This is a genomic window from Rhizobium sp. CCGE531, assembly GCF_003627795.1.
Taxonomy (GTDB): domain Bacteria; phylum Pseudomonadota; class Alphaproteobacteria; order Rhizobiales; family Rhizobiaceae; genus Rhizobium.
On the sequence record NZ_CP032685.1, the window covers coordinates 229,326 to 687,661 of the forward strand.

The following is a 458,336-nucleotide window of genomic DNA, read 5'->3' on the forward strand; positions in this document are numbered from 1 at the left end:
GCATCATCACTGTCGCACGCGATGCGCCCTTGGCCATCGGACAGCGCGTCGTCATTCGCGTCCTAAAATGATGCGGCCGGGCCGGAACATACGACGGTATGCCAAAGGGACCGGCCATGCCGTCTTGTCCGGAGAGCAGCGACGAGGTCGATATCCCACATGCCGAACGTGCGTGAAAATGTCGAATTTGGAGTCAAATGCAGAGCAAAAGCGCATCAGTTACGTCTGATTTGCTTAAACTACTTGTGGATCCGAACGATAATGCCTGTTGTGTAAAGCCATCATCTATCCAGAGCTTCGCCGTTGCACATATATGGTCGGCTGCAATGGTAGAACTCAGATCTTCTTGAACTCGCAACATGTCGGCGACAGTCGTGCAACGGAAGAACTGTCTCTGCTACAGCATCCGCGGGAGTACATCCGTGTCTCCACCCTTGTCCGTCAGCCTGTGCTTCAATGTGCCCGCGACATGCAGAAGGATACAGGTCAAAAGAATGTAGGCGCTGTACCTATGCAGCATTTGAAATATCGCGAATGCTGCATCGTTCTTGGGCAGGAGTTCTGGAATTTGGGAAATGAAAAAGAAAGGTACGCCATCGCTCTGCGTGAAGCTGCTCGACATGGAATAGCCAAGCAACGGAGTGATCAATGTCAGGACAACGATAAGTCGGTGCGTGACATGCGCGAGCCATTTTTCCCAGGGTGCCAAGTTCGAAGGCGTGTTGGGAAGAGAGGTCGTATATTGCCAGCACAAGATGAGATGCACCAATGCCAGAAGCCAAACCAGAACGCCAAACTGCTTGTGGTTGGGATACAAAAAGCCTGATGTCGCGACGGCGTCCTCCGGAAGCCGGGTCATATACCAGCCGGATGCCAGCAAACCCAGGATTAGAGCTGCACGCAGCCAGTGAAGAACCCGCATTGATAACGGATATTTCATAATGCCGCTTTTGCGCGGGTGTTCAATCATGCCAGCTCCTTTCCAGAATGGGGAATCCGTCTTGGTTCGTGAGGATTTGCGATGTAGCGAGAAGAATGGAAAACACAATGCCACACAGCATCGCGACCATTAAATTCCAGGCAGAAAACGAACCATATCGACAACTCAGCTTCCTTCCCATCTAAGGCGATAATTGTGGATGTCGCGCTGTCAGTTCGTGGAGATCTCGTGGAACGGCGCGACCCACTTGGCAAAGAAAGTTGTCAATCGTCGAGGCGAAAGAGCGACTGAAGTGATAAATGAACGGCTTCGCCATCCGGCATCGTGGTATTTTGCCGTCCTTTGATTGTGCTCGGGATTCCCTGCGGCAGTTGGTCAATATCCGACTGTTTCGTCACAGGGTTCCGACAAACTGAGTGATCGTGATGATTAAGAGACTGAACGGCTACATCGTTAAGGCGATGCTCATCGTGGCGCTGATCGCCTTCATCGTCACCTATCTAGGCATCACCATCTACTATGTTTGGGTGGAGCAATGGCTTTATCCCGATATCATTGATGAAACCAAATGGCAGATCAGTGACTTCGTCCTGATCGGCATAATTCTCGCGATTGGCCTCGTGGTGGCCTCCATTGCCGGCTGGCGTCTTACAAAGACGATAGTCGAGCCTCTGGAAGCAGTTGCCTCCGCCGCGCGAGCGATCGCGGAAGGCGATTTCACGGCGAGAGCACCAAAAGTCCGGCCTGCTTTCCACGAGGCTCACGCTTTGGTCGAGGACTTCAATTCAATGGCGGAGCGCCTGAGCAAAGCGGAAGCCGAGCTCAAATATTCCAACTCGTCCATTGCCCACGAGCTGCGCACCCCGCTGACCATTCTTCGCGGACGACTGCAGGGTTTGCTTGATGGGACATTCGAGCCGAGCTCGGATCTTTACGTTCGGCTGATCGCGCACGTAGACGATTTGTCCACGATCGTCGAGGAGCTGCGCACGCTGGCACTGAGTAGTGCCGGAAAACTGGATCTCGAACTCGATACGGTTGATCTGGCAAGGGAGGTGAGGGGCATTCTCGAATCCATCGCGGAAGAACTGAGACGCGCTGGAATAACATTGGACGGCTATTTCGCGCCGGCGGTCTCGATGGCTGATCGGACCAAGATCCGGCAAGCCGTGTTGGCATTGCTGGAGAATTGTCGCCGATATGCGCCAGGCAGCAAGGTTGAATTGCACACTGGGCAGAAGTTGGATTACGTTTTCATACGGATCGCGGATAATGGGCCAGGGCTGAAGGACATGGGCCGCGAACGCGCCTTCGAACGATTTTGGCGCGCTGATGAATCCCGGACACGCGCTCTAGGTGGTTCAGGATTGGGTCTTTCCGTTGTGCGCGGAATAGCTATAGCACATGGCGGCGAGGCGCTTATCGTCGATCAGCAGGGTCCTGGATTGGCGATCGAAATTCGTTTGCCGTTGAAGCACGTCCAAGCATAGAGCGTTCCGGCTGCTCCGTGGGCATTGTCCCCGCCGAGGCCGCGATCCGGTTGGATGCCGCGATGGATGAATGACATCCGGTAAGGTCAAGCCCCTCGAAGTAGGCCGGCATATAGGCCACCGGAGGCGGCGAGCTCGTCATGCATGCCCTGTTCGACAATGCGTCCGGCCTGCATCACCACAATCAGGTCGGCCCGACGGATGGTTGAAAGTCGATGCGCGATGGTGATCGTGGTGCGCCCCTTGGACATTTTGTCCAGCGCTATCGACATGGCGCGCTCAGTACGGGTGTCCAGAGCGCTGGTCGCCTCGTCCAACAGAAGAATAGGCGGGTTGCGCAAGATGGTGCGAGCCAGCACGAGGCGCTGCTTCTCACCGCCCGAAAAGCGATAGCCGCCTTCGCCGACCAATGTGTCGTAGCCTTGTGGCAGCGACGCGATATGATCATGGATTTGGGCGATCTTCGCGGCCTCGACCAGCTCCGCCTCGGTCGCATCCGATTTGGCAAAGCGTAGGTTCTCCGCCACCGACGTGTGCAGCAGATAGGGTTCCTGCGACACCACGCCCAGCATGTCCGACAGCGACTGGAAGCTGAGATCGCGCAGGTCGACGCCATCGAAGCGGATTGCGCCACTGTCCACGTCGTAAAGCCGCGCCAGCAAATATCCGAGCGTCGTCTTTCCCGAGCCGGTGGGGCCGACTATGGCGACATGGGTGCCAGCGGCAATGGTCAGGTTGAGGTCGTGGACCGCGGGGCGATTGCCTTCGCGATAGGCGAAGCTGACGTGGTCAAGTCGCACCTCGCCACGCATTTCCGTGCGCGGCACGCTGACCGGGTCGGCCCGTTCGGTAATCTCGACCGGCTTGTCGAGATATTCGAAGATGCGCGCGAAGAGGGCGCGGGTCTTACGCATGTCGCGGCCAATTTCCAACAATTGCTCGAATGGCCACAAGAGCTGCTCCTGCAGCGCAATCATTGCGACCAGCGTGCCGATCGTGACAGGGTTGTCGGTCTGAATCAGCACCCCACCCGCCAGCAGCGTCATCGCCGGCAGCACCGCCAACGAGAAACTGATCAACGACCATTGCCACTCGCCGGCTGTGTGGGACTTCACCTCGAGCTTGGCTAGGTCGCGCGAAATGCGGGCGAAGCGTTGTGACAGATGCGAGCCGCGGCCCATTGTGCGCGCAAGGATGATGCCCGATATGGAAAGCGTCTCCTGCACGGCCGCCGACATGTCGGCGGCGCGAGCCTGCTGTGCATAGGTCAGCGCTTCCCGCATCCGGGCCACGCGGCTGCTGATCAGCATCGTCCCCGGTACGATCAGAAGCACGAACAGCGCGAGCCGCCAGTCGAGCAGCGCAATGGCGACGGCGGTCATGAGAACCGAGCTGAGCGAGCGGCCAAGTTCGTTCGCGGTGTCGGTCACCAGCGATTGCAGCCCGGCGATGTCGCTGGCGATGCGCGACTGCACCTCGCCCACCCGCGTGCCGGTGAAAAACCGCAGTGACAGACTTTGCAGATGCGAATAGAGCCGCACGCGCAGGTCGTGCAGGATCGCCTGCCCGATACGGGACGAAAGGATAACCTGCAGCGCCGCGATTCCAGACGAAGCCAGCGCGACCGCTACCATGCCCGCGGCCAGCCAAACCAACAGGCTCAGATCGCGCTGTGGCAGGGCGGTGTCGATGATCGCACGCAACAGAAAGGGGCCGACCAGGCCAACCGCCGAGGCGACAGCCATCAGCAGCCCGACACAGGCGATACGTCCGCGATAGGGCCGAAAGAGCGACAGTACTCGTGAGAGCGAGGCATGCTGCATGGCCAGGTCGGAATAGCCGTAGTCTTCATGATCGGGGGTGTCGTGATGCATCGGGAGATTCAGTCCGTGTTTGTTGCGGCCCGCGCGGCAGGCGGATTTCTATGGCAAGGCCAGGCCGATCGGAGGAAAGGATCGTTGCATCGCCGCCATGCGCTTGGGCGATAGCCTTGACGATGGGCAGACCCAGGCCCGATCCGCCCAGGCTGCGGCCGCGCGAGCAGTCGGCGCGCCAGAAGCGTTCAAAGGCACGGACGCGGTTTTCGGCGGAAAGCCCGGGGCCGGTATCGGTGCAGCGGAAAAAGACATGCTGATCCGTTCGACCCGTCTCGATGTGCACCTGAGCCAACGGTGCGTAACGACGACAATTATCCAGGACGGCGACAATGGCCTGCCGCAGCCGCGCTCGGTCGCCGGTGGCGACGGCGCTGTCCAGTTGGCGGGAGATCGTGATCCCGGCCATAGTGAGTTGATCTTCGAGAGAATTGATCGCGCGTTCGGCCTCCACCGCCAGGTCGATCCGCGAACATTGCAGCGCAAGCTGCCCTGCATTGTTCAATGCCAGAGTGCGCAACTCTTCAACGATGGCTGAAAGATCATCCACATGCGCGATCAGTCGGCGGTAGAGTTCGGGACTGGGCACGAAAGCGCCGTCGAGCAGCCCTTGCAGCCGTCCGCGCAGGATTGTCAGCGGAGTACGCAATTCATGCGCGATAGCCGAGTTCGAGTACTTCAGCTCGGCTTCCGCCCGCTGTAACCGCTTGGCCATCTGGTTAAAGTCGGCGACCAGATCACCCGCCTCGCCGAAACTGTTGCCCGGCAACACCGCGCGGGCGGAGAAGTCGCCCTTTGCGATCATACGTGCTGCTCCGGCTACCGACTTCACCGGGATGATGATGCGACAGGCTAGCCGCCAGCCAAAAAGCGAGGCGGCCAGGACGCACGCGCCCAGCAGCAGCCCAAGCGCAAGCGTGTCGCTCAGGTGCCAGCTTTCGTCATAGGTCGCGTCCGGATAAAGCCAATCATAGATGAAGGAGAAATAGGCCAGCAGGCCGAAATAGACGACCGCGAACGCCAGAAGGGTCAATCCGATCATCGCCCGCACGATCGGGGAATTCAGGTCACCGATCATGACGGTCCTCCAACCGGCAGCAGCGCCATCGCATTGCCGCCGCCTGGGACCACGTGGACTGGCGATCGCCAGCTTGCGGCGCGATAGCCGTCCTGGCCCGGCAATTTAAAGTCCGGAATCGTCAGATCGGACCCAAGCCACCGATGCCGGGCGAGCCCGAGGGCGTTATCGTTTGCCGTGATCACCCGAAAGCTCTCGCGCGTGAAATAGATCTCGGTGAGCTCGGCGATATCAGGCTCGTCTTCGGTGGCAAGGATCAGCGCGTTGTTCATGGCTAGCTCTCGGAGTCCGGCTTGCTGTCTTGGCGGTCATTCGGCTGCGGCAGGATGTTCCCGCAGGTCCGGGCGCTGAGCGGATCGAAAGGTCAGCCGACTGACGGCAACATAAAGGACCGGCACGAAGAAAACGGCGAGCACGGTCGCGGCAATCATCCCCCCGAAAACTCCGGTGCCGATGGCATTCTGGATTTCCGACCCGGCGCCTTGCGCGACCATGAGCGGAATGACGCCCAGGATGAAGGCCAGCGAGGTCATCAGGATCGGTCTCAGCCGCAGCCGCGCAGCCTGCAGCACCGCCCGGTATCGCCCCATCCCCTGTTGACGCAGGTGACGGACATACTCGACCAGCAATATCGCGTTCTTGGCCGACAGGCCGATGATGGTGATGAGGCCGACCTTGAAGAAGACGTCATTCTCCATCCCTCTCGCCAGTACGGCCATGACGGCGCCCAGCATGCCCAGCGGCACGATCAGCATGACCGCCAGCGGGATCGACCAGCTTTCGTAAAGCGCCGCCAGCACCAGGAAGACGATCAGCATGGAGGCCGCCAACAGCATCGGAACCTGCGCGGCGGATTGCTTTTCCTGAAAGGATTGGCCTGTCCATTCCAGCGCGAAGCCTTGCGGCAGTTGCCGGGCCAGCCGCTCCATCTCACCCATCGCCGAACCACTGGAGACGCCCGGTGCAGCCGAGCCCGCGATGCGCGCCGCGGGATAGCCGTTGTAACGCGCCATCTGCAAGGGCGAGGTCTGCCAAGCGGGGCTGACAACTTCGGAAAGGGGCACCATGCCGCCATCGATATTGCGCACTTCAAGGCGCAACACGTCCTCGACGCGCATCCGCGCGGACGCGTCGGCCTGGACAATCACCTGCTGCAGGTTGCCGCGGTTCGGGAAGTCGTTGACATAGTTCGATCCGATCGCGGTGGAGATCGTGTCGCTGATGGCAGAAAATGGCACTCCAAGCGCTTGTGCCTTCTGACGATCGATCTGAAGCGCGATGCTTTGGCCGTCGGGCAGTCCCTCGCTTGTCACATCGGTCACCAGCTTGCTCGTGGCCGCCAATGCGATGAGCTGGTTCTCGGCCGCCTTCAGCGCTGACGGCCCACTGTTGGCGCGGTCTTCCAGCCGCAGCGAGAAGCCAGAGGTTGTGCCGAGCGATTCGATCGCCGGCGGCTTCATGATCATCGCCGTGCCTTCCGGAATATCGGTCATCGCTGCTTCGGCTGCGGCGATCTCCTCGTTCACGCTCGTCTTGCGTTCGCTCCAATCTTTCAGGCTGGTGAAGGCTTGCGCGGCATTAGGCCCGGAGCCGGAAAAGCCGAAGCCGAGGATCACGATGTTGCCCGCGATATCGGGACGCGTTGCGGTGTGCGTCTCGTAGGCGGCGACAATCTCCCGCGTGCGCTCGGCGGTGGCGCCGGCCGGAAGTTCGAACATGGCCATGAAGTTGCCCTGATCCTCCTGCGGGACGAAGGCGGTGGGCAGGCGCATATAGCCGATGCCCGCGATGATTAGCAGGGCGGCATAGACCAACAACATGCGGCCGCCGCGCTGCAGGGTCCAACCGACCCACCCCGTATAGCGAGCGGTCAGCCGGCCGAACCAGCGATTAAACCATGCAAAGAAGCCGCTCGTCGCCTGGCCCGTCGCAGGCTTCAGGATCGTCGCGCAGAGTGCGGGCGTCAGGGTCAGGGCCAGGAAGGCTGATAAAAGAATGGAGATCGACATCGACATGGTGAATTGGCGATAAATTGCACCGACCGACCCGCTGGCCATGCCCATCGGCACGAAGACGGCCGCGAGCACCAGTGTGATACCGACGATGGCGCCCGAGATTTCGCGCATGGCTTGACGGGTCGCTTCCTTGGGCGACAGGCCCTGCCGGGTCATGATCCGCTCGACGTTCTCAACAACGACAATGGCATCGTCGACGATGATGCCTATCGCCAGGACCATGCCGAACATCGTCAGTACGTTGATCGAATAGCCCGATACCATCATCACGGCGAAGGTGCCCAGCAGCGCGATCGGAGCCACGATGGCCGGGATGAGCGTGTAGCGGATCTTTTGAAGGAACAAGAGCATGACGAAGAACACCAGCACCATCGCCTCGATCAGCGTTTGGACCACTTTGACGATCGAGACCTTCACGAAGGGCGCTGTGTTGTAGGAGATCGAAACCTCCATGTCCTTGGGCATTGTGGTCTGCAGCTCGGCCAGGCGCTGCTCGATCGCGGCCGCGGTTTGCACCGCATTCGCCCCCGATGAGAGCTGAATGGCGGCCGCCGCCGCCGGTTTGCCGTTGCTGGTGACGCTGAAATTCAGCGACTGTGCGCCCAATTCCACCCGAGCGATGTCCGACAACAGCAAACGCGATCCATCGGCCTGCGCCCGCAGCGGGATGGCTGCGAATTCCTCAGGGGTGGTCAGCTGGCCCCGCACCGTCAGCGGAGTCGATATCTTCGTCCCCGGCATGGTCGGTTCGTCTCCGACCCTGCCGGGCGATACCTGCGCGTTTTCGCGGGCGATGGCCTCGGTCACGTCGGCCATGGCCAACCCATAGGCCGCTAGTTTCGCGGGGTCGACCCAGATCCGCATCGCGCGCTCTGATCCGAATTGCTGTACGCGGCCCACCCCCGGAAGACGCTTCAATTCCTCGCCAAGGTTGCGAGTCATATAGTCGCCGAGAGTGAGTTCGTCCGTTGTGCCGTTGCGCGACTTCAGCGTCAGGATCATCAAGAAGCCCGACTCTGCTGCTTCAACGGTGAGGCCGCCGCGGCGCACGGGCTCGGGAAGGCGTTGCTCGGCATTCTTCAGGCGGTTCTGTACGTCAACCTGCGCCAGTTCCGGGTCGGTGCCGGGCTTGAAGGTCACGGAGATATTTGCCCCACCGGTCGAATCGACGGTGGATTCGTAATAGAGCACGTTCTTGACGCTCGAGAGTTCCTTCTCGATCGGCGTGACGACGCTGTCGCTGACGGTTTGCACGGTCGCGCCGTTGTAGGTCGTAAAGATGCTGACGCTCGGAGGAGCAATTTCCGGGAAGCGCGCCACCGGCAATTGCGGAATGGCGAGAACGCCTGCCAATGTGATGAAGATCGCGATAACCCAGGCAAAGATTGGGCGGTCGATGAAGAACTGCGACATTGCCTCTGATCCCTTACGACTTGCCTGCGATGCTGGCGGAGGGCTGCGAGGCCGGAATCGCGTGCACGGCCATGCCATCCAGAGCCTTGTCCTGCCCGCGCACGGCAATGATTTCGCCCGCGGTCAGGCCAGAGGTAACGACGACGCGCCCTCCGATCGCATCGCCCAGTTGCACAGTGCGTCGTTCGGCCCGGCCGTTCGCATCCACGACCACGACCTGCGCTCCAGCGGCGCTTGTTCTCTGCACCGCATCCGTCGGCACCAAAAGCGCCTTCGGAAGCAGGCCGCGCGGCAGTCTGGCGCGAACATACATGCCCGGTAGCAGTGACAGACCGGGGTTCTCCACTTCGGCTCGGACCGAAGCATTGCCGGTACCCGGATCGACGATGACATCGGAAAATTTCAACAGACCCGGCCGGGGATGGGACGCGCCCTGCGCGCTCAAGATTTCGATTGGGCCAAGCCCGTCATCGGCAGCGCGCTGGAGGGCGTCAAGCCGGGCGGCCGGCAGGCGTAGATCGACATACAGGCGGTCTATATCCTGCACGACAGCCAGCGCCCGTTCCGATGTCGGGGCAGCCAGCCCGCCTTCATCCGCCAGCGTGGCGCCCACATAGCCCGAGATGGGTGAGCGAATGGTGGCGAATTCGAGGTCCAGTCTCCGCCTTTCGACGATGGCTCGCGCTTCGTTAAGGTTGGCCCGCGCGGCTGCAAGTTCACTGCGGGCATTCTCGTTCTTCTCGCGACTGGTCGCGTTCTTGGACAGCAGCTGATCTGCCCGTTCCAGGCCGCGCTGAGCATGCGCTTCCGCCGCCGTAGCGCGTTCCAACCCGGCTTCCGCCGTTTCCAGATCGGCGGTCAAAGGCGCGGTGTCGATTTCGAACAGAATCTGCCCCTTCGAGACGCGCGCCCCCATTTCGACAAGCCGTCTTCTAATAATACCTCCCACCTGCGGCCGGATTTCGACCCTGTGGTATGCCGCGACGCGGCCGGGAAGTTCGTCGAGAAGCATCACATTTTCGGGCACGAGCGTGCTTACCACTACCTGGGGCCGGCTTTCCTCAATGGGATGTTGTTCCTCGTTCCCAGCATTTGCGACCCAACGGGCAAGGAACAATGCCGATGCAAGAAGGGTACAGATAAGGAGCAGTTTCGGAAGTGAATGATGCTGCATGTCGAGCTCGGTGTTCGCTGTATGTTGCGCCCTGTTGACATGTGCTCATGGAAATCTGGCATAGAGTTCGTGGAGTTTTGGTGGAATTGCGGTAGAGCAGACCCGCGGAACCATCGGTTCGGCACCGAGACCGAGGCTGTGCGTGCTTGAATCCGCTCTAAGGCGTCATATTGCCGAAAATAGCCTTCACTCTGCACAGGAATTTCTAGCTGACCTAACTGCCAAGCTTGGATTGCCGAAGCGGATTTCACTGGCTCACCCGGGAACCGCATCACGCCAGGTTTACGCGCATGTCCCACCGGAACCGCTGCAGCTATTATCGCTCATAGCTGGATGGAATTGTAATTCTTCATGTCAGGCACGGCGCCGAAGACGTCAAGCCGCAGGGCTTCGAATCTTAGGTATCCATGGCACCTGACGCAAACTCCACGACGTCCAAATTGACGAAGCGGCGTCAAAGAGCAACGGATCATGAGAAATAGGCTGGCGTGGCCGGTTCGCTCATTCCGGTTGTTCCGTCCGCCGTCTCGAAGTCGAAAAATTTCTGAGTGACGAGGGCGGCGGCGCCGCGTGCCCAGGAGTTGTCTTCCCAATCGAGCAGGAGAGGCGGAGAGGCGAAAAAGGTGCGGGCCGCCATGCTGGCTTCCAGGGGACCGAAAAGGGCATCGCCGAACGAAACCGCCTCGCCTCCGACGACGATGACTTCGGGGTCGGTGATGTTGACGAGATTGGCGAGCGCCTTGCCGATCCCGGCGCCTGCGTCGCTCAGGATCTTGCCGACCTCTGCCTCTCCCGCCTTCGCCGACCGCAGCATGTCGGATAGGCTATGGCGGTCATCGCGCTTCGTCGCCTCGCGCCATGTGCGAAGCATGGCGGGTTCGGAATAATAGGCCATCAGGCAGCCACGCTTGCCGCATTCGCAAAGCCGGCCATTCTCCTCATGCAAGGTATGACCGAATTTGCCGGCTGCTCCATGGGCGCCGCGGTAGAGTTTTCCATCGACGATGACGGCGCAGCTGATGCCGACGCCGATCGCAAGCACGGCCATATTGCGATGCTGCCTTCCCGGGCCAAAGAGCTGTTGGGCGATGGCATAGGCATTCGTGTCGTCCTCGAGCCAGACCGGTACCTTGACCTTTTGCGCGACCATCGATGCGAAGGGTACATTGTTCCACTTGAAGCGAAAGCTGCGCACGCAGATGGCCTGGCCGTTGTCGATGACGCCGGGCATGGAAACACCAATTCCCGCCAATCGCGCGTGGGGACGCCCTGCGGCCTTGACGAGCTCAGGCACGGCTTCGGCCAGCGTCGTCGCAACATTTTCCGGCTCGTTGTCGCCAAGGGACAAGCGGCAGGAGGCAAGCGGGTTGGTCGCAAGATCGGTGACGACGCATTCGACCGAGCCGACCATCAGCTTGAAGCCGATCGCCAACCCGTTGGCGTAATTGATCTCGACGGGTATGGGGCGCCGGCCCGAAAGCCCGGGCACCGCCTTGCCTTCGGCGACATGTCCTTCCTCGATCAGGTCGGCAATGACGAAGGTGACGGCCGCTGGGCTGAGGCCGGTGATCGTCGCGATCTCGGCGCGGCTTTTCGGCCCTTCTTGCCGCAGAAGGTTCAGGATGAGCCGCCGGTTGAGGGCCCGCGAAGTGCTCTGGTCGCCTTTCAGCTTCACGATTTCCATTTCTTAATTTTGTAAATTAATTATTGCGTCCGTTTCAGACTTATGCATAACTTCACTTGTCGATCAACATCCGGCATGTGCGCAAGCACGAAGAAGTCAGCAATAGGACAAGGTTTCTCGAGCCGAGGCTTCCGGGCGGTGCAAATGCATTGCTGCGGCAGGTTCGTTGCGACCATTGCGTAGGCGGCAAGAGGGGCGTCCGCCGCGCATTCCATCCGGTTCGCTGGCTAAGGACGAAGATAGATACCACAACGGGAGGAGTTCAAATGACTTTCAATTTGCTTGGAAGGCCGGCGAGCCGGCGCGTCTTTTTGAAGGGGGCAGGGGCGGTTTCCGTCGCAGCGCTCACTGGTTTTCCCATGCCTGCCATCGCGCAGGCGCAGGATATCAACATCATTTCCGACGAGAACAACGCCGATGCGCTGGCGATCCTGCGCAAGACGGCGGAGGACTTCGGCAAGCAGGCCGGCGTCAAGGTCGTGGTCAACAATATGGACCACGAGGCGCACAAGACAGCGATCCGCAATTATCTGGTCGCCGGCGCGCCGGATATCTGCTTCTGGTTTTCGGGAAACCGCATGCGCGCCTTCGTCAAGCGCGGCCTGTTCGATGACATTTCCGATCTCTTCGAAAAAGAGAAGTATAAGGACGTCCTTGGCGCTGCGGCCGGTTCGGTCACGGTCGACGGCAAGCAGTACGGCCTGCCGACGGGCGGCACGCTCTGGGGCATGTTCTATCGCAAGGACGTCTTCGCCCAGCTCGGCACCACGGTACCGGCAAGTTGGGACGATTTCCTGGCCTACGGTGCCAAATGCAAGAGCGCCAATCTGACGCCGATTGCGATGGGCACCAAGGAATTGTGGCCGGCAGCCGGGTGGTTCGATCAGATGAACCTGCGCATAAACGGCCTCGACAAGCACATGGCGTTGATGAACGGCGAGATGAGCTATCTCGATCCGGCACTGAAGCCGGTGTTCGACATGTGGGAAACCCTGATCAAGCAGGATTTCTTCACGCCGAACAATACATCCTTCGGCTGGCAGGAGGCGGGTGCGCTTCTGTCGCAAAAGAAGGCGGGCATGATGAACCTCGGCGCCTTCGTCCGCTCCACTTTCCCGAAGGAAGAGCTCGATCAGCTCGCTTTCGCACCCTTCCCGACGATCGATCCGAAGATCGGCCGTTTCGAGGAGTTTTCGCTAAACTCGGTGCATATCCCGGCCAATGCGAAGAACAAGCAGGGCGCGCGCGAGTTCCTCGCCTATTTCTATCGGCCGGAAAACCTCGGCCCCTATCTCGAGCCCGGCGGCAACGTGCCGCCCCGCAATGACCTGCCGCCCAGCAAGGACCCGCTCGTCAACGCAGCCGTCGAAACGCTGAAGACGGTACAGGGGACCTCGCAATATTACGACCGCGACAGCGATCCCGACATGGCCCAGGCCGGCCTCGTCGGCTTCCAGGAGTTCATGGCAAAGCCCGAGCGGCGCGATGCGATCCTGAAGCGGCTCGAAGGTACGCGCAAGCGTATCTACAAGATCTGACCTTCCTCCCAGCGACCGGCAGGCGGAGCCGCTGCTCCGCCTGCCCATACCGAAAGAGGATGAGATGATGAGATTTTGGCGCCGCCATCGCTGGTGGCTCACCCCGACTTTGCTGATATTGCCCGCGGCCGTTCTCTTTTCGGTCGTGATCCTGTGGTCGGCGATAGAAAGCCTCTGGATCAGCCTGCACGAATGGGATGGCTTCAGCCCGATGATCTGGATCGGCTTCGGCAATTATGTCGAGCTGTTCAACGACCCGCAATTCTATGTCTCGTTGAAGAACAACGTCATCTGGCTGGTCATGTTCATGGCGGCGCCACCGCTCGGGTTGGCGATCGCCCTGTTGGTCAACCAGAAGATTCGCGGCATGCGGTTCATGAAGTCGCTTTTCTTCATTCCGTTGGTGCTCGCCTCGGTCGCCGTCGGCGTCGTCTTTACCTGGGTTTATACGCCGCAGCTCGGTTTGCTGGCGCTGGTCTTCGGCTTTTTCGGCGCGACCGCACCGGCGGTCCTGTCGGACGAGCATTTCGTCACTTTCGCGATCGTGATTGCAGCGCTCTGGCCGCAGATCGCCTTCTGCATGGTGCTCTATCTCGCGGGATTGAACAATCTCAGCGAGGAATTGATCGGCGCCGGCCGCGTCGATGGGGCGAGGGGCTTGAACATGCTGCGCCATATCGTCCTGCCGCAACTGACGCAGGTCACCTTCATCGCGATCGCCGTCACCGTCGTCGGTGCGCTGCGTTCGTTCGACATGGTTTCGGTCATGACGCAGGGCGGTCCCTTCGGCTCGTCCGAAGTGCTTGCCTACCAGATGTTCGAGCAATCGATCTTCTCTTATCGCTTCGGCTACGGCGCTGCGATCGCTTCGGTTCTGTTCGTGATCATGGCGGTATTCATCGTCTGGTATCTCACGCGCATTATTCGTATCGAAGAAAGAGGGGCCTGATGTATCCGCGCCCAATTGCCGAAGATGCCATCTGGCGGCGTCGCTTCTATTTCATTGCCGTGCTTGCTATCCTGATCCTCTGGCTCTGCCCGCTGTTTGCCATCATCCTGACGTCGTTTCGCTCGACGCAGGATGTCATGGGCGGCAATCTCTGGGGTTGGCCGACGCAGTTCGGGCTGGTGGAGAACTATACCTCCGTCTTCACCCAGACGCCGATGGCGCGCTATTTCCTCAACAGCCTGATGATTACCCTGCCGGCCGTCATCGGCGTGCTGACCTTAAGCACGCTCGCCGGCTTCGTGCTGGCGCGTTATCGCTTCCGTGGCAACATGCTGGTCTTTGCTTTGTTCGTTGGCGGCAATTTCCTGCCCTATCAGATCATGATGATCCCGGTGCGCGATCTGATGGTGCGCATCGGCCTCTACGACACGCCCGCAGCGCTAATCATCTTCCATATTGCCTTCCAGACGGGCTTTGCGACGCTGTTCATGCGCAATTTCATCGCCGCCTTGCCGGATGAGCTGTTTCAGGCGGCGAGAGCGGAGGGCGCGACACCTTTCCAGACACTGGTTCACGTCGTCGTGCCCCTGGTTCGCCCGGCGCTGGCAGCGCTTGCGATCCTGATCTTCACCTTCGTGTGGAACGACTATTTCTGGGCGGTGGTGCTGACCATCAGCGATACGGTAAAGCCGGTCACGGCCGGACTTGCCAACCTGCGCGGCGAATGGGTCTCCGCCTGGAACCTGATCTCCGCCGGCACCATCGTCGTCGCGGTGCCGCCGGTGGTCATGTTCTTCCTGATGCAGCGCCATTTCATTGCCGGGCTCACCATGGGCGCGGTGAAGGGATGAGTATTCCATCCGCCATATCCACCCTCAGTGCCAATCCTTTCCTTGCGAGCCCAGAAGCATGACCAGTCTCGAACTACGCCACATCAACAAGAATTACGGCGCCTATCATGCGCTGCGCGGTATCGATCTTTCCGTCGAACAGGGCGAATTCATCGTCATGGTCGGCCCCTCCGGCTGCGGCAAGTCCACGTTGCTGAAGTCGATCGCCGGGCTGGAGACGATCTCTTCCGGCCAAATCCTGATCAATGGCCGCGATGTCACCACGGCAGAGCCGGGCGAGCGCGGTATCGCCATGGTGTTCCAGTCCTATGCGCTCTATCCGCATATGACGGTTGCCGAGAATATGGGCTTCGGCCTGCGCATGGCCAAACGGCCGAAGGCGGAGATCGATGCGGCCGTGGCGCGCGCCGCCAAGATCCTCAGGATTACCGATCAGCTCGACAAGCGGCCGAAGCAGCTTTCCGGCGGACAACGCCAGCGCGTCGCGATCGGCCGCGCCATCACCCGCTCCCCAGAGGTTTTCCTGTTCGACGAGCCGCTGTCCAATCTCGATGCAGCCCTTCGCACGCAGATGCGCGTCGAATTGAGCAGCCTGCATGCCGAGCTTGGTGCGACCATGGTCTATGTCACGCATGACCAGATCGAGGCCATGACGATGGCGAGCCGGATCGTGGTGCTCAACCGCGGCATCATCGAGCAGGTAGGCTCGCCGTTGGAGCTCTATCGCAATCCGGAAAATCTCTTCGTGGCGGGCTTCCTCGGCGCGCCACGGATGAATTTCTTCACCGTGACCGTCGATCGGACCTCCGGACATAGAGTGACCGTCTCCGCGCCCGGCCTTGCGCCGGTTGCCGTCGATCTCGCGCCCGGTTGCGAGGTTCGGCAGGGAGAAAAGCTCACCCTCGGCATCCGGCCCGAGAACATCGCGATCGCCGAGGGACAATCCGCGGGCGCTCCGATTTCCGGTCAGGTCCGCCTTGTGGAGCACCTCGGGCGCGAGACCATTCTCTATGTCGATGCCGGCGAGCTGCAATGCATCGGCTCCGAAAGCGGCACCGGCAGCATCACCGTGCAGATCGGCCATGTCGCCGGCATCGCCAACGATGCGCCGATCGGCCTCAGCATCGATCCCAGGGAAATCTACCTTTTCTCCAGCCAGGACGAGCGAACCATCACCGTCCGCAAGCCAATTCTCGATAAATAATAGTTCAGGAGCCTGATACCGTGTCAGTGAGCAGCAGTAAGAACGACCTTTCCGTATGGCGGACCATCAAGACCGACAGGTTTCTGGTCGGTGCACCGCATTATCCGGAACATGTCGATGAGGGCTATTGGGAGCGGGACGCCAAGCGCATGGCCGAGGCCGGCTTCAATGTCGTGCGTCTCGGCGAATTTGCCTGGCATCTTTTCGAGCCGAAGCTCGGCACCTTCGATTTCGATCTCTTCGACCGCGCCATCGCGGTGCTGGCGCGCCACGGCATCGATACCATCATGTGCACGCCGACGGCAACGCCGCCGCGCTGGCTGACGGCTGCCCATCCCGAAATCCTTCGCGTCGACGGCAACGGCCGGACAATGAGCCACGGTTCGCGCCAGCATGCCGACACGGCGAGCCCGGTTTTCCGCGAGCATAGCAAGCGGATCACGAAGGCGATGGCCGAGCACTATCGCGCTCATCCCCATGTCATCGGCTGGCAGACCGACAACGAGCTCAACACCAGTATGCCGGAATCCTTCTCTGCGGCGACGCTTTCGGAGTTTCAGGTCTTTCTTGCGGAGAAGTACGGGACGATCGACAAGCTCAATTTCGCCTGGGGCGGCGATTTCTGGGCGACGGCCTATGACGATTTCAGCCAGGTCGTGCTTCCGATCGAATTCGGTCCCACCTTCCCAAGTCCCGGCCATGTACAGGACTATCATCGCTTCCTCGCTTTCGCGACGGCCCGTTTTCAGCACGATCAGGTGGAAATCCTGCGGGCCACCAAGTCAGAGTGGTTCATCTTCCACAATCTCGGCGGCCTTCGCGATATCGACTTTCGCGGGCAGTTTTCCAACGACCTCGATTTCGTCGGCTACGACATCTATCCGATGCTCTATGACGAATTCCAGCGCATCGGCAACCATGCCAAGGTGCAGGCACTCCACCTCGACGTCTGCCGCGGCTTCTCAGGGAACTACATCGTGCCCGAGCAGCAGTCCGGCTTCGGCAGCCAGCCGGGCTTCTGCACGCTGACGCCGGAGCCCGGTGAAATGCGGCGCATGGCCATGTCCTCAGTCGCGCGCGGTGCCGATGGCCTGATGTTCTTCCGCTGGCGTCCGGCGCATTTCGGCGCGGAAATCTACTGGATGGGCATCATCGATCATGATGATGTGCCGCGTCATCGCTACGACGAGGCAAAGCAATTTGCCACCGAGATGATGGCGTTGAAGGACAAGATCCTAGGCACCCATGTGCGCATGGATGTCGGCATCGCCGGCTCGGATTTCGACAATCAGGAGGCGCACAAGACCTATTCGATCGGATTGCCGAGCCCGCAGGACGATGCCGTCCAGCTGCACCAATATTGCTACGATCGCGGCATCGCCTGCGGCTTCATCCACCCCGACGACGATCTGTCGCGGCTGAAGCTGCTCTATGTGCCGCATTGGGTGATGTGGAAGGACGGCTGGACCGAGCGGCTTGAGGCCTTCGCCCGGGACGGCGGCACCGTCGTCATCGGCGCGCGGACCGGCACGCGTGATGAAAACAACCATGTCATCCGCGAGGCCGCGCCGGGCTCGTCGCTGACGCAGTTGACGGGCGTCACGGTCGAGGATTTCGGCCGCCTGGCCGCACCCGGCGCCAAAGGTCTTTTCGACGTCATGTCACGGTCGGGCGGGCTTGTCGTTCCACCTAGCCGCCCGGCGGAATCCCATCGTCGCGTTCGCCGCTTCACCTTCGGCAATCGCGAGATCGAGGCTGCCCATTTCTACGAGAACCTGACGGTGACGGACGACGTCGAGGTGATTGCGGCATGGTCGAACCGCTATGCCGAAGGCACGCCGATGGCAAGCCTGCGTCGGGTCGGCAAGGGCAGGGTCCTTTATCTCGGCACCTATCTGACATCAGAGCTGACGGATGCGCTGGCCGATCGAACCTTTGCGGAGGCGGGAATTGCGCCTCTTGTCGGCGATCTGCCCGAGGGCGTCGAAGTGACGATGCGCCAGAACGACGAGCGGCGCCTGCTTTTCCTGCAGAACTATCTCGATCGGCGCGCCGAACTGCGTGAGGTTCCGGCTGGCATCAATCTTCTTGACGATGGCAAGACGGTATCCGGCGCGCTGTCGCTCGACGCCTATGGCTGCGCCATCATAGAGCTTCGCTAGGTTCAACCTTGCGGCACCCGCTTCTTTGGGGCGGGTGCCGATAGTCGCGATGTTTCGAACCACTCGTGGCCACTCGCGTGCTTATTCTCACAGCCGCCCGTTGTCGCGACACAATCTCAAGAAAATCGTCACTTTCTCTAGACGGAGGGTGACAAAGCCGCGCGCGCTCCTATTCTCACAAACGGAACATGTCTCGCATTTCGGCGGCAGCCGATTTTTGATCTCGACTATTGGGAGGATATCATGACGCGCACGGTGATTATCGGCGCCACGGGCCATGTCGGCACCTATCTCGTGCCGCGGCTGGTCGAGGCCGGGCACGAGGTGGTGGCGATCAGCCGCGGACAGGCCAGGCCCTATTCGCCGAACAAGGCCTGGAACGAGGCCGAGACGCTGGTGATGGATCGCGCCGCCATGGAGAAGGATGGCAGCTTCGGTCCGGCCATCCGCGCATTGAAGCCGGATACCGTCATCGACATGATCTGCTTCACGCTCGATAGCGCAAGGCACCTGACGGAGACGCTTGTCGGTCATGTCGGCCATTTCCTGCATACGGGCACGATCTGGACGCATGGCTTTTCGACCGTCGTTCCGACCCCGGAGGAGGCGCCGAAGCGGCCGTTCGGCGATTATGGTATTCAGAAAGCAGCCATCGAGGCGCATTTGCTGGAGGAGGCGCGGCGCAGGGGATTTCCCGCGACCCTCATTCATCCCGGCCATATTGTCGGCCCGGGCTGGGCGCCCCTCAATCCGGCCGGGCATTTCAATCTGTCGGCATTCTCGACATTGGCGCGGGGTGAAGCGCTCGCGCTTCCGAATTTCGGCCTGGAGACGGTTCATCATGTCCATGCGGATGACGTCGCGCAGATGTTCATGGGCGCGATCGCCAATTGGCGCGTTTCGACCGGGGAGGCCTTTCATGCGGTTTCAGGCGGCGCGCTGACGCTGAGAGGCTACGCCGAGGCCATGTCGCGCTGGTTCGGGCATGAGCCGAAGCTGGAGTTCCTGCCCTATCAGCAATGGGCGGAAGGGCAGGCGCCGGAGGACGCGCAGGCGACCTGGGAGCATATTGCCCGAAGCCCGAATTGCTCGATTGCCAAGGCGGAGCGGCTGCTTGGTTACAGGCCTCGCTATACATCGCTGCAGGCCGTTCAGGAATCGGTCACCTGGCTGATGGAGACAGGCCGGATCGGCTGAAGGCTAGGGCGTTCAGGCTCATAACCTGAAGGCCGCAGCTTCAAATCCTGCCCCCGCAACCACCGACGCCGTTCGCTCTGGAAAGCCTACCTACGCCGCGTTGCGAGCACCGACGTTTCGGTTTCAAACTGCTCTTATTCAACCGCGCTCGAAGGCGCGACCGGTGCGAACGCTTGTGCGTTTTGCTGCACGAACTCTCCAACGCTCATCGGTGGCACGCCGGTCAGCCGTTCGACATCAGCACTGAACCGGTCGTACCGGTTATCCTGATGAAGCTGCGCCATCGTCGCGACGTGCAAGACGACATGGGGCGGCATCCCGAAGGCGGCGAGTTGCCCTTTCATAACCTCCAGCGGGACGTCGACGTAGGAGATCATGCGGCCAAGCGCGGCCGAGAATTCGCGTGCGATCGCGTTCATGTCCTGCGAAACAGGGCCGGTCAGATGGTACGTCTTGCCGATGTGCCCGGTGGGATCACTGAGGATCTCGGCGATCACCCGAGCAACGTCGGCTGCGGCGATCGCCGAGTTCTTGCCCTTTCCGAAGGGCGCCATGATCTTGTCCTGGCTGGCGATGGCTTTGGCGGCCTGAAGGAATAGACCCTCCATAAATGCTGTTGGTCGAACTTCCACCACCGGCAACCCGGACCAAGATAGTATCTGCTCCGCCAGCCAATGCTGCTTCTGTTGCGGGCTCGCAGTCGTGGTGAAGATATCCATCTCTTTGACTGTCATCTGGGAGAGATTGACGAACGCCTTCACGCCATGGTGCTTGGCAACGACTGCGACGTTGGCGGCGGCTTCGAGATAGCTCGGTGAGACCGACATCGCGAAGCAGAGACGTTCGCAACCCTGGATCGCCCGATGTACCGCCGTAAGGTCGAGCAGATCGCCAACGATGACGTCGGCGCCCAGATCCCGCAGCACGGCGGCTCGCTCGTCGTCCACCCGCACCTGCGCCCGTACCCGGAACCCACGAGCAAGAAGTAACTCCGTGACCATACGCCCCACGGAGCCAATCCGGCCAGCCGCGCCGGTCACGAGGATAGGAAGTTCATACTTTACCTCGTTCATCTTCCACCTCGCTCAGAATGAATATGCACGTTCACGCCGCGACACCTGTCGTCGCAGATCGATTAGCAACTCCTTTTACCCCCCGTCATCCTTTGAGGAAGGTCAATAGGTCAGCGTTCACTTGGTCAGCGTGGGTGACGCACATGCCATGCGGAGCGCCGGCATATTCCTTCAGGCTCGCGTTTGGCAGGATCTTCACCGAACGCCGAGAGGCAATGTCAATGGGCACAATCTGATCATCATCGCCCTGCAGGAGCAGGGTTGGGATCGTCATCTTCTTGAGATCATCCGTGAAATCGGTCTCGGAGAAGGCCTTGATGCAGTCATACTCGCCTTGGAGGCTCCCCATCATGCCCTGAAGCCAGAAGGAGTCGATCTGGCCCTGCGAAACCTTTGCGTTGGGACGGTTGTAGCCGAAGAACGGCATCGCCAGTTCCTTGAAGAACCCCGCCCGATCGACAACCAGGCTCGAGCGCAGGCCATCGAAAACATTCATCGGCGCGCTGTTGGGATTGGTGGGCGTCTGCACCATGTGTGGAGGCACAGCGGAAATCAAAACCGCTTTCGATACACGGGACGTGCCATGGCGACCGATGTAGCGCGCGACTTCACCCCCGCCGGTCGAATGGCCGATCATCGTTGCACCCTTGACGTCGAGCATATCGAGGAGCGTTGCAAGATCGTCGGCGTAGGTATCCATGTCGTTGCCGGTCCACGTCTGGTCTGATCGACCATGGCTGCGGCGATCATAGGCGATGACCCGATAGCCGTGGCTCGCCAGGAACAACATCTGGGCGTCCCAGGCATCTGCGGTGAGCGGCCAGCCATGGGAGAAGGTCACGACCGGACCGGTGCCCCAGTCCTTGAAGTAGATTTTCGCGCCGTCTTTCATTGTCGCGGTTGTCACGAGCTTTGATCCTTTGTGAGCAGGTTGATGGGCTGGCGGCTTGGCGACCTTCGTCGCGTCCGCAAGCGCCGCTTTCGGGAGGCTGAGCGCGGCGACGAGACCGCCGCCAGCGAGACGGCGATGCCGGCGTGATGTCATGAGATTGCTGGCAGTACCGGGCGCGACCCGATTTCTTCTAGCCGATCGGCCTGGTGGAGGGCTTCCGGCGCTGGATGCGCGTTGCGCTCATGGACATGGGACTTCGGCGTACGGTCGATCAGGAGGCTGAGCAGTTCGGGGCGGCTGCAGTGACCGCGCGAGTCCATCAGGCGCTTGAGCTTGTCGATGGCCCAGAAATCGAGATCGGCGATGACCTCGCCTTCGCCCGAGCGCAGCGGCGCGCCGATCAATGCGCCCTCTGGAGAGACGATCGCCGTGAAGCCGCCGCTGGAGATCAGCTCGATGCAGCAGCCGGTGTCCTTCATGATCTGGGCTTGCTGCTCTGCGTCCAGCCAGGCGGTCGCACAGACCACGAAACACCCGGCCTCCAGCGCGTGCTGGCGGATATTGACCGAGATTTGTTCGGAGAAGCCGTCGCCGGCGAATGAACCTGGATACATGGCCGAGTGGATCTGTTCGCCATCGGCCATCAAGGCGTAGCGGGCGAGCGGGTTGTAGTGCTCCCAGCAGGCCAGTTGACCGATGCGTCCCACGGCGCTGTCAACACAGCGCAGTCCCGAGCCATCGCCCTGACCCCAGACCATGCGCTCATGATAGGTTGGGGAAATCTTGCGGCGGTGCTGGATGAGCGTGCCGTCGGCATCGAACAGGAGCTGCGCGTTATAGATCGTGCCGCCATCGCGCTCGTTGACGCCGATCGACACGACCACGCCGGCCTGCCTGGCAGCCTCGGCGATGGCGCGGGTAGCATCCGACGGTACGGTCACCGCCTGGTCGAGCAATTTGTAGTGCTCCGCGCCCGTCTGGTAAGGCGCTTCGACGAAGGAAAAATAGGGGTAGTAGGGAACGACGGTTTCCGGGAAGGTCGCGAACTGGACGCCTTGCCGCCCAAGCTCGAGGATCTTCTCGACGACCTTGCCGACAGTACCCTCGCGACTATAGAGAACGGGGCTGAGCTGCGCGGCGGCGGCTTTGATAATTGGCATCGTGGCGCGTCCTTATCAGCGGGTTATTGATGTTGTCGTTGCTCCGCCGCGACATGGCTCCGCCGGGACCCGAAGTGCGCTTCGAGATCGGTTAGCCATGGAGTAATCCGAAGTCGACGAAAGCGGTCGCGATGGAGCCTGGAGCACTGCCAAGCTCCCAACGAGGTCCGCGGATCACATCACGAGCGAGGCGGCTCACCGATGAGCATGGCGAGCGGGGCGAGCGGCCCGAGAGCGATCAGCTCGAATTCCATCATGCCGGCCACGCCCAGAGGAAGTTTTTCCAGGAGTTCGTGCGCCCCTGCGGTGCTGGTGGCGTTCACGATAAAGACGACGCCATAGCCCTCGGTCTGAAAGAACCACTGCTCGATCTTGCCGGCGAGATGATTGCGAACCGTTGCGCGGACCTCGTGCGGCAGGACTGGCGCGATTGCCTCGGGCGTACCCTTGGCTGTGACCGAGCCGATCGCCAGGATCTTGGTCGTCGGACCGACGACGCCGGCAAGCGCGGGCAGTATCTCGGCATGAACGCGCGGGTTCTTATTGTCAGGCATTTTGCTGTTTCCTTTTGCTAAATGGGTGTGGGGAACCGCGAATTACTTCGCGGGCTCGGTCAAAAGCACACGCAGCGGGGCGATCGGGCCGAGAGGAATGATCTGGAATTCCATCAGCCCAGCCTGGCCAAAATGAAACTTGCCCAGTAGCTCCAAAGCCTCTTTCGGGTCGGTGACGTTCATCATGAACACGACGCCGCTCTGATCCTGCTTGAGGTACCACTGGTCGATTTTCCCAGCGAGATAGAGCCGGACCGTATCGCGCACTTCGGCGGGAAGGAGTGGCTTCCACTGTTCCGGCGTGCCTTTGGCTGTGAAGGTGCCGATCGCCAGCAGTTTAGTGGTCGGCACGTCAAGGCCCGATGATGGTGGCGCCGCCTGAGCGAACGAAGCGGTCGGGCTGATCACCGCCAGTACCGTGACGAGGCCAACGGCGCGAGCGAGCTTGGTCAAGCGGCGTACGCGAACGGTGAGCTTGTCGAGCGCGCGCGGGCTCATGACAGCATCGCCTTCGCTACTTGCGCGGGCTCATCGGCCTGCAGCCAATGGCCCGCCGGTATGACGGTGAGGGACGCATTTTTGAGCTGAGATTGACGCCGCTCGGCCATGGCGACGGGGAAGTAGGGGTCGTATTGTCCCCAGATCAGCTTGATCGAAATATCGAGCGTCTTGAGCGCGGTCAGATGCTTGGCGTTTCGGGCGCGTTCATCGAAAAATTCCGCCGCCAACTGCACAAAGGCAGGACCAGCGCCGGGTTGGGCGATGAAGTTGTCGCTGATCAGCGGACCGATGAACGCGCTGAAATGCGGCTTTTGCGCCTCGGGCAGGGGATCCAGGAATTTCTTCTGCTGCCATTTCAGCAGCCAGCCAAACTGTTCGGGGCTCTGGGCGATCGCGATGGCCAGGGACTGCATGCTTCGGGTCGCAAAGAGCGTGATCATTTCGGGCCAAAGAACCGTGGCGTCTTCGCTATAGGCCGAATTGAGCATGATCGCGGAGTCGACGCCTTTCGGATGGACGAGCGCGTAGTTGAGCGTCGCCATCCCGGAGGAATCGTGAGCCACCGGAACGATCTTTCCCAGGCCCAGCGCCCCGACGACTGCTTCAAGGTCGCCCAGTTGCTGCTTAAAGCTATAGACAGCGCCGGCGGGCTTGTCCGAGGCGCCGAAGCCCAGGAAATCGAACGTCACGACGCGCCGGCCGCTGGCGACCAAATGCGGAACCAGATCGTCCCAGATGTGTAGATTGTCGGGGAAGCCGTGCATCAGCACGAAGGCTGGGCCAGTGCCCGCATAATCTCGGGCATAGAGGCTTCCGTCACCTTGCGGAATGCGATGCTCGGAGAACTCACCGGGATCAGAAGACATGCATCATCCTATCTTCCCCATGGAAGCGCTGAGGTCGGCGCGTGTTTGTCGGCCATGCTGCGAGAGGATCCGCCTCTGGCGAATTCTTCGAAAATTCGTATCTGCGAGTATTGGCCAGGGCGGCCACAGGACTCGAGTTGATGACGACCGAGAACGTTCTTCTCAGCCGCAGCCCAGGGAATGCGCGATAACTGAGCCAGGCCGGTCATGGCGGTTTGTTGTTTGTACTCTACCGCCTCTCGGGTTTCCGGCGTAGGTCGTTCTTGCCACCATTCGTGACATCGGTCGGTCCGGGCGTGCGTAGCTTGCCCCGTGCCGACATCGAGCGGCTATTTCGGAACTAAGCTCGTGGATGGCATTAATTTAGGGTAGTGTATGAATTCCAGACGCGAGGAGTAGATATGCATCGGGTTGGGTTCATTGTGCCGCAGAAATTTCAGTTGATGAGCCTTGCGGCGCTGACGGCGTTCGAGATCGTGAACCTGCCCCCGGCCGACCAGCGCTACGATATCCATTTGCTGTCAGAACATGGCGGTCCTGTTCGGTCGTCCTCAGGAATGATGCTGGAAACCGAGGCGTTCGGAGATCCCGCCTTCGACACTGTCATCGTGGGTTCTATCACCGAGATGGACATGCCTCGCTCCAATGCGACCATGATCGCGTTCGTGCAGGAAGCCGCCAAGGCGTCGCGGCGGATCGCCTCGATCTGTAGCGGCGCGTTTGTGCTGGCTGAAGCAGGCCTTCTGGATGGTCGACGTGCGACGATGCACTGGGCCCACGCGGCGAGCTTCAGAGTTCGATTTCCGAACGTCAGGGCCGAGGAGGACCGGATCTTCATCAATGACGGCCCAGTCTGGACGTCGGCGGGAATGACCGCAGGGATCGATCTGGTTCTGGCGTTGATCGATAATGATCTTGGTCCCGAAGCTGCAAAAATGGTCGCCAGGCTTCTGGTCATGAACCAGCGTCGGATGGGCGGACAAAAACAGCACTCCGCGCTCCTTGATATGACGCCGAAGTCCGACCGCATCGAATTGGTCCTAGCGCACATCCGTCAAAATCTGCGGAACCCGCTCACGATCGAAGAGCTCGCAGCCGTCGCCAACCTGAGTCCCCGCCAGTTCAGTCGCGCCTTTCTGGCCGAAATCGGCCAGTCACCGGCAAAGGCCGTGGAGCGACTTCGGCTGGAGGCGGCCAGGTTTATGATTGAAGAGGGGCGGCACACGGTTAACGTCGTGGCGCAGGAGACGGGCTTTGCGGATCGCGAACGCATGCGCCGTGCGTTCCTACGAACCTTTGGCGTGCCTGCGGACGTATTGCGCAGGAGCGCTCGCCGCGAGGTGGTCGCGGCTGCCTGACTTTGGTTCTAGCCACGGTCCTTTGTCAGGATCGGCATCCGTGAAGCGCATTTTCTTCCAGGCTGCGCTGCTGGCAACCCCGTTAAGCCGCGAGCTTGGGAATTGACCGCTCGACCAATCGCAAGAATCGGGTGTTGCGTGCCCCCGCAAACATCTCAAATTTGCGGTGCCAAATCGCGCACATCAGCCGCCCTAACCGGACGGCTTTTTGTGTCCGCAAGTTCTGATGGTTGCGCCCTCCCGCAAACGCCCCTTGATTGGCGGTAGACTGAATGCGATCACCGTACGCTGCCCTTTGAACCGCGTTCATCTTTGCGAGCGCTTCCGGCTTCTTCGCGCGCAAACCTGGGTTGCCTGGCAGACGTCCTTTTGCCTTCGCCGCTTTGATGCCAGCGTTGGTTCGTTCCGAAATGAGCGCGCGCTCAAGCTGCGCGACCGCGCCAAGTACCTGGAGCGAAAACATGCCCTGCGGCGTCGCGGTGTCGATTGGACCTCGCACCGATCGAAAATGTGCTCCTTTGGCGGCCAGATCGTCAATTATTTCGAGAAGATGACTGACCGAACGTGCCAGGCGATCGAGACGAAACACGACGAGAGTATCGCCGGCGCTAATCTCACGAAGCAATTTGGAAAGGGTAGGGTGCGCTCGCGAAGCACCGGAGCCGTGCTCATGGACGACGATATCGCATCCGGCCGAGCGCATTCAATCTCCTGCGCCACCGTCGCCTGCTCGTCCGTTGAGACGCGCGCATAGCCGATCAGGCTGCCTTTAGGTTCTCTCATATCAGCAGTGCTTGGCTCGTGGCACGATGCGATATGTCGCCGCGATCGACACTTTGGAGAAACATGTCGATGAAATCGCAAAATATCGACATATCAACTACGAACTCGTTTCGACCTCTCAAGCCAGTTTGGAAGTTTCAACCTCCAAATGCGCCATAAGACTCAGGCGGGATTTAGGATTAGGCGAGTATCCGTAGACCGTGCTTTTGGACAATGGTTAGGAGCTTGAGCGCCATGCCACTCGGCCGCTTGGCGCCGGTCTCCCATTTTTCCACCGTGCTTTCGCTCGTATTGAGATAGCGGGCGAATACGGGTTGGCTGACATTGTTGGCTTCGCGGAGCTGTTTGATCTGAGCAGGCTCGATCTCTGCTGGAACGGCCAGGTGACGAGCATCGAAATCGCGCATCGTCGCCTTGTCGAGCGCGCCGACCTTGTGGAGCATAGCCGCGGACGAGTGGATCGCCTCAGAAATATCGCTCTTGAACCTATTTTTTGTTGCCATGGTAAATCTCCGTAAGATCTTTTTCCGCAAGGAGCTGCACGATCTGCTCATCATCGAGTGCGGCATAACTTTTTGCGAGCGTTCGGAAGTCCTCCAGTTCATTGTCCTCGATGTTGGCGCGATCTTTCTTTGCGAACAGATATTCGTAAATCCAGTGGCGCCCACCTTTTGCGAGAATAATGCTCCGGTGCCTGTTCTTATTCAGGCGCTTCTTGAAAACTCCGCCGCCCAAGTCGTCGGCTTGACCCTTCATCACTTCTTGAATCGCTTCACAAAGCTCGCTGTCTGATATGCGCGCTTTACGCGCCGCCTTGGAAAACCAGGCGGTTTTGAATGTCCGCATGGTTTCATCCTTATCGGTCATGCGGGAGATGTAGCACTGAGTGCTATCGAAATCAAGACGTGCGGAAATGCGATCTCTGCGGAAAATACGGAAACTGCCCAATGGGACAACCTGAGAGAACCGTTTTCCAAATGCAGAAGATCCGGCATCGTGCGGATGTAATTTGGCCGGCAGAATCGTGCGGAAAACCGCTTGGCCACTCCCACGTTAGGGTGCCTTTTGCTTGCGACCTGAGCGAAGGCCCGGTGATTTCGCGCTCTTGGGATCAATTTCCGCGAACAGTTCGGAAACATTTACGGACAAAACTTTCGCCAAAGCCTCAAGGGTCGCCACGGTAACGTTTTCCGTGCCTCTTTCAACACGCCCAACATAAGATCGGTCGATTTCAGCCTCGAACGCCAGCCGCTCCTGTGACAGGCCTTTAGCAACCCGAAGTCGCTTTAGATTCCAACCTATGGTCTGCCGAACATCCATTACGCAAAAATGCATATTAACGGCTTGACAATCGACGGACTGATAGTCCCTTATTAATCGCATTCGGCTGTGAGTGCAGGAGCTCTTGAATGCGCGAATGCTGTTAATGAATGACAAGGGTATCGAGACATGTTGGTCAAGCTCCCGGTTGACGACAAGAAGGCATAGCAAGAGAGATTGTCCAGTTACACGACGATCAACACTCCATGAGGAAACGGACATGAGCACGACCTACGTCGTTATCGAGGACTGGGATATCCTAACCGAAGCTGAGGCGATCGAGGCGGCAATCGGCCGACATGGCGAAGATGGAACCACGTCCGTTGCCTATTGTGCGCTTGAGAGTTGGGGCGATCGTGGCGATCCAGAATACCAATTTTGGTTTGCGCTGTTTCTCAAACTAACCGAGCGAGAGCATGTTGGCTGGGCTTAGAGATCGGGACGCCAGCTGCCATTCTTGTTCGCCGGACATTTTGTGGACGTCGCACATCAACACAGTTTACCTATGCAGCTGATTTATTCTTTTGTATCTTCGAGCCGATCACGCCGATTTATTAAGATAGTCAGCGACAAACGCATCATCACATGCGCGCGAACCGCATCCGGATCGCTGCCTTCCGGCGCAAAGACCCGTCGCCCATCTGCCAGTTCAACGACAAAATTAGACTCGGCATCAAACGCCCTTAAGCCAGGAATCCATGCCCTTGGCCGCCGCACGCCCGGTCGCAAAGCAGGCTGTCAGGAGGTAGCCTCCCGTCGGCGCTTCCCAATCGATCATCTCGCCGGCAACGAACATGCCGGGGAGCTTTTTCAGCATGTATCCCTTGTCGATCCCATCCCATCGGATGCCGCCGGCCGACGAAATGGCCTCTGCGATCGGCCTTGGTCTCAGCAGTGGAATCGGCAGGGCCTTGATCAGGTGTGCAAGTCTTTCCGGATGAGAGAGTGCCGCCGGATCGGCAAGCTCGCGCAGCAGGCCCGCCTTGACGTCTTCGATGCCGGCGCCCTTGCGCAGCCGGTTGGTGAAACTGGCTTTGGGATCCTGTCGTGCCAGATCACGCGCCAGGCGCTCCTCGTTTCGGCCGGGTGCCAGATCGACAATGAGCGATGCGTCACCCTTTCTTGTCAAACGATCGCGTAGCGAGGCGGCATGCGCATAGACGAGGCTGCCCTCGATCCCGGTTTTCGAAATGACGAATTCGCCGGGGACGGTTCCGGCCTCCGATATCGCCGTGACGGCCTTGAGGGGTTCGCCGGCAAAGCGTTCGCTGAACGGCGCGCTCCAGGTCACGTCGAAACCGCAATTGGCCGGCTGGAAGGCGGCGATATCGATTCCCTTGTCGCGAAGCCAGCTCACCCACGCCGTGTCCGAACCCAGCCGGGCATAGCTTGCACCGCCGAGCGCCAGCAGAACGGCGTCATGCCGGACAGCCTCTCGTCCCCGCGGCGTCTCGAACAGCAGGCAGTCATTCTCGAAACCGCACCAGCGATGCCGCATCAGGATGCTGACGCCTCGCGCCTCCAACCTCGCTAGCCAGGCGCGCAGGAGCGGGGATGCCTTCATGACTTTCGGGAAGACCCGCCCGGAAGAGCCGACGAAGGTTTCCGTTCCCAATCCTTCAGCCCAGGCCCTGACGTCATTGGGGCCGAATTCATCAAGTGCGGCTCGCAATCGGACGGAAGCTGCGCCGAAGCGGTCGGCAAAAAGATGATAATCTTCCGAATGGGTGATGTTGAGACCGGATTTCCCCGCCAGCAGAAACTTGCGCGCGACCGTCGGCATGCTGTCGTAGACGGTGATACGATGACCGAGCAGGGATAAGGTCTCCGCCGCCATCAGCCCCGCCGGTCCGCCGCCTATGATTGCGATTTGCTTTTCAGTCATGGTCGTCCGTTGCCGCTTGCCTATTGCTCTCTAGGGCCGGACCGGGTCCGAAAGCAAGTTCGTTGCGGCCTTCCTGCCTATTTCGGGCGCCGATCCGGCCGGCTCCGGCGAAAGCGCGAACCTAGCGTTTTCGGGCGGCTTTTGCCGCCAAAACCACATTTAAATCGATATAACCATATGGTTACTATGGCCCTCGATTCGCCAGGGACTGTCAACTTATGCAATGATCGGTTACTTATCGGCGTGAGGAAAGGCCGCATAAGCCCTATGAAATGCCGCCGGGAGCCATGATGTCGGAAGCCAAAACCGTGAAGCGCAGCACAAAGAGCGCAGACCTTGCGAATGCAGAAAAAACGATCGCGCGCGCAGCTCCGGAACGGCCTCGCCTCAGGGATGCGGAACGCACCAGTAAGGCGATCCTCGCAGCCGCAACCAAGGAATTTGCCGAGCGCGGCTATGGCGGCGCGCGCGTCGATGCCATTGCCGAGCGCGCCAAGATCAACAAACGGATGCTTTATCATTATTTCGGCGGCAAGGATGCGCTCTACGTCGCCGTTCTGGAGGGCAGCTATATCGCCATCCGCTCGGCGGAGGCGCGGCTCGATCTCACGCATCGTTCGCCCGAGGACGGCATGCGGGACCTCGTCGTCTTCACCTGGCAGTATTTTCTGGATCATCCCGAATTCCTCGGGATTCTCAGCACGGAAAACATGCACAAGGCGCGCTTCCTGAAGCGCTCGGCGCGCATTTTCGAGTTGCATTCCCCGCTCGTCGCCGAAATCTCCGGCTTGCTCGACCGAGGTGCCGCAGTCGGCGTCTTCCGTAGCGATTGCGATCCGGTGAAAATCTATATGAGCATTGCGGCACTCGGCTCGTTCTTCCTGACGAACCGCTGGACGCTCTCGACGATCTTCCGCCGCAACCTCTCCGAAAAGGCCGAAATCGATGCGTGGGGCGAGCATATCGTCGACGTCATTTTCGCCTATCTGCGTCCCTAGCGCCGGATGATTTCAGGCCGAACCGACCTAAAAACTGAATCTGCGCTGGAATCAAACAGGTAGAACACGCTGTCGTCCGAAAACCGCTTATACTTTTCGGCATCGTGCTCTAAGCGCTCCATCTCGACAAGCTCGATCGTCATAGATCCCGGTTGCCGCAGCCATTGAGGATGGCCGTTGACAGCGTTGCTTCCTCATGCCAGTTATGTAACCATATAGTTATTTACGGGAGGAAGAACTCATGGCAACGAAGCCGATTGGCATCATCATGCACGGCATTACCGGCCGCATGGGCTATAACCAGCATCTCGTACGCTCCATCCTGGCGATCCGCGAACAGGGCGGCGTCCTGCTGTCGAACGGCGACCGGCTGATGCCCGAGCCGGTGCTCGTCGGCCGCAATGCCGAAAAGATCGAGGCCGTTGCCCGCAAGCACGGTCTGTCGAAGACCACGACCGATCTCGATGCCGCTCTTGCCGATCCCAATAATACGATCTTCTTCGATGCGGGTTCGACGCAGATGCGCGTCGAGCTTATCGAGAAGGCGATTGCCGCCGGCAAACATGTCTACTGCGAAAAGCCGATCTCCGAGACGCTCGAGGAGGCGTTGTCGGTCGCTGCTTCGGCAGAGCGGCGCGGTGTCAAGAACGGCGTCGTCCAGGACAAGCTGTTCCTGCCGGGCCTGCGCAAGATCGCCATGCTGCGCGACAGCGGCTTCTTCGGCAAGATTTTGTCGGTGCGCGGTGAATTCGGCTATTGGGTCTTCGAGGGCGATTGGGGCGTCAAGGCGCAGCGTCCGTCCTGGAACTACCGTAGACAAGACGGCGGCGGCATGATCCTCGATATGCTGCCGCATTGGCGCTATGTGCTCGACAATCTGTTCGGCGAGGTGAAGTCCGTCAGCTGCCTTGGCGCGACGCATATTCCGAGCCGCGTCGACGAGAACGGCAACACCTATGCCGCCGATGCCGACGATGCTGCCTATGCCACTTTCGAGCTCGAAGGCGGCGTCATCGCCCATATCAACTCCTCCTGGGCGGTCCGCGTCCGGCGTGACGATCTCGTCACCTTCCAGGTCGACGGCACGCATGGCTCCGCCGTCTGCGGCCTGATGCGCTGCTGGACGCAGCATCGCGTCAACACGCCAAAGCCGGTCTGGAATCCCGATCAGCCGCAGACGATCGATTTCTTCGACACCTGGGACGAAGTGCCGGACACGCAGGCCTTCGACAATGGCTTTAAGGTGCAATGGGAGGATTTCCTGCGCCACGTCGCCGAGGACGCGCCGTGGAAATTCACGCTTCGCGAAGGCGCCAAAGGCGTGCAACTGGCGGAGCTTGCGCAAAAGAGCTGGGCGGAGCGTCGTTGGATCGACGTGCCCTCGCTTTCGGCCCGCTAGGAGGCTGGTCTGATGACGAAAAGCCTTCGCTTGCCGATGGCGGACGGCACCATCGCCGCCTTCACTCCCGCCAACGAGCCTCTGATTGCGCCTGTGAAGCCCGCAGGCGGTCATCATTTCAATCGCGTCGCCTATGCGGCCGCGCATGTCGTGGTCGACGCGCTTGCCGACAACGATCCCTGGCTCGACCGAAACATCGATTGGGAACGCACCATCGCCTTCCGCGAATATCTCTGGGGTCTCGGCCTCGGCGTGGCGGAAGCGATGGATACCGCGCAGCGCGGCATGGGCCTGGACTGGGCCGGCGCGAAAGAGCTGATTGCGCACGCGCAGTCGGCCGCTCGCGGGCGGCCGGATGCGGTGATCGCCTATGGCGCCGGCACCGATCACCTGCAGCCCGGCCCCGATATCATGCTCGATGATGTCATTCGCGCCTACGAGGAGCAGATTGCCTATGTCGAAGGGCAGGGGGGCCGCGTCATTCTGATGGCGAGCCGGGCGCTCGCCGCAGCCGCCAAGAGCCCGGACGATTATATAAGGGTCTACGACCGCATCCTCGGGCAGGTCAAGGAGCCCGTCATCATCCATTGGCTCGGCTCGATGTTCGATCCGGCGCTTTCGGGCTATTGGGGATCGGCCGACGATATGCAGGCGATGGAGACGGCGGTCGCGATCATCAACCAGAATGCGGCCAAGGTCGATGGCGTGAAGATTTCGCTGCTTTCGGCCGAAAAGGAAATCGGCATGCGCCGGCGGCTGGATCCATCGGTCAAGATGTATACCGGCGACGACTTCAATTATGCCGAGCTCATCGCCGGTGACGAACAAGGCTATTCGCATGCGTTGCTCGGCATCTTCGATGCCGTTGCGCCGGCCGCGAGCGCGGCCCTTGCAAAGCTTGCCCAGAACGACCTCGACGCCTTTCATGCGATCCTGGCGCCGACCGTTCCGCTATCGCGCCATATCTTCAAGGCGCCGACGCGCTTCTACAAGACCGGCGTCGTCTTCCTCGCTTATCTCAACGGCTTCCAGGATCATTTCCAGATGCTCGGGGGACAGCAGAGCGCCCGTTCGATCCAGCATCTCTCGGAGCTGTTCCGCCTGGCGGATACGGCGCGGGTGCTGCGCGATCCGGATCTGGCCGTCTACCGGATGAAGGCGATCCTTGCCACGGCCGGCATCGACTAGAGGATCGGGGAGGATCATCATGGCCGTAGAGGGTCTGTCCATCAATCTGGCGACGGTGCGCCAGCAATATGACATGCGCCAGGCGGTCGACGCCTGCCTGAAGCAGGATATCGTCGCCATCGCGCCCTGGCGCGATCAGGTGCACAAGATCGGGCTTTCGGAAGCCGCCCGCATCGTTGCCGACAACGGGCTCAAGGTCACCGGCCTTTGCCGCGGCGGCATGTTTCCGGCCGGCGATGCCGAGGGCCGGGCGGCGGCGATCGACGACAACAAGCGCGCGATCGACGAAGCGGCGGCACTGAATGCCGATTGCCTTGTTCTTGTCGTCGGTGGATTGCCGGAGGGATCGAAGGATATCGTCCACGCCCGCGAGATGGTGGCGGACGGCATTGCCGCGATCCTGCCGCATGCCCGCAGTGCCGGGATTCCGCTGGCGATCGAGCCCCTGCACCCGATGTATGCGGCCGATCGCGCCTGCGTGAACACGCTGGAGCAGGCGCTCGATATCTGCGATCTGCTGGGCGATGGCATCGGTGTCGCCATCGATGTCTATCATGTCTGGTGGGACCCGAAACTCTATGAGCAAATCGCGCGCGCTGGCGCCGACGGCCGTATCCTGGCGCATCATATCTGCGATTGGCTGGTGCCGACCACGGACCTGCTGCTCGATCGCGGCATGATGGGTGACGGCGTCATCGACCTGAAACGCATCCGCGCCGAGATCGAAAAGGCGGGCTTTTTCGGCCTGCAGGAAGTCGAGATCTTCTCTGAGAATAATTGGTGGAAGCGGCCCGGCGAAGAGGTTCTTTCCACCTGCATCGAGCGTTTCCGCACCGTTTGTTGGCGGCCATAAAAAAACCGGGCCAGCAAGTGGCCCGGCGATATTTCGAAGCTTTGATATAACGGCTTATTCGGCCGAAACGATCTTGCCGCCTTTCCACTTGTAGAGCGAGAAGCTCTGCGAGGTCAGGTCGCCGGTTTCGCCATAAGTGACCTTGCCGATGGCGGTGTCGATGGCCTCGCCCTTCTTCAGCGCAGCGCCGACGGCTTCGGCATCATCTGCCTTGCCAGCCTTCTCGATGCCGGCCTTCAGCACTTCCACGGCGGCATAGGCGTTGAGCGTGAAGGCTTCGGCCGGAATGTTGCGTGCCTTCAGGGCGGCAACGGCGCTCTGCGAAGCCGGGTTCTTCAGGGCGTCGGACGCATTGGTGAAGAGCGTGCCGGCGGCGGAATCGTTGGCGATCGCCCAATATTCGGTGTTGGACAGGCCGTCGCCGCCGATGATCTGAGCCTTGACGGCGATGTCGTGCAACTGGCGGGCCAGCAGACCGGCTTCAGGATGGTAGCCGCCGAAGTAGATCACCTCGACACCTGCCTGCTTCAGCTTCGTCGTCAGGGCGCTGTAATCCTTTTCGCCAGGGGTCAGCGAATCGTTGACGGTTTCGGTAACGCCACCCTTGTTGAGGGTCGCCTTGAAGGCGTCCGCCAGGCCCTTGCCGTAGGCGCCCTTGTCGTTGAGGATGGCGATCTTCTTGTCCTTGAAGTTCTTCACCACATATTCGGCCGCAACGGTCGCCTGCTGGTCGTCACGACCGCAGGTGCGCAGAATGTTGGTCAGGCCGCGATTGGTCAGGTTCGGAGCCGTCGCGGTCGGCGTGACCATGAGGATACCGTTTTCCGAGAGCGCGTCCGAAACCGGGATGGCAACGCCCGATGTGACCGGGCCGACGACGAAGCGGATGCTTTCGCCGACGAAGCCGTTGGCGACGGAGACGCCCTGCTTCGGATCGCCGGCGTCGTCGCCGAGCTTCAGAACGAGCTTCTGGCCGAGAACGCCGCCGCTCTTGTTGATTTCGTCGACGGCGGTCTGCGCGCCATTCTTGACCTGTTCGCCATAGGCCGCGACCGGGCCGGTCAGCGGCGCGATGAGGCCGATGGTGATGTCCGCATGCGCGAGAGGTGCGAAGGCCAGCGAAGCGACGAAGGTCGCGGCCGTCAATGTCTTCAGACTCATTTTAGCTCTCCTTGGATAGGCGCGGCAGCGCCCTTTGAACCCGCCCGCAATCGACTGTCTCGACGCGCAAACTGCCGTGAGGCGTTCTTTTCAAGAAGACAGCGCTGATATCAAGCCGATGAGTGCTTTCGGACATTTTTTTGATCTCGAAAGCGCTCATATGGGTATTTTCTGTAGGAATATTGCGACGATTCCGCAAGAAAATAACCGTCGCAAAGACAATTTAGACGATTTTTCGTTAGATTTCGACGAGGGATGGTTGTTGCATCTTCGCCGCCAAAGCCTAAGTGATATGGCTCGTATGACGGGTGGATCCAAAATGGAATTGTCGCCTTTAAATCGCATAGGCTGCGGTAGCGATGCCGCTTGTCGTGTGACGTCTGCCGAGGAGCCGGATGCCGCATGAGCGAAGATCACGATTCCAGGGCTTATTTTGACCTCTGGCGGCTGATCGAGGACGGTACGCCGATCATCACGCACTCCAGCCGGCTTTTTCCCGTGCGCCGGGATGGCGAGCCGGCCATGCTGAAGATCGCCGTCGCGCCGGAGGAAAAATCCGGCGCCGCGCTCATGGTCTGGTGGAATGGGGTTGGCGCTGCGCGTGTCCTCGAGCACAAGGACGATGCCATTCTGCTCGAGCGAGCGACAGGCAGCCAATCCCTCGCCGACATGGCGAGGAATGGCCAAGATGATGAGGCAAGCCGCATCATCTGCGCGGCGGTCGCCGGGCTTCATGCACCTCGTGGACTATCCCTGCCGCAATTGATCCCGCTGGCCGATCGGTTTCGTTCGCTCGAAGCCGCGGCTTGCCGCGAAGGTGGTGTCTTTGCGCGGACCGCTGCGACCGCCCGAGCTCTGCTGTCGGAGCCGCGGGATGTCGTGACCCTGCACGGCGACATTCATCACGGCAATATTCTGGACTTCGCGGAGCGGGGCTGGCTCGCCATCGATCCGAAGGGCCTCGTGGGAGAACGCGGCTTTGATTATGCCAATCTCTTCTGCAACCCGAACAACTCAGTCGCAACCACCCCCGGCCGCCTCGCGCGGCAGGTCGATATTGTCGCGGAAGCAGCACGGCTTGAGCGTCAAAGTATCTTGCGGTGGATAATTGCCTGGGCCGGCCTTTCGGCTGCCTGGCTGATCAAGGATGGCGAGGTCGAGCACGTTCGACCCACTCTTCGGATCGCGGACATAGCGGCGGCGGAATTGGGCGGGATGAGCCTTTAATCGGCCAAGGCATCACGCCAGGCTTGCCGGTAGCGGCGCAATCCCCGCAGATCGGCGCGGATCGGCGCATTTTCCGCGACGGCAGTTGGCCGAATGCCTGTCAAAAGGGCGGCACCCTGGCTTGTCCCAGTCGAACCCGGCAAGGCGACGACATTGCTCGATGTCACCGCGGCCAAGGCGGTGAGATAGGCGCGATTGAACGCAAACGGACCCTCGACGAAGATCGGCCCCTTGGCGCCGATCAGATCGAGGCAGGCTTCTGTCATCAGCGCAAGGTAAAGGCTGACGGCCGCGAGCCGTTCGGCGGGATCCGCCGCATCGCCGATCCATTGCATTTTCCTGCCCGGAAAAGGGCCAGACCCCTCAACCACATTGGGCAGCAGCATCAGGCCGTTCTCGATCACCTTTTCAAGAGCGCCCTCGATGGCGTCTGGCGATGCTGTGCCGATTTCGGCGGTGAGAATCTCGAACTCGCGGCCGCCCATGAAACGGGCTGATGGCACGGCGCGGCCGTAGGCGTCGACATTGGCGAGCGCATCGCGCTTGGGGTCGAGATGTTCCAGATCGCCGCCAACGCCGAAGCTGATCACCCATGTCCCCGTCGAGACGACCGCGAAGGGGGCTTCGTTTTCCACCAGATGCGGCAGCAGCGAGGCGTTGGAGTCATGAATGCCGCAATAGACGGGCACCACCTTCGTGAGGCGCATCTCCGAGGCAAGTGCCGGCAGCACCGGCCCGAGCGCATCGAAAGCCGAGCGCACGGGTGCCATCAGCGAGCGGATGCCAAGAGTGTCGACCAGAGACGAGTAGCTTTGCGTGGTGGGGTTCCAGAGATCGGTGTGGCAGCCGAGCGACGTCACCTCGTTGGCGGCGATGCCTGTTAATCGGAATGCCCAATATTGCGGATAGGTGAGGATCGTGGCGACGCGGGCAAAATCGGCGGGAAGGGTGCTTTTCAGATAGTGGATCTGCGCGCCGACATTGAGCCCGACCGACAGCCCGGGCGAAAACGTCTCGGCGAAGTCCGGCCGCAATTGCGCATAGGCGTCCTGAACGACTTGGGGATAGCCGTGCTCATAGTCGAGGACCGGCATGGCAAGGCTGCCATCGTCTGAAAGCAGCACAGCGGAGGCGCCGTGCGTGGTGATCGAAATGGCATCGAATCCCGGTGTACCGGCAAAGCCCTTGAGGGCCGAGACGATGAAATCCCACAGTCCCTCGATATCGTAGTGCGGGTAGGGCCCCGACTTCAGAACGCTATTTGCGGTCTTGACGGCGGCGATCTCCACACCCGTCCCCGCGTCGAGCACGACGACCTTGGTGTTGGTCTTGCCGATGTCGATGACGGCGATATGGCGGTAGGCGGTCGCGTCGCTCATGGCAGATGGAAGACCGCGACGAGATCGCTCTGGACGGGCGAATTATCGGGATTGGTCACCATGATATCGGCCATATGCGCCCACCATTTTTTCATGACATGGTGCTCGGGCAGGCTCGCCATGGAATGATCCTTCGGCCGGGTCAGCACGCCGAAGAGCGTGTTCGTCTCGCGATCGAGATGGATGGAATAATCGCTGACCCCAGCCTGATGCAGCAGTTCCACGAGTTCCGGCCAAATCTCGTCATGGCGCTTCCTGTATTCGGCTTCCATGCCGGGATTGAGCGTCATCTTGAAGGCGTGACGTTCGAGAGCTGATGTCATTTGGAACTCATGGTCTTGATGCGCCTGGCGACGATCGGCAGCGCAATGGTGATGATGAGGAGAAGGCCGATGAAGATCGACATGACGATGCCGGGAACGTTGAGCAGGCCGAGGCCGAAGGTGACGAGGCCCATCACGAAGGCGGCAATGACGACGCCGCCGATCGTGCCCGAGCCGCCGAGGATCGATACCCCGCCGAGCACCACCATGGTCACCACCTCCAGCTCCCAGCCAAGCGCGATCGAGGGACGCGTGGAGCCGAGACGCGAGGTCAGGCAGATGGCTGCGATGCCGCTCATCAGGCCGGTCAGGAGAAACAGAATGAATTTGACCCGCTCGACCGGGATGCCGGAAAAGCGCGCGGCGAAATCATTGTTGCCGATCGTATAGACCTGCCGTCCGAAATTCGTCGCATGCAGCAGGATCGCGAAGGCGATCGCCAGCACGATGAACAGCACGAACTCGAACGAGAAGACCCAGACGACATAGCCCTGGCCGAAATAGGCGAAGCTATCTGGATAGTTGCCATAGGCCTGGTCGCCAAGGACGATATAGGAAATACCGCGAAACAGGCTCATCGTACCGATGGTGACGACGATCGACGGCAGCTTCAGCGCGGAAACAAGGAAGCCGTTGAAAAGCCCGCAGACAAGGCCGACACCGAGGCCGATCGCGACGAGGCCGGGTGTGCCGACGCCAAGCTGGGCGGTAGCGCCCATGGCGGTCGAGGCGAGCGCGATGATGGCTGCGACCGAAAGGTCGATCTCGCCCGCGATGACGAGCAGCGCCATGGCAAACGCGATCATCGCCTTTTCGGTGAAATTGAACGTCGCGTCCGAGAGATTGTAGGGATCGAGGAAATAGGGCGAGGCCAGCGAATTGAAGATGAAGATCGCGACCGCGACGCCAAGCAGCAGCGTCTCCCAACTCGCCATGATCCGTTTGAAGGGCGTGCCGAGGCGATCCGGAATGGCGCGTTTTTCCGCCGTCGCCGCTTGCGAACCGTTGCTCATGCGCTTGCTCCCTGGCTGGCGGTGTCCTTTGCGGCCTGATCCCTAAGGATGATGCGGCCGCGGTTGCGTTCGCGCCTGGCGTTGAAGACGACGGCAAGGATGATGACGGTGCCGGAGATTGCCATCTGCGTGAACGGCGAGATGCCGATGACCGGCAGAGCGTTCTTGATGACGCCGAGGAACAGGGCGCCCAATACGGCGCCAGCGACCGAACCGACGCCGCCGGCAATCGAAATGCCGCCGATGACGCAGGCTGCCACGCTATCGAGCTCGAAGCCGTTGGCGATATCGACATAGGCGACGGCGTAGCGCGACACCCAGAGATAGCCGCTGAGCCCGGCAAGCGCGCCGGACAGAACGAAGGCGAGGAACCGCGTCCAGCCGACGTCGATGCCGGCATAGACGGCCGCCACCGGATTGCCGCCGCTGGCATAGGCGGAGCGGCCGAACTGTGTATAGCGCAGCACGAGAAACATCATCAGCACGATCGCGATGCCGATCCAGGCAAGCACGGGCAGGCCGAGAAGCGTCGTGCGCGGCACGTTCAGGAAGATCGGCGTGAACTGATGCGCATTGACCCAGGCGCCGCCCGACAGCACGAAGGCCATGCCGCGATAGATCGTCAGCGTTCCGAGGGTGACGACGATCGGCGGGATTTCCAGAGCCCAGACGAGATAGCCGTTGATGGCGCCGAGAAAGGCCCCCATCAGGATCGCCGTGACGACCAGCGCGATCAGCGGAATGTCCGGATAGGCGGCGTTCAGCATTGCAACCGCCATGCCCGTCAATGCCAGGTTGGCCGCGACGGACAGATCGATCGACTTCGTCAGGATGACCGTCATCTGGGCAAGCGCCAGGATGATGAGGATCGAGGTGTCGTTGAAGATATTGGCGAGATTGGCGGGCTCGGCAAAGCCGGCCGCACGCGTTGCGAAGCCAGCGATCATCACGATGATGATGATGGCGAGCAGTGTTTCGCGCTTTTTGAGGATGCGTGGCATCCCGTCCTCCCTAAAGCATTTTGCAGCCAGGTGTCCTCACCTGGCGCCGCACAAATGCGGCAAAAACAAACAGAGAGAGCGTTCTGGCTGATCGAAGAAAAGCCATGACGCTCTATGCGTTGCCCGTGGCGGCGCGCACCAACGTTTCCGGCGTCAGCCCCTCGCGCTCGAACAGGCCTGCGGACAGTCCTTCCTTCATGACCAGCACGCGATCCGACATGCCGAGGATCTCGGGCAGTTCGGAGGAGATCATGATGATGCTGAGGCCCTCGGCCGCCAGTTCGCTGATGAAACCGTGGACGGCTGCCTTGGAGCCGATGTCGATCCCCTTGGTGGGCTCGTCCAGAATGATGATCTTCGGCTGTGTCGCCAGCCACTTGCCGATGACCACCTTCTGCTGATTGCCGCCGGAAAGCGTGCCGACCGGTACGGAAAGGGCGGCGGCGCGCAGATCGAGCCGCTCGGCATATTTACGGGCTAGGGCGAATTCATTGGCTGCCTTCAGGAAGCCTTTGCGCGAAGTGCGCCCGAGCGATGGCAGCGACATGTTCTGATAGATCGGCATCGGTAGCGCCAGACCGTGGCGGCCGCGCTCTTCCGGCACATAGACGATGCCAGCAGCAATAGCATCCTGCGGCGAGCGCACATGGATTTCGCGACCATCGAGCGTCAACCGCCCGGAAAGCGGCCTGGTGATGCCGAAGAGCGATTGGCAAAGCTCGGAGCGTCCGGCGCCGATCAGGCCGTAGACGCCGAGGATCTCACCGCGCCGCAGCTTGAAGGAAATGTCGCGGAATTCCGTGCGGTGACAGTATTTGTCCACCTCGAGAACGGTATCGCCGATGGTGACGGGCACTTTCGGGAAAGCGTCCTTGACGTCGCGTCCGACCATCATGCGGACGATCTCGTCCTGCGGCGTCGTCTTCAGCTCGCCATGGCCGACGGCGCGGCCGTCGCGGAAGACGACGAAATTATCAGCGATTTCATAGAGCTCGTCGAATTTGTGGCTGATGAACAGGATCGCCTTGCCCTTTGCCTTCAATCCTTCGACGATGCGGAAGAGATCGTCGATCTCCTTGCGCGACAGAGCGGCGGTGGGCTCGTCCATGATAACGATGCGGGCCTCGATCGACAAAGCGCGCGCGATCGCGACAAGATGGCGCTGCGCAATGGAGAGGTCTTTTAATCTGGTTGCGGGATCGATCGCGCTTTCCAGCGATTCAAGGAGCTGGCTTGACCGGCTGTTCATCGCTTTCCAGTCGATGGTGTGCCAGGACGTGCGCGGCGCATGGCCGAGAAAGATGTTTTCGGCGACGGTCAGCTCGTCGAAGAGAACGGTTTCCTGGTGAATGGCCGTAACGCCGGCATCGATGGCGGCTTGCGCGTGGGCGAAGGCCGCCGGCTTGCCGTCGACGAGGATTTCGCCCTCGTTCGGACGGTAGATGCCTGTGAGAATCTTGACGAGGGTCGATTTTCCCGCGCCGTTTTCACCGATAAGGGCGGTCACCTTGCCGGGATAAAGCGAAATGCTGACGCCATCCAGCGCCTTGACGCCCGGAAAGATCTGGGAAATGCCGCGCATTTCCAGAATGGCCTGATTGTTCGCGGCTGGTGCGTCCGCTAGGGATCGTTGAAGGACTGTGGTCATCAGCAATATACCGGAATAGTGAAACCAGGTCCGGCGGCTGATGCCGCCGGAGAGCTGCGAATGCTGGTATCGATCAGAAAACCTTGGAGAACTGATCGATGTTCGAAGCGTTGTAGACGAACGGATCGGCCATGGCGGCCTCGCCGGTTTCGCCGACCTTGATCTTGCCCATGCGGCCGGCATTGATCTCGCTGCCCGGCTTGCCGTCGGTCTCGCCCTTGACGAGGCGATAGGCGATCTGTGTTGCGGAGTAGCCGAGATCGATCGGGTTCCAGATCGCGAATTCCTTCGTCGCGCCCGACTTGATGGCGCCGGCCATTTCGGACGGCAGGCCGAGACCGGTGACATAGACCTGGCCGATCTTGCCGGCATCCTTGACGGCCTGCGAAGCGGCAAGCACGCCGACGGTCGTCGGGGCGACGATGACCTTGACTTCCGGATGCGAGGTCAGGAGGCCCTGTGCTTCACGATAGCTCTTGTCCGAGAGGTCGTCGCCATAGACGGTCGTGACGAGATTGAGGCCCGGGAAATCCTTGAGCTGCTTCTTCATCTCGCCGATCCAGATGTTCTGGTTCGTAGACGTGGTGGTTGCCGACAGGATGGCGAAGTTGCCCTTGCCGCCGTCGAGATGATCCTTGGCGAGCGTCAGGCACATCTTGCCGATCAGCTCGTTGGAGGAGGGGTTCAGCTGCAGGATGCGGCCGGCCTTTGCGACACCGGAATCCCAGGAGATCACCTTGATGCCGCGCTGCGTCGCCTTCTTGAGAGCCGGGACGACTGCATCGGGATCGTTCGCCGAAATCGCGATGGCATCGACGCCCTGCGCGATCAGCGAGTTGATCACTTCGATCTGGCCTTCGGCCGTGGTCGAGGTCGGGCCGGTGTAGATCACCTGCACGCCGCCGAGATCCTTTGCCGCTTCCTGGGCGCCCTTGTTGGCGGCTTCGAAGAAGCCGTTGCCCAGCGACTTCACCACGAGACCGATCTTGATGTCCTTCGCACTTGCCGTGCCTGCCATCAGTGTCGCGGCGAGCGCGACGCCGATCGCCAGTTTCCTTGCTATATTCATGTCTCTTCCTCCCAAAGTTGATAGGCCATGCTCACCCCGCCTGCGCCGCGCCTCATGCGACCGACGGGGAATCTTCCTCCTCGGCCTGAGCCGAAATATTTGCGATAACAAGCGAGATGCCCGCATCCTCGATCATGCGCACCGTCTCGGCGGTGACGCCGTCATCGGTAACGATGGTCGAAACCTGTTCGAGCGGGCAGAGGATCAGGCTGGAGCGTTGACGGAATTTGCTCGAATCGACCATGACGACGAGTTCGTCGGCCTGGCGCATGAGCTTCTGCTCGCTCTGGATGACCAGCGCGTCGGCTTCCATGATGCCAAGCGGGCCGACGCCCTGCGCGCCGATGAACATGCGCCGCGCGTAGAAATTCCGGATCGTGTCGTTGTCGAAGGGCGAGAGGATCAGGCTCTGCTCGCGATAGATCGCGCCGCCGGGCACCGTCACCGTGTTCTTCGAATGCTTGATCAGATGTTCGGCAATGGCGAAGGAGTTGGTCATCACCTGTAGCCGGAAGGCCGAAATATAGTGCACGAGCTGGAATGTGGTCGTGCCGCCATTGATGATGATGGCATCGCCGGGGTTGCAGAGTTCGGCAGCCTTGCGTGCAATTGCGCGCTTCCTGTCGATGTTGACCGCTTCCGATACGCGAAACGGCCGCGCTGCCAGATTGCCAAGCTGAGGAGGATGGATCGATTCCGCGCCGCCACGCACGCGCCGGATCTTTCCCTGCACATGCAGGGCAGCGATATCACGGCGTATCGTCGCTTCCGAAGCCTCGGTCAGCTCGGAAATATCCTGAATCGTCACGACAGACTTTTCCTGTACGGCGCTCAGAATAATGCGATGGCGTTCACGTTCGTGCATCGGCTCCTCCTTGTCGGCGGTTATTTCGCAAATATGACAATGTGTCAATCACAAACGATCATAAACTTTCATATTGCATCGCAGCATTATCGAATTTGATCGTTTTCGATTGACAAGGTGACTATGTGTGAGCGATACCCTCGTCACAAAGGGCGGTTCCATCATGATCCGGTCCGCCCGAAAGACTTGATTTGAAAGACCTGATTTCAAGGGAGGATGACATGGCGGCTGGCGTTCAGCTTCTGAAGAACCGTTGGGATGATACATATGCGGCCGGCTTGGATGAGCCGGGCAAGCTGCTTTATCGGTCGAATCTGCTCGGTGCCGACAAGCGTATCACCAACTACGGCGGCGGCAACACATCGGCCAAGGTCATGGAAACCGATCCGCTCTCCGGCGCGAAGGTTAAGGTGCTGTGGGTCAAGGGCTCCGGCGGCGATGTCGGCACCATCAAGCTCGACGGCTTCGCGACGCTCTATCAGGATAAGCTCGACAGCCTGAAAAACATCTATCAGGGCGTTGCCGACGAGGATCGCATGGTCGGCTTCCTGCCGCATTGCACCTTCAATCTCAACGCCCGCGCCGCTTCCATCGACACGCCACTGCATGGCTTCGTGCCGTTCACGCATGTCGACCATATGCATCCCGATGCCATCATCGCCATCGCCGCCTCGAAGAACTCGCGTGAACTGACGCGCGAAGTCTTCGGCGACGAGATCGGCTGGCTGCCCTGGCGGCGCCCCGGCTTCCAGCTCGGCCTCGATCTCGAAGCCTTCGTCAAGGCGCATCCGAATGCCAAGGGCGTCGTCTTGGAAAGCCATGGCCTCTTCACCTGGGCCAATGATGCCAAGGCCTGCTACGAGCTGACGCTTGCGATCATCAACAAGGCGATCGAATGGTTTGCCGCCAAGACGGAAGGCAAGACCATTTTTGGCGGCGCAGTCGTTGAAAGCCTGCCGCAGGTGGAGCGCCGTGCCATCGCCGCCCGGTTGATGCCTGAGATCCGCGGCCGCATCGGCAAGGCCGAGCGCAAGCTCGGCGATTTCGACGATCAGGGCGCGGTGCTTGAATTCGTCAACTCGAAGAGCCTCCGTCCGCTCGGTGCGCTCGGCACCAGCTGCCCGGATCACTTCCTGCGCACCAAGATCCGCCCGCTGATCGTCGATCTCGATCCGGCCAAGCCCGACGTCGATGCCGTTATTGCCGGCCTCGACAAGGCGCTGGAAGACTACCGCGCCGACTACGCGCGCTACTACAATGATTGCAAGCACGACAACTCGCCTGCCATGCGCGATCCGAACCCGGTGATCTTCCTCGTTCCCGGCGTCGGCATGCTTTCCTTTGCCCGTGACAAGGCGACTGCCCGTATCGCCGGCGAGTTCTACGTCAACGCCATCAACGTCATGCGCGGCGCATCCACGGTCTCCGAATATCAGGGCCTGCCGGAGCAGGAAGCCTTCGATATCGAATACTGGCTGCTGGAAGAGGCAAAGCTGCAGCGCATGCCGAAGCCGAAGAGCCTTGCCGGCAAGGTCGCTTTCGTCACCGGCGGTGCCGGTGGCATCGGCCGTGCCACGGCGGCGCGCCTAGTGGGCGAAGGTGCCTGCGTGGTTCTGGCGGATATCGACCAGGCCGCGCTTGACAGCACACAGGCGGATTTCGCCAGGAGATATGGCGCGGACGCGGTGCGCAGCGTCAAGCTCGACGTGACAAAGGAAGATGCCGTCATCTCCACCTTTGCCGAGGCCTGCGTCGAATTCGGCGGAGTCGACATTCTGGTCTCGAATGCCGGCATAGCATCATCGGCACCGATCGAGAGCACCGAGCTTTCGATGTGGAACCGCAATATCGACATCCTCGCGACCGGCTATTTCCTCGTTTCGCGCGAAGCTTTCCGGCTGTTCCGCCGCCAGAATCTCGGCGGCAACGTCGTGTTCGTCGCGTCCAAGAACGGTCTTGCGTCCTCGCCGAACGCCGCCGCCTATTGCACGGCAAAGGCTGCCGAAATCCATCTGGCGCGCTGCCTGGCGCTGGAAGGCGCGGAAGCCGGGATCCGCGTCAATACCGTCAATCCCGATGCCGTGTTGCGCGGCTCGAAGATCTGGAACGGTGAATGGCGCGAGCAGCGCGCAGCCTCCTCGAAGATCGAGGTGGACGATCTGGAGGAACATTACCGCAAGCGCTCGATGCTGAAGCTCAATGTCTTCCCCGAGGATATTGCCGAGGCGATCTACTTCCTGGCTTCGGAGCTTTCCGCCAAATCAACAGGCAATATCATCAACGTCGATGCCGGCAACGCGCAGAGCTTTACGCGGTAGTGGGTGGGAAGCGGCAGCCTCAGGGCCACCCTCGTGGTTCGAGGCCCTGCCGCACTCGCTTCGCTCTTGCGACAGTGCACCTCACTATGAGGGTGGAGTAGCGATTGCGCCGGCTGACGAGGAGATCAGTCCTCACCCTGAGGTGGCCCGCAGGGCCCTCGAAGGGCGAGGGCGGGTGATGGCTTGCAGGGTCATCGCACGGTAACGTTTCGAATGACACATCCGGGAGGAAAGAATGGCCGAGTTTAGAATAGCGCCCGATCTGGTCGCTGGGGAAAACGACAAGCGCGCCGCCGCGTTGAAATCCGATTATGAGGCGCTTGGCGCCGCGCTCGCCCGCCGCGGCATCGATATCGAAGCCGTCACCAAAAAGGTTTCCGAATTTTTCGTCGCGGTCCCGTCCTGGGGCGTCGGCACGGGCGGCACGCGCTTCGCCCGCTTCCCCGGCACCGGCGAGCCGCGCGGCATCTTCGACAAGCTCGACGATTGCGCCGTGATCCATCAGCTCACGCGGGCAACACCGAATGTCTCGCTGCATATTCCCTGGGACAAGGCGGCTCCGCGCGAGCTCAGGGCAAAGGGTGAGGCTCTCGGCCTTGGCTTCGACGCCATGAATTCCAACACGTTCTCCGACGCGCCCGGCCAGGCGCATTCCTACAAGTTCGGTTCGCTGAGCCACGTCGACGCGGCAACCCGCGCCCAGGCGGTTGAGCACAACATCGAATGCATCGAGATCGGCAAGGCACTTGGTTCGAAGGCGCTGACCGTGTGGATCGGCGACGGCTCCAACTTCCCCGGCCAGAGCAATTTCACCAAGGCGTTCGAGCGCTATCTCGCCGCCATGGCGGATATCTACAAGGCACTGCCTGACGATTGGCGGCTGTTTTCCGAGCACAAGATGTATGAGCCGGCCTTCTATTCCACGATCGTTCAGGACTGGGGCACCAACTACCTGATCGCCCAGACGCTCGGCCCCAAGGCGCATTGCCTCGTTGACCTCGGCCATCACGCGCCGAATACCAATATCGAGATGATCGTCGCGCGCCTGATCCAGTTCGGCAAGCTCGGCGGCTTCCACTTCAACGATTCCAAATATGGTGACGACGATCTCGATGCCGGCGCCATCGAGCCCTATCGCCTGTTCCTCGTCTTCAACGAACTGGTCGATGCCGAGCGGCGTGGGGTCAACGATTTCAATCCCGCGCATATGATCGACCAGTCGCACAATGTTACGGATCCGATCGAGAGCCTGATTTCCAGCGCCAACGAGATCCGCCGCGCCTATGCACAGGCGCTGATCGTCGACCGAAAGGCATTGGACGACTATCAGGAGGCAAATGACGCGCTGATGGCGTCGGAGACGCTGAAGCGCGCCTATCGCGCCGATGTCGAGCCGATCCTGGCCGAGGCGCGTCGCCGCACCGGTGGCGCCATCGATCCGGTCGCGACCTACCGTGCGAGCGGCTATCGCCGCAAGGTTGCCGGCGAACGCCCGGCGTCTGTTGCGGGCGGCGGCGGGATCATCTGAGGATCTTATAGTTCCGGCGGAGTGGCGAACGGATCGAGCGATCGGACGTCCATCAACCGGAAGTGCCTCAGATTCCGGGTGAGAACGGTATAATCATGCAGCAGCGCCGTTGCGGCAATGGCTGCATCTTCAAAGCCTGGGTCTCCGCCACGTCCGACAGCTTGATCGAACAGGCGACCGGCGATGCGCGCCGTTGCCGTATCGAATGCAAGAATGCGTTTCCCATAGAGATGAAGGGTAAGATCCAGCCATTCGCCAAGCAGATTGGCTTTCTTGCTGGCGCCTGTCCGATTAGCCTTTGCGATCCCGGTTTCTATTTCAGAGACGGTTACGGCGGATAGGAAGAACTGGTCGGCATGGGCCGCGGTCCATGCCCGAACGGCTTGCGACAGCAGATCTTGCGCATGCAGCGGCGATGTCGCTGAAATGATGTTCGTATCCAGAAGATACATCAGATATCGTCATCGCGTAGCAATCGGCCCGGCTTGCGCACCGGTAAGTCGTCGTCTTCCAATGGCGCGTTGGTCAGCAACCAGCCGAAAGATGGAACCTGCTTCAGCTTTTGATATTCCTCATAGGAAATGACGACGGCAGTACGTTCGCCATGACGCGTAATGATGGATCCATTACCGCCGAGAGCGTCGTCGACGACGGCGGAAAGAGTTGCTTTCGCGTCCTTTAGCTGGATTTCCCTCATGGGTCACCTATATGACTACTATGGTCATAGTATAGGGCCGACTTCGTTCCGTCAACATCGAGCTCAATAGCCGAGCGCCATGCCATCCTTACGATGATCGGATGCGCCGAGCAGGATGCCGCGCTTGTGATCGATCATGATTGCTTGCGCGCCGCCGATCGGTTCATCCGCCCATTCGACGAGGTGGCCGCGTCGCTCCAGATCCCCCTTGGTTTCCTCCGATATGGTCGGCTCGAGCGAGAGCTTGCCGCCGAAGCAGAAACTGCGCGGCTGGTCGCTTGCCTGTTGTGGATCGAGATCGCGATCGAGGATCTGGGTGAGCATATGGGCATGACCGGCTGCCTGATATTGCCCGCCCATGACGCCGAAACTCATACGCACCTTGCCATCTTCCATCAGCATTGCCGGAATGATCGTATGGAAGGGTAGCTTGCCGGGGCCGATGGCGTTCGGATGGCCATGTCTGACGACGAAGCCTGCGCCGCGGTTCTGCAGCAATACGCCCGAGCGAGGCGCATAGATGCCGCTGCCGAAAGCCATGAACACGGAATTGATCAGCGAAATGGCGTTGCCGTCCCGGTCGACGACGGAGACATAGACCGTGTCGCGATGCGTCGGCCCGTCCCAGATTTTGGTGTCGGCGGCACGCTCGAGGCTGATCTTCGCCTGCATGGCGGCGACCGAGCGGTCCGATAGCAACTCCTCGATATCGAAGGTCACATGGTCGGGGTCGCAGATCAGCTGGTCGCGCATGGCGTAACCGGCCTTGGTCGCTTCGGCATGCAGGTGAATGCGGTCGGCCTCGGAGAGCTTGGGATCGCGAAGATCGAAACCGTCGAGAATGCGGGTGATCAGCAGCGCCGCCAGGCCTTGGCCGTTCGGCGGGCATTCCAGCAGATCCCGGCCACGGAACTTGCCGGAAATCGGCGTCGTCTCGAAAGCCTTGTAGTCCGCGAAGTCGCTTTCCTCGTGCAGGCCGCCCAGGGATTGGAGAAGCGTGGTGATCTCCTCAGCCACCGGACCGCGGTAGAACGCGTCCCGGCCATCTCGGGCAACGGCCTTCAGGGTGGCGGCAAGCGCGGGGTTTGCAACGCGGTCGCCGGTACGCGGCGCCTTGCCGTTCGGCAGGAAGTAGGCTGCCGATTGCGGATATTTGGCGACGCGGTCGCTGTAGCGGCGCCAATCGAGTTCGACGCGCGGCGTGACGCAATAGCCTTCTTCCGCAGCCGTGGTCGCCGGAGCCAGCACGCGATCCATGCCTAGCCGGCCATAGGCACTGATCAGCCGGCACCACGCATCGATCGCGCCGGGAATGGTGACGGCATGCGGGCTGTCGTCCGGGATGGCGGTGAAGCCTTTATCGAGGAAATAGTCGAGATTTGCCTTCTTCGGTGCGCGGCCGGAGCCGTTCAGCCCGACCGGTGTGGCGCCGGCAGCGCTGTAGAGCGCGAAGCAATCGCCACCGATCCCGGTCATATGCGGGTCAATGACGGACTGCAGCGCAACTGCGGCAACAGCAGCATCAACGGCATTGCCGCCGGCGCGCAGAATGTCGACGGCGGCGAGCGTTGCCAGTGGGTGCGAAGTCGCGGCCATGCCCTTGTCGGAGATTGCAACCGATCGGCCTGGCTTGAAAAAATCTCGCTGCTGCATGGTCTCGATGCTCTCCATATGTTCCGCTCTCACCCGCGTGTGATGCGGCGCCGTTAGCGTTTTACGGTGTTTTAACAGTCATGGAAGGGATGAACTGATCGGATCGTGATTTTCGGGTTCCCGTTATCGCTTACGAGCTGGAACTAATGGCCAATCGACGAAAATATCTGGATATTTGTCATGTTGGTCTGGCACATTGGGGATCGAACTTAGGTTGTGTGATCGGAACCATGAAGGGCTTGTTCTCGCGATTCGCATGCAGCAGGAGATTACTTTCGAGTGGTCCGACAGCTGGAATTGAGTATTGTCGAGGGCAACGATGCCCTTGATTCATGATTTGATGATCAGCTGATGTCTCGAAGGACAAAGCCTGTTCCGGATAGATGAGGAAAGATGATGACGACTGACATTAACGGTTTTGCCGGACGCCTGAAGCGCCGCGAAAATGGCGGCATGATCTCGGGCTGGGTCGGTATTCCCGACGCGATGCTCGTCAACCATCTGGCGCAGGAAGATTTCGATACCGTCGTGCTGGATATGCAGCACGGCATGTGGGACATGGCATCGGCCGCAAGCGGCATTGCGCATGTCAGGCTTGCCGGCAAGCCGGCGATTGCCCGTATCCCGGTCGGCGACTTCGCCTCCGCATCGCGGCTTCTGGACGCCGGTGCCTCCGCTATCATCGCGCCGATGATCAATTCCGGAGATGATGCGCGCGCCTTGGTGAAGGCGACAAAATATCCGCCGCTCGGCGAGCGCAGCTGGGGGCCTTCGCTCGCACTCAATCATTTCGGCCTCTCCGCCGAAGACTATCTGCAGAGTGCCAATAGCCTGACCGTCACCATCGCAATGGTCGAAACCCGGACGGCGCTCGATGCGATCGATGAAATCCTTGCTGTCGATGGTATCGACGGTATCTTCATCGGCCCGTCGGATCTTTCCATCGCGCTTTCGAATGGCGCCCGGCTTGCCCCCGAGAGCGCCGCGATCGATCAGGCGCTTGCCACCGCGCTTGCACGCTGCCGCGCCCATGGCAAGGTCATCTGCGCCTTCGGCGGCGATGGTGATCGCGCCGGGCAATATCTGAAGCTCGGCCTCGATCTGGTCATCGCCGGCACGGAAACGGCGCAGCTGCGGGCCGGTGCCCGCACGGCCATTCAAGCCGCCCGTAAGATCGCTGGTTCATAACCGGTTTGTTCAGCGAAGCAGCCGCCCGGAAGCATTTCCGGGCGTGCCGCTATATCATCTGCGATGTCGATCCGCAGTTTCGGAGCCGTCGATCTCGACCAGAGCGGCAGGTCCGAAGGATCCGATGAGAGAGCGATGGGTTTTGCTAGTTTACGAGCTTTACGTAACAGGGCCTATACGTCTCTAAACCGCAGCCGCCACCAACGGCCTTTGCCGGCGTGATCGTATTTTGGAGGGCGATCGCTGCGAGCGCGAAGGCAATGATTGTCAAAACGGTTTTGGTATATTTGTCCATGAGCTATTCTTTCAAAAGTGGTGGGCAATGGACTGCACTTTAAAATTGCTTTTATAAATGTCAATTCCAAATAGTTGTATTCGGTAATTCGCGGCCGAACATATGCGCCGACAGCGCAAGCCGGCCTTTCCGTCACAATGAGCGCGGCTGCACGCTTGCATCGTCATCCGCCTGCGGGCATTCTCGCGCCAATATGGCGGAGCGGAATGATTTGTCGAAAGTGCAGGGATTGGCGATAGGACGCGGCTTGCGGCGCGAAGCGGGCCAGCGCGTGACCTTGCGGACGGTTGCGACAGCCCTCGGCCTTTCGGTCACGACCGTCAGCCGCGCCTTGAAGGAAGGTCCCGAGGTTAATCGGGAGACGATCGAGCTGGTCAAGCGGGCGGCAAGCGAGCTCGGCTACCGCCCCAATCTCGGCGGCATCAATCTTCGCACCGGCAAGACCCACGCCATCGGCATCGTGCTGCCATTCGGGCGCGAGGGCGAGATGAACATCGTCGTCGCCTCGCTGATCGAGGGCGCCTCGCGCTACATGAAGGCGCGCGGCTACCGGACGACGATCGTACCGCAATTGCAGGCGGATGACCCGCTCGCGACAGTGCGCGACATCGTCGAAGAAGGATCGGTCGACGGCATCATCATCACGCATACGACCCCGCAGGATGACCGCGTCAAATATCTGCTCGAGGTCGGCATGCCCTTCGTCACCTTCGGCCGAACCGAGCTTCTGAGCGCTCATCCGAGCATCGACCTCGACCATGAAGTGATCGGCGCGGAGGCGGCGCGTCTGCTTCTGGATGCCGGACACCATATGCCGCTGCTGATCGCGCCCAGTCATGAATTCACCTACAGTCTGCAATTCGTTCGCGGCTGGCGCAGGACCTTTGCCGAACGCCATCTGAACGTTCCGGACGACTGCATCCATTTTACCACCGCGACCCCCGATAATGGTCGCGAGATGGCAAAGCGCATCGCCGCGCAGAAACCCGAAGCGACCGCCGCCTTCGTGGCGAGCGAGGAGGCGGCGCTCGGCTTCCTTGCCGGCTTGCGCGATGCCGGTCGGCAGGCCGGCAGGGACTTCGCTCTGATCACCTATGGCGGCACGGCGCTGCCGGACTTCTTCAATCCGCCGCTCAGCACGTTCCATTATTCGAACCACGCCATAGGCGAGCGTTTGGCCGGCTTCCTGCATCGGGCGATCGCCGGCGAAGATCCGGCTGACCTCCGCGAGGTCGTCCGCGCCGTCTTCGTCGATCATCAGAGCCAGACCCTTCACGCTTGAAACGATGACGTAGCTCGCAATGTGAGCAGATTTCCGGAAGATATTCGTAACGTTACGAATTTCGTTTTTGCCTCAGATCGGCAAGGATGAGCTAGAAAATATGAAGTTGACAGATGGACCGTTTTTCATAATCGTAACGTTACGGATTGCCAAAATCGAGCTGGGAGGCTCGTCGGCAAATCGCCGCGGAGCTGCCGTGGACAGGTGGCTGCAATCCAAGGGAGGATGACGTGAGCGGAGACTCGTTTTTTTTCGGATCGCCGATTTGGACCTTCAATTGGAACCCGCCCTATCAGGCGTCGCTCAGGCGGCTTTCACGCACCGGCTGCAAGGGTTTCGAACTGACTGCATGGTCGGTGGATATGCTGAGCTACTATACGGCCGAAACCATTCGCGAATTGAAGGCAATCGCTGACGGAGAGGGACTGGTTCTCACCAACTTCTTCTTCAATCTGCCGTTCAACTGCGCCGCGAATGCCGCCGTTTCCACAGTCGATCTCGATGGCTACAGGCGTGGGATAGACGTCGCTGCCGCCATCGGCACGCCGATCGTCACCAGCATGACGCCCTATCCATTTCAGTCCGACGTCAAGCCGATCCTGCAGCGGCCGATTTCGCAGGAATGGGGCGCGACGGTCGAGCCGCAATGGGACTGGACAGGCGAATATGATGCCGTCGTCGACGGTTTCGCCAGGGCTTGCGAAATTGCCGCCTCCGCCAATTTGCGCGTCGCGATCGAGCCGCATCCCTATCGCTGGGTCAGTTCCGGCCAGGGCATGCTGCGCCTGATCGAGCGCACCGGCGCTGCCAACCTCGGCCTGAATTTCGATCCAAGCCATCTCTTTCCGGCCGGCGACATGCCGCATTATGTCGTGCTGGCGCTCGGCAATCGCATCTTCAACACGCATTTTTCCGACAATGAGGGCCATACCAACGCGCATTGGCGTCCGGGACGCGGCAAGATCGATTGGAAGGCGATCTTCTCAGCACTTCGGGCCATCGGTTATTCCGGCCCGATCACGCTGGAGCTCGAAGATGCGCCGGGAGCATCGCACTGGACGCATTTCCGCGAAGCGACGGCAGAATTCGACGACGAGATGCGCCGTGGCATGGACTATCTGCGCGCTGTAGCCGCTGAACTCGATATCACCATTTCGTAAGAGGCAAATCCAAATGAGCAACGAGCCCGTGAAAGTCGGCATCGTCGGCGCCGGCAATATCAGCGCCACCTACGTCGCAACCCTGCACATGTTCGATTTCATCCGCGTGAAGTCGGTCCACGATCTCTATGACGCATCGGCGCGCAAACTCGCTGAGCAGTTCGGCATCGAAGCCGTGGCACTCGACGCGATGCTCTCCGATCCGGAAATCGGCCTGATCATCAACCTGACGACGCCGGTCTCGCACTATGCCATCAGCAAGAAGGCGCTGCTTGCCGGCAAGCATGTCTATTCGGAAAAGCCGCTTGGCATCTCCATGATAGAGGCGGAGGAGCTGATGGCGATCGCGCGGGCAGGGAGCCTGCGGCTTGGCTGCGCTCCCGACACCTTCCTCGGCGGCGGGCACCAGCTGACGCGTCGGCTGCTCGACGAAGGGCGCATCGGCAAGACGATTTCCGCGACCGCCATGCTGTTGCTTCCCGGCCATGAGCACTGGCACCCCAATCCTGCCTTCTTCTACGGCCGCGGCGGCGGGCCGATGCTCGATGTCGGCCCCTATTACGTCACCAACCTGATCGCGCTGCTCGGCCCCGTACGCGAGGTCTTCGGCACGGCGAAGATCACCCGTATCGAACGCACAGTAAAGACGGATCCGCATCGCGGCGAAACGATCAAGGTCTTGGTGCCGACGCATCTGACGGGTGTGATGGAATTCCATAGCGGCGCGACTGTCACCATCGCCACCAGCTTCGACGTCATCAAGCACAGGCACAATCAGATCGAGCTTTACGGTTCCAAAGGCACCATGGTGACGCCAGATCCGAACAATTTCACCGGCAAGGTCGAGATATTCCGCGATGGTGACGATGCATGGCGGGAGATTCCGGTCGACCATCCCTATACGGAGGGCATGCCCGGCCATCTCGGCCTGCGCGGATTGGGCGCGGCTGAAATGGTGGATTCCCTTCGCTCGGGGCGCCCACATCGCGTATCGTCGGAGCTTGCCTTCCACGCATTGGAGGTCATGACCGCCTTCGAACGCTCCGCCCAGTCACGCGGCGTGGTTGCAATCCATAGCAGCTGCGGCCGTCCGGATCCGATAGCGCGCACAATTAATGAGGGACGTTTCGCATAAGCTGCGCTATAGAGTTGGAACGTGCAGCCCTTTCGGGCTGCGGGTTTGACGAAGGGGCAATGTCTGGGGAGGCATTGCGTACTTGCCGCGGGGAACGGAGGCCCGGCGGCATGGCTTTGGAGGATTGCAGAATTCGGCATCCGATATCGGGGGACGGCGGCTGAGCACAGGCGTTTGGAGAACGTTATCAAAGGAGGAGGAACATATGCGCAAGTTGATGATGGCATTGGTCGGCGCCACGGCGCTGGTCGCGGCGAGCGTGACCGGCGCTCTGGCGGAAGGCAAGAAAGCTGAAGTCCTGCATTGGTGGACCTCCGGTGGCGAAGCCGCCGCCGTGAAGGAACTGGCCAAGGCCTTCAACGCCGCCGGCGGCGAATGGGTGGATACCGCAATTGCCGGCTCCGGCTCGACCGCCCGTCCGATCGGCATCAACCGCATCATCGGCGGCAACCCGCCGACGGCCATGCAGTTCAACACCGGTACGCAGATGAACGAACTGGCCCAGCAAGGTCTGCTGCGGCCGCTCGACGATCTTGCCAAGGAACAGGATTGGAAATCCGTTCTGACGCCGGCCTTCTATCAGGCCATTCAATTTCAGGGCCATATCTACGGCGCGCCGATCAATGACCACGGCCAGAACTGGGTCTTCTATTCCAAGGCCGTCTTCACCAAGGCCGGCGTAACGGAAGAGCCGAAGACCTGGGACGAAATGTTTGCCGCACTCGACAAGATCAAGGCTGCCGGCCTGATCCCGGTTGCCGTCGGCGGGCAGCCCTGGCAGCTGCAGTCGATGTTCAACGCCATCCTTCTCGGCGAAGGCGGCAAGGATCTCTACGCCAAGGTCTGGAAGGACCTCGATACGGACGCGGTCAAGTCCGACAAGTTCAAGCACGTGGCGGAAGTCTTCGCCAAGCTGCGCAATTATCAGGACCCGGGCAGCCCGAACCGCGACTGGAACGTTGCAACCGGCATGCTGGTCGACGGCAAGGCCGGCATCCAGTTCATGGGCGACTGGGCCAAGGGTGAATTCATCCACGCCGGTCTCGTCGCCGACAAGGATTTCGGCTGCATCCTCGGGCCGGGCGAATCCAACTTCATGATGGGCGGCGACATCTTCGTCTTCCCGGGTCTGAAGGACAAGACCGCCACCGACGCCCAGACGCTGCTGGCAACGGTCATCATGTCGAAGGAAGGCCAGCTTGCCTTCAATTCCAAGAAGGGTTCCGTGCCGGTACGTCTCGACGTCGATACGTCCAAGCTCGATGCCTGCGCCCAGAAGGGCCTGACCGCGCTCAAGGATCCGAGCCGCCAGATTCTTGCACCGGATGTGCTCACGGCGCAGGACATCGTTCAGACGGAACAGGATTTGGTTGCCCAATATTGGACCACGCCCAGCATGACGACCGACCAGTTCGCCGCGCAGTTTGCACAGGTGATTGAACAGGCGAAGTAAGCCTCGATCGACATCCATGCGGCGGCAGGCAGCCCCTGCCGCCGGCTTCCATGAATGCTGAGGAGGAGCGCGCCATGAACACCCCAGACACGAGTGCCGCCGCTGTGTCAGCGGCTGTCGCGCCCGCGAGCGTCAGCCGCAGGAAGATGCATTTTTCGCCCTATGTGGCGCTGTTCCCGGCTTTTGCCATCGTGCTTCTCGCTTATGTCGTCACCGTCGTCTGGAATATCTGGATATCGTTCACGGACAGCAAGGTGCTGCCGGTCAACATCTTCGTCGGCGCGAAGCAGTATGACCGGCTGTTTTCGACGGCGCGCTGGCTGCTGTCGCTGCAGAATGTCGTCGTCTTCGGCGTGCTTTTCATCGCCGGCTGCCTGATCCTCGGCTTTCTACTGGCCGTCGCGCTCGATCAGAAGGTCCGCTTCGAAAATACCTTCCGGACGATCTTTCTCTATCCCTTCGCCATGTCCTTCATCGTCACCGGGCTGGTCTGGCAATGGATCATGAACCCGACGCTCGGCCTGCAGAAGGTTGCGGACAGCATCGGCTTCACCTGGTTCCGCTTCGACTGGATCGTCCAGAGCGATCTTGCCCTTTACGTCATTGTGCTTGCCGGCATCTGGCAATCGTCCGGCCTTGTCATGGCGATCATGCTGGCGGGCCTGCGCGGCGTCGACCGCGAATTGTGGAAGGCGACGCGCATCGACGGCGTACCGAGCTGGCGCGTCTATCTTCATATCGTCATCCCGATCCTCAGGCCGACGATCATCACCGCCAGCGTGCTTCTGGCGATCGCCGTGGTCAGGGTCTATGAACTCGTGCTGGCGACCACCGGCGGCGGTCCGGGGATATCGACCGAAGTGCCCGGGAAATTCATCATGGATTACCTCTTCGGGCGCGGCAATATCGGCCTTGCGACCGGGGCGTCGACGGTGATGTTCGTTACCGTGGTCATCCTGGTGACGCCCTGGCTCTACTATGAATATTTCCGTGAAAAGCCGAGGGGGAACTGATGACGACGCCATCTTCCGTCGCTGGTGCCATGCAGGGTCCAACCGGGCGCAAGCCGCAGCATCTGACCCCCGGTCGCATCGGCCTTTATCTCTTTCTCGTCATCGCGGCCCTGTTCTTCCTGCTGCCGCTTTATGTGATGCTTGTCACCTCGTTCAAATCCATGCCCGAGATCCGGCAGGGTAATATCTTCGCCTTCCCGCAGATGTGGACGGCGGATGCCTGGGTGCAGGCGTGGAGCACGGCCTGCACCGGGCTTGAATGCGGCGGCATCAGCGTCGGCTTCTGGAACTCTGTGAAGATCCTGATCCCGAGCATGATCCTGTCGATCCTGATCTCGTCGCTCACCGGCTACGCGCTGTCCTTCTGGCGGGTCAAAGGCGCAAACGTGCTCTTTGCCATCCTGCTGCTCGGCGCCTTCATCCCCTATCAGGTGTTCATCTATCCGCTGGTCTTGATCTATCGCGATATCGGCATCTATTCGACGCTGCCCTGCATCATCATCACCCACACGGTCTTCGGCCTGCCGGTTCTGACGCTCTTGTTTCGCAACTATTATTCCAGCTTGCCGATGGAGCTCTTCAAGGCGGCCCGCATCGACGGCGCCGGGCTTTGGCAGATCTTCTTCCGGCTGATGATCCCGATGTCGATCCCGATCCTGGTGGTGGCGGCGATTCTGCAGGTGACCGGCATCTGGAACGACTTCCTCTTCGGCGTCGTTTTCGCCGGCCGGGAAAACTTCCCCATGACGGTTCAGCTCAACAACATCGTCAACTCGACCCAGGGTGAGAAGCTCTACAACGTCAACATGGCGGCGACCATTCTCACCGCCCTGGTTCCGCTGATCGTCTATTTCGGCTCGGGTCGCTGGTTCGTGCGCGGCATCACCGCTGGTGCAGTCAAGGGATAGTTCATGGCCAATGTTTCCATTCGCGAACTCGCAATCGATTTCGGCAGCGTCAACGTCCTGAAATCGCTCAATCTCGAGATACAATCGGGCGAGTTCATCGTACTGCTCGGCCCCTCCGGCTGCGGCAAGTCGACCTTGCTCAATGCGATTGCCGGGTTGACCGATATTACTGACGGCCAGATCTGGATCGGCGACAGGAACGTCACCTGGGAGGAGCCGAAGGATCGCGGCATCGGCATGGTGTTCCAATCCTACGCGCTCTATCCGACGATGACGGTGGAGGGAAATCTCTCCTTCGGGCTGCGCATCGCCGGCATGGCGAAGGACGAGATTGCCCAGCGTGTCGACCGCGCCGTGCAGATCCTGCAGATCGATCCCCTGCGCAAGCGGCGGCCGGGCGAATTATCAGGCGGTCAGCGCCAGCGCGTCGCCATCGGTCGCGCCCTGGTGCGCGATGTCGATGTCTTCCTGTTCGACGAGCCCCTGTCCAACCTCGACGCCAAGCTTAGAACCGAATTGCGCGTCGAGCTGAAGCGCCTGCATAGCGGCCTTGGCTCCACCATGATCTATGTGACGCACGACCAGATCGAGGCGCTGACGCTTGCCGATCGTATCGCCGTCATGAGCGGCGGCGTCATCCAGCAATTCGGCACGCCGAAGGAAATCTACCGGCGTCCGGTCAATCGCTTCGTTGCCGGCTTCGTCGGTTCGCCCTCGATGAATTTCCTGTCTGGGCAGGTGACGAGCAATGGCGGCGTACCGGCCTTCACATTGCCCGATGGCCGCAAGATCGATCTTAGCGGCTATGGGTTTTCCGGCACGCCTGGCGAAGGCCGCAAGGCGACGCTCGGCGTTCGGCCCGAGCAGATGCAGTTCCAGCCGGCAGGCGGACGGGCCGCGAGCGTGCCGGCAACCTTCACCATCGTCGAGCCCATGGGCTCGGACAATCTGATCTGGGGCCAGGTCGGCAGCGAGACGCTGTCGGTGCGCATCGATGCCGACGAGGATGTCGCGCTCGATCGCGAGCAGCCGGTCTATTTCCAGCCGACGCTCGCGTCGCTGTTTGGCGAAGACGGGCAGCGTCTATAAAACCCAGCGTCTATAAAACATCGTGCCGCGCATTCGACGGAGCGCGGCACAATTTTCATGCCTTGACTTCAAAGACCATGTTGAACGGCGTTTCGGTCGCCTTGCGGAAATGCGAATAGCCAGCATCCATGGCAACCTTGCGCAACTTCAATTCTCCGGCTTGCGCGCCCAGACCCAGCCCGACTTCCTGCGACAGCGAGGCCGGCGTGCAGATCATCGTCGATGCGCCGTAGTAGACACGGCCGATGGGGTTGAGATTGTCCTTCAGGCAATCATGGGCAAAGGGCTCGACAATCATCCAGGTACCGTCGTCGGCAAGGCTTTCCTTGACATGTTTGCCGGCACCAACCGGATCGCCCATGTCATGCAGGCAATCGAACATCGCCACGAGATCGTAGCCGGCGGCCGGGAAATCCTTGGCGCTTGCCTGCTCGAACGTGATGCGTCCGTCGACGCCCGCTTCCTTCGCGGCAGCTTGCGCCCGTTCGATGGAGGGCAGATGATAATCGAAGCCGAAGAAGGTCGAGTTCGGATAGGCCTGTGCCATTAGGATGGTCGAGGCGCCGTGGCCACAGCCGACATCGGCAACGGCAGCGCCAGCCTGAAGCTTTTCATGCAGTCCGTCCAGCGCCGGTATCCATTCCGTAACGAGATGGCTGTTGTAGCCTGGCCGGAAGAACCGCTCCGTGCCGCGGAACAGGCAGGCGCTGTGCTCATGCCAGCCGAGGCCGCTGCCGGTCTTGAAGGCATTGGCGATCTTCGGCTCATCCATCCACATGGATTGAACCACGTCGAAGGCGCCGGTGAAGAAGGCGGGGCTATTTTCCTCCGCAAACACCATGGCCTGTTCCGGCGTCAGGTAGAAGCGCTCGGCCTCGTCGTCATAGCTGACGTAATCGGCCGCCGCCTGTGCCGACAGCCATTCGCGCACATAGCGCTCTTTTACGCCGACCTTGTCGGCAAGTTCCGCCGACGTCATCGGTGTTCCGTCCGCCATCGCCTTGAACAGACCCAGATGGTCCCCAAGTGTCACCAGCACACCCGAGACCGCCGCGCCGACATCGCCGACAAGACGCCCAACCAAGGCATCGAGTTTCTGCATATCAGGTTCGCGCATGACATCCTCCTCCCAGAATTGATGTAGCGTTCCGTCCGTTATATTCGGAAGCTTCAAAATACTCCTGGGCGCAGGGGTAAGCAATGGCGCAGCGTGGCAAAGTAATACTTGCCACGCTGATGGAGATATAGATTATTATTTTGATTTAATTGAGGTTTTCTATCGAAGACGCCGCGATTTCTCAGCCGGCGCGAGCCAGTTCTTTTTCCAAAATGGAAATAAAACGCGGATCATCCGCAGTTATATCCGGAGCAAAACGGGCGGCAACCTTGCCATCGCGGCCGATGAGGAATTTTTCGAAATTCCAGACGATGCCGCCGTCTTGTCCGGTTTCAAGGCCGTGTTTCGCCAGCCGTTCACGCATCGGTCCGTCTCCGATCGTCTCGCCGCCGGAAGCGATCAGGTTGTTATAGAGCGGATGGCGTTCCTCGCCGGTAACAGTGATTTTGGAGAACATCGGGAACTGCACATCGTAGGTCAGCGTGCAGAAGCTCAATATTTCGTCGTTGGTGCCTGGCTCCTGGCCTTTGAAGTCGTTTGCGGGGAAGCCGGCAATGACAAAGCCTTCGTCACGCTTGTCCTCGTAAAGCTTTTCCAATCCTTCGTACTGCACCGTCAGGCCGCATTTGGACGCGACGTTGACGACCATGATGACCTTGCCGCGATAGTCGGCAAGCGTCGTATCGCTGCCGTCGATCCTCTTTACCGGAATATCGAGCACGCTGTCTGTCATTTTATTCAACTCCAAAATGATTTGGATTTACCCTATAGTACGCTGCGATCCTAAAGTACACTACAATATCAATATGTTGCGTTGACGGACGGAGTGTCTCGGTCACGCGACGCCAGTCGGACTCCGTATCGGGTGGCACGCCTGGGATGTATCCCATCACCATCAGGCCATCGGCAGTCGAGATCGGCACCGGACAGATGTCAGCACCCGACTACGCGCAGAGATCTTGCCTTGAAAATCCTCTTGCATTTACGGGGGTGTCCACGGATGTTCAGAATCTCGCAAGGCTGCCTCTTCTTCAGATTCGCTCGTTAGCAAGAAACTGCCGAAATCGCTCGGATTTGGGATGCTTGAACAATTCCGCCGGCTCGCCCGTTTCTTCAATGACGCCCTTGTGAAGAAAAACGACTTTATTGGACACATCTCGCGCAAACGCCATTTCATGCGTGACGACCAGCATGGTTCGGCCTTCCTCGGCGAGGGAGCGCATCACTTTCAGGACCTCACCGACGAGCTCAGGGTCAAGCGCGGACGTCGGCTCATCAAAGAGCATCACCCTGGGCCGCTGCGCGAGAGCCCGGGCGATCGCAGCGCGTTGCTGCTGACCTCCAGATAGATGCGCTGGATAGAAGTTTCGCTTGTCGGCGATCCCGACCCGTTCGAGCAGCGCTTCTGCTTCCGCGATGCATTCGGCGCGGTCGCGTTTCTGAACGTGCACCGGCGCCTCGATTACATTCTCCAAAATGGTCATGTGTGACCAAAGATTGAAGCTCTGAAACACCATGCCGATGTGTTCGCGCAGCCGATCGACCTGCCTGCGGTCGGCGGGCTCGGTCTTATGGCGCCCCTTTTTCAGGGAGAACATCTCGCCGCCGATGCGTATCTCGCCACTGTCAGGCACCTCAAGCATATTGATGCATCGGAGCATCGTCGATTTTCCGGAGCCGGAAGAGCCCAGGATCGATATAACGTCGCCTTCGTGGGCTTCCAGCGAAACGCCTTTCAGAACCTCCAGCGGGCCGAAGCATTTTCTGAGGTCTTTGACCGAAACGGCAGCGCTCTTTTGTATGTTATCGCTGACCAAGACTGTTCCCCTGACGGACATGCGCACTCCCGTTAAGTGTTAGGGTGAGGCGGCATGCGCATATGTGGCGAAAGCCAAAATTCGACCACCATGAGCATACGCGCAACGACGAAATTGATCGCAAGGTAAATCGCCCCCGCGACGATGAAGATTTCGAAAGCCCGAAAGCTGTCCGCGATCAATTTTCCCGCGAGACCGGTGACTTCCATGATGGTGATGACAGAGGCAAGCGCCGTTGCCTTGACCATCAAGATGATCTCGTTGCCATAGGCAGGCAGCGCGTGCCTTATGGCAATCGGAAGAATGATCCGCCTGAACAATAGAATGCCCGACATGCCACAAGCGCGTGCGGCCTCAACCTGTTGCATGGAAACAGCCTGCAGGCCGCCTCGAAAGATTTCGCTACAGTAGGCGGCTGTATTCAGTGTCAGCGCCAACACGGCACACCAATAAGGCTCACGGAAGAACCACCATACACCGAGGTCCTGCAGCCCATGCCGGAATTGACCAAGGCCGTAGTAAATCAGGAACATCTGGACAAGGAGAGGTGAACCTCTGAACACGAAGACGTAGGCGCGGGTTATGGCTCGGCCGACGGTGCCGCCGATCACTGCAAAGAGCGCGATGGCTAGCGCCAGGATACTCCCCGCCAGGATGGATGTGACCGCAAGCTCGATGGTTAGCGGCAAGCCGGTCAGAAGAGTGAAGAACGTTTCCCTGATGAAGCTGATATCCATCACAAGGCCCTCCTTATCCCTTGAGCTGTTCGCGCTTCCATTCTCCTGAACAGAATCGAAGAGAACCAGGTGATGACGAGATAAAGGACGACCGCCGTCAGGTAGAATTCAAACGGGCGGCGTGTGGATCCGGCGGCGATTTGCGATTGTCGGAGGAGCTCGACAAGCCCCGTCACGGAGATCAATGCCGATTCCTTCAGTACAAGTTGCCAGGTGTTTCCAAGGCCCGGAATGGCGTATCGAAGCACGAGTGGTGCGATGATGCGCCTGAACTTGGGCCACGGCCGCATGCCAACGGCGCTGGCCGCTTCAATCTCGCCGCGCGCAACCGATCTGAAAGCGCCACGAAAGACCTCGGCCTGATAGGCCGCCGAGACAACGCCAAGTGCCAGGGTTCCGGTCAGGAAAGCCGGCATTCCGATAAATCCATGATAACCGAACAGGCCGCCGACAGATCCGAGCAGCGAGCTTCCGCCAAAATAGAAAAGGTAGATGATCAGAAGGTCCGGCACGCCGCGGAGAACCGTGGTGTAGCAGTCGGCAAGCCAACGAATGGCCATGTGCGGCGACAACTGCATGAAGGTAATAACCGAGCCGAGGACCGTTCCAGCCAGGAAGCCGCACACGGAAACGCCAATTGTCATGGCGGCGGCCGCCAGAAGGAGCGAACCCCAGCCTGTCTGTCCGACGCCGATGAGTGCCAGATAACTATCGATAAGCTCCATGCGTGAACCTCTTTGTGAAAGCTTGGCTTTGGCTCAGTCGGCAGTTCGCCGATGCGCCCAAATGCGCTGGAGCTTCGACATGTTCTTGAGCGAGCTTTGCACATGCGCGCGCGCTGCATTTGCAGCGGCCTCGCGGTCGCGTGCACAGATAGCGTCCGCAATTGCCCGATGCTCATCGAGATCCGTGTGCTCGAGATCGACCCAAAGAACCTCGAGCCACAGAGCCAAACGAAGCTGCTGATAAACTTGGTCGGTCACTCTTACGAGAGCCTCGTTGCGAGTCGATTCCACGATGACTCGATGGATATAAAGTCCAAGGTCGAGGTTACGGGCGGCGTCGGACGGCGCCTCATTGGTCGTCTCCTTAAGCTCCATCATCTGGGCGATTACGCTTCGAAGCCGATCGAGGTCTTCTTCAGTCGCCATCTCGCAGGCAAGCTGCGCCGCGCAAACATCGAGTGCCTCGCGGACAACCAGCAAATTGCAGAATTTGGTGACGTCCAGATCGGTGACCGTGTATCCGAGGTTTCGTTGTCCGACGATCAACCCTTCCTCTTCAAGCTTCATCAACGCTTCGCGCAACGGCGTTCGGCTGACGCCAAAGCGCTTCGCAAGTGTGTTTTCCGACAGGCGCTCGGAAGGGCGTAGTTGGCCGCTGAGGATCAGGTCCTTCAGCTGCGAGTATGTGCTCTCACGTAAAGAGCCTCGCTGTTCCGTTTTGGTCGATGCCAATCAATTCCCTTTCCATGTTTTCGCGCGTTCGGCGGGTCCTGCCGGTGGCACCATAACTTTTTCCCTCTTGCTTGATCAAGGAGAATACGATTATGTATACAATGTTGACCACAACAAGCAATGGCCTTTCGCCTGCATTTTGGAAGCGGCTTGAAATGTGGGTGCAAGACAAATGGAGGCCCGATGTCAGAGATTCTAAATCTGGAAGAACTGCGGGAGCGCTTTTCGAACGCTTCAGGCGGTGAGATGTTCGATCCGGAGTTCCGAAAGGTTGCCGAATTGGTCTTCGGGGATGGCGACAGCCGTCAGGCTCCTTATTGCGGCATACCAACGCTTCTGAAGGCTCCTTATCGTCCTGATGCGTCGCCCGATTTTGCGGGCATCGACATCGCGCTTTTCGGAATACCAATGGATCTTGGCGTGACGAACCGATCAGGCGCGCGGTTTGGGCCGCGAGCCGTTCGCAACGTCGATCGGGTCGGCCCTTATGAACATGTGTTGCGAGCCGTTCCGACCGCCCATGCGCGGGTCGCCGACGTAGGCGATGTTCCGTTCAGGAGCCGCTTTGATCTCGCCGCATCCCATGAGGATATCGAGCGATTTGTCCTCGACGTGGTCAAGGCGGGCGTTGTGCCTCTGGCGGTCGGTGGCGACCACTCGATCGGTCTTCCCATTCTCAGGGCTGTCGGCAAGGATCGACCGGTGGGGATGATCCATATCGATGCGCATTGCGACACCGGGGGTTCCTTTGAGGGGTGCAAATTCCATCATGGCGGCCCCTTCCGCCAGGCTGTTCTTGACGGTGTGCTGGATCCGCGGCGGACGGTTCAGATCGGCATTCGCGGAAATTCGGAATATCTATGGGAGTTCTCGTATGCGTCCGGCATGACCGTCATCCATGCGGAAGAGGTCGGCGACGTCGGCATAGGGGCCGTCATCGCAAGGGCGAGGGAAATCGTCGGCTCGGGTCCGACCTATGTCAGCTTCGACGTCGATTCCCTCGATCCAGCATTTGCGCCCGGTACGGGAACGCCTGAAGTCGGTGGACTGACCTCCGCCCAGGCACTGGGAATTCTGCGTGGTCTTGCAGGATTGAACATAGTTGGCGGCGACGTCGTTGAGATCGCTCCACAGTACGATCCGACAACGAACACAGCGCAAATCGCGGCGCAGGTTTTATTCGAACTCCTCTGCCTGACGGCGGAGGCAATCAAGATTCGCGCGTCCTAGCGGCTGAAGCTGGGCGTTGCGAAGGCTGCAACCGTCCTGTCCGCAAAAGGGCAGGGCGCAACAAAAAGGGGAATGCAACATGCAATTATCAAAACTCTTGCTGACATCAGTCTTACTGGGCGTCATCTCCGCTGGCGCTGCCACCGCAGAGACAAAGCCGACCGAAATCACCATTGCGACGGAAGGCGCATACGAACCGTGGAACTTCACCGGACCCGACGGCAAGCTTGCCGGGTTCGAGATCGATCTTGCCAACGACCTTTGCGCTCGCATGAAGATCAAGTGCACGATCGTCGCCCAAGATTGGGACGGTCTCATTCCGTCGCTCAATGCGAAAAAGTTCGATGCCATCATGGCCTCGATGATCGTTACCGATAAGCGTCTTGCCGTCATTTCGTTCAGCGAGCCCTATGCTCCGACTGCGGCGGCCTTCATGGTCGACAAGACCGGTCCGCTCGCAAATCTGCCCGGTACGGGGACCACGGTGGATCTTGCCGGAGACAAGGCGAAGGTCGAGCAGGAATTGCAGCCTCTTCGGGACGCCCTCAAAGGCAAGGCAGTCGGCGCCCAGGTATCGACGGCGAATGCTGCCTTCCTCGATACTTACTTCAAGGGCGTCGTCGATCCGAGGCAATACAAGACCGTCGAGCAGCATGATCTCGATCTCCAGGCCGGTCGCATCGACGCAGTCGTTGCGCAGAAGACATCACTGACCGCGACGCTCGGAAAGGATGACTTCAAGGACTACAAGATTGCCGGTCCGACCTTCAAGGGCGGGGTCTTCGGGCAGGGTATCGCAGCCGGACTTCGCAAGGAGGATACAGTCTTGAAGTCGATGTTCGATGCGGCGATCGAAGCGGCGAAAGCGGACGGCACGATCAACAAACTTGCCCAGAAATGGATCAAGACCAGTCTTGATTGATTAAGCGCTGACGTTCTCATTTCGACAAAAATGGCGGCCGGTGCACCCAAAGGCCTCACCGGCTGACCGGCAGAGCTCTGCCAACCAATCGCTATCGAAACACATAGGCTATTTGGAGAACCATTGTGACCATCCTTCTCAATTCCCTTGAAGCTCGGGACGCCGCGTTCGTTCTTCATCCCTACACCAACGCGTCGCAACATCTGAAGGACGGTCCGTTGGTGATTGCGAGGGGCGAGGGAATCCATATCGTCGATAGCGAAGGCAATAAATATATTGAAGGTCTTGGCGGGCTGTTTTGCGCGTCGCTCGGTTTTAGCGAGCAGCGTCTGGTGGATGCCGCAATTCGCCAAATGAAGGAACTGCCGTTCTATCATAGTTTCGGCGGCAAATCGCATGAGACGGCCATCGAGCTGGCCGACAGGCTCATCCAGCTTTCTCCGGTCCCGATGTCGAAGGTGTTCTTTGCCAATTCGGGTTCCGAGGCCAATGACACGGCTATGAAACTTGTCTGGTATTATCACAATGCGATCGGCATGCCGGAAAAGAAGAAGATTATCTCGCGTATGCGCGCCTACCACGGCGTGACCATCGCCTCGGCAAGCCTGACGGGCCTCCCCAACAATCACCGTGATTTCGATCTGCCGATCGACCGCGTGCTGCATACGGATTGCCCGGAATTCTATCGCTACGGCCAGCCGGGTGAGACGGAAGAGGAATTTGCCACACGCTGCGCGGAATCGCTTGAGAGGCTGATCCTTGCAGAAGGCCCGGAAACAATCGGTGCATTCTTCGCCGAACCGCTTATGGCATCGGGTGGCTGCATCGTTCCGCCGCCAACTTACTACGAGAAAATCCAGGCAATTCTGAAGAAATACGACGTGCTGCTGATCGCGGACGAGGTGATCTGCGGCTTTGGCAGGCTCGGGACGATGTTTGGTTCCGAAAGCTTCGGGCTGCAACCCGACATGATCGTGATGGCAAAGCAGCTTTCGGCAGCCTACCAGCCAATCTCAGCACTGATGATCAACGAAAAGATCCAGTCTGCGATCGTTTCCGAGAGCGAGAAAATCGGAACCTTCGGGCATGGCTTCACCTATAGCGGCCATCCGGTCGCCACGGCCGTCGCGCTGGAAACCCTCAAGATATACGAGGAACGAGACATAGTCGGCCATGTCCAGAACGTAGCGCCGTTGTTTCAGCGCCGGCTGCATGATCTCAGCGCGCATCCGCTCGTTGGCAATGCCCGTGGTCGGGGTCTGATCGGGACGCTTGAGCTCGTTCGCAACAAGGACACGAAGGAGGCGTTCAATCCAGCCCACGGGATCGCTATCCACGCCGGACGAAGAGCGCAGGTCCACGGCGTCATCACCCGGGCATTAGGCGACAATTACTCGCTGTGCCCGCCGCTGATCATCACCGAGGCGCAGATCAACGAGTTGTTCGACCGCTCCACCCGAGCGCTTGATGACACCTATGCCTGGGCCAGGGCGAATGGATTGTACTGAGGAAAGATTGAAGATGCGCAATTTTGAAACTCCGGGACGATCGATCGCCGTCGGGCGCAATGGGATGGCGGCGACATCCCATCCAATGGCCACGTTGACCGCAATCGAGATACTGAAGAGCGGCGGCAAGGCGATTGATGCTGCTGTCGGCGCTTGTGCAGTTCAATGTGTTGTCGAAGCGGGCTCTACCGGCGTGGGTGGTGACTGCTTTGCACTGCTGACGGCAAATGGCAACGACCAGGTCGTGGCCTATAACGGCTCGGGACGGACGCCTGCTGCGGCAAAATACGAATGGTACAAGGACAACGACATAACCACCATCGACCGGTCATCGCCCCATGCCGTGACAATTCCGGGCGCGGTGGATGCATGGACGCGCCTCGTCGCCGACCACGGCAGGATGCCGATCGCGGAGGTACTTGCTCCCGCAATCGCGCTGGCGCGGGACGGCTATGGGATCACACCGAGAGTGGCAGCCGACATTTCAAACCAGCGAGACTTGCTGCTACGTGATCCGTCGACCCGTCGCATCTTTTTGACCGACGATCAGGTTCCGGCTGTCGGATCGGTCCAACGTCAGCCTGAGCTTGCGCAGACGCTGGAAGCGATCGGGATCTCGGGCCGTGACGGGTTCTATCGCGGTCCAGTCGCCGAGGACATGCTGGCCAAGCTGAGGTCGCTGGGCGGCTTGCATACCGCAGAGGACTTTGCCTCCGCCGCCGGTGAATATGTGAAACCAATCAGTGCTACCTACCGAGGATGGACCGTCCACGAATGCCCGCCCAACGGTCAGGGCATCATCGCGCTCATGATCCTCAGGATTCTGGAGCGATTTGAGCGCAAAGGCGATCCGCTGAGCGTCGATAACCTGCACATTGAGGTGGAGGCAACGAGGCTTGCCTATGCGGCACGCGATCGATGGTTGGCAGAGACGGAGACGTCGGCTGTCCCGGTTGAACACCTTTTGTCCGACCGGTTCATTGACAATCTTGCCGCCAAAATAGATCTGCAAAAAGCGGTTGATGCCGGAGCGAGCATCGGCGGTGTCGAGCATTCGGATACTGTTTACATTTCGGTGGTCGATAAGGACCGAAATGTCGCGAGCTTCATCAATTCGATCTTCCATCCTTACGGAAGCGGCCTGATGGCTCCGAAGTCCGGCGTCTTGTTTCATAATCGCGGTCAGAGCTTCGTGGTGGAGGATGGTCATCCGAACGCGATAGGCCCACGCAAAAGGCCGATGCACACAATCATCCCGGGGCTGGTGACGCGCGCTGGAAAATCCGTGCTTTCATTCGGCGTCATGGGAGGCCATTACCAGGCGATGGGTCACGCCCACTTCCTTTCCAAGCTTTTCGACTACGATCTGGATATTCAAAGTGCAATCGATCTTCCGCGTCTGTTCCCGCTTCCGGGCACGGCCACGGTCGAGATGGAGGCGCTGCTTCGCGCGACGATCGGCGACGATCTGGAAGCTCGCGGTTTTAAGGCTGTCGCTCCGAAATGGGCGATCGGCGGGGCGCAGGCGATCTGGATCGATGATCAAAATAACACCTTGTTGGGCGCTTCCGATCACAGAAAAGACGGTTGTGCCCTCGGTTACTGACAAAAGGATTGAAATTGATATGTCGGAATATGCGAGCACAAAACTTCATATCAACGGTGTTTGGCGTGATGGCTCAAACGAGCCGCTATCGATCATAAATCCTGCCTCTGGCGAGGTCATTGGCAGCGTCTCAAACGCCAGCAGCCATGATCTGGACGAAGCGCTTGCCGCAGCTGCGACAGGGTTCGAACAATGGCGTGGGGTCAGCGCATTGGAGCGCGCGAAACTTCTTCGCAAGGCGGCTGAAATTCTGCGTGGCCGTTCGGGTGCGGTCGCCAGGACGATGACGCTGGAACAGGGCAAGCCGTTGGCCGAGTCGTTAGCGGAAACCTTGAGCGCTGCCGACATTATCGATTGGTTTGCGGAGGAAGCTCGTCGCGCCTATGGCCGTCTAATCCCTCCAAGAGCGATGAATGTCAGGCAGATGGTCGTAAAGGAGCCAGTTGGCCCGGTGGCCGCCTTCAGCCCCTGGAATTTCCCATTGAATCAGGCGGTGCGCAAAATATCGGCAGCTCTTGCGGCGGGCTGTTCGATTATCTTGAAGGGACCCGAGGAAACTCCGGCGAGTTGCGCCGAACTTGTTCGTGCATTCGTTGAGGCAGGTTTGCCAGCTGGCGTTCTCAATCTTGTCTTTGGCGTGCCGGCCGATATCTCGAACTATCTAATTCCGCACGCGGTGATCCGCAAAATCTCCTTCACGGGATCGACGACGGTCGGGAAAGAGCTCGCCGCGCTTGCGGGTGCCCACATGAAGCGCGTGACGATGGAGCTGGGCGGCCACGCGCCAGCCATTGTGTTTGATGATGCGGATGTCGATCTGGCGATTCGACTGTTGAGCGCCGCAAAATTTCGAAACGCCGGACAAGTCTGCGTGGCGCCAACACGGTTTCTTGTTCAGCGGGGCGTTTATGAGAAATTTCTGGAAGGCTTTGTGAAGGCGGCCGAAGCGATAAAGGTGGGCGACGGTTTGATGGATGGCGTGAACATGGGCCCGCTTGCCAACGCCCGTCGCGTCGAGGCTATGGAGGCCTTGACAGCGGACGCCGTGTCTCATGGAGCAAGCATTGCGACCGGCGGCAACAGGCTCGGAAATCGAGGAAATTTCTTTCAGCCCACTATTCTCACGGATGTTCCGAGCGATGCGCGGGTCTTGAATGAGGAGCCTTTTGGGCCAATGGCGCTGGTCAGTGCATTTGCGGACTATGGTTCTGCTGTTGCCGAGGCGAACCGTCTACCATATGGACTGGCTGCCTATGCCTATACAACATCTGCAAAGACAAGCGCCGCGCTCGCCCGCGACATAGAAAGTGGGATGCTTTCTATCAATCACCACGGACTGGCGCTTCCGGAGCTGCCGTTCGGCGGCATCAAGGATTCGGGTTACGGCTCGGAAGGCGGGACGGAGGCAATGGAAAGTTACTTCAATACAAAGCTTGTGACGGAAGCGACATGATTCCGAGCGTTTCATTGAGATAGACGCAATTCGAGTTCGGCGTCTTGATGAAGGTTGGCGCTGACATGGCGAGCTTGGTGTGTCGTCATTGAAGGACGAGGAGCCGAGCCTTGAGCACCGTCAATTTAACGCAGCGTGGATTTCGATGCGAGATGAAAGGCTATGACGAACCGTGATCCGCTTTATCGCCGCCATCGTTTTCCGGCTGAGATCATTGCCCACGCTGCGTGGCTCTATTTCCGTCTTCTCCTCAGCCTGCGAATGGTCGAGGATTTGCTGGCTGCCCTTGGGTGACATGGGGCCGTCGGGCTTGTTGAGATCGCCAGCCATCTCAGCCGCGGACGAGAGTTGGTGAACGATTCCTACGCCTCGACGGCGCTCTCGACGATATCGATCGGATCACCCCTCCCGCTTCGCCTGATGGCTTGCGGTGGCTGTCCGAAGGCGCGTAGGAAGGCTCGCCGCATGCGATCCCGATCGGCGAATCCCGTCTGGCGCGCGATGATGTCGATCGGGTGGCGGCTCTGTTCCATCATCAGCCGTGCCGCTTCGACCCGCAGGCGCTCGACGATTTTGGCGGGCGGCTGTCCGGTCTCGGCTAGAAATGCCCGGCTGAATTGGCGTGGGCTGAGGCTTGCCACCTTGGCCAGTTGCGTGACTGAGAGTTCCGTTTGAAGGTTGCGCCGCGCATAGGTCAGCGCGCGCTGAATACGGTCTGACTTCGGCGTGAGGTCGAGAAGCTCGGAAAACTGCGACTGGCCTCCGGGTCGTCGGTGGTAGACGACCAGCTTGCGTGCGACCGCGCGTGCGATTTCCACGCCATGATCCTGCTCCACCAGAGCGATTGCCAGATCGATCGCGGCGCTTGCGCCCGCAGACGTCCATATCGGGCCGTCCACAATGAAGATGCGGTCTTCCTCAACCTTGATCGCCGGAAAGCGAGCGGCCAGCTCGCGTGCATAGAACCAATGCGTCGTCGCCCGCTTGCCATCGAGGAGCCCGGCCTCGGCAAGGACAAAAGCGCCGGTGCAGGTCGAAACCACGCGGCGGTGGCGACTGGTCGCATCTCGCAAATGTTCGATGAGCTCGGGCGGTGGCGGAACGATCGTCGGGCCTCCAGCAATCATCAGTGTGTCGAAGCTCTGCTCGCGCAGCTCGATCGTATCGATGCCGACCCCGATTGAACTTCGGACCAGTCCACCAGTCATCGAGACGGTCACGACGTCGTAGGCCGGTTCCGGTAAGGTGCGGTTGGCGAATTCAAATGCCGACAGAGCACCCAGAGAGAGCATGTGAAAGCTTGGATAGACCAGGAAGCCGATGGTTTGCATCGTTCTCACCATGAATGTCTTAAATCGCCGTATATATGACATTTGTGTCGTGACCATGCAACCCCACATCCATTTTGCAAACGTGCAGGTCAATCGAAATCAAGCCGGCACGTCCTCATAGAAAAGGATTGAAGCCATGACCATGAAGACCCTTTATACCGCTCAGGTCCACACAGTCGGCGGCCGCGAAGGCGCGGCACGCAGTTCGGACGGCCGGATCGACATCCAGCTCGCTACGCCAGGTTCCAAGCGCCCGGGCACAAATCCGGAGCAGCTATTCGCCGCCGGATGGTCGGCCTGCTTCGAAGGCGCACTCGCCCGCGCTGCGGGAGAGGCTGGCGTGGCCCTGCCGGTCGATACGGCCGTCGATGCCGAGGTCGATCTTAATGTCGACGAGACCGAAGGTTTCTCGATCAGCGCCCGGCTCGCCGTCAGCCTGCCTGGGCTAGGGCGGGAAACTGCCCAATCACTGATCGATCGCGCCCATGCGATCTGCCCCTATTCAAAGATGGTCCGAGGCGGCATCGAGGCCGCCGTCACCCTGGCCTGATCGGAGACAGACAATGTCCATTATCGAAACCAACATCGCTCGCCGCAACTTTCTCGCTTCGTCCCTTGTCGGCGCAGTCGCCTTCAGCGTCCCGTTCACCATGCGCGTGCAGCCGAGCGTCGCGGCAGGCGGCCCGAAAATTCGCCCCTTTATGTTCCGGACGTCGAAGGAGTCGCTTTCCGACCTACGCTCGCGTATTCGCGCGACTAGATGGCCGGAGCGTGAGACCGTTCGAGACGCGACGCAAGGCGTGAATCTCGCCACGATGCAGAAGCTCGCCGACTATTGGGCCAATCATCACGACTGGCGCAGGGCCGAGAAGGCAATCAATGCCCGGCCGAACTTCATTACCGAAATCGACGGGCTCGACATCCACTTCATCCATGTGAAGTCGAAGCATCAGGGCGCTCTTCCGATCATCATCACTCACGGCTGGCCGGGCTCGATCATCGAGCAACTCAAGATCATCGAACCACTCACCAACCCGACCGCCTATGGCGGTAGCGAAGCGGATGCGTTCGATGTCGTCATACCGTCGCTTCCCGGTTATGGTTTTTCCGGAAAGCCAACCGTGACTGGCTGGGATCCGCAACATGTCGCGCGGGCATGGGTCGAACTAATGCGGCGCCTCGGCTATACCCGCTACGTCGCCCAGGGCGGCGATTGGGGAAATGCAGTCACCGAGCAGATGGCGCTCCTCAAGCCGGATGGATTGATCGGCGTTCATACCAACATGCCCGCCACGGTTCCGGACGAGATCGCCAAGACGCTCCCCGACGGCCCGGCGCCGGCCGGCCTCTCGGCTGACGAGCGCTATGCCTGGGATCAGCTCTCCTTCTTCTATAAGCACGGGCTCGGCTACGCCCAGGAAATGACGAACCGGCCGCAGACGCTCTACGCGCTCGCCGATTCCCCGATCGGCCTGGCGGCGTGGATGCTCGACCATGATGATCGCAGCCGTGATTTGATCACGCGCGTCTTCGATGGCGCCCATGAAGGACTGACGCGAGATGACATCCTTGACAACATCACCCTTTACTGGCTGACGAACACCGCAGTCTCGTCGGCACGCCTCTATTGGGAGAGCAAGCTTGCCTTCTTCCAGCCGAAGGGGGTCGAGTTGCCGATGGGGGTAAGTGCCTTCCCCGACGAGATCTATACTGCGCCGGAGAGCTGGGCTCGCAAGGCCTATCCGAATCTGGTTCACTATAATCGTCTGTCCAAAGGGGGCCATTTCGCCGCCTGGGAACAGCCGCAGCTTCTGACCGAGGAACTGCGTGCGACATTCCAATCGCTGCGCTAGCGCGGTGCATGCTCTTGGCGAACAGAGATCCTATGAAGGCCTCACACATGGGGTCTTCATAAATCAAATTGGTATCCCGGCCGAGAGCAGAGGATAAAACAGACTGCAGTGTCTTTCTTATCTACGTGATATTATTCGCTAAATTCCAGTCCCGCAAAGTCACGCCGTTTGCCATTTCATTCAACTCCAGATCAGATGGAAAACAGGATGTCGATATTTGCCCGGATTTCGATGTCGTCAAGGCCGGAAACCGGTTCAGGCGGACTCTTCCACCCGAACCAGGTGGCCGCTGGACAGGCGACCCGCGAAAACGGGCCGCCTGTCTAAAAGGACGGAACGGTCATATTCGACCTTCTTGGGCCTGCCGGGATGCTCAGCGGCCGACGGCGCGCGCCGAAAGCGTTGTTGCAGGCGTGAAATCGAAATCCTTGTCGAAGGGGTAAGTCGGCTTCTGCTTGCGCAGACGCGGCAGGCGTTCGACGAACTGGTCGACGACACCGGGAGACAGCGCCATCAGGTTCGGATTGGCGATCGGCGCCAGTTCCGGCGAGAGGTAGCCTGATTTGACGACGATGATCTTTGCGTTGTTTGGATCGAGGCCCAGGCGGGTGAAATCGGCGATGTTGTGATAGGGGCGGCGCTTGGCCGACAGGACGAGATCAATGCCGCCGATGGAAACCACGGCTTGCGCGTCGCTCGCGTCGGCGGCATCGAGCAGATACTTGACGGTGAAGCTGCCCTTCACCGGCTGGCTTCCCTTCGTGTCGAGCGATGCGCCGACGGAAAGATCGAGTGTGGCACCGAGACCGGCGGAATAGCAGGCTTGTGTGGCAGCCTTGTCGGCTATGCCAGCGAAGATGACGTCTTGCGCGCCCTTGGCAATCAGTTCCGCCAGCACGTCGGCGCGGTCGCCGACCCCGCCGCCCGTCGGATTATCACCGGATTCGGCCAGGATTACGGGCGCGGTTGTGCTCGCAATCGCCCTTGCGACGCATTCCACGATCGACCCGGTCTCCGAGCCGAAAACGAAATCATTGCGCGCATCCCAATAGGCCTGTGCCAGGCGCTTCGCCTCGCGCTCGAGAATGGCGCGATCCGTGCCGGTCATGATGGCGGCAGCCGTGGCGCGGGGTTCGTCGGCCCAGACATAGCCGACCATCAGAGACGCATCCCAGACGCCGTCGATGGCGTCGATTCCGGGCAGCATGTCGTAGAGGCTCTTGGCAGGCTCATCGACGGTGCTGGTGCGTTCGCCCGGCAGCACCACCGGGATCGGCGCCCAGAGCAGGATCGGCTTCACGCCGGTCCTCAGGCTTTCCGTCAGCATCTTGACGGCGCGGCGCATGGTTTCCTCGACATCGATGTGCGGGGCGGTGCGATAGGTGGAGTACATGTCGAGCGCGTCGATGATGCGCTGGGTGACATTGCCATGCAGGTCGTAGCTGGCCGAGACCATGCAGTCGTCACCGACGACGGCGCGGGCGGCACTGATCCAGTCGCCTTCGGCATCTTCCATACCCTCGACATACATGGCGCCGTGCATGGCGAGATAGAGCCCATCAAGCGGCAGCAGCACCCTCAGCCCTTCCAGGAACTCCGCCTTGAAGGCCTCATAGGTGTGGCGGGCGACAGGGCCACCGGCGATCGCTCTTGCGTGGATGGTCGGCAGGAATTCGCCATCGTAATCCCTCAGGAAGGCGAAGTGGGGCGCGGCGGTCATCTCCGCGCCGCGCAGGACGCGAAAGTCCTTCTCTTCGTTCAGGACGGGATTGTAGGTGCTGCATTCGATGTGAATGCCTCCGACGGCGATGCGCATGGAAACCTCAATACGGGTTGGGACCAATCAGGAAACTATGGGCGGCAATGCTGGCGGCGCCCCGCGCCCAGACATCGCCATCGACGCGCTTCGCGCGGATCGGCGTCTGGCCGGCATAGCGCGGCAATACGTTCGCCTCGGCTGTCTGGCGCATGACGGTGCCGAACAGGCCATCGAAGCGCCCCTCGGCATGGGTAATCAGGATCAGGCCGGGGTCGTTGAACTGGATGAGATGCGCAATCGCGAGCCCGAGTGCGCTACCGGCGCGATGCAGGATGCGGATCGCGGCGGCGTTGCCGAGCGAAGCCTCCGTCTCCAGATCGTTGAGGGTTTGGCAGATGAGACCTTCCGCCTTCGCCATTTCCTTGATCGCCTTCAGCGAAGCCACGGTGTCGAGGCAGCCGCGCTTGCCGCAGCGGCAGGGCGGACCATTGGGCTCTATGGTGCAATGGGCAATCTCGCCAGCGCCGCCATGGTTGCCGCGATAGAGCTTTCCGCCGACGAAATGGGCGCAGCCGATACCGTTGTCGAAAGAGACGACGCTGAAATTCTGGATATCGCGGGCGCTGCCGAACAGCTTCTCGCTGACGGCGACCGCCTTGGCGTCGTTCTCGATGAAGGTGTCGATGCCGGTCTTCTGCCTGATGATGCCGGCAAGCGGCACGTCCTGCCATCCGAGCAGTGTGGATTTGACGCAATTGGCCTGCTTTTCGTCGACAAAGCCCGAGAGCGCGATGCCGAGGCCGGAGAGTTTCCTGCCGGCGGCTTTATGCTCGGCAAGCAGTTTCGGCAGGGTATCGGCGATCATCTCGGCGATGACATCGGGATCGCGCGACAGCGGCATGGTCTGGCGCGCGACGATATTGCCGTTGAAATCGCTGAGCACCAGGGGTGCCGGATCTTCCAGCAGCGAAATGCCGACGAAGAAGGCGCCCTCCGGATGCAGATCCAGCAGGATCGACGGGCGGCCCTGGCCGTAGATCGTCTCCGTCTCCCGCAACACGCCGAGAGAAATCAGATCGCGCGCAATCCCGCTCATGGCGGCCTTGCTCAGCCCCATGGATGCCGCGAGAACCGTGCGGCTCGACGGACCCGACTGGCTGATGACCTGCAAGAGCTGCTGCTGGGAAGAGCTGAGCAATTCGACGTTCCGCTGGAATTCCGGTTGGTTGTGTTGCGATTAACTTCAGAAAATGAACTAAGAAACGACAATTAATTTATTAATGCGCAATTGCGCGCTATCGTCAATGGGCTTGAGGCCGCGGTAGTGTCTTTCGTTCCGGATCCGTTATTCCGAATTTCAGGCCGCAACTTCCAGTGAGACGCGAAGCGTGCCCGCGTTTAAACAGTTGACATCGACCTGCACCAATATGCAAAGCTTACTACAACGATTCCGCAGGCGTCCACCCTCCCGATCGTCCTCGTCCCTAAAGCATGTCGCGCAAAAGTGTGCAGCGGTTTTGCGACAACGACATGCGAAAAATCAAGAGTTCAAAGCGCACGGAGCGAATCTGAAAGATCGCGACGCGCTTTGGACTTTGATCCCAGCAGCTAAGCGCTCGACCATGGCCCTTACGTGGCCTGTGCGTCTTCGACATCGGGTGCAGCAGTCAGAAAGGAATGCCATGTCCAGCACGGTCGATCGCTCGAGACGCCCGTTGGTCATCGTCTCGATCATGCTGGCGACCTTCATGGTCGCCGTGGAAGCAACCATCGTCGCGACCGCCATGCCGCGCATCGTCGGCCAGCTCGGCGGTTTCACCTATTACAGCTGGGTCTTTTCCGCTTTTCTCCTGGCGCAGTCCACGACCACCGTCATCTATGGCAAGCTTTCCGATATTTTCGGACGCAAACCCATGCTCATCTGCGGCATCCTCATCTTCCTTGTGGGGTCGACGCTTGCGGGCTTTGCCTGGTCGATGGCTTCGCTCATCGTCTTCAGGCTGCTGCAGGGGCTCGGCGCCGGTGCGATCCAGCCTGTCACGATGACGGTGGTGGGCGATCTCTACAAGCTGGAAGAGCGTGCGAAAGTGCAGGGCGCGCTTGCCAGCGTCTGGGCGATATCCGCCGTCATCGGCCCGCTTGCCGGCGGCATCATCGTCGACCATCTCTCCTGGGCCTGGATTTTCTGGATCAACCTGCCGGTCGGCGTGCTCTCCATCGCCGGTTTCATGCTCTTCCTGCACGAGTCGGTCACACCACGCGAGGCGAAGATCGACTATCTCGGTACGATCCTGTTTTCGATATCGATCGTGTCCCTGCTCGTCATCCTGACGGAGACAGATGCCGGATTTGCAGTTCTCTTTCCCCTCGGTATCGTCTTCGTCGTCTCCGGCAGCCTGTTCCTGTGGCAGGAGCGGCGGGCGCCGGAGCCGATCATCTCGATCGCTCTCTGGAGCCGGCGGCTGATTGCGACCAGCAATGCCGCCACGCTGCTTGCCGGCATGGCGCTCATCGGCCTGACAACGGTCCTGCCGATCTATGTGCAGGGCGTCCTCGGCCGCTCGCCGCTCGAAGCCGGCTTCACGCTGACGATGCTGATCGTCGGCTGGCCGCTTGCGGTGATGCTTGCAAGCCGCTTCTTCCGCACCTTCGGCATCCGCAGGACTCTCCGCGCCGGCAGCCTCATGTTCCCCTTCGGCTCGCTCTTCCTCCTGTTCCTGACGCCGGAGAGCAGTCCGGTGATTGCGGGGATCGGCTCTTTCCTGATGGGCTTCGGCATGGGTCTCATCAGCCTCACCAGCGTCGTGCTGGTGCAGGAAAGCGTCGAATGGTCGATGCGCGGCAGCGCCACCGCGTCGATCATCTTCTCGCGCAGCCTCGGCAACACGCTTGGCGCAACCGCGCTCGGCGCGATCATGAATGTCGGTATCGCGCATTACGGCAGCGGCGAACTGGCAAGTAGGCTTCACGATATCCTGAACCAACCGACCGGCCTTTCCGATCTCGTCGGCGATCCGGCGATCAGAGGCGTTTTCGATGCGGCGCTGCACTGGAGCTTTTGGGGTGTCGTCATCGTCGCCTTGACGACCTGCGCGACCATCTGGTTCATCCCGGTCGCCCATGATGCCGGTCGCGGATCGTCTGTGTCGAAGACGGATGCCCAGGATGCTGTGACCCACTAGCCCGGAGTCAGGCGCGATGCGTCAGAAGCCGTAGTCGCGGGCAAGCCATGCATCCAGCAGGTTTCGCGATGCCTTGATTGCGGCGTCCCTATCCTGCGCGACGATGGCGTCGAGGATGGCCTTGTGAAGGGGCAGCGCGCGCCGTTGGCCCTCGGCTATGTCTTCCTGGCCGGAAAGCGTGCGATTGGCGTAGATACCGACGGCGATCAGGTCGATCAGCTGCGAATAGATCATGTTGTGCGTGGCGGCGAAGATCGCCGTATGGAAGCGCAGATCGGCATCGGCATTGCTGTTGACGTCGCCGATGGTGGAAACCATTTCCTCATAAGCGGAGCTGATGGCCGCAATGTCGCTCTCGCTGCGGCGGAGCGCCGCGCGTGCGGTGGCTTCCGGCTCAAGCGCCAACCGCAAGTCCTTGATAGAACGCATGATTTCGACCGACGGGCCGGTCTCGTAATACCAGACCATGACATCGGTATCGAGGTGATGCCAGTTGGAGCGCTCCTTGACGCGCGTGCCGACGCGGGTCTTGATCTCCACCAGCCCTTTGCCGGCAAGGCATTTCATTGCTTCGCGAATGACGGTGCGGCTGATGCCGAACTGTTCGACGAGGTCCGGTTCGTTAGGCAGTGTCGTGCCGACAGGATAGTCGCTGCGAACGATGCGGCGGCCGAGTTCATGAACGAAATAGCCGAAGACGCCGCGCCGCGGGATGGTACCGTATTTTCGCACAAAGGCGTCGAAAGGCGATTGTGTTACGGTCAGTTTCGACTCCGGCTTGGCCGGAGAGGTCAGTGCGTCGTGGCCAGGTTTCATTATGCGGGACTCTCGTTCCTTATTGATGCGCCGTTTCGAGGACAAACGTCGGCTTATGTTCGCCTGGGGGAAAGGTTCACGTTGGTGTCTCGGCTGGTTTGGGGCTGTTCCATAGTGTTCCGATGTCGATCCTGTCGTCCTTTTTGCGCCATGTCCCGGCCAAACCCTAGCATGTCTTGCGCATCGATGCCTACTGGCATGGATTGAGGCGCAATTCATCAGCGCGAACATGCAGAGGCTCAACTTCGCTTGGCTATGGCCGCGGGGCCGAGCCAGGCGATCAAATTGCGCACCGTCCGCTTAGCGAAACGTGATCGCTCAATCGATTGATGGGACGATTTCGACCTATCGTAAACGTTGCCGAACCGTTTAAATGCATTCGGGGAAGCGAGGCGGAATCGGAGTTGCTGATCGATGAATGACATGTCCAGGCCCGGGCAGAGGGAGGGCGAGCGGAAGGCTGGCTCCCGCTCGCTGTCGTTGGCATTGCTCGTGGCCGGTGCCTTCTTCATGGAAAATCTGGATGGCACTGTCATCGCCACCGCGCTGCCGCAGATGGCCGTTTCCTTCGGCGCTCGCCCGGTCGATCTCAATATCGGCATGAGCGCCTATCTGCTGACGCTCGGCGTTTTCATTCCCATCAGCGGCTGGATCAGCGATCGCTTCGGCGCACGCCTGGTATTCACCACGGCTGTCGTCATTTTCACGCTCGCGTCCGTCCTCTGCGGCTTTGCCGATGGAGTCGGCTCCTTCGTCGCCATGCGTATCCTGCAGGGCATCGGCGGGGCGATGATGGTGCCGGTGGGCAGATTGGTCGTCTTGAACAACACGCCGAAGGACAAGCTGATTTCGGCCATAGCAACGATTACCTGGCCGGCACTGGTGGCGCCTGTCCTTGGACCGCCGCTCGGCGGCTTCATCACCGACCATGCGAGCTGGCGCTGGATCTTTTTCCTCAATCTGCCGCTCGGTATTCTGGCGTTCGTCTTCTCGCTCATCCTCATTCCCGAAACCAAGAGCACGGCGCGTCCGCCTTTCGATTGGATCGGCTTCATCGTCAGCGGCATCGGCCTGGCAAGCCTCATGTACGGGCTGGAGCTGATCGGACGCCCCGATCCGGTATGGTTGGAAGCATGGGCCTATGTGGCCGCCGGCTTCATGCTACTTGCCGTTGCCGTGTTTCATTTTCTCCGGACGGAGCACCCGCTCATCGATCTCTCCGGGCTGAGACTGCCGACCTTCGCCGTCACCATTTCCGGCGGATCGCTGTTCCGCACGGCTATCGGTGCCGTTCCCTTCCTGCTGCCGCTGATGTTCCAGGTCGGCTTCGGGCTCAGCGCCTTTCATGCCGGCATGCTGACCTTAGCCGTTTTTGCCGGCAATCTGGCGATGAAGCCGGCGACGACGCCCATCCTGCGCCGCTTCGGCTTCAAGCCGGTGCTGATCGTCAACGGCATCCTCAATGCCATCTTCATCGCAGCCTGCGCGCTATTTTCGCCCGACACGCCTCTCTGGTTCATCTTGCCGGTGCTGTTCATCGGCGGCATGTGCCGCTCGATGCATTTCACCGCGCTGAATACGATCGCTTTTGCCGATGTTCCGCCCCAGCAGATGACCGGCGCCAATACGCTGTTCAGCACGGTCTTTCAGCTGACCATGGGCATGGGCATCGCCGTCGGCGCCATCGGCATCCGCATCGGCCAGGCGATCAGCGCGCCGCTTGGCGCAAGCGGCATCGTTGCCATCGAATTTCGCCTGGCTTTCGTCATGCTGGGTATCATTGCGCTGCTTGCCGTGCTGGACTGCCTGCCGCTGGACCGCGGGGCGGGCGACAATGTCTCGCGCAAGCCGAAGCTGGCGAGGAAGGCGGCGTGATGATCGTGTCTTTCCGAAGTGTTCAGTGCGGATATTCGATGATGTTGTAGTGCAGCAATATCACGGGTATCGCCATCAGGATGATCAGAAGCATTGCGAAGCTTGCCGCACGCAGCATCTTCATCCGGCGGGCGCGCTGACCGGTCCAATCATATACTGTCATAATGAGCCCCTCCTTCTCTATTATTAGAAAGGCAACAAATGGAACTCCAGTCAATATTGGCAATAGGGAGCTAAATAATAAGAAATGTCTAATATTGATGCCGATCAGCCGTTGCCTGCAGGACGGCCGCGGAAGTTTATCGGCATCGCGTAAAGATCGTTTTGTGACGCCGGCTCACACGATATAACGGACAAAGATTTCGTCCCTGTGTCAGCGGGGCGTTGGTTGCTTGGAAAGAGGAAGAGGCGATGAGCAAGATGCGTGCCCTGGTTTTGGAGCGTCAGCATGAATTGGCGATCCGCGATATCGATCTGCCGCAGGAGGTTGGGCCGGCCGAAGTGAAGATCAAGATCCATACGGTCGGCGTCTGCGGCTCCGACGTGCACTACTATACGCATGGCAAGATCGGCCCCTTCGTCGTCAACGCGCCGATGGTGCTCGGCCATGAGGCGGCAGGCACGGTGGTTGAAGTCGGCGCCGGCGTCACGCATCTGAAAGTCGGCGATCGGGTCTGCATGGAGCCCGGCATTCCCGATGCCAACTCCAAGGCGAGCCGCCTCGGCATGTACAATGTCGATCCCGCCGTCACCTTTTGGGCGACGCCGCCGATCCATGGCGTTCTCACGCCCTTCGTCGTTCATCCGGCCAATTACACTTTCAAGCTGCCCGACAATGTCAGCTTTGCGGAGGGGGCGATGGTCGAGCCGTTCGCCGTCGGCATGCAGGCCGCAACCAAGGCCCGCATCACGCCCGGCGACACCGTCGTCGTGCTCGGTGCCGGTCCCATCGGCATCATGGTGGCGGTTGCTGCCCTTGCCGGCGGTTGCGCGCGGGCGATCGTTGCCGATCTTGCCCAGCCGAAGCTCGATATCGCCGCGCAGTATCAGGGTGTCATTCCGGTCAACATTCGCGAAAAGAACCTGGTGGAAGAGGTCAACCGGCTCACGGACGGCTGGGGCGCGGATGTCGTCTTCGAATGCTCGGGTTCGCCGAAGGCCTGGGAAACCGTCATGACGCTGCCGCGTCCCGGCGGCGTCATCGTTGCCGTCGGCCTTCCCGTCAATCCGGTCGGCTTCGACGTTTCGACGGCATCGACCAAGGAAATTCGCATCGAGACGATCTTCCGCTATGCGCACCAGTACGAGCGTTCCATCGCGCTGATCGCATCCGGCCGCGTCGATCTGAAGCCGCTGATTTCGGAGACCTTTGACTTCGAGGACTCCATCAAGGCCTTCGATCGCGCGGTCGAAGCCCGACCGACGGATGTGAAGCTGCAGATCGTTCTGGATCAATAAGTTTCGGTTGTCACATCGCCTTGCCTCGATCCTGATATCCGGCTCCGTGTATCGGCAAGGCGATGTTTTTCCTCAGTTGTACACGACGCCGTAGACGACCCGGCAAAAGCGATGCTAGGTAGCCTTCAATAGAGGGAATAGGCTTTAACGCCGTGAAACGGGAAGGACCGCCGTGCCGCACGACGTTGCATTGATCGCATTGATTGCCGCGGGCTTCGTGTTTGCGGCCATTTTCGGCTATCTGGCCGACAGGCTGCATCTGCCGCCATTGGTCGGCTATCTGGTGGCCGGCGTCATCATAGGCTCGTCGACCCCGGGCTTTGTCGCCGATGTTTCGCTGGCATCGCAATTGGCCGAGATCGGCGTCATCCTACTGATGTTCGGCGTCGGTCTGCACTTTTCCGCCGCCGACCTTTTGGCGGTGCGCGGCGTCGCCATTCCCGGCGCCATCGGCCAGATCGCAATCGCGACCCTGCTGGGCGTGGGCTTGACGTCGCTATGGGGTTGGAGTGTCGGCGCTGGGGTGGTTTTCGGCTTGAGCCTTGCCGTCGCCAGTACCGTCGTGCTTTTGAAGGCGCTGGAAGAGCGCAATCTGGTCAGTTCGACCAATGGCCGCGTTGCCGTCGGCTGGCTGATCGTCGAAGATCTGGCCATGGTGCTCGCACTCGTCCTCCTACCCGCCTTTGCCGGTGTCCTGGGCGGCCATGCGGATGCCGGTGAGCATGCCGCTTCCAGCTCGATCTGGCTGACGATCGGCATGACGCTCCTCAAGGTGGCCGCCTTCACAGCCGTTGCGATCTTCATCGGGCCGCGTGTCGTGCCCTGGCTTTTGACCTCGGTCGCCCGCACGGGCTCTCGCGAGCTCTTCACGCTGTCGGTTCTGGCAATCGCGCTCGGCATCGCCTTCGGCGCGGCGGAGATCTTCGGCGTGTCCTTTGCGCTGGGTGCCTTCTTTGCCGGCCTCGTGATGAGTGAATCGCATCTCAGCCATAGGGCAGCAGCCGACTCCCTGCCATTGCAGAATGCCTTTTCGGTCCTGTTCTTCGTGTCCGTCGGCATGCTTTTCGATCCCTCGGTCCTGATCCGTGAACCGCTGATGATCATTGGCGTGCTGGCGTTGATCATGCTGGGCAAGTCGCTGATCGCCTTCGGCGTCGTGCTGTTGCTGCGCTATCCCGCCAGCATCGGCTTTGCGGTTGCGGCAGGTCTGGCGCAAATCGGCGAATTCTCCTTCATTCTGGCCGGGCTCGGCGTATCTTTGGGGTTGCTGACGCGGGAAGGGCAGGATCTCATCCTTGCCGGAGCGATCCTTTCGATCACGCTCAATCCGCTGGCCTTCTACGCCACGGAGAAGCTGGAAAAGTGGACCTTTGCCCGCTGGCCGTTCCTGGCGAATAAATACGGCATGCCCAAGCTGGACGGCCTGCGGCGTCAGTTGACCGTGATCAACAAGCAGCGCGAGGAGCGCGATCGCCAGCACCATCTCGAGATCGAGCAGCTCATCGAAACCTTCCCGATGTTTGCCGAACTTGATGATAACGAGCATGAAGAGCTGCTGCTGCTCTTCCGGCCGCGATCGGCCTCGCCGGGTGACCGCGTCATCCGAACCGGGGATCGCGGCGACAGCATGTTCTTCATCGCCTCCGGCGCCGTCGAGGTGCAGGTGGAGGATGACGAGATCCGGCTCGGCGCCGGCGCCTTCTTTGGCGAAATGGCACTGCTGACGGGCGCGCGCCGCACGGCCGATGTCGTCGCTGTCGATTTCTGTCAGCTCTTCGTGCTGGATCGCCGCGACTTCAATCTCTTCATGTCGCGGCATCCGCAATTGCGCGCCGCCGTCAGCCGCATGGCGCGGGAACGGCAGGAGAGCAACGTGTCGCGCCAGCGGCGCGACCAGCCGCTGGATGCAGGCTGATATCGGGTTGACGCTTTATCGGCGCTTCAGCCAGTTTTTCGAAACGCGGCAGGCCATCGTATAGGCGGGGTCGAAGACGTTACCGACATCATAGCGCACCACCTGGCCGAGAAGGTGGCTTGCCGCCGTCTTGTCGAGGCCATAATCGGAGCCGAGCCAGCGCAGCATTTCGCTGGTGGCATGCTGCAGGGCCTGGTCGAGCGGTCGGGCATTGCCGATGGTGAAGATATCCTCCGCCGTCTCGCCGCGCGGCCAGACGATCGTCTTTTTCTTTTCCACGCTCAGGCGTACCGTCACCTCGAAGGTGGTTTCGATCCCGGTGCCGACGATCTCTCCGTCGCCTTGCACCGCATGACAATCGCCCAGAAAGAACAGCGCACCCGGCGCCGAGACCGGAAACCAGATGGTCGTGCCCGGCCCAAGCAGGCGATAGTCCATGTTGCCGCCGAACTCGCCGCTGGTGGCGGTCGATATGGCCTGGCCGAGCGACGGCGCGACCCCGAAGCAGCCGATCATCGGCGACAGCGGCAGAGTAAGGGTTTCGAGGCCGGCAACGGGCTCGGCCAGCCGCGCTGTCAGGGCTTCGCGATCGATCTGCCAGATCACCTTTTCGCCCGCCGGCAGGGCGCGGACGTCGCGCGGGTCGACGACATTGCTCGCGACCACGCTGCGGGTGAAGCCGGTATCGCGCGTCGGCACCATAGTCAGGATCTCGACCTTGAGGGAATCGCCCGGTTCCGCGCCTTCGACGAAGATCGGCCCGTTCATCGGATTGGGACCTGAGATGCGGTTGATGTCGTGCTTGTCATAGCCGGCGGCATCGAGCGTTTCGGTGATGACGGTATCGCCGTCGGCGATGTGCAGGGCCGGCGGCAGCGAGCCGATGACATTGTGATAGTGGGTGGGGGCGAAACGGTGTGTTGCCATTTTGCTTAAGCCTTGTGTCGAATCCGGTTGCGGCAGCCTATGACGCTCCGCTCTTTTCGGAAAGATCGCCGTGGCGGTATTTGTGCAAGTCGACAGTCTTGCCGCGACTATCCCGCATGATGCTGCATTCGTCGGTCAGTTTGGACGAAATGGTCGTCGACACCTTGCGATGCGCCACCGTGTTTCGCCGTCCCTCCCGCTTGACTCGAACCGCGTTTCTGCGACCGTAGCATCACGACTTCGTGTTCGGCGTCAGGGGAAAAGGCTCATTTTTATGAACGAGTTCCGATCATTTCGTTGCATGTCGTGCCTCCTCATAGCGCTGACAATCCTGATCAGCGCGGGCCTGATCGGCGCAGGCCTTTCGCCGATATCGCCGGCCGTGGCTGCTGAGACATCCGGGATGGCGCCGCAGACCAAGGCGTCGAGCGAGCAGGTGGAAAAGCTTATCGGCACATTGCGCGACAGCAACGCCATGTCGGGTCCGGATCTTGTGCAGCGGCGTGCTGGTTTCGAGAAGTTCATGGCATCGACGCCGGGCCCGGCGCGCGTGCAGATACGGCATGTCGATGCCAATGGTGTGGATGCCGATCTGATTTGGCCGGCGCGATTGCATCATCCGATCGGCCGGCGCGCCATTCTCTACCTGCATGGCGGTGGCTTTTACAGCGGCTCGCTCCGAACGCATATCAACATCGCGGGCGCGCTTGCCAAGGCGGCGTCGGCCGATGTCTTGCTGATCGATTATCGCCTCGCACCGGAGAATAGCTTTCCCGCGCAAAGAGACGATGCGGTTGCCGCCTATCGCTGGCTTCTGACCTCGGGATACAAGGCTGGCAACATCGTCGTAGCCGGTGAATCGGTGGGCGCAACCTTGGCCATCGAGATCATCCTCAATCAGCTTCATCTCAGGGGTCCGCTTCCCGCGGCGGTTGTCGCAATGAGCCCGATCACCGACTTTGCGGGAACAGGTGCCTCACTGACGGCCAATGCGTCCGAGGATCCGTTCATGGGCAAGGACGAGATGACCCTCATGCGCAATGCATTCGTTCGGGATCGATCCCTCGACGATCCGGACATATCGCCGCTCTATGGCAATTTCTCCGGCTTTCCGCCGCTGCTGATACAGGTCGGTTCGCGCGAGACGCTGCTCGACGACAGCACGAGGCTGGCGGACAAGGTGCATCAGGCAGGCGGCAGCGTGAATCTGGAAATCTGGCCGGGCATGATCCATCAGTGGCAGATTTTCCCCTTCTGGCTCGACGACGCGAGAAAGTCGAATGCGAGAGTTGCGGAATTCGCGATATCGCATTTTGCCGACAGGCCGATGCAGTAGTTTTCATGCGCAAGGACATGACAAACCTTGATCCATCCGAGATCGAGGGACGGCGAGTGTTTGCTTCTGCCTGTCCTTGCGCTGTCATCACGCTGTCATTTGTTTATCGCGATAAATGATTGTGGGGTAGTTTTTAGGTGGACAGGGCGAAAGAAAGGTTTTATGCATATGTTTATCGCGATAATAAATCGCATAATAACTTTCAATGGAGATTGAAATGAGCCAGTCGATCCATCAAGCTACCCGTCGGGGCGTCATGACAGCCGGGCTCGGCCTTGCCGCCGCTGCAGCCGTCGCCCCCTTCGCTCAACCTGCACAAGCCTCTACAAAGCAACCAACTTCGAAAGGTAAGGACACAATGAGCAGCAGCACGATCACCACCAAGGACGGCACGCAGATCTTCTATAAGGATTGGGGAACAGGCCAGCCGATCGTCTTCCATCATGGATGGCCCCTGAGCTCCGACGATTGGGACGCCCAGATGCTCTTCTTCCTCCATCAGGGCTACCGCGTCATCGCCCATGACCGTCGCGGCCACGGCCGCTCCAGCCAGACGGCAACCGGCAACGAGATGGATACCTACGCCGCCGACGTGGCCGCGCTTGCCGAGCATCTCGACCTCAAGGGCGCCATCCATGTCGGCCATTCCACAGGCGGCGGCGAAGTTGCCCGTTATGTGGGTCAGTATGGCGGCCATGGCCGTGTTTCGAAGGCCGTGCTGATCGGCGCCGTGCCGCCGATCATGGTCAAATCCGAAAAGAACCCCGGCGGCTTGCCGCTGGAAGTCTTCGATGGCTTCCGCGCCGCACTTGCAGCCAACCGCGCCCAGTTCTTCCGCGACGTTCCCGCGGGCCCGTTCTATGGCTTCAACCGCCCCGGCGCCGCCGTTTCGCAGGGCATCATCGACAATTGGTGGCGTCAAGGCATGATGGGCGGCACCAAGGCTCATTATGATTGCATCAAGGCCTTCTCCGAAACCGACTTCACCGAAGATCTGAAGAAGATCGAAGTCCCGACCCTCGTCATGCATGGCGACGACGACCAGATCGTACCGATCGCAGACTCGGCCCTTCTGTCCTCGAAGTTGCTGAAGAACGGCACGCTCAAGGTCTACAAGGGCTTCCCGCACGGCATGGCAACCACCCATGCCGATGTGATCAACGCCGACCTGCTGGCCTTCTTCAAAGCCTAGTTCTCTCTGAAAGCAGTGCGCCCGCCAAAAGGCGGGCGCTTCACAGCCTGCCGGGTGCTGTTACCGCCTCCGCCGCTTCAGCTATCGAGTTTCAACGATAGCTGAACGGCGCGCGACAGGGGCGGTAGCGGCCGACTGATTTCCACACGGCGCGTCCAGTTGGCGCGCCGTTCCTGTTCGCGCTCCCGAAGTGCCTTCGAGACAGCGACAAAGCTCATTGCACGTTCGATGACTTGTTCGGCCTTGGTCATGGATATCTCCATATGTTCACTTTATGTTCTCATATTGAGCGCGCAAAGTCAAGCAAGCCGGGCGTTCGGGCCGATTGGCATCGTCCACGCCGATCAGAAGATTGGACTATGCGAGCTTTTATTGGCGCCGCAGGTTGATTTCGCTGGTAACGACGGTTTTGCCTGAGGTCAGATCCTTGTCGATGGTCCTCAGCGTCAGCTGGTTGCTGCCCTGCCTGCGGATGGTCATATTGGCATCCCGATCGCCATTGACGAGGCGTGCCCAGTGCACTGCCAGATTGATGACATCGCTCTGCCTGCTGCCCGATAGCTGCGACGTCGCGCCGGACGGGCCGGTATAGGTGCCGGAATACCGGGTTCCCCGGGCCGCGAGCTGGGCCGAAATCGCGCGGTTGATGACGAGAAGGCCGCGGCAGTTCCCCTTCATCGAAATCGAAGTGCCCGGTGCGCTGATGTTGAATCTGCAGGCGACATTGATGGGCGGGCTGCCGATCTTTCGAAGCACCTTGCCGCTCCCCGTCCAGCTGCCGTTCAACGGTTTCAGAAATCCGCTTTCGTCCGCGGTCGCGGGAGTTGCGACATAGAGCCCGGTAAGGATTGCGAGAAGGCATGCCTGTCGGCGCGTGATGATACGGCGCATGGTGATAACCTTTTCACGGGAATTGACGGAGACGCCGCAAAGATATCGACGGTTCCGCCGCAATCACAGCCAATTGATACGCTTCAGCACGTAAAGGGTAACGACGGAGGTGACGGCGACCAAAGCGACGATGATGACGAACGCCCAGGTGTCGTTGACGCCCGGAATGCCGCCGACATTCATGCCGAAAAGGCCGGCGACGACACTCGGGGGCAGGAGGAGGGCGGCAAGTGCTGCAAGCCGGTTTGAATTGCGAGCGATGCGCTCGCTGATAACGGTGGAAAGGTCGTCGTGCAGAATACTTGTCCGGTCGCGGATCGCGTCGAGATATTCGATGCAGCGCATCAGCTTGTCGATGACCTCGCGCATTCGGAGTTTGTCGCGATCGGTGAGCCAGGGAGCGTCGTCGTGTTCGATGCGATTGAGGGCGTCGCGTTGCGGCGAGAGATAACGTCGTAGCTGCACGGCGCGCCTGCGAAGCAGTTTCAGGCGCTCGCGGACCTCGGCGGCTTCGCCATGGAAGATCAGCTCATCCAGCTCGTCCACTTCCTCGTCCATCTGATCGAGCACGGGTTCGAGATCCCTCACGAGCTTGTCGCTGACGAGCGCGAGCAGCTCGCCGGTGCGCTTCGGCCCCTTGCCCTTTCCCAGCGCCTGGCGAATATCGCGAAGAGCGGTGATATAATGTCCGCTGTCACGAAGCGTCACGACACGGTTCTCATCCACCCAGGCATGAATGGGCACGAGATCCAGTTCCTCGGCCACTTCCTCGACGTCCTGAGGCGGCGCGGCACATACGCCGCGAAGGATGATCAGTAGGCCGTCGTCAACCGGCTCCACGCGCGGGCGGGATTCGTCTTCCAGCAGGGCATCGGCGACGAGCGGATCGAAGCCGCCACTGCTGATGATCCATGCTGCCGCGGCATCATGATTGCGCTCGAGATGGACCCAAAGGACGCCATCCGTCGGCTTCCAGCTCTGCAGGCCGGCTGCGCCGATCTCGCGACAGCCACCATTGCCGTCGAGAAGAACCGCGAAACGTATGCCGGGCTCGACGCCGTAGCTGAGTTGAACCTTCTGCCCTGCGACCTCCATCCGCTCCCATCCTCCCCCGAGTATAAAAAGAAAGCGAAATCATGCGTCTGATTTTGTAATTCTAGCACCGCGCGGCTTGTGGCGGAACTGGTGACTACGACGATTGATCGCGTTCGCGGGCTCTTAAAGCATGGCAATTACTCGGCTGCCGCGGCAAGACAGCCGTCTATGATGGTGCGGATCTCGGCGCGACAGGAGCCGCAATTGGTTCCGGCATTGAGCTCCTTGCCGACGGCTTCCACGCTATGGCAACCGCCGCGAATGGCCGCGACGATCTGATTGACGCCGACACTGAAGCAGGAACAGACCGTCGCGCCGGCGTCGATGGTATCGGGTCCGGGCCGGCCGGCGATCAGCGCAAATCGCTTGCCGAGATTGCCATGCGATGCCGAAAGCTGGGCGATTGCCCAGTTTCGGGCCACCGCGACGGGCTGCCGCGCGACGAAGAGAGCCGCAAGCAGCCGCTCGCCATCGAAGAAGGCAAGGCGCAGGTCGCCGGAGGCTTGATCGGCATAGCCGAGTGGCTCCAGATCGGCGGGTATGTCGAATGTCGAGCGGCACCAGCCGATCCAGTCGTCAGGCGCCAAATCGAATCCAAGTTCCGTCCGCCAGCCGCCATCGGCCTTGGCAAGCGCCCAATAGGCGCTGTCGAGGTCGCGCGGCTTTGCTGCGGAGACTGCGAAACAATAATGCGACGCCTGGAAGCGGCGGGCGCGGACGGCGACATTCTTCGAGGCCGGCTGGCCGGAAACCGGATCCGTGACGGGGGCGACCACGGCGTCGATGCGGGCTTTGGCGGCAAAGCTGTCATTCCAATGCATCGGCACGAACAGGCTGCCGCGTGCCTGCCGCTCCGTCAACAAGGCGCGGACGATCACCTTGCCATGCGGGCTTTCGATCTCGACCAGGCCGGCTTCCGTAACCCCGATCTCGATCGCGTCACGCGGATGGATCTCGGCAAAGGGCTCGGCAATATGGGCCGAGAGGCGGGCGCTTTTGCCGGTACGCGTCATCGTGTGCCAGTGATCGCGAACGCGTCCGGTATTGAGTGTCAGGGGGAAGCGGCTGTCGGTTCGATCGCTCGCCGGCGGCTCTATGGCGACGAAGCGCGCCTTGCGATCGGAATGATAAAACCCGCCATCCGCAAAGAAGCGCGTCACCCTCGGTGCTGTTCCGGCAGGCTGCGGCCACTGGAAGGGTGGGAGTGCGTCATAATCCTCGGTTGCGATCGCTTCATGAGCGCCGATGTCGAAATCGCGGCTGCCCTGGTTTTCAAAACCGGAGAGGCTCGCATGCTCGGCGAAAATCTCGGCACTCGTCCGAAAGGAGAAGGCCGTGGAAAATTCCATGCGGCGACCAACTTCGGCCATTTGCCACCAGTCTGGTCTGGCCTCGCCCGGCGCTACCAGAAACTGCCGCTGCCTGGAGATTCGGCGTTCGGAATTGGTGACGGTGCCGTCCTTTTCGCCCCAGCCGAGCGAAGGCAAAAGCACATGCGCATGCCGCGTCGTATCCGTTTCGCGCAGGACGTCGGAGACGACGACGAAGGGACAGGCCTTGATGGCAGCCTCGACGGCATCGGCGTCCGGCATGGAGACGACCGGGTTCGTCGCCATGATCCAAAGCGCCTTGATGTGGCCGTCCGCGACGGCGCGAAACATGTCGACCGCCTTCAATCCCGGCTTGGCGGCAATTCGAGGTGCTTGCCAGAAGCGCTGCACCCGGTCGCGATCCCCGGCGCTCTCGATCGCCATGTGGGCGGCGAGCATGTTGGCGAGGCCGCCGACCTCGCGGCCGCCCATGGCGTTCGGCTGACCGGTCAGCGAGAATGGTCCCATGCCCGGCCGGCCGATACGGCCGGTGGCGAGATGGCAATTGATGATGGCGTTGACCTTATCGGTGCCAGATGAGGATTGGTTGACGCCCTGGCTGTAGCAGGTAACGGTCTTCTCGGTCGCTGCAAACAGCCGGTAGAATTCGCGAAGCTGCATGGCGGGCAGGCCGGTCAGGTCAAGCACGCGGCTGAAAGACAGCGAACTGGCGGCGGCGAAAGCCTCGGCAAAGTCGCTTGTATGTTCGGCGATGTAGTTCTGGTCGATGGTATTGCTTGCGATCAGATGTTCGAAAAGGCCTAGAAAAAGGGCAACGTCGCCATCCGGCCGGATCGCCAGATGCAGGTCGGCGATGTCGCAGGTCATGGTCCGGCGCGGGTCGATGACGACGATCTTCATCGTCGGCCGCGCCGCCTTCGCGGCCGCCAGCCGCTGATAGATGACTGGATGGCACCAGGCGAGATTGGAGCCGGTGAGGACGACAAGGTCGGCAAGCTCGATATCTTCGTAGGTGCCAGGCACCGTGTCCGAGCCGAAAGCGCGGCGATGACCGGCAACCGAGGATGACATGCAGAGCCGTGAGTTCGTATCGATATTGCCCGAGCCGATGAAACCCTTCATCAGCTTGTTGGCAACATAATAATCCTCGGTCAGCAACTGCCCGGAGACGTAGAAGGCAACCGCATCAGGCCCATGCTCGGCAATCGTTTCGCTGAAGCGTTTCGCGACCAGATCAAGCGCGTCGTCCCAGCTTGCCCTTTGGCCGGCAATTTCCGGACGGAGCAGGCGGCCGTCGAGGTCAATCGTTTCGGCAAGGGCAGAGCCCTTCGAGCACAGGCGCCCGAAGTTGGAGGGGTGGTCGGGATCGCCTTTGACGGAGACCTTGCCGTCTTCGTCGACCCTGGCGATGACGCCGCATCCGACGCCGCAATAGGGACAGGTGGTTTTGGTTTCAGCGGACATGGAGTGTGTCCACGAAGCTCAAAGGATGTGGCGAAACACCCCCCTCTGTCAGCTTTGCTGACATCTCCCCCACAAGGGGGGAGATTGGTCGGAGCAAGAGGCTGCCTCCATCAAACCAAAGCGAAGAATTTGGCGATACTGGCTCCATATGATCTCCCCCCTTGTGGGGGAGATGTCCCGAAGGGACAGAGGGGGGTATCTTTCTGCGCGTCGTCATCCTCACTCCGCCGCCATCATCAGGCTTTCGAGCGCGATGAAGAGGGCGCCGTCCTCGTTGCGGACCGGAATGGTCCGCACCTCACCCTGGTCGGCCCCAAGTGCCTTGCCGGTTTCGAGCGAGATCACCCAGTTGTGCAGCGGGCAGGTTACGGCCGTACCGTGAACGATGCCCTGGGAGAGCGGGCCGCCTTTGTGCGGGCAGTGATCCTCGATGGCGAAGACCTCGTTTTCGGCAGTGCGGAACACGGCAATCTTGCCCTGCGGGGTTTTCACGCAACGGGCGCCGCGCAGAGGAATGTCCGAAATATCGCCAATTTCAACCCAATTCATGTCGATCTCCTCACTCGGCGGCCTGCGGGAAGCCGACTGTCGCCATCGGCTTGAACTCGTGCTTATCCTTGCCGGAGACGCGTTCCGACCAGGGGTCGACCTGCGCGAATTTCTGGCTGAAGACGAAGCGCTCGTAATAGGCCTTGCGCTTTTCGGCATCCCCCATGATCTGGCGGCGGATCTCGTCGAGGCCGATGCGCTTGGCCCATTTGTAGATGCGTTCGAGATAGCGGCCCTGTTCCCGGTACATCTGCGTCAGCGCCACGATATGCTCCAGCGCCTCGTCCTCGGTCTTGACGAGGCCGAGCACTTCCGTGCCCTTGATGTCGAGACCGGCAGCGCCGGCGAAATGGATTTCGAAGCCGCTGTCGACGCAGATGACGCCGATGTCCTTGCAGGTTGCTTCGGCACAATTTCGCGGACAGCCGGAGACTGCCATCTTGAGTTTTGCCGGCGTCCACGAACCCCACATGAATTTCTCGATGCGGATGCCGAGGCCGGTGGAATCCTGCGTGCCGAAGCGGCACCAGTCGGAGCCGACGCAGGTCTTCACCGTGCGCAGGCCCTTGGCGTAGGCCTGGCCGGAGATGAAACCGGCCTTGCCGAGGTCGGCCCAGACGGCGGGCAGGTCCTCCTTCTGGATGCCGAGCAGATCGATGCGCTGGCCGCCGGTGACCTTCACCATCGGAATTTCGAACTTGTCGACCACATCGGCGATGGCGCGCAGTTCGCCGGAATTGGTGACGCCGCCCCACATGCGCGGCACCACGGAATAGGTACCATCCTTCTGGATGTTGGCATGCACGCGTTCATTGATGAAGCGCGACTGGTAGTCGTCGGCATATTCGTCCGGCCAGTCGCAGACGAGGTAATAGTTCAGCGCCGGACGGCATTTCGCGCAGCCGCAGGATGTCTTCCATTCAAGCTCCTGCATGACGGCAGGAATGGTCTTCAAGCCCTTGGCCTTGATGAGGCGGCGCACGTCGTCATGGCCAAGCTCGGTGCAGGTGCACATCGGCTGGACGGCGGCGGGGTTGTAGCTGTCGCCAAGCGTGATCGTCATCAGCTGTTCGACAAGGCCGGTGCAGGAGCCGCAGGAGGCGGATGCCTTCGTGTGGGCGCGCACGTCGTCGAGCGAAGTCAGGCCCTTTGCTGATATGGTCGAAGTGATCTTGCCCTTGCAGACGCCGTTGCAGCCACAGATTTCCGCGTCATCCGGCAAGGCTGCAACGGCCGCCATAGGGTCCAGCGGCGACCCTCCCTGATAGGCCTGGCCGAAGATCAAGGTTTCGCGCATCTCGGAGATGTCGGTCGCCTTCTTCTTCAAATCGTTGAACCAGGCGCCGTCGGCCGTCTCTCCGTAGAGCACGGTGCCGATGATCTTGTTGTCCTTCAGCACCAGGCGCTTGTAGACGCCGGCCGCCGCGTCGCGCAGGACGATCTCCTCGCGGTCGTCGCCATCGGCGAAGTCGCCGAGCGAAAACAGATCGATGCCCGTGACCTTCAGCTTCGTCGGTGTGTCCGAGTGCACGAAACCGGCGGCGGCATCGCCAGCAAGATGCGAGGCGGCCACACGTGCCATCTCGTAAAGCGGGGCGACCAGGCCATAGACCATGCCGCCGACCTCGGCGCATTCGCCGAGCGCCATGATGCTGCCGTCCGAGGTCTGCATGCCGTCGTCGACGACGATGCCGCGGTTGACGGCGATGCCTGCCTCCTTGGCAAGGCCGACATTGGGACGGATGCCGACGGCCATGACGATGAGGGTGGCGGGGATCACGCGGCCATCGTCCAGTTCGATCCCCTCGACCTTGCCGTCACCGACGATCGCCTTGGTGTTGGCCTTGGTGATGACCTTGATGCCGCGCTCCTCGACGGCTTTTTGCAGGAGGTAGCCGGCGGCCGGGTCGAGCTGGCGTTCCATCAGTGTCGGCTGGACATGGAGAACGGTGACATCCATACCACGCAGACTGAGGCCGGCGGCCGCTTCGAGGCCGAGCAGGCCGCCGCCGATGACAACAGCCTTTTCGCGCGATTGCGCGGCAAGCAGCATCGCCTGCACGTCATCGAGGTCGCGATAGGTGATGACCCCGCGCAGTTCCTTGCCCGGAACCGGAATGATGAAGGGGACGGAGCCGGTCGCGATGACAAGCTTGTCGTAGCTCTCGGTCACGCCATGATCGGAGGTGACCGTCTTTGCCGCCCGGTCGATGGCGACGATCTTGTGCCCCTTGTAGAGGGTGATGCCATGCTTGATGTACCAGCCGTCGCCGTGGATGATGATCTGCTCGTAGTCCTTTTCGCCTGACAGCACCGGCGACAGCATGATGCGATCGTAATTGACGCGCGGCTCGGCGTTGAAGATCGTGACCTGATAGTGATCAGGCGCCTTTTCCAAAAGATGCTCCAGCATGCGCCCTGGCGCCATGCCGTTGCCGATGATGACGAGTTTCTGGGTCATGATATCACTCCGCGGCTTCCACGAAGCGGTGACGTTCGTAGAGGAACTTCAGCACGGCCTCGCGGCATTTGAGGTAGGTCCTGTCGGAAGCAAGCTCGATGCGGCTGCGCGGCCGCGGGATCGGCACTTCGAGGATATCGCCGATATGGGCGGCTGGGCCGTTGGTCATCATGACGATGCGGTCGGACAACAGCACGGCCTCGTCGACGTCATGGGTGATCATCACCATGGTGCTGCCGAGGCGGGCATGGATTTCCATCACCGCGTCCTGAAGATGGGCGCGGGTGAGCGCGTCCAACGCCCCGAAGGGCTCGTCGAGCAGCAGGATCTTCGGCTGCATGGCGAGTGCCCGGGCAATGCCGACGCGCTGCTTCATGCCGCCGGAGATTTCCGAGGGGCGCTTGTCCCTGGCATGGGCCATCTGCACGAGATCGAGATTGCGCATGACCCACTCATGACGCTCGGCCTTGCTCTTCGTGCCGCGAAACACCTTCGAGACGGCGAGATTGACGTTCTCGTAGACGCTGAGCCAGGGCAGCAGGCTATGGTTCTGGAAGACCACGGCCCGATCCGGACCGGGCGCATTGACCTCGCGGTTTTCAAGCAGCACCGCTCCGGCGGAGACGGGCGTGAGCCCGGCAATGAGGTTCAGCAGGGTGGACTTGCCGCAGCCGGAATGGCCGATGATCGACACGAATTCGCCCTTGTCGATGACGAGTTCGATGCCCTTCAGCACTTCGGCACGCTGGCCGCCGCGGTCGAAATACTTGTCGATATGATCGAGCTTCAGATAGGCGCTCATCCTGTTCTCCTTAGTTGCTCGTCATGCCACGGGTCACGACGGCACCGAGGCCGGCGACCAAACGGTCGAGGACAAAGCCGGTGACGCCGATATAGGCGAGGGCGACGATGATGTCGGGCAGGCGCGAGGAGTTCCACGCGTCCCAGATGAAGAAGCCGATGCCGACGCCGCCGGTCAGCATTTCAGCGGCAACGATCGCAAGCCAGGAGAGTCCAGCGCCGATGCGCAGCCCGGTAAAGATGTAAGGGGCGGCGGCCGGCACCATGATGCGGAAGAAGAATTCGATCTGGTTCAGCCGCAGCACCTTGGCGACGTTGCGATAATCCTGCGGAATGTTGCGAACGCCGACTGCGGTATTGATGATGACCGGCCAGATCGAGGTGATGAAGATCACGAAGATGGCGGAAGGGTTGGAATTCTGGAAGGCGGCGAGCGACAGCGGCAGCCATGCAAGCGGCGGCACGGTGCGCAGCACCTGGAAGATCGGGTCGAGGCCACGCATCGCCCAGACCGATTGCCCGATCACCGCACCGACCAGCACGCCGGCGACTGCCGCTAAGCCGAAGCCATAGGCGACGCGCTGCAGCGAGACGAGCACGCGCCAGGCAAGCCCGATATCCTGCGACCCATTGTAGAAGAAGGGATAGACGATGAGGTCGTAGCTTTCCTGCCAGACCTGCGAAGGCGGCGGCAGGCTGGCGCCTGGCTGGTCGCAAAGCAGCTGCCAGACGCCGAGCAGAAGCACGAGCACCACGAGGGGCGGCAGGACGCTGCGCAGGATCGAGGCTGCGATGCGGCCGGGATCGATGCGGCGGGCGGGGCGGGCCGCCAATGTCACGACATGGCTCTTTGCGGGAGCGGGCGCTTGCGCAACGGCGGCTTGCTGTTTGCGGGCGGTTACGGACATTGAACGAATCCTTTTTGGAAGAGAGTGCCGAACATCATGACGCCACCTTGATCGAGAGGCTTTCGAGGTAGGCAGTCGGGTTTTCGGGATCGAAGACCTTGCCGTCGAAGAAGGTTTCCTTGCCGCGCGAGGTCGACGCGGGAATATCCGAAGCGGCAACGCCGAGATCCTTGGCGGCATCGCGCCAGATGTCCTGGCGGTTCACCTGGCCGACCAGCTTCTTGATGTCCGTATTGGCGGCGAACTTGCCCCAGCGGATGTTCTCGGCGATGAACCAGGCGTCATGGCTCTGATAGGGATAGGAAACGCCGTCCTTCCAGAATTTCATGTAAAGATCGGTGCCCTTGGCGACCCGGCCGTTGCCGTAATTGATGTCGCCCTTGAGGCGGCCGAGCACATCCTTGGGCGGCACGTTGAACCACTGCCGCTTGCCGAGGATGGTGGCCATCTCCTCCTTGTTGTCCATGCTGTCGCACCATTGCTGGGCTTCCATGACCGCCATCAGCAATGCCTTGGCGGCATTCGGGTTCTTCTCGATCCAGTCGGCGCGCATGCCGAGGGCTTTTTCCGGGTGGCCCTTCCAGATCTCGCCGGTCGTACAGGCCGTGAAGCCGATCCCCTGATTGACGAGCTGTTCGTTCCAGGGCTCGCCGACACAGAAGACGTCCATGTTGCCGACCTTCATGTTCGCCACCATCTGCGGCGGCGGTACGACGATGGTCGAGACGTCCTTGTCGGGATGGATGCCGCCGGCGGCCAGCCAATAACGGATCCACAGATCATGCGTGCCGCCCGGGAAGGTCATGGCCGCCTTGATCTCCTTGCCCGCTGCCCTTTTCGCGTCAAAGGCGGCTTTCAGCTTGGATGCATCGAGCTGGACGCCGGTTTCCGCATATTCCTTTGCGACCGAGATGCCCTGGCTGTCGTAGTTGAGGCGGGCCAGGATCGCCATCGGCACGGGCTGGTTGTTCTGCGTCACCTTGCCTGTATGCATGAGATAGGGGAGCGGCGAGAGAATGTGGGCGCCATCGATGCCGTTTGCCGCTCCGCCGAGCACGAGATTGTCGCGGGTTGCGCCCCAGGATGCCTGTTTGGCCACATCGACATTGGCAAGGCCATGCTTTTCGAACAGACCTTTTTCCTTGGCAATGACCAGCGGCGCGGCGTCCGTCAGGGCGATATAACCAAGCTTCACATCCGACACCTCAGGTCCGGCGGTTGCTGCAAAGGCGCCGGAGGGGAAAGCCGTCCTGACGGCGCCGAACAGGGCTGCCGTGGCGGACGTCTTCAAAAGGTTGCGGCGCGTAACACCACCGGACAGGATTGTTTTCACTTGCAGTTTCCCCTTTTTGCGCGTGACGCATGGATTTCGGACATAAAAAAACGCCGCTCGGTCGATGCAGCCCGGGACAGGAGGTTAAGTCCTCGGGGCAGAAACCTTGCGACGTCGATGTCTTTGCGAGCGCGTCTTCCGCGCATTGCGTGCCTCGATCGCCGTTGACCGAAGCGTATTTAACCAAGCAATCCGCGTGCCAGTTTTTGATATTATGCCTAGTGCGATGAAATCATTGAATTATTTTGGAGATTATCGGGCATGTCTGTTTTATGTGCGGATGTTGCAACTGCTAAAGTTTTGGGCGGATGCTGACTGTCCGGCCTGGGGTCCTGCGCTTATTCTGTGCAGTGCAGCATAGCCGGGCGCTAAATGTCTTCCGCCGAGAATTGCATCGCATTGGTCGTCTTCACCGCGAAACCGTCGATGTAGCTCGCCATGTCCGCGGGGTCGAAAACGTGACCATCCATGAAGCGATCGCCATCCATATCGCCCTCAACACGGATATCGGCATCATCGGGCGAGGCCCCGTTTCCGAGCGCCAGCCGATAGAGGTCCGATCGATAGGCGGAAGCCGCCATCGTCATGCTTTGCTCGGAAAGCGCGCTTTGCCCCCAGCGCACCATCTGGCTGAAGATCCACAGGGCCTGGCTTGGACGCGGGTAATTGGCGAAGCTGGCATGAAAGCTGAAATATCGGTCGATCACCCGACGATTGCCCTTGGCGTCGAGATTGAACTCGCCCGAGAGCACGTGGCGGATGATGTGGACGGGCGCTGCGATATAGCGCTGATCGGCAAGCGCCTCGGCAAGGGCGTCGTGATTTTCAGATCGGTCGCACCAGCGCGCTGCCGCGTCGAGCGCCACGATAAGGCGCGAAACGGTTTCGGGATGGGTTTCTGCCCATTCCGGGCGCATGCCGATCACCTTTTCAGGGGCGGAGGGCCATATGTCCTGCTTGGCAGCGACGATGCGGCCGACGCCGCGTTCGGAGGCGACCATGTTCCAGGGCGCGCCGACGCAGAAGCCATCGATGGCTCCGGCCGCAAGGGCATCTGATGTCAGTGGCGGCGGTACGACGACGAGCTTCACGTCCCGGTCTGGATCGATGCCGCCGGCGGCAAGCCAATAGCGGAATTCGTAATTATGCGATGAGAACGGGTAGGTCATGCCAAGCGTCGGCGGCTGTTCCCCGCGTGCCTTCATCGTGCTGACCACTTTTGCCAGCGCTCGCGAATTTTCCAATGCGCTGGCGTGGTCGGAAAGACCGGCTTCGTTGCACATGCGCTCGAACAGCCGCGTCGACAGAGTGATGGCGTTGCCGCCGCAGCCGAGCGAGAATGGCGTAATCGTCGGCGAGGGGTTCGAGCCAAGCCCCAGCATCGCCGCCACCGGCATCGGAGAGAGCATGTGGGCGATGTCGAACTGGCGAAAGGCAAGCCGATCGCGGATATTGGCCCAGGAGACATCCTTGATGAGGTCGAGCGTAATCCCTTCCTTGCGCGCGAAGCCGAATTCCGCGGCCGCGATCAGGACCGAAGCATCGACCAGCGGAATGAAGCCTGCGCGCAGCGTGCGCGAGCCTTCGCTGGCAATTCGCGCCGGTGCGGGAGGATTATTGCCGCCTGCCTTGCGAGCTCCGGCGAGATGAGCTGCCTGCATTCTCATATTCACTCCGATGTCTCCCCTGCGCGGGTGACGGGCGGGATTGGCTTCAATGCGCTCACATCAGCAACCCCGCTGCCGTCACGACGCTTTGCGCAATCTCGGACATCTTCTTCTTTTCGTTCATGGCCGTCTGCCGCAGCAGCGCGAAGGCCTCGTCTTCCGAAAGTCCGCGCATCTTCATCAGGATACCTTTGGCCCGCTCGACGACCTTGCGCTCTTCCAGCGCCGATTTGGCTTCCGCCAGTTCGCGCTGCAAGCGGCTGAAGGCGTTGAATCGGCTGACCGCCATATCGAGGATCGGTTTCACCCGCTCCTTCTTGAGGCCGTCGACGATATAGGCCGAAACGCCGGCCTCGACGGCCGCCTCGATCGAGGCCGTATCGGAGCGGTCGACGAACATGGCGATCGGCCGGCCCACGGTCCGCGTCAGCTGAAACAGATGTTCCATCATGTCGCGGTTCGGATTTTCGAGATCGATGATGATGACGTCTGGGTGAAGGGTCTCGATCGTGCGCGCCACGCCCTGCACTTCATGGATGACAGTCACCCGCGCATGGCCAGCCTCCCGCAACCCCTCCTCGATGATCGAGGCGCGGATTGTGTTTTCATCGATCACAAGAATGGTCAGATCGAGACGGCTCATCCTATCTTTATGACGCAACGCAGCATGACGGGCAAGTCAAATTCGCTGAAATATTGGGCGATCTAAAGTAACGCCTAAATATTAGGCTATTGCGACCTGTTTCTGGCTATTTCCTCATCAATGCTGCCAACGGGCTGTGATGCTGAAAATGTCGGGATTCTGCCGGTCCTTTCGGCCAGAGCCTGGAACAAGGCGTCGAATTGGCGATTGTACATGCTGAAAAGCAAGTTCCTCGTGCCGTTCCGGAGCCAGCATTGACAACGCCCGCTTGAAATTTCCCTCATCTTCCGCCACCTGTTCGGCGCGACTTTCAACTTTATTCCCAGGAGACTAGACGCATATGACGACCACCACCGCAGAAATGACCGCCGAGAGCCACGTCTTCGAGGCCGACGTTGCCCGCCTTCTGCATATGATGGTTCACTCGGTTTATTCGGACAAGGATGTCTTCCTGCGCGAGCTGATCTCGAACGCGGCCGATGCCTGCGAGAAGCTGCGCTACGAAGCGATTGCCCACCCCGGCCTGCTCGCGAACGATCCCGACAGCCGTATCCTTCTGACGCTCGATGCCGATGGCAATAAGCTCGTCGTGGAAGATAACGGCATCGGCATGACCCGTGACGAGATGATCGAGGCGCTGGGCACGATCGCCCGTTCCGGCACGCGTGCCTTCATGGAACGCATCGAGGCCAACAAACAGGGCGAGGGCGCACAGCTCATCGGCCAGTTCGGCGTCGGCTTCTATTCCTGCTTCATGGTCGCCGATCGCGTCGACGTCGTCTCGCGGCGCGCCGGTGCGGAAGATGCCTGGCTCTGGTCTTCCGACGGCAAGGGCGGCTACAGCGTCGCTCCCGCCGATGTCGGCGAGGCGCCGGCGCGCGGCACCCGCATCACGCTGCATCTGATGGAGGATGCCAAGAGCTATGCGTCGCGCTGGAGCGTCGAGCGTATCGTCAGGGAGCAATCCGGCCATGTGCCGGTGCCGATCAAGATCGCCGAAAAGCCCGGCGAGGAGGCGACGCAGCTCACCGACGGCACAGCGCTCTGGACCAAGTCGAAGAACGATATCACGGCCGAGGAATATACCGATTTCTATCGGGGCGTGTCCGGCCAGTATGACGAGCCGGCGCTGACGGTGCATTTCCGCGCCGAGGGCCGCCATGAATATTCGGCGCTCGCCTTCGTGCCCGGCTCGCAGCCTTTCGATCTTTTCGATCCAGATCGCAAGGGCCGCATGAAGCTCTATGTGAAGCGCGTCTTCATCACCGACGAGGCGGAATTGCTGCCGCGCTATCTCCGCTTCGTGCGCGGCTTGGTCGACACGTCGGACCTGCCGCTCAACGTCTCGCGCGAGATGATCCAGGAAAGCCCGATCCTCACCGCAATCCGCAAGGGCGTCACCAACCGCATCATCACGGCGATCGAGAAACAGGCGGAGAGCGATCATGACGCCTTCCTGAAGATCTGGGAGAATTTCGGCAGCCTGATCAAGGAAGGCCTCTACGAGGATTTCGAGCGCCGCTCGCAGCTTCTGGCGCTCTCGCGCTTCCGCACGACTGCGTCTTCGGACGGCTATCGTTCGCTTGCCGACTACGCCAGGGATGCCAAGGAGGGCCAGCAGTCGATCTACTATCTCGTCGGCGGCAGCCTGGAGCAGCTGAAGGCCTCGCCACAGCTTGAAGGTTTCCGTGCCCGCGGCATCGAAGTTCTGTTGCTGACCGATTCCGTCGACAGCTTCTGGGTCACCAATGCCCCAGAATTCGAGGGCAAGAGCTTCAAATCGATCACTCAAGGGTCTGCTGATCTCGCTCAGTTCAAGAAGCAGGATGAAGACAAGCCGGAAAGCGAAAGCGCGTCGGCGGAAGTGCAGGCCTTCCTTGACTATGCCAAGCAGAAGCTTGCCGGCGAGGTTTCCGACGTGCGCGCATCCGACCGCCTGATCGAAAGCGCCGTCTGCCTCGTTGCTTCCGAGCAGGGCTACGACCGGCAGCTCGAGAAGATCCTGCAAGGTGCCGGTCGCCTGGAGTCCGGCGCCAAGCCGATCCTCGAAATCAACATGGATCACCCGGTCGTCAAGGCCATTGCCGCCAAGGCCGATTCACCGTCTCTGCGCGATGATGCCGCCTTCCTTCTGCTCGATCAGGCCCGCGTGCTCGATGGCGACAAGCCGGCCGATCCGCGCGCCTTTGCTGAACGTCTGGCACGGCTGATGGAAAAGGCGCTGCAGTAATCCAACTGGATCGGCATGGCTCGCAATGGCCGTGCCGATCCATTCGTAGAGGATTGCGATTGCATTATGGCCCTGACGCGTCAAAAAACTTGTCTTAAATTATCATCTTTTCGTTGCGGAGCGAGGGCTCTTCTTCTATAGAGACGTCAGATTGGCCTGATATCACTCGGCCACGTAAGCGTTAACGTCACTCAACGCGTATGATCGAACGGCTCTGCGGCTTCGGTCTGCGCGACTGTGTCCTGCGGATCGAGACCAAAGTGCCTCGCAAGGACACATGATGGACAATCCCCAAACTTTCAATCCGAATGTCTCGGCGCCGAGGATCGAGCGCGTGCGCCATGAGCTGAAGCGACGCTCCCTGACGGTTGCGGCCGTCGACAGGATCACGCCCGGCATGTTGCGCATGCAATTGTCAGGCGATGATCTGGCCGATTTCGCTAGCCTGGCGCCCGACGATCACATCAAGATTTTCGTAGCTGGCTCCGGCGAGGAGATGGAGCGGCGTGACTATACGCCTCGTCGTTACGATGCCGATGCACGGACCCTCACCATCGATTTCGCCATTCACGAGGCGGGACCGGTGACCAAATGGGCGCTCGATGCGCGGCCGGGCGACAGGCTCGAGATCGGCGGCCCTCGCGGCTCGGCCGTCGTCTCGCGCGATGTCACCAACTGGCTGCTCATCGGCGATGAAACGGCACTGCCGGCTATGGGTCGTCGCATCGAAGAGGCTGCGGCGGGGGTGCGCATGACGGTCATCGCAGCAGTTGTCGGCGCTGCCGAACAGCAGGCCTTTCAAACCGAGGCGCAGCTGGATATCCGCTGGGCGCATCGTCCCCTCTCGGAGGCGACCGATCCGTCCGCATTGATGGAAATTCTCCAGTCCGTCGAGCTGTTGCCCGGCACCGTCGTCTGGATAGCGGCCGAGGCCTCCGTCACGCGCGCTCTGCGCTCCTACCTCGTGGAAGAACGCGGCTATCCGCTGAGCTGGATCAAGGCATCCGGCTATTGGGTGAAGGGCAAGGCGGATACGACGGAGAAATTCGATTGAACCTGTGATGCTGCCGGCAAGGTGCCGCCTGCTCGTCCTAATGTAATGGGGCAGGCATCTTGCCGGAACCGGCTGCTGCCCCATTTCATGGCGCAATTGTCCCGTAAAGGGATAAGGCGTTCCTTGATAAGCTTGGGTTCACCGAAACTGCATTCTGGATAGATTTCGACTTCCTAAATTGCATGGGATCGCCGAAGGTTAAGTGTGAAGCGGGAGTGGTGGGGGAGACCATCCACGATCGCTTTGCGGGTTCATGGCGCCGAGCGGGAGGCGGTGCCTTGGATGTCATGTCGATCCCTGCCGTGCGCGACGGCCAATATTGAGGATAAAGCCAAGGTGCTTGCCGTCCCGAAAGAACCGCCGCAGACATTTATCGCGTTGATGCTGTCGGCGCTACGGAAGGCCTTCGCGGGCATCGCCCTGGCGAGTGCCGCCATCAATGTGCTGGCCTTGACCGGCTCCTTCTTCATGCTGCAGGTCTATGACCGGGTCATTCCGAGCCGCAGCCTGCCGACATTGTCCGGCCTCGTCATCATCGTCGCGGCTCTCTTCCTGTTTCAAGGCGTGATCGAGTTCCTGCGTTCCATGCTGCTTGTTCGCATCGGCATGTCGCTTGACGAACGATTGAACAGAAAGGTTTTCCGCTCGCTCCTGTTCCTGCCGACCAGGAAGCAGACGTCGGACGATGGGCTGCAATCGGTCCGCGATCTCGAGCAGATCCGCTCCTTCCTCTCCGGCAGCGGCGCGACGGCGCTTTTCGATCTGCCATGGGTGCCATTCTATCTGGTCCTTTGCTTTCTGTTTCATTTCTGGATCGGCTTCACGGCTCTGTGCGGCGCCCTGTTGCTGGTCGGCATTACCGTGCTCGCCGAACTGCTGTCGCGTCGACCGGCTGAGGAGGCGGCCAGGTCTTCGGCCATGCGCCTCGGTTTTGCCCAGGCGGCGCGGCGCAACTGGGAGGCCGCCATTGCCATGGGGTTTGTTGGCCGCCTGAGCGAGAAGTGGGCGGCCATGAACGACGACTATCTCAGGCATCAGCTAAGGGCGAGCACGATCGTTGGGGCACTCACCATTGCCGCCAAGATGGCGCGCATGATGCTTCAGTCCGGCGTTCTCGCTGTCGGGGCGATCCTCGTCATTCGCCAGGAAGCGACGGGCGGCATCATCATCGCCAGTTCGATCCTGCTGACGCGGGCGCTGGCGCCCGTCGAGCTTGCGATCGGCCAGTGGAAAGGCCTTGTCGCCGCGCGCCAGGGCTGGGCGCGACTTGCCGCGCTCCTCGACGTTGTGCCGCCCAAGCCGCAGGCCTTCGCTTTGCCGCCGCCGTCACGCGAGCTCAGTGTCGAGAACATCAGCGTTACCTCTCCGGGCAGCCGCGATCTCATCCTGCGCAATGTGTCGTTCAAGATATCGGCGGGGACGGTGCTCGGTGTCATCGGCCCGAGCGCGTCGGGCAAGTCCTCCCTTGCTCGGGCGATTGCCGGCCTGTGGCCGGTTCCCATCGGCGCCGTGCGGCTCGATCGTGCCGCGCTGTCGCAATGGGATAGCGACGAACTTGGTCGGCATATCGGCTATCTGCCGCAGGATGTGGACCTGTTCGACGGTTCGATCGCTGAAAACATTTCCCGTTTCGCCGAGGATATGCGCACGGAGCCGATCATTGCCGCGGCCAAGGCCGCGGGTGTTTACGACATGATCGTCAAGCTCCCCGATGGCTTCGATACCAGGATCGGCGAGAGCGGATCGCGCCTTTCGGCCGGGCAGAGGCAGCGCATCGCCCTGGCGAGAGCGCTTTACGATGATCCGTTCCTGGTGGTTCTCGATGAGCCGAACTCCAATCTGGATGCCGAGGGGGAGGCGGCGCTGACTGAGGCTCTCGCAGGCGTGCGGAAGCGCGGCGCTATTGCGATCGTCATCGCCCACCGGCCTAGCGCTCTGGCCGCCGCCGATACCGTCATGATCGTTGCCGGCGGGCAGGTCCAGGCATTCGGTCCGAAGAAAGACATTCTCGGGCCGTCGCCCAAGCAGGTCGGAACGACGCATTTTGCCGTTGCCGGCGGGGAGACGCACGGATGACCGAAAAGGCTTCGCCATCGACCGAACGGACGATCCGCCGCCTGTCCCTGCTGGTGGCGGCGGCCGTATTGCTGCTGTTCGGCGTCATGGGCGGCCTTGCGGCGGCGACTAAAATTTCCGGGGCGGTGATTGCCTCGGGCACGCTCGTCGTGGACAGCTATGTGAAGCCGGTGAAGCACCTGAAGGGCGGCATCGCCCGCGCGATCCCCGTGAAGAACGGCGATCATGTCACAGCCGGCCAGGTGCTCGTGCGGCTGGACGACACGCAGACCAAGGCCAATCTTGCCATCATCCGCAAGCGGCTGAACGAGCTTTCCGCCCGCACGGCGCGTCTGGCGGCCGAGCGCGACGGCAGGCAGGATATCGCCTTTCCCGCCGAACTGCTCTCGGCCGCCGACAACGCAGGTGTAGCGGCTATCATGGCCGGCGAACGCCAGCTCTTTTTCGATCGCCATGCATCGCGCGAGGGGCAGAAATCGCAGCTGCACGAGCGCATTCAACAGTTGAAGCAGGAGATCGAGGGTCTGGTGGCGCAGGAGCAGGGCAAGCGGCGAGAGATCGCGCTCATCGCCAAGGAGCTCGGCAGCCTTGAAGGCCTGCTCGATCAGGGCATCATTTCGGCGACGAAAGTCTATTCGCTTCAGCGCGAAAGCGCTTCGCTGAACGGCGATCTCGGCAATCTCGTCTCGTCCATCGCCCAGACCAGGGGCAAGATCGCGGAAACCGGGCTGCAGATCCTGCAGATCGATGCCGATCACAGCTCGGAGGTCTCCGATCAGCTGCGTCAGGCGGAGAGCGACGGCGGCCAGTTTTCCGAGCGGCTGATCGCCGCCGAGGACGATCTGAAGCGGATCGACCTCAAGGCACCGCAGGCGGGGATCGTCGATCAGCTGAGCATCCATGCCGAAGGGGCGGTCATTTCGCCGGCCGAGGCGATCCTGCAGATCGTTCCGGACAAGGACGCGCTGGTGGCGGAGCTGAAACTCTCGCCGCAGGATATTGATCAGATCAGCGTCGGGCAGGCGGTGTCCTTGCGCTTTCCCGCCTTCAATCAGCGGATAACACCTGAGTTGAACGGACAGGTCGACACCATCTCGGCGGATCTGGTGACGGATCAGCGTTCGGGTCAAGGCTATTATGTCGTGAGGGCCAAGGTGGCAAAGACGGAATGGGATCGGCTGGGGCAGCTTACGCCGTTGCCGGGCATGCCCGTGGAGGCTTTCCTGCAGACAGGCCAGAGAAGCGTCCTGGCCTATCTGACAAAGCCGATGACCGACCAGATCAGGCGGGCGTTTAGAGAAGATTAGCGTAGTCTCGCGCCGCGGTCTTTTTTCCCGGACACGCGTGCCGATATTACAGCGCCTCCCGTCTTTCAAGACGCGCTAAGGGCGCTATAATTCTTTGAAATTATGCAATAAATAAGCGGCCGCCCGATTTTCGTCGAACGGCCGTCATGGAATGCTTCGAGTTCTGGGACCGGTCAGATATGCCAGTCCGCCGTATGGGCGGATTGGGCCGAGGCGGCGAGCTGGGCGGCATGATCGTCCAAGGAATAGGCCTTAATATAGTCGATCTTCATCTCGGATCCGTTCGGAAGCCCATCCGTCGGAGTGCCCGCTACGCCGCCGACTGCGAGATCGACCAGCATATACATTGGGCCATGCATATCGGCGGGTGTATCGGCATGGGCGACGGCGACGTCGTCGAAGTACCAGACGATCTGATCCTTGTCCCAAAGCACGCCGTAATTGTGGAAGCCGTTGGTGCTCGGCACTTCCACTGGAATGGACGTCTTCGTATGCTCGCCGGTGGCATTCGAATGAACCGTGACATTCACCGTGGTGGGGTTCTGCCCGCGCATCTCCACCACATCGAGTTCCGGCGGCCAGGAGCCGTCCTCCGGCAACAGCCAGAAGGCGGGCCAGACGCCCTGATTGTGCGGCATCTCCGCTCGCATTTCGAAATAGCCATAGGTCTGCGAGAAGGTGGAGTGGGTGGTCAGGAGGCCGGATGTGTAATCATGGTTCTCGACGATCGACTTCAATGCATCCGGCGTTTGCTTCGCCGTGATCGTCAGAACGCCGTCCGAGACGGAAAACGGGTTTGCGGATGCCGTCGGCGCGTAGGACGGATTGATATACCATTGCAGCTCATCGTTCAGGCTGCTGCCCTTGTCCGGCGCCCAATGGTATTTAGCATCCCAGGTGCCCTGCGTTCCCTCGTGCAGCGAGAGCGTGTTGAAATCGTCTGAAAAGGTTTGCGTCAGGGATGCTCTGTCGAGGCCCAGCTGGAACTGGTCTTGGTGAAGGTCGGACACGATCTTGTTGGCGAAGACCAGACTTTCGCCATTGCCGAGGTCGAGCCGAACATTGGCTCCTTCCTGTGTGGAATGGCTGACGACCTGATCGAACGACGTTAGGCCGTACTGGTTGAGCCGCACCTTGTCGTCGTCGCTGAAGTCGGTGATGAGATCGCTGCCGTTGCCCTTGGAGATGACGAAGGTATCGGCCCCGCCGCCGCCGATAAGCACATCGTTGCCGCCGCGCCCGTCGATGGTCTGGCTGCCGCTGCCGCCGGTGATGATGTTGTCGGCGTCATTGCCATAGGCGTGGCGGTTGTCGCCGGTGACGGTGAGGTTTTCGACATTGGCCGGCAGCGTGTAATCCATCCAGGTGTTGACGGTATCGATGCCGGCATTGGGGGCTTCATAGACCCGATTGTTGCTCGAGTAGATATAATAGATATCGTCGCCGGTACCGCCCATTATCGTCACGTTGACGGTGTTGTCGCCCCATATGGAATCATTGCCGGCGGTACCGTAGAGCGTCGGTCCCGAGCCGGTGGCGGAAAAGAAACCCGTCGACGTACCGCTATAGTAAAGCGGTTGTCCAAGAGCATTCAAAACTGAATTGGGCATCAGAAACCTCTTCCTTGGTGCCGGACCAGCTCCTCCACCGATCTAATATTTCTCCCCACTCATATGCATCAGATAGCGTGCATTGTTTTTCTGCCCAGCCCCTGCGGCAAGTTTTTTCGTCGCAATATTCAGGATGGTCTGATGGCGCTTGCCGTGCCGTCGGCGGCGCGGCGCAATTGCTCGCCGCACCGCCGAAGTTCAGGGTTCAGAGAGCCGCCTTGACCTTCTTGGCAATTTCCGGACTCACCCAGGTCGTCCAGATCTCCTCATGGGTCTTCAGGAAATATCTGGCGGCGTCCTCATTCGTTCCCTGGTTGTCCGTCTGCCAGGCAAGAACGCTATTCACCAGATCATTCGTCCACGTCCGCTTCTTGAGATAATCCATCGCAACTCCGGCCTTCTCGGCAAATTGCCTGGTCACGACGGTGAAGACTTCCGAGACGGGGTAGGAGTTGACTTTCGGATTGGGGCAATCGAGGACGGAGGTGCAGGCGTCCCATTCGACCTTGTCATGGGGCACACCGAAGGAGAGACGTACCATCGGGTACTTGCCGAGAATTGATGTCGGCGACCAGTAGTAGCCGAGCCAGCCGGTCTTCTTTTCGAAGGCATTGGCGATCGTGCCGTCCAGGGCGGCGGCGGAGCCGGTCTCGACGATTTCAAATCCCCTCTTTTCTCCATCAAGCGCCCTGAAGAGATTGCCGAGCGATGCCTGGCATTGCCAGCCGGGCGGGCAATTGCAGATGACGCCTTTTTTCGGATCGTCGGGAGCAGGGAAGAGTTCGGGATGTTCCAACGCCTGCTGAACGGTCTTGATATCGGGATGGGCGTCGGCCAGGAATTTCGGAATCCACCAGCCGTCCTGGCCGCCTTCGGAGAGAATGCCGGCCGCAATAACCAGCCGGCCTTCGGAAACGGCCTGATCCAGCGGCGTGCGCACGGCATTGATCCAAATCTCGGGAGCGACGTCGGGCTGGCCCTTCTCGTTCATGGAGGTGAAGGTCGGCAGCGTATCGCCTGTCACCAGATCGACCGAGCAGCCGTAACCTTCCTGGAGGATGATCTTGTCGACATTTGCCGCGACGCCGGCCGAAGCCCAGTTCATCTCGGCAAGCGACACCGAGCCGCAATCGGCATGCGCGCCGCCGGCAAGGCTATAGAGTGCTGCCGCGAAGGCGGCGGCAATAATATGTTTCTTCATGTAAGACCTCCAGGTCCTGATATTGCTGTTCTGGAAGGATACCGCGGTAGAACTGCCGACCGCTTCCCTTCGCTCTTGCGATGCTTCGGGCGCATGTGATTGCGCCGAGGTAAGCTCGATCAACCATCACCGCCGGGATGCGTGGGCGTTATTGCCACATGCGTCCCATGGACATGTGTTGGCCGGGTGAAGTTTTAAGCTTTCCCACAGGAATGACGTGGGCGATCGGTCAATCTGCCCTTCGAGTTCGACGGGCGAGGCCGCCGGATCCAAGCGGCGCGGGGTGGGAAAGAGATTTTCCGTTTCCGGCGGCCCAAGAGATGGCTGTTCCTTTTAATCTACCATTTTTGTGGACAATATTCGCATTATCGAAAACGCATGTGATTTCCGAAAGGGATGAGAATGAGTGCGCCCAAACTCGTCGGCTTTGCCGGCAGCTTCAACAGGCCGTCGAAGACCCATGCGCTGGTTCAGACCGTTGCCGGTCTGGCAAGCGAGCGATATGGCTTCACCAGCAGGGTTTACGATCTGCACGATGTCGGCGCCTCCCTCGGATTGGCGCAATGGCGCAAGGATCTCGACGATCAGGCGAGAAGCGTCATCGATGAGATCGTGTCGGCCGATGCTCTCATCATCGGTTCGCCGACCTTCAAGGGCTCCTATCCCGGACTGTTCAAGCATCTGATCGACCTCATCGATCCGCATGAGCTGCGCGCCAAGCCGATCATCATCACGGCGACCGGCGGCGGTGACCGGCATGCGCTGATGGTCGAACATCAGCTGCGGCCGCTCTTCGGCTTCTTCATGGCGCATACATTGCCGACGGCGGTCTATGCGTCGGATCGCGATTTCACCGACTACAGGGTCTCGTCCGAGCCGCTGGCCAACCGGATCAACGAGGTCGTCGGCGAGCTTGCGGCCTTTTTCCCGTATCCGGTGACGAGGCTTGCCGCTGCGGAATGATGGGCGATCACGCCCGAACGTCTCGGATTTGTCAACGGAATGGAGGGTTACATGAAATGGAATGTCATCAGCCGCCTGAAGACGATTTTTGCCGGTCCCGCGCTGCAGAAGGTGGATGTTCGCACGCGGTCCGTTGACTGGGTCGAGTCCGCGGAGCGGGAACGAGAACTCTCCGCCCGAGACTACGAGATCTATTATTGGTGCTCCACGCCGGCGCCCTGGTATTGAAAGGATGCGCCTTTGATGCCGTGTCGCCAGTTGAGCTTCCCATCATTATTCATCGCGAGGCTTCCATGACCAGAGTGCTGATTGTGCCGGGTCTTTTCGGCTCGGATGAGGGGCATTGGCAGCGTTACTGGCTGCAGGATCATCAAGATGCCCGGCTGGTCGAGCAGGACGATTGGGATTTTCCCCATCTCGGCAGCTGGATGGAAAAGCTGGAGGAAGCGCTGGAAGAGGCTGGCGACGCCTATGTCGTCGCGCACAGCCTCGGCGGCGTATTGACGGCCAGATTGGCCGGTCGGCCGGCCGCGCGAAGGGTCAAAGGAGCGCTGCTCGTCGCGCCCTGCGATATTCCGGCGACCGAAGCCTTACACGCCGGACATCTTACCTTCGGCACGATGCCGACGGAAGCCCTGCCTTTCCCCAGCATCACGATCGGAAGCCTGAACGATATCTATATGAGGCTCGACCGGCTGACCATGTTCGGGCGGCTCTGGAAATCCGATGTGCGCAATATCGGCCTTGCGGGGCATATCAACATCGCCAGCGGCTTCGGGCGTTGGCCAAGCGGCTATGGCTTTCTTGAAACACTGAAGATGCGCAGCAGACATCGCAGGCCGCAAGGGTTTTCGACGACGGTCGCAGTCCCCATCTAAAAGAAGGGCTTTTCATATCGAAGGTTCGACGCCATTGTGCGGCGGATTTTCTGTAATCAAAGTAAACCTCCACCTACGGTGGAGGACTGGACGCGTTCTACACGGTAGTTGAGAGACCTCCTGCTTGAACCGCTGGCGTGGCCCAGACTTCGAACAAGGAGGTTTTATGGATGAGCAAACGCTCTCGCATGCGACGTGGGACTGCAAGTATCACGTTGTTTTTGGCAGCAAATACCGAACGAAAAGACTTTACGGGGACGTGCGGCGTGAGTTGGGAGAACTCTTACGTCGGCTGGCACAGCAGAAAGGCTGCCAGATCGAAGAGGGTCATTTGATGCCCGACCATGTGCATATGCTGATATCGATCCCGCCGAAATATTCGGTTGCGCATATTGTTGGCTTTCTGAAGGGCAAGACGGCGCTTTATGTTGCCAACAAATATGCGCGCAAGCGGCGCTACAAGGGTTATCACTTTTGGGCGCGCGGGTATTTCGTATCGACGACGGGCTACAACGAGCAGGTCGTCAGACAATATATCCGTAATCAGGAAAAGGCCGACAAAGCTTCCGACTTTGCCGACCTCTTCAATCGTAGCTACTAAGCGCTAACAAAACCACTTCTAGTGGTTCAAGCGCAGCGTTTCAAACCTCCACCTTTGGTGGAGGTCATGACTTGATCCTACCCCACATCGGCGCATCCAAGGCGTGCAACGGGGCAGAACTTTGGAGGTAAGACAATGAGTTTGCGCATCAACGATATTGCTCCGGATTTTACGGCGGACACGACCCAAGGCGAAGTCCAGTTCCACGACTGGATCGGCAATGGCTGGGCCGTGCTGTTCTCCCATCCGAAGAACTTCACGCCGGTCTGCACAACGGAACTCGGCGCGATGGCCGGTCTCGAAGGTGAATTCCGCAAGCGCGGCGTCAAGATCATCGGCATTTCCGTCGATCCCGTCGAAAGTCACGGCCGCTGGAAGAACGACATCAAGACAGCGACGGGCTTCGATGTCGACTATCCGCTGATCGGCGACAAGGACCTGAAGGTCGCCAAGCTCTACGACATGCTGCCGGCCGGTGCCGGCGAAAGCTCGGAAGGCCGCACGCCCGCCGACAACGCCACCGTCCGCTCCGTCTTCGTCATCGGCCCCGACAAGAAGATCAAGCTGATCCTCACCTATCCGATGACGACGGGCCGCAACTTCGGCGAAATCCTGCGCGCGATCGACTCGATCCAGCTGACATCGAAGCATCAGGTCGCGACGCCGGCAAACTGGCAGCAGGGCGAAGACGTCATCATCACCGCTGCCGTCTCCAACGAAGATGCCATTACCCGTTTTGGCTCGTTCGACACGGTATTGCCCTATCTGCGCAAGACCCGCCAGCCGTCTGCCTGACGCTAACCAGCGGTTGAAATTTGCTAGACAAGCGGTGCGGCCCTAAAGGCCGCATTGTTTTTTCAAAGGCTGACGTTTTCACGCAGAAACTCCAGAAGCGTCCGCACGCGCGCCGGCAGCGGGCCACCCTGGCCGATATAGACGGCATGGAATTCCTCGACATCGCCGGGGTTTAGATCTTCAAGGACGGGCAGCAGACGGCCTGCCGCGATATCCGATCTGACGGTGAAGGCGGCAAGCCGCGCCAGGCCGGCGCCGCCGAGCGCAAGATGGCGCATGGCCTCTCCGTCGCCCACCTGCAGGCTGCGTGCGGAAGGGAGCGTCGCGATCTCACCATCAACCAGCAACGGCCAACCTTCGATTGCCCGGGAATAGGCAAAGCCGATGCGGCAATGTTTGTCCAGCTCGGTGGCGGAGCGGGGCGCGCCATGCCGCTTCAGGTAATCCGGCGAGGCGACGATGACCTTGCGCGTCGCTCCAAGCTTGCGGGCCGTCAAGCTGGAGCTTTTCAGCGGTCCGGCGCGGATTGCGACATCGGCCCGCTCTTCCATCAGATCGACGATCCGGTCCGTGTGGAAGATCTCCAGCGAGACATTCGGGTGAAGCGCCATGAAGGCGGGAATGAGCGGCGCCAGCACATGGTTTCCGAACGAGCTGCTGGTGTTGACTCGGATATGGCCGGCAACCTGCTCTCCCGCCGAGGCATGGCGTTCGGCCTCTGCGATATCGGCGAGGATGGCGACGCTCCGCTCAAAGAAGGTACAGCCCTCGGGGGTGAGCTGCAGCCGCCGTGTCGAGCGATGAATGAGCCGTGCGCCTAGACGCTTTTCCAGCCTCGTGACAAGCTTGCTGACCGCAGAGGGCGTCATGCGGCAGGCCGTGGCGGCGGCGGTGAAGCCGCCGAGTTCCACGGCGCGTACGAAGACTTCCATTTCCCCGGAACGGTTGATCTCTTGGCGGCTCATGATGAATTCAAATCACAAATCAGTTTCTCTCCGGCAATCTATATCATCTTCCTTTGGCGGTCTATCTATCTGAAGAACCAACAGGAGACGGACGATGGACTACAGAAATCTCGGTGCTTCCGGCCTTCGCGTTCCCGTGCTCAGTTTCGGCGCCGGCACGTTTGCCGGCAGCGGCCCCCTCTTCAGCGCCTGGGGCTCGACAGATGCGACGGAAGCACGCCGTCTGGTCGATATCTGCCTGGAGGCGGGCGTCAATCTCTTCGATACCGCCGATGTCTATTCGGCCGGTGCATCGGAGGAGGTGCTTGGCCAGGCGATCCGGGGCAGGCGCGATGCCGTGCTGATCTCGACGAAGACAGCTTTGCCGATGGGCGAGGGACCGGCCGATTGGGGGAGTTCGCGTTCGCGATTGATCAGATCGGTCGACGCGGCCCTGCGGCGCCTCGGCACCGATTACATCGACCTCTTGCAACTACACGCCTTCGATGCCTCGACGCCGATCGAGGAAACGCTCTCCACCCTTGATCAACTCGTGAAGGCGGGAAAGCTCCGCTACATCGGGGCGTCCAACTTCTCAGGCTGGGAGCTGATGAAGTCGCTCGCCGTTTCCGACAAGCACGCTTACGTGCGCCCTGTCGCCCATCAGGTCTATTATTCGCTCGCCGGCCGCGATTACGAATGGGAACTGATGCCGCTGGGTGCGGATCAGAATGTCGGCGCCCTCGTCTGGAGTCCGCTGGCATGGGGCAGGTTGACCGGCAAGATCCGTCGCGGACAGCCATTACCGGAAAAGAGCAGGCTGCACGAAACGGCGACCTTCGGCCCGCCCGTCGATGACGAAAAGCTGTTCGATATCGTCGATGTACTGGATGAGATCGCCGGCGAGACTGGAAAGAGCGTGCCGCAGATCGCAATCAACTGGCTGCTGAGGCGGCCGACGGTTGCCAGCGTCATCATCGGCGCGCGCAACGAAGAGCAGTTGCGTCAGAACCTTGGCGCGGTCGGCTGGACGCTTTCCAAAGAGCAGGTCGAGAAGCTGGACAAGGTCAGCGAGCTGACCGCTCCCTATCCCTATTTTCCGTATCGGCGCCAGGAAGGCTTCGCGAGACTCAACCCGCCGCTGGTGTGACGTACTGGGAAGTATTCTCGCCTATCTGCGAGGATGGCGGCGGAGCGAACCTATGCTCCGTCGCCACATGCATTTTAGCGGCCGCCTTCGATCTTGCGATGGCGCTGGTTCCGGCCGCCGTCGCCGTAAGGATAGGCAGCGAGCTGAGGCGCGCTGATCTCGTTCAGCCTGTCCATTTCCGCGTCCGTGAGCTTCAATTCGGCAGCGCCCAGATTGTCGGCAAGCTGCTCACGTGTGCGGGCGCCGAGGATGACGGAAGTGACCGCCGGCCGCGCCGCCGTCCAGGCAAGCGCCACCTGCGCCATACTGACGCCGCGTGCCTTGGCTATCTCTTCGACGGCAGCGATGATTGCCCAGGTCCGCTCCTGCGCGTTGCGTGGGGCAAAGGATTCGCTGCCGCGATTGGGGTTCTCGCCAAGCCGGGTCGCGCCGGTCGGCGTCTCATCGCGCTTGTACTTGCCCGTCAACCAACCGCCGCCGAGCGGCGACCAGGGAAGCAGGCCCATGCCGGCATCCAGGCAGGCGTCGACGATTTCAAGCTCGATGTCGCGCGCGAGCAGATTATATTGCGGCTGCAGCGTGACCGGATGCGTATAGCCCCGTGCCTTGGCGATCTCGACGGCCTTGGCGATATGCCAACCGACATAGTTGGAGAAGCCGTAATAGCCGATCTTGCCGGCGCGCACGGCATCGTCCAGAAACCGCAGCGTCTCCTCGATCGGGGTCAGGGCATCCCAGGCATGCATCTGATAGAGATCGATATGCTCGATGCCGAGGCGGCGCAGGGAATCGTCCAGCGCCTGGCCGAGATGACGGCGCGAGAGGCCGAGGTCGTTCGGTCCGCTGCCCATCGGGAAACGGCCCTTGGTGGCGACGATGGCCTGGCGGGCTTCGGCGGGACGAGCCTTCAGCCAGCGGCCGATGATCTCTTCCGACTTGCCGGCACTGTAGACATCGGCGGTGTCGATGAAATTGCCGCCCCATGCGAAATAATCGTCGAGAAGTTTATGCGACGCGGCCTCGTCTGCTTCCGCGCCGAAAGTCATGGTGCCAAGGCAATAGGCCGTGACGACGGCCCCGCTTGGGCCGAGCTTGCGATAATCCATTTCTGCCTCCTCTGAACGGAGCGCTGGTGCCAGATCGGCAAAGCGGTCGGGAGAGCCGCGAGCTCCGTAATCCATAGCAATATCGTGCTTGAGACGGCCTCCACCGTCGATGAGATATGGCGCCTGCCGCTTCAGCGGCGAGGCCACAACCGGATCATAGCCAATCATCCCATGATTACCAAGCGCATTCGTTGCCTGCTTGGCCCTGCTCGCGTAAAATTCTCCGTGATGATTCCTCTCTTTTCGAATGTCTCCCTTCATGGATGAAGCGCCGACAAGCCGCATGCTCTCCTGGGCACGCAACTCCACGATCTATCGCCTCGAGCGCCGGATGATGACCGAAAAGCAGCTGTTTGATGCGATTGCCAAGAAGGCGAAACAGAAATTCGAGGATATCAACGATACCCAGGTCAAGGCGCTTGCCGATTTTGCCGTCAAATTCGCCTATGAGCTGAAGGTGCTCGATGATGTCGCCTATGCCGAGATCAGCACGCGCTCGGCGGTTCGCTCAGGCAAGTCGAAGAAAGCCATCGCCTTCAGACTTGCGTCCAAGGGCATAGATGGTGAAACGGTCGTCTCGGCAGTGGAAGAGGTCGACGATCTCCATTCCGCCGTCATCTTTGCCCGGAAGCGTGGCTTTGGACCTTTCCGACGCGGCGGTCTCGACGATAAGCGCAAGGCGAAAGAACTGTCGGCTTTCGCCCGCAACGGCTTCAGCTTCGCGATCGGAAAAAGGGTTTTCGATATGGAGCGCGAGGACGCCGAAGAGGTGCTGCAGTCGACTTCGGCATTCTGAGATCCAGCGCTCATTGAAATAGCCACTGCCACCGGTTAGCTTTGCCGCGCTTGAATGGGGCATGCAGGGGAAGTTGGTGACATCAGATATTCGATTATTCGCAATGGCGATGTGCATCGCCTTTTTGCCGGCAACTGCCTATGCTGATTGGCAGGCAGTGGAGACGGCAAAAACCTACGCGATTGCCGGAACATCCGGCGCCGAACTTTACGATTCGATCGGCGAACGCGGCCCATTGCTCGGACCTAAGGTCAGGGCGATCGCCCATACCGATTTCAAGTTGACATGGACGCGGAAATACGAGCCGCAGCCGGATGGCGCCTGCATGATCACCGTCAACATACCGAAGCTGGCCATCACCTACACCTTGCCGAAACCCTCGGCGCAGCTGCCCGCTTCGACCCGCAAAAGCTGGCAGAAGTTCATCGCCGGCGTCGAAGCGCATGAGCGAGTGCATGGTGGATATATCAAGGACATGGTCAAGGAAATTGAAGCTGTGAGCGTCGGCTTCTCCGTGCCCGACGATCCGAAATGCGGCAAGATCCGCGTCGAGCTCACAAAGCGGCTCGGCGAGATTTCCAATAGGGAGCGGCAGAAAAACAGCGATTTCGACAGGGTCGAATTCAGCGACGGCGGCAATCTGCAGCTGCTTGTTTTGAAGCTGGTGCGCGAGGAATAGCTGCAAGGAGCGCAGCCGGTTCGTTGCTCCCGGCTGCAATTGATCGAGGCGGCTTTAGCGGCCCTTCTGTTTCCGCCATTCGGCGAATTTGAGTTTCGGCGCGTCGCTGGTCGCCGGATAGAGGCCGATGATGGTGGCGCCGTTCAAGACCTCTTCGGTGACGAAGTCCTCATAGGCCGTCATCTCCACGGTCTCGTCGGCAATTTCGTCAGCGATATGGGCGGGAATGACGATGACGCCTTCATTGTCGCCGACGAGCACGTCGCCCGGGAAAACCGCCACATCGCCGCAGCCGATCGGACCGTTGATTTCGATCGCCTGATGCAGCGTCAGGTTAGTCGGTGCAGACGGGCGGTGATGATAGGAGGGGATATCGAGGGCGGCGATTTCCGGGCTGTCGCGGAAACCGCCGTCGGTGACGACACCGGCCACACCACGGACCTGCAGGCGCGAGATCAGGATGGAACCGGCCGAAGCGGCGCGCGCATCCTTGCGGCTATCCATGACCAGCACGAAACCGGGCGGGCATTGCTCGACGGCGGCGCGTTGTGGATGCTCCGGGTTGCGGAAGACTTCGAGCGTGTTGATGTCTTCACGCGCCGGAATATAGCGAAGCGTGAAGGCCTGGCCGACCATGTTCGCCTTTTTCGGCGAGAGCGGCCTGACATCCTGAATGAACTGGTTGCGCAGGCCGCGCCTGAAAAGCGCGGTGGCGATCGTTGGCGTTGCGACGCCCATCAGCTTGTCGCGCGTCTCGTTGCTCAGCACGTAATTGCTCATGCGATATATCCTTCGTGATCAATAGATGTCGGGCTCGGCCGGCGTCGGGCCGAAATTGGTTTCCAGGAAGTCGAAATCGCAGCCAGTATCGGCCTGGGCGACGTGGCGCGAGAACATCCAGCCAAAGCCACGGCCGTATTTTTCCGCCGGCTTGACCCAGGCGTCGCGCCGCCGCTGCAGCTCGTCCTCGTCGACAAGCATGTCGATGCGCCGCGCCTGTAGGTCGAGGCGGATGATATCGCCGTTGCGCAGCAGCGCCAGCGGGCCGCCGACATGGGATTCCGGAGAGACGTGCAGGATGCAGGCGCCGTAGCTGGTGCCGCTCATACGGGCATCGGAGAGGCGAAGCATATCCCTGTGCCCCTTCTTGAGGAGCGCCTTCGGGATCGGCAGCATCCCCCACTCCGGCATGCCCGGGCCGCCCTGCGGGCCGGCGCCGCGCAGCACCATGACGTGATCGGGCGTGATGTCGAGGTCTTCATTGTCGACCGCCGCCTTCATTTCCGGATAGCTGTCGAAGACGAGTGCCGGTCCTTGATGCTTATGAAAGCGCGGATCACAGGCGGCGGGCTTGATGACGGCGCCGGTTGGAGCGAGGTTGCCCTTCAGCACCGCAAGCGATCCTTCGTGATAGACCGGATTGTCGAGCGAGCGGATGACGTCGTCATTGTAGCACTTCGCTCCCTCGAGCGTTTCGCCGAGGATGACGCCGGATACTGTCAGCGCCGAAAGGTCGAGCTTGGAAGAAAGCTTCGACATCAGCGCGCGCAGGCCGCCGGCGTAGTAGAAATCCTCCATCAGATAGGCTTTGCCAGTCGGCCTGATATTGGCGAGCACCGGCGTGGTGCGCCCTGCCTCATCGAGATCGTCGAGCGAGAGGTTGACACCGGCGCGTCGCGCCATCGCGATCAGGTGGACGACGGCATTGGTGGAACAGCCTGTCGCCATGGCGACGGCGACAGCATTGTCGACAGCGGCTTGGGTGACGATCTTCGCCGGCCGCAAATCTTCCCAAACCATTTCGACGATCCGCCGGCCGACGGCCGAGGACATGCGGATATGGTTGGCGTCCGGCGCCGGAATCGAGCTGGCGCCAGGCAGGGTGAGGCCGAGCGCCTCGGCGATTGCCGTCATGGTGCTCGCCGTGCCCATGGTCATGCAATGACCGTAGGAACGGGCGATGCCGGCCTCGACATCGACCCATTCCTTTTCCGAGATCGTGCCGGCGCGGCGCTCGTCCCAGAATTTCCAGGCGTCGGAGCCGGAGCCCAGATATTCGCCGCGATAATTGCCGCGCAGCATCGGGCCGGCCGGCAGATAGATCATCGGCAGTCCCATGGAGAGCGCGCCCATGACGAGACCAGGCGTGGTCTTGTCGCAGCCACCCATCAACACGGCCCCATCGACCGGGTGTGAGCGCAAAAGCTCTTCGGCTTCCATCGCCAGCATGTTGCGATAGAGCATGGTCGTCGGCTTCACATAGCTTTCCGACAGCGACAGCGCGGGCAGTTCCAGGGGGAAGCCGCCGGCCTGCAAAATGCCGCGCTTCACGTCCTCGACGCGATGCTTGAAATGCGCATGGCAGGGATTGGCGTCGGACCATGTGTTGAGGATGGCGATGACGGGCTTATCGGCCCATTCTTCGGGCGCATAGCCCATCTGCATGGTGCGTGAGCGATGTCCCGAGCTTCTGAGGTCGTCCGGCGCGAACCATCTGGCGCTGCGTAAGTCCTGGGGCTTCTTCCTGCTGTTCATCGTATTTGCGCCTTGTATTCGAATGTTGGTCGAAGGGATAAATCCGTGCGTCGCATCACTCCTTCATGCCCCATTTCAGCAGGGTGCGCCGCTCGATCGTTTGGAAGACTAGGTTCTCGACAATAAGGCCGATGACGATGACTGTCAGCAGGCCGGCAAAGACGGCGGGGATGTCGAGAAGATTGCGGTTTTCGAAGATGAACCAGCCGAGACCACCCTGGCCGGAGGAGACGCCGAAAACGAGCTCGGCTGCGATCAGCGTACGCCAGGAGAAGGCCCAGCCGATCTTCAGGCCGGTGAGGATCGACGGGAATGCGGCGGGGATCAGGATGCGGAAGACATAGGAAAGTCCTGTCAGCCCATAATTGGCGCCGACCATGCGCAGGGTGCGCGAGACGCCGAGAAAGCCCGCGTGCGTATTGAGCGCGACCGCCCAGAGCACGGAATGTATGAGCACGAAGACGAGGCTTGCCGGGCCGAGGCCGAACCAGATGAGGGCGAGCGGCAGCAGCGAGATTGCCGGCAGCGGATTGAACATCGCCGTCATGGTCTCGAGAAAATCGGTGCCGATGCGGGTGTTGATCGCAACGACCGTCAGGATGGCGGCGAGTATTGTCCCCGAGATGTAGCCGGTCACCAATATCTTCAGCGTGGTCCAGATACGGGACGGAAGAACGCCGTCGACAAAGCGATCGTAAAGCGCGGTCAGCGTATCGCTAAGTGTTGGAAACAGCAGCGGATTGTCGAGGTGGCGGGCATAGGTCTCCCAGATGAGGGCGAGGACGACGATCAGCAACGACTTGCGAAAGAGGCTCGATTGCCAGAGGAGCTCGATCGTGCCGAGCTTCTGTTCGACAGCGGCAATATGGCCCGCTTGTTCGCTCGGTGCGGGGGCCAGGATGATTTGCGGTGCGCTCATGGATTACTCCTTGTGCCCCTGTTCGGCAAACAGCATGTGATGAATTTCCTGCTCCAGTTTGGCGGCGGCCGCGGGGTCGTCGCGGACGGTTTCCACATCGCGCACCTCGGCCTTGACGCGGCCGGGATGCGGCGACAGCAACAGGATGCGGTTGGAGATCTTGATCGCCTCGGCGATCGAGTGGGTCACGAAGATGACGGTGAAGCGGGTGTCCTCCCAAAGCTGCAGGAGCTCGTCCTGCATCTGTCGGCGGGTGAGCGCGTCGAGCGCGGCAAAGGGCTCGTCCATCAACAGAATATCGGGCTGCATGGCCATGCCACGGGCAATGGCGACACGCTGCTTCATGCCGCCGGAAAGCATATGCGGATAGGTGTCGATCGCGCGGGTGAGCTTGACCTTGTCTATATAGTCGCGGGCGATGGCCTCCGCCTCGCCGCGCGGCAGGCGGCGGGCCGTCGTCAGCGGGAACATGACGTTTTCCAGCACCGTCTTCCAGGGCAGCAGCTGATCGAACTCCTGGAAGACCATCATGCGGTCGGCGCCGGGCTTCTTGACCGGCTGCCCCTTGATCTCGATCCGCCCCGCCGTCGGCGTCATATAACCGCCGATGGCCTTCAGCAGCGTCGATTTTCCGCAGCCCGATGGGCCGAGGAGGACGAAGCGGTCGGACTGGGCGACGGAGAAGCTGACGTTTTCCGTCGCGGTGATCAGCAGGTTCGGCGTCTTGTAGCGCAGCGTCACCTTATCGACATTCAAGAGCGGTTTTGCGGTCATCTTTTCCGTCATCGGTGTGTCGGCGGCAATATTTGCCTGAAGCATGAGGGCTCCTCCAAGGTATGGCTTGAAGGCGGCATTCGCGCCGCCTCGGGCGTTAGTTGCCATTGAGATCGGCGGCTTCCGGCAGATAATAGTCGGTCCAGGCCTTCGGCATGGTCTTGAGCGTGCCGATCTTGTAGAGATGGGCCGCGAACTTCATCGTTCCCTGTGGATCCATGCGGAATTCCATCATGTGCGGCTCGTTGAGGATTGCCATGAGGTCCTCGACGCTGGTCTTGTCGCCGCTGACGGTCTTGTAGGCTTCCACGGCCGATTTCGGGTCCTTCTTGATGAGATCGATGGCCTCGGCCGTCGCCTCTCGCACCGCCTTGACGATAGTCGGATTGGCGGTTGCGAACTGGGTCGTGGTGAAGAAGGTGCCTTGGGTCAACTCGCCGCCGATGATGTCGCGGGAATCGATGACCTTGTGAACGCCCGGCTGCTTCAGCTCCAGATACTGGAAGGGCGGAGCGGAGAAATGGTTCTTGACCTCATGGGTCTGGTTGGCGAGCGCCGCCATCGCGTCGGGGTGGCCAAGCTGCACCGTATTGGCGTCGAACTTGTGCACCTGGTCGTCGCCATACATTTGCGCGGCGGCCATCTGCAGCAGGATTGCCTGCGTCGAGACGCCGACGGTCGGCACCGCGATCTTGTCGCCCGGCTGGATATCCTTCAGCGACTGGATGCGCGGATCGCGCGAGACCATGATGACGGGCTGGGCCGAATTGGTGACGACGCCCTTGACCTTGCCTCTGGTGCGATCCCAAAGCAGCAGCAGATTGCCGGTGCCGGTATTGACGATGTCGACATTGCCTGACAGTAGCGCGTCGGTCTGCGCGCCGCCGCCGCTGAAGGTGCGCCATTCCACCTTGACGCCCTGTAGGCCATCGGCGGCCGCATGCTTCTCGATCAGCTTCTGCGTCTCCATGACGTGGCTTGCCAGATAGAGAATGCCGGGCTGGCGCGTGATCGAAATATCCGTCTTTTCGGCGGCATTGGCCGAAAGACCGCCGGCAATCACCATGCCGACCGCGGTCAGACAGCGAAGAAATCCTCTCATTAACTCCTCCCATCGTTCCAACTTTGAGAAATTGAAGTTGGCATCATTCAACTAAAGCACTAATGTATCAGTGCATCAAGCCCTCTTTTGTGTTTAATGAGCAGACACTCTTGATCAGAAAGGCCGCCAGTGAAGCTCAATCCGAAGGAATTCGCTCTTGATCGTTCCCGTCAGGTCGCGCCGCAAATCCTGGAAATCCTGAGATCGCGCATTCTTTCCATGAGCCTGCCCCCGACCACGGTTCTATCGCGCATCTCGCTGCAAAGCGAATTCAACGTCAGCCAGACGCCCGTGCGCGATGCCCTGATCCGGCTCGAGGAGGAGGGGCTGGTCGAGGTCTATCCGCAATATGCGACCGTCGTTTCGCGGATCGATGTCCGCAACGCCATCGAGGCGCATTTCCTGCGATTGTCGATCGAGCTCGAAGCCGTTCGACGGCTGACATTGGATTCACCCGATGAAACGGCCGCGGCTCTGGAGACCGTTCTGGTTCGCCAGAAGCATGTCATGTCTCCCGAGACCTACGATCTCTTCGATTCACTCGACAAGGATTTTCATCGGGTGCTTTACGAGAGAGCCGACATTCTCGGCCTCTGGTCCACCGTCCGCCGCCAGGGCGTGCATATCGACCGGCTGCGCATGCTGAACCTGCCGATGCCTGGCAAACTGGAGCAGATCATTATCGATCATCAGGCAGTCGTCGACGCCGTTCGCTCGGCCGATGCGGAGGCCGCCGTCGCCGCGCTGCGCAAGCATCTCTCCGGCACCTTGTCGATCATCGATCTGATTTGTGAACAATATCCGGATTATGTGAGCCGCTAGCTCATATCTTCACGACGGAGAAGAAGAGAAACCGAGGCTTGGTCGTCAGGCTCCTATATGCATCCGGGAAAAGGGTGCCGACCTTCGGGTCGGGCTGCGGCTCGCTTACGACGTCGATCCGAAATCCCGCCAATCTGAGCGCATCGAACATGGCATGGAGCGGCCGGTGCCAAAACCGCATCGTCACGTCCTTACCTCCGCGCTGCCAGGTCTCGCTGAAATTATAGGTCTCGAAATAGTTGTCCTGGCCGGCAAATTCATGATCCATGAAGGGATGATGCGTGGAGAAAACCAGGCGGCCACCGTCGGACAATACGCGATGGAACTCAAAAAGAGGCGGCAACCAGTCAGGCAGGTAATGCATGACCAATGAGGCGACGATCATGTCGAAAGCGCCGGCGTCGAAGGGTAGCGGCTCGTTCAAGTCAGCCAGCAACAAGCGTGCCCGCCCTTCAAGGCGACGTTGAGCGATCTCAAGCAGGTCCGCGCTTGCATCGATCCCTGTCAGGATCGCACCTTGCTCGATGAGGGCGGCCGCATGCGCACCGCCACCGCAGCCCGCATCGAGGACGCGAAGCCCGGCAACATCGCCGGCCAGCGAAAGGATGGCGGGCCGTTCATAAAAGGCATTCCAGGCATTGTTCTCGTTGTCGGCCTGATAGGCGGCTGCGAACGCATCGTAGTCATTCTCAGACAAAATGACACCTCGCCAAGGAATGGCATGTTCGGCAGTATCTTTTCTGTTGGTATCGCCACCCTAAAGGCCAGTAACTTCCCCGGCAAGGCCGTGCTTTGCACCTTTTCGAGGCGAAGGGAGCGTCACATTTCGAGTTTTCAGCTTCGTGTGAGATGTGGAGCGCCCAAGTGCCCTCATTGGCTTGTACCTTACTTCATGCGACAAGGTTCACAGGCAAACAAATCATGGAGTTCGCTTGACCATCGGGCTTGCGCATGCCGAGCTGATCGCGGTTCTGACGGCCGTCACGGGCAGCGATCCAAGGGTAATGACGGTGCGGTCGGGCGATGCCTTGCCGTCCGGTCCGTTCGAGCTTGGGCATCGCACGCTGCAGAGCGGGTTGCGCGAATGGGTTCGGGAGCAGACGGCCCACCCCGTTGGCTATCTGGAACAGCTCTATACCTTTGCCGATCGCGATCGAAACAACGAAATTCTCGGCGGGCGGACGATTTCGATCAGCTATCTGGGGCTCGTGCGCGAGCATGCGGCACCCGGCGGCGGCATGCCGGGCTGGCATGGCTGGTACGAATATCTCCCTTGGGAAGACCATCGAAACGGCCGACCGCCCATCCTCGACGACGTCGCCGCTCGCCTCGCCCCCTGGATCGACGAAGACGCGATGCGGCGCGACCAGCGTGGCCGGCGTGCTGATTTCACCTTCGGACTGAGCGGCGCTGCATGGAACGAGGATCTCGTTCTGCAGCGCTATGAACTGCTCTACGAAGCAGGGCTCGTCGCCGAGGCGGGCTGCGACCTCAAGCAGAATTTTGGCAGATCGATGTTTGCCGATCACCGCCGCATTCTTGCAACCGGCATGGCGCGGCTGCGGGCCAAGATCAAGTATCGCCCCGTTGTCTTCGAACTCATGCCCGAGAATTTTACGCTTCTGCAATTGCAGAAAACCGTGGAGGCCTTGGCGGGCCTGACGCTGCACAAGCAGAACTTCCGCCGGCTGATCGAACAGCAGGAGCTGGTGGAAGAGACCGGCCGTACCGAAAGCGAGACCGGCGGTCGTCCCGCCAAGCTCTTCCGCTTCCGCCGTGCCGTGCTTGAAGAACGCGAATTCGCCGGAACGAAATTACCGCTCTCCCGCAATTGACATATGCTCAGCTTGAGAATATCTATTTGCCCATGATATACTCAAATTGAGTATAATAAGGAGCCGGTCATGAATCTTCCCGTATCCGCATCCTCCCTTTACGATCGTGTCAGCCGCGTCATTCCCAAAGCCGAATGGCTGACGTTTCAGGACGATGTCGAGGCGATCCTCGAATTGAAGCGGCGGCACAACGCCGTCATTCTCGCGCATAATTACCAGACGCCGGAAATCTTCCATGGCGTTGCCGATATCGTCGGCGACAGTCTCGCGCTTGCACGCAAGGCGGTGGAAGTCGATGCAGACATCATTGTCCTCGCCGGCGTGCATTTCATGGCCGAGACCGCCAAGCTGCTGAACCCGGAAAAGACGGTTCTGATCCCCGATATGGAGGCTGGTTGCTCCCTAGCGGAATCGATCACGCCCGAGGATATCGCCCTGCTGCGCCAGGCCCATCCGGGCGTTCCGGTCGTCACCTATGTCAATACGTCGGCAGCCGTGAAGGCAGCGTCCGACATATGCTGCACCTCAGGCAACGCCCGGCAGGTGGTGGAATCGCTTGGCGTGCCGAAGGTATTGATGCTGCCGGACGAATATCTGGCGCGCAACGTGGCGCGCGAGACCAATGTCGAACTCATCGCCTGGCATGGGCACTGCGAGGTTCACGAGCTCTTCACGGCAGACGATATCCGCCAGCTGCGCGAGAACTATCCCGGCGTGACCGTGCTTGCACACCCGGAATGCCCGCCTGATGTTGTTGCGGCAGCAGACTTCGCCGGCTCGACCGCCGTCATGTCCGATTATGTCGGCAACAAGCGCCCGTCGCGCGTCGTTCTCCTGACCGAATGTTCGATGAGCGACAATGTCGCGGTACATCATCCGGACGTCGAGTTCATCCGCCCCTGCAATCTTTGCCCGCATATGAAGCGCATTACCCTCGGCAATATCCGCAAGGCCCTGGAAGAAGGGCGGCATGAGGTGGCGGTCGATCCGGCGATTGCGGCAGACGCCCGTCGGGCGGTGGAAAGGATGCTGGCGATATGAGCGAGATCCTCGAAGACCTGAGCGACCGCATCGTCATCGTCGGCAGCGGCCTTGCGGGGTTGATGACGGCGCTGACGCTGGCGCCCGAACCTGTTGTGATCATCACCCGCGCGCTGATCGGAGCGGAGACCTCAAGTGCCTGGGCGCAGGGCGGTATCGCCGCCAGTATCGGTAAGGGCGATAGTGCCGCCCTGCATCTCGCCGATACGCTCGCCGCCGGCGATGAGCTCTGCGACGCGAAGGTGGCGGCCAGGATCGTTGCGGAAGCACCGGCCGCGATCGCCGCTTTGGAGCAAGCGGGTGTGGAATTCGATCGCGATGATGCTGGCGAGCTGTCCCTGGGGCTCGAAGCCGCGCATTCGCTGCGACGTATCGTCCATTCCAAGGGCGACGGTTCGGGTGCCGCCATCGTCCGCGCGCTTGCAACGGCGATCGCCCGCACACCGTCGATCACGGTGCTTGAGGGCTATCAAGCACAACGCCTGTTGTTGGACGGCGATCAAGTGGCCGGCCTTCTGTGCCTGACCGACAAGGGCAGAGTCCTTCTGCCGTCCTCCCGCATCGTCCTTGCCACGGGCGGCATCGGCGGCCTGTTCGATGCCACGACCAATCCGGTCGGCAATTTCGGACAGGGCATTGCGCTTGCGGCAAGAGCCGGGGCAAGGCTCGCCGATATGGAATTCGTGCAATTCCATCCGACGGCGCTTGATAGCCGCCGCCGTCCCCTGGCGCTTGTCAGCGAGGCGGTTCGCGGCGAGGGTGCGCTCCTCGTCAATGAAAGTGGCGAGCGCTTCATGGTAGGCGTCGAGGGTGCCGAGCTTGCGCCGCGCGATGTGGTCGCGCGCGCCATCAGCGCGGAAATCGCCCGCGGCGGCCGGGTCTTCCTCGATGCGCGAGGCGCTCTTGGTAGTCGTTTCGCCACGCGTTTCCCGGTCATCGAGGCCCTTTGCCACGAGGCAGGGGTCGATCCGGCGAGTGATCTCATTCCGGTGCGTCCGGCCGTTCACTATCACATGGGCGGCGTGGCGACCGACGAGAACGGCCGCAGTTCGGTTACCGGCCTATGGGTCGTGGGCGAGGCGGCCTCCACCGGCCTGCACGGCGCCAACCGTCTTGCCAGCAACTCCCTGCTGGAGGCCGCCGTCATGGGCATGCGGGCGGCGTGCGATATCGCTGGCACGGATGCAAGCCCCGCAAGATTGCCGAACCATCTTCCGGAGACTTTCGCGCCAGACCTGACGCTCGTCCGGCCGATCGTGTCGAGGCATCTCGGCGTACTGCGCAATGCCGGCGCCATTCATGGCGCGATCGCGGCACTCCTGCCGCTTTGCGAGAGTGAAGGACCTGCAACCGATCCCGCCATGGTGGCCTTGCTGATCGCCGTCTTCGCGAGCCTCAGGATGGAGTCGCGCGGCGCCCATGCCCGCACGGATTTTCCGCTGAAACTGCAGCATGCGCAGCGCCGCATGATGCATCTGTCCGACGCCCTGGATATCGCCAGATCCGTCCTCCCCTATTCGATGGCAAGGAGTGCCTGACATGACGCTTGCTCTCCTCCCGCGCCTGATCGTCGAGCCGCTGGTGCGCAATGCGCTGGTCGAAGATCTCGGCCTTGCCGGCGACGTGACCTCCGCGGCCGTCATCCCGGCGACGCACCGTTCCCGCGTTGACATAGTGACCCGCCAGCCGGGCGTGGTCGCAGGTCTCGATGCCTCCGAGCTGGCCTTCCAACTGGTGGATCCCACCATCGTTATGACCCGTCACGTAGCCGACGGTACGAAGGTCGGGGTTGGCGAGATCATCGCGACAATCGAAGGACCGTCGCGCGCTTTGTTGACCGCGGAGCGCACCGCGCTCAATTTCCTCGGCCATCTCTCAGGGATTGCCTCCGTGACCGGCGGCATTGTCGAGGCGATCGCCGGCACCAAGGCGTCGATCGTCTGCACGCGCAAGACCACGCCGGGTCTTAGGGCTCTGGAAAAATACGCCGTGCGCGCCGGCGGCGGCATGAACCATCGCTTCGCGCTCTATGACGCCGTGCTGATCAAGGACAATCACGTCGCCATTGCCGGAGGGATCACCGAGGCCATCCGCCGCGCCAAGGCAGGCGTGGGCCATATGGTCAAGATCGAGGTCGAGGTGGATACGCTGGCGCAGCTTCGCGAAGCCATGCAGGAGGGGGTCGACGCCGTGCTGCTCGACAACATGACGCCGGATCAACTGCGCGAGGCGGTCGATATTGTCGGCGGCCGGGCCATCACCGAAGCATCGGGCCGCATCACGCCGGCAACGGCTGCCGCGATCGCCGCATCCGGCGTCGATCTCATCTCCGTCGGCTGGCTGACGCATAGCGCGCCAACGCTCGATATCGGACTGGATTGGAAGGCGGCGGCTTAAGCCGCCAACCACAAAATCACACCACGACCGGCACTTGTGCGCCGTCCATGCTGATCACAACGCCGGTGACGTAGCTCGCCTTGGCAGAACTCAGGAAAGCAACGACATTGGCGATGTCGGCGGGATCGGCCATGCGGCCGATCGGGATGCGCTGCAGGGCATCGGCAAGGGCTTCCTTCTCGGTCGAGCCGGAAGCCTTCGCCGACGCCTTGAGGCCTTCGGCGACGCGATCCGTTTCGGTGAGGCCGGGATTGAGGCCGACGACGCGCACGCCTTTGCCGGCATAGGCGTTGGCGAGACCGACGCTCGCGAGCATCAGCGCAGCATTGGCCGATCCGCCGGCCAGATGGACCGGCGAGGCGATCTTGCCGCCATTGCCGATGATATTAATGACGGCGCCCGATCCGCGCGCGCCCATGCGCTTGATGACCGGATCGATCACATTGATGTAGGAAAAGTATTTCGCATCCATCGCAGCCCGCCAGATGGCAGGGGTCAACTCATCCGCCGGCGTGCGGGCCGCGGCACCCGCGCTGTTGACGAGGATATCGATCGGGCCGACGTCGGCCTCGACCTTGTTCACCACGGTGAGTGCCTGCTCATCGGAGATCAGATCGGCGGCATAACCATGTGCGCCCGGCAGCCTGGAGAGGGCGGCATCGATATTGGCTTGCGAGCGCGAGCAGATCACGACCCGCGCGCCTTCCTGCAGGAACAGTTCGGCACAGGCATAGCCGATGCCCTTCGAGCCGCCCGTGATCAGAACGACTTTATCCTTCAAGCCAAGGTCCATGGAATCTCTCCGGTATGATTTGCTAGGGGCCGTCAAGCTACGTCCCGAAATCACCACCGTACAGAGTCGCGGTCGTCACAGCTTGGTTACCGGGACGCGAGTTTATGAAAGACGCTTGGCCTTCAGCACGGAAACGGCCGTCTCGCTGTTATGGACGTAGTCGTTGGCATCGGGCTGGCGCTGCACCAGCAGAATGAACAGCAGGTCGGTCAGCATCAGCTGCGCGTCGCGAGCGGTGATCGCCGACGAACGGACGCGATCCTCGTCGCCGACGGTGTGCAGGCAGATATCGGCGACGCGGGCAAGCAGGTTGTCCTGCAGCCCGGTGACGGCAACGACGGTTGCCTGGCGCTGGCTTGCCAGTTCCGCGATCCGCAGTGTTTCGATGCTGGCGCCGGAATAGGAAAGCGCAAAAAGCAGGTCGTCAGGACCCAATGTCGACGCATTGGCCATCTGCACATGGCTGTCGCTGTCGTGAAGAACGTTGCGGCCGAGCTTCATCAGCTTGTAGGAAAAATCGCGCGCGACCAGCGACGAGGCGCCGACACCGGCCAGATGGATGCGCCTCGCATCATGAAGCGCCTCGAGCGCCTTTTCGATGTCGGCTTCGTTGTTGACCGAGATGGTCTGCTGCATCGCCTGCATCTTGCTGCCGAGCAGCTTCTGCAGGATCGTAAGGTAGCCATCGCCCACTTCGATCGTGCCATGGATCATGCCGGCCGGCGCCTGCCATTCCTGTGCCTTGGCCTCGCTGACGGCAAGCTTCATTTCCTGGTAGCCGGCATAGCCGAGCTTCTGGCTGAACTTGACGACGCTCGACTGGCTGCGGCCGGTTTCTGCCGCCAGAGCGGCGGAGGAGAGGCGCAGCATCTGGTCGGGATTGTCGATGATGAACTGGCCGATCTGGCGGTCGGCCGGTGCCATGTTTTCCAGCTGCGCGCTGATTTTCTTTAAGATCGACATTTGGTCCTTTGAGGTGTCGCTTCAAGCCGTCGATACTGACCGAGTAAAAATAACATCCGATATTGGCTCGGCAATCTCGCTTCGCGCGATCAGACTTTATCACAGCAAATTGGAATAAAAAATTCCAATTCCCGTTGACAGTATGGAATGGTCGAATAATCTTTGAGAGGAACAAGCGAGCGACCTTGTGTCCTTGTCTATTTCCTCGACGGATATTCATCATGGACAGACTTCGCATCTCCGGCGGCAGACGGTTGCAGGGCGCGGTGACCATCGCCGGTGCCAAGAACGCCGCGCTGCCGCAGATCGCCGCGGCACTTTTGAGCCCGCATCCACTGGAACTGACGAACCTGCCCTCGGTCAGCGATGTCGAAAACATGCTCGATGTCATTGCCCTGCACGGTGCCAGCATCGAGCGTGGGCCGCATGGCACGACGATCGATGCGAGCAACATCGTCTCGAAAGAGACATCCTACGATACCGTCAGGCGCATGCGGGCGACCGTGCTGGTGCTGGCACCGCTGCTTGCCCGCTTCGGCCATGCGCGCGTTTCCCTTCCCGGAGGTTGCGCCATCGGCGCGCGGCCCGTCGATATGCACATCAAGGCTCTGGCGACGCTGGGTGCCGATATCGCGATCGAAAGCGGCCTGATCGTCGCGTCGGCTTCAAATGGGCTGAAGGGCGCGCGGATCGTCCTGAGTTCGCCGTCCGTCGGTGCCACGGAAACGGCCATGATGGCCGCCTGCGCCGCCAAGGGAGAAACTGAGATCCTGAACGCCGCCCGCGAGCCGGAAGTGGCCGATCTTGCAGCCTGCCTCGGCGCCATGGGTGCGCGGATCGAAGGCGCGGGCACCCATCGCATCCTCATCAATGGCGACACCAGCTGGCGGCCTGCCAAGCATCACGGCATTCCAGATCGTATCGAGGCCGGCACCTATGCCGTTGCGGCGGCAATCACCGGCGGGCAGCTCGAACTCATTCATGCCCGGCTGGAAAATCTGGCTTCGGTCGTGCAGGCACTTGAAGCCGTGGGCGTCAGCGTCTGGCCGAGCGACCGAGGTCTGGTGGTCTCCCGAGACGGCCCGCTCAAGGGAGCCGATATCACTACGGAACCCTATCCGGGCTTTCCGACGGACCTGCAGGCGCAATTCATGGCTCTGGCCTGCTGTGCCGAGGGCGCGTCGCTGATCCGAGAGACGGTGTTCGAAAATCGCTTCATGCATGTTCCGGAGCTGACACGGCTCGGCGCTAATATCACGCTGCAAGGGACGACGGCTTTGGTGCGTGGCGGTGCGCCGCTCAAGGGGGCGCAGGTGATGGCGACGGACCTTCGCGCCTCCGTGTCGCTGGTGCTCGCCGCCCTCGTGTCGGAAGGCGAAACCATCGTCAACCGCGTCTATCATCTCGACCGTGGCTACGAGCAACTGGATCGTAAACTGCGCCTCTGCGGCGCCGATATCGAACGGCTGACCTTATGACGGCCGCACCGGAAGACGCCCCTTATTTCCTCGGCATCGATGGCGGTGGCACCGGCTGCCGGGCACGCATCGAGGATGCCGAAGGCACGGTTATGGGGCAGGGATTGTCCGGGCCGGCGACGACCCGTCTTGGCATTGCCGAAGCATGGGCATCGATTTCCCGCGCCTTTGACGCCGCAATCGAAGAGGCGGGACTGAGCGCTTCCGAAATCGGGCGCATCCATGCCGGCGTCGGATTGGCGGGGATCGGCCGCAAGGGCGCGCTTGCCGCGCTCAAGGCGATAGAACACCCTTTTGCCAGCATCGAGTTCATCAGCGACGGCGAGGGGGCCTGCCTTGGCGCGCATTCCGGACGCGATGGCGCCATCGTGATTGCCGGCACGGGCTCCATCGGGCTCGGCCTCGTCGAAGGACGGCAATTGCGGGTCGGCGGCTATGGCTTTCCGATCTCGGACGAAGGCAGCGGTGCCTATCTCGGGCTGAAGGCGGTGCAGCTAGCGCTGCGTGCCCATGATGGCCGCGAACAGAAGACGGCGCTGCTCACTGAGATCATGCAACGCTTTCAGAATGAGCCGATAGAAGCGGTCGCCTGGATGGACCGGGCATCGGCCACGGATTACGCGGCACTTGCGCCGATGGTCCTGCGCCACGCGGATCAGGGCGATGCGGTTGCGCGGCGGATCGTGCAGAGCGCCGCCGGCCATATCGATACGTTGGTTCGCACCCTGTTCGAAAAGGGTGCGCCGCGTGTCTGCCTGCTCGGCGGTCTTGCAAGCCCCCTCGAGCCCTGGCTTGCGCCCGATGTGCGCCGCCGCTTGAAGCCCATTGATGGCGATGCCGTGTCGGGTGCGATCATTCTGGCCAGACGATCCGCTATCCGGGTCTCGAACTGACCGACGACAGCGATGTGATCGACACCTTTTTCTCCTCTCTTGATTTCATCGGCGACCCGTCATATTTTGACTACATATGGTCATTTTAGATGGAGGTCGGGATGTCGACAATTAGCGTGGCGGAGGCTAAGGCAGGCTTCGCCAATCTGGTTGATGAAGCCGCCAACGGTGATTTTGTCACCATCACGCGGCATGGAAAGCCCGCTGCCGTGCTTGTATCAGTCGAGGCAGCCGAGGCCGCGAAGAAGGCTTTGAAGAAGCCAAGACCGAATTTCGGGGATTTTCTGCTTACCTTTCCCGGCGGCGCTGATCTGGATCGCAATCCCTCGAAAATGAGGGACGTTGATCTGTGACTGCGTACTTGCTTGATACGAATATTATCAGCAAGTTTGCGCCGGATAAGGCGCCGCCGTCCGATGCCGTCCGGAGCTGGTTTCACAGCCAGGGCGAAGCCGACGCACTCTTTCTGTCGGCCATGTCTGTTTCGGAGATTGAGAAGGGAATGCGCTCCCTTCATCGTCGTGGTGGGACAGAGCGAGCTAAGCGGCTTTCTAACTGGCTCGATTTCATCACGGACAGTTTTAGTGATCGCATCCTACCCATGGATACGGTCGTTGCGCGGATCGCTGGCGCTCTGGAAGACGATGCCCAGAGCAGGGGCGAGAATCCCGGCCTCGGTGACATCATCATTGCAGCGACGGCGCGGGCTTATGACCTGACTGTCGTCACCGAAAACTTGCGGCATTTCCAGCCGCTCGACGTAGCCGTGGATCTTCCAGCCGTTTTCAGGCCTGAATAATCGTTGTCTCCATTTTTGATTAGCAACCAGCGCGGTTATGGCGATTTCGTGTGGCCAAGATGGAATATTTTATTCCTTAATGGATTGACGAAAGGAATAAACGGACATAGTGTTAACCAAGGTAAACAGGGAATGGACGGGGAACGAAGCCGGAAAGGCCATCCTGCGTCCCGGCTGACTTTAGTCGTCCGTCTTGCTGAAAACCGATCCTTGCTGCGGTGGGTCCGATATCCATGCGATCGGGCTTGCCACGCTGACTTATTGATATCGAAGCGTTATTTCGCGAGCAGGCCATGACAGAGCAGAAGTTGATATCCGAACTGGAGCAGTTGGTTTCCGAAGGGCGCAACCCGAATACGATGCATATCGATCTGTTGCCGACCTTCGATATCCTGCGTGAAATCAACTATGAGGATCAGACGGTGCCGGTCGCCGTCGAGAAAGTGATCCCGGTGATCGCCGCCGCCGTCAATCAGATCGTCGCCGCCTTTCAGAAGGGTGGCCGGCTGATCTATATGGGTGCCGGCACCAGCGGCCGGCTTGGCGTTCTCGATGCTTCCGAATGTCCGCCGACCTTCAGCGTGCCGCCGGACATGGTCATCGGCCTGATTGCAGGCGGTCCGGACGCATTGCGGCGCTCGATCGAAGGTGCGGAGGACGATCCGGTACAGGGGCGCCAAGCGCTGGAAGAGATCAATCTGACCAAGGATGATGTCGTCGTCGGCATCGCCGTCAGCGGCCGTACCCCATACGTCATCGGCGGCCTGAATTACGCCAAGAGCATCGGCGTCTTCACGGTCGCACTATCCTGCAACCCGAATTCCATCATCGCCGGCATCGCCGATCTGGCGATCTCGCCGGTCGTCGGCCCCGAAATCCTGACCGGCTCGACCCGGCTGAAGTCCGGCACGGCGCAGAAGCTTATTCTCAACATGTTGACGACGGCAAGCATGATCCGCATCGGCAAAAGCTATCAGAATCTGATGGTTGATGTCAGCGCGAGCAACAAGAAGCTGGTGGCGCGCGCTTCGCGCATCGTCATGCAGGCGACCGGCTGCACCCAGCAGGAAGCGCGCCGCGTGCTCAATCTCACTGGGAACGACGTCAAGCTTGCCATTCTCATGGAAATTACCGGGATGGGCATTGAAGAAGCCCGCACGGCATTGCAAAACGCTGATGGATTCCTGCGCAAGGCCATCAACGCCAGGACTGCTTGAGACAACCATCGCGGCCTGCCGCGATGGCAATCAATGGGCCAAAATCGGCCGGGGACATTAAAAAAAATTTGGAGGACTGAAAGTGGAAGGGAATGTTGGAAAGAAGCTGATTTCGGGCGTGGCGCTGGCTATCGGTCTTGGGCTGGCGACAGTCGCGATGCCGGTGGAGGCGGCAACGCTGCGCATGGCGTGGTCGCAGGACGCAACCGGTCTCGATCCGCACAAGCAGACCGCCTTCTCCTCCATCCGCCTGCTGGAACTGATTTACGAGCCGCTCGTCCGCCTCGACGGCAATCTGCAGATCGTGCCCGGTGTTGCCGAGAGCTGGCAGTTCTCGCTCGACGGCAAGCAATTGACCTTCAAGCTCAACGCCAAGGCCAAGTTCCAGAATGGCGCACCGGTAACTTCGGCCGATGTCAAGGCCTCCTTCCAGCGCATTCTCGATCAGGCGACCGGCGCCGTTGCCCGCGCCAACTTCCTGTCGATCGCAAGTATCGACACGCCCGATGCCAACACTGTGATCTTCAACCTGTCGCAGCCCGACGTTCCGCTTCTGACGGCCATGACGAGCCTCAATGCAGCCGTGGTTCCGGCAAGCGAAATCACCGCCGGCTCCATCGGCACGAAGGCGATCGGCTCCGGCCCGTTCAAGCTCGACAGCTGGGTCCCGAATTCGAAGGAAGTGCTGAGCGCCAACAAGGATTGGGCCGGCGGTGCCGTCGGCGTCGATGGCATCAATATCAGCGTGCTGCCGGATGAAACCGCGATCCTTGCATCGCTGCGTACCGGCCAGATCGATTTCGCGCTTCTAAACGATCCGCTTGTCGCAACGCTGGTGCCGAAGGAGCCGAAGCTGCAGCTGACACGCACGCCAGTACTGTCCTACAACGTCCTGCAGCTCAATCCGTCGCGCAAACCCATGGATCAGCTGGCCGTGCGCCAGGCGATCTCCTGTGCCATCGACCGCAAGGACGTGATGGATACCGCAGCCCTCGGCGAGGGCAAGGTGACGGGGCCGCTGACGATGCCGCTCTATGCCGCCGATCCGAGCCAGCTCTTTTGCTACACGCGCGATGTCGCCAAGGCGAAGAAGCTGATGACTGACGCCGGCTTTGCCAACGGCTTTTCGGCGGCGGTGATCGCCGCGACCGGTGAGCCGCCGACGGCCACGGCCGAGGCGCAGGTCATCCAGTCGCAGCTTGCCGAAATCGGCATCAAGCTCGATATCAAGGTGATGGAGCTCAACGTCTATGTCGACACCTGGCTCAAGGGCAATTTCGACATGGCGGTGGCACTCAACGGCGGCAGTGCCGATCCCTATTCGATGTACAACCGCTACTGGACGAAGACTGGCAACCTGCAGAAGGTCGCCAACTATATCGACGATACGCTCGATAGCCTGATGCAGAAAGGCCGCGCCGAAACCGATCCGGCCAAGCGCAAGGCGATCTTTGCCGAATTCGAAAAGCACATCGCCGAAGTCTCGCCGTGGATCTGGCTCTACACGGCCTATGGCTATACGGCGGAGCAGAAGAACGTTGAGGGGTTCGTGCCGACGCCGACGGGCTCGCTGTTCGGCCTCGCCAAAGTCTCGATCAAGTGACGGCAGTCGAGATCTGAAGGAAGTGCCATGGGATACCTGACACGGCGGCTGATGATATTCCCACTGATCATGCTGGGCGTGTCCATCCTCGTTTTCGTTGCCATCCGGCTGGTGCCGGGCGATGCGATTACGGCGATGCTCGGAACCAATGCGGGCCTGCTGACGCCGGAGCAGCGGCAGGCCCTTGCTGTCTATTTCGGCATCGACCAGTCCTGGCCTGTGCAGTACTGGCATTGGCTGCTCGGGATATTCCAGGGCAATCTCGGTATCTCGGTCACCTACGGCAAGCCGGTGCTTGATATCATCCTGGAACGGTTTCCGTTGACGCTCGAGCTTGCGCTGCTTTCGATGGCAATCGCGCTTGCCATCGGCCTGCCGGCGGGCGTCCTTGCGGCCACGCGAAACGACAGACCGTCCGATCTTGTTATCCGCATCGTTGCCATGATCGGGCAGTCGACGCCGAATTTCGTGCTCGGCCTTCTGCTGATCTATGCCTTGTCCGCCGGCTTTGGTGTCTTGCCGACCATGGGGGCATTCACGCCCATTTGGCAGGATCCACTTGCTAATCTCGGGCAGATGACCCTGCCGGCATTGACGCTCGGCTTTGCCTTTGCCGCCTCGGTGACCCGTGTCGTGCGCTCCGCCATGCTCGATGTCCTGAGCGACGATTATGTTCGTACGGCCCGCAGTCGCGGCGTGCCGGCGCGCGGCGTCATCTGGCGGCATGCCCTGCCGAATGCGCTGATCCCAGTGGTGACCTTGAGCGGCGTCGAATTCGGCTATCTGCTGGGCGGCGCGGTGCTGGTCGAACAGATCTATGCTCTGCCCGGGCTAGGGCGATTGGTGCTCGATGCGATCCAGCAGCGCGATTATGCCCTGGTTCAGGGCTGTGTCCTGTTCATCGCGTTCAATTTCATGATCGTCAACCTGCTCGTCGACCTTGCCTATGTCGCGCTCGATCCGCGCGTCCGTCTGGGAGAAGGCTGATGCGGATCATCAAGGCCATTTTCGGACATGTCAGCGGCCGGATCGGCGGTGCCATCGTGCTCATCTATATCGCGCTCGCCATCCTTGGCCTACTCGGCTTGACGCCGCATGATCCGGTGGCGCGCAATCCGTTGGCCCGCCTGCAATCGCCTGGTTCCGCCTACTGGATGGGCACGGACCTGCTTGGGCGCGATGTGGTTAGCCGATTGATGAACGGTATCGGAGAATCGCTCACCGTCGCCTTCTTGTCCGTTGCGCTTGCAAGCCTGATCGGAACCGCGCTCGGCCTGACCGCCGCCTGGTCCGGCAGGCGCTGGGACGGCGTCATCATGCGAACGATGGATGTGCTTCTGGCCTTTCCGGCGATCCTGCTTGCGCTTTTGATCATCGCCGTCGTCGGCCCTGGCACATGGACCAGCGTTGCCGCGATTGCAATCGTCTATACGCCGATCTTTACCCGTGTCGTGCGCGGTCCGGCCCTTTCGCTGAAGGCACGCGACTTTGTCGATGCGGCTCGCACTTTCGGCAGTAGCCGGTCCTACATCCTGACGCGGCATCTTCTGCTCAACCTCGTTGCACCACTGACCGTGCAGGTAACGCTGGCGCTTGCCTGGTCGCTGCTGACGGAGGCGGGCTTGAGTTTCCTCGGTCTTGGAACGCAGCCGCCGGCTTCCTCGCTGGGATTGATGCTGAGCGACAGCCGCAATCTTATGGAGACAGCGCCCTGGCTGCTGATCTTCCCCGGCGTGACCATCATGATCTCCATTCTCGGCTTCAACCTGCTCGGCGATGCCCTGCGCGATATTCTCGATCCGAAGATGCGGAGGGCGACGGTATGACGCTTCTCCTGTCGGTCTCAGATCTGCGTGTCGGCTTCGGCCGCAACCCCGAAGCCAATCCCATCGTTCGCGGCGTTAGCTTCGATCTCGATGCCGGCGAGACGCTGGCGATCGTCGGCGAAAGCGGTTCGGGCAAGTCCGTCACGGCGCTTTCGATCAATCGCCTCGTCGATTTCGGTGGCGGTCGCATTACCGGCGGGTCGATCCGCCTGAAGCGGGCCGATAACAGCATTCTGGACCTGACCAAGGCGAGCGAAGCCGAGCTGACGAAGATCCGCGGCAGCGAGATCGGCATGATCTTCCAGGAGCCGATGACTTCCCTCAATCCCGTTTTGACCATCGGCACGCAGATCGAGGAATCATTCCGGCTACATCGCGGCCTGACTGGCGGCCAAGCAAAGGCAGCCGCCAAGGATGCCTTGGATCGTGTGCGCATTCCCGATGCCGCGCGGCGGCTGACCTATTGCCCGAACCAGCTTTCCGGCGGCATGCTGCAGCGCGTGATGATTGCCACGGCACTTGCCTGCAATCCGCGCCTGCTGATCGCCGACGAGCCAACGACGGCGCTCGATGTCACCGTGCAGGCGCAGATCATGGCGCTGCTTGCCGAATTGAAGCGCGAGACCGGCATGTCGATGATCTTCATCACCCACGACATCGGCCTTGTCGCCGGTATTGCCGACAAGGTGATGGTGATGCAGGCCGGCCAGGCGATGGAGCAGGGCGAACTCGATCAGGTTCTCGATCATCCCGCCCATCCCTATACCCGGCATCTCTTGCATTCCGTCCCGCATTTTGCCTCCGGGCAGGCCGCTCGCAGCGATTTCCAGCGCGACGAGCCGCGAGCCAAGCCGGCGTTGAAGGTGGAAGGGCTGACGGTCCGCTTCCCGGTCAAGGCCAGTTTCCTGCGTCGGTCGTCTGGTGCCGTGCATGCCGTCGAAGGCGTCGGTTTCGACTTGATGCCGGGCGAGACGCTGGCGATCGTCGGCGAGAGCGGATCGGGCAAATCCACCACCGCAAGGGCGATCCTCGGGCTCGTCAAATCGACCCGCGGCGTCTTCACGGCGAATGGTGGCAGGGCCGCCGATCGTACGAGCGCGGTGCAGATGGTCTTCCAGAACCCCTATGCCTCCCTTAATCCGCGCCTACGCGTCGACAGCATCCTCGCCGAGCCGGTGATCGCATCGGGCTCGCGGGCTTCTGCCGAGACCCGCGAGCGGATGGTCATGCTGCTGAAACGCGTGGGATTGCCGGAAAACGCGCTGGAGCGCTATCCGCACGAATTTTCCGGCGGCCAGCGTCAGCGGCTTTGCATTGCGCGCGCCCTGATGCTCAATCCTTCCGTGCTGGTGCTCGACGAGGCGGTTTCGGCACTTGACGTCTCGGTCCAGGCCCAGGTCCTGAGCTTGTTGATCGAGCTGCAGCGCGAATACGGGCTCGCCTATCTGTTCATCTCGCATGACATGGCGGTCGTGGAGCGCATCGCTCATCGCATCGCCGTGATCTATGCCGGCCAGATCGTCGAGATCGGCGATGCCGCCTCCGTCTTGTCCGAGCCCCAGCATTCCTATACCAGGCGGCTGATCGCGGCGGTTCCGACGGTCGCGCGGCGCAAGGAGACCTTCACGCTCGACACGCGCCAGGTTCCGTCGCTGGTGCGGCCACCGGGCTTCGAGCCTACCGCACCGGAATGGCGTCGTTTCGCAGCCGATCATATCGCTCTAGCGGAAGCCTGAGCGGGGCTGCAAGGAGCCGAGATGAAAGGGGGGAGCATGGAGTTTCAGGAGCGTTTCGACCGGGCCTTTGCGCCGCTCGAACAATCGGTTGCAACGGCCCGCATTCCCGGCGGTGTGCTCGGCATGATCGATCTAAACGGCAACCGGCAGGTCCGCGCCACCGGCTCGGCGCAGAAGGTGCCTGAAGTCAGGCCGATGCTCGCCGATACCTGGTTCGATCTCGCCTCACTCACCAAGGTCATTTTCACCACGCCGCGCATTCTCGCCCTGGCCGAGGCCGGCACGATCGATCTCGACGCGCCGCTGACTGTGCTTCTGCCCGATCTGCGGCAATACAGCGCCGAGGCCTGGGAACGGAAAGTGACGTTCCGCCAGTGCCTGGGCCATCAGACACCCTTCCCGGCGGTCGAGCCGATCTATACCTACGGCCGCGATCCGGAGCTTCTGCGCAGCTTCATTTTGCAGCGCGAATGGCGCGCCGGGCCGCCCGTCTATTCCGACATCAACTTCATCCTGCTCGGTTTTGCGCTGGAACGGCTGGCCGGACAAACCATTCGTGCCATGGATGCAGGCCCGGGTTTTGCTTTCTCCGCGCCGCCGGAACTGGCGGCCGCGACGGAAGATTGTACCTGGCGTCATCGCATCCTTTCAGGCGAGGTCCATGACGACAATTGTTCCGCGCTGCAGGGCGCCGGCCATGCCGGCCTGTTCGGAGCGGCGGACGCGATCCTCGATTTCGCAAGAGGGTTGCTTGACGGTAGCGGCGCACTGGCACGGTCAATCGCGCTGATGCGGATGCCGCTTTCGGCCACACGCACGCATGGCTGGGAGCGGCCCCATGACGGTTGGCATGGCGGCGCTCTTTGCTCGCCTGAAACCATCGGGCATACGGGCTTCACCGGCACGGCCCTTTGGATCGACTTCGACAAGGGCAGGGCCTGGACCCTGCTTACCAACCGCATTCATCCGACACGGCACTTCGACAGCGGCATCCTGGCGCTCCGTCAAACGGTCGGCGATCTCGTCAACGCAGCTTAGGAGCCTGATCATGGAACCAATCTGGGCAGTCGGTCTGATGACCGGGACCGTCCTCGACGGCAATATCGACGTCGCCATGCTGAAGACCGATGGCGAGCGCATCGAGGAATTCGGCCCTTACGTGCTGGCGCCCTATCCCGATTGGATCCGCAGGCTCCTGGAAGAGACCCTGGCTCAGGCGCGTGTCTGGAATTTCGAAGGACCGGAACCAGCGATCTTCAGGCAAGCCGAGGAGGCTCTGACGCGCGCCCAGTCGGAGGCGGTGAAGGAGTTGGTCGAAAGCAACGGCATGACGATGGCCGACATCGGCGTCGTCGGTTTCCACGGCCAGACCGTGTTGCATCGCGCGCCACAGAAGGACCGGCTGGGGCAGACGCGGCAGCTGGGGGACGGCGAGCTGATGCGCTCCATCCTTGGCATCAAGGTCGCCTATGATTTCCGCTCGGCCGACATGCGCGCCGGCGGGCAGGGCGCGCCGCTGGCCGCAGCCTATCATACCGCGCTGCTGCGCGGTGCGGGTGCCGCGGGCGAGGCGGCCATTCTTAATCTCGGCGGCGTTGCCAACATCACTTGGTGGGACGGAGAGGGCAATTTCGTTGCCTTCGATACCGGCCCGGCCAACGCGCCGCTGAACGATTTCATCAAATTCCACGGTTTGGGGGAGATGGACCGCGACGGTGCGCTCGGGCGCGCTGGCAAGGTCGATGAAGCGCGGCTCGAAAAGCTGCTGCAGCATCCCTATCTGACTGCGCCCTATCCGAAGTCGCTCGATCGGTTCGACTTCGGCGCTTCCATGGCGGATGGCCTGGGTCCCGAAGACGGTGCCGCCACACTTTCGGCCTTCACCGCGAGTGCGGTCGGCAAGGCATTGGATCTTCTGCCGCGCCGACCCACCAAGGTCGTCGTCAGCGGCGGCGGCCGGCACAATCCGACGATCATGTCGATGCTCAGGAGCCGGGCCGGCGTCGAGCCGATCTTTGCCGAAGATCTCGGCTGGCGCGGCGATGCCGTGGAGGCAGAGTGTTTTGCGTTTCTCGCCGTGCGCGTGCTGCGCGGTCTGCCGATCAGCTTTCCCGGGACGACAGGCGTGCCGGCGCCGATGCGCGGCGGCCGCCTCGCGCAATAGGGCCGACAACAATCGCCGTCGCGCCAGAGGTTTTCGCTGCAGTTCTTCGATGCTATGAAGAGGCCGCGAAGTTGCGATCGGTTGACCTCTGACGGATATCGCTTAGATGGCAGGCAGGCAGTATAGGGCAGGCTTCGTCGGCATCATCATCGCTTTTGCGATTGCATTTGCCATTAGCGGTTCTGCTTCCGGCCCCGCAGCCGCGCAATCGGAATGGCGCGTTGCGCCGCCTTCCTGCGTTTCCGGCCCGCTGACGACGGAGACGGGCCAAACGCTTTGCCTACGCAAGGACAGCTACAATCGCGATCTGTGCACGGCCATCGAATATTTCGCTCACGCCAACCATCTGCCGCCGGATTATCTGGCGCGGCTGGTCTGGCGCGAAAGCCTGTTTCGCTCCGATGCCGTCAGTCCCAAGGGCGCGCGCGGCATTGCGCAGTTCATGCCGGGAACGGCAAAGCTGCGCGGCGTTCGGGACAGCTATGATGCGCTCGAAGCGCTCGGCAAGGCGTCGACCTACCTCGATGAGTTGCGCGACCGCTTCGGCAATCTCGGTCTCGCCGCCGCTGCCTATAATGCCGGTGAAGCGGGTCTCGCCAATTTCCTGAACTCCGGCGGACTTCCCTTCGAAACGCGCAACTATGTGAGCGCGATCACCGCTCATAGCGTCGAGGAATGGCGCGACGATCCGCCCGATATTGCAGCCCCGGTGCTGGACAAGGGCAAATCCTTCGTCGATTCCTGTGTCGCGCTTGCTCAGAGCCGGCGCCTGAAACCGACGCTCTTGGAGCAGGAACGGCCCTGGGCGCCCTGGGGTGCGCAGCTCGCCGAGCATTTCCAGCTGGATGCCGCGCGGCGCCTGTTTATAGCGAATATACGCAAGCTACCTTCGCCGCTGAATGCGGAAAAGCCCTTGATCGTGCGTCAGCGAAATGCCGATTTCGGTCGTCGGGTCCGCTATGCGGCGCGCATAGGGCGGGAAACGCGGGAGGAAGCGGATGCCGTTTGCACTCAGATCCGGCAGCAAGGCGGCTCCTGCCTGGTCTTCAGGAACTAGCGCATTTCCAGGGATAGTGCGCAGCGGTTTTCCGTCCGGAATGCGTTGGGAAACAAAAAGATAGAGCATTTTCGCGATTCGAAGAAAAGCGGAAATACTTTAGCGTTTGCATGGGTTCATCGCCGGCGGCGATTGTTCGATCCACCGCCGCTTGATTGTGCTTTACTCGCTGATGTCGCATGCTTATTTCTTGTGAGCCCGGCCTTTGGGAGGAAGCCGTTTGGGTAGCCAAAGGAGCGTATGATGGCGCAGAAGCGTGAAGTCCCTGGTATTCGTCCCTACAATAGCCCCGCAGGCGGTTGGGGGGCTCTGAAGGCAACTGCCAAGGCGGTTCGCGACCAGATGGATGTCACCGAGGCGCCGGGCCTTCTCCTGCGCACCAATAAGCCGGCTGGTTTCGATTGCCCGGGTTGCGCTTGGCCCGACAAGGAACACACGTCCACCTTCCAATTCTGCGAAAACGGCGCCAAGGCCGTTACCTGGGAGGCGACGAACAAGCGCGTGACGCCCGAATTCTTTGCCAAGCATACGGTCAGCGAGCTTCTGACCTGGAGCGATTATGAGCTGGAAAATTCGGGCCGATTGACCCATCCGATGATCTACGACCGGGCATCCGATACCTACCAGCCGATTGCCTGGGAGGACGCCTTTGCCCGCATCGGCGAGGTCATACGAAGCCAGCCTGACCCGGATATGGTCGAATTCTATACGTCCGGCCGCGCCTCCAACGAGGCGGCCTTCCTCTTCCAGATCTTCGCGCGCGAATACGGCACCAACAATTTCCCCGATTGCTCGAATATGTGCCATGAGGCAACCAGCGTCGGCCTGCCGCAATCGATCGGCATCGGCAAGGGCACCGTGTCGCTCGACGACTTCGACGAATGCGATCTGATCATTTCCATGGGGCACAATCCCGGCACCAATCATCCGCGCATGATGGGCACGCTGCATGAGTGCTCACGCCGCGGCGTGCCGATCATCGTCTTCAACCCGCTGAAGGAGCGGGCGCTGGAGCGCTTTGCCGATCCGCAGGACCCAATCGAGATGGGAACCTTCGGCTCGACGCGGATCGCGTCGTCCTACTATCAGGTCAAGATCGGCGGCGATGCCGCAGCACTCAAGGGCATCATGAAGGCGGTTCTTGCGCTGGCCGAAACCTCGGAAGATGTTCTCGATCATGCTTTCATCGCGGAGCATACCATCGGCTTCGATGCGCTCGTTGCCGACATCAACCAGACGGAATGGACTGACATCGAGCGGGTTTCGGGCCTTGCCCGCGCCGATCTGGAGCGGGTCGCCGCCGCTTACGTCAAATCCAAAGCGACGATCGTCGCCTATGGCATGGGCATCACCCAGCACGCCAAGGGAACGGCGAATGTACAGCAGATCGCCAACCTGCTGCTCTTGCGCGGCAATTTCGGCAAGCCCGGCGCCGGCATCTGCCCGCTGCGCGGCCACTCCAACGTGCAGGGCAATCGCACCGTCGGGATTACCGAGAAGCCGAACGCCGCGCTGATCGAGGGCATCGAACGCGCCTTCGGTTTCACGTCGCCGGGCCATCATGGTCACGATGCCGTTGCCGCCATGCAGGCGATGGCGGAGGGCCGTTCCAAGGTGCTGCTTTGCCTCGGAGGCAATTTCTCGATCGCGCTTCCCGATCCGGACCTATGCGCCGAGGGCATGCGCAAGCTCGATCTTGCTGTCCATATGAACACCAAGCTCAATCGCTCAAACCTGCTGATCGGCAAGGAATCTTTCCTGTTTCCCGTGCTTGGCCGTACCGAACAGGACGTTCAGGCGACCGGCGCGCAATCCGTGACCATCGAGGATTCGATGTCGATGGTACATGCCTCGCGGGGCAGGCTGAAACCGGCCTCCGACCAGCTTCGCTCGGAACCTGCCATCGTTGCCGCGATGGCGCAGGCGACCCTGCCTGATAGCAAGGTTGCGTGGATGGAGCTGATCACCGACTACGATCTGATCCGCGACAAGATCGAAATCGTCTATCCGGATTTTGCTGATTATAACGGGCGTATCCGTGTGCCAGGTGGTTTCCGCCTGCCGCTCGGGCCGACGGAACGCATCTGGAAGACGCCCTCCGGCAAGGCCGAATTCAAGCTGTTTTCCGGCCTCAACGAAGACATCTCGCTGTCGGATGGGACCATTTTGAAGCTGGCGACGATCCGCAGCCATGATCAGTACAATACGACGATCTACGGCCTGGACGATCGTTATCGCGGCGTCTTCGGCCGCCGTGACGTCCTGTTCATGAACGATAAGGATTTGAAGGCAAAAGGGCTGGAACACGGCGATCTCGTCGAGATCGAGACCGCACTTCCCTCTGGGGCCAAGCGGCTGCTGAAGCTGACCGCGATTTCCTATGACATTTCCGAGGGCTCCGTCGCGGCCTATTACCCGGAAGCCAATTGCCTGATCCCGATCGATTATCAGGACAAGGAAAGCGGCACGCCGTCCTACAAATCCGTTCCGGTGCGGGTCAGCAAAGCGGCTTGATACGCAGCCGATAGGAGACAAGTATGGCTGAACCGCAATTGTCCGTTCGTAGTGCGAAGGCGCGAGACCTCGCGCATCGGCTTGCCAGGCGCGAAAACCGCACGATCGCCGATATCGTCGAACGGGCCCTTGAGGCCTATGAGATTAAAGAGACTGGTCGCGAACCCGCATCGTCCTTCTATGCTCGGATGGCGATGAGCGACGATGACGATATCGGCCTTGAAGCGGTCATTCGCGAGGAGCGTCAACGCAATCGCTAACGCAACCGTTCTCCCTGCTTGTCGAAATAGCGCCGCCGTCCGGGCGGGCAATGCAGGTGGAGTGTGTCGCCGCGCTCGATCTCCGGTCCGTCCCGATATTCGGCGATGAGAGCCTGGCCGTCTTCGGTCTGGCAATAGAGATAGCGTGTGCCGCCCAGATATTCGGTGACGTCGACCGTGACCCGCAAGGCATCGGCTGCATCCGAAGCGACGACGAAGTGTTCGGGGCGCATGCCAAGCAGGATCTTTTCGCCGGGTGCAGGCTTATGCTGTACCAGATCGACCTTGATGCTGCCATTGCCGACCTTCGCCGTCCCATCGCCGGACCATGTGGCTTCGATCATGTTCATTCTTGGCGAACCGATGAAGCCGGCCACAAAGCTATTGGCCGGATCTTCATAGACGTCGCGTGGGCTGCCCACCTGTTCGATCCGGCCATCCCTCAGCACGACGATCTTGTCGGCGAGTGTCATGGCCTCCGTCTGATCGTGAGTGACATAGATCATCGTATTGCCGAGTTCGCGATGAAGCCGGGCAATTTCGATGCGCATGGAGACACGAAGTTCCGCGTCGAGATTGGAGAGCGGCTCGTCGAAGAGAAAGACATCCGGCTCGCGAACGATGGCTCGTCCGATGGCGACACGCTGGCGCTGGCCGCCGGAAAGCTGCCCCGGCCGGCGGTCGAGCAGATGATCGATCTTGAGGATTGCCGCGGCGGAGCGCACCCGTCTTGCGATTTCGGATGCGTCGGTTCGAGCCATTTTCAGCCCGAAACCGAGATTGTCGCGAACGCTCATGTGAGGATAGAGCGCATAGGACTGGAAGACCATGGCGATACCGCGCGCGGACGGGTCGAGATCGGTGACATCTCGGCCCTTGATGGCGATCTCGCCGTCGGTCACTTCCTCCAGCCCGGCAATCATGCGCAGCAGCGTGGACTTGCCGCAGCCGGACGGGCCGACGAAGACGACGAAAGCCCCTTCCGGTATGTCGAGGTCGATGCCGTGGATGACCGCGAGCCCGCCGAAGCTTTTACGGACGCCGGTCAGGCGCATGCCGTTCTTCGTCATGTCAGGCTCCGCGCTGCATCTGATCGGCGCGGATCCAGACAAGCATCTCGCCGGGCTCGCGATTGTCCCAAAGATGATAGGGGACGAAACGCGCCGTGGAGGCAACGCTTTTCGGCGGTGCCGTCCGGTAGAGATCGGAACCCCAGTCGGCCGTCTCGCGTGTCACCGAAACATCGAGCGCCACGGCCCCTTCCAATGCGGCAATTTCCGCCGTCTTGGCGGATGCCGGATCGCTGGAAAGCGAAATGCCGTTGAGGTCGTGACCATTGTCCGTGGTCTCGACGCAATAGACGAGCGGGCCGCGCATCAAGGCAGCGCGCCCGGCGTCCTGGCGGACTTTCGGATTGGCAAATAGCGTGCGCGGGATGAGCGGAAGGGTAAGGTCGACACGATCGCCAGCCTGCCACTCCCGCTCGATACGGGCATAGCCATCGACCGTGATCGTTGCCAAATCGACCGATGCACCATTGATTGCGAGCGTTGCGCCCTCGGCCCACTCGGGAATGCGCAGCGATAGCGCAAATTTGGCGGCGCGATCGGGATTGACCTCGAAGCGGATTGCGCCGTCCCAGGGGTAGCGCGTCGTCTGGGAAAGCTGCACGGTCAGGCCACCCGCCAGCGGAACACGCGCCTTGCTCTCGCCGTAGAGATGGACGGCGATCTCGTTGTCGGCCGCCGCATACATATAGGAGCCGACCGAGGCGAGCAGGCGCGCGATGTTGGGCGGGCAGCAGGGGCAATGGTGCCAGGTCCAGCGGTGATGCTTGCCGGCGCTTTCCAGCGGGTTTTCATAGAAGAAGGTCTTGCCGTCCTGCGACAGGCCCGCCATCGCGCCGTTATATAGCGCCACTTCCATGATGTCGGCATAGCGGCGGTTCGGGCCGCGACCCAGCATGCGGTTGGCCCAGAAGACCAGGCCGACGGAGGCGCAGGTCTCGGCATAGGCGCTCTCGTTCGGCAGGTCGTAATAATCGGTAAAGCCTTCGTTGGAGGCGGCGGGTCCGATGCCGCCGGTCACATACATCTGCTTGGCGGTCAGATCGTCCCAAAGCGTATCGAGTGCCGAGGTCAGCGTGTCGTCATTATATTCCGTGGCGATGTCGGCCATGCCGGAATAAAGGTACATGGCGCGCACGGCATGACCCACGACCTTGGCCTGTTCGCGCACCGGCAGGTGCGATTGGCTGTACTCGTAGGTTTTCTGCACGAATTTCTTCGGATCGCGGCCGTCGCGAAGCGCCTCGTCGGTGAAGAAATGTGGTTCCTGGCCGCGCTCGTCGATGAAATATTTCGCCAGATCGAGATACTTCTTTTCACCGGTGACCCGACCGAGCTTGACGAGCGCAAGCTCCACCTCCTCGTGGCCGCAATAGCCGCGAAGCTGGCCTTCGCCGTGCCCGAAGACAGTGATCATGTAATCGGCAAAGCGGCTCATGATGTCGAGCAGCTTGCGCTTGCCCGTTGCCTGGTAATAGGCGACGGCCGCCTCGATCAGGTGGCCGGCGCAATAAAGTTCATGATGATCGCGAAGGTTGGTCCAGCGACGGCCCGGCTGAACGCGCTGGAACCAGGCGTTCAGATAGCCATCTTCCTGCTGCAGCTTTTCATACATGTCGATGATGGCATCCGCCCGGGCCTCGAGTTCCGCATTGGGACGACGATAGAGGGAATAGGCGATGGTTTCGATCGATTTGCCAAGGTCGCTGTCCCAGAACATCTGCGTCGAGCCCGACCATGTCTGAAGCGGAATGACGATGCCGGGGCTTGGCTGGCTGACGTCGATGGCCTGGATCATGCCGGCTTCGACGCAGCGGTCGAGGAGCGTCGCAGCGGTGGAATTGCAGATTGCATCCTGGCGGGCACCGAACAGGCCTGCGAGCTCGACATTCGGAACGGGCAGGGGGCGAAACTGGCGGTTTTGCTTGTCAGACATGGCTTTGATCCGTTGTTTAAAGGGTTATTTCACCGCGCCGGCCATCAGCCCGCGCATGTAATAGCGTTGCAGAAGCAGGAAGACGATGACGCAGGGGACGGTCATGACGGCGATGCCGGCCTGGACCGCGCCCCAGTTGACGGCGCCGAGGCGGCCGGTCCTGACGGCGATCATCAGCACCGGCAGGGTGAATTTCTCGTTGCTCGACAAGAGCACCAATGCCGCCAGGAACTCGTTCCAAGCATTGAGGAAGGCGAAGATCGCAACGGTCGCGACACCCGGCAGCACCAATGGGAAGAGAACGCGGAAAAGGAGTTTCAGATCGCGCGCGCCGTCGATGCGCGCGGCCTCTTCGATTTCCTTCGGCACGGCGTCGAAGGCGTTGCGCATCATGAAGACCGAAAAGGGAAGCTGCAGCGTCACATAGACCAGTGTGAGGCCAATCAGCGAATTGTTGAGGCCGAGCCTTGCCAGGATGATGAAGAGCGGCGTCAGGATCGACTGGAAGGGGATCATCAGCGTCGCGATGATCAGGATGAAGAGCGCGCCCTTGAAGGGAAAGCGATAGCGCGAGAAGCCGTAGCCGGCGAGCAGGCTGACGATGACGGTCAAAAGCACGGTTGCGACCGAGACGAAGAGCGAGTTCAGCGTGTGCTGGACGACGCCGGCGCCGAAGCCATTGAGCGAGCGGTAGGCGTCGAAGCTGAAGCCGGTCGTCGGCCATGGCGGCAGTGGCGGAAGGCTCGCCTCGGTTCCGTGCCGGAACGACGACAGCAGTGCGATCGCGAAAGGCGCGAAGAAGAAGATGACGATGACGACGCCGATGCCGTGGTAGCCGATGCCGCCCCAGAGCTTGCGGCGCACGCGACGCTCTTTTGCGGTGGTCATGGCCGATCCTCCCCGACGCGCAGCAGCCAGAGCTGGACGATGCTGATCAGCACCAGGATGATGAGCAGCGCAATCGAGAGTGCCGCGCCATAGCCGAGATTGAAGGACACGAAGGACTGGTTGAAGATGTAGTAGACGACGGAAATCATGCGGTTTTGCGGTCCGCCTGATGTCATGATGTAGAACTGGTCGAAGGCGAGTACCGAGCCGGTGATGGAAATGATCAGTGCGAGCGCGATCGTACGGCGCATCAGCGGCAGGGTCAGATGCCGGAAGCGCTGCCAGCGCTTGGCGCCGTCGATCCGGGCGGCCTCGGTCAGCTCCGAAGGGATCGCCTGCAGGCCGGTCAGCAGAATGATCATGGTGAAGCCGGCGATCTTCCAGACCACCATGACGATGATCGTCGCGAAGGCCATATCGAAATCGGCAAGCAGGTTCGGCCGCTTGTCGACGAGACCAAGCGCCAGCGCGACCGGCGCGAAGAAGCCGCTGTCGACATTGGCGAGCCAGACCCAGAGCAGCGAGGCCGTCGCAAGCCCGACGACGACGGGAAGGAAGATGATCGTCCGATAAAAGCCGACGAACGGCCGATGTTTTTCGACGAAGAAGGCGAGCGGGAAGGCGACGGCGAAGATCGCAATGGTGACGACGACGGTGTAATAGGCGGTGAAGCGCAGCGCCGCCATGAAGCGCACGTCGGAGACCATGCGGATATAGTTGCCGAAGCCGATCCAGCGTGGGTTGCCGAGCAATGGCCAGTTGTGAAAGCTCATCCAGACGGTGAAGGCCACTGGCAGAACGAAGAAGATGATGACGAGCGCCATGGCCGGCGCGATGTAGAGAAACCCGTGCCAGCCGGCACGCCTTCGCCGTTTTCGCGGACGCGCGGTTGTGATAGCTCCAGGGCCAGCCATGGAATGCTCCGATATTGCGATGGAGGGACCGAGGAGCCTCAAGGCTCCCCGGCATAGATGGATTTATTGCTGTTGGGCGTTGTCGATGATCGACTGCATTTCCGACTGGGCATTGGAGAAGGCGCCGTCGACATCGCCTCCGAAGATGGCTGCGTTGGTGAAGCCCGCCCAGGGGCCGTTGGCGCTGTTGATCAGATCATTGAACTGCAGCGTATAGGGTGTCTTGGCGACGGTGATCGCCTTCAGCCCGACCTGCATGCGCGGATCCAGACCCTGAAGCACTTGATCGGCGATATCGCCGCGCGTCGGCAGGCTGCCGTATTTCGCCATGATCTTCTGTCCCTCGAGCGAATAGGTGTATTCGAGGAACTTCTTCACGGCATCGAGCTTCTTCGTGCCCTTGGAGATGACGAAATTGTCGCCGCCGGCAAAGGAAGACGGTTTGCCGTCAACGCCGGGGATCAACGTCACGCCGAAGTGGATGTTGGGATATTGGGTGATCAGCGTGCCGATCGAGAAGGCGCCGATGCTCTGCTGGCCGATCTTGCCGTTGCTGATGCTGAGGAAATTGGCGCCGGTGTCACTTGCGGCTCCAGCCGGCACCAGATCCTTCTTGACCATGTCGCGGTAATAGCCGACGGCCTTGCGCATTTGCGGCGTGTCGAGGGTCGCCGTCTTGCCGTCCGCCGAGAGAATGTCGGCGCCGGCACCCCATGCGAGCGGCGTGAAGGTGAAGATCATGCAGCCACCACAGCCGCCGCCTGAGAAATAGAAGCCGTAGGTGTCGCCGCCGAGCGCGCGGATCTTTTCGGCATTCTGCTCGATCTCTTCCCAGGTGGCCGGGGCCTTTTCAGGATCGAGCCCGGCCTTCTGATAGAGATCCTTGTTCCAGGCAAACACCGAGGTCTCGACCGAAAGCGGCAAGCCATAGACGTGGCCGTCATAGGTGCCGAGCTTCACATGCGAGGGCGACAGCGAATTGAAATAGGGCAGGCTCTTGGCCCAGTCGGTCAGGTCCGCGAGCTGGCCGGCGGCGGCAAAGGCCGGCGTATAGATGAGATCCATCGACAAGGCGTCGGGCGCCTGCCCGCCGGCAATGGCGGTCGCATATTTCTGCACGAGTTCGCTAAAGGGCACTTCCGTCAGCGTGACCTTGTCGTCGTGGCCGGCATTATACGCCTCGACGACCTTCTTGAAGGAATCGCCAATGCCGCTTCGAACCCACATGGAGATGTCTTCGGCGGACGCGCTGGATGCCAGCATTAGGGATATGAGGCCGGTTGCGGCCAAAAATCGCTTCATCATCTTCTCCTCCCATGGGGCTACTCCCGTCGGCCCCTTTTCCTCAATCAACGACCGGGGCTTCCCCCGCATGATTGCCGCACGATAAGCTCGCACGGCAAAGTTCTGATGCCAGGTTCGACGCTGCGGCCTTCCGCCAAGCTAAGAACCGTCAACCCGGCCTCGCGGCCAAGCGCCTTGAGATTCATGTCGATCGTCGTCAGCGGCGGCCGCGTCTGCGCGGCGACGATCTCCCAATTGTCGAAGCCGACCACCGAGACATCTTCCGGCACCCGCACGCCGCGCTCGCGCAGGGCGTCGACCACCGCGCGGGCGATCTGATCGTTGCCGCAGAAGATCGCGTCCGGCTTTGCTCCCGCCGCGCTCCATAGCTGCGCCACGGCGTCGTGACCCCACGCTTCGGACCACGTCCCGTACATGACCGGCAGCCTGTCTCCAGCGAGATCGTGATAGGCCTTGGCGCGTTCGCGCACCGAAACGAAGCTGTCCGGGCCGGTCACATGCGCAATCCTCTGTCGCCCGAGCCCCTGCAGCCATTCGACAGCAAGTGCTGCCCCCTGATAGTCGTCGGCGCAGAAAGTGACGCTTCCCGGCGCACCCTCGGTAAATGCATAGATGACCGGAACCGGCAGGTTGGACAGGTCCACGGGAAGGCGGCGGTCGATCCGCTTTCCCGTGGCGATGATGCCGTCCACATGCTTGTCCAACATCGCGTCCACATGAACCTTTCCAAGCGCCGGATCATCCTCGATCGTGCAAAGGAAGACCGAGACGCCGTGATCGACGAGTGCCTCCGTGATGCCGGCCATGACCGGCAGCGTGAAGCGACCATACGTATCATTGGTCAGAAGACCGATCGTGAAGGTGCGATTGCTGAGCAACCCCTTGGCGAGCACATTCGGACGAAAGCCGATTTCTGTCGCGGCGCGCTTGACCCTTTCCCTGGTTTCCTCGCCCATGCGGCCGATATTGTTCAAGGCCTTGGATGCCGTTGAGATGCTTACGCCCGCAGCCGCCGCAACATCGTGAATCGTTGCGCGTCCGCTTTTCGCACGCTGATTTTCCAGATGTCTTCTCCCATTTGAATTTTCTTGAGAAAAGCTTTTCTCAATCCAAGAGTCAATATGGGAAAAGCTTTTCTCATAAATTTCTATATCGGAGGGGAAATGGTCGCAAGAAGCAAGTGCGGTCCTTCACCACCCGCCCTCGTGGTTCGAGGCTCCGGCTCCTTCGACAGGCTCGGGAGCCTGCGCACCTCACCATGAGGGCTGACCTCCTGCGCAAGACTGCACGCAGAGCTGGCCTGCTGCGACGGGAACCGGTTTTATGTGAAGATGCGCGCTCCATCCTCACCCTGAGGAGCGGAGCCTCGAAGGGCGAGGATGGCCCCGGGTTTTCCGGCAAAGAATACGGCGGCCGAACCTTGCCGGTCTGGCCGCCGCCTAAATTGCATCGCGAAAGACGTCAGCCGATCGTCATCAGGCTGGCGTTGCCGCCGGCTGCCGCGGTGTTGATCGATGTCGTTACCTCTTCGAGCAGCCAGTTCAGGCAATAGGCATCGGCATTCTTGGCGATCTCTTCGCTCGAAGCCGCCTGGGTGAGAACCAGCGGGCCGGGAATGGCCGAGATCGTCTTGACCACCTGTTGAACCCGCGCGGCATCGCCCTCGATGAGGACGCCGGCGAATGGTCCGTCCGCCGCCCAGTCCTTCGTCCAGGAGATGCGATTGGCGACCTGTGCCGGCAGGTTGCGAAGCTCGTCCTGCAAGCCCGATGCGGCATCGATGACGATCGAATTGCCTGTCGCAAGCCCTGCGGCGATCTGGACATTAAGCCCGAGAGCTGTCTGCGGAGCGAGCAGGATCCTGCCGCGCGGATGCAGCGCGTAAAGGTTCAGTTCTCCGACCGGACCTTGGAGCTCGATATTGAAGCCTAGAGACGACTGGTCTGCGACGGCGCGCGCCTGCTTTGCCGCATCCCCAGCACCCTTGCTTTCGAGCCAGGCGATGAACTGCCGCGCAGCCGGATCGCTTTGCACCGAGGTATCGCGCAACGGTTCGGTCGGGGAGGCGACCAGACGGCGCAGATACATCGGGCCGCCCGCCTTCGGACCGGTGCCGGAAAGGCCGCGGCCGCCGAAGGGCTGGACGCCAACGACCGCACCGATGACGTTGCGGTTGACGTAGAGATTGCCGGCCCGCACGCGCTCGGTCACATGGGCGATCATATCGTCAAGCCGGGTATGCAGGCCGAAGGTCAGGCCGTAGCCGGAGGCGTTGATATCGGCGATGAGCTTGTCGAGCCCCTTGCGCTGATAGCGCATGATATGAAGAACGGGGCCGAAGACCTCTTGCTTGAGATCGCTCAGCTTCTTCAATTCGATGATGGTCGGGGCGACGAAGGTGCCCTTGCCGGCGCTCTCGGGAAGATCGAGTTGTTCGACTTTGCATCCGAGCTGGCGCATGTGCGCGATATGCTCGTCGATGCCGCGCTTGGCATTATCGTCGATGACCGGGCCGATATCGACCGCTAGCCGGTCGGTCTTGCCGACCGACAGCTCGCGTAGCGCGCCGCGCAGCATGGTCAGGGTACGATCCGCCACTTCCTCCTGCAGGCAAAGGACGCGCAATGCCGAGCAGCGCTGTCCGGCGCTGTCGAAGGCCGAGGCGATCACGTCGGCGACCACCTGTTCGGCAAGGGCCGAGGAGTCGACGATCATGCCGTTCTGGCCGCCGGTTTCGGCGATCAACGGGATCGGCTTGCCGAATTTGGAGAGCCGTTCGGCAAGCTGGGCCTGGATCAGGCGGGCGACCTCTGTCGAGCCGGTGAACATGACACCGGCGGTTTCGGGCGAGCCGACGAGCGCGGCACCCATTCTGCCGCTGCCGGGGGCGAATTGCAGGACATCGCGCGGGATTCCGGCTTCATGCAGGATGCGGATGCCCTGGGCGGCGATCAGCGGCGTGTTGCCGGCGGGTTTTGCGACCACGGGATTGCCGGCAACGAGCGCGGCCGCAACCTGACCCGTGAAGATCGCCAGCGGGAAATTCCATGGGCTGATGCAGACCACCGGGCCGAGCGGGACGCTTTCCGGCTTCAGCACCTTGCGGGCCTGTGTAGCGTAATAGCGAAGGAAGTCGATCGCTTCCCTGATTTCGCCGACGGCGTTTGCGGCCGATTTGCCGGCTTCACGGATTGTGAGGCCGGCGAGAGCCGGCATCTCGCTCTGCATGAGATCGGCGGCGCGCTCCAATATGTCGGCTCGCTTGTCGGGGCTCACGGCAGCCCAACGCTCGGCAGCGGTCGCCGCCAGCCGCATGACATCGGCGGCGTCCTGCGTTTCGAGTTCGGTGACGTGGCCGACCACATCGGCATGGTCGGCAGGGTTGAGGACTGCGCGGGGCGTGCCGCGTTCGGAGCCGTCGGCAAGGAGCGGCTTTGCGGTCCAATCCCTGGCTGCGGAGGCCTGCAGTTGCGCCGATAGATCGGAGAGCGTTGTTTCATTCGACAGGTCGATGCCATTGGAGTTCTGCCGCGCGCCGCCGAACAGGTCGGCGGGGAGCACGATCTTGTCGTGCTGCGCACCGACGACAGCCATCGCACCCACGCGCTCGACAGGGTCGGCAATCAACTCGGAGACAGGCACGGCGGGATCGGCGATCTTGTTGACGAAGGAGGAGTTGGCGCCGTTTTCCAAGAGGCGCCGCACGAGATAGGCAAGCAGCGTCTCATGCGTGCCGACGGGGGCATAGATGCGGCAGGGACGGTCAAGCTTCTGGGCGCCGACGACCTCTTCATAGAGCGGTTCGCCCATGCCGTGCAGGCATTGGAACTCGTATTTGCCGATGGAAAAATCGCTTCCGGCCATGTGGTAGATCGCGGCCAGGCTCTGGGCGTTGTGGGTCGCAAATTGCGGGAAGACCACATCGGTTGCCGAGAGCAGCTTCCTGGCGCAGGCGACATAGGAGACGTCGGTGTAGATCTTGCGGGTGTAGACGGGGAAACCTTCAAGGCCATCCAGCTGCGCGCGCTTGATCTCGGCATCCCAGTAAGCGCCCTTGACGAGGCGGACCATCAGGCGATGCCCGGAGCGGCGGGCAAGATCGATGATGAAATCGAGGACGAAGGGGCAACGCTTGCCGTAGGCCTGCACGACGAAGCCCATACCGTCCCAGCCGGAAAGATCTGGATCGAGGCACAGTTCTTCCAGCAGATCGAGCGAGAGCTCCAGCCGGTCGGCCTCTTCGGCATCGATGTTCAGGCCGATATTGTAGCCCTTGGAGAGCAGCGCCAGCGCCTTCACCTTCGGCAGAAGTTCGCTCATCACTCTCTCGGCCTGCGAACGCGAATAGCGGGGATGCAGCGCGGAAAGCTTGATGGAGATGCCAGGCCCTTCATAGATGCCGCGGCCGGCCGATGCCTTGCCGATCGCATGGATCGCGTTTTCATAGTCGCGATAGTAGCGCTCGGCATCGGCATGCGTCGTCGCGGCTTCGCCGAGCATGTCGTAGGAATAGCGGAAGCCTTTCGCCTCAAGCGAGCGGGCGCGCCGCAAAGCCTCGTCGATCGTCTCGCCGGTGACGAACTGCTCGCCCATCATGCGCATGGCCATGTCGACACCGCGCCGGATGACCGGTTCGCCGCAGCGCGCGATCAGTTTTGTCAATGAGGCGGACAGTCCGCCTTCGTTGACGGTCGATGTCAACTTGCCGGTGACGACCAGCCCCCAGGTCGCGGCGTTGACGAACATCGAGCGGCCACCACCCAGATGCGCTTTCCAGTCGCCGCCGGCGATCTTGTCGCGGATCAGCGCATCGCGGGTCGCGGTGTCCGGAATACGCAGCAGCGCCTCGGCGAGGCACATCAGCGCGACGCCTTCCTGGCTCGAAAGTGAATATTCCTGCACAAGCCCCTCGACACCGTCGCCCTTGTGTTTGGCGCGCAGCGCTTCGATCAGCTTCTTGGCTGTCTTCCTTGTCGCCTCGCGGGTGGCTTCCGGCAGGGTAGCCGCCTCGATCAGGACGGGCAGGCATTCGGTTTCGGGACGCCGATAGGCGGCGGTGATTGCCTGACGGAGCGGGCTTTGTTCACGAATGGGCGGCGCGAAATTCGAAAATGGGACGGCGTCCGGCGCTGGTTCTTCAGTGGCGAGTTTGGCAGAGACAGTCATGATAACCTCAAGGTGCAAGGGTCCCGGTGGCCTTGTGGGCGTCGGCGATATCGCCCCACGCGGCCCTCCCGTTGCTTCGATCAGAACATACTTCATTCCAGAAAAGCGTTCCGCCTTGAAACTGCGGCTTTCCAGTCATATTGAACTTCAATAGCGCTTATTTCAAATAGGAATGCCTGCTGAAATGACAAAATCCAGTGAAATTGACCAATTCGACCAAAAGATCCTCGACGCGCTGGTCGAGGACGGCCGCATGTCGATCACCGAGCTTTCCGAGCGCGTCGGTCTTTCCAAGACCCCATGCCAGGCGCGCCTGAAGAAATTGATCGATTCCGGCTATATCGATGGCTTCAAGGCCATACTCAATCCGATCAAGCTCGGCCTCGACCACGTCGCCTTTGCCGAAGTGAAGCTGACGGATACCCGCGAGGAAGCTTTGCTCAGCTTCAACAACGCCGTCAAGAAGATCAAGGAAATCGAAGAGTGCCACATGATCGCCGGCCGCTTCGACTATCTCCTTAAGGTGCGGACGTCGGATATTCGCCGCTACCGCATCGTTCTTGGCGAAAAAATTTCCAGCCTGCCTTTCGTGGCCAGCACATCGACCAATGTGGTGATGCAGTCGGTCAAGGAAAACTGGTCGTAAATCCGCTTCACCCTCCATACACGTCCTCACCTACCCGATGAGGCTCCCGTCGACCAATTCATCTTGCCGGCTAAACAATGACCTAGATTTCGCCATTCGAATCGGATCATTGCGAGGCGCTAAAATAAGTAAGCCAGAATAGTCGAGATGGAGTGCGCATGGAGACCAATGCCAGAGACCGCGACCTTGTCGAGGTCATGAAGCGGTACTTTGCGGTGAAGGCCGAAGTCGAGGACGTGAAATCCCGCCTGGAGGCGGCAAGGCGGGAGAATGGCGAAGAGATTGGCATATTCTACAACCCGCGCACCAATCCGAACCACGCAGCCGATATTATCCGTTCCCACGCTCTCAAGCAGGAGATGGTGCGCCTGATGGATTGGGCCGAGGCCTGGGGACGCCGGAGCCTGATGCCGGACGAGGCCTGACGCTCAGCTACGATCGCCAGGCCATCATCATGAAATCGGATCAATTATCGGATTTCAGTTTGCCCGCCGTTGCCCAGGAATCCTTCGAAATCTCGGTAATAACGATCTCCACCGATTCCGGCGGGCAGACGAGCGTTTCGACGGCGACCCTGGTTGCTTCGCGAACGAAGGCGCGCTTCTGGTCCTGTGTGCGTCCGGGATGCATTTCCAAGCGAAGGATGGGCATGGTGGCTCCTTGATAGATTATGGCCCGATGTTAGGCGCCATGGACTATCTTGCAAAACCAGCGGGCGATAAATACGCTCGTCTTTGCTTCACTCCGAACCTATAGGTATGCAATCATGGACAAGTTGGCCGGCATGGCGATGTTCGTCCGAGTGGTCGAGCATGGCAGCTTCGCCGCCGCGGCCGACGTCAGTCACGTGTCATCAGCCATGGTCGCCAAACATATCAGGACGATCGAGCAGCGGCTGGGTGCGCGCCTGCTTCACCGCACCACGCGCCGTCACCAGCTGACCGAGGTCGGCAAGCTCTATTACGAACGTTGCAAGACGGTGCTGGCGGAGGTCGAGCTCGCCGAGTCTTCGGCATTTGAACTGCAATCGGCTCCGCGCGGACGCTTGCGGCTCGTCGCGCCGGTCAGCTTCGGGACGCAAAGTCTCGTGCCGGCGCTTGTCGACTATTTGCACCAGAATCTCGACGTCAGCGTCGATCTGGCGCTCGACAACAATCCGCATGATCTGATCGGTGAGGGCTATGAACTCGGCTTCCATATCGGCGACCTGACGGATACCAATCTCGTGGCGCGCCCGCTGAAGCCCTATCGGCGCATTCTCGCGGCATCGCCTGATTATCTTGACCGTTGCGGCAGACCGCAAACCCCTGAGGATCTCGCCAATCATATGTGCCTCGGCCATTCCTACTGGCGTCTGCAGGGCCGCTGGCATCTCGTCGGTCCGGAGGGAGAAACCCGCGAAATCGCCATCAAGGGCCGGTTCACCACGAACCAGGGCGGGGCTCTGCGCGTCGCCGCCCTGCATGGAGCCGGCATCGTGCTGCAGCCGGAACTGTTGCTTGCGGCAGATCTCGATGCCGGCCGGCTTGAGCCGGTGCTGCCGCAATGGTCTTACAGGCCGACGCCGATGCACCTCGTCTATGCGCCGGATCGGCGTCCGACGGCAATGCTGCGCAGTGTCATCGACTTTCTCGTGGCCCGCTTCGGCTGACGGTCGATGCTCTTTCGCCGGTCGCGGATCAGTGATCAAATCTGATCATCGGCTTGGGAGGGCGAGGGAAGCGTGGCCAAGGTTACATTGAAGATGGGGCGGCTGAGGAAGGCCTGATGACGATCATTCTCGATCAGGCTCCGGAGGTTCAGGCCCGCCGTGCCATCGATCTGACGCTGAAGAGAGGTACTCCCGGCACGGTGGCACCGGGAGCAATATCGTCAGTTCGTACGCGCCGCTTTTTCAATGACCGCAGCGACTTCCTTCGCATGGACGACGAGGGAGGCATGGCTGCCAGCCACCTCTGTGGTCTTGGCCTTGATCCTGGCTGCGAACATCTTCTGGGTCTCGGGCGCGATTACCTTGTCCTTCGTGCTGACCACATAGAACGTCGGTTTGTCGTGCCAAGCCGCCGTATCGACCGGAGCCTCGTAGGCTGTGTGGTTTAGCGGAAGCTGCGAGTTTGCCAGGGATTGGGCGATCTTCAGAGGAAGGTCCGCCGCGACCGCCGAGGGAAACACTTTGGGATCGATATAGAGGTTGCCCTTTTCGTCGGGATGAATGGCCTTGGTGCCCTCGGTCGCCGGGCCGCTCTTGGCTAGGGTCGCCAGAGACTCTCCAACGTCAGGCGCGAAGGCGGAGACGTAGACGAGCGCGGAGACCTTGGGATCGTCACCGGCTTGCGTTATGACCACGCCACCCCAGGAGTGGCCAACGAGGACGGTCTTGCCATCCTGCTTCGCCAGTGCCTGTTTGGTGGCATCGGCATCCGCAGCGAGGGACGTGAGCGGATTTTCGACCAGGGTCACGTTATAGCCCTTCTTCGTGAGGATGTCGGCAACGGGCTTCCAACTTGTCTGGTTTACGAAAGCGCCATGTACGAGCACGATGTTGTGTGCCGCCATCTTTGGTAGATGAGCCGATTGGGCGGGTGCGGCAAACGCTGCCCCGGCGAAGAGAACGGTGGCGGCTGAGAGTAATATATTTCGCATTGCTTGCTCCTGTTGGGATGCCGACAACCCCGATCCAGGGAAAGGGCAGGCGCTTGGGTCGCGCTTCGTGTTGCGGCAGTTTGCCAAATTGTTTGCTGCGTGACCTGTTGGCTCGCCGTGACACGAAATAGTACGAAGGGTTCTCGGACGTTAGGCCCCAATCGTCCGGATATTGTGTCTGATCGTCCGGCGGACTAACATCAAGGGCATGGACATCCTCGCTGAAGTGCTCGATCGCGTTCGCCTTAATGGAAACCTGCTCTTCCACTTCGAGCTCGGTCATCCCTGGAGCCTGGCCTTACCGGAGCGCCCCTACGCCCTGTTCCATTATCTCAGTCGTGGCTCAGCCACCCTCGCGCTCGAACATGGGCGAGAGTTCTGCATGACGGAGGGCGATCTCGTCGTCGTTACACGCGGCGAGCCCCATTTGATTTACTCGGATAGCCGGACGAAGCCGTTCCAGATTATGGACCTCGATCGACCCACCCATCTTGGCGTCGTGCATCACGGAGGCAGCGCGCAGCCGTTCGCGACAATGATCTGTGGCAATTTCATTCTGTCGTGGCCTTCGCGCGGCAGCGTGATGGAGCTACTTCCGCCCGTACTTCTCCTGAAGCCGACCATGGACGGTGATTGGCTGGAGGCGATTCTGCGACGCATGGTGAGCGAGTCGGCGCTTGAACGTCCCGGCCAACGCGTCGCGCTCTCGCGAATGACAGAGATGCTCTTCGTCGAGGTCTTGCGAAGCTGGATCAAATCTCTCGGCCCAGGAGAAGGCGGATGGCTTGGGGCGATGGCAGATCCGTACATTGGACGAGCGCTTGAGTTCATCCACGAACGACCGGATCGACCGTGGACTCTTCGCGACCTCGCACACCGTGTAGGGCTCGGCCGCTCAGTGTTTTCGGCTCGCTTCACTAAGCTCGTCGGTCAGTCCATGCAGCGCTATCTGATCGCACGCCGGATGTCGGAGGCTGCGTTTCTACTAGAATCAAGCGATGAGGGTATTGCACGGATTGCAAGCCGCGTGGGCTACGAAACCGCCGCGGCGTTTTCGAAGTTGTTCCATCGGCACCACGGTCTATCACCCGGCCGTTATCGGGCAGCTCGGCGCACTGCCGGCGGCCCAAGGCCAGGGGATTTTCTTGAAGCAAAAGTCGCTGACTGGTCTTGATTAAGCTGACGTCCATGCCGTCTTGTCATGATCGCGGGTCGCTACGGCCGTATAAGAACCTCAGCTTCAATCTCGACGGGAAGATTAAATGGCAGGCCCGCCACGCCTATCGCGGAGCGGGCGTGGGATCCGCGTTCGTCCCCGTAAACCTCCACGATAAGGTCGCTGAAGCCATTGATAACGAGTGGATATGAGTTGAAGGAAGAATCTGTATTCACCATGCCAAAGACGCGAAGCCAGCACTCCACTCGGTCCAGATCACCCAATGCAACTTTCAAGCTGGCTAGCATCGCCAGTGCGGTCAAGCGAGCGGCTTGATAGCCTTCTTCCAACAGCAGATCCTTGCCCACCTTTCCGAGGGGTCCGGCAATTGACCCGTCTAAATTGAGGGGCCCGTGTCCAGAAATATAGGCCTTTGACCCTGCAATGCGGACCCAAGGAAAGGGGAGTTTAATGTGTGGCGGAAGGACGATCGGCGCTGGAAGTTTAAGTCCTAACCGTTGTAGCTGGCTTTCGATATGGGACATTGCTGATTGACTCCTATAATCGTTCCCGGCCGCTCACCGCTTAAATTATCTCTCAGCTTATCACCGTCGAGTTGATCCAAAAGATTTTGAACAACTGCGGGAACCGCTTTTCCTTAAATAACAAAACCATCGCTATCAGCGCCCCAGCAAGCTCATCAAGAAGCTGTGTGAACTGCTCTCCCCGAATGTCTGCAACAACATCCAAAATGATCATCATATCATTTCCGATTACCTGCAACGCTTTGTTGTGCAGACCAAACTGCCCCTCAGCAGCGTACTTGTCTAGCGGCCGCTTTGGGCCATGACGCGGCCCAGGCGTAGGTCGCAACTGCGCCCCATCCTCGCCGTTCCCGGGCAAAGTGAGCCGCCCCGAAGGCAGCCGTTCGTTCCGATTGACCGTTTGCTGCTTCACGGAGATCGGCGGGCGGCCCCGGATGTTCGTCTCGCTATTCCAGATACGGCGTCAGCACATCTTCGATCCATTTCATGAATGCGCGGACTCGGCGCGACAGGTTGCTCCGATGTGCTACGACGAGGGACACGGCGATCGCCCGGCGACGAAAATCGGGCATGATCTCCACAAGCGCTCCACTCTCTAAGTATTGGCCAATCCCTATAAGTGGCGCCTGAATCAGGCCAAGGCCGGCGACGGCAGCGGCGTCGTAGGTCTGCGCGCTGTTGACGTGTAGCGCACCTGGCAACTGAAGCGTCGCGTAGCTGTCGCCGTCTGGATATTCCCATCCATAGGGCCTTGCGCCCAGCGTCGTCGAAAAATGAATTGTCCGATGTTCCTGACGCTGGAGATCTTCTAACGATCGAGGGACGCCATAGCGCGCCAGATAGGCGGGACTGGCAGCGTTGACCATGCGTAACTTGCCCAGTGGGCGGGCAATCAGCGTCTCGTCCTTTATGGGACCAAGGCGTAATACACAGTCGAACCCCTCGTGAACCAGATCAACTTGGCGGTCGCTACTCGACACCTCCAGCTCCAGTTCGGGGTGGGCCGCCATGAAATCCGGCAAGGCCGGCACGATGGTTGTGCGCGCCACCTCGGTCGGAAGATCGACCCGCAGACGCCCGCGAAGCGCCACGCGATCGCCCGCGAACATCGAGTGTAGGTCATCGACCTCAGCAAGCAGATTGCGGGCACGGGTATGAAATGCGCGTCCGTCCTCCGTCAACTGCACGCTGCGCGTCGTCCGGTGCAGGAGCCTGACACCGACATCCTCTTCCAGCTTCCGGACCGCCATTGACGCCCTTCCCTTTTGGATGCCCAGGCTATCGGCCGCGCGGGTGAAGCTCCCCATTTCCGCTACCGTTATGAAAATGAGGATGGGTTCGAGATTCTGCATTTTCATGCCTCGGTATTGTTCTCTTTGGAGAGAACAGTGGGTTCCATTGCTGGGTGTTTATCATATTCAGATGGCACAGTACGTTTCGAAATCAGATGATCCCATCGGAGAATGACAAGTGTCCAAAACTATGAACCTGCATCAGTTGCCTGAAACCATGGCCTTGCATCGCGCCCTTTGGGCCGGCCGGATAATGAGCGCGATTGTCGTTACCGCTCTGGTAGCGGATGGCTCTATTCAGCTTTTCGCGCCGGCACAGATTGCGAGCATGTTGCAGGAAACGGGGTTCGCGATGGACCTGACGCGTGTCCTGGGTCCGATTATACTCGCCTGCGCCATCCTTTACGCCATTCCGGCCACCACCGTCCTCGGAGCGATCCTGGTGACGGGCTTTCTGGGAGGTGCGATCTGCGCCCATGTCCGCATCGGTGAGTTGGGGTCGCCGCCGGAAATCATTTCCCTGCTTCTGGGCGCGATGACATGGGGCGGCCTCTATCTGCGCGATCCCCGTGTCCGGGCCATTCTGCCACTCATCCGTTAGACCAACAGGGGCATTGTTCTGTCCCTAAAAATCAGGAGAAACGCATGTTTTTAGTAACGGGAATCACCGGAAAAGTAGGCGGCGCAACAGCAGAACATCTGTTGGCACAAGGCAAAAAGGTACGCGCGCTCGTCCGCAATCGCGAAAAGGCGGCTAACTGGGCGGCCCAAGGCGTAGAACTGGTAGACGGCGATTGGAATGATTCGGCAGCCATCGAGCAAGCGCTCAAAGGCGTCGAAGGCGCGTTCGTCATGTTGCCTTCTGTCTGGGCGCCTTCGCCCGATTACAAAGAAGCCAAGGGCGTGATTGCGAATTATGTCGCGGCGCTCACCAAGGCAGCGCCGCCGCGGATGGTAGCGCTTTCGTCGATGGGTGCGAACAGGACCCGCGGGCTTGGGATGATCACGGCCTTGTCGCTTCTGGAGCAAGGTTTTCGCGACCTGACATCCCCAATCGCATTTGTGCGCGCAGGCGGCTTCTTCGAAAACTTCCTCTACGGCTTGCAGGTCGCCCAAGGCGGAACCCTACCGGTCTACTATAATCCGACAGGCCGGAAATCGACCATGGTCGCGACGAACGACATCGGCGCGGAGGTCGCAACCCTTTTGACCGGGCCAGTCTGGTCAGGACAGCGCTTCATCGAGCTTGGCTCTATGGTCAGCGCGGATGAAGTCGCGGAGCAATTGGGTGAAGTCCTGAATCTCGACGTGAAAGCCTTTGCAGTCCCGCGTGCAGGGTGGGCGGAAGCGTTCGAGCAATTCGGTATCCCGAAGGGCCACACCGGGCCTGCCGAAGAAATGTTTGAGGCCGTGAATGCAGGATGGATGGACCTCGGAGTCGGGGGTACGGAGCAGGTAGCGGGTACGACGTCCGCACGCGATGTCTTCGCGGCTGCACAGAACGCCGCCAAGGCGTAAGTCCGGGACGGATCAGGCATGAGACGGAGACTGCTCGCTTCAGCGTCGGGTGCGTCGCGGGGAGCCCTCGACAGTTCAACGCAACGCCAAGCGCCTCCACTTCGGCCCGACCTTCTGAATCTCCGGAAGGTTTAGTGGTTTCTGTTTCATGACGCATGCATCCGGTGGTGCGAAATTCAAGACTTTTGCAAGCTGAGTTCGAACCAAGGTTGTCAATAGGTTGCGGCTTTTAAAAGGTATGCCCGAAACCATCAATGTAAACTCGGTGCTGGGCTTTTTGCCCGCACCATTTATGGGAATATATGCCAGCAGCAAGCATGCGCTCGAAGGACTGTCAGAGTCCCTGGATCATGAGATTCGCGAGTTCAACGTGTGCGTCGTCCTGCTCGCGAGTTCATCGCTCGCCGAGAATCCTTGAGTGAGGTCAACCGCTTCCGCTGACGCAATCTTTTATCGAATCTTCGCGATATGCCGGTGCGAGTTCTTAAATTCCTGCCCCGTCGAGCTGCTGGGCATCGTCGCCTTCCCAAGGTGAGGGCATTGAGGTGCGATTGAGATTGGCCAAGGGCATCGGCATCCAACACTTCAATTCCGGCTCGGCATATTCGATGATGCGGCCGGGCGAGGAATCAGAGGCGCGCCAGCCTTCTGCGCCGAATTGATCGCCATTCGACCAGTACGCGAGGTCAACTTCTGCCGGGCCTTGTTCAGACGGGCGGATCGTGACGAGAATCCGACTGCCGTCTCTCGGCGCGCTTGCCATATGGCGCCAGCGGTCTGGCTTGTCCATCGTTTTTCCTCCTGCCTTGTTGCATGTTGCATGTTGCAAGTGTTGCCTCGTCATCGAAAACGGTCAACTCAAACTTTGCAAAACCCATCCTCTCCCAGGGCTCTTCCACCGCGTTACAATTCGCCGTTCGTTATCTGGGCTGTAGATTGTCAGAATGGAAGCATGCGAGGATTGAAGCAGCGACCAGATTCCGGCGTGGCTGGTTTTCGCGATGCTACCGCTGGCAATGGCGAAGCTTCGGCCCATCATGATCTCCGGCTTCTTTTCCGTAGGTTCATCCAACCGGACATTTACAGTTTCGGCACCGAAACGTCTTTGCCATTGGCGGCAATCAGCCACTCGCGAAAGATTTGTGCCTCATCGGAAAGACGGCTGGCCTCGAGCAGCCAATAGGATTTTTCCGTATCCAATGGCGTATCGAACAGGGTGACCAATGTTCCATCGGCCAGTTCCTCGGCAATGAGCGCGGTCGGGCAAAGACCCACGCCTTGCCCGCCGATGACGGAACCGATCATCAGGCTGAAATCGGCAAAGATCGGGCCGGGCCTTAGAGGCCGGTGGATGCCTTCGAGGGCGAACCAACGTGCCCAGGCTGCCGTCGTTTCATCGTGCAAGAGATCCAGATCGAGAAGATCGGCTGGCTTCCCGATCGGGCCATGACGATGTTTGTACTCTGCCGAGCAGGTCGGCCTCGTCTCCGCGGTCAGGAGCGAGATGGCGTTTGCGCCGGGTCTCGGTCCATGGCGTATCAGCAGATCGACGCTTGCCGCTTCCGGCGTCCTCGCATCGAGTGCGTAGACGATATTGATATGAATCTCGGGGTGCTCGTTCCTGAATGCCGGCAATCGCGGTATCAGCCATCGGGTGGCGACGGAAGCAATGCATGCGACGCTAACGGGCCGCCCGTTGCCATCCAGCCGCAACCGTCGAGCTGCGATCTCGATATGTCCAAGACCATTTGCGACCGCCGTCCCGAAATCGCGGCCCGCTATCGTCGCCGTCACGCCGCGGGCATGGCGCGTAAAGAGCTTGATATCAAGCCACTCCTCCACTGTGCGCACATGCTGGCTTATTCCCGCAGCCGTGAGATTGAGTTCGCTCGCCGCTTTGGCGAAGCTCTCATGACGGATGGCGGCCTCAAAGGCGCGCAGGGAGGCAAGTGGGATAGGTTGCATTCCTCAAGGCTAAGTAGGACTTAGCCAAAGCACAAGCGCAATCGACGTTGCGCGAGGGCTTTATATCCTTACATTCCGGGCAAACGAATGGGTCGGTTCTAGATCGGTAAGGAATGAAACGTCGCTATGGACAATCTTTTTGATATGCCTGCTCCCGCGGATGCCGAGGAGCGGCGCCGCAAGCCGCCGGTCGTCGTTTATCCTAACGGGACGCTGCCGCCGGCCGATATGGATGTGCTGCGTGCTGCCCGCCTGGACATGGCCAAGATAGAAGACATCATCGTGCCGCCGCGTGAGGGCGGCAGCTTTCGCGTGCCAAAGGGACATTTCTTTCGCATCGTCGGCGTGGAGGGCTCGCAGGTCGGCGACCTCAATCTGTGGAATGCCGATGATCTTTCCGAACGGTTCTTCAGCGGCAAGACCCGTGCGCTGCACGGCACGCATGTCGGCGTCGGAGACAGATTATGGAGTAATCTGCCTTACCTGCGGCCGATGGCGACGATCACCCATGATACGCTCGGCTGGTACGGCTTCGATGCCGATGGAGCCGGCATTCACGATGTGATCGGCACGCGCTGCGATCCCTACACGAACCGGCTGCTGAACGGTGACGACTATCATCATTGCTGCCATTCCAACCTGTCGCGCGCGCTCGCCAAGGAGCTGAATATTTCCGTCCAGGAAGCCGAGTTTCACGTCCATGACGTGCTGAACGTCTTCATGTGTACCGGTTTCACGCGCGACACCTATCAATATTTCATGAAGGCAAGTCCGGTGCGGCCGGGAGATTTTATCGAGTTCCTCGCCGAGATCGATCTTCTCGGCGCTCTTTCGGCCTGCCCGGGCGGTGATTGCGGCAGCGAGCATTCGAGCGATACGGTGCCCTGCCATCCATTGCGGGTGGAGATCTGGCGGCCCGAGCCTGCAAGCCTTGCCGGCAGAGCTTTTCCGGAACGCAACGCCTATCCCCGGACGCACGGCCTGTAATTCGATCGTCCGGGCTCAAAAAAGTTTGCCGGCGGTTTTCGGCCGCCGGCAATCCCAAAGTCGTCCATCAAGCCAAGCATCTGCCGGAGGGCAAAGCTCAGTTGATTCGTTAGTTGCACACGCGAACGCGCTCGTAGTGCCAACCCTCGTCATACTGGTTCTCGACCTGGCGGTTCTCGAACCAGCATCTCGGCGGCGGTGCTTCGTACACCGGACCTCTATTGGCAAGGGCGCCGCCGACGATCAGTCCGCCGAGGAGACCCGCAGCAACACCGCCGGCGATCGCGCCGCCATTGCCATGGTGATGATGGCGACGCCAATCGTCATGGCCGCGCCAGTCGCCGCGGCCGCGACCGTCGTAATACTGCGCCTGTGCGTTGCTGACAGGCGCCAATGCGCCACCTACCACCGCAGCGGCCAGCATAACCGTAAGAACCGTCTTCTTTATCATGACTACCTCCAAAGCAGCCTTCATGCTCAGCGAATGCGCGAGTCATTTAATCAACGTTTTAAGCATGATTATGTTCAGCTGAATATTCTATGAATGCGCCGTTCATCGGGCAAAAGATTGGAAAAACAGGCTCGAGCAGCGATTTTCGGCACGATAGTTCAGCGCGGCGGTATCAGTCGTGTCGCTCTTATCCATTCCAGCGTCCGCGATTCGGGATCAGGATTTCGGGTGATATCGGTCACCACGGCGGCGATATCGGCGCCATGGTCGAATACGCCGCCAAGGCGTTCGACCGTCAACCCGCCGATCGCGACCAGCGGAAGATTGCCGATGCGGCTTTTCCACTGGCCGATACGCTCCAGACCCTGCGGCGCCCAGGCCATGGCTTTGAGAATGGTCGGATAGATTGGTCCGAGGGCTATATAATCTGGCTTGGCCGCAAGCGCTGTCGCCAACTCCATTTCGTCATGTGTCGAGAGCCCCAGTTTCAATCCGGCGGCCCGAATGGCCGCGAGATCAGCGGTGGCAAGATCCTCCTGGCCGAGATGGATGAAATCGCAGCCTTCTTCGATCGCGAGCTGCCAATAGTCGTTGACGATCAACTGGCATCCGTAAGCGGCGCAAATTGCGCTCGATTCGCGGATCTCCGCGCGGATCTCCGATGGCGTGCGATCCTTGACGCGTAGCTGCACCAGTTTGACGCCGAGCGGCACCAGCCTCTTTATCCAGGCCGCACTGTCGACGATCAGATAGAAGGGGTCGAGGGTCATGAGAACACCGCCTTTCCGATGACCGGTGTCGATGGCACCGCCATATCGCGCGGCTCCAGCATGCCCGCGCGGAAGGCCTGCCGGCCTGCCTCGATCGCCTTGGCGAAGGCTTCCGCCATCATGGCCGGATCGGCGGCGCCGGCGACGGCCGTATTGAGCAGCACCGCATCGAAGCCGAGCTCCATGACGGTGGCGGCATGCGAGGGCCTGCCGATGCCGGCATCCACGATCAAGGGTATCTCGGGAAAATGCGCCCTCATGGAGCGAAGGGCGGAAAGATTGAGCGGACCGGCCGCCGTTCCGATCGGCGCGCACCAGGGCATCAGCACCTTGCATCCGGCCTCCAGCAATCGTTCGGCGACCACAAGATCGTCCGTCGTATAGGGAAAGACCTCGAATCCATCGTCTGTGAGGATTCTCGCTGCCTCCACCAGTGCGAAGACATCCGGCTGCAGCGTGTCGTGGTTGCCGATCACCTCCAGCTTGATCCAGTTGGTCCGGAAGACCTCGCGCGCCATCTTCGCAGTTAGCACCGCTTCGGAGACACCATGGCAGCCGGCGGTATTGGGAAGAATGTGAACGCCAAGCTCACGAATCATCTCGAAGAAAGCACCGCCATTGCGCCCGCCCGCCGTTTCACGGCGCAGCGATACGGTAGCGATTTCGGTTGCCGAGCGCTTGACGGCTTCCGCCAGCACAGTCGGCGACGGGTAGCGCGCCGTGCCGAGAAGAAGATGCGATGCAATCTGGGTTCCGTAGAGCTCGAGCATGGTCAGCCTCCCTGCATCGGTGTCAGGATCTCGATCCTGTCGTCGTCGGTTAAGGTGTGGTCGTCGCGTTCTTCGCGATGGATGAGTTCGCCATTGACGGCGGTTGCCAGCCACTCGCCTTCGTATTCGAGCGCGGCGAGAAGCTGCGAAAGCGTGGTTGCGTCGACGATCTGTGCTTCGCCATTGATGATCAGGCGCATTGGCGGTTCCTGTCGCTGTTATGTCCGGAAAATAGGAGATCCGCGGCTTCCGCCGCTATCGCCGGCGCCAGCAGGAAGCCGTGGCGATAAAGGCCGTTGATAAGGATGGTCTTGCCCTCCTGCGTTACACGCGGAAGATTGTCTGGAAAGGCAGGACGGACGCCGGCGCCGGTTTCGACGACGGCTGCGTCGGCAAAGGCGGGATGCAGCGCATAGGCGGCGTTTAGAAGTTCCATCAGCGAGCGGGCGGTGATCGGCCCCTCGAAGTCCGTTTCGATCATCGTCGCGCCGACCATGAACAGGCCTTCGCCGCGCGGCACGATATAGACGGGAAATCGCGGATGCAGCAGGCGGACGGGCCGCGCAAGGGTAATTTCCTGCGTCCGCAGATAGAGCATTTCGCCGCGCACGCCGCGTAATTTGGGGCTTTCGCCGACACGGGCAGCCCCCGTACAGTCGACAACGTCAGAAAACTGGCCGTCATCCGAGATCTGATCGACAAAGGTCACGCCCGTTGCTGAGAGAGCGTCTCTCAATGACTGTAAGACGTCACGAGGATTGACGTGTGCTTCCTGTGAAAAAAACAGGCCATGCTTGAAGCGACCGGCAAGCGAGGGCTCAAGGCTGGCGATCTCGCCTTCCTCTATCAAGCGATAGCCAGTCGTGCGGTTGGCGAACCGCTTCAGCTCGTGCTGATCGCGGTTTGGCGCGACGACGAGCGTTCCATTGCGGACGACCTTGCCGGGCAGAATCGCTTCCCAGCGATCGGCGGAATCGCGGCCTCGTTCCAGCACGGCTTCATCCGCACTTTCCCGTTCACACCATGGCGCCAGCATGCCGCCGGCGAGCCATGAGGCGGCCCGACTGAAATTCTGACGGGGCTCGACAACCGTGACTTCGGCGCCGCGAGCATGCAATTCGTGCGCGACGGTGAGGCCGGCAATGCCGGCCCCTTTGACGAGGACACGCATGTCACTCGGCCGGATGCGCTGTGGTGTCGATCGGCATATAGAGATCGCCGCCCTCCCGGTATTTCGCCGCCATCGCTTCCAAGCCTTCCTTCTGCGCCTCGGCGCGGATGTCGTGCGAAATCCGCATCGAGCAGAATTTCGGGCCGCACATCGAGCAGAAGTGCGCCACCTTGTGGGCTTCCTTCGGCAAGGTCTCGTCATGGAAGCTGCGGGCGGTATCGGGGTCGAGCGACAGGTTGAACTGGTCCTCCCAGCGGAATTCGAAGCGGGCGCGCGACAATGCGTCGTCGCGCACTTGCGCGGCTGGATGACCTTTGGCGAGATCCGCCGCATGGGCGGCGATTTTGTAGGTGATGACGCCGGTCTTGACGTCGTTGCGGTCGGGCAGGCCGAGATGTTCCTTCGGGGTTACGTAGCATAGCATCGCCGTGCCGAACCAGCCGATCATGGCGGCGCCGATCCCCGAGGTGATGTGATCGTAGCCCGGCGCGATATCCGTTGTCAGCGGCCCGAGTGTGTAGAAGGGCGCCTCGCCGCAGACGGCAAGCTGCTTGTCCATGTTCTCCTTGATCTTGTGCATCGGCACATGGCCAGGACCTTCGATCATCACCTGGCAATCCTTGGCCCAAGCAATCTTCGTCAGTTCGCCGAGCGTCTCGAGTTCGGCAAACTGCGCGGCGTCGTTGGCATCGGCGATCGAGCCGGGGCGTAGGCCGTCGCCGAGAGAGAAGGAGACATCATAGGCCCGGCAGATGTCGCAGATCTCCTCGAAATGCTCGTAAAGGAAGCTCTCGCGGTGATGATGGAGACACCACTTGGCCATGATCGAGCCGCCGCGCGAGACGATGCCGGTGACGCGATTGACGGTGAGCGGGATGTAATGCAGCCGCACCCCGGCATGGATGGTGAAATAGTCGACGCCCTGCTCCGCCTGTTCGATCAGGGTGTCGCGATAGACCTCCCAGGTGAGGTTCTCGGCAATGCCCTCGACCTTCTCCAGCGCCTGATAGAGCGGGACGGTGCCGATCGGCAGCGGAGAGTTGCGGATGATCCATTCGCGGATGTTGTGGATATTGCGGCCGGTCGAAAGATCCATGACGGTATCGGCGCCCCAGCGGGCGGCCCAGACCATCTTTTCGACCTCTTCCGCCATGGAGGAGGTGACGGCGGAATTGCCGATATTGGCGTTGATTTTCACCAGGAAGTTCCGGCCGATAATCATCGGTTCGCTTTCCGGATGATTGATATTGGCCGGGATGATCGCGCGGCCGGCCGCCACTTCCTGGCGGACGAATTCGGGCGTCACATGATCCGGGATATGGGCGCCGAAGCTCTCGCCGTCGCGAATCAAGGCTTCGGCTTTCGCCGTGCGGCCGAGATTCTCACGTATGGCGATGAATTCCATTTCCGACGTGATGATGCCGGCCCGTGCATAGGCAAGCTGCGTGACGGCCTTGCCGTCCTTTGCCCGCAGCGGCTGGCGCTTGGCCGGAAATTCCGGCGTCAGCCGCTCGCCAGTGACAAAACCATTGTCTTCGGGGCGCACATGGCGGCCCTCATAGGCCTCGACATCGCCGCGGGCGAGCGCCCAGTCGCGACGGAGCTGCGACAGGCCCTGTTCGATGCGGATATCGGCACCCTCGATGGTATAGGGGCCGGAGGAATCATAGACGACGACGGGCGGCTCGCCCGATGTCGGATGGACGCTGATCTCGCGCATCGGCACGCGGATGTCTGTGTGAATATCTCCCGGAATGTAGATCTTCCGCGACGCCGGCAGCGGGCCTGTCGTGACGGTCGGGGTGAGGTTCTTTGCGGCAATGGTCATGGTTTGAGGCTCCAAGTTGCGGTTGGAGACCCAGTCAATCAGCCGGAATGATGGAAAGACGCCGGCATGGAATCCACCCAGGAATCCGAAAGCCTTCGAGCGCTTGCACCGTCCCTACGCCAGTATGAACTGGATCAGGTCAACGGGTCACTGCGCACGCTAGCAGTATCTCAGCCCTTGCCGGGACCCCCCTGGTGAATGCTGGAAGGCTATGCTCTCCGTTTGGCTCCTGTCAAACCCGGACGATAATCGCATTTTTCCGGAAGGCAGCGTTCGCCGCCTCAGAGATTCTACAATTTAAACGTGTTTTAACGAGTTGCCGGCGTGGCGCCACCTCAATAACGAGGGGCAGTGTTGCCGTTGAAGCGGTGAGGACCGGTGTGGGAGAGCTTGCTGGCGGTATCGAGCCAGATCTTGCACCGAGCGCGCGCCAGCGGTGGCAGAAGGCGAAGTCCTCGCTGAGATAAATGCCCGTCCCTTCCTCGACCATGCATTCGAACAGGGCATATTGGGTGCCTGGCGAGCGCTTGGTGCTCGGATAGGCGTGGATGGCGTTGTAGCGCAGTTCGGGATGGGCGGCGATCATCCTTTCGATGACGGCGCGCTTGATCAAAAGCATGCCTGTGCCCGCATAGATGGCGCTGACGAAATCGCCCTCGCGCTCGGCGCTCTGGCCGACCAACGGTGTTCCGGCATAGTGGAGTGCCGCCGCCGCAAGTGACACCCCATCGCGCGAGTCTACACGGGCAGCGGTGTCCCAGTCATAATCCTTGATCGGATACATGGCGGCGACCACGTCCTTGTCCGCATCCAGCAATCGCATCACCTGATCTGGCTCGAAGCTGATGTCGGCGTCGACGAAGAGCATGTGGGTCGCCGTCGTATCGTTCAGGAAGGACGATACGAGCGTGTTGCGGCTGCGGGTAATCAGCGCGTCATTGCCGAGAAGGGCGAGCGTCAGTTGCACGCCGGCCTGTGCGCCCGTCTGCATCAGGGCAAAGATGGACTGCATATAATCCTTGGTGACGAGGCCGCCGAAGCAGGGTGCCGCTATGAAGATCAGCCGATTCTCATTCATGCGCGATTTTTCCCTTCCAATGGCGCGAGTCGCCGGAATCTAGGAAGATTCATCATTTCTGTGTGTAGCGATTTGTTGAGTTTTGTTTCTGAGCCTTGCCGGAATTCGCAGGCGAGCTCGCAGGCCTTCCGAGGCCCATACGGTGGCTAGGCCTCTTGCCGGCGGTGGATTTGGCCGTCATCTCCAGTCGGGTGCCGACGCCGATCTTGCCTGCGATCGCCGGGCGAAGGACCTGCCTTGGCTTCGTCAGTTGAATTAAGCAACAGCGGTCAAGACTAACGCCAGACTGGAGTCGGTCTCCCCTTCACATAATTGACAAACATACGGGCTGTTTGTAAGTCTGAAGCAGGACAGAAATTGTCTTGCGGTCGAGCGATCGGCCGGATCGGTAGGGGCATTTCAAGACCTTTGCCGCGGGGTCAATCATGGAGGTTCGAGGGGACTCAAGCCAACATTACGTGCGTACTTGCCGGGCTACACGGTCGCGTTTTCGACCGAACCGATCTTCAAGGTGGTTTCCAGCTCAGCGCTCGCGGTAAATTAGAAATGCATATTACAACCAGGAGTTTAATATGAATATCAAGAGCCTTCTTCTCGGCTCCGCTGCTGCGCTGGCAGCAGTTTCCGGTGCCCATGCAGCCGACGCTATCGTTGCTGCTGAGCCGGAGCCGTTGGAATACGTCCGCATCTGCGACGCTTACGGTGCTGGTTACTTCTTCATTCCGGGCACTGAAACCTGCCTCAAGATCGGCGGCCGTGTCCGTACCGAAGGCGAGTGGTACGATGCCTACAACCCGAACAGCAAGAACGGTACGCTGTGGCATACCCGTGCAGAGCTGAGCGTCGACACCGCGACCGACACCGAATACGGCCCGCTGAAGACCAACACGGTCATCCGTTGGGACTGGAGCGACGGCAACTCCACCTCCACGAAGCTGCTGTTCGCCAACATCAGCCTCGGCGGCTTCCTCGTCGGTAAGGCCGACTCGCAGTATAACTCCTACATCGGTTATGCCGGCGACGTCATCAACGACGACGTGATCTATGACGGCCCGTACGAACTCAACCAGCTGACCTACAACTATGATGCCGGCAACGGCTTCACGGCTATGGTCTCGGTGAAGACTCGAACTCCAGCGGCTCTGGCGCTTCCTATGGCGCAAGCTGGTGGTCTGACGACAAGGGCAACCACTACGCTCCTGACGTCGTTGCCGGTGCCGGCTTCAAGTCTGGCGCATGGGGCTTCAAGGTCGTCGGCGGTTACGACTCGATCGTCGAAGAAGGCGCCATCAAGGCTCGTGTCGACGCTGACTTCGGCGTATTCTCGGCCTTCTTGATGGGCGGCTACAACACGGACGGCGACAAGCTGAACAAGTATGCCGGCACCAACCTCGATCGTTCGGCTTGCCCGGTTAATAGCCCGGCGAAGTGCGGCTGGGGGACTGGGCAGTTTGGGGCGGCGTTGGCGTTCCGATCAACGAAAAGCTGAAGTGGAACCTGCAGCTCGCCTACACCGACTCGAAGATTTTCGCCGCTACCACGAACGTCAAGTGGAACCGGTCAAGAACCTGCTCATCGAGCCGGAAGTCTCCTATACCAACTTCGATTCTGTAAACCAGGATCAGTGGGCTGGTATCCTGCGCTTCGAGCGTAGTTTCTAATTTTGAATTACCCGGCCTCGCGCCGGGTATAGAGAAGCCTGATGTTTCCAATCCGTCAGGCTTCTTTCATCGATCGGTTGACCTCCGATCAAAGTAAAGGATCCGGCTTTCCCTCCGGATCCTTTTTTATGTCCGATGCTTTGATTTTGCGCGGCATGCTTTAAGCTGCCGACGTCACTACCTCATGTGCCTGCTCCAGCGGAAACCATGTCTTCAAGACCATCTTGATGAACATCTGCCCGCAGGGCACGAGCTGGAAATTGCCCCTGTCGAGCGTCCATTCGGTGATCAGTCCGCCGATGACGGCCGTCAGTGCCGAGGCGGCCGTATCCGGCGTCCAGGGCGCTGGCAGCCTCGTCTTCTCATTCATCAGGGTGAATATGCGTTCGAAGTGTTCGTGCATATCGTGCCGGAAGGAGCTGGCGCGGTTTGTGGTTCCGTCGCAGAACGCCATGTCGAGATGCATCATCACCTTCAACATGCTTCTCTTGCGCGGATCGCCCTGGACATCGTCGAATATCCCGGCAATCGCCTCCGCCACAAGATCAAGCGGATTTGCCGGAAGCTCCTTCGACATCCGCTCGGCCAATTCCTGAAACGGCTGCTGAGCTTCGTCGCGAATCGCGAACATCAGCCCTTGCTTGTTCTTGAAATGCCAGTGCACGGCCCCCCGCGTCACACCAGCTGCTGCGGCTATCTCCTCGAGGCTGACATTCTCGTAGCCCTTGTCGAGAAACAGAGCCTTTGCAGAGTGCAAGATCTCGCTCCTCGTTTCCGCAGCCTCCTCCTTAGTGCGCCTCATTCGCGTCTCCACGGAAATCAGTTTTCAAGCTGTACCCCTTTTTTTTGGCATTCTTACCCCACCACTGCCGCTTATCGCTGGAACTCCCCATACCAGCAATGCGGCCGAATTATATAATCCCCTAAAATTAGGGAAGGAAATCGTAACAGGAGGCCTTCGTCAAGCGCCTATAAGCCACGCGCAAGTTTCCGCGTGCAATTTCCCCGCGTTGGGAAGTGAAAAGTCGAAAATGTGTGGATGCTAATGTGTGGCCATGGCGGCGATATATTGGCTGACGGAGCCAAATTCGCTCGCCCGGGACACGATGCGCCAATCAAATCGGGGCACAGGCGCGTTTGATCTCCGGCGTTCGCAAGTCCGTCCGTTCATATCGACCATCGACGTCAAGCCGTCGCCTTCGCGCGGCGAAGCCTGGCGATAGTCATGTTCGAATCGCGTACGCGTAAGCCATCGGAGTTCCTCTCAACGCTCGTGTCTGGAGGCCCCAATGACGAGCATTACCTCAGTCTCTTCCAATAACCACTACCAGCATAAGACATCGCGCTCCACATCTTCGAGCGACGACGGTTCCATCTCGTCGCTGCTATCAGGCAGCTCTTCTGGCGATTCTTCCGGCACGAGTTCCTCATCCTCTTCGAACGACTCGTCTCAGCTTGCTTCGGCGCAACAGCTGATCGCGCAGCTGATGAACATCATCCTCAACCTGCAGGCCAATAGCGGCACCGACAGCTCGACCTCGAATTCGGATGGTGATTCGACCGGTTCGACATCGAGCACGGAGCAGGCTTCCGCCACCGGCAGCCAGAATGGCAAGCAGAGCGATATGATCAGCGCCATGGACGCCAATGGCGACGGCAGTATCAGCGAGGCGGAATTTGTCGCTGCTCGGCCGTCTGATGTCAGCCAAGACCAGGCGAAACAACTGTTCGCAAGCTTCGATCAGGCCAATACCGGCTCGCTCAGCGAATCGCAGCTTAAAGATGCCATGCAGGCAGGTCGACAGCCGCCCCCGCCACAGGGCGGCCAGATGAGTGACGACGAACTCTCCACGGCGTTTTCTTCCATGGACGCGGATGGCGACGGCAATGTGAGCCAATCCGAGTTCGTTTCTGCCCGTCCGTCCGATGTCAGCGAAAATCAGGCAACGGCGCTGTTCAAGAGCCTCGATACATCCGGTTCCGGATCGTTGACGCAGAGCCAGTTCGAGCAAGCCATGAAGCCACAGCCGCCGCAGATGCCTGATTTCGGCAGTTTCTACACATTCAATGAGCAAGACCAGACGACGAGCGATCTCCTGACGCTCTGATCGAACCTGAGCTTTCGCATTTGACCCATGCGAAGTGCCGGCAACCCGGACAAGAGACGTTGGGGCCTCCCCGTCCGGGTGAGCCGGCTCTCTTTATATTCGCCCGATGGATAGTTGCCGGACGCGGGAGAAAAATCCGAAAATACTCGATGCGGGATCGACGGAATTCGGCGGATAGGCCGTTCAATCCTTGCGAACCCATGCTTGATGTCGAAGGATGATACGCTGACCGAGATGCTGCGATCTGACGGGAGCCGCTTGCCGGATTTGACGGCCGGGCACAGCTTTTTTGCCGAAAGCCCGAGCCGGGCGGCGCGCCATGCCGGCATCGCGCGAAACAGGAGCGGCGGCGATTGTCGATGAAGTGGGATCGCGCGCCCGGTAGCGGCGATGCGGACGAGGATCTGCTTGGTCGTATCGCCGCTGGTGACGTTCCGGCAATGCGAACGATGGTGGCAAGGCAGCTACCGCGCATCATCGCCGTGGCAACCCGCATGCTCGGCGATGCGAGCGAAGCCGAGGATGTGGCGCAGGAGACGTTTCTGCGCGTCTGGCGGAATGCTGGCGGCTGGCGTCAGCGCAATGCCCGCTTCAGTACCTGGGTGCATCGCGTGGCGATCAACCTTTGCTACGATCGCTTGCGTCGTCGTAAGGATGTTCTTTCCGAGCATCCGCCCGATATCGAATATGAAGGGCCGGCGCCGGACGCGGGTCTGATGAGCGAGGACGATCCGTCCAGGCGTGTGGAGCGGGCGATGCGGATGATCGCGCCCCGGCAGCGCGAGGCGATCATCCTGGTCTATTATCAGGCGCTGTCGAATGCCGAGGCGGCCGAGATCATGGACGTCAGCGTCGACGCACTGGAGAGCTTGCTTGCGCGTGGAAGGCGCTCATTGCAGCTGCTTTTGTTGAAGGAACAAGGCGATGGTTGAGAATATCGCGGGTCCGATGAATGCCGGGCGGTTTGAGGAACTGACCGCTGCCTATGGCGGCGATATCGCCCGGTGGCCGCAGGCCGAGCGCGCCGCCGCGCGGGAATTTGCGAAAGACCCCGCCGTAGCCGGAATTCTTGCGCGCGCAGCCGATCTGGACGCGTTGCTCGATACCTATGTCGTCAGACCGGGCCGTGCGGATCTGGAAGGCCGGATCCTTAAAAGCTTCGCCCGCCGTCTGACGATTAGAAACTGGTTCCGCTTCGGCTCCGCCGGCATCGGCCTTGTCGGTGTCGGCATCGCCGGCGCGCTTGCCGGCAGCATCGCCATTGCCGTGCTGACGCCCAGCCTGACATCCGATATCCCATTCGTCTCCGACGGAACCGCGACCATGTTCGGCGATATCGGGCCGGACGCAGGCATAGTGGACGCGGGCAGAGCGCAGGACAACCAATGACGGATCGCAGTTTTCGAATAGTGGTCATTTCCCTACTGATATTGAATACGTTCCTGATCGGAGCGTTGGCGGGCGGCAGCCTGACGTGGATCCGCAAGACGCAGGCGCGTGCGGGAATGATGCCGCTTGCCGGCGAGCAACTGCCTTCGGCGCAGAAAGAAGCCTTGCGTGCGGCGCTCAACGAGGCGCGCAAGGACAACCGGCAAACCATTCTCGAGGCGCAGCAGGCCAAGGTCGATGCCGCTTCGATTCTTGGCCAGCCGACGCTGGACAAGGAAGCGCTCTCGGCTGCCCTGGCGCGCGCGCGCAATGCCGATATCGGCCTCAGAGCGAAGCTGGAGGAGCGTGCCGTCGATTTCGCCGAAACTCTCTCCTACGACGAACGCCGGGCGCTTGCCGAAAGCCTTGTTCGCCGCAGCGCTCCGAGAGCCGCTGCCACAAAATGATCATACTTGCCAAGCGACGGATCGGAACAAGCCCTGCGTTTAAGGAGCATATCTGATGCAGGAGTTGGCAGGAACATGGCTCAGCAATCGAATGATGTTTATGCCGCGCTCGCCCTTTCCCGATTTGGGCTAGGGGCAGATCATAACGGCACCGCGTCGATCGCTTCGGATCCGCGCGGTGCACTGATGGAGGAAATCACCGAGCGCTTTGTCCCGGTGCCCGTCGGGCCGCAGCTTCAATCCACGGCCGATCTTCTCGTTTCTCTTTACGCGTTCCAGGAGCAGCACAAGGAGGCAAGGCAGCAGGCCGCAACAGCCGCCGCGATGCAGCAGGACAAGCCGGTGCAAGGGCCGCAACAGCCGCCTGCACAGCCATCAGGTGCCATGGCCGCCCAGCCAGGCAATCAGACCCAGCCGGCCAATCAGGCAACGGCGGCCGTGATCGGCAAGGCAGTCGAGAAGCTGGAAAAGCCTCCGGCGCCCTATCTTCCGCAGCAGATTCTGCTGGCCGAAGTGGACGCTCGTTTCAACGGCACCATCCGGCAACCGCTGATCGGTTTCGGCGAGCGGCTTGCCATGTTCTGGGCGAACCATTTCGCGGTTGCCGTTTCGAAGAGCGAGGAGGTTCATATCGTTGCCGGCGCCTTCGAGCGCGAAGCCATCCGGCCGCACGTCTTTGGGCGTTTCGCCGATATGCTGCTCGCTGTCGAGACCCATCCGGCCATGCTCGGCTATCTCGACAACCAGCAATCGATCGGACCTAACTCCAAAGCCAATGCCAACAAGAAACGCGGTCTCAACGAGAATCTCGCCCGCGAGACGCTGGAACTGCATACGCTCGGCGTCAATGGCGGCTATACGCAGACCGATGTGACGACGCTTGCCAAGATCATCACCGGCTGGACGGTGGCGCGCGCCGAGGGCAAGCTTGGGACACCCGGCACCTTCGTCTTCAACGCCGGCGCCCATGAGCCCGGCGACCAGACGCTGCTCGGCCTCACCTATGCCGACAATGGTGTCGGGCAGGGGCGTGAGGCGCTGCGCGATCTCGCCCACCATCCGGCGACGGCGCAGCATATTGCCACCAAGCTCGTTCGGCATTTCGTCGCCGATACACCGCCGCCGGCACTCGTGCAGACCGTCGCCGCGACCTTCAGCAAGACGGATGGCGATCTTTCGGCGGTCTACCGGGCGCTCATCGGCTCTGAAGACGCATGGAACCCGACATTGTCGAAGGTTCGCTCGCCGCTGGAATTCATGGCAGCACTTCTGCGGGCAAGCGGCGAGATGCCGAAGCCGAATGTCATTCTCGGTGCCTTGACCGCCATGGGCCAGCCTTTCTGGGCGCCCGCCGGCCCGAATGGTTTTGCCGACACCGTCGATGTGTGGGCTTCCAGCGAGAGCCTCAGCATGCGCATGGATGTCGCGAACATGATCGCAAACGCTGTACCGCCCCAGATCGATCCCCGTCGCTTCGTGTCCGACAGCCTTGGGCCGCTTCTTTCGAATGAAACGCTGCAGGCGGTATCGCGCGCGGAGACCCGCAACCAGGGTCTGGCGATCGCTTATCTCTCCCCCGAATTTCAAAGGCGCTGACCATGACCTGCGAACTCATGACCCCTACCCGTCGTGCCGTGCTCGGTGTTTCCGGCGCCTTGTTCGCCTGGGCCTTCATCCCGCGCTTCGCCCATGCCGCCGGCGGACGCGATCCGCGCTTCATCACCATCATTCTGCGCGGCGCGCTCGATGGTTTGACGGCCGTCCCGCCCGTCGGCGATCCCGATTATGAGACGCTGCGACAGTCGATCGCCATGACGACGAGCGGCCCCAATGCCGCTCTTCCGCTCGATAGCTTCTTCGCGCTGCATCCCTCGATGCCGAATTTCAACCGGCTCTATCGCGCGGGACAGGCAGCCGTCGTACATGCCAGCGCGACACCCTATCGCGACCGATCGCATTTCGACGGCCAGGACGTGCTGGAGTCGGGCTACGAGATGCCCGGCCGCGTCGAATCCGGCTGGCTCAACCGGATGCTGGAGGGGCTGCCGAAGGGCGACAAGGTTTCGCCTGATACGTCGGCGATCCGCGGATTGTCCGTCGGCGCCAACGCGCCGCTTGTCATTCGCGGCAAGGCACCGGTGCTCGGCTGGTCGCCGTCCAACCTGCAGCCGGTCAGCGACGACCTGCCGCCGCGGCTGATGGATCTCTACAATTACACCGACCCGCTCTTTGCGAAAATCCTCGCCGAGGGCATTTCGACCGGCAAGATTGCCGCCGGCCTCGACGTCAAGGCAAGGGGCGGCCCCGGTGATCCTAACGGAATGGAGCAGATGGCGAGAGGTGCTGCCCGCCTGCTGGCGCAGGACGATGGCCCCCGCGTCGCGGCACTGGCCTTCGAAGGATGGGATACCCATGCCGGCGAGGTCGATCGGCTCAACAAGCTTCTCGTCGGGCTCGACAATTCGCTTGCCGCATTCCAGCAGGAACTCGGCCCCACCTGGAAGGATACCGCCATCCTGGTTGCGACTGAATTCGGCCGCACGGCGCAGGTCAATGGTACGCAGGGCACGGACCATGGCACCGGAACGACGGCATTCCTCGCCGGCGGCGCGATCAAGGGCGGCCGGGTGATCGCCGATTGGCCCGGCCTCAAGCAGGCGCAGTTGCGCGATGGGCGCGATCTGGCCGCCACCACGGATCTGCGCGCCGTCGTCAAGGGTATCGCCGTCGATCTGCTCGGCGCCTCGCCAGCCATATTGACGCGCGATGTCTTCCCGGGATCCGATCACGTCTTGCCGATGAAAGGGCTGATGGTCTGAGCCGTGTTCCGATTGTCTGCTGCGACCGATCGGCCGATGAACGAGAGCTTTCTGTTGTGGCGCGCGACGTCGAAGACGGGCGGCCGGCGCTCCGCGCGCTCAGAGATCTTCAGCAACAGCTCGCTTTGACTGATCGCGGTCAGCACAAAAAATCACTCCTTAGTTGTATATGTTGGGCTACGCACCACACGAGTTTCGCGAATAGCAACCGCAATGTTGCGGAATCGACACGCCTCACCAGAAACGAGCGCGAATTATTGCGCCGCACCCACTACTTTCTGATGCATAGATTAGAATTCTGCTATGTAGCGCCTTAACCGATGACCGGCCGCACCGCGTACTGGGTGCTGTTTCAAGAATTTGATGATCGATCGAAGGACGAGCCCCTTGTCCTTTAGGAAGACTGTTGCTTTCAGGAAGGTTTTCATGACGTTTTCGGCGCTGGCAAAGACATATGCCATTAGGTCCCTCGCATCCGCAGTCCTCGTCTCATCAGCACTCTACACATTGCCCGGCTTTGCCCAGCAGCAGCCTGCGCCAGCTGCGAATCCGCCTTCCGGCACGGGCACTGCGCAAAGTCCGGCTGCAGCTGCAAGCGAACAACAGCCAGCTCCGCAGGCGCGCGTGCAGAAGTTCGACGACTGGTATTATCGCTGCATCGACGGCAAGGCGGCCGATGGCTCGACGGCGACGCATTGCGAAGTGGCGCAGATTGCCACGGTCAAGCAGGGCGATCAGGACGTCAACATCCTGACGCTGGCGATCGCCAAGGCGACGGATGCGCCGGTGACATCGAACAAGAAGGCAGCGAAACAGCCGGCCGGCGATCTCGTGCTGACAGCGCTCGTGCCGCTCAACATGTACATTCCCGCGGGTCTTGGCATCGATGCCGCCGAGAAGCCGGTGGTGCAGCTTGCCTATCGCAACTGCAACCAGGCCGGCTGCTGGTCGCAGCAGAAGCTGGACGGCAAGATGGTCGCAGCGCTGACCAAGGCTGCCGACGGCACCGGCCACGTCCAGATGATGAATGGCCAGAAGGTCAACATCAAATTCTCGCTGAAGGGATTGCCGGCGGCGCTCGATGCGCTGCAGAAGACCACTTCCAACTGATCGGGCAGGCCCACTTATGACGTCAGCCCGGCGATCTGCTGCCGCTCGGTACGATCTCGTTATGATCGCCAGTACTCTGCTGGCGGCGGTTTTTGTTGTTTCGCCCGCAATGGCGCAAACAGCGCCATCGACACCCAATGACGACTTCGTGCGCCGGCAGGCGCAGGAGGCCGAGCAGCAGCGCCTGAAGGCCCTCGGCGAGATGACGCCGAAGCCATCCGCGGCCGAAGCCCAGCAACCGGCTGTTCCGAGCGGCAAGAAGGCCGGCCCCTGTTTTGCGATCACCGGTGTCGAGGTGGCGGGGGTGAAGCAGTTCTCGGCTGCCACCATCGACAAGGTCACCGCACCTTATGCGAACCGCTGTGTCGGCGTCGGTGAGATCAACGGGCTGTTGCGCGACCTGACGCATCTTTATCTCGACAAGGGGTTCGTGAGCTCGCGCGTCTACGTGCCGGCGCAGGATATCGCCGGGACCAAGGTGCTGCGCCTGGTCGCCATCGAAGGCACGCTGGCCGACATCTACATCAACGGCAAGCCGGCGCGAGATTCCGGTGTGATGGGTTCGGGTGTAATGGGTTCGGGTGTGCTGGCAACCGCCTTTCCCGGCATGAAGGGCGAGATCACCAATCTGCGCGACATCGAGCAGGGTCTCGACCAGATCAACCGCCTGACCTCCAACAATGCCAAGACGGCGATGCTGCCGGGAAAGACCGATGGCACCTCGATCCTCAATATCGAGAACAAGCCGGATCATCCATGGCACCTGTCCTTCGGCAACAGCAATCTCGGTCAAGCGCAGACGGGATACTCCAAGTCTTCCGCCTCCGTCGGCTATGACAATCTCTTCGGCGTGAATGACCAATGGAATTTTTCATACGAGCATAGCGGCCCGGACTATCCCTGGCGGGACGACGGCCTCGGCAAGAGCAACAGCTATTCCGGCAATGTCAGCGTGCCCTATGGTTATTGGACGTTCTCGGCGAACGGTTCCTGGTACGAATACGACAGCACGGTTCCGGGGAATTTCGGGCCGCTCAATACCTCGGGCGATTCCAAGCAGGTGGGGATCGGCGCCGATCGGGTGATTTTCCGCGACAAGGATTCGATCACCACCCTCAATAGCGGCCTGACCTACAAGGAAACCAACAATTTCCTGCTCGGCAATAAAATAGAGGTCGGCAGCCGCAAATATACGGTCGGGGTAGCAGGCATCTCGCATTCGCGCCGCATGCTGGGTGGCCTCTGGGTCTTCGACCTTTCCTATAGCCAGGGGCTGAACCTGTTCGATGCGGTCGGTCCGGGGGATGCCGGGGCAGGGGATGCGGATCCTCGCTTTTCGAAGTTCACCGGCACGATCACCGTGACACGACCTTTCGAGCTTGCCGACCAGCGCTTCGAGGTCAATTCGCTCGTCACCGGACAATATTCTCCCGACAACCTGTTCGGGGCCGAGCAGATCTCGGTCGGCGGTTATTCCTCGGTGCGCGGCACGCGCGAGACGATGCTCTACGGCAATAACGGCTTCTTCATCCGCAACGATCTCGTCTGGCGCACGCAGCCGTTTGCCGACAATGCAGATCTCGCCAGGATCTTTGGCGAGTTCCGGCCTTATGTCGGCCTCGATTATGGGCGGATCGCACGCCAAGCGCGCTACCGCATCGAGGGCGGCGACATGCTCGGCTGGACGGTCGGCGCCAAGCTCGCCGGCGGTCACGTCAATTTCGATATCGGTTATTCGGATGTGCTCGGCGGCACGGTCGACAAAAACAATACAGGGCTGATCTTCGTCAGCTCATCCGTACGTTGGTAATGATAGGTTTAGAGGGAAACCATGAGCTTAATTGGAAAGAAAGAGAACAAGACACGCTTCACGGTGTCTTTCTCCATGACCGCGCTTGTCTGCTGTGCACTCGTCCTTTCTGGCTGCGGTGGCCGCGAGGCACATCCGATCGCATCGACCAATGCCGGCGACAGCGGCGCCGACTGCAGCGGAATCTCCCGGGAATTCGCGGCCAATGAACGCCAGATCCTGACGACGGTGAAGGAACGTTCGCAGGCGCAGGGCAAGAACGTGATTTTGGGTGCTACCGGCGTTCTTTTGTTTTGGCCGGCGCTGTTTTTCATGGATCCCAAGTCGCCGGAAAAGATCGAGATCGACGCCTTGCGCAATCGCAACCAGGTGCTCACCGACCTCGCCCGCTCGAGAAAGTGCCCGGCACTGAAATCGCAGCTCGGTGATCTCTACAAAAAGCTTGACGGTAGCGTGAAGACGACGCCGACGACAAGAGGCGGCTGAATTGATCGGTGTTTGCGTGCCTTCCGTGGCGAGTGACACGCGGACCGGCCGAAGCACTTCAGCCACCCACAACTGCGGCAAGATCAGTTTGCCGCGCAAATAGTAGTGAAGGCGCGCAATGAGCGGGAAGATCATGTTGGTTGGATCGAAGCTTGCAACTGTTGGCAGAGAAGCTGGAGGCGGCCCCCTGGCACGGCTTGTGCGCTTCGCCCACCACTCGCTTGCGGCCACCCTCAGCGTTCTTCTGTTCTTGCAGCCGGCAATTGCCAATGCGCAGTCCGTCTCGGCTGCAGGGTCGGCACCAACGACCAATCAGCCGGGCGTTGGCGCTGCACCGAACGGCGTGCCGCTGGTCGATATCGTCACCCCGAACGGCACGGGCCTGTCGCACAACAAGTACGACAATTTCAACGTCGGCACACCTGGCCTGATCCTCAATAACTTCAACGGCGAGGTCGGCACCTCGAATCTTGGCGGCGCCACACCGGGTAACCCCAATCTAAGGACATCAGGTCCGGCCTCCGTCATTTTGAATGAGGTCACCAGCGGTAATCGCTCGGCGCTCAACGGCCCCACGGAAGTATTCGGCGGCCGCGCCGATGTGGTGATCGCCAATCCGAACGGCATTACCTGCAACGGCTGCGGCTTCATCAACACGCCGCGCGCAACTCTGACCACGGGTGTCCCCGATATCGGGTCTGACGGCCGTCTGACCGGCTTCACCGTCAATGGCGGCGACGTCACATTCGAGGGAGCAGGCGGCAATTTTGCAGCCGCCCCCGGCGCCGTCGATCTGTTTGACGTCGTCTCCCGCAATATCCATGTCAACGCACCGGTCTACGGCAAAACCATCCGGCTGACGGGCGGCGCCAGCAAGTACGACTATGCCACCGGCGAGGCGACGGCGCTGACCGCCACGTCAGGCACGCCGGAATACGCGATCGACGGCACGGCACTCGGCGCCATGCAGGCCGATCGCATCAAGGTCGTCGTCACCGAGAAGGGTGCCGGCGTCAAGATGAGCGGCGACATGGCCGCCAATGCCGGCGAGCTCTCGCTATCGGCCGACGGCAAGATCTCGATCGGCAATGCGTCCGCACGCGATGGCGTCACCATCACCTCGAAGAGACAAGTGACGGCGGCCAAGGTCACGTCGAAGCAGAAAGTCACCGTCCAGGCCGACCAGGGCGTGACGTTGCAGTCGGTCGCCGCCGACAGCGATATCGCCTTGTCGAGCGGAACTGGTCTGCTGAGTGTCGCGGGTGACGTCAACAGCGGCGCGACCGTGCAGATGAGTTCGGGCGGCATTGCCGCCGGCAGCGTCATCGCTGGCAATGGTGCAGCGACGCTTGTCGCCACCGCCGGCGATATCGCGATCGCCGGTGCTGCCAATAGCACCGGTGATCTTAATCTGACCGCCACGACCGGTTCGATCTCGGCCGCGTCGCTGCTGAGCAACCAGACCATTGCGTTGAATGCCGGCCTCGATATTGCCGTTGCCGGCAACGTGCTGGCGCAGGGCAATGTCAGCGCTACCGGCCGATCGGTCTCGATCGGCATGGTCGTCTCGGGCATCAATATCGCTGCCACCAGTGCTAATCCGAGTGGTAATATCGTTCTCGGCTCGACTGGAAACCTCGGCCTGACCGCCACCGGCGGTAATATTGCCACGGGCAACCTGCTGTCAGCCGGCCCTCTCAATGCCGGTGCTAGCGGCAACGTGACCGCCAACAGCGTCCAGTCGGCCGGCGACCTGGCAATAACTGCGGCATCGCTGACGGCCAGTGGCATTAAGTCCCATGGGGCGCTTACCGTCAATGCCGCGGCGAATGTGAGCGGTCAAATTCTCGGCGCGAACAATATCCTGATCTCGGGCTCTGCGATCTCGGCCGGAGCCATCGTTTCCGGCGTTGATTTTGCGGCAATCGCTGCCAATGGCGGCAATCTCGTCCTCGGCAGTGGCGGCGATATCACGCTGCAATCCTCTGGCAGCCTCGCGGCCAATACCCTGCTTGCGGCCGGAACGATTTTCGCCACATCCGCCGATCTCGCCGTTGGCAATGTCACCGGCCATCAAGCGATTTCACTGTCCGGCAGCTCCAATCTGACCGCGACAGGCCAGGTTCTTGGCGCCGGCGATGTTTCGCTCTCGGGCGGTTCGATATCGGTCAATCAGGTCGTCAGTGGCCTCGATTTCGCCGCGACCGAAGCCAATGGCGGCAATCTTGTGCTTGGCGCGGCCGCGACGATTGCAGGCAATCGCGCTGGTGATCTGACCCTGCAGGCCTCCGGCAGCTTATCGGCCAGTGCCTTGCTTGCGGCCGGAACCATCACCGCCACCGCTACGGATCTCAGCCTTGGCAGTGTCACTGGGCACGAGGACGTTGCGCTTACCGGCGGCAACAGCCTGACCGCAACCGGCCAGATACTCGGGGCGAATGACATTACGCTCTCGGGTGGCGCGGTCACGACCGGCCAGGTGGTGACCGGCGTCGATTTTACCGCCATGGCGCAATCCTCGACCGGCGCAATCGTCATCGGCTCGGCCGGCGACCTGACTGTTAATGCCACCAGCGCCACAACGGGACCGCTGCTGGTCGCCGGCGATCTTAGTGTGACCAGTGGTTCGTTCACAGCCTCGAATATCACGGGTCACGGCAATGTCACGGTCAATGCCGCAAGCACGACGACCGCAAGCGGTCGCGTGGATCTGACCGGCACGCTCCTGGCGGCCGGCAATGTCGATATCACCGGGGCGAATATTACCGCGGGTACGGTTGTCTCGGGCGTCGACTTCGCTGCGACGGGCCAATCCGCTGATGGCAGTGTCGTGCTTTCAGCGCAATCGCCTGCGACTGTCGCGGGCTCGACCGGCGCGCTGACCTTGAAGGCGACGGCCGGCAATATCAATGCCGCCAACCTGCTCTCGGCAGGCGCGATCGGCGCTACCGCGAGCGGCAGCATCGGCAATAGCGTCGCCACGAACGCGGTTGCCCACAAGAACCTGACGATGACGGCAGGCGGCACGATTGCCCTTGCCGGCCAGTCCATGGCCGCGGGCAATATTAGCCTGCAGGGCCAGTCGATCTCAGCCGCAAGCCTGGTATCGGGTGTCGACTTCGCCGCTACGCGCGCATCGGCAACCGGCGCCCTGATGCTCGCGCAGGGCAACGCCCAGTCCGGCACCATGACGCTCATCGCGACAAATGGCGATATCACGGCCAGCAACGCACTGCTATCCGGCGGCAATCTTAACGCCACCGCAAGCGGCGGCGCGACGATTGCTGGCATCGGCTACGCATTGCTGCAGAGCCTTGCCGACGCCTCGCTCACCGCTCCGGGCAGCATCAGCTACACCAACAACACCAACGTCACCGGCAATCTGACGATCGATACCGGCACGATCGATCTCTCGGGAACGCGCGGCGCCAAGCTTGCCGTCGGCGGCACATTGGCTGTCACGGCCGCCTCTGCGAACCTGAGCAATGGCAGCCTTGTCCTTGGCGGGTTGACGCTCAATCTTAGCGGCCAGGCCGACCTGACCGGCGCGCAGGTAAATACGGTCAGGAATGCCGGCGGCTCCGGCGACATCGCCATCAGCGCAGCCGGTCTGACGGCCAGCGACACCACGACTCTGCTCGCCGCCCATGATCTGACTCTCACCCTGCCGACGCTCTCCAACAGCGGGCAGATTGCCGCCGGCAACAATCTGACCATCAATACCAGCGGCGACCTCACCAACAGTGCGACCGGCTTGCTCTATGCCGGGAATGACGCGTCTCTTCTGGTCGCGGGAACGCTGACCAACGATCAGGGCGCTATTCTCGCAGGCAACGACCTGACGATCGCAGGCAGCACGATAACTCAGCGCAACGGGGCGACCACCAACATTTCCGGCCTGATCCAGGCCGGCGGTGATATGTCGATCCTGACCACTAATTTGACGAACAAGCGGTCAACGACGCCGACATGGGTAACTGGCCAATTGGTCTCCTCGGGCAATGTGGTCGGCACCTTCGTTCTCAATCCCGATGTCGCCGGCAAGCCCTTCGCCTATCTCGAAACCGTCGATCAGAACATCTTCCAGCTTTATCCCGGCATCGATCCGCCGGCATGGCAGGACTATCAGCCTCTGCTCTGGTCCCAGGCGACCCTCGCCGATGGTACAACCTATCATGCCTGGACATGGACTTCCGCCAACGGGCCGGTCCTGGTCGGGCCGATCTTTGACTGGATCAAGGCGCGTGTGCCGAAGGACGCCAACGGCAATCCCGTCCTCGATCCCAACAATCCGTCGAAGTACTTCATCGTTGATGAGGTCGTCAGAAACGGCACTGACGCCAGTACGACCTACACCTGGAACCCGACAGCCAATCTCAGCCAGTCGGTTTATGAGGACCGGTTCACCGGCGCGCTCAGCCCTGAAGCGGTCATTCGGGCCGGCGGCAACCTCACGGTCGATGCCACCAATCTTACCAATTCCTACAGCCGCATCGAAGCCGGCGGCGACGCGACACTCAGGGGATCGACGCTCACCAACGAAGGTGTCGTCCTCAATCGCACGACGATGCTGACCTGCAACGCCCAGAGCGCCTGCACGGCCTACAACGCCGATGGCACAACCGATCCCTCGCGCGATATCGCCAACGGCACGTCGATCGTGTCGGGATCGCAGGTGATCGGCGGCGCGGCCGGCACCCTCAAGGCGGCCGGTGCTCTGACCCTCAATTTTGGCACGGTCAATAACACGTCCCTCGGTTCGACCGGTGGCGGCGCGGCAGTCAGCGCGCCTTCGACATCGAGCGATCCGCTGTCCGCGCTGAGCGGCATGACCGCGGGCGGCGCCCTGTTCACGGTCAACAGCGCGCTCACCAACGTGGCGGGCAATGGCGGGCTGACCGCCGGCGGCGGGCTTACCGCCGCGCTCGGCAATCTTACCCAGATCTCCCCGGCGAATGTTGCGCAGCTGGCGGCACTCGCCAAGCCGCAATCGGGCGGCGTTGGCGGCACGGTTCCCGGCCAAGCCTTCATCTTTGAGATCCGCGCAGCCTTCCTCGATGTTTCGAAGTTCTACGGCTCGGCTTATTTCCTGAATCGCGCCGGCTATGATCCCGAGACGAATATTCCATTCCTCGGCGATGCCTACTTCGACAACCAGCTCGTGGATACCCAGCTCCGGCAACTGGTCGGCGACGGGCTCGGAAACGGCTCCTTCATTCCGGGCAATAGCGCCATCGAGCAGATGAAGTCTCTGCTCGATAATGGTGCGGCCTACGCCGAAGCCAATGGGCTTGCCTTCGGCCAAGGATTGACGCCTGGACAGGCTGCCAACCTTATTCAGTCGATCGTCATCTACCAGGCCCAGACCGTAAACGGCGTGCAGGTGCTGGCTCCGGTCGTCTATCTGTCGGCTGCCGATCGGGCCAAGGCGGGAACATCGGCCGGTGCCATGATTGCCGGCAACACGGTCGATCTCAACGTCGGAAATCTCAATAATTCCGGCGCGGTCGCCGCGGCAGGCGGTCTCAACATCGCCGCCAGCACGATCAAATCCACCGGCACCTTCTATGCCGGCGGCAACCTGAACCTCACGGCATCGAACGGCATTACGCTTGCCGCCCAGACGATGACCATTGGTGGGCAGAATTTCGTCAACCCGAATACTGGCGTATCGGCCACCGGCAACGTCTTGCTCGCCGCGAATGGCAGCGACCTGAACCTGCAAGGCGCCAGCGTCAAGGCGGGCGGCAACGCCCAGCTTTCCGGCAACAATGTCAACCTTGCCGCGGTCAAGGTCGACGCGAGAACCGCGGGCGGTTCCGCTGACAACAATGGCCAGCCCGCCACGATTGCAGGCAATCGCGCTGAGAATGCCACGGGCGCACGTGTTAGCGCTGGCGGCAACCTGAACATTGCCGGCGCCAACGACGTCAATATTATCGGCTCTTCTGCTAAGGCCGGTGGCGATCTTAACGTGAAGGCCACAAACGGCGCGGTGAATATCGTCTCGACCGATGTCGCCCGCCGCACGGATGACGGCTACACCAAGACATCAAGTACGGACCAGCAAGCTTCGCAGCTTTCAGCCGGCGGCAATCTCGCGATCAATGCCAACACCGGTGTCTTGATCTCCGGTTCGGATCTGACCGCCAAGGGCGATGTTGGCCTGACGTCCAACGGTGACATCAATGTCACCACGTCGCAGAACCAGTCGAACTCGACTTTCGGCAAAAATTCCTCGTCCGAGCTGATGCATAATGGCTCGACCATTACGGCCGGTGGCGATCTCGTCGCGAAATCCAAGAATGACATCAACGTCATCGGCTCGACCATGACGGCGGACGGCACGCTTGGCCTGCAGGCCGGTAAAAACGTCACCATCGCCGAGGCGACCGACAGCGCCACGCTTGATGTCAAAAGCTCCAGCAAGAAAGGCGGCTTTCTCGGTTCGACGAAGGAGAACGCCTCCGGCCATCTGGAAACCACGACGGCGGCAGGTTCGTCACTCTCCGGCAAGGAAGGGACCACCATCATCTCCGGCGGTGATACGACGGTTTCAGCCTCGAAGGTCACGGCCGGGGATGCAACCCATACCGCCGATCTCAATGTCCAGACCGGCGGCAATCTGATCGTCACCGCTGGCAAGGATACCGAAACCGAGCATGACAGCGCCAAGCGCAAGGGTTTCCTGCGCAGCGGCAGCGCGAGCTATGACGGCTATAACGAAACGACGGTCGGCTCTGCGCTTTCGGCCTCCGGCGACGTCAACCTTGATGCCGGCAAGGCTGCCGCCATTGTCGGCTCGAAAGTCAACGCCGATGGTTCGCTCAACGTCTCCGGCGAGAGCGTCTCCATCATCGGCGCGCAGGAGAACCACCAATCTGACAGCCAGCGCAAGGATTCCGGCCTCTTTGTCGGCTCCGGCGGCGGCTTCATCTCGCTCTACGGCAAGAATGAAAAGCAGGGCCAGCAATCCTCGACGAACAACGTCGGCTCGACGCTTTCAGCCGGTCAGGACGTCAACCTGACGGCAAGGGCGACCGATCTCAACATCATGGGCTCGTCGGTCACAGCCGATCGCGACATCAACCTGTCGGCAACCCGAGACGTCAATGTCACGCCCGGCGCCGAGAGCTTGTCGCAATCCGAGCAGCAGAAGAAGTCCGGTTTCGGTCTCGCCTTCTCGGCAGGTGGCGGCGGCTTCTCGATCGGTATTGGTGCGCAGTCGACGAAGGACAGCAAAGCGCAACAATCCGACACGAACGCCATGTCGACCCTTTCGGCCGGCCGCGATCTCAACATCTCGGCGGGCCACGACGTCAACCTGCAGGCCACCAGCGCTTCCGCCGAGCGCGACGTCAGCCTTTTTGCCAAGAACGACATCAATCTTCTCTCAGCCAATGACGTCACGAATTACCAGGAAGCGCATGAAAAGAGCTTTGCCGGCGTGACGCTCACCGTGTCGAGCCAGGTCGGCGCTGCAGCGACAAGCATCATGAACTCCGCCGAGCGCCTGTCGGACAGCGGCGCCGTCAATGCTGTCACCAACACCGCTATTGCTGGGCTTGGCTTCTATAAGGCCTACAAGGACCTGCAGAGCGTTTATGACCAATATCAAAAATCCGGTGATATCGGCGTCAACGTCTCACTGACAGTCGGTGCCAGCCATCAGGAAAACAGCTGGTCCTCATCGTCCTCGACTCCGGTCGTTACTGACATTCGCGCCGGCCGCTCCATCTCGATGGAGGCCGAGAACGGCTCCATCACCAGCGATGGTGCGCAGATCCTGGCCGGCTATGACAAGAACGGCATCCCCACGGTCTCCGGCGATCCGCTGACCGGCGATATCTTCCTCTCGGCCAAGAATGGCGACATCAACCTCAACGCCGCCACCGGCATGTCGGATTCAACGAGCGCCAACAGCTCTTGGAGCGTCGGTGTTGGCGTCGGCGCGACCTTTGGCGGTGGCGGCAAGGGCATGGCAGATCTTGGTCTGGTTGCCAATGCCGGCTACGGCAAGGGTAGTGCCGATACGAGCGGCGTCAGCCATACCAATACGCATGTCAATGGCACCGGTGACATCACCATCATCACCAACGACCTGGCGCTGCGTGGAGCTACGATCACCGGCAACTCCGTCACAGCCGACGTCAAGAACCTGACGATCGAAAGCCAAGTCGATACGGCGAAGGCCAAGGCCGACCAGCTCAATCTCTCAGCCCAGACCGGCTTCGGCTCGACGAGTGTCTCTGGCGTCACCCAGAAGGCTAAGGGCGACGCGGCTATTGTCACAGAGCAGTCGGGTATTCATGCCGGCACTGCCGGCCTTGATATCAGTGTCAGCGGCCAGACCAGCCTTGTTGGCGGTCTGATCACCAGCCAGGCGACAGCGGACAAGAATTCCTTCTCTACCGGCACGCTGACGGTCGCTGATATCGACACGCATTCGACCTGGAAGGCCGAGACCTATGGCGGAACGATCGGCACCAGCGGCATCATGCCAACGCCGCCGGTGAAGGATAGCGAGAACAGGACCGGTCAGGCGCTCTCGGCCATCGGCGGCAACATTCCGATCACAATCACCGATCCGGCGCATCAGACGCAGGATATCGGCACGATTCGTCGCGATACCGACAACACCAATACCTCACTACCTGGCCTGCCGGATCTCGAACATATTCTGCGCGATCAGTATAAGACGCAGGCCGATCTGCAGGCGGCTCAAGCCACTATGGCGGGGCTGGTGGGTGATATCGCGGATGGCTTGCGCGATCGCGCAACGACACAGGCCGAGCAAGATTTCTGGGCTGAAGGCGGGGGTGGTCGTGCACTGCTGCACGCGATTGGCGGCGGTATCCTTGGAGGCGTCAATGGTTGGGAAGGGGCAATCAAGGGGGCTCTAGCCGGTGCTGCGACTACATTGATGGCACCTGCCATCGCTTCCCTTGTCAAAGGTATGCTGAAAGACAGCACCTTGTCTGATCAGGACAAGCAAAGGCTTGCCAATATGATCGGAACGAGCCTCGGTTCGGCCGTCGGTGGCGTAGTCGGTGGTGGGGAAGGAGCGTCCTACGGTGCCGCGAACTATCAATATAATTATCTCACGCATATCCAACTGGAAGAAGCCAAGAAACTCGCGTCCGCTCTCGCTAAATGTGAAGGCATCATCGCAAATTGCGCAAGCTACGACGCGCTCAAACAAGACCTGGAAGCCTATCGCAAACTATCTGCAGAGAACACCGCAGCTCTCATAAGGGAGTGCAGCCAGGGTCAATCGGCAAACTGCATCTCCATGATGGCAGACCTGAAGCAGTTTAACGAGGCCGTGAATGCCGAGCTCGTCAATATGCAGAACAATCCGAGAGGGTCGTCTCCACAGTCAAATCCAACACCCAATCAGGTTAGATACTACGAGGCCGTCGACGGAGGTCTCAGGCTCGATTATTTGGTCGAGCAGCAATTCACCACCGTGTTGGCGGGAGACCAGACACCGGAGCAAGCCAGACGAAACATCATCACGACCGTTGTCCAGTCCAACAAAAATCTGGGGCAGTTGAACGCTATTCTGAACGGGATTGGTCTCGTCGGTAGTGGTGTCGTCCTTATATTGTCCGATGGCACAGCGCTGCCTATTGTTGCCGGCGGTTTGGGCGCTGCGTCTTCCGGCAGCCACCTGTATGGCGATGTTCAACAGGGCATAACGGGCGTTGTCACCGAGCCTGGGCTTGTACAGCTCCTCAAGGCCAATGATATGTCGCCCGCCAATGCCGTTGCGATCCAGAATCTGATCGATCTTGGCGCAGTGATCACCGGCTTGGGCGTCGGGCTGAAGCCTACCCTTGCAAAATCAGCGACCTCATTGACGAGCGCTGAACGCAGCCTAGTCGACAGCGGCATTCTTACGCTTGACGAGGCGGCTGCGCTACCGAGGATCATCACAACTTCAAATGGTGAAAAGATCACTCTGCCACCGGGTTATAAGCCGCTCGCAGGCGCCGGATCGGCCGGCAATGATGTTGGAGGTTTGCCAGATGGGTTTGCACGCGCTACCGATGTTAAGGGCAATATCGTTATCGTTGGCACGGACGGAAATATCTACGCCAGCGTTGCGGATGCGCAGCAGGCGGCTTTGGGAGCGATGGATGGACTGTCGTTCCGCTTTGATTTGGCCGGTCACCTAGTAGGCCCGGATGGGTTTGCCAAGAATGGGCGGCTGAGCGGGACTCACAACCTCAACAATGCAACTGCCGAGTTGAGTGGAAAAGGGGCTACTTACTCCCTAAATCCGACGACCACTCCTGGCATAGATGAGCTTCAATACACTTATGTTCAGCCTAGTGGAAAAGTAGTGTCTGGCAGTAAAACGGTATATGATCCGCGGGTCTTTAGCGATCAGTCGATGGTTGATCTTGCGCAGACGGCCGCTCAGCAAGCCTGGACAAAATTTCTGCAAAATCCGGCAATGACCGCCCCGATAGACAACACCGTGGGCGGCGTTAGATTTCGTTCGTATATTAATTTTGATGCAAATGGTAATCCGTTCATTGGCAATGTTCACCCGATAAAGTGAGAAGCGACAGCATGGATTATTTTGAGGAAGCCTTCGGAGGGTTTAAGCCACATGTTGACGAGGATGCCGCCGTCAAGTTCGCTATAAGTATAATTTTGATGGATCGTCGCCTTCCCGAGCTATTGCATCTTTTGACGGATGGAGATCAGCTCGGCGGAGTGGAGGGTGAGCCAGGATGGATGATTGAGCGTAGAGATGAGGGCCTGGGCAATGTGTTTTATTACGAGAACTGGCCCGAAAACGCGCGATTCCACGCATATGTGGATCCAGATGTATACCGTTTAGCGCATCCGCATATCTTCATGGACGTCTCTGCCTTTCATCACTATGTCCGGAAAGGACTTGATGTCTATTTGGAGGCGAATCCGTCTGATATAGCGCTGGTGCAGGTGGTAAGATCGCTATTGAAAGCAGGCAACGAAACTAGCTCATAGACTAGAAAAGCTTTGCCGGCGTGACGCTTACCGTCTCGACCCAGGTCGGACAGCGGCGCCGTCAATGCTGTCACCAACACCGCTATTGCTGGGCTTGGCTTCTATAAGGCCTACAAGGACCTGCAGAGCGTTTATGACCAATATCAAAAATCCGGTGATATCGGCGTCAACGTCTCACTGACAGTCGGTGCCAGCCATCAGGAAAACAGCTGGTCCTCATCGTCCTCGACTCCGGTCGTTACTGACATTCGCGCCGGCCGCTCCATCTCGATGGAGGCCGAGAACGGCTCCATCACCAGCGATGGTGCGCAGATCCTGGCCGGCTATGACAAGAACGGCATCCCCACGGTCTCCGGCGATCCGCTGACCGGCGATATCTTCCTCTCGGCCAAGAATGGCGACATCAACCTCAACGCCGCCACCGGCATGTCGGATTCAACGAGCGCCAACAGCTCTTGGAGCGTCGGTGTTGGCGTCGGCGCGACCTTTGGCGGTGGCGGCAAGGGCATGGCAGATCTTGGTCTGGTTGCCAATGCCGGCTACGGCAAGGGTAGTGCCGATACGAGCGGCGTCAGCCATACCAATACGCATGTCAATGGCACCGGTGACATCACCATCATCACCAACGACCTGGCGCTGCGTGGAGCTACGATCACCGGCAACTCCGTCACAGCCGACGTCAAGAACCTGACGATCGAAAGCCAAGTCGATACGGCGAAGGCCAAGGCCGACCAGCTCAATCTCTCAGCCCAGACCGGCTTCGGCTCGACGAGTGTCTCTGGCGTCACCCAGAAGGCTAAGGGCGACGCGGCTATTGTCACAGAGCAGTCGGGTATTCATGCCGGCACTGCCGGCCTTGATATCAGTGTCAGCGGCCAGACCAGCCTTGTTGGCGGTCTGATCACCAGCCAGGCGACAGCGGACAAGAATTCCTTCTCTACCGGCACGCTGACGGTCGCTGATATCGACACGCATTCGACCTGGAAGGCCGAGACCTATGGCGGAACGATCGGCACCAGCGGCATCATGCCAACGCCGCCGGTGAAGGATAGCGAGAACAAGACCGGTCAGGCGCTCTCGGCCATCGGCGGCAATATTCCAATCACCGTTACCGATCCGGCGCACCAGACGCAGGATATCGGCACGATCCGCCGGGATACCGAAAACACCAACACCTCGCTGCCCGGCCTGCCGGACCTCGAACATATCCTGCGCGACCAATACAAGACTCAGGCCGATCTACAGGCGGCGCAAGCCACCATGGCGGGGCTGGTCGGCGATATTGCTACCAATTTGTATGACAATGCCAAAACCCAGGCTGAACGTGATCTCTGGGCCGAAGGTGGCCAGGGTCGCGCGCTCTTGCATGCGATCGGCGGCGGTATCCTAGGTGGTGTCAATGGCTGGGAGGGGGCGATTAAAGGTGCTTTGGGCGGCGAAGCAACAGCCTTGATGGCACCGGCAATCGCAAACCTCGTCAAGGGTATGCTGAAGGACAGCACCTTGTCAGACCAGGACAAGCAGACGCTTGCCAATCTGATTGGAACGAGCCTCAGTTCGGCAGTTGGTGGCGTAGTCGGCGGTGGAGAAGGAGGATCCTACGGAGCTGCCAACTATCAATACAATTATCTCACGCATGAGCAGGCCCGGGAGCTTACGGACGCTGAAAAGGCTTTGGAAGCCTGCAAAGTATCTCCTATTACCTGCTCCGCTACGGACAAAGCGCTGCTTCAGTCGCAAGTAGACAGCCTCAAGAGCCTTGACTACCAAACCACCATGTCTCTGCTGCAAGCATGCATGGATAGGGGTGCATTGTCATGTACCATAGAGCAGGGAAAATGGCAGCAAGCCTACCAGACATGGATGGATGCAAATAAGAACAGCTCGGCCGAAGCCAATGACCCCGATTTCGCGCGAATGGGCGAAAACTATAAAAACCTGGCCGCAGCCGGCATCGTCGCCAGGGAACTGGCCAAGACCCAGGAGTATGGCGAAGTCTATCAGATGACGAAGGGCTTTGAGTTGGGAGCTGTGTCCGGAGCCGCTGCTGCTCTTGGAACAATTTCCGTCATTGCCGGACAAGAAGCCGTCTCCACCGTTGTTGCAACTTGTGGCCGAAGCTCTGTCTGCTACGCTTCGTATCTTAACATGGCGCTTCATGATGTTGTAGCAACAACATCCGAATTTGGCGGATCGCCTACCGCAGCCACCCTATTGGGAGCGGCGCTCGCCGAGGCTAGAGCGACACTGTCTGTTGGAAGTGCCGGTAGCTCTCTCTACAATGCACCGTGGACAAAAGGCGTTCAAGACATCGTAGAGGGAGCCACCTTTGTCCAATGCGCGGGGGGATCGTGCGTTTCCGCCACCGGTCAAATTTTGACCGGTGGTACACTGGCCGAAGCTCAACTGCTAGATAAGCTTGGAGAATGGTCCAACTCGCCATCACTGGCAAAGGCGCTTAATGAAGCAATGCCTGGAGCTGGCTGGAGAGGCGGCTATTTCGATACTGGGGAAGATGCTTTGATGGTTGCAAAACGGGGAATGATGGGAGCCGAACTTAAAGCATTTGGATATGACAGTCACATGGTAACTTTGGTACCAATTAGCGCGGAAAATGGTACATTTAAGGTATATGATACCGCAAAGGGCGTCTCGTATACTGTCGATTCTTCCTGGGTCGTAAAGTACGTGATAGGAGGGACATTCAAATGAAGAAGGAAGAAGAAGGCAAAGAGTATTATTTTCTTAAATCGATCGAGCGTTACGGAGATGGTGAATTTTTTATACGTGTATTCTCTCTTAAGGGGGATACAATGAGTTTTCTTTTAATAAAAGAATTGGTTCCAATGGAAAATGGTGAATTTATAAGTTTGTACAGATGTGACAGAGATGAGGATAATCGAATACTGTCGAGGGATATATATGATATTAGAGGCTTAATGAAAGCGGTTGCTGCGTTTGACTCAGTATCACATTCTTAGGCTACTCGGTCTGGCTTATTTAAATGGATGAAGCCATCGAGGCTTCCATCAGTAGTTTGCCGAAGGAGATAGCCAAGTGAGACCCGTGACACGATGAGCTATGATCTACACCTTGATTTTCATACATCGGCTGGAATTGAAGAAATAACCAAATTTCTTTCAGCGCGTGGAAATTATCAGCTAAGCGGCAAGCAGGCAGTTTATCACAACGCGATTACCGGTGTTTATTTCACGCTCGCCTTCAGTGAGGAAAAGCGGGGCTTATTTCGCAAGAATACAGCAAAAGCCGATATAAATATCAATTACTGCCGACCAAGCTTTTTTGGATTGGAAGCTGAGATAGAAATTACCCCTCTTCTTCAGCGTTTCCCTTGCCAGATTCATGATCCCCAAATGAATGGGATGGGGGATGGTCCTTATTCCAAGGAGGGATTTCTGCGCGGTTGGAACGCCGGCAATGAATTCGGTGTCGATGCGATTCTCTCTCAGTCCAGTGATCCGATCCTGTATCTCCCCTCGTCGCAGCTTCACAACGCATGGCGCTGGAACTATGACCTGCCGCTCCGGCAAGCCAAGTGTGGGGACAAACAGTTTGTCCCGCAAATCCTATACATGCTGATTGCCGGTCGTGTTTATACCATCGCTGTTTGGGGTGACGCACTGCCGGCAGTTTTGCCGGAAGTTGATTTCGTTCTATTGGCACGGCAAGAGGGCGCTAACAGCGTCTTTGGTTTTGCATCCTGGGACGAGGTGGCAAAACTGCTGACCGCGAACGGTTATCAAAACGGGCCTGACGGATTTAACCTAGATTACGCGATCGCCCCAAGACCGATCGCAGACTTCGCTTTAGGGTTTGCTCCGGTCGACCGCTCTGAACTCGTCAAGCTTTCACCGGATCGCGTTCTCGATCAGGAACTTGTCCAGCGCCAACTTGCAGCCCGCCAGAACTGACAATCATGCAGCTCAATCATCAGCGAAGGCCGGTTAGGGCTGCAAGGTACACTCCAATTAAGAAAGAGAATCCGGGGATGCGTTTAAAAACTGTTGGCGTTTGGTTTGTCTTCGGCCTTTTAGCCGGTTGCGCCGGGACACCGGACCCAGCTAAGGTCGCTGCCCAGCAGCATGAAGGGTCGGCCCAGATTTTCGCAGACCAGAAGAAGAAGGGCTCGCTCCTTCTTGTGCGAATGGTGGATTCACCGTTCTTGGGCGACGTGAATTGTGACGGTTATATCACGCTGCGCAGGATCAATGCGGGAAAGCCAGACGAGGCGGAACCGCCTCTTTCGGTTGGTTCCGCAGCTGCGTATCGTTTGCAAAATCCAAATAAACTGTCCCTCGGCCAGTTGTTCTCCGCGACCGCGCAAAGATATGAGAGATGGTTCGTACCCGTTGCCCCTGGTCGCTACGCCATTACATACGCGTCGTGCCGCTATGGAAATACGACCATCGAGGCGGGAGGTGACGAGAACGGACTCTTCGGCAGAACATTCAGCTATGTCCGCCCATTTGGGGGTGAAAGTACCATCACGATTGGCCCGGGGCAGATTGTTGACGCAGGGTATATCCGGCTGGCAGGAACGCGCAGCGACCCGCGCGTGGTGGGATCGGAAGCCACGCCCGCCGAGCGTGACCTTATGAAGAGCGTCATGCCGGATGTCTATCCTTCGATTACTTTTACGAAATTCGGTTTATAAGCGCTTAATCAGTTCGTCAGACCTCTCCCAGCCGCTCCAGGAGCCGGAACAAGAGCAGCTCCAGGCATTCCAATACCCGTGTCAACGGGACAGTTGACATTGTCTGGAGCGGCTTGATCGCAGAGCCGATCTGCGTTTCAAAACACCCAACGGCCACCACCGTCTGCGCCGCATCCCGCCGAACCCGAACGCCGTGCGAAATCACGTGAAAACCGCGGCTGGCGGCATGGCGCCGACACGTTTTTCGTGTGCTGCGGAGAGGATGGCAACCACGCAGGCCAGAGCAAGTGCGACGGCACCCAGCACCGGCAGACTGCGATAGCCATATCCACCCTCGAGCAGAGCGGCGCCGACGACCGCGGCGATCGCAATGCCGATGTTGAAGCCCGAAGGGATGAGCGAGGAAGCGAGGCTCGGCGCATCGGCCGTCCACATCAGAATGCGGGCCTGAACCGGAGCGCCGATCGCGAAATTAAGCGCGCCCCAAATGAAGATCGTCGCGGTCATCAGCAAGGGATAGGGGCTGACGAGGTAAAGGACGACCAATATCGCGGCCTGAATGGCGAGCATGACGATCAGCGACGGCATCAGTTTCCAATCCGAGAGCCGGCCTCCCAACAAGACACCCAATGTTGCTCCGACGCCGTTGAGCAGGAGCACCCAAGGAATAAGCATGGCATCGAGGCCTGTCACTTCCCGCAGGAGCGGCGTGATGTAGGTGAAGGGCACCATTTGCCCGATCATCAGGGCGAGCACGATGAGAAGCGACGTCCAGACCTGCTGGCGGCCAAGAACGCGCACTTCGCGGCTCAGATGTCCGGACGGCTGAACTTCGGTTTTCGTTGACGGGATCAGAGTCCATATTGCGGCCAATGCGAGGACGCCGACCGAAGTCATGGCCCAAAATGTTGTCCGCCATCCCCAAAGTCCGCCGATCGCCGCGCCGATGGGTACGCCGATAATGTTCGAGACCGTCAGGCCGGCGAGGATGACCGCAACGGCACGTCCCCGGAACGCCTGCGGGACGAGGCCGACGGCAACCACCATGGCAATGCCGAAATAAGCGCCATGGGCGATCGCGGTCGCAACGCGGAAGAGAAGCATGGTGGCGAAGTCAGGCGCGAGCGCGCAAGCGACCTGCCCCAGGCAAAAGGCGATCGTAAGGGCGATCAGAATGGTCCGACGCGAGACCTGCCGGGTCGCCATGGTCAGGAGCGGGCCGCCGATTGCAATACCCAGCGCGTAACCGGAAACCAGATAGCCGGCAAACGGGATCGAGACACCCAGGCCCTGAGCCACATCCGGGAGAATGCCCGCAATGACGAACTCGGTCGTGCCGAACACAAATGCAGCCAGAAACAAAGCGAACAGGGGTAAGGGCAAATCCAGCTCCCATATAAAGGTATAAGGATTTCTCTAAATTACCGCCGAGGGCGCATCAAGTGCGAGATCTCGTTGTCGACGGCAAGAGCAAAGGAACGAGCCACGCCTGAACCAGTTGTATTCATTCCTCAAAAGGCGATTTTTCGGATCGTTTTCGGCTGTCAAACATATGCCATTTCAGGGCTGGATCCTTGACAAGCCAACAATGTTTGTAAAGGCTTGTCGCCATGAGTGAGGTGGCTGATTGGTTATCTTATACAAGTCCGATCAGTCGGAAAAACGCTGCCGAGGCGGTGTTTGATGATATTCGTTCGGCAATTACATCGGGACGGTTGGCGGTCGGGACACGACTGCCCGCCGAGTCTCAGCTTGCCGCCCGCTATGGCGTCAGCCGCCCGATCATCCGCGAAGCGCTCCGCTCGCTGCAGACACTCGGCCTTACCCAGACCCGCACCGGCAGCGGCACCTATGTCGTAACCTCCACGCCCGGTCCGGAACTGCGCTACGGCGGCTATTCCGCGCGCGATCTGATCGAGGCGCGACCCTTCATCGAGGTCCCGGCTACCGGTTGGGCGGCGCTTCGGCGCACAGGGCAGCAGCTGGCGCGCCTGCTCGAACTTTGCGATGAGATGGACGGGCAAGAAGATCCTCTGAAGTGGGTCAATCTGGATTCGGAATTCCACTCGATGATCGCCGAATCTTCGGGAAATGCCGTCTTTTACAAGATCGTGATCGATGCCCGCGACGCACTGATGCGGCAGTCGGAGCTCGTCAACATGATGGCGCAGCGCCGCGTGGCCTCGAATGTCGAGCACCGCCGCATCGTCGAGGCGATTGCGGCGGGATCGGAAGAGGGGGCCATCGCGGCGATGGAAGCGCATCTCGGTCAGGTCAAGCGCGTGGTGACCACGATCATCGGCGAGGATCAGCCGCACCATTGACGGCGGCTGGCAGATTGGCGAGCCGCTCCGGACGCAATGCCTCGAAGAGCTCTTCCGCGGTCAGATATCCATGGTCCAGCACGATTTCTGGCACGGTGCGCCCTGTCGCCAGCGCTTCGCGGGCAACCTTGGTCGCCGCCTGATAGCCGATCAGCGGGTTCAGCGCCGTCGCAAGGCCGATCGATTCCCGCAGGCGCTGCGCCATGAGGGCGGGATTGGCGGTAATGCCATCGACGCAGCGTTCGGCAAGGATATGGCAGGCCGCTGTCAGATGCATGATGCTTTCCGATAGCGCGCGCACCATGATCGGTTCGAAGGCATTGAGCTGCAGCTGGCCGGCTTCCGCCGCCATGGTGACGGTGATGTCGTTGCCGATGACGGAGAAGGCCACCTGGTTGACCATTTCCGGGATCACCGGATTGACCTTGCCGGGCATGATGCTCGAACCGGCCTGCATCGCCGGCAGCGTGATCTCGCCGATGCCGGCCCGTGGCCCGGAGGAGAGCAGACGCAGATCGTTGCAGGTCTTCGAAAGCTTGACCGCGACTCGCTTTAATACGCCCGAAAGATGCACGAAGGCGCCGGGATCCTGCGTTGCCTCGATGAGGTCGCTTGCGGTCACGAGCGGGCGGCCTGTCAGCCGGGTCAGATGCGCACAGGCAAGGGCGGCATAGCCGGCAGGCGCATTGAGGCCGGTGCCGATGGCGGTGGCGCCAAGATTGACCTCATGGAGCAGGGAAGCTGATTCGAGCAGGCGGGCTCTGTCCTCTCCGAGCATGACGGCGAAGGTCCTGAATTCCTGTCCGAGCGTCATCGGCACGGCGTCCTGCAGCTGCGTGCGGCCGACTTTCAGGATGCTGTCGAACTCCTTGGCCTTCCGCTCGAAGGCCGTCTGCAATATCTCCATCGCCGCCGCCAGACCATCGATCGCCTCGATCACCGCGACGTTGACGGCTGTCGGATAGGCATCGTTGGTGGACTGGCTGAGATTGACGTGATCGTTCGGATGGAGATGGGCATAGTTGCCCTTGGCATGCCCGAGCAGTTCGAGCGCGCGATTGGCGATGACCTCGTTGGCGTTCATGTTGGTCGAAGTGCCGGCGCCGCCCTGGATGACGTCGACGACGAACTGCTCATGAAGCTCGCCGGCGCGGATTTCACGGCAGGCGCGCACGATGGCATCGAGCCTCTCCTTGGTGAGCAGGCCAAGCTCATGATTGGCAAGGGCCGCTGCTTCCTTGACGAAGGCAAGGCCGCGGATGAGATGCGTGTAGCGTCCGATCGGCGTGCCCGTTACCTGGAAGTTTTCGACCGCTCTTGCAGTGTGCACCCCCCAATAGACATCGGCCGGAATATCCTTTTCGCCCAGCAGATCATACTCGCTTCGCGTCTTGACCACATTATCCTCCTACGGTCGAAATCACACTTTATCTGTCAAGCTGTATGACAGATATAAAACCTGTTATCGATTGCGCCGAACCGCGTCAATAAGCCTGCGGCTGGGTTGACCAGCGCCAAACTCTATGGCTAAGAAGAAAAAATCTGTCATACAGCATTACAGCATGACCGGCGATCAGAAGCTTCGATCGACGGCTTGATTAAAGCGAAAGGGCATCCTGTCGGGTGCAAACAAGCACCCCGGACCCGTCCACGGACAAACGGCTCAAGGGAGGAGCAATGTCAGTCGAAACCATCCAGAATGTGCCGGCGGAACGCCAGCCGCCGGCCAATGAAGACCTTGGCTATCACAAGGCCTTGAAGCCGCGCCAGATCCAGATGATCGCCATTGGCGGCGCGATCGGCACCGGTCTTTTCCTTGGTGCTGGCGGGCGGCTCGCCGCAGCCGGTCCGGCCCTGATCTTCGTCTATGCGCTCTGCGGCTTCTTCGCCTTCCTGGTGCTGCGTGCGCTCGGCGAATTGATCATGCACCGTCCGAGCTCCGGCTCCTTCGTCTCCTATGCCCGCGAGTTCTACGGCGAGAAAATGGCCTTTGCCGTCGGCTGGATGTACTGGCTGAACTGGGCGATGACCTCGGTTGCCGATGTGACGGCCGTCGCGCTCTACATGAATTTCTTCAAGCACTACGTTCCCTGGCTCGCCGGCATCGATCAGTGGGTCTTCGCGCTCATCGCGCTGATGGTGGTGCTGGTCATGAACCTGCTATCCGTCAAGGTTTTCGGCGAACTCGAATTCTGGTTCAGCCTGATCAAGGTTCTGGCGCTTGCCAGCTTCCTGGTCATCGGCATCTATTTCGTCGTCTCGGGAACGCCGATCGCCGGCCATACGGCTGGTTTCAGCATCATCAGTGACAGCGGCGGCTTTTTCCCCAATGGCATCCTGCCTGCCTTCGTCATCATACAAGGCGTGGTCTTTGCCTATGCGTCGATCGAGCTGATCGGCACGACTGCCGGCGAAACGGAAGATCCGCGCAAGGTGATGCCGGGCGCGATCCGCACCGTGGTTGCGCGCCTGCTGATCTTCTATGTCGGCTCGGTGCTGCTTCTGTCGCTGCTTTTGCCCTATACGGCCTATAAGGCCGGCGAGAGCCCCTTCGTCACCTTCTTCGGGACGATCGGCATCCAAGGCGCCGACGTCATCATGAACCTGGTCGTACTGACGGCCGTGCTGTCATCGCTCAATGCCGGCCTTTATTCCACCGGCCGCATCCTGCATTCGATGGCGGTTTCCGGCTCGGCGCCGGCGGCGCTTGCCAGGATGAACAGGGCGGGCGTGCCCTATGGCGGCATTGCGGTCACGGCCGCCGTGACCGTCATCGGCGTGGCATTGAACGCCGTGGTGCCGTCGGCCGCATTCGAGATTGCGCTCAATCTCTCGGCACTCGGCATCATCTCCGCCTGGGCCGTCATCGTACTGTGCCAGCTGAAGCTCTGGAAGCTTGCGAAGCGCGGCGAGATGGCCCGTCCGGATTTCCGCATGTTCGGCGCGCCCTATACCGGCATCCTGACCCTGGTCTTCCTCTTCGCGGTGCTGGTGCTGATGGCGCTCGACTATCCTGTCGGCACCTGGACGATCGCGTCGCTCATCCTGATCGCTCCGGCCCTGGTCATCGGCTGGTATCTGCTGCGCGACCGTATCCACCGGCTGGCGGCTGAGCGGGGCCAGGCGTGACGACTGAACGGATCAATCCGCTGGTGGCAGTCATTGCCACCGGCGGCACCATTGCGAGCGAGCGCGCCGACAACGGCGCCAGCTCGCCGTCTCTGACAGGCGAAAGCCTGCTGGCGTTGCTGCCCGACATGCCTGTCGATCTCAAGCCCATCGAACTGATGGCGAAGGATTCGGCGAGCCTCACGCTTGCCGACATGCAGGCTATCAGCGACAAGGTGGGTGAATTGCTTGACGATGCCGCCGTCAGCGGCGTCGTCATCCTGCACGGCACCGACGCGATGGAAGAGACGGCGCTGCTCGTCCACCTGCAGCATGGGCTGAACAAGCCCGTCGTGTTTACGGGTGCGCAGTTTACCGCGGATCATCCCAAGGCTGACGGACCCGCCAACCTTGCCGCCGCCGTTGCCGCCGCTATCGATCCGGTCAATGCCGCGCGCGGCGTGCTCGTTTGTTTTGGCGGCCGGCTGCTGCCGGCTTGGGGGCTTTATAAGCATTCGTCGGATGTTTCCGACGCTTTTCGGCAATCGCGGCCGCTCGAAAATCCGCCAAGCCCGCGCCTTGCGGCAGCGCTCGACAGCGTGCGCATCGATGTGGTGGCGATCTATCCAGGTTGCGACTCGATACACGTGGATGCCAGCCTGAGGGCCGGCGCCCATGGCATTGTTCTGGCGGCCCTCGGCTCGGGCAATGCCAATTCGTATCTGGTCGAAGCTGTCAGGCGCTGCGCCGATGTCGGCGTGCCTGTCGCGGTCTCCAGCCGAGTGCCGGACGGATTGCTCGTCTCAAGCTATGGCGGCGGCGGTGGCGGGCATGATCTTGCCGATGCCGGCGCCACTCACTCCTCCACCTTGCGGCCGGGGCAGGCGAGAATCCTGCTGGCAGCCCTCGTCGCCTCCCACGCTAGCGCTAAAGTCATCGAGCAGGCATTTGCGGACTTCGGAGCCAACGCCACACCCTGAAGGCCTGGGCTTTCGAGCCCATCAGGGGCTTCGATTGCGCAAGAGCGAGCCGGCGGGTTCGTATCCCATCAAGGCTATCATCAAAATCGAGCCGATATAGCCGGTTTAACTGCGCAGGGTCCGATTAGAACAATAGTTCAACGAGCGTTGATTATTCCGTCGTGAATGGTCGCGACGGCCGGTCGACGGGGATTTCCGTCGTGCTTTTCGGTCGCCGCCAGCCCGATGGATTATTCTCCGGAAGCGGCCGCCGAACTTCCGACATCGATGGCGTTCAGTTCCTGCCGCAGCGTCTGGATTTTTTTAGGTCCGTTAAGCTGCGCAAATTCCAGCTGCGCTTTTTGCCAGAGGGGTTCTGCTTGCTTGTGGAGGCGGCGGCCTTGGTCTGTAAGTTCAATGATACGAACTCGGCCGTCCGTCAGAGACGGCTTCATCGTGACAAAGCCGTCGCGCTCAAGAAAGCCGACCATCTTTCCCATAGCCGTCCGCTCGATATCGAGCCGCTCGGCGAGAGTGTTCACAGCAGCCCCGCCCGCTTCTTCAAGGGCGGCGAGGCTCAAAAACTGCGTGATACGTAGTCCGGTTGGCTCTAGGCGGCTATCATAGAAACGGGTAATCTGCCGAGCAGCCTTTCTCATGGCGGAGCAGGTGCATTGATCGATTCCTAGCGGTTGGTTAGCTGTCAACATCTCAATTTCCTCTCGAGAGCCGTGCATTGCTAAAGCCATGGGCAGGAAAATTCTGAAAATCTCCTGCCCATGGCCTGCTTATAGATACCGGCGGCCTTCCCCACTATCAGAACATGCCTTGGGGAGGCGTGATATAGCCGGGATCTACGGCTGCAAGCGTACTCTTCAGCAAAGTCGTTCCCTCGTCAGCCATGATTTCGCTCTTGCCAATGGTGAGCGCATCATAGGTCCGGCGCACGACGTCCGCTGGATTGGCCTTCGGGACGTCGATGCCGTTGGTCAGATCTGTATCGACGAAGCCTACGTGAAGACCGAGAACCTGGATGCCGCGATCACGAAGGTGATGCCGGAGCTGGTTCGTGAAGCTCCATGCGGCCGCTTTTGAGGCGGCGTATGGAGTCAGGATTGGCCGTGGCAGCCACACGATGTCAGACAGAACATTGATGATGGCGGCATGGGACTTGTTCGAGAGTGCTTGCTCGAAGGCTTGGCTCACGCGGACCACGCCGTAGTAGTTGGTATCGAAGAGACGCTGCGACTGAGTTTCGAAATCCTCCGCCAGTGGTCCGTCGATCAGAGCGGCAATGCCCGCATTGTTGACCAGAATGTTGGTATCAGCGGCGATTTCGGCGGCGGTGGCGATCGATGCCTTTTCGGTGACATCGATCTGGACTGGAATGATACCCGGCTCGCTAAAGCCGCTGGTGTTGCGCATCCCCGCATAGACCTTGGAGGCTCCTCGGCGGACGGCTTCGCGGGCGAAGGCCAAGCCCAGACCGCGATTGGCACCGGTGATGAAGACTGTGTTGTTGGCGACGTCCATGACTGAATTTCCTTTCTAAAACAGTGAGGGGCAGGGCAACGTTGCGCCTACTGGCGCGATGGGTGTTGGGTTCAAAGAAAGAGGTCTTCCGGCAACTTTCCGGAGAGTGCTCCCCGCAGATGAGCGGAGAGGGCCATGACCGAGCCAAGCGGGCTCATTCGGACGCTCACCCGCGGCACGGAGCCATCGGGATTACGATCCACGACAACCGTGGCGGTGAGTTTTTCGCCACTGGTTAATTCGGCTTGGTACTCGAGGAAAAGCCTCGATCCGACGGTCTCCAGAAACGCGGGGCTCTGCGAAGCGTAGAAGGTTCCGACGGTATTGACAGTGAGCTTGATCTCTTCGCGTCCGATGACAGGCCCTCTTATTACGGAACTGGTGAGCTCCGCGTCGGCCGTCAGGTCGTCCAGGAAGGGATGACGTTCATGTTCATATGCCATTGCAATGTCTCCTGTCTGCTCGACCGTCACTCGAAGGCGGCGCGATTGTTTGTGATGAATTGCTTGACCGTCAGTGCGGGAGTTCCGGTGATCTTCTCGACTGCGTCGTTCGTTCCCGAGAAGACGCGGTCGCGATAGTTCTGTGCGACTTCAACCAGGTGCTGCACTAGGAACGGCGGGAACTTGTAAAGATTTTCCATCTTGTCCTTGAATTCCTCGATCGAGGTCGGCGCGTATTCGATCTTCACGCCAAGGACGTCGCTCATGATGGCGGCGATCTCGGTGTGGTTCATCTCGACAGGACCGTGGAGAGGGTAGATCTTGCCTTCGTGGCCCTGCGGATGGGCGAGAAGATGAGCGATCACCCGACCCTGGTCATCAGTGGGAATAGGTGCATGGCGACCGTTCTCGAAGGGGAACTGGATCTTCCGCATTGCCCAGATTTCCTTTGCGAAATGCGGGTAGACGAGCCAGTCGGCAAAGAACGTTGGACGCAGGTGGGTTGTCGGGACGCCCGACCAGTCGAAGATACGCTCCGAAACCCAGTGATCTTGTGCCGCGTGGCTTGTCGATTCCCGACGAGCTGAGATCTGCGACATGTTGACGATCGTCGACACGCCAGTTTCCTTGGCGGCCTGTGCGAAATAGGCCGCTGCCCCAACGATCCCGGGCGCTATCGGATGCAGGAAATAGGCAGACCTGATGCCTTCCATGGCGGCCCGGATGGCATCGATATCGGTGAAATCACCGATGGCGGTTTCAAGGCCGCGCTGTCTCAGGGCTGCTGCCCGGTCATCGTCCGAGCGCACATAGGCACGAACAGTTTTGCCCATCTTGAGCAGTTCGTCGATGGCGGCCGTCCCAGTTCTTCCGGTCGCACCGCTTACAAGTATTTCAGCTTGGCTCACGATCTTCACTCCTCGATCTGATAAGAGCATATGCTCTCGATGAGGAAGATATTGGAGCATATGCTCCTAATGTCAAGCGGTCTTGGCCGGAATATCGATGATGCCTTGCTGCTGGTGACGGAACTTGCTCTTTGAGCAGGCTCTACATGCTGGATAGCAATATTGTGTCCGAACTTGCCCGCAACCCGCAGGGTGCTGTTGCCAGACGCATCGTCGAGGTTGGGCCAGATGCCATTTGCGTCAGCATCATTACGGCTGCAGAGTTGCGCTATGGCTGCGCCAAAAAGGGATCGCCAAAACTACTGGCGCAAATCAAGGCCATTCTTGGAAGCATACCGGTGCTCGCACTCGATATCCCTGCGGATTGCCGAATACGGCAGCATCGGGGCTGAGCTGGAGACTGGCAGCAAACCTATCGGTCCAAACGACCCGTTGATAGCTGCCCATGCCCATGCGCTGGAGGCAGTGCTGGTCACGGCCATACCAGGGAGTTTGAGCACATCCGCGATCTGCGTGTCGAAAACTGGCTGGATTAACATCCAGTTCGGCAAAAATACTCCCAATTGAGGCATGTCAATGCCAGCCATGAGAGCGGGCCGGCCGGTGATTGACGGCGCGGCCCGAAGTTTGGCTGGAAAGTATGTTCGTCAAGGCTGGTGCGCGGCGTTGGCGACGACGACGGGGATCAAGAGATCGCCCCAGTTGCCGTTGCCGCCATGGTGGCGGGCCGAGCGGATGAGTTCGACGGAAACGCCGGCCTCCACCGCAGTCATGACGGCCTGATTGAGGCGATGCAGCTCATTGGCCAGCATGCGGATGACTGCCTGCTGATCGGTATTCATGGTGAGAGATTGCTCTTCGGCTCTCTCGCGAACGCGTGCTATCGATGCCATTTCATTCTCCTCCTATGATCTTGATATTACTCTGCCGCCGGCTTGAACTGGGCATGCTCGGTCGATCCGTGCATGGCCGTGGTGGATGACTGGCCGCCGGTGATCGCCAGCGAAACCGCATCGAAATAGCCGGTGCCCACTTCGCGCTGATGCTTGGTCGCGGTGTAGCCATTGGCTTCTGCTGCAAATTCCGCCTGCTGCAGCTCGGAATAGGCGGCCATCTGGCGCGCTTTGTAGCCGCGGGCCAGCTCGAACATGCCGAAATTCAGCTGGTGGAAGCCGGCAAGCGTGATGAACTGGAACTTGTAGCCCATCGCGCCGAGCTCGCGCTGGAACTTGGCGATTGTCGCATCATCCAGGTTCTTCTTCCAATTGAAGGACGGCGAGCAATTGTAGGCAAGCAGCTTGCCGGGATGGGCTCGATGCACGCCCTCGGCAAATTTGCGTGCCTGTTCGAGATCCGGCTTCGACGTTTCGCACCAGATCAGATCGCAATGCGGCGCATAGGCGACGGCGCGGGCAATGCAGGGCTCGATGCCGTTCCTGACCTGATAGAAGCCTTCCACCGTGCGGCCGGCATCGTAGTCGACGAAGGGCTGGTCGCGCTCGTCGATGTCCGACGTCAGAAGCTTGGCGGCCTCGGCGTCCGTGCGCGCGACGACAAGGGTCGGCACGCCCATGACGTCGGCTGCCAGCCGCGCCGCGTTGAGATTGCGGATATGAGCAGCCGTCGGAATAAGGACCTTGCCGCCGAGATGGCCGCACTTCTTCTCCGATGCCAGCTGGTCCTCGAAATGGACGCCGGCGGCACCCGCCTCGATATAGGCCTTCATGATCTCGAAGGCGTTGAGCGGACCGCCGAAGCCTGCTTCGGCATCGGCGATGATCGGCGCAAACCAGGTGTCGACCGAAAGTCCTTTGCCTTCGGCCGTCTCGATCTGGTCGGCCCGTTGCAGGGTGCGATTGATGCGCTTCGCCAGCTCCGGACCCGCATTGGCGGGATAAAGGGACTGATCGGGATACATGGCCGAGGCCGTATTGGCGTCTGCCGCCACCTGCCATCCGGAAAGATAAATCGCCTTCAGGCCGGCGCGGACCATCTGCATGGCCTGGTTGCCCGAAAGCGCGCCGAGCGCGTTGACGAAATCTTCCTCGTGAATGAGCTGCCAAAGGCGGTTAGCACCCATTTCGGCGAGCGTATGGCGGATGGCGACCGATCCGCGCAAGCGCTCCACATCCGCAGCCTGATAGGGACGCTCGATGCCATCGAAACGCCCGGCGGGTGCGCTTGGGACCAGTTTGTAAAAATCTGTCATGCTATTCTCCCGATACTTTCTCTCGATCCTCCGATCGATCTCGATTGCGTGACTATTTTTACAATATCGCTGCTGTCCCAGCCAGAAAAACCGGAAGTTCCCGTTCGATAAAAGGGTTAGGATGTGCTATCGTTGACATCGGTTCTCAGTAAAATTGTAAATCCTGTAAAATTCGGCTAGGCAAAAATTTGTAAAAGGTTTGACATATGGTTGAGCGCAAGATCTTCGCGGGACCTCGGGTTCGGCGCATCCGCATGGGTCTCGGTCTGACGCAGACGACGATGGCGCAGGCGCTTGATATATCGCCGTCCTATCTCAACCTCATCGAGCGCAATCAGCGGCCGTTGACCGTGCAGCTGCTGTTGAAGCTGTCGGCGGTGTATAAGGTCGATCTGGATGAGCTGCAGGGCGAGCAGGGCGGTAGTGCGGGGCAGTTGCGTGAAGTCTTTGCCGATCCGCTGCTATCAGGTGAAATCCCCGGCGATCAGGAGCTGATCGAGCTTGCCGAAGCCGCGCCGAATGCGGCAAACGGCGTGATCCGGCTTTATCGCGCCTATCGCGAGCAGGCCGCAAGACTGTCCGATCTCGCCGAGCTTCTGTCCCGCGAAGGCCGGGTTGCCGATGTCGCCGGTCCCCGCCTGCCGCTCGACGAGGTTCACGATCGTCTGCAGGCGCGCCCGAACTTTTTTGCCCGCATCGAAGATGCCGCCGAAGGCTTCCATGAGCGCCTTTCGTCCGGCGACGATATGGCGGGCGGTTTGAAGGCGTGGTTGAAGAGCGAGCATGGCATTGCCGTGCGTCTGCTGCCGGTGCGCGCCATGCCGGGCTTGCGCCGGCGTTACGACCGGCATTCCATGCGGCTTTTCCTGTCCGAACGATTGTCGCCCTTCGATCAGCTTCGGGAGATTGCGACCGAGGTCTCGGCCTTGGCGATGCGCGAAGAGATCGCCGCCGAACTGGAGGCGCTTGCGCTCTCGACGCCGGAAGCCAAGCGTATCGCCCGCTTCGAGCTGGCGCGCTACGCGTCCCATGCCCTGCTGATGCCTTATAGTGCCTATCTTTCGGCGGCGCAGCGCCTGCACTACGACATCGACGGGCTCGCTGCCCGCTTCGGCGTGTCCTACGAGCAGGCCGCGACGCGACTAGCCAGCCTGCAGCGTCCGGGCGCATCCGGTATTCCGTTTTTCCTGATGGAGATCGATAGTGCCGGCCATCGCCTGCGCAAGGCGGGTGGCCAAGGCTTTCCGCAGGCGCGCTTCGGCGGCGGCTGTCCCAAGCTCAATATCCATGCCGCCTTTGCCCAACCCGGGCAGATATTGGTGGACGACACGCAAATGCCTGACGGTGGCGGATTTCTCACCATATCGCGCACGGTCGAGGGGCCGCGGGCCGACTTCGGGGAAAGGATACGCCGCACCGCGCTCCTCATCGGCTGCGATATCGCCCATCGCGACGAGGTGATCTACGGCAAGGCGCTTGGCCCGATGCCAGTCGCGATCGGCCCGGCCTGTCGCCTGTGCGAGCGTCAGGGCTGTCTGGCGAGAGCAGAGCCGCCGGTGACGCGCCCGCTCGGTCTCGACGAAATGGCGACGGGCCTGAGCATATTCGATTTCCAGTGATCGTATTGATTGTTGCTGTTGCGCATGAGCGACGGCAAATTCAGTATATTAAAATCTATCGTTTATGTGGGCAATTGTTGCGTCGATATCTCGATAAATAGGATCTCATTCCTCGCCTGCTGCGCTTGCCCTCTCTAGGTTCCGCGCAGACAAGGAGTCCGACGCCTATGAATTTTGCCAAGCGAACATCTGCCGTCCTTTTTGCCGCTGCGCTTTCCTGCGGCGCGCTATTCACCACGATTGCGCATGCCGATGCGACGCTCGATCGCATCAAGGGTCGCGGCGCTCTGACCGCCGGCGTCATCCTCTCCGGAGCACCCTTCGGCTATATCGATCCGGCAAGCCAGGAGCAGAAGGGCTTCAACCTCGACATCGCCAAGGCGCTTGCCGATAAGCTCGGCGTCAAGCTGGAAACGGTGACGGTGACGCCGCCGAACCGCGTGCAGTTCCTGCAGCAGGGCAAGGTCGATATCCTGATCGCCAACATGCAGTACACGGAAGAGCGCGCCAAGATCCTCGATTATGTGCCGACGCCTTATGATCGCAGCGGCGGCGCTGCCGTCGGCCGCAAGGATAGCGGCCTCAACGACTGGAGCGACCTCAAGGGCAAGCCGGTCTGCGTATCCCAGGGCTCGAACTACACGCAGCCGCTGATGGAGCAATATGGCGCCGAAGTGAAGGCACTGCCGAGCCAGCCGGAATCGCTATTGGCCCTGCAGGGCGGCAATTGCGTTGCCGCCGTCCATGTTGGCGCGACCGTCGGTCTGCTGCTTCAGGATCGGCCGGAAGAATGGAAGGATTACAAGATCCTGTTCCCGACCGAACTCGTTCCTTCCGATTCGGTGATCTGGCTGCGCAAGGGCGAAGGCGATACGCGCGATGCACTCGACAAGGCCATCCAGGAACTGCATGCCAACGGCAAGCTTCTTGATTATGCCAAGGCGAACCGCCTGCTCAGCACGACCTATCTTGAGGAAGAGCACAAGAAGCTCGAGGGCAAGTGACCTTATCGGTCGGTTGAGGAACGGTTTGCATGGGAAGTTCGCTTCTTCAGACCTTCATAGACTGGACTGGCAAGATCGGACTTCACTACGAGTTCCTGGCCAGCGGTTATGAAGCTCAGATCTGGCGTGGTGGTTTCATCACCACGCTTTATCTCATTGTGCTTCTTATTCCGGTCAGCTTGCTGTTCGGCCTGCTGTTTGCGGCCATGCTGACCTCGGGAAACAAGGCTTTGGCCGCACCCGTCAGGGTGCTTATTGAGATCACCCGCAATACACCGACGCTGGTCCAGCTAATGTTCAGCTTCCTTGTGCTGAACACGCTGGTCTCAAATGGTCTCGGCGGCGCGCAGCATAATCCTTTGACGCCGTTCTTCTGGGTGGTTGCCGTGGTCGGCCTGCATGTGGCAGCACTCCACGCCGATGCGCTTCGTGCCGGCATCGAGGCCGTGCCGGAACAGACGGTGGAGGCGGCTCGCGCCATCGGCTTCACACACCTGCAGATCCTTCGCTTCGTCGCGATACCGCTGGCGTTGCGGGCGTCGCTGCCGGCGATCGTCAACAATATGATCAATCTCGTGAAGCTGACGACGGTCGGCAACGCGATTGCCGTCAGCGAGATCACCTATGCCTCGATCATGGTGTGGACACAGCGTGACAATGTCGTCGAGCTAATGATCGTCATCCTGCTATTCTTCAGCGCCATCAATCTTGCCCTCGCCAAGACCGGGCGCTGGATCGAGAAGCGTCTGGCCGTGCCTGGTTTCGGAGTGGGCACATGAGCGTGGCGAAGCTCTCCTCGGCTCCTTCGAGCAACTGGTTGCCCTGGCTGTTCGGTGCGCTGGTCGCGATTGCGGTCATCTGGCTGCTGGCCGACCTCTCGCTGCTGCTTGTGCTGATCGAATGGTTGCCCTATCTCGGTAGCGGCTTCCTGATGAATATTCTCATCAGCCTGCTCGCCATGGCGGGAGGAACCTTGATCGGTGTCTTGCTTGGTATCCTCGAGCTGGCACCACTGAAGATCATACGCTACCCCGTCGGCCTCTATGTCCAGGTCTTCCGCAATGCGCCGCATCTGGTGCTGATCTTTGCGACAACCTATATCTTCCCTTTCGAGATCGTGGTCTTCGGCCATTACCTGCCGTTCCCCGATTGGGTGAAGGCCGTGATCGGCCTTGCCATTCCGGCCAGCGCCTATGTCGCCGAAATCACCCGCGGCGCCATCCAGTCGATCCCGACGACGCAGTGGGAGGCGGCCAAAGGCCTCGGCTTCTCCCGGTCTCAGGCATTGCGCTGGATCATTCTGCCGCAATGCGCGCGCCGTTCGCTGCCGCCCTGGATGAACCTCTTCGCCTCGATCACCATGGGGACCGCGCTTGCCTCTCTGGTTGGCGTGCATGAGCTGCTGCATGCGGCGACCGACGCCAGCACGGCCGTCCGCCGGCTGGATTTCACCGTGCTTGCCTATATCGTCGTCATGGCGGCGTTCTTTGCGCTTTGCTATCCCATTTCCAGCCTGACGCGTCGCCTCGAGCGTCGCCTGAAAGCTTAAAGGAGCCGGCATGAGCCAAGCTCAGACCAATCCGATCGTCGAACTGGCCGATGTGCATCTGGCTTTCGGATCGACCGAGGTCCTGAAGGGGATCGATCTAACGGTCGCTCGCGGCCAGACCGTCTCGATCATCGGCCCGTCGGGTTCGGGAAAATCGACGATCCTGCGCTGCATCAATGCGCTGGTCGCGCCGCAGACGGGCCGCATCTCGGTCAATGGCGCGCGCGTCGACCAGATGCGCAGCGAGGCTGAACGCATCAAGCTGCGGCAGAAGATCGGCATCGTCTTCCAGCAATACAATCTCTTTCCGCATCTGACCGTGCTCGACAACATCACGATCGCCCCGACGCGAATCCTCGGCGTCAACCAGGCCGATGCCGAACGTCACGCCCGCGATCTTCTGGCACGCGTGCGCCTGTCCGAGAAGGCAAGCGTCTATCCCGGACAGTTGTCCGGCGGCCAGCAGCAGCGCGTGGCGATTGCGCGGGCCTTGGCGATGCGGCCGGATCTCGTCCTCTTCGACGAGGTGACCTCGGCGCTGGACCCGGAGACCGTCGGCGAGGTGCTTGCCGTCATTCGCGATCTCGTCAAGGAAGGCATGACCAGCATTCTGGTCACGCACGAGATGCGCTTTGCCGAAGAAATCAGCGATGTCGTGGTCTTCACTGAAAACGGCCGTATCGTTGACCAGGGGCCGCCCGAAGCTATCTTCCAGGCATCGGCAAATGCGCGCATCCGCCGCTTCGTCAACGGCCTTGCCGGTGCGCGGGCTTCGCTTGAGGACGGTGAGGGAATTTGACGATGGAAAAGGCTTTCCCGCTCACGACTGCCTTTGCCGAAGCCATCACATCGGCCGATCCGCTGCAAGATGCGGCGGCTGTTGCCGCAGCCCGCACGGCAATCATCGATTGGTTGGCCTGCGCCTTCGGCGGCTCCGCCGACCGCACGACACGCATCCTGCTGGAACAGTTGCCTGCAGGCCCGGGGGATGCCGTTATCATCGGGCAGGGGCGGCGCACCGACGCGCTGACCGCGGCTCTGGTCAATGCCCATGCCGGCCATGTGCTCGATTATGACGACGTGCATGGGAGCGTACGCGGTCATCCGACGACGGTCATCGTTCCTACCCTGCTGGCGCTGGCATCGGAGACGCCGCTATCGGCGGACTGCTTGATCGCCGGCTATATCGTCGGCCTGGAGGCGATGGCGCGCCTCGGCCTCTCGCTCGGCATGCGCCATTACGAGAACGGTTTTCATGCAACGGCGACGCTCGGCACGATCGGTGCGGCGGCGGCCGTCGCCCATGTGCTCGGCTATTCGGTGGTCGAGACCGCCACGGCGCTGGGGCTTGCCGCCACGCATTCGAGCGGCCTGCGCCTGCAGTTCGGCCATGATGCCAAGCCCTATCATGCCGGCATGGCGGCGCGCTCCGGCCTGCTTTCGGCCAGGCTTGCCAAGGCAGGCTTCGGTGGCGCCAGGGACTTCCTCGACAATCCGATCGGCTTTTATTCGGCCTTCGCCTTTGGCGAGCAGCGGCCACAGGCGGCCATCGAGAGCTGGGGCGACCCTTGGCAGATCGTGGCACCCGGCCTGACGCTCAAGGCCTTTCCTTGCTGCACGGCGAGCCACCCGGTCGCCATGATCGGCCTTCAGCTTCGCAAAGAGGGGTTGAACGCAGAACAGATCGAGGCCGTCGTCATCACCTTCCCGCCGGGAGGCGATGCGGCACTGGTCGTGACCGATCCGACAACCGGCATCGATGCGCGCTTCAGCGCCGAATATGTCTTTGCTACCGCCTTGGCCGACGGCGCTCTGAAGATCGGCCATTTCGGTGAGACGCCGGTGAGGGAGGATCTGATGGCGATCGCCCGGCGTGTTCGCCGCCGGCATGACGAGACGGCGCCCCGTCTTTCGAGCGATCCGAAAACGCGCTTCGTCATTGCCGAGGTAACGCTCAAGGATGGACGCCATCTGACGCGCGAGTTCAAGGGCTTGCCCGGCTTGAGCGATCCCACGGAAAAATTCCGCGACGCGACCGGCAACCATCCGGCCGTGTCGGCCGTTCCCGATCTGGTGAGAACCATGCAGGGCGAGGACGATCTTCATCGCCTCATCCAGCTTCTATCCAACAGTTTGAACTGATCCAAGTTTCAAGAAACGCAAGGCATGCACCCATGAGCAAGACCCGCAAGATCCATCTCGGCCTTTTCCTGCAAGGTGCCGGCCATCACGTCTCCGGCTGGCGTCATCCTCAAGCGGAATCCGGCAGCGAGAATTTCGACCTGCTGCGCCGTGTGGCCCAGATTGCCGAGGCTGCGAAGTTCGACATGCTCTTTCTGGCCGACGGCCTGACGAGCGGTCTCGACGCGCATCCCTCGATGATTGCCCGCTTCGAGCCGCTGACCCTGCTTGCCTCACTCGCAATGGTGACCGAGAAGATCGGCCTCGCCGCGACGGCATCGACCACCTATGGCGAGCCCTATCATCTCGCCCGCGCCTTCGCCTCGATCGATCATCTGAGCCATGGTCGCGCGGCCTGGAACATCGTCACCACCTCCTACGCCCGCACGGCCGCCAATTTTTCCAAGAGCCATCCGGAGCATGACGAGCGTTATGCGGTGGCGGAAGAGTTCGTCGATGTGGTGCGTGGCCTTTGGGACAGCTGGGCCGATGATGCCTTCCCCAAGGACAAGGAGAGCGGCGTCTATGCCGACCCCAACAAGGTGCGGATGCTCGATCACGCCGGCAAATATTATTCGGTCAAGGGTCCCCTTAATATTCCACGCTCGCCGCAGGGGCATCCCGTGCTGATCCAGGCCGGCTCCTCCGGTCCTGGCCAGGATCTTGCAGCCCGCACCGCCGACATCGTCTTCACCGCCCAGCAAAGCCTCGACGAGGCGCAGGCATTCTATAAGAGCCTGAAGGGCAAGGTCGCCGGCGTCGGGCGCAGCCCGGACGATGTTGCGGTCATGCCAGGCTTCCTGCCCGTTATCGGCAGAACGGTTGCCGAAGCACGCGAGAAGCTGGACGTGCTGAACCGCTGGACCGATATCAAGAGCGCCATGCCGCTGCTCGAAGAGCGTCTCGGCCATAGCCTTGCCGATTATGATCTTGATGGCCCACTGCCCGACCTGCCGATCTCAGACCAGCTGCGCAGCCGCGCCGAGCTTTTGACCGAGCTTGCCCGTCGCGAAAAACTGACGATCCGTGAGCTTGCCCTGCGCGTCGCCGCCGGCCGCGGCCATCATATCGTGCTTGGAACGGCCGAAGAAATCGCCGATCGCATGCAGCAATGGTTCGAAAACGGCGCCGCAGACGGTTTCAACGTCATGCCACCCTTCTTCCCCGGCGGCCTTGAGGATTTTGCCAACGACGTCGTGCCGATCCTGCAGGAAAGAGGCCTCTACCGCCGCGACTACGAAGGCACGACGCTGCGCGATCATTTGGGTATCGCCCGGCCGGTCTGGGCTTGACGAAGGCCGAGGCGATCAGCCTCGGCTCTCTTTTTTATCCATCGATACGGATGGATCAGGCATAAAGCCCGAATTGCGCATTGTGCAGCCGCGCATAGGCACCGTGGCGAGCAAGCAACGCGTCATGCGATCCCTCTTCGACAATGCCGTTATCACCCATGACGATAATGCGGTCGGCATTGCGGATGGGGTCGACAACCGGTGCGCGACCACCAGCGTCGTGCGACCTTTCGCAAGCTCCAATAGCGCCTGCTGGATTATGGTGATGCGCCCTCATTCAGAGATTGCGAAGCGGATCGGACCGGCTGATGACATCGGCGCGGGTCGGCGCCCCTGATCGTCCACCAAATACCTCGCACTTGAGCGCTGCCGCGATGGAGGAGAAGCGGATCGCGTCTTCCGCCGCCATTCCCTCGGCGATGGCGAGCGCGAAAGCTCCATGAAAAATGTCACCGGCGGCAAGCGTATCGACGGCGTTGATGGACATGGTCGGACAGTGCTGGACTTTGCCGATCTCTTCATTGAACCAGTAACTGCCGGCGCCACCCGCCGTCACGCAGATGAAGGCATGGTCGAACCGTTGTTTCAGCCGTTGCGCCATCTCGGAAACATCGCCGGTTCCCGTCAGGCGCTCAGCGGCCGGCTCCGAGAAAATGATGTGGGTCGCTTCCGGCGCCAGCTGCTCGATGATGCCGTCGGGAGCGACGTCGCCGTCAAGAATGGCTGGCTTGCCCATTGTTCTTGCAGTCTTCAAAACCTGAAGCGCCAGCGCCGGCCAGCGAACGTCGACAAGCACGGCACCGAATGAGGCCATATCGGCCGCCGTGAATTCCTTGACGGTGTGGTGCAGCTTCGAATCGTAAAAAGGAACGATCAGCCTTTCGCCATCGTCGTCCACCAGGATCGCCGAGACGGCAGAGCGGGCGCCGTCCACACGCAGCATGCCGTCCACATGGATGCCGTCGTCTTTGAGATCGCGGATGATACGTTCGCCGGTTTCATCGCGGCCGACGGCGCCCCACAGGCACGCCTTGCCGCCGAGCCGCACAATGGCATAGGCGGCACTCGAGGCCATGCCTTCGGCGATCTGCAGCATGTCGTAGGGCAGAACCTTTCCTTGACCTTGGGGAAGGGTGCGGACGCGAAAGAGCGTATCGAGAACGGCCGCGCCGACGCATAAAATATGCTTTGGGGCGCCCGTTGGCGGATCAAATGCAGTGGAGGAAATCAAGGCCGTTTTCCGCTTGTCTTGTCGAGCAGGAAGGGGAGTGATGCCACGATCAATCTCATTTGACGGCGCCGGCGGTCAGGCCCGCGATGATCTGGCGTTGCGCGAACATCGTCAGCACCAGGACCGGCAGCGTGACGATCAGGGCCGCGGCCGCAAGCGGTCCCCAGCTCACCTGTTCGAAGGAGAGCATGTTGTAGACGGCGACGGGCAGCGTGCGGGTCTCGCGGCTGGCAAGCACGATGCCGAAGACGAAGTTGTTCCACGAGAAGATGACCGAGAGAATGAAAGCGACGACGATGCCGGGACGGGCGATCGGCAAGGCGATGAGGCGAAAGACCTGCCAGGGCGTCGCGCCATCGATACTTGCGGCCTCTTCCAACTCCATCGGCGTCGTCTCGAAATAGCCGATCATGATCCAGACGACGATCGGCACGGTGACGACGAGATGGATGATGATCTGCGGCCAGAGCGTTCCGAGCAGATTGAGCCATTGGAACAGCAGGAACAGCGGGATGAGGAAGGAGAGGCCCGGCGTCATGCGGGCGATCATGATGACGATCGCCGACTTCTCCGCCTTCAGCCGCGCGATACCGTAGCCTGCCGGCACGCCGATGAGGAGGGCAAGCAGGGTGGCCGCACCCGTCACCAGAACGGAGTTCCACAGATAGAGGAAGAAGTTGTTTTCCTGGAAGACGTTGACGTAGTTCGTCCAGGCGATGCGATCCGGGATGAGGATCGGCGGATAGGCGCCATTGTCGATCTCGTATTTCAACGACAACGAGATCATCCAGAGGAAAAACAGGACAACAGGCGAAACGATCACCAGGGCGACGAAGAACAGGCCGATGCGGTTGAGCGTCGTGCGCCTCATATCAATGGCCCTCCTGGTCGGTCCATCGCGTGCGCTGGCGGATCATCAGGAGGATGAAGGAGAGCGCGACGATGACGATGAAGAACACCACCGCCATGGCCGAGCCATAGCCGATGTCGTAATAGGCGAACGCGGTGTTGTAGAGATAGATATTGATGGTTTCGGACGCCGTTCCCGGGCCGCCCTGCGTCATCGCATAGATGATGTCGAAGCTCTTGATCGCGTCGATGCCGCGAATGATGACGGCAATCATCAGGAAGGGCGCAATCATCGGCATCGTCAGGTAGCGAAATTTCTGCCAGGCATTGGCGCCGTCGATTTCGGCGCTTTCATAGGGCTCGCGCGGTACGGAAGCGAGACCGCCGAGCACGATCAGCATGACGAGCGGCGTCCACTGCCACACCTCGACGAGGACGAGCGAGGGGATGACGCTATATTGATTGTAGATCCATTCCTGCGGCCCGATGCCGACAAGCGAGAGCAGATAGTTGAGCACGCCGAGCTGCGGATGGAACATCATCGTCCAGACCAGGGCCACCGCGACCGGCGTCGCCATCATCGGCATGACGAAGACGCCGCGAAGGAAGCCGCGCAGCGGAAAATTCGTATCGAAGATCAGGGCCGCGAGCGTTCCGAATATCAGCGGAGCGACGACGGACAGCACCGTATAGAGGACCGTGTGCCAAAGCGATTCCCAGAAGCGGAGATCGGCCGCCAGCCGGACGTAATTGTCCCAGCCGATGAAGCTCTGCGACTGGCCGAGCGTCCATTTGTTCACGCTCATCCACAGGGTGAAGACCCAGGGAAAGACGATGACGGCGGCAATCACGATCAGCGCGGGAATGACGAAGGGCCAGTAGTTGGGAACAAGCCGTTTCGGCTTGCTCCTTCTTTCGTCCGCCTTCGCGGCGGTATCTTCGATGCTCACGGAGGCCATCATCCCTCGCTTCGCGCCAGTACCGGCTCGAACTGGGCGGTTGCCGCTTTCAGCTCGGCTGCCGGATCGGCGCCGCCGATCATGTTCGTCAGTGCGACGCCGTAGATGTCGCGGAACTCGGTGACCGGGATGATGACGGGTAGCGCCAGCTGCGAGACCTTGGCGGAGCCGGCGACGGCATCCAGCCAGGCGCCTGGCATTTTCACGCCTTCACGGACCTTCTGATCCTCCAGAACGGACTGACGGAATGGAACGCCGGCGCCGGCCTGCAGCAGGCGCGCGCCCATGTCGTGCGAGATCGCCCATTGGCAGAAGAGGTAGGCGGCCTCCTTCTTCTGGCTGGCGGCGGTAACACCGATGCCGTCGCCGAAGGTTGCCGCGGCCTGCGCATTCGGCCCCTTCGGCATGATGCCGTAGCCGATCTGGCCGACGACGCGGGACTTCTCGGGATTTTCGATCGGCGGCGCAAATCCGACGCCGTCGAGCCACATGCCGATCTTGCCCTGGAGGAAGGCCGATTGCGCTTCCGCCCAGTTGAAGCCCGATACGCCGGGAGGTGCGGATTTCGTCATCAGGCGCTGATAGAGCTTCGCCGCATCCACGGCCCCTTGTGATTCCGTCTGCAGCTTGCCGTCGGCCGAGAGCGGCGTTGCACCGTCGCCAAGCATGAAGGCGGTCCAAACAGGCGTATTGGCGTTCTTCAGGCCGCGGGCGACGAAGCCGTAGGTGTTGGTCGACTTGTCTGTCAGCGCCTCGGCGGCCTTGGCCATGTCCTCGAAGGTTTGCGGATAGGCGAGGCCCTTCTTCTCGAACAGGGTCTTGTTCCAGTAGACGATCCAGTAATCGACCGAGAAGGGCAGGGAGCGCATGGCGCCGCTGCTATCCTTGGCGAATTTCAGGCCGGCTTCGGCGAAATCGCTTTCCGCCAGCGACGGATCGGTGAGCGACGGATCCTTCATGAAGCCGCTGATATCGGCAAGCCAGCCGCCTTTTTCGAACTGGCGTTTCTGGACATGGTAGCTCAGATGCACGACGTCGAAGCTCGGCTTGCCGGAGCTGAGCTCGATCGTGGTCTTCTGGCGCTGCTGCTGCTCGGGCGTCGCCTCCGCATTGACCTTGATGCCTGTCAGGGCTTCGAACTCGCTCAGATATTTGAGGATCGTTTCGCTGCGAGGGCTCTTGATCAGATTGACCTCGAGCGTCGTCCCGGAAAAGCGCTTCCAGTCGACGGCCGCCGAGGCGGTGCGGACACCCAGAAGACTTGCCGCTCCAAGTGCTGCCGTACCGGCCATGAAGCCGCGACGTGTCGGGTTGAAAAATGACGATGACATTCCGTTCCTCCTCTTTTGGCCGAAAATCTCCTCATTCGCGGCCTGTTATTCAAAGCTGTTCACATCTTCAATGCGCGATCCCGTGCTCCGCCGATATGCGATACGAGAGCGGCAACCGCCTCGTCGGCCGATCGTCGCTGAATGGCCTCAAGCACCTTCAAATGCTCTTCCATCACGGGTCCGACATGGCCATTAATGCGGAACCTATCCTGGCTGATCAGGCGCATCTTGATCGAATTGACCCGATAGGCATTCGAGATGATCGTATTGCCGAGCGCGTCGATGAAGGCATCGTGCATGCCCCAATCCACCGATTGCGCGTGAAGTTCGAGTTCCGGCGTGCTGTCGCCGGCCCGGATCGCATCGGCGATATCGCGATGATCCTTCAAAAGCTTGGCAATCGTCTCGTCCGACGCCGAATAGGTGAATAGCGCGACGGCTTCCTTTTCCAGAAAGAGACGAAGCTGAAAGGCCTCGCGGATCAGGTCCAGATCGATATGGGCGATCTGCAGCCCGCGCTGCGGCACCGTTTTGATCAGCCCTTCGGCTTCCAGGCGTGGGATCAATTCCCGGATCGCGCCAAGCGTCAGCCCCGTCAGCTCGACGAGCCGTCGTTGCGAGATGAATTGCCCGGGGCGAACGTCGCGCGCCAAGAGATGGCGCGTGAAGCTCTCATAGGCTTTCTCTCTCAACGTCGTCTGTTCGCCTGGTCCGTCCATCAGCGGCTCCGGGCTGTTCGGTTAGGCCGCCCTGGCGCGAAACAGCGCGCCGAAGGCAGCAAAGAGCGTGTCGGAATCACCTCCGCTCAATGCCACGAGCGGTGGGCGCACGACAAGCCAGCTATCGTCCTTAGTCAAACGGGCGAGAATGGCCTTGATCGCAGGGATGACCGGATAGTTCAGCAGCTGCTCGACGAAACGCTCGACATTGACGTCGTCGATGCCTTTTTCCGCCATGGCCTGAACCTCGCGGGGAAGGAGGTTTGCCATGCCTGAGATGGCGCCCTGTCCGCCGAGGCGCACGCCGCGCGCCAGATGCCGCTCGTCGCCGATCAGAATGATGAGGTCGCCATGCATCTTCAGCAGTTCCTCGGTATAGGACCAGTCGCCGGAGGAGTCCTTGACGCCGACGACGATATCCGGAAAGGCAGCGCGCAGGCGGCCGACCAGCGAGATCGACAGCGGCACCATCGTCACCGAGGGAATATTGTAGACGATCACGTCACGGGCATGGGTACCCAGCATGGTGAAGACGGCTGCGAACCATTTGAAAAGGCCATCGTCGCTGACGTTCTTGAAGTAGGAAGGCGGCGCCAGAAGGATGTTGCGCACGCCTTGAGAGAGCGCCTGCCCAGCCTGAGCCGCGGCATCCTCGGCAGCGTCGACAAGTACGCCCATGACGATCTGCTCGGGCGCAATGCCGGCGGCGACCATGGCGGCAAGAACCTGCTTGCGCTCCTGCATGCCGATGGAAGCGCCTTCGCCCGTAGTGCCGAAGAGCGTGACACTTTTGCAGCCATTGGCAAGGCAGTGCTTCGCCTGTCCGATCACGCCCGCAATTGCGATCTCGCCGTCCGCGTCAAAGGGCGTTGCCAGGGCGGCCGACAACCCGAAACTCTCTTTCATCCGATCCTCCCGATCTTGTAGGATCACTGCGTAGCATACTGACATGTTAGTTGTAAAGCGCGGTTTTGTTCGGGTGCGCATAAGCGATGCTATAGTCGTGGAGAGCATAGCCCGCCGCTGCGACGGACGCTGGATGCGTCGCGCGTTCGTTGGCAATGGTTCCGGCTGCCAAACGGTCAGCGCTACTTCCGGACAGGCACGTAGTTGAGCCCGCCATCGATCCGCGACGGTCTGCCATCGAGGAAAAGCTCGCCGATGCGCGGTGCCGAGCGGGCGATGACCTTGCCGCGCTTGACGACGGCGAGACGGTTGGGTTTCAGGCGGAGGGCCTCCAGCGTGTCGACGGCCTGCAGCACCACCAGATCGGCGTTGCAGCCCTTCTCCAAGCCGTAACCATCGAGGCCGAGCGTCTTGGCTGAATTCACCGTCAGCGCGTCGAAGATCTTCTTCTTGTCTTCGATGCCGGCCATCTGCGCGACGTGGATGGCCATGTGGCCGACTTCGAGCATGTCGCCCGAACCCATCGAATACCAGGGGTCCATCACGCAATCATGGCCGAAGGAGACGTTGAGCCCGGCATCCATCAGTTCGCGCACGCGCGTCATGCCACGGCGCTTGGGATAGGTGTCGTGCCGGCCTTGCAGCATGATGTTGATCAATGGATTGGGAATGACGTTGATGCTTGCTTCCGCCATCAGGGGGATGAGCTTGGATACGTAGTAATTGTCCATCGAATGCATCGAGGTCAGGTGCGAGCCGGCAACACGGCCTTGCAGTCCGAAGCGGATGGTTTCCGCAGCCAGCGTCTCGATATGGCGCGACATGGGGTCGTCGGTCTCGTCGCAATGCATGTCGACGGGAAGACCGCGATCAGCGGCGATCCGGCACAGAGCTTCGACTGAGGCTCTGCCCTCGTCCATGGTGCGCTCGAAATGCGGGATGCCTCCGACGATGTCGACGCCCATGTCGAGGGCGCGCGTCAGAGACGCGACACCATCCTTGGCGCGATAGTATCCATCCTGCGGGAAGGCGACGAGCTGCAGGTCGATATAGGGTCTGACCCTTTCCTTGACCTCAAGCAGCGCTTGCGCCGTCACCAGCCTGGGATCGGACGTGTCGACGTGGCTGCGAATGAAAAGCAGCCCTTGCGTCACGGCGAGATCGCAGTAGCGCAACGCACGATCCACGAGTTCTTCCTTCGTCACGATCGGGCGCAACTCTCCCCATAGCGCGATGCCTTCGAGAAGCGTGCCGGAAACGTTCATGCGCGGAAGGCCGAGCGAAAGCGTGGCATCCATGTGGAAATGCGGATCGACGAAGGGCGGGCTCACTAGCCTGCCGGTCGCGTCGATCTCTTCTTTTGCCTCGGCCGCAATCGAGGCTTCCACGGCAACGATCTTGCCATCCTTGACCGCGATATCGAGGCCCTTGCGGCCATCGGGCAGATTGGCATTGCGAATGATCAGATCGAACATGGAAGCGCCTCGGATTATCTCAGTAACGTAGCAACCTAGTCTGCAATACGCTCGATCATATGCGCAATGGCTATGCGATAACGTCCTGCATCGCCGCCGGCATCGACGGCAAGGGCCGCCCGATCGAATGCCGCCGATAGAATATCGGCAAGCGCCTCGACGGGAGTGCCTGAATTGCGACCGTGACTGAGGGCTGCCTCCAATCCTTGTTTCAGGGTGAGGGTGGTCGTTTCCTCGTCCAGTTGCTTCATCTCCGCAAGGCCGAGCACGGTCGGCCCTTCGATCAGCAGAAGCCGGGTGCGGCCGGCAACACGCATCGCATCGAGATAGGCACTACTGCCGGCAATCAGGGCATCGCGTGGCGCAAGCTGTTCCGGTGTCGCCTGCTCGATAGAGCGCGTCACCGCAAGCGCTTCCTCCCTGACGACGGCGCGAAACAGCGCGCGCTTGTCCTCGAAGTGGTGATAGAGCGCGCCGCGGGTAATGCCGGCTGCGGCGACGATCTCCGGCGTCGATGTCTCGGCGTAGCCCTTCTCCACGAACAATACGCGCGCCGCCGCGATGAGTGCAGCCTTGGTCTTCTCGGTTCTTTCCCGATTGGAGCGATAGTCTTGCATGCATGCAGCCTGTATGTTATTTGAGAATAATACAGGCAGATTGTATGTCTTTTGGCGGAGGATGTGAAGCATGAAGGTCACGAGCTATTATCCGGTCATCATGACGGAGCGCGTCGCGGAAACCGCAGCCTTCTACATCGAGCATTTCGGTTTTAGGGAGAGCTTTGCCAGCGATTGGTATGTGCATTTGCAATCGGTTGAGGATAGCGGCATCAATCTCGCCATCCTGGATGGGCGGCATGAGACGATCCCGGCGCAGGCACGCGGCCAGGTGATGGGGCTATTGCTCAACTTCGAAGTGGAAGATGTCGATGCCGTCTATAGTCGTGCGCGGGATGTCGGCTTGCCGATCCTGCTTGCCATTCGGAACGAAGTCTTCGGTCAGCGTCACTTCATCACGGCCGATCCGAATGGCGTTCTGATCGACGTTATCAAGCCGATACCGCCAAGTGCGGAATTCGCAGCACTCTACGCTGAGGATGCCTTGCCAAATGCCCCTTAGGAGCTGGCGCGGCAATCGATAAAATTCGCTGACACAACTGTATTGTTCATTAACTAGCTCACTTCACCCAATGTTTCGGTTTTCGTGCGATAAACCGGGCAAAGGTAAGGTGATCCATGCAAGAGCTTCCAGTTTCATCAAAAATCATTAAATCCGTCTTCTTCCACCCAGACGATGGGCGTCTTTATATCCGCTTCAGAAACGGCGAGGAGCGTCAGTTTTGCGGTGTTCCGCAAAAGGCTGCGTTAGCCATGGTGAAGGCATCTTCACCCGGCCAGCACTATATCGAGCATATCCGCACTCAGTTCGAACGCGTCGCTTGAGGCGAGAGTTCAGAGCCGTTTCGCCTTGGAGACGCCGGCTGACTTGTTGCTCTCCGGCCACAAGTTGCATGGGCGGTGGGCAAGCTTCTCTATCAGTGCATTGATAAACGCTGAGTTGCGCTATCTACATCGGTCAGGACCATCTCCCAGGGAGGACGCGGCGTGATTGATGAAAAGCAGCTTATATCCAAGATCACCTGGAGGCTCATGCCCTTCCTGGGGATCCTTTATCTGATCGCCTATATCGATCGCCAGAACGTCAGCTACGCAAAGCTGCAGATGGTCGGCGATCTCGGCATGAGCGAATATGCCTATGGTCTCGGCGCCTCGCTGTTCTTCATCGGCTATTTCATCTTCGAAGTACCGAGCAACCTGCTTCTCGACCGGTTCGGAGCAAGCAGGTGGTTCGCGCGTATCCTGATATCCTGGGGCGCGGTCACGGTCGCGCTCGCCTATACGCAGAACGCCACCATGTTCTACATCCTTCGCTTCCTGCTCGGCGCGTGCGAAGCGGGCTTCTTTCCAGGCGTGCTCTATCTGCTGACCCTTTGGTATCCTTCCGCCTATCGCGGCACCATGGTCGGCCTTTTCATGATCTTCAGCGCCTTTGCCAATGCGATTGGTGCGCCGCTCGGCGGCGTGCTGCTCGATTTGAATGGCCTCTATGGTATCGCCGGCTGGCAATGGGTCTTCCTCGTGACCGGCATCCCAGCGATCATTGCCGGCTTCGTCACCCTGTTTTACCTGCCGGATCTGCCTGCCAAGGCGAGTTTTCTCGACGACACGGAAAAGAGCTGGCTTGAAGATCGGCTCGCGGTCGAGAATTCGGCCATGGAGCAAAATGCCGCCGACGGCTTCAAGGCGCTTGTCAATCCGCGCGTACTGTTGATGGCGCTTTGCTATGTCGGCTTTCCGCTGGCCGCCTACGGGCTCAGCTACTGGCTGCCGACCATCGTGAAGAATTTCGGCGTCAGCAACACGACGAACGGTCTCCTCAACATCATTCCCTGGCTCCTGGTCGCCATCGCCCTTTATGTCGTGCCGGCAGCGGCGGACAAGGCGGAATCGAAAACACCCTATATCGTCATCCCGGCGTTGGTCGGCGCCGCGAGCCTGGTCCTTTCAGCTGTTATTCCCGATCATACGCTGCAGTTTGCTTTCCTCTGCATCGCGGCCGCCGGCATCTTCGCTGGCCAGCCGGTCTTCTGGAGCTTGCCGTCGCGCTTCCTGCAGGGCGCGGGTGCCGCAGCCGGCCTTGCCGCGATCAACTCCGTCGGCAATCTCGGCGGCTTCATTGCGCAAAATGTCGTTCCCTGGATCAAGGATTCCACCGGAAGCACGATCGCGCCGATGTTCTTCCTTGCCGCTTGCTTGCTGGTTGCCGCGCTGTTGGTTTCCGTCATCGGACGCATGGTGCCACGCGCGCCGCGGCGAGGCGATCTTGGCGATGCAGATGCGGCGCGCGTGAAGTGAATGCGAGCGAAATCAGGCGATCACTCGCCTTGGTGAAAAGGACGGCGGGCACCCCCAGGCACTAAAGTATTTTTAGCCATGAGCAGCGTACTTTGGAATCGGCCTGCCATAGGCCGCGATGGCAATTATGCGCCGTCACCGGACATCCTATGAGCGTCCCCATCTTTCCACGTCGCATTCGCATAGGCGAGAGAGGCCGTCTGTGGCAGCCTCTCTCATCTGTCGGACGATTGGCGATAGTCGTTAGAGCGGTTCAGTTTTTCACGGAATCTCCGAACCGCTCTATCGCTTTGTTTGCTCGCAATTCCGGACGGAAAACCGCTGCGCACTTTTCCTGGAATTGCTCTAGCTGTTTTGAACCGCAGCCGCAGCCTTGCGGATGACGTCGATGACAACATCGGGCTGAGAGAGCATCGGCACGTGGCTGCTCTCCACCTCAGTTACGGTCGCCCCCATACGCTTCGAGACCCAGCGTTGCAGGTCGGGATGCACAGTATGGTCTCGCGTCGCCAGAACGTACCAGCTCGGCTTCGACCGCCACGCGATATTGTCGGCGCTGAGCTTCTGTTGGTGGAAGAGATCGTAGACGGGGGCATAGTGGGTCGCCCATACGAGCTTCTGCTCTTCCTCGGAGAGGTCTCCGGCGAAGAACTCGGTGCCGTTCGGAAGCATCCAGGCGCGCCCATCGGCGACCTCGACGCGAGAGAAGATATCCGATGGATACTTGTCGAGCTGGTCCTGTACGGTCTCGCCGGCATCCGGTGCGACCGCTGCAATGTAGACGAGGCCAACCACGCGCTCATCAACGCCGGATGCCGTGATGGTGGCTCCGCCGTAGGAATGACCGACGAGGAGGACAGGACTCCCGACACGGTTAAGCGTGCGCTTCACCGTCGCCAAATCCTCTTCATAAGAGTCCAATCCATATTGAACTGCGATAACTTCGTGTCCGTCCGCCTGCAATGCGGGGATTACTTTGCTGAAGCATGAGCCATCAGCCCAAATGCCATGGCAGAACACGATGGTAAGCTTGGATGCTGTAGACATTTTACCTTCTCCTTCTGGCTGGACTTAATTGATTGCGGAAACGTCCGTTGGAACTCGTTGAAGTCCCCCACGGCTTCTTTCGAAGATCATGAGACCGGATCGTCTTATTAGGCGGCGTCTCTGGTCAGATTGGATAGTCAAGCGCGGCTACGGCGGTGAAGCCGTAATCATGCGGCAGGTCAGTTTCCACAGTGGAAGGTCGCCAGCCTACCTAATCATGCACTTTTGCGATATGGCCTTGATGACAAGCCAAGCAACCGACTGGATCGATATTAGGTATGTAAGGAAAACGACCGTTTTCCAGCAAACTTCGGCGTCTGCGTGGTCACTGCTATTCAGCCGCGAGATTTGCCAGCAAACTATGTTCGATAATCTAGTGCCCTGATATCGGTGTGAACATCGAAATAGACAGACGTCCGCCTCGGGCCGATTGCGGTCATGGTAAAAAGTGGAACCGCAAAATCCAGCGGTTCCACTTTTGAGTTAGCGGCTGAGCGATAAAGGTCGCCAGAAATTGTCACGCAAAGGCGTAGGAGCCGTCCGGACGCTTGGGTACGCGTCTTTGCCAGTGGATATAGCCTTCCTCTTCCATTGCCTTTTCATCCATGTCGACACCCCAGCCGGGCCGGTCGGGCCTGAGCTCGAGATAGCCATCCTTCGGGAGATAGGGGTCGACGACATAGCGGGTTTCGCCTTGTCGCTGCTCGACCTCGTTGCCGCCATAGACATAGGCCTGGCCCTTCGGCAGCCGGTATTCGAGTATCCTAAAGTTTTGCGCGGCGGCCGAGAAATGCACGTTGACGGCGGTGGCGAGCGGACCCATCGGATTATGCGGAGCCACGCCGACGAAATGCGCCTCGGCGATCGTCGCGATACGGCGCATCTCGCTGATGCCGCCGACGACGCAGATATCGGGCTGGATCAGGTCGGCGCCCTTGACCTGCAACAGCCGGAGGAATTCGTTGCGGTTATAAAGGGACTCGCCGGTCGCCAAGACGCAATTGAGGCCCTGCTTCAGCTCACCCCACATCTCGATATTCTCAGGCCGCAGCGGCTCCTCGTAGAAGAGCGGATCATAGGGGGCAAGCGCATTGCCGAGCTGACGCGCGGCGACGGGTTCGAAGATCTTGGCATGCGCATCAAAGGCGATCTCATAGTCGTCGCGCACCGTTTCGCGCAGCGAGCGGAAATAATCGGCCGATGCCTTGACGACATTGCCCCAGCGATGGGCATGCATGTCGATGCGCCAGGGGCTGAGCTTGAAGGCGGTAAAGCCCCATTCGGCGTTCAACCGGTCGAGCTCGTCGCGTGCCGCCGGCGCGTCCGGTGCGGTATAGACGCCGGCATAGACCTTGATGCGGTCACGGACCGCACCGCCAAGCAGCTTGTAGACCGGAACATTGAGGGCTTTTGCCGAGAGATCCCACAGGCAATGGTCGAGCGCTGATATCGCCGAAAGTCCAAGGGCGCCGGGCGGGAAGCGGCTTTGCTGGATCAGCAGGTTGACGAGATAGTCGATGCGGCTCGGATCCTGGCCGGCGATGAAGCCGTAGAGATAGTCGAGGATTGGCGGCAGTGCCAAATCGGGACCGTGATTGTAGCATTCGCCCCAGCCGGTCAGTCCGTCATCCGTATCCAGCGCCACGATGACGCGCGGGCGATCCTTGTCGCGGGTCATGAATACCCGCATGCGGTCGATCTTCATCTTATTTTCCTTCTATCGATTGACATGAATGCGGCATGGGAGATGCCGCAGGTTGGGAAATCATCGCCGTGCCGAGCCGACGTCGGATCGGTGGCGAATGAATGCCGGGGGCATAGCGACGGAGATCCTCACGCCGCACTGCCGTTCTTCACGGCTTCGGGTTCGACATAGCGGAAGCGCCGCGAGTGATCGCGATCGCGCGGGTCGGGACGGGGGATCGCCGAGATCAGCGCTTGCGTATAGGCATGTTCGGGCGAATTGCAGACTTTGTCGGCGTCGCCGACCTCGACGAGGCGCCCCTTGTACATGACGCCGACACGGTCGCACATGTAGCGGATGACGCCGATATCGTGGCTGATGAAGATATAGGCAAGGCCAAGCTCGTCCTGCAGCCTCATCAAGAGATCAAGCACCTGCGAGCGCACGGAGACGTCGAGGGCAGACGTCGCCTCATCGGCAACGATCACGCGTGGATTGAGAGTGATGGCGCGGGCAATACCGATGCGCTGGCGCTGGCCGCCGGAAAAGGCATGCGGATAGCGCTCGCGCGTCCTTGGATCGAGACCAACTTGCTCCATCAAATGGCAAACGCGCTCATCGAGTGCCCGGCCCTTGGCGATGCCGTTGACGAGCAACGGCTCGCCGATGATCTGCGAGACGGTCATGCGCGGATTAAGGGAGCCGAAGGGATCCTGGAACACCATGCGCAGTTCGCGGCGCGCTGCCGCCAGGGCCGTTCCCTTGGCGCTTGCCAGATCCGTGACATCGCCCTCGGCGCGGCGATAGAGGATTTCCCCGGCAGTCGGATCGATAAGGCGCATGATCGAGCGGCCCATCGTCGTTTTGCCCGATCCGCTCTCGCCGACGATCCCAAGCGTTTCGCGCGGCAGAAGCGAAATCGAGACGTCATTGAGAGCGCGGACCTCGCCAAAGGCCATGGATACATTGCGCAGTTCGAGGATCGGCGCAGCGGATCTGTCGAGCGGCGGCCGTGCAAGGCGGATTTCGGCCTTCCTTTCGAGCTTCAAAACCGAGCCGATCAGCATGCGCGTATAATTATCCTTCGGCGCATGGAAAATCTGCTCGACCGGCCCATGCTCCTTGACGACGCCGTTGTGCATGACGAGCACGTCGTCGGCGATCTGCGCGACCACGCCCATATCGTGGGTGATGAACAGCACCGCCATGCCATTGGCCTTTTGCAGCCGGGCGATGAGATCGAGGATTTCGGCCTGCGTCGTCACGTCGAGTGCCGTCGTCGGCTCGTCGGCGATCAGAAGCTGCGGCTTGCAGGCGAGCGCCATGGCGATCATGGCGCGCTGACGCATCCCGCCCGAATATTGAAAAGCGTAGCGGTTCACTGCCTTTTCCGGGGAGGGGATTTCCACCTGCTTCAGAAGCGAAATCGCCTCGGCGCGCGCCTCCGCTTTGCTCATCTTGGTATGGAGGCGCAGCGCTTCCATAATCTGGTCGCCGACGGTGTGGACGGGCGAGAGCGATGCCATCGGCTCCTGGAAGATCATGGCGATATCGCGCCCGCGGATCGACCTGATCTGCCGCCCGCGCGGATTGAGCTTGACGAGATCGACCGAACTGCCGCCGGCACCATTGAGGAGGATCGAACCGCCGGTGATGCGGCCGGGGGCGTCGACGATCTGCAGGATCGAGCGTGCGGTGACGGATTTGCCCGAGCCACTCTCTCCGACGACGCAAAGCGTCTTTCCGGGCTCGATGGCGAAGGAGAGATTGTCGACCGCGCGGAAAGTGCCCGTTCGCAAGGGGAAGTCGACGATCAGGTTCTTGACCTGCAGCAGCGGGCGGGCATTGCTCATGGAAACGATATCGGTCATGCCCGCCTCATTTGTTGTAGGGATCGGCCGCATCGCGCAGGCCATCGCCGAGAAGGTTCAGCGCCATGACGGCGATGACGACGGCGACACCCGGCAGGAACAGCCATGGCGCCGTTGCGATCGAGCGGATGTTCTGCGCCTCGCGCAGCAGCACGCCCCAGGAGATGGTCGGCGGCTGCAGACCGAGCCCGAGGAAGGAAAGGGAGGTCTCGGCCAGGATCATCGCCGGCACGGCAAGCGTGATGGAGGCGATGATATGGCTCGCAAAACTCGGCAGCATGTGCCGGAAGATGATGCGCCCCTCACTGGCACCATCCAGCCTGGCAGCGTCAACGAATTCTTCCGTTCGCAGCGACAGGAAGCGACCGCGCACGACGCGAGCAAGCTGGGCCCAACCGGTCAATGACAGGATGATCGTGATCATCATATATTGCAGCGCCGCCGGCCAGCCTTGCGGCAGGGCGGCCGCCATGGCGAGCCAGATCGGAATGGTCGGCAACGACAGCACGAAGTCGATCAAGCGTTGGATGAAGAAGTCGAGCTTCCCACCGTAATAACCTGAAATCCCTCCAAGAACGATGCCGAGCAAAAGCGAAAAGAACACGCCGACGAGACCGATCGACAGCGAGATCTGCGCGCCCTGAACGGTGCGGCTGAAGACGTCGCGACCGAGCCGATCCGCCCCGAACAGAAGAAGGGGCGTCGACTTGTCCGAGGATGCCAGCAGATGGATGTTGCTCGTGAAAAGCCCGAGTACGGAATATTCGTAGCCGCGCCCGAACAGAGTGACGGAAACCCGCTTGGTCGTATCTTCCTTGAAGATCGCAGCCAGTGTTTCCGGATCGCGCGTGAGCTTCAGCGGATAGTAGTGCAGCCCGACGGAGAAACCGTTCTCGGTATCGATGAAATGCACGCGCTGCGGTGGGTGGAAGGTCGCCCGCGCATTTTGCTGATAGGGATCGTTGATGGCAAAGAAGCCCGGCACGATCGCAACGATATACATCATCACGGTAACGACGAGGGCGACCATGGCGAGCTTGTGGCGGCGGAAGGCCCACCAGATCAGCTGCCATTGCGAGGCGACGGCGGCGCGGTCGGGACGCAGGTTTGTAACGGCAATATCGGCCATGGGCTGCTCCTATTCCAACCGGATGCGGGGATCGACGAGGGCAAGCAAGATGTCACTGATGAGTGACCCGATCAGCGTCAACGCACAGATCAGTAGTATGAAGGCACCGGCAAGATACATATCCTGCGCCATCAGGGCCTGGAGCAGCAGCGGTGCCGCCGTCGGCAGGTTCAGAACGATCGCCACGACGACGGACCCCGAGATCAGGTTGGGCAGCAGCCAGGCAATGGTCGAGATGAAGGGGTTGAGCGCGATGCGCAGCGGATATTTGACCAGCAGCCGAAATTCCGAGAGGCCTTTGGCGCGGGCGGTCGTCACATAGGGCTTGGGCAGCTCATCGAGCATGTTGGCGCGCATGACGCGGATGAGGCTTGCTGTCGACGAGACGGCGAGAATGACGACGGGAAGCCAGATATGCGACAGCAGGTTCAGCATCTTGGCGATGCTCCAGGGCGCGGTCTCGAATTCGGAAGAGAATAGACCGCCGACATCCTGGCCGAACTCGACCGCCGCAACATACATCAACACCAGAGCCAACAGGAAGGAGGGGATGGCGAGCCCAAGGAAGGTGAAGGCGGTAAACAGATAATCGCCGATCGAATATTTCTTGACGGCGGAATAGACCCCGATCGGCAATGCGATCGCCCAGGTGGCGACGAGGGTCGCAAGCGCCAGCACGAGCGTCAGCGCCATGCGCTCCCAAATCAGGCCCGAGACCGGTTGCTGCCATTCGAAGGAGATGCCGAAATCGCCGCGCGTGACGATGTTCCAGATCCATTTCAGATATTGGATGAGCATCGGCTGGTCGAGACCGAAGCGTTCGCGCAATTGCGCGGCCGTGTTCTGGTCGACCACTTCGTTCGAGGAGGCGAGCGTGGCGATATAGGTCGTCACATAGTCGCCGGGGGGCAGCTGGATCAGCACGAAGGCCAGGAAGCTGATGGCGAAGAGGGATGGGATCATCCACAAAAGGCGTTTACCGATGAAGACCAGCATGGCTATTTCTCGCAGTGAGCGCTGCTATTGGCAGCTCCGCATGAGGGAAAGCGCCGCCCATGGAAGGCGGCGCCGAATTCGTGTGATCAGCTGGTGAAGAAGAATTGCTGCGGCATGGCCGGCCCCGGGTTGGGCCAGGACCAGCTATCCGGCTGCTTTTCAGGAACATTGTGCAGATTGTTGCGGATGATGCCGAAGCCGCCGACGGCCAGGCAAAGCCCAACGGTTTCAAACTCTTCGGCGGCGATGTCGAAGATCTGCTTCATGACGGCGCCGCGCTTTTCGAGATCGGCCGTCGAGCGTGCCTCGTCGAAGAGCTTCATGCGCTTCTTCTGGCTTTCCGGCGGCTCTTCGCCCTTCTTGCCGTTCGATGTGTACCAGACCGACCATGGAATGGCGTAGCGCGAGCCCTGCGGATGGAAGGCGAAGAAATCACGCGGATCGAGCATGGGATCGAGGCCGCCTGGCCCCGGCCAGACCTGGGCATCATGGGCGTTGTCGTCGCCACGGGTGTAATAAAGCGCGCGCTCGATCGTGTTGACCTTCATATCGACGCCGATCTGCGCCCAATGTGCCTTCACCAGTTCGAGAGCGTCGACCAGATCGGGATAGAGGGTCGGAATGACATCGATGGCGAAGAAGACCTTCTGGCCGTCCGGTCTCAGACGAAAGCCGTTCGCATCCTTCTTGCCGTAGCCGGCCTGATCGAGCATGGCGCCGGCTTTGTCCGGATCGTAGTCGGTGAATTGCCGCGCGTATTTCTCGTTGTACCAGGGATGCTCCGGTCGCGGCCCGGCCTGATAGGGCTGGCTCTGGCCGAAATAGACGATGTCGATGATTTCCTGCCGGTTGATCCCGAGCGAGAGCGCTTGCCGGACTGATTTGTCGGCAAACATCTTGCGCATGGCCGGATCTTTATGGGTGATATTGAAGTAGATCTGGCACTGCTGTGAGGTCGAAGGGACAAGAGTTAGAAGATGATAGTCGCCCTTCTTCATGTTCTGCGAGAGCGTCGGCTTGTTGGCAAGCACGCTGATATGGCGTTCCTGAATATCGATCTTGCCGGAGATGACATTCAGCATCAGCGATTCGACATCCTGTGAAATGCCGAAATTGATCTCGTCGACATAGGGAAGCTGGTTGCCTGATGTGTCGACCTGCCAGAAGTAGGGATTGCGGGTCATGACGACGCGGGTGGCGCCGCCGGTATAGGGCTCCTTGACGACCCAGGGATCGAGCGTCGGCTTGTCCGGATTGCCCCAGCGCGAGGGAATCTCGATGTCGCCGCAGCGTGCGCGGAAAAATTCGGGCCAGCTGCTGGCGCCGGCCTTCTTCGCGTCCTCGGCAACGTTCGGATTGTATTTCGGCAGGAACTGGCTGCAATAGTGCTTGGGAAACAGCGTCGGATGCTGGCCGAGCGGGGTTGCGAGGTTTTCCAGATAGAGCGCGTTCGGCGCCGCGAAGGTGAATTTCACCGTGTAGTCGTCGATCTTCGTGACATTGACGGCCTTGCCGGCGACCGAAAGCTGCGCCGGTGCTGCGCTATAGAGATCGGTATTCTTGACGCAGTCCTCGATGGCGAAGACGACATCGTCGGCCGTGAACGGATGGCCGTCAGACCAGCGCGCGCCCTGGATCAGATAGAAGGTGAACTGCGAGGCGTCGGCATTGACGTCCCAGCGCTCGGCGAGGTTGGGAAGCACCTGGGTGAATTCGAGATTCCAGCGCACCAGGCTCTGGTTGCCCACCATGCGCAGGATACCGTTGTGGTCGGATGAGCCGCGCAGGCCCCGCCGCAACGTACCGCCATAGGTGCCGACCTTTTCGTAAGGCGTGACCACCATCGGCTTTTTCGGCAGCCGCTCGGCCAGCGGCGGCAGCTTGCCATCCTTGACGAGCCCAGCCAAGGCTGGCGCCTCGCCGCCCGTATCGGCAGCGCTGACGCGGCCGGCCAGAGACAGGGCTGCCATTCCCGCCATGCCTCCGAGGACGGCACGTCTGCTCACGCCACGGGACACTGTTTCATCGCGCATCGAATCCTCCCATTTTAACCGCGGCCGGGTTTTCCCTGAGCCGATACGACAAGCTCCCAACCCGTCGCCATTGCACCCCTCTGGCGCAGCGTCGAGACCATATTACCTTCTCAGATAATTACAAGAGTTGACAGATTTTTACAGATTTAGTAGCTGTCGCGCAGGAAATGCGCTATGCCTGTCGCTGGCCCGCATTCAAAAAGGACGATGATGAAACTCTCTGTCGCCAACGATTCCGGTGCGGGCGCGACGCGCTTCGGCGACATCATCTATGAGAGGATCGTCGCCATGATCGCGGACGGACAGTTTCCGGTGAACGAAAGACTGCCGGCGGAAGCCAAGCTCGCCGAGATGTTCAGCGCGTCGCGGCCCGTCGTGCGCGACGCTCTCGAACGGCTGCGCGCCGACGGCCTGATCGTCTCGCGCAAGGGGTCCGGTTCCTATGTGCGCCAAAGGCCGGATTCTTCGGTCCTGAAAATGGTGCCTGTGGGATCGCTCGCTGATGTCCAGCGCTTCTTCGAATTTCGCGCCGGGCTCGAGGCCGAAGCGGCCGAGCTTGCGGCGCGCAACTGGCAGCCTGATGATAAGGAACGGATCACGGCGGCGCTTCAAAAGATCGAACAATGTCTTGGCGAGGGACGGCTCGGTGCGGAAGAGGACCAGGAACTCCACGATGCGATTGCGATCGCCACCGGCAACCAGTTCCATATCACCGCCCGCGAATTGTTCAGGCCGCACTTCGCCATCGGCCATTCCGTGACGCGCAGCCTCAGTCTCAAGCGGACGCCGGAGCAGATCCGCAGTGTTCAGGACGAGCATGCCGTCATCGTGCAGGCGATCTTCGCGCGGCAGGAGACCGAAGCTCACGATGCGATGAAGCGACACATATTGAATGCACGCGCCCGCATGTTCCAGGGCGTTTAGGGAATTGGACGAGGCTGGAGCGAGGTGACGGCTTCTTTAAGCTTCCTCGGTTGCGCCTCGATCAGTGATGAAGGGTAAGGGTAGGAAGATGAGCATTGAAACCATGCGGCAAGCGCTGACCGGCGTATCCGGCGTTCCGGTCACGGCCTATGATACAAATGGCGAGGTGGAGCCACAGGTGACCGCCAAGGTCTACCAGCGCGTGGCCGCAGCCGGCATTCACAACATCGTCGCGGCAGGCAATACCGGCGAGTTCTATGCGCTCACGCCCGAGGAAATCCGCCGCGTCCACGAAGCTGCCATCACGGGTGTCGACGGCAAAGCGCCGGTGACAGCGGCAATCGGCCGTTCGTTGCGCGAGGCAATCCGCATGGCCAAGGATGCCGCCTCGATCGGCGCCTCCGCCGTGATGTCGCATCAGCCGGTGGATCCTTTCGCCGCCCCCGCCTCGCAGATCGACTATTTCCGCGACCTGGCAGAGGCCTCGCCCCTGCCGCTCGTCGCCTATGTCCGTGCTGACGGCTTCAGCGTCGACGACATGGTTCGTCTGGCCGGCCACGGCAACATTGCCGGCATCAAGTTCGCGACGACGGATCTGATGCTGCTTTCGCGGGCGATCGCCGCTGCCGATCCGAATGGCGCGCTGTTCGTCTGTGGCCTTGCCGAAAGCTGGGCGCCGGCATTTGCGGCCGCCGGCGCACGCGGCTTCACCTCCGGCCTCGTCAACGTCGCTCCAAAGTTGTCGCTTGCCGTTCTCGCGGCCTTGGCGAAGGGAGACTTCGCCGCTGCCCGCGCCATCGTCAACAAGCTCGAACCCTTCGAGCGCATGCGCACGAAGTTCCGCAACGGCGCCAATGTTACGGTGGTCAAGGAAGCGGTCACTTTCTCCGGCTTGAATGTCGGTCCTGTTCGTGTTCCGGGCTTGCCATGCCTGGATCAGAAGGATCGCGAGGAACTGTTTGCCCTGCTTCGTGTGTGGAAGGAAGCAGGGGAGCTTTCCGCCAACTGACACGCGGCATTGAAAATAAGCATAGAAATGATATATATAGCCGATATCAGATATCGGAGATTTCTCATGAGAACCTTGGTTGACATTGGCGACCCGGAGATCAAAGCGCTGGATCAGCTGGCGCAGCGAGAAAAAGTCTCGAGAGCAGCACTCATTCGCAAGGCGATTGATGATTTTCTGGCTCGCAACGCAAGTATTAGCGAAGTCGAGGCGTTTGGGCTCTGGGGTGATCGAAAGGTCGATGGTTTGGCGTATCAGGAAGACATTCGCAACGAATGGTAAAAGCGCTTTTCGACACCAACATCTTGATCGACCATCTCAATGCCATACCGCAAGCGCGACGTGAGTTGATGCGGTATGAGGAAAAGGCGATTAGCATCATCACCTGGATGGAGGTTCTCGCCGGTGCCAAACCGACGGTGATAGTCGGAACACGCGCTTTCCTAACAGGATTTATAGTCATCGCTGTCGATGATCACATAGCCGAGCGTGCGGTATATCTGCGACAGCAACATCGCATCAAACTGCCCGACGCCATCATCTGGGCAACGGCCAATGTTCATTCAATGTTGCTGGTTACGCGGAACACCAAGGATTTTCCGAGGGAAATGCCGGACATTCGAGTGCCTTACGAAATCTGAACGCCCTCTTCGTTTCGTACCGGGGCATCGTGCTCGCTGCAATATGGTTGCGAAGGTGGCGGTTCCAATCTCATCACTGCCTCGAGACGCGTTCCGTCTGCGTTTCGCGATGACGATCGCGGTTAGAGGACGTGCACCGTAAACTGCAGATAGGCTGCAAGGCTGGCGGCGGAGAGCGCCACAATAGCGACCGGTTGCGAGAGGCTCTTGCTGATGGCCGCAAGCATGAGGCCGAGCAGGATGATAGCGCCTCCCAGCAAGAGCCCCTTATCGGCAACGGACAGTGCAAGAGCGGACAGGCTGACGGCGGCTGCGACCATCGTGACCGGCATCTGGTTTTGCAGACCGTCACCACCGCTCGTAAATGTGAGCAGGAACCTGTTCCAGCTCAAACCGAGGGAAATGCTCAAAAGCAGCGGTAGAAGGATAGGCAGCATGATGATCGTCTTCCAGTGGGTCGATCATGGAGACGCAATTCATGTGCCAATGAATGAAGACGACGATCCGGCCAGATAAAACGTCATGCCAGCATGAATGATTGCTCGTTTGGGCGGCGATCTGCTGTTCTGTTCAGCACTCTCATGGGATCGACGGGCTTAAGCTTCGCCAGATACGGCGTATCGGGATTGACGAGGGCAGGATCGCTATCGGATCGACAGCTTTTGAACCTCAAGTCTATGACGCATTCTAGATCGAGACGGGGTGCCCTGAGAGATCATCGATAGCGCGGTCCGTTTTGTGTGATGATTACATCCATCGGAATGTCGTGATGAAGCGGATGAATGGTCTCGATCCTTTGCGATTCGAAGCCGACGCCGATGATCAGCGGTTTGCGGTCGAGGGCGGCGAGGGTTCTGTCGAAAAATCCGCCTCCATAGCCCAGGCGGAAGCAGTGTGGATCGAAGCCGACGAGCGGTGCTATGACGACGTCCGGAACAGCTTGCCTGCCTTCCGTCGGCATGGGTATGTTCCATACTCCGCGTTGAAGTCGCTCTCCCATTTTCCATGACCGGAATATCAGGGGGGTCGCCTTGGCGACGACGACGGGCAATAGGCAAAGCGCGCCGCGGGCCGTTGCGGTCGCCATCCATCCTCTGAGATCCGGCTCCGCGAGGAACGGCCAAAACAGGCTGATATGTTTGCCGTCGACATCGGCGACGACTTGATCGAGATGGGTCGCAATCGAGCGCGTATAGTCTTCGCGTTCTGCGAATGGCAGGGCCTTCCGGTCGTCGATCAGCCTTTGCCGCTCTGCCCTTCGCCACGCGAAGATGTCCAAGACCTCGTCTTCGCCGGACGGGATGCCGCTATAGACCGGGTCGACTTCGTGGAGCATGCAGGCGGGGGATGCATATTCGCGGGGCTCTCCATCCGTTTGATGTCGATCTGATTTAGCCATCCGCTCTTTAACGCTCCCGTCCCTTGGCTCGATATCGAAACATGCTTGAGCTGCGAGAATGATTTTTATATAGGGAATGATAAGGTAACTTAATTCCTGAATCGAGATCTTTTCATTGGACCTTTCATCGATCGAGATATTCCTGGCCGTCGCCAGTGATCGCAGCGTGACGAAGGCTGCGAAAGCCGTCGGCCGCGTGCCGTCGAACGTGACGACACGCATCCAGCAGTTGGAGGACGACCTGGGCGTCTTGCTCTTCAGCCGCGACGGCAAGAAGATGACGCTGACGAAAGAGGGCGAGACGTTTCAGATCTATGCCAATCGACTTGCCGCGCTGGCACTGGAAGCACGTCAGGCGGTCAGGCCCCTGCACCCATCGGGCACATTGCGCTTGGGAACGATGGAAAGCACGGCGGCAAGCCGGCTGCCCGCAGCGCTCAGCCAATTCAATCAAATGTGGCCGGATGTATCGCTCCAACTGAGCCTTGGCGCCTCCCGCGACCTTGCCCACGATGTTCTGAACGACGTTTTGGACTGCGCACTGATCGCCATGCCGCCAAAAGCGATGCTGGACGAAGATGCGGGCTTTGAGGCTGAGCTCGGGCAACTCGAGGCCGAACCGGTGTTTGTCGAGGATTTGTTGCTCGTATTGCCGTCCGGGCATCCGTCGATCCGATCGGCCGCCGACCTGCGGGTCGGATCCATTGCCGCTTTGGAACCCGGATGCACCTATCGACGGATCGCTGAAGGCTGGGCGCGCGAGTCGAGCACTTTGCCAACGACCGAACTCGGCTCCTATCATGCCATCCTGGCAAGTGTGGCGACCGGCAACGCCGCCGGCGTCATGCCGAAGTCAGTCCTTGACCTCATGCACTGGCCGATGACGTCGGCGACGCATCAACTCGCCATGGTCGACACGATCCTGATCTCCCGCAAAAGTGAACGCCCGAGCGCGTTCAGCGCGTTTCATGAGGTCTTGGGCGCCACCAGGGGAAAGGCTCCGCGGCTGGTGCCGAACTAACCGACATCCCGCCGTTTATCCTCGAAATGCCTTTCTGAAAAACTGGTTTCATCATGCAGCATCAAGACTCTCAAAAGACCGGATCCAGCCGGTTCCGCCTGTTTTCGCCGATCCTTGCCGGAGCAACCTTACGCGAGCGACTGATCGCGTGCCTTGGCGCCTTGATCGGCATTGGCCTGACAGGAGTCATCAGCGGCTATCTTTTCGGGCAGGGGCCGCATCTTCCGCTCATCGTCGCCCCGATGGGGGCATCCGCGGTGCTGCTTTTTGCGGTTCCGGCAAGCCCGCTTGCCCAGCCATGGTCGATCATCGGCGGCAACACCATCTCCGCCATGATGGGTATCATCGCGGCCTATTTCATCCACAATCCGATTATCGCAATCGGGGTCGGCGTCTCGCTTGCGATCGGGGCGATGTCGTTCACAAGATGCCTGCATCCGCCGGGTGGCGCCGCCGCCTTGACCGCCGTTCTCGGCGGCCCGGTCGTTGCGGGCTGGGGCTTCCTGTTTCCTTTCGTGCCGGTCGCCTTGAACTCCTGCATACTCGTCGGCCTCGGGCTGGTGTTTCACAAGCTCTCCAGGCGCAACTACCCACATGTCGTCGCAAAGCCGGCCGAGAACACCCATCAGACACGCGATCTGCCGCCGCCCTTGCGGGTGGGCTTTCGCGAGGAGGACGTCGATGCGGCCCTGGGCGTGCTTGACGAGACCTTCGATATCGATCGGGCCGACCTCAGCCGCCTGTTGCGGCAGGTGGAATTGCAGGCGGCAGTACGGTCGCATGGAGACATACGCTGCGCCGACATCATGTCGCGCGATGTCATCGCCATTGGCGAGGAGGCCGAGCCGGATCACGCACGGCATCTTCTGCTGAAGCACAATATCCGCACCTTGCCGGTAAAAGACCGGGAGGGCCGCCTGATCGGCACGGTCGGCCTGCGCGAACTTTCGGAAAGCCTGGACACCATCGTGAGTGCCGTATCGAAACCGGCCGTGGCCGATGCCGCCGATCCAGCCTTGTCGCTATTGCCCGTCCTGACGGACGGGCGCACGCATGCGGTCATCGTCGTCGATGCCGACTGGCGCGTCCTTGGCCTGATATCGCAGACGGATCTGTTGAGTGCCATGGCGCGGCTTCTACCGACGAGAGACGCGCCGGCTCAGGTGATCGCCTGACCGGGCAAGACGTTTTGGACAAGACGATTTTGAAGTGCATCTTGCCTCAGGGCGATAGTGGCAGGCTATTTCATTTCCCCCAAGCTCTCGGCGAAATCCGATAGCAGGTCCTCTTCAGCCTCCAGGCCAACCGAGACCCTGAGTAATCCATCGCTGATGCCGGCGGCGCGGCGGGCTTCGGCACCGATGCCGACATGGGTCATGCTCGCCGGATGAGCCACGAGGCTTTCAACGCCGCCCAGGGATTCGGCAAGAGTGAAGATTTTCAGCGGCGCCACGAAGCGGCGCACCGCTTCAATTCCCCCATCAAGCTCGAAACTCAGCATGGCGCCGAAACCGGATTGTTGTCGTGCGGCAAGTTCATGACCTGGATGGGTCGGCAGGCCGGGATAGTGGACGACGCCGACTTTCGGATGCCCGGAAAGAAACTGCGCAACGGCCATGGCCGTCGTCTGCTGCCGTTCGATGCGCGCAAACAGGCTTCGGATGCCGCGCAGGGTCAGATATGAATCGAATGGCGAACCGGTAACGCCGATCATGTTCGCCCATGCTTTCAGCTCCTCCACATCATTGGAGTTTGCCGCAACGACTGCGCCGCCGACGACATCGGAATGGCCGTTCAGATATTTCGTCGTCGAATGGATAACGAAGTCGGCGCCAAGGGCAATCGGCCGCTGAAGCGCGGGTGAAAGGAAGGTATTGTCGACCACGAGGCGGGCTTGCGCTGATTTCGCCTGTCGAGAAATCGCCTCGATGTCGACGATGCGCATAAGGGGATTGCTGGGTGTTTCGATGAAAACCAGGGCTGCGCCACGACTGAGTGTCGATGCCAGTGCCTGGTGGTTGCCTTGATCGATAAACTCGACGTCGAAGTGACCCTTGTCTCGCAATGCGGTCAAAAGTCGATAGGTTCCACCATAGCAGTCGTGCGGTGCAATCACCCGATCCCCGGGCTTCAGCAGGCTGAGAACAAGGTTGACCGCCGCCATTCCGGACGACGTTATCACGGCGCCGGCGCCACCCTCTAGTTTCGCAAGTGTATCGGCGAGAAGATCGCGCGTCGGATTGGACGTTCTGGAATATTCGTAGGCCTGTGTCTGTTCGAACTGTCGGAATGCGAAGTTGCTCGACAGATAGAGCGGCGGGGTGACAGCGCCGTAAGCGGTATCGTCGGCGATCCCGTTTGCGGCCGCGATCGTTCTGTAGTCCTTGTTGATCGACACGAGGAAATTGCCCTTCACGAGTTGGAGTTGGCGTTCGCCAGATGCGCATCGCCATAAGGATTGATCGGCTCGCACGCTCGACGCTTGCGTGCGTAGCCCTCAGGCGCGGGTCATGCCGTTAATGCGACTATAATTTCCATTTAAAGAATGACAATGATAAATCATTCTCTATTTTTTCGGAAACCATTCGTGGACCGAAAGCAGAAAGGGCAGGGCTATGTTCGTCGAGCGTGCACAAAATGGAGATTTTGTCCTCGACTCCTCGGAAATCGCCGATCGGTTCGGGCTCTCGCTCAGTGAGTTTCGCCGTCACATGCAGCGTGGCTCAATTACCTCCTGCGTGGAGGTGGGCACGGCAGACCATGAAGGCACGAGGCGCCTGTCCTTGCGATTGGGCAATCGAGTATGGCGCGCCGTTCTGGATGATGAAAACAGGGTTCGACACGAGGAGATGACATTTCTTCGCGCCACCGCGCGGCCGTCCGCACCGTGACGCGATCGTAGCGTTGCTCGAGAGCTTCCAGACGTTTCTTCGGATTATGTTGCCACGGACGAATGCTGCCTGCGACTTACTGCTTGGTGATGAAATCCCTGAGCACGATGGCATGATTGTGCTCGCTGTCTTTCGCGCCATAAAGAAGCGTCGCCGTCGATTGCCCGATCTGGTCTTTAAGCTCATCCACCGCTTCGGAGTTCTTTTTGAGCTCATCCCGGTAGCGACGGCGAAACTCGTCCCATTTGTTCGGATCATGACCGAACCAGCGCCGCAAGTCGGTGCTTGGTGCGATCTCCTTCAGCCAAACGTCGATATGGGCGTCGTTCTTGGCTATGCCGCGCGGCCATAATCGATCGACAAGGATACGCTTGCCGTCACGGCCGTCCGCAGGTTCATAAATTCGCTTGATGCGTACGGACATTTGGATCTCCGTCTTCAGCGGATGTCGTCACTAGACCGCCACACGCACCTTACGCCTGCGCGCGGCGTAGCTCCGTCGGTGATTGCCCAAATAGCCTTCGGAACAACCTGGCAAAGTGCGACGCGCTATCAAAACCCACTTCAAGTGCAATTTCAATGAGTGGCGCCTGTGTCTGAAGAACCAATTGCTTGGCGCGTTCCATGCGAATGCGCGTGTAGATGGCCCCGGGAGACGTCTTCATTTCCTCCAGGAACAGGCGTTCGAGCTGTCGCCGGGACAGGCCGACGGATGCGGCAAGATCTTCCGTCGGCACGACGTCTTCGATGTGGCTTTCCATGGTGATGAGGACGGCTTTCAGACGCGGGTCCCGGCACTCGATGGCGAGCGGCTTGCGCGGTTGTATATCCAGCCCGGATCGCGCCCGCTCGATTTGCAGCACTTCCAGAGCGTTGCGTTCAGCGTCCTTGCTGATATGCCGTCTCACAAGAAAGGCGGCCATATCGGCTGCGCTGCTGCCGCCGGCGCACGATCCGCGGCTGCGATCGAGATTGAACAGGCGGTCGGAACGAACAGGGTTGTCGGGGAACTGCTCTCGATAGGCCTGATAGTGCAGCCAGCTGACGCAGGTCTGGTGTGTTTTCATCAGGCCCAGGCGAGCCAGAATGAAGGTGCCGGTGCAAACGCCGATCAGCGGGATTTTTTGAACCGCGGCCTTCTTCAGATAATCGGCGGTCTGATTGTCGATCGTGATGTCCGTGTTCAAAAGTCCACCGACGACGACGATGTAGTCGAATTCACGCGGCTCGATGAAGTCCGATGTCGGCGCGACCTGAACACCGCAGCTGGAGGTGATGAGATGCCGAGTGCTGCCCAGGAGCTGCCAATCGGCCAGGATCCGGCCGGACCTGTCGGCTTCGTCGCTCGCCAGTCTTAGCGTATCGATAAACAGCGCGAAGGCGGAAAGGGTAAACGATCGCGCGAGAATAAATCCGACCTTCAAGGGACCGTGCTTCAATTCATGCTTGCCGGATTTCATCAAATTCCCCGCCTGACCAAGCCCTTTTACTTGATCTGGAAACCATACGCCAAGGGATCACGATCGTCGACGAAGATCGTGTTGTGACCGATGATGCGCGCCCATCCCTCGACACTCGGCTTGATACCCCTGAAGTGTCCGATGTCAGTCTCGGCCTCGACGCGTCCCTCGAATATGGTGCCGACTAGGCTTTCCTGGCGAAAGACATCGCCAATCCCAAGGCGCCCTTTGGTGTACAGCTGCGCCAGGCGCGCCGAAGTTCCGGTGCCGCCGGGCGAACGGTCTATCGCCTTGTCGCCATAAAACACCGCACCTCGACCATCGGCATTCGCGCTCGTCGATGCGTCGCACCACAAGACATGATGAACCCCACGGATGCGTTCGTTTTCCGGATGAACAGGATTGCAGATCGGTTCGAGCGCATCCCGCAGTTTCCGGCTTGCCTCGACGATAGCATCGGCCGACATGCCCGCCAAACCGGCCCAATTCCGCTGCGGTTCGACGACGGCGTAATAATTGCCGCCATAGGAGACGTCGATCGTCAGCGCGCCGAGACCCGGCACCTCCACTTCGACATCCGCCGCATGCAGATAGCTTGCGACATTGAACATGCGCACGGCTTCGACATATTCGCCGGGCTTGTCGTATTCGACATCCACCCGGCCGGCGGGTGTCTCGATTGCGAGCCTGCCGGGAACGCGCGGCCTGACGAGACCTTCCTCGATCGCGGCCGTCACCAGGCCGATCGTGCCGGCTCCGCACATGGGCAGGCATCCGCTGACTTCGATGAAGATAACGGCAAAGTCGCAGTCGTCGCGATAGGCGGGGTAGATGATTGCGCCTGACATGATGTCATGCCCGCGCGGCTCGAACATCAAGGCTTGCCGGACCCAATCGTGATCGCGGACGAAAATTTCGCGCCGCTCGGCAATCGGAAGATGTGGAAGCAAGGGGCCGCCGCCGGCGACAAGCCGGACCGGGTTGCCGCAGGTGTGGGAGTCGATGCAAAAGAAGCTGTGACGCATTCTGTCGTCTTTCCGCTTAGGCGCTCTTGGCCGGTGAGCGCGCGTGGCCCTGCAGTACGCCTTTTGAAAGCCTGTCGAGCAGGATCGCGATGGCAACGATGGCAAGCCCTGCGCGCAGGCCAAGCCCCATTTCCATTCGGGTGAGGCCACGGGTGACTTCGGCGCCCAGGCCGCCGGCCCCGACAAGCCCGGCAAGGACGACCATGGCCAGCGACAGAAGAATGCACTGGTTGAGGCCGACGAGCAGGGTCGGCATTGCTGACGGTATCTCGATCTTGGTGAGGATCGCGCGCGGCGGTGCGCCGGTTGCCTGGCCGAGCTCGAGAAGATCCTTCGGCACCTGATTGAATGCCAGCGTCGTCAAACGCAGCATCGGCGGCACGCCATAGACGATCGTGGCGATGATCGCCGGCACGCGGCCAAGACTGAAGATCATGACAGCCGGGATGAGATAAACCCATGGCGGCACCGTTTGCATGATGTCGAGCAGCGGCCTTATGGCGATCTCGAAGCCCTTGTGCCGGGACGCAAGGATGCCGAGGGGGAAGGCAACGAGGACCGAAATGGCGACCGCCACCGTGACCAGGGCGAGGGTCTGCATGGATGCCGCCCAAAGGCCCGCCAGAAGGCAGAAGGTGAGAGCGACGGCCGTCACCGCTGCGGCTCTGATGTTGATGACGAAGCCGGCGAGAAGGATAGCCGCGACAATGAGCACATAGGCGGGCGGGTAGAGCAGGGCGGATTCCAGGGCGCCGAGCACTGCCTCGATCAGCCTGGTGACGGCTTCGAAGATCGGATGGAAGTTGGTGTTCAGCCAGTCGACCGCAGGGGCAAAATATAGACCGGGCGAGAATCGAAAGAGGTCGAGGTTCATATTGCACCTACCTTGGCGCGGCGGGCCGCGCTCTGCGTCAATCTGTCGAGCACCATGGTCAGGATGACGATCGCGATCGCGGCGTTGATCGATGTCGCCATATCAAGCGTGCGCACCGCGCCGTAGATGGTCTGGCCGAGGCCGCCGGAACCGACGATGCCGGCGATCACCACCATGCCGAATGCCATCATCAGGCTCTGGTTAACGCCTGCCATGATGCTTGGAATTGCAAATGGCAGCCGAATTTTCGTAAACATCTGCCATGGCGTCAGACCATTTGCCTGCCCCAGTTCGATGAAGGCGGGCGGCGTCATGCGGATGCCGAGCGAGGTCAAGCGAATGGCAGGCGGTGCTGCGACGATGAAGGTCGCAACCAGCGCGGTTGCGGGGCCAAAGCCGAGAAGCGCAATGGCGGGAAGAAGGTAGATATAGGGAGGCAGTGTCTGGATGAGATCGAGGATCGGCTCCAGGAACCTGTCGAACCACTGCAGAAATCCAGCGACGATCCCCATTGGGATTCCGATCATCAGGGCAAAGATCGTGGCGGTGGTTACAAGTGCAAGGGTGCTCATGGTTTCGTTCCAAAGACCCATGACCGCACAGAAGACGAGAGCCAAGCCGGCGAGAACACCGGACCCGATATTGATCAGCCGCCAGCCGAGCAGCGCCAAGATGATTGCAATGACGTAGAAAGGTGGGAGTTGAAGGAGCCAGAGGACGCCATTGTAGGTTCCCTCCAGCACCATCCTTATCGGGTCGAACAGCCAATCGCCGTTATCGCTGATCCAGCCTAGCGCGTCGTCGGTCCAGGCATCGAATGTATCCGCAATGACCGAAATGTCCATTTGCGTGCATCCTCTCAGGCTGTGATATCTGGCTGGGCTGGGGATCCGGCGACACCGCGAAGCAGCCCGCGGGTCGTGACCACGCCGACGATGGAACCGTTATCGACTACGGCCAAAGCATCGCGCTCCGATTTCATCGTGAGATCGATGAGCTCGCCGATATCGGCTTCCGGGGTGGTTTTGAGCAGTGCGTTCACGTCATGCTGTGGCTGCAGGCTCTTATATTCCGCGATCGACTGCATGACCGAATGGGCCTTGACGAGATGAACCCTGGATATGCCCGCCACGAAATCGGCGACATAATCGTCGGCGGGTTTCGTGACGATTTCTTCCGCGGTTCCGACCTGGACGATGACGCCGTCCTTCATGATGGCGATCCGGTCACCGATGCGGATGGCTTCTTCGAGATCATGGGTGATGAAGACCGCGGATTTGCCGAGCGATTTCGTCAACTGCCGGAATTCGTCCTGCAACTGGCGGCGAATGAGGGGATCGAGCGCACTGAACGGCTCGTCCATCAGAATGATCTCGGGATCGGCGGCCAATGCGCGGGCAAGACCGACGCGTTGCTGCATGCCGCCCGACAATTCGGCGGGATATCGCGACGTCCAGTCGGAAAGGCCGACCTTGTCGAGTGCCGCTCGCGCCGTCTTGTTGCGCTCGTCCTTTGGCACGCCGCGCACTTCCAGGCCGAATGCTGCATTCTCGAGGACCGTCCGATTGGGGAGCAGGGCCACACTCTGGAACACCATGCCGATGTTGCGTGCGCGCATGTCGCGTAGTTCGGCTGCGTTCAACTTGCCGATCTCTTTGCCTTTGATCGTGATCCTGCCGAGGCTCGGCTCGATAAGGCGATTGAGGAGGCGCACCAGTGTGGATTTACCGCTTCCGGAGAGCCCCATGATGCAGAAGATCTCGCCGCGGCGGACCTGCAGGTGGGCATCGGCGACACCGACGACACAGTTGAACTCCTCAAGCACCTGTTTCTTGGAGAGGCCGCGCTCGGAAACGGCCTTCACGGCGGCGGTCGCACGCGCACCGAATATCTTCCAAACGTTGCGGCAATCGACCAGGACTTCGCTGGCGTTTTCCATGACAGTGTTCATTGTATTCCCCGCGCGGCCAGTCCATTGCCGGCCTGTTCGTCTTCGTTGAGGAATGCGGGCCGCCTTGATGGCGACCCGCTCTAGGCGTCAGTTGGTGTTGATGTTTTCCCAACGCTTGATGAGATCGGCATGGCTGTCGATCCATGCGGCGACGGCCTGATCCATCGTTTTTCCGTCATTCACGGCGCTGTTGATCGCGGTGATATCGGCAAGCGGCACATAGACGCTGGCGATGACTTCACGAGCATGCGGATAATCGGCGGAGAAGCCTTTCTTGCCGATCCAGTAGTAGCTCTGCGGCGGCGGAAAGATGCCCTTGGGATCCTTCAGGAATTTCACGTCGTATTTCTGCACCATCCAGGACGGCTCCCAGACAGTGACGGCGATCCATTCCTTTCGGTCGACGGCCGATTTCAGGGCCGCAGTCATGGCGGCGGTGCTGCCTTCGACGAGCTGCAGTTTCAGGTCATAGCCTTTGACTGCGTTGGCCGTATCGCGCATCAGGCCCGAACCCGGTTCGATGCCGACGATTTTGCCGCCAAACTTGTCGGCATTGGCGTTCAGCTGGTCCATGGAGTCGATCGGGACGTATTTCGGTACGGCGACGCCCTGGAACAGACCATGCGAGACGGGCGAGATCTTCTCGAGGCGCTTCTTGTTCTTGTCCCAATAATCCTGCGCGACATAGTCGGTCTGGGATGCGAGGATCTGGATATCGCCCTTGCCGAGTGCCGCGTAGGCAATGCCCCATTCGGAAAACGGCACGACCTTGACCGTGTAGCCGGCATCCTCAAGCACTTTTTTGGTAATCCCGGTGATCGGTGTCAGGTCTTCCCAGGACATCGTTCCCACGGTGATGCTCTTCTCTTCCGCGTGCGCTGAGAATACGGTCATCCCGACCATCGCGGCTGCGCAAAGCGCCTTCCACAAAGTCTTCATCTTTCTTAACTCCTAGTTTTCGTTCCCGTTTTTGTTGAAGACCCACGCTTGGCTTGGTCTTCATATTGCGCGGCGACGGATCATCCTTCGCGGCCTGCGCGCAATTCCTGCAAGCGGATCACTGAATTGATGCCGAGCCAGGCAAAGGGCTCGGGTGGCAGCCTAGATGGCGCCGCGTGATCCATGTATTGTTCGAGATGCCTAGATGTTGTTCCCGTCGCCAGTTCAGCCGCCATCATGCCGGCAAGCGTGCTCTTGACGGTGCCGAGCCCGTTTTCGCAGCACGCCGAATAAAGCCCTTCCTCGATTTCGCCGAACGCCGGCACGTGGTTCCGGCTCAGGCATAAACGCCCGGCCCAGCTGTATTCGAAGGGGACGTCCTTGAGCCCGGGGAACCGTGCATCGAGGGAGTTTCTATGCTCCCTGGCCATCTTGGCCATGCGGTGATCCGATACCGTGATCGTGGTCTCGTAGGTGTATTTCGTGCGAATGACGATGCGCGACTGTCCGCCCGAGGTGATCTTTCGCACGGTCGCGCCCATGGCATCGGCGGGAAGCAATGCCCATTTGTCCCGGCCTGAGACTTTCTGCTCGACGTCCGCGGCCGGAAAAGGCGCCGTCATCGAGGCATAGGCGAAGATATGCATCAGGCGGCCGCTAAAATGGCCGAAATCGCTGACGTGACCGTTGACACCGAGGATAACGCGAGCGGCGGTGACCTTGCCGCGGCTCGAAACCGCCGTCCATGCCCCGCTCTCGCGCGTCAACGAGGTCACCGGTGAATGCTCGAAGATATCGATCTTGCGCGACAGTCCTGCAGCCAATTCGCGGACATAGTCGGCTGGCTGGATCAGCACCGCACCCGGCGTAAACAGGCCGCCAAGGTAATAGTCGGAGCCGGTGATCTCTCGCATTTGCGCGGCGTCGAGAAACGCATGTTTTTCGTCCGCGCTCCTCAAGGATTGGCCGAAGCTGATGTTCAGCTTCATTCCGCGTGCCGTCGCTGCAGCGTTGATCTTGCCCGCCGGGTCGAAAGTCTGAGGCGACATGGCGTATTCGTCGGCGGCTCCTTTCGCAAAAGCGATCGCAGCCCGGTTCTGGGCCATCTCCAGGCGGGTAGCGTCGAGGCCACCGCTCGAATATTCGCTCGACGACAGGTTATGCGGGACGTCGATCATGAAGCCGGAATTGCGGCCCGACGTCCCTTTACCTACCTCGCTGGCGTCGACCACCACGATCTTATCGTCGGGCCGAAGCTGCCGCAGACGACGAGCAGCCGAAAGCCCGGCAAATCCTGCACCGATGATCAGCCAGTCCGCCGTCACGTTGCCTTCAAGTGTCCGGACAGGGAACGTTCGCTGACTGATCGCCTCCCAGCCCGAGACGCCGTTTTCTGCCGGCAGACGTTTGACGGACGTCGTGGTCATCGGATCGTCTCGTCCACCGAGCGATCGGAGACATCGATCCAGATGGTCTTCAGTTCGCAATAATTGTCGTGCGCGAAGATCGACTTGTCACGTCCGCCGAAGCCGGACTCCTTGTAGCCGCCGAAAGGTGTGGTTGCATCGCCTTCGCCAAAGCAGTTGACCGTGACGAGGCCAGCCCGGATGTCACGCGACAGTCGGATCGCATTCTTCAGGCTGCCGGTATAGACCGATGCCGTCAGGCCGTAATTGGTGTCGTTGGCAAGAGCGACGGCCTCGGCCAGCGTGTTGAACGTCGTCACCGACAGGATCGGCCCGAAGATTTCTTCCTTGAACAGCCGGCTTGCGGCCGTAACGCCGTCGACCACCGTCGGCTCGACGAAGATGCCGCCATGCGTTTCGCCGCCATGGGCGATCGTCAGCTTCTCGCTTTTGACGTCGTCGAGGAAGGATGTGACCTTTTCGTAGTGGTTCTTGCTGACCAGCGCGCCGATGCGGTTTTCCGGATCAAGGGGATCACCAGTCTTCCACTCGCGCATATAGGCGCCGATGCGCTTTAGCAGATCGTCCTTGACCTTGGCATGGACGATGAGGCGTGAACTGGCGCTGCAGTTTTCGCCCATGTTCCAGAAGGCGCCATTGACCACCTGCTCGGCGACGAGATCGAGATCTTCGGCATCTTCCAGCACCACGGCCGGGTTCTTGCCGCCGCATTCGAGCACGACCTTCTTGAGGTTGGAATCGGCCGAATAGTGCAGGAAGCGACGGCCGGTCGGCGTCGAGCCGGTAAAGGCCACCATGTCGACATCCATGTGCAGGCCGATCGGTTCTCCGACGTCCTTGCCGCCGCCGGTGACGACATTGAAGACGCCGGCGGGAATGCCGGCTTCATGGGCAAGTTCGGCGACACGCAGCGTCGTCAGCGTCGTCTCCTGCGCCGGCTTGACGATAACCGAGCAGCCGGCCGCCAATGCCGGGCCGATCTTCCAGGCAAGCATCAGCAGCGGGAAGTTCCAGGGCAGGACGCAGCCGACAACGCCGATCGGTTCGCGCACCACCATCGCCAGCGCGTTTGGGCCGACGGGATTGGTGTTGTCATAAAGCTTGTCGATCGCCTCGGCATGCCAACGAAGGGTGTGGATGGTGTCGGGCACGTCGACGGTCTGGCACTCGCGAACCGGCTTGCCGCTGTCGAGGCTTTCCATGACCGCCAGTTCGTGACGATTGTCTTCGAGCAGCTTGGCGAACTTGATGAGCGTCGCCTTGCGCTCGCCGGGCGAGAGTTGACGCCAACGGCCATCCTCGAAGGCTTGTTTGGCCTTGGCGACCGCATAGTCCACATCGCTGGCATTGCACGCCGCAATCTCCGCCAGCGTCTCGCCCGTCGCGGGATTGGTCGTCTTGAATGTCTTGCCGGAATTGGCCGGACGGAAGGCGCCATCGATGAAGGCATTCGTCGGGAACTGAAGGCCGGCGGCGATCGCCTTATATTCGGCGGCGGTCAAGGGTTCATGCATGATTGGCTCCCGACGTGATCTGGGCGACCGTGCGCTTCAAGGTGGTAACGACGGTTTCGAGGGTTCTTTTTTCTTCGGAGGTCAATCCGCGCAGCGGCGTACGCACCGGACCGGCCTTGAGGCCGATGATCTCGCAGCCATGCTTGATCGACTGGACGAACTTGCCGCATTCGAGAAAGTCCATCAGCGGCAGCATCGCCGTCATGATCGCCCGGCCCTTGTCGAAGTTCTTCTCAAGCACACAGGCTTCGTAGAGCGCGACATGTTCGCGCGGCAGGAAGTTGGAACCGGCGCAGACCCAGCTCTTTGCCCCCCAGGCAAAGAATTCCAGCGCCTGATCGTCCCAGCCGCAGGAGAGCGAAATGTGCGGAAACTTCTTTGCGAGCAGATGCAGGTTGCCCATGTCGCCGGAGCTTTCCTTGATCGCCCTGACGTTCCTGGACTTGCCGACGCGGGAAAAATATTCCTCGCCCATCATCACACCCATGCGGGCAGGGTAGTTGTAGAGCATGATCGGCAGGTTGGCGGCGCGGTCGACAGTCAGCGCATGAATTGCATTTTCCTTCTCCGTCGGCAGGGCATAGGGCGGCGACGATACCAGGATCGCGTCGGCGCCGATCTCCTTTGCCGCCTTTGCATATTCGACCGAGTCTTCGGTGCGGGTTGCGCCGGTTCCGACGATGAGCGGCAGCCGGGTGCCGACGACCTGCTTGGCAAAGGCGGCAAGCTCGAAGCGCTCCTGGCTGCTCTGGGCGTAATATTCGCCGGTCGAGCCGCCGATGATGATGCCATGGACCTTGGCCTCGATGAGGCTCTCCAGGACCGCCGCGAACGCAGCCTTATCAATTTGGCCGTCCTGTCCAAGCGGGGTAATCGCCGGGGTGTAGATGCCTTCGAAGTTCAAGACGATTTCTCCATCGATACGACGGGCACTTCGACGAGTGCGTCCGCCTTCATTCCCTGCGGAGCGATGAACATTTCCATGTTCTCGCGCGACAGTTCCCAATGCTCGAACACCAGGTCCACCACGGTGTCCTCATCATGCTGCGCGATCGCCTCGATGAAGCCGTCGTGGTGCTCCACGGCGAGTTGAAGCCGCTCGCGCATGTCGTCGTTCTTCGGCCGGAAGAAGGTGTGGCCGATCCGCGCGTGGTCGATCAGCAGGCGCCCCAGGCTCGGCTGCAGGTAGGCGTTGAACGACATTTCGCCGATGATTTCGTGGAAGCGGTTGTTCTCCAGCACCATGGCGAGAGCATCGCCGGAGGAACTTGCCGAGCGAAATCGGTCCTGCGTTTCCTTCAGGTCGACGAGCTGTTTCGGCTTGAAGTTTTGAACCGCGAGCCGGCCGATCGCGGCATAAATCATCGGCGCCACCAGGAAGAAGTGCCTGAGCGTCTGATGGTTCATCGGACTGACGCGCGCACCGCGGTTTGCCCGGATGTCGATATAGCCTTCGCCTTCGAGACGCCGGAAGATTTCCCGGACCGGTGTGCGCGAAAGTCCATATTGTTCGCTGAGCGTGGCTTCGTCCAAATCCTGATCGGGATCGAGCTCCATCGTCAGAATCTGACGCTTTAGATCGTCGTAAAGACTGTTCTTCCCACCCTTCATCGCGACCTTCCTCCTTGAATTCCGCCGGGAATTGAACCCATCGGGCCCCGCCGATGAGAAAAGGTCGCATAGCCTGCTCACGGAGTCAATAAAATTGTATACTCTGCGTACACAATGAATGTTCCATAGAAATACAATTATAGATTTGCGCAGCTTGAATCACGCGGGGTGGGGGCCGAGCTGGCCAACATCTGTCGCATTCCAGGCGATCCATGTTTTCGCGACTCAGCCGGCGACCGGCATGCCGGCGCTTCTATTGGATTGCCGTTCCCTTTTTGAATATGCAATGTGGACAGCGAAGGTGCTGGCCTGCTTCGATGAAACATGGAACGAGATGAGCGTATCGCATTTGGAGAGCGGCGGTCTGCGCAAGGCCAGGCTCTATGAGGAGCTTCACGGGCGATTGAAGACCCAGATCCTCACGGGGGTCGTGCCGGATGGGCTTGTGCTGACCGAGGCCGCGCTTGCAGGGCTGGCCGGCAGCAGCCGCGCGCCGGTACGCCAAGCGCTGCAGTTGCTGCTGGAGGATGGGTTGATCGCCCGGTTCGATGGCCGCGGCTTTATCGTCGGGGCGCCGGGAACGACGCCGAAACGGGTCAAGCTCGATGACTGCCTTGGCAAGTTGTTTGACGAGGAGAGCGGCAGGCCCGCGTTTGCCTGGCAGGCGCTCTACGAAGATGTCGAACACATCGTCGTCTATCGCTCCTTCTTCGGTCGTTATCGTATCAATGAAAATGAATTGGCGCGGCATTTCGGCGTTGGGCGCGGAGTGGCGCGCGATGTGCTGTTAAAGCTCGAGACGCTCGGCATCACGGAGAAGGACGATAATTTCCGCTGGTCGATCGTCCCGCTCGACAGTCAGCGCATCCGCGACCTATACGAGGTGCGCGAGCAGATCGAGCCGGTGGCGCTCGCTAGCGCCCTCGGTGGTCTATCGGAGAAACACGTCGATTCGATGCTTGCGCGCCTGTCGCAGGCGCTTGCGCAATATCCCGATGTCTCGGCCTCCACCATGTACGAACTGGAGCTCGACCTTCATCTGCGCAGCCTTCAGGCTTGCCCGAACAAGGAGTTCCTTAGCATCCTGAAGCGGACCCATTGCATCCTGACGCTGAGCAAGCACGTCGTCGGCAGTCGCATCAAGATGCCGGAATACGAGCCCTTCCTTGCCGAGCACATCGGCGTGTTCAAGATGGTGCAAAAGCGCGACGAGGAAGGGCTGCGGAAAGCCATGCGCGATCACATCAGCAATTCGCAGCCCAATGTGCAGGCGCGTGCCGCCTATATCCGCGAGCACTACCAGCCGGATGAATACAGCTTCATCACCTGATTTGGGACAGCGTCAGGTGATGGCGCCGACCTGCCAGGGAACGAATTCATTGTCACCATAGTCGAAGGTCTCGCTCAGCGTCTTCTTGCCCGAGGCGACGGCGATGATTTCCTCGAAGATCCGTTCGCCGGCCGCCTCGATCGTATCGTCGCCGCTGACGATGTCACCGCAATTGATGTCCATATCCTCGCGCATATGGTTGTACATCTCGGTGTTCGTGGCGATCTTGACGCAGGGTGCCGGCTTGAACCCGGAAACCGATCCGCGGCCGGTGGTAAAGCAGATCACATTGCAGCCGCCTGCAACCTGGCCGGTGACGGCGACAGGATCGTAGCCGGGCGTATCCATGAAAACGAAACCGGGTTCGTCGACGATCTGCGAATATTCGTAGACGGCCTTCAGCGGCATGGAGCCGCCCTTGGCGACCGCGCCGAGCGACTTCTCCAGAATGGTCGTCAATCCGCCGAGCTTGTTGCCATAAGAGGGATTGTTGTTAAGTTCCGCGCCGTTGCGGCGGGTATAGTCGCGCCACCAATCAATCCTGGAGAGCAGTTTTTCCGCAACCGCCGGCGTGACCGCTCTGCGCGTCAGCAGATGTTCCGCGCCATAAATCTCCGGCGTTTCCGCCAGAACCGATGTACCGCCATTGCGCACGAGAAGATCGGAAGCATAGCCGAGCGCCGGGTTGGCCGAAATTCCCGAATAGCCATCGGAGCCGCCGCATTCCAAGGCTAGCTTGATCCCTGAAAGGGGCTGAACGGTCCGTTTGGCTGAGTTCACCTCCGGCAGCATGTCTTTGATCATTTCCGACGCGGCCGCGATCGTCTTGCGGGTTCCGCCGAGATCCTGGATCGTCATGGTGCGCAGCCGGTTTCCTTCTTCGAGCTTGTAGTGCTCGAGAATGGGCGCGATCTGGTTGGTTTCGCAGCCAAGGCCGATCATCAGGATGCCGCCGAAATTCGGATGGCGGGCATAGCCCTGTAGAGTACGGGCCAGATAGCGATAGCCCTCCGACTGGGTGTTGATGGCGCAACCGCCGCCGTGGGTAAGCGCCACGACGCCATCGACATTGTCGAAGCCATCGAGGCCCCCGGTGCGATTGAAATGCTCGGCGATGTATTTCGAGACGGTCGCAGAGCAATTCACCGTGGTGATGATGCCGATAAAATTGCGCGTACCGACGCCACCGGCTCCGCGATCGAAGCCCATGAAGGTCCGACAGTCCTCTTGCGGCAGCATGCCCATCTCTTCGATGTCGACGCTGAACTGATAGGGGTGTTCGGATTCGATCACCGCCAGGTTCTGCAGATGAACATGGCCGCCAGCCGGAATGAATTGCGTTGCGACACCGATCGGCTGGCCAAATTTGCGGATTTCCTGACCTGTCTGGATGTCGCGGACTGCCACCTTGTGGCCGCGTGGGATCTGGTCGACGGTGATCAGGCCGTCAATGCCGGTGGCGCTGCCGGCGCGGATCATCGCGCGGGCAACAGCGACATCGTCGATAGGATTGAGCAGGATGATAGGCGAAACGGCGGACATGAGAAATTCCGTATGGCTGGATTAATTGTCTATTGCTAGCAATAGACAATCATTCGGTGGGTATGGCGTCAAGCGCGATCGAGGTCGGTGGCAAATTCTGTCTTTCAATCGTGAGGCTGGCGGGCGAGCCAGGCGGTGAGGTCGGTTTCCGCCCGCTCCAGAGCGCTGTGATTGAGCAGCTTTCTAAGGAACGCCACGGCCACGGCGCGGGCTCTGAGGTTGAAACGACCATCATCGTCCTGGTTGCCGAGCGGCTGATAGACGCCGAGCTTGACGTAGAGCTGCTGCAATCGGTTTTGAACACTGCGGACGGAGAGGTTGCGTCTGTGGGCGATGGCGCGATCAGTCAATCCGAGTGCGATGTCGACCAGGATCTCATATTCGGCCTCGGTGAAACCGTTGACGTTTCCGAGGCTTCTTTGCTGCATGCCACGCACTTCGCGGTCGATCACGCACTGGCTCTCGATGAAGATGCTGCGGAGCGCCAGCTTCAGCCGGTCGTCGGAGGCCGATTTCAAAACATAGCCATAGACGGCGCCGACCGGCACGATACGCGAGACGCCGCGAACATAGGCTTCGTCCGAATAGTTCGACCAGAAGAGGATGCGCGTCTCCGGCCGCTCCTTCCATATGGTGCGCGCCGCCTCGATGCCGTTGCGCTGGCTCATCTGCAGATCCATGACGATATGGGCGGATTTGCAATCCCGCGCCAGTCGTTCGCCGGTATTGCCGTTTTCGGCTTCCAGCACGCCATCGCATTCGGGAAGGGCGGCGCGGATCGCTTCGTTGAGATAGGAGCGATGAAGCGGATCGTCCTCGATGATCAGCACCTTCATGCCGCGGCTCCTCCCAGCGGTTGCGCCTTGGCGGGCAGGGTGACGCTGACCACTGTTCCTCCGGATGCGCCGACCGGCCTGATTGCGAAGCGCGCGGAGATCAGGCGTGCTCGGGTCCGCATGTTTTCGATGCCGCCACCCGACGGCCTGCGGGCATTTCCAAGTCCAAGCCCGTCATCCATGACGTCGATCGTCACCGCGCCCTCCGCTGCCTTCAGGTAGACCTCGATGCTCTCAGCCTGGGCATGGCGTATAGCGTTGTTGATGGCCTCCTGCGCGATACGGAAGAGGGCAATGGAAACCGATTGTTCGAGGCAGTCGATGGCACCGCCGGTCTCGTCTTTCAGCGTCCATGCCAAGGTGGCTCCGCTCTCCTGGATCGATCGTTCGAGATGGTTTTCCACCGCCTGCGCAAAACCGAACAGCTGAAGAACCGAGGGCTTGGCCTCCTCGATGATCTGGCGAAGATCGTGCATACTGTGCTGCAAACCGCGAAACAGCGGTTCAAGCGCTTCGCCGGTGACATCGGGCTGGCGGGCAAGCCTCTCCAGCCGCCGGGCGAGGCGGGTCAGGTCGGCCAGGATCTGGTCGTGCAGGTCCATGCCGATGCGTTGTCGTTCGGCCTCCAGTGCCTCGGTCAGTTTCAGGGCGCCGAGGCGAAGGCCCTCCTCGCGGGCGCGGGCCTCGGCCTCCACGATTGCCGAGCGTTTAGCCTGGTCGGCGGCACGGATGGCGAAGAAGTGCGGCGCCAAGAGATCGGCAATGATGCGGGCGCTTTCGATATCCTGCATGGTGTAGAATCCGGTCCGGTGGCTTGAGCAGGAAAGCGCGCCGATGACATGACCCTGCACTTTCAGGGGAACATGCAGGCGGCTGTGCAGCGACTGGTGGAAGATCGGGTGCGAAAAGGCGCCCTGGAAATGAAACTGTGGGTCGCTCCAGGCGTCGTCGGTCAGCAGATAATCGCTCTCGCCCCAGAGAAGCGTGCGGATGGGGCTGTTGCTGACCGGCGCCGGAAACCGTCGGCCCCAATCGGTTTCCAGCCCGCTCTCGTATGCCGTGTGAAATTGCTCGTCCACCAGCATGATGCAGACGTCGAGATGATCATGCGGGATCACATGACTGATTTCGACAGCAACCGCCTGGATGACGGAATGAAAGTCAAGCTGGCCAGCGAGTAGCCGTGATATGTTGAGATAGTGGTCGAAGACCGATTGCGGCGCCAGATTGCGCAAGACAGGCCCTCCCAGGCAATGCGTCGACCACTTCTCCTCCGGTCGATCGCAGCATACGGATTTCCGACGCTATTAAGCGCCGATCCGAACCGTTCGTCCTGCGGGCTTGCGCATTTTTTCTGCGGGATCCCGCAAGGCCCCACACCTTAAGCGCCTGTACAATCGAAACAATCTCGGACATCCTGTTTGTACTGACAGGGGAACCTTCAGTGCAAATAATATTTTCGATCGTTCGTTGAGGAGCGCGTTCGAAAATCTTGGCCTGGAAATTGAAATACGGGCTCATTGGGAGGAAAATATGAATATTGCCAAGATGCTACTGACATCCGCCGTCATCGCCTGCGTTGCCGTGCCGGGTTCCGCCTTTGCTGATACAGCATCCAAGAAGATTGCGTTGTCGAACAATTATGCCGGCAATTCCTGGCGCCAGGCCATGCTGACCAGCTGGCAGAAGGTCACGGGCGAAGCCGTGAAAGCCGGCGTGGTGGCTGCCGCCGATCCGTTTACGACGGCGGAAAATCAGGCAACCGAACAGGCCGCGCAGATCCAGAACATGATCCTGCAGGGCTATGACGCGATCGTCATCGACGCCGCGTCGCCAACCGCGCTGAACGGCGCGATCAAGGAAGCGTGCGATGCTAAGATCGTCGTCGTTTCCTTCGATGGCATCGTGACCGAACCCTGTGCCTGGCGCATTGCCGTCGACTTCAAGGGCATGGGCGCCAGCCAGGTCGAATACCTCGCCAAGAAGATGCCGAAGGGCGGCAATGTGCTCGAAATCCGCGGGCTTGCCGGCGTCTCCGTCGATGACGAGATTTCGGCGGGTATCCACGCGGCTGCCGCTAAATATCCGCAGTTCAAGATCGTCGGTTCGGTGCATGGCGACTGGGCGCAGGACGTCGCGCAACGCGCCGTCGCCGGCATCCTGCCGAGCCTTCCCGATATTGCCGCGGTCGTGACGCAGGGCGGCGACGGCTATGGCGCGGCGCAGGCATTCGCGGCGGCCAAACGGCCCATGCCGACGATCGTCATGGGTAACCGCCAGGACGAGCTTGCCTGGTGGAAGAAGGAGAAGGACGCCAGCAGCTACGAGACCATGTCGGTCTCCATCGCGCCCGGTGTTTCCACGCTTGCCTTCTGGGTGGCGCAGCAGATCCTCGACGGTCAGCAGGTGAAGAAGGATCTGGTGGTGCCGTTCCTGCGCATTGATCAGGACAATCTCGAAACCAGTCTGGCCACCACGCAGGCGGGCGGTGTCGCCAATGTCGAATACACGCTCGATGACACCAAGAAGGTCATCGCCGCGGCGAAGTAATCGATATCAGCAAGCAAATAGAGGCCGGTGCCGCCGATGGAGGCGGCGCCGGTTAAATGCAACGCCCGGCCGGACAATCCATGATTGCAGTCAAAGACAATAGTGCGACGAATAACGATGCCGAGCGGCAAGCCGTCGTCTCGGCGAGGGGCATCAAGGTGCATTTCGGCGCGGTCAGGGCGCTCGATGGTGCCGATCTGACCATTCATGCCGGCGAATGTATCGGCCTTGTCGGACACAACGGCGCCGGTAAATCGACGATTGTCAACGTCATCAACGGTGGTCTTAGCCCACACGAGGGAACGGTTGCCTACGACGGCGAAGGTAAGGTGCACGGCATCAATGCTGCGCGGGCGCATGGCATCCGCTGTGTTTTTCAGGAGCTTTCTCTCGCCCCTAATCTGACCGTCGTCGAGAATATGCGGGTCGTTCACCACGGCCTTTCCGGCTGGAACTGGCGCCGGCAAGCGGCAACGATCGTGCGCGCCAAGCTCGATGAGATTTTTGCCGGCCATAAGATCGATGTCATGCGCGGCGTCGGTGAGCTTTCCATCGCCGAACGGCAGATGGTGGAAATTGCGATCACTTTTTGTACGGTCAACGAGAGACCGAAGCTCGTCATTCTGGATGAGCCGACATCATCGCTCGATGCCGGTCTGGCGGCGCAATTGATGACCTATGTGCGTCGGTTCGTACAGGCAGGCGGCGCGGTGATGCTGATCTCGCATATTCTTGGCGAGATTCTTTCGACGGCGAGCCGCATTCTGGTGATGAAGGACGGCCGGGTCGTCGCGGATCGCGCTGCGCAGGACTTTAGCGTCCGAAGCCTTGTCCAGGCGATGGGCAGCGTCGTCAAGGAGCAGGACCGCAAGCACGGGAATGAAGAACGTGCCATTACGGCTCCCATCCTCGCCTTGCCTTCGCGCAGGGGCAAGGGCCTTGCCTTCGAAGCCCGCAAAGGGGAGGTCATCGGTCTTGCCGGTCTTGCCGGTCATGGACAAACCGACATGCTCCTCGATCTCCATCGATCCTTGTCGAGCAACTGGCTGCCGGGCAGGCGGGAGAATATTATCTTCGTCGCCGGCGATCGCAGCCTGAATGGAACCTTCCCGCTATGGAGCATCCTGAAGAACCTGAGCATCGCATCGCTCGGCGATCTCTCGAAGATGTCGCTCGTCAACAAAGAGCGGGAGGAAAGCCTCGGAGCCGAGTGGAAGGGACGCATCGAAATTCGCACACCGACGATGGCGAACGGTATCCTGTCATTGTCCGGAGGCAATCAACAAAAGGTTCTGTTCGCCCGCGCGCTTGCGACGACATCGCCGATCGTGCTGATGGATGATCCGATGCGCGGTGTGGACATCGGCACCAAGCAGGAGGTCTATCGGATACTGAACGACGAGGCCGCCGCTGGGCGGACCTTCATCTGGTATTCGACCGAAATGGACGAAATTCGCCTCTGCGACCGCGCCTATGTCTTTCGAGACGGCGCCATTGTTGCGGAGCTCGCGGGAGAGGAAATCACGGAGGAAAACGTGCTGGCAGCTTCCTTTGCCGGGGAGGGCGCATGATCCGTCCGTCATCCGGCACCTTGCGCCTGCTTATCCCGGCCCTGTCGCTGGCCGTCTTGCTCATCGCGGTCTTCTATCTCCAGCCGCGGGCCATGAGCTATATCGGGCTTAATCTGCTTTTCAATCTCGCCGTGCCGATTGCGCTCGCGACGATTGCCCAGATGATGATCATGTCGGTCAACGATCTCGATCTGTCGATGGGAACATTCGTCAGCTTCACGGCTTGCGTGGCTGCAACCTATCTGCAATCGGCACCATTGCTGGGCATCCTGATCCTCGTCTTTGCAATCGCCGTCTATGCTGCCATGGGCGTGATCATCTATATCAGGGACTTGCCGTCGATCGTCGTCACACTCGGCATGAGCTTCGTCTGGGGCGGCTTTGCGGTGTTGCTGCTCCCCGCGCCGGGCGGCACCGCGCCCGACTGGGCACGCTGGCTGATGATCTCGAAGCCGCCGCTCGTTCCCATGGCGATCGTTGCAAGTGTCGTGATCGCGCTCATCTCTCACCTGATCGTCATGCGCTCGTCCTTCGGCGTGCTGATCCGCGGCATCGGCGGCAATCAACGTTCGCTTGAGCGGGCCGGCTGGTCCGTCGTCACTTTGCGCGCGGCAGCCTACGGGCTTGCCGGTCTCTTCGCCGTGCTATCAGGCATTGCGCTGGTCGGGCTTACGACCTCGGCGGATGCAAACATCGCGCTGCGTTACACGCTCCTGTCGATCGCCGGCGTTATCCTCGGAGGCGGGGAGTTCATCGGTGGCCGCGTTTCGCCGATAGGTGCTGTGATCGGAGCTTTGACCCTGACTTTGGCGGGCTCGTTCCTGTCATTTCTGCGCATCTCGCCGGACTGGCAAATCGGTGCCCAGGGCGCCATCCTGATCATCGTGCTGGCGCTACGGCTCTTGCTCAATCGTGTCGAAAAGCGGGAGAAACAATCATGATCGCTTTTCGCGCGCTCAGCCGGAAGCCCTGGATCTGGTCCTTCTTTGCCACCATCATCGTCTGGTTCATCACCGTGCTCTTCACGGGTGGGGCGAGCTCCGTCGGCCTCTCGCAGGCAGCGCTGACCTTTGCTGCCTTTTCCGTGATCGTCGGCATCGGGCAGATGTTCGTCATCACGCTCGGTCCGGGCAATATCGATCTGTCGGTGCCCGCCACGATGACGCTTGCCGGCACGATCGCGCTCAAGCTCATGAATGTCGAGGACGGCATGATCGTGCCCGGCCTGCTGGTGTCGATCCTCATCGGCCTCGGTATCGGTATCGGCAACTATGCCCTGATCAAGCTTTTGCGTATCCCGCCTATCATTGCGACACTGTCTGTGAGCTTCATCATCCAGTCGACGGCAATCTGGAGCAATCGCGGCCTGCGCATCAAGCCGCCGGATCAACTGGCCGATTTCACCACGTCCGGTTTCCTAGGTATTCCGAATGTCGCGATCGTTGCTCTTTTGCTCTCCGTGCTCGCCTGGGTGCTGCTGGAGCGGACGATCTACGGTCGCTGGATATCGGCAATCGGCCAGAGCATGTTCGCGGCGCGCATGGCGGGCATTCCCGTCGACGGAACGCGGCTTGCGACCTATGTGCTCTGCGCCATCCTGGCGTCGATCTGCGGCTATCTGCTCGCGAGCTTTTCCGGCGGCGCCGCCCTCAACATGGGCGCCGAATATCTGCTGATGTCGATCGCCGTCGTCATTATCGGCGGAACGGCGGTGGCCGGCGGCGATTCGAACGTGCCGGGCATTTGGGGCGCGTCGTTGTTCATGTTCCTGGTCGTCTCGATGCTGAACACCTATGGCTTCGGCGCCGGGCCGAGGCTCATCCTGACCGGCCTGATCATCATCGCCGTCATTCTCGTTGCAGGCGGGCGCCCCGTCGGCGGGCGCTGACACTGTTCTCCCAGCAGTTTTTAGGACAATCAAATGCCAAACGACGCCGCACCCCTCTATGAAATCTACGATACCCGCTTCCGGAACCTCGTGGTTCCAAGCGCTGGGCTGGAGGAGCTTTATTCGGATTGCCGCTGGGCAGAGGGACCTGTCTGGTTCGCCGATACCGGATGCCTGATCTGGAGCGACATTCCCAATGAGCGCATGCTCCGCTGGGTGCCGGGCGGCGGCGTCTCGATCTTCCGCGCACCCTCGAATTTCGCCAACGGCAACACGCGCGACCGACAGGGGCGGTTGATTTCCTGCGAGCACGGCGGCCGTCGGGTCACGCGCACGGAAATTGACGGCTCGATCACGGTGCTTGCCGACAGCTATAAGGGCAAGCGCCTGAATTCGCCGAACGATGTGATCGTTCGTTCCGACGGATCCATCTGGTTCACCGATCCGACCTATGGCATTCTCTCGAATTATGAAGGCTACAAGGCGGAGCCTGAGCAGGCGACCCGCAATGTCTACAGGCTCAATCCGTCAAGGGGCGAACTCGAGGTCGTCATCGACGATTTCCGCCAGCCGAACGGCCTGGCATTCTCTCCCGACGAAACGAAGCTTTATGTGGCCGACTCCGCCGCAAGCCACGACATCAGCGCCCCGCGCCACATCCGCGTCTTCGATGTCGTCGATGGAAAGAAGGCCACGAACAGCCGTGTCTTCTGCAACATCGACACCGGCATACCGGACGGTTTCCGGGCCGATATCGACGGCAATATCTGGACCAGCGCCGGCGACGGCGTCCACTGCTTTGCCCCTGACGGCACCTTGATCGGCAAGATCAAGATACCCCAGACAGTCGCCAATCTTACCTTCGGCGGCCCGCGGCGAAACCAGCTATTTATCGCTGCGACGAGATCGTTGTATCGCGCCTTCACGACGGCGACTGGGGTGCAGGTGCCTTGAGTGAGTTGCTGTGTCGCAGATAAGGGATTTTGATGATGGAGGCGGGCCTCCGCCAGCGTTAGAACAGTCGACAGCTCTCCTCCGGCAATTGCGGATAGCCATCCCTTTATTTCGTATTAATATTTTTCGCCTGGCACGAGCGTGTGGACGATCACGATCGAGACCACTTCCTGGAATGCTATCCCAAAAGCGATCGAGGGCTCTCAACACTATGAAACCTACGAGCGTGCTTTCGATGCTGTAGCTAAGATCGTTGCGGCGGGGAAAATAGCATGCTTCTTGGCGCCAGGCACAGCAACTAAAGAGCAGATCGACTCATTTCACAAACTCGGCCCTGTCCAGCGCATCTAGTTTTTCAGCAAGAGGCGAACGTAAGGATGACACGAGCAGCCTTCCGCCAAGCAGATATCGAGCGCATCATCCGAGCAGCTAAACAACTGGCGCCGTGGTTGCATTGCAGCGCGTCCAAACCTAAAGCGATGTGAAGCCATTCTTGCGACAAGGTGGACGTTCTGATCGTGCCGAAAAGTGCACACCAACGTTAAGGGTAAGAAATGAAGGCTTGTGTTATAACGATGCAAAAAGACGAGCATTTACTGCTTGGGCATTTTGCAGCCTACTATGGCGCCTTGGTCGGACGCGAGAACATCTACATCATAGACAACGGGTCGTCGCCGGAGACTCGTGAAATTCTATCTCGAATTGGGAATGACGGTTGCAATATCATTTATGAGTATGACCGCCCGGAAGATTTTTCATCGAAGGGGGCGATAATCGGCAAGATCGCAACCGATCTCGCGCAAAAATACGATGCATTCATCACCTTGGATTGCGATGAGTTCATTGGAGTGAAGGTCGATCCCGATAGGCCGGTTTATTCATGCACTCGAGACGAGTTGCTATCAGAGATAGCAAAATTCCAGCCCAATACCGGGTACAAAATTCTGGAGCGGTTAAGAAACGACGTTAAAGCTTCGGGTCGCTTTTTCAATCTGAATGCGATTAGCCCCAAGCTTATATTCGGATCAGGACGCATCGAAAATCTATGTGTTGGCTTACATTCGTGCTCGATACCCGAACGCATTGCCTCCACAAACCTCGTGTTTTTTGAATTTCACAATAAGCCTTTCCGTGACTTGCAACGAAGCGCAAAAGAGAAGTTGAAGACACGAGTCGACATCAATGACCGCCAAAAACTCGCGGAATATCGAGGACCTGGAGAACACCTTCCCAAATATTTGTTGTGGTCAGAGGATGATTACTTGAGTAGTTTTGAAGATCGCGATTTCTTCTCAACTTCAGCGATCGATGATGCACTCAAAGAAATTGGCCTAGATCCGCTATATGCGGAAAGTTAGGCCATGTTTGTCTCTATCTACGCAGGAAAAGAAAGGTTCCCCCACCTTATTGCAGCGTTGATTTCTATACGAACTCAGCTTGACTTTGTACAAAATCCCTTTGGAGTTTCGGGTTTGTAGCGGCGGCGCTGATCTTCCGCGTACTGGCAACGCGGCGTGCGCGGCACTCTCGTTTTGAGGCAATTTGAGCGGGGTGAATCAATTCGCTGCAGTCTCTCTGATTTGCTTGTTTGACCGGATTCGAACCGGTGGATAACCGTAAGCGGTGCTGCCAGACCACCTACTGAGGTTTTCGGTCAGTCAGGTCTGCGCGGTGCGCATGAATTCTCGTACCTCTTGCAGCATCCAGTTCCGAAACGCGCGGACCTTTGGGTGGTCCTGATTGCCGACGCGGTAGAGCAGATCGTAACCCCACTCGACTTCAAGCGCTGCCTCGGGGAATGGTAATACCAGCTTTTCGGCAGCAAGGTCTTCCGCAACAAGGACGCTACGTCCGAGGGCGACGCCCGCCCCTCGAATGGCAGCGTCAATGGACATGCTCCCGTGACTGTATCCCGGTCCGCGCGTGCCGGGATACGGCAGCTTCATCATCGCGAACCACCGCTCCCAGGTCGTGTTCATCCCGATCTCGTGAATGAGTTGGCATTTGAACAAGTCGCGCGGGACGCCAATTTCGCCCATCTTCTCGCGATACTCCGGGGAGCATACGGGGGAGACCGTCTCGTTCATGATGCGCTCCGCCGCCGCGTGCGGGTAGCGTCCGTCACCATAACGCAAGGCGACATCGACATGCCCGGTAGCAAAGTCGACGGCTGCATCCGTGACTTCGAGATGAACATCGAGATCAGGCATATCGGCCATCAGGCGATGCAGCCGGGGCGTCAGCCATTTGCTGGCAAACGAGACGCTGCAGTTTACGACGAGGCGGGAGACATCGCCCTGGCGGCGCAATGCCTCGGATTCCCGCTGCAGTTCCGACAGAAGACGCGTCACGGTGCTGAAATACGAGTGACCCGCATCCGTCAGTTCAATCCGTCGCGTCAGGCGACGGAAGAGCGGTATGCCCAGATGGTCTTCGAGCGCCTTTATCTGTCGGCTAACCGCTCCGTGGGTGAGATGAAGCTCTTGGGCCGCAAGGGTCATGCTTAGCCGTCGGCCGGTCGCCTCGAAGGCTCGCAATGTCTGAAGCGGGGGAAGATGATCGGTCATGGGCTTATGCGTGATGCCACGTCACGCATCCTGTGAGAACAAATGGTTTGTCGCGCTGGTGTCGCGCAGCTTATGGATGGCACAGTCTCACGCACACGCCAAACAAAAGCTGTTAAAAATGTCCCACGCCTCCGATACAGTCGGCATGTCTGCACCGCTCGGCTCTGCGAGTTCGCTTTCAACGAAAAGCTTGGGGGCCATGCTTCTGCTGGCACTGATGTGGGGGCTGTCTATCCCAATCACCAAGCTGGGCCTCGGCAGTATTCCCCCAATGACGTTCACGGCGCTGCGGTTCATGGTCGCTGTGCCGCTCATGATGTTCCTGGCCAGGCGTGAACTCCGGGTCCCAAGAAAGGCAATCCCTGGAATTATCGGTCTGGGTGTCATGGGTATCACTTTGGGCAACGTCGCGCAGTCGTTCGGCGTGCAAGGCACGTCGGCCTCGCTTGCCACGATCCTCTCGGCGACAATCCCGTTGTTCATGGTCATCTTGGCAGCAATCCGCTTCCGTCAACCCGTGACACCGCTCCAGTGGGGCGGTCTTCTGGTTGCGTTCCTCGGTATTGCCCTTGTGGCCGTTGGAAGCGGACCCGGTGTCGATGACATGTCGAGGACGACGGTCACAGGCGTGATGTTCATGCTTCTCTCCGCCGTCGGTATCGCAATCTACTACATATGGAGCGCAGAACTGACGCAGGAATACGGCCTGATGCCTGTCGCCGCATGGAACATGCTCGTGGGACTCTTGACCGTCCTGCCGCTCGCTGGCTGGGAAATGACCCAACACACAGTCATTATCACCGCCGAAGCCCTTGCGGCCGTCGCTTACCTCGGCGTGATCGTTACCGTCGCCGGGCTGATCGTGTGGCTCTACCTCCTGAGGGTCGTCCCGGCCCGTGTTGCGGCGAGCGTTCAGTATTTGCAACCCGTGTTCGGGATCAGTACGAGCGCGTTTCTGTTCGGCGACACATTGGGGCTGATGTTCGCGTCAGGCGTAGGTCTTGTCCTCGCCGGGCTTGGATTGGCGGCCGCCGGAAAGAGAACTAGCTCCTAGCCAGTTTGAGGTTCGCCCTCTTTAATTCCCCCGCTCGGTTACTCCCCGAGCGATTTGGCCCGCCTTTGGCGGGTCTTTTTTGCGCCGCAGACGATGGCGTCCTTGTCCAGCCAAGGTCTCCATCAGGCATTGTGGGAAGGGTAATTCCACGGGAGCAAGTCGTCGACGCTGCGCTGCCTGTGGCCATTGACGATGGCGGTGAGTGTCTTGGTCAGGTAGGCCTGCGGATCGACGGCATTGAGTTTGCAGGTCTCAATGAGCGAGGCGATGGTTGCCCAGTTCTCCGCTCCGGCATCGAAGCCGGGTTCATAATGCCGGGTTTCTGGCATTCGAGTCCACGGTCACTTATCCCTTCCATCCACTGGTTGACCAAACCGTATTGGTAACCGGCAGCCATGAGCACGAAGGTGTTCATTATCTGCTGATTCGACAAGCCCATGGTGGCTCATTTCAAATCCCCGCATGGATGTTTGATCCTGCGGCAAGTTCGATCGAGATTGTAGCCGAGCCGCGCCTTTCGGCAGCCAAGCTTATTGAACTGCGCGCATTCATTGATTCTCACGTACCTTTTCGCTCGGTTCAAGAAGCCGAAGGGATAAGCCATGAGAAAGCAATTTCGCATGCAATTGGATCTGTTCGTGACAGCCCGGCCGGTAGACCTGAGCGACACCCAGCGCCGGGAAGCCTTAACACTCCTTCAATTACTGTTGACGGAAGCGGCGGCAAAGCTGGCCGGCAAGCGGTTCGCCGACGGCGGAAAGGAGGCGGGCAATGAGTAAGATTACCGCCGACCATCTTAGCCTTAGCGCCTTCGTCTACGTCCGGCAGTCGACAGCCTACCAGGTTGCCAATAACCTGGAAAGCCAACGACGGCAGTACGGCTTAGTCGAGCGTGCTCGACAGTTGGGTTGGGAGACCGTCGAGATCGTCGACGATGACCTTGGACGATCCGGAGGTGGCATCGCCCGCCCAGGATTCGAGAAGCTGTTGGCGGCGATATGTGAAGGTCGGGTGGGAGCAGTCGTATCGCTTGAGGCCTCACGTCTGGCGCGCAATGGCCGTGATTGGCATACGTTGCTGGAATTTTGTGGTCTGGTCGGCACTCTGATCGTTGACGAAGAGGCTATTTACGATCCGCGCTCGCCTAACGATCGTCTCCTTCTTGGCATGAAGGGTACGATGAGCGAGATGGAGTTATCCGTGTTTCGGCAACGATCCGTCGAGGCCATGCGCCAAAAAGCGCGGCGCGGCGAACTTCATCTGACTGTTGCCGTCGGATATGTGAAGACGGATGATGCCCGTGTCGAGAAAGATCCTGATCGGCGCGTTCAGGAGAGCATTCTGCTCGTCTTTCGTAAATTCGCCGAACTGCAGACCGTCCGCCAGGTGTTGCTCTGGTTCAGGCAAGAGAATGTCTTGGTTCCGTCTGTCAATCAAGGGCGCGGCAAACCGCCGATCGAGTGGAAAGCTCCGGTTTATCATACCCTTCATCACATACTGACAAACCCCGTCTACGCTGGCTCGTACGCCTACGGCCGGCGTGGGACACGGGTGATGATCAAGGATGGGCGCAAACGGGTCATCCGTGATACGTTGCGGCGTAATTCGAAGGACTGGGAAGTTTTGATCCACGACCATCATGAAGGCTATATTAGCTGGGCCGAGTTTGAAAGGAATCAGCATCTGATCGCCGAGAATGCGAATGGAAAAAGCTACATAGGGCGGGGTTCGATAAGGCGTGGCGAAGCTTTGTTGCCTGGACTATTTCGTTGCGGTCGCTGCGGTCGTCGACTGCATATTCAATATTCTGGGAAAGGCGGCAACACGCAGCGATACGTTTGTCGCGGCACATTCGGCGACATGGCGGCTGCAAACTGCATCGGGTTCGGTGGCATGCGCGTCGATCGGGCCGTCGCGCAGGAAGTTCTCGAACGACTGCAACCCCTCGGGATCGAGGCGGCGTTGCAGGCAATGGAGGCGCACACGCAGCGTCATAGCGATAAGCGTCAGCAACTCGAGAACTCAATCAAGCAAGCACAATATGAGGCTGCTCGAGCGCGGCGCCAGTATGACGCTGTCGATCCCGACAATCGGTTGGTCGCGGGCGAGTTGGAAAGACGCTGGAATGAGAAACTGATCCAATTGCGTGACCTGGAGATCGAGCTTGAGACGCTCTCGACCGACCGCGACATGCCCGCGCTATCGGCAGATGACCGTGCAAGACTGATGAAGCTCGGCAGGGACCTGGGGCAGGCATGGGACAGCCCCAGCGTATCCATTGAGACGCGCAAAAAGATCATTCGGCTACTAATCACGGAAATTGTCGTCGATATCGTCGACGACACATTGGCGATCATCATTCATTGGCAAGGTGGAGATCATACCCGGATGACAGTGAAGAAGAACAAGATCGGCCAGACCCGGTGGGCAGTTAAGGCTGATGTTGTCGATCTCGTGCGCGCCTTGGCAAGGCAGTTACCTGATTTGTCAATCGCAGCGATCCTGAACCGCTCCGGCAAGCGGACTGGACATGGCGCCAGCTGGACACGAAGCCACGTCTGCAGTCTTCGCAACATCCACGGCATCCCCGTCTATCGGGAAGGCGAACGGGCTGAACGCGGCGAGAGAACCCTCGACGAGACCGCCGACATTCTGAAGGTAAGTCGAGCTACGGCTTATCGGATGGTAAGCAGCGGCGTCCTTCCCGCTCGACAGCTATGTGCTGGAGCGCCTTGGATCATTCAACTTTCCGACCTTCAAGACGACACTGTTCGCCGCGAAGCAGATGCCAGGCGATCAAGACGTCCGATATCTCAGGATCCGGTTCAAAATCCCCTTTTATTTTAAGGACATCGTCAGATGAGCAGTATGTCGCGCCAACGTCGTGCCCGGCGAAGAGTGCGTTCTTGCGGCTGAGAGCTATAGGCCGGATGGTCCGCTCGACGGAGTTGTTATCAATCTCGATACGACCGTCGGCGAGGAAGAGACAGAGGCCGTCCCAGTATTTGGCGATATAGGCCAGAGCTTCGCCGAGCGGCGACTTGCCAGCAACACGGGCACGATGATGCGTGAGCCAGGTCCGCATGTCGGCGGCCAATGGCGCTGACCGCGCCTGCCTTCCGGCCAAGCGGGCGTCGGCGTCGAGACCGCGCAGCTCTGCCTCGATGCGATAGAGTTCGCCGATCCGCTTTACGCCATCCTCTGCAATCGGTGTCGATCCCGTGCGAGTGATCTCGACCAGCTTGCGCCTCGCATGCGCCCAACAATAGGCAAGTTGGATGTTCGGGCCAACTCGATCCGGTGCGATCAGCCGATTATATCCGGCGTATCCATCGACCTGAAGGGTGCCCGTGAATCCTTGCAATATCCGCTCTGCATGTAGTCCGCCGCGACCGGGTGCGTAGGTGAAGGCCACACCGGGCGGCGCACCGCCGCGCCATGGTCGGTCATCACGGGCCAGCGCCCAGAAGTAGCCAGTTTTGGTTTTGCGGGAACCAGGATCGAGGACTGGCGCACGGGTCTCGTCCATGAACAGCTTGGTGGATCGCTTCAAGTCGGTGATCAGAGCGTCGAAGACCGGGCGAAGTTCGAATGCAGCCCTGCCGACCCAGTCGGCGAGCGTGGAGCGGTCGAGATCAACGCCCTGGCGGCTCATGATCTGAGCCTGTCGGTAAAGCGGCAGGTGATCGGCATATTTTGAGACCAGCACATGGGCGACGGTCGCTTCTGTCGGTAATCCAGCCTGGATCAATCGCGCGGGAGCTGGAACCTGGGCAACGCCGTCGGTGCAAGCACGGCAAGCATATTTGGGACGACGCGTGACGATGACGCGGAATTGCGCTGGGATAACATCCAGTCGCTCGGAGGCGTCTTCACCAATGCAATGCATGCTTCTGCCGCAACCGCAGATCAGGCTTTCCGGCTTGATGATCTCCTCAACACGAGGAAGATGAGCGGGCAGAGAGCCGCGATTGGCGACACGGGGTTTAGGCTGTGGCTTCCCAGAGGGGCTATCGGCTTCGTCTTGGGCATGGATAGCCGCTATGGCCGTTTCCAGGTCCTCCAATGCGAGATCGAATTGCTCGGGATCGGCCTTCTCGGACTTACGACCGAAGGCGGCCTGCTTGAAAGCGGCGACCAGCTTCTCAAGCCGTTCGATCCGATGATCCTTGCGGACCTCACGCGCTTGCGCCGCGATCAGCATCGCCTTCAGCTCAGCAATGTCGTCCGGAAGATTGACGGCGTCCAACATGATGAAAGTCTATCAAAACCAACGTCGCTTCGCCGTCGGAATTTACTGCCCGAGTCATCGTGCCGCATCTATTCGATGGCGTCTGGCGGTCTCGCCTCCACGGAACGGACACGACGCCAGTCGAGGCCTGCAAACAACGCCTCGAACTGTGCGTGGCCCAATGTCATCAGGCCGTCCCTGACGCCCGGCCAGGTGAAGGTGTGCTCCTCCAACCGCTTGTAGGCCATCACCAGTCCGCTACCATCCCAGTAGATCAGCTTCAGCCGGTCTGCTTTCCGTGACCGGAATACGAAAACCGTCCCTGTGAACGGGTCCTTGTGCAGCTCGTTCTTGACCAGGGCCGCCAGTCCATCGTGGCCCTTGCGGAAGTCGACGGGCTTGGTGGCCACCATGATCCGAACCCGGTTCGATGGAAAGATCATGCCGGAGCCGCGCAGGCACGCGCGACAGCGGCGATCCGGGCAGCAGATGCGCCTTCTTCAAGGCGGACCGTAACGGGCCCCAAGACGATCTCAGGGCGACCAACCAATGTAGGTGGCAATTCCGAAACTGGCGGATCGACGATAACCGCCGCGAACTCTATCGCATCCTCCGGTGCTGGAAGGATCAGCTTGCCCTGCCGTGCCATCGTCCGCCAGGTGGAGAGGCTGTTTGCTCGCAATCCGTAGCGCTGTGCAACTTCAATAACTTTTGTGCCAGGCCTCAGACTCTCCGAAACGATCTTCGCCTTGACCTCATCAGGCCAATGTCGGTGAACCTCACGTACAGGGTCCCTGGTTGTGAGAAACTCCACTGTAGTCTCCATGGAGAAGCTCCCGTTCTTCATCGATGGAATGTCGATCACAGATCAGGAGGTTGCGAGCAATGTGGGGGCAGAACACCGGTTACGGATAACCGATCATAATGAGAACTGAACTAGCCCCCGAAAGGTCCGGACATGCTCCCCACTTAGTTAGGTGGGTAGGAGTAATGTTGGTAATATGACTAGTAGCAATTTTAAGATGGAAGTCCTCTCCGGGCCGGAACGTCGGCGGCGCTGGAGCACGGCAGAGAAGCTAGCGATCATCCACGAGACTATGAGGCGGACGCGACGGTGAGCATCGTCGCGCGTCGGCACGGCATTCAGCCGAACCAGTTGTTTGCGTCAGGCCAATGGCGGTGAAACCCACGCCCAGACTTCCTGGCTGTGAGAACCTCCAATGTAGTCTCCATAGAGAAACTTCCTTTGCTCGTCCATGAACGCCGATCACAGATCAGGACGGACAGCACAATGTGGGAGTGGCACAGCGCTTACGATAGGGCGCCCGACATTACAAAGGTCAGCGGTTGGCAACCAACGCATTTCCCACCAACTTCAATCAAATTTCCCGTGGATGTCCCACCAACCATGGTTGGGATCTTTGCCGCCTTCACGAATAAAACCTGTGTAGTAATTGAAGGCGGCGTATTCATCCATCCAATCCCCCGCCAGATCCTCGCCAAACGGTCCTGAACAGGCATTCCCGTATGGCTCGCCGGTCAGAGGGTTTATGTCGGATTGCAGAGCTTCCTGATTGGAGAATTTGAACTTCCGAACGCCAGCCTCGTAGAGTGCCACCATGCTGACGAGGCCACACTCTTCGGAGGAGATATATCTTGGCCGGTCTGGAAGTGTGGCGAGGGTTCTAATGACCTTCACATCGAAGCTTTCGATGTCGATCTTCAGAAAATATGGGATACCATGCTTGTCGACCAATTCACGAAGCGTGATGCATTCGATCGGAATCTCCTTAAAGGTGCCTCCAACTTTGCTTCCTCGTTGCCCGAGACTCGGGTGGAAGGAACTCCACTCAGGTTCGTATTCGTTCATGTAGAAGGTGAACTGCCCAACATGATCCGAAATACCGACGTTTTCGATTACCAGTTGGCCAGTTTCCAATTCCGCCGCAAAATTGGTCTCCACGAGGCCGACCATTATAGGGCTGGCTTCAAGCGCAACGACGTTGTAACCTTGCCGAAGATAGTTTCGAGTATCTTTGCCAATGTGCATGCCTATGTCGAAGACGAGTTTCTCGCTGTATGCCACTGATATGCTCCCAACACAATTTACGAGGGAGGTTCTATCGAGGCGAACTCTCGTCATCAAGTGAATATTTAGTCACCATTTAGGGCGTTCTGATACGGAGAATGCCGATATGGAAAAGCGAGACGATAGCTATCCTAGTTTGGCGGGAAGAAGATTGTAAGCGGGCGAAGACGATCGTCAAACCTCCAACATTCTTCGCCTAGCCACTCTTTCCAAGAGTAGGCCGCAAAGAAGAGAAATCATTCCAAAACCGACCAGATATTCTTTATCTACGAGCCTATCGCTGTAGGTTTCAAAATAGGCGGTTCGCATCCACTCGACAGATTGTACCAACGGATTGTACGACATCGGTATCGCTATAGGGTCTGGAAATGCCGACGTGACGAAGAGAGCGCCCGATGAAAGATAGAAGACCAAGCCCAATAGGGCGAAAGCGGTCGCAAAAATAGGAAGGAACATAGTAATAACGCCAGCGAGAGTGCCTACGCCGACCGCAAGTAAGATTGTCGCCAGATAGGCCAATACCGCCTGCGGCGGATCGATTGGATAGGGGGCTACGCGCAGAGCGATAAAGATTCCGGCCATCATTGCAAGTGTAATGCACCCAGCCAGCACCTCAAGAATTGCTCTTGCGAACAAAACATCTGTGATCTTTACCACTGGAAAAGATAGCATCGGCTGGTTCATGAGCAATGACAATGACATGAACCGCGAGACGTAGATGAACGTCAAAACCGGCAACACTCCGGTTGCGAAGAACAGCATTGGGTTATCGCCATAGGGTGCGGATCTGCCGGCGATCGTGTTCAAGATCATGATGACCAGCATATGAACAAGAGGCCACAGCGACTGCACCAAGAAACCGGCGCCGTGATTGAAGAATCTCGCCCTCATATCTCGAAGCATTACCGCATTCATAACATTTATCTTTTGTTGGAACGCAAGACGCATTGGGCTGCGCTTAGTCGGGGGGCGGGCGGGCATCTTATACTCCAAAGTTGATACGTTGATGCGCGGCAGAATATGCCGTGCTTTTGCTCATTATCAATCCTCTAATACCAGTCGGCGTTGGTCAGAACCGATGTGCCCAGTCCCACATTCCGATTGACATGATCTTCCAGGGTTGGTCGACGAGCTTGTTCCAAGCAGTTCAGCAACGATCGACGATGTCGTCGTAGGATGTGAAGACCCGGTTTGAAAACCAGTTACCCATCGAGGCCGGCCTCCTGGATCGATACGATCCGAAAGCTCTGGATTCATCGAGTTCTCGAGCGCGAAAGAATCGAGAGCTACATTGTTGATCCAGCCTCCATCGCGACATCACGCCGCCGCGGGCACTGTGCTGACTGCTGATCGCCCGATTGGCTGTCTATATCGCTATCATCGAGGCGATACGCACTTCGCCATGAGGCTCTTTGCAGCCCACCATGATCGCAGGATCCTTAAATAGGTTGATATTCTAAGCCCGAGTTGAGAAACCGTCTTAACAGCGTCGTCCCTGCCGCTCATCCGTTTGGTCGGTCCACCATCAATTAGCAATATCGCCGATGTGTCGGCGTGGCTTTTATACAGCTGCACATTTTTCTTGAAAGTGGTGGATTGCGATATCTGGCGACTTTGGGTTAAGTAGAGCCGCCGTTGAAAAATTGAACGCAAAGCGTGTTTTTTGCTCAGCGGATCGACGTGGATACTCGATGTCGGAAATTTTAGCAGGTCAGCTAGCAACGTCAGCCGGTTGAAGGCTGGATCAAATTGTTACCTGAATGGCGAAATACCGAAGTATTCTGGCCGAGGCAAGTTTGAGAAGAATTGAGCATAGTAATATGTCTATGACGATATTTGAAGATAAGAATATCAGAGCTATAGAGCAAATTGTCGGCGGTCTGATAAAATCATTCTCATCAGAGAGACTAGTAGTATTTTGCGATCATATCAATAGTTCTGCTTTCCCCAATTTTTCTATTCCAACGACCTTTGCAGTTGAGCCGGATCTTGGTGATGAAGTTGAGCTTTCTAGAGGAGATAATGGCTCCACCCTGGTGGTTCAGATCGCTGGTAATGCACCTGTCGGCAGAAAAGTCACACCAAAATGGATGTGGGATTTTTATGAGGGCGGTGCGACGATCCTGAGGCTAGGATCGGCGAAGGAAAACATTTCCAACCCATTCTTGCGGCAAGAGGCGCTGGCTGCGTTCGATCGTGATGTGTCGCTTCCCCCAATTACGTCCGGGCTGATGGTCCCTCCTATCTATAGCGTCGATGGAATTCTGGCAGGACTGTACAATAAGCGGATAACAGACGCCTCGAAGAAGTCGGTGAACACTAAGAGCGGGCGGCGCCCAATCGCGATTTTAGCTGTTTACAACGAACGAGACGTTATTGAGGAAGCCCTTAGGGATCTGTTAGATCAAGAATGCGATGTCATTGTCCTCGACAACTGGTCGAGCGACGGATCTTACGAAATTGTTGAGGGACTCCAGGCTAAGTTTCCTCATCGGTTACTAAAGGTTCAACGCTTTCCAGCCAAACCGACGTCAAAGACGTCACTTACAGATTTGATCGCAGCAAAAGAAGAGCTCGCAGCGGGGTTCCAGGGCCGGTGGATAATCAACGCAGATGCGGACGAGTTTCGTCGCAGTCCATTTGAAGGACTGAATCTTGCACAGGCGTTAGACTGCGCCGAGCGCTACGGTGCGAATAGAATCAATTTTACTGTCCTCAATTTTCGTCCTGTCGAAGACGGTACGCCACCCGTTGGCGAATATAGGACCCATTTCCGTTATTTCGAGCTGCCAGATCATCCAAGTTACTTCGTACAAGGTAGAGCATGGCTGCAACCAAAGAAAAGGATAAGCCTTGCAAAGAGTGCTGGGCATATCGCCGAGTTTGAAGGCGCAGTAGACTTCCCGTTAAATTTTTGGATGAAGCACATACCGATCCGGTCACAGATTCACGCTGCAAAGAAGATTTCTGGCGAGCGAGCTAAGCGGTGGTCGGACGAAGAGCTTACGAAGGGTTGGCACACCCACTACGCGGAGGAGCGCAACCAAAGCTATATTTGGCGGTCAGAAACGCTTCACAATTTCGACTCGTCAACCTTCAAGCTCGATTTCGGCGTCACGCTGTCGACAGCGCTCGCGTTATATTATTCTCCAATTCGGAATGGTTATCGCAGTGAGATGCGGCGATGGATGGACTATACAGAAATCGAAAGTTTATCGAGGGAAGTTGCCGATCTTAGCCATAGACAATCGATTTTGCGTGATTGGATCAAATCATTGGATTTGGGCAGCGAGCGCGAAGTTCTTGATGGCTATCGATCATCCTCAGAAGACTATTCACTGAAAGCGCAACTGAATAATGTGCTTCGAGAGATGATCGAGCGGTTGCCGGACAAAAAGCGCTGGCCGTGGATTGGTCGTAAGGCCTATCATACGCAGTTGCTATCGCGGACGTTTTTCCGCAACGGATGGTATGTGGCGCGGTACCCTGATGTTGCGATATCCGGGATGAGCCCTGCCGCTCACTATCTTGCGTACGGAGCTCAGGAAGGTCGAGACCCAACATGCTATTTCAATACCTTAAAATATCTATCGGATTATCCGGACGTGGCCGCTTCAGGAATGAACCCGCTTTTGCATTTCGTGCTTTACGGGGCACGTGAAGGGCGGTCTGGAGTTCATAAACTAATATGACACAACACATCGTGACTAGTTCAATTCGAGCGAGCGTTGCCGCAGTTCCCAAAGTCTCCATTGTTGTTCCGATATTCAAGACAGAAAAATATTTGGATAGATGTCTGACGTCGATCTTACATCAGTCGTTCTCCGACTTTGAAGTTCTCTGCATTGATGACAAAAGCCCGGATGAAAGCTGGAAAATCGTTGAGGATTTCGCGAGGCGCGACGCTCGTGTGAGGCTTATCCGGCACGAGCAAAATCTTGGTCTTGGAGGCGCACGAAACACTGGCATACGGGCGGCCAAAGCTCCATATGTTATGGGTGTAGATAGCGATGACTATATCCACCCGAAGATGGTCGAGGATCTATACGCGTGCGCGGTCAAAACCGGCGCCGACGTCGTAGAATGCGGATATGCTGAGGTCGATGAGCAGGGCGCTGAACTGAGCATTTATGCTCCTAGGCGAGATCCAATGGAGATCCGCGACACCAGCAATATTTTCTCCATCACGCGCTTCGCCTTTTGGAACAAACTATACCGTCGCGGGCTATTCTGGGATGAAAACGTCTGGTTTCCGAACAAGCTCTATTATGAGGACTTGGCGACCGTACCGAGAATATTAGCCAGGTCATCTTTGATCGCGTATGTTGGTGATGTTCGCTATCATTATGTCCAAAGGTCTGGATCGATCACCAATTTGATCAACGAGAAAAGCATCCTTGACTATATTAAGATCCTCGACATCCTCCTGCAGGATTTAAATGAAACCGGCAAGATTGAACTGCAGAGGCAACACTTCCGTGAAACAATCAAAATAAATTTCGATTTCATAAAGCGCAAGATCGTACAGTCCGATGACTTGTACAAAATGAATCTGTTGCGATATGCCAGCTTTATGGAGAAGGCATATCTGGATTTTGGCGAGTCCGATAATTCAATTCTGGTTGGCATTGAACAGCGTATTGCAGCATTACCGGAATGCGATCAAGCCCCAGGGGAAGCAATAGCAAGGGTACAGACATCGTCTCCTGAGCGTCATGCTGACATCGCAATCATTTCTATGTATGGGCCGGAAGAGACCATTACCAGGCTCAAGATTGGAGCCTTCAAGCGCCATCTTGCCGGTCGGATGAGCTTTGCAGCCTTTGAGGGACCGGACACCAAAGCGGACTGCATCCTCTTGAATCATCTGGACTCGCTTGAGGGTCGCGAAGGAGAAGTTCTCGCCTTCAAAAAGAAAAATCTAGCGGTTCCTATCATTGCCCTCATATCGGATTTTTATCCGCGCGTTCCTATCCAGATGCGGAAGTTTTATAAGATTGTTAATGTGTTCGTGGTTCCGACGGTCGAGATGCGCGACGTAATGGCGTGCTTCACTCAGACCGATGTCGTCGTCATGGCGGACCCAATCGATTTCTGCTTTGACCGCTCGTTCGTTAAGAAGCACGTAGCAAAGAAGCCGTTGGACGTGATGTGGTTCGGCTTCAGGGAATCTTTCGAAAAATCAATGCGTGAGTACTCACCATTGCTCGAACACTACCATTCTATCAGGCGTATCCGTTACCACATAATCACAAACACTGCCGATTTTTCAGGACCAAGCGACGCCATTCTCCATGAGTATCGGGCCGAGTCGTTCTCCAAAATGTTGCCTATGTTCGACGTGTGTGTGCTAAGCCATACACCAAACGATTTTCAGATCTCGACCTATATCAAATCGGAAAATAAGGCAGTTTTAGCAATCAACCGCGGCGTTCCAGTAGTCGCCAGCAAAACGCCTTCTTACTCGCGATTGCTCGGATCTCTTAATCTCTCCAACTATCTATATACTACGCGAGATGAGCTTGAGGCGGCACTTTTCGAACTCGAGTGTCCAGTTCGCCGTAATGAATACTTATCGCAAAGTCAGAAAGCGGTGCTACAGGAATTCTCCCCACAATCGGTTGCAGAGGAATGGTCCAAATTGGTTGCTCGATATCGTCCCCCAAATCGTTAGCCTATGGTCTTCCACAAATTGACTAAGGAACAGGTGCGGCCTGCCAACTGTGGGCCGCTTTCCTATTGCGAAGGTTGCTGTTGAGTCCATCGCTTGAAATTATCCAGATATATGTCGCGTTCGGATGGGTTGCCCATCCGCCACCACATATAGTCGACATCGAACGTAAGTTCGAACGGGATAAGATACCCAAAGACGAACCAGTTCAGCCATCGCTCCATTTCCTCTTCCAAGAGAGCGGGCGACCTAGTTGCAATGTCCCAGCTGGCGCACTTAAACGGAGACTCCCCCAATACATATGTTGGCTTTCCGAGAAGCATCGCTTCGAAAGCCATACTGGAATTTATCGTCACCAGAGAATTGATCCGATTAAGGAACTGGCCGGGCCGAGCGCTGTCATCCCAATCAACGGAAAGGCCCGAGAAGGTCTGATTTCTTCCAGGATGGGAACGGACTAACGTGCTCCCAGATAGATATCGAAGGCTTGTGGAAATCGTTTCAAAGCTATCGAACCCGTTGCCAAAAGCCAAGGTGTTCGAATCGTCAGGGATCTGTAGGGCGATGCCCACTTCATGGGTAACCACGGCAACCGCTTCTTCGCGATCGAGCGAAACAAGCTTCAACAGCTCATCACGTGGCAAGACCGGAACATCTGCTTTTTCGCCTTGAAAGCGTTCCCATCGCTTCTTAGCATCTGTTTGTCCGTTGACGCCCTCGAAATCAAAATACGCCGTGAAGCGGAAAAAGGGCGGTCGCAGCGGTCCGAGCTCGTGATGGACGAGCGGGATAGCTTTCTCGCGCGCGATAGCTTTCATTGAGGCGCAATTTGTCCACAGAAATACCGCGTCCACTTGACCAGCAGAATCAATAGCGTCGCGTATTTCGGCCTCCAGAGTAGGGATGCGTTCCGTTATAGTATGCGCCCATATGAGTCCGGGGCCGATCAACTTGCGACGAACCTCATCAAGTGAACTATGGGTCAGCGGAAATTTTGGATTACTCTCAAGGTCCGATGTCGATGGGATTTGATATGAGTAGACTTTCATTACCTGGGGAGAGGCGGCCCAAATTGGAAGCTCACGGCGAGCGTCCACGTCTCGCCAATAATTAGCGGGCATCAGAAGGCCTAGATCAGCGATCTTATGTATTGCGCGAAAGACTACCCATTCATAGGCATAGGAATCATTTCGCACATCGAAAGGCAAAATAAACAGCAATAACATACAGTGTTGGCTCCCCGTGACCGCGGCAATTTGTAGCCTCAGCCTACATGCGCCTGCGATGGATTTTGGCGCTTACTCAAAATGAGGTTGAATAGATGCCAGAAAGGAGCTTGGCGCAAGGCGTGACATGTTTCAATTCAAGCCGCGCATCCGCACGCAAGGAGGGTCGACTGGCTAACAGCTAAATCTTGGGTAGCGTCCTGCCTTCTCGCATACCATGCGCAAGGTAATGCTCGAGGGGGTTGGCCTTTGACGCCCGCACATCGGCGTTCTCTTCCAGATACACTTTTTCGTTGAAGCCAAACCTGCGGAGCTGGTTGGCATCAAAGTGGATGGCAAAAAATTTGACCATTCTATGTAATAGATTGCTCTTACACGCACTATATCGATTTTCAACGAAGTTTAGAATCGTCTCCAAGCGCGATAATTTGATTTCAAGAGCAAAAATTTCACTTGAAAGGCGTTCGTTTAGGTGGGCTTGTTCTGCAATGATATTATCTTTTTCAAAACATTCTGCTCGAAGAGCTTGCGTTAGATCATGGCTTCTTTGGATGATTCCATCCCTTTCTCGCAGTTGCCCATCTAGCTCATTGTACTGAGCTCGGGTAATCTCTAGAGCTCGCTCAATAGCTTCTCTGTCGGCTTTAGCAATCGCCGCCTCCCGCCGAGAGACCTCTGTCTCGGCTCCTGCGATCTCGATGCCTTGCTCAACGAGCTCTCCGTCGCTTCGAACGTTGGTAAGGAGATTGTTCGCTACAGTAGCTTCCGAATCTGCGCGAACTAAAAGAGCTTTCGTTTTACTAAGGCTCTGGGCGCTTTTGGCCATCCAAGTCGCAATATATTTTGAGCCTCTTTCCTTTCCTGGGAAAATGGCATCCAGAAATTTCGCCCGCATGTATGCGTAGTATTCACCCTGCGGGTGGTATTCCCATGGGCCTCCCCACGGCGCATCTGTTGATGTGAACTCAAGTGACAGAGCGGATTTCATAATCTTTACGCCATCGTATTTCGAGATGAAGTCCTCGATATCATCGAGAATTAGATTGCGTTCCGAAATTGTCCTTGCGTTGTGGAGAGGGACAAATTCCCCGTCTTTCAATTCGCTGGTACAAAAGCGGCGTGACAAGAAGAACACGCCTATGCCTCTTTGGATTCGATCCTTCAAGATTCTGTCATAAAGACAATTGAAGGAATATTTCCACATATCCCAATAATATGGACTATCTGCAGAGATGAGGTCGGCCTTATTCAGTTCCGATTCTTCTTTGAAAGCGATGTCTTTGAACGCTGGCCCGAATACTTCGTTGCGGATGTCTGGAATGATAGTTTCGCCGATTTTAAATACGCCAGTGACAAAATCGCCGGCAGCCTCAAATGCGATTATGCTGTCTGGAGACTCCTCAATTCGCTTGTACACAACTTTTGAGGTTTCCCGATCTACGAATCGGGAAACCTCGGCGTCTTCAAAATTGGCATGATGTAGGACAATCGAAGGCGACATGATGGATGGGATCACGGCTCGCCAAAAGTGAGTAAATTCAATTGCATCCGTTAGATGGCTGAAAATCTCTACAAAATTGCAGCCGCCCATCGTAATAACTAACTTCTTGGCCGGGAAATAATCCTCAAATGGCGTGTCAGCGTCCCCAGAGCTCTCCACAACCGTCAATTTGTTCATTCTATTATTTGCCCAAGATGACGAAATTCGTCTTTTTATGTCGTTTGCTTATACTGTGAGGTGCTTGAAAAAGAGTCAATAAATTGCGGGCGTAGTTCTGAAAGTCCAATCAAATTTGGAAATGTCGGAAATGGTGCGAGCTAGACCTTGTTGAGCCGTGCGCTGGAAGATCCAGACATTCGATCCTGAAATCCGGTTACAAGGCTGAAGAGGCCGGACTGCAAACCGCCGAGCGCCTCGTGAAACTCATTGCCGTCTTCAGCATCCTGGCCTGGTGGATCTTCTGGATGACCATGCTCAACGGAAGTCCCGAATCTGGTTAGGTGCGACACGCTTCAGAATGACGGCGCCGAAAGTTGAAGCGATGCCCAGTGTCATTCTCCTCGACAGTCAGTTTAGAGCCACTTCTGGGAAAATAGCACGGGAGGTCAGCTGATCTCAATAATCGCCCGGCTGCGGGTGCTTGGCAAGCATGAGGTCTCGCAGCCCCCGGCTACCGTCGCGGTTGCCGGTGGCGGCGACTGCGGTGAAGATGCGCTCGGCATCGTCGTACATTTTGAGATTGAGATAGCAATATCCGCGCAGCACCATGAGATCGACGCGCTCCTGTTGCAGCTGCGCGCGCTGGTCGAGATAGAGCAGCGTCTCGTGGTAGCGTTTGCCGGAGAAGGCGGATAATGCGCGGTCGGAGAGTATGGCTACCTGCAATTCGGCGGCGCGTTGATGGCTCATCGGGGCCTTGGTTGCGGCCACGGCTGCATTGTTGGCAAGGCCGGCGCGAAGATAGGCGAGGCTCTGGCCATAGGCGGCCTCTTCCCGGGACTTTGGATCTGCATTGTTCAATGCGACGGCGAAGGCTTCCACAGCCTCCAACGGTCGATTGAGGTTCATCAGGCACCAGCCGCGCGACAAGGCATTGGCAGGTGTGAGCAGCTCTGCATTGACGGTAATCGTGCATCCGGAAGGTTGCCGCGCTGTGCGGGCAACCGTTTTCGTGCGGGTTTGCGGTTCAGTATATTCGACTGACGGGGAACGGCGACCAGGTGCGGCCGGCTGTACGGCGATTGGCGCGTTGGCATTGGCTTGCGTCATGGGGACCTGAGCTGCCGCTTGAGGAGCGACCGGCGCTACATATTGCGGGCTGCCCTGTTGTGTTGCCTGAGGCGTCGGTTGAGACGCGGGCGGCTCTGTTGTCTGCGCTGCCTGGTTGGGGGAGGGTAATGGCGTCGAGACAGGCGTGCGCGGGGCCGGCTCACCGAGGACGGCGATGCGCTGCGAGCGGCCGGCCCAGAGCCGTTGGACCTCGGCGACGCCCTGCCGGTCATTCAACTGATTGCGCGTGATTGCGAGACCATAGGCAGAAGGTTCATCATCCGGCTTCCAGCGTAGGGCCGTCTCGAACCAGCGGGCCGCGGCCTGCGGTTGGTTCAGCGTGCGGGCGTACCAGCCGAATTGCTGCGCCGTCGGCACATATTTCTCCTTCACGATCTCGGCGGCGACACGTCGCAGCACGTCTTCGCTGAGATTGGCGGGTGGCTGCAGGGCCATCAGATTGGCAGTCGCGGCAAGGTAGGTCGCTATCGCATCCTTGGATTCGTTGCGCCACTTGTACATGACGTCTTCGGCTTCTTGCGGCTTATGGTCGGCGATCAGAACCAGGGCGAGGCCTTGCGAGATCGTTGCGGAATCCTCTTTCTCATGCGCGGCTTTGAACCATTGTTCCGCATCGCTGTAGTTGCCACGGCGCAGATAGTACCAGCCGAGCAGCGAATCATCCGATGCTAGGCCTTGGCTTCGGGCGATACGTTCGACTTGAGACAGATAGTCCTGTGCGACGGTCAGCTTGGGGTCTTCATTGCCCTGGGCTACGAAACGGCGGGCAAGATCGGTCCTTATACTGTCGAACTCCCGCCCGCCATTGCCGTCGGGCTTCTCGAGCGACAGCAGATCCTGCATCGGCTGATACGGCAGCAGGCCCGCGGCTTTCTGAATGGTGGCAATCCGTTCCTGCGGATTGGTGCAGGTCTTCAGGACATATTTGTAAGCGTCCTCGCCGCGCGCGGCGCGATCCGAGCGGATGAAGGCTTCGGCAACGCGCCAGAGGATGTCGATGTCGCTGCAGGTCAGCAGGCTCGGCGTATTGGCGCCGACATCGATCACAGTCGCGTATTGCTTGAGGTCGGAGGCGTTGACAAGGCGTGTGCGCGCTTCTGCTACGTCGAGGCGCTCAAGGAGATCGGAGGGCGGCTGCCAGCCGGTTTCGGCCGTCTGGCGATCGGCAACGGCCTTGCGCACCTCTGCATAGCGGCCCTCCGAATAGAGCTGCCACATGGCCTCGAGCCGCTTGTCGCTGTTTTGCGGAACGGCCAGCGGATCGGCCGGCGGTGTCCAATTGGGATAGAGCGCCTGCAGGCGGGAGATTTCGGCCTGCAGCCTTGCCTTGTCGCCACGGCTGGCAAAATAGCGCAATGCGCTTTCATCCACTTTGGGCGGATTATTGGCAGGCTCAGCTTGGCCCTGTTGCTGCGATGAAGGCTGTGGTGCTGATTGCGATGGTGGTGTTGTTTGCGCGACCGTGTCCGGCACCGTCTGAGCCGTTTGCACGGTGTTTGAAGGCTCGGGGAGAACCGGGGCGGGCGCGTTTGCCTGTATGTGATCGGCGAGTGCCCGCAGATCGACGGGCTGTCCGGGGATGCCGCCCTGCGTCATATCACCGGCGAGCGTGATCTGCGGTTCCAGGCGACTGGACTTTGCCAGCTTGATCTTGTCCTCGGGCGAGTCATGATCCTTTGTCGCGAGCGTGAACCCCGCCACGGCGACGGCCATGAAAGCCATGATCAAGGTGGACTTTATAAACACTCCGGGTGTTTCTCCGCGACGAAAGCCAGGCTCAGCAGTTGCAAGGTGGCCGGATAGTAAAGCGATGGCGCGAACTGCCTGACCGAAGCCGGCAGTTTCGTTCCGTTCACCACACACGCCACAACATCGTTAACAATTCCATAACCGGGATCGGAAAGCCGGTCCTTCGGCTTGCCGGTTGTAAGGTCGATCGCCGCCGGCGCTCCCTCGACGGTCATGCCTTGCCGCAGACGCGTGAGCAGGGCTTTGTCGTCTATGCCGGCTCGCGCCAGGTAAAGTGGGATCCTGACGGCGTTATAGCCGAATTCCGCCTCGAAGCCCTCGGCGGGCTCCGGCTTGGCCTTCAGGCTGACCCAATCGGCCGGAAGCTTGCGTGGGCCAAACTGCATCGCACGCAGCAGGGTCAGACCATCGTCATTCAGCTTCCGCCAGCGATCGGAAGGCGCCAAGAGGGCCATGACGGGAAACGCCTCGAAAATCCAATAGGATGGATTGATGACGGGGCCATCTTTGCGCCCCGGCGGCAGATACCCATCCACACCGGGAATGAGTAGCGTCCGCCCTCCGTAATTGATGACCATGCGGGCGAGGATGGCGTTGGCCATGTTCGCGGCGACCTGCAGATAATCCTTCCTGTCCCAGGCTGATCCTGCAAGCGCCAAGGCATAGGCGATCAACAGATCGCCGTCGGAGGCGTTGTTCGTGTCCGTGACGTGCGGTGTGGCGGCCGGATCCCATTTCCAGACGGCGAGGCCATCGTCGCGGAGCAGGAGTTCCGTGCGGGTGAAATACCAGATCTGTTCGAAATCGGCCTGCTTGTTGGCGAGATAGGCAAGCAGGAGACCGTAGCCTTGCCCTTCGCTGTGGCTGATGCCGTTATTGCCATTGTCGATGATGCGGCCGCTCTGATCGAGAAACTTCGCTTTATAGGCAGTCCAGGCTTGCGGATCGATTGCGGCGTGCTGAGCGGCGACGGGTTGGGCTACCATTAGGGCAGTTACGGTGCAGATCGCAAGAAGGGAGCGCCAGCCTCTCATTCGCGCCTGCCGATCTTGGAAAGGACGCTCGCTGTGCTGACGCCGAGCAGGAAGGAGGCAGCTACGAACAGGAGTGCGTAGGACAGTATGTTACTGGAAAGCCAGTTTGCGGCGATCAACCGATAGTTCGTCAACGACCAGGGCTGCGACGTGACCAAGGTGAAGCGGCTGACGGGAACCGTATTGATCTTTCCGGTCTTGCCGGAATAGACGGTGATGCGACCGCTGATCTCAGGCCATGCGTTCTGCGCGGTCATTGCCTCCACGCCTGAGCGCAGGTCTTGGGCATTCGGTGCGGTCACGACGGTCCAGCCTGCGTCATTGGTCGGATTTGCCTCCTGGGCGATCAGGAGGCTATTGGCGTTCGACGGCGTGAACACCTGCTCCGAGCCGGGTATGAAGCGCAGCGAGCTCAAAGTGATATCGAAATTGCGATGCATCCATTGCTGGAAGTGTTCCATTTGCCCCTGCAGCAGTCCGCCGCTGATGCGGGAGCGCCAATCGGCTATCGTCACTGAGGCTTCCGGCGTACCGGTCTGACCGGGTGCCGGCGGGCGCCAGGCTACCTGGCTCGATGAGGAGATGTTCATTTGCGTGAGGACCGTCGACGGCAGTTGCGAGACGGAGCCGATGAACAGCGCGTTGCGGGTCCCGACAGTGTTTGAGGAGACCGTCGGGTCCATGGGGATAGGATGTCCGGCAACGAGCGCCATTCGACCAAGGAGTGTCGCGGCCGCAGATAGCGTGTCGGCATCCGCTCGGTCGATGAAGAGCGCGGTCGGCTCGCTCCCGCGATTGTAGGGGTAGCCGGTACCGGCGAATGCGGCAAGGTTGGGCCGCTGTGCGACCCTGGCAAAATCCGGGACGCGGAACTGGCTGGTATCGAACAAGGCAAAACGCGGCGTCGTGCTCGATGTTGCTGCGGGCGCGCACGCTGAATCCTCGTCGGCGAGCAATATGGCTTCCAGCGTGATTGTATTCAGGCCCGGCTTGAAATGGCGCATGGTGATGCGAATGGGCAGTTGCCGGAAGATGCCGCCGCCGGTCGCCGTGATCGGCTTCGTCGTGGCGATGCTGCCGTTGACGTAAACATCGATATGGCTGCCCGGCCGCACATCCTTGGCATAGGCTGCGTCAAGCAGGATGGTGGCTTCCCCATAGGCGTTCGCATAGAAATCGGACGGAATTGCCACATTGAAGCTGGTGTGGAAGCGCCGCCCGGAGAATTCCGTCGTCTTGACGCCCAGCTGTTCGAAGGAAAGGCTGGTGTCGGAGTAGATCAGCGGCGCATCCGGGGCCGTCCATCGCTGCGTCACCAGTAGATCGCGGGGGGTGTTGGGGTCGCGGTCGGTCGGAGAAACTACCATATCGATCGCAGAGGAAATCGCCTGCCAGGACGGGCCGCTAATGAGCAGGAGCTGCTGGCCGCTACGCGGATCGGTCGCAAATGTCGCCAGAGCTCCATTTTGCGCCGAGGTCGCAACGGCAAAGACGGGTTGCAATTCCGCCGGTGTGCCGACGATGACAGTCATCTTGCCGGGACCGGGCGAGGGCAGTACGTCCGTATCGAACGAGAAGGTCTCGTTCGGCATTCCGCTGAGTAGAGCAAGGCCCTGCGCGAGACGAAGGATCGGCTTAGTCGTCCCGGGTTGGGCAAGCGCCGGCACGACAAGATTGAACTGCGTCTTGCCGGCTCCGTCGACACCGATCGCGCGGATCGCATCGGTGGTCGACAGTTTCTCAGCCTCGTTGCCGGCGAAGCTCAAGTAGGTTCTTGCCGGATCGATGTCCGACCAGAGCTCGTAGGTTGAGGGGATATCGCAATCGACGCGGTGGCGTTGCTCCGCCTCGAAGGTCAGCAGGTTGGCACCCGGCTGTAGGAGCCCGCGCGGGATGTCGAAAGTGACATCCGATTCATTATCGGAGGAGCCGATCTGCTGTTGGTGCACCACGCGGTCGTTCAGAAGGACGGTAAGCTGCGATGCCTCCGGAGCAACGACGACCGCATTCTGATAGGCAAAGCTCAATTTCGCCGGTGCTGCGGCTTGCTCGGGCGTCAGATAGATCGACCAGGACCTGCGATCGGCCTCCCCCTCCAATCGCAATTTGGCGAAGGGAACGACATAGCGACGGAACGCCGGCGTGGGTGCGGCAGCAATTGTCGGTTTCGCCTTCGGCGCTTCCTGGGGGCTTGCTTGAACCGGGGCGACGGGCGTTTTGGTCTGCGGCGCAGCGGTTTGCGGCGTGGCGGCTGGCGGCGTTATGACCAAAGGTGGAGTAACCTGAGGAGTAATGGCCTTAGGTGTCACAGCCTGCGGAATTGCGGCTGAAGGCGCTGTCGTCTTGGGCGGTTCGGCCTGTGGTGCTGTCGTCCGGGGGGGTATGGTGATCCGCGGCACTGCCGGCGATGCGCCTTTCGGCCGCTCGCCCGACATGTCGAAAGGCGCCGTCTGCGCCTGCGCGGTCGCAGCGCCCAGGAGAATAATAAGAGTAGGAAGGATAAGAGCAGGCAGGATACGGATCATCAGCTTCTCGCCTTTGCATCCTGCCGCTGCTGCGTGCGATCCGAGCCCCCACCCCTGAAAAGATAGATCAAACCGCGACTGGTCTGATAGAATGACAGGCTCAGGAACCAGATCGTTCCCCGGATGATGCCGGGGTTGCGCCGGCGCGCCTGCTGGAACTTCGTCCATTGGTCGGAATTGGCAAAGACGAGGTCGGCAATCAGGCGATGGTCGGCGGCGCCCTTCGGAACATACTGGCATCCAACGGCCGTGATGTCGCCCATTTGTTCGATATTGCGGATCATGACCGACAAGGTCACCATGTCGGCGCCGCTATAGGGCTGGAAGCGAATGGTGGCTTCCGAGCCGACCTTGATCGGGTCCATACCCCTGTTGAAGACGTTCAGCCTGGCGCCATGGACGGAAACATCCTCGATGGATGCGGAATTCCACTTGCCGTCAGTCCCGAATTCGCTGCGGCGATCCACCCTGACGCGCCGCGAGGACGCGCGCTCCCCGCGTTCCGAGACGACGCCGAGCGCACAGCCGGACAGGATGAGGTTGATGATGTTCCAGCCGCCGACGACGAGCGTGACATCGGCCTTATAGGGTTCCGCATAGACGCGGTATATGGTGACCGCCAGCGCGATGACCTGAACGGCAAAGATGACGAAGAACGGACGGCTGATCTCCGAAAGCCGGCTGACGGCGATCGATTCGTCCTTGGCCGTGACCTTGAAAGTCGGCTTGCGAGGATTGAGCATGACCGAAACGACGGCGGGCAACAGATGCACGGTCTGGACGTATTCATAGAGCTCCGAAATCCATGGCCAGCGGAACGAGCCATAGAGATAGTTCTGCATCATCAGGTTCACGAGCATGTAGGCAAGCGTATAGGCGAGGAATTCGCTGCCTGATGCCGTAAAGATCTCGAGGTCGAAAAACAGATAGAAGAGCGGCGCGAACAGGAAAATGACGCGCGGGAACGGAAAGAGCCAAAAGAGCGTCGAAGACATGTAGCAGAGGCGCTGCGGCAGCGTCAGGCCGCGCTTCAGGAGGGGGAAGCGGAAGCGCAGGATCTGCATCATCCCCTGCGCCCAGCGGCTACGCTGACCGATGAAGCTCGCAAAGGTCGCCGGCTGCAGGCCGGCAATTAGCGGCTTGTCGACATAGATGCTGTTCCAGCCGGCTCCGTGCAGCGCGAGCGCGGTTTCGCAATCCTCGGTGATGCTGATGCCGCTGAAGCCGTTTTGCGATTCCAGCGCCCGGCGGCTGAGCACGGCGGCGGATCCGCAGAAAAAGGCCGCGTTCCATTTGTCCAGGCCGCGCTGAATGATGCCGTAGAACATCTCGTTCTCGCTCGGCATGTTGTCGAAGGTGCGCAGGTTGCGCTCCAACGGGTCCGGATTGATGAAGAAATGCGGCGTCTGTACGAGGAAGAGCTTTGGATCATCCTCGAAATATCCGACCGTTTCGAGCAGAAAATCGCGCGCAGGCGCATGGTCGGCGTCGAAGACGGCAATCAACTCGCCGTTCGAATGTTCCAGTCCGTTGTTGAGATTGCCGGCCTTCGCATGTTCGTTGCGCTCGCGCGTCAGATACTCGACTTCCAGATCTGCGCAAAGTTGCTTGAGTTCATTATGGCGCGCGATCGCAGCCTGCGATTCCAGAATCTTCGTGGAGTTGCGCTTCTGCGCGGTGCCACCGTCGTCCAGCAGCCAGACCCTGAGCTTATCGGCCGGATAGTCCATCGCCTTGGCGGAGGCGAGCGTGTTGGCAAGCAGATTGGTATCTTCATTATAGGACGGCACGAAGACATCCACCGACGGGAAATGCTGCGTCTTCGCCGCGCGCGCGGTGCGCGGGGGCAGGGGGGTCGCGACGATGAAGAGGCTGAGCATCAGCATCGCGACGTTGTACATTTCGGCGAGATAGAGCAGCAGGCCCGGGATGAAGTTTTCCAGCTGGTTGACCGGCGGCAGCGTGTAGGACGTGCGCCAATAGACATAGCGCAGCACGATGGCGGTGCCGAAGGCAAGGGCGACCAGTCGCCACGTTCCCTGACGCTTGAGGACCTTGATGACCGCCATGATGGTAACGACGACCGTGCCGGCAATCAGCTGGGTTTGAAGGTTGACCGGCAATGTGATCAGCACGATGCCGCATAGTGCTATCACGGCCCATATCAAGATGCTGCGTGCTGTCTGCATCGGTGTCCCTTCAAAGGTATTGCCAGACGCCATCCTGGCGTCCCCAAGCCGCGCCGCTTGCTAGCGGCACCCCTGGGATATGCCAGCTTCTCCGTTACAGTCCGGTAAAGGCACGATGATATTGCTTGCCGTATTCGTCGACGGCGGCTGCGCTATCGAGGTCGGTCCGCTTGCGCCATTCGTCTGTGGCGGCGCGCTCTGCCCGTCGGGCAAGGGTACGCGCGGCCCGATCATCGGCGGCAGGGTCGGCTGGACCTGCGGCTGCGGCTGCGTCACGGCCGGGCGGCGGATGACAACGGGGCGCGCTGCTGCGGGGTGGTTCGGGTAGCCGATGCCGATCGGCGCCGTACGATAGGTCGTTGCATCGGGATAGACCAGTTCGCCAGGCTTGCCCAGAACAGCATCGGCTCCGCGCGGCCCGCCGAAGGGGTTCAGTGCGGCACCGGCGAAATGGCCTGTTATCGTATAGCCATAGACGGTGCTCAAGAGCTGGCGTTCCGTCGCGAGGGCGTCGCAGAGCCGGATGCGCACTTGCACCATGCCGAAATTGCGTTGCTCCTGCGACGGGGTGAAACCGGCCTTCACCTGCTGCCAGGCATAGAGGCAGGTATCGCCGGCCCTGCTTTGGCCGGAGGCATAACCAAAAGGCCCGTAGCCGTTCTGGACGAATATCGCCGAGCGAGCGAGCCGCACGCCGGGGATTGCAGCCGCCATTTCCCGAGCGATCGCACCCTCGCTGACCGTATCGAAGGGCCTGCTCCCGAGCCCGGGATTCGAGCCGGCTATACCGAGAAACTGCACCTTGAGAAAATTCTGCCCGGGAACGGAAGAGGAGGTGAAGAGCGAGATTGTCTGCTCGACATCCTTGGCATGCCTGCGCTCCACCACATTGACGATTGCCGGTCCGCCTGGGGGTGGAAAAGCCAGCGCCTTGTCGGCGGCAACGGTTTCCACGCCGATCGACTGGCGAACCTGGCCGGTGGTCGTGCATCCGGCGCCGAGGCAAGCTAATATTATCAACGCTATCGCTTTTGAAAAATGCATCTCGGGATCGCGGCAATCGTGTGTGGTCGCATTCATCGCAAATTGCGCGACGCTCTTTAGAATCAAGCCCTTGTATTCAATATAGCAAAGAAAAGCGATTATGGTTAACCAAGGGTTAATTTCGCTTCCCTGACTCTCGGAAACGACCGGAATTCGCGCCGAATACAGCCTATCGCGCCGGGTGCGCGAACAGGCGACGAGTTGCCGAAGAATGCGCTGGAGCCGCAAGTGGCAAGCGCGTGGATTTTCTACTTATTTAGGCCTGCGAAATGCAATCTGCACAGCCCGGTTCAAGGCGACCGGGAGCGCCGACATATGGTTCTCTCCGGCATATTCCTCAAAGGTTATGGCATCTGTGGATGATGTCAATTTAGCCCATCTGTGCGCCATCTCGCGGGCGAGTTCCACCGTGCGTATCTCCTTTGCGCGGTCCAGCCGCTTTTGCTCCTCCGGCGTACCCTTGTGAAAAGGCGCAAGGGTCGCGCCTTCAAATTGACCGGCGGACAGATGCAGTTCGATGTCGAAGGAGGCCCGATGCCCTTCCAGGAATGCGCTCTCCGTCGAAAGAATGGCGGCGTCTTCCCAGTAGATCGCGGGGCTTGCCGAAATCCAGCGGTTAAAGGCCGTTGGTTTCGTCAGCAGTGCGTAGAGCACGAAAAGGCCGCCGAACGAATGGCCGAAGAGCGTCTGACGAGATCGGTCGATCGGAACCTGCTCTTCGACCCAGGGCTTCAGCTCATTTTCGATCAGCGTCAGGAAATGCTCTCCGCCGCCTGTCCTCACATCGGGTGTGTCAGGAAAAAACGGCGGATAGACCCGGCCAGGCGGTGGACTCAGATCCCAGGAACGGCGAAGCGGATCATATGGTTCATCCGTGGGATAGCCGATGGCGACGACAACGCCTTCGCTGACATTGGTCCCATTCGGGTAGCTCGCCTGCACCTTCAGCGCATCGACGGCGGTGGCAAAGCAGGCGTTGCCATCCGTCAAATAGAGGATCGGCCATCCCTCCGGCGGAGCCGGCTTGCTGGGGCGATAAAGAAAAATCCTGTGCGGCTGACCGGCATTCTCAAACTTCAGGTCGGCAAACGTGCAGCCGGCAAGCGTGACAGGCGCCGAGACTTCGGCTGCTTCAGGTAATGACGATTGGGGCATGGTCTCTCCGGCTGACCGAATATTTGGAACGCCGGATGCGCGGCATCCTCAACGAAAAAGATGATAGGATTCCTCATATTATCGGAAACGCAATCTGACAAGCCGTTCGAACGAAGCGGTGATGCAAGTTACGGCTGTGCTTTTTCGGCGGGCCGCGCAGTCAGGCAAGCCATTTTGCAACATGATGTCGGAATTCAACAAAAAAGATGACTTATATACTCATGTATTCTTGACGCCGGCTGCGCCAGCGAACTAATTTGCGCCATCTTTTTCAGGAACGGGTAGGCGACAAGGGAATATGACGCAGGGATCGCATAATTATATCAATCATTTGACGCGCAAGAGATTTCATCTTGCTAGCGGCGCTACCGCACTTGCAACAATGTTTGCGTTGAGCGGAAATGCCTTTGCGCAGGATTCCAATGCAAACGGCGGCAACGCGACCCAGCTCGCGCCGATCGTCGTCAGCGGCCAGTCGAGTGAGGCAAGCGACAATACGACGATAGCGGCAAAGAAAAGCCAGGGCGCCACCAAGATCAGTACGCCTCTGGTTGAAACGCCGCGATCTGTTTCGGTCATAACCAGGAAGGAGCTTGAGGCGCGTGGCGCGCAGGATGTCATCGAAGCGGTGCGTTATTCCGCCGGTGTTCAGACCGGCTCCTACGGCTTCGATCCACGCTTCGACCAGATCTATATTCGCGGCAACGACGTCACCACCGACGGCGATTATCGCGACGGATTGCGGCAGCCCTATATGAATTACGGGATGTTCCGAACCGATCCCTATTCGCTCGATCGTGTCGAAGTGATCAAGGGGCCGGTATCCGTGCTCTATGGCGCCGGCTCGCCGGGCGGCATCGTCAACAAGATCTCGAAACTGCCGACGGAAGAAACCATCAGGGAGGTTGGGGTTCTCTATGGAACATCCGATCGCGCCCAGACGATGTTCGATTTCGGCGGCCCGGTCAGCAAGGATGACGACACCATGCTGTACCGGATCGTCGGCTTGGCGCGAAAGGGCGACACCAATTTCGATATCGCCGACGACCGCTATTTCATCCAGCCGTCCTTCACCTGGAAGCCCGACGACGCCACGAAATTTACTGTCTACGGATCGGCGCAGTCCACCGAGGTCGACGCCAATGTCGGCGCCCTGACCAGCCCTGATGGCAACGTCCTCAAGCTGCGCGATAGCGATCCCGACTACGATTACCAGAAGACCCGGCAGCAGCAGGTCGGCTACCAGTTCGAGCATGAATTCGACGGCGGCTTCACCTTCCGCCAGAACCTTCGCTTCTCCCACCTGGATCTGAAATCACGCTATCTCGGCACCTATAGCTGGACCGGAACCGTTGCCCATCGCGGTGCGACCGCGATCCGGGATGGAATGAACGTCTTTCAGGTCGACAACCAGCTTGAATCCAAATTCGATACCGGTCCGGCCGCCCATACCATGCTGTTCGGCCTGGATTATACCCGTATGAACGATTCGTTCGCATATGGGATGGATGCGACGGCCAGCCCCGCCTATGATTTCGACATCTCGAACCCGACCTATGGCGTATCCGGCCCGACGCCGGACTATAATTTCAGCCGGGTCGATGCCAGCCTGCAGCAGTTCGGCGCCTATGCCCTTGATCAGATCGAGCTCGACAAATGGCGCTTCACGCTCGGCGGGCGCCAGACCTGGGTCAAGCAGTCGACCGACACCACTTTCGTCTCTTCCGGAACGACCACGGACGACAATCTCAGCAAGAACGCATTTTCCTACCAGGCTGGCGCGCTCTATCTCTTCGACAACGGCATCGCGCCCTTCGCCAGCTACTCGACCTCCTTCAATCCGGTCACCCAGCGATCTGCATCCGGCGGCATCCTGGATCCCACCAAGGGAGAACAGTACGAACTGGGCGTGAAATACCAACCACCGGGCACCGACATTCTGCTCTCAGCCGTCGCTTATCACTTGGTCGAAAAGAACAAGCCCGTTCTGGTCGATCCGCTGACGCTCGTCTACGCCTCGCTCGGGGAGGTGACCAACAAGGGGATCGAGCTGGAAGCCAGGGCGAATATCACCGACGGCTGGGATGTGGTTGCCGCTTACTCCTACAATGATTCCGAAATCACCCGCGGTGACAATGCCGGCAACGCGCCTGCCGTGACACCCGAGAACATCGCCAGCCTGTGGTCGAACTATACCTTCCAAGAGGATTCGGCGGCAAAGGGCCTCACCGTCGGCGCCGGTATCCGCTACACCGGCGAAACCTACACGAGCACGGCCAATACCGCCAAGAATGACGCGAGCTTCTATCTGGACGCGGCACTCTCCTACGACTTCGGCGCGGTGGACCAGAAATACAAAGGCCTGACCGCCTCCGTCGATGTCCGCAACATCGCCAACCGCCGCCTGACTGTTTGTAACAGCGGCTATTGCTATCTCGGGCAGGGGCGAAACGTCACGGCTTCGTTGAAATATCGGTGGTAGGTGGATGGCGGGCGTCGCGTTGTGCGTGGCGCCCGTCGGCCCTGATGCACCCTTCCAAGCTCGGCGCGACTTGGCCTATATCAAGGAGCGCCAGGACAAGCGACCGATGCCGAAGGTGAAGACCAACAGCGAGAAGATCAGCTACAAACCGCGCGGCCGCAAGCCAGGTCGGAAGACGGATTTCATGAACGATCCGGTGGTGGTTGCGCGTCGTGAGAAAGCGCTGTCGCGGCAGCAGGCTGCGGAGTGAAGTGTCGATCAGATTGTTTCAAAGCTAAAGCTGAAGGAGTGTTCATCACCCGCCCCGATCTGATCTTGCAACCGGATCAGCCGGTCAGATCGGGCCGGGTCCTCATGCCGTGTGGCGGCCGAAAGCGACATTTTAACTTTGCGCCGGATCGGACATTCCGACTTTATTGCCACAGATATGTGGGTTCGCTCGAGCTTAAAGAATGAAGCGATCATTTCGATCGCTTCATCAGCAACGCCAGCAATAACGGCGCACCCAGCAATGCCGAGACGAGGCCGGCGGGCATTTGATAGGGAAACGCGACCATCCTGCCGACCCAGTCGGCAAGCACCATCAGGCCACCGCCGGCCAGTGCTGCGCCGGCGAGCTGGGGCGCGGCGCGGCGCAGTCCGAGTTCGCGTGCCAGATGCGGACCCATGAGGCCGATGAAGCTTAAGGGGCCGAGGATGAGGGTGGCGGCGGCGGTCATGGTTGCTGCGAGCGCAAAGAGGCTGGCGCGGGCGATATTGACACGGACGCCGATCGCTTGTGCTGCTTGTAAACCGAGCGGCAAAAGATCGAGCCAGCGATGCGCGAGGAAGGCAAGCGCAAGGCCTGCCGCCGCAGCGGTGGTCGCGGCAATTGCCTTCGGTGTATCAATAAGATAGGTTGATCCGCTCATCCATTGCATGACGATCATTGCGCGCGGATCGCCGCTGGCGGCGAGCACGCTGATGAAGGCATCCAGCATGGCTCCGAGCGCGATACCCGTCAAAAGCACGCGCTCGGGCGCGAAGCCGGAGCGGATGCCGAAAAGGAAAATGGCGACGAGAACGGCAAAGGCGCCGAGACCGCCGAAGCCGAGCTGCGCGACAATACCAGGAGCGGGCAGGAGAAAAAGCGCGGCGGTGACGCCCAGCGTCGCGCCCGCGGAAATGCCCAGTACTTCCGGGCTTGCCATCTCATTGCCGCTCAACCGCTGCAAGATCGCGCCGACAACCCCCAGCATCGTGCCGGCGGCAAAAGCGCCGGCGATGCGCGGCAGCCGATAGGGCAGCACGTTGGGCCAATGCATAGAACTCAGGAAAGTCCATGCGCCATCGGGTGCGCGCCCGAAGAAGACCGCCCCCGCCAGCAGCAGGACGAGTGCCGGAATTGATGCAACCAGCAGCATTTTCGGTGTTCGCATGGCGCGGTTCGCATCCTGCGACGGATTCGCAACATTGCGCTGCACCGCCTTCAGGCGGGGCAGCATCAGAAGCAGCAGCGGTGCGCCGAGCAAGGCCGTAATGGCGCCTGTCGGAAGGAAGGTCGAGGATGCTCCGGAAAGGAGCACCAATGCTTCGTCCGTCAAAAACAATAGGCCGGCCCCGATGAGGGGGGACCACACAAGCTGGCTCTTCATCTGCCGGGCACCGGCAAGCTGGGCTATGCGCGGCGCGATCAAACCGATGAAGCCGATGACACCGACCGCGCTGGTGACGATGGCGGCCAGCGCAATCGCAATGCAGACGGCGGCGATGCGCGTGCGTTTCACCGACAGGCCAAGCCCGCTGGCGCCACTGTCGCCGAGCTCCATAAGCGACAATGGTCGCGCCATCAGCAGCGCGGCAGTGGAGAGGATGGCGATTTTTGGAAGGAGAGAAAGCGGAATGGTCCAGCTTTGCTGCGCCAGCGATCCGGCGCCCCAGATGAAGAGGCCGGAGAGGTAGCGGTCGTTCATTAAAACGAGAATGGCGGCCAGCGCGCCGCTCCAGACGCCGACGATCAATCCGGCAAGGACGAGCGCCAAGGGCGAAAAGCCACGTCTTGCGCCGATGAGGAAAACAATTGCCGCGGCTGCCGCACTACCGAACAGGGCGACCGCGTCGCGACTGAGGCCCTGCAGAGCGGGAAAGGCGAGCATGACGGCGACGAGCGCGAGGTTGGCGCCGGCGGAAATGCCGAGCGTCGAGGGAGAGGCCAACGGGTTGCGCAGCACCTGCTGCAACAGGCTCCCCGACAGCGAAAGGGCGGCGCCGGCCAGCAACGCCGTCGCAATTCTCGGCAGCGTCGAATAGAGCAGCAGCAGACGCTGCGGATCGTAACCGGCTTCCGGCGTCATCAGCCGTGAAAAATCGGGCGCCAGCTGATGCCAGGAGAGGAGGCCGGCGAGCGCCAGCAGCATCAGCGCTACAGCCGGAGCGCCGAAGACATTGTTCGTTTCGATGCGGGTCATGCAAATTTTTCCAGATGATCGACCAGGATGCGGGCGAAGCGCCCCGCTTCCTGCACCATGCCGAACATCAAGGTGCCCGGCAGCACGGATACGCGCCCGGCGCGCACAAAGGGGAGGCTGGTCCACAACGGACTGTCCTGCAGGTTGTCGAGCACGTTGGGCGGAAGTAGAGGCTCGAACGCGATCAGTCGCAGGCTTTGGTCGAGCGTTGCCAATTGCTCCAGCCCGATCGTCTCGAAGCCCCAATAGTCGCCGGGTCCAGTCCATGCGTTCTTCAGGCCGATCCTGGTCATGATGTTCTGATAGAGGCCGGCACCGCAATAGATGCGGGCATGGCGCTGATCGACGAAATTGATGAGCGCCAGCGGCGGAGGATTGAGCTTCTTCACCCGGTTTGCGCAATCGTCGAAGAATTGCTCGGACCGGGCAAGGAAATCGTCTGCCTGTGGCCTTCGGCCGATGGTGTCGGCAAGCAGCCGTGTCGCCGCGATGGAACGCTGCAGCGCCTCGCCGCCTTCGGCATAGATCGTCAGTTCCATGACCGGCGCAATCGCTTCCAGCCGCGGCTTCAGGGGAGCGAGATAGGGTGTCGTCAGGATTAGCGCCGGCTTGACGCTGGCCAGCACCTCGAGATTGATCTCGCTGGTGGTGCCGAGATCGATGACGCCATCAGGCATTTTCGGTTCGACGACCCAGGTATTCCAATCGGCAAGGGATGCGATGGCGGCCGGCGTGACGCCGAGCGCAAGCAGCGTCGAGGCCAAGCCATAGTCCAGGGAGACGATCGGGCCGGATATCGTTTCGGCCGCCATTCCCGCTTGCGGAACGGCACAAAGTGCTGCGGCGGCAAGTAGCGCGCGGCGGGATAACTTCAGGGTCTCGAAGCCGCGTTCAGATGACATAGGCAAGCGGCGTTCCATGCACGGGGTGGGCCGTGACGCCCATGTTGGCGCCGTAGATCGTATGCAGTGTCTCAGGCTTCATGAGGTCCGGCGAGGGACCTGCGGCAATCAGGCGCCCTTGCTTCAGCGCATGCAGATGGTCGCAGAAATGCGCGGCGATGTTGATGTCGTGCAGGACGAGAATAACGCTCAAGTCGTTCGTCCGGCAGAGCTCCCGCACAAGCCCAAGAATTTCCATCTGATGGGCGATATCGAGCGCCGAGGTCGGCTCGTCGAGCAACAGGCAGCGGCTATCCTGGGCGACCAGCATCGCGATCCAGACGCGCTGGCGCTCGCCGCCGGAAAGCGTATCGACCATCCGCCCCGCAAGCTTATCGACATGCGTCAGCTTCATGGCCGTCTCCACCTTTTCGCGGTCGAGATCGGTGAAGCGACCGAGCGCTCCGTGCCAGGGATAGCGCCCGCAGGCGACAAGCTCCTCGACCTTCATGCCGGCAGCAGATGTGGTGTCCTGCGGCAAATAGGCGACGGCGCGCGCGAAAGCACGCATGTCATAGGAATTGACTGCCACGCCGTCGAATAGAATCCGACCGCCCGTCGGCTGGATCTGCCGGGCCAGCAACTTGATGAGCGTGGATTTGCCGGAGCCGTTGTGGCCGATCAGACCGGAAATCTCGCCGGCATTGAAGCTGATATCGAGCGGGTGGAGGATGGTTTTGTTATCGACCGCAAAACGCAGGCCTTCCGTCGTGAAGACCGTCGCATGATGCTGATCGTTTCGGGCGGTCGTTTCGTCTTTCATTATCGTTCCTGCTGAAGCGCCACGGCTTCCTGACATGTTGATTGCCGCCGAAGCGGCTTGGCTAATTGATAGAAATCAAGGGTTTGACGAAGAAAAGACATGGATCGCTCTCATCCCAGAGAGTTGGGAATATTTCGGCGCGGATGAAGCCATTCCTGTCATAAAAGGCGCGAGTCTTTTCATATTGCGGTTCGTCTTTGCCACGCGGCGCGAGCGTCTTGACCGTCAAGAGCTTGCAGTCGGAGGAACGCGCGAAGGTCTCGGCTGCCGCCAGCAATCGCTTGCCGACGCCGCTGCGGTGATATTGGCGCCGGGTCGCAATCACCAGGATCTCCATGGCGGCCGGCGGATGCGCGCGCAGCGAAACGAAACCGGCGACGGTGGTTGCTTCAATGCAGCCGAACATCGGCAGGGTTTCCACGGCGCCTGCGCAGGCATCGATGACATTGGGATCGGTGAACCACTCCGTAAGCTCTGACATGATGTCACGACAGATCGTGCCTTTGAATTCGGTTATCTCGACAGCTTCCTGCATCTACTTTTCCTTTCCCGTTGACGGCGCGGTGTTTGCAGAAGATGGCGGTGCACGCCCATCAGGCTCGCATCTCCCGCAACCGCGCGGATCGGCCTCGCCTGTGGTTGCTGCCGGCAGCACAATCATGATCGGCTTCAAGCGAGATGGCGGCCAGGCAACGCGAATGCGCCTCTCGCAAAAGGCCACAAACTAGGGCGCAGGACACACCGGCCTCCTTGGCGATGACGTTCTGGGGAATGTCGTCGAAATAGTGCTCCTCATAGAACTTGCGGGTTCTGGCGGGCATGGCTTCGACCGTGCAGCGAAAGGCCTTGTAGGCCTCGGCCTCATGGAGATGTTCCTCGGGGCTTCCATAGGCCGAGGTATTGCCTCCGACCTCTTCTTCGACGAACAGGCCGCGTTCATATTGCAGGCGCCGCATATAATCGGTCGCCAGATTGCGCACCATCCGCATCACATAGGACGTGGGCGCCGCTATGTCTTCTCCGAGCGGCTTGGAGACCAGCTGCAGGAGAACCTCCTGCACGACATCCTCGGCCACGGTCATGGAACCCGTGATCCTGCGCGCGACGGAGAGAAGCTTCGGGTAGGCGTGAAGTGCTGTTTGGAGTTGCTCATTGGAAGTCGACTGCGAATGGTTGGCAATCATGTCGGGCTCTCGCTGAAATCCAAAGTTGCATTTCTGTGTGCCCCTCTTTTTGAGAGGGAACCTATAAAACATGATAATGAGAGTCAAGATAGTGGAGCGGAAAAGTGAAGCATCTCCCGGATGATGGCTTATCCGCCTGATTTTATTTAAACTTTCCAATGGGGTCTATAAGGAAATCCCGCTTATGTGATGCTGCCATTGCGGCTCTGCCGCGACCCTTGATGTCGCGATAGCCCATTGAAAATCCCCGCTTTCTTCGCCGGCGGTCTGGCCGGAACGGATGAAAATCGGTTCGCCAGATACCTGGCATTCGATGCTAGAGGTTGTGTCATCGGGTGCGAGTGTCACGCTTTGCGGGTCGGCCAGAAAGCCCTGGCCAAGGCATTTCAGCGCAGCCTCCTTCTGAACCCAGCAGGCGAGGAAAGCATCGTGGCGATGTCGCGCGTCCAGTTGCCGAACTTGATCGAGCTCGTGTTCGGAAAGGATCATCGGCAGGATCTCGTAGGCTTCCTTCTCCGAAAATGCATCGAAGCGCTCGATATCGATGCCGATGCGGCCGCCGCGACAGATCGCGAGCACCACTCGATCGCGCGCATGCGAAATATTGAAGTCGATATCGGGATAGTCGGACAGATAGGGTCTGCCCGACCGAGTAATCGCAATAGAGAGCGTCTGCGGCGCGCACGCGAGCAGACTGCCGAGGATGCGACGACAAAGGAACCGCCCGGCAACGAAAAGACGCCGCGCTTCGGCCGATCGAAATGCCGCCGCACGGTGTCTTTCCGGTTCGCTCAATATCCAGTCCGGGGCATCAAATCCCTCGCGCAGATGCAGGCTATGGAGCTCGACCTGCACGACGCATTCTCCCTCTCGGAGGATGGCCACTTTATTCAGCCGCCTGTCCCAGATGCGAGGAGATTTCCGACGAATGTCCTTGTGTTTCCCACTGAACGATGGGATCGAGCTGGCCGATATTGAAATACTGGCGGCCGAGCAGGGCGTTGGCGATGACAGCGCTGCGCCACGCGGTCAGGCTGAGTTGCGGTTCCGCAATGCCGTGGCTATGGCGGCCGGCATTGAGAACGAAGATGCGGTTTTCGCGCGGGCCGTCCCATGCCAACGAGAAGTCGCTTTCCAGCACCGGCTCGCCGATGGAGCTCAGTTCGATGCGATTTTCGAGCGAATGCAGGAATTCCGGAAGCACAAAGCGATAGCCGGTCGCAAGGACGATCATGTCGACCGCCAGCGTTTCGATGCTGTCATCGAAGCCGTTGCGCATGGTCAACGCGATTTCGGGGCCATCCTGCTCGGCCGCAATGACGTTGCGGAAAGGACGCAGCGATATGCCGTGATCCGGAGCACCTGCGGTTTCGAGCTTGCGTTCATAGAACCGGCGATAGAGCTTTTTCAAAGTGGAGGCGGAAACGCCGTCGCTCGCCAGCACCTGCCGGCGCGTATGGGTGAGCCGCAGCTCCTCGGGTAGCCCGTGGAAGCGTTCCATATAGGCCGGCGTGAACAGCTCGTTGGTAAAGGGCGTGGCATCGAGCGGCTCGAAATTCGGTCGGCGGCTGATCCAGTGAATGGTCGAGACGGCGTTCAGATCCAGGAGGGCATCGACGATCTCGGCGCCGCTCTGGCCGCCGCCGATAACGGCAACGCGCGGAGCCTTGACATCGCCGAGGCGTTGGGCCGCTTCGCTGCTATGGAAGGTCATCGATTTCGGCAGTTGCTCTGCCCAAGCCGGGCGCGCAGGAACCTTGCCGACACCGACGGAAAGATTGCGGGCGCCGATTGCGCCATCGTCGGTGGCGACGGAGAAGAAGCCATCATTGGCATGGACTTCACGCACGCTGGCGCCGAAGCGGAGCGAGGTCAGCCCGCGCGCGACCCATCCGAGATAATCGGCGAATTCCTTGCGCGGAACGGCTTCATATTCTGCATTGAGAAACTGATAAAAGCGTTTATGGGCAACAAGATAGGAGAGAAAGCTCCAGGGACTCGTCGGGTTGGTCGCGGTTACCAGATCCTTGAGGATGGAGGTCTGCATTTCGGCGCCCGGCAGCATCATCCCCGGATGCCATGCAAAGGATGGGCGCCGCTCGAAGAAGCGGACCGAGAGTTCCGGGAGGGAGTCGAGCTGGGCGGCAAGGCTGAGGTTGAACGGACCAATTCCGGCCCCGGCGAGGTCGAGCACGTGCGATGTCATGATGCAGCTCCAGAATATGATGACGAAAGAGGGGTTACTTGATGATGCCGGCGGACAGGGAGCTCGGCGCAAAAGCGTGATCGAGCCGTCGCGCGAAACGCTGGTGGAAGGGCGTCTTGCCGATGATCGTCAGATGGTTGGTGCCGGTGACGATTTCCGAGGCGGTGGCGTTTTGCGAATAGCGCCGCCAGTCGATGACATTGAGGGCGCGTGTGAGGGAATCCTCGGCCGCGAAAGCGTGGATGCGGAAATCGGATTGCTCAAGGCGGTAGTTTCGGAAGATCATCGCGTTGTCGATGAGGATCCAGAACGTGTGCTCTTCCGAGCCGATGTCCGGACCGTCCGTCGGCAGCTTGACGTTATGCTTGACGACATGGTGGAGGAACTGTTCGTAGACCTCCTCGTTCATGGCGGCGAAAAGCCTCTTCCAATCCTCGCGCATCGGCGTCGTTGCCAACCAGCCTTGAACGGCGGCATGGGTGCGGTCCCGGATACCATCTTCGAAGCGTGGCATGATGCCGACGGTGAATTCCTCGTCCATGTCGCAAACATCGACCATGCCGATCATACGCAGATCGATGTCGTTGCCGAGCTGACGGGCAGCCTCATAGGCAAGCAGTCCGCCCCAGGACCAGCCGAGGAAGGCGCAGGGGCGACCCTTGGCTTTTTTGCGCACGGCCTCGGCATAGCGTGCGGTGATATCCTCGACGCGGGTGCTCAGTGTCTTGGTTTCGGTCAACGAATAGCAGATGAAGCCGGTTGCCGGTTGTTCCGGGCCGAGATAGTCGACCAGGCGCATATATTCGCGCGTGCTGACGAGGAGACCGGGGAAGCAATAGAGCACCGGTCGGTCGCCGTTGCGACGGAGGTAGACCACGTCGACACCGGCCTCGTCGCGATTGCCATCGATCGCGAGTGCCAGATCGCGCACGGTCGGATGGTTGAACATATCGGCGATCGACAGCGGCCATACGGGATGGCGCATCTTCAGACGCGATACGATGCGCACAGCCGCCAGTGATTGGCCACCTATATCGAAGAAATTCTCCGTGACACCGATATCGCCGATATCGAGGACTTCCTTCCACGCTGCGAGGATCGCTCTTTCCTTGTCATTGGCCGGCTCGATCATCTCGCGTTCGATGCGCGGTGCCGGCAGGGCGGCGCGATCCAGCTTGCTGTTCGGTCCCATCGGCAGTCTGTCGATCAGCATGATGGTCTGCGGCACCATATAGTCGGGCAGGGCCGTCATGGCGGCGCGGCGCAGCTCGGTGACACCAAGGCTTTCGCCTTCGCGGGGCACGACATACGCGACAAGCGAGCTGCGCCCTCCCTCATTGTGCAACAGCACGACGGCTTCGGCGACGCGTTGATCCGACCGCAGCACCGCCTCGATCTCGCCGGGCTCGATGCGGAAGCCGCGCAATTTGATCTGGTGGTCGACACGGCCGGCGAATTCGACGATGCCGTCTTCCCGCCAGCGGCCGAGATCGCCGGATTTATAGAGCCGTCCGTTGGGCGAGAAAGGATCCGGAATGAAGCGATCCGCCGTCAGCTCCGGCTGGCCGAGATAGCCGCGCGCGAGACCGCTGCCGCCGATATAGATCTCGCCGATTACACCGACCGGAACGGGTGCCAGATCGGCATCGAGCACATAGATGCGACGATCACCGACACCGCGGCCGATCGGTGCGACAGTCCCCTCAAAGCGGGTTCCCGCGGGGATCTTCCAGATCATCGGGGTCATGATCGTTTCGGTCGGACCATAGCCGTTGATCAGCAGCTGCGCCTTCAGGTTCTCGGTGATCATGTCGAACACCGCCTGCGACAAGGCTTCGCCGCCGAAGGAGTAGAGCCGCAGCCGCGGTATTTTGCTGTTCTCGCCGGCATATTCGGCAAGGCCACGCACATAGCTCGTGGGCAGGCTGGCATTGTTGACGCCGTGGCGCTTCATCATCGTGAAGGCATCTTCGGGCGTGGCAAGCTTGTCTTGGGTCAGCACCACGCCGCCGCCTGCCATCAGCGGCACCATCCAGCGCTCATGGCCGCCGTCGGACGTGAAGGGAAGGACGGGATATTCGCAGGACTCCTCGCTCATCTCGTAGATGCGCAGTGTCGCCTTGCAATGATGCGCCAGCGGGCCGTGCTCGACCGCGACGCCTTTCGGCACGCCCGTCGAGCCGGAGGTGTAGATCACATAGGCAAGCTGCTGCGGTGCGATCACGGTCGCAGGCGCTTCGCTGCTTTCTAAGGAAAGGTCGGCGGCGTCGAGATTGAGGAAGGGTGTTGCAATGTCGCTTGGAAGGTTTGCGATGTGGCGAGCGCGGGAAATGACCAGCGAGAGCCCCGGCGCCGTCAGGATATGGCGATTGCGCGCTTCCGGGTGATCGGGCTCGACCGGCGTGAATGCGCCGCCCGACTTCAGAACGGCCAAAATGGCGATGATGGCATCGATCGACTTTTCGAGTGCGATGGCGACGCGTTTTTCCGGTCCGACCCCCAATGCGATCAGGCGGTGCGCCAACCGATTGGCGGCTGCCTCGAGCTCGCCATGCGTGACCGATTTCTCGCCCTGGGCCACGGCGAAAGCATTCGGCCGTCGTTTTGCCCGCGCGGAGATGACCTCGTGGATGGGCGTGCCATCGTCCGCTTCCGGCGCATCGGGATAAGGCGCGGAGAGCCGGTCCAGTTCTTCAGGCGAAGCGAACGGAACGTGTTTGATCTGCTCGCCGGGATTGGTATTCAGCCGCGCGAGCGCGACGGCAAGATCATCGGCAAAGCGGAGGATCTGCTTTCGGTCATGCTTTTGCGGATCGAAACCGAAGCCGATGCGAAGCCTGTCATCGGACATGGGGGAAACGGTGATGACCAGTTCGGCGTCGCGGCGTGCCTGGGGTTCGACGAGGCTGCGGATTGCTGCGCCATCGGGCATCGCTTCCATGAAGCGAAGGGGAGGCCGCACATCGAGAAGCGTCTTGACGAGGCCGGTCGTGTCGAACAGCTCGTCCCGGCGCAGCAGCGCATCGGCGAGTGCCTCAAAGGGCAGGGATTGCCGGACGGCGGTCTCGATTTCCTTTGCGAATGCCGTGCGGACGTCGCCCAGCGTCATGGCGCCGTTGAGTTCCGTCGTCAGGATCAGCACATCCTCGCTGCGTGCCGCGATCGTCTGTTTTTCCCGTCGAGTGACCAGGCCGATCCTTTGCGTGCCGTGGCCGGAATGCCGGCGAAGGGCGATCCCGAGTGCGGCGAGAAGGTTGCGGGAGCCTTCCGCGACCGCCTGTACAGGCACTTCAAGCACATGCTCGAACCAGGCCTCATCGACGATGTTTTTTCCCGCCGATGTCTGTGGCAGCAGCGATGCGATATTCTCTTGCGCAGTCAGCCGCTGGAACCAGAAGTCGACCAGCTCCGGTGCCGGATTGCGCGGCGCGCCATTACCGGTCATCCACGACACTGCGTCGGCCAACGTGGTTTCCGCAATGTCTGCCGGCAGGCGGCTGTCGATATTGCGAAGGAAATCCGTTGCCAGCAAATCGAGCGTCACCGCATCGGCAAGGATGGCATGCAGGGAAAACACGGCGCCGACGACCTGGCCGTTCTGCGTGGCGAGAATGAAGCGCGCCGGATTGCCGTTCGTCAGGTCAATCGATCGAGCCTGTTCGGTAGTGGCGACTGTGGTCAGCGCCGCGCTCGGATCGTCACCTGCCGCCAGTTCCGTCTCGATGAAGTCGACTGTGCAATCACTTCTCAGGATCTGTTGAACGGCGCCGCCCGCCCGCGCCTCGAATTCCGATGTGATGAGGGGATGCTGGCGCGAAAGCATCGCAAGAGCTTGTTGCGCCACAGCAAGAGAGACTGGAGGAAAGGTGATGGCGAGTATTTGCCGTCCATAGACGCCTTCGTTACCCGTCTCCGACAAGAGCCAGATGCGCGATTGCGTCGGTGATAGCGAGCATTTGGCGACGTAATCGGAGTCATTCACTACTCTAGCGTTCCGATCATGAATGGTCATTTCTTCGCCGCTCTCCGTCAATATTTCGAAATGCATATTCGGCGTTACAGAATACAATAGTGTATACTTAACAAAGTCTATAAATAGACATTGAGTTTAACTGACCGATTATGCTGACTTTCCTATGTCGATAAAATCCGATGTTCCGGAAATTACCTGAATGTAGCTGCATGACGAACGGACGTGGGCGAAATTCAGAGGAATCTTAAAAAATATTTTCGGAAAATATTTTGAATTTCACCTGACGTCGTTCGTCACTGCGGAATGAACGCTTTGTACGGCTTGCCGATTCCACAGGGCGCGGTCTCGAAATAGGGAGAAAAAGATGGATGCTTCCGTAGCGTTGAGGGGTGAAAAGACGGCGGAGGGATCGTTTGACTTGCGCTTGCCGGCGTCAGGTTTTGTAAGCCATGCTCTCGCTTGTGTTCAGCCGCTCATCGTGTCGCAGGGGCGGGCATCGGGCAGTTTTTGCGTCGAGCAAAATGGCATTGAGGTTGCCTCTGGCTTTCTCTCAGGCCCCGCCGCCAACCAATTGGTCTTTGACACCATATCTTCAGCCGCTTTGCCTGCTTTCGGCGAAGATATCGTCAATGCCGTCTCGGAAGCCATTCTCACATGCAATCCGCACGTGGTTTGCTTCGAGATCGAGCTTGCGGATGACGGCGTTGCGAAGCGCCTGGTAGAAGCGGGCGCGATCGAGCGTCGGGGCGACCGCTTGATCGTGCGCTCCGAATCCTTCTTTCAGCAGGCAAGATCCTGGATTGGAAGCGTACCCGCTGCCTATCCGGAAGTGCCGGTCCTGACGAACAATGTCCTTCATCCGCAAAGGCCGCCGAAGCCCGTTGGCCCCGCCTACGAGCGCTTCATTCCCTGGCTGAACACGCAGCTTGGCTTCCATGTCGCCGATATCGACGCCGATCTCCAGCATTTTCATCGCTGGATGAACGATCCCAGAGTTGCCGTCATATGGGAGGACCGCGGCGATCTTTCCTATCATCGTGATTTCATCGCCCGCCGCCTCGCCGATCCGCGGACGTTGCCGCTGATCGGAACGTTCGGCGGCGTGCCCTTCGGCTATTTCGAACTCTATTGGGCTAAAGAAGATCGGATCGGCCCGCACTACGAAGCCGATGGCTATGATCGTGGCTGGCATGTGGCGATCGGCGAAGACGATTTCCGCGGAAAGGCCTTCGTCAGCGCCTGGCTGCCATCGCTGATGCACTACATGTTCCTGGCAGATCTGCGCACCCGCCGCATCGTCGGCGAGCCGATCCATCATCATGCCCAGCAGATCCGCAATCTCGATCGCTCAGGTTTCGCCAAGGTCAAGCACATCCAGTTTCCGCATAAGAAGGCGCTTTTGGTCATGCTGCTGCGCGAGCGCTTCTTTATGGACCGACTGCTGTCGCCGGATCTCACCGGCCTTTCCGACGAGGATGGTCAGCCCGTTCTGGGTTCTCTGCCGCGAGATGCAGCGCGATGAAGGCAGCCGTCGACATGAACGATCCGCGCATCATGCGGCTCGTTCTGACGGTCGCACTGCCGGCGGTAGCGGGATTGGCCGCGAGCGCCGGCCATCATGCGATCAATGCGATCTTTCTCGGCGCCCTGGGGCCGGTTGTGCTGGCCGGCATCAGCCTGGTCATGCCGCTCTTTCTGCTTGTCGCCGCTGCAGGTCAGGGGCTCGGCATCGGGCTTGCCACACTTTTGGCGCGCCATCTCGGCGAGGGCGATCTGAAAGCCGCTTCCTCGGTTGCCGCAACGGCGCTCGCGGCGACGGTTCCGCTCGGCATCGTCCTCTCCACACTGATCTATCTCGGACTACCTGATTTCGTCGGCGCACTTGGCGCAGGCGATAATCTTCTTGCCCCGGGACTGGACTACGGACGGCTGCTCGCTTTCGGCATGACGCTCGGGCTTTTGCAGGCAGTCTGCGATTTCATCGCGATTGCCGAGGGCAATTCACGCTTCTCGATGATCGTACTAATCGCCAGCTTCGCCCTGAACGCCGTCCTCGATCCCGTTTTCATTTTCCTCTTCAAGCTCGGCGCAGCCGGCGCGGCGCTGGCGACCGTCATTTCCTCCATCGCGGCACTTACCTGCTATCTTGTCTACTTTGTCCGCAAGTGGGGAGCGGTCAGCATAGCAGGTGGCTTGATACGCTGGCGCCTGTTGCGGCCAATCGCGAGGATCGGCATTCCCGCCGCCGCGACCAGCATTGTGACCGGCTTCGGCTTTCTCATCCTGATGCGGGAGGCCGCTGTTCATGGCGGCGATACGGGTGTGGCCGCGACAGCGATCGCTATCCGTCTGATGACTTTGGGGCAGCTTCCTCTGTTCGGGTTTTGCCTTGGAGCACAGAGCGTCGTCAGCCACGCCTTTGGTGCCGGCGATGCCCAGCGGTTGAAGGCCGTCATCCGCTTCATGCTTGCGGTAACCGTACCCGTTGCTTTGCTTTATTCCGCCTTGCTGTTCCTGGCGGCGGAGCCGATGGCGCGCCTGTTCACCGATAGTCCGCAGGTTGTCAACGAAGCGGTGCCGTGGCTGCGCGCACTCTTTCCGGTCTTCCCGCTGGCAGCCTTTCAATCCGTGCTGCTGGTGATGCTGCAATCGCGGGGCAGGGCTGGCCTGTCCGCCCTGGTTGGGCTCGCACCGCAAGGCTATCTGCTGATCCCGCTTCTCCTGCTACTGCCGCTGTGGATGGGCTTTGGCGGCGTCTCCGCGGCACCCGCGGTGGCTGCCATCCTCGCTGCCATCCTCGGCATTTCCGTCGCTCGGCGGGAATGGCTCGCCATTCTGCCGGCGGATGCACCCGATCTGGCCGGCCAATCGACACTTCACCCCTAACCATGAGGAACGTCATGAACGAGACCCCGAGATTCGATGCCTACAGACACGCCATTCCGGATGCGTTGATGCCGCCTCGCGACGATCCCTTCGATGCGGCGGTGCCGCCGATCTACCAGACATCTCTCTTCCTGTTCGATAGCTACAAGGAACTGGAGGATGTCTTTGCCGGCCGCTCGAAGAAGCCTATCTACTCGCGGGGCGATAATCCGACCGTGCAGCTTCTGGAGCGCAGGATCGCCGAGATGGAAGGCGCGGAGGAAGCGCGCGCCTTTTCGAGCGGCATGGGCGCCATCGCGGCGGCGATCCTCGCTTTCGTCGGGCCGGGCGACCGCATCGTCACCGTGCGGCACGTCTATAGTGACGCTTTCCGCTTCTTCGAAAAGGTTCTGAAGCGCTTCGGTATCGTCGTCGACTATATCGATGGCACGGACACGGAAGCGATGATCGCAGCGCTTCCCGGCGCCAAGCTTGCCTATCTCGAAAACCCGACCTCGATGGTTTTCGAGCTGCAGGATCTGACCGCCATCGCCGAGGCGGCACGCCGTCATGGTGTCGTGACGATGGTTGACAACTCCTGGGCAACGCCGCTCTACCAGAAGCCGCTCTCCGTGGGTGTCGATATCGTCATTCACGCCGCGTCGAAATATCTCGGCGGGCAGAGCGACACCGTGGCCGGCCTCGTCGTCGGCTCCAAGGCGCATATCGATCGCATCAACAGCGAAATCTACCCCTATACGGGCGCGAAGCTCGCCCCTTTCGAGGCATGGCTTGTCCTACGCAATCTCGAGACCCTGCCATTCCGAATGCGCCATCATCATGAAGCCGGCCTCGAAGTGGCATCCTGGCTGCAGGCGCATGGGGACGTGACCAATGTCATGCATCCGGCACTCGGTGATCATCCCGGAAAGTGCACCTTCAGCGGCTTCGGAGGGCTGTTTTCCTTCGAGGTTTCCGACCGCATCGACATCGCCGATTTCGTCGACGCACTGCGCCTCATCCGCATCGGCGTGAGCTGGGGTGGGCCGGAAAGCCTGGTGGTGCCGGCCAAAGCTGCGCTCAGCATCTCGCCAGAGACCAATGTCTTCGCGCGCTTCGGCGTCAGCGACCGCACGATCCGCCTGAATGTCGGGCTCCACGCGGCAAAGGACGTCATTGCCGATCTCGAGCAGGCGCTCACGGCAGCGAAGCGCTAGCCAGCCTCCGTGCTTTTATATCGCAAGGTGGGTGGAGTGGCACTGTCGCTCCGCCCATACTATTATTCATCGTTGATCTATTCCCGCCCTGACCGATTGAGACAAGATGACTATTCCTTCCAATGAAACACTGAGCGCGCTTGCCGGCGAATATGGAACGCCGCTCTGGATCTACGATGCCGCTGCGATCCGTCGCCGTATTGCGCAACTCTCCGCCTTCGACGTCGTTCGCTACGCACAGAAAGCCTGTTCGAACATTCATATCTTGCGGGAAATGCGCAAGGTGGGCGTGCGGGTCGATGCCGTCTCGCTAGGCGAGATCGAGCGAGCGATGCGGGCCGGCTTCGTCGCTGGTAGCGTGTCGGGCGCGGCGGAGCTGGTCTTCACCGCCGACGTCTTCGACCGACCGACCCTTGATCGCGTCGTTGCCGACAAGGTCGAGGTGAATATCGGCTCCATCGACATGCTGCATCAGCTCGGCGAACGCTCGCCTGGCCATAGAGTCTGGCTGCGCATCAATCCCGGTTTTGGACATGGCCATAGCAAGAAGACCAATACCGGTGGCGAAAGCAGCAAGCACGGCATCTGGTTCGGGCAATTGCAGGAGGCCGTGGCGCTGACGCGGCAATATTCCCTGACGCTGGTCGGCCTGCATATGCATATCGGCTCCGGCGTCGATTATGGGCACCTGCAGCGCGTCTGCGGCGCGATGGTCGGTTTCTGTCGCGAGCTTGGTGTCGATATCGAGGCGATCTCGGCCGGCGGCGGTCTTTCCGTGCCCTACAGAGAGGGTGAGGAGGAGATCGATCCCGCTCATTATTTCTCGCTTTGGGATGCGGCACGACGCGAGATCGAAACGCATTTCGGCCATCCGATCCGGCTGGAGATCGAGCCGGGACGCTTCCTGACCGCGGATTCCGGCGTATTGCTTGCCGAGGTGAGGGCCGTTAAGATGATGGGCCGCAACCGCTTCGTGCTGGTCGATGCCGGTTTCAGCGATCTTGCCCGACCGGCCATGTATGGCAGCTATCACCACATTTCGGTGATCCCGGGCAAGACACCTCGCAATGCCGCGGGCGCAATCTTCCCGAGCGTCGTCGCAGGTCCCCTTTGCGAATCCGGCGACGTCTTCACGCAGACGGATTCCGGCACGGTCGAAACGCGCGATCTGCCCGAAACCCATGTCGGCGATTATCTCGTGTTCCACGGCGCCGGCGCCTATGGGGCGACGATGTCGTCGAACTACAACAGCCGCCTCTATGCACCTGAGGTCCTTGTCGACGACGAGACACATCGATTGATCCGCAGGCGCCAGACATTTGACGAACTGCTGGCGCTGGAAGGCAACTAAGCAACAGTATTCGAATCCAAGGTCGAAAAAGGGATCCCGGTTCGCGGAAGCGGGGCTTTTCCATGGTTGTGAAATGAATATAGTGATGGCGACCAAGCGTCGTGACGCCTGGTCGCCATCACACCGTCACCGGCCGCAAGGCGCGAAAGTTCTGCACCGATATGCTGGCCTGGCTTGATCAGAAGACCGAAATCGTCGAACACGCCGATCACTCGTCACGATATTTCGAGCCTGCGCACGCCGCCTATTATAGCGGCAGGCCGGGCCAACCGCTGAAGCTCATGCTGCAGGCGCGCAGCGATTTCCTGTCGATCTGGCGCCGCGCGGATTACCGGGAGCATGTGGCGGAGTTCAAGCTTCTCGGCCGTCAGCTCATCATCGTCAATTCGCCGGATGCCATCCGCTATGTCGTTGCCAAACGGCACGAGAATTTCGAGCGCAAGACGCCGCAAATGCGCCGCGCGCTGGAACATCTGCTGGGCGACGGGCTGTTCATTTCGGACAAGGAGACCTGGAAGCAACGCCGGCCGCTGGTTTCCGACATCGTGCACAAGAACCGCGTGCCGGCCTTTGGCGCGATCATGCAGACCACGGCAAGCGAGCTCGCCGACCGTTGGCAAAGCCTCGGGGAGGGCGCGGAAGTCAACGCCTTGTTCGAGATGGCAGGGCTGACGGCCGAAATCATTTCCCGCAGCGTCTTCGGCAATGATCTCGGCGAGGAAAGCGCCAATGCCGTCACCGAAGGCTTTGCAAGCTATCAGTCCCTGGTCGATTCCATCAATCTCGGCTATTTCCTCGGCTTCGACGATGGGTTGCCGATCATCAAGACGCCGAGCTTGCGCCGGTCGGTCAAGCGCATTCACCGCATCATCGACCAGGTGATCGAAGATCATCTGGCCGGCAAGGGGGATAACAGCTCGATGGTCGAGCTTTTGATCCGCCGCCAGCAGCGCAATCCCGAGCTGAAGCTCGATGTCGTGGCGCTGCGAAACGAGGCGGCGACAATCTTCATGGCAGGCCACGAGACCACCGCGGCGACCTTGACCTGGGCCTGGTATCTGCTCGCCGGCGCGCCCTGGGTCGAGGCGGCGGTTCACGCGGAAATAGAGGCTGTCTGCGGCGACCGCGTGCCGTCGATTGAAGACGTTGCCAAGCTCGACTGGTGCCGGGCCGTTATCGAGGAGACGTTGAGGCTCTATCCGCCGGTACCGATTTTGGCGCGACAGGCCGCCGAAGCTGATGAGATCGGCCATGTGAAGGTGCGCAAGGCAGCGCTCGTCCTAATCGTGCCATGGATACTGCATCGCACGGATTCACTTTTTCCCGAACCGCATCGGTTTCATCCCGAGCGCTTCCTGGGGGAAGCGCGCCCGACCCCCTACAGCTACATTCCTTTCGCAGCAGGCCCTCGCGTGTGTCCAGGTTTGCAGTTCGGCCTCACCGAGGCAATCCTTTGTCTGGCAATCCTCGCCCAACGCTTTCGTGTGCGTGTGAAGGATGGCCATAGTGTCCAGCCGCAATGCCGCCTGACGCTGCGTCCGCGCGGCGGCATGCCCGTTACGCTGCATAGGCGGCAGGAATGACGAGCGGTGACGGGACGGGTAGGAAAGCTGCCGCCAGCAAGCGCAAGGCCTGGACCTATGAGCCGCCGAAGGCTCCTTCGGTTGCGGATTTCCGGGCTGGCGGCGATCGGCGCGGGGCGTTCCTGTGCTACTGGCTTTATGAAAATATCGACAACGCCATCGATCTCTTCTTCTATTTCGCCTTCATGCTTCTGCCCGCCGCAGCCTGCTCCGCCCTCGGCGGCTGGCTCGGGCGGATTCTCGCGCCGCGTTCCCACAAAGGAGCTTATGCGCGCGCCGCGGCGAACCTGAAGATGATAAGACCCGAGCTTGGCGATGACGAGCTCAAGAGGCTTCTCGATGCCTATGCCGATTCGCAAGGCCGGCAGATGGCGGAATACTCCGTCGTGCCGAGGTTGGCGCGGCGCCATGCCCGCAAGATCGGTACGGAGGGAATGGTCGAGCGCTGCTCCGAAGGCCCCGTCATCTTCATCGCGCCGCATATCAGCAATTGGGAGGTGCTCTGGCATTGCCTTCTCGACATGGGGCTTGCGATCACCATGAACTACGATCCGCCCAAACGCCGCTCACGCCACTACATCGTCAATCGCCTGCGCAAGAGCGCCGGCCTCGGCATCCTGAAACCCGGCCGCAGCTTCGTGCGCCCGGCGCTTCGGATCCTGGAAAACGGCGGCAACTTGCTGATCTTTTGTGATGAAGGCTTCAATGGATACATTCGCGCACCCTTCTTTGGGCAGCCGGCGCATCTTGAAGGCAATTATGCTCTCGTCGCGCGCATGGCGCGGAAGACGAATGCGCTAATATATCCGGTGTTCATGGTGCGGGAAAATGGATCACGTTTTGTGTTGCGGGTGCTGGAGCCGTTTAGATTGCATGAAAGAGACACTACCGAAGGGTGGGATATTGAGGACGTAGAACGCTTGAACGCGGTGATCGAGCCGATGGTGCGGGAGCATCCGGAGCAATGGTATTTCGTGGATAATCGACCACAATAAGGAACCGAGATAATATCTTTACTTGCGATGGGCGGCAGATTGATAGGGCCATCCTGGCCTGTTTTGGAAAGCCAATCAGCGATTGAGGTCGTGGGTTGTATTCTTTGGCTTAGTGGGTTGAAGCGTGATTACGCCTAAGCTAATTATCGGCGGGAAGATTGAGTGTAGTGTCTAGATGAGTTCTGCTTTATTTTCGTCGCAGGACGATTTTTCAGCCGTGGCATGTCTCGGGGGCATAAGCACCACGATGTCTATTTAATCATAAATTAAAGCGAAAATGGATTTTAAATGACGATATTGGTTTCCGGAGGGGCCGGGTTTATTGGCGGAAACTTCGTCATTGAATGGCTTGATCGGCATGACGAGAAGGTCATCAATCTCGACAAGCTGACCTACGCCGGCAATCTGGGGACGTTGAGAGGATTGAAGGGCGACAATCGACACGTGTTCGTGCGGGGCGATATCGGCGACCGCGATCTGATGAGCGATTTACTATCGCTTCACAAGCCGCGTGCGGTCATTAATTTCGCAGCCGAAAGTCATGTCGACCGATCCATTCACGGACCCGGCGATTTTATCCAGACGAATATCGTCGGCACCTTCAATTTGCTGGAATCGGTCCGCGGCTACTGGAGTGATTTGCCAGACGAGGAGAAGCGGGGCTTTCGCTTTCTTCACGTTTCGACCGACGAGGTCTATGGCACGTTGTCCAAGGACGATGCGCCGTTCAACGAGCTCAATCGCTATGAGCCGAACAGTCCCTATTCCGCCAGCAAGGCGGCCTCGGATCATCTGGTTCGCGCCTGGCACCACACCTATGGGCTGCCGGTGTTGACGACGAATTGCAGCAATAATTACGGCCCGTACCATTTTCCCGAAAAGCTGATCCCGCTGGTGATCCTGAACGCTCTCTCGGGCAAAAGCCTTCCCATCTATGGCGACGGCCAGCAAATCCGGGACTGGCTTTATGTCAGGGATCATTGCAGTGCCATCCGGCGCGTGCTGGAAGCCGGTAGGGTCGGCGAGACCTATAATGTCGGCGGCTGGAACGAGAAGCCCAATCTCGATGTCGTCCACACCATCTGCGCGATCCTCGATGAGCTGCGGCCGAAGGCGGATGGTGGCCGCTACAGCGATCAGATCGTCTTCGTGAAGGATCGGCCCGGCCACGATCGTCGTTACGCGATCGATGCGCGCAAACTCGAGCGCGAGCTCGGCTGGAAACCGCAGGAGACGTTCGAGACCGGCATTCGCAAGACGATCGAGTGGTATCTCGGAAACCAGGACTGGGTGGGCAACGTTACGAGTGGCGCCTATCGCGAATGGGTCGATAGGCAATATGAGGTGCAGCTGTGAGCAGGATTCTGGTCACGGGCGCCAACGGGCAGGTGGGTTTCGAGCTGCAGCGCTCGCTTGCGACTTTGGGTAATGTGATGGCCCTAACCCGTGCTGAAATGGATCTTGTCAGTGAGGCAAGTATCCTTGCGGCCCTTCAGGAACATAAGCCGCATGTCATCGTCAATCCGGCTGCTTATACGGCGGTAGATCGCGCCGAAAGCGACGCAGAGCAGGCGATGGCGGTCAATGCCGCTGCGCCGGGGATCATGGCGCGCTGGGCGGCTGACAATGGCGCCTTGCTTGTGCATTACTCGACGGACTATGTGTTCGACGGCACCAAAGTAGCTCCTTATGTGGAAGGGGATACCATCAATCCGCAGTCCGTTTATGGCGAAAGCAAGTGGCGGGGGGAGGAGGCCGTGCGCGCCGCTGGTGCCGCTCATGTGATCCTGCGGACGAGCTGGGTCTATGGCCATCACGGCAGCAATTTCCTGAAGACCATCCTTCGGCTGGCGCAGGAGCGGGACACGCTGAATGTCGTTGCCGATCAGGTGGGAGCGCCGACATCGGCAGCTCTTATTGCTGATGTCACGCGCGCCGTCCTAGAGCGCATGGTTGGTTCGGGAGCACCAGAAGATTTCTCGGGATCTTACCATTTGACTGCACAGGGCAGCACGTCGTGGCATGGTTATGCGGCGCATATCCTTCGCGAGGCGTTGGCCGGAAACTTCAAGCTTGCGCTTTCCCGTGAAGCGCTCAAGCCCATTTGGACCGCGGAATATCCGGCTCCCGCGAAGCGTCCGGCCAACTCAAGGCTGGATTGCGCAAAGCTTATGCAGCGCTTCGGAATTACCCTGCCGGCATGGCAGGAGGGTGTCAGCGACGTTGTAGCAAGGTTGCGGCCCGCAGCGAATTGACGACCGAGAGATATTGTAGCGGCTCGGGTCATGATCGATGGGCCGGGTAGATGTGGACCGAAGGAAACGAGACGCTGAATCCATGAAGAAAGCACGCAAAGGCATCATACTTGCAGGCGGGTCGGGAACGCGCCTTTATCCGGTGACGCTCGCAGTCAGCAAGCAGCTCCTGCCGATCTACGACAAGCCGATGATCTACTACCCGCTGACGACCCTGATGCTGGCTGGTATCCGTGAGATCCTCATCATCTCGACACCGCAGGATACGCCCCGTTTCGAGCAATTGCTCGGTGATGGCAGTCAATGGGGGATCGAGCTCAGCTATGCGGTTCAACCGAGCCCGGATGGTCTCGCACAGGCGTTCCTGATTGGCGAGGGATTCCTGGATGGTGCCCCGTCCGCCCTGGTGCTGGGGGACAATATCTTCTACGGACATGATTTTACCCGGCTCCTTCACGAGGCGAGTGACAAGGAAACCGGAGCCACCGTTTTTGCCTATCACGTGCAGGACCCAGATCGATACGGTGTCGTTGAGTTCGATGAGAAGGGGCGGGCCATCAGCCTGGAGGAAAAGCCCAAGCTGCCGAAGAGCAATTATGCCGTCACCGGCCTTTATTTTTATGATGAAAGTGTCGTCGAGGTCGCGAAATCTATCCGCCCTTCGCCGCGCGGGGAGTTGGAAATAACCGATGTCAACGTTCATTATCTGAAAGCTGGACAGCTAGATGTGCAGACCATGGGGCGCGGCTATGCTTGGCTTGATACCGGGACGCACGAATCCATGCTGGAGGCGAGCCAATACATTGCGACCATCGAAAACCGGCAGGGCCTGAAGGTCGCCTGCCCGGAGGAGATTGCCTATCGCAGCGGCTGGATCGACGCGTCTAAGGTCGAGGCGCTGGCGCTCCCGCTTAAGAAGAATGCGTACGGGCAATATCTTCTGGGAATCCTGCGTGAACAGATATTCTAGCCAAGCCGTAGTGGCTGTCATGCCACTTGCCACCGAATGTTATCAATAGAAGCAGGAAGAAGAATGAAAGCGATCGATACCGCCATTCCGGACGTCAAGATCATCGAGCCCACGGTGTTTGCCGACGATCGCGGCTTCTTCTTTGAAAGCTTCAGCAAGGTGAAGTTCGAGACGGCGATAGGGCGATCCGCCGATTTCTTGCAGGACAATCACAGCCGATCCGGAAAGGGTGTTCTGCGCGGGCTGCATTACCAGCTGCCGCCGCATACGCAGGCCAAGCTCGTGCGGGTCGTGGTCGGCGAAGTCTATGACGTCGCCGTCGACATCAGGAAATCTTCGCCGACATTCGGGCAATGGGTCGGCGTGCTCTTATCAGAAGAAAATAAGCGCCAGCTTTGGATCCCGGAAGGATTTGCTCACGGCTTCCTGACGCTGAGCGACCATGTGGAATTCCTCTATAAGACCACCGATTACTATGCGCCCGAAAGCGATCGCGGCATTCGCTGGGATGATCCGCAAATTGGCATCGACTGGAGATCTGCGGATATCCTGGCGCTCTCCCCAAAGGATCAGCGCCAGCCTCTGCTCGCCGATGCAGACACCTTCGAGTAAAGCATTTTGTAATAATTTTCAGTTTTGAAACATGAGTCCTCAAGCTTAGCCCAAGGCTTGTCTTCCTTAGCAACGCACTGCTTTACGATGTTACTGTATGGCCTACCGCCAAAATAGCAGTTGTGAGTCCCCGCCTCAGGCTTCAGCCACTCCTTAAACAACGCTGGTCCAGCCTCCAATGAACCCTGATGGGTGGTCAACGCCTCAATTTACTCTAGGTGTGTAGTCCCTGAGTGTGATGGTGCATTATTGATCCTGAGTCGTCAGGAAGAGGATGCATTATGGGAAGTGTTCTTCACGGCAGCGCCCGTACGACGCCGCGTCTTCGAGCCGAACTCCAAGCGTCGCAAGAAAGCACCCGCTCCCTTGCCGCCCGCTACGGCCTGAACCCGAAGACGGTGGCCAAGTGGCGCAAGCGGACGAAGACGACCGATGCACCGATGGGGCCTAAGGTTTCCAAGAGCACGGTGTTGACGCCAGCCGAGGAAGCCATCGTCGTGGCTTTCCGGCAAAAGACGCTGCTGCCACTGGATGACGTGCTGGGCTGCTTGCGAGATACCATCACCAATCTCAGTCGCAGCGCATTGCACCGCTGCCTGCGGCGCCATGGTATATCCCGGCTGCCGGTCGAGGAGACCAAGGAGCGGCGTAAGCGGTTCAAAAGCTACGAGATCGGTTACGTCCATATTGACAGTTGCGAGCTGCGCCATGCCGATGGAAAGCTGGTCATGTTCCTTGCCATCGACCGGGTTTCGAAGTTTACCCATGTTGAGTTCCACGACTGCGCTGGAAAGATGGAAGGCGCAGCTTTCCTGCGCAACGTCGTCGAGGTTTTCCCGTATAAGATCCATACCGTGCTGACCGACAACGGCATGGCCTTCGCCGACCTCCCCAAAAACCGCACAGGTCCCAGCCGCCGCTTCCTCGGCCCGCACATCTTCGATCGTGTCTGCATCGCCAACGGCATCGAGCATAGGCTAACCAAACCCTACCATCCTTGGACGAATGGTCAGGCCGAGCGGATGAACCGCACCATCAAGGACGCCACCGTCAAGGTCTACCACTACGACGATCTGCAAAGCCTGAAAGCCCATGTCCTGGCCTTCGTCACCGCCTATAACTTCGCCAAGCACCTCAAGGCATTGCGATGGCGAACACCATTCCAGGCGATCTGCGACGCCTGGACAAAAGACCCGTCAATGTTCAAAATCAATCCGCACCACCTTATTCCGGGACCGCACACCTAGGCCGCTCTCGATCTGTTTTACGACCACTGCAAAATCGTCCGGCTGCGTATTGCGGCTGGCGAAGAGAGTGGTTTCGCGCTTATGGAACTCCGGATCGGAGAAGGTAGTGCGCTCGATAAGCTTGCCCACCCTCGACGCCGCGGATGATGGCTGGATATCCTTCCGCAATGCCAAAGGCACCGACGCGTTCGCTGCGGCTATAGGCGCTGGAAACTTGAACAATGGTGATGGGCCCGACATTCTCACCTGATTGTCTTGGCTCATGCACGAAGAATGCCGCGTGCACCTGCGAGTAGCCGGCTGGTGCCATTAAATCATCCGCGAACTCACCCCCTTATCAGCAAGGCGATCGATATTGCCGCTGGACGGAGTGACTTACGAATATCTAGCTGCCTTTCGGCATCCGTTTTTTATCCATAGAAAACAAGTAAGCAATCATCCCTCAAATGTTTATGTGGATAAGCAATCGATGGAACGTCGTGGCTCTCAATCAAGGGCGGCGTAAAGCGGCAGTCGATTGTAGCTGAGGATGTGTAAAAAATCAGGCGGCTCATTTGGCTGATTTCTCCAAGAGGGTGCGAAATCAGCCGTTATATTCCAAGATCAATTTCCCCATAAAATTGTGATTTTGTCATCCTATAAGTTCACGCGCAAGCCGGATGGCTCGGTGCTGGCGATGAATGTGATCGAGGAGATCCATCGCAAGTTGCCCAACACGCATCTCGTCATGCATGGTTCCTCCTCGGTTCCCGAGGAATTGCAGGAGATCATCAACAGGTATGGTGGTCAGATGAAGCCGACCTGGGGCGTGCCGGTCGAAGAGATCCAGCGCGGCATCAAGAACGGCGTGCGCAAGATCAACATCGACACCGACGGCCGTATGGCGATGACGGGCCAGATCCGCCGGGTACTGCAGGAGGATCCGAGCGAGTTCGACCCCCGCAAATATATGAAGCCGGCCATGGCTGCCCTGACGAAGCTCTGCAAGGAGCGCTTCGAGCAGTTCGGAACGGCCGGACACGCCTCGCGCATCCAGCCGTTGACCGTCACCGAGATGGCAAGGCGCTACAAGTCCGGCTCACTCGATCCGGTTTTCTCTTAAAGCCTAAGCGATCAGCGTGCCGCCGGGCTTGCTGCCCGGCGCACGCTTTCTTTACTCAAGGTCTGACCGTGGAACTTCGACAGCGAGGCAGCGACATCGTTGATCTCGTTCGCCAGCCGCTGCGCATCCCAGTGCAGGGCGGCCGCGGCAATTGCACCGATTTCGCGCAAGCCCTGGATCGTCAGCAGACCCTCGATCGCCATGGTCGTGCGGCGAAAGACGATATCGGAGAGATGCACGACCATCTCCTGCCGCGCGATCCAATCGATTTCCAGCGCGCTATGACGCTGCGCGCCGCTGATGCGCTGGCTGTCGCTATAGGCTGAGGGATGGGCGAGGATTGCTGCGGCCGTCGTGCCGTATCGGCCGAGTAGCTCATCCGCTCTACTTGCCTCCACCCCGGTCTTTACGGCAATGGATCGCATCCAGCTCGCACGCTCATTGGAGTTGACCGGGAAATTCCGGCCGCCGCCGATGGCAAGCTGCTCGGTGGATGTCTTGCGGCTGCGCTGAAGGCGCGCCAGCACGGTATCGGCCACCTCCTCGGCAAAACCTCGGAACGTGGTCCATTTGCCGCCGACCAGCGAAATGATCGGGAAGGGGCGGCCGGCCTGCGGCTCGAACACGGGTGCGGAATGATCGCGGCTGATCAGGCCCGGCGACGAGGCGTCCGAAGCGGGTAGAGGACGGATGCCGCTATAGCTATAGGTCACCTGGTCGCGGTCGAAGCGGAGGCTCGGCAGAAGCGAGCGTACGCTATCAAGGAAATAGTCGATCTCGGGTTCCTCGCAGCGCACATTGTCGGGATCGTCGCAAGGGATGTCGGTCGATCCCACAAGTGCCTGTCCGAGATAACCATAGACGAGGCAGATGCGGCCGTCATCGGCTTCGAAATAGATCATATGGCCGTTCAGGCTGCGCACAAGCTCCGGATGATCGAGCAGGATATGCGATCCCTTGGTGCCGCCGATCAGATGGGCCGGTGCGCCGAGAGCGGCATTGACGTGATCGATCCAGGGGCCTGCGGCATTGACGACGAGCTTCGGCCTGACCGAGAAGGCATGGCCGTCCGAGCGCTGGAAGGTCAGCAGGCCATCGGCGGCTGAAACAAGTCTTGTCGCATTTGCTGCCAGCGAGCCCTTGTTCGCTTCCATCCCGTCATTGATCAACTCATAAACCAGCCGTTCCGGCCTGCTGATCTTGGCGTCGTAATAGATGCCGCCCGCCACGATCTCGGGCGTCACATGCGGCATTTCCTTGAGCGCGCGGCCCTTCAGCAGAAACCTATGGCGCGGCATGACGCGGCTGCGCGAACCGAAGAAGTCGTAGAGCGCAAGCCCAATCTTGATGAGAACTGCGCCGCGGCTGCGCGGAGCGGTCGTCGAGCCCGTCAGCGTGCGAAGAGCGGCCCATATGCCGCGCGTCCAGGAAAAGATCGGCACGAAAGTCGGCAGCGCTTCGACGCAATGCGGCGCATTCTTCAATAAAAGGTTCCGCTCGAGCGCTGACTGGGCCACCAGCCGGAATTCGCCGGTTTCGAGATATTTGAGGCCGCCATGGATCAGCCGCGAAGGTGCGGCGCTCGTCCCCGAGCCGAAATCTGATTTATCGACGATCAGGCAATTGACGCCCTGCACCGAGAGATCACGAAACAGACCGGCGCCGTTGACGCCTGCGCCAAGAATGACGACATCGACATCTCCGTCTTGCAGTTGCGAGAGGCGTTGTTTCAGATCGGCGGCCATATCGGTCATAACATCATCGTCCTGCTGAGCTGCCGCGATAGAACCCGTCCGTGCGGCGCATTTCGGTCTAGTCTTGGGAGTGTTGGGTTGCGAGGTTGCCGATCCGCGGCCAGAGCGGCGTCATTGCTTCTGCAATGTCGCGGAAGAGGTCGTAGCGGATGCGATAGTCGGCGCTGCGGGCGGGATCCGGATGATAGGTCCTGGCGATCTTGCCGACATCGCGCGGATCGCTCTGCGGGTTGGCGTAGACACCGATACCGACGCCGGCGCAAAGCGCCGCACCCCAGGCGGCGGCTTCATCGGTTTCGGTCACGGTAACTGGCATGCCGAATATATCGGCAAACATCTGCACGACGATCGGGTTGCGCGACACGCCGCCCGTCAATCTCGCCTGATCAAAGGAAAAACCGTCACTTAAGGCATCGACGTGAATCTTGTGGTTGAAGGCGATGCCTTCGAGAACCGCCCGCAGCATGTCGCCGCGATCGTGCCAGCCACCAAGCCCGAAAAAGGCGGCGCTTGCGTCGGCGCCATAGGGTGAGCCGAACAGATAGGGGTGGAATAGTGCGCTCGACGGCCGGTTGAACGCCGCCGCGATCTCGGGAGCCAGCAAGGCATGGATCGACTGGCCCGCAGTCTCGGCGCTTGCAATTTCACTGGCGCAGAGCTTGTCCAGGAACCACTCATAATTCGCCGATGATGCCGGAGAGATCGACATATTGTTCCATTGGCCCGGCGCAATGGCGTTGCGGCAGAACCAGCGGCGATCGACGCGCGGCTCCGAGGAAAGCGTTTCGTTGATCGAATAGGTGCCGGCGATGACCGCAACGACGCCGCTAGCGTAGCCGCCGGCCCCGAGCGCGGAGGCGGTGACATCGTGCAGGCCGGCAACAACAGGCGTTCCTTCGGCAAGGCCCGTGCGCTTCGCAACGGCTTCGGTCACGTATCCGACGATCTCATCGGATCGCGAAGCAGGCGGCAGAGCAGCCACCATCTCACTGAGACCGAAGAGCTTCAGCGCGTCCGGCGAATAATCCTGCGTCGAAACATCGGTGAAGGATGTGCTGGCCTCGGTCCGGTCGGTGCCTTCAATGCCAGTCAGGCAGAAGCGCAGCCAGTCCTTGCAGCTGAGGATATGGCCGATTTGCGCGAAACGCTCCGGCTCATTGGCCTTGATCCAGGCAAGCAGCGCCGATGGTGCCGAGACGTGCGGCAGCTGGCCCGTGAGCGCCAGGGCTTGATCGGCAAGCGGGCTTTTCAGCCATTGTTCGACGATCGATCCGGCTCGGCTGTCGAGCGAGAGAATGGCGCGTCCGAGCGGCTTCTTCGCCTTGTCGAGCAGATAGATGCCGTCGCCATGGGCGGTGGCGGCAATCGCCTGAATGTCGCTGGCGGGACGATTACTGAGCCTGATCGCCTCGGCAATGGCATCGGCCGTCCGGGTCCAGAGCTCGTCCATGTCGCGCTCGACATGGCGGGCTTTCGGCATGAACTGGGTTACGCGGCGGCGCGCGACGGCAAGCGGCGTACCGTCGACGTCGAAGATGACGGCTTTGGTGACGGTCAAGCCGCTGTCAATTCCGAGCAAACTCGGCATTCTCGATACTCCTGATCGTGAACTATTCCTGCGCCGACCGCATAGGCCTGGCCGTCAGGACCGATCCTTGTCGCCTTTGGCGACGACCACATTGATATTCTTGTTGCGCATGCCCTCCAGATGCGCGGCAGGCGTCTTGTCGTCGACGATCACGACATCGAATTCGCTTAAACGCGCGAAACTATGCAGTGCCCGCCGCTCGAATTTGGTGTGATCCATCATCAGGATGCGCTTGGCGGCGCTGTCGAACATCGCGCGCTTGATGTCGACGATTTCGGGTGATTGATGGAAGACGACGTCGTCGATGATGGCCGACATCGAGATGAAGGCGACATCGGCCCGCAGGCGATTGATTTCGTTGATCGTCATGCGGCCCATGAAGGCGTTGCACCAGTTATAGTATTGCCCGCCGAGCGCCAGAAGCGTCACGTCGTGCATCTCCTTCAGCGCATTCATCAGTGTCAGCGAATTGGTGATCGCCGTCAGCGGCACCTTGGCAGGCAGCAGCGAAGCCATCTGCAGGACAGTGGTGGAATCGTCGAGGAAGATCGCCTGGCCGGGCTCGATGAACTGCATTGCGGCAGCCGCGATCATCTTCTTTTCGCTCGCCTGCCGATTGGCACGGTAGACGTCGCTTGATTCGATCAGGCTGGTGGCGGCGGCCGAGACGATGCCACGCGTCTTTCGAAACAGCCCACGGCTGACCAGCTCGTCGACGTCGCGATGAGCCGTCATCAGGCTGATGCCGAAACGATCGGTCAGGTCCTCTATGCGCATGGAGCCTTCCGCCATGACGGCTTCGGCGATCATCTGGCGCCTCGCGATCTGACGGGAATGCCGGCTGTCGCTCGGAAGTTCATCTTGCAGGAATGATACGGGGCTTGTCTTGTCTGTCACGTCGGCCTCTAGCGCTGAGCCTTGCGGATGTTCCCTTGCCGCAGCGAATGCCATGCTATGGGAAAAGGCATAAAAAGCAATTCGCTACTAGCAGTTCTGCAAGTTCTGCCTGATGTTTAGGCAGAGTGTCGCCGATGGCGGTCAAAGGGTGGGAGCGCCGGCTTCCGGCGCTCCCGATCGCATTATTCAGACAGAACGAAAGGTGCCGTGTACTTGTCGACATTGTCCTTGGTGATCAGGATGCAGTCGAAGAGCTGCTTTTCGCTCTTGGCACCGGTCTTGCCGGTCTTGATGAAGCTGTCGGCCTGCTTCACGGCTTCTGCCGAGAAGGTGGCGACCGGCTGCAGGACGGTGTACTGCAGTTCACCAGCCTTGATGGCGGCAACAGCATCCGGCGAGCCGTCAAAGCCGCCGACCTTGATGTTGGCGAGCTTGCCGGCTTCCTTGAGGGCGGCAATCGCGCCGAGCGCCATTTCGTCATTGCCGGAGATCACGCCAATGATATCCGGATGCGCCTGCAGCATGGACTGCATCTTGTTGTGGCCCTGGGTGCGGTCCCAGTTGGCGACTTCCTTGGCAACCTTCTTCAGGTCGGGATACTGGGTCAGAACGGTTTCATAGCCATTCGACCGGGTGGCGGCATTGTTGTCCGAGGGAGCACCGAAGAGTTCGGCATAATTACCCTTGTCGCCAACGGCTTCGACCCACTGCTGAGCGCCGATAGCGGCACCCTGGGCGTTGTTGGAGACGAGCTGAGCCTTGGCGAGGCCTTCCTGGTTGATTTCAGCGTTGACCAGGAAAACCGGGATACCGGCGGCAACGGCCTTCTTGACGGCACCTACGGAGCCGTCGGCATTGGCGGGATCGAGAATGATGGCGACCGACTTGTTGGTGATCGCCGTATCGATCAGGTTGCTCTCGGTGTTGGTATCGCCCTTGTGGGCGCCAACTGTTGCCGTATAGCCGAGCTTTTCAGCGGTCGCCTTGGCGACATTGCCTTCCGTCAACCAGTAGGGGTTGGACGGATCGTTGACGATGACAGTGATCTGGCCGGCAGCCCATGCCGCACCCGTCAGAAGCGGCGCCACGGCAACCGCTGCCATGACGGTACGCAAAGCTTTTTTGAACATTAGTCTCTCTCCCTTTTGATGAGCTCAGTGGTGCCGGCGAACCGGCGGTTCTTTCCCCGACCGGCATTCCTCACCGGTCGGTGACAAGTTCGCGTAGGCGTCAGCTGGACTTGGTGCGACGTCCGTACTGGATGCTGTTCATGAGCACGGCGAGCACGATGACCGCGCCGGTAAAGACCGTCTGCCAGTATGCCGACACGCCGATGATGACGAGGCCGTCGGACAGGAAGCCGATGACGAAAGCGCCGAGCATGGTGCCGCGCACCGTGCCACGGCCACCGGTCAAGGCGGCGCCGCCGATGACGACGGCGGCGATCGCCGTCAGCTCGTAGGTAGTGCCGGCGGTTGGGCCGGCTGATGTCAGCTGCGAGGAAAGCACCAGGCCGGCAATGGCGGCACAGACGCCAGACAGAACATAGACGATGATCTTGACGCGCTTGACCGGAACGCCGGAAAGATCGGCAGCGCGCTCGTTGCCGCCGGAGGCGTAGAGCCAACGGCCGAAGGCGGTGCGGCTGAGAACGAGACCGCAGATGATCGCAAGAACGGCAAGCACGATGACGCCGATCGGGATGCCGGCGAGACGATTGAAGCCAAGCCAGTCGAAGCCGGTATTGCCGAGTTCGGGCCGGCCGCCGAGATTGTTGTAGGTAAGGCCATTGGTCATCAGCAATGCGATGCCGCGGGCGACATAGAGCACGCCGAGTGAGGCGACGAAAGCCGGGACGCGCAAGTAAGCGATGAGCACGCCGTTGACGGCGCCGACCACAGCGCCAAGCGCGCAGGTCAGCACGACCACGGCCCAGACCGGCGGATAGAGAATGACGCCGAAGCTCGAAAGCGTGACGCCCTGCATGAGGAAGCCGGCAATACAGCCGGCAAGGCCGAGCGTCGAGCCGACCGAAAGGTCGATGCCGCCGTTGAGGATAACAAGCAGCATGCCGATGGCAAGGATGCCGAAGATCGCGACATGCGAGGCCATCGTCAGGAAATTGCCGAGCGAGAAGTAATAGGGCGACAGGAAGGAGAAGACCGCAATGATGACGATCAGCGCGAAGAAGGCGCGCCCTTCCAGGACCAGCCGCACGAGATTGAAGTTCCGCCGCTGTCCGTTCGAAATTGGTTTCTTTTCTGTGATGTTCGTGACTGACATAATCAGTGCTCCATGAATGCGGCTAGTGCGCGACCACTGCTTCGCCGGAGGCGGCCATGATCTTCTCTTTGGTGACGTCGGGCCCGAATTCGGCAGAAATCTTGCCGCGGTGCATGACGATGATGCGGTGGGCAATGCTCAGGCATTCGGCGACTTCCGACGTCGAATAGATCACTGCGAGACCCTCCTTGGCGCGTTCGGCGAGTAGCTTGAAGACTTCGGCCTTCGCGCCGATATCGATGCCGCGGCTCGGCTCGTCGAGCAGGATCACTCTCGGCTGCGTCGCCAGCATCTTGCCGATGACGACCTTCTGCTGATTGCCGCCGGACAGCGAGCCGATTGCGGCCTCGCCGCCATCGGTCTTGATGTGCACCTTGCGGATCGAGTCGTTCACCAGCGACCGCTCACGGCCGCCCGAGGTGAACAGACCCTTGGTGAAGGCGCCGATGCTGGCGAGCGACAGGTTCGAGCCGACAGTCATCGTCTGTACCAAGCCGTCGCGCTGCCGGTCTTCCGGCACCAGGACCAGGCCTTGCGCGATGCGGCCGGCGATGCTGAGGCCGCCGACGTCGGTATTGTGGAGCAGCACACGGCCGCTGCTCGATCGCAGGCGTCCCGCCACGCATTCGAGCAGCTCGGTGCGCCCGGCACCCATCAGCCCGTAGATGCAGACGATCTCGCCGGCACGAACTGCAAGCGACATGCGATCCACGGCGTTGTATGCAGCTCCCGAAGGCCCAGGCACGGTAAGATTGTCGATCGTCACCGCCACGTTGCCTATTTTATGGCCGGTCGGCGGGCTGCCGAGGTCGAAATTGTCGCCGACCATGTTGCGCACGATCCATTCGAGATCGATGTCCTTGCGCTCGGCATAGGCCGTCATATTGCCGTCGCGCAGCACGACGGCGTGATGGGTGATCTGCAGCGCTTCTTCCAGGTGATGCGAGATATAGACGATCGAGACGCCGCGGTTCGTCAGGTCGCGAATGACCTTAAAGAGGACTTCGACTTCGCTGGCGCTCAATGCCGAGGTCGGTTCGTCCATGATCAGGATGCGGGAATTGACCGATAGCGCGCGCGCGATCTCGACGATCTGCTGCTGGCCGAGACGCAGGTCCTCGACCGGTGTGAGCGGATCGATATTTTCTTCCAGCTCCTCCATCAGGGCGCGGGTCTGGCGCTCTTCCTCGGCAAAATCGACCACGCCGCCCTTCATGATCTCACGACCCATGAAAATGTTGTCGCGGACGCTGAGATTGGGCGCCAGGCTCAATTCCTGGTGGATGATGGAAATGCCGCAGGCGCGCGCATGCGTCGACGAGGCAAAGCTGATCGGGTGGCCATCGAGGATGATGTCTCCCGAGGTCGGCTGGATGACGCCGGACAGGATCTTCATCAGCGTCGACTTGCCGGCGCCGTTTTCGCCGAAGAGCGTGGTGACTTCACCGCGACGGATATCGAAATTCACGCCCTTCAGCGCATGGACGCTGCCATAGGATTTGGCGACGTTGCGGGCGGCGAGAACGACTTCGCCCGTGGTCACACCATTGTGCTGGACCTGGCTCATTTCACATCGACCTTTACCGGGGTGACGAGCCAGTTCTTCGGATTGATGAGCTTGAAAACGCCGACGACCGTTGCCGTCTTGCCCGTCAGCTTTTCGGGATCCATGCTGCCGAGGGTCGCCTTCTTCATCTCGTTGTTGATGGCGGAGCCGGCGTCCTGGTATTCGATCTGGTTGGTGAACTGGCCGAATTCGATCTTGCCTGTGGCATCGCGAAGATCGGTGCCGTTGATCGCCGGGCCTGTTTGTACCCGGATGGTGACACCGTCAGGCAAGCCGTCGGCCTTGAACTCGTTGAGATTGGCCTTGCGCTCGCCGAAAGTGCCGGTCAGCGAAACGGGGAGAACGGGTCCGGTGGTGGTGGCAACGCCGTATTTCGTGCCGGCGGCCTTCTTGTCGGCCAGAACGGCATTGGCAAGCGTCACGGCATCGACGGCGCGCTTTTCGACATCTGCCTGCACCTTGGGGAATTCCCCGGCACCATAGGCCTCAGGCTGGAAGCCCTGTTCGCGCACGTCGTGTGCGGAGCCGATCTTGACGACTTTGGTATCGGCCGCGATGGCGCCGATGACGATCACCACGGCGACGATGCCCGCCACGATTTTGAACTTGGAGCCTGCCGGTTTGGCAGTTGCGTATTGAGTCTGCGTATTCATGTTCAAACGACCTTCGGCATATCAGCCGGATTGCCTGATGGAGAGGGGAAGAAAGGTGCCGAGATCCGGTTAGCGGAAGCCCGGTTCCGGGTTTCGGGCCTGCAGGCGCTCTGTTCGGCTTACGCCGTCACCGGAATGGAAATTCAACATCAGGAGCCTCCTCAGCATGCGGGCGGCTGTCTCCTCCAGTCGCCCAATTCAGCGTCACAAACACCGCGTCTATGCGATAATTGTGATATAAGTATGTTAATAACTTCGTTTTATATGTTATAAATCCTCGAGCGTGTCAACCGCGATTTGGCGCGTCCCGCCTATCGCTTGTCTTCATGCGCGCCAATGTTTTCCTCCTGGATGACTCGCAACTTCCGCTTGGCGTGCGTCATTCAAGGCTTCTTGTGCTGGCGCCTACCAGATTATGTTTACGCAAAGAAATTTCTTTAAGTTACTGATTTATATAAGGCGTGACAGAAACGTTTCACAACGCCTCGATTAAAGTCTTGCTTTTGCCAGTCGCTCGCCCGTTTGCGAATTTCCTCCCCATCGTGGTTCTTTCCGTGGATGGTTGAGGAATTGACAGTATTCATTCTATATGAAAAAAATTACAAGGCCAGAAAAATTTTACTGCCACAGTGATATCTTTGTGTTATAAGATGCGCGTTGTTCGATGGATCGCTGTTGCGTCGGATTCGATTATTAGGAGTAATGAATGTGCAAGGTAGCCATTCACGGACGCCCCTGTGATCTTGGATGTGGCGGCGATGTCTGCGCGAGTTGGCAAAATTGCACTCGTGGCTGTGGGGAGGAATGAGATGTTCGTGATATATGCCAAAGCCCCCGTCGCAGGGCGCATGATGGTGGAGCCAACGCGCAATGCCTAAAGGTGACGGGATCATCATCGGCATCGATGCGGGTACTTCCGTTCTGAAGGCGGTTGCCTTCGAATTGTCCGGAAAGCAGATTGCTTCCGCATCAGCACGCAATCGCTACGCGACCGGGGAAGACGGTTCGGTCACGCAGTCGCTCGGCCAGACGTGGTCGGATTGCGTCAGCGCATTGCGCGGACTTGGCGAGAAGGTCGATAACCTTGCTGCCCGAACGGCAGCGATCGCGGTCACGGGGCAGGGCGACGGCACCTGGCTTGTCGGCTCCGGTAATGCTCCGGTCGATGATGCCTGGCTCTGGCTCGACGCGCGCGCCGCACCCACCGTGACGCGGCTGAGCGCCATGGCTGGCAACCGCGCCCGTTTCGAGGCGACCGGCACCGGTCTGAATACCTGCCAGCAGGGTGCGCAGCTCGCTCATATGGACCGCTTCATGCCGGAGCTTCTCGATCGGGCCGAGACAGCGCTACATTGCAAGGATTGGCTCTATCTCAATCTGACAGGGGTGCGGGCGACCGATCCGTCCGAGGCAAGCTTCACTTTCGGCAATTTCCGCAATCGCCAATATGATCCGGTCGCCATCGATGCGCTCGGCCTTGCCCGCCGGCGCTCGCTTCTGCCTGATATCCTCGATGGAACCGAGACGAGCCATCCGCTAACGGAGGCGGCCGCCCAGGCCGCCGGCCTGCTTGCCGGAACGCCGGTCTGCCTCGGCTATGTCGATATGGTCATGACCGCACTTGGCGCCGGCGTGCGCACCGGTGGGCAGAACGCCGCCTGCTCGACGATCGGGTCGACCGGCGTGCATATGCGCGCCAAGGCCGTATCGGACGTTCAGCTCAACGACGAGGGCACGGGATATGTCATCGCCTTGCCGATCCCCGGTATCGTTACGCAGGTCCAGACCAATATGGGCGCGACCATCAATATCGACTGGATCCTGCGGATAGCGGCCGATCTGATGTCCATGGGTGGCAGCCAGGTTTCCTATTCGGATCTCATTCCGCGCATCGATGCCTGGTTTGCCGAAGCGCGTCCGACGAACCTTCTCTATCACCCCTATATCTCCGAGGCGGGCGAGCGCGGTCCCTTCGTCAATGCGCATGCGCGTGCCGGCTTCACCGGGCTTTCGACGCGGCATGGCTTTGCCGACATGCTGAGGGCCGTGGTCGAGGGGCTGGGTATGGCGACGCGGGACTGTTACGCGGCAATGGGCGACATGCCCTCAGAACTGCGCATCACCGGCGGTGCTGCACGTTCACAGGCGCTGCGCGGCTCTCTATCCGCCGCCGTCCAGGCGCCGGTGCGCATTTCAGATCGGGAAGAGGCGGGTGCTGCCGGCGTTGCGATGATGGCAGCAGTCGCCATCGGCGCCTATCAGGACATGGACAGTTGCATCGCCGATTGGGTGACGCCGCTTCTCGGCGAAGCCGAGGCGCCGGATCCGGAAAATGTCGAGCGCTATGACCGCCTGTTCGACGCCTACAAGGACGTGCGGCAGGCGATCGCGCCGGCCTGGGACAAGCTGGCCGAGCGCTAGCCCCGTTGCTGGCCGGCGAGCGCGCCGCCATTGAAGATTGATTTGATGATGCCCCAAGGCATTCGAACCAGGGCATCCGAAGGAGCATGACATGATGGAACCGGAAATCTTTGATCTTTTCGTGATCGGCGGAGGCATCAATGGTGCCGGTATTGCCCGCGACGCCGCCGGCCGCGGTCTTTCGGTTGTCATGTGCGAGAAGGGCGATCTTGCCGAGGGAACTTCTTCGCGCTCCGGCAAGCTGGTGCATGGCGGCCTGCGCTATCTTGAATATTACGAATTCCGCCTGGTGCGCGAAGCCCTGATCGAACGCGAGGTGTTGCTGAACTCGGCAAGCCATATCATCTGGCCGATGCGCTTCGTGCTGCCGCACAGCCCGACGGATCGTCCGGCCTGGCTCGTTCGCCTCGGTCTGTTCCTCTACGATCATCTCGGTGGCCGCAAGAAGCTGCCGGGCACGCGCTCGCTCGACCTCCATCGCGACCCGGAAGGCGCTCCGATCCTCGATCAGTATTCCAAGGGGTTTGAATATTCCGACTGTTGGGTTGATGATGCCCGGCTCGTCGTTCTCAATGCTCTCGATGCTTCCGCCAAGGGTGCGAAAATCCTGACGCGCACGGCTTGTGTCAGCGCTCGTCGCGATCAGGGGAATTGGGTCGTCCAGACGCGCGACCAGCGCTCCGGCGAAGTGCGGACCGTTCGCGCCCGCGTGCTGGTGAATGCCGCAGGGCCATGGGTCAATGATATTATCGGCCGCGTCGTCGGGTCGAACAGCCAGCGCAGCGTCCGGCTCGTCAAGGGCAGCCACATCATTGTTCCGAAATTCTGGAGCGGCCAACAGGCCTATCTCGTCCAGAACCACGACAAGCGCGTCATCTTCATCAACCCTTATGAAGGCGACAAGGCGCTGATCGGCACGACCGACATTCCCTACGAAGGCAAGCCGGAAGAGGTGAAGGCCGAAGAGAAGGAAATCGATTATCTGATCACGGCGGTCAACCGCTACTTCAAGGAGAGGCTGCGCCGTTCCGACGTGCTTGAAAGCTTCTCCGGCGTCCGCCCGCTGTTCGATGACGGCAAGGGCAATCCATCAGCCGTGACGCGCGACTACGTCTTCGATCTCGATGAGACCGGCGGTGCGCCGCTGTTGAGCGTATTCGGCGGCAAGATCACGACATTCCGCAAGCTCTCGGAACACGCGATGCAGCGGCTTGCCAAGTTCTTCCCGAAGATGGGCGGCGACTGGACGCGGGGCGCCACGCTTCCGGGCGGCGAGATCCCGAATGCCGATTATGTCGCCTTCGCCGATACGCTGCGCGAGGCCTATCCCTGGATGCCGCGTGCGCTCGTCAATCACTACGGCCATCTCTATGGCGCTCGCACCAGGCAGATCGTTGGTCAAGCCTCGTCGCTGGCTGAGCTTGGCCGCCATTTCGGCGGCAATCTCTATGAGGCCGAAGTCCGCTATCTCGTCACTTCCGAATGGGCGCAGGCGGCCGAGGACGTGCTGATGCGCCGCACCAAGGAAGGTCTTCGCATGACGACGGAAGAGAGGGCGGCTTTCTCGGCGTGGTTCGACGCTGAGCTGGCGCTCGCCGCCTGAAGCAACAGATCTTGCCGGGAGAATATAGATGCCCTTGACGCTTTCACTCAATACCAACCCGCTGGTAAACCGCTTTGCCGAGCCGGCCGATCTGATCGAAACGGTGGCGCGTGATCTGCGCATCCGCGATCTCCAGCTGACGCACGAGTTCATCAATCCGAGCTGGCCAGCGCCGGTCATCAGCCGGCTGACGCGGGACACGCAGGCAGCACTGAAGCACACCGGCGTTCGCGTAACGTCAGGCATGACCGGTCCCTACGGCCGTCTCAATCATTTCGGCCATCCCGACAAGGATGTTCGCCGCTATTATATCGACTGGTTCAAGACCTTTGCCGATATCACCGCCGATCTCGGCGGGCATTCGCTCGGCACGCAGTTCGCGATCTTCACCTACAAGGATTATGACGATCCGGCCCGGCGCGAGGAACTGATCCAGATAGCGATCGATTGCTGGGGCGAGGTGGCCGAGCATGCGCGTGCCGCCGGTCTTTCCTATCTATTCTGGGAGCCGATGAGCATTGGCCGCGAATTCGGCGAGACGATCGAGGCCTGCCTGTCCCTGCACGAAAGATTGACAAAGGCGCCGTTCGCCATTCCGATGTGGATGATGGCCGATATCGATCACGGCGATGTCACTTCGTCCAATCCCGACGATTATGATCCCTATGCCTGGGCGCGTGCCGTGCCGAAGGTGTCTCCGATCATCCACATCAAGCAGAGCCTGATGGACAAGGGTGGGCATCGCCCCTTTACGGCGGAATTCAATGCCAAGGGTCGCATCCAGCCGGAACCGCTCTTGACGGCGTTTGCCGAAGGCGGCGCCAAGGACAACGAGATCTGCCTGGAATTGTCGTTCAAGGAGCGCGAGCCCAACGATCGTCAGGTCATCTCGCAGATTGCAGAAAGTGTCGCCTTCTGGGCGCCTCATATCGACACGGGTGCTGGCGACTTGCATATCTAGCCGCTGGATTGGCCGAGTCTCGATTCCATGTGAGCCTCACCTTTGCGACAGTGGGGCGAACCGGGCGTCACGGTCAGATATAAGCAGGCGAGGGGCCATGCGTAACGAAATGAAAGGGGACGGTCGATGACGGATGCGGACGATTCGCTCGCCGTGCGGGCGGCCTGGTTGCACTATGCCGGCGGACTGACGCAGTCTGAAGTGGCAAAGCGTCTCGGCGTTCCCTCGGTGAAGGCGCACCGGCTGATCGCGCGTGCGGTCGCCGAAGGCGTCGTCAAGGTGACGATCGATGGCGATATCGTCGAATGCGTCGAGCTCGAAACGGAGCTCGCGGCGCGCTTCGGCCTGCAATATTGCGAGGTTGCGCCCGATCTCGGCGAGGAAGGTTTCGAGTTTCGCGCGCTCGGGCAGGCGGGCGCCGGTTTTCTGCGGCGCGAGATCGAGAGCGGCAACAACAAGGTCATCGGCCTCGGCCACGGGCGAACGCTCTCTTCGGCGGTTCATCACATGGCGCGCGTCAGCGCCAAGGATCTGCGTTTCGTCTCGCTGCTTGGCGGCCTGACGAGGAATTATGCCGCCAACCCCTATGACGTGATGCATCGCATCGCCGAAAAAACCGGCATGCAGTCGCATGTGATGCCGGTGCCTTTCTTCGCCAACACGCGGGAAGATCGCGACGTGCTGCTTGCCCAGCGCGGCGTCAAGGAAGTCTTCGATCTCGCAAACGGCGCCGATCTCAAGCTCGTCGGTCTCGGCACGGTCGATACGGACGCGCAGCTCGTTTTGTCCGGCATGGTCGAGCCGAAGGAGATCAGGGAGATTACCGCCGCCGGCGGCGTCGGCGAAATTCTTGGTCATTTCTTCGATGCCGATGGCAACATTCTCGAGACGACGCTGACGGCACGCACGCTGTCTGCCTCCCTGCCGCGCACCGAGAACGAACGGCTGGTAGCGCTTTCCGGCGGATTGCCCAAGGTCGAGGCCATTCGCGCCGTCCTCAAGAGCCGCTGTCTTTACGGGCTGATTACGGATGAGAAAACGGCGAAAGCGCTGCTGCAAGCATAAGCCTGTTGCCATCTATGTGAAAACATAAAATCATCTCAATGTAACAATAGAAATGTTGAATTGTGAGATTTTGGTGTTATATTTTCTCTGGCTCCATGTCGGGCTGATAGCCGGAGAGCAAGGTGAAACGGGAAGAGCGTCAGCAATCGATCATCAATCTGCTTGTGGAGCATAAGACCGTCGATCTCGACGATCTGGCCGACCGCTTCACCGTATCAAAGATGACGATCCATCGCGATCTCGACGATCTCGAGCAGGCCGGCGTGTTGCGCAAGGTGCGCGGCGGTGCGACCATCGATGCCGGCACGCAATTCGAAAGCGATTTCCGTTTCCGCGAGCGGCAAGGCCATGATGAAAAGCTCGCCATGGCGCGTTCAGCGCTCGAGCTGGTCGAGCCCGGCATGACCGTCATGATCAATGACGGTTCGATGGCGGCGGTTCTGGGCGAAATGCTGCTGCAGAAGCGGCCGCTGACGCTGATCACCAACAATGCCGCGATCATAGACCGCATGAAGAACGAAAGCGGCATCACGCTGATCGCGCTTGGCGGTGTCTATTCCGCCAAATTCAACGCCTTTCTCGGTGTCGTGACCGAGGAGGCATTGTCGCGGCTGAGGGCCGATATCGCCTTCCTGTCGACACCCGCCGTTTCCGGCAGGCTTGCCTATCACATGGACGATAACGTCGTGCGCACGAAGCGGGCGATGATCGCGTCCGCCGCCAAGTCCTGCCTGCTGGTCAACCACAGTCGCATCGGGCACACGGCCCTGCATGTGATGGCCGATCTTACCGATTTCGACGCCGTGATTACCGATCACGCGCCCGATGACGCCATTCTCGAGCAATTCCGCCGGGACGGTGTCACCCTCACCATTGCCTCGAACCAGGATATGACATGACAGACAAACCTCGCTATTGGATTGGCACGAGCTGGAAAATGAACAAGACGCTGGCGGAAGCACGCGCCTTTGCCGAGGCTTTGCATGCTGCCGATGCCCTGCGCGATGCCCGCATTCAGCGCTTCATCATCCCACCGTTTACCGCGGTGCGCGAGGTCAAGTCGATCCTGTCGGAAAGCTCTGTCAAGGTCGGGGCTCAGAACATGCACTGGGCGGACCAAGGTGCTTGGACGGGCGAGATTTCGCCGCTGATGCTGAAGGATTGCAATCTCGATATCGTCGAGCTCGGTCATTCGGAGCGCCGCGAACATTTCGGCGAGACCAATGAGACCGTCGGATTGAAGACCGAGGCGGCAGTCCGTCACGGCCTGATCCCGCTCATCTGCATCGGCGAAACGCTGCAAGATCGTGAAAGCGGCCGCGCAACCGAGATCCTGAGCGAGCAGGTCGTCGGCGCGCTATCGAAGCTTTCCGAGGGCCAGAAGCAGGCTGAAATCCTGCTGGCCTATGAGCCGGTCTGGGCGATCGGCGAAAAGGGAATTCCGGCCGAGCCCTCCTATGCCGATGCACGCCAGGCCGAGATCATTGCCGTTGCGCAAAAGGTGCTCGGTCGAAAAATTCCGTGCCTCTACGGCGGATCGGTCAATCCGCAAAACTGCGAAGAACTCATATCCTGCCCGAATGTAGACGGGCTCTTTATCGGCCGCTCCGCCTGGAACGTCGAAGGCTATCTCGACATCCTTGCCAAGTGCGCCGCCAAACTCTGAGGAGACATATCATGAAGCTTGCTATTGCTGGAGACAGCGCCGGCGAGGGTCTGGCCAAGGTTCTCGCCGACCACCTGAAGGACCGTTTCGAGGTGAGCGAAGTATCGCGCACTGAGGAAGGGGCTGATCCGTTCTACGCCAATCTCGCCGACCGCGTCGCCTCCGGCGTCATCGATGGCACCTATGACAAGGCGATCCTTGTCTGCGGCACCGGCATCGGCGTCTGCATCTCGGCCAACAAGGTGCCGGGCATCCGTGCGGCGCTGACCCATGACACCTATTCGGCGGAGCGCGCCGCGCTGTCGAACAACGCCCAGATCATCACCATGGGCGCTCGCGTCATCGGCACCGAACTTGCCAAGGCCATCGCCGACGCCTTCCTGGCGCAGACCTTCGACGAGAACGGCCGTTCGGCCGACAACGTCAAGGCCATGAATGAGGTCGATGCGAAATACAACGCCCGTTAAGCCCTGTCTCCCAAGACGCCAACAAGCCGGGCCGATCGTTTCGATCGGCCCGGCTTGTCTGTTTTAAAACGAGGCTCAGCGCGCCTGCTATCCAAGGCTGCCTGGCGCGCGGTGTATTACTTTTGATGTCTTCGCCGAATTTGGGCGCTTTCCTGGCGATCGACCAACCCGAGGCCCCCGGCTTCGCAACCTGCCGGCTGACGGTGGTGTAATCGCGTCCCACACGGCTTAACGGCCTGCCAACCATTGTTTGAATTCGACATTCGTGTCGGTCTGGATTGCGCCGACGCCGGCCGTGACAAGCGTTCCCCAGATGCTTTCAGGATCCTTGAGCGCATGACTATCGTTGAAATCGAGATTGTGGGAGACGTCGAGTGTGTTGATCCACAGCCTGATGTTCTGGCGTTCCAGTTCTTCGCGGCCCGCGGCAAGATCGGCGACGTCGGTAAACTTGACTTCGATCATCGGCGCGCGCAGCGGCTCGATCAACCGCAGGTCGTCCGCAAACTTGCCAGGTCTCGCGGGAAACATCGGCATATGCGGGATAGAGCCGAACCAATCGGCGTCGAGAACCGAAAATCTGGCGCTTTCCGGGTCGATATCGGATTTGATGATGACGTGGTCCTCGGCGCCAAGGCGTCGAACGGCGGCAATGACCAGCGGCAATTCACGCGGAAACTTCGTGTCGATATTGACGAAGACGCGCCCGCGCGCTTCTTCAAGAGCTTCTTCGAGCGTCGGCACACGCTCATCGGTCAGGAGAGCGGTTTCTCCACCGGCGCCAGCGCGCAGCCGCGTGTCGCGGACCGTTGCGAAGCTGCTTGCGCCAACGATGCCCTTGCCTGACGTGGTGCGGTCCAGTGTCTTGTCGTGAATGACGACGAGATGCCCATCGGCCGTTGCTTGCGTGTCGATTTCGACGAATTCGACGCCGAGTTCGGCAGCGGCGCGGATTGATGCCAGCGAATTTTCCGGGGCTGCTGACCAAAGGCCGCGATGAGCGATCGTCAAAATGTCCGGATTGGTGCGGGACAGGAGATCATAGATATCGGCAAGGCGAGGCGAGGCGGCGGTCTGGCTATGCATGGAAATGGCTTTCGTGATCGTTCTGACGGGATGCGCCGCTCGATGTCCGTCGCAGAATGCAGACGCCATTGGCTGCGCGCCGACGCAATGCCATTGGCACCGGTCGCCTGCTGGCTATTAATACACATAAAGTGTAATATTTATGACAGGCAGCCTTGAATATGCCGGATGCGGCGCGCGGATAGGAGAGGCAAAGGGTCGGAACGCAGTCATGACAGCATTTGAGAAATCCCCGCTGGCGAGCGAAAACGAACGCCTCATCCTTGATATCGTGCGCCGACATGAACCGATCCCGCGCGCCACCATAACGGCCCAAACCAATCTGACGCAGCAATCAGTGCATCGCCTGGTCGAAACCTTGATGGCGCGGGGTCTGCTCCGCGCCGGTGCGCCCCTCAAGGGAGCGCGCGGCCAGCCGAGCCCGACAATCGAACTGGCAAGGCAAGCCGCTTACTCGATCGGCATTTCCGTCAATACCGATGCCGTAACGCTGTCGGTTGCCGATTTCGGCTGCGATATCATTGGTCAGGAGACCTTTAAGGGAGTGCCGGTTGATCGCAAGGCAACGCTGGCGGCCCTAGCGCAAGAACTTGATTTTCTTTTGAATGAACAAACACTATCGCGCGATAGTCTTGTCGGGCTGGGCTTTGCCATGTCCGGTTTTTTTGTCGGTGACAATCGCCATTTCAATGCGCCCGAGCCGTTGCGGGACTGGTCGCTGATCGATCTACAGCCGGAGCTTGAGGATGCGTTCGGATTGCCGGTGTGGCTGGAAAACAATGCGACGACCGGCGCCATCGGCGAAAGCCTGCGTGGCGTCGGGCGCTGGTGCCAGACCTTCGCCTATCTGTCCTTCAACTACGGATTTGGCGGCGGTCTTGTCCTCGAGGGCAGGCCTTATCTCGGTTTCCACGGCAATGCGGGGGAATTCAGCGTCATCTATAATCCGGACGAAGCGCCACGACGACCGGCGCTGCAATATCTTATCCGCATATTGCGCGAGAACGGTATCGAGATAGGCTCCATCGAGGAACTGAAGCAAGATTTCGATCCTTCCTGGCCGGGCGTGGAGAGTTGGCTCTCCGAAACCATGCCGATGCTTGACCGCTTGATTGCTACGCTTGCCGGGGTGCTCGATCCGCAGGCGATCGTCTTCGGCGGCCAGCTCCCGCTAAGGCTCGGGCAGATGATCATCGATCGCATGAATGTGCCCTCCCAGCGCCCGCATCGTTATGGTGTCGCACCGCTCGGGCCACGGCTGGTTCTCAGTGAGACGAAAGGCGATGCCAGCGCGATCGGGGCCGCCCTGCTTCCGTTGAAGTTCCGGTATTTCCTGTGACGTCCGCCCGAACCGCAACGCCTTCGTGGGACAAGGGGATTTCAGTTCCGCATCATCAATGCTTCAGCGCTGTGTCAGGGGGCGTTGTTAGAGCACGGCCGTATTCTGCTGGACGACCGCATTGGCGCGCAAGACTGCAATCATCGTTGGCAATGGCAAGCTCGAGCGCGATCTCTCAGGAATCGTGGACGACGCGCAATTCGTCATGCGCTTCAATGAGCCGAACCTCGCCGGGGGTATGAGCGGCGAGCGCACCGATATGATCATGCTGGCCGCGTCGAGCAAGGTCTTGTATCGGCGGCTGATCGATCCCGACTTCCTGGACAATGCAGCGCTGAAGGCAGCGAAGGTGCTGATGCTCGCTTATCATCCGAACATCATCCGCAAATATCATCCGCGCCCCAACATCTTTCAGCGCCTCCAGGGCAGGAGGACCGACTGGACGATGGAGGCGATCGAACGGATGGGCAGCGCCGGCAAGGAGATCCGCATCATGCCGCCGCAGACCTATATCGACGGCTGCAACGAACTCGGCATTGCCGGGCGTCGCATGCGTGAGGTCTTTCCGAGCACCGGCTTCCTCGGCATCGGTTATACGCTCGCGACCTTTCCGGTGTCCGAATGGGATGTCAAACTATGCGGCTTCGGTTGGGAAGGATGGAAGCGGCACGATTGGCAGAACGAGCGGGCCTGGGTCGAAAGCAAGATCGCCAACGGCCGCGTCACTTGGCTCACGTGAGCTATCCGATGTGATCGGCTTTGAGAGCTTCGCAGGCCCCCTTTCGCGATCACTACTCTCCCAACAAGCCACGCAGCTCCGGCAGCCGGTCGTTCACCAGCCAGCCATAATAATTCTCTTCCGGCAGCTTCTTGCCGCCTGAAGCATCCGCGGCCTGTCGCAAGGCAAGTGCGCGCCGCCGCGGCTGCCCGACATTATAGAGCGTTGCCGTCAGACCGGGATTGTCGGTGATGTCGAAACCCTGGGCGCGATAGGCATCGATCGCATCCCTGACGATCGCGGCGATATAGATCACGCTGCGATCGGGATCCATGATGTCACGGTAGATGGCCTGCGGATCGTCGACGGACAGTTTCGACAAGCCGCTGGTGGCATGCACGAGATCAGTGGCCTCGAGCGCGGTCAACGGGCTGATCTGGCCAAGGCCGAAGGTTTGGCCCGCGAAGAACGGCTGGAAGAAGGCGCGCTGGAACGTCATGTTTTCATAGGCGACGCCATCGATGACCTTGGCGCGAAAACTCTTGTCCCAGGTTTCGTCACGGCATTCCCAGAGTTCGGCGCTGCCGGTGAAGGCATCGCAATGGGCGAATTCCGGCCTCTTCAGGAAGGCCTGGACGGTCACCTCCTTATAGGCGAACTTGAAATCGGATTGCGAATAGGCAAGCGCCTTGACGTAATAGGACTTCACCCTGTTCACGATCGTGATGTTGTACGTATGTTCGCCGACAAGCGCGCCGACAATGTGGATGGGGTCGATCTGATAGGCCGTCGCGGCCTTCCTGATCGAAGCCACCAGGTCCTTGTCCTCGCGAAGCACGCCGACGATCTTCTGGTATTTTTCCTCATATGTCGTGTTGAACGCCTTCGCCCGCAGCACCGATGTGTTGGGTATAGGGGGCTGAAGATTGTTGCGATTGCCCTGGGGGACGCGCACGAGTTCAGACGCGAAGCAAATGTTCGTCAGTGCAAGGACAAAAAGGAAACCGAGTGCCGGGAAGGTCGACAGGCGTGTTCGCATTCGCAAAATGACTTTCAAATGTTCCCCGGCAGGACGACAATCTTCATACGCGATCGAGATGCGAAGGCAAGGGGCGGGCCAAGTTTATTCGGAAGAAGATTATTCGTATGATCGGCAGCGGAATTTATGATTTCTGGTTGTTACGAAGTTGACTGCGGATGAAAAAGATATGTCATTTCATGAGCATATCGCACTAGCAGAAGAGTATCGAGCGCGTTTATGATTTGTTTGTCCTAAACGCGAATCTCCGCCGGGGAGTGGTTAGCTGATAGTTCGGGAGGCCTTATGATTGATGATATTCTCGACCGGATGACGCTTGAGGAGCAGGTTTCGCTGCTGTCGGGCGCCGATTTCTGGACTACGGTGCCGGTTGAACGTCTCGGCGTTCCGAAGATCAAGGTCACGGATGGTCCGAACGGCGCGCGCGGTGCGGGCTCGCTTGTTGCCGGCGTCAATGCTGCCTGCTTTCCCGTCGCCATCGCGCTTGGCGCCACATGGGATCCGGCGCTCGTCCAGCGCATGGGCGCGGCACTCGCCGGTCAGGCCAAGAGCAAGGGCGCATCGGTGCTCTTGGCGCCGACGGTCAATGTCCACCGGTCCGGCCTGAATGGCCGTAATTTCGAATGCTATTCGGAAGATCCCGTGCTGACGGCCGAACTCGCTGTCGCCTATATCCAGGGCGTGCAGAGCCAGGGCATTGCCGCCACCATCAAGCATTTCGCGGGCAATGAATCCGAAATCGAGCGTCAGACGATGTCCTCGGATATCGACGAACGGGCGCTGCGCGAAATCTATCTGCCGCCGTTCGAACAGGCCGTGAAGAAAGCGGGAGTCATGGCGGTCATGTCTTCCTATAACAGGCTGAACGGTACCTATACCAGCGAGCATTCTTGGCTATTGACCAAGGTCCTGCGCGAGGAATGGGGTTTCGACGGCATCGTCATGTCCGATTGGTTCGGCTCGCATTCGACGGCGCCGACGGTCAATGCCGGACTTGATCTGGAAATGCCCGGCCCGACGCGTGACCGCGGCGAAAAGCTGGTGGCGGCTGTGCGCAACGGCGAGGTGAAGGCGGAGACGGTGCGCGAAGCTGCCAGCCGCATTCTGACGCTGCTCGAGCGCGTGGGTGCTTTCGAGAAGGCACCCGATTTGAGCGAGCAGGCGCTGGATCTGCCGGAAGACAGGGCTTTGATCCGTCAGCTCGGCGCCGAAGGCGCAGTCCTTTTGAAGAACGACGGCATTCTGCCTCTGCAGAAAGCAGGGCTCGGGCATGTGGCGGTTATCGGACCGAATGCAGCCGAAGTTCGTGTCATGGGTGGCGGCAGCGCCCAGATTGCCGCGCACTACAAAGTTAGTCCGCTGGAGGGCATCCGTGAGGCGCTGTCGAATGCCAACAGCATTCATTACGCGGCAGCCTGCCGCAACAATCGGCTGATCAACGTCTTTTCCGGTGAGATGCGGGTGGAGTATTTCAAGGGCCGCGATCTCGCCGGGCCGGCGATGGCCACCGAAACGGCGAGCAAGGGCGAGTTTTTCTGGTTCGAGCTGCCGTCTTCCGAACTTGATCCAAGCGATTTCTCCGCTCGCATGACAGTGTCCTACATTCCGGTGGAAAGCGGCGAGCATGTATTCGGCATGACCAATGCAGGCCTCGCCAGGCTCTATGTCGATGGCAAGCTCGTCGTGGACGGCTATGACGGCTGGTCTCGCGGCGACAACTATTTCGGCACGGCCAATGTCGAGCAGCGGCAGGCTATTCATCTTGAGGCCGGCCAGCGATACCAGATGACCGTCGAATATTGCTCCCCAGCGGCGAGCGAGGAGGGGATCAATCTGACGGCGGTCCGTTTCGGCGTCGAAAAGCCGCTCGGTGAGGCCGAGATGCTGGATGCCGTCGCAAAAGCCGAGAATGCCGATATCGTCCTGCTCTTTGTGGGTCGTGATGGCGAATGGGATACCGAAGGGCTCGATCTGCCTGACATGCGCCTGCCCGGCCGGCAGGAGGAGCTGATCGAGCGCGTAGCAACCGTCAACGCTAACGTTATCGTCGTGCTGCAGACGGGCGGCCCCATCGAAATGCCTTGGCTCGGTAAGGTCAGGGCCGTGTTGCAGATATGGTATCCTGGCCAGGAATTGGGGCACGCCGTCGCCGATGTGCTGTTCGGCGATGTCGAGCCCGGCGGCCGCTTGCCGCAGACCTTCCCGAAGCTTCTCTCGGACAATTGCGCCATGGTTGGGGATCCGCAGGTTTATCCCGGCAAGGACGGGCATGTGCGTTACGCCGAAGGCGTCTTCGTCGGCTATCGTCATCATGATAACAGCGGTATCGAACCCCTGTTTCCGTTCGGCTTCGGTCTCGGCTACACACGCTTTTCCTGGAGCAAGGCAAAGGCGTCGACGACGCAGATGGGCGCAGAGGGCGTCACGGTTACGATCGATGTCACCAATATCGGCGAGAGAACGGGCTCCGAACTCGTGCAGCTTTATGTGCGGCCCGTCGGTTCCAAGATCGAGCGTCCGGAAAAGGAGCTGCGCGCCTTTGCCAAGCTGCGACTGGCGCCGGGCGAAACGGGCACGGCTTCACTGGTCGTGCGGCCGCGTGATCTCAGCTATTTCGATGAGGGAACGAAGACCTTTCGCGCGGCAGCCGGCCGCTACGAACTTGTTGCTGCCGCCAATGCCGCCGACATCCGGTCCACTGTGGCGATCGAACTCGCAAGCGAATGGATCGGCGAGACTGACGACCGTTCGATTTGACGTTGCGGGAAGCGGCGGCGAGCGGGTTCGCGAATAGGCGTTGGGGCGCAATGATATGCGCCCCGGACGACCGGCCCGCATGCCATTGCGTCCGGAACATTCCTAGCGGCGACGCATGCGTTGCGGCGGAACGCGGCCGGAGAATGGTGATCCTTCGTCCTCGTCGGTGGCCGTCATTTGAAAGATCTGTGCGACGGGCTTCGGGCGGCCAAGGAAGAAGCCCTGTGCTTCGTCGCAGCCTTCGACGCGCAGGATTTCCAGCTGATGATCGGTTTCTACGCCCTCCGCCAGGACCGGAATCTCGAGGCTCTTGCCGAGTGTCAGCACGGCGCGCACGATCGCCTTTGCCTGGATGCTCCGGTCCACCTCGTTCATGAAGGACCGGTCGAGCTTGATCTTGTCGAAGGGGAATGAGCGCAGTGTGTCGAGCGACGAATATCCGGTTCCGAAATCATCGATGGCGATGGTTACGCCGAGCGCCCGGATCTGCCGAAGCACATGCAGCGTGCGGCTCTTGTCGGCGATGATGGTGGACTCGGTGATTTCCAATTCCAGCCGCTTCGGCGGCAGGCCGGTTTCAAGAAGGATCGAATGAACCAGCCGGGCAAGATCGGCATGGGCAAATTGTACCGGCGAGAGATTGACGGCGATCTTGTAGGGCTTGGCCCATGATGCGGCCTCCCTGCAGGCGGTTCGCAGCACCCATTCGCCGATGACGAGGATCGTGCCGCTCTCTTCCGCGATGGGAATGAATTCCGAGGGTGGTACAGCGCCGTGTTCGGGGTGGTGCCAGCGGGCCAGAACCTCATAGCCGCAGATCTCGCCGGTGCTGACCGAAGTCTGCACCTGATAATGCAGCTCGAGTTGATCCAGCTCGACGGCGCGGCGCAGATCCTGCGCCAGCATATGCCGGGCGCGCGCCGCCTCATCCATCCTGGACTCGTAGAAACAGACCGCGCGGCCGACATCAGCCTTGGCGCGATACATGGCGAGATCGGCATTGCTGACCAGGCGCTCTTGATCGATGCCGTCATCCGGATAGATGGCGACGCCGATGCTCGCGCCGGTCGCCGTCTCGAAATCATCGATGCGGATGGGTTCGAACAGGGTCTTTTCCAGGCGAGCCACGAAATCCAGGAGCTCGCTTTGGTTCTGGAACCGTTTGACTGCCGCGAACTCGTCGCCGCCGACGCGCGCGACGAACTCTCCATCCTTGACGAGACGCGCAAGCCGCCGTCCGATCGCCTTGAGAGCCTGATCACCGGCCTTATGGCCGCGCAGGTCGTTGATCTCCTTGAAGCGGTCGAGATCTATGCCGATCACCGCAAGTTTGACGCCGTCTTCCTTGGCATGCTGGATTTCGCCCCGAAGATAATCGGCGAAGCTGCCGCGATTGGGCAGGCCCGTCAGCAGGTCGTTCAGGGCCATATGCTGGAGTTTCAGGATGGATTCGCGCGAGGCGCGCTCATCGATCATGTAGCTTGCGATGCCCGTGCCGATAATGAGCAGCCCGCCGCCGGCAACCGCCACGGCCATGGCCTCCAGCGCATAGGAATCGCCAAGTCCGGCGCCGATTGCCAGTGGGGTCACCGATACGGCCGTCATTGCCGTAAAGTGAAGCGACACGACCGCGACGACGAAAAGGACGAGTGCGGCAAGCCCTGAAAAATGCCAGGGGCGGCGGATCGCTTGATGAAGGGCCAGCACGGCGAAGATCACCGAAAGCACGACGGAGCCGACGACATAGCCCTCATTCCACTCGACAATGCCATCGACGTGATAGGCCATCATGCCGGTGTAATGCATGGCCGTAATCGCAAGGCCGACGATGGCGCCTCCCAATTCCGGCGCTATCCGCGGCAGGCCGGAGAGGGTGATCGTGAAACCGAAGGCGCAGCCGATCGCGGCCAGGAGAAGGGAGGCCATGGTGAGGATTGGATCGAAGGTAACCGGCGCCCCGACCTCATAGGCCAGCATGGCGATGAAATGCGTGCACCAGATCGAGGATCCTGCTGCCACCGCCGTCAGGAAAATCCATCCGCCGCGTTGAACATCGCGCGTCTTTCCCGCCTGCCGCAACAGGCCGAACGTGATCCATCCGCCGCTGACGCAGACAAATGCCGCAAGAAGAACAAGCCACAGATTATGCTCCGTGAAGATGCAGGAAATAACGCGCACGCAAAAGATCCCAACTATGGTCAATGGGGTGAGGGCACCCTCAACCAGGGCATCACCTGAAATCAATGGCACTGCTTTCACGGGTAAATACTGAAAATCGGGTAAAGATACTTTGAGCTAAACGGCGGTCGGTATGCTGCCTCACGCACGGTCCTGGCCGCGATTCCGGTGTTGGTTGCACTAAATTTTTACAGAGCCACCGATTGCGTCGCGTGGCCGCGTCATTCTTGGGAAAATGAGGCTTTTATTTTCATTCACCCGCTCGATGGCTTCATAACTATAAACTTGGTTTTTGGTAAATTTTCCGTGGAAGCGACAATATAAAATATTGGCATTGCTTTTATCGGAATTTCAATATTTCCGCGCGATAATACCAATTAGTATATTTGAAAATAGTAATACCTAAAATCAACGAATGTTTGAGGGTGCAACTTGTATAATAGAGAGCTTTCTCGGTGAGAAAATCCTGGAGCCGTCCGCGTTCGTTCGATGCGTTGCATAAGCTTTTGCGAAAATTACTCGCGGAGAGGTCGGGCAACTTTGGGATAACGACTGCCCTGATCGCTGTTCCGCTAATCGCGGCAGGCGGCCTGGCGCTTGATGTCACCAATGCCATGCTCGTCAGGACGGAATTGCAAAATGCCGCGGATGCAGCCGCGGTCGGTGCAATCGCAGATTCATCCCCGGCCGTCGCGGCTGCCATGGCTATGACGCAGGACGGCACCGTCACTATCGGTCAGGATGATGCCAACAAGCTCTTTCTAGGTCAGGCGTCCGGCGATCTTCCGAACACGCCTGTGACCGTCAATGTCGCGGTGACACGCACGGGAAACATCGTCTCGTCGATTGTCAGCTTCTCGGCCAATGTGCCGACCACGCTCAGCCAGATTATCGGGAAGACGTCCATTCCCGTGAGCGGTTCCGCATCCGCGCAGTATCAGACGGCGACCTTCATGGACTTCTATATGTTGCTGGACAACACGCCTTCCATGGGGATCGGTGCTACCATGACCGATATTCAGACAATGGTGGCAAACACGTCAGACAAATGCGCCTTTGCCTGCCACGATCAAAATAACCCCAACAATTACTACAATCTTGCAAGTCGGCTTGGCGTCAAGACCCGCATTGCTGTCGTCGGGCAGGCGACACAGTCGCTTACGGATACTGCTAAGACGAACCGGGTAACACCCGATCAGTACAGGATGGCCGTCTATACATTCGGTTCTGACACGACGAAAATTGGCTTGACCAACGTATCAGCGCTGTCATCCGATATGGCGCAGGTTAAAAATGCGACTGGTGCCGTGGACCTGATGAGTGTCCGAGGACAAGGCGACAACAACGACCAGGATACGAGTTTCGATACCATGCTGACGCAACTCGCGCCGATCATCGGCACCGGCGGCAGCGGAAAAACCAGCTCCGATCGTCAGAAGGTCCTCTTCCTTGTCACTGACGGCGTCGGTGACAGCTATAAGCCCAACACCTGCACCAAGCCGACCACGGGCGGGCGTTGCCAGGAGCCGCTCGCCACTGCCTTCTGCCAGCCCCTGAAGAACCAGAATATCAAGATCGCCATCCTTTACACGACCTATTTTCCCCTGCCGACAAACGGCTGGTACAATCAATGGATCGCGCCCTTCCAATCGCAGATCGGGACGAACCTGCAGAGCTGCGCCTCGCCTGGGCTCTACTTCGAAGTCAGTCCGACGCAGGGCATTTCCGACGCCATGAATGCCTTGTTCCTGAAGGTCATTCGCACGCCGCGCATTACAAGCTGACGGCAGGGGCGCGCAATCGCCAGCGACCTCAAGGAGACCTAGGCCAAGGTAAGCGACTTGAGCAGGCCCACGATTTTTTGACGCGTCCTTGCATCCTTGATCTTTGCAAAAGCGCGATTGAGTTCCAGGCCTTCCTCCGATGAAAGGAACCTGACGAGGTCGTTCTTGAGAGCATGCGCCTCATTGGGCGAAGCTTGGTCGTCCAGCGTGGGATTGTCGAAGAAATGCGAGATCGGAACGCCGAGGCTCTCCGCCACGCGCTGCAAACGACTTGCACCGACGCGGTTGGTGCCTTTCTCATATTTCTGAACTTGCTGGAACGTCAGATCCAGCTTTTCAGCCAATCCCGATTGGCTCATGCCTAGCAAGCGTCGTTGCGCGCGGATGCGCTTGCCAACTTCTACATCGATGGGACTGGGCAGCTTTCTTTTCGGGCTATCTTGCACTGGTTCCTCATGGTTTGAGCGTGAAACCGCCCATCAAACCTGGGGGAGCCGATGGACGGAGGCCGCCTATGACTGCCGGGCGCCATGACAAACGGCAACGTCAATTCACCTCGATGGAGGCAGAACCATCCGTTTGGTGCGCATTCGGTATAATGCCTGCGCAATCTGACTATCCCCGAACGGTGCGGACGCTGAAAAGCGCTCCGCCTAGCCAGTGGGCGACTCGCGGCCGATATGCCGTACGGTGTCGATAAAGGCCCGCAGCTTAGGCGCCAGCTCGGCGCGGCGCGGGAAGTAAAGGAAAAGGCCAGCCTCGGTGACGGCATAGTCACCCAACAGCTGAATAAGCCTGCCGGATCCGATTTCCGGCTGCACCAGCGGCTCGAATACATAGGCGAGCCCCACGCCGGCCAATGCCAGTTCGATTGCCGAATGCGATTCCGTCACGATCGCCTGACCGCTCACCGTAACAGCGACATCCCGTCCATCCTCGACGAATTCCCATTGATAGAAGCCGCCGGAACGCATGAGCCGGTAGCCGATGCAATTGTGGCTGGAAAGGTCGGCGAGGGTGTTGGGGCGGCCGAAACGCGCGATGTAACCGGGGGAAGCGACGATGACTGATCGGAAAGGCGGGGTGAGGCGGACGGCCACCATGTCCTGCGCGATCATTTCGCCGATGCGTATGCCGGCATCGAAGCCCTCGGCGACGATGTCGGTCAGCCGTTCATCGGAGAAGATTTCAACTTCGACTTCCGGATAGCGTTCGGCCATGGCCGCTATCACGCGGGTGACCGCAAGCGGCAGGCAGACACGAGATGCATTGATGCGCAAGAGGCCGCTCGGCCTTCCCTTGACGGCCTTTATGCGCTCGATGCGCTCTTGGATGTCCTGCAGCGCCGGGGTGATGGTGCCGATCAGGCTCCTGCCTGCCTCGGTCAACGCCACGCTGCGCGTCGTACGCGCAAAAAGTGGCTGTCCGAGCCTTTCCTCCACCAGTCGCACGGCATGGCTGACGGCCGATGCGCTCATGCCCAATTCACTGGCGGCCGCGGCGAATCCGCCGCGGCGCGCGACGGTGGCGATAACAGGCAGATGTGTCAGCAGATCGCGATCCATTCATGCATCATATCGCATAATGCATGCAAATTAAATGATCTTATCGCATGACCAAAAAGCAGCGAACCTGGGCGCATCAAATCGCTTGCTGGCCCCCTCGATCGTCGAACGCGGGCCTGGCATATCAAAGAGGAGCATAGCGATGAGCATGGAGTTTTACGCGCTTGGCAACAGCGGCCTGAAGGTGACACGGCTTGCCCTCGGCACCATGACTTTCGGCACGGAATGGGGGTGGGGATCGGACAAGGCGGCAGCACGTGCCATCTTCAATGCCTATGTCGATGCCGGCGGCAACTTCTTCGATACGGCCGATGCCTATGCGGGCGGCACGTCGGAGACGTGGCTGGGCGAGTTCATCGCCGAACGCGGGCTGCGCGATGATGCGGTGATCGCGACCAAGTTCACCATGAACCTTACCGCTCGCACGCCGAACGCGGCCGGCAACGGCCGCAAGAACATCCTTCGGGCTGTCGAAGGCTCGTTGAAGCGGCTCAATACGGATCACATCGATCTCTATCTCATGCATTGCTGGGATCGCCTGACACCGCCGGAGGAGGTGATGCGCACCTTCGACGATCTCGTTCGCTCCGGTAAGGTACGGCATGTCGGCTTATCCGATGTGCCCGCCTGGTACGCCAGCCGCGCCCAGGCCGTTGCCGAACATCGCGGCTACGAGCCGATCTCGGCGCTGCAGCTCGAATATTCGCTGGCGGAGCGCAATATCGAGAACGAGTTCGTGCCATTCGGCACCCGCTATGGCGCGGGGATCATGTCCTGGAGCCCGCTGGCGAGCGGCCTCCTGAGCGGCAAATATCGCCCAAGCGGCGAGGGGGAGACCGCCGGCCGGCTCGAGACGGTGCGCGGCACCACCAATCCCGGTTTCCAGAAATTTACCGATCGTAACTGGGCCATCGTTGCCGAACTGGAGAAGGTGGCGGCGGAGCTCGGGCGCAGCATGGCGCAGGTGGCGGTCAACTGGGCGATGACGCAGCCCGGAATAGCCTCGATCATCGTCGGTGCCACCAAGCTGGCGCAATTGACCGACAATCTCGGCGCCTTGGACTTCACGATACCGTCCGAGTTGCGTCACCGTCTTGACGACGTCAGCGCCTTGCAGCCGACCTTTCCTTATTCGTTCTTCGGGCCAGAGGTCCAGGGCGGCCTGACCGGCGGTCAGACGGTCGGAGGCAAGCCCGCCGGTTATTATCCGGATCTGAAACTCTCCGGGCAATTTGCCGGCGTCAGCTAACTCCCTGGCAAACACCAGCAGCGCGCCGGCATTCGCCGGCGTGTTGCCGTGAAATACAACGGATGCCTTGTTTCCTCCGAGTTCTGCTGCTACAGACCGCGCCGTGGCTTCAAAGAGCCATGAAATCCGGTCGCAGCCCACCCGGTCAAAACAAGGGATCCTATACTATGAAGACTATCGTCATCTGCTCCGGCGGATTGGACTCCGTTTCGCTCGCGCATAAGATCGCAGCCGAACACCAGCTTATCGGCCTTGTCTCCTTCGACTACGGCCAACGGCATCGCAAGGAAGTGGACTTCGCCGCCGCTTGCGCAACGCGCCTCGGTGTCCCTCATGAGATCATCGACATCACCGCCATCGGCAAGCATCTCACCGGATCGGCGCTCACCGATGACGTCGACGTGCCGGACGGGCATTATGCCGAAGAAACCATGAAGGCGACGGTCGTACCGAACCGCAACGCCATCATGCTCGCGATCGCCTTCGGGCTGGCGGCTGCCCAGAAGGCGGATGCGGTAGCCGTTGCCGTTCATGGCGGCGACCACTTCATTTATCCGGATTGCCGGCCCGGTTTCATCGATGCATTCCAGCAGATGCAGAACCATGCGCTCGATGGCTATGCCAGCGTTTCCCTCTACGCGCCCTATGTGACTATCCCGAAAGCCGATATCGTCGCGGATGGCGCGAGCCATCGAACTCCTTTTGCCGAGACCTGGTCCTGTTACAAGGGCGGAGAACGCCACTGCGGCCGTTGTGGTACCTGCGTCGAGCGGCGCGAAGCCTTCCATATTGCCGGCATCGCAGATCCCACGGATTATGAAGACCCGGATTTCTGGGTGTCGGCAACATCGGGCTTTGTCGCCAAGGAGGTGAAGTGATGTTCCGCATCACAAAGGAGTTTCACTTCTCCGCCTCGCATCAGCTCTCGCATCTTCCCGACGACCATCAGTGCGCGCGCATGCATGGCCACAATTATATCGTCGTGGTTGAGCTTTCGGCCGACGAGCTCGATGGGAACGGCTTCGTGCGCGACTATCATGAACTGCAGCCGCTGAAGCGCTATATCGACGACGAATTCGACCATCGCCACCTCAACGATGTACTCGGCCACGATCGCGTCACCTCGGAATATCTGGCCAAGCATTTCTACGACTGGTGCAAGTCCCACCTGCCGGAGACATCGGCGGTGCGCGTCAGCGAGACGCCGAAGACCTGGGCGGAATACCGGCCATGAGCGAAGCGCGCATTCGCGTCAGCGAGATCTTCGGGCCGACGATCCAGGGGGAGGGTATCCTGATCGGCCTTCCGACGATCTTCGTGCGCACCGGCGGCTGCGACTACCGCTGTTCCTGGTGCGATACGCTGCACGCGGTCGACAATGACTATCGCGATCAGTGGCAGCCGATGTCGGTCGATGAAATCTGGTTGGAGGTGACGCGGCTTTCCGGCGGCAAGCCGCTGACGATATCGCTTTCGGGCGGCAATCCCGCAATCCAGCCTCTCGGTCCGCTGATCGCGCGCGGTCACGCCGAGGGCTATCGTTTCGCCTTGGAAACGCAAGGGAGCCTGGCGAAGGATTGGTTCGCCGAACTCGATGTGCTGGTGCTGAGCCCAAAGCCGCCATCGAGCGGCATGGCGACGGATTGGGCCGCATTCGACGACTGTCTGCGCATGGCTGCCCACAAGCCGCAGGTCGCGCTGAAGATCGTCGTGTTCGACGACGTCGATTACGCCTATGCGCGTGAGGCCGCATCGCGCTATCCTAACCTGCCCCTTTATCTGCAACCCGGCAATCACACGCCGCCACCGCCGCAAGCCGACGACGCCACCATCGATATCGATGGCATCGTCGAGCGCATGCGCTGGCTCGTCGACAAGGTCAGCAGCGACCGATGGTTCGAAGCGAGGGTGTTGCCGCAATTGCACGTGCTGATTTGGGGCAACAAGCGCGGCGTTTGAGCTCCACCCGGCCTCATGGTGCTCAAGAAGACCCTACAGGCGATCGGCGGCAGCAAGACGGAAGCGCCGAATATGCACCCACCAATCCACTTGCTGCTTCTATCGTCCGTGCAACAGCCGCTTAACTGGGGTTGGGCATTTGGCTGGGTGCATAGGGTGGCCAATCACCGGGCGGTGTCGGGCCGTTCGGCAGTTGCCGGCCATTGGATTGCTGCAGACTGTTCATGCAATCAATCCGATCCGATCCCATGTTGAAACCATGCTTGTCGCAAATCATGGAATACCAGCCCTGCAGATCTTGTGGCGTTGCATTTCTGCTTTGACAACCGGATACCGCCATCGCGGCAATCAGGCCCAATGTGACCGTCAAGCTTCTCACAAGCATGCTGGTCGTCTTCATCGACCCGTCATCAAGAAGAGCACGCATCTTTCCCTCTCCGTCCTGAATCGCCTCGTTAGCGTTGCCACCAGAAATTTAATTACTAATAATGAATGTAAATATTTGCTTGTAAAATTTCGCGCCTTGATAGCGTCATCGATAAACAATCAGCGAGGAATAACCAATATCCACACGGCGGTGGGCAGCCCCAACGAGGAGGTATCATGAAAAAACTGTTGATTGCATCGCTTGCAGCCATGATTGCATTGTCTGGAACAGCCTTCGCGCAAACGGCGGCCGACATGAACAAAAATCTGGATGGCCTGTTTGGCGAGCATCAAGCCTATGCCGACTTCTTCACCAAGCTGAAGTCTGCGATCGGTTCCGCCGACAAGGCGACTGTCGCCGGTCTCGTCTCCTACCCCTTCTCGGCGCGCATCAACGGCAAGGCGGTCAAGATCAAGGACGCGAAACATTTCACTACAGACTACGATCAGGTGATTACCGCCAAGGTGAAGGATGCGGTGGCGAAGCAGAAATACGAGACGCTGTTTGCCAACGCGCAAGGCGTCATGATCGGCGACGGCGAAATTTGGTTTGCCAAGGCCGGCAAGGACGTAAAGCATATGACTATGCAAATCACGGCGGTGAACGATTGAACTCGATCACTCCTGCAAGTCCTTAAAAAAGACCGGCAACAAAAGGCTGCCAGATGGCGGCCTATCTCTCTCCGCTCTCTCCCGCAAACGGCCCCGATTGTGCATCGGTTGTTTCGATCCACTCGTTTGTCCGCGGGAGGGAGCATCGTGGCTCAGGCAGGATTTGTCCGTGGTCTTAATAGAGGAATGACGGGTACGGTGGAATTCCCGATCACGACTTCTCGCCGCGAGCGCTGTCCTCGGGTGGCGTTGGCTCAAGCTCGGCATCGAACAGCTTCGACAATGTTTTCAGGATCTGCTGAACGCCGGGGTGATCGCAAGAATAATATCTGAATTGCGCCTGGCGGCGCACTTTCACGATACCGGAATGATGCAGCCGCGTCAGATGCTGGCTCAGCGCCGATTGCGATATTCCCAGCTTCTTGGCCAGGCTGTTCACATCCTCCTCGTGGCGGGACAGATGAATGCAAACCTCGAGACGTTTGGGATTGGAAAGCTGAGTGAGAAGATCTGCGTGGTAGATGAGGCGCTCATCTTCCGTGGTCTGATCTGAGTACATTGCGCGGCCGATCGTTGATAGTTAAACTGCAGAGCCCCCGGCATCGCACGATGATAAACGCAAAAATTGCAAAATTATGGTCTGAATTATTGCAAAAAACATTGCGCCTTCGCGGAGCAAACGGGCCTCCCATTCAGGCCGATCGCCACCGATCAGCCTCTCCACAACCGACAACTAGGGTCCTGTTGTAATTTGGGAATATGTTCCACCTTTCGTTTTGCAATTATTCTGTAACAAAATCGAACGAAATGCCTTGTTTTTGTCCGTCTTTTGACATCGCACTGCTAATTAAGCTGCTTATCTTCTGCTGCAACGAACAGGAGGTAACCATGATCCATAGGGACTTGACGATCGCCGAAGTTCTCAAAGATCCGCTGATCCGCCAGGTCATGCGCGCAGATCACATATCCGTTTCCCGGATGGCCGATCTGCTGCAGGATGCCGCCCGCAGGCAGGAGCTTGCCTTATCCGCCAACCTTGCGCCGATTGCGCATGCGACAGCGCGGTCGGTACCGCAGGTCGATTTGCGCTGATATCATCGTCTGCCGACGACAATCGCCACGTGATCGGCGATTGCCGTTATCTTCGCGTCTCCCCAGTCTTGGTTTCGCAACGCGTTGGATCTGGCGTCAAAGTGCGCCGCTCCGATTGAGCGAGATCGCATAGATGCTGGTCGTCGCCGTCATGAACAGTTTGTGCTTGCCACGGCCGCCGAAGCAAAGATTGGAGACCGTCTCCGGGACCAGGATCTTGCCCATGAGATGGCCGTCCGGCGCGATGCAATGTACGCCGTCGGCGGCCGAAGACCAGAGATTGCCGTCGCTGTCGAGGCGCATGCCATCGGCGCAGCCTGGTGAAATCGCGTGAAACACATCGCCACCGGACAGCCGCCAGCTTTCGCCGACATTGAAGACGCGAATGTGCTGCGGGTCGTTGCCATGCATGCGGCCGGTATCGGCGACATAGAGCTTTTTCTCGTCGGGGCTGAAGGCAAGTCCGTTCGGGCAGTTGAAATCCGTCAGGACGGCGGCGATCGCGCCGGAGGGATCGACACGATAGACATTGCAAGGCAATTCCTGCTCGCTTCTGTGCCCCTCATAGTCCGTCGCAATGCCATAATGCGGATCGCTGAACCAGATGGCACCGTCCGAGGCGACGATGACATCATTCGGCGAGTTCAGCCGCTTGCCCTGATAGCTGTCCGCAATGACGGTGATCGATCCGTCATATTCGGTGCGCGTCACGCGCCTGCCTCCATGTTCGCAGCTGACGAGCCGACCCTGACGGTCGCGTGTATGACCGTTCGAAAAATTCGAGGGTTCGCGGAAGACGCTGACGCCGACGCCCGGTACCCAGCGCATGATGCGATTGTTGGGAATATCGGAGAAGAGCAGGCAATTCAGATCTCCGAACCAGACCGGCCCTTCGACCCAATCGAACCCGGTGGCGATCTGCTTGACGGGAGCATTGCCGAGGATGAATTTCCCGAAGGCCGGATCGATGATCTCGAAGAACGACATTATGACAATACCTCCCATAAGGTTACATCTGGAGATCGATGTGTTATCGATAACATATTGAATTGAGTCCACAAGCGGGAGGATAGTTGCATGAGCCATGTTCTGGCGTCGAGTGTCTTGAGCGACGAAGGCGTGATGACGCTGTTGACGGCCGCCATCGCCGCGGCCACAGAGATGGGGCAGCCGCAATGTATCGTCATCGTCGATCAGTCCGGCGTGACGCTCGGCTCCTTCCGCATGCGCGGTTCACGCTTCCAATCGCTGAAAAGTGCGGCGGCCAAGGCACAGACCGCCGCCTCCATTGGAGCGCCAAGCCACTCCTTGCCGGAACATGCCAGGGTGCCGCTGGCGGTCGCGACTCATGGCGGGATGACCGGCTTGCGCGGTGGCTTGCCGATCCGCCTTGCAGGTGCGCTTGTCGGCGGCATCGGTGTCGGATCGGGTTCCGGCGAACAGGACGAACAGGTGGCACGCGTCGCCCTCAAGGCGATCGGCGCCGATCTCGACTAGCGGAAAGACGACATCCCTCGGATCTCGCCGATCCGAGGGATGTTGCACTCTCATAGACAATTAGGCGAAGACGATCTGTGCTTTCATCGCCTTGCTTCGATCCGAAGCGATCTCGAAGGCGCTGATCGCCTCGGCAAGCGGCAAGGTGTGCGTGATGAGTGGCCGCACGTCGATAAGGCGCTTGCGCATCAGATCGACGCCGACGGCAAACTCCTCATGGAAGCGGAAAGAGCCGCGCAGCTCCAGTTCCTTGGCGGTGATCGCCATCATCGGCAGGCTCATGTCACCGCCGAGACCGAGCTGCACGATGATCCCGCGCGGGCGAAGCGCTGCGATACCGCCGACCAGCGCGGCAGCGGCGCCCGAGCATTCATAAAGGACATCGAAGGTGCCCTTGTCGGCGGAGTAAGCGACAAGTGCCTCCGGCTCGTTCTTCGTATTGATGATCCTGTCGGCGCCAGCCTGCTTGGCGAGCGACAGGGTGAAATCCGAAAGATCGGTCGCCACGATCTCGGCAGCGCCCGCCCGGCGGGCAGCCAGGATCGAGAGCACGCCGATCGGACCGCAGCCGGTCACGAGAACGCGCTTGCCGAGCATCTCGCCTGCGCGTCGTGTGGCATGCAAGGTGACGGCCAGCGGTTCCGCCATCGCTGCCTCACCCGGCGTCAGGCCATCAGCCGGCACGCATTGGATGGCATCGGCGACGAGCGTCTCGCGAAATGCGCCCTGAATATGCGGAAAGGGCATGGCACTGCCATAAAAGCGCATGTTGAGGCATTGATTGGCCAACCCCTGCAGGCAATAGCGGCAGGTCCGGCAGGGGCGGGAAGGGGAGACGGCAACGAGCTGACCGACCTCAAGGCCTTGCACGCCGTCGCCGAGGGCGATGACTGTTGCGCTGACCTCATGCCCCAGGATCATCGGCTCCTTCAAGCGCACCGTGCCGAAGCCGCCGTGATGATAGTAATGCAGGTCGCTGCCGCAGACCCCGCCGGTCGCGAGCTTCAGCTTGACTTCTCCCGCACCTGGTTCCTCCTCCGGACGATCCTCGATCCGCACATCCTTGGCGGCGTGAGCAACGATGGCTTTCATCTTTTTCTCCTCAAAGAACGGGTGTCGGCAGAGCCTGGCCGGCGAAATGGGCGGCGAGATTGTCGCGCACCAGCTTGCCCATGGCCTTGCGCGTCTCCAGCGTGCCGGAGGCATGGTGAGGCTGCAGTAGCACGTTGTTCAATGCTAGGAAGCGCGGATTGAGCTTCGGCTCGCCTTCGAAGACGTCGAGCGCAGCCGATCCGAGCTTGCCAGCCTCCAGCGCGTCGAGCAGTGCTTCCTCGTCGATATTGGAGGCTCTGGATATGTTGATCAACATGCCTTCCGGGCCGAGCGCTTCGATCACCTCACGGCCGACAATATGCCGGGTTGCCGCTGAGGCGGCGAGCGTGACGAACAGGAAATCCGATTGTTTCGCGAGCTCGACCGGATCGGCCACGAAGGCCATGTCGGCTGCGTAGGATTTCGCCTCGACATCGGAATAGGCGATCTGCATGTCGAAGCCCTTCAGGCGCTTGGCGACTTCGAAGCCGATGCGGCCGAGACCGAGCACGCCGGCACGCCGTCCCCAGACGCGGCGCTTGAGGGGGTAAAGCCCCTTCTGCACCCAGCTGCCGTCGCGTACCCAGGTCTCGGCACCAATCATGCCGCGCGACAGGCAGAGCATCATGGCAACCCCCAGGTCCGCGACGTCGTTGGTCAGGACGTCGGGCGTATTGGTGACGCGAATGCCGCGCTCGCGGCAGGCTTGCAGGTCGACGGCGTCAAAGCCCACGCCATAGACCGAAATGACCTCCAGATTCGGGCAGGCCTCGATCATGGCCCGATTGGCGCCGAGCTCGCCGCGTGTGGCGATGGCCTTGATCGACGGCCCGACGTCGGTAAGCAGTTTCGCCTTGTCGTCGGCCTCGAAATAGCGATGCACCTGAAACGCCGCATCGAGCGGTTCTTGATCCCATTGCGGATAGGGGCCAATCTGCAGGATCGGTGGCTTGTCCATCTTTCATGTCCTCCCTTGACATCAAATGTTATCGATAACATAAACAAGGAAGACAGGCATTGTCGAGATAAAAACGGAGGAAACGATGTCTCTTGGTCTTTTCGATCTGAAAGGGCGGCGAGCCCTGGTGACGGGTTCTTCCCAGGGCATCGGGCTTGCGCTGGCGAAAGGTTTGGCGGCAGCGGGCGCGGAGCTGGTTCTCAACGGACGCGACAAGGATAAGCTCGCCAAGGCGGCTGAAAGCTTCGAGGGTAAGGTGCATCTGCTGGCATTCGATGCCACGGATCATGAGGCTGCGCGGCAGGCTGTCGATGCTTTCGAAGCGGAGACGGGCGCGATCGATATCCTCGTCAACAATGCCGGCATGCAGTTTCGCACGCCGCTCGAGGATTTTCCCGCCGACGCCTTCGAGCGGCTTCTGCGCACGAACATATCGAGCGTCTTCAATGTCGGTCAGGCCGTTGCGCGGCATATGATCAAGCGCGGCGCCGGAAAGATCATCAACATCGCAAGCGTGCAGACGGCGCTGGCGCGGCCATCGATCGCGCCCTATACGGCAACCAAGGGTGCGGTCGGCAATCTCACCAAGGGCATGGCGACGGATTGGGCCAGGTATGGGTTGCAATGTAATGCCATCGCGCCCGGTTATTTCGATACGCCATTGAATGCAGCGCTGGTTGCTGACGCCGATTTCTCCGCATGGCTCGAAAAGCGCACGCCCGCCGGCCGCTGGGGGCATGTCGAAGAACTGGTCGGCGCATGCATCTTCCTGGCGTCCGACGCTTCCTCCTTTGTCAACGGTCATGTGCTCTATGTCGATGGCGGTATCACAGCCTCGCTCTGACGGCGCTGAGCTGCGCCGCTTCGTCGTCATGGGCGTCAGCGGCTGCGGCAAGTCGTCGGTCGGTTCGGCGATCGCGGCGCGCATTGGCGGCATCTATGTCGATGGTGATGATCTTCATCCACCGGCCAACGTTGCCAGGATGAGTGCCGGCATTCCGTTGACCGACGCCGACCGATGGCCCTGGCTCGACAAGGTCGGTCAATGCCTGGCCTTGGCGAATGAGACGGCGCTGATTGGATGTTCGGCGCTGAAGCGCATCTATCGCAATCGGATCCGCGAGGTTGCCGGCGCGCCGGTTTGCTTCATTCATCTCGCTGGCACGCGGGAAACCATCCTGAGGCGTCTGGAAGCAAGGCGGGAGCATTTCATGCCGTCGGCTTTGCTCGACAGTCAGTTTGCCGCGCTCGAGCCGCCTGGCGCTGACGAACGGGCGATCACTGTCGATATCGATCAGCCGCTGGATGCGGTGGTGGCGGCTATCATAGCCGCATTGGAGGAGGACCAATCATGAGCAACAACGTGGCGCTGATCGGCGCCGGCGCAATGGGCGGTGCAATCGGCTCCCGCCTGGTGGAGACCGGCAATCGGCTGACGGTTTTCGATCTCGACAAGGACAAGGTTGCCATCCTGACCGCAAAAGGTGCGATGGCGGTCGACAGCGCCGCGGAGGCGGCAAGCGTTTCCGATTTCGTCATCTTGAGCCTCAATTCGCCCAGGATTGTGCATGCCGCGGTATTCGGCCCGGGCGGTGTCGCCGAAGGCGCCAGGCCGGGAACGCTGATCATCGACATGTCGTCGATCGATCCTGACGCGACCAAAGCGTTTGCCGTCGAAGCGGCGGAAAAGAGACTGCGCTGGGTGGACAGCCCGCTTTCCGGCGGCGCGCCGAAGGCGCTGATCGGGCAGCTGACCCTGATGGCTGGCGGTAACGAGCAGGATGTCGCGGATGCGCATCAGGTCCTGCGCCATGTGGCTTCGAACTACACGCATATGGGCCCTGCCGGTGCGGGCCAGACCACGAAGCTGATCAATCAGGTTCTTTGCGCATTGAACTTCCTCGCGGTCGCGGAGGCGACGCAATTGGCGCTGGATGCCGGCGTCGATGCCGCCAAGATCCCGCAGGCGCTGAAGGGCGGACGAGCCGACAGTGCTATCCTCCAGGAATATATGCCGCGCTACGTGACCAAGGATTATCGCCGCACCGGCCGCATCGACAACATGGTCAAGGATCTGAACGGCGCCCAGGATCTCGCCCGCCGGACCAATACCGCCATGCCGCTGACGGCGGTCTGTGCCGAGATACACCGCATGCTGACGGCTTCCGGGCTCGGCGGCGAAGATCAGGCGGCATTGATGGAATTCTTCAAAGGACCGAACAAGGAGATTGCCGGATGATCACCCGATACGCATTATTCGAGGGTAAAGTCAGGGAAGGGGAGGCGGAAGCGTTTCGTACGGCCGTCATGGAAACCATCCTGCCGAAGTGGAAGCAGTTTCCCGGCGCGCTCGACGTACGGGTCACATTCGCCGAAGCACGCGACGAAGGCGCGCCTGAGTTTCCGATGATCCTGGCCGTCAACTATCCCGACATGGCTGCCGTGGAAAAGGCCCTGGCTAGCCCGGTGCGGACCGAGGCGCGGGCTGCGACGGAAGCCGTCCTCTCCCGGTTCTTCGAGGGACGCATCCATCATCATGTGACGCTTGCACATGAGTTTCAGCTATAAGCAGTCTTACAAGATACGCTTCGAGGCGAATGCGGAATGAGCCCGTACCCGCATAAGGGGATGAATGGGGCGGGCTCTTGCCATCCTGGGAGAGGCATACTACTCTGATGGTAACGATAACATAGGCCGTCGATGAGCAACGATCGCAAAACGCCCACCATGGCAGACATAGCCCGCGTCATGGGAGTTTCTCCGATGACGGTATCACGCGCCTTCAAGGCCGACAGCCTCGTCAGCCCGCAGACGCGTCAAGCCATCCTGGAGACGGCGGAAGAACTGGGCTATGTCTTCGACAGCATGGCTTCCAACCTGCGCTCGCAGAAGTCGGGCTTTGTCGCCGTCACCATCCCATCCATCAACAATGCCAACTTCGCCGATACGGTCGGCGGTCTCTCCGATACCCTGTCGAAGCGGGATATGCAGATCCTGCTCGGCTATACCGACTACGATGTCGAGGAGGAGGAGCGGCTGATCGAACAGTTGCTGCGCCGCAAGCCGCAGGCAATCGTCGTCACCGGCGGCAGGCATACGGTGCGCGCGCGCCGGCTCTTGCAGACCGTGGCAATCCCCGTGATCGAGACCTGGGACATCCCGACCGATCCGATCGGCCATTATGTCGGCTTTTCCAATACGGCCGTCATGCGAGACATGGTGGACCATTTCGTTGCGCTCGGCTGCCGGCGCATCGCCTTCATCGGTGGTGATGTCGAACGGGACTCACGCGGCAGCGAGCGCCGGCTCGGCTTCATCGCCGCGATGCAGGCGCATGGCCTCGATGCTTCGAGATTGATCGCGGCGGGGCCGCCGCCGATTTCGATGCGGGAAGGCGCCAATGCCATGGCGAAGCTGATCGAGCTCTATCCGGATACGGAGGCGGTCGTCTGCGTCTCGGATCTTGCCGCCTACGGCGCACTGACCGAATGTCGTCGGCTCGGGATTCCCGTGCCGGAACGCTTTTCCATCGGCGGCTTCGGCAATTATGAGATCGGCGAGGTCTGCGTGCCGACATTGACGACGATCAACGCCTTCGCGCGGGAAATCGGCGAGCGGACTGCTGAGTTGATCCTCGATATTCTTGATGGCGCGCAGTCGGTCACCGACGTTAAGATTTCGCCGCAACTGATTGGGCGCGATAGCAGCCGCCGAGTTTAGCCCTTTTGCCGAATGAAGTCGCGCGACCCGTAGGCCGCGCCACATCTTTTTGCCGGGATTACTTGCCCCAGATCTTCTTGTATTGATCCTTATAGCCGTTATCCGGATCAAAAGTGTTCTTCGGGCCGCCATCGGACTGGATATTGTCCGCCGTCACCACATGCAGCGGCGACAGGTAGCCGGACCATTTTTCGCCGGTGAATGCACGATTGAGTTCATCGACCAGTTGCCAGCCCTGGAGATTGAGGGGTTCGGCGACCGTCACCTTCTGGAATTGGCCTGCCCTAATACGTTCATAGGCGGATTGCGAGCCGTCGCCGGCGGCGACGTTGATCGGCGCATCGGTGCCGCCCTTGCCGGCGGAGGCCAGCGACGGACCCATGAAGTCGAAATAGAGGTCGTTGATGGCGAGCGAGTGGGTCCAGCTGTCACCGTATTTCTGCAGGAGCGAAGTGGTCAGCTGGGGCATGCGCTGCGATGTCTCGGCGATCGGGGTGTCGACATATTCGAGCACCTTGCCACCCAGCCGTTCGATCTCCTGCTTCATCTTGTCCGCCTTGGCGATGGCGATCGCATAGGTGGAGTCGGTGAAGATGATGACGCCCGGCTTGCCCTTGGCATCGACGAAAGCCCAGTCGGCGGCCGCTTTCGAGACTTCCATGGCATCGGTGCTGACATTGGCGAAGAGGCCGTTCTTGTCATCGGGGCCGATGACCGGGCCGGCATGCCAGGCGACCAGCGGGATCTTGGCGGCCTTTGCCTGTTCCAGCGCCGGCGCCTGCTCGACGGCATCGAAGCCGTCGATGATGATGCCGGCTGGCTGCAGCGCTATCGCCTGACCGAAGGCAGCCGTGCGGCCGCCGATCGAGCCCGCGCCATCGAGAACCTTCACCTGCCAGCCGATCGCCTTGGCTGCTTCCTCGACGCCGTTGCTGACGCCGAGAATGCCGCCATTCTTGAGATCGCCCGCGAGCACGACGATGGTCTTGCCGGCCTGCGCCTTCGGGCCGGTCGTCGGGCCATCCCATTTGGTAACCGGGGTTGCATATTTGTCGACGACGGCCTTTGCATCGGCCATCGGATCGGCATAGGCCTGCCCGGCGCATAGCACCAGTACCGCGGTCGTGGCTTGCAGGAATTGTCTACGGTTCATGTCTTCTCCTCCCTTTGGACATTTGAACTTCAGATGACTTCATTTCTCCGCCGGCTGGGCGGAGAGCTGCGGTGTCTGGGCCGGCGCCATGCGCCCTGCATGGCTGCGGCGGCGCTGCGCATAGCCGGCAATGCCGATGGCGACGAGCAGGGTCACGCCATTGAACAAAGGCTCGACATAGAAGGAGCCGCCGAATTGCTGGATGCCGGCAATGCCGACCGCCAGGATGATGACGCCGATCATCGTGCCCCAGACATTGACGCGGCCGGGCTTGATGGTGGTCGAGCCAAGGAATGCGCCGACCAGTGCTGGCAGGAGATATTCAAGCCCGACGCTTGCCTGACCGATGCGCAACTTGGAGGCAAGCAGGACGCCGGCGATGGCGGCAAGCGTGCCCGAGGTGACGAAGGCGCCGATGACGAAACGGCGAACCGGGATGCCATTGAGCGCGGCCGCTTTCGGGTTGGCGCCGATCGCATAGATGTAACGGCCGATCGGCAGATATTCGAGGACGATCCACATGACGAAGGCAAGCGCCAGAACGTAGATACCAGTGATCGGCAGGCCGAAGACCATGGTGCCGTTCAGCGCATAAAATCCCTGCGGTAGCATGCCCACGACCTGCCGCCCGCCCGTATGCCAGAGCGCGATTGCATAAAGGACCGTGCCGGTGCCAAGCGTTGCAATGAAACTGTCGATCTTGGCGATCTCGACAAGAAGGCCGTTGAGGAAGCCTGTCAGCGCGCCAAGCGCGATGACAACAAGCACGGCGACCGGCCAGGGCAGGCCAAACATTGTCTGGAGGCTGATCGCAAGCACGTGCCAGAGCACGATGCCATAGCCGATCGTCAGATCGATGCGCCCCGCCGCCATCGGAATCATTGCCGCAAGCGACAGGATGGCGATGATCGTCTTGTCCGAAACGATCGAACGCAGGTTGAGCATTGTTGGGAATGTCTGCGGCAGCAGAATCGAGAAAAGCAGGATCAGCAGCACGGTCAAGATGACGAGGCCGTAGACAGGCAGCAGACGCTGGATCTTCTGGCCGAGGCTCATGGCCGAAAGCTCGGCGCGGGTCGGCTCAAGCGCATTGGATTCGATCGATTGCATGGTGTTTTTCTCCGGTTCAGGCCGCTTCGGATGCCGATGCGGCGGCGATGACCGCCGGTGTTGTCAGGTCGGCGCCACTAAGCTCGCGCACGATCCTTCCGCGTGAAAACACCAGGGCACGATGGCAGATATGAGCGATTTCCTCGAAATCGGTGGAGACGACGAGAACGGCAAGGCCAGCCTCGACCGCCTCGGCGATCAGGCGATAGATGTCGGCCTTGGCGCCGACGTCGACGCCGGCTGTCGGATCTTCGGCGATCAGCAATTTGCGGCCCGTTGCCAGCCATCGTCCGACCACGACCTTCTGCTGGTTGCCGCCCGACAGCGCCTCGATGGCGAGGCTCTGATCATTGGGCCTCAGACCGACGCGGCTGCCGAGAGAATGGGCGATTTCCGCTTCCCGGCGCGGCGACAGGAACGAGAACAGGCTCCTGCCGGACGCGCCCGGATTCAGGAAGGTATTTTCACGCAGGCTGAGCGACATGGCGACGGACTCTTCGGTCCGGTCCCTGGCGATCAGGCCGATACCGGACGCCATCGCCGCCACCGTACTGGAAAGGTCCGGTTCTATCCCGTTCAGTCGCACCGTGCCTTGTGACGGCTCGCTGCCGAACAGCGCGCGTCCGATCAGCTCCTGGCCCGCACCGCGCAAGCCGACGAGACCGAGCAGTTCGCCCTGCCGGATATCGAACGATACCGGTCCGGCGCCGCGGCAGGAAAGCTCCTTGACCGAAACGACGGCAGTTCCCGCCGTTCTTTCCGCCTTGACGAACAGTTGGTCGGCCTTGCGCCCGACGATCATGCGGATGAGCTCATCCGGCGTCGTCTCGGAAACCGGCTTCTGGCCGACCAGCTGACCGTCGCGCAAGACGGCAACGCGGTCGGCAATGCGGAAGATTTCGTCCAGCCGGTGTGAGACGTAGATCATGGCCACGCCGCGCTCTTTCAGCGGGCGGATGGCCGCAAACAGTTTCTCGACCTCATCGGCGGGCAGGCTGGCGGTGGGTTCGTCAAGGACCAGCACATCTGCTTCGACGGCGAGTGCGCGGGCGATCGCGACGAGCGATTTTTCCGTGCGCGTCAGTTCCTGGACGCGGGTCGATGGATCGAAGTCGCAGCCCACGAGCTTTAGCGCTTCCGCGGTACGCCGCTCCGTCGCGCGCCAGTCGATCAGGCGGCCGCGCAATGAATAGCCCTGCGCAAGGCCGACATTCTCGCCCACAGTCATCCATTCGATCAGCCCGAGATCCTGGTGGATGAAGGCGACCGGCTGACGCTGGTTGGGTTGCGGCGGGCGGTGATGATAGGGCTTGCCGCGAAACAGGATCTGTCCGCCATCCGGCTTGTAGATGCCTGCCAATGTCTTGATGAGCGTCGATTTGCCTGCGCCGTTTTCGCCGAGAAGCGCAAGGATTTCACCCTGCCTGAGATCGAGCGACACGTTCGACAGGGCGCGCGTCCCACCAAATTCCTTGGTGATCTCGCAAAATTCGAGCAGCTTTCCGTCGTCCATCCTGCTCCTCCCAAAGCGTCGATGAGAAGAGGCTATGTTATCGATAACATTCCGTCAAGACCTTCTGTTCCCGACCCCATTGCCGGACGCATTCCTTTAACATTGAAAGAATTGAATTCTGTTTTGCTCAAATGATTTCCTTTATATGTAAAATAAAGAGATCAGAGATCGCAATCATCTTATGAAATGACAATATTTCTCGCTAAGCGTTCATAGTACTAACTGTAGTTGTATTCTTCTGGGCTCGGACTAATATTTCTTGGGTAGTGCGCTCGGATCATATTTCGTCTAGAATTATTTGCTGGGGATACGAATGACGAGCTGCTGCTGCACGCATTGAGCAAATTCGGAAGGAAGGCGTCTCACTGCATGCATTCGAGGGAATTTTTTGACGTACGTTACTCAATCGGTATTCAAAATTGACAACGCCGATGCCGAAGAGATGACGGCGCACTATGCGAGAACCCTGTTTCCTGCCGTTGTCGAGCCGCTCAAACGACGCGCTTCGATTTCGGTGGAGGACCGACATTATACGGTCGGGTCCTGCAGCGTATGGAACGGGAAATGTCATTCCGGAATGAGCGTGACGCTTCCGGGCGGTCCCGATGCCTTTGGTCTCTATCTCCCAACCATGGGCAAAATGCTGATCGATGCAGGAGGACGGCAGCTCGTATCGGAAGTAGGCAAGGGCTTGCTTGCGGATATGTCGTCGTTCGAAAAGCTGACCCTGGATGAGCGGCGCGGCCATATGGGCATCGCCTTCGAAAAATCGGCAATGATCCGTCAGCTGAGCGAATTGCTGGACGCGCCCGTTCTCGACGATCTGGAAATGGGCGGCACCGTTGATCTCATGACGCAAAGAGGCGCGCAGATCGCGGCACTCGGAAGTTTGATCTGGCAGAATCTGACGGCCGACGATGCGGACCGCTCTTCCCCGGCGTTCAGCGAACGTCTGTTGCAGGCGATGATGATCGCGCTGCTGGAGGTGGTGCCGCATAACTATTCCATGCAATTGCGCAAGCCGGTTTCGCCGGCAATGCCGAAACAGATGAAGCGTGCGATTGAATACATGCATGCCAATGTCGGCGCCGATATCCGGATTGCCGAAATTGCCCGCGAGGCCGGCACAAGTGTGAGGTCGGTTCAGGCTGCCTTTCAGCAGTTCAAAAACATGACGCCCCTCAACTATCTGAGGATGATCCGTCTGCAGGGCGTTCGCAGAGCGCTGCTGGATTGCGGACCTTCACGGCCGGTCGCCGAAATGGCACGCGATTGGGGATTTTCCCATATGGGGCGCTTTGCGGCGCTCTATCACCAGGCCTTCGGCGAAATGCCGTCCGAGACCGCCAGAAGGCCCCGGAACGACAATAGATAGGGCGAGGTCTGCTGAGCGAATGCAGTCTCGCCCGAATGAGGCTCATTCGCCGACCGCGTTCACAATACGGTTCTTGCGCACGCGCACTGGCCTCTTCCAAGATGTTCGTGAAGTGCGTCCGCGTCTCCAGACTTACCGGCTGATGTCGATTTCAACGTCGGTATTGCTCATCAAACTCGTCATGAATTGCAGATTATGGTCTTATGATCTCAACCGTGTGGAAACGACAAAAACGGAAAGCAACTCTGATGCGACGGCCTCGCATAGCCATAATACTTGATGAGAATACCAGCACCGGCGGAACGCGCTACGAAGCGGCTAAAGGGTATTTTCGGGCGGTGAGAGACGCGGGAGGGCTTCCTCTCGGCATCCCATATCTGCCCGAAGTCATAGACGTCGTTTTGAATGAGTTCGACGGCCTGGTGGCTGTGGGCGGCCGATTTGCCTATCCCGACGACTGGTACATCGCTGGGCAGGTCTCCAAAGCCCCGCCGTCCGAACGTTTCGAAGTGGAGAAGGCAATCGTAGAGGGCTATCTGGAAAGCAATAAACCCATCCTCGGCATATGCGCCGGGATGCAGATGCTCGCATGCTTGAACGGATGCCGCCTCACTTCCGATTTGCGTGAGTCGTTTCCGGCTGCGAACGAGCATGACAAGCGAGACCATCTTCATGCCATCGAAATTCTGCCGGGAACGCGGCTGGCGGAGATAATCGGAGCATCTCGCATCGAAGTGAACACATTCCATCGTGAAGCGATCGTGCAATTGTCACCGGCTGTGACGGCTAGCGCCCTCGCGGAAGACGGAATCGTCGAAGCTATCGAAGTCGTCTCCAGCTCTTTTGCGATCGGCATTCAATGGCACCAAGAGCTATTTGCCGAACTGGAGCATCCCGGAAACGCATTATTCCGTGGTCTCGTAGCGGCGGCATCCTAAGGTCCAGTACGCCGTTCGCCAGTCAGGCCATGCAGCCAATGCCTGACGACGAAATGGGACTGGCCGATGTCGCCAGGGCATCCAACACACCGGTCGCGAAGCTTCAAAAGCATCGATTGTCAGCTGAAACTCGCAAAGCGATCGTCAAAGGAAACTCGCTTCAAATAGCTCGCGCGCGTAAGCGTTATGAGTCACGCTGGCCTGTATGTCCGCTTTGGTGAGTTCGTCGACGAACTGGCCGCCCTTCATGATCAGGACCCGGTCGCACATATGGCCGATGACTGCGAGATCGTGGCTGACGAGGATATAGGTCAGCGACCGTTCTTCGCGTTGATCGGCGAGCAGATTGAGGATCTCGGCTTGGATCGACACATCGAGCGCCGATGTCGGCTCGTCCAGCAACAGGATTGGCGGCGACAGGATCAGAGCCCGGGCAATCGCCACGCGCTGGCGCTGACCGCCGGAAAGCTCGTGAGGATAGCGATTGGCGAAAGCCGTGGGCAAGCCGACCTGCCGTAGCGCCTTTTCCACCTTGGCCCAGACATCGTCATGCCCCATGGCCCGCAGCGGTTCGGCCAGCGCAGTGCCGATCCGGTGCTTGGGATGAAGCGATCCATAGGGATCCTGAAACACCATCTGCGCATGGCGCAGTTCGTCTCGCGTCCTGATCTTGCCGACGGCCTTGCCGGCAATTTCGATCGTGCCGGTCCATCCTTTTTCCATTCCGGCGAGGCTGCGCAACACCGTCGATTTGCCGCATCCGGATTCGCCGACAATTCCAAGCGTCTCGCCGCGGCTGACCTCAAAGCTGACGCCGCGCACGACATGGTTTTGAACCTTGCCAGACGTGAAAACGACATCGAGATCCTGCACCTTGATCATCACGCGCGCTCCAGTTTTGTCCTATCGAGTACGGCGAGACGGCGTACCGGGTGATGCGGATCGGGCAGGGCAGCCATGAGCCCCCGCGTATAGGGGTGCTGCGCGTCTTCCAGCCGGGTCAAGGTTTCGACAATGCGGCCGCCATACATGACGATGATGCGCTCGCAGAAGGCCGCGACCATGCGAATGTCATGGCTGATGAGCAGAAGGCCGGAATTGTTTTCGCGTACGAGTTCGTCAAGCAGGGTCAGAACATCCTTGCGCACGCTGACATCGAGTGCCGATGTCGGCTCGTCGGCAATGACGAGCTTCGGCTTTGCCAGCAGCATCATGGCAATCATGACGCGCTGGCCCATGCCGCCGGAAATCTGATGCGGGTAGAGGGCCATGACGCGGTCGGGATCGGCAATTCGAACCCGTTCGAGCATGGCGCGCGCCACATCCCGGGCAGCGCTGCGGCGGGCGCCGAGATGAAGGCGGGCGGACTCTGCGATCTGCTTGCCGACCGGTAGGACCGGATTGAGCGAATAGCGTGGATCCTGCATGATCAGCGCAATATCCTTGCCGCGTAGCGCGCCCATCTGCCGCTCCGTTCTGTCGAGCAGCGCGGCGCCATTCAGTTCAAGACGTTCGGCCGTCACCGCCGCGCTCGGCGGCAGCAGGCGCATGATTGCACGCCCGGTGGTGGATTTTCCGGAGCCGGATTCGCCGACGATACCGACGCGTTCGCGGCCGACATCGAAGCTGACATCCGAGACGGCCGAAACGGAATTGCGACCGAAGCGGACATTCAGTCCCTTGATGGAGAGAATGGTGTTGGGATCACGATCTTGCATGGCGAGGATCCAGAATATCGCGCAGCGCATCGCCGGCGATGTTGAAGGCTAGGCTTGCCAGAAGGATGGCAATGCCGGGCATGACTGCGACCCACCAGAAATCGAGCATGTATTTGCGGCCGCTGGAGATCATCGCGCCCCATTCGGGCGCGGGCGGCTGCGCTCCCAGCCCGAGAAATCCGAGCGAGGCGGCCGTCAGAATGATGCCGGCCATATTGAGCGTCACGCGTACGATCACCGAGGGAATACACATCGGCGCGATATAGAAGAACAGAATGCGCAGCTTGGAAGCGCCATAGAGCTGCGCGGCGGCAACATAGTCGGCATTTCGGACCACGAGCGCTTCCGCGCGCGCCAGCCGCGCGATCGGCGGCCATGCGGTCAATGAAATCGCGATGATGGCGGTGTTAAGCCCAGCTCCCAGTGCGGCGGCGAAGGCGAGAGCGAGGATAAGCGAAGGGAAAGACAGCACGATATCCGTCGCGCGCATCAGGAAAGCGTCGATACGGCCACCGAAGAAGCCGGAAATGACACCGATCAGAAGGCCGATCGGTCCGACGATAACGGAAATCGACAACACCGTTTGAATGGTAATGCGAGTGCCGAAGATCAATCGGCTGAGAATATCGCGACCAAATTCATCCGTTCCGGCCAGATGCGCGAGGCTGGGCGGCTTCAGCGCCTCGGAAAGCTGCTGCACGTTCGGATCGTATGGCGCCAGCAGCGGCGCGAAGATTGCAATCAGGCAGAAGAGGGCGAGAACGACGAAGCCGGCAAGCCCGAGTGGCTCGTGGCCGAGCTTGCTGCCTGCGCGCTTCAGTGATGTACCCATGCGGGTGAGGATGCCCGGCGGGCGAACATCCGCTTCCGTTTGGACGGCGTCGGTCATCGGCTTGCCTCCCTGGTGCGCGGGTCGAATACGGCATAGGCGATATCCGCAAGGAAATTCAGAAGCATAAAGGAAAAACCGACGACGATGGTTGCAGCCAGGATGGCGTTCATGTCACCGATCATCAGGGCATTGGTCATGTACTGCCCGATGCCGGGCCAGGAAAAGACGATCTCCGTGACCACGGCGCCCTCCAGAAGACCGCCGTAAGAGATGGCGAGAACGGTAATGAGCTGGACGGCTATGTTCGGCAGAACATGGCCGATGACGGTCTGGACCGGGCTCGCCCCCTTGGCGCGCGCGGCGATCACATAGTCCTGGCTCAATTGCTCCAGCGTGAAGCTGCGTGTCATGCGCGTGATATAGGCGACCGCCGCATAGGCCAGAATGCTGGCCGGCAGGATGATATGGGCCAAGGCGTTCCAGAAGATGTCTGTTTCGCCCGCCAGCAGGCTGTCTATCAGGAGCAGGCCCGTCTTTGACGGGACGATACCCTCGTAATAGACGTCGACCCGGCCCGGTCCGCCAACCCAGTTCAGGCCTGCATAGAAGACGACAAGTCCAACGATGCCGAACCAGAAAACGGGGATGGAATGGCCGACAAGGGCAATGATGCGTGCGATCTTGTCGATCAGGCTGTCGCGGAAGAGAGCCGCGACGAGACCGAGCGGCACACCGACGAAGGTCGAAATGATGACGGCGAAGGTGGCAAGTTCGAACGTTGCCGGAAAGGCCTGAGCCAGGTCAGAGGAGACCGGATTGCCCGTCAGGATCGCCGTTCCGAAATCACCATGAGCCAGCCCCTTCAAATAGATGAAAAACTGCTGGTAGATCGGCAAGTCCAGGCCGAGCCGCTGGCGCATCGCCGCGTAGGCTGATGGATCCGCCAGTTCGCCAACGATGGCGCCAACCGGATCGGCCGGCAGGACGCGCCCGATGACGAAAGTGACGCAAAGGAGGATGAACAGGCTGATGATCAAATGCGCGATACGGCGTCCGAACTCAGCGGCGGATAGTTCCTTCATGGTCGCTGCCTTCGATAATTGCGCGGCTTAGTCCTTGGTCACGGTCTCAAGCCGCGTCATCTGGTTGGGATGCCCGACATAGCCCTTGACCTTGCCCGACAACACGATCGGTTCGAACCGTTCGAAAAGAGGCAGAAGTGCCGGCTTCAGATCGACGAACATTTTCTGCATCTGCGCATAAAGTTCGCCGCGCTTCTGGGCGTCGACTTCCACGGACGTCTTTGCATAAAGTGCGTTCAATTCCGGAATGTCCCAGGCCGAGCGCCAGGCAAAATTGCCGGCGTTGTTGGCTTCCAGCCGGTTGTCGGGATTGTTGGAGAAATCGTCCATGGAGCCGAGAACGTTCGGCATCAGGGCGCTGGTCTGCGGAATGAGGAGATCGAAGTTGCGTGCGCGGTGCGCTGCGATAATTTCGGAGCCGTTACCCTGCTGGATATCGACCTTGATGCCGATCTGGCCGAGCGACGCCTGGATGGCGGTGGCAAGATCGATGCGCGGCGTCTGCGCAATCGTCTTCAGCGTCAGCGAAAATCCGTCCTTGAAGCCTGCCTCTGCCAGAAGCTGCTTTGCCTTGTCGATATCGAGATGCCAATCGGGATTCGGTATCGCATTGGCGAAATTCTCCGGAACGGGAACGTTGCGCGCCCGTCCGTACGGACCCATGATGGTCTTTTCAATGCCCTTGTAGTCGATGCCGTAGGCGATCGCTTCGCGCACCTTCGGGTTGGCGAGATATTGGTTGCCCGCATTCATCGCCAGCACGTAGAAGCCGCCTGTCGGCACGCGCTGGATGACGAAATCGCTCTTGCCTTCGAAAGTCTCGAGATCCGACTTGGTCAATGCGTTGCCGATGTCGATATCGCCACGCTGCAGCATCAATCGCTCGACCTGGCTTTCCGGCACGTGGCGAATGATCACGCGGCGCATCTTGGGCTGGCCGCCGACATAGTTCTTGTTGGCATCCAGGAGAACGATCTCGTTCGGGGTCCATTTGTTGAGCGTGAATGGCCCGGAGCCGGCCGAATGCGTTCTCAGCCAAGCATTGCCATAATCGTTGTCAGATATGTGCTTTTGCACCTCGACGCTGTCGACGACGCTCGAAACGCCGACCGCCAGGCGATAGAGCAGGCCTTCCGCCGTCGTCTGGTCAGTCAAATCGATCTTTAGCGTTTTGGCGTCGATCGCATGCATATGCGCGGCAATGTTATCGCCGTTATAACCAAGCCGCTTGAAGTAGGAGGCACCCGACTGATTGAGCTTCAGCAGTCGTGTGAGCGAGAAGATGACGTCATCGGCCGTGACCGGGTTGCCGGAAGCGAATTTGGCATCCCGCAATTTCAGTGTCAGCGACTTTCCGTCGTCCGTCCAGCTCTCGGCGAGCTGCGGGACGATTTTGCCGTCCGCCGTCGTGGCAACAAGCCGGTCGTAAAGATTGGCCAGGATTTCGAGCGCCTTCGGCTCGGTCGCCTGCTGCGGGTCGAGCGACAGCACCTGCGCGAGCGATGTGCCGATCACCAGCTGATCCTTCGGAGTGGCCGCGTAGAGCTGTGGAGCGGCGAGTGTCAATGCGCCTATCGCAATGCCGACGAATGCGGATCTCGAAAAGTGCTTCATTATGACTCCTCCTTAGATTACTATAAATACGTATTATGTCGTCAGTATGTCGTATTATGATTATCGAAGATCGGTAGGGTTGGCAAGCCCGCGCGGATCAATTGGCGGCAACCAGATTGGGGATCTAGGAATGACGACGATGAGCAGAGGTCGGCAAAGACTGGCGCAGCAGGTGATCGATCAACTGCGGGCGCAGATCGAAACGGGCAAGCTGCAGGTGGGGGATCAACTGCCGACGGAGCCGCAGCTGGAGGCGACATTTGGTGTCAGCCGCACCGTCGTGCGTGAAGCGATTGCCGATCTGCGCGCTGCCGGGCTCGTCAAGCCAATCCAGGGCAAGGGGGTCTTCGTTGCGGAACTGACGGCGCGCGGCGGACTGACGCTGACACCGGTTGAGATCAAAAGTATCCCGGAAACCCTTGAATTGTTGGAGTTTCGCATGGCGGCAGAGGGGGAGGCGGCGGCGATTGCCGCTTATCGAAGAACTGCCGGGCAGGAGGCGGCAATTGCCGCGGCCAATCGAAGGATGGCGATGCTGATCGATCAGGGGCTGCCGACGGTCGAGGCGGATTATGAATTCCATATGGCCATAGCCGCAGCCACAAACAATCGATTCTATGTCGACGTACTCAGGCATTTCGGTGCCCGCACAATCCCGCGCGGCCAGTTCCCAACGCTGCCGGAAGCCAATGATCGTGCTTACCTGGAGAAGGTTTATGCCGAACACGTCGAGATCCTCTCGGCCATTGCAGATCAGGATCCCGAGCGCGCTCGCCAGGCGATGCGAGCGCATATGATGGCTAGTCAGCGGCGCTATCGCGTCCTCGCCGACCAGCAACAGCAATAGGGCTCGACTCCTCTCAAAATTCATATTATGTCATATGACATCATGGAATCGAACGGGAGACATTGCGGGTGTATCTAGGAACGCAGGTCGACGCGCGGGAAGACGATGACTATCGGGTCTTTGCGCAATTGGGGGTGAAGCATATCAGCGCCGATCCGCCGGGGAAGCCGGAGAGCTGGACGCTGTCCGATCTCGAACGTCACCGCGATAGGGTGGAAAGCTTCGGATTGGTTCTGGACATGATCCAGCTTCCGTTGCCGTCGCAGCCGATCGAAAAGGCGTCCTATCCCGACATACTTCTCGCCGGGCCCGATCGCGATCGTCAGATAGATGCGGTCTGCAAGCTGATCGAGAATGTGGCGGCGGCCGGCATCCCCGCGGCAAAATACAATCTGAACCTCATCGGCATTCCCCGCACTCCGGAAGAACCGGGGCGAGGGGGCTCGATGAATGCGAGCTTCCGCTGGGACAAGGCAGACCATGAGGCAGCACCCGGCCTTGCTGGAGTTTTGTCGGAAGACGAAAACTGGGAGCGCGTCGACTATTTCCTTGAGCGAGTTGTCCCCGTGGCGGAAAGCAATCGCGTCCGTCTCGCTTGCCACCCGCATGATCCCTACACGCCGCCGGGCTATCGCGGCGTCACGCGCGTGCTCGGTTCCGTGGAGGGCTTGAAGAAATTCGTCCTCATGCGCGAAAGCCCGTATCACGGGCTGAACTTCTGCCAGGGATCGATCGGCGAGATGCTCGACAATCCGCGCGAAGAAATCGACGACATCATCCGCTGGTTCGGCACGCGCGATAAAATCTTCAACGTCCATTTCCGCAATATCAGGGGCGGCAAGCTGTCCTTCATGGAGACCTTCCCGGACGAGGGCGACATGGACATGGTCCGCTCCGCCCGAATCTATAAGGAAGTCGGGTATCGCTATATGCTGATGCCGGATCATGTCCCGACGATCAGTGGCCGTGATCCGACCGGCGTCGCCTTCGCCTTTTGCTATGGCTACATCGCGGCGCTCCTTCAAGCGCTCGATCAGGCCTGAACCTTGTTGCCCCTATTGAATTAAAACAGGATTCCACCATGAACCCGATTGAGCTGAAAAAGGCTGTTGGCAGCGGTCTGCTGTCGTTCCCGGTTACGCATTTTGATCAGAATCTGACGTTCGACGAGGCGAAGTATCGCAGCCATATCGAATGGCTGGCGGGCTTCGACGCCGCCGCGCTTTTCGCCGCCGGTGGGACAGGCGAGTTCTTTTCCCTCAACCCCTCCGAAATCCCGCAGGTCGTGAGCGCCGCCAAGGCTTCGGCCGGCAAGACGCCGATCATCTCTGGCGCGGGTTACGGAACGTCGCTTGCAATCGAAATCGCCAAAGCCGCGGAAAAGGCCGGCGCCGACGGTCTGCTGCTTCTGCCGCCCTATCTCATGTTTTCAGAACAGGCGGGCCTGATTGCCCATGTAAAGGCGGTCTGCCAGTCCGTCGGTATCGGCGTCATCGTCTACAATCGCGACAATGCCGTGCTCAGCGCTGAGAGCTTGGCGCGGCTTGCCGACGAATGCCCCAATCTCATTGGCTACAAGGATGGGGTCGGCGACGTCGACAAGGTGATCGAGATCACCACGACCCTCAAGGATCGTCTGGTCTATGTCGGCGGTATGCCGACACATGAGGTCTACGCCCAGGCCTATTTCGCGGCAGGTGTCACAACCTATTCTTCCGCGGTCTTCAATTTCGTTCCGGCTCTGGCGCAGCGATTCTATGCCGCGCTGCGCGCCGGAGACCAGCCAACGGTCGACAATATTCTCCGGAGCTTCTTCTTCCCGCTGGTAACCCTGCGCAATCGCAAGAAGGGTTATGCAGTCTCTATCATCAAGGCGGGCCTGCGTATCGTCGGCAAGGACCCAGGCCCGGTCAGGCCGCCTTTGACGGATTTGACGCCGGAGGAAATGGCTGTGCTGGAAAAGATCATCGCCTCAGCGGGGTGACGATAGCCAGGACTTGAGCGATCGTTTGCGATAACGAAGATCCATATTGGAGGGGAGACGCGTGACACAGATATCCTTTGGACTTGCAGCATCGGTGCTGGCAATGGCGGCGATGCTTTCAGGTGCCGGTACCGCTTCTGCAAGGACATTCGTTTATGTTTCGGCAGCAACGGCCGGAGCGATCGACACTTACAGCATGGACGAGAAGACCGGCGCGCTCCTGCAGGTTTCGACCTTCAATGCGGGCAAAATGGTCATGCCGATGACTGTCAGCGCCGATAAGAAGCACCTCTATGCCGTTATCCGTTCGCAGCCATATCGCGTGCTGACGCTGGCGATCGATCCTGCGACCGGCAAACTCAGCCAGGAAGCCGTCGCGGCCTTGCCCGACAGCATGCCTTATGTTTCCACCGATCCGTCGGGTCGTTTGCTGTTCGCCGCGTCTTATGGCGGCAACAAGATCGCCGTGCTGCCGATCGGCAGGGATGGGCTTGTGACCGATGGCGCACGGCAGATGATCCTCACCGGCCGCAATGCGCACTCGATCGTAAGCGACCGGACCGGCGGCTATGTCTTCGCGACCAATCTCGGTTCCGATGCCGTGCTGCAATTCGTGCTCGATCCTGAGACTGGCATGCTGGAGGCGAACGATCCGGCGAAGGTCGCGACCAAGCCGGGCTTCGGCCCGCGCCACATCATTGTTTCGCCGGATAACAAATCCGTCTACATTCTGACGGAATTGACGGGCCACGTCATCCACTACGCCCTCGATGCCGCCAAAGGCACGTTGAGCGAAGTCGAAAGCGTGAAATCCGTTCCCGATGATGCCGGACTTTTTCCGGGCATTGCCCCGCCGGCTCCGGCAGCGTTCAATGCGACCGCACCGGTTGCAACTCCGGCCGATGACGGCAAGCCGAAGGTATGGGCTGCCGATATCGGCATCACGCCGAATGGCAAGTTCCTCTATACGACCGAGCGGACCACCAGCAGGATCGCGCTCTTTCAAGTGGCTGCAGGCGATGGAAAGCTTACCTACGTCACGAATTATCCAACCGAACAGCAGCCCCGCGGCATTCGCATCGATCCATCGGGCCGCTTCCTTGTCGCCTCCGGCGAGAAGTCCGACAGGCTGGCGGTCTATGCCATCGATCAGGCAAGCGGCGCGCTTACGCCGGCCGGTCGATATCCGGTCGATGCCGGTGCCAACTGGATCGAGATCGTGACATTACCATAGGGTGCAAGCCCTATGACGCCAAGGCCGGATCCATTATCCGGCCTTGGCTGCCATCCCTGCAAACAGGCTTTCCACCTCGGAAGAGGGAAGGGGCCGGGCGAACAGATAGCCCTGAAGCAGCTCGCATCCGGCGCTTTCGAGGAAGCGGGCCTGTTCTTCGGTCTCCACGCCTTCGGCCACGACTTCCAGTTCGAGCATTCGGCCGAGCGATACGATGGCGGAGGTAATTGCCATATCGCCGGGCTTGTCAGGAATATCGGCAATGAAGGATCTGTCGATCTTCAATCGGGAAAGCGGAAAGCGCCTAAGGGTGCTCAGGCTTGAATATCCGGTACCGAAATCGTCGATTGCGAGACTGACACCCAGCGCCTTCAGTTCATGCATGCGCTCTATCGCTCCCTCGACGTCGCGCATGATCAAGCTCTCCGTCAATTCGAGCTCGAGCCATTGCGGATCGAGACCCGCCGTCTGCAGCGCCGACGCAACCTGGCTTGTCAGCAAATTCTCCAGAAATTGCCGGGCCGATACGTTCACGCCGATGCGCAGCGCTGGCAGGCCGAGATCCCGCCATGCTCGGGCCTGCTGACAGGCTTTGCGCAAAACGATTTCACCGAGCGGGACGATCAGCCCCGTTTCCTCGGCCAGCGGAATAAAGGCTCCGGGAAGCAGCAAGCCCTCGGCCGGATGCTGCCACCGCACAAGGGCTTCGACGCCGGTCACCCTGCCGCTGCGGATCTCCTTTTGCGGCTGGTAGTGCAGCACGAATTCATCCCGCTCCACCGCGCGCCGCAGCTCTTCGATGCGGATCAGCTTGTTGCGAGCATCTTCCGCCATGGCCGGCGTGAACAGTCGAATGGAGTTGCGCCCCGCTTCCTTGGCGCGATAGAGCGCCATATCGGCGTTTGCGAACAGTGCCGAGGCTGTCTCGCCGTGCTCCATGGCGCATGCCACACCGATGCTGCAGCCGACGCGGATTTCGACGCCGCTGATGGTCAACGGCCTGGATATGTCCTTGAGAACGGCGGTGAGCCTCTCGTATATCGAGCCGGAGGGTTCCTCCAGGACGATGATGAACTCATCGCCGCCGATCCTCGCAACGATGCCGCCGCGACCAAGATGGGTCGATATGCGCTGCGCAACCACCACCAGCAATTCGTCTCCGGCGGCGTGGCCGAGGGTATCGTTCACCAGCTTGAAATTATCCAGGTCGACAAAGGCAACGGCCAGGGGCTTCTGCTTTCGTGAGGCTTTCTCCAGTAGGGCGCTGAGCTTACGGTCCAGCAGCATGCGGTTGGGCAGGCCGGTGAGGGCATCGTGTTCGGCCAGATAGGCAATATGGGCGATGTCTCGATGGCGATCGATGGCGATCCCAACCGTTTGCGCTATGCCTGCGAAGAACTCCATGAGCCCGGCCTCGTCACCGTCGGTCTTCACCGTCACCAAGGTTCCATGCCTGCCGCCATCCCGCGAGAAGATCGGAAATTCCAGTATGTCGCCGGCCAGGGATTGGGGTTGCTCGCCATTGAGAACAAAGTCGATCTGCCTACCGTCGAGCAACCGCTCAAGGAGGGATCGGGCATCCTTCAGAAGCACATCAAGATCGATGCCTCGCGCCACATCCTGGAGGAGTTTCGTCTGCGCGCTCATCAATTCTTCGGCGCGCTTGCGAGCGGAGATATCGCGGGAGGCGCCGACGACACCGATGACGTTGCCGTTTCTATCCCGCAGCGGCACGCGCGACATCATCAGCCAGCCTTCGCCCTTGAGGCGCCGCTCTTCCACGCCAAGATCGGCTTTGCCCGTTTCCATGACCCGTCGCTCGACTTCCTCGATCTTATGCGCGTCGGCCATCGGGTGAATTTCGGCATCCGTGAGGCCGATCAGTTCCGCGACATGAGTAAAGCCGTTGTTGAGAACGATTGCCTGGTTGGCGAAGAGGAAACGGCCGTCTCTGTCCTTGGCATAGATATAGTCCGGCACATAGTTGATCATCGCTTCGAGCCATTCGTGGCGTTCGGTGAGCGATAAATGCTGAGCCCGGAGCAATTCGAGCAGCTCGCGAACATGCCGGTCATCATCGTTCGGATCGGTATTTGCTGACTTCGACGATCTACCCGGCCGCTGTGTCATCAATGTTCTCTCGCGTGGTGAACGGACAATAGAAGCAAGCAGTTATGTATCCATGAAAATGCATGGAGCATTTTGGCCGTCCCAAACGGAGGCGTAAAGGCATATTGGGTGATCGGGGTAAAAACAGCGGTCTATCTGAGCTTTGCCCGGAAGAATCTGATCAGCTGAGCATTCATGCGGCGATGAAATGTCGCTCGATCGAAACCGTTCGGATCGGTGCATATGAGGGGGGCGGATTTGGCAAGCGTCGCGCTGCATGGTGGCAGAAAGTCATAATGCCCAGCACCTGTCACGACATGCAGCTCGGGAGGGCGCGGCAATGCGGCGCGCACCGCCTCGTCGTACCAGGGATTGGGCTGGTGGCGGTCATCGGCAGCGCGCCACAGCTGGATGGGAACCTTCACGTCGCGCAAGCCACCGGGTGAGAAGGTGAAGCCAAATGCTGGAGCGGCAACAGCGACCGCCTTGATGCGCCCGTCCTGCTGCCAAGCATCGGAGGGGACCGGCAAAGCGGCGACGGAAGCAACACCGGCCTGGCGGAGTGCGGAGCACAGATCATGAGCAGGATGATCGACGCAATAGGGATCAATCAGACTGAGATCGGGCTTTCCCCCTGCAGACACGAGCACAGTGAAGCCGCCATTCGAGAAACCGAAGGCACCGATCCGTCTTGAATCGACATGGGCATGATCTCTCCATTCGTCGAGAACGAACGTGATCAGCCGGCTCAACTGCTGCGGCCGACGCCAAAGCTTCAATACTTGTCGCTGATCGTCGAAAGTGTCGCCCGCGTGATCGACCGCGGCAACGACGAAGCCCGCATGCGCCAGCGCGAGAGCGGCGTCGTAATGGCCGGCAAGCGATCCCCCGCCGCCATGCGAAATGACGATCAGAGGCAAGCGGCGACCGGTGATCGCGCCGTCTGGCGCCACCAGCTGGGTGAAAGTCGCCAAACGTGCCTCTTGGGGTTTGGCGAGCGTCGGATACCAGATGCCTGCACGCAATGAAGGTTCGCTGCCATTCGGGACGGCCACCTCCTGAAAGGCGACGAACGCATAATCTTTGGCGTGAGCGGCGCCCGAAAGGCCGATGATCAGGAGAGCCGCGATCCGCCACCAAAGGCGGAAAATCGACAGGGCGAGAGCAGTCGAGTAATGCAAGAGGCCATTTTGAACCGGAGCTGTTTCCAGGGCTTTCATGCTATTACCCTTCTCGATTTATCAGCCAGGCGCCGGGCGCAAGGTCGCTTCGTGTTTCGGTATTCCTCGCCACATGATCTGCCGGCGTCAACGATCGGGTAGGCGAGCGCATTCGATACTTGGCGGAGCAATTGGAATGTCGTTTGGGTGCCGTACGGATGCCAATCATATTCAACTCAAGGCATGGTGACCGCCTTGCGGAGTAGGGGCGAAAACAGCTAAAGCCCGACCGGGAGAAATACAGGATTCGCAAGGAAAAGGACATGGACGTTCGCAAGGCTGCGGCGAATGGCAATCTCGTGCTTGCCGGCATGCTTTTGATGCTCGTCGGCGATTTCATGTTTTCGCTGAACGATGCCATGGGCAAATGGCTGGTAGCGAGTTTCTCCGTCGGGCAGATTCTGGTTATCCGCTCGCTGGGCTCGTTCATACTCCTGGCACCCATGATTGCGCGGCAGGGCGGTGATGCGCTCTTTCGCCTCGAGCGGCCGCCGCTGCAGTTTTTGCGGGTGGTTATGACGACACTCGATGTCGGTCTCTTCTACGCCGCCGTTGCCTATCTGCCGCTTGCCGATGTCATGACCTTCTACATGGCAGGCCCCATCTATGTCGCGGCGATCTCGCATTTCTTCCTTGACGAGAGGATCGGCTGGCGGCGCTGGCTGGCCGTTCTTGTCGGCTTCGCCGGCGTATTGATCGCGCTTAGACCTTCGGCGGCCATGTTTTCCTGGCCATCGCTTTTCGGCCTTGGCGGCAGCCTCGCATTCGCGATGACGCTTGTGCTCGGGCGGCGGCTGCGGCAGACGAGCGATGCAACGCTCGTTGCCTGGCAGACGGTTGGCGCCCTCGCGACCGGTTTGGCGCTCAGCATCGGCAATTGGCGCGCGGCATCAGCACTTGATCTCGGCGCCATGCTGGCGCTCGGCGTCGTCGCCGGCAGCGCGCACATGATGATCACGCGGTCACTGAAGCTTGCCCCCGCATCCCTGCTTGCCCCGCTGCAATATAGCCTGTTGATCTGGGCAATTGCGCTTGGTTTCCTATTCTTCGGCGATATTCCGGACGCCCAGATAATCGTTGGGTCCGTCATCATCGTGCTCGCCGGCCTTTTCATTTTCCACCGGAAGAACCTGACCGGCAATATTCCGAAGGATGCTATTCCACGGGATGGGCACTGAGGCGGCGGCTTCAGCCAGAGCCTGTAAATTTCAATTTATTCGCCAGTCAGCGGGATAACCGCCTTCTTAGACGGCAATAGGCAGCCCGATGGCGAGGGCATGCCGCCCTGTATCTTCTATACCTTTCATCGCGATCCTGAACTTGATGCGGCTATGTTGGTCGGATTACGTATCCTTCCGGGCTCGGCAAACGTCCTTGGTGGCATCGACGCCCTCATGCGCCGTCGTTGGGAGTATGGGCAAATATGACAGAGGATCTCTTTCGCGTCGGCAAGTTCGACGACCGTTATTCAGCCTTCATCGAGACGGTCGCGGGACATCGTGGCAAGCTGCATCGCTATTGCAGCCGCATGACCGGATCCGTGCTTGATGGCGAGGACATCATGCAGGATGTCCTCTTGGAGGCCTATCGCAAGCTCAATCATCTGCAGGACGGACAGAATGTCGGGCCGTGGCTGTTCCGCATCGCGCACAACCGCTGCATTGATTTCATACGCAAGCGCGCCGTGCGCAAGACCAAGGAAGCCGCCGCGGCCAGGCCCGACATCATGTCTCCCGCCGACTTCCACGGTCGCGGCATCAGCCGGGCCTTGGAGCGGTTGGTCATCAACCTGCCGCCGAAGGAGCGGGCTTGCGTGCTTCTCAAGGACGTTTTCGACTATAATCTCGAGGAAATCGCGGATCTCGTCGGCAGTACCGTCGGTGGGGTCAAGGCCGCTTTGCACCGCGGCCGGTCGAAGCTTGCTACGCTCCCAGACCAGCCGTCATCGGCAGGCGCCGAGGACAGGGAATTGCTTGACCTGCACGCTCTTTATATCGAACGCTTCAACCGCCAGGACTGGGAGGGTATACGCCAACTCATTAGCGATGACGCGCGGCTCTTGGTCACTAATCTTTATGCAGGCCCAGCGACGCCGAACTACTTCACACGCTTCGAGCTGTTGCCATATCCGCGCAGGCTTGTCACAGCACTCCTCGACGGCGAACGCGTATTGGTGTTGCTAGGCGGATTAGCGCCGCACATGGTCCCGACGGTCATCGTGCGCCTGGAATCGGACCGGCGCGGGATTCACGCGATACTCCACTATTCCCAATGTCCGTGGATATTCGCGGCTGCCGATTCCTTGACAATCGAGCCTGACGCCTCGGCCACGCTGCACTAAGTCGAGCACGGCTGAACGCGCCGACGAATCCGTCGAAATAGGCTGACGCCTACCCCCGCTTGGCTTCGGGCGACGTATCTTTTCGCAGATCCCATCCGTCTTGGAGATGTCGAAAGTCACGTCGTGATCTCGTTGCAACCATCGGCAAAATCACGAGCGATTTTTTGATATATCAGTAAATTCAAAATGGAGGTGAGATGATGGCAAGCAATGCAAGCAGCGCTAACAAGAATCACTACGAAACACTCGCTTTGGCTATGTCCAGAGGCGAGATAAGGAGTCCGGAGGACAATATCGAATGGGCAGATATACATTGGACATCACTCACGGCGGAGCCGCGCGGGGTCGACTATATTGAAGCCGACGCTGACGGCGTTCCGGCGTTGTGGATCGTGCCGAAGCGCGCCAGCGAGGATCGTGTAATCTTCTATGCGCATGGCGGTGGTTTCATCGGAGGGTCGATTTATACCCATCGCAAGATGGTCGGACACCTGGCAAAGGCGATCGGCTGCCGCGCCTTGATGTTCCAATACGCCTACGCGCATCAAAAGAAATATCCTCACCAGCTCGAAACCGCCGTTAGCGCCTATCGCTGGCTGTTGAAACAGGATGTCGATCCCAAGCACATGGCCTTTGCCGGGGACTCGGCCGGAGCAATTCTCACCTTCGGAGCGTTGCAGCGCGCGCGTTCCGAAGGAATACCACTTCCCGCAGCAGCTATGATTATATCAGGGTGGTTCGATCTCGCGCAGACTGGCGCAACTTACGAAATCAACCGCGCCAAGGACATCGCTTTTGCCAAGGAAGGGGTCGATTGGCTTGCTGCCAACGTTCTCGGTGAAGGCGCGGATCACAAGAATCCGCTGGCCAGCGCGCTTTATGCCGATCTGAGAGGTTTGCCGCCGGTCTATCTGCAGGCCGGAGCCGACGAGACATTGCTCGACGACAGCCGGATGTTCGCAGAGCGCGCGAAGGCAGCCGGGGTCGAAGTCCAGTTGGATATCTACCCGGAAATGCTCCATAGCTTCCAGATGATGGCCGGCCGCGCGCCGGAAGCCGATGCGGCTATCGAGCAGCTGGCGAAATGGGGCAGATCGAAGCTCGGCCTAGCTTAGCCTGACAAAGCGGAGATTGGATCCGCTTTAAGGAGTTATGCAGGAGAGATAGAATCTCCCTTCCTTTCGGCCGACAATTCTATCCAGCGAACCTGCCGCCGCCATCGTCATGCGACCGTCGACGCTCCTTGCTGAGGGGCATTCCGCTTCAGCGGGGAGTTTCGAGGAGAGGGGTCGGGGGGCTCGCACCAGGCCCAAGCGGCTCGATGCCCGTATGGGCCGATGGCGGACGAACGTCTCGGCGGCTTCGCGTCGACAGGGTACTTTGCAAAAACGTCGATGCAAGCCGCACTCTTGGCGATCAGGCCAAACTCTATATGGTGGCGCAGCCGCGCATGCAGAGCGGTCGATCTCCCGTCGTGTCGTGTTTGCTGACACGATTGCACCGTTCGGTCGTGCTGAAAACGACTGCTCTGCTCGCCAGCTTCATCTGTCTCTCACATGCCGGGAATTAGGGCACGGCATTACGTGCCTAAGCCAACGCGACCCGCTTTGCGATCCGTGCTACGCGCTCGCCATAAGCGCGGGCAGTCTCCAGATCGCCGGCCGACATTTCGCCCGGGGCAGCATCGGCATCGGACTGCGCCATGGGCGCGATGTACGATCCCATCCTGTTTGCATCGTCTCGCGTCGACGCCTTCACGTTCGCCGGCTTGATCCCCAGGCTGACCCATAGACCCCCATGCTGTCCTGCCAGAAGCACAAAGTATTCGAGCGTATTGAGCTTGTCGCCGTTCAGACTGGCGCTGTTGGTGAAGCCCCCGAAAATCTTGTCCTGCCATTTGTTGGTGAACCAAGCCTTCGAGGACGTATCCGCGAACTTCTTAAACTGCCAGCTCGGGCCACCCATGTAGGTTGGCGATCCGAAGATGATGGCGTCGGCGGCGTCCAACGCGACCCATCCGTCATCGGAAAGGTTGCCGTCGGCGTCGATGGCGCAAAGTACTCCGCCCGCCCCGTCCGCGACGGCTTCCGCCATCCGCTGGGTGTGGCCGTAGCCGGAATGATAGACGACAACTGTGCCTGTCGTGCGATTTGACATGGTAGTTCTGGCCTCCTTCGGACCGTTGCCTTGCGCCGCCTGGAGCCAAGTTCGCTCCGCCTGACGTCTTCTTGATGGGTGATGATGGGGAGTTCGGATGACGCCAGATGCTCAGGCGTGGCTGCCGAGACCTGCCGCTATCAGCAGTAGCAGGAACAGCATGGGCGGCGGGAGCTCCCGGTAGTTCCGGATGCGGACAATGGACGCAATTGCGGTGAGCATGATTAAGATACCCAACCCGACCCCGATGTAACGGGTACCGGCCGTGATCAACAACAACGCGGTCACAACCTCGAGTGCGGACGTCACCCAGCACCACCAGAATGGGAACCCAAGTCGCACGAAACTCGCGCGGATTTGCGGGTGACCACTCGCGTTGAGGACGGCGCCGATGAGAAACGCTGCGGCGGTCAGCCAGACGAGGACGTATTCGAGCAGCGTCGCGCCCGTGAATAGTCGAATGGGAAGATTCATTGATTTCCTCTTCGATGATGAGCCATGCCTCTTAGTCCAGGCATAGCGACATGAAATAATCTAGCATTGCTAGATTGTCAATCGTCATTCCTTTTCGATAGCTTTGGCAGTACAAAATTCGCGCGAATGGAGATGAGGACACCAGGTGGGCATCAGCGAACGCAAGGCCAGGGAACGTGAGGAGCGCGAACGCAGGATCGTCGTCGCTGCGAGGACGATCGCGGAACGCGACGGCTGGGCTTCCGTTACAATCCGGCGTCTCGCCGACGAGATAGAATACAGTCAGCCCGTTCTCTATTCGCATTTCGAAAATCGCGATGCGATCGTCGGCGCAGTCGCACTTGAGGGCTTTAGCGAATTGGCAGCGATGCTCCGCGCCGCGATCCGGCCATCGTCTACGCCAAAGGAGCTAGTGGAAGGCGTCGCGACCGCCTATCTCGACTTCGCTTTCGCGCGTCCCGCAATGTACGAGGCGATGTTCATCCTGCCGACCGGCCTTCGCTTCGCCAGATCCGACACACCGGCACCGCTCCGCGAGGGTTTCAGAGCCATGGCGGCGGTGGTTGCGCCGTTCTCTCAGGATCTGGATACCGCTACTGAAACGTTCTGGGCGGCACTTCACGGATTGGCGGAGCTTGAGCGTCACGGCAGAATAAGACCCGCTTTCCGGTCTCACCGTATCACGCTCATCATGCAGATGGTATCGGGTCAACGCTGAGACCAAGGCTTGCGATTTACCTGATTCCGCATAGATGGCTGGGACAATGTGGATAGACAAGGGCTCAAGCCTTCTCGTTTGACCGCTTACGCCACATCACCTCGGTGACATCTTCGGCGATTGCGGCAAATCGTCTGTCGGGGAACAATGCTGCAGGCATTTGGGAAGGTTCGCCAAGCAGGCGAGGGGCCGCAAGAGCCGGCCCACTAGGATTCGTGTTCATCCCCCGTTACGATAAACCGCGCGTCAACAAATCCGTGGCATCTTTAGAAGCCAACGAGCGGAATGGGGAACATGAGCCTGCTGTCGTCCCTGATGAGAAGAATGCGGAGCCGCCCCGAGATATCAGGCGTCGATCGCCTCGATCCGTCATACGATGTGCATCATCTCAAAAAGGTTTTTGACCACTGTTCCAAAGCAGCCAGGATCGGAGTGTGGGAGTGCAGCCTTCCGGACGAACGGCTCTCCTGGACGGATATGGTCTATGAGCTGTTCGATCTTCAACCGGGAACGCCCCTGGTTCGAGATGACATCGTCGCGCTGTATTCTCCTGACGCAGCCAAGGAGCTTACACGACTTCGAAATGCAGCCATCGAACAGCGTGGCAGCTTCTCACTCGATGCCGAGATCATTACTCGCAAAGGCAACCGACGTTGGATCAGGGTTACCGCGACGGTCGAATGTGAAGGCGACATTCCGGTTCGCATCTTTGGCCTGAAACAGGATGTTACGGCGGAAGTCATGATGCTGCGCGAGATCCGCCGCAGGGCGGACTTTGATCATCTGACGGGACTGCCCAACAGGTTCAGTTTTCACGAACGTCTTGACGCGCTCTGCGGATCGGGATCGGCCATCAACACAGCTCTTCTGTTGATAGATCTCGATGGATTTAAGCGAGTCAATGACACCTTCGGACATGGGATGGGGGACATGTGCCTGATAGAGGCGGCGCGGCGTCTGACAGGTGCTGCGGAGCACGCCGATCTGGTGTCAAGAATCGGGGGCGACGAGTTCGCCGTGATCTATACCGGAGCTTCGGTAGGACATGTCGAACATGCTGCCAGCCGTATTGCGCAGGAAATGCAGTGGGACGCTCGTGACGGAATCGTCCTTGGTGCGTCCGTTGGCATCGCTTGGGCAGTGCCGGGAACAACCTCGGCCTCGCTTTACGAAGAGGCCGACAAGGCTATGTATCAGGCCAAGACGCAGGGACGGGCTCGTCTTGACGCTCATTGCACAACCACAGACGAGCCACACCCCTACCGATCCGCTGGATGACTTGAACTGGGGTTCAGAGGTTTGGCCGGTGTTCAATCGCCGAGACATTAATTTCCAGAGTGAGGCTATTGAAATCATTGGCATGTGGCATAGGGAACATGGCTTTTCGCGGAGCTCCGCCATCGCTTTCATGCTGAACTCAATGGCTTCCAAGCCCAACGGCTAGCGATAGAAAACGCATTCAAAAAACTTTGTTTACTTGGATATGTCGATCGAGCAGGCGGCTCATCCAGAGCGAGCGAATATGGCTCCTGTCGAAGGCTTCGATTTCGACAAACCAGTTGCGCCGAAACTCGGCCGGTATTCGCCTTCTGCAAGGGAGGCACGCGAATCTGGTGGTTCATTAGGGAGTGCTGATGGCTTAAATTCGCGCCCTTCACACCAAAGGACCAAGATGTCTGAACATTCCCGCCTACTAGAATCGACACGGCATTGCGTATCTGATCGAAAGCCGAAGGGGACCGCCACGTACATAGCCGTTGCAATCGTCGCCGTTCTCACGTCATCGATTTCAGCCCGCCATGAAGCTCCCGCGCCATCGCAGAAACCCGTCGCGAAGTTGCTTCAAGACGTCAACTGATTTGCCGGAGATCCGTCGCACGCCAGAATCGCCAGAGGTTGTGAATCTTATATTGGACAATTATAGATTGTAAACAGATAATGTACATTATGGAACTAAACTGAAGCGGTTTCGTGAGTGCGGCCTTTTGGTCGGTATCAGCGTCGATTTCGTTTTTGACGATAACGTTGAACTTGCGTATCTCAGTTCCCTTATCTGTGCCAACTCTGATCCCAGCATCCACTTCCAGAACACCCCCGCGCTCTGGAAGTGGCCGACTGGCGGCCGCAACATCCAAACCTCTCCCGCCTCATCGAAAATTGCGCAAGCTACTGCAACGTACGCTTCTGATCCAAATCCGGCGCGAGGACGTTCATCGGTTCAAGGCGTCCGCTGCCATCCAATCCGGTCGCCACAACGGATAGACGGAACCTACCGTCGAGATTGCGATCGAAGATCGCGCCGACGACGATTTCCGCGTCGCCTTGTACTTCGTCACGAATGCGGCTCGCTGCCTCGTCCACCTCGAAGAGTGTCATATCCGAACCGCCGGATATCGAGACTAAAACACCCTTGGCACCTCTCATTGAAACGTCATTCAACAACGGATTCGCGATTGCCGCCTCGGCTGCTCTCATCGCCCGGTTTTCCCCGGCGGCTTCGCCCGTGCCCATCATGGCTCGGCCCATACCACGCATGACCGATTTCACGTCGGCGAAATCAAGGTTGATCAGGCCTTCCTTGACGATGAGATCGGTGATGCATCCGACGCCGGAATAAAGCACGCGATCAGCGGTCATGAAGGCATCCGCGAAAGTGGTCTTTGCATCGGCAATGCGAAACAAATTCTGATTGGGAATTACAATAACCGTATCGGCGGCCTGCCGAAGTGCATCGATGCCGAGATCCGCTGTCTTCATGCGGCGATTGCCCTCGAAGGAAAATGGCTTTGTAACGACGCCGACGGTTAGGATGCCAGCCGAACGGGCAGCTTGAGCGATGACTGGTGCAGCACCTGTCCCTGTTCCGCCGCCCATTCCAGCGGTGACGAAGCACATGTGCGAACCGTGCAGATGATCCATAATCTCATCGATCGATTCCTCGGCGGCCGCGCGGCCGATCTCCGGCAGCGAACCCGCACCGAGACCCTCTGTTACATATGCCCCGAGCTGGATGCGGCGCGATGCCTTCGATGTCGCGAGAACCTGGGCGTCCGTGTTTGCCGCGATGAAGTCAACGCCCGCCAAATTTTCGGCGATCATGTTATTGATCGCGTTTCCGCCGCCACCACCGACGCCAATTACAGTAATATGCGGCCTTAGGCCTGCGATGCCGCTCTTGGCGTCCGTCATGTTTCACTTCCCTCATCTTGGTCGTACGTCTATCGCTTCGAACAGCGAGTCGCGTTTCATCGTAGAAACGCAACAAGGCGTTGACAGGGCAATGGCGTTTGCGCAAGCCTAGAGACGCCAAATCGGTCTTGTTAACAAAGTCGTTGCCGATCGCGACGGCGGATATACGAGCGACCTCAGCCAACCGAGATGACAACAGAGCGAAAGCTGGAGTGGCTCTTCGTTATGCAAATGCATGCTAGAGCCGGTTTGATCCAGGAAATCGTTCCTGGCGGACGCTGAAATCCCGGCGGTTCCGTGCCTTCCAATCCTCCGCTTACTCCGTTTTTACGCGAGCGTTTGCCCCAAGTCGCTGCAAAGTTTCAACGATCGGTTTCGCGACCAGCGTCTTCTGCGCTCACCAGGAGCTTGTCGATCCGGCGACCATCGAGGTCCACCACCTCGAAACACCATCCGCCCTTTGCGAAACTCTCGCCCACCTCCGGAAGATGGCGCAATTCCTGCAGCACGAAGCCTGCGACGGTCTGATAGTCGCGATCGTATTCGATCTTAAGGTTCATGAAATCGGCGAATTCATCGATGGGCATCCAGCCGGACACGAGATAGCTGCCGTCGTGACGGCGGACGATGGCCTGTTCGCCGCCGGCACCGGCTTCTTCCTGCACGGCACCGAGAATGGCTTCGAGAATATCGCCCGACGTGATCACACCTTCGAAATGGCCATATTCGTCGTAGACCAACACCATGTGTGACAAGGACCGGCGCAGCGCCTTGACGACATCAAGCGCGCTCGAGAGATCCGAAACGATCGGCACTTGCGTGGCCAGCGCCAGAATATCGACAGCGCCGCCGGAGGCTAGCTCATCGAAGAAATCACGGGTCGTCAACACGCCGACGATCTCGTCGGAGCTATCCTTGCGCAACGGCAGTCGCGCCTTTTCGGTGCGGCGAAGCTGTTCTCGGATCTCGTCGAAACTGTCTTCTATATCGATAACTTCCACATCGCGGCGCGGTGTCATCAGCGCCCTGGCGTTTCGGTCGGCCAATCGCATGACACTTGAGATCATCGCCTGCTCTTCCGTCGCGATGACGCCGGCGCTCTGCGCTTCCGCCAGAACCGTCTTGATTTCTTCATCGCTGACGCCGTCCGCGGCCTTGCCGGATTGGCCGAGCGCGCTCAGGACCAGCCTCCCCGAAATGTCGAGGAGCCAGACGAGCGGGGCTGCGGCGCGAGAAAGGAACACCATGGCCGGCGCAACTTTGCTGGCAACGGCCTCGGGCGCCCGAAGCGCCACCTGCTTGGGCACCAATTCGCCAATGATCAGTGACAGGTAAGTGATGGCGACGACGACGGAGCCGACGCCGATAGTATCGGCAACCGCGGTCGATAGGTCCTGCGCGGCGAGCCAGCCCGACAGCCGGGCGCCAAGGGTGGCGCCCGAAAAGGCACCGGATAGAACGCCAACGAGCGTAATGCCGATTTGCACGGTGGACAGGAAACGGCCCGGCTCTTCGGAAAGCCTTATCGCCATTGCGGCGCCGCGGCTGCCCTGGTCCGAAAGGACCTTAAGTCGAGCGGGCCGCGACGATACGATCGCCAGTTCCGACATGGCAAGCACGCCGTTGAGAAGGGTGAGAACGACAACAATCGAAATTTCGAGAAGCAAAATCGGCCCTTTTTGGTTTCAGCGGAAAGATAGGTGGCAGGGGCGGCAAAAGCCAGCATTCCATGGACATGATTTCTCTGGCGCCACCAGTAAAAGCAGTTCGCTGAGCCTAGCGCATGGCCGGCAGGATGTCCGCGGCAAGCTCTTCCATGACCTCGCCGGGTGGCCTGCCCTGTGCGATGAGATTGAAGGCGACGTGATGAATGCCTGCGTCGCGCATTGCCGACAGCGTATCGATCAGCCCTCGTCTGCCGGTTCTGCCGCCGAGACTGACCTCCTCATATGGCGCGTCGGACTTGTCGAGCAGGTCCAAAACCATCGATTGGCCGAAGCCGCGAAAATCGGTGGCAACCTTTGTCCGGGCGTTATGCCAAAGTCCCAGCCGGTCTTTCTGAACCGATAGCGGCCGGTAATAGGTCATCCACGCCGTCGCATGCCTGGCGATCCACTCGAGGGATTGCGACGATGACCCCACAGCCACCATCGGAACGGACGCTTGCTGCAGGTGGGGCCGTATGGTGAACTCTTCCCGCACGCGACCATCTTCACCGATGACCTTCTGATCCGGGCGGAGAGCGGCGGCGAGGCGCTGCCAATGCGATTGGAAGAGCGCTTTGCGGTTCTCGACATCTTCTCCGAACACCTCATATTCGCTCGGCCTGTCGCCGGAGCCGAGGCCGAGGACGAACCGCCCTTTCGAGAGGGATGCCACCGAAAGGGCCGCCTTGGCGATATGAAGCGGATGCCGCAGAGGCAGCACGATCGCGCCCGTTGCCAGGGCGATCCTGGATGTGGAGGCTACCAAAGCCCCGAGAAAGACCCACGGGTCTGCATGGCCGATCGGGTCTGGGTAGCTTTCGCTGTTGAGGGGAACATCCCTCACCCACAAGGCATCGAAACCCAATCCATCCGCTTGAGCGGCAATACCGAGCTGATCGTCGAACTGCACGTCGGCAAGGGTTCTCTCCTGCGCCGGCAGGACAATGCCGAATGAAAGCCGATCTGGATGGAAAAGCACGTTACGCCCTGAATCCTATTGCCTCTGGCAGGGAGATAAGGCGGCGTGCCGTCGAGAAAAAGGGCTGGCGTCGACTTGCATCGTGATTGTGCGCGATATTAGTCCGCCCCATGGAGCGGACTGTGATCCTGCAGAGAATCCGTTTCGATCCGCGACTGCGGCCCTGCGACTCAGCCTGTAGTAACGCACTGCTTGACGAAATCGTGCAATGCCTTCTTTTCCAGGCCCTTGGCCGTGCCTTCGTCATGGCAGGACTTGCGTTTTGCCAGGACCGGGTACTTCTGCTGCAGGCAGCTTTTCGCTGCGTTTCTACGAGCCTGACCCTTGAGGCTCTGCCCTGTCGCATCCTGCCGGCAGGCTTGCCGCGCCGTCCTGATTTCATCCTTCGACGGCATGGTCGAGGATGGTGTCGAAGCGGAAGGCGTCGTGGCGGGGGCCGGCGTTGCGGTCGTCGTGGGTGAGGCCGTTTGCGCGAAAACCACGGTTGCGGAAGACAGGGCGAAGAGCGCGGCGGCGGTCGCGCTTAGCAGCTTGCTGGTCATGGGCATATCCTCTTGCCTGAAGGCCATTCATGTTCAAGCCGCCAACCCCATCACGAGGTCGGCGTTCTTCTTGAACGATGGAGATCGGCATATCCGTCGCTCGGGCTGCTACTAAAATCTCCGACCGACGGGCGACTTGACGTCAATAGATCACGACGCCCCTGACACTCTTTCCCGAATGCATGAGCTCAAAGCCCTTGTTGATGTCTTCGAGCGGCATGGTGTGGGTGATCATCGGATCGATCTCGATCTTGCCCTCCATGTACCAGTCGACGATCTTCGGCACATCGGTGCGGCCGCGCGCACCGCCGAAGGCCGTCCCCATCCAGGTGCGGCCGGTGACGAGCTGGAACGGACGCGTCGAGATCTCCTGGCCGGCGCCGGCAACGCCAATGACCACCGACTTGCCCCAGCCGCGATGGCTGGCTTCGAGCGCCTGGCGCATCACCCTGGTGTTGCCGGTGCAGTCGAAGGTATAGTCGGCACCACCGATCTGGTCGGCGCCGCGCTTCGTCATGTTGACGAGGTAAGGCACGATGTCGTCGCCGACCTCCTTCGGATTGACGAAATGCGTCATGCCGAAGCGCTCGCCCCATTCCTTCTTGTCATTGTTGAGATCGACGCCGATGATCATGTCGGCGCCGGCCAGCCGGAGCCCCTGGATGACGTTGAGGCCGATGCCGCCGAGACCGAAGACGATCGCGGTTGCCCCGATCTCCACCTTGGCGGTGTTGATGACGGCGCCGATGCCTGTCGTGACGCCGCAGCCGATATAGCAGATCTTGTCGAACGGGGCGTCGGGATTGACCTTGGCAACGGCAATCTCCGGCAGCACGGTGAAATTGGCGAAGGTCGAGCAGCCCATATAGTGATGGATCTTGTCCTTGCCGATCGAGAAGCGCGAAGTGCCGTCCGGCATCAGGCCCTGGCCTTGCGTCGAGCGGATCGCCGTGCACAGGTTGGTCTTGCGCGACAGGCACGACGGGCATTCGCGGCATTCGGGCGTATAGAGCGGAATGACATGGTCGCCTTTCTTCACCGAGGTGACCCCCGGTCCGACATCGACGACGATGCCGGCGCCCTCATGGCCGAGGATCGCCGGGAACAAGCCCTCAGGATCGGCGCCAGACAGGGTGAAGTCATCGGTGTGGCAGATGCCGGTCGCCTTGATCTCGATCAGCACTTCGCCGGCCTTCGGCCCCTCAAGCTGGACCGTCATCACCTCAAGCGGCTTGCCGGCAGCGACCGCTACGGCTGCTCTTACGTCCATGGAAACCCCTCCAGAATCAATAGATTATTGCTGATATCTCGCTTGATTTGTTAGCTGGATATTCTCGCCCACAAATCAAGTATTTCCTGCCTCATAAGCAGGGATTCCTCCCAGCGGTCGGTGGTGTCCTCGCCGTCCCGCCCGGTGATCGCATAGGGTTTCGGCCCCAACTCGCAAGTGAAGGCGAGCGTCGCGTCCGTGTCGGCGCGCTTCCGCCAGCTCTTGAAGCCATATTCCCACCAGCCGAGGAAGAGATCGACCCAGGGCCGATGATGGGGGAAGGAAATCTCGATCTGGACCTGTTCGCGCGAGGCGACGCGGCCGTGGAAGGCCCAGGAACTGTCGAGTATGCGATGGATGAGAGCATGGTTCTCGTCTGATACCGGCCAGGCGAATTCGCGCCCGACGAGGAAATGGGAGATATCGCCCAGCAGCCGCAGTTCCGGCAGCCGATCGAGCAGATCGAGCGTGAAGAACAGATCCGTCGTCATGCGGTCGCGATGCGTCTCGATCCAGACGTTGACGCCGGCCTCTTCCGCCAGCCGCTGCCAGCCTTCCAGCAAGGGGATGCAATCCTCCAGCCGTCGCAGACGCACATCCGGCTGCAGACAGATGTGGTGAACGTTGTATTCGGCGGCGACCTCGAGCACCGGCTTCAGATCGTCGACGGTCTTCGGGAAGCACTGGCCTTCCGCCTGCAGGCCATGCTGCTTGAGCAGGCCCGCGACACGGGAAACGACGTTGCGATCGTACCAATGGGTGCTGATGCCATCAAAGCCGGCGGCGGCGATCTTTTCGATATTCTCTTCCAGAGAAAGCTCCGGATAACGAGCGCTGCGTCGCTCCATGGACCAGAGCGACTGGAATATGAGCAAGTTTTGCATAGGTCCTCCCGTACCAGTGGCTTGCTCAGATCACGAATCCGAAGCCTTTGCCAGTCGCCGCGGTGATGGCTTTTGATCATCGCCGCGTTTCATTGCAAAGCCGATGTATTTGCGGGCCACGAGCCCGCGGCATGATGGTTTTTCATCAAAATACTTTCGGACGCCGCTAGGCTCCATCGGTAACTCTTTCCGAGCGGTCGCTTGGGTCGCTGTTTCCTGGGAGGAGAACATGTTGAAGTTTTTGAGTGCAGGCGCGCTCGCGCTGGTGCTGTCGTCGCAGGTCCATGCCGCCGATCGGATCGGCGTTTCGATGGGCTACCTGACGACCAATTTCCAGACCCTGATCGCCAATGGAATGCAGGACTACGCCAGGACCAAGGGCCTCGATCTGCAGGTGGTAGACGCCGCCAACGACGTCAACAAGCAGCTCGATCAGGTGCGCAATTTCGCGGCGGGCGGTGTCTCCGCCATCATCGTCGATCCGGTGGATTCGGACGGCACGCCTGCCATGAGCAAGATTGCCGAAGATGCCGGCATTCCGCTGATCTACGTCAATATCCAGCCGACCGATCTTTCAACGCTCGGAAAGAAGCAGGCCTTCGTCGGATCGAATGAAACGGAATCCGGCACGCTGCAGACGAAGGAAATCTGTCGCATGCTCGGCGGCAAGGGCGATGTCGTCGTCATGGTCGGCGACCTCACCAGCCAGGCGGCACGCCAGCGGACGCAAGACGTGCATGATGTGCTGAAATCAGGCGAATGCAGCGGCATCAAGGTGGTGCGCGAGCAGGTCGGCAACTGGAGCCGCGTCGACGGCGCCGATCTCGTTTCGAACTGGCTGACCTCCGGCGTCTCATTCGAAGCCGTCATCGCCAACAACGACGAAATGGCGCTCGGCGCGATATCAGCGATCAAGAATGCCGGCGGCTCGACCGATAAGACGATTGTCGCGGGCATCGACGCGACGCCGGATGCGCTGCAGGCGATGAAAACGGGAGACCTCAAGGTGACCGTGTTCCAGGACGCGAAGGCTCAGGGGCGCGGTGCCGTCGATACGGCCGTAAAGGCGGCGAAGGGCGAGCAGATCGATAGGGAAGTCTGGATCCCCTTCAAGCTGGTAACCAAGGACAACATGGTTCAGTTCGAAAGCCTCAATTGAGCAGCGAGGCATCGGCATTTTGGGTACTGTTGCCGGTGCGGGGCAACGAACTTCCGGCCGTCGTGAGCAAATTTCATCAAATCAATGCTGTCGTTTCGAGCTGACACCGCTGACACTGACTGCATAGTTCATTCACTGGGAGGCACATCATGGACGACACGATCTACGGCTCGCGCGATAAGCGCGGAGACTGGAAACCCAACAAGCTTTTGCAATATCCGCCTGTTTTCATCTGGCCGGCAAAACCGGCTGCCTTCCTGAAGTGGTTCTTCGGCTATCCCGGCTATCTGATGCCATGGAATGTCGTCTATGCCGTCGTCGCAACGCTGCTGTGGCTTTACGCGACGCCCTCCATGGAGACCATGAAGACGCTGGCGCCGGGCTGGATCGCCTATCTTCTCCTGCGCAATGCCGTGCTGGTCTTCCTGTTCTTCGGCGCCTTTCACCTGCGCCTCTATATGCAGAAGAAGCAGGGCACGAGCTTCAAATATAATAGCAAGTGGCCGTCGAAGGATAACTCTGCCTTCCTTTTCGGCAACCAGACCGTCGACAATGTGATCTGGACCTTTGCAAGCGCCGTGCCCCTATGGACGACCTTCGAGGTGATGACGCTCTCGGCCTTTGCGAATGGCATTATTCCCCATGTCGATTTCGCCGAACATCCGATCTATTGCGTCATTATCATGCTGCTGGTCCCGGCATTCCGCGATCTGCATTTCTATCTCGTGCATCGCCTGATCCACTGGCCGCCGCTCTACCATGCGGTCCACAAACTGCATCACAACAACGTCAATCCCGGCCCCTGGTCCGGCCTCGCCATGCACCCGGTCGAGCATCTCCTGTATTTCTCGGGCGTTCTCATCCACTGGATCGTGCCGTCCAACCCGATCCACGCCCTGTTCCACTTGACGCATGCCGCGCTTGCACCGGCGCCGGGCCATGCCGGCTTCGACAAGATCGTGATTGGCGAGGAGGCCGGGATCGATACCCACGCCTATGACCATTACCTCCATCACAAGTTCTTCGAATGCAATTACGCCGATGGAGTCATCCCGCTCGACCAATGGTTCGGCACCTTTCACGACGGCTCGAAAGATGCCGAGGACCGCATGAACAAGCGCTTCATGGAGCGCGCGAAGAAATATGCCGAGAAGCAGGCCCGCCGCTCCGGCACACCAGGCTAGCAGGGAGCCGAAGCCTGGCCGGGTTCCTCCGACTGGGACAACGATCTCAAGGACTTGCCGAGGGAACTTCGTGCTCCATATGCGACGATTGGGCTCTCCCCCCGCCACCGGCCGAACCGGCCGTTGGCGGGAAATGCCGGAGCCCGCAGCCCTCCTTCCGCGGGCTCCGGCATTGTCACTCATAGGTGACTTGAGGTGAGGCCGATGTTTTCGGCGGTATAGGTCAGGAATGGCACGGGATCCTGACTGACAGGCACATCGATAATTCCCATCCGCGATAGGATCGTATCCAAGGCGCGCCTTGCTTGTGTTTCAGGCGCCTGATCGAGAACGAGCGTCATCAGCCCAGAAGCGATGAAGCGGCGCGTTTCGTCGTTGAGTTCATGTGCGATCCAGACGAGCTCCCTTCCCCGCTGCTCCTGAAAGCGCTGAAGCACCGAGCCGACACCGAGATTGGCGCCGCCGGCATTGTAAACGCCGACAACATCCGGGCAGCGCAGCAGCGCCTGCGTCATCATCTCGGCGGATTTCACGTCGTCATCCCCGCCGAACACGACCTCCGAAAATCGCAGGGTGGAGTTGCCATGGGACCCGAGATAATCGGAGAAGCCGCGAATGCGCTCCCTGTGGATCTGATAGGCCCAGCTATGACAGATCGCGACGACGCTTCCCGTCGCGTGCCGCAGCATGCGCGACATGTAGAAGCCGGCGGTTCGGCCGGCTGCATAATTGTCGATACCGACAAACACGTCATCCCGGCCGGTGAGATAGGAGACGATCTGGACGACCTCGACACCGGCGGCTCGGGCCTTTCGCAGACTTTCGCGGATTGCCGGATGATCGACCGCCGTGACGATCAAGCCGTGCCGGCGAATGCTGCTATTGGCGATATGCGCGGCAAACTTCTCGGGATCGCTCTCCTCGACGAAGGTCCGGTGGACCGTGATCGAGCCGTCCAGTGAGGCGGCAATCCGCTCGAAGGCACGGTTGAGCCTGGCAAAGAACGGTGACTCTGGCCTGACTAGGATGACTTCGATGCGGATCGTGCCGCGATAAAGACTCGGGATGATCCCCTTGTAGCCCAACCGCTTGGCGGCCAGCACGACCTTCTCCGCCGTCTGCGGCTTGACACTTCCGCGTTCGTTGAGAACGCGTTCCACCGTTGCAAGGCCGACGCCTGCGGCTGCCGCGATATCCACCAGACGGGCCTTCTTCATTCCGCTCCTCCTTGAGGAAAAATGATCATAATCGGCGTGGAATGTGAAGGCCTATCTCGCGCATGCTCAAAACCAGTCGGGAGGAGAAAACGGAGCGCGATCAAGGCGCAACGTCAACTTTCTCTCAACGTCAGACATTGGTTTTCACGCCCCAAGGCTTTCGCGCCCTGGCGATTGCTGCAATGAGGAGGAAGAAATGACGAATTGGGTTGATGCCTGCGCTGCCGATGAAATCGATCAGGAGGATGTTGTCCGCTTCGATCACGCCGGAAGAACCTTCGCGATCTATCGAAGCCCCGACGACGAATATTTCGCGACCGATGGTCTTTGCACCCATGAAAAGATCCATCTAGCCGATGGGCTGGTCATGGACGATATCGTCGAGTGTCCGAAGCACAATGGCCGCTTCAGCTACAAGACCGGCGAGGCACGGGGCGCGCCGGTCTGCATCAATCTGAAAACCTACCAGGTCAAAGTGGAAGGCGATCGCGTCATGATCGGGATCGGCGCATGAGCGGCGATACGGGCATTATCATCGTCGGCGCCGGAGAATGTGGCGCGCGCGCCGCGTTGAGCCTGAGGGAGAATGGCTATCGGCAGGCGATCACGCTTATCGGCGACGAGGTCCATCTCCCCTATGAGCGGCCACCTCTTTCTAAGCAGGTTCTGCTCGATGAGGCTGCGCGGCCGGCGTCGATCGTTCTCAGCGATATCATGCTCGCCGAGCGGGCGATCCGGCATGTCAGCGGCGCATCGGCGAGCGCTATAGACACTTTGGGGAAGCAAGTGATCCTCTCGAATGGCCGGGCACTGTCTTACGACAAATTGCTGCTGACGACGGGTGCCACCCCTCGGCGATTGCCGAACGCGCCTGCCAGCTCCCGAATCCTCTATCTGCGGACGATCGACGATGCGTTAGCGCTCCGTTCCCATATCCGGGCTAATATGCATGTAGCCGTGCTTGGCGGCGGCTTCATCGGCCTGGAGGTTGCGGCATCGGCGCGCAGTCGTGGCGCGAAGGTGACGGTTATCGAGTCGCAGGAGCGCATTCTCAAGCGCGGCGTACCGGAGCCGATCGCCGAAACGATCACAGCCCTGCATCGGCGCAACGGCGTCATCGTGAAATGCGGCGTCGCGGTTCTCGGGATCGAAGCGGATGAACGGCATGTCGGCATTTCCCTTTCCGATGGGGATAAGGTCTCGGCGGATGTGCTGATCGTCGGGATCGGCGCGCAGCCGCGCACGGAGCTCGCCGTTCAGGCCGGCATTGCGGTCGATAACGGCATTGCGGTCAACGAGCGCCTGGAGACGTCGGCCGCGGATATCTATGCCGCCGGCGACTGCTGCTCATTTCCGCATCCGCTCTATGGCGGCCGCCGGCTGCGCCTCGAAGCCTGGCGCAATGCGCAGGACCAGGGCATTCTTGCCGCCGCCAATCTGACAGGCGCGGCGCGCAGCTATCAGGCCGTTCCCTATTTCTGGTCCGACCAGTACGATCATACGCTGCAGATCGCCGGCCTCGTCGATGAAGGGCAACTGGTCGTCCGCAGAGATCTTGGCGATGGCGCCTTCATCCTGTTTCATCTCGACGATGAACAGCGACTTGTCGCAGCAAGTGGCGTCGGTCCCGGCAACAAAATTGCCAAGGACATCAAGCTGAGCGAGATGCTGATTGCCAAGCGCGTCATTCCGCCGATCGAGGCTTTGGCGGCGGAGGCGAATCTGAAATCCCTGTTGCCAAGGGCGGCTTAGCCACGAACTGCTTCGTAGCTAAAACAGGCCGCAGTTGAGCTCAGGTGATCTTTCCTGTCAGACCCAGAACGCCGGTATGGTCGACATCCAGAGCAAGGCGATCGTAATCCTCGACATTCGGATGCCGCGTGAACAGCGGCGTTCGATGGGTCGCGCTGATGACAAGCACGGAAGCGCCAGACGCTTCCGCTGCCTCTATTCCGGCAGGTGCGTCCTCAAAAACGAGACAATCTTCAATGGGTTGCGCCAATATCTTTGCAGCCAGAATGAAGCAATCCGGCGCTGGCTTGCCATTCTGCACATCCTCTCCGGTGATCAGAACCGAGGGCCAGGGAATACCGGCCGCCTCAAGGCGAACCCTGGCGAGCTCCCGCGGCGCGGAGGTGACGATCGCCCACCGGTCCGGCGGCAGGCTTTTCAAGAAGTCGATGGCGCCGGCAATCGGTTCGACGCCGGCCACGTCATCGATTTCGGCCTGCGTGAGGATCCTGGCCTCTTCGGCGGGATCGATCCCCGACAGGCCTAGCCGGGTGATCGTCTCGACCGCCTTGCGGCCGTGAACGGTCGCGAGCAGGCTGACGGCGTCGACGCCGCGTTTTTCGGCCCATGCAGTCCAGACCCGTTCGCCGACCGCAATCGAATTCAGGACGGTTCCATCCATGTCGAACAGGAAGGCGCCGAAGGTACGGCCGTCGAAGGGCATCAGGATCGATCCTCGGTTTTCTGATTGGACGACAGGCGATCGAGAATGGCCTGTGCGGTATTGGCGTCCGTGACCAAAGCATTGATCATCCCCGATCGCGCCGCGCCGATGATGCCGCTTGCCTTGCCGGGGGTTGCCGCAACCGCGATGCAGAGCGGCACCTTGCGCAATTGTTCGGGCGAGGCGGCGATCATGCCCTCTTCTCCGTCCCAGTGCAGGATTTCGCCGGCTTCGGTGATATAGTGGCGAAGGACGTCGCCGGCTGCGTGGCTCAGCGCCTTTTCTCCCGGCAGCGCCGTCTCCGAAGGGTTTGCGGCATGAGTCAATCCGACGCCGACGATCGCCGCATCCAACCTGTCCCAAAGGGAGGTCACCTGCTGCACGGTAGGGTCGCCCAGAAACGCATCCCGGAGTTCGGCCGAGGAAATATAGGGCGCATGCAGGAAGTGAGGCACGCCGCCCATCTGGGCTGCCGCCTGGCGGACGAATTCGTTGATCTGGAAATGTGGGGCTGCCTGCTGCATGCCGCCATTCAGCGCGACCGTGACGATGCCGGGCGATTGCGGCAGGCCGGCCAACGTCACCTCGCGTACCGCCCTTCCCCAGCCGATGCCGAGCGTCGAGCCTGAACGCAGGCCCGCCTGCTGCAGAAGCGAGCCGACCGGTGCGGCGAGCGCGCTCAGTACGTTGGATGACGGCGTATCGATCACCGCGGCCGTGCGTAGCTTCAGGCCGTCGATCAGCGCGGCACTTAGATCCTCCGCGGGCGAGAGATCGATCACTTCGATCCGGACGATCCCGACCGCGCGGGCTCGCTGCAGCAATCGCGAAACCGTCGCAGTCGATAGGCCGAGCTTTCTGGCGATATCCACCTGCGACATATCGGACTGGTAGTGCAATTTGGCGACCGTATGCAGCAAAGCGCGATTTGCCGCAGCCTCCTGCGATTGAGACGAATTCAGGTTGAAATTCCTTTCTGCAATGTGTTACATATACGGCACTTGAGGGAGTTATCGCTCAAAACAGCCGGTTTCGCAACGTTTATACCGCGCATAAGAGCCCTCAATTTCAAGAGCAATGCCCTCTTCGAGGAGTGGAGAAGGCGTGCCCGAATGGGTGCCGTTTCGCGACGGCTGGAGGAAGGATCATATGACGAAATTGACGACAGCGGAGATGCGCGGCTACCAGCAGATTTGCGGTAGCGACGGTGCCATGATGGTGATTGCGTGCGACCAGCGTGGCGGCATGCGCAGCCTCCTGGCCAAGGATCCGGCAGAACAGGCGGGGATCTCCGACCAGGTGCTGGGGGACACGAAGGCCGATATCGCCCGGTTCCTCGCAAGTAAGGCATCCTGCGTGTTGGTCGATCCGATCTGCGCCGTGCCCGCGCTGGTCGATGATCGCGTCCTTCAGCGCGACACCGCGCTGCTGATCGGGCTCGACGCTTCCGGTTGGGATACCTCGCCGGAAGGCTATCGCCTGTCGAAGCTGGTCCCTGGCATTTCGGCGCGTCGCGTGCGCCAGCTGGGGGCAACCGGCGGCAAGATCATGGTCTACCTGCGCTCGGATCGGGAAGCGGCGAATGTCCATAATATCCGGATCCTGAAGCAGTGCATTGAAGACTTCGCCCACGAGGATCTTCTCCTCGTCGTCGAATTCCTGACCTACAAATTCGAAGATGAGGATGAGGCCGAGTTTAAGGCCAAGCTGCCGTCTTTGATCGTCGGCGGCAGCAAGATCTGCCTGGATCTCGGCGCGAAGGTCTTGAAGATCCCCTATCCGGGCTCGTCGGAAGCCTGTGCCGAAGTCACGCGTCTTTCGAGCGACGTGCCATGGGCGGTGCTCTCGGCTGGCGTCGACCATGCGACCTTCCTGACACAGGTCGAGGATGCCATGCGCAACGGCGCTTCGGGCGTTATCGCCGGCCGCTCGCTGTGGAAGGATTGCATCTCGCTCGACCGCGCGGTCACCAAAGATCGACTGGAATCGGTCGCGGTGCCAAGGCTTCGCGAAATCCAGGCCGTCATCGCGACGCACTTCAAGGGCACGGGCGCGCACGGCGCTGATCAAAGGCATCGCGCCAATGGCTGACATCGCCATCGGCGTCGATATCGGCGGCACGAATATCCGTGCTGCCCTCGTCTCCGCTCGCGGCGAGATTCTTGCCAAACTGTCGGAACGCACCCCGGCCGATCCCTTGCAGGTACTCGAGCGCGTCGTCGCAATGGCGCGCGAGCTCGACGCGCCCGAAGTCTCAGGGGTCGGCGTCGGCATACCCGGGCGGGTCGATGTCGCCAGCCGCGAGATCCTGTCGGGCGGCATCCTCAACCTCGCCGGCCTCGACTTCGTGCAGCGGCTCGAGGAAGCTTTCGGAAAGCCTGTCCTCATCGAGAATGATTGCAGCATGGCGCTGATCGCCGAAATGCGGATCGGCGGTGCCAAGGGCTTTCAAAATGTTGCGATGCTGACGATCGGAACGGGTATCGGCGGCGCTGTCGCCCATGCCGGGCGCATCTATCATGGGCATAGGGCCGCAGGTCAGCTCGGCCACATCTGTGTGTCTCAGGACGGTCCGCCCTGCCCCTGCGGCAGGCGCGGTTGCGTCGAAACCTTCAGTTCCGGAACCGCGCTACGCCGCCACATCGCCGAAGCGGGATTGTCCGTCGTGACGATCGGCGAAATTTTCAGCATGGCGGCCGAGGGAAATGATGCGGCGATGTGCGTATTGCGCCAATGGGCAATCCCCCTGCGGGCTGCGCTCGACAATATCGCGGCGACGATGGATCCCGAAGTCATCCTGCTTGGCGGCGGGCTCGGCTGCGCCGCGGCGCGCGCGCTTGCGGACCTGCCGGCCGCCGCGCCATGGTTCTGCCCCGCAATATTGCCGGCGAAACTCGCCGACGATGCCGGCGTGATCGGCGCGGGCCTGTCGATTTTCGCTGCCGATGCCCCGCCGCAGGGAAAGCGGGTCGTCCTGGTCAATGGCGTGCCGGCCTCCGGTAAAAGCCGCCTTGCCAAGGCTTTGTCTGAGCAAACCGGTTGGCCGGTCTTGTCCCTCGATTGTATCAAGAATCCGTTCCTTCAGCATATCGGACCAGTCGATCGCGACTTCAACCGGACCTTGGGAAAGGCGAGCTACCAGGCGATCTGGTCCTTCATCGCCGAAGCTCCGGCAAACTCGACATTCATCATCGATGCCTGGTTCGGTTTTCAGCCGAAAGCGCAGCTCGAAAGCTATATCGACGCTGCGAAGGTCGGGCATGTCGCCGAGCTTTGGTGCAAGGTGCCGGGATCGGTCGCGGGCGAGCGTTACGCCAGCCGGCTTCAGGATCGATTGCCAGGTCATCCTGGTGCGGAATATGTGCAGGAACTGATGGTGCTTGCCGACCGTGCCGAGCCGATGGGCTGCGGTGCCGTGATGACGGTCGACCAGACGAAAGAGCCGGACATGGACGCGATCCTGGCCTGGGTTTGGCGCGTATTCAACCGCGAATAATGTGAGCCCCGTCCGGATGGACGGCATAAATGCCAGATAATGCCGACCGTCGTGCGACGCTATGTCCCGCGGCGTATATTGGTATTGTTGTCAATATCGAATTGCTTAAGTATATCAATTGGATAAAGGAAATTCCTTGCAGAAAAAAATTACTTGACGTGCTGCGGTAACCCACTGATTATCGCTGTGCCGGACAGGGGAGGTTCGGCTTCAAGAGGAGGAAAATTATGGAGCGCCGCTCATTTCTGAAGGCTTCGGCCGTGGCATCGCTCGCTACGGGTATTGCGGCTGTCGCCGGCACCACCAAAGCTGCAGACAAGAAGTTTACGATTGCCCTTATTCCAGGCCTGACGACCGATGCTTTCTACATCACCATGCGCAAGGGCGCCGAGGCCGCGGCCAAGGCCATCGGCGCGACGCTGGTGTTTCAAGGCGGCCCCGATTTCAACCCGGTGACGCAGGTTCCGGTTCTTGACGCGGTGATCGCCAAGAAGCCCGACGCGATCCTCATCGCCCCGACCGACAAGGATCAGCTGGTCCAGCCGCTCAAGAAGGCCGCGGATGCCGGCATCCCGATCATCACCGTCGATACCTTCATCGGCACCGGTGTCTACCAGACCGGCAAAGGCGATGCCGATTTTCCGCTGGCCTACATCGCTTCCGACAACCTGCTCGGCGGCGCGATCGCCGCACGCGCGCTGGCAAAGGCAGTCGGCGAAAAGGGCAAGGTCTACGTTTCCAACGTCAAGCCTGGCATCTCGACCACCGACCAGCGCGAGCAAGGCTTCAAGGAGGAAATGAAGAAGTATCCGAACATCACCGTTCTGGAGACGCAGTATAACGACGACGACGCCAACAAGGCTGCATCGCAGCTGCAGGCGGTCTTTGCCCGCAACTCCGATCTCGATGGCGTCTTCGGGGCCAATCTGTTCTCCGCACTTGGTGCCGCCAACGGCGTGCAGCAGGCCGGCCAGACGGGCAAAATCCGCGTGGTCGCCTTCGATGCGCCGACGTCGATCATCGACAACATCAACTCCGGGCTCGTCGATCTGGCGATCGCGCAGCACCCGGCTGAAATCGGCTATTTCGGCGTGATGGCAGCCTATGCGCACCTGACCGGTAATTCGATCCCGACGGCGATCGGCACCGGCTTCACGGTCATCGACAAATCGAACGTCACCGACAAGAAAGTCGCGAAGTTCATCTACTCCGATTAATTCGGGGATAGTCTGTGCCTCGCCGAATGGCGAGGCACATCATCCAACGATGATTGAGCGAACGGCGCCGTAATCTTCGCGCCTTCAACGCTTCAGTTTGGACCAGTCCATGACAATCGACAATGCAGAGGTCCGCAAGGCGGATCATCACGTGGCGCCTCAGGCGGACCACGGCGACCAGGCAAAAACCATCCTAAACCGCATCGCGCAATTGCGCGCATGGCTCTTTCTTGCCGCACTGATCGTCTCTTTCGAGATCTGGGCGCGGATCGATTTTGGCGGCACATTCGTCGGCTCGAGCTTCAACTGGCAGTCCGTCGCAGTCTTCGCTGTGGCGCCGCTGCTGCTGGCGATCGGGCAGACCTTTGTCATCATTTCCGGCGGCATCGATCTGTCGACCGGCTTCATCATGGGGCTTGCCGCCGTCGTTGCGGCACACATCGCCAATATCGCCGGTCTCTACATGCCCCTGCCGATAGCGATGATATTCGGCATTCTCGTCGCCATGCTGGCAGCCGCCGTACCCGGCTTCATCAACGGTCTCTTGATTTCCCGTCTCAAGGTTCCGCCGTTCATCGGCACGCTTGGCATGTTCGGCGTCGCGCGCGGCACGGCCTTCCTGATTGCCGGGGGCACCACCGTGCCGGTCAAGAATTCCTATTTCGCGGAGCTCGGCAACGGGCGGTTCTACGGCGTGCCCTATCTCGTCATCGTCACGCTGGTCTTCGTGGTGATCATGCATTACCTGCTGAGCCAGACCCGCTTCGGCCAGCATAATTATGCCATCGGCGCCAATGCGCAGGCCGCGCGCCGCGCCGGCATCGACATCAAGTCCCACTTGCTGCGGCTCTATATTCTCTCGGCCGTCTGCGCGGGCTTGGGCGGTGCGCTCTATGCGGCCCGTTTCACTGCGGGTGCGGCCCAGGCCGGCGAGCCCCTGCTGCTCGATAGCGTGGCCGCCGTCGTCATCGGCGGCGCGAGCCTGTTCGGCGGCTCCGGTACGATCATCGGCACCATCGCCGGCGCTCTTGTCATCGCCGTCATCCAGTACGGCCTCGTCTTCATGAATGTGGAGCCGTTCTGGCAGTTCATTGCGGTCGGCATCGTCATCATCATTTCGGTACTCATCGACCAGGCACAGCGCCGGTTCAGCGGAGCGAAACAGGATGAATAGCGCAACTCCCCTCCTCGAGGTCCGCAATCTCTCGCGTTATTTCGGCGCGGTACGTGCCCTCGACAATTGCTCCATGGTCGTCCGACCCGGTGAAGTCGTGGCTCTTGCCGGCGATAACGGGGCGGGCAAAACGACGATGATCAAGGCGATCTCCGGCGTCTATCCGCCAACGGCGGGCGAAATCCTGATCGAAGGCAAGCCCGTCACCTTCTCATCGCCGCAGGATGCGCGCGAGAAAGGCATCGAGACGATCTACCAGGATCTGGCGCTGGCCGACAATCTGACGATCGGCTCCAACATCTTCCTCGGGCGCGAACCGATGAAGAAGCTCTTCGGCTTCCTGCCGGTCCTGGACCGGAAGGCCATGGCGGAAGCGGCGCGCAAGACGATGGCCGAACTGGACTTTCACGTGAAGCGGCTCGATGCGCCCGTCAGCAATTTCTCCGGCGGCCAGCGCCAGGCGGTCGCGATCGGCCGTGCGGTCTACTGGAATGCCCGCATCCTCGTCATGGATGAGCCGACGGCCGCCCTCGGCGTGCCGGAACAGCGCAAGGTCGTGGCCCTGATCAAATCGCTGAAGGCGCAGGGGCGCGGCGTCATCTTCATCTCGCACAATCTGCAGGATATTTTCGCGGTCTCCGACCGCATCGTCGTCCTGCGGCGCGGGATCGTGGCCGGTGAGCGCAACATCGCCGACACAAATCATGAAGAAGTCGTCCGGCTCATGATCGGCGGGTAACCCGTCATCCAAACAGCCTCCGTTTAAAACAAGGTGATCGCGACAACATGTCAGCGCGATCCCTTGTTTGTTTGCGTCAGCGTCCTTCGATGGTCGCTGGCGATGCTTGGGCTTGTGTCCGAGCCGAATATGCCTCGCAATGAGATAGCGGTGTTCTCCAATCGATATGACTGTTGCTGGCCATCTGCCGTGCTATGCGTGGTATCTACCTACTCCGACGACCAATATCGACTGGAAGAACGTTCCGGCGAAGATCGCGGGAAACCGAGCGCACGTCTTGGAGGCAAGCGGGAATGAGCAGGACGGACAATATCGTATCCTTCACCGGAGCGCGCCCGACGGTGAGCGATATTGCTGCAATCGCGCGGCGCAACGCCACAATCGCGATTTCACCTGACGTCGAAGACAAGATCGCCGCCGCCCGCGCGGTCGTGGAACGCTATCTTGCGGCCGACCGGCCTGTTTATGGTTTGACGACAGCATTGGGTGCGGGTGTCGACACCCGCCTTGCCAACGACGACCTCGTCGCTTTCCAATTGCGCGTGCCGCAGGCCCGTGCAGTCGGGGTCGGGGCGGCGCTGCCGCGCGAAGCCGTAAGGGCAATGATGGCCGCCCGTATCGCCGGGATGGCAGCCGGCGGCTCCGGCGTGTCGCTCCCGGTTTTCGCCGGCCTCGTCGCCGCGCTGAATGCCGGCTTTCACCCGGTCGTGCCATCGCTCGGCTCGATCGGTGCTGCCGACCTTGCGCCGTTGGCGCATATGGCACGGGCCTTGTTGGGGGATGGCGAGGCGGAGGTGGGTGGCACGGTGATGCCGGCGCTGGATGCTCTCGCGAAAGCTGGTCTGAAACCCCTGCCGATCGCGCCGAAGGATGGCCATGTGCTCGTGGTCGCCAACAGCCTGTCGGTCGGAAAGGCCTGCCTGTGTATCGAGGATATCGAGCGGCTGTTTGATTGGTCGCTTGCGGCGGTCGCCCTGAACTTCGAGGCATTCCGAGCGAACGTCTCGGCCTTCGACGACTGGGCGCTGGCAGCAAGGCCGGCCTTCGGCCAGCGCGAGGCGGCGGCAAGGCTTCGCGAGCTGCTTTCCGGAAGTTCTCTTCGTATCGATGGCGCGGCGCGGCGCCTGCAGGATCCCTTGAGCTATCGCTGCGCTCCCCAGGTGTGGGGCGCCCTCCTCCATGCGATCGGCGAGGCGCGAGCCGCAACCGAGATCGAACTTGCCAGTTCCGGTGACAATCCCGTCGTGCTGGCCGAGGAAGGGCTTATCCTGTCGCATGGCAATTTCGACATGACGGCCTTCGTTCTCGCATGGGAGCGGCTCGGCCAGGCAATCGCCCATTGTGCGGCAGGGATCGCCTATCGAACCATGAAGATCATGTCATCAGGCATGTCGGAGCTGCCACGATTCCTGACGCCGCTCGGACAGAGCAGAACGGGTTTTGCCACCGTGCAGAAAACGGTCTCGGCACTCGAAGCCGAGATACGCCATCTGGCTATTCCGGTCTCGCTCACGCCTATTCCGGTCGCGGACGGCGTCGAGGATCAGGCGTCGATGGCGCCGAGCGTCCTGTCGAAGATCGAAGCCATGATCGAGCGGCTGCGCTATCTCGTCGCCATCGAGCTTGTCACATCGGCCCAGGCCGTTGATCTGCGCGGTATGGTGGGCGAGCTCGGTAGCGGGACGCTGCGCGCCTATCGCAAAGTGCGCGAACTGGTTCCGCCGCTTGAGGAAGACCGCGCGCAGGGGCCTGATTTTCAGAGGCTATCGGAGTTCATCATGAGGGCCGACGCCAAGGAGGCCGCTTCCTGATCGGTATGGCGGCAGGGTGGTCCGCGCCCGTCGCCTTGCTTTTTCGCAGGTCGCCCATGCGGCCCGCATCATTCGATAGACCGGCGCGGCCGGTGAAAGGCCTGGAGAACGGCAATGCAGGAAATCTGGATCGACTATCTGAACGCCATCGATACGAAAGCCCTGGCGCTTTCCAACGATGAAATTCTTGACGCGGTGACCAAGGCGCTCGATGCGCAAGGGCGCGGCGAAACGGTCATCGAGCCTCGTGTCCATCTCGTCCCTGAAAGCTCAGACAAGGGCCATTTCAATGTGTTGCGCGGTTATGTGAAACCGCTCGATTATGCCGGCGTCAAAGTTGTGGGTGATTTCGTTGACAACTACAAGCAGGGCCTGCCCTCGGAAATGGCGGTCCTCAACCTGTTCGATCCGCGCACCGGCGTGCCGAAGGCCATCATCGATGCGACCGCGATTACCGATATGCGCACCGGCGCCGTCACGGCCATCGGCGCGCGCCATCTCGCCCGCAGGGACAGCAAGGTCCTCGGCCATATCGGCGCGCGCGGCACCTCCTACTGGAACGTGCGACTGCTCGATCACATCTTCGATTTCGACGAGATCCGCGTGCATTCGCGCCGTCCGGAAAGCCGGGACGCCTTCGCCGCGCGGCTGGAAAAGGATCTCGGCAAGAAGATCATCGTGACTGATAATTGGGAGGATTGCCTGAAAGGCGCCGACATTATGATCGAGGCAAGCCGCCTGCCGGAGCCGACGCCGCTCTTCAAGACCGCATGGGTCAAGAAAGGCGCCTTCGTCGTGCCCTACGGCACGATGAGCGCGCTCGAATTCGACCTGACCGATATCATGGACAAGGTGGTGGTCGATGATTGGGGGCAATGCGGCCCCGGTCGCCCCTTCGGCGCGCTGCGCCGTCATGTCGATGAGGGCAAGGTGACGGCCGAAACGCTGCATGCCGAGATCGGCCAGATCGTTTGCGGCGCCAAGCCCGGCCGCGAAAGCGATGACGAGACCATCCTCTTCTGGCATCGCGGGCTCAGCACGACCGATGTCGCGCTTGGCGCGGCGATGGTCGAAAAAGCAAAACGCATGAATATCGGCCAACGCCTTCGGTTCGCGTGACGAGCCATGACGATATCTCCCGCCCCCGCCGTTGCCTGCTCGCGAATGTACAATCTGAGCCCGAAGATATCAGGGCTTTGGGACCGCTTCTTTCATTGGCTCGCGGATCGGTCTGATGTCGAGCTTGAGGTCATAGCCCATGCCGCTCCGGCGCCTCTATCCGAGCTATGGGCGCGCCCGGATATGGGAGCCGTCTTCATGTGCGGCTTTCCGTTCTCCAGGCTTGCGAAAGCAGAACGCCCGCTGCCGCTCGCAGCGCCTGTTTCGCTGGCGGATTGGGCACACGGGCAGCCTCTCTATGCCAGCCATATCGTTGCCGCCCGTGACAGGCCGCTCGCCGATGCCGATCTTGCGACGGCGCGCTGGGGCTGGACCGTGCGGGACTCCCAATCAGGCTACAATGCGCCACGCGAATTCTTTGCAGCACTTGCCGGCGGACGGGCGGCGACCGAGACCTTCGGTCCGCTCCTCAACCCGCGCGGCGTCGTCGAGGCGATCCGCTCAGGCGCCGTCGATGTCGGCGCGATCGACGCCTATGCCTACCAGCTTTTGGAGATGCACGAGCCGGAAATGATTGCATCATTGCGGGTCATCGCCACGACGAAGCCGGCGCCCTTTCCTCTGCTTATTGCCTCTCGACAGCAATCTCCCGAAATCGTCGCGGCGCTTCGTACCACTCTCCTTGGCGCGCACCAGGACCCGGAGGGGCGCGATATCCTTGCGTCACTCGGCCTAGCTGCGTTCGCGGAACCGGATATTGCAGCATATGAGCGGCTGCCTGCGCGAGCGCGCGCTGTCGATGAAGCTCTCGGGACGTGGTGAAGTTCGAATGAGCATCCGCTGCTTTCACTGATCCAGCGAAAGCAAACAATCAATAGGCTGCACATTCCGTGCTGGCGGCCTGCTTCAATAATTTGCCGGCAGCGACGCGAAGGCATTCCTCGAACGCCGTCAGGTCCAAAAAGAGCTGATCCGCCGCGACCTGACGCGTAATGATGATGCCGTCGCGTGCCGCAATGCCGCCGTCGAGCATCAGATTGTCGGCCATGTCGAAATTTTCCAGCGCCAGCCCGTCGGGACCGCGATGGCGTCCGTCCGGACCGAGACGAACGTCGCCATTGTAAAGTCTGCTCACACGCTCGAAATGGCTCTCGGTGCAATTGGAAAAGGCGAATGCCGGGCAGCCGCGTGCACACATGAAGCCGAGTTCGAACGCTGTGCCGACATCCGCCGCAATACCGCGAAACGGCGTCAGGTTGGCGATGATGAGATCGGCGCTCGACATCAGTTTCTCGTTGATCGCGCTGATGGCAAGACCCCGCTGCCGGCGCGTCTCCGTCTCCGGCGCCACCAGATCACCGGGCGAAACCGGTGTAAATCCGTAGCTGCGAGCCAATGCGATCTTGCGATCGAGGATTTCCCTTGCGTTGGGAAGAAAGACTTCGGGGCCTGCCAAATATGCTCTCAATAGCTTTGCCTCTCGACATGATATTGCACCGCGGGAATTGCGGGACCATATGAAGCCTATGGCCGATTTAAGCCTCTTCTGCCATAGCCGGAAACATAATTTACGAAATCGCGAAATAGAGGCGATTGCCGTTTCCCGGTCGCTGGCGAGGCGCGTATAGTCGCGCTCGGATCGAATGGCGCCGACGACCTGTGACACGTGACGGAATTTGTGGGGTATAAGGAAATGCAATCTTCCATCGAGGCAATTGCCGATTCATCACATGATGACCTCGGGATCTGGCCGACAAAGCAAAGCAAGATTCTCGATTGGCTGATGAATGATGTGCGCGACCAGCGTTTCATCGACAACATCCTCGTCGAACTATGCGAGAAACTGCTGGCCGCTGGGATTCCAGTCGCGCGATCGACCATGCATTTCAGGACGCTGCATCCGCAATGGGCCGGCGCACGGATCCTCTGGCGCACGGGTATGAAAGAAGGCGATATTGCGACGTTCAGCTACGGGACCGACAAGACTCCGCAGTTTCTGGCAAGCCCGATCAACGAAATCTTCAGCGGCGCAATCGAGGTCCGCCAAAATCTCGAGGTTTCCGACGGGAATCAGTTTGCCTATCCGCTATATAGGGAACTACATGCGGAGGGATTGACCGACTATATCGCCTGGCCGATCTATCACACGCTTGGCAAGCGCCATATCGTCACCTTCGCCACGGATATGCCGGGCGGCTTCACCGAAGCGCATATCACTGTCCTGAGGGATCTGCTTCCGGCCCTGACCATGGTGACCGAGATCAGGTTGAAGAACATCATGGCGCGCACGCTGTTGCGCACCTATGTCGGTCCGCATGCCAGCGAACAGATCCTGGCAGGCGCAACGACACGCGGAAGCGGCGCTACGGTGGGCGCGGCCATTCTTATCTGCGATCTTCGCGACTTCACCACCATTTCCGATATGTGGCCGCGCGACGATGTCATCGAACTGCTCAACGGCTATTTCGATGCCATGGTCGAGCCGATCGAAAAGCGTGGCGGTGAGATTCTCAAATTCATGGGTGACGGGTTGCTCGCCATCTTTCCGTTGAGCGATCCCAATGCATGTCACAATCTTCTTCTCGCCGTCAGCGAGGCGCAGGCGGCCGTGGCAGCGCTCAACGAGGAAAACCGCAAGCATGGCCGCGAAGTGCTGCGCTACGGCGTCGGAGTGCATGTCGGCGATGTCATGTATGGCAATATCGGCTCGCGCACCCGTCTTGATTTCACCGTCATCGGCCCGGCCGTCAATATTGCCTCGCGACTGGAATCATTGACCAAGGAGGTCAAGCGGCCCGTGCTGCTGTCAAAGGCATTCGTCGATATGGCCGCATGCCGGCGCGATATGGAAAGCCTCGGCTCCTTCCCTCTCAAGGGTCTCGGCGAGCCGGTCGATGTCTACGCCTTCGCGGCAAAGGAAACGCCGCGGCAACCTAGCTGATCGCCGAGGACAAATCCCTTGGCGGAGCGGCGATTTGATGCGGCGCGACTCAGTCGGTTGCAAAACGTGAAATGGTCGGGGGTGCCGCTGCGGATCGAGTTCTCTATATTGTGAAGTGGATCATGACGATAGCCGCCTTATTTTTGGGATCGTTCTGCGCGTACGTACGTTTAGTAAGGGTTGATTCTATCGGCTCGACGACGAGGGTGCCTGCCACCCATAATACTCTGACAAGGAGAAAACAGATGAGAGAAATTTTGACCCTGGCGTTTTCAGCAGCATCATTGATCGTTGCGGGCGTAGCGGTGGCACGGGCGGCGGATATGCCGACGACCTATCGCGAAGAAGAGCCAGACCAGCGCAATGGGGTAAAAATCGGCTATCTCGAATGCGAAATCGGCGGCGGTGTCGGCTATGTGCTCGGCTCGGCCAAGGAGGTGGATTGCACCTTCCATTCGACGGTCGGACGCGAGCGCATCGATCACTATACCGGCGCGATCAGGAAGATGGGTGTAGATCTCGGCTTTACGACCCGCAGCCGGCTTGTCTGGTTGGTCTTCGCGCCGACAGCCGGCTATCATCATGGTTCTCTGAGCGGCCTTTATCAGGGTGCCACCGTTGAAGCGACGGTCGGTGCCGGTGTCGGCACCAACATTCTCGTTGGCGGCACCTCTGGCTCGATCCATCTTCAGACCGTAAGCGTGACAGGTCAGCTCGGCCTGAACCTTGCTGCGACCGGCACGTCGGTTACGCTGACTTCGGCCGAGTGAGCTTTCGGCCACAGCCTTTTTGCATGATATGGCCGCTCCCGCCTGGCGCTGGAGCGGCCATCATTTTTCGCGCGGACGGCGCCGGTGCGGCGCTATAGCTAAACAAAACGTGATTCATTGGAGCCAGGTTCATGACCGATACCGTCACCGATCGTTTTCTTCGTTATGTCGTCATCGATACGCAATCGGACCCGACCTCGCGCGCGCAACCTTCCACCGAAAAGCAGAAAAATCTTGGCCGCATTCTTGTTGACGAGTTGCTGGCGATCGGCCTTGCCGACGCACATCTCGACGAGCATGGCTATGTCTATGCGACCATTCCGTCGAATGTCGATAAACCGGTTCCCGTGATCTGCTTCTGCTCCCACATGGACACCGCGCCCGATTTCACCGGCACGAATGTCAAACCGCAAATCCTGCGGAACTACGGCGGCGGCGATATCCGCCGGCCCGGCGATCCGCAGCAGGTCATCCTTGTGGGCGAGCACCCTGCCCTGCGCGATCAGATCGGCAATGACATCATCACCTCGGACGGTACGACGCTGCTTGGCGCCGATGACAAGGCGGGCCTCGCTGAGATCGTGGCGGCCGCCAAATATCTCGTCGATAATCCGGATATCCGTCACGGCACCATCAAGCTCCTGTTCACGACCGACGAGGAAATCGGACGCGGCGTCGACAAGGTCGACCTGAAGAAGCTGGGGGCACAATTCGCCTATACGGTCGATGGCGAAACGGCAGGCCATATAGAAGACGAGACTTTTTCGGCCGACAGCGTCGAGATCGTCATCCAGGGCGTGGCCATTCATCCGGGCTTCGCCAAGGGAAAGATGGAAAATGCCATCAAGATCGCCGGTGCGATCATCGACAGGCTGCCGAAAGACATTGCTCCCGAAACGACCGCGGACCGGGAGGGCTTTATTCATCCGACCGGCATCAGCGGTTCGATGGAGAAGGCGGCGCTCGGCTTCATCATCCGCGATTTCGATGAGGCGGGTCTTGCGGTCAAGGAGAATATGCTGGAGCAAATCGTCAGGGACGCCATGGCCACCTATCCCGGCTCCTCCCATACATTTACGGTCAGACATCAATACCGCAACATGAAGGCAATCCTCGATCGCCACCCGCAGATCGTCGACAATGCCGTCGAAGCCATCCGGCGGGCCGGTATGACGCCGGTGCGCGGCAGCATTCGCGGCGGTACGGACGGTTCCAGGCTCTCGTTCATGGGCCTGCCCTGCGCCAATATCTTTGCCGGCGGACATGCCTTCCATTCGCCGCTGGAATGGGTCAGCCGCCAGGATATGGAAAGAGCCGTGAAGACGCTCGTTGAATTGGCGAAGATCTGGGCGGAACGCTCGTAGAGCGGTCAGCTTTTCACGGAATCCCCGCCCGCTCTATCTCTTTGTTTTCTCGCAATTCCGGACGGAAAACCGCTGCGCACTTTTCCTGGAATTGCTTTAAGCGTTTCCGAGAATAGGCATTTTTCCTGATCTACCAATCTAAGCGAGCGACGTTGTCGAGCGTCTCGCGGCCTCGCCGCAGCAGCACGCCTGGCGCATCCACAGCTTTCGTCAATATATGGCGCGCACCGGCCAGCGGGCGAAAGCCACCCCTTTCGTCCACGACGGGAGGCGGATCGTCGTCCCTGACAAGGGATGGCTCCGCCTCGGCATATTGCGGATATCCCGAGATCAAAGGATCGCGTGTTTCGCATTGCGGTAGGCAGCGATCGAAACGTTCGACGCCACCGGATGCCGCGACACTCGTCTTAACGGCATCGATGCGTGAAGCGACCTTCTTCGCCGGAGCGCTGCTTTTCGCAGCGGCAAGAGGCGATGGCTGCGGGATCGGCACCGACATTACCTGTTGGGCCGGGCTCGCATCCACCGCAACCTGCACCCCATTCGACCCGAGATGGTCCAGCAGCCCGCCGCTGCTGATCGTAATTCGACCGCTGTCATCGATAATGCGCATGGCGCGTTCCGTCGGCGCGGTCTGAACAATCATGTAGAGAGCACCAACCACCGTGCCGCAAACGGCAAGCCCGGAACCTAGCCGCCGGGTCGTCTCGTTTTGGCCATTCCACCATCTCATAGGCTGCGTATCCATCGATCGCTCCTTAGGACAAGATCTCGCTTGCCTATTCTGATGCGAACTGTGGCGGAGCTTTTACCGAAACATGGCTAATTGCGGACCTTTTGCAAAAAGATGTTGATGGAGGCGCTGGTCCAAGAGGGGTGACCGGCAGGTCACGGGCCGCCGTTCGATCCGTGAGCCCGCCACGCCTCTTTCTCAAAGTTTGACCCGGGCGAATCGTCAGCCTTTTCTCAAGGGCATGATTCGCGGAATATGAAGCTCATACTCTCGCCGCCGCCATCCAGTTTCCGCGACCATAGGTTTCATTCATCGTTAACCATATTGTTCAAAATTACCAATCATACGTAGGTAATTGCTCAATAAAACGAAATTATACTTCGGGGGTATACTTTCGATACTGTAGCGCTCTCGTCCGTCTTTTTCTCCCTCATTGCCAGCAAAGCAGATATGTGATTATTTTATTATATTCTGATGCTTTGAGGGATGTGCTGAGGGGGAATACGAATGCAGAGAATGCTGCGCGGCGCTGTCCTTGCTGCTATCACAATGATCGCAGCAGCGCCGTCCACGATGGCTGCCACGGCGACGGCCAATATGACAGTCCGCATTACCATCCAGGCGCAGTGCCTGATCCAGAGCGCCAACGATCTTGATTTCGGCACCAACGGCGTCATCGCCGCCAATATCGATCAGGCCACCACCATCGGCGTTCAGTGCACATCGGGGCAAAGCTACAACATCGGCTTGAGTGCCGGCGCCGGCAGCGGAGCGACGACGGCTGTTCGTGTGATGACCGGGCCGAGCAGCGCAACGATCAACTATGGCATTTATCGCGACGCCGCCCGCACGCAGACCTGGGGCATAACCATAGGCACCGACACCGTCACCGGTACAGGCAATGGCGCGGTCCAGAACGTAAACGTCTATGGCCGCGTACCGCCGCAGACCACACCGGCTGCGGGCGTCTACACGGATACCGTGGCGGTCACCGTCACTTACTGAAAACCCATCAGTCCAGGAGGCTGTCATGCGACGCATGTTGCCATGCATTGCCGCGTCCATGCTTTTTTGTCTCAGTGCTTACGGCATGAACGCGGCGTCCCTGCGCGTAGCGCCCACCAGTCTCGAACTCATCGCGCCAGCCAGCGCGACTGTTTTGAACCTGGGCAATGACGGGGACCATCCCATCAATGTGCAGATACGCGTTTTCAAATGGAGCCAGGCCGACGGCATAGAGCGCCTGGAGCCGACAAGGGATGTTGTCGCCAGTCCTCCCTCGACGAGGATGAACCCGAATGGCCAGTACGTGGTCCGGGTGATCCGTACGAGCAAGGCGCCAGTCAGAGCGGAAGAGACCTATCGCGTCATCGTCGACGAGTTGCCGGATCCGGCACGGGCACGGGCCGGCACAGTGACCCTCATCATGCGCCAGTCCATTCCCATCTTTTTCAAGCAGGCCGATGTGAAGGCGCCCGATGTCTCCTGGAGCGTCGCCCGTCAAGGCAGCGGTCTCGTTCTGGTCGGCAAGAACAATGGCGGCAGCCGCTTCCGTTTGTCGAACCTCACTCTGGCGCAAGGAGGAACAAAGATCAGCGGCCGTAACGGGTTGGTCGGATATGTGCTCGGCGGCGCGACGATGCAATGGCCGATCGGGGCTACGAAATCCCTTTCCGGCAGCGCGGTAACGCTACATGGCCAGAGCGATCTTGGGCCGTTCGATGCAAAAGTCGCCGTTAATCAACGGTAGCGCCGGTGCCGTTCTCCTATACATGTGTCTTTCAGTTTCGGCGCTGCATGCTCAGGAAGTGCCCAATCTGCCGTCGGCGGCCGTGACGGCGGACCAGCCGGTCGGCACCCGCGACATCTACCTGGAAGTATTCATCAACAACGCGTCGATGAAGATGATCGGTAATTTCAAACAACGCCCGAATGGCTCGCTTGCGGCAGCCGCCGAAGAATTGCGCGAGGTCGGCATAAAGCCTCCGGCTGATGCCGCCGACAACAAGCTGGTCGAACTCGAAGCCTTGCCCGGCCTGTCATATCAGATCGACGAGGAGACCCAGCGGCTCTATATCCAGACGGCCGACAAGGGTCGCGCACCGCACGTCATCGATGTCAGGCGGCAACAGGAAAGCACGGTCCCGACGCCCCAGGCCGGTTACGGCGCCGTTCTCAACTATTCCCTCTATGCGAGCTCCAACAGCCTTTTCGAAGATGGTTCGAACCTGTTCCAAGGCATATCCGGCTCGTTCGATGCCCGTCTCTTCAGCCCCTACGGAACGCTCAGCCAATCCTTCCTGGCCGGCTACTCCAACGGCAGCCTCGATGGGATAACCCGCCTGAATACGACGTGGAGCTACTCCGATCCGGCGAGGCTCATTACCTATCGCGCGGGCGACATAACGACGGGCGGCCTCTCCTGGACGCGGCCGGTCTATTTCGGCGGCATTCAATTCCAGCGCAATTTCGCGCTGCGCGCCGATCTGGTGACCGAGCCATTGCCTGCGTTTGCCGGCAGCGCCGCCGTCCCATCGACGCTCGATATCTATACGCAAAACGTCCGCACCTATTCAGGTGAAGTTCCCGCAGGACCGTTCGAAGTGACCAATCTCCCCGTCTTTTCCGGCGGCGGACAAGCGACGGTGGTCTTGCGCGACAGCCTGGGGCGGGAGACGACGCAGACCTTACCCTTCTATGCGTCCAATTGGCTTCTGCGCCGTGGTCTTCTGGATTTTTCGGCGGAACTCGGTGTCCCGCGGCGAAACTTCGGTACGGAATCGAGCGATTACGACGGCCGGATCATGGGCGTCGCCACGGCTCGTTATGGATTGACCGATTGGCTGACGCTGGAGGGGCATTTCGAAGGTGGCGCGGATCTATTGAATGGCGGTGTCGGGGCGGCCTTCCCTCTCGGCGCCTGGGGCGTGGCGTCGGTTGCAGGCGCGGGGAGCAAAAGCGGCTCCCGCACCGGCGCACTCTTGAATGCTTCGTTTGAGCTGAGCTATGACAGGTGGGCGCTCTATGCGCGCATAGAGCGCGCCTTCGACGATTACGACGACATAGCATCCGTTTCCGCCAGACCGACAGCGAGCACGGCAGGCGAATTCACCATATTCAGCGCCGGCGTGCCGCGCGCCATCGATCAGGTCACCCTCAGCGTGCCGGCGCCGCTGGACCTTTCCAGCCTCAATCTTTCCTATACCAGGCTCGAAAACTCGGACGGAAGCAAGAGCCGCATCGCGGGACTTTCATATAGCCAGACATTCAGGCGCGCGACACTCTACGCCACTGCCTTCACCGATCTCGATGAACGGAGCAATTTCGGCCTCTTCGCCGGCCTTTCCATTCCCTTCGGCGACAGCGTCACAGCGAATACCGGCATCCAGAGCGGGCCGAACGGGCTTGACGTGGTTGCCGACGTTTCCAAGCCGCAGCGCCAGGAAGACGGCAGCGTCGGTTGGCGGCTGCGTACCTCCGAAGGCGAGGACGCCAACCGGGAGGCTGCGATCAGCTATAGAGCGCCATTCGCTGAGTTCGAAGCCGGCGTCCAGCAGCAGAACCACCAGGCACGGGCGGTCGCCCGCATGGACGGCGCCATCGCGGTCGCGGGCGGCGGCATCTTTGCCACCAACCGGATCGATGATGCCTTCGCCGTGGTCGACGTCGGCGCCCCCGATGTCGAAGTCCAGCAGCAGAACAGGCCGATCGGCAAGACCGGTTCGAGCGGCCGCATTCTCGTGCCGAACCTAAATTCCTATGAACCCAATACCGTTTCCATCGATCCCAAGAATCTTCCCGTCGACGCCGATGTGCCGGCAACCCGGGAAATTGTCGTCCCAGCGGATCGCAGCGGTGTCGTCGTCAAATTCGGCGTAGCGGAAGCGCCGCAGGCGGCACTCGTGACGATCAGAGACAAGAACGGGGCGCTGCTGCGGGCAGGCTTGAGCGGCACATTGCTGGGATCGGATGAGGCGTTTGCCGTCGGCTATGACGGCCAAGCCTATATTCGCGGACTGCATGCGCGCAACTCGATCGACGTGTCGCTGGAAGATGGAACGAAGTGCCATGCCGAATTCGCCTACAAGCAGCAACGAGGCGAGCAGGTGGTAATCGATGATGTCAGGTGTTTTTAGGATGCTGCGATCGATTGCCCTTCTGCTCGTCTTGCTGTTGCCTTCACTGTGCGCTGCGCAGAGTTGCAGCTTCACCGCGACCGATATGAACTTTGGCGCGGTCGATACCTTGTCGGGCACCCCGGTCAATTCAACATCCACGATAAATGTAAGCTGTTCCGGAGGGGTCCTGGACCTGGGCAAGCGACTCCTGATTTGCCCCAATATCGCCGCCGGCAGTGGTGGAGCATCCTCGTCGGCAGCCCGCCAGATGGTGAGCGGAGCAAGTTCTTTGAACTATCAGCTCTACTCCGATTCTGGCCGGAGCGTGATCTGGGGGTCGAGCAGCTGGTCCTATCCGTCACGGGCACCGGCCTATGCGCTGACAATGGCCCTGTTGAATGGTTCGTTGGTTGGCGCAACCGGCAGCATGACGGTCTATGGAGCCGCACTCGGGACTCCACCGACGGCGGCGCCGGGCGGCTATACATCGAGCTTCACCTCTCCCGACACCTCGTTCTATTACAGCTACAGCAGCGCCACCAGCTGCGCTTCGCCGTCCGGAACGGTGGGAACCGCATCGTTCAGCGTCAATGCGAGCATCGCCGCCAACTGCCTAGTCAGCGTCCAGAATATCGATTTCGGCACGCAGGGCGTGCTGCGCGCCAATGTCGACGCCACCGGCTCGGTAACCGCGACCTGTACGCCGGGCACGAGCTACACGATCTCCCTGAATGGCGGCACCGCGAATGCCGCGCCGACAGCACGGAAGATGGCGAAAGGGGCCGAGACCGTGACTTACGGCCTCTACAAGGATACGAATCGGCTGCAGCCCTGGGGCGATGCCAATACGCCGGGAAGCACCGTCGCTGGAAGCGGAACGGGTGCAGCTCAGCTTCTGACGGTTTATGGCCGCGTACCGCCGCAGACGACTCCGTCTCCCGGGGTCTACACCGATACGGTCGTGGTCACGCTTACCTACTGAGGCGAATTGCCGGCGGCGGGCCAGTCAATCGGCCGTTGCGGCAGATCCAGAGCAATTCCAGGAAAAGTGCGCAGCGGTTTTCCGTCCGGAATTGCTAGATAACCAAGAGATAGAGCGGTTCAGGGATTCAGTGAAAAACTGAACCGCTCTAGTTCTGAACGAAAGCCGGGGGCATAAAGTTGGCGCGAGCGGAGTAGTGGGGCTGGCCGACCACATGCGATATCACCAGCGCATAGACCAGGATCGAACCCAGGACGATGACAATGCCGTTCAGCGGAAAGCTCATCTTCGATGTCGCACCGGGTGACGCGTCGGGGGAATTTATGCCGGAGCGCTTTTTCGCGGCTGGTCCAATGTTCGCGAAGGGAAGCAGCAGCTCCCTTTCCAGGCGGGCTTGCGCATCACGATGCTTGCCATGTTCGCTTGTGGGCCGGAACTGGATGACTTCGCCCATGTTTCTCGCGGTCCCTTTTACCGCTTGCTGCTACTGGCCATTCTCTTGGCCATCGTCGGTACCGGTGTAGTCGACACGAACCACGACCTTTTCGGGCCGTTGCTCGCCATGCGGAACGATCACGGTCACAATACAGCGATTGTCGCTGGGTTTGACGGATAGAAGGTGTCCCTTCGTCTTCGACAGGACTTCGTCCACCGCATTCGAGCAATCCTGTATCTTGTAGGCGATCTGACTTTGCCCTGCCAAAGCGGAGCCTGCAACCGAAATTCCCGCGAGTATCGTTAGGATCCTGATCATCGGCTTACTATACGCCAAGGACGGGAGGGCGGCGACAGCAGTGCGCAGGAAACCCAGCCTATTTGCGTCATTTTTTCGTTGTGTGTGGCGAAACCGCAGAGAAAGAATATCACCGGAGATGATGGACTTTCCCGGCGATTTCACGGATGGAGATGCTGCCGATTTGCGGGCAGCGGGCTGGTATTGTTCATCCTTGCGTTACCGATCTTTTCACGCGACAGATTTGCCATGAGTATACCGACAGCCCATCTCTTCGACTTCGATCCGACCTACGGCATGCAGCTGAGCCAGTTGCAGGCCATCGGGACGCCGGAGGCCCCTCCCGGCTTCGACGATTTCTGGCAGAAGCGCTACAAAAGCGCCATTGCCGTCGACCCGCAACCGAAGCTTCGTCACAGCAGGCTGCGTCACGACAACTGGCATGTTTTCGATATCAGCTACGTGTCGACGGGATCGTTTCAGATCAATGGTTGGTTACTCGTCCCTCGCCATGGTCAGGTGCGACGCGGGCTCGTCGTCGGACATGGATATGGAGGAAGGGACCAGCCCGAGTTCGATCTGCCGCTGGAAGAGACCGCGGTTCTGTTTCCCTGCAGTCGCGGGCTTTCTCTAAGCGCCCGCCCGCCGATCCCCGCGGATGCGTCGGGGCATGTCGTCCACGGCATCGAAAATCGCGACACCTACGTCATCGGCGGCTGCGTCGAAGACGTCTGGCTTGCCGTTTCGACCTTGGAGATCCTTTATCCATGGCTTGCCGGTCATATCGGCTATAGCGGTATCAGTTTTGGCGGCGGCATCGGTGCATTGGCAATTCCGTTCGATGCGAGGATCAGGCGCGGCCATCTCGTGGTCCCGACCTTCGGCCATCGTCCGCTATGGTTGACCTTGCCGACCGTTGGCAGCGCGCAATCCGTTCAGGCCTATCAGAAGCAACATGGCAGCGTTCTGGAAACCCTGCGTTTCTTCGATGCCGCGATCGCGGCAAGCCGAATCACCGTGCCGATGCTCGTCGCGCCTGCCCTTTTCGATCCAGCCGTTGCGCCGCCCTGCCAGTTCGCCGTCGCAAATGCGCTGCAGAAGTTTAATGAAATATTCATCCTGGATGCCGGCCACTTCGATTATGCTGGCAGCGAAGAGCAGAACGCAATTCTGCGAGACAAGGTCGGGCGATTTTTCAAGGTGCTATGAACCGCGAATACCTGCGCTGGTACAGCCCGCGGCTGGATCGAGACATGGAGCTGCTGGTGTTCGGCCATGCCGGCGCCAAGGTATTGGTATTCCCCACGCGCGACGGTCGTTTCTGGGAATATGAGCAGATCGGCATTGTCGCCAGCCTCGCCGACAAGCTGAATGGCGGGCACCTTCAGCTCTATTGCATCGAAGGGCTGGCGAGAGAAACCTTCTATAGCGTTCATCGCCACCCGGCCGAGCGCATTCGCAGACATAACGCGTTCGAGGACTATATCCTCAACGAAGTCCTGCCGTTGATGGCGCAGAAGAATGCGCATGAGTGTACCATCGTCCACGGCTGCAGCCTCGGCGCATTCCAGGCTGCCAGCCTGGTCTTCCGGCACCCTCACCTTTTCCGCAAGCTGGTGGCCTTTTCCGGCCGTTACGATCTGACAATGACGGTCGAATCCTTCACCGATCTGTTCGACGGTTACTACGACGACGAAATCTACTTTCACACGCCGACACATTTCCTGCCGGGGCTGGCCTGCGAATGGCGATTGGAGAAGCTGCGCCAGATCGAGATCGTCATGACGATCGGAGATGCCGATCCCTTCATCGACAACAACCGCCATCTCAGTCGTCTGCTGGCCGATAAACAAATCGATCATCGGTTGCACGTGTGGAATGGACGTGCGCATCGAGCCGGCGCGTGGCGCAGAATGGCACCGCTTTACATCTGATCAGGCAATCGACCTTGCGCCTCGCCTGTGGCGAGTTCGCGTCCGCTGGGCGGGATATCAGGCAAGTCCGGCCGGGACTGGCCTCAGAGCCTTGCGCGCACCGTAGTCCCGCTCATGAGACTTGCGATGCTGCTGCTCGGAGCTCGCGGAGAACTCAACCAGAATGCGCTCCATCATGCCATCCGGATAGGTTCCGGTGTCGGCGGTCTCGACTTCCGACTGGGCGGTAACGATCTTCAGATTCATCTTTAGTCCTCCGGCTCGGCACGGAAACCCTTGATTCCAATGTTTGTTCCATTAGTATCCGCATAATTGTTAAAAAATTAACTACGTCCGTTAATCAATTCGGACGACGCGGTATCGAACTTGAACGGCCGGCCGGGTTGGAACATTCTTGCAATCCTGGCATTCAATCTCTGATGGATTGGGGAGCTTGATGCATCGATCCAAATCACTTTGGAAACGGCACTGGATGCTGCCAGCGAAACAACCGACATCGATTTCGACTTAAAGACCAGCTCGGACTCCATTTGGACCCCGGGTGTTTTTTGCATGCCTTCGATCAATCACTGTCCAATCGGCGGATAGACTGGAACGGATCATGGCCATCATCATCACTTCGATCATTCTGGCACTTATTGGTCTGGCGCTCGGCGGCGGCGGACTTTGGCTCGTGCTGCTCGGCGGCAGTTTCTTTTATCTTCTGGCTGGGCTCGCCTTTCTCCTGACGGCCATCCTGCTTGCCATGCGCAAGGTCGCCGCTCTTTGGCTCTATGCGATTTTCGTGCTTGCAGCGCTTGCCTGGGCCATATGGGAGGTCGGTTTCGACTGGTGGCAGCTCGGTCCACGCGGCGGCCTCATCATCCTGATCGGGCTGTGGCTGCTGACACCCTGGATCCGGCGTCCGCTCGGTTTTCGCAGCCTCGACGGGGTTCATTATGGAGCCAATCCCTGGCCGCTTGCCATTTCTCTCATCATGGCCATCGTCGTTGCCGTCTATTCGATGACGACCGATCCTCACGACCTAGCCGGCCAGCTGCCGACGACCGTTGTGTCGAATGCGCCGATGGGCGGCGATGTGCCTGACGGCGAGTGGCATCAATATGGCAGAACCTCCTTCGGCCAGCGCTACTCGCCTATTGATCAGATCAATACGCAGAACGTCGCCAGCCTCAAGGAAGCCTGGCGCTATCAGACCGGAGATGTGAAGCGCCCGGACGATATCGGCGAGACCACCTATCAGGTCACGCCGCTGAAGGTGGGCGACACGCTTTTCATTTGCACGCCCCACAGTCTGGCGATCGCGCTCGACGCAAAGGACGGCAAGGAAAAATGGCGTTACGACGCCAATGCCGGCATGAACCCTAACCGCCAGCATCAGACCTGCCGTGGCGTCTCCTACTATCACGACACGGCTGCCGCAGCCGGAACGCCTTGCGCCGACCGAGTCTATCTGCCGACTTCGGATGCCCGGCTGATCGCGCTCGACGCAGCCAATGGCAAGGTGTGCCCGAGCTTTGCCAATCAGGGCACGCTGCATCTGGAAGCCGGCATGAAATACAATCCCGCCGGCTATTACTATTCGACGTCGCCACCCGTCATCGTCGCCGACAAGATCATCATCGGCGGTGCGGTCAACGACAATTACTCGACCCAGGAACAATCCGGCGTCATTCGCGCCTTCGATGCCCGGACCGGCGCGCTGCTCTGGAACTGGGACTCGGGCAATCCGGACCATACGGCCCCCATACCGGCGGGACAGACCTACACCACGAACTCGCCGAACAGCTGGTCGGTTTCCAGCGCCGATGAGGCGCTCGGCATGATCTATATCCCGCTCGGCAACCAGACGCCCGACCAGCTCGGCATGGGGCGCAGCGAAAACGTCGAACGCTTTTCCTCCTCGGTGGTGGCGCTCGATATCAACACCGGCCAGCTCAAATGGGTGCAGCAATTCGTCCATCATGATCTCTGGGACATGGACGTGCCGGCCCAGCCGGTGCTCTTCGATCTGACCAAGGCGGATGGCAGCGTGGTTCCCGCGCTGGTCGCTTCGACCAAGCAGGGCGACATTTATGTACTCGATCGCCGGACCGGCGCGCCGATCATTCCCTTCAAGGGGATTCCGGCGCCGGGCGGCACCATTCCCGAGGATCATGCCTCACCGAGTCAGCCGATCTCGGACCTGACTTTCTCGCCGCCGCCGCTCGAGGAAAAGGACATGTGGGGCGTCTCGCTGTTCGACCAGCTCGCCTGCCGCATCTCCTTCCATCAGCATCAATATGAGGGACGCTATACGCCGCCATCGCTGCGCGGCTCCATCATCTTCCCCGGCAATTTCGGCACCTTCAATTGGGGCAGTGTCGCAGTCGATCCGGAACGACAGATCATGTTCGGCATGCCGACCTATCTGGCCTTCACATCGCGGCTGGTGCCGCGCGCCGAGATCCCGCCGAAGGGCGCTGGCGACAAGGGCAGCGAACAGGGCCTGAACCGAAACGAGGGCTCGCCCTATGGCGTCTATATGGGGCCCTTTGTCAGCCCCCTCGGCATTCCCTGCCAGGCGCCGCCCTGGGGCTATGTCGCCGGTGTCGACCTGAAGACCGGCAAGATCGCCTACAAGCACAAGAACGGCACCGTCCATGACATGACGCCCTTGCCACTTCCCTTCAAGGTCGGCGTTCCCGGCATCGGCGGCCCGATGGTGACCAAGGGCGGCGTTGCGTTCCTCGCCGCCGCGGTGGACGATTATCTGCGAGCCTATGATGTCACCAGCGGCCGGCAGCTCTGGCAGGCACGCCTGCCGGCGGGCGGCCAGGCAACGCCGATGACCTATACGGCAAGCGACAACAGGCAATATGTCGTCATCGTCGCCGGTGGTCACGGCTCCGTGGGAACGAAGCCGGGCGACTATGTGATCGGCTATACGCTGCCATAGGCAGATGGTTTTGGTCAGCTTTTCCGGGAACGGAATTGGTCTGCTTCGATGTGATCGCCATCGGGCCCGGAGGGAGGCTCCCAGCCGAAAACGCTGCGGCCACCATAGGAAAAGGAGCGGTCGAACTCGCCGGCAACGATCTCCTTGAGATCGGGGCCTGTGACGTAGCGCTCCAGCATCCTCGACTGATCGTCCAGGCGCTTCAAGGCCGACAATTCTTCATCGCGACCAAGGCGACCCTTCCTGACCGCTGATTTCATCACGCTGATCGTCTCGTCATAGACTTTCAGCGGCACCGGAAAAGGATGCCGGTCCTTGCCGCCATGCGCGAGAGAAAAACGCGCCGGATCGGAAAAACGGCATGGCGCGCCATGCACAACTTCGGCGACCATGGCCAAAGCCTTGACCGTTCTGGCGCCGACGCCGGGTGTCAGCAGTAATTCCTGGTAATCGACCGGGCCACGGTCGGCCGCGGCGGCGAGATTTCCATGCAGCCGGCGCATGTTCACATCTTCCTCTCGCACGTCATGATGGGCCGGCATGATGAGATAGGGCAAGGTCGGCTGAAGCTCGACCTTATTATTTACTTCAGCTTGCTTCTCCAGCGCATTGAATTCACGAATGATTCCATCCGGTCCGATCGAGGCGAGCAAATCGAGCTGTTCGCTACGGGAGCGCTCCGCACGCCGATCGGCGAGATTGATGATCTCGCCCTGCTCGCGCCCCTCGATGGCGGCGTGGGGCGAATCCAGAAAGCTCGTAAGACCTTCGGATAACCAGTGATAGCGTCGCGCCTGCCGCCGCTCGCCATTCATGCCCTGCTGGATGACGACCCACTTGCCGTCATCCGCGACGATGAAGCCATGCAGGTAGAGATCGAAACCATCCTGCACGGCCGCGCTATCCACTTTCGCGATCAGCCGGCTCTTGGTGGCGAGCGACGCGCCGTCGATGCCGACGCGATCGCCGATATCAAGCAATTCGCCCGGTGTTTTGCGCGATTGCGCCCCGCGGCCGCCGCAGACATGGATGCCGAGCTCGCCGGAAAGCGGCGTCAGGCCGCGCTTCAGGGCGCCGAGAACGCTTGTCGTGATCCCCGAGGAATGCCAATCCATACCCATGACCGCCCCGAAGGACTGGAACCAGAAAGGATTGGCGAGACGCCGAAAGAGTTCGTCGCGCCCATAATGCTGCACGACCGCCTCGGTGATGACTGCGCCCAGGCGCGTCATCCGATCTCCAAGCCAGCGCGGCACACGGCCGCCATGCAGGGGAAGGTCAGCCTTACCAGCTCTCTGGGCCAAATCCACGACTCTCGTTTTTTACGGAGGCATTGTAGTCCGCGCAGCCGAGATGCGCCATCCGCAAGGCGGAGCGTGCAATATTGAATCGCGATGACGTCACGCAGGTACCGGCGTGGGCGCAAAATCCTGCATCGCCCCCGCAAAAGGCTTGGGCAGCGGCGAAGCATAGGAACTGCGCTTGCTCGTGGACAGGCCCAAAGACACCAGCACCTCGGCCTGCTTGACCGCCGCGGCGACACCATCCACGACCGGGACGCCGTAGATCGATTGCAGTTCCCTTGCGAGATCCGTCATGCCGGCACAGCCGAGCACGATGGCCTCCGCGCCGTCTTCGGCAAGCGCGCGCTCGATTTCCGCCCGCAGCTTTCCGCCCGCGCCGGAGGACGAATTCTCGAGCTCGAGAACGGGGATGTCCGAAGCTCGAACCTTCGCCCGACCGCCCATGCCATAACGCTGGACGAGGTTGTCGATGAGGATGCGGGAGCGCTCAAGCGTCGTCACTACGCTGAAGCGCTGCGCCAGAAAACCGGCCGTCGCGACAGCGGATTCGCAGAGTCCGACGACTGGAACGTCACAGAACGCGCGGGCGGCTTCCAGGCCGGTGTCGTCGAAGCAGCAGATGATCGCCGCATCGTAGCCTGCTGCCTGCCTCTCCTTCAGTTCGCGAAGCATGCCCGGTACGGCTATCGCTCCATCGTAATAGCCCTCGATCGAAGCCGGCCCCATCTGTGAGGTGGCGGCAATGATCTCAGTGCCGGCGCTTGCCACGGCGCGTGCGGCGATCGCCGCCTTCTCCGTCATGGAAGCGGTCGTATTCGGATTGATGAGCAGCAGGCGCATGATTTCAACTTTTCTTGGCTTGGCGGCGGCCGAGCATGGACATGACTGCAAGCGCCAGCAGGATGATGGTGAAGGAAAAGAGCGTCGTCACCGTTCCGAGCGCATAGAGCACGGGCGTCGTGACATTCGTCGTCATCCCGTAGATTTCGAGCGGCAGCGTATTGTAGGTGCCCGATGTCATCAGGGTGCGGGCGAATTCGTCATAGGACAGCGTGAAGCCGAACAGGCCGACGCCAACGAGGCTTGGCGCGATCATCGGCAGCACGACGTGACGAAAGGTCTGCCAGGAGGTGGCACCGAGATCGCGGGCGGCTTCCTCGTAAGCCGGCGAAAACCGGTTGAACACCGCGAACATGATCAGCACGCCGAATGGCAAGGTCCAGGTCAGCTGCGCGCCGAAGGCCGAGGAATACCAGGCGGGTGCGAGACCGCCCTGCTGGAAGACGACACCGATCCCGAGCGAAATGATGATCGATGGTACGACGAGGCTGGCAACCGTCGCATAGAACAGAAATGTCGAGCCGCGAAAGCGGCGGCGAAAGGCAAGACCCGCCAGCAGCGACACGACGACGGTCACGATCATGACCATCACGCCGAGCATCAGCGACCGCTGGAACGAGGCTCCGAAATCGCCGACCGCCTGCTTCTCGAAAAGATTGGCGAACCAATGCAGCGATACGCCGTTCAATGGGAATGTCAGGCCGCCGTCCGGCCCCTGGAAGGACAGGATGACGACCGCCGATAGCGGACCGTAGAGAAACAACACGAAAATGGTGAAGAAGATCGCCAGAACGTAAAATTCCAGGCTGCGCTTTTCGCGGTTCATCTCAAAGCTCCTTGCGGATATCGACGATGCGCAGAATGGCGGCGACCATCAGCAGCACGACGATCAGCAACACGACCGCATTGGCGGCTGCCGCCGGATATTGCAGCAGCGACATCTGGTTCTTCATCATCAAGGCGATGGAGGCGCTCTGGCCGCCGGACATCACCTGGACGGTGGAAAAATCCGCCATGACGAGCGTGACGACGAAGATGCTGCCGATCGCCATGCCGGGCTTGGCAAGCGGGATCACCACATTCCACAGCACCTGCCAGCCGCTGGCGCCAGCGTCACGCGCGGCCTCGACCAGCGAGCGGTCGATGCGCATCAGCGTATTGAAGATCGGCGTCACCATGAACAGCGTGTAGAGGTGCACCATCGCGAGCACGACGGCGAAATCGGAATAGAGCAGCCATTCGATCGGCTTTGGAATGAGGCCCATCTCGACCAATGTCGAATTGACCAGCCCGTTGCGCCCGAGCACCGGGATCCACGAGATCATGCGAATGATGTTGGAGGTCATGAACGGCACGGTGCAGACGAGAAAAAGGATCATCTGCGTCGAGGTGCGGCGGATATGGAAGGCCAGGAAATAGGCGACCCAGAAGCCGATGAACAGGGTCAGCGCCCAGACAATGGCAGTGAATTTCAATGTGTTGAGGTAGGTTTTCCATGTAACCCACGAGCCGAGCGTATCGGTGTAATTCGTGGTCAGGAACGCCGGATAGAGGCCGGCGAAATCATAATCCCAGAAACTGACGACCCCGATCATCGCGATCGGCAACAGGAAGAAGAAGCCGAGGATGAGAAACAGCGGCGTTGCCTGCAGATAGGCGACGGCCCAGGCCGGCACGGCAAATCCGCGTCCGGCTTTCCGAGTTTCCTGCTCCGCATCCGAGGAAGCAATTGTCGCCATGGTTCGGCCTTTCCATTGATAGAATCCTCTCCCCGCTTCGGACGGGGAGAGGCGATGACGGATATGCAGCTTAGGCAGCGATGAACTCGTTCCAGCGGCGAACCATGTAGCGGTCCTCGTCCATGACGGAGTTCCAGCAGGCGACCGCACCCATGCGGGCTTCGAAGGAACCGCCGTCGCGAACGGCGCCGGCCTTCTCCATGACCTTGCCTTCCGGAGAAAGGATATCGCCCTGCGCCGGCTTGCCCTCGATCCAGTAGCCCCATTCGTCGGCCGACATGAAGCCCTTCGCGGTTTCCATGCAGGCGGAATAGTAGCCCTGGCGGTTAAGGTAACCACCGACCCAGCCGGAGGTATACCAGTTGATGTATTCATAGGCAGCGTCGAGCTGGGCACCCTTCAGATGCGAGGCGAGGCCGAGGCCGCCGCCCCAGGCGCGATAACCTTCCTTGAGCGGTTGGAAGGTGCAGGCGATGCCCTTCGAGCGGACGGCGGCAACAGCGGGCGACCACATGGACTGAATGACGACTTCGCCCGATGCCATCAGGTTGACGCTTTCGTCGAAGGACTTCCAGAAGGCGCGGAACTGGCCGTCGCCCTTGGTCTTGATCAGGAACTCGATGGTCTTGTCGATTTCAGCCTTCGTCATGTTGCCCTTGTCGGCATATTTGATCTTGCCGGAGGCTTCCATGATCATCGCGGCGTCCATGATGCCGATCGACGGGATATTGAGGATCGCGGTCTTGCCCTTGAAGGCCGGATCGAGAATATCGGCCCAGCTGGTGATTGCGCGGCCGGTGAGATCGGGACGAATGCCGAGCGTATCGGCGTTGTAAATGGTCGGAACCATCGTCATCCACTGCGTCGGTTCCTTGGCGAACTTCTTGGAACCTTGCGCCTCGACGAAGCCCACCGTGTGCGGTGCCGTGCCCTGGGCAATGACGCTGTCCGGCTTCAGTTTGCCGTTGATGAAGAGCGGCACGATCTTGTCGTAATATTTCAGCTTCTTGACGTCCATCGGCTGCAGCACGCCGGTCGGAAACACCTTCTTGGCGATCCAGTATTCGACGTCGGCGATGTCGTAGCTGTTCGGCTGCGTCACGGCGCGCTGTGCGGCCGCATCGGAATCGGTCGCGGTCATCTCAAGCGTAATGCCGAGATCGGCCTTACACTTCTCCGCAATGGCATTGATGTTCGAAACGCCGGTGCCGAACTGGCGCAGCGTGATATTCGATTGCGCCCAGATGGTCGGAAAGCCGGTGATCGCGCCGGAGCCGGCCATGGCACCGAGAGCGGCAGCGCCGGTCTTCAGCAGCGAGCGGCGGGAAATGCCTTTCGTGGTCTTGGTCGTCTTGGTTTCAGTCGTCATGTCAGTTCCCCTTTTTTGATGCTTCGGATTTTCATGCGGACATACGGCCGAGAAGGATCGCGTCCTCCTCAGCCCAGCTCAATGAGACGGCATCGCCGACCGTCATGGATTTGGTGGCGTCATCGTCGTTGCTTGCGATCACGGTGAAATCGTCGCTTCCCGCGCCGATGACGGTGATCTTCAGCGTCGCACCGCGGTATTCGATATTGGAGACCACACCGTTGAAGCCGAGGCCTTTAGCGTCAGACTGCGAAAGCCTGATACGATCGGTGCGAATGGCGATATCCGCAGCTTCGCCGGTCCGGCGTCCTGTCCCTCTTACGGAAAAGCCCTGCCCTTCGGGCACGGTCATGGTGACGCGGCCGTCTTCGCTCGACGTTACCCGGCCCGACAGGACGTTGTGGTCGCCCATGAAGCGGGCGACGAAGGCAGTTGCAGGATGCTCGAAAATTTCCCGTGGCGAGGCGGCCTGCTCGATCCGTCCGTCATTCATGATGACCATGATATCGGCGAGCGCCATCGCTTCTTCCTGGCTGTGCGTGACATGGACGAAGGTGATGCCCAATGTTTTTTGCAGCTTTTTCAGCTCGGCGCGCATGCGGATCTTCAGGAATGGATCGAGCGCCGACAGCGGCTCGTCGAGCAGCAGCGCTTCCGGATCGGTGATCAGGGCGCGTGCCAGCGCGACGCGCTGCTGCTGACCGCCTGAAAGCTGCGCCGGGCGGCGGGTCGCATAGGCCTCCATCTGCATGAGCTTCAGCATTTCGAGCGCCTTGGCCCGGCGCTCATCCTTTGCGACACCCTTCATCTTCAGGCTGAAGGCGACATTGTCGATGAGGTCGAGATGGGGAAACAGCGCGTAGGACTGGAACATCATCGCCGTGCCGCGCTTGGCCGGCGGGAAGTCCGTCACGACGGTATTTCCAAGGCGAATATCCCCGGAGGAAATGCCTTCGTGGCCCGCGATCATGCGCAGGGTCGAGGTCTTGCCGCAGCCGGACGGACCAAGGAAACAGCAATAGGAGCCGGCCGGTATTTTCAGACTGATGGCATGAACAGCCGTGGTCGCCCCATAGACCTTCGAAACGAACACTATATCGATCTCTGCCGCTTTCGACATCATCTTCCCCTTTGGTTTGAGAAAGACGTTGCATCAATCATGCCAGTTTCGCTGCAGCGCACTAAGCTGCTGGGATGTTTGCATTATTTCAGAGTAGAAGAAACTTTGCCGTTTGGAAGGCAGTCGGATATCTGCCCATCAAATAGGCTATTGTGCTCGATTTGTGCAAATTATTGTATACAATTTAGCGCCGTCTTTGCATAAGATTTCATTTAACTTCCGCGTGAAACCGGGCTATCATTTTCGTCGACCATCCAGGTAAGCGATCATGAATTCTTCAGCAGACGGGCTTCTGATGCCCATCGATTCCACGGATACAGGCGCACAGCAGATCCGTGACGCCATTCGCGACGCGATCGTCGAACGCAGGCTTGCACCCGGTACGAAGCTGTCCGAGAGCGATGTCGGCGGCCTGTTCAATGTCAGTCGGACTCTGGCGCGCGCCGCCTTGCAGGCGCTTTCCTATGAGGGGCTCGTCAGCGTCGAAAAGAACAGAGGCGCTTTCGTCGCCTATCCATCACCCGAGGAAGCCAGGCAGATCTTCGCCGCGCGCCGCCTGGTGGAGCCTGGCATATTGAAATCGGCAGCCGAGCGGATCACCCCGGTTCAGCTCAGGCAGCTGAGACAGCGTCTGTTGGAAGAAGGCCGCCTGATGGGCGAGCGCGGCCAGTCCGCCCGCCGCGCCGAAATCAAGGCTTCGGGCGATTTCCATCTGATGGTGGCGGCCATTTCCGGCAACCTTATCATGCAGCGCTTCATGGAGGAGCTTGTCGCCCGCTCGTCATTGGTGATCGCGCTCTACGGGCAATCGAGCGCCTCCAGCTGCGGCCATTCCGAGCACGGCGACATCATCACTGCTCTGGAGCAGAAGGATGTGGATACGGCCTGCCACCTGATGCTTCATCACATCGCGCATATCGAGGCCGATCTCGATCTGCGCGAGCGCAAGAGCTTTGGTCTGAAGGAAGCGTTCGAGCGGTGAGACGGCCGTCTCACGGACAGTTCCGACCCTATCTTGCGGAATTGATCCGCAAGACCGGACCGCTGACCCACCCTCCAATGAGCGAGGCAGCTTCATGCTCGATCTGGTGATTTCGAATGTCCGCATCGCCAGGCGGGAGGGTTGCTTCGATGTCGGTCTCAAGGATGGCAGGATTGCCGCGATCGAGCATGATTTGACTGCGGATGCGCCGCGTCACGATATGTGCGGTTGCTTTGCCTTCGGCGGCTTTGTCGACAGCCACATCCATCTCGACAAGGCCTGCATTCTCGACCGCTGCTTCATATGCGAAGGCACGCTGGAAGAGGCCGTGCGCGAGACGGCCAAGGCAAAAGCCGCCTTCACGGTCGAGGATGTCTACGCGCGCACCGCCCGCGTGGTCGAGAATGCGATCGTCAACGGCACCACGGCAATGCGGACCTTCGTCGAGATCGATCCACGCGCCGGGTTTCGATCCTTCGAAGCAATCAAGCAGATCAAGCGCAGCTATGCCTGGGCGATCGATATCCAGATCTGCGCCTTCGCCCAGGAAGGGCTGACCAACGAGACCGAGACAGAGGCTATGCTGGATCACGCGCTTCGCGACGGGGCGGATTTGGTCGGCGGCTGCCCCTATACCGATCCCGATCCTCGGCGCCATATCGGCCGGATTTTCGATCTGGCGGAACGCCATGACGTCGATGTCGATTTCCATCTCGATTTCGATCTCAATCCATCCGGCTCCGCAATCCCCGCCGTGCTGGCGGAAACGAAGCGGCGGGGCTATGGCGGCCGTGTCTCGATCGGCCATGCCACCAAGCTTGCGGCCATGCCGGCGTCCGAAGCCGGCGAGATTGCCGCGCGTCTTGCCGATGCTGGGATCGCGGTAACCGTTCTGCCGGCAACCGATCTCTTCCTGCTTGGCCGGGACAGAGATCATCTCATCCCGCGCGGCCTTGCTCCGGCGATGCTGCTAACGGCCAATGGGGTCAACGTGACGGTCGCGACAAACAATGTCCTCAACCCATTCACCCCCTTTGGCGATGCCTCCCTCGCCCGCATGGCGAATTTCTTCGCCAATACAGCCCAGCTGTCGCGGAACGAAGACATCGCTGCGGCATTCGACATGGTCACCGCCAATGCCGCGCGAATGATGCGACGCGACTATGATCTCAAGCCGGGCGCGCAGGCGGATATCGTCGTGGCGGATGCTGCCGATCCGCTGTCTCTGGTTCGCGAGATCCGGCAGCCGATCGCCGGCTGGAAAAACGGCAGGCAGACTTTCATGCGCCCGCGGGCGCGCCTGCTGTCACCCGAAAACTAGCAGATGAAGCCGATCGCGTCGCGATGCGTCTATCGCTTCAGCTCACGCTCGAATTTTTCGATCTGCTGAAGAACCCACGGATCATCGGCGGAATGTTGATTCACGTCCGGTTGCAGCCGCGTTTGGCGGCGGCGCAGGATCCAGTCGAGAAAAACGCGAAGCAGCCGCATGCCTATATCCAAGCTCTTTTCAGTATCTACGAGGCCCGGCGTCCAAGCCCGAAAGCCAATCGGAAGCCGAGCCTCGACAACCGCAAGGCGTTGCGGCGACTGCCTTTTTGCGCGTGCGAAAATGAACGGTAGCTGAACAATGTTGCACGGTAAAATGGTTTTCACCTGTATCTCTCGTTACCGGCAAGTGCCCTCTTCTTAAGATCGGCGGCGTTTCCTTCAAAGCAATTAAAGGGAATGCTTGCCGATATTTTCCGCCATCTCCCGAGTGGGTTTCACGAATGAAGAGCTTTTTTACGCAAGCGTACCGTTATCGGCAAAACTGACCTAGCCGAGAGTGAGGGTGGCTATTAAGAACGCCGCGTCGCTTCCGATTTTCCCCGGAGCGGCACAAGCTTAGCCTCGCTCGTGCGAGGCTTTTTTCTTTTCTGCTCGCATTTTTGTTCAGCGGCGCGGCTCGCCGCCCGGTGCATAGGCCGTGTCCTGCTCGAAAGGAAATACAGAGCCGCAACGGCAGCGCATCATATGCTTGCGCGGGTCGGGCGATGGACGTTCGGTGGAAAAGCCGCGAGGCATGTCATCTACTTTGAAATCCCGGCTGGCAGCTCGGCGGTCATCGGTTTCGGAAACCTCGGCAAACGCGGCATGAGCGCATTTCGCGCATTCCAGCTTCCGTGAATATCGATCTCGCGCGGCCATTTTCTTCCAATCCGGGACTCACATTCGCACCCTTTTAGCAGCGCCGTCGATGCACTTGAAGGCCGTGGACGCTCTGTCTCACAGCTCGATGTCCTTCTCTTCGAAATTGAAGGCGCGGAAAAAAAGCGAGCCGTTTGAAAAAGAGATTGACCTGATGGCAGATGTCAGACCAATTTATCGATCATGACCAAACCCATGCTGACACCTCTTCCCTCCATCGACCGGACGCAGCAAGTGATCGACGCGCTGTCGACCTTCATCGAGTCGTCGAAGCTGCGGGCGGGCGACAGGCTGCCGACCGAGCGCGAACTGATGGCAGCACTTTCCGTGGGGCGTTCGACCATCCGCGAGGTGATCACCTACTTCCAGGCACTCGGCGTCATGGAGACCCGCAAGGGCAGCGGCACGTATCTACTGAAGCCGGTTTCCAAGGCGACCATCCATATGCCGCTTTCCCTCGATCCGCCGCATCTGCGCGATGCGCTGCTGCAGACGCTGGAGGTCCGCCGCGGCATCGAATGCGAGGCCGGCATGGTGGCGGCAAGGAAGCGCACGGACGAGGATATCGTCATCATCGAAGAGAAGCTCAACGAGATGGAGCGCGTCCACATGGCCAAGGGCACGTCCGGGCCTGAGGATCTTGCCTTCCATCTGGCGGTCTACGACGCCACGCACAATCCGCTGTTCCGGCAGCTTCTCGAACAGATGCGCGAAACCTTCGAACGCTTCTGGGATCATCCCTTTGATCGGCAGGATTTTGCCCGCCGGTCCTTCCCTTATCATCGCACGCTGTTCAACGCGATCGTCGACCAGGATCCCGAGGCGGCGCGCGCCGAAACACTGAAGATTCTCGACGTTGTCGAGGAAGACATCAAGGAAATGTCCAAATGACTGACGGGCTAGAGCCGTTCGAACTTGCGTCCCTTATCACAGCCCATGACGACGGCAATTTCGCCGAGGCCGTGGTGCCGCCGATCTTCCAGACGTCGCTGTTCACCTTCTCAAGCTACGACGAGATGATCGCCTCCTATCGCGGCGAAAAGGTGCGGCCGATCTATACGCGCGGCCTCAACCCGACCGTGCGCATGTTCGAGGAGATGCTGGCAAAGCTCGAGGGCGGCGAGGATGCGCTCGGATTTGCGAGCGGCATGGCCGCGATCTCGTCGGCCGTGCTGAGCTTCGTCGAGCCGGGAGACCGGATCGTTGCGGTCAAGCATGTCTATCCCGATGCCTTCCGCCTTTTCGGCACGGTCCTGAAGCGCATGAAGGTCGAGGTGACCTATGTCGACGGCCGCGATGAGGAAGCTGTCGCCAAGGCGCTTCCCGGCGCCAAGGTCTTCTACATGGAAAGCCCGACCAGCTGGGTCATGGAAGCGCATGATGTCGGCGCGCTGGCGGCCCTTGCCAAGCAGCATGGCGTCGTCTCGATGATCGACAACAGCTGGGCCACGCCCTACTTCCAGCAGCCGCTGAAGCTCGGCGTCGATCTCGTCATCCATTCCGCCTCCAAATATCTCGGCGGCCATAGCGACGTCGTCGCCGGCGTCGTTGCCGGTTCGACGGAAATGATCGCGCGGCTGAAGGCCGAAGCCTATCCCTATCTCGGCGGCAAGCTTTCTCCCTTCGACGCATGGCTTTTGATCCGCGGTCTGCGAACACTGCCGATCCGCATGAAGGCGCATGAGGCTGCGGCGATGACGATCGCCAAGCGGCTGCAGGAGCTCGATGTCGTCGAGCAGGTCTGCCATCCGGGCCTCGCGAACCGACTGCCGGCCGGCCTGAACGGCACCTCGGGCCTGTTTTCTTTCATCTTCCGCGAGGGCGTCGATATCCGCGCCTTCGCGGATCACCTCACGCTCTTCAAGCTGGGTGTGAGCTGGGGCGGGCACGAGAGCCTGATCGTGCCGGGCGAAGTCGTGCTGCAGCAGAAGGCCCAGCCGAATTCGGCGCATACCTTCGGCATCAATCCGCGCTCCGTACGTCTCCATATCGGCCTCGAAGGAACCGAGGCTCTATGGAAAGAGCTCGAGGAGGCGATCGCCGCCGCCTCGTAAAGTCGTCAATCTGAGAGGAAAACCTAAAAAGGGGAACCAACATGAAAAGACTGATAACAGCAGCACTCTTCACCGCCATGATGGCGGGCACCGCCTTTGCCGACACGACGCTGAAGCTCGTCGAAGTGATCACCAGCCCCGAACGCACCGAGACGCTCAAATCGATCGTCGCCAAGTTCGAGGCCGCAAATCCCGGCACCAAGGTCGACATCATCTCCCTGCCCTGGAACGAAGCCTTCCAGAAATTCGCCACCATGGTCTCGGCCGGCGACACGCCCGATGTGATGGAAATGCCGGACACCTGGCTGTCGCTCTACGGCAATAACGGCATGCTCGAAAGCCTGGAACCCTATCTGGCCAAGTGGGAGCATACGAGTGAACTGACGCCGCGCGCGCTTCAACTCGGCCGCGATGTGAAGAACACCGCCTATATGCTGCCCTACGGCTTCTATCTGCGCGCCATGTTCTACAACAAGAAGATCCTGAAGGATGCCGGTATCGCCGAGCCGCCGAAGACGATGGACGAGTTCGTCAAGGCATCCGAGGCCGTCTCAAAACTGCCGGGCAAATACGGCTACTGCATGCGCGGCGGTCCGGGTGGCCTCAATGGCTGGATGATCTTCGCCGCCTCCATGGCCGGCGACAACAAATACTTCAAGGATGACGGCACCTCGACGATGAGCAGCCCCGGCTGGGCCAAGGGCATCGAGTGGATGGTCGATCTCTACAAGAAGGGCTATGCGCCGAAGGACAGCGTCAACTGGGGCTTCAACGAAGTCGTCGCCGGCTTCTATTCCGGCACCTGCGCCTTCCTCGACCAGGACCCGGATGCCCTGATCGCTGTCGCCGAGCGCATGAAAAAGGATGATTTCGGCGTGGCGCCGCTGCCGAAGGGTCCCGATGGCAAATCTTTCCCGACCATCGGTTATGCCGGCTGGTCGATGTTTGCCAGCAGCCAGAACAAGGACCTGTCCTGGAAGCTGATCGCGACCCTTGAAGGCAAGGAAGGCAATCTGGAATGGAACAAGAAGATCGGTGCGCTCCCGGCCTACACGGCCGCGGAAAAGGACTCCTTCTATGCCGGCGATCAGTTCAAGGGCTGGTTCCAGGAACTCGCCGACAAGGACACCGTTCCCACAGTGATGCCGACCTATCTTGAAGAATTTGCATTCTTCAAGGATTCGCTCGCCATCAAGACCTCGCAGCAGGCGCTGCTTGGCGATATCTCGGCGAAGGACCTCGCCGCCCAGTGGGCCGACTACCTGACCAAGGCCCAGCAGAAATTCCTTGCCAAGAAATAATCCGCGTACCCGGCGGCGGAGCGATCCGCCGCCTCTCCTGCCCAATTGAAACAGACGGCGTCCGAACGCCGCGAACGGGAACTCTTGCAGATGACTTCGATCACCGACACGCTCGACAGGCGTCACGACCGCAGGTCGTGGCTGAAGCGCCTCGCCGACGCCTCGGAGCCCTATCTCTACAGCGCCCCTGCCCTCATTCTCATCATTGCCGTGATGCTGGTGCCGCTGGCGATCGGCATATCCTACGCCTTTCGCGATATTCAATTGCTCAATCCATTTTCCGGCGGCTTCATCGGCCTGGAACACTTTCGCGATCTCTCCAAGGATACGGCCTTCTACTGGGCGCTGAAGAATACGCTGTGGTGGACAGGCGCTTCCGTGGTGCTGCAGTTCATCTTCGGGCTGATCCTGGCATTGCTCCTGGACAAGCCGTTCGTCGGCAGGTCGATCGTGCAGGCATTGGTGTTCCTGCCCTGGGCCGTTCCCTCCTTCCTCGCCGGCCTCAATTGGTCGTGGCTGTTCAACCCGGTGATTGGCCCGATACCGCATTGGCTTTACGCCATGGGCCTGATGAGCGAGCCGGGCAACATTCTCTCCGATCCGCACAACGCCATGTGGGGACCGATCGTCGCCAATGTCTGGTGGGGCATTCCCTTCTTTGCGATTACCCTTCTGGCAGCCCTTCAGGCCATCCCGCGCGATCTCTATGAAGCGGCATCGATTGATGGCGCCGGCTGGTTCGAGCGCTTCCGCTCGATCACGCTCCCCTTCCTCGCGCCGACCATTGCCATCACGGTGCTGCTGCGCACGGTCTGGGTTTCCAATTTCGCCGACCTGATCGTCGTCATGACGGGTGGCGGCCCGGCGGACCGCACGCAGATCGTCGCCAGCTACATCTTCACGCAGGCCTTCAAGCGCCTCGACTTCGGCTATGCCTCGGCCATCGCGCTGGTGCTGCTGGTCCTTCTTCTTGCCTATTCCATGCTGATCATCCTGCTGCGGCAGACCCTGCTGAACAAGGATTGAGCCATGAGACGAGCCGTCCTCCCCACTATCGCGCATCGCCTGGCGATCCTTTGCTATGTCGTCTTCGCGCTCTTCCCGCTCTTCTGGCTGCTGAAGGTCTCGGTGACGCCGAACGATCTGCTCTATACGGAAGGCGTGCGCATGTGGCCTTCGCGCACGACCTGGGAACACTATGCCTTCGTGCTGCAGCACAGCGACTTCCCGACATTCTTCAAGAATAGCGTGATCGTCGCCGGCTCAACGGCGATCGCGGTCACCATCTGCTCATCGCTCTCCGGTTACGCGCTCTCGCGTTTCAACTTCCGCGCCAAATACTGGATCGTGGCGCTGATGCTGCTGACGCAGATGTTTCCGCTGGTCATGCTCGTCGCGCCGATCTTCAAGATCCTGACACCGCTGCATCTGACCAACAGCCTCACCGGCCTCGTCATCGTCTACACGGCCTTCAACGTGCCTTTCGCCACCTTCCTGATGCAGTCCTTCTTCGACGGCATTCCGAAGGATCTGGAGGAGGCCGCGATGATCGACGGTGCGACGCAGTTCACCGCCTTCAGACAGATCATCCTGCCGCTGACGCTGCCCGGCATTGCTGCGACACTCGGCTTCGTCTTCACGGCGGCATGGAGTGAGTTGCTCTTTGCGCTGATGCTGATCAACGGCAATCAGGCCGCGACCTTTCCGGTCGGCCTTCTCACCTTCGTTTCGAAATTCTCGGTGGATTTCGGGCAGATGATGGCGGCGGGCGTCATGGCGCTCATTCCAGCCGCGCTCTTCTTCCTCCTCATCCAACGCTATCTCGTGCAGGGCCTGACGGCCGGCGCGGTCAAGGGTTAGTCATATGGCATCGATCGATATTCAGAACGTCAAGAAGGCCTATGGCCATGTGCAGGTCCTGCACGACATCGATCTCAGGATCAAGGACGGCGAGTTCGTCGTTCTCGTCGGCCCTTCCGGCTGCGGCAAATCCACCCTGCTTCGGATGATTGCCGGCCTCGAAGACATCAGCGGCGGCGAAATCCGCATCGCGGACAACCGCGTCAACGAGCTGCATCCGAAGGATCGCGATATCGCCATGGTCTTCCAGTCCTATGCGCTTTATCCGCACATGAATGTCGCCGGCAATATGAGCTACAGCCTGCGGCTGCGGAAGATGGCGAAGGATAGCATCGCCAAGGCGGTTGCCGGTGCGGCAACCAAGCTCGGCCTCGATCCGCTGCTCGAACGCCGGCCGAAGGCGCTCTCGGGCGGCCAGCGTCAGCGTGTCGCCATGGGCCGCGCCATCGTGCGGCAGCCGAAAGCCTTCCTCTTTGACGAGCCGCTTTCGAACCTCGACGCTCGTTTGCGCGAGCAGATGCGCGCCGAAATCAAGAGGTTGCACAGCGATCTTAAAGCGACGTCGATCTATGTGACCCACGACCAGATCGAGGCAATGACACTGGCGGACCGCATCGTCGCCATGCATGGCGGGGTGGTGCAGCAGGTCGGCAGCCCGCTTGAACTTTACGATCGGCCCGCCAACCTCTTCGTCGCCGGCTTCATCGGTTCGCCAGGGATGAATTTTCTCGATGCAACTTACGAAGGCAATGGCGTCAAGCTCAAGGACGGCACACTCGTTCCGCTTTCGGAGCCGCTGACATTGTCTGCTGGCACGAAGGTGACGCTCGGCATTCGGCCTGAGCATGTCGTGCTATCGTCGGATCAGTCCGGCATGTCCGCCAATGTCGAACTCGTCGAGCCCACGGGCTTCGGCATCATCCTGCATCTTTCGCTGCACGGGTTGCCTTTCAAGGTATTCACGCTTGATCGCAGCGCGCTGAGCGCCGGTCCGCAGGTGAATGTTGCCTTCCCGCAGCAGTACCTGCACGTCTTCGGCGAGGACGGAACGAGAGCGGCATAAGGACCGTCCTTTCGACCGAGATGATCGCGGCGGCTTCGCAGCCCGTGAAGTCGGAAAAACTTTGACACGCCTACAGACCCTTCGGTGTCGCAGAAGCTTCATTCTGATGCGACACTATGTGCTGCTTATGTGCACTAAGGGAGGATGTCGTGCCGCTTAACAACTATGCCGTGCTCAAGGGCAGACCCATCAACAATCGATTGGCAACCGGTTCAAGCCCGCATTATCAGGTGCTGGTTTCGGAAAACGGGACGCTGTATCGCATCGCCATCAACGTACGTTCGCAGGATGGAAGCGAGGTCGAATTCCTCGTGCGCTCCCGCTTCGAACATCCGATCACCGCGCAATTGGCGGAGTTGCCTGAAGGCTTGCATCCGACACCGAGCCAGCCCGGCGGCGTCGCGCTCGATTTCATCCGCGGCAATCTCATGCAGCCTTGGGAGCTGAAACCGCTTCCGATCTCGGCCGCAGGTCCGGACAATGATCTTAATGAAAAGATCGACGCCTATATCCAGCGCGCCATGTCGGACGAGCAAGCGATGATCTATGCCTTTGGCGAGATCTGGGGACTGGAAAACAACAAGGCCGATCAGTATTTCGGCTTCAAGCCCGGCCGCGGCATTCATGACATTCATTTCAACCAGGGCAATCCACCCGGCAAATATGCTTCTCAGAATGGCCCCTGGCAGGACGGCGGGCTGATACTGGAGTTTCCCCGCGAGCAGCAATGGGTCGCGATCTTCATGAAATTCCAGACGCAGGCATGGCATTCGGACGACAAGGACGGATCGCTCATCGTGCCGCAGGATCAGGATCATCCGAACCTGCCGCACGCGCCGGTCGATCGCGATGCCATACCCACCTTCGATGTTCCGGATGGGCTAGTGCGCATCATTGCGGCCTATGTCAACGACGTGAAGACGCCCGAGCGGGAAACCGTCACCTTGCTGAATACCGCCGACGTGCCGGTCGATCTCAGCGGCTGGCAGATCAAGGACAAGCAGAAGAATGCGATGGCGCTCAGCGGTTCGATCGCCGCCGGCGCGACGCGGGTGGTCGAAATCCAGCCGCCCGTCACCTTATCCAACAAGGGCGGGATCATTACCCTGCTCAACGCGCAGGGTCTCAAGGTCCATGGCGTTTCCTATACCAAGGAGCAGGCAAGGCAGCCTGGGCGAACCATTCCGTTCCAGGGGTGAGAGTTTCGGCGGATGCCGAAAGCTGACATCGAGGCATTGCCCGGCGCCTAAGCGCCGGGTTGCTATGTCAAGCGAAAGGTTCGGTCGGCCCCTTGGATGGCTGGGTAAACCAGCGCGGGCCGTCCGCCGCCATATAGATATGATCCTCCAGCCGGATGCCGAATTTCTGCGGGAAGACGATCATCGGTTCGTTCGAGAAACACATGCCGGGCGCAAGCGCCGTCGCATTGCCGCGCACGATGTAAGGCTCCTCATGGATATCCAGCCCGAGACCATGGCCGGCGCGATGCGGCAGGCCCGGCAGTTTGTAATCGGGGCCGAGTGCATGTTTCGCCAGCACGGCACGCGCCGCATCATCGAGGCTGGAACAGGCAGCACCCAGCTTTGCCGCATCGAAAACTGCTTGCTGCGCCTCGCGCTCGATCGCCCAGGCGTCTTCAAAGGCACTATCGCCGGCCGTCAGCTTGTATGTCCGTGTCAGGTCAGAATGATAGCCGTCGATGCGTGCACCGGTGTCGACGAGGATGACATCATCTTCGCCGAGCGTCTGATCGCCGTCTGCGCCATGCGGAAGCGAGGTCGCCTCGCCGAAGGACACAATGCAGAAGGTCGAACCGCCATGAGCGCCCGCTTCGCGATGCCGCCGGTCGATGAATTCCATCACTTCTGAAGCGCGGATGCCGGGCTTGAGTAAGGCATGAGCCTGCCTGTGCACGTCGAGCGTCAAGTTCATCGCATATTGGATGAGTGCGATTTCCGCGGGAGATTTGATCCGGCGCAGGCCGTTGACAAGCGGTCCGCCATTGGCCAGTCTCTCGGCTCCAAGCTCGATCGCCAATGCGTTGTAGAAATAGAGCGGCATATTGACGTCGAGCGCCAAAACGCCCGAATATCCGAGCGCGCGAGCGATCAATGCCGCACTGCTCTCCTCTTCCTGCCATTCGAGGATTTCGGCCGGCAGATGCGGCAGCGTCTCCACGCGACTGCGCTCGAAGCCTGGGACGATGTAATAGAACGCGGTCGGCGTGACGAGTGCCCCCAGGAATCTCTCGCTCGCATGCCAGACGAGCCCGGTGAAATATCTGAGGCTTTCTGTCGGTCCGAGCAACATGCCGGCCAGCCCGTGCTGGTCGAGCAGTTGGCGAAGTCGCGAAAGGCGTTGCTGCCGTTCCTCTTCGGTGATCCGGGGTACGGGATGTTGCCACGACATTTTCACTCTCCTCAGTAACCTTGGCCTTATGCTAGTTGGCCTCGACCCTATCGTCGCTGTGGGCAATATGTCGACAATAAAAATACTGGTAGTGCTACCGCTATCCACGATTGTTTGTCGTCGCCGCCTATATAGCGTTCCTCTCGCTTGGTCGTCTCGTCGATCGCTAAATTATCTGACAGCGCGGATGTCGCTCCAGTGGTTCACTGTCTCCATCGAAACAAGCGGTGGAGTATCGCCATGCAAGTCACAAGCATCACAATTCCTTCCGGACGGATCCGTATCGTCCGCAAAGCCCAGCGCACGCCTCTGTCGATCTTCATCGATCTGGTACGCGCCCTCGCCCGTAAAATGGCCGAGAGAAGAAACCGCAATGCGCTGCTCGAGCTTTCGGACGATCAGCTGAAGGACATAGGGCTTTCTCGCGGGCAGGCCGGAAGCGATGTCCATGTTTACAGCCGCTACTAATAATATGAAGCGGAACGTGCTAGGTTCACGCTATGCAACCGGCTGAAGCGGTGGGATGAGGATTTCGGCATGCTACAATTTTCGACAACCGTGCTGCTGAAGACGAAAACCGTCCTCATCCGCGATGTCGTCTGCAATGGCGACTGTCGGCACAAGAGCGATGAGGAATGCGCCCACAAGACAAGTCTCGTCTATACCTATCGTGGTGTCTTCAAGCGCCATGTCGGTCAAAGCGAGGCCGTTTCGGAAGCCAATCAGGTTGTCTTCTTCAATCGTGGACAGGACTACAGGATCAGCCACCCCGTCGAGGGTGGCGATTCCTGTCTCGATCTCATGATCGACGATGCCCTGCTTCATGAGCTTTCGCCAAAGGAACAGATACAATCCGGCGAAGGCGTCGTTTTCCGCCGCCAGCGCCGTCGCATCGACCCGCGAGCGCAAGCGCTTGTGGCGATGCTTCGTCACGGGCTCAGCCGCAACATAGCCGAAAGCCTCGAGGGCGAAACGCTGGCGCTGACGCTGGTGCGCCGCTCGCTCGGCGAGCGTACCTCGCATGAGGCAGGCGCAAGCTTCGGCCGGCAGAAGCTTGTCGACCGGGCGAAACTCGTCCTGACCTCCGATCTCGCCCGGCGGTGGACGCTTGCCGAGATTGCCAAGGAGGTCGGCGTCTCGCCGGTATACCTGACGCAGGTCTTCCAGCAGGTCGAAGCCATGCCGCTCTATCGTTATCAGTTGCGACTGCGGCTGGCGCGAGCGCTCGATCTTCTCGGCACTTACGACGACCTGACCATGCTCGGGCTCGATCTCGGCTTTTCCAGCCACAGCCACTTCAGCGCCGCCTTCAAGCAGACCTACGGGCTGACGCCGGCGGAGTTTCAGCGCTCGGCGCAATTGAAGCCGAAGCGCTACGCGGTTCGCTAAAGATTCTGACAGCACCTATCCGGCGATCGATGCTTTCATGATCCTGCCCCGACAAGGGGACCAATCGAGAAAGGATCACGACATGAAGAAAACAACATGCGCTGCCTGTGACTGCGAACTCGGCGCAGACACGATCAAGGTCAACCTCGGCGGCAAATCGGTCGAGGTATGCTGCGAGGAATGTGCGGCTGCCTTGAAGGAAGCCGGGCAATCGACCTCGGTTGCTGCAAGCGGCAAGGAATAGGAAAGCTGCCGGACCGCCTCGGAGCAGCGTATCGACCAAGTCTCGGAAGGAGCCGTACCCAAGGGTGCGGCTCTTTTGATAGGCGGCGGCGCCTCGCTTGTGCTGGAATCGCTGTCTCGTGACCAGCAGCGGAATCGATTCTGGATCCGGTCTTGACGCGGTTGCAATGTTCGCTCTGCGCGTGTTCCGTCAAGAAAAGTTGTAATGAATTGTTGCCGCCAGGCCCCTGGGCAAACTTCGTTCGCAACATTCCCCCGAGGAGAAATATTCAGAAATATCGGGACGTATCGGGTTCATATGGCCCCGCTAGCTTCAACATCAGTCAATCGTAACGAAGGCACTGATCATGAGGCAACGATATCTAGTCGCAACTTTGTTGATGACGGCCATGGGCGGCATCGCCGCTTCGGCGCTCGCCGGCGAGCCGGCGGTTGCGCTCGACACGCAGACCCCACCCGTCGCCGAGATGGCGTCCCCACCCCCGGCTCATATGCCGCCGGAAGGTTGGGGCTTCCCCGGCCCACATCCCCAAGGCCCAATGATGGCCTTTGGCGACGACATGCCCATGCCGCCTCGTGGCTTCCCTCATCCGCCGAACCCGACCCTGGAACTGGCAGGCAGATTGTCGGCGCTGGAAACCTTGATCGGCATTCGCAGCGCTCAGCTTGATGCCTGGCGGGATTATACCAACGCGCTCACGGATTTTCTGGCCTTTCCAAAGCATCGGCCCCCCGGCCCGCCGCCCGCAAATGGTGACACTGCGCAGCAGCCCGATCATGATGCTGGCAAGTCGACGGAGCTCTTTGGCGAGCGTATCGCCGATGGCGCTCTCGATCGTGCCGCCAAGGCGACTATCCTCAAGGACAAGGCTGTGGCCCTTCGCACTATTCTGACCGCAGATCAGCTTGCAAAGCTTGAGGATGCCGAACGGTCCCTCGTTCCCGGCCCTCATGCATTCCGCTGATCGCAATAGAGGTTCGATCAGGGAAAGGCCCGCTGCCTAGTCAATCCAGACCATTTCCTCTCCACCTCCAATCGATCGAGATCCCCCCGGACGCCCTTGTCGGTTGGAAGGAGTGATGGTCCGGGAGCGCCCCGCCCGGCGCTCCCGGACCTTTCGCGTGCGGGCACCCGCCCTTGCCGGCGACAAAAGCAAGCGCAAAGACCAATCGATCAGGGATAGAAACTTGTCGACATATTCGCGTTCAAGCAAAAGCTTGCCAAATATAGCCATCGCCGCCGCCCTTGCCGGGACGCTGACAAGCTGCGTCGTCGGCTCGGATTACCGGACACCCGATCTCGCAATGCCGTCTCATTGGGGCAGCAAAGCGGGGACGAAGCCCTCGAAAGCGCCGCAGCTGTCGCAATGGTGGAAGCAACTCAAGGATCCGACACTTGATGGGTTGATCGAGGAGGCGATGGCCAGCAACCTCGATGTGGCGACCGCCAAGGCAAAAATCCGCGAAGCACGCGCCACTTACCGCGAACAGAAAGGCGCGTTGCTGCCGAGCGTCGAGGGAACCGGTTCGGGGACGCGAACACGCACGTCGGCCGCATCAAGCGGCACGACCGACGCGACCTTCTCCACGCTCTATGACGGCGGCTTCGACGCCAGCTGGGAACTCGATCTCTTCGGCGGCAACAAGCGCGCCGCAGAGGCGGCAAAATATGGTGTCGATGCTGCCGACGAGCAGCTGCGCGACACCATGCTCACATTGATTGGCGATGTCGCTTCCTACTACGTCCAGGCGCGCGAATACCAGGCGCTGCGCGATCTTGCCAAGCGCACCGCCGTATCACAGCGCAAGAGCGCGGCCCTTACGCATATGGAGTATCTGGCAGGCAGCGCCACCGGCGTCGACACGGCCAAGGCCGATGCTCTCGCCAGCAGCACCGAGTCGGATATTCCTGCCTACGAAATCTCCTATGCGGAAGCGGTCCATCGTCTGAGCGTGCTGCTGGGCAAGCCACCCGCCACGCTCGGGGACAGGCTCAAGATCGGCGGCCCGATTCCGAGTCCCAGAATGAATGTCTCGACCGGCATTCCCGCCGACATCCTGATTTCGCGGCCGGACGTCCGTCTCGCGGAGCGGC

Annotated in this window: 404 protein-coding genes, 14 pseudogenes and 1 riboswitch (2 of these 419 cut by a window edge); of the genes and pseudogenes, 214 read left to right on the forward strand and 204 right to left on the reverse strand. The window is 59.9% G+C overall.

Features of this window, described 5'->3' with window-relative positions; all coding sequences use genetic code 11:
• Positions 1 to 71: the 3' end of an HlyD family efflux transporter periplasmic adaptor subunit gene (locus tag CCGE531_RS20590; protein ID WP_245459325.1), read on the forward strand. Its footprint begins 814 nt before the window's first position; 71 of the gene's 885 nt are visible here — the last part of the coding sequence; the start codon falls outside the window, past its left edge; the stop codon is at positions 69 to 71.
• A gap of 326 nt (positions 72 to 397) precedes the next feature.
• On the opposite strand, the gene CCGE531_RS20595 is transcribed toward CCGE531_RS20590, so the two are convergent.
• Positions 398 to 970 carry a cytochrome b gene (locus CCGE531_RS20595; RefSeq protein WP_245459327.1) on the reverse strand — a complete coding sequence of 191 codons (573 nt, stop codon included), beginning with the start codon at positions 968 to 970 and terminating at the stop codon, positions 398 to 400.
• A 395-nt stretch (positions 971 to 1,365) separates the two neighbouring features.
• Between CCGE531_RS20595 and CCGE531_RS20600 the strand changes: the two genes are divergently transcribed.
• Positions 1,366 to 2,430, forward strand: a complete 1,065-nt coding sequence (locus CCGE531_RS20600) for an ATP-binding protein (protein WP_245459404.1) — start codon at positions 1,366 to 1,368, stop codon at positions 2,428 to 2,430.
• 86 nt (positions 2,431 to 2,516) lie between these two features.
• Here the strand turns inward: CCGE531_RS20600 and CCGE531_RS20605 are convergent, their stop codons facing one another.
• From CCGE531_RS20605 to CCGE531_RS20635, 6 genes are all read right to left on the reverse strand, one after another.
• Positions 2,517 to 4,304, reverse strand: a complete 1,788-nt coding sequence (locus CCGE531_RS20605; RefSeq protein ID WP_120667341.1) for an ABC transporter ATP-binding protein — start codon at positions 4,302 to 4,304, stop codon at positions 2,517 to 2,519.
• The gene (locus CCGE531_RS20610; RefSeq protein WP_245459334.1) at positions 4,279 to 5,382 is read right to left on the reverse strand and encodes an ATP-binding protein; all 1,104 of its coding nucleotides are present in this window, start codon (positions 5,380 to 5,382) and stop codon (positions 4,279 to 4,281) included. Before CCGE531_RS20610 ends, CCGE531_RS20605 begins: the two co-directional genes overlap by 26 nt.
• Positions 5,379 to 5,654, reverse strand: coding sequence for a response regulator transcription factor (locus tag CCGE531_RS20615; RefSeq protein ID WP_120667343.1), 276 nt, complete (start codon positions 5,652 to 5,654; stop codon positions 5,379 to 5,381). The genes CCGE531_RS20610 and CCGE531_RS20615 overlap by 4 nt, the downstream gene beginning before the upstream one ends.
• A 36-nt stretch (positions 5,655 to 5,690) precedes the next feature.
• Positions 5,691 to 8,810, reverse strand: a complete 3,120-nt coding sequence (locus tag CCGE531_RS20620; RefSeq protein ID WP_120667344.1) for a multidrug efflux RND transporter permease subunit — start codon at positions 8,808 to 8,810, stop codon at positions 5,691 to 5,693.
• Positions 8,811 to 8,823: 13 nt separating this feature from the next.
• Positions 8,824 to 9,984 carry an efflux RND transporter periplasmic adaptor subunit gene (locus CCGE531_RS20625; protein ID WP_120667346.1) on the reverse strand — a complete coding sequence of 387 codons (1,161 nt, stop codon included), beginning with the start codon at positions 9,982 to 9,984 and terminating at the stop codon, positions 8,824 to 8,826.
• A gap of 469 nt (positions 9,985 to 10,453) precedes the next feature.
• Complete coding sequence (locus CCGE531_RS20635; protein ID WP_120669246.1) at positions 10,454 to 11,659, reverse strand: ROK family transcriptional regulator; 1,206 nt, start codon at positions 11,657 to 11,659, stop codon at positions 10,454 to 10,456.
• 275 nt (positions 11,660 to 11,934) lie between these two features.
• Between CCGE531_RS20635 and CCGE531_RS20640 the strand changes: the two genes are divergently transcribed.
• From CCGE531_RS20640 to CCGE531_RS20665, 6 genes are all read left to right on the forward strand, one after another.
• On the forward strand, positions 11,935 to 13,206 hold the full coding sequence (locus CCGE531_RS20640) for an ABC transporter substrate-binding protein (protein ID WP_120667348.1): 1,272 nt from the start codon (positions 11,935 to 11,937) through the stop codon (positions 13,204 to 13,206).
• 64 nt (positions 13,207 to 13,270) lie between these two features.
• A complete protein-coding gene (locus tag CCGE531_RS20645) occupies positions 13,271 to 14,155 on the forward strand; it encodes a sugar ABC transporter permease (RefSeq protein WP_120667350.1) in 885 nt (294 codons plus the stop codon).
• Complete coding sequence (locus CCGE531_RS20650; protein ID WP_120667352.1) at positions 14,155 to 15,006, forward strand: carbohydrate ABC transporter permease; 852 nt, start codon at positions 14,155 to 14,157, stop codon at positions 15,004 to 15,006. The genes CCGE531_RS20645 and CCGE531_RS20650 overlap by 1 nt, the downstream gene beginning before the upstream one ends.
• Before the next feature lie 58 nt (positions 15,007 to 15,064).
• Positions 15,065 to 16,210, forward strand: a complete 1,146-nt coding sequence (locus CCGE531_RS20655) for an ABC transporter ATP-binding protein (RefSeq protein ID WP_120667354.1) — start codon at positions 15,065 to 15,067, stop codon at positions 16,208 to 16,210.
• Between the two features lie 20 nt (positions 16,211 to 16,230).
• Positions 16,231 to 18,372 carry a beta-galactosidase gene (locus CCGE531_RS20660; protein ID WP_245459337.1) on the forward strand — a complete coding sequence of 714 codons (2,142 nt, stop codon included), beginning with the start codon at positions 16,231 to 16,233 and terminating at the stop codon, positions 18,370 to 18,372.
• A gap of 243 nt (positions 18,373 to 18,615) precedes the next feature.
• Complete coding sequence (locus CCGE531_RS20665) at positions 18,616 to 19,569, forward strand: NAD(P)-dependent oxidoreductase (protein WP_120667358.1); 954 nt, start codon at positions 18,616 to 18,618, stop codon at positions 19,567 to 19,569.
• Positions 19,570 to 19,703: 134 nt separating this feature from the next.
• Here the strand turns inward: CCGE531_RS20665 and CCGE531_RS20670 are convergent, their stop codons facing one another.
• The 6 genes from CCGE531_RS20670 to CCGE531_RS20695 all read right to left on the reverse strand — a co-directional run bounded on the left by CCGE531_RS20670 (position 19,704) and on the right by CCGE531_RS20695 (position 24,615).
• A complete protein-coding gene (locus CCGE531_RS20670) occupies positions 19,704 to 20,642 on the reverse strand; it encodes an NAD(P)H-binding protein (protein WP_120667360.1) in 939 nt (312 codons plus the stop codon).
• An 85-nt stretch (positions 20,643 to 20,727) separates the two neighbouring features.
• Entirely contained in the window at positions 20,728 to 21,549 is an 822-nt protein-coding gene (locus CCGE531_RS20675; RefSeq protein WP_120669248.1) for an alpha/beta hydrolase, read from the reverse strand.
• Between the two features lie 134 nt (positions 21,550 to 21,683).
• Entirely contained in the window at positions 21,684 to 22,694 is a 1,011-nt protein-coding gene (locus tag CCGE531_RS20680; protein ID WP_120667362.1) for a nitrilase-related carbon-nitrogen hydrolase, read from the reverse strand.
• A 179-nt stretch (positions 22,695 to 22,873) separates the two neighbouring features.
• Entirely contained in the window at positions 22,874 to 23,248 is a 375-nt protein-coding gene (locus tag CCGE531_RS20685) for a hypothetical protein (protein ID WP_120667364.1), read from the reverse strand.
• Positions 23,249 to 23,290: 42 nt separating this feature from the next.
• The gene (locus CCGE531_RS20690) at positions 23,291 to 23,746 is read right to left on the reverse strand and encodes a hypothetical protein (protein WP_120667366.1); all 456 of its coding nucleotides are present in this window, start codon (positions 23,744 to 23,746) and stop codon (positions 23,291 to 23,293) included.
• Entirely contained in the window at positions 23,743 to 24,615 is an 873-nt protein-coding gene (locus tag CCGE531_RS20695; protein ID WP_120667367.1) for an alpha/beta hydrolase, read from the reverse strand. Before CCGE531_RS20695 ends, CCGE531_RS20690 begins: the two co-directional genes overlap by 4 nt.
• Before the next feature lie 401 nt (positions 24,616 to 25,016).
• On the opposite strand from CCGE531_RS20695, the gene CCGE531_RS20700 reads away from it, so the two are divergent.
• On the forward strand, positions 25,017 to 25,973 hold the full coding sequence (locus CCGE531_RS20700; protein ID WP_120667369.1) for a GlxA family transcriptional regulator: 957 nt from the start codon (positions 25,017 to 25,019) through the stop codon (positions 25,971 to 25,973).
• Positions 25,974 to 26,226: 253 nt separating this feature from the next.
• Here the strand turns inward: CCGE531_RS20700 and CCGE531_RS20705 are convergent.
• The 4 genes and pseudogenes from CCGE531_RS20705 to CCGE531_RS20720 all read right to left on the reverse strand — a co-directional run.
• A pseudogene (locus tag CCGE531_RS20705) lies at positions 26,227 to 26,756 on the reverse strand (recombinase family protein); the annotation flags it as partial.
• A 179-nt stretch (positions 26,757 to 26,935) separates the two neighbouring features.
• A complete protein-coding gene (locus CCGE531_RS20710; RefSeq protein WP_120667371.1) occupies positions 26,936 to 27,259 on the reverse strand; it encodes a DNA-binding transcriptional regulator in 324 nt (107 codons plus the stop codon).
• Positions 27,243 to 27,623: a type II toxin-antitoxin system RelE/ParE family toxin gene (locus tag CCGE531_RS20715; protein ID WP_120669250.1), complete on the reverse strand. Its 381-nt coding sequence runs from the start codon at positions 27,621 to 27,623 to the stop codon at positions 27,243 to 27,245. The genes CCGE531_RS20710 and CCGE531_RS20715 overlap by 17 nt, the downstream gene beginning before the upstream one ends.
• 186 nt (positions 27,624 to 27,809) lie before the next feature.
• A complete protein-coding gene (locus CCGE531_RS20720) occupies positions 27,810 to 28,076 on the reverse strand; it encodes a helix-turn-helix transcriptional regulator (RefSeq protein ID WP_120669252.1) in 267 nt (88 codons plus the stop codon).
• Positions 28,077 to 28,317: 241 nt separating this feature from the next.
• Between CCGE531_RS20720 and CCGE531_RS20725 the strand changes: the two genes are divergently transcribed.
• The gene (locus CCGE531_RS20725) at positions 28,318 to 28,509 is read left to right on the forward strand and encodes a hypothetical protein (protein WP_120669254.1); all 192 of its coding nucleotides are present in this window, start codon (positions 28,318 to 28,320) and stop codon (positions 28,507 to 28,509) included.
• A 240-nt stretch (positions 28,510 to 28,749) separates the two neighbouring features.
• Here CCGE531_RS20725 and CCGE531_RS20730 read toward each other — a convergent pair whose 3' ends face one another.
• Entirely contained in the window at positions 28,750 to 29,961 is a 1,212-nt protein-coding gene (locus CCGE531_RS20730; RefSeq protein WP_120667373.1) for a TIGR03862 family flavoprotein, read from the reverse strand.
• A 290-nt stretch (positions 29,962 to 30,251) separates the two neighbouring features.
• On the opposite strand from CCGE531_RS20730, the gene CCGE531_RS20735 reads away from it, so the two are divergent.
• The 4 genes from CCGE531_RS20735 to CCGE531_RS20750 all read left to right on the forward strand — a co-directional run bounded on the left by CCGE531_RS20735 (position 30,252) and on the right by CCGE531_RS20750 (position 34,399).
• Positions 30,252 to 30,959: a TetR/AcrR family transcriptional regulator gene (locus CCGE531_RS20735; RefSeq protein ID WP_120669256.1), complete on the forward strand. Its 708-nt coding sequence runs from the start codon at positions 30,252 to 30,254 to the stop codon at positions 30,957 to 30,959.
• A 241-nt stretch (positions 30,960 to 31,200) separates the two neighbouring features.
• Positions 31,201 to 32,358: a Gfo/Idh/MocA family oxidoreductase gene (locus CCGE531_RS20740; RefSeq protein WP_120667375.1), complete on the forward strand. Its 1,158-nt coding sequence runs from the start codon at positions 31,201 to 31,203 to the stop codon at positions 32,356 to 32,358.
• A gap of 12 nt (positions 32,359 to 32,370) precedes the next feature.
• Positions 32,371 to 33,546 (forward strand): dihydrodipicolinate synthase family protein, encoded by a 1,176-nt coding sequence (locus CCGE531_RS20745; RefSeq protein WP_120667377.1) that lies wholly within the window; start codon positions 32,371 to 32,373, stop codon positions 33,544 to 33,546.
• A gap of 19 nt (positions 33,547 to 33,565) precedes the next feature.
• Entirely contained in the window at positions 33,566 to 34,399 is an 834-nt protein-coding gene (locus CCGE531_RS20750; protein ID WP_120667379.1) for a sugar phosphate isomerase/epimerase family protein, read from the forward strand.
• Between the two features lie 54 nt (positions 34,400 to 34,453).
• On the opposite strand, the gene CCGE531_RS20755 is transcribed toward CCGE531_RS20750, so the two are convergent.
• A complete protein-coding gene (locus CCGE531_RS20755; protein WP_120667381.1) occupies positions 34,454 to 35,560 on the reverse strand; it encodes a branched-chain amino acid ABC transporter substrate-binding protein in 1,107 nt (368 codons plus the stop codon).
• Positions 35,561 to 35,594: 34 nt separating this feature from the next.
• Between CCGE531_RS20755 and CCGE531_RS34325 the strand changes: the two genes are divergently transcribed.
• Both CCGE531_RS34325 and CCGE531_RS20760 read left to right on the forward strand, forming a co-directional pair.
• Positions 35,595 to 35,966 (forward strand): hypothetical protein, encoded by a 372-nt coding sequence (locus tag CCGE531_RS34325; RefSeq protein ID WP_162943966.1) that lies wholly within the window; start codon positions 35,595 to 35,597, stop codon positions 35,964 to 35,966.
• On the forward strand, positions 35,963 to 36,787 hold the full coding sequence (locus CCGE531_RS20760; protein ID WP_120667383.1) for an aminoglycoside phosphotransferase family protein: 825 nt from the start codon (positions 35,963 to 35,965) through the stop codon (positions 36,785 to 36,787). Before CCGE531_RS34325 ends, CCGE531_RS20760 begins: the two co-directional genes overlap by 4 nt.
• Here the strand turns inward: CCGE531_RS20760 and CCGE531_RS20765 are convergent.
• The 7 genes from CCGE531_RS20765 to CCGE531_RS20795 form a co-directional block, all read right to left on the reverse strand.
• Positions 36,784 to 38,166, reverse strand: a complete 1,383-nt coding sequence (locus tag CCGE531_RS20765) for an FGGY-family carbohydrate kinase (protein ID WP_120667385.1) — start codon at positions 38,164 to 38,166, stop codon at positions 36,784 to 36,786. The two genes, CCGE531_RS20760 and CCGE531_RS20765, sit on opposite strands and share 4 nt — an antisense overlap.
• Positions 38,163 to 38,489, reverse strand: coding sequence for an L-rhamnose mutarotase (rhaM, locus tag CCGE531_RS20770; RefSeq protein WP_120667386.1), 327 nt, complete (start codon positions 38,487 to 38,489; stop codon positions 38,163 to 38,165). Before rhaM ends, CCGE531_RS20765 begins: the two co-directional genes overlap by 4 nt.
• Entirely contained in the window at positions 38,486 to 39,502 is a 1,017-nt protein-coding gene (locus tag CCGE531_RS20775; RefSeq protein ID WP_120667388.1) for an ABC transporter permease, read from the reverse strand. The genes rhaM and CCGE531_RS20775 overlap by 4 nt, the downstream gene beginning before the upstream one ends.
• On the reverse strand, positions 39,499 to 40,503 hold the full coding sequence (locus CCGE531_RS20780) for an ABC transporter permease (protein ID WP_120667390.1): 1,005 nt from the start codon (positions 40,501 to 40,503) through the stop codon (positions 39,499 to 39,501). Before CCGE531_RS20780 ends, CCGE531_RS20775 begins: the two co-directional genes overlap by 4 nt.
• Before the next feature lie 112 nt (positions 40,504 to 40,615).
• Positions 40,616 to 42,151 (reverse strand): sugar ABC transporter ATP-binding protein, encoded by a 1,536-nt coding sequence (locus CCGE531_RS20785; RefSeq protein ID WP_120669258.1) that lies wholly within the window; start codon positions 42,149 to 42,151, stop codon positions 40,616 to 40,618.
• Positions 42,152 to 42,224: 73 nt separating this feature from the next.
• Positions 42,225 to 43,220 carry a rhamnose ABC transporter substrate-binding protein gene (rhaS, locus tag CCGE531_RS20790; RefSeq protein ID WP_120667392.1) on the reverse strand — a complete coding sequence of 332 codons (996 nt, stop codon included), beginning with the start codon at positions 43,218 to 43,220 and terminating at the stop codon, positions 42,225 to 42,227.
• Positions 43,221 to 43,272: 52 nt separating this feature from the next.
• Positions 43,273 to 44,085, reverse strand: coding sequence for a DeoR/GlpR family DNA-binding transcription regulator (locus tag CCGE531_RS20795; RefSeq protein ID WP_120667394.1), 813 nt, complete (start codon positions 44,083 to 44,085; stop codon positions 43,273 to 43,275).
• Positions 44,086 to 44,306: 221 nt separating this feature from the next.
• Here CCGE531_RS20795 and CCGE531_RS20800 point away from each other — a divergent pair, with 221 nt between their 5' ends.
• Positions 44,307 to 46,403, forward strand: coding sequence for a bifunctional rhamnulose-1-phosphate aldolase/short-chain dehydrogenase (locus tag CCGE531_RS20800; RefSeq protein WP_120667396.1), 2,097 nt, complete (start codon positions 44,307 to 44,309; stop codon positions 46,401 to 46,403).
• A gap of 235 nt (positions 46,404 to 46,638) precedes the next feature.
• Complete coding sequence (gene rhaI / locus CCGE531_RS20805; protein WP_120667398.1) at positions 46,639 to 47,931, forward strand: L-rhamnose catabolism isomerase; 1,293 nt, start codon at positions 46,639 to 46,641, stop codon at positions 47,929 to 47,931.
• A 5-nt stretch (positions 47,932 to 47,936) separates the two neighbouring features.
• Here the strand turns inward: rhaI and CCGE531_RS20810 are convergent, their stop codons facing one another.
• The 3 genes from CCGE531_RS20810 to ggt (CCGE531_RS20820) all read right to left on the reverse strand — a co-directional run bounded on the left by CCGE531_RS20810 (position 47,937) and on the right by ggt (CCGE531_RS20820) (position 50,299).
• Complete coding sequence (locus tag CCGE531_RS20810) at positions 47,937 to 48,383, reverse strand: type II toxin-antitoxin system VapC family toxin (protein ID WP_120667400.1); 447 nt, start codon at positions 48,381 to 48,383, stop codon at positions 47,937 to 47,939.
• Positions 48,383 to 48,628 carry a type II toxin-antitoxin system Phd/YefM family antitoxin gene (locus tag CCGE531_RS20815; RefSeq protein WP_120667402.1) on the reverse strand — a complete coding sequence of 82 codons (246 nt, stop codon included), beginning with the start codon at positions 48,626 to 48,628 and terminating at the stop codon, positions 48,383 to 48,385. The genes CCGE531_RS20810 and CCGE531_RS20815 overlap by 1 nt, the downstream gene beginning before the upstream one ends.
• Before the next feature lie 63 nt (positions 48,629 to 48,691).
• Positions 48,692 to 50,299, reverse strand: a complete 1,608-nt coding sequence (ggt, locus tag CCGE531_RS20820; protein WP_245459339.1) for a gamma-glutamyltransferase — start codon at positions 50,297 to 50,299, stop codon at positions 48,692 to 48,694.
• 375 nt (positions 50,300 to 50,674) lie between these two features.
• Here ggt (CCGE531_RS20820) and CCGE531_RS20825 point away from each other — a divergent pair, with 375 nt between their 5' ends.
• From CCGE531_RS20825 to ugpC (CCGE531_RS20860), 8 genes are all read left to right on the forward strand, one after another.
• The gene (locus CCGE531_RS20825; protein WP_205586511.1) at positions 50,675 to 51,469 is read left to right on the forward strand and encodes an aldolase/citrate lyase family protein; all 795 of its coding nucleotides are present in this window, start codon (positions 50,675 to 50,677) and stop codon (positions 51,467 to 51,469) included.
• Between the two features lie 515 nt (positions 51,470 to 51,984).
• On the forward strand, positions 51,985 to 53,046 hold the full coding sequence (locus tag CCGE531_RS20830) for a LacI family transcriptional regulator (protein WP_245459406.1): 1,062 nt from the start codon (positions 51,985 to 51,987) through the stop codon (positions 53,044 to 53,046).
• A gap of 230 nt (positions 53,047 to 53,276) precedes the next feature.
• Positions 53,277 to 54,206, forward strand: a complete 930-nt coding sequence (locus CCGE531_RS20835) for a sugar phosphate isomerase/epimerase family protein (protein WP_162943968.1) — start codon at positions 53,277 to 53,279, stop codon at positions 54,204 to 54,206.
• 13 nt (positions 54,207 to 54,219) lie between these two features.
• Complete coding sequence (locus CCGE531_RS20840; protein WP_120667410.1) at positions 54,220 to 55,341, forward strand: Gfo/Idh/MocA family oxidoreductase; 1,122 nt, start codon at positions 54,220 to 54,222, stop codon at positions 55,339 to 55,341.
• A gap of 205 nt (positions 55,342 to 55,546) precedes the next feature.
• On the forward strand, positions 55,547 to 56,794 hold the full coding sequence (locus tag CCGE531_RS20845) for an ABC transporter substrate-binding protein (protein WP_245459341.1): 1,248 nt from the start codon (positions 55,547 to 55,549) through the stop codon (positions 56,792 to 56,794).
• A gap of 74 nt (positions 56,795 to 56,868) precedes the next feature.
• Positions 56,869 to 57,807, forward strand: a complete 939-nt coding sequence (locus tag CCGE531_RS20850) for a sugar ABC transporter permease (protein ID WP_120667412.1) — start codon at positions 56,869 to 56,871, stop codon at positions 57,805 to 57,807.
• Positions 57,808 to 57,836: 29 nt separating this feature from the next.
• Entirely contained in the window at positions 57,837 to 58,715 is an 879-nt protein-coding gene (locus CCGE531_RS20855) for a carbohydrate ABC transporter permease (RefSeq protein WP_245459407.1), read from the forward strand.
• A 3-nt stretch (positions 58,716 to 58,718) separates the two neighbouring features.
• Positions 58,719 to 59,804: a sn-glycerol-3-phosphate ABC transporter ATP-binding protein UgpC gene (gene ugpC, locus CCGE531_RS20860; protein WP_120667415.1), complete on the forward strand. Its 1,086-nt coding sequence runs from the start codon at positions 58,719 to 58,721 to the stop codon at positions 59,802 to 59,804.
• A gap of 55 nt (positions 59,805 to 59,859) precedes the next feature.
• Here the strand turns inward: ugpC (CCGE531_RS20860) and CCGE531_RS20865 are convergent, their stop codons facing one another.
• The 6 genes from CCGE531_RS20865 to CCGE531_RS20895 all read right to left on the reverse strand — a co-directional run bounded on the left by CCGE531_RS20865 (position 59,860) and on the right by CCGE531_RS20895 (position 64,932).
• Positions 59,860 to 60,921: a class I SAM-dependent methyltransferase gene (locus CCGE531_RS20865; RefSeq protein ID WP_120667417.1), complete on the reverse strand. Its 1,062-nt coding sequence runs from the start codon at positions 60,919 to 60,921 to the stop codon at positions 59,860 to 59,862.
• A 181-nt stretch (positions 60,922 to 61,102) separates the two neighbouring features.
• The gene (locus CCGE531_RS20870; protein ID WP_120667419.1) at positions 61,103 to 61,654 is read right to left on the reverse strand and encodes a glutathione peroxidase; all 552 of its coding nucleotides are present in this window, start codon (positions 61,652 to 61,654) and stop codon (positions 61,103 to 61,105) included.
• Between the two features lie 298 nt (positions 61,655 to 61,952).
• Positions 61,953 to 62,759: an ATP-binding cassette domain-containing protein gene (locus CCGE531_RS20880; RefSeq protein WP_120667421.1), complete on the reverse strand. Its 807-nt coding sequence runs from the start codon at positions 62,757 to 62,759 to the stop codon at positions 61,953 to 61,955.
• An 11-nt stretch (positions 62,760 to 62,770) separates the two neighbouring features.
• Positions 62,771 to 63,475 (reverse strand): ABC transporter permease, encoded by a 705-nt coding sequence (locus CCGE531_RS20885; protein ID WP_120667423.1) that lies wholly within the window; start codon positions 63,473 to 63,475, stop codon positions 62,771 to 62,773.
• Entirely contained in the window at positions 63,475 to 64,200 is a 726-nt protein-coding gene (locus CCGE531_RS20890; RefSeq protein WP_120667425.1) for an ABC transporter permease subunit, read from the reverse strand. The genes CCGE531_RS20885 and CCGE531_RS20890 overlap by 1 nt, the downstream gene beginning before the upstream one ends.
• Positions 64,201 to 64,233: 33 nt before the next feature.
• Positions 64,234 to 64,932, reverse strand: coding sequence for a GntR family transcriptional regulator (locus CCGE531_RS20895; protein ID WP_120667427.1), 699 nt, complete (start codon positions 64,930 to 64,932; stop codon positions 64,234 to 64,236).
• 183 nt (positions 64,933 to 65,115) lie between these two features.
• Here CCGE531_RS20895 and speB point away from each other — a divergent pair, with 183 nt between their 5' ends.
• The 6 genes and pseudogenes from speB to CCGE531_RS20925 all read left to right on the forward strand — a co-directional run.
• A complete protein-coding gene (gene speB / locus CCGE531_RS20900; protein WP_120667429.1) occupies positions 65,116 to 66,162 on the forward strand; it encodes an agmatinase in 1,047 nt (348 codons plus the stop codon).
• Between the two features lie 79 nt (positions 66,163 to 66,241).
• Complete coding sequence (locus CCGE531_RS20905; RefSeq protein ID WP_120667431.1) at positions 66,242 to 67,084, forward strand: lysine/arginine/ornithine ABC transporter substrate-binding protein; 843 nt, start codon at positions 66,242 to 66,244, stop codon at positions 67,082 to 67,084.
• Between the two features lie 125 nt (positions 67,085 to 67,209).
• Positions 67,210 to 68,592 carry an aspartate aminotransferase family protein gene (locus CCGE531_RS20910; RefSeq protein ID WP_120667433.1) on the forward strand — a complete coding sequence of 461 codons (1,383 nt, stop codon included), beginning with the start codon at positions 67,210 to 67,212 and terminating at the stop codon, positions 68,590 to 68,592.
• A 13-nt stretch (positions 68,593 to 68,605) separates the two neighbouring features.
• On the forward strand, positions 68,606 to 70,198 hold the full coding sequence (gene ggt, locus CCGE531_RS20915; RefSeq protein WP_120667435.1) for a gamma-glutamyltransferase: 1,593 nt from the start codon (positions 68,606 to 68,608) through the stop codon (positions 70,196 to 70,198).
• 19 nt (positions 70,199 to 70,217) lie between these two features.
• Entirely contained in the window at positions 70,218 to 71,651 is a 1,434-nt protein-coding gene (locus CCGE531_RS20920; protein WP_120667437.1) for an NAD-dependent succinate-semialdehyde dehydrogenase, read from the forward strand.
• A gap of 162 nt (positions 71,652 to 71,813) precedes the next feature.
• A pseudogene (locus tag CCGE531_RS20925) lies at positions 71,814 to 71,933 on the forward strand (IS6 family transposase); the annotation flags it as partial.
• An 80-nt stretch (positions 71,934 to 72,013) separates the two neighbouring features.
• Here the strand turns inward: CCGE531_RS20925 and CCGE531_RS20930 are convergent.
• Complete coding sequence (locus CCGE531_RS20930) at positions 72,014 to 72,982, reverse strand: GlxA family transcriptional regulator (RefSeq protein WP_120667439.1); 969 nt, start codon at positions 72,980 to 72,982, stop codon at positions 72,014 to 72,016.
• Between the two features lie 136 nt (positions 72,983 to 73,118).
• Here CCGE531_RS20930 and CCGE531_RS20935 point away from each other — a divergent pair, with 136 nt between their 5' ends.
• A complete protein-coding gene (locus CCGE531_RS20935; protein WP_120667441.1) occupies positions 73,119 to 73,532 on the forward strand; it encodes an organic hydroperoxide resistance protein in 414 nt (137 codons plus the stop codon).
• A 13-nt stretch (positions 73,533 to 73,545) separates the two neighbouring features.
• The gene (locus tag CCGE531_RS20940; RefSeq protein WP_120667443.1) at positions 73,546 to 74,835 is read left to right on the forward strand and encodes an epoxide hydrolase family protein; all 1,290 of its coding nucleotides are present in this window, start codon (positions 73,546 to 73,548) and stop codon (positions 74,833 to 74,835) included.
• Positions 74,836 to 75,208: 373 nt separating this feature from the next.
• Here CCGE531_RS20940 and CCGE531_RS20945 read toward each other — a convergent pair whose 3' ends face one another.
• Entirely contained in the window at positions 75,209 to 76,651 is a 1,443-nt protein-coding gene (locus CCGE531_RS20945; RefSeq protein ID WP_120667445.1) for a M81 family metallopeptidase, read from the reverse strand.
• Positions 76,652 to 76,658: 7 nt separating this feature from the next.
• Entirely contained in the window at positions 76,659 to 77,792 is a 1,134-nt protein-coding gene (locus CCGE531_RS20950) for an ROK family protein (protein ID WP_120667447.1), read from the reverse strand.
• A gap of 484 nt (positions 77,793 to 78,276) precedes the next feature.
• Here CCGE531_RS20950 and CCGE531_RS20955 point away from each other — a divergent pair, with 484 nt between their 5' ends.
• Positions 78,277 to 79,776, forward strand: coding sequence for an MDR family MFS transporter (locus tag CCGE531_RS20955; protein WP_120667449.1), 1,500 nt, complete (start codon positions 78,277 to 78,279; stop codon positions 79,774 to 79,776).
• Positions 79,777 to 79,797: 21 nt separating this feature from the next.
• On the opposite strand, the gene CCGE531_RS20960 is transcribed toward CCGE531_RS20955, so the two are convergent.
• Positions 79,798 to 80,592, reverse strand: coding sequence for a FadR/GntR family transcriptional regulator (locus CCGE531_RS20960; RefSeq protein WP_120667451.1), 795 nt, complete (start codon positions 80,590 to 80,592; stop codon positions 79,798 to 79,800).
• 414 nt (positions 80,593 to 81,006) lie between these two features.
• Here CCGE531_RS20960 and CCGE531_RS20965 point away from each other — a divergent pair, with 414 nt between their 5' ends.
• Positions 81,007 to 82,467, forward strand: a complete 1,461-nt coding sequence (locus CCGE531_RS20965; protein ID WP_205586512.1) for an MFS transporter — start codon at positions 81,007 to 81,009, stop codon at positions 82,465 to 82,467.
• Between the two features lie 22 nt (positions 82,468 to 82,489).
• On the opposite strand, the gene CCGE531_RS34330 is transcribed toward CCGE531_RS20965, so the two are convergent.
• Positions 82,490 to 82,630 (reverse strand): hypothetical protein, encoded by a 141-nt coding sequence (locus tag CCGE531_RS34330; protein ID WP_162943969.1) that lies wholly within the window; start codon positions 82,628 to 82,630, stop codon positions 82,490 to 82,492.
• A gap of 248 nt (positions 82,631 to 82,878) precedes the next feature.
• On the opposite strand from CCGE531_RS34330, the gene CCGE531_RS20970 reads away from it, so the two are divergent.
• Positions 82,879 to 83,925 carry an NAD(P)-dependent alcohol dehydrogenase gene (locus tag CCGE531_RS20970; protein ID WP_120667453.1) on the forward strand — a complete coding sequence of 349 codons (1,047 nt, stop codon included), beginning with the start codon at positions 82,879 to 82,881 and terminating at the stop codon, positions 83,923 to 83,925.
• A 172-nt stretch (positions 83,926 to 84,097) separates the two neighbouring features.
• On the forward strand, positions 84,098 to 85,840 hold the full coding sequence (locus tag CCGE531_RS20975; protein ID WP_120667455.1) for a cation:proton antiporter: 1,743 nt from the start codon (positions 84,098 to 84,100) through the stop codon (positions 85,838 to 85,840).
• A gap of 15 nt (positions 85,841 to 85,855) precedes the next feature.
• On the opposite strand, the gene CCGE531_RS20980 is transcribed toward CCGE531_RS20975, so the two are convergent.
• The gene (locus CCGE531_RS20980; protein WP_120667457.1) at positions 85,856 to 86,767 is read right to left on the reverse strand and encodes an acetamidase/formamidase family protein; all 912 of its coding nucleotides are present in this window, start codon (positions 86,765 to 86,767) and stop codon (positions 85,856 to 85,858) included.
• 403 nt (positions 86,768 to 87,170) lie between these two features.
• On the opposite strand from CCGE531_RS20980, the gene CCGE531_RS20985 reads away from it, so the two are divergent.
• Together CCGE531_RS20985 and CCGE531_RS20990 are read left to right on the forward strand one after the other, a co-directional pair.
• Entirely contained in the window at positions 87,171 to 88,103 is a 933-nt protein-coding gene (locus CCGE531_RS20985) for an alpha/beta hydrolase (protein WP_245459409.1), read from the forward strand.
• Positions 88,104 to 88,461: 358 nt separating this feature from the next.
• A complete protein-coding gene (locus tag CCGE531_RS20990) occupies positions 88,462 to 89,295 on the forward strand; it encodes an alpha/beta hydrolase (protein WP_120667461.1) in 834 nt (277 codons plus the stop codon).
• A 77-nt stretch (positions 89,296 to 89,372) separates the two neighbouring features.
• On the opposite strand, the gene CCGE531_RS34335 is transcribed toward CCGE531_RS20990, so the two are convergent.
• The 11 genes from CCGE531_RS34335 to CCGE531_RS21040 all read right to left on the reverse strand — a co-directional run bounded on the left by CCGE531_RS34335 (position 89,373) and on the right by CCGE531_RS21040 (position 102,438).
• The gene (locus tag CCGE531_RS34335; RefSeq protein ID WP_162943971.1) at positions 89,373 to 89,546 is read right to left on the reverse strand and encodes a hypothetical protein; all 174 of its coding nucleotides are present in this window, start codon (positions 89,544 to 89,546) and stop codon (positions 89,373 to 89,375) included.
• A gap of 118 nt (positions 89,547 to 89,664) precedes the next feature.
• Positions 89,665 to 90,186, reverse strand: a complete 522-nt coding sequence (locus tag CCGE531_RS20995; protein WP_162943972.1) for a hypothetical protein — start codon at positions 90,184 to 90,186, stop codon at positions 89,665 to 89,667.
• 63 nt (positions 90,187 to 90,249) lie between these two features.
• Complete coding sequence (locus tag CCGE531_RS21000; RefSeq protein ID WP_120667463.1) at positions 90,250 to 91,281, reverse strand: CorA family divalent cation transporter; 1,032 nt, start codon at positions 91,279 to 91,281, stop codon at positions 90,250 to 90,252.
• A gap of 137 nt (positions 91,282 to 91,418) precedes the next feature.
• On the reverse strand, positions 91,419 to 94,076 hold the full coding sequence (locus CCGE531_RS21005) for a nitrate reductase (RefSeq protein WP_120667465.1): 2,658 nt from the start codon (positions 94,074 to 94,076) through the stop codon (positions 91,419 to 91,421).
• A 219-nt stretch (positions 94,077 to 94,295) separates the two neighbouring features.
• Complete coding sequence (nirD, locus tag CCGE531_RS21010; protein ID WP_162943973.1) at positions 94,296 to 94,625, reverse strand: nitrite reductase small subunit NirD; 330 nt, start codon at positions 94,623 to 94,625, stop codon at positions 94,296 to 94,298.
• Between the two features lie 10 nt (positions 94,626 to 94,635).
• Positions 94,636 to 97,086 (reverse strand): nitrite reductase large subunit NirB, encoded by a 2,451-nt coding sequence (nirB, locus tag CCGE531_RS21015; protein ID WP_120667467.1) that lies wholly within the window; start codon positions 97,084 to 97,086, stop codon positions 94,636 to 94,638.
• A 4-nt stretch (positions 97,087 to 97,090) separates the two neighbouring features.
• On the reverse strand, positions 97,091 to 97,888 hold the full coding sequence (locus tag CCGE531_RS21020) for an ABC transporter ATP-binding protein (protein ID WP_120667469.1): 798 nt from the start codon (positions 97,886 to 97,888) through the stop codon (positions 97,091 to 97,093).
• A 10-nt stretch (positions 97,889 to 97,898) separates the two neighbouring features.
• Complete coding sequence (ntrB, locus tag CCGE531_RS21025; RefSeq protein WP_120667470.1) at positions 97,899 to 98,795, reverse strand: nitrate ABC transporter permease; 897 nt, start codon at positions 98,793 to 98,795, stop codon at positions 97,899 to 97,901.
• Between the two features lie 34 nt (positions 98,796 to 98,829).
• Positions 98,830 to 100,134, reverse strand: coding sequence for a CmpA/NrtA family ABC transporter substrate-binding protein (locus CCGE531_RS21030; protein WP_348633029.1), 1,305 nt, complete (start codon positions 100,132 to 100,134; stop codon positions 98,830 to 98,832).
• A 362-nt stretch (positions 100,135 to 100,496) separates the two neighbouring features.
• A complete protein-coding gene (locus CCGE531_RS21035; protein WP_120667474.1) occupies positions 100,497 to 101,795 on the reverse strand; it encodes a CmpA/NrtA family ABC transporter substrate-binding protein in 1,299 nt (432 codons plus the stop codon).
• A gap of 55 nt (positions 101,796 to 101,850) precedes the next feature.
• On the reverse strand, positions 101,851 to 102,438 hold the full coding sequence (locus CCGE531_RS21040; RefSeq protein ID WP_120667476.1) for an ANTAR domain-containing response regulator: 588 nt from the start codon (positions 102,436 to 102,438) through the stop codon (positions 101,851 to 101,853).
• Between the two features lie 340 nt (positions 102,439 to 102,778).
• On the opposite strand from CCGE531_RS21040, the gene htpG reads away from it, so the two are divergent.
• The 4 genes from htpG (at position 102,779) to CCGE531_RS21060 (ending at position 109,105) form a co-directional block, all read left to right on the forward strand.
• Positions 102,779 to 104,668 (forward strand): molecular chaperone HtpG, encoded by a 1,890-nt coding sequence (gene htpG / locus CCGE531_RS21045; protein WP_120667478.1) that lies wholly within the window; start codon positions 102,779 to 102,781, stop codon positions 104,666 to 104,668.
• Between the two features lie 280 nt (positions 104,669 to 104,948).
• Entirely contained in the window at positions 104,949 to 105,722 is a 774-nt protein-coding gene (locus CCGE531_RS21050) for a siderophore-interacting protein (protein WP_120669270.1), read from the forward strand.
• Between the two features lie 336 nt (positions 105,723 to 106,058).
• A complete protein-coding gene (locus CCGE531_RS21055; protein WP_120667480.1) occupies positions 106,059 to 107,798 on the forward strand; it encodes a type I secretion system permease/ATPase in 1,740 nt (579 codons plus the stop codon).
• A complete protein-coding gene (locus CCGE531_RS21060; protein WP_120667482.1) occupies positions 107,795 to 109,105 on the forward strand; it encodes an HlyD family type I secretion periplasmic adaptor subunit in 1,311 nt (436 codons plus the stop codon). Before CCGE531_RS21055 ends, CCGE531_RS21060 begins: the two co-directional genes overlap by 4 nt.
• 173 nt (positions 109,106 to 109,278) lie before the next feature.
• On the opposite strand, the gene CCGE531_RS35210 is transcribed toward CCGE531_RS21060, so the two are convergent.
• Positions 109,279 to 110,715 carry a family 16 glycosylhydrolase gene (locus CCGE531_RS35210; protein WP_120667484.1) on the reverse strand — a complete coding sequence of 479 codons (1,437 nt, stop codon included), beginning with the start codon at positions 110,713 to 110,715 and terminating at the stop codon, positions 109,279 to 109,281.
• Between the two features lie 205 nt (positions 110,716 to 110,920).
• Positions 110,921 to 111,916 carry an ABC transporter substrate-binding protein gene (locus CCGE531_RS21070; protein WP_120667486.1) on the reverse strand — a complete coding sequence of 332 codons (996 nt, stop codon included), beginning with the start codon at positions 111,914 to 111,916 and terminating at the stop codon, positions 110,921 to 110,923.
• Between the two features lie 402 nt (positions 111,917 to 112,318).
• On the opposite strand from CCGE531_RS21070, the gene msuE reads away from it, so the two are divergent.
• The 5 genes from msuE (at position 112,319) to CCGE531_RS21090 (ending at position 115,153) form a co-directional block, all read left to right on the forward strand.
• Positions 112,319 to 112,879 carry an FMN reductase gene (gene msuE, locus CCGE531_RS21075; RefSeq protein ID WP_120667488.1) on the forward strand — a complete coding sequence of 187 codons (561 nt, stop codon included), beginning with the start codon at positions 112,319 to 112,321 and terminating at the stop codon, positions 112,877 to 112,879.
• A 51-nt stretch (positions 112,880 to 112,930) separates the two neighbouring features.
• Positions 112,931 to 113,107, forward strand: coding sequence for a hypothetical protein (locus tag CCGE531_RS34340; protein ID WP_162943974.1), 177 nt, complete (start codon positions 112,931 to 112,933; stop codon positions 113,105 to 113,107).
• A 65-nt stretch (positions 113,108 to 113,172) separates the two neighbouring features.
• A complete protein-coding gene (locus CCGE531_RS21080; protein WP_120669272.1) occupies positions 113,173 to 113,757 on the forward strand; it encodes an alpha/beta hydrolase in 585 nt (194 codons plus the stop codon).
• 166 nt (positions 113,758 to 113,923) lie between these two features.
• Positions 113,924 to 114,358 (forward strand): IS200/IS605 family transposase, encoded by a 435-nt coding sequence (tnpA, locus tag CCGE531_RS21085; protein WP_120663694.1) that lies wholly within the window; start codon positions 113,924 to 113,926, stop codon positions 114,356 to 114,358.
• Positions 114,359 to 114,493: 135 nt separating this feature from the next.
• Complete coding sequence (locus CCGE531_RS21090) at positions 114,494 to 115,153, forward strand: peroxiredoxin (RefSeq protein WP_120667490.1); 660 nt, start codon at positions 114,494 to 114,496, stop codon at positions 115,151 to 115,153.
• A 62-nt stretch (positions 115,154 to 115,215) separates the two neighbouring features.
• Here the strand turns inward: CCGE531_RS21090 and CCGE531_RS21095 are convergent, their stop codons facing one another.
• A complete protein-coding gene (locus CCGE531_RS21095) occupies positions 115,216 to 116,118 on the reverse strand; it encodes a LysR substrate-binding domain-containing protein (RefSeq protein WP_120667492.1) in 903 nt (300 codons plus the stop codon).
• A gap of 94 nt (positions 116,119 to 116,212) precedes the next feature.
• Here CCGE531_RS21095 and CCGE531_RS21100 point away from each other — a divergent pair, with 94 nt between their 5' ends.
• Complete coding sequence (locus tag CCGE531_RS21100) at positions 116,213 to 117,247, forward strand: aldo/keto reductase (RefSeq protein ID WP_120667494.1); 1,035 nt, start codon at positions 116,213 to 116,215, stop codon at positions 117,245 to 117,247.
• Positions 117,248 to 117,321: 74 nt separating this feature from the next.
• On the opposite strand, the gene CCGE531_RS21105 is transcribed toward CCGE531_RS21100, so the two are convergent.
• Positions 117,322 to 118,353 carry an aldo/keto reductase gene (locus tag CCGE531_RS21105; protein WP_120669274.1) on the reverse strand — a complete coding sequence of 344 codons (1,032 nt, stop codon included), beginning with the start codon at positions 118,351 to 118,353 and terminating at the stop codon, positions 117,322 to 117,324.
• A gap of 259 nt (positions 118,354 to 118,612) precedes the next feature.
• Between CCGE531_RS21105 and recX the strand changes: the two genes are divergently transcribed.
• Positions 118,613 to 119,149, forward strand: coding sequence for a recombination regulator RecX (gene recX / locus CCGE531_RS21110; RefSeq protein ID WP_120667496.1), 537 nt, complete (start codon positions 118,613 to 118,615; stop codon positions 119,147 to 119,149).
• 103 nt (positions 119,150 to 119,252) lie between these two features.
• Positions 119,253 to 119,828, forward strand: a complete 576-nt coding sequence (locus CCGE531_RS21115) for a DUF922 domain-containing protein (protein ID WP_245459412.1) — start codon at positions 119,253 to 119,255, stop codon at positions 119,826 to 119,828.
• 54 nt (positions 119,829 to 119,882) lie between these two features.
• On the opposite strand, the gene CCGE531_RS21120 is transcribed toward CCGE531_RS21115, so the two are convergent.
• Genes CCGE531_RS21120 through CCGE531_RS21140 form a run of 5 tightly spaced genes read right to left on the reverse strand, consistent with a single transcriptional unit; the run spans position 119,883 to position 125,158 of the window.
• Positions 119,883 to 120,608: a ribonuclease activity regulator RraA gene (locus tag CCGE531_RS21120; RefSeq protein ID WP_120667499.1), complete on the reverse strand. Its 726-nt coding sequence runs from the start codon at positions 120,606 to 120,608 to the stop codon at positions 119,883 to 119,885.
• A gap of 18 nt (positions 120,609 to 120,626) precedes the next feature.
• Positions 120,627 to 122,363 (reverse strand): L-arabinonate dehydratase, encoded by a 1,737-nt coding sequence (gene araD, locus CCGE531_RS21125; RefSeq protein WP_120667501.1) that lies wholly within the window; start codon positions 122,361 to 122,363, stop codon positions 120,627 to 120,629.
• 55 nt (positions 122,364 to 122,418) lie between these two features.
• Positions 122,419 to 123,282: an ABC transporter permease gene (locus tag CCGE531_RS21130; protein ID WP_120667503.1), complete on the reverse strand. Its 864-nt coding sequence runs from the start codon at positions 123,280 to 123,282 to the stop codon at positions 122,419 to 122,421.
• A 3-nt stretch (positions 123,283 to 123,285) separates the two neighbouring features.
• The gene (locus CCGE531_RS21135) at positions 123,286 to 124,101 is read right to left on the reverse strand and encodes an ABC transporter ATP-binding protein (protein ID WP_120667505.1); all 816 of its coding nucleotides are present in this window, start codon (positions 124,099 to 124,101) and stop codon (positions 123,286 to 123,288) included.
• Positions 124,102 to 124,153: 52 nt separating this feature from the next.
• On the reverse strand, positions 124,154 to 125,158 hold the full coding sequence (locus CCGE531_RS21140) for an ABC transporter substrate-binding protein (protein WP_120667506.1): 1,005 nt from the start codon (positions 125,156 to 125,158) through the stop codon (positions 124,154 to 124,156).
• Positions 125,159 to 125,287: 129 nt separating this feature from the next.
• On the opposite strand from CCGE531_RS21140, the gene CCGE531_RS21145 reads away from it, so the two are divergent.
• The gene (locus CCGE531_RS21145) at positions 125,288 to 125,980 is read left to right on the forward strand and encodes a GntR family transcriptional regulator (protein ID WP_120667508.1); all 693 of its coding nucleotides are present in this window, start codon (positions 125,288 to 125,290) and stop codon (positions 125,978 to 125,980) included.
• A gap of 1 nt (position 125,981) precedes the next feature.
• Here CCGE531_RS21145 and CCGE531_RS21150 read toward each other — a convergent pair whose 3' ends face one another.
• Positions 125,982 to 126,677 (reverse strand): class I SAM-dependent methyltransferase, encoded by a 696-nt coding sequence (locus tag CCGE531_RS21150; RefSeq protein WP_120667510.1) that lies wholly within the window; start codon positions 126,675 to 126,677, stop codon positions 125,982 to 125,984.
• A gap of 235 nt (positions 126,678 to 126,912) precedes the next feature.
• Between CCGE531_RS21150 and CCGE531_RS21155 the strand changes: the two genes are divergently transcribed.
• The 4 genes from CCGE531_RS21155 (at position 126,913) to nadC (ending at position 131,253) form a co-directional block, all read left to right on the forward strand.
• A complete protein-coding gene (locus CCGE531_RS21155) occupies positions 126,913 to 127,815 on the forward strand; it encodes a hypothetical protein (protein ID WP_120667512.1) in 903 nt (300 codons plus the stop codon).
• Between the two features lie 69 nt (positions 127,816 to 127,884).
• Positions 127,885 to 128,856, forward strand: coding sequence for a quinolinate synthase NadA (gene nadA / locus CCGE531_RS21160; RefSeq protein ID WP_120667513.1), 972 nt, complete (start codon positions 127,885 to 127,887; stop codon positions 128,854 to 128,856).
• A complete protein-coding gene (locus tag CCGE531_RS21165) occupies positions 128,853 to 130,394 on the forward strand; it encodes an L-aspartate oxidase (protein ID WP_120667515.1) in 1,542 nt (513 codons plus the stop codon). Before nadA ends, CCGE531_RS21165 begins: the two co-directional genes overlap by 4 nt.
• Before the next feature lies 1 nt (position 130,395).
• Positions 130,396 to 131,253, forward strand: a complete 858-nt coding sequence (nadC, locus tag CCGE531_RS21170) for a carboxylating nicotinate-nucleotide diphosphorylase (protein ID WP_120667517.1) — start codon at positions 130,396 to 130,398, stop codon at positions 131,251 to 131,253.
• A 16-nt stretch (positions 131,254 to 131,269) separates the two neighbouring features.
• Here the strand turns inward: nadC and CCGE531_RS21175 are convergent, their stop codons facing one another.
• Together CCGE531_RS21175 and CCGE531_RS21180 are read right to left on the reverse strand one after the other, a co-directional pair.
• Entirely contained in the window at positions 131,270 to 132,046 is a 777-nt protein-coding gene (locus CCGE531_RS21175; RefSeq protein ID WP_120667519.1) for an SDR family oxidoreductase, read from the reverse strand.
• A gap of 102 nt (positions 132,047 to 132,148) precedes the next feature.
• Positions 132,149 to 133,009 (reverse strand): MurR/RpiR family transcriptional regulator, encoded by an 861-nt coding sequence (locus CCGE531_RS21180; RefSeq protein ID WP_120667521.1) that lies wholly within the window; start codon positions 133,007 to 133,009, stop codon positions 132,149 to 132,151.
• Positions 133,010 to 133,230: 221 nt separating this feature from the next.
• Between CCGE531_RS21180 and murA the strand changes: the two genes are divergently transcribed.
• The 14 genes from murA (at position 133,231) to CCGE531_RS21250 (ending at position 148,556) form a co-directional block, all read left to right on the forward strand.
• Positions 133,231 to 134,487 carry a UDP-N-acetylglucosamine 1-carboxyvinyltransferase gene (gene murA / locus CCGE531_RS21185; protein WP_120667523.1) on the forward strand — a complete coding sequence of 419 codons (1,257 nt, stop codon included), beginning with the start codon at positions 133,231 to 133,233 and terminating at the stop codon, positions 134,485 to 134,487.
• Complete coding sequence (locus CCGE531_RS21190; RefSeq protein WP_120667525.1) at positions 134,484 to 135,380, forward strand: N-acetylglucosamine kinase; 897 nt, start codon at positions 134,484 to 134,486, stop codon at positions 135,378 to 135,380. The genes murA and CCGE531_RS21190 overlap by 4 nt, the downstream gene beginning before the upstream one ends.
• A 101-nt stretch (positions 135,381 to 135,481) precedes the next feature.
• Positions 135,482 to 135,733 carry a type II toxin-antitoxin system Phd/YefM family antitoxin gene (locus tag CCGE531_RS21195; protein WP_120667527.1) on the forward strand — a complete coding sequence of 84 codons (252 nt, stop codon included), beginning with the start codon at positions 135,482 to 135,484 and terminating at the stop codon, positions 135,731 to 135,733.
• The gene (locus tag CCGE531_RS21200) at positions 135,730 to 136,179 is read left to right on the forward strand and encodes a type II toxin-antitoxin system VapC family toxin (RefSeq protein WP_120667529.1); all 450 of its coding nucleotides are present in this window, start codon (positions 135,730 to 135,732) and stop codon (positions 136,177 to 136,179) included. Before CCGE531_RS21195 ends, CCGE531_RS21200 begins: the two co-directional genes overlap by 4 nt.
• Before the next feature lie 293 nt (positions 136,180 to 136,472).
• On the forward strand, positions 136,473 to 137,396 hold the full coding sequence (murQ, locus tag CCGE531_RS21205; protein ID WP_120667531.1) for an N-acetylmuramic acid 6-phosphate etherase: 924 nt from the start codon (positions 136,473 to 136,475) through the stop codon (positions 137,394 to 137,396).
• An 82-nt stretch (positions 137,397 to 137,478) separates the two neighbouring features.
• A complete protein-coding gene (locus CCGE531_RS21210; RefSeq protein ID WP_120667533.1) occupies positions 137,479 to 138,999 on the forward strand; it encodes an ABC transporter substrate-binding protein in 1,521 nt (506 codons plus the stop codon).
• Positions 139,000 to 139,026: 27 nt separating this feature from the next.
• Positions 139,027 to 139,986 carry an ABC transporter permease gene (locus CCGE531_RS21215; protein ID WP_120667535.1) on the forward strand — a complete coding sequence of 320 codons (960 nt, stop codon included), beginning with the start codon at positions 139,027 to 139,029 and terminating at the stop codon, positions 139,984 to 139,986.
• Complete coding sequence (locus CCGE531_RS21220) at positions 139,986 to 140,825, forward strand: ABC transporter permease (RefSeq protein ID WP_120667537.1); 840 nt, start codon at positions 139,986 to 139,988, stop codon at positions 140,823 to 140,825. The genes CCGE531_RS21215 and CCGE531_RS21220 overlap by 1 nt, the downstream gene beginning before the upstream one ends.
• On the forward strand, positions 140,822 to 142,561 hold the full coding sequence (locus tag CCGE531_RS21225) for an ABC transporter ATP-binding protein (RefSeq protein WP_120667539.1): 1,740 nt from the start codon (positions 140,822 to 140,824) through the stop codon (positions 142,559 to 142,561). The genes CCGE531_RS21220 and CCGE531_RS21225 overlap by 4 nt, the downstream gene beginning before the upstream one ends.
• A gap of 21 nt (positions 142,562 to 142,582) precedes the next feature.
• Positions 142,583 to 143,599 carry a serine hydrolase gene (locus CCGE531_RS21230; RefSeq protein ID WP_120667541.1) on the forward strand — a complete coding sequence of 339 codons (1,017 nt, stop codon included), beginning with the start codon at positions 142,583 to 142,585 and terminating at the stop codon, positions 143,597 to 143,599.
• A 10-nt stretch (positions 143,600 to 143,609) separates the two neighbouring features.
• Complete coding sequence (locus CCGE531_RS21235) at positions 143,610 to 144,725, forward strand: anhydro-N-acetylmuramic acid kinase (RefSeq protein ID WP_120667543.1); 1,116 nt, start codon at positions 143,610 to 143,612, stop codon at positions 144,723 to 144,725.
• Positions 144,726 to 144,831: 106 nt separating this feature from the next.
• The gene (locus CCGE531_RS21240) at positions 144,832 to 145,782 is read left to right on the forward strand and encodes a lytic transglycosylase domain-containing protein (RefSeq protein ID WP_120667545.1); all 951 of its coding nucleotides are present in this window, start codon (positions 144,832 to 144,834) and stop codon (positions 145,780 to 145,782) included.
• A 243-nt stretch (positions 145,783 to 146,025) separates the two neighbouring features.
• Positions 146,026 to 148,296 carry an FdhF/YdeP family oxidoreductase gene (locus CCGE531_RS21245; RefSeq protein WP_120669276.1) on the forward strand — a complete coding sequence of 757 codons (2,271 nt, stop codon included), beginning with the start codon at positions 146,026 to 146,028 and terminating at the stop codon, positions 148,294 to 148,296.
• 23 nt (positions 148,297 to 148,319) lie between these two features.
• Positions 148,320 to 148,556: a plasmid stabilization protein gene (locus tag CCGE531_RS21250; protein ID WP_120667547.1), complete on the forward strand. Its 237-nt coding sequence runs from the start codon at positions 148,320 to 148,322 to the stop codon at positions 148,554 to 148,556.
• Here the strand turns inward: CCGE531_RS21250 and ugpC (CCGE531_RS21255) are convergent.
• The 7 genes from ugpC (CCGE531_RS21255) to putA all read right to left on the reverse strand — a co-directional run bounded on the left by ugpC (CCGE531_RS21255) (position 148,553) and on the right by putA (position 159,832).
• Complete coding sequence (ugpC, locus tag CCGE531_RS21255) at positions 148,553 to 149,626, reverse strand: sn-glycerol-3-phosphate ABC transporter ATP-binding protein UgpC (protein WP_120667549.1); 1,074 nt, start codon at positions 149,624 to 149,626, stop codon at positions 148,553 to 148,555. The two genes, CCGE531_RS21250 and ugpC (CCGE531_RS21255), sit on opposite strands and share 4 nt — an antisense overlap.
• 1 nt (position 149,627) lies before the next feature.
• Positions 149,628 to 151,559 (reverse strand): glycoside hydrolase family 127 protein, encoded by a 1,932-nt coding sequence (locus CCGE531_RS21260; protein ID WP_120667551.1) that lies wholly within the window; start codon positions 151,557 to 151,559, stop codon positions 149,628 to 149,630.
• A gap of 24 nt (positions 151,560 to 151,583) precedes the next feature.
• Complete coding sequence (locus CCGE531_RS21265) at positions 151,584 to 152,447, reverse strand: carbohydrate ABC transporter permease (RefSeq protein ID WP_120667553.1); 864 nt, start codon at positions 152,445 to 152,447, stop codon at positions 151,584 to 151,586.
• Positions 152,444 to 153,361, reverse strand: coding sequence for a sugar ABC transporter permease (locus CCGE531_RS21270; protein WP_120667555.1), 918 nt, complete (start codon positions 153,359 to 153,361; stop codon positions 152,444 to 152,446). The genes CCGE531_RS21265 and CCGE531_RS21270 overlap by 4 nt, the downstream gene beginning before the upstream one ends.
• A 63-nt stretch (positions 153,362 to 153,424) precedes the next feature.
• On the reverse strand, positions 153,425 to 154,666 hold the full coding sequence (locus tag CCGE531_RS21275) for a sugar ABC transporter substrate-binding protein (RefSeq protein WP_120667557.1): 1,242 nt from the start codon (positions 154,664 to 154,666) through the stop codon (positions 153,425 to 153,427).
• Between the two features lie 44 nt (positions 154,667 to 154,710).
• On the reverse strand, positions 154,711 to 155,730 hold the full coding sequence (locus tag CCGE531_RS21280; protein ID WP_120667559.1) for a LacI family DNA-binding transcriptional regulator: 1,020 nt from the start codon (positions 155,728 to 155,730) through the stop codon (positions 154,711 to 154,713).
• 397 nt (positions 155,731 to 156,127) lie between these two features.
• Complete coding sequence (gene putA / locus CCGE531_RS21285; protein WP_120667561.1) at positions 156,128 to 159,832, reverse strand: trifunctional transcriptional regulator/proline dehydrogenase/L-glutamate gamma-semialdehyde dehydrogenase; 3,705 nt, start codon at positions 159,830 to 159,832, stop codon at positions 156,128 to 156,130.
• 184 nt (positions 159,833 to 160,016) lie between these two features.
• Here putA and CCGE531_RS21290 point away from each other — a divergent pair, with 184 nt between their 5' ends.
• Both CCGE531_RS21290 and CCGE531_RS21295 read left to right on the forward strand, forming a co-directional pair.
• Entirely contained in the window at positions 160,017 to 160,478 is a 462-nt protein-coding gene (locus CCGE531_RS21290; protein ID WP_112342267.1) for an Lrp/AsnC ligand binding domain-containing protein, read from the forward strand.
• Positions 160,479 to 160,636: 158 nt separating this feature from the next.
• A complete protein-coding gene (locus tag CCGE531_RS21295; protein ID WP_120667563.1) occupies positions 160,637 to 160,903 on the forward strand; it encodes a hypothetical protein in 267 nt (88 codons plus the stop codon).
• Between the two features lie 40 nt (positions 160,904 to 160,943).
• On the opposite strand, the gene CCGE531_RS21300 is transcribed toward CCGE531_RS21295, so the two are convergent.
• The gene (locus CCGE531_RS21300) at positions 160,944 to 161,129 is read right to left on the reverse strand and encodes a 4-oxalocrotonate tautomerase (protein WP_120667565.1); all 186 of its coding nucleotides are present in this window, start codon (positions 161,127 to 161,129) and stop codon (positions 160,944 to 160,946) included.
• A 115-nt stretch (positions 161,130 to 161,244) separates the two neighbouring features.
• Between CCGE531_RS21300 and CCGE531_RS21305 the strand changes: the two genes are divergently transcribed.
• Positions 161,245 to 162,129 (forward strand): LysR family transcriptional regulator, encoded by an 885-nt coding sequence (locus tag CCGE531_RS21305; RefSeq protein WP_120667567.1) that lies wholly within the window; start codon positions 161,245 to 161,247, stop codon positions 162,127 to 162,129.
• 221 nt (positions 162,130 to 162,350) lie between these two features.
• Here the strand turns inward: CCGE531_RS21305 and CCGE531_RS21310 are convergent, their stop codons facing one another.
• Entirely contained in the window at positions 162,351 to 163,121 is a 771-nt protein-coding gene (locus CCGE531_RS21310; protein WP_120667569.1) for an alpha/beta hydrolase, read from the reverse strand.
• Positions 163,122 to 163,329: 208 nt separating this feature from the next.
• Between CCGE531_RS21310 and CCGE531_RS21315 the strand changes: the two genes are divergently transcribed.
• Positions 163,330 to 164,295, forward strand: coding sequence for an AraC family transcriptional regulator (locus CCGE531_RS21315; protein ID WP_120667571.1), 966 nt, complete (start codon positions 163,330 to 163,332; stop codon positions 164,293 to 164,295).
• Between the two features lie 41 nt (positions 164,296 to 164,336).
• Here the strand turns inward: CCGE531_RS21315 and CCGE531_RS21320 are convergent, their stop codons facing one another.
• From CCGE531_RS21320 to CCGE531_RS21330, 3 genes are read right to left on the reverse strand one after another with little or no spacing between them, the layout of a single operon-like run.
• Entirely contained in the window at positions 164,337 to 164,822 is a 486-nt protein-coding gene (locus tag CCGE531_RS21320; RefSeq protein WP_120667573.1) for a RidA family protein, read from the reverse strand.
• A 52-nt stretch (positions 164,823 to 164,874) separates the two neighbouring features.
• Entirely contained in the window at positions 164,875 to 165,234 is a 360-nt protein-coding gene (locus tag CCGE531_RS21325) for a hypothetical protein (RefSeq protein WP_120764137.1), read from the reverse strand.
• A 34-nt stretch (positions 165,235 to 165,268) separates the two neighbouring features.
• Entirely contained in the window at positions 165,269 to 166,174 is a 906-nt protein-coding gene (locus tag CCGE531_RS21330; protein WP_120669278.1) for a LysR family transcriptional regulator, read from the reverse strand.
• A 118-nt stretch (positions 166,175 to 166,292) separates the two neighbouring features.
• On the opposite strand from CCGE531_RS21330, the gene CCGE531_RS21335 reads away from it, so the two are divergent.
• From CCGE531_RS21335 to CCGE531_RS21345, 3 genes and pseudogenes are all read left to right on the forward strand, one after another.
• Complete coding sequence (locus CCGE531_RS21335; protein WP_120667577.1) at positions 166,293 to 166,715, forward strand: DoxX family protein; 423 nt, start codon at positions 166,293 to 166,295, stop codon at positions 166,713 to 166,715.
• Between the two features lie 44 nt (positions 166,716 to 166,759).
• Positions 166,760 to 167,632: an NmrA family NAD(P)-binding protein gene (locus CCGE531_RS21340; RefSeq protein WP_120667579.1), complete on the forward strand. Its 873-nt coding sequence runs from the start codon at positions 166,760 to 166,762 to the stop codon at positions 167,630 to 167,632.
• A 250-nt stretch (positions 167,633 to 167,882) separates the two neighbouring features.
• Positions 167,883 to 168,020 (forward strand): annotated as a pseudogene (locus CCGE531_RS21345) (SDR family NAD(P)-dependent oxidoreductase); the annotation flags it as partial.
• 96 nt (positions 168,021 to 168,116) lie between these two features.
• On the opposite strand, the gene CCGE531_RS21350 reads toward CCGE531_RS21345, so the two are convergent.
• Together CCGE531_RS21350 and CCGE531_RS21355 are read right to left on the reverse strand one after the other, a co-directional pair.
• Positions 168,117 to 168,422, reverse strand: coding sequence for a hypothetical protein (locus CCGE531_RS21350; protein WP_120667581.1), 306 nt, complete (start codon positions 168,420 to 168,422; stop codon positions 168,117 to 168,119).
• A 290-nt stretch (positions 168,423 to 168,712) separates the two neighbouring features.
• Positions 168,713 to 169,597, reverse strand: a complete 885-nt coding sequence (locus CCGE531_RS21355; protein ID WP_120667583.1) for a LysR substrate-binding domain-containing protein — start codon at positions 169,595 to 169,597, stop codon at positions 168,713 to 168,715.
• A gap of 126 nt (positions 169,598 to 169,723) precedes the next feature.
• Between CCGE531_RS21355 and CCGE531_RS21360 the strand changes: the two genes are divergently transcribed.
• Positions 169,724 to 170,584 carry a DUF1989 domain-containing protein gene (locus CCGE531_RS21360; RefSeq protein ID WP_120667585.1) on the forward strand — a complete coding sequence of 287 codons (861 nt, stop codon included), beginning with the start codon at positions 169,724 to 169,726 and terminating at the stop codon, positions 170,582 to 170,584.
• 109 nt (positions 170,585 to 170,693) lie between these two features.
• Here the strand turns inward: CCGE531_RS21360 and CCGE531_RS21365 are convergent, their stop codons facing one another.
• The 7 genes from CCGE531_RS21365 to CCGE531_RS21395 form a co-directional block, all read right to left on the reverse strand.
• A complete protein-coding gene (locus CCGE531_RS21365) occupies positions 170,694 to 171,035 on the reverse strand; it encodes a hypothetical protein (RefSeq protein WP_120667587.1) in 342 nt (113 codons plus the stop codon).
• Between the two features lie 158 nt (positions 171,036 to 171,193).
• Positions 171,194 to 171,805 (reverse strand): thiamine phosphate synthase, encoded by a 612-nt coding sequence (locus CCGE531_RS21370; protein WP_120667589.1) that lies wholly within the window; start codon positions 171,803 to 171,805, stop codon positions 171,194 to 171,196.
• A complete protein-coding gene (locus CCGE531_RS21375; RefSeq protein ID WP_120667591.1) occupies positions 171,802 to 172,575 on the reverse strand; it encodes a thiazole synthase in 774 nt (257 codons plus the stop codon). Before CCGE531_RS21375 ends, CCGE531_RS21370 begins: the two co-directional genes overlap by 4 nt.
• A 2-nt stretch (positions 172,576 to 172,577) precedes the next feature.
• Positions 172,578 to 172,775: a sulfur carrier protein ThiS gene (gene thiS / locus CCGE531_RS21380; RefSeq protein WP_120667593.1), complete on the reverse strand. Its 198-nt coding sequence runs from the start codon at positions 172,773 to 172,775 to the stop codon at positions 172,578 to 172,580.
• Positions 172,766 to 173,746, reverse strand: coding sequence for a glycine oxidase ThiO (gene thiO, locus CCGE531_RS21385; RefSeq protein ID WP_120667595.1), 981 nt, complete (start codon positions 173,744 to 173,746; stop codon positions 172,766 to 172,768). Before thiO ends, thiS begins: the two co-directional genes overlap by 10 nt.
• 1 nt (position 173,747) lies before the next feature.
• A complete protein-coding gene (gene thiC / locus CCGE531_RS21390; protein WP_120669280.1) occupies positions 173,748 to 175,574 on the reverse strand; it encodes a phosphomethylpyrimidine synthase ThiC in 1,827 nt (608 codons plus the stop codon).
• A 93-nt stretch (positions 175,575 to 175,667) separates the two neighbouring features.
• Positions 175,668 to 175,777, reverse strand: a riboswitch (TPP riboswitch).
• Between the two features lie 29 nt (positions 175,778 to 175,806).
• Positions 175,807 to 176,652: a hypothetical protein gene (locus CCGE531_RS21395; RefSeq protein ID WP_245459343.1), complete on the reverse strand. Its 846-nt coding sequence runs from the start codon at positions 176,650 to 176,652 to the stop codon at positions 175,807 to 175,809.
• A gap of 572 nt (positions 176,653 to 177,224) precedes the next feature.
• On the opposite strand from CCGE531_RS21395, the pseudogene CCGE531_RS35305 reads away from it, so the two are divergent.
• Positions 177,225 to 178,313 (forward strand): annotated as a pseudogene (locus CCGE531_RS35305) (porin).
• 160 nt (positions 178,314 to 178,473) lie between these two features.
• Here CCGE531_RS35305 and CCGE531_RS21405 read toward each other — a convergent pair.
• A complete protein-coding gene (locus CCGE531_RS21405; protein WP_120667597.1) occupies positions 178,474 to 179,115 on the reverse strand; it encodes a TetR family transcriptional regulator in 642 nt (213 codons plus the stop codon).
• A 487-nt stretch (positions 179,116 to 179,602) separates the two neighbouring features.
• Between CCGE531_RS21405 and CCGE531_RS21410 the strand changes: the two genes are divergently transcribed.
• From CCGE531_RS21410 to CCGE531_RS21435, 6 genes and pseudogenes are all read left to right on the forward strand, one after another.
• Positions 179,603 to 180,421, forward strand: coding sequence for an EF-hand domain-containing protein (locus tag CCGE531_RS21410; protein WP_120667599.1), 819 nt, complete (start codon positions 179,603 to 179,605; stop codon positions 180,419 to 180,421).
• A 332-nt stretch (positions 180,422 to 180,753) separates the two neighbouring features.
• Positions 180,754 to 181,353 (forward strand): annotated as a pseudogene (locus CCGE531_RS21415) (RNA polymerase sigma factor); the annotation flags it as partial.
• Positions 181,346 to 181,810: a hypothetical protein gene (locus CCGE531_RS21420; RefSeq protein ID WP_120667602.1), complete on the forward strand. Its 465-nt coding sequence runs from the start codon at positions 181,346 to 181,348 to the stop codon at positions 181,808 to 181,810. The pseudogene CCGE531_RS21415 and the gene CCGE531_RS21420, both read left to right, overlap by 8 nt.
• Positions 181,807 to 182,256 (forward strand): periplasmic heavy metal sensor, encoded by a 450-nt coding sequence (locus CCGE531_RS21425; RefSeq protein WP_120667604.1) that lies wholly within the window; start codon positions 181,807 to 181,809, stop codon positions 182,254 to 182,256. Before CCGE531_RS21420 ends, CCGE531_RS21425 begins: the two co-directional genes overlap by 4 nt.
• Positions 182,257 to 182,331: 75 nt before the next feature.
• Positions 182,332 to 183,852: a DUF1800 family protein gene (locus CCGE531_RS21430; RefSeq protein ID WP_120667606.1), complete on the forward strand. Its 1,521-nt coding sequence runs from the start codon at positions 182,332 to 182,334 to the stop codon at positions 183,850 to 183,852.
• A 2-nt stretch (positions 183,853 to 183,854) separates the two neighbouring features.
• Positions 183,855 to 185,075: a DUF1501 domain-containing protein gene (locus CCGE531_RS21435; RefSeq protein WP_120667608.1), complete on the forward strand. Its 1,221-nt coding sequence runs from the start codon at positions 183,855 to 183,857 to the stop codon at positions 185,073 to 185,075.
• Here CCGE531_RS21435 and CCGE531_RS21440 read toward each other — a convergent pair.
• Complete coding sequence (locus CCGE531_RS21440; protein WP_120667610.1) at positions 185,042 to 185,221, reverse strand: hypothetical protein; 180 nt, start codon at positions 185,219 to 185,221, stop codon at positions 185,042 to 185,044. The genes CCGE531_RS21435 and CCGE531_RS21440 overlap by 34 nt on opposite strands.
• 280 nt (positions 185,222 to 185,501) lie before the next feature.
• Between CCGE531_RS21440 and CCGE531_RS21445 the strand changes: the two genes are divergently transcribed.
• From CCGE531_RS21445 to CCGE531_RS21485, 9 genes are all read left to right on the forward strand, one after another.
• A complete protein-coding gene (locus tag CCGE531_RS21445; protein WP_120667612.1) occupies positions 185,502 to 186,185 on the forward strand; it encodes an invasion associated locus B family protein in 684 nt (227 codons plus the stop codon).
• A 16-nt stretch (positions 186,186 to 186,201) separates the two neighbouring features.
• Complete coding sequence (locus CCGE531_RS21450) at positions 186,202 to 187,995, forward strand: ShlB/FhaC/HecB family hemolysin secretion/activation protein (RefSeq protein ID WP_120667614.1); 1,794 nt, start codon at positions 186,202 to 186,204, stop codon at positions 187,993 to 187,995.
• 75 nt (positions 187,996 to 188,070) lie between these two features.
• Entirely contained in the window at positions 188,071 to 188,481 is a 411-nt protein-coding gene (locus CCGE531_RS21455; RefSeq protein ID WP_162944018.1) for a hypothetical protein, read from the forward strand.
• Between the two features lie 118 nt (positions 188,482 to 188,599).
• Positions 188,600 to 199,051, forward strand: a complete 10,452-nt coding sequence (locus tag CCGE531_RS21460) for a hemagglutinin repeat-containing protein (protein ID WP_245459347.1) — start codon at positions 188,600 to 188,602, stop codon at positions 199,049 to 199,051.
• Positions 199,052 to 199,062: 11 nt separating this feature from the next.
• Positions 199,063 to 199,485 carry a hypothetical protein gene (locus CCGE531_RS21465; RefSeq protein WP_120667618.1) on the forward strand — a complete coding sequence of 141 codons (423 nt, stop codon included), beginning with the start codon at positions 199,063 to 199,065 and terminating at the stop codon, positions 199,483 to 199,485.
• 177 nt (positions 199,486 to 199,662) lie between these two features.
• A complete protein-coding gene (locus tag CCGE531_RS34840) occupies positions 199,663 to 202,197 on the forward strand; it encodes a hemagglutinin repeat-containing protein (protein ID WP_245459380.1) in 2,535 nt (844 codons plus the stop codon).
• Entirely contained in the window at positions 202,194 to 202,466 is a 273-nt protein-coding gene (locus tag CCGE531_RS21475; RefSeq protein WP_120667620.1) for a hypothetical protein, read from the forward strand. Before CCGE531_RS34840 ends, CCGE531_RS21475 begins: the two co-directional genes overlap by 4 nt.
• Positions 202,467 to 202,559: 93 nt before the next feature.
• Positions 202,560 to 203,417, forward strand: coding sequence for a hypothetical protein (locus CCGE531_RS21480; RefSeq protein ID WP_120667622.1), 858 nt, complete (start codon positions 202,560 to 202,562; stop codon positions 203,415 to 203,417).
• A 5-nt stretch (positions 203,418 to 203,422) separates the two neighbouring features.
• Positions 203,423 to 204,160, forward strand: a complete 738-nt coding sequence (locus CCGE531_RS21485; RefSeq protein WP_348633022.1) for a hypothetical protein — start codon at positions 203,423 to 203,425, stop codon at positions 204,158 to 204,160.
• A gap of 201 nt (positions 204,161 to 204,361) precedes the next feature.
• On the opposite strand, the gene CCGE531_RS21490 is transcribed toward CCGE531_RS21485, so the two are convergent.
• Positions 204,362 to 205,543, reverse strand: coding sequence for an MFS transporter (locus CCGE531_RS21490; RefSeq protein WP_120667626.1), 1,182 nt, complete (start codon positions 205,541 to 205,543; stop codon positions 204,362 to 204,364).
• 227 nt (positions 205,544 to 205,770) lie between these two features.
• On the opposite strand from CCGE531_RS21490, the gene CCGE531_RS21495 reads away from it, so the two are divergent.
• Entirely contained in the window at positions 205,771 to 206,484 is a 714-nt protein-coding gene (locus CCGE531_RS21495) for a FadR/GntR family transcriptional regulator (RefSeq protein WP_120667628.1), read from the forward strand.
• On the opposite strand, the gene CCGE531_RS21500 is transcribed toward CCGE531_RS21495, so the two are convergent.
• A complete protein-coding gene (locus CCGE531_RS21500; RefSeq protein ID WP_120667630.1) occupies positions 206,456 to 207,883 on the reverse strand; it encodes an aspartate ammonia-lyase in 1,428 nt (475 codons plus the stop codon). The genes CCGE531_RS21495 and CCGE531_RS21500 overlap by 29 nt on opposite strands.
• A gap of 278 nt (positions 207,884 to 208,161) precedes the next feature.
• On the opposite strand from CCGE531_RS21500, the gene CCGE531_RS21505 reads away from it, so the two are divergent.
• Positions 208,162 to 209,613 (forward strand): amino acid permease, encoded by a 1,452-nt coding sequence (locus CCGE531_RS21505; RefSeq protein ID WP_120667632.1) that lies wholly within the window; start codon positions 208,162 to 208,164, stop codon positions 209,611 to 209,613.
• Positions 209,610 to 210,572, forward strand: a complete 963-nt coding sequence (locus CCGE531_RS21510; RefSeq protein ID WP_120667634.1) for an asparaginase — start codon at positions 209,610 to 209,612, stop codon at positions 210,570 to 210,572. Before CCGE531_RS21505 ends, CCGE531_RS21510 begins: the two co-directional genes overlap by 4 nt.
• Before the next feature lie 230 nt (positions 210,573 to 210,802).
• On the opposite strand, the gene CCGE531_RS21515 is transcribed toward CCGE531_RS21510, so the two are convergent.
• The 4 genes from CCGE531_RS21515 to CCGE531_RS21530 all read right to left on the reverse strand — a co-directional run bounded on the left by CCGE531_RS21515 (position 210,803) and on the right by CCGE531_RS21530 (position 213,435).
• Positions 210,803 to 211,261 (reverse strand): MarR family winged helix-turn-helix transcriptional regulator, encoded by a 459-nt coding sequence (locus tag CCGE531_RS21515; protein ID WP_120669282.1) that lies wholly within the window; start codon positions 211,259 to 211,261, stop codon positions 210,803 to 210,805.
• A gap of 106 nt (positions 211,262 to 211,367) precedes the next feature.
• A complete protein-coding gene (locus tag CCGE531_RS21520; RefSeq protein ID WP_120667636.1) occupies positions 211,368 to 212,084 on the reverse strand; it encodes an SDR family NAD(P)-dependent oxidoreductase in 717 nt (238 codons plus the stop codon).
• 71 nt (positions 212,085 to 212,155) lie between these two features.
• The gene (locus CCGE531_RS21525) at positions 212,156 to 212,527 is read right to left on the reverse strand and encodes a hypothetical protein (protein ID WP_120667638.1); all 372 of its coding nucleotides are present in this window, start codon (positions 212,525 to 212,527) and stop codon (positions 212,156 to 212,158) included.
• Between the two features lie 26 nt (positions 212,528 to 212,553).
• Positions 212,554 to 213,435 (reverse strand): NmrA family NAD(P)-binding protein, encoded by an 882-nt coding sequence (locus CCGE531_RS21530; protein WP_120669284.1) that lies wholly within the window; start codon positions 213,433 to 213,435, stop codon positions 212,554 to 212,556.
• Positions 213,436 to 213,566: 131 nt separating this feature from the next.
• Here CCGE531_RS21530 and CCGE531_RS21535 point away from each other — a divergent pair.
• Positions 213,567 to 213,971 (forward strand): annotated as a pseudogene (locus CCGE531_RS21535) (type II toxin-antitoxin system VapC family toxin).
• 111 nt (positions 213,972 to 214,082) lie between these two features.
• Here CCGE531_RS21535 and CCGE531_RS21540 read toward each other — a convergent pair.
• Together CCGE531_RS21540 and aceA are read right to left on the reverse strand one after the other, a co-directional pair.
• Positions 214,083 to 214,328 (reverse strand): hypothetical protein, encoded by a 246-nt coding sequence (locus tag CCGE531_RS21540; RefSeq protein ID WP_120667640.1) that lies wholly within the window; start codon positions 214,326 to 214,328, stop codon positions 214,083 to 214,085.
• 26 nt (positions 214,329 to 214,354) lie between these two features.
• On the reverse strand, positions 214,355 to 215,644 hold the full coding sequence (aceA, locus tag CCGE531_RS21545; protein ID WP_120667642.1) for an isocitrate lyase: 1,290 nt from the start codon (positions 215,642 to 215,644) through the stop codon (positions 214,355 to 214,357).
• A gap of 206 nt (positions 215,645 to 215,850) precedes the next feature.
• Here aceA and CCGE531_RS21550 point away from each other — a divergent pair, with 206 nt between their 5' ends.
• The 7 genes from CCGE531_RS21550 (at position 215,851) to CCGE531_RS21580 (ending at position 223,289) form a co-directional block, all read left to right on the forward strand.
• A complete protein-coding gene (locus CCGE531_RS21550) occupies positions 215,851 to 217,263 on the forward strand; it encodes an XRE family transcriptional regulator (RefSeq protein ID WP_120667644.1) in 1,413 nt (470 codons plus the stop codon).
• A gap of 167 nt (positions 217,264 to 217,430) precedes the next feature.
• The gene (locus CCGE531_RS21555) at positions 217,431 to 218,267 is read left to right on the forward strand and encodes a transporter substrate-binding domain-containing protein (protein WP_120667646.1); all 837 of its coding nucleotides are present in this window, start codon (positions 217,431 to 217,433) and stop codon (positions 218,265 to 218,267) included.
• Between the two features lie 29 nt (positions 218,268 to 218,296).
• Positions 218,297 to 219,046, forward strand: coding sequence for an amino acid ABC transporter permease (locus CCGE531_RS21560; RefSeq protein ID WP_120667647.1), 750 nt, complete (start codon positions 218,297 to 218,299; stop codon positions 219,044 to 219,046).
• Positions 219,043 to 219,816: an amino acid ABC transporter permease gene (locus tag CCGE531_RS21565; protein ID WP_120667649.1), complete on the forward strand. Its 774-nt coding sequence runs from the start codon at positions 219,043 to 219,045 to the stop codon at positions 219,814 to 219,816. The genes CCGE531_RS21560 and CCGE531_RS21565 overlap by 4 nt, the downstream gene beginning before the upstream one ends.
• A 10-nt stretch (positions 219,817 to 219,826) precedes the next feature.
• Positions 219,827 to 220,615, forward strand: a complete 789-nt coding sequence (locus tag CCGE531_RS21570) for an amino acid ABC transporter ATP-binding protein (protein WP_120667651.1) — start codon at positions 219,827 to 219,829, stop codon at positions 220,613 to 220,615.
• A 2-nt stretch (positions 220,616 to 220,617) separates the two neighbouring features.
• Positions 220,618 to 221,958 carry an MmgE/PrpD family protein gene (locus CCGE531_RS21575; RefSeq protein ID WP_120667653.1) on the forward strand — a complete coding sequence of 447 codons (1,341 nt, stop codon included), beginning with the start codon at positions 220,618 to 220,620 and terminating at the stop codon, positions 221,956 to 221,958.
• 32 nt (positions 221,959 to 221,990) lie between these two features.
• Positions 221,991 to 223,289, forward strand: coding sequence for an LLM class flavin-dependent oxidoreductase (locus tag CCGE531_RS21580; RefSeq protein WP_120667655.1), 1,299 nt, complete (start codon positions 221,991 to 221,993; stop codon positions 223,287 to 223,289).
• 55 nt (positions 223,290 to 223,344) lie between these two features.
• Here CCGE531_RS21580 and CCGE531_RS21585 read toward each other — a convergent pair.
• The 9 genes and pseudogenes from CCGE531_RS21585 to CCGE531_RS21625 form a co-directional block, all read right to left on the reverse strand.
• Positions 223,345 to 223,547, reverse strand: a pseudogene (locus CCGE531_RS21585) (multidrug ABC transporter ATP-binding protein); the annotation flags it as partial.
• 19 nt (positions 223,548 to 223,566) lie between these two features.
• Positions 223,567 to 224,520, reverse strand: coding sequence for a sugar kinase (locus tag CCGE531_RS21590; protein ID WP_120667657.1), 954 nt, complete (start codon positions 224,518 to 224,520; stop codon positions 223,567 to 223,569).
• Positions 224,521 to 224,575: 55 nt separating this feature from the next.
• Positions 224,576 to 225,391 carry a carbohydrate ABC transporter permease gene (locus tag CCGE531_RS21595; RefSeq protein WP_120667659.1) on the reverse strand — a complete coding sequence of 272 codons (816 nt, stop codon included), beginning with the start codon at positions 225,389 to 225,391 and terminating at the stop codon, positions 224,576 to 224,578.
• A 1-nt stretch (position 225,392) separates the two neighbouring features.
• Positions 225,393 to 226,328: a sugar ABC transporter permease gene (locus CCGE531_RS21600; protein ID WP_120669286.1), complete on the reverse strand. Its 936-nt coding sequence runs from the start codon at positions 226,326 to 226,328 to the stop codon at positions 225,393 to 225,395.
• Positions 226,328 to 227,659: a sugar ABC transporter substrate-binding protein gene (locus CCGE531_RS21605; protein WP_120667661.1), complete on the reverse strand. Its 1,332-nt coding sequence runs from the start codon at positions 227,657 to 227,659 to the stop codon at positions 226,328 to 226,330. The genes CCGE531_RS21600 and CCGE531_RS21605 overlap by 1 nt, the downstream gene beginning before the upstream one ends.
• A 59-nt stretch (positions 227,660 to 227,718) precedes the next feature.
• A complete protein-coding gene (locus CCGE531_RS21610) occupies positions 227,719 to 228,378 on the reverse strand; it encodes a GntR family transcriptional regulator (RefSeq protein ID WP_120667662.1) in 660 nt (219 codons plus the stop codon).
• A 21-nt stretch (positions 228,379 to 228,399) separates the two neighbouring features.
• Positions 228,400 to 229,284, reverse strand: a complete 885-nt coding sequence (locus CCGE531_RS21615) for a dihydrodipicolinate synthase family protein (protein WP_120667663.1) — start codon at positions 229,282 to 229,284, stop codon at positions 228,400 to 228,402.
• Positions 229,285 to 229,466: 182 nt separating this feature from the next.
• Complete coding sequence (locus tag CCGE531_RS21620) at positions 229,467 to 230,759, reverse strand: amidohydrolase family protein (protein ID WP_120667664.1); 1,293 nt, start codon at positions 230,757 to 230,759, stop codon at positions 229,467 to 229,469.
• A gap of 35 nt (positions 230,760 to 230,794) precedes the next feature.
• Entirely contained in the window at positions 230,795 to 231,376 is a 582-nt protein-coding gene (locus tag CCGE531_RS21625) for a TetR/AcrR family transcriptional regulator (RefSeq protein ID WP_120669288.1), read from the reverse strand.
• Positions 231,377 to 231,446: 70 nt separating this feature from the next.
• Here CCGE531_RS21625 and CCGE531_RS21630 point away from each other — a divergent pair, with 70 nt between their 5' ends.
• The 3 genes from CCGE531_RS21630 to CCGE531_RS21640 all read left to right on the forward strand — a co-directional run bounded on the left by CCGE531_RS21630 (position 231,447) and on the right by CCGE531_RS21640 (position 233,674).
• Complete coding sequence (locus CCGE531_RS21630) at positions 231,447 to 231,878, forward strand: VOC family protein (RefSeq protein WP_120667665.1); 432 nt, start codon at positions 231,447 to 231,449, stop codon at positions 231,876 to 231,878.
• Positions 231,879 to 231,994: 116 nt separating this feature from the next.
• Entirely contained in the window at positions 231,995 to 232,201 is a 207-nt protein-coding gene (locus tag CCGE531_RS21635; RefSeq protein WP_120667666.1) for a KTSC domain-containing protein, read from the forward strand.
• A 162-nt stretch (positions 232,202 to 232,363) separates the two neighbouring features.
• Positions 232,364 to 233,674 carry an MFS transporter gene (locus tag CCGE531_RS21640; RefSeq protein ID WP_120667667.1) on the forward strand — a complete coding sequence of 437 codons (1,311 nt, stop codon included), beginning with the start codon at positions 232,364 to 232,366 and terminating at the stop codon, positions 233,672 to 233,674.
• A gap of 345 nt (positions 233,675 to 234,019) precedes the next feature.
• Here CCGE531_RS21640 and CCGE531_RS21650 read toward each other — a convergent pair whose 3' ends face one another.
• The 6 genes from CCGE531_RS21650 to CCGE531_RS21680 all read right to left on the reverse strand — a co-directional run bounded on the left by CCGE531_RS21650 (position 234,020) and on the right by CCGE531_RS21680 (position 242,434).
• On the reverse strand, positions 234,020 to 234,721 hold the full coding sequence (locus CCGE531_RS21650) for an alpha/beta hydrolase (protein WP_120667669.1): 702 nt from the start codon (positions 234,719 to 234,721) through the stop codon (positions 234,020 to 234,022).
• A 517-nt stretch (positions 234,722 to 235,238) separates the two neighbouring features.
• Positions 235,239 to 236,426, reverse strand: coding sequence for a galactarate dehydratase (locus CCGE531_RS21660; protein WP_120667671.1), 1,188 nt, complete (start codon positions 236,424 to 236,426; stop codon positions 235,239 to 235,241).
• A gap of 128 nt (positions 236,427 to 236,554) precedes the next feature.
• Positions 236,555 to 238,276 (reverse strand): ABC transporter ATP-binding protein, encoded by a 1,722-nt coding sequence (locus CCGE531_RS21665; protein ID WP_120667672.1) that lies wholly within the window; start codon positions 238,274 to 238,276, stop codon positions 236,555 to 236,557.
• Positions 238,277 to 238,283: 7 nt separating this feature from the next.
• Positions 238,284 to 239,405 carry an ABC transporter permease gene (locus CCGE531_RS21670; RefSeq protein ID WP_120667673.1) on the reverse strand — a complete coding sequence of 374 codons (1,122 nt, stop codon included), beginning with the start codon at positions 239,403 to 239,405 and terminating at the stop codon, positions 238,284 to 238,286.
• Between the two features lie 9 nt (positions 239,406 to 239,414).
• Entirely contained in the window at positions 239,415 to 240,401 is a 987-nt protein-coding gene (locus CCGE531_RS21675; RefSeq protein ID WP_120667674.1) for an ABC transporter permease, read from the reverse strand.
• 86 nt (positions 240,402 to 240,487) lie between these two features.
• Positions 240,488 to 242,434 carry an ABC transporter substrate-binding protein gene (locus CCGE531_RS21680; protein ID WP_120667675.1) on the reverse strand — a complete coding sequence of 649 codons (1,947 nt, stop codon included), beginning with the start codon at positions 242,432 to 242,434 and terminating at the stop codon, positions 240,488 to 240,490.
• Positions 242,435 to 242,644: 210 nt separating this feature from the next.
• On the opposite strand from CCGE531_RS21680, the gene CCGE531_RS21685 reads away from it, so the two are divergent.
• The 4 genes from CCGE531_RS21685 to CCGE531_RS21700 all read left to right on the forward strand — a co-directional run bounded on the left by CCGE531_RS21685 (position 242,645) and on the right by CCGE531_RS21700 (position 245,008).
• Entirely contained in the window at positions 242,645 to 243,358 is a 714-nt protein-coding gene (locus CCGE531_RS21685; RefSeq protein ID WP_120669290.1) for a FadR/GntR family transcriptional regulator, read from the forward strand.
• A gap of 88 nt (positions 243,359 to 243,446) precedes the next feature.
• Positions 243,447 to 244,367 carry a dihydrodipicolinate synthase family protein gene (locus CCGE531_RS21690; RefSeq protein ID WP_120667677.1) on the forward strand — a complete coding sequence of 307 codons (921 nt, stop codon included), beginning with the start codon at positions 243,447 to 243,449 and terminating at the stop codon, positions 244,365 to 244,367.
• A gap of 66 nt (positions 244,368 to 244,433) precedes the next feature.
• The gene (locus CCGE531_RS21695) at positions 244,434 to 244,649 is read left to right on the forward strand and encodes a CopG family transcriptional regulator (RefSeq protein ID WP_120669292.1); all 216 of its coding nucleotides are present in this window, start codon (positions 244,434 to 244,436) and stop codon (positions 244,647 to 244,649) included.
• Positions 244,643 to 245,008 carry a type II toxin-antitoxin system VapC family toxin gene (locus CCGE531_RS21700; RefSeq protein ID WP_120667679.1) on the forward strand — a complete coding sequence of 122 codons (366 nt, stop codon included), beginning with the start codon at positions 244,643 to 244,645 and terminating at the stop codon, positions 245,006 to 245,008. Before CCGE531_RS21695 ends, CCGE531_RS21700 begins: the two co-directional genes overlap by 7 nt.
• A 122-nt stretch (positions 245,009 to 245,130) precedes the next feature.
• Here CCGE531_RS21700 and CCGE531_RS21705 read toward each other — a convergent pair whose 3' ends face one another.
• Entirely contained in the window at positions 245,131 to 245,445 is a 315-nt protein-coding gene (locus tag CCGE531_RS21705; RefSeq protein WP_120667681.1) for a hypothetical protein, read from the reverse strand.
• Between the two features lie 278 nt (positions 245,446 to 245,723).
• On the reverse strand, positions 245,724 to 246,344 hold the full coding sequence (locus CCGE531_RS21710; protein WP_348633023.1) for a 5-formyltetrahydrofolate cyclo-ligase: 621 nt from the start codon (positions 246,342 to 246,344) through the stop codon (positions 245,724 to 245,726).
• A 178-nt stretch (positions 246,345 to 246,522) separates the two neighbouring features.
• Between CCGE531_RS21710 and CCGE531_RS21715 the strand changes: the two genes are divergently transcribed.
• Together CCGE531_RS21715 and CCGE531_RS21720 are read left to right on the forward strand one after the other, a co-directional pair.
• Positions 246,523 to 247,428 (forward strand): LysR family transcriptional regulator, encoded by a 906-nt coding sequence (locus tag CCGE531_RS21715; protein WP_120667685.1) that lies wholly within the window; start codon positions 246,523 to 246,525, stop codon positions 247,426 to 247,428.
• A gap of 53 nt (positions 247,429 to 247,481) precedes the next feature.
• Entirely contained in the window at positions 247,482 to 248,603 is a 1,122-nt protein-coding gene (locus CCGE531_RS21720; protein WP_120667687.1) for an HPP family protein, read from the forward strand.
• A gap of 65 nt (positions 248,604 to 248,668) precedes the next feature.
• Here the strand turns inward: CCGE531_RS21720 and metB are convergent, their stop codons facing one another.
• Complete coding sequence (gene metB / locus CCGE531_RS21725) at positions 248,669 to 249,826, reverse strand: cystathionine gamma-synthase (RefSeq protein ID WP_245459348.1); 1,158 nt, start codon at positions 249,824 to 249,826, stop codon at positions 248,669 to 248,671.
• A gap of 217 nt (positions 249,827 to 250,043) precedes the next feature.
• Between metB and CCGE531_RS21730 the strand changes: the two genes are divergently transcribed.
• Positions 250,044 to 250,319, forward strand: a complete 276-nt coding sequence (locus tag CCGE531_RS21730) for a DUF6522 family protein (RefSeq protein ID WP_120667689.1) — start codon at positions 250,044 to 250,046, stop codon at positions 250,317 to 250,319.
• A 76-nt stretch (positions 250,320 to 250,395) separates the two neighbouring features.
• On the opposite strand, the gene CCGE531_RS21735 is transcribed toward CCGE531_RS21730, so the two are convergent.
• The 11 genes from CCGE531_RS21735 to CCGE531_RS21785 all read right to left on the reverse strand — a co-directional run bounded on the left by CCGE531_RS21735 (position 250,396) and on the right by CCGE531_RS21785 (position 261,120).
• Entirely contained in the window at positions 250,396 to 250,743 is a 348-nt protein-coding gene (locus tag CCGE531_RS21735) for a DUF488 domain-containing protein (RefSeq protein WP_120667690.1), read from the reverse strand.
• Between the two features lie 49 nt (positions 250,744 to 250,792).
• Entirely contained in the window at positions 250,793 to 251,779 is a 987-nt protein-coding gene (locus CCGE531_RS21740; protein ID WP_120667692.1) for a GlxA family transcriptional regulator, read from the reverse strand.
• Positions 251,780 to 251,805: 26 nt separating this feature from the next.
• Complete coding sequence (locus CCGE531_RS21745; RefSeq protein ID WP_120667694.1) at positions 251,806 to 252,804, reverse strand: 4-hydroxyproline epimerase; 999 nt, start codon at positions 252,802 to 252,804, stop codon at positions 251,806 to 251,808.
• Positions 252,805 to 252,820: 16 nt separating this feature from the next.
• Positions 252,821 to 253,678, reverse strand: coding sequence for an ABC transporter permease subunit (locus CCGE531_RS21750; RefSeq protein WP_120667696.1), 858 nt, complete (start codon positions 253,676 to 253,678; stop codon positions 252,821 to 252,823).
• A complete protein-coding gene (locus CCGE531_RS21755) occupies positions 253,675 to 254,523 on the reverse strand; it encodes an ABC transporter permease subunit (protein ID WP_120667698.1) in 849 nt (282 codons plus the stop codon). The genes CCGE531_RS21750 and CCGE531_RS21755 overlap by 4 nt, the downstream gene beginning before the upstream one ends.
• Before the next feature lie 14 nt (positions 254,524 to 254,537).
• Positions 254,538 to 255,629, reverse strand: a complete 1,092-nt coding sequence (locus tag CCGE531_RS21760) for a glycine betaine/L-proline ABC transporter ATP-binding protein (protein ID WP_120667700.1) — start codon at positions 255,627 to 255,629, stop codon at positions 254,538 to 254,540.
• Positions 255,630 to 255,716: 87 nt separating this feature from the next.
• Positions 255,717 to 256,568 (reverse strand): glycine betaine ABC transporter substrate-binding protein, encoded by an 852-nt coding sequence (locus CCGE531_RS21765; RefSeq protein WP_120667702.1) that lies wholly within the window; start codon positions 256,566 to 256,568, stop codon positions 255,717 to 255,719.
• 80 nt (positions 256,569 to 256,648) lie between these two features.
• Positions 256,649 to 257,995: an FAD-binding oxidoreductase gene (locus CCGE531_RS21770; RefSeq protein WP_120667704.1), complete on the reverse strand. Its 1,347-nt coding sequence runs from the start codon at positions 257,993 to 257,995 to the stop codon at positions 256,649 to 256,651.
• The gene (locus CCGE531_RS21775; RefSeq protein ID WP_120667706.1) at positions 257,992 to 259,509 is read right to left on the reverse strand and encodes an aldehyde dehydrogenase; all 1,518 of its coding nucleotides are present in this window, start codon (positions 259,507 to 259,509) and stop codon (positions 257,992 to 257,994) included. The genes CCGE531_RS21770 and CCGE531_RS21775 overlap by 4 nt, the downstream gene beginning before the upstream one ends.
• Positions 259,502 to 260,413 (reverse strand): dihydrodipicolinate synthase family protein, encoded by a 912-nt coding sequence (locus CCGE531_RS21780; RefSeq protein WP_120667708.1) that lies wholly within the window; start codon positions 260,411 to 260,413, stop codon positions 259,502 to 259,504. The genes CCGE531_RS21775 and CCGE531_RS21780 overlap by 8 nt, the downstream gene beginning before the upstream one ends.
• Positions 260,410 to 261,120 carry a GntR family transcriptional regulator gene (locus tag CCGE531_RS21785; RefSeq protein WP_120667710.1) on the reverse strand — a complete coding sequence of 237 codons (711 nt, stop codon included), beginning with the start codon at positions 261,118 to 261,120 and terminating at the stop codon, positions 260,410 to 260,412. The genes CCGE531_RS21780 and CCGE531_RS21785 overlap by 4 nt, the downstream gene beginning before the upstream one ends.
• 286 nt (positions 261,121 to 261,406) lie before the next feature.
• Between CCGE531_RS21785 and CCGE531_RS21790 the strand changes: the two genes are divergently transcribed.
• The gene (locus tag CCGE531_RS21790) at positions 261,407 to 262,450 is read left to right on the forward strand and encodes a GntR family transcriptional regulator (protein ID WP_245459350.1); all 1,044 of its coding nucleotides are present in this window, start codon (positions 261,407 to 261,409) and stop codon (positions 262,448 to 262,450) included.
• A 12-nt stretch (positions 262,451 to 262,462) separates the two neighbouring features.
• Here CCGE531_RS21790 and CCGE531_RS21795 read toward each other — a convergent pair whose 3' ends face one another.
• From CCGE531_RS21795 to CCGE531_RS21805, 3 genes are all read right to left on the reverse strand, one after another.
• The gene (locus CCGE531_RS21795; protein ID WP_120667711.1) at positions 262,463 to 263,992 is read right to left on the reverse strand and encodes an altronate dehydratase family protein; all 1,530 of its coding nucleotides are present in this window, start codon (positions 263,990 to 263,992) and stop codon (positions 262,463 to 262,465) included.
• 104 nt (positions 263,993 to 264,096) lie between these two features.
• On the reverse strand, positions 264,097 to 264,828 hold the full coding sequence (locus CCGE531_RS21800; protein WP_120667713.1) for a response regulator transcription factor: 732 nt from the start codon (positions 264,826 to 264,828) through the stop codon (positions 264,097 to 264,099).
• Positions 264,825 to 266,063 (reverse strand): sensor histidine kinase, encoded by a 1,239-nt coding sequence (locus tag CCGE531_RS21805; protein ID WP_120667715.1) that lies wholly within the window; start codon positions 266,061 to 266,063, stop codon positions 264,825 to 264,827. Before CCGE531_RS21805 ends, CCGE531_RS21800 begins: the two co-directional genes overlap by 4 nt.
• 298 nt (positions 266,064 to 266,361) lie before the next feature.
• Between CCGE531_RS21805 and CCGE531_RS21810 the strand changes: the two genes are divergently transcribed.
• The 6 genes from CCGE531_RS21810 (at position 266,362) to CCGE531_RS21835 (ending at position 273,149) form a co-directional block, all read left to right on the forward strand.
• On the forward strand, positions 266,362 to 267,378 hold the full coding sequence (locus tag CCGE531_RS21810) for an ABC transporter substrate-binding protein (protein ID WP_120667717.1): 1,017 nt from the start codon (positions 266,362 to 266,364) through the stop codon (positions 267,376 to 267,378).
• A gap of 80 nt (positions 267,379 to 267,458) precedes the next feature.
• Positions 267,459 to 268,949, forward strand: a complete 1,491-nt coding sequence (locus CCGE531_RS21815; RefSeq protein ID WP_120669298.1) for a sugar ABC transporter ATP-binding protein — start codon at positions 267,459 to 267,461, stop codon at positions 268,947 to 268,949.
• Positions 268,946 to 269,890 (forward strand): ABC transporter permease, encoded by a 945-nt coding sequence (locus CCGE531_RS21820; protein ID WP_120667719.1) that lies wholly within the window; start codon positions 268,946 to 268,948, stop codon positions 269,888 to 269,890. Before CCGE531_RS21815 ends, CCGE531_RS21820 begins: the two co-directional genes overlap by 4 nt.
• The gene (locus CCGE531_RS21825; protein ID WP_120667721.1) at positions 269,887 to 270,837 is read left to right on the forward strand and encodes an ABC transporter permease; all 951 of its coding nucleotides are present in this window, start codon (positions 269,887 to 269,889) and stop codon (positions 270,835 to 270,837) included. Before CCGE531_RS21820 ends, CCGE531_RS21825 begins: the two co-directional genes overlap by 4 nt.
• 33 nt (positions 270,838 to 270,870) lie before the next feature.
• Positions 270,871 to 271,791: an SMP-30/gluconolactonase/LRE family protein gene (locus tag CCGE531_RS21830; protein WP_120667723.1), complete on the forward strand. Its 921-nt coding sequence runs from the start codon at positions 270,871 to 270,873 to the stop codon at positions 271,789 to 271,791.
• A 575-nt stretch (positions 271,792 to 272,366) separates the two neighbouring features.
• On the forward strand, positions 272,367 to 273,149 hold the full coding sequence (locus tag CCGE531_RS21835; RefSeq protein ID WP_162943975.1) for a glycosyltransferase family 2 protein: 783 nt from the start codon (positions 272,367 to 272,369) through the stop codon (positions 273,147 to 273,149).
• A 300-nt stretch (positions 273,150 to 273,449) separates the two neighbouring features.
• On the opposite strand, the gene gcvA is transcribed toward CCGE531_RS21835, so the two are convergent.
• The gene (gcvA, locus tag CCGE531_RS21840; protein WP_120667726.1) at positions 273,450 to 274,358 is read right to left on the reverse strand and encodes a transcriptional regulator GcvA; all 909 of its coding nucleotides are present in this window, start codon (positions 274,356 to 274,358) and stop codon (positions 273,450 to 273,452) included.
• 199 nt (positions 274,359 to 274,557) lie between these two features.
• Between gcvA and CCGE531_RS21845 the strand changes: the two genes are divergently transcribed.
• Positions 274,558 to 275,412 (forward strand): EamA family transporter, encoded by an 855-nt coding sequence (locus CCGE531_RS21845; protein WP_120669300.1) that lies wholly within the window; start codon positions 274,558 to 274,560, stop codon positions 275,410 to 275,412.
• A 122-nt stretch (positions 275,413 to 275,534) separates the two neighbouring features.
• Here CCGE531_RS21845 and CCGE531_RS21850 read toward each other — a convergent pair.
• Positions 275,535 to 275,714, reverse strand: a pseudogene (locus tag CCGE531_RS21850) (transposase domain-containing protein); the annotation flags it as partial.
• A gap of 77 nt (positions 275,715 to 275,791) precedes the next feature.
• Here CCGE531_RS21850 and CCGE531_RS34845 point away from each other — a divergent pair.
• The 3 genes and pseudogenes from CCGE531_RS34845 to CCGE531_RS21860 all read left to right on the forward strand — a co-directional run.
• A pseudogene (locus CCGE531_RS34845) lies at positions 275,792 to 275,911 on the forward strand (hypothetical protein); the annotation flags it as partial.
• Between the two features lie 103 nt (positions 275,912 to 276,014).
• On the forward strand, positions 276,015 to 276,191 hold the full coding sequence (locus CCGE531_RS34850) for a hypothetical protein (protein WP_240535395.1): 177 nt from the start codon (positions 276,015 to 276,017) through the stop codon (positions 276,189 to 276,191).
• Complete coding sequence (locus CCGE531_RS21860) at positions 276,184 to 278,259, forward strand: recombinase family protein (RefSeq protein WP_120667728.1); 2,076 nt, start codon at positions 276,184 to 276,186, stop codon at positions 278,257 to 278,259. Before CCGE531_RS34850 ends, CCGE531_RS21860 begins: the two co-directional genes overlap by 8 nt.
• Here CCGE531_RS21860 and CCGE531_RS21865 read toward each other — a convergent pair.
• The 3 genes from CCGE531_RS21865 to CCGE531_RS34350 form a co-directional block, all read right to left on the reverse strand.
• Positions 278,150 to 279,664, reverse strand: coding sequence for an IS66 family transposase (locus tag CCGE531_RS21865; RefSeq protein ID WP_120667730.1), 1,515 nt, complete (start codon positions 279,662 to 279,664; stop codon positions 278,150 to 278,152). The two genes, CCGE531_RS21860 and CCGE531_RS21865, sit on opposite strands and share 110 nt — an antisense overlap.
• Positions 279,665 to 279,732: 68 nt before the next feature.
• Positions 279,733 to 280,086, reverse strand: a complete 354-nt coding sequence (gene tnpB / locus CCGE531_RS34345) for an IS66 family insertion sequence element accessory protein TnpB (RefSeq protein ID WP_162943976.1) — start codon at positions 280,084 to 280,086, stop codon at positions 279,733 to 279,735.
• Positions 280,083 to 280,469: a transposase gene (locus CCGE531_RS34350; protein ID WP_245459351.1), complete on the reverse strand. Its 387-nt coding sequence runs from the start codon at positions 280,467 to 280,469 to the stop codon at positions 280,083 to 280,085. Before CCGE531_RS34350 ends, tnpB begins: the two co-directional genes overlap by 4 nt.
• Positions 280,470 to 280,644: 175 nt before the next feature.
• On the opposite strand from CCGE531_RS34350, the pseudogene CCGE531_RS21875 reads away from it, so the two are divergent.
• Positions 280,645 to 280,808: pseudogene (locus tag CCGE531_RS21875) on the forward strand (transposase); the annotation flags it as partial.
• 210 nt (positions 280,809 to 281,018) lie between these two features.
• On the opposite strand, the gene CCGE531_RS21880 reads toward CCGE531_RS21875, so the two are convergent.
• The 3 genes and pseudogenes from CCGE531_RS21880 to CCGE531_RS34855 all read right to left on the reverse strand — a co-directional run.
• On the reverse strand, positions 281,019 to 281,729 hold the full coding sequence (locus tag CCGE531_RS21880) for an FkbM family methyltransferase (protein WP_162943977.1): 711 nt from the start codon (positions 281,727 to 281,729) through the stop codon (positions 281,019 to 281,021).
• A gap of 177 nt (positions 281,730 to 281,906) precedes the next feature.
• A complete protein-coding gene (locus tag CCGE531_RS34355) occupies positions 281,907 to 282,713 on the reverse strand; it encodes a capsular biosynthesis protein (protein WP_245459352.1) in 807 nt (268 codons plus the stop codon).
• Between the two features lie 88 nt (positions 282,714 to 282,801).
• A pseudogene (locus tag CCGE531_RS34855) lies at positions 282,802 to 282,933 on the reverse strand (IS630 family transposase); the annotation flags it as partial.
• Positions 282,934 to 283,552: 619 nt separating this feature from the next.
• On the opposite strand from CCGE531_RS34855, the gene CCGE531_RS21890 reads away from it, so the two are divergent.
• Entirely contained in the window at positions 283,553 to 285,424 is a 1,872-nt protein-coding gene (locus CCGE531_RS21890) for a glycosyltransferase (protein WP_162943978.1), read from the forward strand.
• On the forward strand, positions 285,421 to 287,406 hold the full coding sequence (locus tag CCGE531_RS21895; protein WP_120667736.1) for a glycosyltransferase family 2 protein: 1,986 nt from the start codon (positions 285,421 to 285,423) through the stop codon (positions 287,404 to 287,406). The genes CCGE531_RS21890 and CCGE531_RS21895 overlap by 4 nt, the downstream gene beginning before the upstream one ends.
• A 62-nt stretch (positions 287,407 to 287,468) precedes the next feature.
• Here CCGE531_RS21895 and CCGE531_RS21900 read toward each other — a convergent pair whose 3' ends face one another.
• The 8 genes from CCGE531_RS21900 to CCGE531_RS21940 all read right to left on the reverse strand — a co-directional run bounded on the left by CCGE531_RS21900 (position 287,469) and on the right by CCGE531_RS21940 (position 301,116).
• Positions 287,469 to 288,629 (reverse strand): hypothetical protein, encoded by a 1,161-nt coding sequence (locus CCGE531_RS21900; RefSeq protein WP_120667738.1) that lies wholly within the window; start codon positions 288,627 to 288,629, stop codon positions 287,469 to 287,471.
• A 181-nt stretch (positions 288,630 to 288,810) separates the two neighbouring features.
• Positions 288,811 to 290,307 carry a hypothetical protein gene (locus CCGE531_RS21905; protein ID WP_120667739.1) on the reverse strand — a complete coding sequence of 499 codons (1,497 nt, stop codon included), beginning with the start codon at positions 290,305 to 290,307 and terminating at the stop codon, positions 288,811 to 288,813.
• Positions 290,308 to 290,745: 438 nt separating this feature from the next.
• A complete protein-coding gene (locus CCGE531_RS21915; RefSeq protein ID WP_120669304.1) occupies positions 290,746 to 293,160 on the reverse strand; it encodes a cellulose synthase in 2,415 nt (804 codons plus the stop codon).
• On the reverse strand, positions 293,157 to 294,203 hold the full coding sequence (locus tag CCGE531_RS21920) for a glycosyl hydrolase family 8 (protein WP_120667741.1): 1,047 nt from the start codon (positions 294,201 to 294,203) through the stop codon (positions 293,157 to 293,159). Before CCGE531_RS21920 ends, CCGE531_RS21915 begins: the two co-directional genes overlap by 4 nt.
• Positions 294,200 to 296,728, reverse strand: a complete 2,529-nt coding sequence (locus CCGE531_RS21925; protein ID WP_120667742.1) for a cellulose biosynthesis cyclic di-GMP-binding regulatory protein BcsB — start codon at positions 296,726 to 296,728, stop codon at positions 294,200 to 294,202. The genes CCGE531_RS21920 and CCGE531_RS21925 overlap by 4 nt, the downstream gene beginning before the upstream one ends.
• Positions 296,728 to 298,917 (reverse strand): UDP-forming cellulose synthase catalytic subunit, encoded by a 2,190-nt coding sequence (bcsA, locus tag CCGE531_RS21930; RefSeq protein ID WP_120667743.1) that lies wholly within the window; start codon positions 298,915 to 298,917, stop codon positions 296,728 to 296,730. The genes CCGE531_RS21925 and bcsA overlap by 1 nt, the downstream gene beginning before the upstream one ends.
• A gap of 60 nt (positions 298,918 to 298,977) precedes the next feature.
• Positions 298,978 to 299,961 (reverse strand): cellulose biosynthesis protein BcsN, encoded by a 984-nt coding sequence (gene bcsN / locus CCGE531_RS21935; protein WP_120669306.1) that lies wholly within the window; start codon positions 299,959 to 299,961, stop codon positions 298,978 to 298,980.
• Between the two features lie 252 nt (positions 299,962 to 300,213).
• Complete coding sequence (locus CCGE531_RS21940) at positions 300,214 to 301,116, reverse strand: alpha/beta hydrolase-fold protein (RefSeq protein WP_120667745.1); 903 nt, start codon at positions 301,114 to 301,116, stop codon at positions 300,214 to 300,216.
• Between the two features lie 298 nt (positions 301,117 to 301,414).
• On the opposite strand from CCGE531_RS21940, the gene CCGE531_RS21945 reads away from it, so the two are divergent.
• The gene (locus tag CCGE531_RS21945) at positions 301,415 to 303,598 is read left to right on the forward strand and encodes a TonB-dependent siderophore receptor (RefSeq protein ID WP_120667747.1); all 2,184 of its coding nucleotides are present in this window, start codon (positions 301,415 to 301,417) and stop codon (positions 303,596 to 303,598) included.
• Between the two features lie 70 nt (positions 303,599 to 303,668).
• Positions 303,669 to 303,848: pseudogene (locus tag CCGE531_RS21950) on the forward strand (ISNCY family transposase); the annotation flags it as partial.
• Between the two features lie 211 nt (positions 303,849 to 304,059).
• On the opposite strand, the gene fhuB reads toward CCGE531_RS21950, so the two are convergent.
• From fhuB to CCGE531_RS21995, 8 genes are all read right to left on the reverse strand, one after another.
• Positions 304,060 to 306,045, reverse strand: a complete 1,986-nt coding sequence (fhuB, locus tag CCGE531_RS21960; protein ID WP_120667751.1) for a Fe(3+)-hydroxamate ABC transporter permease FhuB — start codon at positions 306,043 to 306,045, stop codon at positions 304,060 to 304,062.
• Complete coding sequence (locus tag CCGE531_RS21965) at positions 306,042 to 306,947, reverse strand: iron-siderophore ABC transporter substrate-binding protein (protein WP_120667752.1); 906 nt, start codon at positions 306,945 to 306,947, stop codon at positions 306,042 to 306,044. The genes fhuB and CCGE531_RS21965 overlap by 4 nt, the downstream gene beginning before the upstream one ends.
• Positions 306,937 to 307,749, reverse strand: a complete 813-nt coding sequence (locus CCGE531_RS21970) for an ATP-binding cassette domain-containing protein (RefSeq protein ID WP_120667754.1) — start codon at positions 307,747 to 307,749, stop codon at positions 306,937 to 306,939. Before CCGE531_RS21970 ends, CCGE531_RS21965 begins: the two co-directional genes overlap by 11 nt.
• A gap of 61 nt (positions 307,750 to 307,810) precedes the next feature.
• Complete coding sequence (locus tag CCGE531_RS21975; protein ID WP_120667756.1) at positions 307,811 to 308,284, reverse strand: GNAT family N-acetyltransferase; 474 nt, start codon at positions 308,282 to 308,284, stop codon at positions 307,811 to 307,813.
• Between the two features lie 58 nt (positions 308,285 to 308,342).
• Positions 308,343 to 308,933, reverse strand: coding sequence for a sigma-70 family RNA polymerase sigma factor (locus CCGE531_RS21980; RefSeq protein ID WP_120667758.1), 591 nt, complete (start codon positions 308,931 to 308,933; stop codon positions 308,343 to 308,345).
• Positions 308,934 to 309,098: 165 nt separating this feature from the next.
• The gene (locus CCGE531_RS21985; protein ID WP_245459356.1) at positions 309,099 to 309,788 is read right to left on the reverse strand and encodes a 4'-phosphopantetheinyl transferase superfamily protein; all 690 of its coding nucleotides are present in this window, start codon (positions 309,786 to 309,788) and stop codon (positions 309,099 to 309,101) included.
• Positions 309,789 to 309,819: 31 nt separating this feature from the next.
• Positions 309,820 to 311,139 carry a lysine N(6)-hydroxylase/L-ornithine N(5)-oxygenase family protein gene (locus CCGE531_RS21990; protein ID WP_120667762.1) on the reverse strand — a complete coding sequence of 440 codons (1,320 nt, stop codon included), beginning with the start codon at positions 311,137 to 311,139 and terminating at the stop codon, positions 309,820 to 309,822.
• Between the two features lie 34 nt (positions 311,140 to 311,173).
• Complete coding sequence (locus CCGE531_RS21995; protein ID WP_245459358.1) at positions 311,174 to 315,121, reverse strand: amino acid adenylation domain-containing protein; 3,948 nt, start codon at positions 315,119 to 315,121, stop codon at positions 311,174 to 311,176.
• 355 nt (positions 315,122 to 315,476) lie between these two features.
• Between CCGE531_RS21995 and CCGE531_RS22000 the strand changes: the two genes are divergently transcribed.
• The 11 genes from CCGE531_RS22000 to CCGE531_RS22050 all read left to right on the forward strand — a co-directional run bounded on the left by CCGE531_RS22000 (position 315,477) and on the right by CCGE531_RS22050 (position 328,207).
• Positions 315,477 to 316,634, forward strand: a complete 1,158-nt coding sequence (locus CCGE531_RS22000; protein ID WP_120667764.1) for a GNAT family N-acetyltransferase — start codon at positions 315,477 to 315,479, stop codon at positions 316,632 to 316,634.
• Complete coding sequence (locus tag CCGE531_RS22005) at positions 316,631 to 317,998, forward strand: MATE family efflux transporter (RefSeq protein WP_120667766.1); 1,368 nt, start codon at positions 316,631 to 316,633, stop codon at positions 317,996 to 317,998. The genes CCGE531_RS22000 and CCGE531_RS22005 overlap by 4 nt, the downstream gene beginning before the upstream one ends.
• A gap of 14 nt (positions 317,999 to 318,012) precedes the next feature.
• Positions 318,013 to 319,194: a PLP-dependent transferase gene (locus CCGE531_RS22010; RefSeq protein ID WP_120667768.1), complete on the forward strand. Its 1,182-nt coding sequence runs from the start codon at positions 318,013 to 318,015 to the stop codon at positions 319,192 to 319,194.
• A gap of 106 nt (positions 319,195 to 319,300) precedes the next feature.
• On the forward strand, positions 319,301 to 320,545 hold the full coding sequence (gene lysA / locus CCGE531_RS22015; protein ID WP_120667770.1) for a diaminopimelate decarboxylase: 1,245 nt from the start codon (positions 319,301 to 319,303) through the stop codon (positions 320,543 to 320,545).
• Between the two features lie 101 nt (positions 320,546 to 320,646).
• On the forward strand, positions 320,647 to 322,128 hold the full coding sequence (locus CCGE531_RS22020; protein ID WP_245459363.1) for a cytochrome P450: 1,482 nt from the start codon (positions 320,647 to 320,649) through the stop codon (positions 322,126 to 322,128).
• The gene (locus CCGE531_RS22025) at positions 322,125 to 323,123 is read left to right on the forward strand and encodes a lipid A biosynthesis lauroyl acyltransferase (protein ID WP_120667772.1); all 999 of its coding nucleotides are present in this window, start codon (positions 322,125 to 322,127) and stop codon (positions 323,121 to 323,123) included. The genes CCGE531_RS22020 and CCGE531_RS22025 overlap by 4 nt, the downstream gene beginning before the upstream one ends.
• Positions 323,124 to 323,411: 288 nt before the next feature.
• Positions 323,412 to 324,479 carry a dTDP-glucose 4,6-dehydratase gene (rfbB, locus tag CCGE531_RS22030; protein WP_120667774.1) on the forward strand — a complete coding sequence of 356 codons (1,068 nt, stop codon included), beginning with the start codon at positions 323,412 to 323,414 and terminating at the stop codon, positions 324,477 to 324,479.
• On the forward strand, positions 324,476 to 325,378 hold the full coding sequence (gene rfbD, locus CCGE531_RS22035) for a dTDP-4-dehydrorhamnose reductase (protein WP_120667776.1): 903 nt from the start codon (positions 324,476 to 324,478) through the stop codon (positions 325,376 to 325,378). The genes rfbB and rfbD overlap by 4 nt, the downstream gene beginning before the upstream one ends.
• An 82-nt stretch (positions 325,379 to 325,460) precedes the next feature.
• Positions 325,461 to 326,348, forward strand: a complete 888-nt coding sequence (rfbA, locus tag CCGE531_RS22040; protein WP_120667778.1) for a glucose-1-phosphate thymidylyltransferase RfbA — start codon at positions 325,461 to 325,463, stop codon at positions 326,346 to 326,348.
• Positions 326,349 to 326,411: 63 nt separating this feature from the next.
• Positions 326,412 to 326,960, forward strand: coding sequence for a dTDP-4-dehydrorhamnose 3,5-epimerase (gene rfbC, locus CCGE531_RS22045; RefSeq protein ID WP_120667780.1), 549 nt, complete (start codon positions 326,412 to 326,414; stop codon positions 326,958 to 326,960).
• A 281-nt stretch (positions 326,961 to 327,241) separates the two neighbouring features.
• The gene (locus CCGE531_RS22050) at positions 327,242 to 328,207 is read left to right on the forward strand and encodes an IS481 family transposase (RefSeq protein WP_120667782.1); all 966 of its coding nucleotides are present in this window, start codon (positions 327,242 to 327,244) and stop codon (positions 328,205 to 328,207) included.
• Here CCGE531_RS22050 and CCGE531_RS34860 read toward each other — a convergent pair.
• Positions 328,208 to 328,312 (reverse strand): annotated as a pseudogene (locus CCGE531_RS34860) (dehydrogenase); the annotation flags it as partial.
• A gap of 529 nt (positions 328,313 to 328,841) precedes the next feature.
• Here CCGE531_RS34860 and CCGE531_RS22060 point away from each other — a divergent pair.
• Positions 328,842 to 329,309, forward strand: a pseudogene (locus CCGE531_RS22060) (class II fructose-bisphosphate aldolase); the annotation flags it as partial.
• Between the two features lie 11 nt (positions 329,310 to 329,320).
• Here the strand turns inward: CCGE531_RS22060 and CCGE531_RS22065 are convergent.
• From CCGE531_RS22065 to CCGE531_RS22095, 7 genes are all read right to left on the reverse strand, one after another.
• Positions 329,321 to 331,063: a glycerol-3-phosphate dehydrogenase/oxidase gene (locus tag CCGE531_RS22065; RefSeq protein ID WP_120667784.1), complete on the reverse strand. Its 1,743-nt coding sequence runs from the start codon at positions 331,061 to 331,063 to the stop codon at positions 329,321 to 329,323.
• A 58-nt stretch (positions 331,064 to 331,121) separates the two neighbouring features.
• Positions 331,122 to 332,651: an FGGY-family carbohydrate kinase gene (locus CCGE531_RS22070; protein WP_120667786.1), complete on the reverse strand. Its 1,530-nt coding sequence runs from the start codon at positions 332,649 to 332,651 to the stop codon at positions 331,122 to 331,124.
• Between the two features lie 54 nt (positions 332,652 to 332,705).
• A complete protein-coding gene (locus tag CCGE531_RS22075) occupies positions 332,706 to 333,461 on the reverse strand; it encodes a DeoR/GlpR family DNA-binding transcription regulator (RefSeq protein ID WP_348633027.1) in 756 nt (251 codons plus the stop codon).
• A 269-nt stretch (positions 333,462 to 333,730) separates the two neighbouring features.
• A complete protein-coding gene (locus CCGE531_RS22080) occupies positions 333,731 to 334,678 on the reverse strand; it encodes a D-ribose ABC transporter substrate-binding protein (RefSeq protein ID WP_120667788.1) in 948 nt (315 codons plus the stop codon).
• Between the two features lie 100 nt (positions 334,679 to 334,778).
• On the reverse strand, positions 334,779 to 335,831 hold the full coding sequence (locus CCGE531_RS22085) for an ABC transporter permease (RefSeq protein ID WP_120667790.1): 1,053 nt from the start codon (positions 335,829 to 335,831) through the stop codon (positions 334,779 to 334,781).
• A 22-nt stretch (positions 335,832 to 335,853) separates the two neighbouring features.
• Positions 335,854 to 337,398, reverse strand: coding sequence for a sugar ABC transporter ATP-binding protein (locus CCGE531_RS22090; protein WP_120667792.1), 1,545 nt, complete (start codon positions 337,396 to 337,398; stop codon positions 335,854 to 335,856).
• Positions 337,395 to 338,051, reverse strand: coding sequence for a DUF2291 domain-containing protein (locus CCGE531_RS22095; RefSeq protein ID WP_120667794.1), 657 nt, complete (start codon positions 338,049 to 338,051; stop codon positions 337,395 to 337,397). The genes CCGE531_RS22090 and CCGE531_RS22095 overlap by 4 nt, the downstream gene beginning before the upstream one ends.
• An 870-nt stretch (positions 338,052 to 338,921) precedes the next feature.
• Here CCGE531_RS22095 and CCGE531_RS22100 point away from each other — a divergent pair.
• From CCGE531_RS22100 to CCGE531_RS22130, 7 genes are all read left to right on the forward strand, one after another.
• Positions 338,922 to 340,472, forward strand: a complete 1,551-nt coding sequence (locus tag CCGE531_RS22100) for an FGGY-family carbohydrate kinase (RefSeq protein ID WP_120667796.1) — start codon at positions 338,922 to 338,924, stop codon at positions 340,470 to 340,472.
• A gap of 91 nt (positions 340,473 to 340,563) precedes the next feature.
• The gene (locus CCGE531_RS22105; protein ID WP_120667797.1) at positions 340,564 to 342,075 is read left to right on the forward strand and encodes a glycerol-3-phosphate dehydrogenase; all 1,512 of its coding nucleotides are present in this window, start codon (positions 340,564 to 340,566) and stop codon (positions 342,073 to 342,075) included.
• A 28-nt stretch (positions 342,076 to 342,103) separates the two neighbouring features.
• Positions 342,104 to 343,036: a TIM barrel protein gene (locus CCGE531_RS22110; protein WP_120667799.1), complete on the forward strand. Its 933-nt coding sequence runs from the start codon at positions 342,104 to 342,106 to the stop codon at positions 343,034 to 343,036.
• 126 nt (positions 343,037 to 343,162) lie between these two features.
• Complete coding sequence (locus CCGE531_RS22115) at positions 343,163 to 344,101, forward strand: sugar-binding transcriptional regulator (protein ID WP_120667801.1); 939 nt, start codon at positions 343,163 to 343,165, stop codon at positions 344,099 to 344,101.
• A 122-nt stretch (positions 344,102 to 344,223) separates the two neighbouring features.
• Positions 344,224 to 345,000 carry a DeoR/GlpR family DNA-binding transcription regulator gene (locus CCGE531_RS22120; protein ID WP_120667803.1) on the forward strand — a complete coding sequence of 259 codons (777 nt, stop codon included), beginning with the start codon at positions 344,224 to 344,226 and terminating at the stop codon, positions 344,998 to 345,000.
• Positions 344,997 to 345,767 carry a triose-phosphate isomerase gene (locus tag CCGE531_RS22125; protein ID WP_120667805.1) on the forward strand — a complete coding sequence of 257 codons (771 nt, stop codon included), beginning with the start codon at positions 344,997 to 344,999 and terminating at the stop codon, positions 345,765 to 345,767. Before CCGE531_RS22120 ends, CCGE531_RS22125 begins: the two co-directional genes overlap by 4 nt.
• A gap of 11 nt (positions 345,768 to 345,778) precedes the next feature.
• The gene (locus CCGE531_RS22130) at positions 345,779 to 346,234 is read left to right on the forward strand and encodes an RpiB/LacA/LacB family sugar-phosphate isomerase (protein WP_120667807.1); all 456 of its coding nucleotides are present in this window, start codon (positions 345,779 to 345,781) and stop codon (positions 346,232 to 346,234) included.
• Positions 346,235 to 346,462: 228 nt separating this feature from the next.
• On the opposite strand, the gene CCGE531_RS22135 is transcribed toward CCGE531_RS22130, so the two are convergent.
• Positions 346,463 to 347,320 carry a glycerophosphodiester phosphodiesterase family protein gene (locus CCGE531_RS22135; protein WP_120667809.1) on the reverse strand — a complete coding sequence of 286 codons (858 nt, stop codon included), beginning with the start codon at positions 347,318 to 347,320 and terminating at the stop codon, positions 346,463 to 346,465.
• A 211-nt stretch (positions 347,321 to 347,531) separates the two neighbouring features.
• Between CCGE531_RS22135 and CCGE531_RS22140 the strand changes: the two genes are divergently transcribed.
• Both CCGE531_RS22140 and CCGE531_RS22145 read left to right on the forward strand, forming a co-directional pair.
• The gene (locus tag CCGE531_RS22140; protein ID WP_120667811.1) at positions 347,532 to 348,659 is read left to right on the forward strand and encodes an ROK family transcriptional regulator; all 1,128 of its coding nucleotides are present in this window, start codon (positions 347,532 to 347,534) and stop codon (positions 348,657 to 348,659) included.
• A 121-nt stretch (positions 348,660 to 348,780) separates the two neighbouring features.
• Positions 348,781 to 349,398 carry a hypothetical protein gene (locus CCGE531_RS22145; protein ID WP_120667813.1) on the forward strand — a complete coding sequence of 206 codons (618 nt, stop codon included), beginning with the start codon at positions 348,781 to 348,783 and terminating at the stop codon, positions 349,396 to 349,398.
• Between the two features lie 52 nt (positions 349,399 to 349,450).
• Here the strand turns inward: CCGE531_RS22145 and CCGE531_RS22150 are convergent, their stop codons facing one another.
• Entirely contained in the window at positions 349,451 to 350,416 is a 966-nt protein-coding gene (locus CCGE531_RS22150) for a DUF1402 family protein (RefSeq protein ID WP_120667814.1), read from the reverse strand.
• Between the two features lie 285 nt (positions 350,417 to 350,701).
• Here CCGE531_RS22150 and CCGE531_RS22155 point away from each other — a divergent pair, with 285 nt between their 5' ends.
• A complete protein-coding gene (locus CCGE531_RS22155) occupies positions 350,702 to 353,173 on the forward strand; it encodes a glycoside hydrolase family 3 C-terminal domain-containing protein (RefSeq protein WP_120667816.1) in 2,472 nt (823 codons plus the stop codon).
• Positions 353,174 to 353,275: 102 nt separating this feature from the next.
• On the opposite strand, the gene CCGE531_RS22160 is transcribed toward CCGE531_RS22155, so the two are convergent.
• Positions 353,276 to 355,351: a bifunctional diguanylate cyclase/phosphodiesterase gene (locus tag CCGE531_RS22160; RefSeq protein WP_120667818.1), complete on the reverse strand. Its 2,076-nt coding sequence runs from the start codon at positions 355,349 to 355,351 to the stop codon at positions 353,276 to 353,278.
• 506 nt (positions 355,352 to 355,857) lie between these two features.
• On the opposite strand from CCGE531_RS22160, the gene CCGE531_RS22165 reads away from it, so the two are divergent.
• On the forward strand, positions 355,858 to 357,135 hold the full coding sequence (locus CCGE531_RS22165; protein ID WP_348633024.1) for a pilus assembly protein TadG-related protein: 1,278 nt from the start codon (positions 355,858 to 355,860) through the stop codon (positions 357,133 to 357,135).
• Between the two features lie 38 nt (positions 357,136 to 357,173).
• Here CCGE531_RS22165 and CCGE531_RS22170 read toward each other — a convergent pair whose 3' ends face one another.
• Both CCGE531_RS22170 and CCGE531_RS22175 read right to left on the reverse strand, forming a co-directional pair.
• Positions 357,174 to 357,581, reverse strand: a complete 408-nt coding sequence (locus CCGE531_RS22170) for a helix-turn-helix transcriptional regulator (RefSeq protein ID WP_120667822.1) — start codon at positions 357,579 to 357,581, stop codon at positions 357,174 to 357,176.
• Between the two features lie 207 nt (positions 357,582 to 357,788).
• Positions 357,789 to 358,700: a LysR family transcriptional regulator gene (locus CCGE531_RS22175; protein ID WP_120667824.1), complete on the reverse strand. Its 912-nt coding sequence runs from the start codon at positions 358,698 to 358,700 to the stop codon at positions 357,789 to 357,791.
• 142 nt (positions 358,701 to 358,842) lie between these two features.
• Between CCGE531_RS22175 and CCGE531_RS22180 the strand changes: the two genes are divergently transcribed.
• The 4 genes from CCGE531_RS22180 to queE all read left to right on the forward strand — a co-directional run bounded on the left by CCGE531_RS22180 (position 358,843) and on the right by queE (position 361,908).
• Positions 358,843 to 359,949 carry an aldo/keto reductase gene (locus tag CCGE531_RS22180; protein WP_120667826.1) on the forward strand — a complete coding sequence of 369 codons (1,107 nt, stop codon included), beginning with the start codon at positions 358,843 to 358,845 and terminating at the stop codon, positions 359,947 to 359,949.
• Between the two features lie 167 nt (positions 359,950 to 360,116).
• Positions 360,117 to 360,827 (forward strand): 7-cyano-7-deazaguanine synthase QueC, encoded by a 711-nt coding sequence (gene queC, locus CCGE531_RS22185; RefSeq protein ID WP_120667828.1) that lies wholly within the window; start codon positions 360,117 to 360,119, stop codon positions 360,825 to 360,827.
• Complete coding sequence (queD, locus tag CCGE531_RS22190; RefSeq protein WP_120667830.1) at positions 360,827 to 361,183, forward strand: 6-carboxytetrahydropterin synthase QueD; 357 nt, start codon at positions 360,827 to 360,829, stop codon at positions 361,181 to 361,183. Before queC ends, queD begins: the two co-directional genes overlap by 1 nt.
• Positions 361,180 to 361,908, forward strand: coding sequence for a 7-carboxy-7-deazaguanine synthase QueE (gene queE, locus CCGE531_RS22195; protein WP_120667832.1), 729 nt, complete (start codon positions 361,180 to 361,182; stop codon positions 361,906 to 361,908). Before queD ends, queE begins: the two co-directional genes overlap by 4 nt.
• 121 nt (positions 361,909 to 362,029) lie before the next feature.
• Here the strand turns inward: queE and CCGE531_RS22200 are convergent, their stop codons facing one another.
• Complete coding sequence (locus CCGE531_RS22200; protein ID WP_245459364.1) at positions 362,030 to 362,335, reverse strand: hypothetical protein; 306 nt, start codon at positions 362,333 to 362,335, stop codon at positions 362,030 to 362,032.
• A 176-nt stretch (positions 362,336 to 362,511) separates the two neighbouring features.
• Between CCGE531_RS22200 and CCGE531_RS22205 the strand changes: the two genes are divergently transcribed.
• Complete coding sequence (locus CCGE531_RS22205; RefSeq protein WP_120667834.1) at positions 362,512 to 362,946, forward strand: hypothetical protein; 435 nt, start codon at positions 362,512 to 362,514, stop codon at positions 362,944 to 362,946.
• A 211-nt stretch (positions 362,947 to 363,157) separates the two neighbouring features.
• Here the strand turns inward: CCGE531_RS22205 and CCGE531_RS22210 are convergent, their stop codons facing one another.
• Positions 363,158 to 363,505: a metalloregulator ArsR/SmtB family transcription factor gene (locus tag CCGE531_RS22210; RefSeq protein ID WP_120667836.1), complete on the reverse strand. Its 348-nt coding sequence runs from the start codon at positions 363,503 to 363,505 to the stop codon at positions 363,158 to 363,160.
• Between the two features lie 329 nt (positions 363,506 to 363,834).
• On the opposite strand from CCGE531_RS22210, the gene CCGE531_RS22215 reads away from it, so the two are divergent.
• Complete coding sequence (locus CCGE531_RS22215; protein WP_120667838.1) at positions 363,835 to 364,038, forward strand: hypothetical protein; 204 nt, start codon at positions 363,835 to 363,837, stop codon at positions 364,036 to 364,038.
• 96 nt (positions 364,039 to 364,134) lie between these two features.
• Here CCGE531_RS22215 and CCGE531_RS22220 read toward each other — a convergent pair whose 3' ends face one another.
• Positions 364,135 to 365,025 (reverse strand): SMP-30/gluconolactonase/LRE family protein, encoded by an 891-nt coding sequence (locus CCGE531_RS22220; RefSeq protein ID WP_120667840.1) that lies wholly within the window; start codon positions 365,023 to 365,025, stop codon positions 364,135 to 364,137.
• A gap of 90 nt (positions 365,026 to 365,115) precedes the next feature.
• Here CCGE531_RS22220 and CCGE531_RS22225 point away from each other — a divergent pair, with 90 nt between their 5' ends.
• Positions 365,116 to 365,535 (forward strand): heme-binding protein, encoded by a 420-nt coding sequence (locus tag CCGE531_RS22225; protein WP_120667842.1) that lies wholly within the window; start codon positions 365,116 to 365,118, stop codon positions 365,533 to 365,535.
• Between the two features lie 60 nt (positions 365,536 to 365,595).
• Here the strand turns inward: CCGE531_RS22225 and CCGE531_RS22230 are convergent, their stop codons facing one another.
• On the reverse strand, positions 365,596 to 366,627 hold the full coding sequence (locus CCGE531_RS22230; RefSeq protein WP_120667844.1) for an L-idonate 5-dehydrogenase: 1,032 nt from the start codon (positions 366,625 to 366,627) through the stop codon (positions 365,596 to 365,598).
• A 10-nt stretch (positions 366,628 to 366,637) separates the two neighbouring features.
• Positions 366,638 to 367,585 (reverse strand): 2-hydroxyacid dehydrogenase, encoded by a 948-nt coding sequence (locus tag CCGE531_RS22235; RefSeq protein WP_120667846.1) that lies wholly within the window; start codon positions 367,583 to 367,585, stop codon positions 366,638 to 366,640.
• Between the two features lie 85 nt (positions 367,586 to 367,670).
• Here CCGE531_RS22235 and CCGE531_RS22240 point away from each other — a divergent pair, with 85 nt between their 5' ends.
• From CCGE531_RS22240 to CCGE531_RS22260, 5 genes are all read left to right on the forward strand, one after another.
• Entirely contained in the window at positions 367,671 to 368,429 is a 759-nt protein-coding gene (locus tag CCGE531_RS22240; protein WP_120667848.1) for an SDR family oxidoreductase, read from the forward strand.
• Positions 368,404 to 368,940: a gluconokinase gene (locus CCGE531_RS22245; RefSeq protein WP_120669316.1), complete on the forward strand. Its 537-nt coding sequence runs from the start codon at positions 368,404 to 368,406 to the stop codon at positions 368,938 to 368,940. The genes CCGE531_RS22240 and CCGE531_RS22245 overlap by 26 nt, the downstream gene beginning before the upstream one ends.
• On the forward strand, positions 368,937 to 369,824 hold the full coding sequence (locus tag CCGE531_RS22250; protein WP_120667850.1) for an NAD(P)-dependent oxidoreductase: 888 nt from the start codon (positions 368,937 to 368,939) through the stop codon (positions 369,822 to 369,824). The genes CCGE531_RS22245 and CCGE531_RS22250 overlap by 4 nt, the downstream gene beginning before the upstream one ends.
• On the forward strand, positions 369,821 to 370,153 hold the full coding sequence (locus CCGE531_RS22255; protein ID WP_004120191.1) for a hypothetical protein: 333 nt from the start codon (positions 369,821 to 369,823) through the stop codon (positions 370,151 to 370,153). The genes CCGE531_RS22250 and CCGE531_RS22255 overlap by 4 nt, the downstream gene beginning before the upstream one ends.
• A 132-nt stretch (positions 370,154 to 370,285) precedes the next feature.
• Complete coding sequence (locus tag CCGE531_RS22260) at positions 370,286 to 371,305, forward strand: LacI family DNA-binding transcriptional regulator (protein ID WP_120667852.1); 1,020 nt, start codon at positions 370,286 to 370,288, stop codon at positions 371,303 to 371,305.
• 58 nt (positions 371,306 to 371,363) lie between these two features.
• Here CCGE531_RS22260 and CCGE531_RS22265 read toward each other — a convergent pair whose 3' ends face one another.
• Genes CCGE531_RS22265 through CCGE531_RS22275 form a run of 3 tightly spaced genes read right to left on the reverse strand, consistent with a single transcriptional unit; the run spans position 371,364 to position 375,081 of the window.
• The gene (locus tag CCGE531_RS22265; RefSeq protein WP_120667854.1) at positions 371,364 to 372,458 is read right to left on the reverse strand and encodes a substrate-binding domain-containing protein; all 1,095 of its coding nucleotides are present in this window, start codon (positions 372,456 to 372,458) and stop codon (positions 371,364 to 371,366) included.
• A gap of 39 nt (positions 372,459 to 372,497) precedes the next feature.
• A complete protein-coding gene (locus CCGE531_RS22270) occupies positions 372,498 to 373,568 on the reverse strand; it encodes an ABC transporter permease (RefSeq protein WP_120667856.1) in 1,071 nt (356 codons plus the stop codon).
• Positions 373,569 to 373,584: 16 nt separating this feature from the next.
• The gene (locus CCGE531_RS22275) at positions 373,585 to 375,081 is read right to left on the reverse strand and encodes a sugar ABC transporter ATP-binding protein (RefSeq protein ID WP_120667858.1); all 1,497 of its coding nucleotides are present in this window, start codon (positions 375,079 to 375,081) and stop codon (positions 373,585 to 373,587) included.
• A gap of 388 nt (positions 375,082 to 375,469) precedes the next feature.
• Here CCGE531_RS22275 and CCGE531_RS22280 point away from each other — a divergent pair, with 388 nt between their 5' ends.
• Both CCGE531_RS22280 and CCGE531_RS22285 read left to right on the forward strand, forming a co-directional pair.
• Positions 375,470 to 376,456: an AraC family transcriptional regulator gene (locus CCGE531_RS22280; protein ID WP_162943979.1), complete on the forward strand. Its 987-nt coding sequence runs from the start codon at positions 375,470 to 375,472 to the stop codon at positions 376,454 to 376,456.
• 248 nt (positions 376,457 to 376,704) lie between these two features.
• Positions 376,705 to 377,394, forward strand: coding sequence for a gamma-glutamyl-gamma-aminobutyrate hydrolase family protein (locus tag CCGE531_RS22285; RefSeq protein ID WP_120667860.1), 690 nt, complete (start codon positions 376,705 to 376,707; stop codon positions 377,392 to 377,394).
• A gap of 144 nt (positions 377,395 to 377,538) precedes the next feature.
• Here the strand turns inward: CCGE531_RS22285 and CCGE531_RS22290 are convergent, their stop codons facing one another.
• Genes CCGE531_RS22290 through CCGE531_RS22310 form a run of 5 tightly spaced genes read right to left on the reverse strand, consistent with a single transcriptional unit; the run spans position 377,539 to position 382,640 of the window.
• Positions 377,539 to 378,276, reverse strand: a complete 738-nt coding sequence (locus CCGE531_RS22290; protein ID WP_120667862.1) for an ABC transporter ATP-binding protein — start codon at positions 378,274 to 378,276, stop codon at positions 377,539 to 377,541.
• Positions 378,276 to 379,112, reverse strand: coding sequence for an ABC transporter ATP-binding protein (locus CCGE531_RS22295; RefSeq protein ID WP_120667864.1), 837 nt, complete (start codon positions 379,110 to 379,112; stop codon positions 378,276 to 378,278). Before CCGE531_RS22295 ends, CCGE531_RS22290 begins: the two co-directional genes overlap by 1 nt.
• On the reverse strand, positions 379,099 to 380,001 hold the full coding sequence (locus CCGE531_RS22300) for an ABC transporter permease (protein WP_120667866.1): 903 nt from the start codon (positions 379,999 to 380,001) through the stop codon (positions 379,099 to 379,101). Before CCGE531_RS22300 ends, CCGE531_RS22295 begins: the two co-directional genes overlap by 14 nt.
• Complete coding sequence (locus CCGE531_RS22305) at positions 379,998 to 381,026, reverse strand: ABC transporter permease (protein ID WP_120667868.1); 1,029 nt, start codon at positions 381,024 to 381,026, stop codon at positions 379,998 to 380,000. The genes CCGE531_RS22300 and CCGE531_RS22305 overlap by 4 nt, the downstream gene beginning before the upstream one ends.
• 27 nt (positions 381,027 to 381,053) lie before the next feature.
• A complete protein-coding gene (locus CCGE531_RS22310; protein WP_120667870.1) occupies positions 381,054 to 382,640 on the reverse strand; it encodes an ABC transporter substrate-binding protein in 1,587 nt (528 codons plus the stop codon).
• Positions 382,641 to 382,770: 130 nt separating this feature from the next.
• Between CCGE531_RS22310 and CCGE531_RS22315 the strand changes: the two genes are divergently transcribed.
• The 4 genes from CCGE531_RS22315 (at position 382,771) to CCGE531_RS22330 (ending at position 386,705) form a co-directional block, all read left to right on the forward strand.
• Positions 382,771 to 383,487 (forward strand): FadR/GntR family transcriptional regulator, encoded by a 717-nt coding sequence (locus CCGE531_RS22315; protein ID WP_120667872.1) that lies wholly within the window; start codon positions 382,771 to 382,773, stop codon positions 383,485 to 383,487.
• Between the two features lie 68 nt (positions 383,488 to 383,555).
• Positions 383,556 to 384,530 carry a mannonate dehydratase gene (locus tag CCGE531_RS22320; RefSeq protein ID WP_120667874.1) on the forward strand — a complete coding sequence of 325 codons (975 nt, stop codon included), beginning with the start codon at positions 383,556 to 383,558 and terminating at the stop codon, positions 384,528 to 384,530.
• A gap of 38 nt (positions 384,531 to 384,568) precedes the next feature.
• The gene (kdgD, locus tag CCGE531_RS22325; RefSeq protein WP_120667876.1) at positions 384,569 to 385,471 is read left to right on the forward strand and encodes a 5-dehydro-4-deoxyglucarate dehydratase; all 903 of its coding nucleotides are present in this window, start codon (positions 384,569 to 384,571) and stop codon (positions 385,469 to 385,471) included.
• A 61-nt stretch (positions 385,472 to 385,532) separates the two neighbouring features.
• On the forward strand, positions 385,533 to 386,705 hold the full coding sequence (locus CCGE531_RS22330; protein ID WP_120667878.1) for a lactonase family protein: 1,173 nt from the start codon (positions 385,533 to 385,535) through the stop codon (positions 386,703 to 386,705).
• A 33-nt stretch (positions 386,706 to 386,738) separates the two neighbouring features.
• Here the strand turns inward: CCGE531_RS22330 and CCGE531_RS22335 are convergent, their stop codons facing one another.
• Positions 386,739 to 388,835 (reverse strand): GGDEF and EAL domain-containing protein, encoded by a 2,097-nt coding sequence (locus CCGE531_RS22335; protein WP_120667880.1) that lies wholly within the window; start codon positions 388,833 to 388,835, stop codon positions 386,739 to 386,741.
• 131 nt (positions 388,836 to 388,966) lie between these two features.
• A complete protein-coding gene (locus tag CCGE531_RS22340) occupies positions 388,967 to 390,034 on the reverse strand; it encodes a prolyl oligopeptidase family serine peptidase (protein WP_120667881.1) in 1,068 nt (355 codons plus the stop codon).
• A gap of 263 nt (positions 390,035 to 390,297) precedes the next feature.
• Here CCGE531_RS22340 and CCGE531_RS22345 point away from each other — a divergent pair, with 263 nt between their 5' ends.
• The 3 genes from CCGE531_RS22345 (at position 390,298) to CCGE531_RS22355 (ending at position 393,490) form a co-directional block, all read left to right on the forward strand.
• The gene (locus tag CCGE531_RS22345) at positions 390,298 to 391,212 is read left to right on the forward strand and encodes a DMT family transporter (protein ID WP_120667883.1); all 915 of its coding nucleotides are present in this window, start codon (positions 390,298 to 390,300) and stop codon (positions 391,210 to 391,212) included.
• A 245-nt stretch (positions 391,213 to 391,457) separates the two neighbouring features.
• Complete coding sequence (locus CCGE531_RS22350) at positions 391,458 to 392,375, forward strand: RNA polymerase sigma factor (RefSeq protein WP_120667885.1); 918 nt, start codon at positions 391,458 to 391,460, stop codon at positions 392,373 to 392,375.
• A 197-nt stretch (positions 392,376 to 392,572) separates the two neighbouring features.
• Positions 392,573 to 393,490, forward strand: coding sequence for an alpha/beta hydrolase (locus tag CCGE531_RS22355; RefSeq protein ID WP_245459366.1), 918 nt, complete (start codon positions 392,573 to 392,575; stop codon positions 393,488 to 393,490).
• A gap of 472 nt (positions 393,491 to 393,962) precedes the next feature.
• Here CCGE531_RS22355 and CCGE531_RS22360 read toward each other — a convergent pair whose 3' ends face one another.
• Entirely contained in the window at positions 393,963 to 394,532 is a 570-nt protein-coding gene (locus CCGE531_RS22360; protein WP_120667886.1) for a flavodoxin family protein, read from the reverse strand.
• A 111-nt stretch (positions 394,533 to 394,643) separates the two neighbouring features.
• Positions 394,644 to 395,006 carry a DoxX family protein gene (locus CCGE531_RS22365; RefSeq protein WP_120667888.1) on the reverse strand — a complete coding sequence of 121 codons (363 nt, stop codon included), beginning with the start codon at positions 395,004 to 395,006 and terminating at the stop codon, positions 394,644 to 394,646.
• A 145-nt stretch (positions 395,007 to 395,151) separates the two neighbouring features.
• Here CCGE531_RS22365 and CCGE531_RS22370 point away from each other — a divergent pair, with 145 nt between their 5' ends.
• Positions 395,152 to 395,724, forward strand: coding sequence for a TetR/AcrR family transcriptional regulator (locus CCGE531_RS22370; protein ID WP_120667890.1), 573 nt, complete (start codon positions 395,152 to 395,154; stop codon positions 395,722 to 395,724).
• A 294-nt stretch (positions 395,725 to 396,018) separates the two neighbouring features.
• Complete coding sequence (locus tag CCGE531_RS22375; protein WP_245459367.1) at positions 396,019 to 397,002, forward strand: GGDEF domain-containing protein; 984 nt, start codon at positions 396,019 to 396,021, stop codon at positions 397,000 to 397,002.
• Between the two features lie 888 nt (positions 397,003 to 397,890).
• On the opposite strand, the gene ftsZ is transcribed toward CCGE531_RS22375, so the two are convergent.
• The 6 genes from ftsZ to CCGE531_RS22410 all read right to left on the reverse strand — a co-directional run bounded on the left by ftsZ (position 397,891) and on the right by CCGE531_RS22410 (position 404,294).
• Positions 397,891 to 398,913: a cell division protein FtsZ gene (gene ftsZ / locus CCGE531_RS22385; protein ID WP_120667894.1), complete on the reverse strand. Its 1,023-nt coding sequence runs from the start codon at positions 398,911 to 398,913 to the stop codon at positions 397,891 to 397,893.
• Between the two features lie 362 nt (positions 398,914 to 399,275).
• Positions 399,276 to 400,580, reverse strand: a complete 1,305-nt coding sequence (locus CCGE531_RS22390) for a hemolysin family protein (protein WP_120667896.1) — start codon at positions 400,578 to 400,580, stop codon at positions 399,276 to 399,278.
• A 109-nt stretch (positions 400,581 to 400,689) separates the two neighbouring features.
• The gene (locus CCGE531_RS22395; RefSeq protein ID WP_120667898.1) at positions 400,690 to 401,598 is read right to left on the reverse strand and encodes a TIGR03571 family LLM class oxidoreductase; all 909 of its coding nucleotides are present in this window, start codon (positions 401,596 to 401,598) and stop codon (positions 400,690 to 400,692) included.
• A gap of 170 nt (positions 401,599 to 401,768) precedes the next feature.
• The gene (locus CCGE531_RS22400; RefSeq protein ID WP_120669323.1) at positions 401,769 to 402,140 is read right to left on the reverse strand and encodes a PsiF family protein; all 372 of its coding nucleotides are present in this window, start codon (positions 402,138 to 402,140) and stop codon (positions 401,769 to 401,771) included.
• A gap of 142 nt (positions 402,141 to 402,282) precedes the next feature.
• Entirely contained in the window at positions 402,283 to 403,410 is a 1,128-nt protein-coding gene (locus CCGE531_RS22405; protein ID WP_120667900.1) for an S-(hydroxymethyl)glutathione dehydrogenase/class III alcohol dehydrogenase, read from the reverse strand.
• A 50-nt stretch (positions 403,411 to 403,460) separates the two neighbouring features.
• Positions 403,461 to 404,294: a sugar phosphate isomerase/epimerase gene (locus CCGE531_RS22410; protein WP_120667902.1), complete on the reverse strand. Its 834-nt coding sequence runs from the start codon at positions 404,292 to 404,294 to the stop codon at positions 403,461 to 403,463.
• Positions 404,295 to 404,523: 229 nt separating this feature from the next.
• On the opposite strand from CCGE531_RS22410, the gene CCGE531_RS22415 reads away from it, so the two are divergent.
• Together CCGE531_RS22415 and CCGE531_RS22420 are read left to right on the forward strand one after the other, a co-directional pair.
• Positions 404,524 to 405,453: a sugar ABC transporter substrate-binding protein gene (locus CCGE531_RS22415; protein ID WP_120667904.1), complete on the forward strand. Its 930-nt coding sequence runs from the start codon at positions 404,524 to 404,526 to the stop codon at positions 405,451 to 405,453.
• Between the two features lie 149 nt (positions 405,454 to 405,602).
• Entirely contained in the window at positions 405,603 to 406,637 is a 1,035-nt protein-coding gene (locus tag CCGE531_RS22420; RefSeq protein ID WP_120667906.1) for a sterol desaturase family protein, read from the forward strand.
• 179 nt (positions 406,638 to 406,816) lie between these two features.
• Here CCGE531_RS22420 and CCGE531_RS22425 read toward each other — a convergent pair whose 3' ends face one another.
• The gene (locus CCGE531_RS22425) at positions 406,817 to 407,854 is read right to left on the reverse strand and encodes a LacI family DNA-binding transcriptional regulator (protein ID WP_120667908.1); all 1,038 of its coding nucleotides are present in this window, start codon (positions 407,852 to 407,854) and stop codon (positions 406,817 to 406,819) included.
• 196 nt (positions 407,855 to 408,050) lie between these two features.
• Here CCGE531_RS22425 and CCGE531_RS22430 point away from each other — a divergent pair, with 196 nt between their 5' ends.
• Positions 408,051 to 408,368 carry a MocE family 2Fe-2S type ferredoxin gene (locus tag CCGE531_RS22430; RefSeq protein WP_120667910.1) on the forward strand — a complete coding sequence of 106 codons (318 nt, stop codon included), beginning with the start codon at positions 408,051 to 408,053 and terminating at the stop codon, positions 408,366 to 408,368.
• Positions 408,365 to 409,606, forward strand: coding sequence for an FAD-dependent oxidoreductase (locus tag CCGE531_RS22435; RefSeq protein ID WP_120667912.1), 1,242 nt, complete (start codon positions 408,365 to 408,367; stop codon positions 409,604 to 409,606). Before CCGE531_RS22430 ends, CCGE531_RS22435 begins: the two co-directional genes overlap by 4 nt.
• A 40-nt stretch (positions 409,607 to 409,646) precedes the next feature.
• Here CCGE531_RS22435 and CCGE531_RS22440 read toward each other — a convergent pair whose 3' ends face one another.
• Both CCGE531_RS22440 and CCGE531_RS22445 read right to left on the reverse strand, forming a co-directional pair.
• Complete coding sequence (locus CCGE531_RS22440) at positions 409,647 to 410,309, reverse strand: HAD-IA family hydrolase (RefSeq protein WP_120667913.1); 663 nt, start codon at positions 410,307 to 410,309, stop codon at positions 409,647 to 409,649.
• Positions 410,309 to 411,229, reverse strand: coding sequence for a sugar-binding domain-containing protein (locus CCGE531_RS22445; protein ID WP_120667915.1), 921 nt, complete (start codon positions 411,227 to 411,229; stop codon positions 410,309 to 410,311). Before CCGE531_RS22445 ends, CCGE531_RS22440 begins: the two co-directional genes overlap by 1 nt.
• Before the next feature lie 229 nt (positions 411,230 to 411,458).
• Here CCGE531_RS22445 and CCGE531_RS22450 point away from each other — a divergent pair, with 229 nt between their 5' ends.
• The 8 genes from CCGE531_RS22450 to CCGE531_RS22485 all read left to right on the forward strand — a co-directional run bounded on the left by CCGE531_RS22450 (position 411,459) and on the right by CCGE531_RS22485 (position 420,687).
• Positions 411,459 to 412,400 (forward strand): tagatose-bisphosphate aldolase, encoded by a 942-nt coding sequence (locus CCGE531_RS22450; RefSeq protein WP_120669325.1) that lies wholly within the window; start codon positions 411,459 to 411,461, stop codon positions 412,398 to 412,400.
• Positions 412,393 to 413,805 carry an ROK family protein gene (locus tag CCGE531_RS22455; RefSeq protein ID WP_120667917.1) on the forward strand — a complete coding sequence of 471 codons (1,413 nt, stop codon included), beginning with the start codon at positions 412,393 to 412,395 and terminating at the stop codon, positions 413,803 to 413,805. Before CCGE531_RS22450 ends, CCGE531_RS22455 begins: the two co-directional genes overlap by 8 nt.
• Before the next feature lie 227 nt (positions 413,806 to 414,032).
• Positions 414,033 to 415,022: a substrate-binding domain-containing protein gene (locus tag CCGE531_RS22460; RefSeq protein WP_120667919.1), complete on the forward strand. Its 990-nt coding sequence runs from the start codon at positions 414,033 to 414,035 to the stop codon at positions 415,020 to 415,022.
• Between the two features lie 109 nt (positions 415,023 to 415,131).
• Complete coding sequence (locus tag CCGE531_RS22465) at positions 415,132 to 416,196, forward strand: ribose ABC transporter (RefSeq protein ID WP_120667921.1); 1,065 nt, start codon at positions 415,132 to 415,134, stop codon at positions 416,194 to 416,196.
• A complete protein-coding gene (locus CCGE531_RS22470) occupies positions 416,189 to 416,935 on the forward strand; it encodes an ATP-binding cassette domain-containing protein (protein WP_015343065.1) in 747 nt (248 codons plus the stop codon). The genes CCGE531_RS22465 and CCGE531_RS22470 overlap by 8 nt, the downstream gene beginning before the upstream one ends.
• A 293-nt stretch (positions 416,936 to 417,228) precedes the next feature.
• Complete coding sequence (gene hutH / locus CCGE531_RS22475; protein ID WP_120667923.1) at positions 417,229 to 418,746, forward strand: histidine ammonia-lyase; 1,518 nt, start codon at positions 417,229 to 417,231, stop codon at positions 418,744 to 418,746.
• Positions 418,747 to 418,860: 114 nt separating this feature from the next.
• A complete protein-coding gene (locus CCGE531_RS22480) occupies positions 418,861 to 419,865 on the forward strand; it encodes an ornithine cyclodeaminase family protein (RefSeq protein WP_120667924.1) in 1,005 nt (334 codons plus the stop codon).
• A 45-nt stretch (positions 419,866 to 419,910) separates the two neighbouring features.
• The gene (locus tag CCGE531_RS22485; protein WP_120667926.1) at positions 419,911 to 420,687 is read left to right on the forward strand and encodes a PhnD/SsuA/transferrin family substrate-binding protein; all 777 of its coding nucleotides are present in this window, start codon (positions 419,911 to 419,913) and stop codon (positions 420,685 to 420,687) included.
• A gap of 49 nt (positions 420,688 to 420,736) precedes the next feature.
• Here CCGE531_RS22485 and CCGE531_RS22490 read toward each other — a convergent pair whose 3' ends face one another.
• Positions 420,737 to 421,333, reverse strand: coding sequence for a nucleoside 2-deoxyribosyltransferase (locus CCGE531_RS22490; RefSeq protein ID WP_120667928.1), 597 nt, complete (start codon positions 421,331 to 421,333; stop codon positions 420,737 to 420,739).
• Between the two features lie 225 nt (positions 421,334 to 421,558).
• Between CCGE531_RS22490 and CCGE531_RS22495 the strand changes: the two genes are divergently transcribed.
• The 3 genes from CCGE531_RS22495 (at position 421,559) to pepT (ending at position 424,940) form a co-directional block, all read left to right on the forward strand.
• Entirely contained in the window at positions 421,559 to 422,806 is a 1,248-nt protein-coding gene (locus tag CCGE531_RS22495; RefSeq protein WP_120667930.1) for an adenylate/guanylate cyclase domain-containing protein, read from the forward strand.
• Positions 422,807 to 423,051: 245 nt separating this feature from the next.
• On the forward strand, positions 423,052 to 423,576 hold the full coding sequence (locus CCGE531_RS22500) for a DUF992 domain-containing protein (protein WP_120667932.1): 525 nt from the start codon (positions 423,052 to 423,054) through the stop codon (positions 423,574 to 423,576).
• Between the two features lie 131 nt (positions 423,577 to 423,707).
• A complete protein-coding gene (gene pepT / locus CCGE531_RS22505) occupies positions 423,708 to 424,940 on the forward strand; it encodes a peptidase T (RefSeq protein ID WP_120667934.1) in 1,233 nt (410 codons plus the stop codon).
• A 130-nt stretch (positions 424,941 to 425,070) separates the two neighbouring features.
• On the opposite strand, the gene CCGE531_RS22510 is transcribed toward pepT, so the two are convergent.
• Positions 425,071 to 425,688 carry a hypothetical protein gene (locus CCGE531_RS22510; protein ID WP_120667936.1) on the reverse strand — a complete coding sequence of 206 codons (618 nt, stop codon included), beginning with the start codon at positions 425,686 to 425,688 and terminating at the stop codon, positions 425,071 to 425,073.
• A 492-nt stretch (positions 425,689 to 426,180) separates the two neighbouring features.
• Between CCGE531_RS22510 and CCGE531_RS22515 the strand changes: the two genes are divergently transcribed.
• The 4 genes from CCGE531_RS22515 (at position 426,181) to CCGE531_RS22530 (ending at position 430,773) form a co-directional block, all read left to right on the forward strand.
• Positions 426,181 to 426,678, forward strand: a complete 498-nt coding sequence (locus CCGE531_RS22515; RefSeq protein WP_120667938.1) for a spore coat U domain-containing protein — start codon at positions 426,181 to 426,183, stop codon at positions 426,676 to 426,678.
• A gap of 25 nt (positions 426,679 to 426,703) precedes the next feature.
• Positions 426,704 to 427,423 (forward strand): molecular chaperone, encoded by a 720-nt coding sequence (locus CCGE531_RS22520; RefSeq protein WP_120667940.1) that lies wholly within the window; start codon positions 426,704 to 426,706, stop codon positions 427,421 to 427,423.
• Between the two features lie 22 nt (positions 427,424 to 427,445).
• A complete protein-coding gene (locus CCGE531_RS22525) occupies positions 427,446 to 429,809 on the forward strand; it encodes a fimbria/pilus outer membrane usher protein (RefSeq protein ID WP_120667942.1) in 2,364 nt (787 codons plus the stop codon).
• A gap of 85 nt (positions 429,810 to 429,894) precedes the next feature.
• Complete coding sequence (locus CCGE531_RS22530; protein ID WP_245459369.1) at positions 429,895 to 430,773, forward strand: spore coat protein U domain-containing protein; 879 nt, start codon at positions 429,895 to 429,897, stop codon at positions 430,771 to 430,773.
• 148 nt (positions 430,774 to 430,921) lie between these two features.
• Here CCGE531_RS22530 and CCGE531_RS22535 read toward each other — a convergent pair whose 3' ends face one another.
• Positions 430,922 to 431,227: a hypothetical protein gene (locus CCGE531_RS22535; RefSeq protein ID WP_120667946.1), complete on the reverse strand. Its 306-nt coding sequence runs from the start codon at positions 431,225 to 431,227 to the stop codon at positions 430,922 to 430,924.
• A 30-nt stretch (positions 431,228 to 431,257) separates the two neighbouring features.
• Positions 431,258 to 431,476, reverse strand: a complete 219-nt coding sequence (locus CCGE531_RS34360) for a hypothetical protein (protein ID WP_162943980.1) — start codon at positions 431,474 to 431,476, stop codon at positions 431,258 to 431,260.
• 279 nt (positions 431,477 to 431,755) lie between these two features.
• Between CCGE531_RS34360 and CCGE531_RS22545 the strand changes: the two genes are divergently transcribed.
• Both CCGE531_RS22545 and CCGE531_RS22550 read left to right on the forward strand, forming a co-directional pair.
• On the forward strand, positions 431,756 to 432,715 hold the full coding sequence (locus tag CCGE531_RS22545) for an acetylxylan esterase (protein ID WP_120669327.1): 960 nt from the start codon (positions 431,756 to 431,758) through the stop codon (positions 432,713 to 432,715).
• Positions 432,712 to 433,440: an alpha/beta hydrolase-fold protein gene (locus CCGE531_RS22550; RefSeq protein ID WP_120667950.1), complete on the forward strand. Its 729-nt coding sequence runs from the start codon at positions 432,712 to 432,714 to the stop codon at positions 433,438 to 433,440. The genes CCGE531_RS22545 and CCGE531_RS22550 overlap by 4 nt, the downstream gene beginning before the upstream one ends.
• A 57-nt stretch (positions 433,441 to 433,497) precedes the next feature.
• Here the strand turns inward: CCGE531_RS22550 and CCGE531_RS22555 are convergent, their stop codons facing one another.
• Complete coding sequence (locus CCGE531_RS22555) at positions 433,498 to 433,686, reverse strand: hypothetical protein (protein WP_120667952.1); 189 nt, start codon at positions 433,684 to 433,686, stop codon at positions 433,498 to 433,500.
• A 355-nt stretch (positions 433,687 to 434,041) separates the two neighbouring features.
• On the opposite strand from CCGE531_RS22555, the gene CCGE531_RS22560 reads away from it, so the two are divergent.
• Positions 434,042 to 436,378 (forward strand): glucose/quinate/shikimate family membrane-bound PQQ-dependent dehydrogenase, encoded by a 2,337-nt coding sequence (locus tag CCGE531_RS22560; protein WP_120667954.1) that lies wholly within the window; start codon positions 434,042 to 434,044, stop codon positions 436,376 to 436,378.
• A 14-nt stretch (positions 436,379 to 436,392) separates the two neighbouring features.
• Here CCGE531_RS22560 and CCGE531_RS22565 read toward each other — a convergent pair whose 3' ends face one another.
• The 6 genes from CCGE531_RS22565 to CCGE531_RS22590 all read right to left on the reverse strand — a co-directional run bounded on the left by CCGE531_RS22565 (position 436,393) and on the right by CCGE531_RS22590 (position 442,750).
• A complete protein-coding gene (locus tag CCGE531_RS22565; RefSeq protein WP_120667956.1) occupies positions 436,393 to 437,682 on the reverse strand; it encodes a DUF763 domain-containing protein in 1,290 nt (429 codons plus the stop codon).
• Between the two features lie 96 nt (positions 437,683 to 437,778).
• Positions 437,779 to 438,522 (reverse strand): aspartate/glutamate racemase family protein, encoded by a 744-nt coding sequence (locus tag CCGE531_RS22570; RefSeq protein WP_120667958.1) that lies wholly within the window; start codon positions 438,520 to 438,522, stop codon positions 437,779 to 437,781.
• Positions 438,523 to 438,526: 4 nt separating this feature from the next.
• Positions 438,527 to 439,348, reverse strand: coding sequence for an ABC transporter permease (locus CCGE531_RS22575; protein ID WP_120667960.1), 822 nt, complete (start codon positions 439,346 to 439,348; stop codon positions 438,527 to 438,529).
• Position 439,349: 1 nt separating this feature from the next.
• Positions 439,350 to 440,261 (reverse strand): ABC transporter permease, encoded by a 912-nt coding sequence (locus tag CCGE531_RS22580; protein WP_120667962.1) that lies wholly within the window; start codon positions 440,259 to 440,261, stop codon positions 439,350 to 439,352.
• Between the two features lie 70 nt (positions 440,262 to 440,331).
• Positions 440,332 to 441,630: a PotD/PotF family extracellular solute-binding protein gene (locus CCGE531_RS22585; RefSeq protein WP_120667964.1), complete on the reverse strand. Its 1,299-nt coding sequence runs from the start codon at positions 441,628 to 441,630 to the stop codon at positions 440,332 to 440,334.
• Positions 441,631 to 441,661: 31 nt separating this feature from the next.
• On the reverse strand, positions 441,662 to 442,750 hold the full coding sequence (locus tag CCGE531_RS22590; protein ID WP_120667965.1) for an ABC transporter ATP-binding protein: 1,089 nt from the start codon (positions 442,748 to 442,750) through the stop codon (positions 441,662 to 441,664).
• A gap of 295 nt (positions 442,751 to 443,045) precedes the next feature.
• Here CCGE531_RS22590 and CCGE531_RS22595 point away from each other — a divergent pair, with 295 nt between their 5' ends.
• Complete coding sequence (locus CCGE531_RS22595; RefSeq protein WP_120667967.1) at positions 443,046 to 443,732, forward strand: GntR family transcriptional regulator; 687 nt, start codon at positions 443,046 to 443,048, stop codon at positions 443,730 to 443,732.
• A gap of 94 nt (positions 443,733 to 443,826) precedes the next feature.
• Complete coding sequence (locus CCGE531_RS22600; protein WP_120667969.1) at positions 443,827 to 445,053, forward strand: amidohydrolase family protein; 1,227 nt, start codon at positions 443,827 to 443,829, stop codon at positions 445,051 to 445,053.
• A gap of 29 nt (positions 445,054 to 445,082) precedes the next feature.
• On the opposite strand, the gene CCGE531_RS34365 is transcribed toward CCGE531_RS22600, so the two are convergent.
• Both CCGE531_RS34365 and CCGE531_RS34865 read right to left on the reverse strand, forming a co-directional pair.
• Positions 445,083 to 445,388 carry a hypothetical protein gene (locus CCGE531_RS34365; protein ID WP_162943961.1) on the reverse strand — a complete coding sequence of 102 codons (306 nt, stop codon included), beginning with the start codon at positions 445,386 to 445,388 and terminating at the stop codon, positions 445,083 to 445,085.
• A gap of 279 nt (positions 445,389 to 445,667) precedes the next feature.
• Positions 445,668 to 445,922 (reverse strand): hypothetical protein, encoded by a 255-nt coding sequence (locus CCGE531_RS34865; protein WP_120667970.1) that lies wholly within the window; start codon positions 445,920 to 445,922, stop codon positions 445,668 to 445,670.
• A gap of 195 nt (positions 445,923 to 446,117) precedes the next feature.
• On the opposite strand from CCGE531_RS34865, the gene CCGE531_RS22610 reads away from it, so the two are divergent.
• The 7 genes from CCGE531_RS22610 to CCGE531_RS22640 all read left to right on the forward strand — a co-directional run bounded on the left by CCGE531_RS22610 (position 446,118) and on the right by CCGE531_RS22640 (position 453,399).
• On the forward strand, positions 446,118 to 446,813 hold the full coding sequence (locus CCGE531_RS22610) for a FadR/GntR family transcriptional regulator (protein ID WP_120667972.1): 696 nt from the start codon (positions 446,118 to 446,120) through the stop codon (positions 446,811 to 446,813).
• On the forward strand, positions 446,810 to 447,976 hold the full coding sequence (locus tag CCGE531_RS22615) for a PLP-dependent transferase (protein ID WP_120667974.1): 1,167 nt from the start codon (positions 446,810 to 446,812) through the stop codon (positions 447,974 to 447,976). Before CCGE531_RS22610 ends, CCGE531_RS22615 begins: the two co-directional genes overlap by 4 nt.
• A gap of 41 nt (positions 447,977 to 448,017) precedes the next feature.
• On the forward strand, positions 448,018 to 449,277 hold the full coding sequence (locus CCGE531_RS22620) for a sugar ABC transporter substrate-binding protein (RefSeq protein WP_120667976.1): 1,260 nt from the start codon (positions 448,018 to 448,020) through the stop codon (positions 449,275 to 449,277).
• A 90-nt stretch (positions 449,278 to 449,367) separates the two neighbouring features.
• Positions 449,368 to 450,303, forward strand: coding sequence for a sugar ABC transporter permease (locus tag CCGE531_RS22625; protein ID WP_120669329.1), 936 nt, complete (start codon positions 449,368 to 449,370; stop codon positions 450,301 to 450,303).
• A gap of 3 nt (positions 450,304 to 450,306) precedes the next feature.
• Positions 450,307 to 451,137 carry a carbohydrate ABC transporter permease gene (locus CCGE531_RS22630; RefSeq protein ID WP_120667978.1) on the forward strand — a complete coding sequence of 277 codons (831 nt, stop codon included), beginning with the start codon at positions 450,307 to 450,309 and terminating at the stop codon, positions 451,135 to 451,137.
• Positions 451,138 to 451,141: 4 nt separating this feature from the next.
• Entirely contained in the window at positions 451,142 to 452,200 is a 1,059-nt protein-coding gene (gene ugpC, locus CCGE531_RS22635; RefSeq protein WP_120667980.1) for a sn-glycerol-3-phosphate ABC transporter ATP-binding protein UgpC, read from the forward strand.
• 149 nt (positions 452,201 to 452,349) lie between these two features.
• Positions 452,350 to 453,399 (forward strand): DUF2278 family protein, encoded by a 1,050-nt coding sequence (locus CCGE531_RS22640; RefSeq protein WP_120667982.1) that lies wholly within the window; start codon positions 452,350 to 452,352, stop codon positions 453,397 to 453,399.
• Positions 453,400 to 453,466: 67 nt separating this feature from the next.
• Here CCGE531_RS22640 and CCGE531_RS22645 read toward each other — a convergent pair whose 3' ends face one another.
• Positions 453,467 to 454,609, reverse strand: a complete 1,143-nt coding sequence (locus CCGE531_RS22645; RefSeq protein ID WP_120667984.1) for a Xaa-Pro peptidase family protein — start codon at positions 454,607 to 454,609, stop codon at positions 453,467 to 453,469.
• Between the two features lie 240 nt (positions 454,610 to 454,849).
• Between CCGE531_RS22645 and CCGE531_RS22650 the strand changes: the two genes are divergently transcribed.
• From CCGE531_RS22650 to CCGE531_RS22665, 5 genes are all read left to right on the forward strand, one after another.
• On the forward strand, positions 454,850 to 455,077 hold the full coding sequence (locus CCGE531_RS22650; protein ID WP_120667986.1) for a DUF1127 domain-containing protein: 228 nt from the start codon (positions 454,850 to 454,852) through the stop codon (positions 455,075 to 455,077).
• Between the two features lie 69 nt (positions 455,078 to 455,146).
• Positions 455,147 to 455,998 carry an AraC family transcriptional regulator gene (locus CCGE531_RS22655; protein ID WP_120667988.1) on the forward strand — a complete coding sequence of 284 codons (852 nt, stop codon included), beginning with the start codon at positions 455,147 to 455,149 and terminating at the stop codon, positions 455,996 to 455,998.
• A gap of 82 nt (positions 455,999 to 456,080) precedes the next feature.
• On the forward strand, positions 456,081 to 456,242 hold the full coding sequence (locus CCGE531_RS34370; RefSeq protein ID WP_162943981.1) for a hypothetical protein: 162 nt from the start codon (positions 456,081 to 456,083) through the stop codon (positions 456,240 to 456,242).
• Between the two features lie 379 nt (positions 456,243 to 456,621).
• Positions 456,622 to 457,206, forward strand: a complete 585-nt coding sequence (locus CCGE531_RS22660; protein ID WP_245459370.1) for a hypothetical protein — start codon at positions 456,622 to 456,624, stop codon at positions 457,204 to 457,206.
• A gap of 253 nt (positions 457,207 to 457,459) precedes the next feature.
• A protein-coding gene (locus CCGE531_RS22665) for an efflux transporter outer membrane subunit (RefSeq protein WP_245459371.1) crosses the window boundary here: on the forward strand, positions 457,460 to 458,336 show its 5' portion. Its footprint extends 584 nt past the window's final position; only the first 877 of its 1,461 coding nucleotides appear in the window; the start codon lies at positions 457,460 to 457,462; its stop codon lies off the right edge, out of view.

What these genes read in the sequence shown, in the direction of transcription:
- CCGE531_RS20595 (WP_245459327.1), bottom strand. Translation starts at nt 970, where the DNA reads ATGATTGAACACCCGCGCAAAAGCGGCATTATGAAATATCCGTTATCA.
- CCGE531_RS20600 (WP_245459404.1), top strand. Translation starts at nt 1,366, where the DNA reads ATGATTAAGAGACTGAACGGCTACATCGTTAAGGCGATGCTCATCGTG.
- CCGE531_RS20605 (WP_120667341.1), bottom strand. Translation starts at nt 4,304, where the DNA reads ATGCATCACGACACCCCCGATCATGAAGACTACGGCTATTCCGACCTG.
- CCGE531_RS20610 (WP_245459334.1), bottom strand. Translation starts at nt 5,382, where the DNA reads ATGATCGGTGACCTGAATTCCCCGATCGTGCGGGCGATGATCGGATTG.
- CCGE531_RS20615 (WP_120667343.1), bottom strand. Translation starts at nt 5,654, where the DNA reads ATGAACAACGCGCTGATCCTTGCCACCGAAGACGAGCCTGATATCGCC.
- CCGE531_RS20620 (WP_120667344.1), bottom strand. Translation starts at nt 8,810, where the DNA reads ATGTCGCAGTTCTTCATCGACCGCCCAATCTTTGCCTGGGTTATCGCG.
- CCGE531_RS20625 (WP_120667346.1), bottom strand. Translation starts at nt 9,984, where the DNA reads ATGCAGCATCATTCACTTCCGAAACTGCTCCTTATCTGTACCCTTCTT.
- CCGE531_RS20640 (WP_120667348.1), top strand. Translation starts at nt 11,935, where the DNA reads ATGACTTTCAATTTGCTTGGAAGGCCGGCGAGCCGGCGCGTCTTTTTG.
- CCGE531_RS20645 (WP_120667350.1), top strand. Translation starts at nt 13,271, where the DNA reads ATGATGAGATTTTGGCGCCGCCATCGCTGGTGGCTCACCCCGACTTTG.
- CCGE531_RS20650 (WP_120667352.1), top strand. Translation starts at nt 14,155, where the DNA reads ATGTATCCGCGCCCAATTGCCGAAGATGCCATCTGGCGGCGTCGCTTC.
- CCGE531_RS20655 (WP_120667354.1), top strand. Translation starts at nt 15,065, where the DNA reads ATGACCAGTCTCGAACTACGCCACATCAACAAGAATTACGGCGCCTAT.
- CCGE531_RS20665 (WP_120667358.1), top strand. Translation starts at nt 18,616, where the DNA reads ATGACGCGCACGGTGATTATCGGCGCCACGGGCCATGTCGGCACCTAT.
- CCGE531_RS20670 (WP_120667360.1), bottom strand. Translation starts at nt 20,642, where the DNA reads ATGAACGAGGTAAAGTATGAACTTCCTATCCTCGTGACCGGCGCGGCT.
- CCGE531_RS20680 (WP_120667362.1), bottom strand. Translation starts at nt 22,694, where the DNA reads ATGCCAATTATCAAAGCCGCCGCCGCGCAGCTCAGCCCCGTTCTCTAT.
- CCGE531_RS20685 (WP_120667364.1), bottom strand. Translation starts at nt 23,248, where the DNA reads ATGCCTGACAATAAGAACCCGCGCGTTCATGCCGAGATACTGCCCGCG.
- CCGE531_RS20690 (WP_120667366.1), bottom strand. Translation starts at nt 23,746, where the DNA reads ATGAGCCCGCGCGCGCTCGACAAGCTCACCGTTCGCGTACGCCGCTTG.
- CCGE531_RS20695 (WP_120667367.1), bottom strand. Translation starts at nt 24,615, where the DNA reads ATGTCTTCTGATCCCGGTGAGTTCTCCGAGCATCGCATTCCGCAAGGT.
- CCGE531_RS20700 (WP_120667369.1), top strand. Translation starts at nt 25,017, where the DNA reads ATGCATCGGGTTGGGTTCATTGTGCCGCAGAAATTTCAGTTGATGAGC.
- CCGE531_RS20710 (WP_120667371.1), bottom strand. Translation starts at nt 27,259, where the DNA reads ATGGCAACAAAAAATAGGTTCAAGAGCGATATTTCTGAGGCGATCCAC.
- CCGE531_RS20715 (WP_120669250.1), bottom strand. Translation starts at nt 27,623, where the DNA reads ATGACCGATAAGGATGAAACCATGCGGACATTCAAAACCGCCTGGTTT.
- CCGE531_RS20720 (WP_120669252.1), bottom strand. Translation starts at nt 28,076, where the DNA reads ATGGATGTTCGGCAGACCATAGGTTGGAATCTAAAGCGACTTCGGGTT.
- CCGE531_RS20730 (WP_120667373.1), bottom strand. Translation starts at nt 29,961, where the DNA reads ATGACTGAAAAGCAAATCGCAATCATAGGCGGCGGACCGGCGGGGCTG.
- CCGE531_RS20735 (WP_120669256.1), top strand. Translation starts at nt 30,252, where the DNA reads ATGTCGGAAGCCAAAACCGTGAAGCGCAGCACAAAGAGCGCAGACCTT.
- CCGE531_RS20740 (WP_120667375.1), top strand. Translation starts at nt 31,201, where the DNA reads ATGGCAACGAAGCCGATTGGCATCATCATGCACGGCATTACCGGCCGC.
- CCGE531_RS20745 (WP_120667377.1), top strand. Translation starts at nt 32,371, where the DNA reads ATGACGAAAAGCCTTCGCTTGCCGATGGCGGACGGCACCATCGCCGCC.
- CCGE531_RS20750 (WP_120667379.1), top strand. Translation starts at nt 33,566, where the DNA reads ATGGCCGTAGAGGGTCTGTCCATCAATCTGGCGACGGTGCGCCAGCAA.
- CCGE531_RS20755 (WP_120667381.1), bottom strand. Translation starts at nt 35,560, where the DNA reads ATGAGTCTGAAGACATTGACGGCCGCGACCTTCGTCGCTTCGCTGGCC.
- CCGE531_RS20760 (WP_120667383.1), top strand. Translation starts at nt 35,963, where the DNA reads ATGAGCGAAGATCACGATTCCAGGGCTTATTTTGACCTCTGGCGGCTG.
- CCGE531_RS20765 (WP_120667385.1), bottom strand. Translation starts at nt 38,166, where the DNA reads ATGAGCGACGCGACCGCCTACCGCCATATCGCCGTCATCGACATCGGC.
- rhaM (WP_120667386.1), bottom strand. Translation starts at nt 38,489, where the DNA reads ATGACATCAGCTCTCGAACGTCACGCCTTCAAGATGACGCTCAATCCC.
- CCGE531_RS20775 (WP_120667388.1), bottom strand. Translation starts at nt 39,502, where the DNA reads ATGAGCAACGGTTCGCAAGCGGCGACGGCGGAAAAACGCGCCATTCCG.
- CCGE531_RS20780 (WP_120667390.1), bottom strand. Translation starts at nt 40,503, where the DNA reads ATGCCACGCATCCTCAAAAAGCGCGAAACACTGCTCGCCATCATCATC.
- CCGE531_RS20785 (WP_120669258.1), bottom strand. Translation starts at nt 42,151, where the DNA reads ATGACCACAGTCCTTCAACGATCCCTAGCGGACGCACCAGCCGCGAAC.
- rhaS (WP_120667392.1), bottom strand. Translation starts at nt 43,220, where the DNA reads ATGAATATAGCAAGGAAACTGGCGATCGGCGTCGCGCTCGCCGCGACA.
- CCGE531_RS20795 (WP_120667394.1), bottom strand. Translation starts at nt 44,085, where the DNA reads ATGCACGAACGTGAACGCCATCGCATTATTCTGAGCGCCGTACAGGAA.
- CCGE531_RS20800 (WP_120667396.1), top strand. Translation starts at nt 44,307, where the DNA reads ATGGCGGCTGGCGTTCAGCTTCTGAAGAACCGTTGGGATGATACATAT.
- rhaI (WP_120667398.1), top strand. Translation starts at nt 46,639, where the DNA reads ATGGCCGAGTTTAGAATAGCGCCCGATCTGGTCGCTGGGGAAAACGAC.
- CCGE531_RS20810 (WP_120667400.1), bottom strand. Translation starts at nt 48,383, where the DNA reads ATGTATCTTCTGGATACGAACATCATTTCAGCGACATCGCCGCTGCAT.
- CCGE531_RS20815 (WP_120667402.1), bottom strand. Translation starts at nt 48,628, where the DNA reads ATGAGGGAAATCCAGCTAAAGGACGCGAAAGCAACTCTTTCCGCCGTC.
- ggt (WP_245459339.1), bottom strand. Translation starts at nt 50,299, where the DNA reads ATGGAGAGCATCGAGACCATGCAGCAGCGAGATTTTTTCAAGCCAGGC.
- CCGE531_RS20825 (WP_205586511.1), top strand. Translation starts at nt 50,675, where the DNA reads ATGATGACGACTGACATTAACGGTTTTGCCGGACGCCTGAAGCGCCGC.
- CCGE531_RS20840 (WP_120667410.1), top strand. Translation starts at nt 54,220, where the DNA reads ATGAGCAACGAGCCCGTGAAAGTCGGCATCGTCGGCGCCGGCAATATC.
- CCGE531_RS20845 (WP_245459341.1), top strand. Translation starts at nt 55,547, where the DNA reads ATGCGCAAGTTGATGATGGCATTGGTCGGCGCCACGGCGCTGGTCGCG.
- CCGE531_RS20850 (WP_120667412.1), top strand. Translation starts at nt 56,869, where the DNA reads ATGAACACCCCAGACACGAGTGCCGCCGCTGTGTCAGCGGCTGTCGCG.
- CCGE531_RS20855 (WP_245459407.1), top strand. Translation starts at nt 57,837, where the DNA reads ATGCAGGGTCCAACCGGGCGCAAGCCGCAGCATCTGACCCCCGGTCGC.
- ugpC (WP_120667415.1), top strand. Translation starts at nt 58,719, where the DNA reads ATGGCCAATGTTTCCATTCGCGAACTCGCAATCGATTTCGGCAGCGTC.
- CCGE531_RS20865 (WP_120667417.1), bottom strand. Translation starts at nt 60,921, where the DNA reads ATGCGCGAACCTGATATGCAGAAACTCGATGCCTTGGTTGGGCGTCTT.
- CCGE531_RS20870 (WP_120667419.1), bottom strand. Translation starts at nt 61,654, where the DNA reads ATGACAGACAGCGTGCTCGATATTCCGGTAAAGAGGATCGACGGCAGC.
- CCGE531_RS20880 (WP_120667421.1), bottom strand. Translation starts at nt 62,759, where the DNA reads ATGTCCGTCAGGGGAACAGTCTTGGTCAGCGATAACATACAAAAGAGC.
- CCGE531_RS20885 (WP_120667423.1), bottom strand. Translation starts at nt 63,475, where the DNA reads ATGGATATCAGCTTCATCAGGGAAACGTTCTTCACTCTTCTGACCGGC.
- CCGE531_RS20890 (WP_120667425.1), bottom strand. Translation starts at nt 64,200, where the DNA reads ATGGAGCTTATCGATAGTTATCTGGCACTCATCGGCGTCGGACAGACA.
- speB (WP_120667429.1), top strand. Translation starts at nt 65,116, where the DNA reads ATGTCAGAGATTCTAAATCTGGAAGAACTGCGGGAGCGCTTTTCGAAC.
- CCGE531_RS20905 (WP_120667431.1), top strand. Translation starts at nt 66,242, where the DNA reads ATGCAATTATCAAAACTCTTGCTGACATCAGTCTTACTGGGCGTCATC.
- ggt (WP_120667435.1), top strand. Translation starts at nt 68,606, where the DNA reads ATGCGCAATTTTGAAACTCCGGGACGATCGATCGCCGTCGGGCGCAAT.
- CCGE531_RS20920 (WP_120667437.1), top strand. Translation starts at nt 70,218, where the DNA reads ATGTCGGAATATGCGAGCACAAAACTTCATATCAACGGTGTTTGGCGT.
- CCGE531_RS20930 (WP_120667439.1), bottom strand. Translation starts at nt 72,982, where the DNA reads ATGCAAACCATCGGCTTCCTGGTCTATCCAAGCTTTCACATGCTCTCT.
- CCGE531_RS20935 (WP_120667441.1), top strand. Translation starts at nt 73,119, where the DNA reads ATGACCATGAAGACCCTTTATACCGCTCAGGTCCACACAGTCGGCGGC.
- CCGE531_RS20940 (WP_120667443.1), top strand. Translation starts at nt 73,546, where the DNA reads ATGTCCATTATCGAAACCAACATCGCTCGCCGCAACTTTCTCGCTTCG.
- CCGE531_RS20945 (WP_120667445.1), bottom strand. Translation starts at nt 76,651, where the DNA reads ATGCGCATCGCCGTCGGAGGCATTCACATCGAATGCAGCACCTACAAT.
- CCGE531_RS20955 (WP_120667449.1), top strand. Translation starts at nt 78,277, where the DNA reads ATGTCCAGCACGGTCGATCGCTCGAGACGCCCGTTGGTCATCGTCTCG.
- CCGE531_RS20960 (WP_120667451.1), bottom strand. Translation starts at nt 80,592, where the DNA reads ATGAAACCTGGCCACGACGCACTGACCTCTCCGGCCAAGCCGGAGTCG.
- CCGE531_RS20965 (WP_205586512.1), top strand. Translation starts at nt 81,007, where the DNA reads ATGAATGACATGTCCAGGCCCGGGCAGAGGGAGGGCGAGCGGAAGGCT.
- CCGE531_RS34330 (WP_162943969.1), bottom strand. Translation starts at nt 82,630, where the DNA reads ATGACAGTATATGATTGGACCGGTCAGCGCGCCCGCCGGATGAAGATG.
- CCGE531_RS20970 (WP_120667453.1), top strand. Translation starts at nt 82,879, where the DNA reads ATGAGCAAGATGCGTGCCCTGGTTTTGGAGCGTCAGCATGAATTGGCG.
- CCGE531_RS20980 (WP_120667457.1), bottom strand. Translation starts at nt 86,767, where the DNA reads ATGGCAACACACCGTTTCGCCCCCACCCACTATCACAATGTCATCGGC.
- CCGE531_RS20985 (WP_245459409.1), top strand. Translation starts at nt 87,171, where the DNA reads ATGGCGCCGCAGACCAAGGCGTCGAGCGAGCAGGTGGAAAAGCTTATC.
- CCGE531_RS20990 (WP_120667461.1), top strand. Translation starts at nt 88,462, where the DNA reads ATGAGCAGCAGCACGATCACCACCAAGGACGGCACGCAGATCTTCTAT.
- CCGE531_RS34335 (WP_162943971.1), bottom strand. Translation starts at nt 89,546, where the DNA reads ATGACCAAGGCCGAACAAGTCATCGAACGTGCAATGAGCTTTGTCGCT.
- CCGE531_RS20995 (WP_162943972.1), bottom strand. Translation starts at nt 90,186, where the DNA reads ATGCGCCGTATCATCACGCGCCGACAGGCATGCCTTCTCGCAATCCTT.
- CCGE531_RS21000 (WP_120667463.1), bottom strand. Translation starts at nt 91,281, where the DNA reads ATGGAGGTCGCAGGGCAGAAGGTTCAACTCAGCTACGGCGTCGAGCCC.
- CCGE531_RS21005 (WP_120667465.1), bottom strand. Translation starts at nt 94,076, where the DNA reads ATGTCCGCTGAAACCAAAACCACCTGTCCCTATTGCGGCGTCGGATGC.
- nirD (WP_162943973.1), bottom strand. Translation starts at nt 94,625, where the DNA reads ATGAATTGGGTTGAAATTGGCGATATTTCGGACATTCCTCTGCGCGGC.
- nirB (WP_120667467.1), bottom strand. Translation starts at nt 97,086, where the DNA reads ATGACCCAGAAACTCGTCATCATCGGCAACGGCATGGCGCCAGGGCGC.
- CCGE531_RS21020 (WP_120667469.1), bottom strand. Translation starts at nt 97,888, where the DNA reads ATGAGCGCCTATCTGAAGCTCGATCATATCGACAAGTATTTCGACCGC.
- ntrB (WP_120667470.1), bottom strand. Translation starts at nt 98,795, where the DNA reads ATGTCCGTAACCGCCCGCAAACAGCAAGCCGCCGTTGCGCAAGCGCCC.
- CCGE531_RS21035 (WP_120667474.1), bottom strand. Translation starts at nt 101,795, where the DNA reads ATGAGAATGCAGGCAGCTCATCTCGCCGGAGCTCGCAAGGCAGGCGGC.
- CCGE531_RS21040 (WP_120667476.1), bottom strand. Translation starts at nt 102,438, where the DNA reads ATGAGCCGTCTCGATCTGACCATTCTTGTGATCGATGAAAACACAATC.
- htpG (WP_120667478.1), top strand. Translation starts at nt 102,779, where the DNA reads ATGACGACCACCACCGCAGAAATGACCGCCGAGAGCCACGTCTTCGAG.
- CCGE531_RS21050 (WP_120669270.1), top strand. Translation starts at nt 104,949, where the DNA reads ATGGACAATCCCCAAACTTTCAATCCGAATGTCTCGGCGCCGAGGATC.
- CCGE531_RS21060 (WP_120667482.1), top strand. Translation starts at nt 107,795, where the DNA reads ATGACCGAAAAGGCTTCGCCATCGACCGAACGGACGATCCGCCGCCTG.
- CCGE531_RS35210 (WP_120667484.1), bottom strand. Translation starts at nt 110,715, where the DNA reads ATGCCCAATTCAGTTTTGAATGCTCTTGGACAACCGCTTTACTATAGC.
- CCGE531_RS21070 (WP_120667486.1), bottom strand. Translation starts at nt 111,916, where the DNA reads ATGAAGAAACATATTATTGCCGCCGCCTTCGCGGCAGCACTCTATAGC.
- msuE (WP_120667488.1), top strand. Translation starts at nt 112,319, where the DNA reads ATGAGTGCGCCCAAACTCGTCGGCTTTGCCGGCAGCTTCAACAGGCCG.
- CCGE531_RS34340 (WP_162943974.1), top strand. Translation starts at nt 112,931, where the DNA reads ATGAAATGGAATGTCATCAGCCGCCTGAAGACGATTTTTGCCGGTCCC.
- CCGE531_RS21080 (WP_120669272.1), top strand. Translation starts at nt 113,173, where the DNA reads ATGACCAGAGTGCTGATTGTGCCGGGTCTTTTCGGCTCGGATGAGGGG.
- tnpA (WP_120663694.1), top strand. Translation starts at nt 113,924, where the DNA reads ATGGATGAGCAAACGCTCTCGCATGCGACGTGGGACTGCAAGTATCAC.
- CCGE531_RS21090 (WP_120667490.1), top strand. Translation starts at nt 114,494, where the DNA reads ATGAGTTTGCGCATCAACGATATTGCTCCGGATTTTACGGCGGACACG.
- CCGE531_RS21095 (WP_120667492.1), bottom strand. Translation starts at nt 116,118, where the DNA reads ATGAGCCGCCAAGAGATCAACCGTTCCGGGGAAATGGAAGTCTTCGTA.
- CCGE531_RS21100 (WP_120667494.1), top strand. Translation starts at nt 116,213, where the DNA reads ATGGACTACAGAAATCTCGGTGCTTCCGGCCTTCGCGTTCCCGTGCTC.
- CCGE531_RS21105 (WP_120669274.1), bottom strand. Translation starts at nt 118,353, where the DNA reads ATGGATTATCGCAAGCTCGGCCCAAGCGGGGCCGTCGTCACGGCCTAT.
- recX (WP_120667496.1), top strand. Translation starts at nt 118,613, where the DNA reads ATGGATGAAGCGCCGACAAGCCGCATGCTCTCCTGGGCACGCAACTCC.
- CCGE531_RS21115 (WP_245459412.1), top strand. Translation starts at nt 119,253, where the DNA reads ATGGCGATGTGCATCGCCTTTTTGCCGGCAACTGCCTATGCTGATTGG.
- CCGE531_RS21120 (WP_120667499.1), bottom strand. Translation starts at nt 120,608, where the DNA reads ATGAGCAATTACGTGCTGAGCAACGAGACGCGCGACAAGCTGATGGGC.
- araD (WP_120667501.1), bottom strand. Translation starts at nt 122,363, where the DNA reads ATGAACAGCAGGAAGAAGCCCCAGGACTTACGCAGCGCCAGATGGTTC.
- CCGE531_RS21130 (WP_120667503.1), bottom strand. Translation starts at nt 123,282, where the DNA reads ATGAGCGCACCGCAAATCATCCTGGCCCCCGCACCGAGCGAACAAGCG.
- CCGE531_RS21135 (WP_120667505.1), bottom strand. Translation starts at nt 124,101, where the DNA reads ATGCTTCAGGCAAATATTGCCGCCGACACACCGATGACGGAAAAGATG.
- CCGE531_RS21140 (WP_120667506.1), bottom strand. Translation starts at nt 125,158, where the DNA reads ATGAGAGGATTTCTTCGCTGTCTGACCGCGGTCGGCATGGTGATTGCC.
- nadA (WP_120667513.1), top strand. Translation starts at nt 127,885, where the DNA reads ATGAATCTTCCCGTATCCGCATCCTCCCTTTACGATCGTGTCAGCCGC.
- CCGE531_RS21165 (WP_120667515.1), top strand. Translation starts at nt 128,853, where the DNA reads ATGAGCGAGATCCTCGAAGACCTGAGCGACCGCATCGTCATCGTCGGC.
- nadC (WP_120667517.1), top strand. Translation starts at nt 130,396, where the DNA reads ATGACGCTTGCTCTCCTCCCGCGCCTGATCGTCGAGCCGCTGGTGCGC.
- CCGE531_RS21175 (WP_120667519.1), bottom strand. Translation starts at nt 132,046, where the DNA reads ATGGACCTTGGCTTGAAGGATAAAGTCGTTCTGATCACGGGCGGCTCG.
- CCGE531_RS21180 (WP_120667521.1), bottom strand. Translation starts at nt 133,009, where the DNA reads ATGTCGATCTTAAAGAAAATCAGCGCGCAGCTGGAAAACATGGCACCG.
- murA (WP_120667523.1), top strand. Translation starts at nt 133,231, where the DNA reads ATGGACAGACTTCGCATCTCCGGCGGCAGACGGTTGCAGGGCGCGGTG.
- CCGE531_RS21190 (WP_120667525.1), top strand. Translation starts at nt 134,484, where the DNA reads ATGACGGCCGCACCGGAAGACGCCCCTTATTTCCTCGGCATCGATGGC.
- CCGE531_RS21195 (WP_120667527.1), top strand. Translation starts at nt 135,482, where the DNA reads ATGTCGACAATTAGCGTGGCGGAGGCTAAGGCAGGCTTCGCCAATCTG.
- murQ (WP_120667531.1), top strand. Translation starts at nt 136,473, where the DNA reads ATGACAGAGCAGAAGTTGATATCCGAACTGGAGCAGTTGGTTTCCGAA.
- CCGE531_RS21215 (WP_120667535.1), top strand. Translation starts at nt 139,027, where the DNA reads ATGGGATACCTGACACGGCGGCTGATGATATTCCCACTGATCATGCTG.
- CCGE531_RS21220 (WP_120667537.1), top strand. Translation starts at nt 139,986, where the DNA reads ATGCGGATCATCAAGGCCATTTTCGGACATGTCAGCGGCCGGATCGGC.
- CCGE531_RS21225 (WP_120667539.1), top strand. Translation starts at nt 140,822, where the DNA reads ATGACGCTTCTCCTGTCGGTCTCAGATCTGCGTGTCGGCTTCGGCCGC.
- CCGE531_RS21230 (WP_120667541.1), top strand. Translation starts at nt 142,583, where the DNA reads ATGAAAGGGGGGAGCATGGAGTTTCAGGAGCGTTTCGACCGGGCCTTT.
- CCGE531_RS21235 (WP_120667543.1), top strand. Translation starts at nt 143,610, where the DNA reads ATGGAACCAATCTGGGCAGTCGGTCTGATGACCGGGACCGTCCTCGAC.
- CCGE531_RS21240 (WP_120667545.1), top strand. Translation starts at nt 144,832, where the DNA reads ATGGCAGGCAGGCAGTATAGGGCAGGCTTCGTCGGCATCATCATCGCT.
- CCGE531_RS21245 (WP_120669276.1), top strand. Translation starts at nt 146,026, where the DNA reads ATGGCGCAGAAGCGTGAAGTCCCTGGTATTCGTCCCTACAATAGCCCC.
- CCGE531_RS21250 (WP_120667547.1), top strand. Translation starts at nt 148,320, where the DNA reads ATGGCTGAACCGCAATTGTCCGTTCGTAGTGCGAAGGCGCGAGACCTC.
- ugpC (WP_120667549.1), bottom strand. Translation starts at nt 149,626, where the DNA reads ATGACGAAGAACGGCATGCGCCTGACCGGCGTCCGTAAAAGCTTCGGC.
- CCGE531_RS21260 (WP_120667551.1), bottom strand. Translation starts at nt 151,559, where the DNA reads ATGTCTGACAAGCAAAACCGCCAGTTTCGCCCCCTGCCCGTTCCGAAT.
- CCGE531_RS21265 (WP_120667553.1), bottom strand. Translation starts at nt 152,447, where the DNA reads ATGACCACCGCAAAAGAGCGTCGCGTGCGCCGCAAGCTCTGGGGCGGC.
- CCGE531_RS21270 (WP_120667555.1), bottom strand. Translation starts at nt 153,361, where the DNA reads ATGGCTGGCCCTGGAGCTATCACAACCGCGCGTCCGCGAAAACGGCGA.
- CCGE531_RS21275 (WP_120667557.1), bottom strand. Translation starts at nt 154,666, where the DNA reads ATGATGAAGCGATTTTTGGCCGCAACCGGCCTCATATCCCTAATGCTG.
- putA (WP_120667561.1), bottom strand. Translation starts at nt 159,832, where the DNA reads ATGACTGTCTCTGCCAAACTCGCCACTGAAGAACCAGCGCCGGACGCC.
- CCGE531_RS21290 (WP_112342267.1), top strand. Translation starts at nt 160,017, where the DNA reads ATGACAAAATCCAGTGAAATTGACCAATTCGACCAAAAGATCCTCGAC.
- CCGE531_RS21295 (WP_120667563.1), top strand. Translation starts at nt 160,637, where the DNA reads ATGGAGACCAATGCCAGAGACCGCGACCTTGTCGAGGTCATGAAGCGG.
- CCGE531_RS21300 (WP_120667565.1), bottom strand. Translation starts at nt 161,129, where the DNA reads ATGCCCATCCTTCGCTTGGAAATGCATCCCGGACGCACACAGGACCAG.
- CCGE531_RS21305 (WP_120667567.1), top strand. Translation starts at nt 161,245, where the DNA reads ATGGACAAGTTGGCCGGCATGGCGATGTTCGTCCGAGTGGTCGAGCAT.
- CCGE531_RS21310 (WP_120667569.1), bottom strand. Translation starts at nt 163,121, where the DNA reads ATGCGAAATATATTACTCTCAGCCGCCACCGTTCTCTTCGCCGGGGCA.
- CCGE531_RS21315 (WP_120667571.1), top strand. Translation starts at nt 163,330, where the DNA reads ATGGACATCCTCGCTGAAGTGCTCGATCGCGTTCGCCTTAATGGAAAC.
- CCGE531_RS21320 (WP_120667573.1), bottom strand. Translation starts at nt 164,822, where the DNA reads ATGTCCCATATCGAAAGCCAGCTACAACGGTTAGGACTTAAACTTCCA.
- CCGE531_RS21330 (WP_120669278.1), bottom strand. Translation starts at nt 166,174, where the DNA reads ATGCAGAATCTCGAACCCATCCTCATTTTCATAACGGTAGCGGAAATG.
- CCGE531_RS21340 (WP_120667579.1), top strand. Translation starts at nt 166,760, where the DNA reads ATGTTTTTAGTAACGGGAATCACCGGAAAAGTAGGCGGCGCAACAGCA.
- CCGE531_RS21350 (WP_120667581.1), bottom strand. Translation starts at nt 168,422, where the DNA reads ATGGACAAGCCAGACCGCTGGCGCCATATGGCAAGCGCGCCGAGAGAC.
- CCGE531_RS21355 (WP_120667583.1), bottom strand. Translation starts at nt 169,597, where the DNA reads ATGCAACCTATCCCACTTGCCTCCCTGCGCGCCTTTGAGGCCGCCATC.
- CCGE531_RS21360 (WP_120667585.1), top strand. Translation starts at nt 169,724, where the DNA reads ATGGACAATCTTTTTGATATGCCTGCTCCCGCGGATGCCGAGGAGCGG.
- CCGE531_RS21365 (WP_120667587.1), bottom strand. Translation starts at nt 171,035, where the DNA reads ATGATAAAGAAGACGGTTCTTACGGTTATGCTGGCCGCTGCGGTGGTA.
- CCGE531_RS21370 (WP_120667589.1), bottom strand. Translation starts at nt 171,805, where the DNA reads ATGACCCTCGACCCCTTCTATCTGATCGTCGACAGTGCGGCCTGGATA.
- CCGE531_RS21375 (WP_120667591.1), bottom strand. Translation starts at nt 172,575, where the DNA reads ATGCTCGAGCTCTACGGAACCCAGATTGCATCGCATCTTCTTCTCGGC.
- thiS (WP_120667593.1), bottom strand. Translation starts at nt 172,775, where the DNA reads ATGCGCCTGATCATCAATGGCGAAGCACAGATCGTCGACGCAACCACG.
- thiO (WP_120667595.1), bottom strand. Translation starts at nt 173,746, where the DNA reads ATGCGTGTCCTCGTCAAAGGGGCCGGCATTGCCGGCCTCACCGTCGCG.
- thiC (WP_120669280.1), bottom strand. Translation starts at nt 175,574, where the DNA reads ATGACCATTGCCGCAAAGAACCTCACCCCGACCGTCACGACAGGCCCG.
- CCGE531_RS21395 (WP_245459343.1), bottom strand. Translation starts at nt 176,652, where the DNA reads ATGAATGAGAATCGGCTGATCTTCATAGCGGCACCCTGCTTCGGCGGC.
- CCGE531_RS21405 (WP_120667597.1), bottom strand. Translation starts at nt 179,115, where the DNA reads ATGAGGCGCACTAAGGAGGAGGCTGCGGAAACGAGGAGCGAGATCTTG.
- CCGE531_RS21410 (WP_120667599.1), top strand. Translation starts at nt 179,603, where the DNA reads ATGACGAGCATTACCTCAGTCTCTTCCAATAACCACTACCAGCATAAG.
- CCGE531_RS21420 (WP_120667602.1), top strand. Translation starts at nt 181,346, where the DNA reads ATGGTTGAGAATATCGCGGGTCCGATGAATGCCGGGCGGTTTGAGGAA.
- CCGE531_RS21425 (WP_120667604.1), top strand. Translation starts at nt 181,807, where the DNA reads ATGACGGATCGCAGTTTTCGAATAGTGGTCATTTCCCTACTGATATTG.
- CCGE531_RS21430 (WP_120667606.1), top strand. Translation starts at nt 182,332, where the DNA reads ATGGCTCAGCAATCGAATGATGTTTATGCCGCGCTCGCCCTTTCCCGA.
- CCGE531_RS21435 (WP_120667608.1), top strand. Translation starts at nt 183,855, where the DNA reads ATGACCTGCGAACTCATGACCCCTACCCGTCGTGCCGTGCTCGGTGTT.
- CCGE531_RS21445 (WP_120667612.1), top strand. Translation starts at nt 185,502, where the DNA reads ATGACGTTTTCGGCGCTGGCAAAGACATATGCCATTAGGTCCCTCGCA.
- CCGE531_RS21450 (WP_120667614.1), top strand. Translation starts at nt 186,202, where the DNA reads ATGACGTCAGCCCGGCGATCTGCTGCCGCTCGGTACGATCTCGTTATG.
- CCGE531_RS21455 (WP_162944018.1), top strand. Translation starts at nt 188,071, where the DNA reads ATGACCGCGCTTGTCTGCTGTGCACTCGTCCTTTCTGGCTGCGGTGGC.
- CCGE531_RS21460 (WP_245459347.1), top strand. Translation starts at nt 188,600, where the DNA reads ATGAGCGGGAAGATCATGTTGGTTGGATCGAAGCTTGCAACTGTTGGC.
- CCGE531_RS21465 (WP_120667618.1), top strand. Translation starts at nt 199,063, where the DNA reads ATGGATTATTTTGAGGAAGCCTTCGGAGGGTTTAAGCCACATGTTGAC.
- CCGE531_RS21475 (WP_120667620.1), top strand. Translation starts at nt 202,194, where the DNA reads ATGAAGAAGGAAGAAGAAGGCAAAGAGTATTATTTTCTTAAATCGATC.
- CCGE531_RS21480 (WP_120667622.1), top strand. Translation starts at nt 202,560, where the DNA reads ATGAGCTATGATCTACACCTTGATTTTCATACATCGGCTGGAATTGAA.
- CCGE531_RS21485 (WP_348633022.1), top strand. Translation starts at nt 203,423, where the DNA reads ATGCAGCTCAATCATCAGCGAAGGCCGGTTAGGGCTGCAAGGTACACT.
- CCGE531_RS21495 (WP_120667628.1), top strand. Translation starts at nt 205,771, where the DNA reads ATGAGTGAGGTGGCTGATTGGTTATCTTATACAAGTCCGATCAGTCGG.
- CCGE531_RS21505 (WP_120667632.1), top strand. Translation starts at nt 208,162, where the DNA reads ATGTCAGTCGAAACCATCCAGAATGTGCCGGCGGAACGCCAGCCGCCG.
- CCGE531_RS21515 (WP_120669282.1), bottom strand. Translation starts at nt 211,261, where the DNA reads ATGTTGACAGCTAACCAACCGCTAGGAATCGATCAATGCACCTGCTCC.
- CCGE531_RS21520 (WP_120667636.1), bottom strand. Translation starts at nt 212,084, where the DNA reads ATGGACGTCGCCAACAACACAGTCTTCATCACCGGTGCCAATCGCGGT.
- CCGE531_RS21525 (WP_120667638.1), bottom strand. Translation starts at nt 212,527, where the DNA reads ATGGCATATGAACATGAACGTCATCCCTTCCTGGACGACCTGACGGCC.
- CCGE531_RS21540 (WP_120667640.1), bottom strand. Translation starts at nt 214,328, where the DNA reads ATGGCATCGATAGCACGCGTTCGCGAGAGAGCCGAAGAGCAATCTCTC.
- aceA (WP_120667642.1), bottom strand. Translation starts at nt 215,644, where the DNA reads ATGACAGATTTTTACAAACTGGTCCCAAGCGCACCCGCCGGGCGTTTC.
- CCGE531_RS21550 (WP_120667644.1), top strand. Translation starts at nt 215,851, where the DNA reads ATGGTTGAGCGCAAGATCTTCGCGGGACCTCGGGTTCGGCGCATCCGC.
- CCGE531_RS21555 (WP_120667646.1), top strand. Translation starts at nt 217,431, where the DNA reads ATGAATTTTGCCAAGCGAACATCTGCCGTCCTTTTTGCCGCTGCGCTT.
- CCGE531_RS21560 (WP_120667647.1), top strand. Translation starts at nt 218,297, where the DNA reads ATGGGAAGTTCGCTTCTTCAGACCTTCATAGACTGGACTGGCAAGATC.
- CCGE531_RS21565 (WP_120667649.1), top strand. Translation starts at nt 219,043, where the DNA reads ATGAGCGTGGCGAAGCTCTCCTCGGCTCCTTCGAGCAACTGGTTGCCC.
- CCGE531_RS21570 (WP_120667651.1), top strand. Translation starts at nt 219,827, where the DNA reads ATGAGCCAAGCTCAGACCAATCCGATCGTCGAACTGGCCGATGTGCAT.
- CCGE531_RS21575 (WP_120667653.1), top strand. Translation starts at nt 220,618, where the DNA reads ATGGAAAAGGCTTTCCCGCTCACGACTGCCTTTGCCGAAGCCATCACA.
- CCGE531_RS21580 (WP_120667655.1), top strand. Translation starts at nt 221,991, where the DNA reads ATGAGCAAGACCCGCAAGATCCATCTCGGCCTTTTCCTGCAAGGTGCC.
- CCGE531_RS21595 (WP_120667659.1), bottom strand. Translation starts at nt 225,391, where the DNA reads ATGAGGCGCACGACGCTCAACCGCATCGGCCTGTTCTTCGTCGCCCTG.
- CCGE531_RS21600 (WP_120669286.1), bottom strand. Translation starts at nt 226,328, where the DNA reads ATGGCCTCCGTGAGCATCGAAGATACCGCCGCGAAGGCGGACGAAAGA.
- CCGE531_RS21605 (WP_120667661.1), bottom strand. Translation starts at nt 227,659, where the DNA reads ATGTCATCGTCATTTTTCAACCCGACACGTCGCGGCTTCATGGCCGGT.
- CCGE531_RS21610 (WP_120667662.1), bottom strand. Translation starts at nt 228,378, where the DNA reads ATGGACGGACCAGGCGAACAGACGACGTTGAGAGAGAAAGCCTATGAG.
- CCGE531_RS21615 (WP_120667663.1), bottom strand. Translation starts at nt 229,284, where the DNA reads ATGAAAGAGAGTTTCGGGTTGTCGGCCGCCCTGGCAACGCCCTTTGAC.
- CCGE531_RS21620 (WP_120667664.1), bottom strand. Translation starts at nt 230,759, where the DNA reads ATGTTCGATCTGATCATTCGCAATGCCAATCTGCCCGATGGCCGCAAG.
- CCGE531_RS21625 (WP_120669288.1), bottom strand. Translation starts at nt 231,376, where the DNA reads ATGCAAGACTATCGCTCCAATCGGGAAAGAACCGAGAAGACCAAGGCT.
- CCGE531_RS21630 (WP_120667665.1), top strand. Translation starts at nt 231,447, where the DNA reads ATGAAGGTCACGAGCTATTATCCGGTCATCATGACGGAGCGCGTCGCG.
- CCGE531_RS21635 (WP_120667666.1), top strand. Translation starts at nt 231,995, where the DNA reads ATGCAAGAGCTTCCAGTTTCATCAAAAATCATTAAATCCGTCTTCTTC.
- CCGE531_RS21650 (WP_120667669.1), bottom strand. Translation starts at nt 234,721, where the DNA reads ATGTCTACAGCATCCAAGCTTACCATCGTGTTCTGCCATGGCATTTGG.
- CCGE531_RS21660 (WP_120667671.1), bottom strand. Translation starts at nt 236,426, where the DNA reads ATGAAGATCGACCGCATGCGGGTATTCATGACCCGCGACAAGGATCGC.
- CCGE531_RS21665 (WP_120667672.1), bottom strand. Translation starts at nt 238,276, where the DNA reads ATGACCGATATCGTTTCCATGAGCAATGCCCGCCCGCTGCTGCAGGTC.
- CCGE531_RS21670 (WP_120667673.1), bottom strand. Translation starts at nt 239,405, where the DNA reads ATGGCCGATATTGCCGTTACAAACCTGCGTCCCGACCGCGCCGCCGTC.
- CCGE531_RS21675 (WP_120667674.1), bottom strand. Translation starts at nt 240,401, where the DNA reads ATGCTGGTCTTCATCGGTAAACGCCTTTTGTGGATGATCCCATCCCTC.
- CCGE531_RS21680 (WP_120667675.1), bottom strand. Translation starts at nt 242,434, where the DNA reads ATGCGCGATGAAACAGTGTCCCGTGGCGTGAGCAGACGTGCCGTCCTC.
- CCGE531_RS21685 (WP_120669290.1), top strand. Translation starts at nt 242,645, where the DNA reads ATGAAACTCTCTGTCGCCAACGATTCCGGTGCGGGCGCGACGCGCTTC.
- CCGE531_RS21690 (WP_120667677.1), top strand. Translation starts at nt 243,447, where the DNA reads ATGAGCATTGAAACCATGCGGCAAGCGCTGACCGGCGTATCCGGCGTT.
- CCGE531_RS21695 (WP_120669292.1), top strand. Translation starts at nt 244,434, where the DNA reads ATGAGAACCTTGGTTGACATTGGCGACCCGGAGATCAAAGCGCTGGAT.
- CCGE531_RS21700 (WP_120667679.1), top strand. Translation starts at nt 244,643, where the DNA reads ATGGTAAAAGCGCTTTTCGACACCAACATCTTGATCGACCATCTCAAT.
- CCGE531_RS21705 (WP_120667681.1), bottom strand. Translation starts at nt 245,445, where the DNA reads ATGCTGCCTATCCTTCTACCGCTGCTTTTGAGCATTTCCCTCGGTTTG.
- CCGE531_RS21710 (WP_348633023.1), bottom strand. Translation starts at nt 246,344, where the DNA reads ATGCTCCACGAAGTCGACCCGGTCTATAGCGGCATCCCGTCCGGCGAA.
- CCGE531_RS21720 (WP_120667687.1), top strand. Translation starts at nt 247,482, where the DNA reads ATGCAGCATCAAGACTCTCAAAAGACCGGATCCAGCCGGTTCCGCCTG.
- CCGE531_RS21730 (WP_120667689.1), top strand. Translation starts at nt 250,044, where the DNA reads ATGTTCGTCGAGCGTGCACAAAATGGAGATTTTGTCCTCGACTCCTCG.
- CCGE531_RS21735 (WP_120667690.1), bottom strand. Translation starts at nt 250,743, where the DNA reads ATGTCCGTACGCATCAAGCGAATTTATGAACCTGCGGACGGCCGTGAC.
- CCGE531_RS21740 (WP_120667692.1), bottom strand. Translation starts at nt 251,779, where the DNA reads ATGAAATCCGGCAAGCATGAATTGAAGCACGGTCCCTTGAAGGTCGGA.
- CCGE531_RS21745 (WP_120667694.1), bottom strand. Translation starts at nt 252,804, where the DNA reads ATGCGTCACAGCTTCTTTTGCATCGACTCCCACACCTGCGGCAACCCG.
- CCGE531_RS21750 (WP_120667696.1), bottom strand. Translation starts at nt 253,678, where the DNA reads ATGAACCTCGACCTCTTTCGATTCTCGCCCGGTCTATATTTTGCCCCT.
- CCGE531_RS21755 (WP_120667698.1), bottom strand. Translation starts at nt 254,523, where the DNA reads ATGGACATTTCGGTCATTGCGGATACATTCGATGCCTGGACCGACGAC.
- CCGE531_RS21760 (WP_120667700.1), bottom strand. Translation starts at nt 255,629, where the DNA reads ATGAACACTGTCATGGAAAACGCCAGCGAAGTCCTGGTCGATTGCCGC.
- CCGE531_RS21765 (WP_120667702.1), bottom strand. Translation starts at nt 256,568, where the DNA reads ATGAAGACTTTGTGGAAGGCGCTTTGCGCAGCCGCGATGGTCGGGATG.
- CCGE531_RS21770 (WP_120667704.1), bottom strand. Translation starts at nt 257,995, where the DNA reads ATGACCACGACGTCCGTCAAACGTCTGCCGGCAGAAAACGGCGTCTCG.
- CCGE531_RS21775 (WP_120667706.1), bottom strand. Translation starts at nt 259,509, where the DNA reads ATGCATGAACCCTTGACCGCCGCCGAATATAAGGCGATCGCCGCCGGC.
- CCGE531_RS21785 (WP_120667710.1), bottom strand. Translation starts at nt 261,120, where the DNA reads ATGAAGGGTGGGAAGAACAGTCTTTACGACGATCTAAAGCGTCAGATT.
- CCGE531_RS21790 (WP_245459350.1), top strand. Translation starts at nt 261,407, where the DNA reads ATGTGGACAGCGAAGGTGCTGGCCTGCTTCGATGAAACATGGAACGAG.
- CCGE531_RS21795 (WP_120667711.1), bottom strand. Translation starts at nt 263,992, where the DNA reads ATGTCCGCCGTTTCGCCTATCATCCTGCTCAATCCTATCGACGATGTC.
- CCGE531_RS21800 (WP_120667713.1), bottom strand. Translation starts at nt 264,828, where the DNA reads ATGAAGGTGCTGATCATCGAGGACGATCCGCTTCATCGCTCCTATCTC.
- CCGE531_RS21810 (WP_120667717.1), top strand. Translation starts at nt 266,362, where the DNA reads ATGAATATTGCCAAGATGCTACTGACATCCGCCGTCATCGCCTGCGTT.
- CCGE531_RS21815 (WP_120669298.1), top strand. Translation starts at nt 267,459, where the DNA reads ATGATTGCAGTCAAAGACAATAGTGCGACGAATAACGATGCCGAGCGG.
- CCGE531_RS21820 (WP_120667719.1), top strand. Translation starts at nt 268,946, where the DNA reads ATGATCCGTCCGTCATCCGGCACCTTGCGCCTGCTTATCCCGGCCCTG.
- CCGE531_RS21825 (WP_120667721.1), top strand. Translation starts at nt 269,887, where the DNA reads ATGATCGCTTTTCGCGCGCTCAGCCGGAAGCCCTGGATCTGGTCCTTC.
- CCGE531_RS21830 (WP_120667723.1), top strand. Translation starts at nt 270,871, where the DNA reads ATGCCAAACGACGCCGCACCCCTCTATGAAATCTACGATACCCGCTTC.
- CCGE531_RS21835 (WP_162943975.1), top strand. Translation starts at nt 272,367, where the DNA reads ATGCAAAAAGACGAGCATTTACTGCTTGGGCATTTTGCAGCCTACTAT.
- gcvA (WP_120667726.1), bottom strand. Translation starts at nt 274,358, where the DNA reads ATGACCGATCATCTTCCCCCGCTTCAGACATTGCGAGCCTTCGAGGCG.
- CCGE531_RS21845 (WP_120669300.1), top strand. Translation starts at nt 274,558, where the DNA reads ATGCTTCTGCTGGCACTGATGTGGGGGCTGTCTATCCCAATCACCAAG.
- CCGE531_RS34850 (WP_240535395.1), top strand. Translation starts at nt 276,015, where the DNA reads ATGAGAAAGCAATTTCGCATGCAATTGGATCTGTTCGTGACAGCCCGG.
- CCGE531_RS21860 (WP_120667728.1), top strand. Translation starts at nt 276,184, where the DNA reads ATGAGTAAGATTACCGCCGACCATCTTAGCCTTAGCGCCTTCGTCTAC.
- CCGE531_RS21865 (WP_120667730.1), bottom strand. Translation starts at nt 279,664, where the DNA reads ATGTTGGACGCCGTCAATCTTCCGGACGACATTGCTGAGCTGAAGGCG.
- tnpB (WP_162943976.1), bottom strand. Translation starts at nt 280,086, where the DNA reads ATGATCTTTCCATCGAACCGGGTTCGGATCATGGTGGCCACCAAGCCC.
- CCGE531_RS34350 (WP_245459351.1), bottom strand. Translation starts at nt 280,469, where the DNA reads ATGGAGACTACAGTGGAGTTTCTCACAACCAGGGACCCTGTACGTGAG.
- CCGE531_RS34355 (WP_245459352.1), bottom strand. Translation starts at nt 282,713, where the DNA reads ATGCCCGCCCGCCCCCCGACTAAGCGCAGCCCAATGCGTCTTGCGTTC.
- CCGE531_RS21890 (WP_162943978.1), top strand. Translation starts at nt 283,553, where the DNA reads ATGTCTATGACGATATTTGAAGATAAGAATATCAGAGCTATAGAGCAA.
- CCGE531_RS21895 (WP_120667736.1), top strand. Translation starts at nt 285,421, where the DNA reads ATGACACAACACATCGTGACTAGTTCAATTCGAGCGAGCGTTGCCGCA.
- CCGE531_RS21900 (WP_120667738.1), bottom strand. Translation starts at nt 288,629, where the DNA reads ATGTTATTGCTGTTTATTTTGCCTTTCGATGTGCGAAATGATTCCTAT.
- CCGE531_RS21905 (WP_120667739.1), bottom strand. Translation starts at nt 290,307, where the DNA reads ATGAACAAATTGACGGTTGTGGAGAGCTCTGGGGACGCTGACACGCCA.
- CCGE531_RS21920 (WP_120667741.1), bottom strand. Translation starts at nt 294,203, where the DNA reads ATGAGAGGCTGGCGCTCCCTTCTTGCGATCTGCACCGTAACTGCCCTA.
- CCGE531_RS21925 (WP_120667742.1), bottom strand. Translation starts at nt 296,728, where the DNA reads ATGATCCGTATCCTGCCTGCTCTTATCCTTCCTACTCTTATTATTCTC.
- bcsA (WP_120667743.1), bottom strand. Translation starts at nt 298,917, where the DNA reads ATGCAGACAGCACGCAGCATCTTGATATGGGCCGTGATAGCACTATGC.
- bcsN (WP_120669306.1), bottom strand. Translation starts at nt 299,961, where the DNA reads ATGCATTTTTCAAAAGCGATAGCGTTGATAATATTAGCTTGCCTCGGC.
- CCGE531_RS21940 (WP_120667745.1), bottom strand. Translation starts at nt 301,116, where the DNA reads ATGCCCCAATCGTCATTACCTGAAGCAGCCGAAGTCTCGGCGCCTGTC.
- CCGE531_RS21945 (WP_120667747.1), top strand. Translation starts at nt 301,415, where the DNA reads ATGACGCAGGGATCGCATAATTATATCAATCATTTGACGCGCAAGAGA.
- fhuB (WP_120667751.1), bottom strand. Translation starts at nt 306,045, where the DNA reads ATGACCCGCATCGAAACGAACAATGTCTTCGGCGCTCCGGCTGTAGCG.
- CCGE531_RS21965 (WP_120667752.1), bottom strand. Translation starts at nt 306,947, where the DNA reads ATGTCATCTGAACGCGGCTTCGAGACCCTGAAGTTATCCCGCCGCGCG.
- CCGE531_RS21970 (WP_120667754.1), bottom strand. Translation starts at nt 307,749, where the DNA reads ATGAAAGACGAAACGACCGCCCGAAACGATCAGCATCATGCGACGGTC.
- CCGE531_RS21975 (WP_120667756.1), bottom strand. Translation starts at nt 308,284, where the DNA reads ATGCAGGAAGCTGTCGAGATAACCGAATTCAAAGGCACGATCTGTCGT.
- CCGE531_RS21980 (WP_120667758.1), bottom strand. Translation starts at nt 308,933, where the DNA reads ATGATTGCCAACCATTCGCAGTCGACTTCCAATGAGCAACTCCAAACA.
- CCGE531_RS21990 (WP_120667762.1), bottom strand. Translation starts at nt 311,139, where the DNA reads ATGACATCGCACGTGCTCGACCTCGCCGGGGCCGGAATTGGTCCGTTC.
- CCGE531_RS22000 (WP_120667764.1), top strand. Translation starts at nt 315,477, where the DNA reads ATGGATGCTTCCGTAGCGTTGAGGGGTGAAAAGACGGCGGAGGGATCG.
- CCGE531_RS22005 (WP_120667766.1), top strand. Translation starts at nt 316,631, where the DNA reads ATGAAGGCAGCCGTCGACATGAACGATCCGCGCATCATGCGGCTCGTT.
- CCGE531_RS22010 (WP_120667768.1), top strand. Translation starts at nt 318,013, where the DNA reads ATGAACGAGACCCCGAGATTCGATGCCTACAGACACGCCATTCCGGAT.
- lysA (WP_120667770.1), top strand. Translation starts at nt 319,301, where the DNA reads ATGACTATTCCTTCCAATGAAACACTGAGCGCGCTTGCCGGCGAATAT.
- CCGE531_RS22025 (WP_120667772.1), top strand. Translation starts at nt 322,125, where the DNA reads ATGACGAGCGGTGACGGGACGGGTAGGAAAGCTGCCGCCAGCAAGCGC.
- rfbB (WP_120667774.1), top strand. Translation starts at nt 323,412, where the DNA reads ATGACGATATTGGTTTCCGGAGGGGCCGGGTTTATTGGCGGAAACTTC.
- rfbA (WP_120667778.1), top strand. Translation starts at nt 325,461, where the DNA reads ATGAAGAAAGCACGCAAAGGCATCATACTTGCAGGCGGGTCGGGAACG.
- rfbC (WP_120667780.1), top strand. Translation starts at nt 326,412, where the DNA reads ATGAAAGCGATCGATACCGCCATTCCGGACGTCAAGATCATCGAGCCC.
- CCGE531_RS22050 (WP_120667782.1), top strand. Translation starts at nt 327,242, where the DNA reads ATGGGAAGTGTTCTTCACGGCAGCGCCCGTACGACGCCGCGTCTTCGA.
- CCGE531_RS22065 (WP_120667784.1), bottom strand. Translation starts at nt 331,063, where the DNA reads ATGACCGATATGGCCGCCGATCTGAAACAACGCCTCTCGCAACTGCAA.
- CCGE531_RS22070 (WP_120667786.1), bottom strand. Translation starts at nt 332,651, where the DNA reads ATGCCGAGTTTGCTCGGAATTGACAGCGGCTTGACCGTCACCAAAGCC.
- CCGE531_RS22075 (WP_348633027.1), bottom strand. Translation starts at nt 333,461, where the DNA reads ATGATCGCCGAAGCCGTCATGGCGGAAGGCTCCATGCGCATAGAGGAC.
- CCGE531_RS22080 (WP_120667788.1), bottom strand. Translation starts at nt 334,678, where the DNA reads ATGTTCAAAAAAGCTTTGCGTACCGTCATGGCAGCGGTTGCCGTGGCG.
- CCGE531_RS22085 (WP_120667790.1), bottom strand. Translation starts at nt 335,831, where the DNA reads ATGTCAGTCACGAACATCACAGAAAAGAAACCAATTTCGAACGGACAG.
- CCGE531_RS22090 (WP_120667792.1), bottom strand. Translation starts at nt 337,398, where the DNA reads ATGAGCCAGGTCCAGCACAATGGTGTGACCACGGGCGAAGTCGTTCTC.
- CCGE531_RS22095 (WP_120667794.1), bottom strand. Translation starts at nt 338,051, where the DNA reads ATGAATACGCAGACTCAATACGCAACTGCCAAACCGGCAGGCTCCAAG.
- CCGE531_RS22100 (WP_120667796.1), top strand. Translation starts at nt 338,922, where the DNA reads ATGCCTAAAGGTGACGGGATCATCATCGGCATCGATGCGGGTACTTCC.
- CCGE531_RS22105 (WP_120667797.1), top strand. Translation starts at nt 340,564, where the DNA reads ATGATGGAACCGGAAATCTTTGATCTTTTCGTGATCGGCGGAGGCATC.
- CCGE531_RS22110 (WP_120667799.1), top strand. Translation starts at nt 342,104, where the DNA reads ATGCCCTTGACGCTTTCACTCAATACCAACCCGCTGGTAAACCGCTTT.
- CCGE531_RS22115 (WP_120667801.1), top strand. Translation starts at nt 343,163, where the DNA reads ATGACGGATGCGGACGATTCGCTCGCCGTGCGGGCGGCCTGGTTGCAC.
- CCGE531_RS22125 (WP_120667805.1), top strand. Translation starts at nt 344,997, where the DNA reads ATGACAGACAAACCTCGCTATTGGATTGGCACGAGCTGGAAAATGAAC.
- CCGE531_RS22130 (WP_120667807.1), top strand. Translation starts at nt 345,779, where the DNA reads ATGAAGCTTGCTATTGCTGGAGACAGCGCCGGCGAGGGTCTGGCCAAG.
- CCGE531_RS22135 (WP_120667809.1), bottom strand. Translation starts at nt 347,320, where the DNA reads ATGCATAGCCAGACCGCCGCCTCGCCTCGCCTTGCCGATATCTATGAT.
- CCGE531_RS22140 (WP_120667811.1), top strand. Translation starts at nt 347,532, where the DNA reads ATGACAGCATTTGAGAAATCCCCGCTGGCGAGCGAAAACGAACGCCTC.
- CCGE531_RS22150 (WP_120667814.1), bottom strand. Translation starts at nt 350,416, where the DNA reads ATGCGAACACGCCTGTCGACCTTCCCGGCACTCGGTTTCCTTTTTGTC.
- CCGE531_RS22155 (WP_120667816.1), top strand. Translation starts at nt 350,702, where the DNA reads ATGATTGATGATATTCTCGACCGGATGACGCTTGAGGAGCAGGTTTCG.
- CCGE531_RS22175 (WP_120667824.1), bottom strand. Translation starts at nt 358,700, where the DNA reads ATGGATCGCGATCTGCTGACACATCTGCCTGTTATCGCCACCGTCGCG.
- CCGE531_RS22180 (WP_120667826.1), top strand. Translation starts at nt 358,843, where the DNA reads ATGAGCATGGAGTTTTACGCGCTTGGCAACAGCGGCCTGAAGGTGACA.
- queC (WP_120667828.1), top strand. Translation starts at nt 360,117, where the DNA reads ATGAAGACTATCGTCATCTGCTCCGGCGGATTGGACTCCGTTTCGCTC.
- queD (WP_120667830.1), top strand. Translation starts at nt 360,827, where the DNA reads ATGTTCCGCATCACAAAGGAGTTTCACTTCTCCGCCTCGCATCAGCTC.
- queE (WP_120667832.1), top strand. Translation starts at nt 361,180, where the DNA reads ATGAGCGAAGCGCGCATTCGCGTCAGCGAGATCTTCGGGCCGACGATC.
- CCGE531_RS22200 (WP_245459364.1), bottom strand. Translation starts at nt 362,335, where the DNA reads ATGCGTGCTCTTCTTGATGACGGGTCGATGAAGACGACCAGCATGCTT.
- CCGE531_RS22205 (WP_120667834.1), top strand. Translation starts at nt 362,512, where the DNA reads ATGAAAAAACTGTTGATTGCATCGCTTGCAGCCATGATTGCATTGTCT.
- CCGE531_RS22210 (WP_120667836.1), bottom strand. Translation starts at nt 363,505, where the DNA reads ATGTACTCAGATCAGACCACGGAAGATGAGCGCCTCATCTACCACGCA.
- CCGE531_RS22215 (WP_120667838.1), top strand. Translation starts at nt 363,835, where the DNA reads ATGATCCATAGGGACTTGACGATCGCCGAAGTTCTCAAAGATCCGCTG.
- CCGE531_RS22220 (WP_120667840.1), bottom strand. Translation starts at nt 365,025, where the DNA reads ATGTCGTTCTTCGAGATCATCGATCCGGCCTTCGGGAAATTCATCCTC.
- CCGE531_RS22225 (WP_120667842.1), top strand. Translation starts at nt 365,116, where the DNA reads ATGAGCCATGTTCTGGCGTCGAGTGTCTTGAGCGACGAAGGCGTGATG.
- CCGE531_RS22230 (WP_120667844.1), bottom strand. Translation starts at nt 366,627, where the DNA reads ATGAAAGCCATCGTTGCTCACGCCGCCAAGGATGTGCGGATCGAGGAT.
- CCGE531_RS22235 (WP_120667846.1), bottom strand. Translation starts at nt 367,585, where the DNA reads ATGGACAAGCCACCGATCCTGCAGATTGGCCCCTATCCGCAATGGGAT.
- CCGE531_RS22240 (WP_120667848.1), top strand. Translation starts at nt 367,671, where the DNA reads ATGTCTCTTGGTCTTTTCGATCTGAAAGGGCGGCGAGCCCTGGTGACG.
- CCGE531_RS22245 (WP_120669316.1), top strand. Translation starts at nt 368,404, where the DNA reads ATGGCGGTATCACAGCCTCGCTCTGACGGCGCTGAGCTGCGCCGCTTC.
- CCGE531_RS22250 (WP_120667850.1), top strand. Translation starts at nt 368,937, where the DNA reads ATGAGCAACAACGTGGCGCTGATCGGCGCCGGCGCAATGGGCGGTGCA.
- CCGE531_RS22255 (WP_004120191.1), top strand. Translation starts at nt 369,821, where the DNA reads ATGATCACCCGATACGCATTATTCGAGGGTAAAGTCAGGGAAGGGGAG.
- CCGE531_RS22260 (WP_120667852.1), top strand. Translation starts at nt 370,286, where the DNA reads ATGAGCAACGATCGCAAAACGCCCACCATGGCAGACATAGCCCGCGTC.
- CCGE531_RS22265 (WP_120667854.1), bottom strand. Translation starts at nt 372,458, where the DNA reads ATGAACCGTAGACAATTCCTGCAAGCCACGACCGCGGTACTGGTGCTA.
- CCGE531_RS22270 (WP_120667856.1), bottom strand. Translation starts at nt 373,568, where the DNA reads ATGCAATCGATCGAATCCAATGCGCTTGAGCCGACCCGCGCCGAGCTT.
- CCGE531_RS22275 (WP_120667858.1), bottom strand. Translation starts at nt 375,081, where the DNA reads ATGGACGACGGAAAGCTGCTCGAATTTTGCGAGATCACCAAGGAATTT.
- CCGE531_RS22285 (WP_120667860.1), top strand. Translation starts at nt 376,705, where the DNA reads ATGCGACGGCCTCGCATAGCCATAATACTTGATGAGAATACCAGCACC.
- CCGE531_RS22290 (WP_120667862.1), bottom strand. Translation starts at nt 378,276, where the DNA reads ATGATCAAGGTGCAGGATCTCGATGTCGTTTTCACGTCTGGCAAGGTT.
- CCGE531_RS22295 (WP_120667864.1), bottom strand. Translation starts at nt 379,112, where the DNA reads ATGCAAGATCGTGATCCCAACACCATTCTCTCCATCAAGGGACTGAAT.
- CCGE531_RS22300 (WP_120667866.1), bottom strand. Translation starts at nt 380,001, where the DNA reads ATGACCGACGCCGTCCAAACGGAAGCGGATGTTCGCCCGCCGGGCATC.
- CCGE531_RS22305 (WP_120667868.1), bottom strand. Translation starts at nt 381,026, where the DNA reads ATGAAGGAACTATCCGCCGCTGAGTTCGGACGCCGTATCGCGCATTTG.
- CCGE531_RS22310 (WP_120667870.1), bottom strand. Translation starts at nt 382,640, where the DNA reads ATGAAGCACTTTTCGAGATCCGCATTCGTCGGCATTGCGATAGGCGCA.
- CCGE531_RS22315 (WP_120667872.1), top strand. Translation starts at nt 382,771, where the DNA reads ATGACGACGATGAGCAGAGGTCGGCAAAGACTGGCGCAGCAGGTGATC.
- kdgD (WP_120667876.1), top strand. Translation starts at nt 384,569, where the DNA reads ATGAACCCGATTGAGCTGAAAAAGGCTGTTGGCAGCGGTCTGCTGTCG.
- CCGE531_RS22335 (WP_120667880.1), bottom strand. Translation starts at nt 388,835, where the DNA reads ATGACACAGCGGCCGGGTAGATCGTCGAAGTCAGCAAATACCGATCCG.
- CCGE531_RS22340 (WP_120667881.1), bottom strand. Translation starts at nt 390,034, where the DNA reads ATGAAAGCCCTGGAAACAGCTCCGGTTCAAAATGGCCTCTTGCATTAC.
- CCGE531_RS22345 (WP_120667883.1), top strand. Translation starts at nt 390,298, where the DNA reads ATGGACGTTCGCAAGGCTGCGGCGAATGGCAATCTCGTGCTTGCCGGC.
- CCGE531_RS22350 (WP_120667885.1), top strand. Translation starts at nt 391,458, where the DNA reads ATGACAGAGGATCTCTTTCGCGTCGGCAAGTTCGACGACCGTTATTCA.
- CCGE531_RS22355 (WP_245459366.1), top strand. Translation starts at nt 392,573, where the DNA reads ATGATGGCAAGCAATGCAAGCAGCGCTAACAAGAATCACTACGAAACA.
- CCGE531_RS22360 (WP_120667886.1), bottom strand. Translation starts at nt 394,532, where the DNA reads ATGTCAAATCGCACGACAGGCACAGTTGTCGTCTATCATTCCGGCTAC.
- CCGE531_RS22365 (WP_120667888.1), bottom strand. Translation starts at nt 395,006, where the DNA reads ATGAATCTTCCCATTCGACTATTCACGGGCGCGACGCTGCTCGAATAC.
- CCGE531_RS22375 (WP_245459367.1), top strand. Translation starts at nt 396,019, where the DNA reads ATGAGCCTGCTGTCGTCCCTGATGAGAAGAATGCGGAGCCGCCCCGAG.
- ftsZ (WP_120667894.1), bottom strand. Translation starts at nt 398,913, where the DNA reads ATGACGGACGCCAAGAGCGGCATCGCAGGCCTAAGGCCGCATATTACT.
- CCGE531_RS22400 (WP_120669323.1), bottom strand. Translation starts at nt 402,140, where the DNA reads ATGACCAGCAAGCTGCTAAGCGCGACCGCCGCCGCGCTCTTCGCCCTG.
- CCGE531_RS22405 (WP_120667900.1), bottom strand. Translation starts at nt 403,410, where the DNA reads ATGGACGTAAGAGCAGCCGTAGCGGTCGCTGCCGGCAAGCCGCTTGAG.
- CCGE531_RS22410 (WP_120667902.1), bottom strand. Translation starts at nt 404,294, where the DNA reads ATGCAAAACTTGCTCATATTCCAGTCGCTCTGGTCCATGGAGCGACGC.
- CCGE531_RS22415 (WP_120667904.1), top strand. Translation starts at nt 404,524, where the DNA reads ATGTTGAAGTTTTTGAGTGCAGGCGCGCTCGCGCTGGTGCTGTCGTCG.
- CCGE531_RS22420 (WP_120667906.1), top strand. Translation starts at nt 405,603, where the DNA reads ATGGACGACACGATCTACGGCTCGCGCGATAAGCGCGGAGACTGGAAA.
- CCGE531_RS22425 (WP_120667908.1), bottom strand. Translation starts at nt 407,854, where the DNA reads ATGAAGAAGGCCCGTCTGGTGGATATCGCGGCAGCCGCAGGCGTCGGC.
- CCGE531_RS22430 (WP_120667910.1), top strand. Translation starts at nt 408,051, where the DNA reads ATGACGAATTGGGTTGATGCCTGCGCTGCCGATGAAATCGATCAGGAG.
- CCGE531_RS22435 (WP_120667912.1), top strand. Translation starts at nt 408,365, where the DNA reads ATGAGCGGCGATACGGGCATTATCATCGTCGGCGCCGGAGAATGTGGC.
- CCGE531_RS22440 (WP_120667913.1), bottom strand. Translation starts at nt 410,309, where the DNA reads ATGCCCTTCGACGGCCGTACCTTCGGCGCCTTCCTGTTCGACATGGAT.
- CCGE531_RS22450 (WP_120669325.1), top strand. Translation starts at nt 411,459, where the DNA reads ATGACGAAATTGACGACAGCGGAGATGCGCGGCTACCAGCAGATTTGC.
- CCGE531_RS22455 (WP_120667917.1), top strand. Translation starts at nt 412,393, where the DNA reads ATGGCTGACATCGCCATCGGCGTCGATATCGGCGGCACGAATATCCGT.
- CCGE531_RS22460 (WP_120667919.1), top strand. Translation starts at nt 414,033, where the DNA reads ATGGAGCGCCGCTCATTTCTGAAGGCTTCGGCCGTGGCATCGCTCGCT.
- CCGE531_RS22465 (WP_120667921.1), top strand. Translation starts at nt 415,132, where the DNA reads ATGACAATCGACAATGCAGAGGTCCGCAAGGCGGATCATCACGTGGCG.
- CCGE531_RS22470 (WP_015343065.1), top strand. Translation starts at nt 416,189, where the DNA reads ATGAATAGCGCAACTCCCCTCCTCGAGGTCCGCAATCTCTCGCGTTAT.
- hutH (WP_120667923.1), top strand. Translation starts at nt 417,229, where the DNA reads ATGAGCAGGACGGACAATATCGTATCCTTCACCGGAGCGCGCCCGACG.
- CCGE531_RS22480 (WP_120667924.1), top strand. Translation starts at nt 418,861, where the DNA reads ATGCAGGAAATCTGGATCGACTATCTGAACGCCATCGATACGAAAGCC.
- CCGE531_RS22485 (WP_120667926.1), top strand. Translation starts at nt 419,911, where the DNA reads ATGTACAATCTGAGCCCGAAGATATCAGGGCTTTGGGACCGCTTCTTT.
- CCGE531_RS22495 (WP_120667930.1), top strand. Translation starts at nt 421,559, where the DNA reads ATGCAATCTTCCATCGAGGCAATTGCCGATTCATCACATGATGACCTC.
- CCGE531_RS22500 (WP_120667932.1), top strand. Translation starts at nt 423,052, where the DNA reads ATGAGAGAAATTTTGACCCTGGCGTTTTCAGCAGCATCATTGATCGTT.
- pepT (WP_120667934.1), top strand. Translation starts at nt 423,708, where the DNA reads ATGACCGATACCGTCACCGATCGTTTTCTTCGTTATGTCGTCATCGAT.
- CCGE531_RS22510 (WP_120667936.1), bottom strand. Translation starts at nt 425,688, where the DNA reads ATGGATACGCAGCCTATGAGATGGTGGAATGGCCAAAACGAGACGACC.
- CCGE531_RS22515 (WP_120667938.1), top strand. Translation starts at nt 426,181, where the DNA reads ATGCAGAGAATGCTGCGCGGCGCTGTCCTTGCTGCTATCACAATGATC.
- CCGE531_RS22520 (WP_120667940.1), top strand. Translation starts at nt 426,704, where the DNA reads ATGCGACGCATGTTGCCATGCATTGCCGCGTCCATGCTTTTTTGTCTC.
- CCGE531_RS22525 (WP_120667942.1), top strand. Translation starts at nt 427,446, where the DNA reads ATGTGTCTTTCAGTTTCGGCGCTGCATGCTCAGGAAGTGCCCAATCTG.
- CCGE531_RS22530 (WP_245459369.1), top strand. Translation starts at nt 429,895, where the DNA reads ATGAACTTTGGCGCGGTCGATACCTTGTCGGGCACCCCGGTCAATTCA.
- CCGE531_RS22535 (WP_120667946.1), bottom strand. Translation starts at nt 431,227, where the DNA reads ATGGGCGAAGTCATCCAGTTCCGGCCCACAAGCGAACATGGCAAGCAT.
- CCGE531_RS22545 (WP_120669327.1), top strand. Translation starts at nt 431,756, where the DNA reads ATGAGTATACCGACAGCCCATCTCTTCGACTTCGATCCGACCTACGGC.
- CCGE531_RS22550 (WP_120667950.1), top strand. Translation starts at nt 432,712, where the DNA reads ATGAACCGCGAATACCTGCGCTGGTACAGCCCGCGGCTGGATCGAGAC.
- CCGE531_RS22555 (WP_120667952.1), bottom strand. Translation starts at nt 433,686, where the DNA reads ATGAATCTGAAGATCGTTACCGCCCAGTCGGAAGTCGAGACCGCCGAC.
- CCGE531_RS22560 (WP_120667954.1), top strand. Translation starts at nt 434,042, where the DNA reads ATGGCCATCATCATCACTTCGATCATTCTGGCACTTATTGGTCTGGCG.
- CCGE531_RS22570 (WP_120667958.1), bottom strand. Translation starts at nt 438,522, where the DNA reads ATGCGCCTGCTGCTCATCAATCCGAATACGACCGCTTCCATGACGGAG.
- CCGE531_RS22575 (WP_120667960.1), bottom strand. Translation starts at nt 439,348, where the DNA reads ATGAACCGCGAAAAGCGCAGCCTGGAATTTTACGTTCTGGCGATCTTC.
- CCGE531_RS22580 (WP_120667962.1), bottom strand. Translation starts at nt 440,261, where the DNA reads ATGGCGACAATTGCTTCCTCGGATGCGGAGCAGGAAACTCGGAAAGCC.
- CCGE531_RS22585 (WP_120667964.1), bottom strand. Translation starts at nt 441,630, where the DNA reads ATGACGACTGAAACCAAGACGACCAAGACCACGAAAGGCATTTCCCGC.
- CCGE531_RS22590 (WP_120667965.1), bottom strand. Translation starts at nt 442,750, where the DNA reads ATGTCGAAAGCGGCAGAGATCGATATAGTGTTCGTTTCGAAGGTCTAT.
- CCGE531_RS22595 (WP_120667967.1), top strand. Translation starts at nt 443,046, where the DNA reads ATGCCCATCGATTCCACGGATACAGGCGCACAGCAGATCCGTGACGCC.
- CCGE531_RS22600 (WP_120667969.1), top strand. Translation starts at nt 443,827, where the DNA reads ATGCTCGATCTGGTGATTTCGAATGTCCGCATCGCCAGGCGGGAGGGT.
- CCGE531_RS34865 (WP_120667970.1), bottom strand. Translation starts at nt 445,922, where the DNA reads ATGGCCGCGCGAGATCGATATTCACGGAAGCTGGAATGCGCGAAATGC.
- CCGE531_RS22610 (WP_120667972.1), top strand. Translation starts at nt 446,118, where the DNA reads ATGCTGACACCTCTTCCCTCCATCGACCGGACGCAGCAAGTGATCGAC.
- CCGE531_RS22615 (WP_120667974.1), top strand. Translation starts at nt 446,810, where the DNA reads ATGACTGACGGGCTAGAGCCGTTCGAACTTGCGTCCCTTATCACAGCC.
- CCGE531_RS22620 (WP_120667976.1), top strand. Translation starts at nt 448,018, where the DNA reads ATGAAAAGACTGATAACAGCAGCACTCTTCACCGCCATGATGGCGGGC.
- CCGE531_RS22625 (WP_120669329.1), top strand. Translation starts at nt 449,368, where the DNA reads ATGACTTCGATCACCGACACGCTCGACAGGCGTCACGACCGCAGGTCG.
- CCGE531_RS22630 (WP_120667978.1), top strand. Translation starts at nt 450,307, where the DNA reads ATGAGACGAGCCGTCCTCCCCACTATCGCGCATCGCCTGGCGATCCTT.
- ugpC (WP_120667980.1), top strand. Translation starts at nt 451,142, where the DNA reads ATGGCATCGATCGATATTCAGAACGTCAAGAAGGCCTATGGCCATGTG.
- CCGE531_RS22645 (WP_120667984.1), bottom strand. Translation starts at nt 454,609, where the DNA reads ATGTCGTGGCAACATCCCGTACCCCGGATCACCGAAGAGGAACGGCAG.
- CCGE531_RS22650 (WP_120667986.1), top strand. Translation starts at nt 454,850, where the DNA reads ATGCAAGTCACAAGCATCACAATTCCTTCCGGACGGATCCGTATCGTC.
- CCGE531_RS22655 (WP_120667988.1), top strand. Translation starts at nt 455,147, where the DNA reads ATGCTACAATTTTCGACAACCGTGCTGCTGAAGACGAAAACCGTCCTC.
- CCGE531_RS34370 (WP_162943981.1), top strand. Translation starts at nt 456,081, where the DNA reads ATGAAGAAAACAACATGCGCTGCCTGTGACTGCGAACTCGGCGCAGAC.
- CCGE531_RS22660 (WP_245459370.1), top strand. Translation starts at nt 456,622, where the DNA reads ATGACGGCCATGGGCGGCATCGCCGCTTCGGCGCTCGCCGGCGAGCCG.